The sequence below is a fragment of the Paraburkholderia bryophila genome (assembly GCF_013409255.1).
GTDB lineage: Bacteria > Pseudomonadota > Gammaproteobacteria > Burkholderiales > Burkholderiaceae > Paraburkholderia.
In genome coordinates this window covers 2467256-2928628 of the sequence record NZ_JACCAS010000002.1, presented here as the reverse complement: position 1 = coordinate 2928628, position 461373 = coordinate 2467256, and the positions used below count along the sequence as shown (strand labels likewise).

General features: G+C 63.0%; 402 protein-coding genes, 1 rRNA gene, 2 pseudogenes and 1 riboswitch (2 of these 406 only partly in view). Of the genes and pseudogenes, 186 read left to right on the top strand and 219 right to left on the bottom strand.

Features of this window, described 5'->3' with window-relative positions:
- The 10 genes from GGD40_RS34040 to GGD40_RS33995 all read right to left on the bottom strand — a co-directional run.
- Positions 1–688 (bottom strand): 16S ribosomal RNA (locus GGD40_RS34040) (it extends 843 nt beyond the left edge of the window).
- A gap of 555 nt (positions 689–1243) precedes the next feature.
- Positions 1244–1804 (bottom strand): phosphonate degradation HD-domain oxygenase, encoded by a 561-nt coding sequence (locus tag GGD40_RS34035; RefSeq protein WP_179709200.1) that lies wholly within the window; start codon positions 1802–1804, stop codon positions 1244–1246.
- Between the two features lie 4 nt (positions 1805–1808).
- A complete protein-coding gene (gene phnY, locus GGD40_RS34030) occupies positions 1809–3260 on the bottom strand; it encodes a phosphonoacetaldehyde dehydrogenase (RefSeq protein WP_179709202.1) in 1452 nt (483 codons plus the stop codon).
- Positions 3257–4558: a phosphonoacetate hydrolase gene (phnA, locus tag GGD40_RS34025; protein WP_179746683.1), complete on the bottom strand. Its 1302-nt coding sequence runs from the start codon at positions 4556–4558 to the stop codon at positions 3257–3259. Before phnA ends, phnY begins: the two co-directional genes overlap by 4 nt.
- Positions 4559–4616: 58 nt before the next feature.
- Positions 4617–5363, bottom strand: a complete 747-nt coding sequence (locus tag GGD40_RS34020; RefSeq protein WP_179709206.1) for a phosphonate utilization associated transcriptional regulator — start codon at positions 5361–5363, stop codon at positions 4617–4619.
- Between the two features lie 76 nt (positions 5364–5439).
- Complete coding sequence (phnV, locus tag GGD40_RS34015) at positions 5440–6303, bottom strand: 2-aminoethylphosphonate ABC transport system, membrane component PhnV (protein WP_179746682.1); 864 nt, start codon at positions 6301–6303, stop codon at positions 5440–5442.
- Positions 6293–7249, bottom strand: a complete 957-nt coding sequence (gene phnU, locus GGD40_RS34010) for a 2-aminoethylphosphonate ABC transporter permease subunit (protein WP_179746681.1) — start codon at positions 7247–7249, stop codon at positions 6293–6295. The genes phnV and phnU overlap by 11 nt, the downstream gene beginning before the upstream one ends.
- On the bottom strand, positions 7227–8327 hold the full coding sequence (gene phnT / locus GGD40_RS34005; RefSeq protein WP_035563002.1) for a 2-aminoethylphosphonate ABC transport system ATP-binding subunit PhnT: 1101 nt from the start codon (positions 8325–8327) through the stop codon (positions 7227–7229). The genes phnU and phnT overlap by 23 nt, the downstream gene beginning before the upstream one ends.
- A gap of 148 nt (positions 8328–8475) precedes the next feature.
- A complete protein-coding gene (gene phnS, locus GGD40_RS34000; protein ID WP_179709212.1) occupies positions 8476–9567 on the bottom strand; it encodes a 2-aminoethylphosphonate ABC transporter substrate-binding protein in 1092 nt (363 codons plus the stop codon).
- A 170-nt stretch (positions 9568–9737) separates the two neighbouring features.
- Entirely contained in the window at positions 9738–9968 is a 231-nt protein-coding gene (locus tag GGD40_RS33995) for a hypothetical protein (protein ID WP_179709214.1), read from the bottom strand.
- On the opposite strand from GGD40_RS33995, the gene GGD40_RS33990 reads away from it, so the two are divergent.
- A complete protein-coding gene (locus tag GGD40_RS33990) occupies positions 9955–11067 on the top strand; it encodes a 2-aminoethylphosphonate--pyruvate transaminase (protein ID WP_179746680.1) in 1113 nt (370 codons plus the stop codon). The genes GGD40_RS33995 and GGD40_RS33990 overlap by 14 nt on opposite strands.
- Positions 11068–11078: 11 nt before the next feature.
- Here GGD40_RS33990 and GGD40_RS33985 read toward each other — a convergent pair whose 3' ends face one another.
- A complete protein-coding gene (locus GGD40_RS33985) occupies positions 11079–11834 on the bottom strand; it encodes a DeoR/GlpR family DNA-binding transcription regulator (RefSeq protein WP_179709217.1) in 756 nt (251 codons plus the stop codon).
- Between the two features lie 175 nt (positions 11835–12009).
- Here GGD40_RS33985 and GGD40_RS33980 point away from each other — a divergent pair, with 175 nt between their 5' ends.
- Both GGD40_RS33980 and GGD40_RS33975 read left to right on the top strand, forming a co-directional pair.
- Positions 12010–13569 (top strand): ABC1 kinase family protein, encoded by a 1560-nt coding sequence (locus GGD40_RS33980; protein WP_179746679.1) that lies wholly within the window; start codon positions 12010–12012, stop codon positions 13567–13569.
- Between the two features lie 182 nt (positions 13570–13751).
- Positions 13752–14624 carry a DMT family transporter gene (locus GGD40_RS33975; protein WP_179709547.1) on the top strand — a complete coding sequence of 291 codons (873 nt, stop codon included), beginning with the start codon at positions 13752–13754 and terminating at the stop codon, positions 14622–14624.
- A gap of 46 nt (positions 14625–14670) precedes the next feature.
- Here GGD40_RS33975 and GGD40_RS33970 read toward each other — a convergent pair whose 3' ends face one another.
- Entirely contained in the window at positions 14671–15672 is a 1002-nt protein-coding gene (locus GGD40_RS33970) for a L,D-transpeptidase (RefSeq protein WP_179746677.1), read from the bottom strand.
- 283 nt (positions 15673–15955) lie between these two features.
- On the opposite strand from GGD40_RS33970, the gene nadE reads away from it, so the two are divergent.
- Positions 15956–16816 carry an ammonia-dependent NAD(+) synthetase gene (gene nadE / locus GGD40_RS33965; protein ID WP_179746675.1) on the top strand — a complete coding sequence of 287 codons (861 nt, stop codon included), beginning with the start codon at positions 15956–15958 and terminating at the stop codon, positions 16814–16816.
- Positions 16817–17000: 184 nt separating this feature from the next.
- On the opposite strand, the gene GGD40_RS33960 is transcribed toward nadE, so the two are convergent.
- The 6 genes from GGD40_RS33960 to GGD40_RS33935 all read right to left on the bottom strand — a co-directional run bounded on the left by GGD40_RS33960 (position 17001) and on the right by GGD40_RS33935 (position 22257).
- Complete coding sequence (locus GGD40_RS33960) at positions 17001–17267, bottom strand: RNA-binding protein (RefSeq protein ID WP_179709553.1); 267 nt, start codon at positions 17265–17267, stop codon at positions 17001–17003.
- A 5-nt stretch (positions 17268–17272) separates the two neighbouring features.
- On the bottom strand, positions 17273–17431 hold the full coding sequence (locus tag GGD40_RS33955) for a hypothetical protein (RefSeq protein WP_179709555.1): 159 nt from the start codon (positions 17429–17431) through the stop codon (positions 17273–17275).
- Between the two features lie 286 nt (positions 17432–17717).
- A complete protein-coding gene (locus tag GGD40_RS33950; protein WP_179746674.1) occupies positions 17718–18068 on the bottom strand; it encodes a hypothetical protein in 351 nt (116 codons plus the stop codon).
- A gap of 113 nt (positions 18069–18181) precedes the next feature.
- Positions 18182–18838, bottom strand: coding sequence for a hypothetical protein (locus GGD40_RS33945; protein ID WP_179709559.1), 657 nt, complete (start codon positions 18836–18838; stop codon positions 18182–18184).
- A 152-nt stretch (positions 18839–18990) separates the two neighbouring features.
- Entirely contained in the window at positions 18991–20646 is a 1656-nt protein-coding gene (locus tag GGD40_RS33940; RefSeq protein ID WP_179709561.1) for a S10 family peptidase, read from the bottom strand.
- A gap of 51 nt (positions 20647–20697) precedes the next feature.
- Positions 20698–22257, bottom strand: a complete 1560-nt coding sequence (locus tag GGD40_RS33935; RefSeq protein ID WP_179746673.1) for a S53 family peptidase — start codon at positions 22255–22257, stop codon at positions 20698–20700.
- Between the two features lie 314 nt (positions 22258–22571).
- On the opposite strand from GGD40_RS33935, the gene GGD40_RS33930 reads away from it, so the two are divergent.
- Complete coding sequence (locus GGD40_RS33930) at positions 22572–23081, top strand: DUF1993 domain-containing protein (RefSeq protein WP_035556365.1); 510 nt, start codon at positions 22572–22574, stop codon at positions 23079–23081.
- A gap of 3 nt (positions 23082–23084) precedes the next feature.
- On the opposite strand, the gene GGD40_RS33925 is transcribed toward GGD40_RS33930, so the two are convergent.
- Positions 23085–23405 carry a YnfA family protein gene (locus tag GGD40_RS33925; RefSeq protein ID WP_179746672.1) on the bottom strand — a complete coding sequence of 107 codons (321 nt, stop codon included), beginning with the start codon at positions 23403–23405 and terminating at the stop codon, positions 23085–23087.
- Positions 23406–23539: 134 nt separating this feature from the next.
- On the opposite strand from GGD40_RS33925, the gene GGD40_RS33920 reads away from it, so the two are divergent.
- Positions 23540–23713 carry a DUF1289 domain-containing protein gene (locus GGD40_RS33920; RefSeq protein WP_035556363.1) on the top strand — a complete coding sequence of 58 codons (174 nt, stop codon included), beginning with the start codon at positions 23540–23542 and terminating at the stop codon, positions 23711–23713.
- Positions 23714–23812: 99 nt separating this feature from the next.
- On the opposite strand, the gene GGD40_RS33915 is transcribed toward GGD40_RS33920, so the two are convergent.
- Positions 23813–24454, bottom strand: coding sequence for a LysE family translocator (locus tag GGD40_RS33915; protein WP_179709565.1), 642 nt, complete (start codon positions 24452–24454; stop codon positions 23813–23815).
- A 154-nt stretch (positions 24455–24608) separates the two neighbouring features.
- Between GGD40_RS33915 and GGD40_RS33910 the strand changes: the two genes are divergently transcribed.
- Together GGD40_RS33910 and GGD40_RS33905 are read left to right on the top strand one after the other, a co-directional pair.
- Positions 24609–25076 (top strand): Lrp/AsnC family transcriptional regulator, encoded by a 468-nt coding sequence (locus tag GGD40_RS33910; RefSeq protein WP_179746671.1) that lies wholly within the window; start codon positions 24609–24611, stop codon positions 25074–25076.
- A gap of 73 nt (positions 25077–25149) precedes the next feature.
- The gene (locus GGD40_RS33905; RefSeq protein WP_035556356.1) at positions 25150–25383 is read left to right on the top strand and encodes a hypothetical protein; all 234 of its coding nucleotides are present in this window, start codon (positions 25150–25152) and stop codon (positions 25381–25383) included.
- A gap of 29 nt (positions 25384–25412) precedes the next feature.
- Here GGD40_RS33905 and GGD40_RS33900 read toward each other — a convergent pair whose 3' ends face one another.
- Entirely contained in the window at positions 25413–26915 is a 1503-nt protein-coding gene (locus tag GGD40_RS33900; RefSeq protein ID WP_257030660.1) for a carbohydrate porin, read from the bottom strand.
- A gap of 1153 nt (positions 26916–28068) precedes the next feature.
- On the opposite strand from GGD40_RS33900, the gene GGD40_RS33895 reads away from it, so the two are divergent.
- Complete coding sequence (locus GGD40_RS33895; RefSeq protein ID WP_179709569.1) at positions 28069–28224, top strand: hypothetical protein; 156 nt, start codon at positions 28069–28071, stop codon at positions 28222–28224.
- Between the two features lie 130 nt (positions 28225–28354).
- Positions 28355–30013: an NRAMP family divalent metal transporter gene (locus GGD40_RS33890; protein ID WP_179746670.1), complete on the top strand. Its 1659-nt coding sequence runs from the start codon at positions 28355–28357 to the stop codon at positions 30011–30013.
- Positions 30014–30124: 111 nt separating this feature from the next.
- On the opposite strand, the gene GGD40_RS33885 is transcribed toward GGD40_RS33890, so the two are convergent.
- Both GGD40_RS33885 and GGD40_RS33880 read right to left on the bottom strand, forming a co-directional pair.
- A complete protein-coding gene (locus GGD40_RS33885; RefSeq protein WP_179709573.1) occupies positions 30125–30601 on the bottom strand; it encodes an OsmC family protein in 477 nt (158 codons plus the stop codon).
- A gap of 129 nt (positions 30602–30730) precedes the next feature.
- On the bottom strand, positions 30731–31099 hold the full coding sequence (locus GGD40_RS33880; protein WP_179746669.1) for a hypothetical protein: 369 nt from the start codon (positions 31097–31099) through the stop codon (positions 30731–30733).
- 164 nt (positions 31100–31263) lie between these two features.
- On the opposite strand from GGD40_RS33880, the gene GGD40_RS33875 reads away from it, so the two are divergent.
- The 3 genes from GGD40_RS33875 to GGD40_RS33865 all read left to right on the top strand — a co-directional run bounded on the left by GGD40_RS33875 (position 31264) and on the right by GGD40_RS33865 (position 34878).
- Complete coding sequence (locus tag GGD40_RS33875; RefSeq protein WP_179709576.1) at positions 31264–31908, top strand: HD domain-containing protein; 645 nt, start codon at positions 31264–31266, stop codon at positions 31906–31908.
- A gap of 113 nt (positions 31909–32021) precedes the next feature.
- Complete coding sequence (locus GGD40_RS33870; RefSeq protein WP_179746668.1) at positions 32022–32759, top strand: glycine zipper 2TM domain-containing protein; 738 nt, start codon at positions 32022–32024, stop codon at positions 32757–32759.
- A 112-nt stretch (positions 32760–32871) separates the two neighbouring features.
- Positions 32872–34878, top strand: coding sequence for a bifunctional DedA family/phosphatase PAP2 family protein (locus tag GGD40_RS33865; protein ID WP_179746666.1), 2007 nt, complete (start codon positions 32872–32874; stop codon positions 34876–34878).
- 188 nt (positions 34879–35066) lie between these two features.
- On the opposite strand, the gene GGD40_RS33860 is transcribed toward GGD40_RS33865, so the two are convergent.
- Entirely contained in the window at positions 35067–36098 is a 1032-nt protein-coding gene (locus GGD40_RS33860) for a phytanoyl-CoA dioxygenase family protein (RefSeq protein WP_257030659.1), read from the bottom strand.
- A gap of 112 nt (positions 36099–36210) precedes the next feature.
- Here GGD40_RS33860 and GGD40_RS33855 point away from each other — a divergent pair, with 112 nt between their 5' ends.
- Both GGD40_RS33855 and GGD40_RS33850 read left to right on the top strand, forming a co-directional pair.
- Positions 36211–37275: a fatty acid desaturase gene (locus tag GGD40_RS33855; protein ID WP_179746664.1), complete on the top strand. Its 1065-nt coding sequence runs from the start codon at positions 36211–36213 to the stop codon at positions 37273–37275.
- 56 nt (positions 37276–37331) lie between these two features.
- On the top strand, positions 37332–37676 hold the full coding sequence (locus tag GGD40_RS33850; RefSeq protein ID WP_179709584.1) for a non-heme iron oxygenase ferredoxin subunit: 345 nt from the start codon (positions 37332–37334) through the stop codon (positions 37674–37676).
- A gap of 45 nt (positions 37677–37721) precedes the next feature.
- Here GGD40_RS33850 and GGD40_RS33845 read toward each other — a convergent pair whose 3' ends face one another.
- Complete coding sequence (locus tag GGD40_RS33845; protein ID WP_179746663.1) at positions 37722–38759, bottom strand: LacI family DNA-binding transcriptional regulator; 1038 nt, start codon at positions 38757–38759, stop codon at positions 37722–37724.
- 234 nt (positions 38760–38993) lie between these two features.
- On the opposite strand from GGD40_RS33845, the gene GGD40_RS33840 reads away from it, so the two are divergent.
- Complete coding sequence (locus tag GGD40_RS33840) at positions 38994–39140, top strand: hypothetical protein (RefSeq protein ID WP_179709588.1); 147 nt, start codon at positions 38994–38996, stop codon at positions 39138–39140.
- Between the two features lie 51 nt (positions 39141–39191).
- Here GGD40_RS33840 and GGD40_RS33835 read toward each other — a convergent pair whose 3' ends face one another.
- Complete coding sequence (locus GGD40_RS33835) at positions 39192–39632, bottom strand: ester cyclase (protein ID WP_179746661.1); 441 nt, start codon at positions 39630–39632, stop codon at positions 39192–39194.
- 217 nt (positions 39633–39849) lie between these two features.
- Here GGD40_RS33835 and GGD40_RS33830 point away from each other — a divergent pair, with 217 nt between their 5' ends.
- Entirely contained in the window at positions 39850–40959 is a 1110-nt protein-coding gene (locus GGD40_RS33830; RefSeq protein WP_179709592.1) for a Dyp-type peroxidase, read from the top strand.
- Complete coding sequence (locus GGD40_RS33825; protein WP_179746659.1) at positions 40956–41759, top strand: family 1 encapsulin nanocompartment shell protein; 804 nt, start codon at positions 40956–40958, stop codon at positions 41757–41759. Before GGD40_RS33830 ends, GGD40_RS33825 begins: the two co-directional genes overlap by 4 nt.
- A gap of 77 nt (positions 41760–41836) precedes the next feature.
- On the opposite strand, the gene cydB is transcribed toward GGD40_RS33825, so the two are convergent.
- The 3 genes from cydB to GGD40_RS33810 all read right to left on the bottom strand — a co-directional run bounded on the left by cydB (position 41837) and on the right by GGD40_RS33810 (position 44743).
- Positions 41837–42844 (bottom strand): cytochrome d ubiquinol oxidase subunit II, encoded by a 1008-nt coding sequence (gene cydB / locus GGD40_RS33820; protein WP_179746657.1) that lies wholly within the window; start codon positions 42842–42844, stop codon positions 41837–41839.
- 4 nt (positions 42845–42848) lie between these two features.
- Positions 42849–44237, bottom strand: a complete 1389-nt coding sequence (locus GGD40_RS33815) for a cytochrome ubiquinol oxidase subunit I (RefSeq protein WP_179746655.1) — start codon at positions 44235–44237, stop codon at positions 42849–42851.
- Positions 44238–44362: 125 nt separating this feature from the next.
- Entirely contained in the window at positions 44363–44743 is a 381-nt protein-coding gene (locus tag GGD40_RS33810) for a TraR/DksA family transcriptional regulator (protein WP_179746653.1), read from the bottom strand.
- 109 nt (positions 44744–44852) lie between these two features.
- Between GGD40_RS33810 and GGD40_RS33805 the strand changes: the two genes are divergently transcribed.
- The 7 genes from GGD40_RS33805 to GGD40_RS33775 all read left to right on the top strand — a co-directional run bounded on the left by GGD40_RS33805 (position 44853) and on the right by GGD40_RS33775 (position 51630).
- Positions 44853–45161, top strand: coding sequence for a DUF6566 family protein (locus tag GGD40_RS33805; RefSeq protein WP_179709600.1), 309 nt, complete (start codon positions 44853–44855; stop codon positions 45159–45161).
- A gap of 244 nt (positions 45162–45405) precedes the next feature.
- Positions 45406–46416: an ABC transporter substrate-binding protein gene (locus GGD40_RS33800; protein ID WP_179709602.1), complete on the top strand. Its 1011-nt coding sequence runs from the start codon at positions 45406–45408 to the stop codon at positions 46414–46416.
- Positions 46417–46448: 32 nt separating this feature from the next.
- Positions 46449–47246, top strand: coding sequence for an ABC transporter ATP-binding protein (locus GGD40_RS33795; RefSeq protein ID WP_179746651.1), 798 nt, complete (start codon positions 46449–46451; stop codon positions 47244–47246).
- 26 nt (positions 47247–47272) lie between these two features.
- Positions 47273–48139, top strand: coding sequence for an ABC transporter permease (locus tag GGD40_RS33790; protein WP_179709606.1), 867 nt, complete (start codon positions 47273–47275; stop codon positions 48137–48139).
- A gap of 106 nt (positions 48140–48245) precedes the next feature.
- On the top strand, positions 48246–49616 hold the full coding sequence (locus tag GGD40_RS33785) for a sensor histidine kinase (protein ID WP_179746650.1): 1371 nt from the start codon (positions 48246–48248) through the stop codon (positions 49614–49616).
- A gap of 9 nt (positions 49617–49625) precedes the next feature.
- A complete protein-coding gene (locus tag GGD40_RS33780) occupies positions 49626–50297 on the top strand; it encodes a response regulator (RefSeq protein ID WP_179709610.1) in 672 nt (223 codons plus the stop codon).
- Between the two features lie 205 nt (positions 50298–50502).
- On the top strand, positions 50503–51630 hold the full coding sequence (locus GGD40_RS33775) for a porin (protein WP_179709612.1): 1128 nt from the start codon (positions 50503–50505) through the stop codon (positions 51628–51630).
- Between the two features lie 127 nt (positions 51631–51757).
- On the opposite strand, the gene GGD40_RS37140 is transcribed toward GGD40_RS33775, so the two are convergent.
- Positions 51758–52063, bottom strand: a complete 306-nt coding sequence (locus GGD40_RS37140) for a hypothetical protein (RefSeq protein WP_179709003.1) — start codon at positions 52061–52063, stop codon at positions 51758–51760.
- A 145-nt stretch (positions 52064–52208) separates the two neighbouring features.
- The gene (locus GGD40_RS33765; RefSeq protein WP_257030658.1) at positions 52209–54152 is read right to left on the bottom strand and encodes a CocE/NonD family hydrolase; all 1944 of its coding nucleotides are present in this window, start codon (positions 54150–54152) and stop codon (positions 52209–52211) included.
- A gap of 302 nt (positions 54153–54454) precedes the next feature.
- Here GGD40_RS33765 and GGD40_RS33760 point away from each other — a divergent pair, with 302 nt between their 5' ends.
- From GGD40_RS33760 to GGD40_RS33740, 5 genes are all read left to right on the top strand, one after another.
- A complete protein-coding gene (locus GGD40_RS33760) occupies positions 54455–56248 on the top strand; it encodes a S10 family serine carboxypeptidase-like protein (protein WP_179746648.1) in 1794 nt (597 codons plus the stop codon).
- A gap of 42 nt (positions 56249–56290) precedes the next feature.
- Positions 56291–56707 carry a hypothetical protein gene (locus tag GGD40_RS33755; protein ID WP_179746646.1) on the top strand — a complete coding sequence of 139 codons (417 nt, stop codon included), beginning with the start codon at positions 56291–56293 and terminating at the stop codon, positions 56705–56707.
- Between the two features lie 207 nt (positions 56708–56914).
- A complete protein-coding gene (locus tag GGD40_RS33750) occupies positions 56915–57409 on the top strand; it encodes an RNA polymerase sigma factor (protein WP_179709618.1) in 495 nt (164 codons plus the stop codon).
- A gap of 42 nt (positions 57410–57451) precedes the next feature.
- A complete protein-coding gene (locus tag GGD40_RS33745) occupies positions 57452–58435 on the top strand; it encodes a FecR family protein (RefSeq protein WP_179746644.1) in 984 nt (327 codons plus the stop codon).
- Between the two features lie 133 nt (positions 58436–58568).
- Positions 58569–60902: a TonB-dependent siderophore receptor gene (locus tag GGD40_RS33740; protein ID WP_179746642.1), complete on the top strand. Its 2334-nt coding sequence runs from the start codon at positions 58569–58571 to the stop codon at positions 60900–60902.
- Between the two features lie 115 nt (positions 60903–61017).
- On the opposite strand, the gene GGD40_RS33735 is transcribed toward GGD40_RS33740, so the two are convergent.
- Both GGD40_RS33735 and GGD40_RS33730 read right to left on the bottom strand, forming a co-directional pair.
- On the bottom strand, positions 61018–63771 hold the full coding sequence (locus GGD40_RS33735) for a LuxR C-terminal-related transcriptional regulator (protein WP_179746640.1): 2754 nt from the start codon (positions 63769–63771) through the stop codon (positions 61018–61020).
- A gap of 268 nt (positions 63772–64039) precedes the next feature.
- Positions 64040–65146 (bottom strand): IS5 family transposase, encoded by a 1107-nt coding sequence (locus GGD40_RS33730; protein WP_373565298.1) that lies wholly within the window; start codon positions 65144–65146, stop codon positions 64040–64042.
- Between the two features lie 807 nt (positions 65147–65953).
- On the opposite strand from GGD40_RS33730, the gene GGD40_RS33725 reads away from it, so the two are divergent.
- Positions 65954–66271 (top strand): ArsR/SmtB family transcription factor, encoded by a 318-nt coding sequence (locus GGD40_RS33725; protein ID WP_035562994.1) that lies wholly within the window; start codon positions 65954–65956, stop codon positions 66269–66271.
- Between the two features lie 83 nt (positions 66272–66354).
- The gene (locus GGD40_RS33720) at positions 66355–67416 is read left to right on the top strand and encodes an alkene reductase (RefSeq protein WP_179709625.1); all 1062 of its coding nucleotides are present in this window, start codon (positions 66355–66357) and stop codon (positions 67414–67416) included.
- A 132-nt stretch (positions 67417–67548) separates the two neighbouring features.
- On the opposite strand, the gene GGD40_RS33715 is transcribed toward GGD40_RS33720, so the two are convergent.
- The gene (locus GGD40_RS33715; RefSeq protein ID WP_179746638.1) at positions 67549–68076 is read right to left on the bottom strand and encodes a GNAT family N-acetyltransferase; all 528 of its coding nucleotides are present in this window, start codon (positions 68074–68076) and stop codon (positions 67549–67551) included.
- Positions 68077–68214: 138 nt separating this feature from the next.
- Between GGD40_RS33715 and GGD40_RS33710 the strand changes: the two genes are divergently transcribed.
- Both GGD40_RS33710 and GGD40_RS37475 read left to right on the top strand, forming a co-directional pair.
- Positions 68215–68862, top strand: coding sequence for a VTT domain-containing protein (locus tag GGD40_RS33710; RefSeq protein ID WP_035556322.1), 648 nt, complete (start codon positions 68215–68217; stop codon positions 68860–68862).
- Positions 68847–69263 (top strand): DUF2778 domain-containing protein, encoded by a 417-nt coding sequence (locus tag GGD40_RS37475; protein ID WP_179747145.1) that lies wholly within the window; start codon positions 68847–68849, stop codon positions 69261–69263. Before GGD40_RS33710 ends, GGD40_RS37475 begins: the two co-directional genes overlap by 16 nt.
- An 86-nt stretch (positions 69264–69349) precedes the next feature.
- Here GGD40_RS37475 and GGD40_RS33700 read toward each other — a convergent pair whose 3' ends face one another.
- The 5 genes from GGD40_RS33700 to GGD40_RS33680 all read right to left on the bottom strand — a co-directional run bounded on the left by GGD40_RS33700 (position 69350) and on the right by GGD40_RS33680 (position 72070).
- Positions 69350–69856 carry an SRPBCC family protein gene (locus GGD40_RS33700; RefSeq protein ID WP_179746637.1) on the bottom strand — a complete coding sequence of 169 codons (507 nt, stop codon included), beginning with the start codon at positions 69854–69856 and terminating at the stop codon, positions 69350–69352.
- Positions 69853–70200 (bottom strand): ArsR/SmtB family transcription factor, encoded by a 348-nt coding sequence (locus GGD40_RS33695; RefSeq protein WP_179709631.1) that lies wholly within the window; start codon positions 70198–70200, stop codon positions 69853–69855. Before GGD40_RS33695 ends, GGD40_RS33700 begins: the two co-directional genes overlap by 4 nt.
- A 3-nt stretch (positions 70201–70203) precedes the next feature.
- Complete coding sequence (locus tag GGD40_RS33690; protein WP_179709633.1) at positions 70204–70665, bottom strand: VOC family protein; 462 nt, start codon at positions 70663–70665, stop codon at positions 70204–70206.
- Positions 70666–70808: 143 nt separating this feature from the next.
- Positions 70809–71762, bottom strand: a complete 954-nt coding sequence (locus tag GGD40_RS33685) for a quinone oxidoreductase family protein (RefSeq protein ID WP_179746635.1) — start codon at positions 71760–71762, stop codon at positions 70809–70811.
- A complete protein-coding gene (locus tag GGD40_RS33680; RefSeq protein ID WP_257030760.1) occupies positions 71759–72070 on the bottom strand; it encodes a hypothetical protein in 312 nt (103 codons plus the stop codon). Before GGD40_RS33680 ends, GGD40_RS33685 begins: the two co-directional genes overlap by 4 nt.
- A 97-nt stretch (positions 72071–72167) precedes the next feature.
- On the opposite strand from GGD40_RS33680, the gene GGD40_RS33675 reads away from it, so the two are divergent.
- On the top strand, positions 72168–72989 hold the full coding sequence (locus GGD40_RS33675) for an AraC family transcriptional regulator (RefSeq protein WP_179746633.1): 822 nt from the start codon (positions 72168–72170) through the stop codon (positions 72987–72989).
- Here GGD40_RS33675 and GGD40_RS33670 read toward each other — a convergent pair.
- Both GGD40_RS33670 and GGD40_RS33665 read right to left on the bottom strand, forming a co-directional pair.
- Positions 72965–73972, bottom strand: a complete 1008-nt coding sequence (locus GGD40_RS33670; protein ID WP_179746631.1) for a sterol desaturase family protein — start codon at positions 73970–73972, stop codon at positions 72965–72967. The two genes, GGD40_RS33675 and GGD40_RS33670, sit on opposite strands and share 25 nt — an antisense overlap.
- Before the next feature lie 68 nt (positions 73973–74040).
- Positions 74041–75057: a YVTN family beta-propeller repeat protein gene (locus GGD40_RS33665; protein ID WP_179746629.1), complete on the bottom strand. Its 1017-nt coding sequence runs from the start codon at positions 75055–75057 to the stop codon at positions 74041–74043.
- 244 nt (positions 75058–75301) lie between these two features.
- On the opposite strand from GGD40_RS33665, the gene GGD40_RS33660 reads away from it, so the two are divergent.
- From GGD40_RS33660 to GGD40_RS33645, 4 genes are read left to right on the top strand one after another with little or no spacing between them, the layout of a single operon-like run.
- A complete protein-coding gene (locus tag GGD40_RS33660; protein WP_179746627.1) occupies positions 75302–76447 on the top strand; it encodes a porin in 1146 nt (381 codons plus the stop codon).
- A 10-nt stretch (positions 76448–76457) separates the two neighbouring features.
- Positions 76458–77138, top strand: coding sequence for an ABC transporter ATP-binding protein (locus tag GGD40_RS33655; protein WP_035556304.1), 681 nt, complete (start codon positions 76458–76460; stop codon positions 77136–77138).
- 13 nt (positions 77139–77151) lie between these two features.
- Positions 77152–78126: an ABC transporter substrate-binding protein gene (locus tag GGD40_RS33650; protein ID WP_134962970.1), complete on the top strand. Its 975-nt coding sequence runs from the start codon at positions 77152–77154 to the stop codon at positions 78124–78126.
- Entirely contained in the window at positions 78126–79829 is a 1704-nt protein-coding gene (locus GGD40_RS33645) for an ABC transporter permease (protein ID WP_179746625.1), read from the top strand. The genes GGD40_RS33650 and GGD40_RS33645 overlap by 1 nt, the downstream gene beginning before the upstream one ends.
- 113 nt (positions 79830–79942) lie before the next feature.
- Here the strand turns inward: GGD40_RS33645 and GGD40_RS33640 are convergent, their stop codons facing one another.
- The 6 genes from GGD40_RS33640 to GGD40_RS33615 all read right to left on the bottom strand — a co-directional run bounded on the left by GGD40_RS33640 (position 79943) and on the right by GGD40_RS33615 (position 86221).
- Positions 79943–80812: a hypothetical protein gene (locus GGD40_RS33640; protein ID WP_179746623.1), complete on the bottom strand. Its 870-nt coding sequence runs from the start codon at positions 80810–80812 to the stop codon at positions 79943–79945.
- Positions 80813–80943: 131 nt separating this feature from the next.
- Positions 80944–81777, bottom strand: coding sequence for a quaternary amine ABC transporter ATP-binding protein (locus GGD40_RS33635; RefSeq protein ID WP_051980731.1), 834 nt, complete (start codon positions 81775–81777; stop codon positions 80944–80946).
- A gap of 55 nt (positions 81778–81832) precedes the next feature.
- Positions 81833–82801 carry an ABC transporter permease gene (locus GGD40_RS33630; protein WP_179709642.1) on the bottom strand — a complete coding sequence of 323 codons (969 nt, stop codon included), beginning with the start codon at positions 82799–82801 and terminating at the stop codon, positions 81833–81835.
- 130 nt (positions 82802–82931) lie between these two features.
- Positions 82932–83969, bottom strand: coding sequence for an ABC transporter substrate-binding protein (locus GGD40_RS33625; RefSeq protein ID WP_179709644.1), 1038 nt, complete (start codon positions 83967–83969; stop codon positions 82932–82934).
- A gap of 92 nt (positions 83970–84061) precedes the next feature.
- Positions 84062–85288, bottom strand: a complete 1227-nt coding sequence (locus GGD40_RS33620; RefSeq protein ID WP_179709647.1) for a M24 family metallopeptidase — start codon at positions 85286–85288, stop codon at positions 84062–84064.
- Positions 85289–85333: 45 nt separating this feature from the next.
- Positions 85334–86221 (bottom strand): HalD/BesD family halogenase, encoded by an 888-nt coding sequence (locus GGD40_RS33615; RefSeq protein ID WP_179746622.1) that lies wholly within the window; start codon positions 86219–86221, stop codon positions 85334–85336.
- Between the two features lie 121 nt (positions 86222–86342).
- Between GGD40_RS33615 and GGD40_RS33610 the strand changes: the two genes are divergently transcribed.
- The 5 genes from GGD40_RS33610 (at position 86343) to GGD40_RS33590 (ending at position 91314) form a co-directional block, all read left to right on the top strand.
- Positions 86343–87257 carry a LysR substrate-binding domain-containing protein gene (locus GGD40_RS33610; protein ID WP_179709650.1) on the top strand — a complete coding sequence of 305 codons (915 nt, stop codon included), beginning with the start codon at positions 86343–86345 and terminating at the stop codon, positions 87255–87257.
- Between the two features lie 301 nt (positions 87258–87558).
- Positions 87559–88701: a porin gene (locus GGD40_RS33605; protein ID WP_179746620.1), complete on the top strand. Its 1143-nt coding sequence runs from the start codon at positions 87559–87561 to the stop codon at positions 88699–88701.
- Positions 88702–88854: 153 nt separating this feature from the next.
- A complete protein-coding gene (locus GGD40_RS33600) occupies positions 88855–89328 on the top strand; it encodes a MarR family winged helix-turn-helix transcriptional regulator (protein ID WP_179709655.1) in 474 nt (157 codons plus the stop codon).
- A gap of 17 nt (positions 89329–89345) precedes the next feature.
- Positions 89346–89909 carry an isochorismatase family protein gene (locus tag GGD40_RS33595; RefSeq protein ID WP_179746619.1) on the top strand — a complete coding sequence of 188 codons (564 nt, stop codon included), beginning with the start codon at positions 89346–89348 and terminating at the stop codon, positions 89907–89909.
- A 64-nt stretch (positions 89910–89973) separates the two neighbouring features.
- Positions 89974–91314 (top strand): MFS transporter, encoded by a 1341-nt coding sequence (locus GGD40_RS33590; protein WP_179746617.1) that lies wholly within the window; start codon positions 89974–89976, stop codon positions 91312–91314.
- Between the two features lie 104 nt (positions 91315–91418).
- On the opposite strand, the gene GGD40_RS33585 is transcribed toward GGD40_RS33590, so the two are convergent.
- The 9 genes and pseudogenes from GGD40_RS33585 to GGD40_RS33545 form a co-directional block, all read right to left on the bottom strand.
- The gene (locus tag GGD40_RS33585; RefSeq protein WP_179746615.1) at positions 91419–91907 is read right to left on the bottom strand and encodes a hypothetical protein; all 489 of its coding nucleotides are present in this window, start codon (positions 91905–91907) and stop codon (positions 91419–91421) included.
- Positions 91904–92960: pseudogene (locus GGD40_RS33580) on the bottom strand (type VI immunity family protein); the annotation flags it as partial. The gene GGD40_RS33585 and the pseudogene GGD40_RS33580, both read right to left, overlap by 4 nt.
- A gap of 101 nt (positions 92961–93061) precedes the next feature.
- Complete coding sequence (locus tag GGD40_RS33575; protein WP_179745028.1) at positions 93062–94015, bottom strand: IS5 family transposase; 954 nt, start codon at positions 94013–94015, stop codon at positions 93062–93064.
- 79 nt (positions 94016–94094) lie between these two features.
- Positions 94095–94427 (bottom strand): annotated as a pseudogene (locus tag GGD40_RS33570) (type VI immunity family protein); the annotation flags it as partial.
- A gap of 136 nt (positions 94428–94563) precedes the next feature.
- Positions 94564–95904, bottom strand: a complete 1341-nt coding sequence (locus tag GGD40_RS33565) for a type VI immunity family protein (RefSeq protein WP_179746613.1) — start codon at positions 95902–95904, stop codon at positions 94564–94566.
- A gap of 34 nt (positions 95905–95938) precedes the next feature.
- The gene (locus tag GGD40_RS33560; RefSeq protein WP_179746611.1) at positions 95939–97186 is read right to left on the bottom strand and encodes a VRR-NUC domain-containing protein; all 1248 of its coding nucleotides are present in this window, start codon (positions 97184–97186) and stop codon (positions 95939–95941) included.
- 22 nt (positions 97187–97208) lie between these two features.
- The gene (locus GGD40_RS33555; RefSeq protein ID WP_179746610.1) at positions 97209–99974 is read right to left on the bottom strand and encodes a type VI secretion system Vgr family protein; all 2766 of its coding nucleotides are present in this window, start codon (positions 99972–99974) and stop codon (positions 97209–97211) included.
- Between the two features lie 242 nt (positions 99975–100216).
- The gene (locus GGD40_RS33550) at positions 100217–101740 is read right to left on the bottom strand and encodes a CoA-acylating methylmalonate-semialdehyde dehydrogenase (RefSeq protein ID WP_179709675.1); all 1524 of its coding nucleotides are present in this window, start codon (positions 101738–101740) and stop codon (positions 100217–100219) included.
- 243 nt (positions 101741–101983) lie between these two features.
- The gene (locus GGD40_RS33545) at positions 101984–103096 is read right to left on the bottom strand and encodes a hypothetical protein (protein WP_373565398.1); all 1113 of its coding nucleotides are present in this window, start codon (positions 103094–103096) and stop codon (positions 101984–101986) included.
- A 276-nt stretch (positions 103097–103372) separates the two neighbouring features.
- On the opposite strand from GGD40_RS33545, the gene GGD40_RS33540 reads away from it, so the two are divergent.
- From GGD40_RS33540 to GGD40_RS33530, 3 genes are all read left to right on the top strand, one after another.
- Positions 103373–104278 (top strand): LysR family transcriptional regulator, encoded by a 906-nt coding sequence (locus GGD40_RS33540; protein WP_179746606.1) that lies wholly within the window; start codon positions 103373–103375, stop codon positions 104276–104278.
- Positions 104279–104411: 133 nt separating this feature from the next.
- A complete protein-coding gene (locus GGD40_RS33535) occupies positions 104412–105068 on the top strand; it encodes an HAD family hydrolase (RefSeq protein ID WP_179746604.1) in 657 nt (218 codons plus the stop codon).
- 25 nt (positions 105069–105093) lie between these two features.
- Positions 105094–106251, top strand: coding sequence for a DSD1 family PLP-dependent enzyme (locus GGD40_RS33530; RefSeq protein WP_179746602.1), 1158 nt, complete (start codon positions 105094–105096; stop codon positions 106249–106251).
- Between the two features lie 93 nt (positions 106252–106344).
- Here GGD40_RS33530 and GGD40_RS33525 read toward each other — a convergent pair whose 3' ends face one another.
- The 6 genes from GGD40_RS33525 to GGD40_RS33500 form a co-directional block, all read right to left on the bottom strand.
- Positions 106345–107793 carry an APC family permease gene (locus tag GGD40_RS33525; RefSeq protein ID WP_179746601.1) on the bottom strand — a complete coding sequence of 483 codons (1449 nt, stop codon included), beginning with the start codon at positions 107791–107793 and terminating at the stop codon, positions 106345–106347.
- Positions 107794–107950: 157 nt separating this feature from the next.
- On the bottom strand, positions 107951–108892 hold the full coding sequence (locus tag GGD40_RS33520; RefSeq protein WP_179709694.1) for a helix-turn-helix domain-containing protein: 942 nt from the start codon (positions 108890–108892) through the stop codon (positions 107951–107953).
- Positions 108893–109074: 182 nt separating this feature from the next.
- Positions 109075–110418 carry an aspartate aminotransferase family protein gene (locus GGD40_RS33515; RefSeq protein WP_179746600.1) on the bottom strand — a complete coding sequence of 448 codons (1344 nt, stop codon included), beginning with the start codon at positions 110416–110418 and terminating at the stop codon, positions 109075–109077.
- 54 nt (positions 110419–110472) lie between these two features.
- Positions 110473–111972, bottom strand: coding sequence for an aldehyde dehydrogenase family protein (locus tag GGD40_RS33510; protein ID WP_179746599.1), 1500 nt, complete (start codon positions 111970–111972; stop codon positions 110473–110475).
- 143 nt (positions 111973–112115) lie between these two features.
- A complete protein-coding gene (locus GGD40_RS33505) occupies positions 112116–112610 on the bottom strand; it encodes a hypothetical protein (RefSeq protein WP_257030657.1) in 495 nt (164 codons plus the stop codon).
- Between the two features lie 13 nt (positions 112611–112623).
- Positions 112624–113349, bottom strand: coding sequence for a helix-turn-helix transcriptional regulator (locus GGD40_RS33500; RefSeq protein WP_179709700.1), 726 nt, complete (start codon positions 113347–113349; stop codon positions 112624–112626).
- 277 nt (positions 113350–113626) lie between these two features.
- Here GGD40_RS33500 and GGD40_RS33495 point away from each other — a divergent pair, with 277 nt between their 5' ends.
- Positions 113627–114412: an SDR family NAD(P)-dependent oxidoreductase gene (locus GGD40_RS33495; protein ID WP_179709702.1), complete on the top strand. Its 786-nt coding sequence runs from the start codon at positions 113627–113629 to the stop codon at positions 114410–114412.
- A 75-nt stretch (positions 114413–114487) separates the two neighbouring features.
- On the opposite strand, the gene GGD40_RS33490 is transcribed toward GGD40_RS33495, so the two are convergent.
- The 5 genes from GGD40_RS33490 to GGD40_RS33470 all read right to left on the bottom strand — a co-directional run bounded on the left by GGD40_RS33490 (position 114488) and on the right by GGD40_RS33470 (position 119917).
- Positions 114488–115294, bottom strand: coding sequence for an SDR family oxidoreductase (locus GGD40_RS33490; protein ID WP_179746598.1), 807 nt, complete (start codon positions 115292–115294; stop codon positions 114488–114490).
- Positions 115291–116130, bottom strand: coding sequence for a MoaF C-terminal domain-containing protein (locus tag GGD40_RS33485; protein ID WP_179746597.1), 840 nt, complete (start codon positions 116128–116130; stop codon positions 115291–115293). The genes GGD40_RS33490 and GGD40_RS33485 overlap by 4 nt, the downstream gene beginning before the upstream one ends.
- A gap of 157 nt (positions 116131–116287) precedes the next feature.
- The gene (locus tag GGD40_RS33480; protein ID WP_179746596.1) at positions 116288–117415 is read right to left on the bottom strand and encodes a class II histone deacetylase; all 1128 of its coding nucleotides are present in this window, start codon (positions 117413–117415) and stop codon (positions 116288–116290) included.
- Positions 117416–117471: 56 nt separating this feature from the next.
- Positions 117472–118740, bottom strand: coding sequence for an MFS transporter (locus tag GGD40_RS33475; protein ID WP_179746595.1), 1269 nt, complete (start codon positions 118738–118740; stop codon positions 117472–117474).
- A gap of 115 nt (positions 118741–118855) precedes the next feature.
- Entirely contained in the window at positions 118856–119917 is a 1062-nt protein-coding gene (locus GGD40_RS33470; RefSeq protein WP_179746594.1) for a porin, read from the bottom strand.
- Between the two features lie 455 nt (positions 119918–120372).
- Between GGD40_RS33470 and GGD40_RS33465 the strand changes: the two genes are divergently transcribed.
- A complete protein-coding gene (locus tag GGD40_RS33465; RefSeq protein WP_179747143.1) occupies positions 120373–121461 on the top strand; it encodes a response regulator transcription factor in 1089 nt (362 codons plus the stop codon).
- 9 nt (positions 121462–121470) lie between these two features.
- Here GGD40_RS33465 and hpaR read toward each other — a convergent pair whose 3' ends face one another.
- Complete coding sequence (gene hpaR / locus GGD40_RS33460; RefSeq protein WP_179746592.1) at positions 121471–121878, bottom strand: homoprotocatechuate degradation operon regulator HpaR; 408 nt, start codon at positions 121876–121878, stop codon at positions 121471–121473.
- A 180-nt stretch (positions 121879–122058) separates the two neighbouring features.
- Between hpaR and GGD40_RS33455 the strand changes: the two genes are divergently transcribed.
- From GGD40_RS33455 to hpaI, 7 genes are all read left to right on the top strand, one after another.
- A complete protein-coding gene (locus GGD40_RS33455; RefSeq protein ID WP_179746590.1) occupies positions 122059–122853 on the top strand; it encodes a fumarylacetoacetate hydrolase family protein in 795 nt (264 codons plus the stop codon).
- Positions 122850–123608, top strand: a complete 759-nt coding sequence (locus tag GGD40_RS33450; RefSeq protein WP_179746588.1) for a fumarylacetoacetate hydrolase family protein — start codon at positions 122850–122852, stop codon at positions 123606–123608. Before GGD40_RS33455 ends, GGD40_RS33450 begins: the two co-directional genes overlap by 4 nt.
- A gap of 45 nt (positions 123609–123653) precedes the next feature.
- Positions 123654–125111: a 5-carboxymethyl-2-hydroxymuconate semialdehyde dehydrogenase gene (gene hpaE, locus GGD40_RS33445; protein ID WP_179709722.1), complete on the top strand. Its 1458-nt coding sequence runs from the start codon at positions 123654–123656 to the stop codon at positions 125109–125111.
- A 105-nt stretch (positions 125112–125216) separates the two neighbouring features.
- Positions 125217–126080: a 3,4-dihydroxyphenylacetate 2,3-dioxygenase gene (hpaD, locus tag GGD40_RS33440; RefSeq protein WP_179709724.1), complete on the top strand. Its 864-nt coding sequence runs from the start codon at positions 125217–125219 to the stop codon at positions 126078–126080.
- 30 nt (positions 126081–126110) lie between these two features.
- The gene (locus GGD40_RS33435) at positions 126111–126509 is read left to right on the top strand and encodes a 5-carboxymethyl-2-hydroxymuconate Delta-isomerase (protein ID WP_179709726.1); all 399 of its coding nucleotides are present in this window, start codon (positions 126111–126113) and stop codon (positions 126507–126509) included.
- A gap of 36 nt (positions 126510–126545) precedes the next feature.
- Complete coding sequence (gene hpaH / locus GGD40_RS33430; protein WP_035556232.1) at positions 126546–127349, top strand: 2-oxo-hept-4-ene-1,7-dioate hydratase; 804 nt, start codon at positions 126546–126548, stop codon at positions 127347–127349.
- A gap of 8 nt (positions 127350–127357) precedes the next feature.
- The gene (hpaI, locus tag GGD40_RS33425) at positions 127358–128167 is read left to right on the top strand and encodes a 4-hydroxy-2-oxoheptanedioate aldolase (protein ID WP_179746586.1); all 810 of its coding nucleotides are present in this window, start codon (positions 127358–127360) and stop codon (positions 128165–128167) included.
- A gap of 98 nt (positions 128168–128265) precedes the next feature.
- Here hpaI and GGD40_RS33420 read toward each other — a convergent pair whose 3' ends face one another.
- Entirely contained in the window at positions 128266–130593 is a 2328-nt protein-coding gene (locus tag GGD40_RS33420) for a bifunctional diguanylate cyclase/phosphodiesterase (RefSeq protein ID WP_179746584.1), read from the bottom strand.
- Positions 130594–130747: 154 nt separating this feature from the next.
- The gene (locus tag GGD40_RS33415) at positions 130748–131911 is read right to left on the bottom strand and encodes a GGDEF domain-containing protein (protein ID WP_179746582.1); all 1164 of its coding nucleotides are present in this window, start codon (positions 131909–131911) and stop codon (positions 130748–130750) included.
- A 465-nt stretch (positions 131912–132376) separates the two neighbouring features.
- Here GGD40_RS33415 and bcsD point away from each other — a divergent pair, with 465 nt between their 5' ends.
- From bcsD to GGD40_RS33380, 7 genes are all read left to right on the top strand, one after another.
- Positions 132377–132832: a cellulose biosynthesis protein BcsD gene (gene bcsD / locus GGD40_RS33410; RefSeq protein WP_105508554.1), complete on the top strand. Its 456-nt coding sequence runs from the start codon at positions 132377–132379 to the stop codon at positions 132830–132832.
- Positions 132833–133053: 221 nt separating this feature from the next.
- Positions 133054–133857 carry a cellulose biosynthesis protein BcsP gene (gene bcsP / locus GGD40_RS33405; protein WP_179709734.1) on the top strand — a complete coding sequence of 268 codons (804 nt, stop codon included), beginning with the start codon at positions 133054–133056 and terminating at the stop codon, positions 133855–133857.
- Positions 133854–134642 (top strand): cellulose biosynthesis protein BcsQ, encoded by a 789-nt coding sequence (bcsQ, locus tag GGD40_RS33400; protein WP_179746580.1) that lies wholly within the window; start codon positions 133854–133856, stop codon positions 134640–134642. Before bcsP ends, bcsQ begins: the two co-directional genes overlap by 4 nt.
- The gene (gene bcsA / locus GGD40_RS33395; RefSeq protein WP_179746578.1) at positions 134639–136843 is read left to right on the top strand and encodes a UDP-forming cellulose synthase catalytic subunit; all 2205 of its coding nucleotides are present in this window, start codon (positions 134639–134641) and stop codon (positions 136841–136843) included. The genes bcsQ and bcsA overlap by 4 nt, the downstream gene beginning before the upstream one ends.
- A gap of 3 nt (positions 136844–136846) precedes the next feature.
- Positions 136847–139432 (top strand): cellulose biosynthesis cyclic di-GMP-binding regulatory protein BcsB, encoded by a 2586-nt coding sequence (bcsB, locus tag GGD40_RS33390; RefSeq protein WP_179746576.1) that lies wholly within the window; start codon positions 136847–136849, stop codon positions 139430–139432.
- A 9-nt stretch (positions 139433–139441) separates the two neighbouring features.
- A complete protein-coding gene (bcsZ, locus tag GGD40_RS33385) occupies positions 139442–140632 on the top strand; it encodes a cellulose synthase complex periplasmic endoglucanase BcsZ (protein WP_179709740.1) in 1191 nt (396 codons plus the stop codon).
- Positions 140623–145383, top strand: coding sequence for a cellulose biosynthesis protein BcsC (locus GGD40_RS33380; protein WP_179746575.1), 4761 nt, complete (start codon positions 140623–140625; stop codon positions 145381–145383). Before bcsZ ends, GGD40_RS33380 begins: the two co-directional genes overlap by 10 nt.
- A gap of 94 nt (positions 145384–145477) precedes the next feature.
- Here the strand turns inward: GGD40_RS33380 and GGD40_RS33375 are convergent, their stop codons facing one another.
- Positions 145478–146710 (bottom strand): DUF2252 domain-containing protein, encoded by a 1233-nt coding sequence (locus GGD40_RS33375; RefSeq protein ID WP_179746572.1) that lies wholly within the window; start codon positions 146708–146710, stop codon positions 145478–145480.
- 228 nt (positions 146711–146938) lie between these two features.
- Between GGD40_RS33375 and GGD40_RS33370 the strand changes: the two genes are divergently transcribed.
- Both GGD40_RS33370 and GGD40_RS33365 read left to right on the top strand, forming a co-directional pair.
- Positions 146939–147862: a DUF72 domain-containing protein gene (locus tag GGD40_RS33370; RefSeq protein ID WP_179746570.1), complete on the top strand. Its 924-nt coding sequence runs from the start codon at positions 146939–146941 to the stop codon at positions 147860–147862.
- 398 nt (positions 147863–148260) lie between these two features.
- The gene (locus tag GGD40_RS33365) at positions 148261–148935 is read left to right on the top strand and encodes a hypothetical protein (RefSeq protein WP_179746569.1); all 675 of its coding nucleotides are present in this window, start codon (positions 148261–148263) and stop codon (positions 148933–148935) included.
- A 235-nt stretch (positions 148936–149170) separates the two neighbouring features.
- Here the strand turns inward: GGD40_RS33365 and GGD40_RS33360 are convergent, their stop codons facing one another.
- Complete coding sequence (locus GGD40_RS33360) at positions 149171–149608, bottom strand: Rrf2 family transcriptional regulator (protein WP_179746567.1); 438 nt, start codon at positions 149606–149608, stop codon at positions 149171–149173.
- An 82-nt stretch (positions 149609–149690) separates the two neighbouring features.
- Here GGD40_RS33360 and GGD40_RS33355 point away from each other — a divergent pair, with 82 nt between their 5' ends.
- Entirely contained in the window at positions 149691–150665 is a 975-nt protein-coding gene (locus GGD40_RS33355) for an alpha/beta fold hydrolase (protein ID WP_179746565.1), read from the top strand.
- A gap of 276 nt (positions 150666–150941) precedes the next feature.
- Here GGD40_RS33355 and GGD40_RS33350 read toward each other — a convergent pair whose 3' ends face one another.
- Together GGD40_RS33350 and GGD40_RS33345 are read right to left on the bottom strand one after the other, a co-directional pair.
- Positions 150942–151376, bottom strand: coding sequence for a hypothetical protein (locus GGD40_RS33350; protein ID WP_179746563.1), 435 nt, complete (start codon positions 151374–151376; stop codon positions 150942–150944).
- A 158-nt stretch (positions 151377–151534) separates the two neighbouring features.
- On the bottom strand, positions 151535–152545 hold the full coding sequence (locus GGD40_RS33345; RefSeq protein WP_179746561.1) for a hypothetical protein: 1011 nt from the start codon (positions 152543–152545) through the stop codon (positions 151535–151537).
- 201 nt (positions 152546–152746) lie between these two features.
- Here GGD40_RS33345 and GGD40_RS33340 point away from each other — a divergent pair, with 201 nt between their 5' ends.
- Positions 152747–153247 (top strand): hypothetical protein, encoded by a 501-nt coding sequence (locus GGD40_RS33340; protein WP_179746560.1) that lies wholly within the window; start codon positions 152747–152749, stop codon positions 153245–153247.
- 188 nt (positions 153248–153435) lie between these two features.
- On the opposite strand, the gene GGD40_RS33335 is transcribed toward GGD40_RS33340, so the two are convergent.
- Complete coding sequence (locus GGD40_RS33335) at positions 153436–154182, bottom strand: TetR/AcrR family transcriptional regulator (RefSeq protein WP_179746558.1); 747 nt, start codon at positions 154180–154182, stop codon at positions 153436–153438.
- A 118-nt stretch (positions 154183–154300) separates the two neighbouring features.
- On the opposite strand from GGD40_RS33335, the gene GGD40_RS33330 reads away from it, so the two are divergent.
- The 6 genes from GGD40_RS33330 to GGD40_RS33305 all read left to right on the top strand — a co-directional run bounded on the left by GGD40_RS33330 (position 154301) and on the right by GGD40_RS33305 (position 161757).
- Positions 154301–155764, top strand: coding sequence for an amidase (locus GGD40_RS33330; RefSeq protein ID WP_373565397.1), 1464 nt, complete (start codon positions 154301–154303; stop codon positions 155762–155764).
- A 93-nt stretch (positions 155765–155857) separates the two neighbouring features.
- Positions 155858–157258 (top strand): DEAD/DEAH box helicase, encoded by a 1401-nt coding sequence (locus GGD40_RS33325; RefSeq protein ID WP_179746556.1) that lies wholly within the window; start codon positions 155858–155860, stop codon positions 157256–157258.
- Positions 157259–157341: 83 nt separating this feature from the next.
- Positions 157342–157944 (top strand): HD domain-containing protein, encoded by a 603-nt coding sequence (locus GGD40_RS33320; RefSeq protein WP_179709754.1) that lies wholly within the window; start codon positions 157342–157344, stop codon positions 157942–157944.
- 26 nt (positions 157945–157970) lie between these two features.
- Positions 157971–158750 (top strand): hypothetical protein, encoded by a 780-nt coding sequence (locus GGD40_RS33315; RefSeq protein ID WP_179746554.1) that lies wholly within the window; start codon positions 157971–157973, stop codon positions 158748–158750.
- 45 nt (positions 158751–158795) lie between these two features.
- A complete protein-coding gene (locus GGD40_RS33310) occupies positions 158796–160700 on the top strand; it encodes a S9 family peptidase (protein ID WP_179746552.1) in 1905 nt (634 codons plus the stop codon).
- Positions 160701–160740: 40 nt separating this feature from the next.
- Positions 160741–161757 carry a serine hydrolase domain-containing protein gene (locus GGD40_RS33305; RefSeq protein ID WP_257030656.1) on the top strand — a complete coding sequence of 339 codons (1017 nt, stop codon included), beginning with the start codon at positions 160741–160743 and terminating at the stop codon, positions 161755–161757.
- A gap of 76 nt (positions 161758–161833) precedes the next feature.
- Here the strand turns inward: GGD40_RS33305 and GGD40_RS33300 are convergent, their stop codons facing one another.
- A complete protein-coding gene (locus tag GGD40_RS33300) occupies positions 161834–163501 on the bottom strand; it encodes an FAD-dependent oxidoreductase (RefSeq protein WP_179746550.1) in 1668 nt (555 codons plus the stop codon).
- A gap of 60 nt (positions 163502–163561) precedes the next feature.
- Complete coding sequence (locus GGD40_RS33295) at positions 163562–164443, bottom strand: NmrA family NAD(P)-binding protein (RefSeq protein ID WP_179746548.1); 882 nt, start codon at positions 164441–164443, stop codon at positions 163562–163564.
- A 215-nt stretch (positions 164444–164658) separates the two neighbouring features.
- On the opposite strand from GGD40_RS33295, the gene GGD40_RS33290 reads away from it, so the two are divergent.
- Both GGD40_RS33290 and GGD40_RS37285 read left to right on the top strand, forming a co-directional pair.
- Entirely contained in the window at positions 164659–165573 is a 915-nt protein-coding gene (locus tag GGD40_RS33290; RefSeq protein ID WP_179746546.1) for a LysR family transcriptional regulator, read from the top strand.
- Positions 165574–165894: 321 nt separating this feature from the next.
- Positions 165895–166767: an OmpA family protein gene (locus GGD40_RS37285; protein ID WP_179746545.1), complete on the top strand. Its 873-nt coding sequence runs from the start codon at positions 165895–165897 to the stop codon at positions 166765–166767.
- A gap of 17 nt (positions 166768–166784) precedes the next feature.
- Here GGD40_RS37285 and GGD40_RS33280 read toward each other — a convergent pair whose 3' ends face one another.
- The 4 genes from GGD40_RS33280 to GGD40_RS33265 form a co-directional block, all read right to left on the bottom strand.
- Positions 166785–167789 carry an NADP-dependent oxidoreductase gene (locus tag GGD40_RS33280; protein WP_179746543.1) on the bottom strand — a complete coding sequence of 335 codons (1005 nt, stop codon included), beginning with the start codon at positions 167787–167789 and terminating at the stop codon, positions 166785–166787.
- 89 nt (positions 167790–167878) lie between these two features.
- On the bottom strand, positions 167879–168688 hold the full coding sequence (locus GGD40_RS33275; protein ID WP_179746541.1) for an oxidoreductase: 810 nt from the start codon (positions 168686–168688) through the stop codon (positions 167879–167881).
- A 117-nt stretch (positions 168689–168805) separates the two neighbouring features.
- Positions 168806–169414, bottom strand: coding sequence for a TetR/AcrR family transcriptional regulator (locus GGD40_RS33270; protein ID WP_179746539.1), 609 nt, complete (start codon positions 169412–169414; stop codon positions 168806–168808).
- A gap of 165 nt (positions 169415–169579) precedes the next feature.
- Positions 169580–170692, bottom strand: coding sequence for an alkene reductase (locus GGD40_RS33265; RefSeq protein ID WP_179746538.1), 1113 nt, complete (start codon positions 170690–170692; stop codon positions 169580–169582).
- Here GGD40_RS33265 and GGD40_RS33260 point away from each other — a divergent pair.
- The gene (locus GGD40_RS33260) at positions 170691–171035 is read left to right on the top strand and encodes a hypothetical protein (protein WP_179746537.1); all 345 of its coding nucleotides are present in this window, start codon (positions 170691–170693) and stop codon (positions 171033–171035) included. The genes GGD40_RS33265 and GGD40_RS33260 overlap by 2 nt on opposite strands.
- A 46-nt stretch (positions 171036–171081) precedes the next feature.
- Here GGD40_RS33260 and GGD40_RS33255 read toward each other — a convergent pair whose 3' ends face one another.
- The gene (locus tag GGD40_RS33255; RefSeq protein WP_179709779.1) at positions 171082–171615 is read right to left on the bottom strand and encodes a cytochrome b; all 534 of its coding nucleotides are present in this window, start codon (positions 171613–171615) and stop codon (positions 171082–171084) included.
- The gene (locus tag GGD40_RS33250; protein WP_179746536.1) at positions 171612–172673 is read right to left on the bottom strand and encodes a catalase family peroxidase; all 1062 of its coding nucleotides are present in this window, start codon (positions 172671–172673) and stop codon (positions 171612–171614) included. Before GGD40_RS33250 ends, GGD40_RS33255 begins: the two co-directional genes overlap by 4 nt.
- A 247-nt stretch (positions 172674–172920) precedes the next feature.
- On the opposite strand from GGD40_RS33250, the gene GGD40_RS33245 reads away from it, so the two are divergent.
- Positions 172921–173376, top strand: coding sequence for a hypothetical protein (locus GGD40_RS33245; RefSeq protein ID WP_179746535.1), 456 nt, complete (start codon positions 172921–172923; stop codon positions 173374–173376).
- Between the two features lie 33 nt (positions 173377–173409).
- Here the strand turns inward: GGD40_RS33245 and GGD40_RS33240 are convergent, their stop codons facing one another.
- Complete coding sequence (locus GGD40_RS33240) at positions 173410–173712, bottom strand: putative quinol monooxygenase (RefSeq protein WP_179746534.1); 303 nt, start codon at positions 173710–173712, stop codon at positions 173410–173412.
- Between the two features lie 236 nt (positions 173713–173948).
- Here GGD40_RS33240 and GGD40_RS33235 point away from each other — a divergent pair, with 236 nt between their 5' ends.
- Complete coding sequence (locus tag GGD40_RS33235) at positions 173949–174134, top strand: hypothetical protein (protein WP_179746533.1); 186 nt, start codon at positions 173949–173951, stop codon at positions 174132–174134.
- Positions 174135–174161: 27 nt separating this feature from the next.
- Positions 174162–176276 carry a phosphocholine-specific phospholipase C gene (locus tag GGD40_RS33230; protein WP_179746532.1) on the top strand — a complete coding sequence of 705 codons (2115 nt, stop codon included), beginning with the start codon at positions 174162–174164 and terminating at the stop codon, positions 176274–176276.
- A gap of 16 nt (positions 176277–176292) precedes the next feature.
- On the opposite strand, the gene GGD40_RS33225 is transcribed toward GGD40_RS33230, so the two are convergent.
- A complete protein-coding gene (locus GGD40_RS33225) occupies positions 176293–178233 on the bottom strand; it encodes a TonB-dependent receptor domain-containing protein (RefSeq protein ID WP_179746531.1) in 1941 nt (646 codons plus the stop codon).
- 167 nt (positions 178234–178400) lie between these two features.
- A riboswitch (cobalamin riboswitch) is annotated at positions 178401–178598 on the bottom strand.
- A gap of 19 nt (positions 178599–178617) precedes the next feature.
- A complete protein-coding gene (gene metE, locus GGD40_RS33220) occupies positions 178618–180918 on the bottom strand; it encodes a 5-methyltetrahydropteroyltriglutamate--homocysteine S-methyltransferase (protein ID WP_179746530.1) in 2301 nt (766 codons plus the stop codon).
- A gap of 122 nt (positions 180919–181040) precedes the next feature.
- On the opposite strand from metE, the gene GGD40_RS33215 reads away from it, so the two are divergent.
- The 3 genes from GGD40_RS33215 to GGD40_RS33205 all read left to right on the top strand — a co-directional run bounded on the left by GGD40_RS33215 (position 181041) and on the right by GGD40_RS33205 (position 183314).
- Positions 181041–181967, top strand: coding sequence for a LysR family transcriptional regulator (locus GGD40_RS33215; protein WP_179746528.1), 927 nt, complete (start codon positions 181041–181043; stop codon positions 181965–181967).
- A gap of 14 nt (positions 181968–181981) precedes the next feature.
- Entirely contained in the window at positions 181982–182758 is a 777-nt protein-coding gene (gene cobF / locus GGD40_RS33210; RefSeq protein ID WP_179746526.1) for a precorrin-6A synthase (deacetylating), read from the top strand.
- Between the two features lie 289 nt (positions 182759–183047).
- A complete protein-coding gene (locus GGD40_RS33205; protein WP_035556168.1) occupies positions 183048–183314 on the top strand; it encodes a hypothetical protein in 267 nt (88 codons plus the stop codon).
- Positions 183315–183324: 10 nt separating this feature from the next.
- On the opposite strand, the gene GGD40_RS33200 is transcribed toward GGD40_RS33205, so the two are convergent.
- The 8 genes from GGD40_RS33200 to GGD40_RS33165 all read right to left on the bottom strand — a co-directional run bounded on the left by GGD40_RS33200 (position 183325) and on the right by GGD40_RS33165 (position 194586).
- On the bottom strand, positions 183325–184626 hold the full coding sequence (locus GGD40_RS33200) for an ATP-binding protein (protein ID WP_257030758.1): 1302 nt from the start codon (positions 184624–184626) through the stop codon (positions 183325–183327).
- A 191-nt stretch (positions 184627–184817) separates the two neighbouring features.
- Positions 184818–185531, bottom strand: a complete 714-nt coding sequence (locus GGD40_RS33195) for a response regulator (RefSeq protein ID WP_179709794.1) — start codon at positions 185529–185531, stop codon at positions 184818–184820.
- A 16-nt stretch (positions 185532–185547) separates the two neighbouring features.
- Positions 185548–188679, bottom strand: a complete 3132-nt coding sequence (locus GGD40_RS33190; RefSeq protein ID WP_179746525.1) for an efflux RND transporter permease subunit — start codon at positions 188677–188679, stop codon at positions 185548–185550.
- Entirely contained in the window at positions 188676–189842 is a 1167-nt protein-coding gene (locus GGD40_RS33185) for an efflux RND transporter periplasmic adaptor subunit (RefSeq protein ID WP_257030655.1), read from the bottom strand. The genes GGD40_RS33190 and GGD40_RS33185 overlap by 4 nt, the downstream gene beginning before the upstream one ends.
- A 4-nt stretch (positions 189843–189846) precedes the next feature.
- A complete protein-coding gene (locus tag GGD40_RS33180) occupies positions 189847–191418 on the bottom strand; it encodes an efflux transporter outer membrane subunit (RefSeq protein ID WP_179746523.1) in 1572 nt (523 codons plus the stop codon).
- A gap of 95 nt (positions 191419–191513) precedes the next feature.
- Positions 191514–191807 (bottom strand): hypothetical protein, encoded by a 294-nt coding sequence (locus tag GGD40_RS33175; protein WP_035556163.1) that lies wholly within the window; start codon positions 191805–191807, stop codon positions 191514–191516.
- 375 nt (positions 191808–192182) lie between these two features.
- Positions 192183–193433 (bottom strand): arsenic transporter, encoded by a 1251-nt coding sequence (locus GGD40_RS33170; RefSeq protein ID WP_179709802.1) that lies wholly within the window; start codon positions 193431–193433, stop codon positions 192183–192185.
- A gap of 136 nt (positions 193434–193569) precedes the next feature.
- Positions 193570–194586 (bottom strand): GGDEF domain-containing protein, encoded by a 1017-nt coding sequence (locus tag GGD40_RS33165; RefSeq protein ID WP_179709804.1) that lies wholly within the window; start codon positions 194584–194586, stop codon positions 193570–193572.
- Positions 194587–194822: 236 nt separating this feature from the next.
- Between GGD40_RS33165 and GGD40_RS33160 the strand changes: the two genes are divergently transcribed.
- The 4 genes from GGD40_RS33160 (at position 194823) to GGD40_RS33145 (ending at position 197730) form a co-directional block, all read left to right on the top strand.
- Positions 194823–195377: a cytochrome b gene (locus tag GGD40_RS33160; RefSeq protein ID WP_179709806.1), complete on the top strand. Its 555-nt coding sequence runs from the start codon at positions 194823–194825 to the stop codon at positions 195375–195377.
- A 115-nt stretch (positions 195378–195492) separates the two neighbouring features.
- A complete protein-coding gene (locus GGD40_RS33155) occupies positions 195493–196104 on the top strand; it encodes a YceI family protein (RefSeq protein WP_373565395.1) in 612 nt (203 codons plus the stop codon).
- Between the two features lie 60 nt (positions 196105–196164).
- Positions 196165–196743: a YceI family protein gene (locus tag GGD40_RS33150; protein WP_179746521.1), complete on the top strand. Its 579-nt coding sequence runs from the start codon at positions 196165–196167 to the stop codon at positions 196741–196743.
- Positions 196744–197109: 366 nt separating this feature from the next.
- Entirely contained in the window at positions 197110–197730 is a 621-nt protein-coding gene (locus GGD40_RS33145) for a hypothetical protein (protein WP_051981300.1), read from the top strand.
- A gap of 30 nt (positions 197731–197760) precedes the next feature.
- Here the strand turns inward: GGD40_RS33145 and GGD40_RS33140 are convergent, their stop codons facing one another.
- The 3 genes from GGD40_RS33140 to GGD40_RS33130 all read right to left on the bottom strand — a co-directional run bounded on the left by GGD40_RS33140 (position 197761) and on the right by GGD40_RS33130 (position 201657).
- Positions 197761–199101: a c-type cytochrome gene (locus tag GGD40_RS33140; RefSeq protein ID WP_179746519.1), complete on the bottom strand. Its 1341-nt coding sequence runs from the start codon at positions 199099–199101 to the stop codon at positions 197761–197763.
- Positions 199101–200879: a GMC family oxidoreductase gene (locus tag GGD40_RS33135; protein WP_035556152.1), complete on the bottom strand. Its 1779-nt coding sequence runs from the start codon at positions 200877–200879 to the stop codon at positions 199101–199103. Before GGD40_RS33135 ends, GGD40_RS33140 begins: the two co-directional genes overlap by 1 nt.
- Before the next feature lie 82 nt (positions 200880–200961).
- Positions 200962–201657, bottom strand: coding sequence for a gluconate 2-dehydrogenase subunit 3 family protein (locus GGD40_RS33130; protein WP_179746517.1), 696 nt, complete (start codon positions 201655–201657; stop codon positions 200962–200964).
- Between the two features lie 312 nt (positions 201658–201969).
- On the opposite strand from GGD40_RS33130, the gene GGD40_RS33125 reads away from it, so the two are divergent.
- Positions 201970–202911, top strand: a complete 942-nt coding sequence (locus tag GGD40_RS33125; RefSeq protein WP_179746515.1) for an AEC family transporter — start codon at positions 201970–201972, stop codon at positions 202909–202911.
- A gap of 97 nt (positions 202912–203008) precedes the next feature.
- On the opposite strand, the gene GGD40_RS33120 is transcribed toward GGD40_RS33125, so the two are convergent.
- The 5 genes from GGD40_RS33120 to GGD40_RS33100 all read right to left on the bottom strand — a co-directional run bounded on the left by GGD40_RS33120 (position 203009) and on the right by GGD40_RS33100 (position 209403).
- Positions 203009–203887, bottom strand: a complete 879-nt coding sequence (locus GGD40_RS33120) for an alpha/beta fold hydrolase (RefSeq protein ID WP_179746514.1) — start codon at positions 203885–203887, stop codon at positions 203009–203011.
- A 42-nt stretch (positions 203888–203929) separates the two neighbouring features.
- Positions 203930–204283 carry a BON domain-containing protein gene (locus tag GGD40_RS33115; RefSeq protein ID WP_179746512.1) on the bottom strand — a complete coding sequence of 118 codons (354 nt, stop codon included), beginning with the start codon at positions 204281–204283 and terminating at the stop codon, positions 203930–203932.
- Between the two features lie 379 nt (positions 204284–204662).
- Positions 204663–205943 carry an ABC transporter substrate-binding protein gene (locus tag GGD40_RS33110; RefSeq protein WP_257030654.1) on the bottom strand — a complete coding sequence of 427 codons (1281 nt, stop codon included), beginning with the start codon at positions 205941–205943 and terminating at the stop codon, positions 204663–204665.
- Between the two features lie 141 nt (positions 205944–206084).
- Positions 206085–208676 carry a PAS-domain containing protein gene (locus GGD40_RS33105; protein WP_257030653.1) on the bottom strand — a complete coding sequence of 864 codons (2592 nt, stop codon included), beginning with the start codon at positions 208674–208676 and terminating at the stop codon, positions 206085–206087.
- Positions 208677–208680: 4 nt separating this feature from the next.
- The gene (locus GGD40_RS33100; protein ID WP_179746510.1) at positions 208681–209403 is read right to left on the bottom strand and encodes a winged helix-turn-helix domain-containing protein; all 723 of its coding nucleotides are present in this window, start codon (positions 209401–209403) and stop codon (positions 208681–208683) included.
- A 377-nt stretch (positions 209404–209780) separates the two neighbouring features.
- Here GGD40_RS33100 and GGD40_RS33095 point away from each other — a divergent pair, with 377 nt between their 5' ends.
- From GGD40_RS33095 to GGD40_RS33065, 7 genes are all read left to right on the top strand, one after another.
- Entirely contained in the window at positions 209781–211046 is a 1266-nt protein-coding gene (locus GGD40_RS33095) for an ABC transporter substrate-binding protein (RefSeq protein WP_179709813.1), read from the top strand.
- Positions 211047–211105: 59 nt separating this feature from the next.
- On the top strand, positions 211106–212086 hold the full coding sequence (locus GGD40_RS33090; protein WP_179746508.1) for a carbohydrate ABC transporter permease: 981 nt from the start codon (positions 211106–211108) through the stop codon (positions 212084–212086).
- A 1-nt stretch (position 212087) separates the two neighbouring features.
- A complete protein-coding gene (locus GGD40_RS33085; RefSeq protein WP_179709817.1) occupies positions 212088–212918 on the top strand; it encodes a carbohydrate ABC transporter permease in 831 nt (276 codons plus the stop codon).
- 10 nt (positions 212919–212928) lie between these two features.
- Entirely contained in the window at positions 212929–214584 is a 1656-nt protein-coding gene (locus GGD40_RS33080) for an alpha-glucosidase family protein (protein ID WP_179746506.1), read from the top strand.
- Positions 214581–215693, top strand: a complete 1113-nt coding sequence (locus GGD40_RS33075) for an ABC transporter ATP-binding protein (protein ID WP_179746505.1) — start codon at positions 214581–214583, stop codon at positions 215691–215693. Before GGD40_RS33080 ends, GGD40_RS33075 begins: the two co-directional genes overlap by 4 nt.
- A 138-nt stretch (positions 215694–215831) precedes the next feature.
- Positions 215832–217238 (top strand): maltoporin, encoded by a 1407-nt coding sequence (locus GGD40_RS33070; RefSeq protein ID WP_179746503.1) that lies wholly within the window; start codon positions 215832–215834, stop codon positions 217236–217238.
- A gap of 336 nt (positions 217239–217574) precedes the next feature.
- Positions 217575–217883, top strand: a complete 309-nt coding sequence (locus tag GGD40_RS33065) for a hypothetical protein (RefSeq protein ID WP_179746501.1) — start codon at positions 217575–217577, stop codon at positions 217881–217883.
- Between the two features lie 59 nt (positions 217884–217942).
- Here GGD40_RS33065 and GGD40_RS33060 read toward each other — a convergent pair whose 3' ends face one another.
- Positions 217943–218677 (bottom strand): TenA family transcriptional regulator, encoded by a 735-nt coding sequence (locus tag GGD40_RS33060; protein ID WP_179746499.1) that lies wholly within the window; start codon positions 218675–218677, stop codon positions 217943–217945.
- Positions 218677–221148, bottom strand: a complete 2472-nt coding sequence (locus GGD40_RS33055) for a putative bifunctional diguanylate cyclase/phosphodiesterase (protein WP_179746498.1) — start codon at positions 221146–221148, stop codon at positions 218677–218679. Before GGD40_RS33055 ends, GGD40_RS33060 begins: the two co-directional genes overlap by 1 nt.
- Positions 221149–221685: 537 nt before the next feature.
- Between GGD40_RS33055 and GGD40_RS33050 the strand changes: the two genes are divergently transcribed.
- The 7 genes from GGD40_RS33050 to GGD40_RS33020 all read left to right on the top strand — a co-directional run bounded on the left by GGD40_RS33050 (position 221686) and on the right by GGD40_RS33020 (position 231020).
- The gene (locus GGD40_RS33050) at positions 221686–222912 is read left to right on the top strand and encodes a glycosyltransferase family 4 protein (RefSeq protein WP_179747135.1); all 1227 of its coding nucleotides are present in this window, start codon (positions 221686–221688) and stop codon (positions 222910–222912) included.
- Positions 222913–223165: 253 nt separating this feature from the next.
- Positions 223166–223792, top strand: coding sequence for a GNAT family N-acetyltransferase (locus GGD40_RS33045; RefSeq protein WP_179709831.1), 627 nt, complete (start codon positions 223166–223168; stop codon positions 223790–223792).
- A complete protein-coding gene (locus GGD40_RS33040; protein WP_179746496.1) occupies positions 223789–225459 on the top strand; it encodes a mannose-1-phosphate guanylyltransferase/mannose-6-phosphate isomerase in 1671 nt (556 codons plus the stop codon). The genes GGD40_RS33045 and GGD40_RS33040 overlap by 4 nt, the downstream gene beginning before the upstream one ends.
- Position 225460: 1 nt before the next feature.
- Positions 225461–226675: a glycosyltransferase gene (locus tag GGD40_RS33035; RefSeq protein WP_179746494.1), complete on the top strand. Its 1215-nt coding sequence runs from the start codon at positions 225461–225463 to the stop codon at positions 226673–226675.
- A gap of 76 nt (positions 226676–226751) precedes the next feature.
- Positions 226752–228008 carry an oligosaccharide flippase family protein gene (locus GGD40_RS33030; protein ID WP_179746492.1) on the top strand — a complete coding sequence of 419 codons (1257 nt, stop codon included), beginning with the start codon at positions 226752–226754 and terminating at the stop codon, positions 228006–228008.
- A 60-nt stretch (positions 228009–228068) separates the two neighbouring features.
- Positions 228069–229049, top strand: a complete 981-nt coding sequence (locus GGD40_RS33025; RefSeq protein ID WP_179746490.1) for an acyltransferase family protein — start codon at positions 228069–228071, stop codon at positions 229047–229049.
- Between the two features lie 675 nt (positions 229050–229724).
- Positions 229725–231020: a glycosyl hydrolase gene (locus GGD40_RS33020; protein ID WP_179747134.1), complete on the top strand. Its 1296-nt coding sequence runs from the start codon at positions 229725–229727 to the stop codon at positions 231018–231020.
- A gap of 79 nt (positions 231021–231099) precedes the next feature.
- On the opposite strand, the gene GGD40_RS33015 is transcribed toward GGD40_RS33020, so the two are convergent.
- The 6 genes from GGD40_RS33015 to GGD40_RS32990 form a co-directional block, all read right to left on the bottom strand.
- Positions 231100–233364: an AAA family ATPase gene (locus tag GGD40_RS33015; RefSeq protein WP_179746488.1), complete on the bottom strand. Its 2265-nt coding sequence runs from the start codon at positions 233362–233364 to the stop codon at positions 231100–231102.
- A 110-nt stretch (positions 233365–233474) separates the two neighbouring features.
- Entirely contained in the window at positions 233475–234788 is a 1314-nt protein-coding gene (locus GGD40_RS33010) for a glycosyl hydrolase family 5 (protein WP_179746486.1), read from the bottom strand.
- Between the two features lie 54 nt (positions 234789–234842).
- Positions 234843–236027, bottom strand: coding sequence for a glycosyltransferase family 4 protein (locus GGD40_RS33005; RefSeq protein WP_179746484.1), 1185 nt, complete (start codon positions 236025–236027; stop codon positions 234843–234845).
- A gap of 75 nt (positions 236028–236102) precedes the next feature.
- On the bottom strand, positions 236103–237374 hold the full coding sequence (locus tag GGD40_RS33000; RefSeq protein WP_257030652.1) for a polysaccharide biosynthesis/export family protein: 1272 nt from the start codon (positions 237372–237374) through the stop codon (positions 236103–236105).
- Between the two features lie 59 nt (positions 237375–237433).
- Positions 237434–238813 (bottom strand): undecaprenyl-phosphate glucose phosphotransferase, encoded by a 1380-nt coding sequence (locus GGD40_RS32995; protein ID WP_179746483.1) that lies wholly within the window; start codon positions 238811–238813, stop codon positions 237434–237436.
- A gap of 22 nt (positions 238814–238835) precedes the next feature.
- Positions 238836–239645, bottom strand: a complete 810-nt coding sequence (locus GGD40_RS32990) for a Crp/Fnr family transcriptional regulator (protein ID WP_179713878.1) — start codon at positions 239643–239645, stop codon at positions 238836–238838.
- A gap of 767 nt (positions 239646–240412) precedes the next feature.
- Between GGD40_RS32990 and GGD40_RS32985 the strand changes: the two genes are divergently transcribed.
- The 7 genes from GGD40_RS32985 (at position 240413) to GGD40_RS32955 (ending at position 249374) form a co-directional block, all read left to right on the top strand.
- Positions 240413–241225, top strand: coding sequence for a Crp/Fnr family transcriptional regulator (locus tag GGD40_RS32985; protein WP_179746482.1), 813 nt, complete (start codon positions 240413–240415; stop codon positions 241223–241225).
- A gap of 180 nt (positions 241226–241405) precedes the next feature.
- The gene (locus GGD40_RS32980; RefSeq protein ID WP_179709852.1) at positions 241406–241657 is read left to right on the top strand and encodes an acyl carrier protein; all 252 of its coding nucleotides are present in this window, start codon (positions 241406–241408) and stop codon (positions 241655–241657) included.
- A gap of 92 nt (positions 241658–241749) precedes the next feature.
- On the top strand, positions 241750–242898 hold the full coding sequence (locus tag GGD40_RS32975) for an acyl-CoA dehydrogenase family protein (protein WP_257030756.1): 1149 nt from the start codon (positions 241750–241752) through the stop codon (positions 242896–242898).
- Positions 242898–243872: an amino acid--[acyl-carrier-protein] ligase gene (locus tag GGD40_RS32970; protein ID WP_179746480.1), complete on the top strand. Its 975-nt coding sequence runs from the start codon at positions 242898–242900 to the stop codon at positions 243870–243872. Before GGD40_RS32975 ends, GGD40_RS32970 begins: the two co-directional genes overlap by 1 nt.
- Entirely contained in the window at positions 243869–244951 is a 1083-nt protein-coding gene (locus tag GGD40_RS32965) for a DUF1839 family protein (RefSeq protein WP_179746479.1), read from the top strand. The genes GGD40_RS32970 and GGD40_RS32965 overlap by 4 nt, the downstream gene beginning before the upstream one ends.
- 77 nt (positions 244952–245028) lie before the next feature.
- A complete protein-coding gene (locus GGD40_RS32960; protein ID WP_373565393.1) occupies positions 245029–247518 on the top strand; it encodes a glycosyl hydrolase 2 galactose-binding domain-containing protein in 2490 nt (829 codons plus the stop codon).
- A complete protein-coding gene (locus GGD40_RS32955) occupies positions 247515–249374 on the top strand; it encodes a serine aminopeptidase domain-containing protein (protein WP_179746476.1) in 1860 nt (619 codons plus the stop codon). Before GGD40_RS32960 ends, GGD40_RS32955 begins: the two co-directional genes overlap by 4 nt.
- Before the next feature lie 29 nt (positions 249375–249403).
- On the opposite strand, the gene GGD40_RS32950 is transcribed toward GGD40_RS32955, so the two are convergent.
- Positions 249404–250729: a sigma-54 dependent transcriptional regulator gene (locus GGD40_RS32950; protein ID WP_179747132.1), complete on the bottom strand. Its 1326-nt coding sequence runs from the start codon at positions 250727–250729 to the stop codon at positions 249404–249406.
- 555 nt (positions 250730–251284) lie between these two features.
- Between GGD40_RS32950 and dinB the strand changes: the two genes are divergently transcribed.
- Complete coding sequence (gene dinB / locus GGD40_RS32945; RefSeq protein ID WP_179747131.1) at positions 251285–252430, top strand: DNA polymerase IV; 1146 nt, start codon at positions 251285–251287, stop codon at positions 252428–252430.
- Between the two features lie 30 nt (positions 252431–252460).
- Here dinB and GGD40_RS32940 read toward each other — a convergent pair whose 3' ends face one another.
- The 6 genes from GGD40_RS32940 to GGD40_RS32915 all read right to left on the bottom strand — a co-directional run bounded on the left by GGD40_RS32940 (position 252461) and on the right by GGD40_RS32915 (position 261442).
- A complete protein-coding gene (locus GGD40_RS32940; protein ID WP_179746474.1) occupies positions 252461–253927 on the bottom strand; it encodes a heavy metal sensor histidine kinase in 1467 nt (488 codons plus the stop codon).
- On the bottom strand, positions 253924–254610 hold the full coding sequence (locus GGD40_RS32935; protein WP_179746473.1) for a heavy metal response regulator transcription factor: 687 nt from the start codon (positions 254608–254610) through the stop codon (positions 253924–253926). The genes GGD40_RS32940 and GGD40_RS32935 overlap by 4 nt, the downstream gene beginning before the upstream one ends.
- A gap of 88 nt (positions 254611–254698) precedes the next feature.
- Positions 254699–256195, bottom strand: a complete 1497-nt coding sequence (locus GGD40_RS32930) for an efflux transporter outer membrane subunit (RefSeq protein ID WP_179746471.1) — start codon at positions 256193–256195, stop codon at positions 254699–254701.
- Positions 256192–257415, bottom strand: a complete 1224-nt coding sequence (locus tag GGD40_RS32925) for an efflux RND transporter periplasmic adaptor subunit (RefSeq protein ID WP_179746469.1) — start codon at positions 257413–257415, stop codon at positions 256192–256194. The genes GGD40_RS32930 and GGD40_RS32925 overlap by 4 nt, the downstream gene beginning before the upstream one ends.
- Before the next feature lie 22 nt (positions 257416–257437).
- Positions 257438–260680: an efflux RND transporter permease subunit gene (locus GGD40_RS32920; protein ID WP_179746467.1), complete on the bottom strand. Its 3243-nt coding sequence runs from the start codon at positions 260678–260680 to the stop codon at positions 257438–257440.
- A 327-nt stretch (positions 260681–261007) separates the two neighbouring features.
- Complete coding sequence (locus GGD40_RS32915; RefSeq protein WP_179709872.1) at positions 261008–261442, bottom strand: VOC family protein; 435 nt, start codon at positions 261440–261442, stop codon at positions 261008–261010.
- Between the two features lie 177 nt (positions 261443–261619).
- Here GGD40_RS32915 and GGD40_RS32910 point away from each other — a divergent pair, with 177 nt between their 5' ends.
- From GGD40_RS32910 to GGD40_RS32900, 3 genes are all read left to right on the top strand, one after another.
- A complete protein-coding gene (locus tag GGD40_RS32910; protein ID WP_179746465.1) occupies positions 261620–262495 on the top strand; it encodes a LysR family transcriptional regulator in 876 nt (291 codons plus the stop codon).
- A 186-nt stretch (positions 262496–262681) separates the two neighbouring features.
- Positions 262682–263320: a LysE family translocator gene (locus GGD40_RS32905; protein ID WP_179746463.1), complete on the top strand. Its 639-nt coding sequence runs from the start codon at positions 262682–262684 to the stop codon at positions 263318–263320.
- Positions 263321–263398: 78 nt separating this feature from the next.
- Positions 263399–263758 carry a hypothetical protein gene (locus tag GGD40_RS32900; protein WP_179746461.1) on the top strand — a complete coding sequence of 120 codons (360 nt, stop codon included), beginning with the start codon at positions 263399–263401 and terminating at the stop codon, positions 263756–263758.
- A gap of 23 nt (positions 263759–263781) precedes the next feature.
- Here the strand turns inward: GGD40_RS32900 and GGD40_RS32895 are convergent, their stop codons facing one another.
- The 4 genes from GGD40_RS32895 to GGD40_RS32880 form a co-directional block, all read right to left on the bottom strand.
- Positions 263782–265494 (bottom strand): SulP family inorganic anion transporter, encoded by a 1713-nt coding sequence (locus GGD40_RS32895; RefSeq protein WP_179746459.1) that lies wholly within the window; start codon positions 265492–265494, stop codon positions 263782–263784.
- Positions 265495–265933: 439 nt separating this feature from the next.
- Entirely contained in the window at positions 265934–267268 is a 1335-nt protein-coding gene (locus GGD40_RS32890) for an MFS transporter (protein ID WP_179746457.1), read from the bottom strand.
- Positions 267269–267282: 14 nt separating this feature from the next.
- Positions 267283–268452, bottom strand: coding sequence for a porin (locus GGD40_RS32885; RefSeq protein WP_179709884.1), 1170 nt, complete (start codon positions 268450–268452; stop codon positions 267283–267285).
- A gap of 99 nt (positions 268453–268551) precedes the next feature.
- On the bottom strand, positions 268552–269742 hold the full coding sequence (locus tag GGD40_RS32880; RefSeq protein WP_179746456.1) for a M20 aminoacylase family protein: 1191 nt from the start codon (positions 269740–269742) through the stop codon (positions 268552–268554).
- 123 nt (positions 269743–269865) lie between these two features.
- Here GGD40_RS32880 and GGD40_RS32875 point away from each other — a divergent pair, with 123 nt between their 5' ends.
- Together GGD40_RS32875 and GGD40_RS32870 are read left to right on the top strand one after the other, a co-directional pair.
- The gene (locus GGD40_RS32875; protein WP_179746455.1) at positions 269866–270819 is read left to right on the top strand and encodes a LysR family transcriptional regulator; all 954 of its coding nucleotides are present in this window, start codon (positions 269866–269868) and stop codon (positions 270817–270819) included.
- A 246-nt stretch (positions 270820–271065) separates the two neighbouring features.
- Positions 271066–271923, top strand: a complete 858-nt coding sequence (locus GGD40_RS32870) for a PA4780 family RIO1-like protein kinase (RefSeq protein ID WP_179709887.1) — start codon at positions 271066–271068, stop codon at positions 271921–271923.
- Here the strand turns inward: GGD40_RS32870 and GGD40_RS32865 are convergent.
- The 12 genes from GGD40_RS32865 to GGD40_RS32810 all read right to left on the bottom strand — a co-directional run bounded on the left by GGD40_RS32865 (position 271920) and on the right by GGD40_RS32810 (position 286070).
- A complete protein-coding gene (locus tag GGD40_RS32865; RefSeq protein WP_179746454.1) occupies positions 271920–272936 on the bottom strand; it encodes a LacI family DNA-binding transcriptional regulator in 1017 nt (338 codons plus the stop codon). The two genes, GGD40_RS32870 and GGD40_RS32865, sit on opposite strands and share 4 nt — an antisense overlap.
- A gap of 57 nt (positions 272937–272993) precedes the next feature.
- Complete coding sequence (locus GGD40_RS32860; RefSeq protein WP_179746453.1) at positions 272994–274157, bottom strand: ABC transporter ATP-binding protein; 1164 nt, start codon at positions 274155–274157, stop codon at positions 272994–272996.
- A gap of 6 nt (positions 274158–274163) precedes the next feature.
- Complete coding sequence (locus tag GGD40_RS32855) at positions 274164–275081, bottom strand: carbohydrate ABC transporter permease (protein ID WP_179746452.1); 918 nt, start codon at positions 275079–275081, stop codon at positions 274164–274166.
- Complete coding sequence (locus tag GGD40_RS32850; RefSeq protein ID WP_179746451.1) at positions 275081–276058, bottom strand: carbohydrate ABC transporter permease; 978 nt, start codon at positions 276056–276058, stop codon at positions 275081–275083. The genes GGD40_RS32855 and GGD40_RS32850 overlap by 1 nt, the downstream gene beginning before the upstream one ends.
- Positions 276059–276068: 10 nt before the next feature.
- On the bottom strand, positions 276069–277307 hold the full coding sequence (locus GGD40_RS32845; RefSeq protein WP_179746450.1) for an ABC transporter substrate-binding protein: 1239 nt from the start codon (positions 277305–277307) through the stop codon (positions 276069–276071).
- A 170-nt stretch (positions 277308–277477) separates the two neighbouring features.
- Entirely contained in the window at positions 277478–278881 is a 1404-nt protein-coding gene (locus GGD40_RS32840; RefSeq protein WP_179746448.1) for a GH1 family beta-glucosidase, read from the bottom strand.
- 293 nt (positions 278882–279174) lie between these two features.
- Positions 279175–280389 (bottom strand): DUF2252 domain-containing protein, encoded by a 1215-nt coding sequence (locus GGD40_RS32835; RefSeq protein ID WP_179746446.1) that lies wholly within the window; start codon positions 280387–280389, stop codon positions 279175–279177.
- 66 nt (positions 280390–280455) lie between these two features.
- Positions 280456–281223 (bottom strand): bestrophin-like domain, encoded by a 768-nt coding sequence (locus GGD40_RS32830; RefSeq protein WP_179746444.1) that lies wholly within the window; start codon positions 281221–281223, stop codon positions 280456–280458.
- A gap of 151 nt (positions 281224–281374) precedes the next feature.
- Entirely contained in the window at positions 281375–282319 is a 945-nt protein-coding gene (locus GGD40_RS32825) for a hypothetical protein (RefSeq protein WP_179746442.1), read from the bottom strand.
- Positions 282320–282510: 191 nt separating this feature from the next.
- The gene (gene ftrA, locus GGD40_RS32820) at positions 282511–283482 is read right to left on the bottom strand and encodes a transcriptional regulator FtrA (protein ID WP_179746440.1); all 972 of its coding nucleotides are present in this window, start codon (positions 283480–283482) and stop codon (positions 282511–282513) included.
- A 1142-nt stretch (positions 283483–284624) separates the two neighbouring features.
- Complete coding sequence (locus GGD40_RS32815) at positions 284625–285425, bottom strand: PhzF family phenazine biosynthesis protein (protein ID WP_179713880.1); 801 nt, start codon at positions 285423–285425, stop codon at positions 284625–284627.
- Between the two features lie 237 nt (positions 285426–285662).
- A complete protein-coding gene (locus GGD40_RS32810; protein WP_179709910.1) occupies positions 285663–286070 on the bottom strand; it encodes a rhodanese-like domain-containing protein in 408 nt (135 codons plus the stop codon).
- 257 nt (positions 286071–286327) lie between these two features.
- Between GGD40_RS32810 and GGD40_RS32805 the strand changes: the two genes are divergently transcribed.
- Complete coding sequence (locus tag GGD40_RS32805; RefSeq protein ID WP_179746438.1) at positions 286328–288397, top strand: putative bifunctional diguanylate cyclase/phosphodiesterase; 2070 nt, start codon at positions 286328–286330, stop codon at positions 288395–288397.
- Between the two features lie 101 nt (positions 288398–288498).
- A complete protein-coding gene (locus tag GGD40_RS32800; RefSeq protein WP_179746436.1) occupies positions 288499–289305 on the top strand; it encodes a hypothetical protein in 807 nt (268 codons plus the stop codon).
- Here GGD40_RS32800 and dapA read toward each other — a convergent pair.
- Positions 289302–290222 (bottom strand): 4-hydroxy-tetrahydrodipicolinate synthase, encoded by a 921-nt coding sequence (dapA, locus tag GGD40_RS32795; RefSeq protein WP_179746434.1) that lies wholly within the window; start codon positions 290220–290222, stop codon positions 289302–289304. The two genes, GGD40_RS32800 and dapA, sit on opposite strands and share 4 nt — an antisense overlap.
- A 423-nt stretch (positions 290223–290645) precedes the next feature.
- On the opposite strand from dapA, the gene GGD40_RS32790 reads away from it, so the two are divergent.
- Positions 290646–291938 (top strand): aspartate carbamoyltransferase, encoded by a 1293-nt coding sequence (locus tag GGD40_RS32790; RefSeq protein WP_179746432.1) that lies wholly within the window; start codon positions 290646–290648, stop codon positions 291936–291938.
- Between the two features lie 66 nt (positions 291939–292004).
- Here GGD40_RS32790 and GGD40_RS32785 read toward each other — a convergent pair whose 3' ends face one another.
- Both GGD40_RS32785 and GGD40_RS32780 read right to left on the bottom strand, forming a co-directional pair.
- The gene (locus GGD40_RS32785) at positions 292005–292856 is read right to left on the bottom strand and encodes an alpha/beta hydrolase (RefSeq protein ID WP_179709920.1); all 852 of its coding nucleotides are present in this window, start codon (positions 292854–292856) and stop codon (positions 292005–292007) included.
- Between the two features lie 224 nt (positions 292857–293080).
- A complete protein-coding gene (locus GGD40_RS32780) occupies positions 293081–293857 on the bottom strand; it encodes an NAD(P)H-dependent oxidoreductase (RefSeq protein ID WP_179746431.1) in 777 nt (258 codons plus the stop codon).
- 85 nt (positions 293858–293942) lie between these two features.
- Between GGD40_RS32780 and GGD40_RS32775 the strand changes: the two genes are divergently transcribed.
- Positions 293943–294836, top strand: a complete 894-nt coding sequence (locus GGD40_RS32775) for a LysR family transcriptional regulator (RefSeq protein WP_179746429.1) — start codon at positions 293943–293945, stop codon at positions 294834–294836.
- Between the two features lie 32 nt (positions 294837–294868).
- Here the strand turns inward: GGD40_RS32775 and GGD40_RS32770 are convergent, their stop codons facing one another.
- Together GGD40_RS32770 and GGD40_RS32765 are read right to left on the bottom strand one after the other, a co-directional pair.
- Positions 294869–295873, bottom strand: a complete 1005-nt coding sequence (locus GGD40_RS32770; protein WP_179746427.1) for an aldo/keto reductase — start codon at positions 295871–295873, stop codon at positions 294869–294871.
- Positions 295874–295965: 92 nt separating this feature from the next.
- The gene (locus GGD40_RS32765; RefSeq protein ID WP_179709926.1) at positions 295966–296292 is read right to left on the bottom strand and encodes a carboxymuconolactone decarboxylase family protein; all 327 of its coding nucleotides are present in this window, start codon (positions 296290–296292) and stop codon (positions 295966–295968) included.
- A 170-nt stretch (positions 296293–296462) separates the two neighbouring features.
- Between GGD40_RS32765 and GGD40_RS32760 the strand changes: the two genes are divergently transcribed.
- Positions 296463–297356, top strand: a complete 894-nt coding sequence (locus tag GGD40_RS32760; protein ID WP_179746425.1) for a LysR family transcriptional regulator — start codon at positions 296463–296465, stop codon at positions 297354–297356.
- A gap of 32 nt (positions 297357–297388) precedes the next feature.
- On the opposite strand, the gene GGD40_RS32755 is transcribed toward GGD40_RS32760, so the two are convergent.
- Both GGD40_RS32755 and GGD40_RS32750 read right to left on the bottom strand, forming a co-directional pair.
- Complete coding sequence (locus GGD40_RS32755) at positions 297389–298546, bottom strand: acyltransferase family protein (RefSeq protein ID WP_179746423.1); 1158 nt, start codon at positions 298544–298546, stop codon at positions 297389–297391.
- Between the two features lie 234 nt (positions 298547–298780).
- Positions 298781–299662, bottom strand: coding sequence for an aldo/keto reductase family oxidoreductase (locus GGD40_RS32750; RefSeq protein WP_179709932.1), 882 nt, complete (start codon positions 299660–299662; stop codon positions 298781–298783).
- A 106-nt stretch (positions 299663–299768) separates the two neighbouring features.
- Here GGD40_RS32750 and GGD40_RS32745 point away from each other — a divergent pair, with 106 nt between their 5' ends.
- Entirely contained in the window at positions 299769–300668 is a 900-nt protein-coding gene (locus GGD40_RS32745; protein ID WP_176059348.1) for a LysR family transcriptional regulator, read from the top strand.
- Positions 300669–300737: 69 nt separating this feature from the next.
- On the opposite strand, the gene GGD40_RS32740 is transcribed toward GGD40_RS32745, so the two are convergent.
- Positions 300738–301109 carry a response regulator gene (locus GGD40_RS32740; protein WP_257030650.1) on the bottom strand — a complete coding sequence of 124 codons (372 nt, stop codon included), beginning with the start codon at positions 301107–301109 and terminating at the stop codon, positions 300738–300740.
- 274 nt (positions 301110–301383) lie between these two features.
- Between GGD40_RS32740 and GGD40_RS32735 the strand changes: the two genes are divergently transcribed.
- The 3 genes from GGD40_RS32735 (at position 301384) to GGD40_RS32725 (ending at position 305463) form a co-directional block, all read left to right on the top strand.
- Positions 301384–302601 carry a sensor histidine kinase gene (locus GGD40_RS32735; RefSeq protein WP_179709936.1) on the top strand — a complete coding sequence of 406 codons (1218 nt, stop codon included), beginning with the start codon at positions 301384–301386 and terminating at the stop codon, positions 302599–302601.
- Between the two features lie 569 nt (positions 302602–303170).
- Entirely contained in the window at positions 303171–305012 is a 1842-nt protein-coding gene (locus GGD40_RS32730; protein ID WP_179746421.1) for a S10 family serine carboxypeptidase-like protein, read from the top strand.
- 58 nt (positions 305013–305070) lie between these two features.
- On the top strand, positions 305071–305463 hold the full coding sequence (locus GGD40_RS32725) for a 2-oxoglutarate dehydrogenase (RefSeq protein WP_179746420.1): 393 nt from the start codon (positions 305071–305073) through the stop codon (positions 305461–305463).
- 63 nt (positions 305464–305526) lie between these two features.
- Here the strand turns inward: GGD40_RS32725 and GGD40_RS32720 are convergent, their stop codons facing one another.
- Positions 305527–305862: a hypothetical protein gene (locus tag GGD40_RS32720; RefSeq protein WP_257030649.1), complete on the bottom strand. Its 336-nt coding sequence runs from the start codon at positions 305860–305862 to the stop codon at positions 305527–305529.
- An 11-nt stretch (positions 305863–305873) separates the two neighbouring features.
- Complete coding sequence (locus tag GGD40_RS32715; protein WP_179746418.1) at positions 305874–306884, bottom strand: hypothetical protein; 1011 nt, start codon at positions 306882–306884, stop codon at positions 305874–305876.
- A 454-nt stretch (positions 306885–307338) separates the two neighbouring features.
- Between GGD40_RS32715 and GGD40_RS32710 the strand changes: the two genes are divergently transcribed.
- Complete coding sequence (locus tag GGD40_RS32710) at positions 307339–309678, top strand: patatin-like phospholipase family protein (protein WP_179746417.1); 2340 nt, start codon at positions 307339–307341, stop codon at positions 309676–309678.
- A 96-nt stretch (positions 309679–309774) separates the two neighbouring features.
- On the opposite strand, the gene GGD40_RS32705 is transcribed toward GGD40_RS32710, so the two are convergent.
- The 3 genes from GGD40_RS32705 to GGD40_RS32695 all read right to left on the bottom strand — a co-directional run bounded on the left by GGD40_RS32705 (position 309775) and on the right by GGD40_RS32695 (position 312559).
- Positions 309775–310902, bottom strand: coding sequence for an ATP-binding protein (locus tag GGD40_RS32705; protein ID WP_179746415.1), 1128 nt, complete (start codon positions 310900–310902; stop codon positions 309775–309777).
- A gap of 13 nt (positions 310903–310915) precedes the next feature.
- Positions 310916–311716, bottom strand: a complete 801-nt coding sequence (locus GGD40_RS32700) for an alpha/beta hydrolase (protein WP_176059352.1) — start codon at positions 311714–311716, stop codon at positions 310916–310918.
- 138 nt (positions 311717–311854) lie between these two features.
- Entirely contained in the window at positions 311855–312559 is a 705-nt protein-coding gene (locus GGD40_RS32695; protein ID WP_179709946.1) for a response regulator, read from the bottom strand.
- 190 nt (positions 312560–312749) lie between these two features.
- On the opposite strand from GGD40_RS32695, the gene GGD40_RS32690 reads away from it, so the two are divergent.
- Positions 312750–313721: a DUF535 family protein gene (locus GGD40_RS32690; protein WP_179709948.1), complete on the top strand. Its 972-nt coding sequence runs from the start codon at positions 312750–312752 to the stop codon at positions 313719–313721.
- Between the two features lie 33 nt (positions 313722–313754).
- On the opposite strand, the gene GGD40_RS32685 is transcribed toward GGD40_RS32690, so the two are convergent.
- The 6 genes from GGD40_RS32685 to otnK all read right to left on the bottom strand — a co-directional run bounded on the left by GGD40_RS32685 (position 313755) and on the right by otnK (position 320316).
- Positions 313755–314351 carry a hypothetical protein gene (locus tag GGD40_RS32685; RefSeq protein ID WP_179709950.1) on the bottom strand — a complete coding sequence of 199 codons (597 nt, stop codon included), beginning with the start codon at positions 314349–314351 and terminating at the stop codon, positions 313755–313757.
- Between the two features lie 434 nt (positions 314352–314785).
- Complete coding sequence (gene pcaF, locus GGD40_RS32680) at positions 314786–315988, bottom strand: 3-oxoadipyl-CoA thiolase (protein ID WP_179746413.1); 1203 nt, start codon at positions 315986–315988, stop codon at positions 314786–314788.
- A 229-nt stretch (positions 315989–316217) separates the two neighbouring features.
- Positions 316218–317198 (bottom strand): D-erythronate dehydrogenase, encoded by a 981-nt coding sequence (denD, locus tag GGD40_RS32675; protein WP_179746411.1) that lies wholly within the window; start codon positions 317196–317198, stop codon positions 316218–316220.
- 62 nt (positions 317199–317260) lie between these two features.
- A complete protein-coding gene (gene otnI / locus GGD40_RS32670; protein ID WP_179746409.1) occupies positions 317261–318052 on the bottom strand; it encodes a 2-oxo-tetronate isomerase in 792 nt (263 codons plus the stop codon).
- A gap of 279 nt (positions 318053–318331) precedes the next feature.
- Entirely contained in the window at positions 318332–318994 is a 663-nt protein-coding gene (gene otnC / locus GGD40_RS32665; protein ID WP_179746408.1) for a 3-oxo-tetronate 4-phosphate decarboxylase, read from the bottom strand.
- Entirely contained in the window at positions 318991–320316 is a 1326-nt protein-coding gene (otnK, locus tag GGD40_RS32660) for a 3-oxo-tetronate kinase (RefSeq protein WP_179746406.1), read from the bottom strand. The genes otnC and otnK overlap by 4 nt, the downstream gene beginning before the upstream one ends.
- 248 nt (positions 320317–320564) lie before the next feature.
- On the opposite strand from otnK, the gene GGD40_RS32655 reads away from it, so the two are divergent.
- Entirely contained in the window at positions 320565–321389 is an 825-nt protein-coding gene (locus GGD40_RS32655) for an IclR family transcriptional regulator (protein ID WP_035556040.1), read from the top strand.
- 42 nt (positions 321390–321431) lie between these two features.
- Here GGD40_RS32655 and GGD40_RS32650 read toward each other — a convergent pair whose 3' ends face one another.
- Positions 321432–322622 (bottom strand): M20 aminoacylase family protein, encoded by a 1191-nt coding sequence (locus tag GGD40_RS32650; protein ID WP_179746405.1) that lies wholly within the window; start codon positions 322620–322622, stop codon positions 321432–321434.
- A gap of 132 nt (positions 322623–322754) precedes the next feature.
- Here GGD40_RS32650 and GGD40_RS32645 point away from each other — a divergent pair, with 132 nt between their 5' ends.
- The gene (locus GGD40_RS32645; RefSeq protein WP_179746404.1) at positions 322755–323663 is read left to right on the top strand and encodes a LysR family transcriptional regulator; all 909 of its coding nucleotides are present in this window, start codon (positions 322755–322757) and stop codon (positions 323661–323663) included.
- A 6-nt stretch (positions 323664–323669) separates the two neighbouring features.
- Here GGD40_RS32645 and phnN read toward each other — a convergent pair whose 3' ends face one another.
- From phnN to phnF, 3 genes are read right to left on the bottom strand one after another with little or no spacing between them, the layout of a single operon-like run.
- A complete protein-coding gene (gene phnN / locus GGD40_RS32640; protein WP_179746403.1) occupies positions 323670–324224 on the bottom strand; it encodes a phosphonate metabolism protein/1,5-bisphosphokinase (PRPP-forming) PhnN in 555 nt (184 codons plus the stop codon).
- A 2-nt stretch (positions 324225–324226) separates the two neighbouring features.
- Entirely contained in the window at positions 324227–324949 is a 723-nt protein-coding gene (locus GGD40_RS32635; protein ID WP_179746402.1) for a DUF1045 domain-containing protein, read from the bottom strand.
- Complete coding sequence (gene phnF / locus GGD40_RS32630; protein ID WP_179746401.1) at positions 324946–325704, bottom strand: phosphonate metabolism transcriptional regulator PhnF; 759 nt, start codon at positions 325702–325704, stop codon at positions 324946–324948. Before phnF ends, GGD40_RS32635 begins: the two co-directional genes overlap by 4 nt.
- Positions 325705–325885: 181 nt before the next feature.
- Here phnF and phnG point away from each other — a divergent pair, with 181 nt between their 5' ends.
- From phnG to GGD40_RS32595, 7 genes are all read left to right on the top strand, one after another.
- Positions 325886–326383, top strand: coding sequence for a phosphonate C-P lyase system protein PhnG (gene phnG, locus GGD40_RS32625; RefSeq protein WP_179746400.1), 498 nt, complete (start codon positions 325886–325888; stop codon positions 326381–326383).
- Positions 326383–327003: a phosphonate C-P lyase system protein PhnH gene (gene phnH, locus GGD40_RS32620; protein WP_179746399.1), complete on the top strand. Its 621-nt coding sequence runs from the start codon at positions 326383–326385 to the stop codon at positions 327001–327003. Before phnG ends, phnH begins: the two co-directional genes overlap by 1 nt.
- On the top strand, positions 327003–328181 hold the full coding sequence (locus GGD40_RS32615) for a carbon-phosphorus lyase complex subunit PhnI (RefSeq protein ID WP_179746398.1): 1179 nt from the start codon (positions 327003–327005) through the stop codon (positions 328179–328181). The genes phnH and GGD40_RS32615 overlap by 1 nt, the downstream gene beginning before the upstream one ends.
- Complete coding sequence (locus GGD40_RS32610) at positions 328178–329101, top strand: alpha-D-ribose 1-methylphosphonate 5-phosphate C-P-lyase PhnJ (RefSeq protein ID WP_179746397.1); 924 nt, start codon at positions 328178–328180, stop codon at positions 329099–329101. Before GGD40_RS32615 ends, GGD40_RS32610 begins: the two co-directional genes overlap by 4 nt.
- A complete protein-coding gene (gene phnK, locus GGD40_RS32605; RefSeq protein WP_179709978.1) occupies positions 329098–329868 on the top strand; it encodes a phosphonate C-P lyase system protein PhnK in 771 nt (256 codons plus the stop codon). Before GGD40_RS32610 ends, phnK begins: the two co-directional genes overlap by 4 nt.
- 8 nt (positions 329869–329876) lie before the next feature.
- Positions 329877–330641, top strand: coding sequence for a phosphonate C-P lyase system protein PhnL (gene phnL, locus GGD40_RS32600; protein ID WP_179747128.1), 765 nt, complete (start codon positions 329877–329879; stop codon positions 330639–330641).
- Positions 330642–330738: 97 nt separating this feature from the next.
- Entirely contained in the window at positions 330739–331872 is a 1134-nt protein-coding gene (locus GGD40_RS32595) for an alpha-D-ribose 1-methylphosphonate 5-triphosphate diphosphatase (RefSeq protein WP_179746396.1), read from the top strand.
- Positions 331873–331930: 58 nt separating this feature from the next.
- On the opposite strand, the gene GGD40_RS32590 is transcribed toward GGD40_RS32595, so the two are convergent.
- The 5 genes from GGD40_RS32590 to GGD40_RS32570 form a co-directional block, all read right to left on the bottom strand.
- Complete coding sequence (locus GGD40_RS32590) at positions 331931–332365, bottom strand: lytic transglycosylase domain-containing protein (RefSeq protein WP_051980700.1); 435 nt, start codon at positions 332363–332365, stop codon at positions 331931–331933.
- Positions 332366–332433: 68 nt separating this feature from the next.
- The gene (locus GGD40_RS32585) at positions 332434–332793 is read right to left on the bottom strand and encodes a hypothetical protein (protein ID WP_179746395.1); all 360 of its coding nucleotides are present in this window, start codon (positions 332791–332793) and stop codon (positions 332434–332436) included.
- The gene (locus tag GGD40_RS32580) at positions 332790–333098 is read right to left on the bottom strand and encodes a hypothetical protein (protein WP_179747127.1); all 309 of its coding nucleotides are present in this window, start codon (positions 333096–333098) and stop codon (positions 332790–332792) included. Before GGD40_RS32580 ends, GGD40_RS32585 begins: the two co-directional genes overlap by 4 nt.
- A 277-nt stretch (positions 333099–333375) precedes the next feature.
- Positions 333376–335199 (bottom strand): diguanylate cyclase domain-containing protein, encoded by a 1824-nt coding sequence (locus GGD40_RS32575; protein WP_179746394.1) that lies wholly within the window; start codon positions 335197–335199, stop codon positions 333376–333378.
- A complete protein-coding gene (locus tag GGD40_RS32570) occupies positions 335199–336347 on the bottom strand; it encodes an extracellular solute-binding protein (protein ID WP_179746393.1) in 1149 nt (382 codons plus the stop codon). Before GGD40_RS32570 ends, GGD40_RS32575 begins: the two co-directional genes overlap by 1 nt.
- 134 nt (positions 336348–336481) lie before the next feature.
- Between GGD40_RS32570 and GGD40_RS32565 the strand changes: the two genes are divergently transcribed.
- From GGD40_RS32565 to GGD40_RS32550, 4 genes are all read left to right on the top strand, one after another.
- Positions 336482–336625 carry a hypothetical protein gene (locus tag GGD40_RS32565; RefSeq protein ID WP_179709996.1) on the top strand — a complete coding sequence of 48 codons (144 nt, stop codon included), beginning with the start codon at positions 336482–336484 and terminating at the stop codon, positions 336623–336625.
- Between the two features lie 228 nt (positions 336626–336853).
- Positions 336854–337111, top strand: a complete 258-nt coding sequence (locus GGD40_RS32560) for a hypothetical protein (protein WP_179709998.1) — start codon at positions 336854–336856, stop codon at positions 337109–337111.
- A 188-nt stretch (positions 337112–337299) separates the two neighbouring features.
- Positions 337300–338082: an ABC transporter substrate-binding protein gene (locus GGD40_RS32555; protein WP_035555981.1), complete on the top strand. Its 783-nt coding sequence runs from the start codon at positions 337300–337302 to the stop codon at positions 338080–338082.
- 247 nt (positions 338083–338329) lie between these two features.
- The gene (locus GGD40_RS32550; RefSeq protein ID WP_179746392.1) at positions 338330–339445 is read left to right on the top strand and encodes a succinylglutamate desuccinylase/aspartoacylase family protein; all 1116 of its coding nucleotides are present in this window, start codon (positions 338330–338332) and stop codon (positions 339443–339445) included.
- A gap of 2 nt (positions 339446–339447) precedes the next feature.
- Here GGD40_RS32550 and GGD40_RS32545 read toward each other — a convergent pair whose 3' ends face one another.
- Entirely contained in the window at positions 339448–340254 is an 807-nt protein-coding gene (locus GGD40_RS32545) for a MetQ/NlpA family ABC transporter substrate-binding protein (RefSeq protein WP_179746391.1), read from the bottom strand.
- A 299-nt stretch (positions 340255–340553) separates the two neighbouring features.
- Here GGD40_RS32545 and GGD40_RS32540 point away from each other — a divergent pair, with 299 nt between their 5' ends.
- Complete coding sequence (locus GGD40_RS32540) at positions 340554–341714, top strand: porin (RefSeq protein ID WP_179710007.1); 1161 nt, start codon at positions 340554–340556, stop codon at positions 341712–341714.
- A gap of 91 nt (positions 341715–341805) precedes the next feature.
- Here the strand turns inward: GGD40_RS32540 and GGD40_RS32535 are convergent, their stop codons facing one another.
- Positions 341806–342792, bottom strand: coding sequence for an NAD(P)H-dependent flavin oxidoreductase (locus GGD40_RS32535; protein ID WP_179746390.1), 987 nt, complete (start codon positions 342790–342792; stop codon positions 341806–341808).
- Positions 342793–342930: 138 nt separating this feature from the next.
- Entirely contained in the window at positions 342931–343374 is a 444-nt protein-coding gene (locus GGD40_RS32530; protein WP_373565390.1) for a nuclear transport factor 2 family protein, read from the bottom strand.
- Positions 343375–343503: 129 nt separating this feature from the next.
- Between GGD40_RS32530 and GGD40_RS32525 the strand changes: the two genes are divergently transcribed.
- Positions 343504–344055, top strand: a complete 552-nt coding sequence (locus GGD40_RS32525; RefSeq protein ID WP_179746388.1) for a PadR family transcriptional regulator — start codon at positions 343504–343506, stop codon at positions 344053–344055.
- A 52-nt stretch (positions 344056–344107) separates the two neighbouring features.
- Here GGD40_RS32525 and GGD40_RS32520 read toward each other — a convergent pair whose 3' ends face one another.
- Entirely contained in the window at positions 344108–344800 is a 693-nt protein-coding gene (locus GGD40_RS32520) for an SDR family NAD(P)-dependent oxidoreductase (RefSeq protein WP_179710013.1), read from the bottom strand.
- Positions 344801–344954: 154 nt separating this feature from the next.
- On the opposite strand from GGD40_RS32520, the gene GGD40_RS32515 reads away from it, so the two are divergent.
- Positions 344955–345908: a LysR family transcriptional regulator gene (locus tag GGD40_RS32515; RefSeq protein WP_179746387.1), complete on the top strand. Its 954-nt coding sequence runs from the start codon at positions 344955–344957 to the stop codon at positions 345906–345908.
- 280 nt (positions 345909–346188) lie between these two features.
- Here GGD40_RS32515 and GGD40_RS32510 read toward each other — a convergent pair whose 3' ends face one another.
- On the bottom strand, positions 346189–346416 hold the full coding sequence (locus tag GGD40_RS32510; protein ID WP_179746386.1) for a hypothetical protein: 228 nt from the start codon (positions 346414–346416) through the stop codon (positions 346189–346191).
- Between GGD40_RS32510 and GGD40_RS32505 the strand changes: the two genes are divergently transcribed.
- From GGD40_RS32505 to GGD40_RS32475, 7 genes are all read left to right on the top strand, one after another.
- Positions 346415–348040 carry an alpha-glucosidase gene (locus GGD40_RS32505; RefSeq protein ID WP_179746385.1) on the top strand — a complete coding sequence of 542 codons (1626 nt, stop codon included), beginning with the start codon at positions 346415–346417 and terminating at the stop codon, positions 348038–348040. The two genes, GGD40_RS32510 and GGD40_RS32505, sit on opposite strands and share 2 nt — an antisense overlap.
- A gap of 28 nt (positions 348041–348068) precedes the next feature.
- Positions 348069–350237 carry a 1,4-alpha-glucan branching protein GlgB gene (glgB, locus tag GGD40_RS32500; RefSeq protein ID WP_179746384.1) on the top strand — a complete coding sequence of 723 codons (2169 nt, stop codon included), beginning with the start codon at positions 348069–348071 and terminating at the stop codon, positions 350235–350237.
- A 4-nt stretch (positions 350238–350241) separates the two neighbouring features.
- Positions 350242–352317: a glycogen debranching protein GlgX gene (gene glgX / locus GGD40_RS32495; protein WP_179746383.1), complete on the top strand. Its 2076-nt coding sequence runs from the start codon at positions 350242–350244 to the stop codon at positions 352315–352317.
- A gap of 85 nt (positions 352318–352402) precedes the next feature.
- On the top strand, positions 352403–354034 hold the full coding sequence (locus GGD40_RS32490; protein WP_179746382.1) for an alpha-D-glucose phosphate-specific phosphoglucomutase: 1632 nt from the start codon (positions 352403–352405) through the stop codon (positions 354032–354034).
- Between the two features lie 57 nt (positions 354035–354091).
- The gene (gene glgC / locus GGD40_RS32485) at positions 354092–355366 is read left to right on the top strand and encodes a glucose-1-phosphate adenylyltransferase (protein WP_179710027.1); all 1275 of its coding nucleotides are present in this window, start codon (positions 354092–354094) and stop codon (positions 355364–355366) included.
- Between the two features lie 41 nt (positions 355367–355407).
- Complete coding sequence (glgA, locus tag GGD40_RS32480) at positions 355408–356871, top strand: glycogen synthase GlgA (RefSeq protein WP_218901576.1); 1464 nt, start codon at positions 355408–355410, stop codon at positions 356869–356871.
- Positions 356872–356951: 80 nt separating this feature from the next.
- A complete protein-coding gene (locus GGD40_RS32475; protein WP_179746380.1) occupies positions 356952–359411 on the top strand; it encodes a glycogen/starch/alpha-glucan phosphorylase in 2460 nt (819 codons plus the stop codon).
- Positions 359412–359467: 56 nt separating this feature from the next.
- Here the strand turns inward: GGD40_RS32475 and GGD40_RS32470 are convergent, their stop codons facing one another.
- The 8 genes from GGD40_RS32470 to ansP all read right to left on the bottom strand — a co-directional run bounded on the left by GGD40_RS32470 (position 359468) and on the right by ansP (position 372011).
- Positions 359468–360490, bottom strand: a complete 1023-nt coding sequence (locus GGD40_RS32470; protein WP_179746379.1) for a transglutaminase family protein — start codon at positions 360488–360490, stop codon at positions 359468–359470.
- Positions 360491–360503: 13 nt separating this feature from the next.
- Complete coding sequence (locus GGD40_RS32465; protein ID WP_373565389.1) at positions 360504–363158, bottom strand: circularly permuted type 2 ATP-grasp protein; 2655 nt, start codon at positions 363156–363158, stop codon at positions 360504–360506.
- A 111-nt stretch (positions 363159–363269) separates the two neighbouring features.
- Positions 363270–366692, bottom strand: coding sequence for a transglutaminase family protein (locus GGD40_RS32460; RefSeq protein WP_179746378.1), 3423 nt, complete (start codon positions 366690–366692; stop codon positions 363270–363272).
- A gap of 92 nt (positions 366693–366784) precedes the next feature.
- Positions 366785–367072 (bottom strand): DUF883 family protein, encoded by a 288-nt coding sequence (locus GGD40_RS32455; protein ID WP_179710038.1) that lies wholly within the window; start codon positions 367070–367072, stop codon positions 366785–366787.
- An 81-nt stretch (positions 367073–367153) separates the two neighbouring features.
- Positions 367154–367996: a transglutaminase family protein gene (locus GGD40_RS32450; protein WP_179746377.1), complete on the bottom strand. Its 843-nt coding sequence runs from the start codon at positions 367994–367996 to the stop codon at positions 367154–367156.
- An 8-nt stretch (positions 367997–368004) separates the two neighbouring features.
- Positions 368005–368946, bottom strand: coding sequence for an alpha-E domain-containing protein (locus GGD40_RS32445; protein ID WP_179746376.1), 942 nt, complete (start codon positions 368944–368946; stop codon positions 368005–368007).
- Between the two features lie 88 nt (positions 368947–369034).
- Positions 369035–370450, bottom strand: a complete 1416-nt coding sequence (locus tag GGD40_RS32440; protein ID WP_179710044.1) for a circularly permuted type 2 ATP-grasp protein — start codon at positions 370448–370450, stop codon at positions 369035–369037.
- 64 nt (positions 370451–370514) lie between these two features.
- On the bottom strand, positions 370515–372011 hold the full coding sequence (gene ansP / locus GGD40_RS32435) for an L-asparagine permease (RefSeq protein WP_179746375.1): 1497 nt from the start codon (positions 372009–372011) through the stop codon (positions 370515–370517).
- A gap of 320 nt (positions 372012–372331) precedes the next feature.
- Here ansP and GGD40_RS32430 point away from each other — a divergent pair, with 320 nt between their 5' ends.
- The 5 genes from GGD40_RS32430 (at position 372332) to GGD40_RS32410 (ending at position 376543) form a co-directional block, all read left to right on the top strand.
- Positions 372332–373318 carry a LysR substrate-binding domain-containing protein gene (locus tag GGD40_RS32430; protein WP_179710046.1) on the top strand — a complete coding sequence of 329 codons (987 nt, stop codon included), beginning with the start codon at positions 372332–372334 and terminating at the stop codon, positions 373316–373318.
- Between the two features lie 141 nt (positions 373319–373459).
- Positions 373460–373840 carry a DUF6232 family protein gene (locus tag GGD40_RS32425; protein ID WP_179710047.1) on the top strand — a complete coding sequence of 127 codons (381 nt, stop codon included), beginning with the start codon at positions 373460–373462 and terminating at the stop codon, positions 373838–373840.
- A gap of 152 nt (positions 373841–373992) precedes the next feature.
- Positions 373993–374337, top strand: a complete 345-nt coding sequence (locus GGD40_RS32420; protein ID WP_257030648.1) for a hypothetical protein — start codon at positions 373993–373995, stop codon at positions 374335–374337.
- A gap of 256 nt (positions 374338–374593) precedes the next feature.
- Positions 374594–375733 (top strand): hypothetical protein, encoded by a 1140-nt coding sequence (locus tag GGD40_RS32415; RefSeq protein ID WP_257030647.1) that lies wholly within the window; start codon positions 374594–374596, stop codon positions 375731–375733.
- 78 nt (positions 375734–375811) lie between these two features.
- Positions 375812–376543, top strand: a complete 732-nt coding sequence (locus GGD40_RS32410) for a DUF3800 domain-containing protein (protein WP_179746374.1) — start codon at positions 375812–375814, stop codon at positions 376541–376543.
- Between the two features lie 154 nt (positions 376544–376697).
- Here the strand turns inward: GGD40_RS32410 and GGD40_RS32405 are convergent, their stop codons facing one another.
- A complete protein-coding gene (locus GGD40_RS32405; protein WP_179710051.1) occupies positions 376698–379151 on the bottom strand; it encodes a glycogen/starch/alpha-glucan phosphorylase in 2454 nt (817 codons plus the stop codon).
- Between the two features lie 743 nt (positions 379152–379894).
- On the opposite strand from GGD40_RS32405, the gene GGD40_RS32400 reads away from it, so the two are divergent.
- Positions 379895–381262 (top strand): MFS transporter, encoded by a 1368-nt coding sequence (locus tag GGD40_RS32400; protein ID WP_179747124.1) that lies wholly within the window; start codon positions 379895–379897, stop codon positions 381260–381262.
- Between the two features lie 109 nt (positions 381263–381371).
- Here the strand turns inward: GGD40_RS32400 and ltaE are convergent, their stop codons facing one another.
- The 3 genes from ltaE to GGD40_RS32385 all read right to left on the bottom strand — a co-directional run bounded on the left by ltaE (position 381372) and on the right by GGD40_RS32385 (position 383847).
- A complete protein-coding gene (gene ltaE, locus GGD40_RS32395; RefSeq protein WP_179746373.1) occupies positions 381372–382379 on the bottom strand; it encodes a low-specificity L-threonine aldolase in 1008 nt (335 codons plus the stop codon).
- A 220-nt stretch (positions 382380–382599) separates the two neighbouring features.
- Positions 382600–383388, bottom strand: a complete 789-nt coding sequence (locus GGD40_RS32390) for a peptidoglycan DD-metalloendopeptidase family protein (RefSeq protein ID WP_179746372.1) — start codon at positions 383386–383388, stop codon at positions 382600–382602.
- Positions 383389–383535: 147 nt separating this feature from the next.
- Positions 383536–383847 (bottom strand): cupin domain-containing protein, encoded by a 312-nt coding sequence (locus tag GGD40_RS32385; protein ID WP_179710057.1) that lies wholly within the window; start codon positions 383845–383847, stop codon positions 383536–383538.
- A gap of 318 nt (positions 383848–384165) precedes the next feature.
- On the opposite strand from GGD40_RS32385, the gene GGD40_RS32380 reads away from it, so the two are divergent.
- Both GGD40_RS32380 and GGD40_RS32375 read left to right on the top strand, forming a co-directional pair.
- Positions 384166–384486 (top strand): hypothetical protein, encoded by a 321-nt coding sequence (locus tag GGD40_RS32380; RefSeq protein ID WP_054041885.1) that lies wholly within the window; start codon positions 384166–384168, stop codon positions 384484–384486.
- 164 nt (positions 384487–384650) lie between these two features.
- Positions 384651–385421, top strand: coding sequence for a DUF2968 domain-containing protein (locus tag GGD40_RS32375; RefSeq protein WP_179746371.1), 771 nt, complete (start codon positions 384651–384653; stop codon positions 385419–385421).
- 122 nt (positions 385422–385543) lie between these two features.
- On the opposite strand, the gene GGD40_RS32370 is transcribed toward GGD40_RS32375, so the two are convergent.
- The 7 genes from GGD40_RS32370 to GGD40_RS32340 form a co-directional block, all read right to left on the bottom strand.
- On the bottom strand, positions 385544–385861 hold the full coding sequence (locus GGD40_RS32370; protein ID WP_179710060.1) for a DUF4148 domain-containing protein: 318 nt from the start codon (positions 385859–385861) through the stop codon (positions 385544–385546).
- Between the two features lie 276 nt (positions 385862–386137).
- Entirely contained in the window at positions 386138–387547 is a 1410-nt protein-coding gene (gene gndA, locus GGD40_RS32365) for an NADP-dependent phosphogluconate dehydrogenase (RefSeq protein ID WP_179746370.1), read from the bottom strand.
- A 213-nt stretch (positions 387548–387760) separates the two neighbouring features.
- Positions 387761–388393 (bottom strand): DUF938 domain-containing protein, encoded by a 633-nt coding sequence (locus GGD40_RS32360; protein WP_179710062.1) that lies wholly within the window; start codon positions 388391–388393, stop codon positions 387761–387763.
- 97 nt (positions 388394–388490) lie between these two features.
- Positions 388491–389096, bottom strand: a complete 606-nt coding sequence (locus GGD40_RS32355; protein ID WP_179746369.1) for a pyridoxamine 5'-phosphate oxidase family protein — start codon at positions 389094–389096, stop codon at positions 388491–388493.
- A 96-nt stretch (positions 389097–389192) separates the two neighbouring features.
- Positions 389193–390062 (bottom strand): NAD-dependent protein deacetylase, encoded by an 870-nt coding sequence (locus GGD40_RS32350; protein WP_179746368.1) that lies wholly within the window; start codon positions 390060–390062, stop codon positions 389193–389195.
- 51 nt (positions 390063–390113) lie between these two features.
- Positions 390114–390362, bottom strand: a complete 249-nt coding sequence (locus GGD40_RS32345; protein WP_179710068.1) for an oxidoreductase-like domain-containing protein — start codon at positions 390360–390362, stop codon at positions 390114–390116.
- A gap of 187 nt (positions 390363–390549) precedes the next feature.
- Positions 390550–391314 carry an SDR family oxidoreductase gene (locus tag GGD40_RS32340; protein WP_179746367.1) on the bottom strand — a complete coding sequence of 255 codons (765 nt, stop codon included), beginning with the start codon at positions 391312–391314 and terminating at the stop codon, positions 390550–390552.
- Positions 391315–391684: 370 nt separating this feature from the next.
- On the opposite strand from GGD40_RS32340, the gene GGD40_RS32335 reads away from it, so the two are divergent.
- Positions 391685–392536 (top strand): polysaccharide deacetylase family protein, encoded by an 852-nt coding sequence (locus tag GGD40_RS32335; RefSeq protein ID WP_179746366.1) that lies wholly within the window; start codon positions 391685–391687, stop codon positions 392534–392536.
- Positions 392537–392645: 109 nt separating this feature from the next.
- On the opposite strand, the gene GGD40_RS32330 is transcribed toward GGD40_RS32335, so the two are convergent.
- Positions 392646–394055 carry a DUF2252 domain-containing protein gene (locus GGD40_RS32330; RefSeq protein ID WP_179746365.1) on the bottom strand — a complete coding sequence of 470 codons (1410 nt, stop codon included), beginning with the start codon at positions 394053–394055 and terminating at the stop codon, positions 392646–392648.
- Positions 394056–394508: 453 nt separating this feature from the next.
- On the opposite strand from GGD40_RS32330, the gene motA reads away from it, so the two are divergent.
- From motA to GGD40_RS32285, 9 genes are all read left to right on the top strand, one after another.
- Positions 394509–395378 carry a flagellar motor stator protein MotA gene (gene motA, locus GGD40_RS32325; protein WP_179710074.1) on the top strand — a complete coding sequence of 290 codons (870 nt, stop codon included), beginning with the start codon at positions 394509–394511 and terminating at the stop codon, positions 395376–395378.
- 14 nt (positions 395379–395392) lie between these two features.
- A complete protein-coding gene (motB, locus tag GGD40_RS32320; protein WP_179713888.1) occupies positions 395393–396382 on the top strand; it encodes a flagellar motor protein MotB in 990 nt (329 codons plus the stop codon).
- A 93-nt stretch (positions 396383–396475) separates the two neighbouring features.
- Positions 396476–397159 carry a Pr6Pr family membrane protein gene (locus GGD40_RS32315; protein ID WP_179746364.1) on the top strand — a complete coding sequence of 228 codons (684 nt, stop codon included), beginning with the start codon at positions 396476–396478 and terminating at the stop codon, positions 397157–397159.
- Positions 397160–397337: 178 nt separating this feature from the next.
- Positions 397338–397613, top strand: a complete 276-nt coding sequence (locus GGD40_RS32310; protein ID WP_179710078.1) for a CsbD family protein — start codon at positions 397338–397340, stop codon at positions 397611–397613.
- A gap of 323 nt (positions 397614–397936) precedes the next feature.
- On the top strand, positions 397937–398698 hold the full coding sequence (locus GGD40_RS32305; RefSeq protein WP_179746363.1) for a 2Fe-2S iron-sulfur cluster-binding protein: 762 nt from the start codon (positions 397937–397939) through the stop codon (positions 398696–398698).
- Positions 398699–398711: 13 nt separating this feature from the next.
- Positions 398712–399713, top strand: a complete 1002-nt coding sequence (locus tag GGD40_RS32300; protein WP_179746362.1) for an FAD binding domain-containing protein — start codon at positions 398712–398714, stop codon at positions 399711–399713.
- Positions 399710–401932, top strand: a complete 2223-nt coding sequence (locus GGD40_RS32295) for a xanthine dehydrogenase family protein molybdopterin-binding subunit (RefSeq protein ID WP_179746361.1) — start codon at positions 399710–399712, stop codon at positions 401930–401932. The genes GGD40_RS32300 and GGD40_RS32295 overlap by 4 nt, the downstream gene beginning before the upstream one ends.
- Positions 401933–402142: 210 nt before the next feature.
- On the top strand, positions 402143–402730 hold the full coding sequence (locus GGD40_RS32290) for a nucleotidyltransferase family protein (protein WP_179746360.1): 588 nt from the start codon (positions 402143–402145) through the stop codon (positions 402728–402730).
- A gap of 60 nt (positions 402731–402790) precedes the next feature.
- Positions 402791–404317, top strand: coding sequence for a UdgX family uracil-DNA binding protein (locus GGD40_RS32285; protein ID WP_179746359.1), 1527 nt, complete (start codon positions 402791–402793; stop codon positions 404315–404317).
- Positions 404318–404368: 51 nt separating this feature from the next.
- Here GGD40_RS32285 and GGD40_RS32280 read toward each other — a convergent pair whose 3' ends face one another.
- Together GGD40_RS32280 and GGD40_RS32275 are read right to left on the bottom strand one after the other, a co-directional pair.
- Complete coding sequence (locus GGD40_RS32280; protein WP_179710088.1) at positions 404369–405670, bottom strand: type II toxin-antitoxin system HipA family toxin; 1302 nt, start codon at positions 405668–405670, stop codon at positions 404369–404371.
- Positions 405667–406044, bottom strand: coding sequence for a helix-turn-helix domain-containing protein (locus GGD40_RS32275; RefSeq protein ID WP_179710091.1), 378 nt, complete (start codon positions 406042–406044; stop codon positions 405667–405669). Before GGD40_RS32275 ends, GGD40_RS32280 begins: the two co-directional genes overlap by 4 nt.
- Before the next feature lie 426 nt (positions 406045–406470).
- Between GGD40_RS32275 and GGD40_RS32270 the strand changes: the two genes are divergently transcribed.
- Positions 406471–407175, top strand: coding sequence for a PIG-L family deacetylase (locus GGD40_RS32270; RefSeq protein ID WP_179746358.1), 705 nt, complete (start codon positions 406471–406473; stop codon positions 407173–407175).
- Positions 407176–407298: 123 nt separating this feature from the next.
- On the top strand, positions 407299–407451 hold the full coding sequence (locus tag GGD40_RS32265; protein WP_167444599.1) for a hypothetical protein: 153 nt from the start codon (positions 407299–407301) through the stop codon (positions 407449–407451).
- A 71-nt stretch (positions 407452–407522) separates the two neighbouring features.
- Here GGD40_RS32265 and GGD40_RS32260 read toward each other — a convergent pair whose 3' ends face one another.
- Genes GGD40_RS32260 through aepX form a run of 3 tightly spaced genes read right to left on the bottom strand, consistent with a single transcriptional unit; the run spans position 407523 to position 411504 of the window.
- On the bottom strand, positions 407523–408590 hold the full coding sequence (locus GGD40_RS32260; protein WP_179746357.1) for a 2-aminoethylphosphonate aminotransferase: 1068 nt from the start codon (positions 408588–408590) through the stop codon (positions 407523–407525).
- Positions 408591–408628: 38 nt separating this feature from the next.
- Positions 408629–409792 carry a phosphonopyruvate decarboxylase gene (gene aepY / locus GGD40_RS32255; RefSeq protein WP_179746356.1) on the bottom strand — a complete coding sequence of 388 codons (1164 nt, stop codon included), beginning with the start codon at positions 409790–409792 and terminating at the stop codon, positions 408629–408631.
- Positions 409789–411504, bottom strand: coding sequence for a phosphoenolpyruvate mutase (gene aepX, locus GGD40_RS32250; protein WP_179746355.1), 1716 nt, complete (start codon positions 411502–411504; stop codon positions 409789–409791). The genes aepY and aepX overlap by 4 nt, the downstream gene beginning before the upstream one ends.
- On the opposite strand from aepX, the gene GGD40_RS32245 reads away from it, so the two are divergent.
- The 4 genes from GGD40_RS32245 (at position 411503) to GGD40_RS32230 (ending at position 416526) form a co-directional block, all read left to right on the top strand.
- Positions 411503–411883: a hypothetical protein gene (locus tag GGD40_RS32245; RefSeq protein WP_179710101.1), complete on the top strand. Its 381-nt coding sequence runs from the start codon at positions 411503–411505 to the stop codon at positions 411881–411883. The genes aepX and GGD40_RS32245 overlap by 2 nt on opposite strands.
- A 264-nt stretch (positions 411884–412147) precedes the next feature.
- The gene (locus GGD40_RS32240) at positions 412148–413689 is read left to right on the top strand and encodes a methyl-accepting chemotaxis protein (RefSeq protein WP_179710102.1); all 1542 of its coding nucleotides are present in this window, start codon (positions 412148–412150) and stop codon (positions 413687–413689) included.
- A 460-nt stretch (positions 413690–414149) separates the two neighbouring features.
- A complete protein-coding gene (locus GGD40_RS32235) occupies positions 414150–414767 on the top strand; it encodes a trimeric intracellular cation channel family protein (protein ID WP_179747123.1) in 618 nt (205 codons plus the stop codon).
- A gap of 25 nt (positions 414768–414792) precedes the next feature.
- The gene (locus GGD40_RS32230) at positions 414793–416526 is read left to right on the top strand and encodes a peptidoglycan D,D-transpeptidase FtsI family protein (RefSeq protein ID WP_179746354.1); all 1734 of its coding nucleotides are present in this window, start codon (positions 414793–414795) and stop codon (positions 416524–416526) included.
- Between the two features lie 38 nt (positions 416527–416564).
- Here the strand turns inward: GGD40_RS32230 and GGD40_RS32225 are convergent, their stop codons facing one another.
- The gene (locus GGD40_RS32225) at positions 416565–417680 is read right to left on the bottom strand and encodes a GGDEF domain-containing protein (RefSeq protein ID WP_179746353.1); all 1116 of its coding nucleotides are present in this window, start codon (positions 417678–417680) and stop codon (positions 416565–416567) included.
- 326 nt (positions 417681–418006) lie between these two features.
- Here GGD40_RS32225 and GGD40_RS32220 point away from each other — a divergent pair, with 326 nt between their 5' ends.
- From GGD40_RS32220 to GGD40_RS32215, 3 genes are all read left to right on the top strand, one after another.
- The gene (locus GGD40_RS32220) at positions 418007–418264 is read left to right on the top strand and encodes a DUF2866 domain-containing protein (RefSeq protein WP_035555897.1); all 258 of its coding nucleotides are present in this window, start codon (positions 418007–418009) and stop codon (positions 418262–418264) included.
- Positions 418265–418366: 102 nt separating this feature from the next.
- Positions 418367–418489 (top strand): hypothetical protein, encoded by a 123-nt coding sequence (locus GGD40_RS37130; protein WP_257030646.1) that lies wholly within the window; start codon positions 418367–418369, stop codon positions 418487–418489.
- A gap of 143 nt (positions 418490–418632) precedes the next feature.
- On the top strand, positions 418633–419001 hold the full coding sequence (locus tag GGD40_RS32215) for a hypothetical protein (RefSeq protein ID WP_035555896.1): 369 nt from the start codon (positions 418633–418635) through the stop codon (positions 418999–419001).
- 65 nt (positions 419002–419066) lie between these two features.
- Here GGD40_RS32215 and GGD40_RS32210 read toward each other — a convergent pair whose 3' ends face one another.
- The gene (locus tag GGD40_RS32210) at positions 419067–419693 is read right to left on the bottom strand and encodes a LysE family translocator (protein ID WP_179746352.1); all 627 of its coding nucleotides are present in this window, start codon (positions 419691–419693) and stop codon (positions 419067–419069) included.
- A 178-nt stretch (positions 419694–419871) separates the two neighbouring features.
- Here GGD40_RS32210 and GGD40_RS32205 point away from each other — a divergent pair, with 178 nt between their 5' ends.
- A complete protein-coding gene (locus tag GGD40_RS32205; RefSeq protein ID WP_179746351.1) occupies positions 419872–420453 on the top strand; it encodes an IMPACT family protein in 582 nt (193 codons plus the stop codon).
- Positions 420454–420825: 372 nt separating this feature from the next.
- Positions 420826–421332, top strand: coding sequence for a hypothetical protein (locus GGD40_RS32200; RefSeq protein ID WP_179747122.1), 507 nt, complete (start codon positions 420826–420828; stop codon positions 421330–421332).
- Positions 421333–421402: 70 nt separating this feature from the next.
- On the opposite strand, the gene GGD40_RS32195 is transcribed toward GGD40_RS32200, so the two are convergent.
- The 11 genes from GGD40_RS32195 to GGD40_RS32145 form a co-directional block, all read right to left on the bottom strand.
- Positions 421403–422212: a heparin lyase I family protein gene (locus tag GGD40_RS32195; protein ID WP_179746350.1), complete on the bottom strand. Its 810-nt coding sequence runs from the start codon at positions 422210–422212 to the stop codon at positions 421403–421405.
- Positions 422202–422978, bottom strand: coding sequence for a WecB/TagA/CpsF family glycosyltransferase (locus GGD40_RS32190; protein WP_179710117.1), 777 nt, complete (start codon positions 422976–422978; stop codon positions 422202–422204). Before GGD40_RS32190 ends, GGD40_RS32195 begins: the two co-directional genes overlap by 11 nt.
- Positions 422975–424021 carry a glycosyltransferase gene (locus GGD40_RS32185; RefSeq protein ID WP_179710119.1) on the bottom strand — a complete coding sequence of 349 codons (1047 nt, stop codon included), beginning with the start codon at positions 424019–424021 and terminating at the stop codon, positions 422975–422977. Before GGD40_RS32185 ends, GGD40_RS32190 begins: the two co-directional genes overlap by 4 nt.
- The gene (locus tag GGD40_RS32180) at positions 424018–425232 is read right to left on the bottom strand and encodes a hypothetical protein (RefSeq protein WP_257030645.1); all 1215 of its coding nucleotides are present in this window, start codon (positions 425230–425232) and stop codon (positions 424018–424020) included. The genes GGD40_RS32185 and GGD40_RS32180 overlap by 4 nt, the downstream gene beginning before the upstream one ends.
- 47 nt (positions 425233–425279) lie before the next feature.
- Positions 425280–426560, bottom strand: a complete 1281-nt coding sequence (locus GGD40_RS32175) for a hypothetical protein (protein ID WP_179746348.1) — start codon at positions 426558–426560, stop codon at positions 425280–425282.
- A 38-nt stretch (positions 426561–426598) separates the two neighbouring features.
- Complete coding sequence (gene wecC, locus GGD40_RS32170; RefSeq protein ID WP_179710124.1) at positions 426599–427843, bottom strand: UDP-N-acetyl-D-mannosamine dehydrogenase; 1245 nt, start codon at positions 427841–427843, stop codon at positions 426599–426601.
- Positions 427844–427876: 33 nt separating this feature from the next.
- Positions 427877–429022: a non-hydrolyzing UDP-N-acetylglucosamine 2-epimerase gene (gene wecB, locus GGD40_RS32165; RefSeq protein WP_179710126.1), complete on the bottom strand. Its 1146-nt coding sequence runs from the start codon at positions 429020–429022 to the stop codon at positions 427877–427879.
- Entirely contained in the window at positions 429019–431256 is a 2238-nt protein-coding gene (locus GGD40_RS32160) for a polysaccharide biosynthesis tyrosine autokinase (protein ID WP_179746347.1), read from the bottom strand. The genes wecB and GGD40_RS32160 overlap by 4 nt, the downstream gene beginning before the upstream one ends.
- A gap of 3 nt (positions 431257–431259) precedes the next feature.
- Positions 431260–431697 (bottom strand): low molecular weight protein-tyrosine-phosphatase, encoded by a 438-nt coding sequence (locus tag GGD40_RS32155; RefSeq protein ID WP_179746346.1) that lies wholly within the window; start codon positions 431695–431697, stop codon positions 431260–431262.
- Positions 431694–432881, bottom strand: a complete 1188-nt coding sequence (locus tag GGD40_RS32150) for a polysaccharide biosynthesis/export family protein (protein WP_257030644.1) — start codon at positions 432879–432881, stop codon at positions 431694–431696. Before GGD40_RS32150 ends, GGD40_RS32155 begins: the two co-directional genes overlap by 4 nt.
- A gap of 72 nt (positions 432882–432953) precedes the next feature.
- Entirely contained in the window at positions 432954–434369 is a 1416-nt protein-coding gene (locus GGD40_RS32145; protein ID WP_179710131.1) for an undecaprenyl-phosphate glucose phosphotransferase, read from the bottom strand.
- A 312-nt stretch (positions 434370–434681) separates the two neighbouring features.
- Between GGD40_RS32145 and GGD40_RS32140 the strand changes: the two genes are divergently transcribed.
- Complete coding sequence (locus GGD40_RS32140; RefSeq protein ID WP_179746345.1) at positions 434682–435659, top strand: 2-dehydropantoate 2-reductase; 978 nt, start codon at positions 434682–434684, stop codon at positions 435657–435659.
- 126 nt (positions 435660–435785) lie between these two features.
- Here GGD40_RS32140 and GGD40_RS32135 read toward each other — a convergent pair whose 3' ends face one another.
- The 3 genes from GGD40_RS32135 to oxlT form a co-directional block, all read right to left on the bottom strand.
- Positions 435786–437237 carry an aldehyde dehydrogenase family protein gene (locus GGD40_RS32135; protein ID WP_179710135.1) on the bottom strand — a complete coding sequence of 484 codons (1452 nt, stop codon included), beginning with the start codon at positions 437235–437237 and terminating at the stop codon, positions 435786–435788.
- 75 nt (positions 437238–437312) lie between these two features.
- Complete coding sequence (locus tag GGD40_RS32130; RefSeq protein ID WP_179746344.1) at positions 437313–438386, bottom strand: LysR family transcriptional regulator; 1074 nt, start codon at positions 438384–438386, stop codon at positions 437313–437315.
- Between the two features lie 30 nt (positions 438387–438416).
- Positions 438417–439760: an oxalate/formate MFS antiporter gene (oxlT, locus tag GGD40_RS32125; RefSeq protein ID WP_179746343.1), complete on the bottom strand. Its 1344-nt coding sequence runs from the start codon at positions 439758–439760 to the stop codon at positions 438417–438419.
- A 426-nt stretch (positions 439761–440186) separates the two neighbouring features.
- Between oxlT and GGD40_RS32120 the strand changes: the two genes are divergently transcribed.
- Positions 440187–441134, top strand: a complete 948-nt coding sequence (locus GGD40_RS32120) for a LysR family transcriptional regulator (RefSeq protein ID WP_105508741.1) — start codon at positions 440187–440189, stop codon at positions 441132–441134.
- 205 nt (positions 441135–441339) lie between these two features.
- On the opposite strand, the gene GGD40_RS32115 is transcribed toward GGD40_RS32120, so the two are convergent.
- The 4 genes from GGD40_RS32115 to GGD40_RS32100 all read right to left on the bottom strand — a co-directional run bounded on the left by GGD40_RS32115 (position 441340) and on the right by GGD40_RS32100 (position 444596).
- Positions 441340–442149, bottom strand: a complete 810-nt coding sequence (locus GGD40_RS32115; protein WP_179746342.1) for a fumarylacetoacetate hydrolase family protein — start codon at positions 442147–442149, stop codon at positions 441340–441342.
- Between the two features lie 11 nt (positions 442150–442160).
- Positions 442161–443408, bottom strand: a complete 1248-nt coding sequence (gene frc / locus GGD40_RS32110) for a formyl-CoA transferase (RefSeq protein ID WP_179746341.1) — start codon at positions 443406–443408, stop codon at positions 442161–442163.
- 269 nt (positions 443409–443677) lie between these two features.
- The gene (locus tag GGD40_RS32105; protein ID WP_035555864.1) at positions 443678–444397 is read right to left on the bottom strand and encodes a GntR family transcriptional regulator; all 720 of its coding nucleotides are present in this window, start codon (positions 444395–444397) and stop codon (positions 443678–443680) included.
- Positions 444375–444596: a hypothetical protein gene (locus GGD40_RS32100; protein ID WP_179746340.1), complete on the bottom strand. Its 222-nt coding sequence runs from the start codon at positions 444594–444596 to the stop codon at positions 444375–444377. Before GGD40_RS32100 ends, GGD40_RS32105 begins: the two co-directional genes overlap by 23 nt.
- A 368-nt stretch (positions 444597–444964) precedes the next feature.
- Here GGD40_RS32100 and shiA point away from each other — a divergent pair, with 368 nt between their 5' ends.
- From shiA to GGD40_RS32085, 3 genes are all read left to right on the top strand, one after another.
- On the top strand, positions 444965–446284 hold the full coding sequence (gene shiA, locus GGD40_RS32095; protein WP_179710141.1) for a shikimate transporter: 1320 nt from the start codon (positions 444965–444967) through the stop codon (positions 446282–446284).
- A gap of 354 nt (positions 446285–446638) precedes the next feature.
- A complete protein-coding gene (locus GGD40_RS32090) occupies positions 446639–448042 on the top strand; it encodes an L-lactate MFS transporter (RefSeq protein WP_179710142.1) in 1404 nt (467 codons plus the stop codon).
- Between the two features lie 10 nt (positions 448043–448052).
- Complete coding sequence (locus tag GGD40_RS32085; RefSeq protein WP_179710144.1) at positions 448053–448181, top strand: MFS transporter small subunit; 129 nt, start codon at positions 448053–448055, stop codon at positions 448179–448181.
- Between the two features lie 55 nt (positions 448182–448236).
- On the opposite strand, the gene GGD40_RS32080 is transcribed toward GGD40_RS32085, so the two are convergent.
- Complete coding sequence (locus tag GGD40_RS32080) at positions 448237–448662, bottom strand: DUF3830 family protein (RefSeq protein WP_179746339.1); 426 nt, start codon at positions 448660–448662, stop codon at positions 448237–448239.
- A 516-nt stretch (positions 448663–449178) separates the two neighbouring features.
- Positions 449179–450090, bottom strand: a complete 912-nt coding sequence (locus GGD40_RS32075; protein WP_179746338.1) for an AraC family transcriptional regulator — start codon at positions 450088–450090, stop codon at positions 449179–449181.
- A gap of 184 nt (positions 450091–450274) precedes the next feature.
- Between GGD40_RS32075 and GGD40_RS32070 the strand changes: the two genes are divergently transcribed.
- Positions 450275–451276 carry a helix-turn-helix transcriptional regulator gene (locus GGD40_RS32070; protein ID WP_179710150.1) on the top strand — a complete coding sequence of 334 codons (1002 nt, stop codon included), beginning with the start codon at positions 450275–450277 and terminating at the stop codon, positions 451274–451276.
- 207 nt (positions 451277–451483) lie between these two features.
- On the opposite strand, the gene GGD40_RS32065 is transcribed toward GGD40_RS32070, so the two are convergent.
- From GGD40_RS32065 to GGD40_RS32045, 5 genes are all read right to left on the bottom strand, one after another.
- Complete coding sequence (locus tag GGD40_RS32065) at positions 451484–452899, bottom strand: amidase (protein WP_179746337.1); 1416 nt, start codon at positions 452897–452899, stop codon at positions 451484–451486.
- A 95-nt stretch (positions 452900–452994) separates the two neighbouring features.
- On the bottom strand, positions 452995–453756 hold the full coding sequence (locus GGD40_RS32060) for an ABC transporter permease (protein ID WP_179710151.1): 762 nt from the start codon (positions 453754–453756) through the stop codon (positions 452995–452997).
- Positions 453753–454679 (bottom strand): ABC transporter ATP-binding protein, encoded by a 927-nt coding sequence (locus GGD40_RS32055; RefSeq protein ID WP_035555726.1) that lies wholly within the window; start codon positions 454677–454679, stop codon positions 453753–453755. The genes GGD40_RS32060 and GGD40_RS32055 overlap by 4 nt, the downstream gene beginning before the upstream one ends.
- A 116-nt stretch (positions 454680–454795) precedes the next feature.
- Positions 454796–456427, bottom strand: coding sequence for a tannase/feruloyl esterase family alpha/beta hydrolase (locus GGD40_RS32050; RefSeq protein WP_257030752.1), 1632 nt, complete (start codon positions 456425–456427; stop codon positions 454796–454798).
- Between the two features lie 41 nt (positions 456428–456468).
- The gene (locus GGD40_RS32045) at positions 456469–457602 is read right to left on the bottom strand and encodes an OpgC domain-containing protein (protein ID WP_179710155.1); all 1134 of its coding nucleotides are present in this window, start codon (positions 457600–457602) and stop codon (positions 456469–456471) included.
- A gap of 409 nt (positions 457603–458011) precedes the next feature.
- Between GGD40_RS32045 and GGD40_RS32040 the strand changes: the two genes are divergently transcribed.
- The 3 genes from GGD40_RS32040 to GGD40_RS32030 all read left to right on the top strand — a co-directional run bounded on the left by GGD40_RS32040 (position 458012) and on the right by GGD40_RS32030 (position 460580).
- Complete coding sequence (locus tag GGD40_RS32040; RefSeq protein ID WP_179746335.1) at positions 458012–459229, top strand: acyltransferase family protein; 1218 nt, start codon at positions 458012–458014, stop codon at positions 459227–459229.
- A 189-nt stretch (positions 459230–459418) separates the two neighbouring features.
- Positions 459419–460228, top strand: a complete 810-nt coding sequence (locus GGD40_RS32035; RefSeq protein WP_179746334.1) for a sulfite exporter TauE/SafE family protein — start codon at positions 459419–459421, stop codon at positions 460226–460228.
- 91 nt (positions 460229–460319) lie between these two features.
- A complete protein-coding gene (locus GGD40_RS32030; RefSeq protein ID WP_373565387.1) occupies positions 460320–460580 on the top strand; it encodes a hypothetical protein in 261 nt (86 codons plus the stop codon).
- 13 nt (positions 460581–460593) lie between these two features.
- Here the strand turns inward: GGD40_RS32030 and GGD40_RS32025 are convergent, their stop codons facing one another.
- Positions 460594–461373: the 3' end of an AAA family ATPase gene (locus GGD40_RS32025; protein WP_179710162.1), read on the bottom strand. It continues 1125 nt past the right edge of the window; the window shows 780 of its 1905 coding nt (coding positions 1126–1905); its start codon lies beyond the right edge, outside the window; the stop codon is at positions 460594–460596.

The window sequence follows — 461373 nt, the reverse complement described above, 5'->3', positions numbered from 1 at the left end:
TCACTGCTACACGTGGAATTCTACCCCCCTCTGCCATACTCTAGCCCGCCAGTCACAAATGCAGTTCCCAGGTTAAGCCCGGGGATTTCACATCTGTCTTAGCGGACCGCCTGCGCACGCTTTACGCCCAGTAATTCCGATTAACGCTTGCACCCTACGTATTACCGCGGCTGCTGGCACGTAGTTAGCCGGTGCTTATTCTTCCGGTACCGTCATCCTCCCGCCGTATTAGGGCAGAAGTTTTCTTTCCGGACAAAAGTGCTTTACAACCCGAAGGCCTTCTTCACACACGCGGCATTGCTGGATCAGGGTTTCCCCCATTGTCCAAAATTCCCCACTGCTGCCTCCCGTAGGAGTCTGGGCCGTGTCTCAGTCCCAGTGTGGCTGGTCGTCCTCTCAGACCAGCTACAGATCGTCGCCTTGGTAGGCCTTTACCCCACCAACTAGCTAATCTGCCATCGGCCGCCCCTGTAGCGAGAGGTCCTAAGATCCCCCCCTTTCCTCCGTAGAGCGTATGCGGTATTAATCCGGCTTTCGCCGGGCTATCCCCCACTACAGGACACGTTCCGATGTATTACTCACCCGTTCGCCACTCGCCACCAGGATTACTCCCGTGCTGCCGTTCGACTTGCATGTGTAAGGCATGCCGCCAGCGTTCAATCTGAGCCAGGATCAAACTCTTCAGTTCAAACCTGTTACTGTTTTTCGGTTCCGTTAAGAACCGGTCGCTCACTCAACGTACTGACGAATTGTTCGACCATCTTGCGATGCTCAAACCTTCCTTTCATTACTGTGTGAGACTTGATACTTTCGCTTTGCGGCAGATCCCGAAAGATCCGCCTCGCGTCTCGCATCAAGCGCCCACACTTATCGGCTGTTAATTTTTAAAGATCGATTACGCATTCACTACCGAACCCGCACCGCTGTCGTCAACCTCACAACTACCCGGTACCGCTTCGTCCTGCGTCGCTGCATCTGCAGCAGAGAAACGAGATTATGAAGAACTTTCGCTGCGTCGTCAACAGGTTTTTCTAACTTTCTCAACCCGTTCACTTCGCTGAAACCCTTGCCATTGCTGGCTCTCCCGCCTCCCGTGCCTCGTTGTCCGAAGCACGAAAGAGCGAGATTCTAGCGACCCGCGCAGGGCCTTGCAAGCGTTATTTTGATCTGCATTGATCGCGCCAGAATTGGCGCAAAAAGACACGTCCCGACACCGGCCGGGGCGCAGAGGAAACCATCACATTCAAGCAGCCAGACGCCGGTTCATCGCTCGCTCGACTACGTTCATATAGTGATCAAGGTCCGGCGTCGCGCGATGTTCTTCCTTGGCAAGATCGTCCCATCTGCGCAGACGCAGTGCATCTTCCGCGTAGGGCTTCTGCAGAAACGCGTTGGCTTCCTCGCTACTGAAGATGCCGCCCTGCAGTTCCAGACTCCGCACGGAGTCGGCGGACAGTTGCCCGAAGTACGTGTCGTCGATCGCGCACAGGCAGCGCTTGGCGTCGACGTGCAAGCGGATCGGCTCCAGCACAGCGTCCGACAACACCGGCCGCAAGAACGGCAGCGCGAAATACTGATGCAGATCGTCGATGCCCCGCTCCGTCGGCGTTTCGCCTTGCAGATTGAGCAGATGCCCCAGGTCGTGCAGGAACGCCGCGGCGACCAGTTCGTCGCCGGCGCCGGCCTGTTCCGCCAACGCACCGCTCTGCAAAGCATGCTCCAGTTGCGTCACCGGCTCGCCGCTGTAGGCGATCTTGCCGTACTGCTCGAACAGCGAGCGGATGTCGTTCAAACTCAATGCCACTGCGTTACTCCCACGGTAATGAGAAGGTCTTCAGATTGGTGAAGCTTTTCATGGCTTCCTGAACGCCTTCCTTATAGCCAAGCCCGGAATCTTTAATGCCGCCGAACGGTGTCAACTCGATCCGGTAGCCGGGCACTTCCCACACGTTGACGGTGCCCACGCGCAATTCGTTGATGAAGCGCGTGATCGCGTCCTGCCGGTTCGTGCACACGCCCGACGACAACCCGAACGCCGTCCCGTTGCTGATGCGAATGGCGTCGTCGAGCGTGTCGAAGGTGATGATGGGCGACACGGGTCCGAAGGTTTCCTCACGCACCACCGCCATCGAAGGATCGACGCCGTCGAGCACCGTCGGCGAATACAGCGCGCCGTTGCGCTGGTTGCCGAGCCGCAGACGCGCACCGGCCGCGACCGCTTCGTTCACGCGCGTTTCGAAAAGCTGCGCGGCGGCCACGTCGATCACGGTGCCCATCTGATTCGCGGCATCGAACGGATCGCCGAACGACCACGCGCGCGTTTTCTCGACCACCAGATCGGTGAAATCCGCCGCGACGCTCTTTTGCACCAGCATCCGCTTGACCGCCGTGCAGCGCTGTCCGGAGTTCTTATACGAGCCCTGCACGGCGAGCGTCGCGGCGCGTTCGAGATCGGCGTCTTCGAGCACGATCAGCGGATCGTTGCCGCCCAGCTCTAACACCACGCGCCGGTACGCCGCCTTCGCCGCGATGTATTTGCCGATCGCCACGCCGCCTGTGAACGTAACGAGCTCCGCCAGCGGATGCGTGATCAGTTCATCGGCGATTTCGCGCGGATCGCCGGTCAGCACCTGCAGCATCGGCGCGGGCAAGCCGGCTTCGTACAGCACGTCGGCGAGATAGAACGCCGACAACGGCACCTTTTCCGACGGCTTCAACAGCACCCGATTGTTGGTCGCGATCGCCGGCGCGATCTTGTGCGCGACCTGGTTCATCGGATGATTGAACGGCGTAATCGCGACGATCACGCCCGCCAGCGGCTCACGCTGCGAAAACACCCGGCGCTGTTTGCCATGCGGCGTCAGATCGCAGGAAAAGCTCTGGCCGTCGTCGCGCAACGCTTCGATCGACGCGAACTTGAGCACGTCGGCAACACGCCCAATCTCGTAGCGCGAATCCTGCTTCGACAACCCGGACTCGAGCGAAATCAGATCCGACGCCTGCTCAGTCCGCTCACGCAACAACGCGGCCGCGCGTTCGAGAATCTGCGAGCGCTCGTAGCGCGTGAGTTTCGCGACATACGCGGCGGCGTACTCGAACGCGGCGCGCACGTCGTCGACGCTGGCCAGCGGAACCGTGCCGACGCGCGTGCCGGTATAAGGATCGAACACGTCGAGCGTGCGCGAGCGCTGCGCGCGCTCGCCTTTGAGCCGCAGCGCTTCCGCCCGAAAAGCCGGATGGTCCCGCAGCGTCGCGTTCATGATGACGACACGCGATTCAAGGCGATGTCGAAGATATCGAAGTTGCGCAAGCGCTTGCCGCCACTGCCTGACGGCAATCCTTCGACACGCCGGTTGAACAGCAACGGCACCTCCTGCTCGGAGATACCGCCATGCGAACGCAACGGCACCGTGAGCCCGGACAGATCATGGTCGGCGCGCCGCGTGCCGAGCACGACATGCTTCGTGCTGACCACGACGATATCGCCGACGCGGTCGTTCGGCAGCTCGAAACGCTCGCACGCGGTGCGGTTGTCGAGCACGGCTTCGATGCCTTGCAAGCGGCCGATCCGTTCGATCACCTGCGCGGCGTCGACCTCGCGCGGCAGGTAGATCGTCGCGAACGAGCCGAGCGCGCCGTGATGCACCACGTACGGATCGGTGATCGGCAGGATCACGCGCGCCTTCTTGTCGCCAAGCCAATCGTCCAGCACGTCCTGCAGATAGATCACGTTCGGCTCGCCGGTCTGCGGATCGTGCTTGGCGTTCATGCCGTGATCGGCGGTCAGGCCGATCACCCAGCCGAGCGCGTCGAGCTTCGCGAGGTAGCCGTCCATCATCGCGTAGAACGCGTTCGCGCCTTCGGTGCCCGGCGCCCATTTGTGCTGGATGTAGTCGGTGGTCGACAGATACATCAGGTCGAGCTTGCGGGTTTGCGCGAGCCGCACACCGGCCGCGAACACGAATTCGGACAGCCCGGCGCTGTACACGTCCGGCACCGGCAAGCCGACCAGATCGAGGACTTCGCCGATACCGTTTTCTTCGAGCGAGACCTTGTCGGCTTTCTCCGCCGAGAAGCAGATGCCCTTCAGTTGCCAGCCGAGCAGACGGCGCAGTTTGTCTTTCGCGGTAACCACGGCGACGGCCGCGCCCGCATCAGCGGCGGCGGCCAGCAAGGTGCCCGCGCGCAGATAGGCGGGGTCGTTCATCATCACCTCCGCGCCCTCGCCGCCGTTCGCGTCCGGGTCCCAGAAGTAATTGCCGCAAATGCCGTGCACCGACGGCGGCACGCCGCAGACGATCGACAGGTTGTTCGGGTTGGTGAACGACGGGATCACGCAGTCGCCCTTGAACGCGGCGCCGCCTTTGAGCATCGTGCCGATGAACGGCGCGACGCCGGCCGCGACCGCGGCTTCGAGGTAATCGAACTCGCAGCCGTCGACGCACACCACGACCGTCGGCTGCGTAGGCAGCCGGTAGCGGCGGCCGTTGACGTCGATCGTAGGTTCGCTCGCGTTGAGGTTTGCGTTCGGGCTTGCGTTCAGGTTTGCGTCTGCCATCGTTGCCTTCCATGCTTGCTTGCGCGCCACGCGCGTTGTATTCAGGTTGCCAGGACTCTCACTCGTTCGACGTCGGCGATATCCGCACCGCGCCCGACTGCCCCGTCACTTCGCAGACCGCCTCGCACGCCGCATGCGCGCGCTGCTGGCCGCCGCTCACATGCGCGCGCATCAGCGCCGCGGCCTGCTCGGCGTCGCGCGACGCGAGCGCCGTGAGAATCGCGCGATGTTCGGCCAGCGAGCGCTCCATCGCGCTCGCATGCACCTCCAGCGCGGCACGCCGGAACAGACTCAATTCGCTGACCAGCCTGCGATACGTCTCATACAGCTTCAGATTGCCCGACGCCGCCACCAGCCCATCGTGAAACCCCACGTTGGCGCGCGCGTACGCGTCGTGATCCTGCGTGTCGAGCGCCGCGCGCATCGCGTCGAGCCAATCGCGCAAGACCGCGAGCTGGCGGGCGTCGATACGCGCCGCCAGCATCCGGCACGCCGCCTCTTCGAGCACCGCGCGCACCGCGTAAATCTCATCCGCTTCAGCCAGCGACACCGTCCGCACGAACACCCCGCGATTCTTCTCAGTACGCACGAGACCGGCCTGCTCCAGCGCGCGAAACGCTTCGCGCACCGGTCCGCGCGATACCTGCAAACGCGCGGCCCAGTCGGCTTCATTGAGTTTGTCGCCGGGTGTCAGCGCGCCTTCGACGATGTGCCGTTCGATTTCGTCGCGGACCAGCGTGGTCAACGAATGCCTGCGCACCACGTCGATCGGATCGACTGAAGACGTTTGCATATATTCGGTCATTTTGACAAATTTTGCCACATCGAAATGTGCCGACGCGCGACGGCGGCACGCCCGCACTCTTCCCGAAAGAGGTTCGTCAGTCTGCCCGGCGACGCGGCACGCGCGCGGCGATCAACAGCAACGCGGCGAGCGAGACCATCAGCAGAATCAGCGATAGCGCGGAGGCCGGCAGGTAGTAGCCGCGCTCCACCTGACCGACCACGACGATCGGCACCGTCGCGAAGCCCGGCGGATACACGGTGAGCGTGGCGCCGAGTTCACCGAGCGACAACGCGAAGCCGAGCGCGAGGCTGGCGCGGATGGCCGGCACCAGTTGCGGCAACACGACGCGGCGCAGCACCATCGACGGCGGCGCACCGAGGCTCGCGGCCGCTTCGCGCAGAATCGTCAACTCGGGGCGCAGCGCGGCGGCCGCGCAGCGGTAGCAGAACGGCAGCACCAGCGCGAGCTGCACGAACACGACGATCGCCGCCGAGCTCGACAGATCGAGCGGCCGCTTGTGATACGCGATCAGCACGGCGAGCCCGAGCACCACGCTCGGCACCCCGTTGGGCATCATCGCGATGGTGTCGACCAAGGCGCCGAGACCGCGGCGGTCGCGCCCTTCGAGCGCCAGCGCGAGCCACAGGCCGACAATCGTGCCGAGTACCGCGACGCCCATACCGATTTCGAGGCTGGTGGTGAGCGCGTCGAAGTCGCTCGAACCGAGGCGCTCGAACCAGCGCATGCTGAAGCCGTCCGGCAGGATCGTGCCGGACCAGTGCGCGGCCACGCTCGACAACGCGACGACCAGCACCGGCAACACGAACAACCAGAAACACAGCAGCGCGGCGAAGCCGAGAAACAGACCGCCGAGCAGGCGTGTGAGCAGACTGCGGCGCACCGGCCGCGCTTTCTTGTGCATGACCGGCAAAACGGTCGGGTCGAGTTCAACGGCCATGGCCCGCTCCTTTCACCTTGCGACGGTTGACCTGGCGGTACAACGCGTACAGCGACAAAGACATGATCAGCATCACGACCGCGCCGGCGGCGGCGGTCGGCAGATCGAGATCGACCGTGGCAGAGCTATAGATCGCCACCGGCAGCGTGATCAGATGCGCGCTGCCGAGCACGAGCAGAATGCCGAACTCGTTCAACGTGAGCAGAAAACACAGGATCGTGCCGGCCGCGATGCCCGGCCACGCGAGCGGCAGGATCACTTTGAACGCGACCATCCAGGTGCTCGCGCCGAGGCTGCGCGCGGCTTCGATCAGACGCATGTCGAGCGTGGCGAACGAGGCCAGCGTGGGACGCACGACGAACGGCGCGTAGAACACCACTTCCGCGAGAATCACGCCGCCCACACCGAACAGGAAATCGAGCGGCGGCGCCTGCAGATGAAACAGCCGCTGCAAGCCGATGCTGACCGAGCCTTGCGAGCCGTACAGAAAGATCAGCGTGAACGCGACCAGAAACGACGGGAACGCGACGAACAGTTCGAGAAAGCGCGTGACCATGCGCGCGCCCGGAAACGGCTTGAAAAACAGCAGCGAAGCCAGCGCCACGCCGAGCAGCGAAGCCAGCCCGGCGCTCGCGAACAGAATCCACAGCGTCGTGCCGATCACGCCGCGCGTTTCCGGATTGCCGAAGAACTGCGCGTACGCCTGCACGCTCAAGCCGTGCGCGCCGGTCAGGCTCAGCAGCACGAGACGGATCAGCGGATAGATCACCAGCGGGCCGAGCACCACCACCGCGATGAACAGCAGGTGCCATTGCGCCCTGCGTTCGCGCCGCTTCACCGCCGCCGTGTGCGAAGCCGCGCTGGCGCGGCGGCGGGCCGCGGCGGCATCGGCGGCGGCCGCTGCGCGGAGCGAATCGGAGGTATCAGGGGTTGATAAGGACGACATCGTCAGCCTCGTAATGCAGGGAAACACGCGCGCCCTTCTCCGGCATCATGCCGTGGCCGCGCTGCATCTGGACCAGCACCGGCTCGTTGGGCATGGCGTCCAGCACGACCGATACCGACAACACCGCGCCATACCATTCGACCGAGGTAATCGCGCCGTGCAATTGACCTTCGCCGAGCGGCACGATGCGCAACGCTTCCGGACGCAGACAGGCGACCCGGTCGCGTTCGTTGTAACGCACGTCGCCCATGCCGAAGGCGACCTGCGGCGGCAGCAGATTGGCCGCGCCCAGATAGCGCGCGACGAAGCCGTCGTTCGGTGTGTCGTACAACTGCTGCGGCGTGCCGAGTTGGGCGATGCGGCCTTCGCGCATCAGTAGCGTGCGGTCGGACAGCACCAGCGCGTCGTCCTGATCGTGGGTCACGCAGACGATCGTCAGATTCGGCAGGCGCTCGTGCAGCGCCTTCAGTTCGGAACGCACCGACGCGCGCAGATTGGCGTCGAGTGCGGAAAGGGGTTCGTCGAGCAACAACACGTCGGGCTCGATCACCAGCGCGCGGGCCAACGCCACGCGCTGCTGCATGCCGCCCGACAGTTGTGCGGGCATCACATGGCCGGCGTCGCCGAGCTGTACCAGCTTCAAGGCATCCGCCACGCGCCGTGCGACGTCTTTGGACGGCGTGCGACGCGCGCGCAAACCGAACGCGACGTTATCGAACACCGACAGATGCGGGAACAGCGCATAGCTCTGGAACAGCAGACCCAGATTGCGCTTGTGCGGCGGCACGTGCGTGAGGTCGTGACCGGCCACGGTCAGCGTGCCGGACAAGCCGTCCGCTTCGATAAACCCGGCGATGAAACGCAACAACGTGGTCTTGCCACAACCGCTGCGGCCCAGCACGGTGAGCAGTTCGCCGCGCTGAATGGTCAACGACAGATCGTCGAGCACCGTGCGCGAACCGAAGCGCACCGTCAGATGGTCGATCTGCACGCCGCCCGGCGTAGTCGAACGCGCGGCGTCGAGCGCGTCCGGTGAGGCGCCGAGCGCGCCTGGGTGAGCAAGACTGGCCGTATTCACCGGGTTCATCCTCCAACAAGATTAATGCTGACGCGGCGCCCCGGGAGACCCGGAGGCGCCGCCTGACTCTATTGCTATTGCTTCAACCGCGTTGTTACTTCAACGGCGTGGTTCAGCCGCGCAGTTCAACCGCGCTACGAACCGCCGCTTACTTCGGCTTGACCACGTCGAGCTGCTTGCCCGACGAACCGATCACGTCGTTCTTCCAGCGTGCGGTCCAGTCGGCTTTCTTCGCCATCACCTGGTTCCAGTCCACCGGAATCAGCTTCACGCCGGCGATCGCCTGCTTGACGGCTTCGCCGTTCTTGCCGGCGAGCGGCACGTCGGTGCGGCCCGGAATACCGAAGATGTCCGGCACCTTCGACTGCACTTCCGTGGACATCAGGTAGTCGATCAGCTTCTTGCCTTCCGCCTGGTTCGGACCGTTCTTGATCAGGCCGATCGCGTACGGCAACTGGAACGTGGTCGGCTGGCCGCCGGCCGTGGCCGCGAGGAACACCGGCTTGAGCGACAGGCCACCGTTGGCGGCGTCGTCCAGATCCATTTGCAGATCGCCGTTGGCGACCGCGATTTCGTTGCGCGACAGCAGCACGTCGAGGTAGCCCGTGCCCTTGGTGTGGAACTTGGCGCTGTTTTCGAGCTTCTTCAGATAGTCGAACGCCTTGTCTTCACCCATCAGCGACGACGTCAGGATGATCACCGCCATGCCGTCGCCGGCCGTGGCCGGGTTCGAGTAAGCGATCTTGCCCGTGAAGTCCGGGTGCAGCAGATCGGCGAACGTCTTCGGTTGGGTCTTCGTGACTTCCGGGTTGATCGCGAACGAGAAATAGTTGTTCACGAAGGTCGCCCACGCGCCGTTCGGCGCCTTGGCGATGGCCGGCACGTTCTTGTAGTTGGCGCTCTGATAAGCCTGCAGCAGGCCGCTTTGATCGGCTTGCTGGATGAACGGCGGCAGCGTGACGATCACGTCGGCCTTCGGCTGATCTTTTTCGATGGTGGCGCGGTTCACCACTTCGCCGCTACCTGCCGTGACGATGTTGACCTTCACGCCTTCCTTCTTTTCGAAGGCCGGCAGCACATCCTTGTAAAGGTTTTCGAGGCCGTCGGCGGTGTAGAGGACCACGGCGTCAGCCGCGTGAGCCTGGATGGCCGTGCCGCCGAACGCTGCCGCGGCGACCAGCGCCGGCAACAGCTTGCGTGCGAGACCGGCGGTAGCGTGAAGGGAATTCGTCTTTGTCATGTCGTTCTCTCCGAAAGGCAAAAAACCAGACGGTCGGGATGTCCCGATACCTGTTGTGATTGAACGGCGGTAGCGCCGCGCCGCATGCGTGTTGCCCGCAGCCAGTTGTCGTGCCCGGATCCGCACATTGCAGATTGCCGACAACTTTGCCGCTTCCTCTTCAGCCAGACTTACAGCTCACCTACGAGACTCGCGCTGCACTGCCATGCCTGAACGGGCATAGCAAGGATCACAGGTTTCCATGACAACGCCATGACGATTCTGGCAAATTCCAAAAAATGACACAATTCGCCAATAATATCCAAATCGTCATTTCGTCGACCTGACCGGGTGGCGATCCCTAAAGCTCCTTTAACCGTCAATTTTCCCCTGCCGACGGAGGCTTGCGTGAACTCTGCCAACGACCCGATCCTGCTGACTCCTGGGCCGCTCACCACTTCATCGCGAACCCGCGAGGCGATGCTGCGCGACTGGGGTTCGTGGGACGCCGCATTCAATCGCATGACGCACAGCGTCTGCGCCGAGCTGGTGAACATCGTGCATGGCGAAACCGACTACGTGTGCGTGCCGCTGCAAGGCAGCGGGACATTCGCGGTCGAAGCGGCCATCGGTACGCTGGTGCCGCGTCAAGGCTGCGTGCTGGTGCCGAACAACGGCGCGTATTGTGCCCGTCTGATCCGGATATTGCAGCGTATGGGGCTCGCTTATGTCGAATTGGCGCTGCGCGAGGACCAACCGGTCAGCGCCGCCGCCGTCGAAGACGCCTTCAATCGCGATTCGCGCATCAGCCACGTCGCGCTGGTTCACCTGGAAACAAGCGCCGGCCTGCTCAATCCGCTCGACGATATCGCCGCGGTATGTCAGCGACACGGCAGGCGCCTGATCGTCGACGCGATGAGTTCGTTCGGCGCGCTGCCGATCGACCTGCGACAAAGCGGCATCGACGCGCTGATCTCGGCGAGCGGCAAATGCCTCGAAGGCGTGCCGGGGATGGGCTTTGTGATTGTGCGCCGCAGCGAGCTCGAACAGAGCGAAGGACGTTCGCCGTCGCTCGCACTGGATCTGCACGATCAATATGTCTATATGCAGAAAACGACGCAGTGGCGCTTCACGCCGCCCACTCACGTGGTCGCCGCGTTGCGCGAGGCGCTCGATCAGTTCATGGCCGAAGGGGGGCAACCGGCGCGCGGCGCGCGTTATACGCGGAACTGCGCGACGCTGGTTAGCGGCATGAAAGCGCTCGGCTTCGAGCCGTTTCTACAAGCCGAGGTGCAGGCACCGGTGATCGTCACGTTCCATGCGCCGCGCGATCCGGCCTGGAATTTCGCGCATTTCTATTCGGCGGTGCGGGACGAAGGCTATGTGCTGTATCCCGGCAAGCTGACGCAGGTGGAGACGTTTCGCGTGGGTTGCATTGGCGCGATCGACGCGGACGATCTGCGCAACGCGGTCGCGGCGATCGATCGCACGCTCGTGCGGCTGGGGATCCGGGTGCGTTAGGCCGCGTGGCCTCAGGCGATCAGGATTTCCGGCCCGTGCGCCGCGATCGTCTTGCCGAGCGTGCGCTCGGGCGCCAGCTCGGTCACCAGATAGCGCGCCGACTCGATCCCGTTGATACGCACCGGCGTCACACGGCCGAACTTCGAATGGTCGGCCACGATCACCACCATGTCGGCGGCGGCGATCATGCGGCTGCGCACCTCGGCGGCCATGCGGCTGTAGTCGGTCAGATAGCCGTCCGGCGAAATGCCGCCCGCGCCGATGAACGCGAAATCCGCGTGGTACTGCGTGAGCTGATGCACGGTGTCGAGGCCGAAGGTGGCGTCTTCGATCTCAGACAGTTCACCGCCCAGCAGCGTGACGCGATTGTCGTTGCGCCGGCCGAGCAGCAGCGCGATGCGCCAGTCGTTCGTGTAGACCGTGAGCCGATGCCGGTCCAGCAGCGCACGCGCCACCGCCTGCGTGGTGCTGCCCGAATCGACGATCAGCGACGCACCGTCCGGCACGAACTCCGCCGCGCGTTCGCCGATGGCGCGCTTCGCGCCGGCGTTCGCGGCTTCGCGCGTATCGAGATCGGGCTCGCGGCGGTCGCTCGAGAGCGCGCCGCCGTGGGTGGTGACCAGCAGACCGCGCCCGGCCAGCGCATTCAGATCGCGACGAATGGTCTCGCGCGACACGTTCAGTTCGCGCACCAGCTCAGCGACCGAAAGCGCGCCGGTTTTGGCGACTTGCGCCAGGATGTATTGATGACGTTGTTCTGCGAGCATCGGGGGATGGCCGGGAGCCGGCACACTTGGGTTTCGCCACGGTTGGAGAAGGCCGGCGTATTGTATTACGCGTGACGCGGCGATGCGCCAATTGACGCGCCGACCTGCTAACCTGATCACCCTGGCCGCGCGCCGACGATTGCCGAACCCGCCTCGCCCCCCCACTGAACTGCCGATGCCGCCACTGCTTCGCCGCTTACTGCTGCTGTTCCACGCGCTGCGCTACGGCGCGCGTCTGATCTGGCTGGCCGCGCCCCCCGACCACAAACTGCACTGGATGATCCAGCTGGTCGGCCGGGTGCACGCGTCCAGCGGCAGCGGCGCGAGTCTGCACGGCGTGCTGCCGGCACTCGGCCCGCTCGCCAGCCGCTTTGCGCAGACGCTCGCCGAACGGCCCGAACTCGCCACGGGCACGTTGCACGACGCGATCGACGCTATCGATCACATGGAAGCCCCACTGCCGCCCGCGGAATCCGAAGCGGCGCTGGCGCGCGCGTTCGGTCGTCCGCTCGCCACCCTGTTTAGCGCCGTCGATCTGACGCCGGTGCGCGGCGGCTTCGCCGAACAAACACATCTGGCGCGGCTGCTCGTGCCGGTCAACGGTCATAGCGAAGTGGCGATCAAACTGGTGCGCGCCGACCAGTTGCAGCAGATCGGCGACGAACTCGCGCTGCTGCGCTGGGTCGCGCGCTGGATGGAAAAGCTCTCGGGCCGCGCGCGCCGCTTGCAGTTGCGCACGCTCGCGCAGAGTTTTACCGACGACATCCAGCGCCGCTTCGATCTGCGCGCCGAGGCCGCCAATCTGAGCCAGACCGGCCATCATTTCGACGGCGACAAACGGATCGTCGTGCCGGACGTGATCTGGGACCTGTGCACGAACCACACGCTGACCATGCAGCGCATCAGCACCCTGCCGGCGAGCGATCTGCCGGGGCTGCACGCGCATCGCGTCAAGCTGGCACCGCTCGCCGCGCATATCGTCGAGGTGGTGACCGAGCAGGCGTTCGAGCACGGCTTTTTCCACGCCACGCTCGACTCCCGGCGCGTGCGCGTGAGCATCGAGTCGGACACGCTGGGGCGTCTCGTGCTGGCGGAATTTTCGATCATGTCGAGTCTGTCGACCGGCGAGCGCGAGTTCTTCGTGCATGGCGCAAGCGCGCTGTTCGACCAGGATTACGGTCGCCTTGCCGAGATTCATCGCGATGCCGGGCACGTGCCGCACGACACGCGGGCGGAAATGCTCGAAGCCGAATTGCGCACGCGCGCCGAAGCGCATTTCGCGGCCGCGCCGGAAGACCGGTCGGCGGGGTCGCTGTTTCATCATCTGCTGCATGCGGTGCAGCCGTTCGAAGGCGCCGTGCCGGGGCGGCTCGCCAGTGCGCAACGCTCGTTCCAGCAGGCGGAAATGCTGGCGCGCGCGCTGCATCCGGGCGTCGATACGTGGAATATCACGCGGGGCGTGCTGACGGGTATCGCGCGGCGCGATCTCGATCATCGCGGCTGGATCAAGCGTCTGTCGCGTGAGTTGCCGCATCTCGCGCATATGCTGCCGCGCGTGCCGCAACTGGCGGTGCGTTATCTCCAGCATGAGCATGATCGCGCGCGTACGCCGCGGCAGAGTGCTGAACTGATGGCGGATATCGGTCGTGAATACCGGCGCACGCGGGTTTTGCTGTGGGCGTGCGCGGTTTGCGGCGGGGTGCTGGGGGCGGGGACGGTTTTGTTGATGTGGTGAGGTGGACGGGCTGCAAGGCGTGGACGCCTGTGCAACACAGACGCAGACGCCGATGCCTACGCGACGCGGGCGCGGGCGCCTATGCCTATGCTCACCTGTACACCCACACCGATTGCAGCTTCGAACAAGACACGCTTCGTGTACCTCGACAAGATGGCGGTTTTTCCACACCACCTCTTCCGATGCTCGCTTCGTCAATCGCCGCGCTGTTCGTCGTGTTGTGGTCGACCGGTTTCGTGGTCGCCCGCGCGATCACGCCCTACGCCGATCCCAATCTCTTTCTGCTCGCGCGCTTCGGCGGCACGGCGACGATCTTCGCACTCGTCGCGCTCGGCGCTCGCGCCGCATGGCCGAGCGGGCGTGACCTCGGCAAGCACCTGCTGGCGGGCGCGTTGCTGCAAGGCGTTTATCTCGGCGCCGGCTATTGGGCCGTGGCGCAAGGACTCAGCGCCGGCGTGATGGCCTTGCTCGGCGCGCTGCAACCGCTCGCCACCGCCGCCGTCGCGGCGCCGCTGTTCGGCGAGCGCCTGTCGCGGCGTGGCTGGGCCGGCATGGCGCTCGGCCTGGCCGGCGTCGCGCTGGTGCTCGAACCGAAGCTGGCATCCGCCGCTGTGCCCGCGTCGCATGGCAACGCGCCATCCTGGCTGGTCGTGCTGATTTCAGTCGTCGCGGTCGGCGCGATTACAGCGGGTACGTTGTTTCAGAAGACGTCGCTGGCCAAGGCCGATATCCGCAGCGCAAGCGCGGTGCAGAATTTCGGCGCGGCGCTCGTCGCGGGTCTGCTGGCGCTCGTCCTCGGCGAGCATCGCTGGATCGCTTCGAGTACGGTGTGGGCGTCGTTGGCGTGGGGGATCGTCATGCTGTCCGGTATCGGCGTCACGTTGCTGGTGTGGATGGTCCGGCGCGGCGACGCGGCACGCGCCACCGCGCTGATGTTTCTCGCCCCGCCGCTCGCCGCGCTCGAAGGGTATATCGGCTTCGGCGAGACGTTGCTGCCGGTGCAGATTGCAGGGTTCGGCGTGGCGTTGGTGGGGGTGTTGCTGGCGCGCTCGTGAGTGTGGCGGCAGCGAGGGTGATCGTGGCCGGCAAAGGCGCAACGAATCAATCCGCCGTGTCCGCCGCGGCCGGCACCTTCGCGCGCGCCTTGCCGCCCGGCAGCGGCGACCACGCCGGGCGACTCTTGCGCTCGGAGTCCACCACGACGATATAGCGGCCCGCCCACGGCGTGACCTCGCGATCGCTCTTCAACACCCACAGCGATTTGCCCGATTCGACCAACGCGACATAGCCGGCGTCCAGAATGCCGTAGTGATCGAGAAAGGTATTCAACGACGCGGGAATCCGCACGCAGCCCTTCGAGTGGCGAATGCCGAGCACCTGCTCGAGGCGATCGGGGTCGGTGGCGTGCATCTGGAAGCGCATCTGCGAGATGCCGCCTTTGCCCCAGCCTCGTTCGCCTTGCGCCCAGCCCAGGTCGAAGATCCGCATGTCGCGTTTGCCGTAGCCGCGGATATGGTTTTCGTTCTGCGTGCCCTCGGAACGGAAATCCATATTGGCGGGCGTATGTTCGAACACGCCGAGCGGCGTGATGAAGTGGTCGTACTCGCCCGGCCGGCCGGTGGAAACCGGCGACGCACCGATCATCTGCCAGGTGTCGGCCGGCGCGGCGCGAAAGTAGATGAACAACGCCTGCACGTTGGCGCTGCGATCGACCATCACGACGTATTGGCCCGATAGATTGCCCAGTGCGTGTTCGGCGAGCGTCGTTTGCAGACGCTCGGCGTAGGCGCGCTGTTCCGTGGCCGGTACTTTTAACCGGCGCGTGACGTCTTTCGTGAACATGTCACGCAGCAATAATGCGCGATGCGGGTCGACCACGCCGGCTGCGTCGGGTGTGGCGACGGTGGATGCCGACGCCGGCGCCGATGCAGAAGGCCCATCCGACTTAGATGGCGCGACAGACACCTCCGCGGAAGCCCCCGCAGAAGCCGCCAACGCCACGCTACACGACAGCGCACACAACCCAGCCCCCAACGCGCGTGTCAAACGACGGAAAGAACGACCCGCGCAACTCGCGCGCGAAACGGAAAAGAAAACCGGCATACCCATCACTTCTATTACTTCGTGCCGACGCTCCATCGATACAGAGGTCAAGCGATCGGAAACAGGCTGGCCAGGCCGATTGGAGTAGTTCATCGCGTGTTTGAGCAAACCTGATTATTATTGACAGCTCGCCGGCTCATGCGGCGCTCGGAACGAGAATGTTACTTAGCGCATTGCGATCTGTCGATCCTGTCTCGCGAGCCGACCCGCCAGCCACTTTCTCCGGCGCGCAAGCGCCAAAGCTTCAACATTGCGCAATCGCGCGAGGGAGCAGCAAAGCATCATGACGCAACAGGATCCAGTCGCACGTCAAGCCGGCATCGCCGCGGAAATGCACATGGGCACCGAGTTCGACGCCGTGCGGGAGATCGAGCGCCGGGTCGCTTTTCTGGCGAACTATCTGCGCGGCAGCGGCCTGAAGACCTACGTACTCGGTATCAGCGGCGGCGTCGACTCGACCACGGCGGGACGGCTTGCGCAACTCGCGGTCGAACGGCTGCGCGCCGACCATTACGACGCGCGCTTCGTCGCGGTCCGCCTGCCCTACGGCGAGCAGAAAGACGAGGCCGATGCCCAGCAAGCGTTGCGCTTTATCCGCGCGGATGAAAATCTCGCTATCGACATCAAGCCCGCCGCCGACGCCATGCTGACCGCGCTGCATCACAGCGGCGTGCCGTTCGCGGACGATTCGCAACAGGATTTCGTGCACGGCAATATCAAGGCGCGGCAGCGCATGATCGCCCAATACGCGGTGGCCAGCGCACGCGCGGGCGTGGTGATCGGCACGGATCACGCGGCCGAATCGCTCATGGGCTTCTTCACCAAGTTCGGCGATGGCGGCGCCGACGTGCTGCCGCTTGCCGGCCTGAACAAGCGTCGCGTGCGCGCGGTGGCCAAAGCGCTGGGCGCACCCGAGACCTTAGCGCACAAAGTGCCGACCGCCGACCTCGAAATGTTGCGTCCGCAACGGCCTGACGAAGACGCCTACGGCATCCCGTACGACGACATTGACGACTTTCTGGAAGGCAAGCCCGTAAGCGATGCGGCACGTCGCGTCATCTTGCGTTTCTACGAGGCCACCCGTCACAAGCGGGCGTTGCCGTACACGCCGTTCGACTGGCCGGCGCCGGCAAGCGGGGAATGAAACAGGGAAGTTAGCGAACGAAGGACGGTGGACGACAGACGGTAGGCGGCGGAGTGCACGGCGCGGAGAGCGGGAGAACATGCACGCGCCCGTCTCACCACCGGCCGCAAACCAGGCCAAGGAAAAACCGCTACGACGCTACGCGCGCGACGTCGACAAAACTGCGTCAACTACGTGAAGCAGCTCAGTGAGCGGCCGGCGGTTCATCGCCGAACAGATCGGCGCTCGCCTCGAGTGTCTGACCGTGCAACTGCTTGCCGTGAATCTCGCGCGCGATCACGTCGCCCACATACGGCACTTCCGCATTCAGTTCGACCGTGGCGTACGCGCTGGGCTTGCCGGCGTCGACCACTTCGATATGCTTCGCGTAATGCCCGAGCTCGCGTTTGAGGAATTCCCGCACCTCTTCGGCGCTACAGGATTCCGCAATGTTGCGCACGATCAGGTTCATGCGGCCTATCCTCGGCGCGCGCCGCGACCGGAATCACGATCCGCGCTTTGCACGCGCACGGGGCGCAGCGCTGCGCGTTGCTTCGCCTGCGCGGCCGCGAGTTCGCGGATCAACGCGGCGCCGGCGGCACCCAATGCAGCCAATGACAAATAGAAGGCAATCATTTAAATCTCCCCAGCGAAATTCGTCCTATTTTCAGCATAGTCAGAATCGACCACAAAAGCGATGCGACACAGTGTCGTCAAAGATGAACTTTTAAAGACCTGCCTGAATGCACTGTACCTGAATAAGGTCGGTCAAAAATAGCAAAACAGCGGTTCATTTAACGATTCAAGCCCGGTCATGCGACCAACGTCACACGTCGGTTGCAAAAACCGGGCCTCGATATGCAGTGCCGCAGCATCCTGCCGGGGGACGTGCGCAACGCGCGGGCTGATCGCGGGGATCCGATCAGTCCGCTGCTTGCACGTTGGCGGCGCTCACCCACCACGCATTCTTGCCGTGCGGCTGCTGAACCAGCACCGCCGTCGGATCGTCGACGCCGTCGTCCGCAACTTCGCACACCGCGAGACCGTCGGGCAGATGCTTGACCTCGCCGGCTTCCTGGAACAGCGCGACCCGTTGCGCGCTCAACGGTCGCAGTTGCTTGTACACGTCGAAGCTGATGGCGGCGGGCACGTCGCCGCGAATCCGCAACGCGTCGGCTTTACCGCACAGCACGGGCTCGGCGGCGAATGCGACGGCGCTGCCGAACAGACAGCCGAAAGCAAGCGCCGCGGCGGCAAGACGTGAATGGTTCATGGTGACTCTCCGGAAAAAAATGTGGGCCAGCGCGCCGCCCTCGACTAACGAAGCGGCGCGATTCAATACGCGTGGATGAACGAAACCGATGCCGCGCGCGAAGGCGCACGGTCTCACGGCGGACTGTCGTGCCCGGCGCCGCGCTCAGCGCTTTCGCCGGTCGCGACGTCGAGTCGGCTGATGTCGCAAGACGTTTGACTGAAACCCGAATAAACCACCGACCAATTGCCGACGATCGCAGCCTGCGCCTCGGCGAGGCTCAATTTGCCCTCGCACACGCAATGCTTGAGCATGACCGCCGCGCGCGCCTTGCGGCGCTCGCCCTGCTGGCCTGCCCACGGCAGAAGATCGAGATTGGCGGTCGCGTTCGGCGAACCGCCCAACACGACAGGCACGCGCCGGTCGATAGCGAACGCCGCGCCCTTATCGGACTCGATGCCGCGTTCGGCGAGCAAGCGATTCTTGTGCGCCATCAGTTCGCCGAACGGCGGCGCCACGGTGTCCGCGTAACCGGTCCGGCAAATCGTCTCGCCGACGGATTGCTGCGTGACGCGTTCGTCGAGCATGCCGGCCTCTTGCGCGCGGGCCTCGCCCATACGCACCGCGAGTGCCACGGTGAAGCCGAGCAGCAACACCACGCGCGCCCTGCCGCGCGAACGCGCCAAGCCGCAACGGTGCGTTAGCACCGGCGTAACTGCCTCTTCGTAAGTACCGCGGGTCGGGTCGCTGGAATGGTAAGAGCGACGCCCGTTTGCAATGCCTGCGTTCATCGGTCGGCGCGCCGGCAGCGGCACGCAATAGTTCAATTCGCGGACCAATTAGAACACATTCAAAATGCTTACGTAACACTCCGTGCCTCACGCTTGTCCGTGGACAAGCGTGAGGGTCCGTTCGCTCATGTCATTTCGCGTCACCCCACCGCTTACTTCGCCACGCGAGCCTGCAAGGCGCGAATCCGCGTGAGCGCCTGCGTGTTCGACGCCGTCGTGTCGTACATCTTCGCGAGATCCGCCTTCAGCGCGGTGCGCGATGCGCCGTCGAGATACACCATATGCCCGGACGGATAGAAGCGCGCCGACAGGTTCTGCCGGACCTGCGCGCTGAGCAACGGCATTTGCTGCAGATCGAGCACGGTCTGATAGAACGGCGTGACGAAATCGTAGAAGCCGTTCGCCGACAGCACCTTGAGATCGGGATTGAGCGCCATCACGGCGGCGAGATCGCCGGCGGTGTAGAGAATGACGTTGCCCTTCGCGTCTTTGCCCTTCTGCGCGCCGGTCGGATCGATGTGGCTGAAATCCCAATACTGGAACGCCTGATCGTTCAGATCGGTGAACGACGAATTCGACGTGTACTTCAACTGCTCGTTCAGATACACGTTCCACATCGTCGTATAAACGCCGGTGACCGCCGTCATGGTCGGATCGTTGCCGCCGGAGTTCGGGTCGATCTTGCCGGCAATCCCCGTTTCGATCGCCGTCACGCGGCCGTCATACTCGCCGAGCGCGAGCCCTTGCGACTTCAGCAAGCTGGTCAGGAACAGCGAATTGCCACGGCTGTCGTACGACGCGATATCCAGGCTCCACGCAAGCAGGGTCGCTTTGTCGATGCCGGTGTATTCGCTCAGTTTCTCGACCGTCGCGGAATCGGTGGTCGGAAATTTGCGTAGCGCGGCCAGATAGTCGGTGCGCGCGAATTGCGCCACCTCTTCGGCAAACGTGCCGAGATCCGTGGGCCGTGGCGCGATGCCGAGTTTCTTGTGATACCACGCGTCCGCCGCCGCGGTGGGCAGCGCGCCGACCGGATTGCCGGACTGCGTGTAATCGAGAATCGACGATTGCAGCGTAATGCCGTTCAGATCGACGCCGTCTTCGTGCAGTCGGTAGGCCAGCACGCAACTGCGTGCCGTGCCGTACGACTCGCCGTACAGGTACTTCGGCGAATTCCAGCGGTTGTTCTTGGTCAGAAAACGCTTGATGAACTGCTTGAGCGAATCCGCGTCCTGGTCGACGCCCCAGAAGGCGCGATTGGTCTTCGGTGCAATGGCCGCCGAGTAGCCGGTGCCGACCGGATTGATGAAGACGAGGTCGCTCTTGTCGAGCAGGCTGTCCGGGTTGTCTTCCATTGCGTACGGCGCGGGCGGCGTGAAGCTCGGCATCGCGGTCTTGATGCGGCGCGGCGCGAACGAGCCCAGCAGCACGAACACCGAAGACGACCCCGGACCGCCGTTATAGAAGAACGTGACCGGGCGGGTTTCTTCCTTCTGGTTATCTTGCGTGAAGGCCACGTAGAACAGACTGGCCTCGGGCAGCGAACTGCTCGGGTCGACGATGACGAGGTGACCCGCGGTCGCCGTGTAATCGATCTTGTGCCCGCCGATCGAGATCGAGTGATGAGTGACCGCGGCGGTCTCGGCGGTGTTGGTAATGGAATCGTCCGGCCCATTGCCGTAGGCAACCGGATCGAAGAACGGCTGATCGCCGCCCTTGTGCGCTGCGCCAGCGGCCCCGGCTGCGGCCGAAGCATGCGCATTGTGCGACGACTGCGGACTAACGGAAGCTGACTCGGTGTTCGTCATGATCGCTCCATGGGTACGTTCACGTCTGGTTGGCCGTATCTGCCAACCAGACTATAGTGCGGCGGCTACCTTCTGACCATTGGGACTGCCGAGTCCCGTGCAGGCGTCCCAGCCCACCGACGCCTCGTAACTCCCGTTGTTGCCTTGCGTGATGTCGTTGCACACGCCGGCCGCCTTGTACAGCTTGGGGTTGATAAAGCCGACCGGCTGGCCTTTCGCCGCGTTGATCCGCGCGATCAGCGCCGCCCACAGCGGAGCGACCGCGCTGGTGCCGCCGACCACCGTCTGCGTACCGTCGATCAGCACGCTGTAGCCGGTCACCGGCGAGGCGTCGCCCGCCACGTCCGGGACGCCGCGCCCGCTGAGCGGCATCTTGACGCCCTTGGCCGAGGTGGACGACAAACCCTGTTGCCACACCGGCACCGGGAAGGCCCGGCTCACGCCGCCGCCGGTCGCGCCGCCTTGCGAGCCGTCGTTCCAGACCACCTCGTGGGTGATCGACGTACCCGACGCGGTCAGATTCGTGCCGCCGCAGGCCAGCACATACGGACTCGACGACGGAAAGTCGACCTCATTGCCACTGCTCACGCCGTCGCTCGACCCGCTGTCGCCCGAGGCCACACAGACCGTCACGCCGAGCGCGGCGGCAGACTGTAGTGCGCTGTTGAAGGCCTGCAACGACTGGCTGGTCCAGTTCGATTCCGGGCCGCCCCAACTGATCGAAATCACCGACGGCTTGTTGGTCGTGTCGTGGATCGCGCGGCTCACCGCGTCGATGAAACCGGCGTCGCTGTTCTGCGTGAAATACACCGCGACCGTCGCGCCTGGCGCGATCGAGCCGACGATCTCGACGTCGAGCGTGACTTCGCCGTCCGGACCGGACGGGTCGCCGCTCGGCTGATTGCTGCCCTGGTCGACGCCGACCGATTTCACCGTGGGCGAACCGACGCCGAGACTCGCGAAATACGATTTGAGGTCGGACGTGTTGTAGCCGCCGCCGAGTTCGACGATGCCCACGCACTGCCCGCTGCCGTCGCCCTGCGGATACTGATAGAGCGCCGCGATCTGCGGCGGCGTGAACGACACCTGATGCCCCTTCGCGGGCTGGAACGGCGGCCGGATGCGGAAGTGCGGCCGCGCCGGCGGCCGGTTGTCGAGCCCGAGCACCGCTTCGACCACGCCGTGCAGGTCGTCCGGCACGCTGATCGTGCCGGTGCGGCCGCGGAACTGCCCGGTGGTGTGATGTTCGTAGTGCTCCAGCTTGACCGCGAACGCGCTCTGGAATTGCGCAATCGTGCCGCTCAACAGGACCGAGCGTGCGGCAGGATCTTCACGCACCACCGTCAAACCGTGCGCGGCGGCGAATGTCTTGACCTTTGCGAGGTCCTCCGGCGCGGCGCCATAGTCTTTGGCAAACGCCTCGCGCGACAGCGGTTTGACGCCAGGGTCGCCCGCTTCGATACGGCTCATCAACGCATTGAACTGCGCCTGCTGCTGACGGCGCACCATCACGAACACTTCGATCCGCTCCGACGGATCGCATTGCCCCACGACTTTCGAACCTTCCTCTGCCTTTCGCTCGCTGCCTGGCAGCGGGTGCTTATTGACCATGGTGTCGACTCTCCTGTTGGCGTGACGGCGCGGACCGCAAAGCGGACCTGACGCGCCGCACGCGTCGCTACAAACTCATTGCCGGACGAGACGGGCTCGCGCGGCACCGTGCTGATTCGAGGACTTCGCCAAACCGTCCGACCAATGCATTCGACCACAGTTCCGGCGCGCGCGGCAGTTAGCCGAATGGCTAACGTCGCGCTGCATCAATGCGCATGACCGACGGCCCGCGCTATGATGCTGCTGCGGCAATCCAGCCGTTACATTGCCTCGCGCGCCACCCGCGCGCACGATCAAAGAATCAGAGGAACCCCATGTCAATTTCGATGTATCAAGCATCCCTGCCCGTGCTGATTCGCGGCCTGACGAACCTGCAAGTCATCCTGGGCAAAGCTCAGGCGCACGCGGCGGAAAAGCAGATCGAGCCGTCGGTGTTCACGAACGCGCGCCTCGCGCCGGACATGCTGCCGCTGGTGCGCCAGGTGTATATCGCGAGCGACACGGCGAAGGGATGCGCCGCGCGTCTGGCCGGCGTCGAAGCGCCGAAGTATGAAGACGTCGAACTGAGTTTCGACGACCTGCATGCCCGCCTTCAAAAGACGATTGATTATCTGAAGGAATTCAATGCAGAACAGATCGACGGTTCGGAAGCGCGCGAGATCACACTGAAAATGCGCACCGGCCCGATCGAGTTCACGGGCCTGTCTTATCTGCTGGGGTTCGTGCTGCCGAATTTCTTTTTCCACGTCACGACGGCGTACGACATCTTGCGTCACAACGGCGTCGAACTCGGCAAGCTCGATTATCTGGGCGGGATCAAGTAACGCTTAAACACGCGGCTGGAACGCGATGATGGCCATGCCGGCCAACGTGAACGCGACACCCGCCAGGTCCCACGGCGTGGGCCGCACTTTGTCCACGCCCCATAGCCATAAGATCGCCACCGCCACATACACACCGCCGTAAGCCGCATACACGCGGCCCGCGGCGGTGCCGTGCAAGGTCAGCAGCCATGCGAACAGCGCGAGGCTGAGCGCGCCGGGCACCAGCAGCCAGATCGAACCGCCCTCCTTCAGCCAGCGCCACGGCAGATAGCAACCGACAATTTCAGCAACGGCGGTCACGGCATACAGCAGGAAAGTTTTCATCGAAGGTGATCAGCGAATGAGCGTGAACCGCATCCCCGTGCGCGGTTCTCTATCGGCTGTATTAACACAATCAGTTGGCATGCGGGCACGCTGCATGCGAGAGTCCTGCTGTCCCTTACTGACCGTCATCCATTATGAGCACCGAGTCTCCCTGTATCGACATCTGCAAGTTCGACAGCAAAACCGGCTTATGCATTGGCTGTTTGCGCACGCGCGACGAGTGTAAAAGCTGGAAGAAGATGAAAGACAAGCATCGCAGGAAAATTATCGAAGACCGATCGCGCCGCGAGCATAAGCTGAATAAATAGACGCAACGGCCAGGCGCGCCGCGTTGGAAATCTGGCGCAGCGGCGGCCCACAGCGCCACTGCCGCGCCGCCTTGACTCATCGAGCCAACTCAAACCACCTCAATCCAGCGAAAGCCGCAGCGCGAAACCAATCAGCGCCGCCGAAAACGTCCAGCGCTGCAAAGTCTGCGCGAGCGGATGCGCCCGCATCCAGCCGGCAATGCGCGCCGCGCCGACCGCGAACGACACGTCGAAGCACGCGCCGACCGCGAGCAGCACCAGACCCAGTTCGACCATCTGCAACGCCACCGGCCCCGCCTCCGGGCGCACGAATTGCGGCAGCAGCACGGAACAGAACAACAGCGCTTTCGGGTTCAGCAGATTGGTCAGCAAGCCCTTCACGAACGACGCCCGCAACGGCTGCGGCTCCGCGCTCGCAACGGCTGCCGCGGCGCCCGCTTCGGGCAGCGCAAACACCGGTGAACGGAAAATCTGAATCCCGACCCACGCCAGATACACCGCGCCGCCATAACGCACCACGTCGTACAACCAGGGCGCGTTGCGCAACAGCGCGGCCACTCCGCAGGCCGACAGCGTGACGTGCGTCGCACGCGCCAGACCCAGGCCGCCGGCAGCCGCGAAACCGCTGCGTACGCCGCGTCCGATACTGGTTTGCAGGACCAGCGCCATGTCCGGTCCCGGTACGGCGTAGACGACGAACAGCGCAGCGATATAGACGACCAACAGGTGTGCGGAAATCATAGAAACCTCTTGTTTTAAGGGCTCTATCTTGCCGCTGCCGACGGAGGGTTTGCTGGCGAATTGCCGGGCCGCTCACCTCAAAATTAGAGGAATACGCTAATATTTGCCCTCTCCGACACGATTCGCCCTAAACCCTTCGCGAGCGCCCAAAATCATGACAACCGACCTCGATAAAACCGACCGTGCGATCCTGGCCGCGCTGCAGAAAGACGGCCGCATGTCGAACGCGCGCCTGGCCGATCTGGTGGGGTTGAGCGAAACGCCTTGCGCGCGTCGGCTGAAACGCCTCGAACACGACGGCTATATCGACGAGTACCGCGCGGTGCTGTCGCGTTCCGCACTCGGCCTCGGCGTGATGGCGTTCGTCCATGTGCGCTTCGCGGTGCACGACCGCGCGCTCGCAACCCGCTTCGAGCGCGAGGTGCAGGCGATTCCCCGCATCCTGTCGTGTCACAACGTGTCGGGCAGCGCCGACTACATCCTGCAGGTGGTAGCACGCGATCTCGACGATTACGGCACCTTCATGCGCGACGAGATGCGCAGTTTGCCGGGCGTGACGTCGGTGGAATCGGCCTTGTCGTTGCGCGAAGTGAAGGCCAACGGCGGGCTGCCGCTGTTCTGAACGCGAACCGCGGATCGTGGCATAGTCACGCCTTTGATGCGGCGTGAGCCGCCTGAACGAGCACGGAGTTTTCATGGAACACGACAAGGCGCGAGCCGAAGAAGCCGCCGCGATGGAACGCGTTTTGACCGCAACCCAACGGGTCAAGACGGCGTTCACGTCGCTGCAATCGCAATTTCCGCCGGCAGGTAGCGGCCAGCCGTCGCAATTCGCGCTGACCACGTTCGACGCCGCGCTGCAGGAACTCGAGGACGCCCAGGCCGCGTTCGACGAACTGCTGGGCGACCTGCTCGACGGCAATCGTTGAGGTGAGTTGAGTGGGCTCGAGCCGCCCCCTCAAAAAACAATATTGGTCCGCAACCCGACGACCGCCTCATTGCCCACGCGCTGCGCCGGATTCAGCGGATCCGGCACGCCGCCCGCCGGCCGGAACACGTACTGGAAGTCCGCCTGCACCAGCCACCAAGGCGCGACCTGATACTGATACGTGGCCTCGACCACCGTCTCCGCACTTCGCGACGGATAACCCGGCGTGCCCAGCGCCGCGGTATCGCTCGCGAGACCTTGCGCGTGCGAGCCGATCTTCGCGTAGCCGACCGCCAATCCGGCGACATCGTTGTCACGTCCCTTGAACGGCGCCTTGAGCGTTACGCCCGCATTCACGCCGAGGTCCACCAGATTGCGATCGCCCGGCGCGCCCATGATCCGCGCAAACACGCCTACCGATTGCGGGCTGTCGCCGCCGCGCTGCCAGACAGTCTGATCGGCGACCGCATAGAAGCTGTAATCGCCCCGATGGTTCGCCGCCACACCGCTGCTCGCCGGATTCGCGAGTGAGAGCCCGGTATTGTCGAAACGCTGGTCGGCGAAATGCTGCGTGTTGTACCAGAAGCCGAGCTTGTAGTTTCCCGCCAAGCCGCCTGACGCTGCGCCCGAGCCACTCGCCGGCGGCTGATTGATCGCGTACTGCACTTCGCCGATGAACAACGCGCCGCCGCGCAGATTGAAATTCGTGCCGTGACGGTTTTGCTGCTGCGGATCGCCGACGTCGCTACCGGCCGGATTGCCATTGAACACGCCGGCCAGCACGGTCCATGCATCCGAGGGTTTGGCGCGCACACGCACCCCGAGCGACGCCAACGGATACGCCGGCCCACCTGCGGGCAAATCGATCGACGGCAACACCGGCCAGCCGAACGTTGCGTTGACGAAGGGCGTGGCGAACTGGCTCACCATGAATTCCTGGTCGAGACTTTGCTGCCCGACCTTCACGTCGACCTTGCCGCCGATCAACGATTGCTGATACCAGAGCTCCCACAACCGCGTGGTGCTATCCGCTTCGATGCCGCTCGCGCTTTGCAGCGTCTGCAGATTGCGCGTGCTGAGATTGCTGCCGTGAATCTGCAAGCCCGACACGTTGAAGGTGCCGCCCGGCAGGCCGAGCGCTTTGTCCGTATCGACGACGAGGCCGAACTGGGTCAAACCGTCGTACGCGCCGCCGCGTTTCGTGCCGCCGCTCAGGTTGTTCAGATACTCGCTGGTTTCCTGCAGGCTGAAGGTCACACCGTAATTGCCGAGCCACGGACGCAAGCCGCCCATGTCGCCGAGCAGCGTGGAGCGCTCCCACAAACCAGCCGGTGCGGCCGGTGTCGGCTCCGCTGTCTGCGCCAACACCGAAGGCACGATCCCAACCGACAACAGCAACGTGAGTCCAACCGGAACCCCGGCCTTCCATCGCCCTGCTTTATCCGACTTGGCGGCGTCGAGTTCCGCCGCACCAAACCGCACATTGCGCGCACAGCGCGCCACCCCATCCACCGACGACATTTTGACGAACATAAGCTCACTCCCATCGAGCCTGGCTTGAACCGGGCGATGTAAAGACGTGACCGTCCCTCGCAAGCGACGTTGCGATAGCGATCAAAAGAGGGAGCGTGCTGCTGACTGACCGGCGAGAACCGGTCACTGAAGAAGCGCGCTAACCCGAACGGAGCGAGTTAGCGGCGAAGGAACGAACCTGCTGCTAACCCGCGGATACTGCGCCGGCGTAGACCGGCGTCGGACTTCCACTACTAGAGCATGTGTCCACGAGGGACTCCATTTGACGAGACGGGCGGATTGTATTCGGCACGTTTGGAAAATCGCAAGTAAAAACCGCGTAAAGGTCGCGTAAAAGATATCGCACTCCGAATCCTCGTAATGAACGCGCGCGAGCACGGACCTGAGCGCATGGAACACGGCCCCGGATTCCTTCATCGGCCTTCCCTTCCTGTCGCTTCTGAAAGACTTCATGGCCTCTTTGCAACACGTCGCGCGCTATTCGCCGGGCGGTCAAAGAATATTTGCTTCGCTTAACGAAGCATGTTGACTTCTGCTTGCGGGAGTGCATAAAATTCGCCCGTCTTCACAAACGGGGCCCATGCCTTGGACTCAAGCAGTAGTCGATCTTCGAACAGTTTCACTGCCTGACCGGCACGACGCCCGCGCTCTCTTTTCTCAGCCGCCGTCTTGCCAGCAGGCAGACGGTGCGCGCCGTAGCAACCCTCTCCGTGCACCTTATTAACTAGCGCCATTCGGGCGCGGCGTGCTTTCGCACCTCCGCATTCCGTCTGGCACCGCGTCGCGAGCCCCGGCTCGCGGCCTCGCTGGCTCACGCCGGTTCGAATCGTTCGTTTGGTTCGAATCGCGGCGTGACCCGGCGTGGCTAAACACGTGGGTATCGAGTGCAGCAGGTATCCAGTCGTCCGCGACTAGCCGTCCGCAACTAGCCGTCCGCACCGATACACACCGCAGATAAGGAGCCGCCATGCCGGACAGTGACAGTTATCCCATATGCCGACCCATCGCCATTCAAGTTTCCTTTTGCCTATGGAAAGCAGGTAGACGTATGCCGCCGCGCGCCTAGCGCCGCCGCTCCGTGTCTGCCGGCTTTCCGCACACCGCGTAAAGCCCGCGTCAATGCCACGTCAGACATTACGCACGGAGAAAAAACATGTACATCGCTATCCTCGTTCCGACGCTGCAACAAACGCACATTCACAGCGACGCGGCCCTCGCGCTGCATAGCATCAAGCCGCACTGGCTCGTCGTGTTCTGGCATCGCGTCAAAGCGCTGGCGTCTCACGCCGCGACGTTCTCAGTTTCGTAATCGATTCACCCCTGTCAGCAGCACGCCTTCGCGATCCGCATGTTCGGCAGTCGTTCGACGACTGACGCCCAGCGGATCCTGAAGGCGCGCCGCATCCGCTCAACCAGTCAACCCAATCAGGCGGCACCCCATGTCCACTCCCATCAACGTCTCACCACCACGCAGCGCGGTTCTCGACGAGGCCCACATTGGCGATATCAAAGGCGCGCTGGGCACCATCGCTCATCACGACACCGCACCGCGCAACACCTGGTGGGCGCGTTTCCGCACGCTGCTCGCGATTCTCGGCCCCGGTCTCATCGTGATGGTCGGCGATAACGACGCCGGTGCCTTCGGCACCTACACGCAAGCGGGCCAGAACTACGGCACCACCTTGCTGTGGACCATGCTGCTGCTCGTGCCGGTGCTGTTCGTCAATCAGGAAATGGTGCTGCGTCTGGGCGCCGTGACCGGCGTCGGCCATGCACGGCTGATCTTCGAGCGCTTCGGCAAGTTCTGGGGCGCGTTCAGTGTGGTCGATCTGTTCATTCTGAATGCGCTGACGATCGTGACCGAGTTCATCGGCATTACCTTCGTGCTGGATTTTTTCGGCATCCCGAAGGTGGCCGGCGTGTGCATTGCCGCGGCGGTAACGATGGCCGCGGTCAGTACCGGCAACTTCCGGCGCTTCGAACGCTTCGCGGTAGTGCTATGTCTGCTGAGCCTGCTGCTGGTGCCGGTGCTGGTGTCGATTCATCCGCCGGTCAGTCAGATGGCGCACGACTTCTTCATTCCGAACTGGCCCGCTCATTCGAAACTCAGCGACGTGATGCTGCTCGTGATCGGCATTGTCGGCACGACCGTCGCGCCTTGGCAGTTGTTCTTCCAGCAGAGCTACATTGTCGACAAGCGCATCACGCCGCGCTTCATGAAGTATGAAAAAGCGGATCTGTGGATAGGTATCGTCTTCGTGATGATCGGCGCCGTGGCGATGATTTCTTTCTGCGCGGCGCTGTATGCCGGCAAGCCGGAATTCGGCAATTTCACGGATGCGGGCGGCGTGCTCGCCGGCCTCGAGAGATACGCCGGACGCACCCCCGCCGTGCTGTTCGCGATTGCGTTGCTCGACGCGTGCATCATCGGCGCGGCGGCGGTGTCGTTGTCGACCGCTTATGCGATCGGCGACGTGTTCAAGATTCGTCACTCGCTGCATCGCGGCGTGTCGGACGCGAAGGGCTTCTACCTGGTCTACTTCGGCATCATTGCGGCGGCCGCGACCCTGGTGCTGATTCCCGGCAGCCCGCTCGGCCTGCTGACGGAAGCGGTGCAAACGCTCGCGGGCGTGCTGCTGCCGAGCGCGACCGTGTTCCTGCTGCTGTTGTGCAACGACCGCGCGGTCCTCGGCCCGTGGGTGAACTCGAAGAAACTCAACTTCTTCACCGGCGCGGTGGTCTGGGTACTCGTCATGCTCTCCATCATTCTGACGGCATCGGTCATGTACCCGGACATTACCGGCGAAACGATTATCGAAGTACTCGCCGGCGGCACGCTGATGGCGGCGGTCGGTTACGCGGCGACGCTGGTGGTGCGCAAGCGCCGGCTCGACTCCGCTAACGGCATGGCGCGCGAAACGGAGCCGACCTATGCGAAGGGTGCGCGCGACACGTGGCGCATGCCGCCGCTGGAAGATCTGCCGGCGCCGCAATTGACGATGTCCAAACGCGTGTGGATGGGTGTGCTGCGCGGTTACCTGATCGCGGCGGTCGCGCTAGTGATCGTGAAGGTCGTGCAGATGACGTTGCTGCACTGAGTGAAGTGTCGCCGGTTGCCGCGCTCGCGACTGTTCAGCGCGGGCGCGGCAACCGTATTGCGTGTGCGGCTACGCTGCGTTAATGCTGGTTCAATGCTGGTTCAATGCCGGTTACGGCGCGTCGGTTGAAACGGACGGCTCGCAGAGAATCGGAAAGTTGACCGAATTCGCGATGTAGCATTTTTCGTGAGCCGTGTGATGCAGATGCGTGGCCAGTTCCACATCGCCACCTGCCCGGATCACCACGTGCGGGCGCAACACGATCTGCGAGAAGCGGCCCTGCTGCGGATCGTCGAGCATGGTGCCTTCGGCGTCGTCGCGATAGTCGAGCACGATGATGCCGGCGTCCGAGCACAGGTGCAGATACCAGAGCTTGTGGCAGGCGCTGGCGGAGGCGACCAGCAGGTCCTCCGGATTCCAGCGCTCGGCGTCGCCGAGAAAGGCCGGGTCTGCCGAGCCGGGAATCGCCGGCTTGCCGCCTGAGGTGATCACATGATCGCGGCCGTAAGCGCGATATCCCGAGGTGCCGCTGCCGCGGTTGCCTGTCCACTGCACCGATACGTCGTATTTGTGCTCGCCATGCGCCATACCCTTCTCCTTCGTGGTTGAACCGGATTCGGTTGTCGGGACGTGCATTTTATAGGGGACTGTTGAGGAGCGGCGTGGCCGCCGGCGTTAAGCGCTAGCTTGGCGGAGTTGATCGGCCGGCGTTACGCACTAGCGTGGCGGCGCAACTCGGCCGGCAAGCCCCGGCGCGCGCGGGTCCGGATTCGCGTACAGGCTCGTGCCGTTGGCCCGCGCGGTGCTGAGATTGGGACCCGCTCCCCCGCCGCTAGTTGTACCCATCGCGGGCGCGGCGGGCGCTGTGCCCAAGCCCGGCGTTGGACCGGGACTGGCACTCGGACCAGGCCCCGGCGTCACGCCAAGTCCCGGGAGACCTGCGTTATTCGCGCCGCCCGACTGCGCGCCGCTCATGCCGACGTCACCACTATTGCCGCCCGACTGCGCATACGCCGCGCCGGCGACACCCACGACCAGTGCCGACATCAACACCGACACGGCGAACCTACCCGTTACGATCTTCATAGCCCACTCCGTTACTTCGTCGAACTGCTCTCACCCGCTGCGTCGCGCCTGACGCGACCGCTCAAAGAGTATGACGACGCAAAACCCGCTTTGTTCAGCGCCGCCGAATCAGCAATCGGCAGACGATGCGCGATAATCGGCGGCTTTCCTCACGGACCGCACCGATGACTGCCACCGCCTTCGCCCCCTTCCAGGACCTCGCGCAGACCCTGCTGCCGCACGCTGACGACGACAACGGCGACGGCTCGCACGACACCTCGCATCTGCAACGCGTCTGGAAAAACGCCGCGGCCATCCACGCGGAAGAAGGCGGCGACCCGCAGGTACTGTTCGCTGCGACGCTGCTGCACGACTGCGTCGCCGTCGAGAAGAACTCGCCGCTGCGTGCGCAGGCCTCGCGCCTGTCGGCCGAAAAAGCGGCACGCGTGCTGAAGTCGCTCGGCTGGACGGACGCGACCATTCAGGCCACCGCACACGCGATCGAGGCGCACAGTTTTTCAGCCGCCGTCACCCCGACCACGCTCGAAGCGAAAACGCTGCAGGACGCCGACCGCCTCGACGCGCTCGGCATGCTGGGCGTGGCGCGCTGCTTCTACGTCGCCGGACGGATGGGCCGCGCGTTATACGATCCGGCCGACCCGCACGCGGCGCACCGTCCGTTGGACGACACCCGCTACACGCTCGACCATTTCCACACCAAGCTGCTGAAACTGGCCTCCGGTTTTCAGACCGCGACCGGCACCCGTTTGGCCGGCATTCGCCACGCCCGTTTGCAGCGTTTTCTCAACGAATTCAGCGACGAAATCTGAATCTGTAACAACCCGGACAAAGCTGTACAAATCCTTACAAAGCCGCTTGCTGTTTGCGTACACCGCCGGCCTGGCTGCCGCGTTATTGCAGGCACCTACACGCGGAGTCCGCCATGAACAACAACCTTACTTCCACCCAGCCGCAGCGCAGCCGTATTCATCCGTTGGTCGCGGGGGCCGCGGTCGCCGTGATTCTCGCGAGCGCCACCGGCATCGCCGCAATGACGGGTCTGCTGCCCACCTCGCACGCCGTCACGGAACCGGCGACGCCCGCTACCGCGATCGGCGCGATCTCCGCGCAAACTGCGCCTGGCGTCAACGCACAGGTCACCGCCACGCAGCCGGCACAGGTACAGCAACCCACGCAACAAATCGCGCAGCAACCTATGCAACAAGCCGCACCGGTCCGCCCGCCGGTGCATCACACGCACCCGCGCCCACCTATGAGCGCGCCGACCTACGCGAACAATCAGGAATACCAGGCTCCGTATCCATCTTCGGCGCAGCGGCCGGTCGCCGATCCGTACGCGGGCGAAGTCGTCGCCATCAACACGGTGCAAGCGCCCGAGCCGACCACGGGCCTCGGCGCGCTGGGCGGCGCGGTGGCGGGCGGTCTCGTCGGCAATCAGATCGGCGGTGGACGCGGCAAGATCTTCACGACCATCGCGGGCGTGGTCGGCGGCGGACTGGCGGGCAACGGCATCGAGCATGCGGTGCGCAAGCAGACCTCTTATCAGGTGCAGGTGCGCATGCAGGACGGCAGCTACCGCAACTTCAACTATGAGACGCAACCGCCCGTGCAGATCGGCGAACGCGTGCGCGTCTCGGGCGATTCGCTGAGCGCTTCGTGAGCGTCCAGCCGGTTTGGCCAATTTGACCGGCCGGCTGTTGTCACCGATGGAATAAGAAGGCCGCCGTGCGCGTTATGATCAAGCGTTACCCGAGGACGCCCGATCGCGCACGATGGAGCACGCCTACCTTCACTTCCTGCATTCGCTCGCCGGGCATCCGCAATGGATGCTCGCGGTCGTCTTTCTCGCGGCCTTTCTGGAGGCCGTCGCCGTTATCGGCACCTTCATTCCTGGCAGCACCGCGATGTTTCTCGCCGGCGCGCTGACCGGCACCGGCTCGCTCAGTCTCGTCTGGGTCTTCGTCTGGGCGATCGCGGGCGCGATTGCCGGCGACGGCATGAGCTTCTGGCTCGGCGGCCGCTACAAGGACCGCATCGTCCGGTTCTGGCCGTTCTGCAAACATCCCGAAGTCCTCGAAACGGGCCACCGCTTCTTTCGCAAGCATGGCGCGAAGAGCGTCGTGCTGGCCCGCTTCGTCGGACCTTTGCGGGCCATCGTGCCGGTCGTGGCCGGCATGCTGGGCATGCCGCCGCTGCGCTTCTACGCCATGAACGTGCTGTCCGCGCTGCTGTGGGCGCCCGCCCATATCCTGCCGGGCGTGGTGTTCGGCGCGTCGGTGCTGCTGGCGGGCGCGGTGTCGTTCCGGCTCGTCGTGATTCTCGCGCTGCTGGTGGCCATCGTCTGGCTGAGCTTTCGCGTTGCCCGGTTTCTGCTCTCGCATGCGAATGCCTGGTCGAGCGCCGCGGGCCGCTCGATCGGCAGTTGGGCGTGCCGGCACCCGGGTCCGCTCGGGCGTTTCGCGCGCAAGATGCTCGACCCCGAGACGCCGGACGCCAGTACCCTCCTGCTCACCTCGCTGATCGTACTGGTGTCGGGCGCGCTGTTCTTCGGCGTGCTCGACGACGTGATCAGCGGCGACCCGCTGACGCAGGTCGATCTGTCGGTCTATCACTTTCTGCAGTCGGTTCGCACGCCGTGGGGCGACACTGTCCTCGCGAGTCTCGCGATGCTCGGCAGCGGGCTCACGCTGGCGGCGCTGATCGTCACGGTCGTTGTGTGGATGTTGCTGGAGCGGCGCTGGCGCACCATCGGCTACTGGCTCGCCGCGGTCGTGTTTTCCCAATTGCTGATCTACGCACTGCAATTCGCGATGCGCCGCGCGCCGCCCAACGAATTGATGTCCACCGCGTACGCGTTTCCGAGCAATCACGTGGCGGCGACGGTGATCGTCTACGGCTTCCTGGCCTTCCTGCTCGCGCGGCGGGTCGGCAAGCTGGAAGGCGTGTTCGTCGCGACCGTGAGCACGGTCGTGGTGATCGTGGTAGCGCTGGCGGGGCTGTACTTCGGCCGCTACTGGGTGTCCGACGCGATCGGCGGCGCGGCGCTCGCGTATGTGTGGGTCGCGATCGTCGCGCTAACCGCGATGTGGCGGCATCCGGAAGCCCCGCCGGCCCGTACGCTGATGCCGGTCGTGGTGCTGGCGGTCGTGCTGGTCAGCGTCGGCGTGCAACTGGGTGTCGCGATGCCCTCGCCGCGGCCCGACACCATGTTGCGGCGGCCACCCGTGCTGGTCACGCAGGCGCAATGGACGCTCTCGGCCTGGAAGCATCTGCCGTGCTACCGCTCGGACATGGGCGGCGATCACAAGGAGCCGCTCACGCTGCAGTGGCTGTCGAACGCCGAATCGATTCGCGGACAACTCCGCGCTCAAGGGTGGATCGAGGGCACGGACCTGTCCGCGCACAGCCTGCTCTCGCTCGCGTCGCCCAACGTCGCGGCGGTGTCGCTGCCGGTCTTGCCGAAGCTCAATAACGGCGTGCCGTCGTTGCTGGTCTTCATGCGCGCCGGCGACACCCGCGACGAACGCGACGTGCTGCGCTTCTGGCCGAGCGGTTACGCGGTCGAGAACGGCATCTCCGCAACGCCGCTATGGGTCGGCTCGTTCGCGCATGAGCGGCTGTCGCGGGCCTCGTGGCCGATCAACATCTTGCGGGTCGACCGCTCGGCCAGTGGGTTCGACCCCCACACGCGCGCCGGTGCGGCGCTCGGTGCGTCGATCCTGGCGAGGGTGATCTGCGACGGTGTGCCGGTCGCGCTGCTGGCTTCGCCGGTGGAATGAAACGCCGGTTGACAAAGCCGCGGAATGCGTAGCTATCCACATGACGCATGCACGCGCGCGTTCGCTGCTCCCGCGAAGAAAACGCTCTGTGTTCAAGGAGTTGGCGCGGTTGGCCAGGACTTGTCCACAAGGATATGAACATTTTCTGTGGATAAGATTCGCGAACGCGAAACGCGAGGCAACCCAACCTAACGCATCGCGTTCCTGCGCCCTTCGGCATTGGTGGCCACCGCAATCTCGTCGAGGTTCTGCGGATAGGGAAAATTGAGGCCGAGCAATTGACGCATGGTCGGACTCGCCCGCCTGACGAAGTCCTCGCCGGCCATGGCGCGTAAATCTTCCATCGGCTTTACGAACTTCGGCAGGTACTGAATCAATACCGCGCTGCGATCCTGCGTACTGCGATTGGGCATGGCGCAGTGCCACGTCGCGCCGAAGAACACGATCGCATCGCCCGGCTCCGCGATCATGCGCTCGCAACGCTCGAAGAACCGGTCGCCTTCGGCGGGATAGCGCAACTCATGCTGCGTGTGCGGTACGAATGCGGTCGCGCCAGTCTCGGCGGTGAAGGGATCGAGCGGAATCGTCACCTGCGCATTGAGCGGAAACGACGTATTGATGCCGCGCGGAAACGTACCGGGCAGGTGGTAATCCCAGTACGGGTAGTCGATGTGCGGTTCCTGCCCAGGGCCGCTGGGAAGGATGCGGTTGGCCGCGATCGACCCCATGATGAAGTCGTCGCCGAGAAAGCGCCGCATTGCCCCGACCAGCAGCGGCTGCTCGGCCATCTGCGAGAACACCTCCCCCTTCGCCAGCAGATTCCACACGCGCCGCTGAAGATGCAGCCGCTGTTCCTCAGCCGCCTGCCCCTGGAAGTGCGTGACGGTTTGCGCGCGATCCTCCGAATGCGCCATCACCACTCGACGTGCTTCGGCCACCTGACTTGCGCTAAAGAGCCCCCGCAGACAAATCGCACCAGGACCTTGGGTCAAGGCGTCGACCACCCTTTCGGGGCTGGCTTCTTTCGGTTCGATCCTGTTCACGACTGTCTCCTCAGCGATGGACCGCGCGGCGCGGCGTCCGCTTCTGTCGTCAAGCATAGAAGACAAGCCAGGCTCATTGCAAGATTTATTGCCACCATAAAAAATATGGAATTTATTTTCCATTTTCATGGCCCTGTCTGACGGGACGTGCACCGCTGTTTGATGGAAATCCATCATTTTTCAACGTGATCCGACAGGCACGCTCATCTATCGTTGACCCAGCGAACTCCTTGTCTCATTGAGGGGAAACCCGCAACGACAGAACACCTCAGCCAGCAGGAGACACTTCATGTCCTCGATGCCCGGCGACGGCACAGCCGCGCCTCACGTCACCGACACCGCTTTCGAAGACGGCATCGGCCAGCAGTGGTATCGGCCGGCGATTCCACGCGCCGTGCTCAAAGAGCTGATGAAGCGCAGCGACGCCGCGGGCTGGCGCAACTTCGGGCTGTGGCTCGCGTTGCTGATTGCGTCCGGCGTCGTGGCGGGGCCGACATGGGGAAGCTGGTGGGCCGTGCCGGCGTTCTTCGTGTACGGCACGATCTATTCGTCCAGCGATGCACGCTGGCACGAGCTCGCGCACGGCACGCCGTTCAAAAGTCGCCGCGCCAACGATTTCTTCTATCACCTGTCGTCGTTCATGACGATCCGCGAAGGCTACTGGTGGCGCTGGAGTCATGCGCGCCACCATACGCATACCTACTTCCAGACACGCGACCCCGAGATTCAGGTCACGCGGCCAACCCGAGTCTGGCCGATCGTTATCGACTTCGTCGGTCTGGTGGGCTGCCCGCTTGAAATCGGCAAGATCGTGCGGCATGCGTTCGGCCGCGTCGATGCGTCGACGGATGCATTTCTGCCCGCCGCCGAGAAACCGAAAATGATCGCGTCTTGCCGCGTTTACCTGGCGGTGGTAGCCGGCACGATCGCGCTTGCCGTCGCGCTGCACAGCTTTCTGCCGCTAATGTTCATCTGGACGCCGCGCTTCTACGGCGGCTGGCTGCATCAACTGCTGGGCCTAACGCAACACGCGGGGCTCGCCGTCAATGTGAAGGATCACCGGCTCAACACGCGCACGGTGCACATCAATCCAGTGTTCCGTTTTCTCTATCTCAACATGAACTACCACCTCGAACACCATTTGCTGCCGATGGTGCCGTTCCACGCGCTGCCGCGTCTGCATGAAGCGATCAAGGATCAGTTGCCGCCCGCCTATCCGAGCCTCTACTCGGCGTATCGCGAGATGCTGCCCGCGCTGTGGAAACAGCGCTCCGATTCCACGCATGTGATCGAAAGAACGCTGCCGGCGAGGGACGTGCCGCAGGGTGCGCTCCCCGCGCAATCGAACGCCTGAACCACGCTGAACCACGCCGAAGAACACCGAACCACGAAACCAGAACGGAGACAATCGTGACAGTCGAAACAAACGACATCAAATGGGTCGTGGCCTGCGCCACCGGCGACATCGACGAGGAGGACGTGATGCGCTTCGATCACGCCGGCGCGAGCTACGCGGTGTACCGCATCGATCAGGGCTTTTTCGCGTCCGACGGCTGGTGTACGCACGAACGCGCGCATCTCGCCGATGGCTTCGTCGTGGATGGCGAGATCGAATGTCCGCTGCATCAGGGGCGTTTCGACATTCTCACGGGCAAGCCGATGAGCCCGCCGGTGTGCGTACATCTGAAGACGTATCCGGTGCGCGTCGAGAACGGCGAGGTGCTGCTTGGCGTGACATCGCGAGACGAAGCATGACCACGCGCCCCGCGATGGTGATCGTCGGCGCGGTCGTGACCACCGCTAATCGCTGAGCGGCAAATTCTCGCGCAGCAACACCGTGACGGGAATCTGATGCGGCAACGCGACGCCTGGATCGCGATGGTAGTGCCGCAGCACGATTTCGATGGCACGCATCGCCTCGCCGCCCGGATTCTGGTCGAGCACGGCGTCGAGCGTGCCTTCGATCAACTGGCGCCGCGTTCCCTCGTTGAGTTCATGCCCGACAAACACAGTCGAGCGCACGCGGTCGAGCGCGACGAGCGCGGCTCCCACGCCCTCGTTGCCCACTGAGATGTTGTAGATGCCGCGCAGGTCCGGGTAGCGCCGGAAGGCGTCGCGAATCAGGCGCTCGGTGACGGCCGATTGCTCGCGGCTCTCGACGGTCTCCACGATGTCGCAGCTCGGAAAACGGCGCCGCAGCACCGAACGAAAACCGCTTTCGCGTTCCTCGTGGCCGAGGAAATCGTGCATGCCGGTCAGCACCAGCACCTTGCCGCCCGCCTCGCCGAGAAAACGGCCGACCAGTTCGCCGGCCACCCGTCCCGCGCAGCGATTGTCGATACCGACATAGGCGAGCCGCCCGGTGCCCGGCAGATCGCTCGCCAGCGTGACGACCGGCATCGCACGGATGATCTGTCTCAACGCCGTGGTGATGTCCGGGTGCTCATACGCGACGATCACGAGCGCGTCCGCCTTCTGCGTGGCGCGGTGAATAGTATCGACCACGCGGGCCGGTTCGAGGCCGTCGAAATACGTGACCGCGCAGATCACGCGCTGCGCCTCGAAGGTTTTCTGCGCGACCTCGAAGCCCTGTTTCAACGACACGTAGTACGGCGCCACCGGCTGTTGCATCAGGATCGCGATGCGCAGCCAGCGCACCGAAACCGCTTCGAGCGCGCGATCGATCTTCAGCTTGCGCGCCCATTCGAGCACGCTGGTTTCCTTCTCACGCGACACGCCGCCACGGCCGTTCAACACACGGTCGACCGTCGCCTCACTGACACCGGCGGCCTTCGCGATGTCGGTCATGCTCGTCTTGCGGCGGTTGGAACTGGGCATGCGCGTCCGGGCGAGGGAAAGGAAACGGCGACGGACAGGATCATCGCACCGCCGTTGCGGCACATCAAGCGGCGGCGTCGAGTGGGCGCGTAGCCGGTAGGTCGCGCATAATACGGTGCGATGCGCGGTGCGATGCGCGGTGCGATGCGCGGTGCGATGCGCGATGCGATGCGCGCAGTGCTTCCTTGCAGGTCCGCATTGCGACGAGAAACCTGGCCGACTGGAGCGACACGCATGTCACCCAACGCCCGCCGTGACGCCACCAAACCGGCGCGTCACCGCTTCTTATGGTTCATTGCCCTGTGGCTGCTCGGCGTCGCGGGAACGGCCTTGCTGGTGCTGCCGTTTCATCTCATGATCGCCGCGGCCATGCGCCATTAGCATGAACGCCAATCATCGCCCGGCCGCCGTGCAACTCGCTAACCGCGAAGTTCAGGGCCGCTCGAGCGACGCCGGCAACTGCCCCAGTTGCCGGAACACCGCGAGCCAGTCCTCGAGGTGCCAGGTTTTCGCAATCAGATCGCCGCGCATCTCATGGAACGAGTGAATCGCGAATTTTATCGGTTTGGAACTGGCCGCAATACCGAGCAGTTTCCCCGTTTGCGTGCCGCTGATCTCCGCGCGCACGCCGACCCGCTCGCCGTGAATCAGCACGTCGAGAATGGTGACGTGCATATCGGGCATCGCCGTGGCGATGTCCTCGAAAATCGGAATCATCTGGTCCGGTCCCGGCGCCACGCCGGCAGGCTCCGGCACGTACTCCCAGTCGGACGTGACGACGGTTCGCAACAAGGCGATGCTCTTCTGCTCGAAGGCGCGATAGAACGTGTCGATGGCTTGATGAATCTGATCTTCGCTAGCGGGCGACGTCATGATCGGTGGCTCCGGGGATTGGTCGCGGCGAACCCAATTCGCTCGCCGCTCTCATGATAAGCCCGCATCCGGGATGCCTGCGTACAAGGTGCGCGATGTGTGCAACGTTCGCATAGGCAGCCTGGCGGTCATGAAGTGCCCGGCCGGTATAACATCCGTTGGCGACAGTCGTTTCATTGCGATCGGAATTCGTCACGACCTAATCACATTCAATCCGATGACTAAAGAACTCCTCGACACTCCAGAACGCGCCGATCCCCCAGAGCCGCAAGGCATCTGTAAAGACCTCACCCGTAGCGCGATCTTTCTGGTCGCGACCCTTGCCCGCGACAGCGACGCCGTGGAAAAAGTGCGCGCGTGGACCGGCGACATCGCCGCGCTGGTGCGCGCCGTCGGCAAGCGCGTGCCGGCCGGCGACCTCTCGTGCGTGTGCGGCTTCGGCTCCGACGCATGGGACACGTTGTTCGGCGCACCGCGCCCCGCCCGTCTGCATCCGTTCCGCGAATTCGGCACGGGCGAACGCCAGGCCATCGCGACGCCGGGCGACATCCTGCTGCACATTCGCGCCGAACATATGGACCTGTGTTTCGAGCTCGCCACGCAGTTGCTGGCGCCGCTCGGCGACGCCGTGACCGTGGTCGACGAAGTACACGGCTTCCGCTACTTCGATATGCGCGACCTGGTGGGCTTCGTGGACGGCACGGAAAATCCGGCGGGCCGCGAGGCGGTGCAGTTCACCCTCATCGGCGACGAAGACCCGGACTTCGAGAGCGGCAGCTATGTGCTCGTGCAGAAGTACCTGCATGACATGGCGGGCTGGAACGCGCTGCCCGTCGAGACCCAGGAACTGATTATCGGCCGCAAGAAATTGTCGGATATCGAGCTCGACGCTGCGGTGAAACCATCCCGGTCGCACAGCTCGCTGACCACGCTGACCGAGAACGGCAAGGAAGTGAAAATCCTGCGCGACAACATGTCGTTCGGCCGCCCGGGCTCGGGCGAATTCGGCACGTATTTCATCGGCTATGCGCGCTCGCCCGCGCCGATCGAGCAGATGCTGGAGAACATGTTCGTCGGCCGTCCGCCCGGCAACTACGACCGGCTGCTCGACTACAGCCGCGCGGTCACCGGCAGCCTGTATTTCGTTCCGTCGGCCACCCAGCTCGACGAACTCGCGGACCGCGAGCCGCAACCCGCCGCGGCGGTCGACACGCCGTCCGACGCGTCGTCATCCACCGAGCCGCATCACGAAGGCTCGCTGAATATCGGCTCACTCAAGGGACTCACTGGACTCACCGGACTCACTAAAGGGAATCGCCCAACATGAACAATCTGCATCGCGAGCTGGCCCCCATCTCCCGCGCCGCCTGGTCGCAACTCGAAGAGGAAGTGGCGCGCACCTTCAAACGCAGCGTAGCCGGCCGCCGTGTGGTCGACGTCAAGGGCCCGGGCGGCACGGAACTGTCCGGCGTCGGCACCGGGCATCAGACCACGATCGGCGCGCCGCAGGAAGGCGTGGTGGCGAAGCTGGCCGAAGTCAAAAGCCTGGTCGAACTGACCGTGCCGTTCGAACTGCAGCGCGAAGCGATCGACAGCGTGCTGCGCGGCGCGAAAGACGCCGACTGGCAACCCGCGAAAGAAGCGGCCAGGCAGCTCGCCTACGCCGAAGACCGGGCGATCTTCGACGGCTATCAGGCGGCGGGCATCGGCGGACTGCGTGAGGGTTCGTCGAATCCGGTGCTCGCGCTGCCGGCCGACATCAGCGACTATCCGAACGCGATCAGCGAAGCGCTCGAACAGTTGCGGCTGGCCGGCGTGGACGGCCCCTATTCCGTGCTGCTCGGCGCCGATGCCTACACGGCGCTCGGCGAAGCCCGCGACCAGGGCTATCCGATCCTCGAACACATCAAGCGGATCGTGAACGGCGAGATCATCTGGGCGCCGGCACTCGCGGGCGGCAGCGTGCTGTCCATGCGCGGCGGCGACTTCGAATTGCACCTCGGCGAAGACGTGTCGATCGGTTATGTGAGCCATACCGAGACGACCGTGCGACTCTATCTGCGCGAAACGCTGACCTTCCTGATGCTGACGAGCGAAGCGTCGGTGACGTTGAGCCAGGTTGAGTAAGCGGCGCCGGTAGTCTGTCGCTGAGTCCGTCGCCGCGTGTTCCGCACACGCGGCGATGTTGTCCGGCGTCAAACCACTTAGTGATAACCGGCATCGCCCTCGCGCACCTTGCCACGGAATACGCGGTACTGCATCACGTTGTAGACGAGAATGACCGGCAGTACGATCACCGTGCCGACCAGCGTAAACATCTGGCTCGAATGGCTCGACGAGGCTTCCCAGATGGTCAGCGAAGGCGGCACGATGTTCGGCCAGATGCTGATCAGCAAGCCGCTGTAGCCGAGAAAACACAGCGCGAGCGTGAGCAGGAACGGCGTCGCTTCATGCCGCAGCCGCAACGTGCGAAAAATCCCCCACACGCAGGCCACCACCAGAATCGGCACCGGCAGAAACCAGCCGAGCTTGCCGCTGCCGAACCAGCGGTGCGCGACCGCCGGCAAGCCGATCACGGTCCACAGACTCACCACCGCCATGGCCCCGAGCAGCACGCTCACGAGCGGCCCCATCACCTCGCGCATGCGGCGCTGCAGGTCGCCGTCGGTCTTCAGGATGAGCCAGCCGCAGCCGAGCGTCGCGTAAGTGGTCAGCACGCCGATGCCGCACAACAGGCTGAACGGCGACAACCAGTCGAACGGATCGCCGGCAAACCGGCCGTCGACGATCTTGATGCCTTGCAGCAGCGATCCCAGCACGATGCCCTGACAGAACCCCGCCAACGCCGACCCGGCCATGAACGCCAGATCCCACGCATGCTGCGTGCGCGTGGCTCGCGCGCGCAACTCGAAGGCCGCACCGCGAAAGATCAGGCCCACCACCATCAGGATCAGCGGCAGATAGTTCGCCGGCAAGAGGGTCGAATAGACCACCGGGAACGCGCCGTAGAGTCCGGCACCACCGAGCACGAGAAAGGTCTCGTTGCCGTCCCAGACCGGCGCGATGGTATTGAGCATCACTTGCCGGTCGGCTTTCTGTTCGAAGAACGGAAACAGCAGGCCGATGCCGAGATCGAAACCGTCCAGCATCACGTAGAGAAACACGCCGAAGCCGATGATCGCAGCCCACACGACGGGAAGATCGATTTGCATGGCGTCACTCCCCTTTCAGCGCGTCGAGCGGACGATTCCGCAATACCGGATGCCTGACGGACGGCGGACTGTCGACCTGTGCTTCCGGCCCGCGGCCCATCATCTTCAGCATGTAGTAGACGCCCATGCCGAACACGAGGAAGTACACCAGCACGAAGATCAGCAACGACACGCCGGCTTGCTGCGCGCTGATCGGCGAGAGCGAGTCTTCGGTGCGGAACACGCCGTAGACCGTCCAGGGCTGACGGCCGACTTCGGTCGTCACCCACCCGGCCAGCAGCGCGACGAGCCCCGACGGTCCCATGCACAGCACCAGCACCTGAAACCAGCGGGTCTCGTACAACTGGCCACGTACCCGCAGAAACAGTCCCAGCAGCGCGGTCAGCAGCATCAGCATGCCCAGACCCGCCATGATCCGGAACGTCCAGAAAATGATCGGCGAATACGGGCGGTCTTTGGCGGGAAATTCCTTCAGCCCGCGAATTTCACCGTCCCAACTGTGGGTCAGAATCAGGCTGCCCAGGTGCGGTATTTGCAGCGTGTAGCGCGTGACTTCCGCGTCCATGTCGGGCAGGCCGACCAGATTGAGCGCGGTGCCGCCCTTCTCGGTTTGCCACAGCCCTTCGATCGCCGCGATCTTGGCCGGCTGATATTGGCGGGTGTTGAGACCGTGCGCATCGCCGACGAAAATCTGCACCGGCGCGAGCAGAAGCAGAATCCACAGCGCCATCGAAAAACTGCGCGTGATCGGGCCGTCGCGCCGGCCATGCAGCAGATGCCACGCGCCGCAAGCCGCAACGATGAAGGCCGCGACGATAAACGCGGCGATCGTCATATGCGCGAGACGATACGGAAACGACGGGTTGAAGATCACCTTCAGCCAGTCGACCGGCACGATCCGGCCGTTCTCGATGGCGAATCCTTGCGGCGTCTGCATGAAGCTGTTCGACGCGAGAATCCAGAAGGTCGAAATGAGCGTGCCGAGGGCGACCATCAGCGTGGCGAAGAAGTGCCCGCGGGGACCGACGCGTTGCCAGCCGAACAGCATGACGCCGAGAAAACCGGCTTCGAGAAAGAACGCCGTGAGCACTTCGTAGGTCAGCAGCGGCCCCGTGATATTGCCGGCGAACGAAGAAAACCCGCTCCAGTTGGTGCCGAACTCGTAAGCCATCACCACGCCGGACACGACGCCCATGCCGAAGCCGACGGCGAAGATCTTCGACCAGAACAGAAACATGTCTTTATAGACGACGTCGCCGGTCAGCAGCCAGCGCCCCTCCAGCACCGCGAGGAAGCTCGCCATGCCGATACTGATGGCGGGAAAGATAATATGAAACGAAACGGTGAACGCAAACTGCAGCCTGGCGAGATGGAAAGCATCGAAGAGTTCCATGATGGATCTGCGGCTCCGGGTGGCAACGGCTTTTGCGTAACGACGGGAGCCCTGATTATCACCTGATGTTCTATTGCGTGGCGCGTAGGCTGCCATCGGCGGCGGGACGCGGTGTCGCAACCCGTTCACTGCCCCGTTTCACGCCGACTCTGCTCCGCAACGGTCAGGATGGCTTCCGGCATGACTTCGAGGCGAGCCTGCGGAATCGGCTCGCCGCTTTCGTCGGACAGCCCGTAGGTGCCTTCGTCGATCTTCTGCAGCGCGCGTTCTATATCGGCGACGCGGTGGTCGTTCACATCGTGCAGCGACTGGGTGATCTCGTTTTGCGCCATGTCCTGCGCGTCGTCTTCGTACTCTTCGGCTTCGTCGCCGCGCTCCTCCTTGGCGGTGCGCTCGTCCGCGATGGTGTCTTCCTCGCCGCCCAGTAGTTGCCGGCGGAGCGCCATGAGGCGCGCGCGCTGCTGTGCAATGAACTCTTCACTCAGGTCGCTCTGCTGGTCGGCCATGATTCGCTCCCTTGGGTTGATCAATGTGGAAATCGGATTCCTGTACTTTTGACACCTCATGTGGAGTAAGGTTTGATCCGTTGCTGCAAACGCTCCCAAGGAGACAACGATGCCCGCAAGCACTGTTTCTTACGGCGAGTTTGAAATCCTCGTGCACCCTGAAATCAACCCGCGCGGCGCGTGGCTCGCCAGCGTGAGTGTGCGTCTCGGCGCCCGCACGCTGGTCGATATCCGCCCCGCGACGATACAGCCCCAGTGGCTCACGGAACAGGAGGCGGCACGAGACGGCATTGAATGGGGGCGCCGCTATATCGATCGTGAGTTCAATACGCCGCAGTCTCGCTCATGGGTGTCCGACCGCTCCCATGCGGAAACCTGGTTCCGCGACGCCGAGGAAGCGCGTAGCGGCCAGCGCTAGTCTGCCGCCGGGCCCTATCAGCCGCAATGGCCACGTGGGCGCCGCGCCGAATCACCGGTTCACCGTGCGCGATATCGGGCCGCCAACGCGAGCGGAGCAACCCGTCGGCGCATTGAACTCATGGAAATCCCGGACGAAACACGGCTCGCCATGAAAGCCGTGAGAAGGGTTCGCCGCCCTAAAATCGCGCCATCGATCCACAGAGGCGGTATTCCACCGCCCGCGACAATAACGGAGACAATCGATGCAACCGACCTTTCGCGCGTTTCGCCAGATCGCTATCGCTTCTGGCCTGCTGTTCAGCCTGGCTTCCCAGCATGCAATGGCCGACGACGGAAAGATCACGATCATGGTCGGCGGCATCACCAAGCTGATCTACCTGCCCGCCCGACTCACCGAGCAGCTCGGCTACTTCAAGGACGAAGGCCTCGACGTCGAACTGCTGTCGCAGCCCGCCGGCGTGGACGCGGAAAACGAATTGCTGGCCGGTGCGGTTCAGGCCGTGGTGGGCTTCTACGATCACACGATCGATCTGCAAACCAAGGGCAAGGAAGTCAAGGCGATCGTCGTGTTCGGCCAGGTGCCCGGCGAAGTCGAAATGGTCTCGACGAAAGCGGCAGAGACCGTCAAATCGATGGCCGACGTGAAAGGCAAGACACTCGGCGTGACCGGACTGGGTTCATCCACCAGCTTCCTGACGCAATACCTTGCCGGCCAGCACGGCGTCCAGTCGAGCGAATACACCATGCTGCCGGTCGGCGCCGACGCGAGCTTCATCGCGGCCATCAAGCAGAACCGCATCGACGCGGGCATGACCACCGAACCCACGGTCTCGGCGCTGGAAAAGTCCGGCGACGCGAAGGTGCTGGTCGACATGCGCTCGGTCGAAGGCACCCGGGCGGCGCTGGGCGGCACCTATCCGGCCTCGAGCCTGTACGTGCAGGCCACCTGGGCCGCGGCCCACAAAGCGGATGCCGCCAAGCTCGCGCACGCGTTCGTGCGCACGATGCAATTCATCCACACGCACAGCGCGGAAGAGATCGCCGCGAAAATGCCTGACGACTACCAGAAAGACAAGGCGCTGTACGTGAGAGCCCTCAAGGCGTCGCTGCCGATGTATACGGCCGACGGCAAGATGCCGGCAGACGGCCCGCAAACCGTGCTGAAAGTGCTGTCCGCATTCAATCCTTCGGTCAAGGGCAAGCACATCGACCTCGCGCGAACCTACACCAACGAATTCACTTCGGCCAAATGAGCCGGCTGCGGCCACTTCCACGGATCGACCTCATGAACCATGCAGTTTCCGCCGACGTTCCGGTCATCGAGTTTCGCTCGGTGTCGTGTCGTTTTATCAGCCCCGACGGCCGGGCGACGCTCGCCTTGCGAGACTTCAGCATGGCCGTCGCCAAGGGTGAATTCGTCGCCGTCGTCGGACCGACGGGTTGCGGCAAATCGACGACGCTCAGCATGATTACGGGACTTCTCAAGCCGACCTCCGGTGAGGTGCGCGTCATGGGCAAGCCGGTGAACGGCATCGATCCGCGCATCGGTTTCGTGTTTCAGGCGGATGCCGTGTTTCCCTGGCGCACGGTGCTGGACAACGTTGCGGCAGGCCCGCTGTATCGCGGCCGTTCGAAAGCGGCGGCACACGAAGAAGCCTACGAATGGCTGCGCCGCGTCGGTCTCGAGAAATTCGCCCGGCACTACCCGCATCAGTTGTCGGGCGGAATGAGGAAACGCGTCGCGCTCGCGCAGACGTTCATCAACAAGCCGGAAATCCTGCTGATGGATGAACCGTTCTCGGCGCTCGACATGCAAACCCGCACGCTGATGCAGGACGAACTGCTGCAGTTGTGGTCCGCCAATGCCGGCTCGGTGGTGTTCGTCACGCACGATCTCGAAGAGGCGATCGCGCTGGCCGATCGCGTCTTCGTGCTCACCGCGCGGCCCGCCACCCTCAAGAAGGTCTACGAGATCGATTTGCCGCGCCCGCGCATCACGTCGGAGATTCGCTACGAGCCGCGTTTCATTGAAATCTCGCGCGACATCTGGCGCGACCTGCGTGAAGAAGTACAGATCGCATGAATAAATCGAACGGCGGAAATACAAACATGGCTACCTCTACCTCTGAATACGCGCCGGCATCGGATAACGGCGCGTCATCGCTTGCCGAAGTCGAACGTGTCGCGCAGCGCAGACTGCGCCAACGGCACGCGCTGATCATCGGCCTGCGTGTGCTGGTGCTCGTGCTCATACTAGGCGGTTGGGAGCTCGCCGGCCGCGTCAAGTGGATCGACCCGTTCTTTTTCTCGATGCCCTCGTCGATCTACGCGCAGATCGTCGACTGGTTCGTGAACGGCACCTCGCAGGGTCCGTTGCTGTTGCAAGTCTGGGTCACGCTGGAAGAGACCTTTCTCGGCTTCCTGATCGGTTCGGTGGCCGGCGTCATCTGCGGAGTCGTGCTCGGCCGCAATAAACTCCTCTCCGATGTTTTCAGTCTCTATATCCAGATCGCCAATTCGATTCCGCGTGTGGTGCTGGGGTCGATCTTCGTCATCGCACTAGGACTTGGCATGGCGTCCAAGGTGGCGCTGGCGGTCGTGATGGTGTTCTTCGTGGTGTTCGGCAACGCCTTCCAGGGCGTACGCGAAGCCGATCGTTACATGATCGCCAACGCGCAGATTCTCGGCGCCTCCCGGCGTCAGTTGACGACTTCGGTGGTGATTCCATCGGCGCTCAGCTGGATTCTCGCCAGCCTCCACGTCAGTTTCGGTTTTGCGCTGGTCGGCGCCGTGGTGGGTGAATTCCTCGGCTCGAAGCAAGGCATCGGGCTACTGATTTCGACGGCCCAAGGCGCGTTCAACGCGAGCGGCGTGTTCGCGGCGATGATCGTGCTTGCGGTAGTCGCGCTTAGCGCGGACTATCTGCTTACCGCGCTGGAAAAGCGTCTGCTGAAGTGGAGACCGGCCGCATTCTGAACGTGGCGCGCCGTGAAGTTGCCTCTGCTCGCGCCCGCGCTCGTCATCGCGGACGCAGTAACGCGTGCCGGTCGCCCATCGGGTCGAAACGAATCAGGGAGACCGTATGACGCCAAGCTTGCGCACCCGACTGCTTTGGTGGCTGTTGCTGCCGCTAGCTATGTTCGTCGTCATCACGGGCGTGATCTCGTACGATACGGCCCGCCAGACCGCCAATCTCGTGCAGGACAGCGCACTTCTGTCGTCGGCCCGCACTATTGTGGAAGATGTCGACTGGGACAGCGGCGGCCTGAGCGCCATCGTTCCGCCGGCCGCGCTGGAGATTTTCGAGTCGCCTTATCAGGATCAGGTGTTCTACAAGGTGATTGTGGACGACACCCGCTTGCTGGTCGGCAACCCCGACCTGGAATTGCCCGCGCGTCTCGATGTATCGCCCGTGTTCTACGACACCACACTCGACGGCAAAGGCGTCCGCGCGGTCGCCTATCCACGTCAGTTGTACGACTCCGGCAAGGTCGAGCACGTCATCGTCGTGGTCGCGAAGACGCAGGCCTCACGCGAGGCGATGATCGGGCAATTGTGGCGTCCGCAACTGATTCGCCAGTGCCTGATGCTGGCGCTGGTTGCCGCACTGGTTCCGCTGGGTCTGACCATCGAGTTGCGGCCGCTGATGAAGCTCAAGGACGACGTGGCCGACCGCGAACCGATGCAGCTCGAACCGATCAGCGCGGACCGGCTGCCGTTTGAGCTGCGACCCATCGTCCACGCGATCAATCAATGCATCGCCCGGCTCAAGCTGCATACCACGACACAACGTCAATTCATCGCGGACGCAGCGCATCAGTTGCGCACGCCGCTCACCCTCCTCGACACGCAGATTCAATACGCTTGCGGGCGAGACTATTGCGACCCGCCGCTAACCGAAGCGCTGGCGGCCATGCGCCGCAGCAGCCGGAAAATGACGGAGATGACCAACCAGTTGCTGCTGCTGGCGCAAGCGGAATCTGCGCCGCCGCTGCGCACCCGCACGAAGGTCGACATGACCGCGGTCGTGCTGTCCGCCCTGGAGGAACTGATTGTGGCCGCGGAACAGCGCGGCACCGACCTCGGCGCCGAACTGGACGACCACGTCGAGGTCATGGGCAGCGCGCACCTGCTGAGCGCGATGGTCATGAATCTGCTCGACAACGCGGTGCGCTACACGCAAGACGGCGGGCGTGTCACGGTAATTTGCCGGCGCGATGGCGACGACGTGATGCTGCAGATCGTGGATAACGGCCCGGGCATTCCCGCCGAAGCGCGAGCCCACGTGTTCGAGCGATTCTATCGCGGCCCAAGCCTGGTCGAGGGGACGGGTCTTGGCCTGTCCATCGTGCGTGAGATCACCCACTTGCATGGCGGGACGGTCGGCATCGCCCAGGGCGCGGGCCGGATCGGACTCGTCGTCACGGTCCGCATGCCGGCCGCAGGCGCTTGAGGAAAACACATGAAGCTGCTGCTCGTGGAAGACAACATCGAACTGTCGCACTGGATCGTCAACTTGCTGCGAGCGCAGAATTTCGTGGTCGATTGTGTCGCCGACGGCGAAGGCGCGGATGTCGTGCTGACCACGCAACGCTATGACGTCGTTCTGCTGGACATGCGTCTGCCACGGATGAGCGGCAAGGACGTGCTCGCCCGTCTGCGCCGCCGCGGCGACAACGTCCCCGTCTTGATGCTGACCGCGCATGGCTCGATCGACGACAAGGTCGACTGCTTCAGCGCCGGCGCGGACGACTATGTCGTCAAACCGTTCGACGCGCGGGAACTGGTTGCCCGCATCAAGGCGTTGATTCGCCGCCAGTCGGGCGAAAAAGCGACCTGTCTGATCTGCGGCGACCTGCACTATCTAGCCGACACGCGGGAGTTCCGTCATAACGACGCGCCACTGACGCTGCGCCGCCGCGAGCACATGATTCTCGAAACGCTGATGCTGCGTCAGGGCAAGACCGTTTCCAAGAACGCCTTGATGGAAAGCGTGTTCAGTCTCGACGACGAACCGAGCGCCGACGCCATCGACATCTACATCCACCGCTTGCGCAAGCATCTGGCGAGCTCCAGTGCCCGGATCATGACCTTGCGCGGGCTGGGTTACATTCTGCGCAACAAGGAGGAATAGCAAGGACGTCTGCCACTTGCGCTGCGCTCGTCGTGTATATCAGGGATATCACTTAGCGATCCAAATCGTTCAGGAAAGGAGCGTGAAGGATTGAGATCACTAGGATGACACTTAGTCGCTCGGCATCGCAGCGAGTGAAGTGTCGATACCGCCGGTACTGCGAGTGAAAAACAGAAATTCAACGCAGCAAGTTCAGGAGACAACCTTGAAGAAGAAATACCAGGCCTTAGCCGTTGCAGCCGGCACGCTCGCCGCGGCCAACGCGCATGCGCAGTCGAGCGTCCAGTTGTATGGTCTCATCGATCTCAGTGCACCCACTTATGTCTCTCACGCCGGCCCTAACGGTGCCCACGTGATCGGCATGGGCGTGGGCGGCGAGCCCTGGTTCAGCGGTAGCCGCTGGGGCCTGAAGGGTGCCGAAGACATCGGAGCGGGCTCGAAGATCATCTTCAGGCTCGAAAGCGAATACCGGATGAGCGATGGTCAGATGGAAGATCCGGGTCAGATTTTCGACCGCGATGCGTGGGTGGGGATCGTCAACGACACGTTCGGCAAGATCACGGTAGGTTTCCAGAACACGATCGCGCGTGACGCCTCGACCATTTACGGCGACCCGTACGGTAGCGCGCAACTCACGACGGAAGAAGGCGGCTGGACCAACGCCAACAACTTCAAGCAACTGATCTTCTACGCGGGCAGCGCGACCGGCACCCGGTATAACAACAGCGTCGCATGGAAGAAGCTGTTCGACAACGGCATCTTCGCGAGTGCGGGCTACGCGTTCGGCAACACCACCAGTTTCGGCGTCGACTCGAATTACCAGGCCGCGCTCGGCTATAACGGCGGCCCGTTCAACGTGTCGGCGTTCTATAGCCACGCCAACCGCGACGGCTTTACGAATCAGTCATTCTCGGTAGGCGGTAATTACACGTACGGTATCTTGCGTGCCAATGCCGGCTACTTCCGATACCTGGGCAACCAGGGGGCGCTCGGCCAGCGTCAGGACAACGCGTGGACGGTATCGCTCAAGCTGGCGCCTAAAGGTGCGTTCGACTATGAAGTCGGTTACCAGCAAATGCGCATTCACAATGCGGCCAACAATACCGACGGTTTCACGCCGAATGCAAACATCGGCGATTTCAGCATGACCAACGGTGTCGGCAACGGCTATAAGGAGACCCTCTACTGGTCGGCCTTCTACCATCTGTCGAAACGCACTGAAGTCTACCTGGCGGGCGACTTCATGAAACTGCACGGCGGCTATACGGAAGCGACCACGTTCGGCGCGAATACCCAGCTCGAACTGACGAGCGGCATTCGAACCCGTTTTTAAACCGGCACGGCGGGGCGGCCTGGTCGATACGTCGAGCGCCGCCCACGACCACGACCACGATGCGCGGTAAGCCGTTTTTGCTGGCGCGCGAGTGTTAGCCCGCTTTCAGCCAAGTTTCAATCGGGCCTCAGCCGGCCGCTCCGCAGCTTACATTGGGCGCCGTGTAAGGGGACGGATACTCGGACGTCGGCCCGCTCAGCAGACGCAGCCGCTGCGTAGCCAGCACGTCAGCTTCCGTCTGTTCGCGACGAGTCAGGGGCTCGCTCGACACGTGCGCGACATCCACCGACTCGTTGACAGCGCAATTCAGCGTCTTGCCGTCGGCGAGGCGCACCGTTGTCGCGTAAGAGTAAGCAGGTTGTGCCGCTTCGCTGCCTGTCGTCCACAAGGCGGCTACTGCAACTAACGCCAACATCAGGGTTCGGTTCATCATCGGCACTCCTTGTCCATTGCGTTCATTGAATCACGCTTTGGAGCCGGGATTGCTACGCTTCCTTGCAATACTGACTTTCACTTCCGCCTACGTGACAGAGCCGTCCAGCTCGTCTTGCGGGCCGCTCACGCGGCCCGCTTCCGCCTCAGTTCAGCTTCATCACTTCGATCACGTTGGCCACCGGTACCACCGGCATGTTTACCGCCGTCCGATCCAGCGCGAGCGTGACCTGCGCACTCCCCTGAAAACCCTCCAGCTTGAGTTCGATCCTGCTGCCGGGCAGCACAGTGAAATCCCGCGGCATCATCTCCAGAGAAAAGCTGTAGTTCGAGCGCGGTGTAATCGTCGCGACCTGATCGAGGCCTTTGTAGAAGCGAGGATTCGCCCAGCCATACGTGACCGGCGTACCGTCGACGGAAAGCGTGGCCTTGATATCGGTCACCGCCGGTGAGAACTTCCCGGTCATCGCGATCGCGATGACGCCGGCGTACCGCGTTGCGTTGACGAGCGGCGCACTCTCGTACGAAACCGGATGCGTGCCGTCGAAGCTGATTGCCTTGTTGTCGGCACCATCCGTTGAGACCGGCGTGAACAACCCGCCCGTCTTGCCGTCACCGCGAAGATAGTAGGCAACGGCTTGTGTTGCGGGCCATGCCTGCTCCTTCACGATCAGCTCGCCCGTCGGAATGCAGTCCCTCGGGTTATGACCGTCCTTGCAGTGACCGATGAGCGTGTTGTCGCCGCTATCCGGATTGTTGCTCGTATTGCTGCCACCGGTGGGCTTGTCGCCCGCAGGCGTTTCGCGAGCATAGGCCGGCTGTGTTTCCACGCCGTTATTCACGCCGAACAGGTAACGCGAATACCAGAGCAGAACCTCTTTCGCCCATTCCTTCTGCCAGACCGGATCGTCGTGGTTCCTGCTATGCAGCCATAGCTGTACGGGCTTCTTCAGGTTGTACAACGCGTTGTAGAGCTGCACGCCGTTCTTCGTTTTGACGTTGTTGTCGTCCTGCCCTTGCGTGACCAGGGTCGCCGCCTTGATCCGGTCGGCATGCGCAAGCGTATTGCGCGCCTTCCAGAAATCGTTGTACGCGAGGGTCGCGTCGTCGGATCGAGCAGACAGTTCCCGTTGGAACGGTGCGCATGCCTTTGCGGTACGCGTCGAGCTTTCCGCAGACAGGTAGTCGGTGAGGCTGATCGTTCCGATCACATCGGATATCACGCCGTTGTAGCGGAAATAGTCGTAGCCGTTGCTGATCCCCTCGACCGGAACAATTGCTTCCAGACCCGGCACGCCAGTAATGGCGACCATCGAAGGTAGCGTGCCGCCGTATGAAATCCCTTCCATCGCAACGTGTCCCGTGGACCAGCTAGCGCCAAGAGGATTGTCCTTGTCGTCGAACCCCGGCGCCGACTTGTCGCCGGTGAGCCAGCGGACGACGGCAGCCATCGCTTCGCCCTCGGTCGAGTCCATCACCGACCAGCAGCCGTCCGACAGATTCGTACCGAGCGAATCCGCATAGATGACGGTAAATCCCATCCGGAGATATTCCGCTTCGCCAAGGAATGGCTCCCGTTCGGTCGCGGCATAGTCGGGGTCCGCGTAATAGACCGACGGCCGGACGATGACCGGCGTCTTCAACCCTTCGTCGACTTCCGCGGGCTGCACGATGCGCAGCGCGATGCGATCTTTCTTGCCATCGTGATCGGTATCGAAAGACGTCTGCACCGTCGCACTGAATCTTTTCGGCGCGCGCATGGAGAGCCACGGCAGCACCATGCCGTCGTCCACCGTCGGCCCGTTGTGCCCCGGATACAGCGTGCTGAGCGGAGGATAAGGAATGCCGGTCGGCGAATTCGCAAACTGCGCGCCGACGCCGGGCGTCGGCACAGGCGGTTTGAACGGCGCCGGTTCGGGCGTCGTCGTCACGGTCTGCGGCGGCGCGATCGCGGCACCGCTACCGGATGCCTTGCTGGCCGCACCCGGCAGGTCGTTACCCCCGCACGCGGCGAGCGACATCAGCGCCACGAGGATGGGCGCGAAGCTCTTTCGAGTCAGATACGACGGTAGCCATTCCTGATGCTTCATCTGCTCTCCTGCGATGGTCTTTGATCTTGTTGTGCCAGGGAGAACCGGCGCACTACGTACCCGCCAGATCTGCAATGAAGCTAAAGACGCACGACGATCGATAAAGGACCAGGCGAAGCCGAAATATTTTTTCTGCTGCGTTCATGCAATGGGTCGTGCCATCGGTCGGGCAAAAAAAATTTCCCGACGAACTGGTCTCCTTTCTTGCGCCGCTCGTCTTTAATGCACGACCGCATGACTTTGCAAAGCGGGACCGTGGTCGTACGTAGATGTCGGATTACCTCACAGCGGCTGGAGACGCGATGCCCATGACAGGCAGGCATCGTAGGGACGCCGTTTATAAACACTCAATACAAATACGAGGTTCAAGAATGGTCAACAGGGTCGTTTATTGCGCACGCTACGGATGCCTATTCAGTCTTGCTGTTGCATTGCTGAGCGCATGTGGCGGCGACAACAAGCCTGCGGGTGCCGTGCCCGAAACGGCACAATCACCCGCCCCGGGCCCCAGTGCCGCAGCACTCGCCGACCAGCGTTATGCGGATCCCAATACATACAGCACGGCAGCAGGCGACGGCCTTCCCGCAAACAGCGCGTTCGACCAGGCAGCCATCACCCATCACACGATGACCCTTAACGGCAAGGTCGTGAACTACACCGCGACCGCGGGGCATCTGACGGCCATTGCGCCCCGTGCCGATGCATCGAAACCGGCCGACAACGAGGTCTCGTTTTTCTACGTCGCCTATACGCGCGACAATCAGCCGCTCGGCACGCGCCCCGTGACGTTCTTCTGGAATGGCGGTCCGGGCTCGTCGACGATCTGGCTCCATCTAGGCTCATGGGGGCCGAAGACATTCAAGGTGGACGAAGCCAGTTTTACGCCGGATCAACTGCAAACGCAGCCCACGAGTTTCCCGTTGGTCGACAACGACGTGAGCATGCTAGACGACACCGATCTGGTTTTTGTCGATGCACCGGGCACCGGTTTTTCAGAGGCGATCGCTCCGCACACGAATCAGGAATTCTGGGGCGTGGACCAGGACACCAAAGCGTTCCGCGACTTCATCACCCGGTACATTGCGGCTAACCATCGGCAGACCTCGCCCAAGTATCTGTACGGCGAGTCTTACGGCGGCATCCGTACGCCGATCGTCGCAGACCTGCTCGAGCAGGCGGGTAGTTCCGGGCAAGGCGGACCGGCATTGACCGGCGTCATACTGAATTCGCCGATCCTGAGCTACAAGACCAATTGCGAGCGATCTGGCAATTTCTCGTGTGAGGGGTTCATTCCGAGCTACGGTGCCGTCGCGTACTCGAAGAAAGTCGCGACCGACCCGCTTGCCGCAACGGCAACGCTTCCTGATTATGTGAATCAGATGCGCCTGTTCTCGTCGCAGTATTGGGTTCCCGCGCTATCGCCGTATCTTCGGAGCACGGCGAGCAGGAAGTCTGTCCCAGGCGAGCCCGGTTCCTTTACTCAAGACCAGCAAACGCTATTCGGATTGCTCGCCGCAAAGACTGGATTGACCAATGTCGAATGGTCGACCAGCCTCAACATGCGGCCTCAATATTTCGAAGCGAGCATGATTGCGCAACTCGGCCTGGGCGATGACGGTACGCATATGGATCGCTACAACGGCATGGTCACCATTCCGGCGAGCGCCACATACGATGCTCAAAGCTACAACGATCTCGCGTTCCAGAATGAAATCACGGGTTTCCTGCCGAATTTCCTCGGGTACACAAGCAAGTCGACCTATGCGCTGGAGCCGAGCGATCCAATCGACATGTGGGACTGGAAGCACGGAGCGGACAAGTCCAATCACCCGACATCGCTACCCGATCTGACCGACGCACTGACGCTCGATCCGAAGCTGAAGGTGGTGGTGTTTCACGGCTACCACGATCTGGCCTGCCCGCTCCATCAAAGCGAGCTTGATCTGGAGGGAGCGGGTCTGGCTCCAACCGTCCCCGTCAAGGCGTTCCCGGGCGGTCACATGATCTACCTGACCAAAGACTCGCGGCAGCCGATGAAACAGGCGATAGACCGCTTCTTCGGCACGGCATCGGTGGCAAGCGTAGCCGCGCGTTAAGACGGTATCGATTCCGATCACTTCGATTGAAATGAGGCAGCGATGAAATTTCTTTGTGCACAAACCATTCTGATCGCGATGGGGCTGATGTCGGCCTCTCTGGTCCAGGCAACCCCATACAGCGTTCCAGCAGTGACCGACGGGCAAGCACCGGTACGTTTGCTCAAGGTCGGAGACCGGCTCGTATCGCCGCCACCCGACCCGGCTGGGACCGTCGTTCCGGAGCCGCAGGGACAAGCGTTACGGGAACAGGTACTGGCGAATCTGAAGCGTCGCTTTACCGAGGCGGCCGACCCTTCCACGCACCTTCTTACGCAGGCCGCAGCGAAGCAGGCGGGGCTCGGTTATATCGCGGATCACTTCCACGACATCGATCGTTCAGGCGGCGGCTACGTCAGCTTCGATGACCTCGAACGCTATCTCAGGCAGAAAAACGGACCGGCATTCGCGGGTTCATAACTTACGCCCGCCAGCGGGCATTTCTGTGTAGTTGATGCCGCCGATAGAGCCAGGCGCTCTATCGGCGGCAGCGCCGCTTGACACAAAAAGTCTGACCGCGTAAAAGTCGACGTCACTGATGTCACATTCATGTAATCACCGCATGGCAACGACATCCGCCTACCGATATCTCAACCCTGCGCTTTGTCGCACCCGTTTGGAGTTACCTTGGCTAAGGGGCTTTTCGATGAACTGGTCAGCGGCTATTACGAGTTGAAGCGGGTGCTGACTCGCGAACTCGATACCGATAACGCTGCCGACGTCGCGCAGTCATCGTTCGAACGGGCGCTGCGTTATGCGCAAAGCCATGAGGTACACTCGCCCCGTGGCTTGCTGTTCGGTATTGCACGCAATCTGCAGATCGACGGCGGCCGCCGAGTCTCCCGGGTGTCGTGGCGATCGGTCGACGATAGCGAGGACGACCTCGACCGGATCGCTTACTCCGAACTCACGCCCGAACGCTCGCTCGCGGGTCGCCAGGCCGTCAACGAACTCTGTACGATTATCGACGCGCTGCCGCCCCGTTGCCGGGAAGCCTTCGTCCTCTGCAAACTGCATCACATGACTTATGAAGAAGCAGCCAGTGAAATGGGCATCAGTCCAACGGTCATCCGTAAATACCTGGTGCAAGCGATGCGCGAGTGCCGCGCCGTGCTGCGATAACACCTGTGTCACGCATGAATTACTTCCCGGATCGCCGTGCCCATGCCGTTGAGCCAGTCTGAGCGCGATCACGCCGACGATCTGTTCTCATCCGCGAAGTTCGGCGATACGCAGCAAAAAAAGGCTGCCCTCGCGGCCATCGAGGCTTGGGCCGGCCAGATCCCGGAGCGGCTCGCCTACCTGGCCGAGCTTGAGGCCGCCGACCGCGCGGTGGACACCAACCTTGCCGCTTTGCGTAGCCGCTATCCCCGGCAGGTCGACAATCGCACGCCTCGCCCGACAGAACCTGCGCGTACGGCGCGCCTGCCCGGTCTCTGGCCAGGCATCGCATTAGCGTGCTGCGCGATGGCGATGACGACCGTCTGGGTCATCAATCCCGTGCAATCGCGGCAGGACATGTCGTCCTCCATCGGACAGCAATCGTCGCTCGATCTCGACGACGGAAGCCATGTGCTGCTCAACACGAATACGGCAATTCGTTTCGTTAATCGTCTGCGCTCGCGCGAACTGACGCTGGAGCGGGGCGAAGCACTTTTTTCCGTCAACCACAGCGCGCTGCGCCCTTTTCACGTGTATGCCGGGACGGCCGAGATCCGCGATGTCGGCACGCAGTTCAGCGTCCGACTGCTCGATTCCGGCGTAAGCGTGGCGGTGCTCGAAGGACAAGTGTCGGTCACGTCGTCCTCCAGTGCGCCACCCGCGCTGCTGACCGCGCACGAAGCCCTGCGCACGAATGGGACCGCGGTGGTACCGGTCACCGGATCTCAGGCCGTGTCGGCAATGCTCGACTGGACGGACCGACGCCTCGATTTCAACGCGACCCGCATTAGCGATGTCATCGAGGAATTGCAACGCTATCGAGCGCAGCCCATCGTGCTCGCCGACCCACGCGCCGGCACGTTTCGCGTGACCGGTGGATTCTCGATTGCCGATCCGGACCAGTTGCTCAAGACCCTCCCCTCTGTCGCGCCCGTCACGGTGACCGTGAAGCCGGACGGTACCGCAGTCGTTGCGTCGCGCCGATAGACCTTATCCCCGAAGCAAAAGCGTTCGACGCGAGCCATCCGGCTACGGATGCGGATCGTCGACGGGGCACGCTGCCTCTCGTCAGCCTTCGGCCACACGCGATAAGTTGCGCAACGCATCGATGAGACAGTGAATGACAGCCAGCAAGACGAGGAAGATGCTTGAGCGATGCATGCTGGCGGTGCTCCTGGGCACCCTGAACTTCGTCAGCATCGCGGCTCATGCGCAGACGACCGTCGACCTGCCTGCTCAAACCCTGGCGCTCTCTCTTTCTCAACTGGCACGCGACGGCAACGTAAACATTCTGGCGCCGGCCGCGCTCACGGCGAATCATGACGCACCGGCGTTGTCCGGTACGCTGACGCTCGTTCAGGCACTCGATCGTCTTTTGCAGGGCACCGGGCTCACGGCTCAAAAACGCAACGAGAGCACCTACGTTATCGAGCGATTGCCGGCGCAATCAGGTACTGCCCCGCCGCTCGCCGCCGAAGCCCTCGCCGTTCTGCCGACGATTGCGGTAACAGCTCCAGCAGCAACGGAGGATCTGGGGTTTGCCGCCCGATCGTCGTCTTTCGCCACACGAACGGACACCCCTATCGCGGACATTCCACAATCGATCGAGGTCCTCACGCCGGACGTGCTGGAAAGCCAGCGGGACGAGTCCGTCACGGATGCGCTCAGGAACGTCAGCAGCATGACGATCGAGCGCGCTCAGACCTACACGGCGCAGGGCACGCCCTACATTCGTGGATTCATGGCACCGGTGCTGATTAACGGCCTGCCGGTCGCGCTAACGCAGAGCGACATACCGCTCTCCTTGCCTGCCGTTGCGTTGTCGCGCGTGGAAGTGCTCAAGGGCGCCGATTCGATCCTCGCGGGAAGCATGGACCCGGGCGGCATCATCAACGTGGTCACGAAAACGCCACAGGCCGATCCGGTGCATCGACTGACCGTGCAGACCGGATCATATGGCGACTGGCTAGGCTCACTCGATCTGGCCGGTTCGATTCTGGACGACGGGAAACTGACCTACCGTTTTGTGGTTTCCGCCGAACACGCCGATCGGAACTTCATCGGCTACGACGGTCAACGCGACTTCTACGTAGCACCGTCGATCGGCTGGCAGGACGTGCAGACGCGCGTCGTCGTCGGGTTCGAGCAGCATACGAGCCGGGTACCGGTCGCGCCGATTTCGTTGTTCCTTCCGGGCGGGCCGCTGCAGTCGTCGTCGCCGCTGGGTCGACCCGACGACGGCTTCATGTCGAACAGCACGTCGCTGTACTACGACTACACGCGCAAACTCGCCGGATCGCTAACCTTTCACAGCAAGGCCCGGTACGACGCGGCGAGACAAGACTTCAAGGCTTACGCACTCGCCCAACTCAGTCCCGGTACTTCGTCGGTCGGCATCTTCAACGCGCAGACCGATCAGATCCGGCAAAACCAGATCAGCCTCGACAACAACCTCCAGATGAAGATCCACACGGGCTCGGTTAAACACACGCTGCTGGCCGGCGTTGCATGGTCGTCGGACCGGTACGCGCAGATGCCCGGAAACGGACCGGCGAGCGCCGCCGCGCTCCCATCGCCGCAGTTACCGTCGATCGAACTGCAGGACATCGCCAAAATTCCAACCGAGACAGACGTCCAGGCAACGCTCTACGTGCAGGACCAGATTGCATGGGGACCGTTACGCGTGTTGCTAAATCTGGCGCGCAGCTACGTCTGGACGACTCATGCCCTGCCCGGTTCTGCATCGAACAGCGCGGCAAACTGGTCACCGGGTATCGGCATTGCCTACCGGATGAGCGATGCCGTTACCGTCTATGCAAACGCGACGCATAGCTTCGAACCGCAGTACACCTTTCCCGCTTTCGACGGACGCGCACCGCTTCCGAGGGTTGGCCGCTCTGTCGAAGCAGGCGTGAAACTCGCGTTGCTGGACGACCGGCTCACCGCGACGGCGGCGTTATTCCGGAGCCGGCAATCGAATCCCGTCCAGGTCGATCCGACTCATCCTGGCTTCTACGTGACCTCGCCGGACTTCGCTTATCGCGGTGTCGAATTCGACATGACCGGACGCTTGCTGCCGGGCTGGAACGTCATTGCCAGCTATGCCTACAGCAACCTGCAAACTCCGGACGACGAATGGGGGCAATTGCCGGCGCACGTTGCGAGCTTATGGACGACCTATGACTTTCAGAGTGAGCCATTGCGTGGATGGGGGATGGGGTTCGGCATATGGGCACGTAACCGATACAACGCGACGGACAGTCAGGAGGCCATGCATCCGGTACCGGGCCAGGCCCGTACCGACGCCAGCCTGTATTACCGCGCGCGACACTGGTCGACCACTTTGAGCGTCAAGAACGTCTTCAATCACAGGCTGTACGGCGATTACGCATTGAGGGACGTGGAGCTACAGCCTGGGCGCCTTTTCTATTTGAGCAGTAGCTACGATTTTTGAAACCTGCAGTGCGTCTGTTCGTACCCGGCAACACTTCGCACTCTAGCGGCATTGCCCAAGCTCCGTCCACCGTGTTCTGGGACACAGCGGTCTTTGCCACTATCTGGTCATCGGGTCAGTCACGTGACAGCGCCGTTTGTACGGCTTCGATTCTCGAGTTCACGTTGAGTTTTTCGAAGATGTTCTTCATATGCCATTTGACCGTCTCAGGTGCCAGTTTCAACGCTCGACCCACTTCCTTGTTCGAAAGGCCACGGGCAACATAGGTGACTATCTCCAGCTCTCTCGCACTCAGCGTATCCGACGACGTTACGACCTCGACAAACCGGGTGGATGCAGATCGCGAATGATCAAGCTCATCGAAAACTGCCAGCAATCTGTTTGCGTAAGCGATTTCCGCAAACGAGTCCTCTCCTGAGACCTGGCAAAACCGTCGTAGCAACTCGCGCACCGGCTGCCCTTCATCTACGAAGCTGTTGATCATGCCAATCGCCCCACCGATGCGCAGCGCACGATCGAGCGCGGTGAGCGCTTTCTCAGACTCTCCACGTTGATCGAACGCGCGCGAAAGCAGCAGGGAAACAAGAGCCTCGGCAGGACGCCAGCATAGAGCAGCCAGCGTATCCAGCAAACGCACAAGAATGCTGACGGCCTTATCACTTAGATTCTCGGCAATCAGAACGCGGGCTTGCACAAGGCAGTAGCTTGTCCAGGTTTCCACAGCGGACCCCATCCGCCCTTCGCACATCTTTGGAACATTCATGCTCAGTTCGTCGGCGATCTGCCTGGCCTGGGTAACGTTGCCGTCGTCGAGGAGCAATCTTGCCGTCTCGGCATCGCACGCCAGCTTGAGGCGTAGCCACTGCCGGGCTTTTGCAACCCGTCGACCGTCCTCCAGAATAGCCAGCGCCGAGCCCGTCTCCCCGTCGCGCCACAGCAGGCGGGCAGCGCAAAGCACGTGGCGTATCAAGCCACCCTGATGGGTAGTCTCCAGTGCAATGCTCATGCGACCTGCGATCATCTTTCGTGCTTCAGACAGTTCGTTGCACTCGTAGTAGGCGAATGCAAGTAGGCCGGCCAGCTCAACCGCGCAGGAGGATGACGCACCGAAAGCATTTTCCGTATGCCGGACCGCCGCCTCGAGCGTTCGCTTTGCGTCACGAAGCTCGCCATATATAAGTGCGGCAAGACCGTACATCGCGTGTCGAAACATATCGGAGTAGCTCGGGTCCTCACCATGCCCCGCTCCGTTTTTAACGATCTCCCATATGCCAAGGATATGATCAAACCTTCCCCGATATATCAAACCAAAAAATTGGGCTATTTGCGAGTAGCGCTTTACCCACGGTGCCACAGGCGCCATTGAGCCTTCTGTGGCGCGCCCGAGTTCAAGCGCACGTTCGCTATCGTCACTAACGCCTGCGATCAATGCGCCGACCGCGCTCACTTCCGCCAACGCAGTCTCGTCGACTACGGCACTATGTGCGTGACACATCCGATTAAATTCGTCCACCACAGCACCGATTTCCGTCGAGGCACGGATTGTCTGAAGTGAGAGTGCAAGTGCCCACGCTTTGGCGAGACGCAAACGTAGCCGTCCGTGGACCACATTCGCCGGAAGCTTCTCGATCCAACCTAGCGACGTGTATGGCTCACCGTGTTCCAACCTCTCTATCGCGCAGTTCTCAACCCACTGCGCGGCCTGCTCGGGTTCGTCTGCGGCCAAGGCATGTCGGACTGCTTCGGGCCAAAGACGTGCACCTGCGAACCACTGGCTTGCACGGTGATGCAGCAAAGCAACCTGTTGCGGCATCTGGCGGATAAGGCGGCGCCGCAGTGCGTCGGACAGCAGTGCGTGATAGCGGTACCACACCTGTGGTTCATCAAGTGGCCGGATGAACACGTTATGCCGTTCGAGCCAGTCCAGCTTTTTCCCGCTTTCAGCACCATCGCCCATGATGGCATCGCATACGCCAGGGGTGAGCCGTTCAAGAATCGACGTGTACAGCAGAAACTTGAGCATGGGCGGCGGCAAATGCATCAGCACCGTATCGTTCAGGTAGCGATCGATCCCAGAGCCGCTTCCGGCAAGGTGACTGGCAACCCGGGCCGCATCTCCCGCCTGAGTCAGTGCAAGGGACGCCAGCTGCAAGCCCGCCACCCACCCCTCAGTCGTCTCGTTCAGCAACTTGACACTGGTACGGTCGAGCGGCCGTGTACCTGTCTGGTCAAAGAACGCCTGCGCCTCGTCGATCGAAAAACGGAGGTCGTCGACATTAATTCGCATCAGCTTTTCCGGTGCCCTGAGCTGGCCGAGCGTCAAGGCAGGTTCGCCGCGCGCTCCGAGCAGCACGTGCATGTTGTCGGGCGCATATTGCAGCAGACGCGACGCAATCGCGAGAACCGGTTTCGCAGTCAGGCGGTCGGCATCATCCAGTACCAGGAATACGCAGCGGCCGCATGCGGCGATCCCATTCAGGAGCACCGAAATGACCGTTCTGATGGGGGTCAGCGCATCGTTATCCAGAAGTTGTTGCGCCTGCCAGCCAATGTCCTCCGACGCGCGGGACAATGCCGCCACCAGGTAGGCACCGAACTGCTGCGGATCATCGTCTTCATCATCGAGGCTGAGCCATGCAACCGGGTATTTTTGCTCCGACAGCGCTTCACTCCATTCAGCCAGCAAGGTCGTCTTGCCGAAACCCGCCGGGGCGGTCACGACCGTTACACTGCGCGGCGGTCGCCGACCCAGTTGCTCAATCAACCCGGACCGACGGACGCAGCCCGGCGGCAGACGTGGCGGGATCATTTTGGTCTGGATCAGCGACACGGTCCATTTGCGATCCGTGCTGTCTGAAAATTCAATCATGATTGCCCCCAACGCGACGACCGCACATCGGTGAATTCACACGATTCGGCATTGTCAACTTGCGGAATGACGTGCATGCGGAAACGCATGACATTGGTATTGCTAACCTAGCAGGCTGTTGAAAAGCGCCCCGTCATGAAGACGGGAGCAGTGTTCACGAGGCTTCCAAATGCGATGTGCTGCTGAATTGCGGGTTCGCACGGTGGTTTTTGTAGGCAATGCGCGTGCGCGCAGGCGGCGCGCCGTGCATTCGCCATGCCGTGGCGGCTCATCGCGTCGCTCCTTGCGGCACCACACCTGGCATTCGCGCCATGCGGGTCAGATTGCTCGCAACCATCGTCAGCTTGAAGTGCTGGTCGACTCGCCGGATGCCGCGATAGACCGTCTGCCGGATCCGACCGACGGTTTTACCCCAGCCGAAGTGCTCCTCGATACGCTTGCGGATGATCTGACTGGTCCGGTAGCCCGCATGCCGCGAAGTGCGCCCGTCGATTGCGCTGCCGCCCGAACGCTCATCGTTGCGCGCGACATGCGGTGTCACGTTGCGAGCGCGGCAATCGTTCACGAAGTCACGGGTGTCATACGCCTTGTCGGCACCGACTGTCTTCGCATGAGCGCCTGGCACGCAATCGAGCAATCGCAACGCGCTGGCCCGCTCGGCGAAACCATCCGCGTGACTAACCACGGCACCGACCACCAGCCCTGAGCGATTCTCCATCAGGATGTGCCCGTGGTAGCACAGGATGGCCGGGCTTTTGTGGCTCTTCTTGAACAATCGCGCCTCCGGATCAGTAGTCGACTCGTGCGTGGCATTGCTACGTCGCTCGCCTCTCCAGTCAGTATCGGCGTTGCGGCCACCGCCGGCGGGCGGACCATCCTCCGGGCCGTCCTTGCGGCGGAAGCTCTTGTGACTGGCCCACGCCTGAATCAGCGTGCCGTCCACCGAGAAATGGTCCCTCGACAACAAGCCCCGTTTGTCCGCCAGGCTCATGACTTCGGTGAAGAACGCTTCCACGACTTCATGCTCCAGCAACCGGTCTCGGTTCTTCGAGAACACCGAGTGGTCCCACACGGCGTCCTCAATCGCCAGCCCGACGAACCAGCGGAACAGCAGGTTGTAGCGCATCTGCTCCATCAGCATGCGCTCGCTGCGCACCGAGTAGAACACCTGCAACAGCAGCGCTCGCATCAGCTTCTCAGGTGCAATCGAGGCACGGCCAGTGTCCGCGTAGATGACGCTGAACAGCCCGTTGAGCCGTTTCAACGCATCATTCACCAGCACCCGGATCGGTCGCAACGGGTGATCTGCCGGGACGAAGTCCTCCAGCTTGACCGTCGTGAACAGGGTTTCCTGCATCTCATCCATTCCGCGCATCGCATCCGCTGCCAAAGATCATGAACACGATATCCATAACGCCCGTCCCTCAAACCCCGCTTACACGGGACCAAAATTCAACAGCCTGCTAGGCGGCAAGGCGATCGGGCATCGGATTTCCGGTAACGGCCTCCCACCCAACCAGGGACAAGCTGCAAAACGGCTGCGGCGCTTTCTGGGTATGACTTGTCATCATGCTCTCGGTGATTGCCTGGTGGCGTATTGACGACTGCAGTTTACTTTCGCCCGAGATTTCATCAACATCGGAAATAATTTAGTCAATAAGCACAGGTTATGAGGATCAGGGATATCGAGGTGTTCAGGGCGGTCATGAACGCGCGAAGCACGAGTAACGCCGCGGCCCTGCCCGGCATTTCGCAACAGAGTGCAGCGAAGGCAGCAACAAAGACACGTCGACTCATGATTCCCCTGGATGCGTGTTGACGAGCGTGAAAATACGGACGTGATTCAACGGGTTAATTTGGACGAAGTGAATCGCCTGCGCGACGCTCTTTCTACAGGGCTGCTTCCGCTTCGCTGGCTGCGTCATCGCGGTGTAAAAACGAAAGCAGGTTGAAGCGTTATCCACCGAAAAATTCCACGATGTGCAACACAAAGTGTGAACTCTTTTGCGCATAAAACGTGCATCCGCCGAAGTGCAGGCTTTGTTGTGCGTCGACACCTATCGCCCACATAGACAGTAGTGTCTTCAAGCATATCGTCAAAATACGATATATGATTCGTCTTGTAGCGATGCAGATGCATGGACGCCAACCGGCGTTCCAGGCCTGCGTGTTGTTGACAACCATGAAACCGACCCGAACGACACCCGACATCGACGCGATTCACAAAGCGCTGGCCAACCCGTTACGCCGGGAGATTCTTGGCTGGCTGCGGGAGCCGTACGCGCATTTCGCCGATCAGGAGTTGCCGCTCGACCACGGCGTATGCGCCGGCAAGATCGACGCACGCTGCGGTCTGTCGCAGTCCACCGTGTCGGCGCACCTCGCGGCACTGCAGCGCGCGGGCCTCGTCACGTCGAAGCGGGTTGGCCAGTGGGTGTTTTTCAAACGCAATGAGCCCGTCATTCAGGCCTTTCTCGAGCATATGAACGAGCAGCTTTGAGGGCTTCATTCGCGTCAGCACGCTTTTTTCATCACGTATTTTTTCAGGCCGGGCCACAAGCTCGTTGCCGAAGGTGAACTGTTATGCCGACTCTTTTCGATCCGCTGCAAATTGGCGATATCACGCTGTCGAACCGCATCATCATGGCGCCGCTGACGCGCCAGCGCGCCGAAGAAATCCGCGTGCCGAACGCGTTGATGGCGCGTTACTACGCCGAGCGCGCGAGCGCCGGCCTGATCATCAGCGAAGCCACCTCGGTCACCCCGCAAGGCGTGGGTTATGCCGACACGCCGGGCATCTGGTCGCAGGAACAGGTTGAAGGCTGGAAGCTCGTCACGAACGCGGTGCACGCCGCCGGCGGCAAGATCTTTCTGCAACTGTGGCACGTTGGCCGTATTTCGGATCCGGTGTTCCTGAATGGCGAATTGCCGGTTGCGCCGAGCGCGATCGCCGCGCAAGGGCATGTGAGTCTGGTGCGTCCGGAACGTCCGTTCGTGACGCCTCGCGCGCTGGAACTCGACGAAATCGCCGGTCTGGTCGACGCGTACCGCAAGGGCGCCGAGAACGCGAAAACGGCCGGTTTCGACGGCGTTGAAGTGCACGGCGCGAACGGCTATCTGCTCGACCAGTTTCTGCAGGACAGCACCAATCAGCGTACCGACACCTACGGTGGTCCGATCGAAAACCGCGCGCGTCTGCTGCTCGAAGTCACCGACGCTTGCATCGATGTGTGGGGCGCGAATCGCGTGGGCGTGCACCTTGCACCGCGCCGCGACGCGCACGACATGGGCGACTCCGATCCGGCCGCTACGTTCGGTTACGTGGCTCGCGAACTCGGCAAGCGCAAGATCGCGTTCATCGCGGCTCGTGAAGCGCTCGGCGACGACCGCCTCGGCCCGCAACTGAAGCAGGCATTCGGCGGCCCGTACATCGCGAACGAAAAGTTCACCAAGCAGAGCGCGCAACAATTGCTCGACGCGGGTGAAGCGGACGCGGTGGCATGGGGCCAACTGTTCATCGCGAATCCGGATCTGGTGCGCCGCTTCGAAACGGATGCGCCGCTGAACCAGCCGAATCCGTCGACGTACTATGCGCGCGGCGAAACCGGGTATGTGGATTATCCGGCGCTGGAAACGGTGGAATAAGCGGGTGGAATAAGCGCCACCTGCGTGGCAGCGAGCTCGCTGTAGCAAGCGGTAAAACGACGCGGCGGATGTGACCGGAGATAGATATCGGTCGCACCCGCCGCGTTTTTCTTTCGCGCAACCAACCTCATCTCATGCCAGATCGCGCCGCATGAACACGCGCCTGGATTCGTCGAGCCCACGCGCGATATGCGCGTCGCGCCGCTCGATCAGATGCGCGTCGAGTTCCGCTGCTTCGATATCGCGAAACCCGAGCCGTCGATAGTAAGGCGCGTTCCACGGCACCTCGCGATAGGTGGACAGAATCAGTTGCGTGAGCTGCCGCGCCAATGCGTGTTGCGCGACCTGCTCGATCAACGCCGCGCCGATACCCTGCCCCGCATGCGACGTCAGCACGTCGAGCTCCTGAATATAGATGCGCGTGGGCTGCGGCTCGAACATGACGAATCCGACGCGGGTCGCATCGGCATCCACGGCGACGATGATCTCGCGCGCGGCGATCTTGCTTTCGATACGCTCGATATCCATCGGCGGGGCATCGGCAATGCCCGTCAAACCGACGCTGGCGAAACGCTGGCCCGCTTCGAATTCGATAGCTTGGATCGCGTTCGCATCGGGTGGCGCGGCAAAACGGAAAGTGACGGCGGAAGCTTGTCGCATAAAGGTTTCGCAGGTTTGTTTCAGGTTTTATTTGCGTATGACACGACGCGATATTGACATCTCTCCAAGGAAATAGACAGGTACCCGTGCCGCCGTCGGGCTACACTCCCGAACATCCCAATTCCCCCGCGCCCCGAGATGGATCTGATGCATGTGTTGCAGGTCGCCCTGCACTTCGACCAGCACCTGAGCGGTCTGATCGTGCAATACGGCACCGCCGTTTACGCGATGCTGTTTCTCGTCATATTCGTCGAGATCGGTTTTCTGCCGCTGTTCTTCTTGCCCGGCGATCCGCTGATTTTCATTTGCGGCGGACTCGCCGCAACCGGCGCGCTGAACGTCTGGCTCGTGATCCCCGTGCTGTTCGCGGCCACGGTGGCCGGCAGCGTCGTCGACTATGCGATTGGCCGCGCGATCGGTGAAAAGGTTTATACCGCCGACTATCGCTGGCTCGACAAGAACGCATTGCGCAAGGCGCATGTATTTTACGAAGCGCGCGGCGGACTGACGTTTCTGCTGTCGCCATTCATTGCGGTGGTGCGGACGTTCGCGCCGTTCGTCGCGGGCGTTTCGCGCATGACGTTCGCGCGTTTCCTGTCGTTCGTCAGCGCGGGCGCAGCACTGTGGATCGTGTCGCTGGTGGCCGCCGGTTATCTGTTCGGCAATGTGCCCCTGGTGCGCGATCATATGAGTTCGATCGTGTTGCTGGGCGTGGGGCTTGGCGTCGGGTCGTTGCTGGTGAGTGCGGTGTGGCGGTTTGTTAATCGGCGCTGGCGTGCTCGCTGATTTTTCGGACCACACGACGCGCGGTCAGGATCAGCAGCCGCGCGAACACGGCCATCAAGAACGCCGGTCCAATCCCGAAGGGACGCTATTACATCATCGGGCGTCAAAGCGGGGGGCGTCTCGGGTGGCTTTGGGATTGGGCAAAAGACAAGGCATCTCACGTGCAGCACGATCAATGGTTCGCCCTTTACCGTAATGACGGTGTCATCGACGACTACACGTTCGTGCATGGCGTGCGTCGCGGCAATTTCCGCCTCCATCCCGACGGCCGATTCGGCATCAGCGAAGGATGCATCGCCATTCAGTCTCCCGAATCAATGCCCTGCTCGCGTGGTTATACAGCGAGAGCGGGTATCAGGCGCTTGCCCCTCTCTTCCGTCTGTTTGGCACAGTCGGCGTAGAGGGCCACGAAAGCGTGATAGCAGGCCTGCTGCTCGCTCTGAGCTTCGTCTTTTCAGCGCTCATCGTGTGGCTCGGTTCCACTCTGCTAAAGCACCGGCGGTAGCACTCCATCCCCCACTTCCGCACGCAACGCGGCCAACAAAACCTGCCACCACTCCCCGTGCCGCAATAGAAACACGCGATCGGGAAAATGATGGCGCGCCACATGATCCTGCGGCACCGTATCCCAGCCACGATGCTCGACCGTCACCCGTGTCTCGTCGCCCACCGCTTCGAAACGCACCTCGACATGCGTGTGTTGCGCGGCGGAAAAACTCGCTTGCCGCCAGCCGAATGCCAAACGTTCGCCCGGCTCCCACACAGTGACGCGGCCCACCTCGAACACGCTGCCGTCCGGCTGCGTTTCGACCAGACGTCCATGGTCGCCACTCCCCTCCTCAGCCGGTTCGAACGACAATACCCCCTCCCCTTGCGGCGTGAATTGAAACAGCCCGTTAGGCCGCCACCATCGGCCGATATCGCGCGTGAATACCTCGAACGCACGCGACGGCGACGCGGCAACGCGCAGCGACACCTGCACGCGCGAACTCATCCCTGCTCCTCGACGTGCGCCTTGAACGACAACAGTTGCTCCGACCACAATGCCTCGGTCTGCTCGAGCCACGTTTTCAATTCGTTCATCGGCGTCGATCGCAATACATAAAGCCGCACGCGCGCGTCGACGCTGTCGCCGCCGCCGCGCGATTCTTCTATCAACTCACTCGAACGCAGTACGCGCAAGTGCCGGCTCATCGCTTGCGGCGAGAGACCGGTGGCCTGCGCGAGTTCGCCGGCGCGCATGGGTTGCCGGCTCAACAGATCGACCACGTGACGCCGGTTCGGATCGGCCAGCGCGGCCAGCGTGCGATCGAGCGAGACACTCGCGGGCAGTCCCATGCGTTACACCCAGCCTTCGATTTTCAACCCGCTGGCACGCTCGGCTTCTTCACGCGACACCTCGTGCACGGTCTGCCCAAAGCTCCAGATATGCCCCTCCGGATCGCGAGCCGCATACACACGGTCGCCGTAAAACTGATCGGCCAACTCACGCGTAATCACCGCGCCAGCAGCGCGCGAGCGAGCACAGTGCTCGTCGATACCGTCACGTAGTTGCACATGCACCGACTGCGTATTCTTGCCGCCGATCGACGCCGGGCTCGCCGCATCTTCCGACCATTCGCGGCAGATCATCACGTAGCTGTCGCCGAAACGCATTTCCGAGTGGGCCAACTGGCCATCGTTGTCTGTAATGACCATCTGACGCTCGAAGCCGAAGGCCTTTTCCAGCCAGTCGAGCGCAGCAAACGCGTCCTTGTAGTACACCGATGCCCCCAGCGAAGGACGTTCAAACGATTCGCTCATGATGGCCTCCTTTGATAAACCTTACGGTTAATATTTCACACTATAGTTAAATAAACCGATAAGGCAAGGACGGCATGAGCGATCGTGTCCGGTCATGACCAAGACAAAGGTGAACGTGCAGCGAGGCGTTATACCCCCTACGTCTACGGCACAAACACCGTCCGACGAGCACTATCCGGATGCCCCCAATGCGCGCCCAGTTCCGCCAGCGGCACCGTTTGAGTCGTCACCTGCAAACCAGCAGGCCCCGCTGCATCGAACACCGCTTTCAGCGCCCCGAACAAATGCGCCAAAGGAACGCTGCCAATCCCGCTCCCTACCAACCTGATATCCGTCGAACGCAGCACGGCCGCCGGTAACGCGATCTCGGCGCCGCTAATCGCGCCGATCTGAACGAAGCGCACCGGGTGATCGTCCTCCGATGCTTTCGCCGCCGCGATCAACAACGACCGCGCACTCGCGCCCCACAGATAATCCAGCACCACGTCCACGCTGTCGCGAAACACCGCTTCGAACGCGCGGCTCAAGCTGGCTTCGTCCTGATCGAGCGAAATCGTGTCATCGGCGCCGATGAGCTTGAGCGCTTCCAGCGAAGCAGCATTACGCCCCGTCGCAATGATTCGCGCCGCGCCGAGGTGCTTCGCGATCTGCACGGCCAACCGTCCCGAGGTGCCCGTTGCACCGTTGATCAACACGGTTTCGCCCGCCACGAAACCCGCCCGCTCGACGAGCGCCGCCCACGACGACATGCCGGGAATCGCGATCGCCGCGGCCGTGACGTCGTCGAGCGTGTCGGGCAGCGCAATGCAATGCGTGTCCGCGACGAGGCTGTGTTCCGCCATCGCACCGAACGGCGCCTGCGGCTTGAAGAAATAGACGCGTCGTCCGTCGCTCAGTCGGCCTGTGCCGTCCACGCCGGCAACGAACGGAAAGTCGCCCGACGACGAATAATGCGAGCCCGCCGCCCTGGAACGGGTGACGTGACTGAGCGCGGATGCCGTGACATCGACGACACTCAATCCGCTCGACGCTTCGGGTCGAGCGAAATCCGCGTAGACGGGCGCCTCGCCCGCCGCTTTGACAATGGCTGCTTTCATGATGGTTCCTTGCTGTTAGCCTGGGATTGTGCTGAAGCTTGGGATTGAAGCGCGCGCTGCCGCACCTGAACCCAGTCGCGCAACGCGTGATCGCGAATCTCGAGCACGTCGAACAAACCGAGAAGGTGCAACGCAGGCAGCGCATCGACCATATCGGTTTCGGCCTCGGCGTACGCCGCTTTGCTCGCGTTGGGATCGGTCCACACACGCGCATTGGCGAGAAAAGCCGCGACGGTGCCCTTGCGGATCGTCGTACCGCCAATCTCAGTCTGATTGATTGAATCGGGAAGAACCTGTTCAGCTCGCATCGCACTGCACTCCTTGTTGATCACAATGGAATCCAGTGTAGGCGTGCAAATGCGGCCGGTCTCCGGTATAAAGGCCAATCAATACGGTATTCAGGCCATGACCCAACCTTTGATTCGCCCGGATCTCGTCACCTCGCCGGCCGGTCCTTTCCTCGCCGCGGCCGAACTGACGCAAACCGAGGCGCGTTCGACGTCCTCGCATAGTCATGCGCGCGGGCAGCTGATGGGTGCGTTGAGCGGGCTCGTCTCGGTGGGCCTCGACCGACAGCAATGGGTCGTGCCCGCGATCCACGCCATCTGGATTCCGCCGCATTACGAGCACTCGGTGCGCTCCTACGGACCGTTTTCCGGCTGGAGCGTGTTCATTACCGAGCAGCGCTGCGAGCAACTGCCGCGCGAGCCGCGCGCGATCAAAACCACGCCCTTGCTGCGCGAAGCCGTCCGGCGCGTGGCAAGTTGGCCGGGCGTCGAACTCGACGACGCGCAAACGCGCATCGCGGAAGTCATCGTCGACGAACTCGCGGCGTCGAAAGAGGAATCGCTGGATTTGCCGCGCCCCGACGACGCCAGGCTCGTGCGTCTCACGGACGCGCTGGTCGGCGATCTGTCCGACAATCGCCGGCTCGATGAATGGGCGGTGTGGGCGGGTCTCGCGCCGCGCACGCTGAGCCGCCGTTTTGTGGCGGAAACCGGCATGACGTTCGCGCAGTGGCGGCAGCAGGCGCGCTTGCTGCGTGCGCTTGAACTTGTCGCGGACGGCATGCCCGTCACGACGATCGCGCTCGAACTCGGCTACGACAACGTCAGCGCGTTTATCGACATGTTCCGCCGCGCGATGGGCACGACACCTGGGCGCTATCTGGCGGCCGAAGCGTCGACGTCGTCGCCTGCCGCTTATTCAGCCGCGCCACCGGCATAGTTCCGCTGACCGCGCAAACGCTGCACGATACGGCCGAACGCATACCACTGCTGCGCGATCAACCCCGTGCCATACGAACGGCCGGCGCCGTGCGGCACGGGCAACTGATCGCGAATGCCGGTCGGCTCGACGGTGCGGTCCCAGGACACGGTGCGGAACATCATGTCCCACCACGGAAACAGCACGCCGAAGTTGCATCCATAACGCGTGCCTTCATGCCCATACCCCACCGCGTGATGCCGGCGATGAAAAATCGGACTGACGATCACGCGCTCCAGCAGCCACCCATACGGCAAACGCGCATTCACGTGCTGCACGCTCTGCATGAAATTGCCGACGGCGACCAGCACGACGAACTGCGTCGGCTGCACGCCGATAAACAGCGAAATCGCCGCAAAAAACGCGGCCTGGATGATGTCGTCGAGAAAGTGGTTGCGGTCGTCGGCCCACAGCGACATCTGCTGCTGGCTGTGATGCACCGCGTGCAATTCCCACCACACGCCGAAACGGTGCTGCCAGCGGTGATACCAGTAGCCGAAGAAGTCGAGCACGATCAGATAGATCAGGAACGACACCACCGGCTGATCGGTCACGCCGGGCCACAAACTATCGACGTCGATATTCGGCACGTCGTAGATCGCCATCAGGCTTTGCCAGTGATTGAACAGCGGCGTGAGCATGAAAAAAACCGCGATATTGATGATGCCGAGCTTGGCGATCCACGTGTAGATCACATCGGCGCGCAGCGCCTTGCGATCCTGCCAGGTCTCGATCGGCCGCAACGCTTCGAGCGGCCGCAAAGCGGCATACGTCACGACGATTTCGAGCACGCCGATGATCACCCAGTAGAGCGCGTCGTACGTGTCTTCGTCATAGCCCATCAAGCCGAACTTGAAGAAGAACGGCTGCACGACGTCGACATACAGCAGCGTTTGCAGCGCTGAGATGCCGTTGTCGAGCAGCGCGAGGATGTCGTGAATCATCGAAAAACCTCTGAAAAACCGATGCTGTAATGAAAACGGAAGCTTGAGGCCTCAGTGGGCCTCCAGCCTCAGTCCGGATTCGGCGCAGTGACCGGCGCGCGATTCGCGAAATAAAGGCCATGCGGCGAACGTCCGACAGCAATCGTGTCGATAAGTTTTCGCGTTGTCAGATCAATAATGCCCACGTGCTTCGCAAAACGGAACGTCACCCACAGGTAGCGGCGATCGGCGGACAACTCCATGTCGTCGGGTCCGGGCATCAGACCGGTAATGTCGCCGACTTTCGTCAGCGTGTTGTAATCGAGAATGCTGATCGTGCTCTCCACGCGATTCGACACCGCGATGTGCTGACCGTCGTCGAGATTACGGAAGTTGTGCGCGCCACGGCCGGTCGGGATCTTTTTCACGAGCTGCTGCTTGTGCCAGTCGACCACGGCCACATCGTCCTCACCCGTCATACCGATCAACAGATAGCGATCGCCGGGCGTCATCCACAAGCCGGCCGGCGTGTTGCCGATATGCAGCTTCCACAGCACCGTTTGCGTCGCGAGGTCGATTGCGGCGACTTCGCCGGTGTCCTGCAGCGTGACGAACACCGTGCGGCTATCCGACGAAAACGTCATATGGCTCGGCGTTTTCGACAGCGGCACGCGCTTCGCGAGCGACACGTTCTGGCCGTCGTAGCGATACACATCGACGCGATCCAGCCGCAGCCCCGCCGTCACAAACCACTTGTGATCGGGCGAAAAACCCAGTTGATACGGGTCTTCGATATCTTCGACGCGGCGCTGCACTTTGCCGGTGTGCGGGTCGAGAAACATCAGGTCGTTGGACACCGAATCGGCCACGATCAGCGAACGGCCGTCGGGCGTGATCATCAGATGGTGCGGCTCCTTGCCGGTCGGCTCGGTGCCGATCACCTGGTGGGTGGCTCCGTCGATGAGCGAGAGTTTCGCTTCGCCGGAATCGAGCACGATGACGTTGTCCGCGGCCTGCGCGAACCCGCTCGCGAACAGGCCGCACAGCAGCGCGGCGCGCACGCCTGCTTTGGAAATCGTCGTGATCGTTGAAAGAGGAAATGACATGTGATGAATTTCGCGCGCGAAAAAGAACCGATGGGAATGAGGGGCAGACTGGCGAGCGTCAACATGAGACAGACGGCCAGCACGGCTTCCCTCATAACGTGACAACCCGGCTCGCCGATGACACGAATCGGTCATTAGCCACCGGAAACACCGGAAAAGATGCCGGACGTTACGCTGTCATTCATTTGACTTAAGCCCAGCTTACATTCACGGCTCAAACTTAATCCCAAAGAGGACACAATCCGTGAACCACTCCTACCGCATCGCGGCGGTCGGCTGCTGTCTGGCCGTTTCCGTCTGTCAGTCGAACACCAGTTTCGCCGCCTCAGAAGCTTCTTCCTCTTCCTCCGTCACGCTGTACGGCATCATCGACACCGGTGTCGAATTTCTCAACAATGCTTCGGCCACCAAGGGCCAGACGCACGACGTCACGCGCCTGACCTCCGGCAATCTGTCGGGCTCGCGCTGGGGCCTGACCGGCACCGAAGACCTCGGCGGCGGCGCGAAGACCTTCTTCCGGCTGGAAAGCGGCTTCAACGTCGACAGCGGGGCGCTGCTGCAAGGCGGCCGCGAATTCGGCCGGCTCGCGTACGTGGGCCTGTCGGACACCACTTACGGCTCGCTGTCGCTGGGTCGTCAAGGCGGCCTGTTCCTCGACTGGATGAGCCTCTACAACCCGCTCGGCAACGCGGTCTACGCGATCAAGATGCAGGACCCGGCGTTCTCCGACCGGCTCGACAACACGGTCCGCTATGAGCACCATTTCGGCCCGGTCACCGCGCTCGTCCAGTACAGCCTCGGTTACGACAACGTCACGTACGGCGCGCAACCGGCGGGCGACACTCGCAACGCGCGCGTGATCGAAGCCGGCCTGCGCTACAAGAGCGGCCCGCTCAGCGCGGCCATCGCGTACGACCAGAAAAACGGCGGCAGCACGAGTCCGACGGCGGCGCACACCACCAAGGCAGGCGGTTACGAAGGTAACGTCGACCGGCGTATCGGCGTCGGCGTGCGCTATGCGCTGGCTTCCACGGATCTGTTCGGCGGCTACCGCTACCTGAATTCGAAAGCGATCCACCTGAGCACGCTCTCCACCGGACCGGTCGAAGCGACCAGCCTCTACTGGCTCGGCGCGACCTATCACGCGAGCGCCGCGCTGAACCTGTCGAGCACGGCGATGTACCAGAACTTCTATGGCACGTCGCGCGATCCGTGGTCGTTCCAGGTCGACGCGGATTACTTCCTGTCCAAGCGCACCGATCTGTATCTGAACCTCGCGTATGCGCTAAACCGAAACGGCTCGAATCTCGGCCTGAACGGTTTCGGCACGGACGTAGTGGCGGGCAAGAACCAGGTCGGCCTGATGGCCGGCATTCGCCACACGTTCTGAGGACGGCAGGATGGATAGCGCGAGCGTATCGATCCGCGTGCGCGGGCTTCGTCAGACTTTCGGCGCGCAGGCCGTACTCGACGGCGTCGATCTCGACGTGCCGGCGGGCACCACGCTCGCGCTGCTCGGACCGTCCGGCTGCGGCAAAAGCACGTTGCTCAAACTGCTGGCCGGGCTGCTGAAACCGGACGCGGGCCGCGTGATGTTCGGCGACGAAACCGTCGCCGATGCGGCGACCTGTGTGCCGCCCGAGTCGCGCGGCCTCGGCATGGTGTTTCAGGACTATGCGCTGTGGCCGCATATGACGGTGGCCGGCAACGTGTCGTTTCCGCTGGAAATGCGCGGCGTCGGCCGGCGCGAACGCGGCGAGCGGGTCGCCGCGGCGCTCGCGCGCGTGGGTCTCGACGGGATGGGCGCGCGGCGTCCGTCGGCGTTATCGGGCGGCCAGCAGCAGCGCATTGCGCTGGCCCGCGCGATCGTCGCCGAGCCGCGCATCCTGCTGTTCGACGAGCCGCTGTCGAATCTCGACAGCCAGTTGCGCGCGAGTCTGTGCGACGAAATCGGCGGCCTGCTCGCGCAACTCGGCACCACCGCCGTGTACGTGACCCACGAGCGCAAGGAAGCCGAAGCCCTCGCCCATACGATCGTCACGCTCGCACACGGGCGCGTGGAAAGCGTCCTTCACCGGTAAAGGAATCGCTACAATGTTCAAGTCAATTTTCTTCGTTATTCTCACCATGTCGTTGACCCTCGGGCTGGGCACTTCCTCAGCCGAAGCTGCTTCTATTACCGTCTATACCGCTGGACCTGGCAACCTCAGCAAAAAACTGGCGTTAGGTTTCGAGCGCAAGACGGGCATCAAGGTCGATCTGTTCCAGGCCACCACCGGCAAGGTGATGGCGCGTCTCGAAGCCGAGGCGAGCAATCCGCATGCGGACGTGTTGATCTCCGCTTCGTGGGACACCGCGCAGGATCTGGAAAAACGCGGCTGGCTGCTCGACTATCAGAGCCCGAATGCCGCGCATGTGTCGCCCATGTTCAAAGGCCCCGCGTATGTCGCGCAAGGCATCTCCGCGCTCGGTATCGTGTGGAATACGCGCACCGGCAAGCCGGAGCCGCACGACTGGCGCGATCTCGCGGCGCCCGCTTATCGCAATCAGGTGACCACGCCGAATCCGGCACTGTCGGGTGCCTCGCTCGATCTGCTGCTCGGCTTGCAGGATCGCCTGGGGGAATCCGCGTGGTCGCTGTTCGACAGCCTGCACAAGAACGGCATGGTCGTGCTCGGTCCGAATGCGCAGGCCATCAACCCCGTGCTGCAAGGCGCGAAGTCGGCGGTATTCGGCGCGGTCGATTACGTGGCGTACGGCGCGGCCTCGAACGGCGAATCGGTCAAGGTGATCTTTCCGAGCAGCGGCACGGTGATCGCGCCGCGCCCCATGATGATCCTCAAGACCTCGCACGTGCAGAACGAAGCGCGCGCGTTCATCGACTACGTGTTGTCCGACGAAGGTCAGAAGCTGGTCGCCGACGCATGGCTGATTCCGGCGCGCGACGATATCGCCGGCACCCGTCCGCCGCTGAAAGATCTGAAGCTGCTGCCGCAGGACGACGGCTCGAACACCAAGACGCGCGCCGAAGTGCTCGCACGTTTCAATGCGCTGTTCGGCGATCACTAATGGCTCGCGTGATGATGCGCGCCGCGCCGCCCAGCGGTGCGCCGCGCGGCGGTTCGGCCTGGCTGCTGACGCCGCTGCTTGCCGCGCTCGCCGTGCTGATCGCGTTGCCGATCGGCTTCGTCGTGTTGCAGGCGATCTTTCCGTTGCTCAACCGCGGCTCGTTCGCGCATCCGTTTAGCGCGTTCGGCGCGGCGCTGGTGCGCGCCGATACCCTCCCCTTGCTCGGCAATACGGTGCGCTTCGGCGTGAGCGTCGCGCTCGCCAGCGTGGCGCTCGGTTTGCCGCTTGGCGTCGTGCGTGGTTTGTTCCGGCTGCCGGGTGCGCGTTTGTGGGATCTGCTGTTTCTCGCGCCGTTTCTGATTCCACCGTATCTCGCGGCATTCGGCTGGATTCTGCTGCTGCAACCGAGCGGCTATCTCGAACAGTTGACCGGCGTGAATCTCGGCCGCTTTCTGTTCTCGTTCAACGGCGTGGTCGCGGCCATGACGCTCGGCGTGTTTCCGGTCGTCTACTTTTCGGTGTCGCGCACGCTGGCCGCGTTGGGCGGACGCCTCGCCGACGTGGCGCGCGTGTTCGGCGCGGGCCCGTGGCGCAGTTTCGCGCGCATTACGTTGCCGTTGATGCTGCCCGCCATCGCCGCCAGCGCATTGCTGACCTTCACGATGGCGATCGAAGAATTCGGCGTGCCGTCCGCGCTCGGTTCGCGTGCCGGTTTCAGTTTGATGGTGACGTCGATCGAAGAACGCTTCTCCGACTGGCCGATCGATCTGCCCGGCGCTTCGGTACTCGCGCTGCTGCTTGCCTTGCTTGCGTTAGCGGCCTTTGTGCTGCAACGGCGAGTGCTCGCCGGCCGCGACTTCGAAACGCAGACCGGCAAACCCACCGCAACGTTGCGGCGCGAATTGGGCCGCTGGCGTTGGCCAGTGCTTTCGATGTTCGGCTTCGTTGCACTATGCGCGGCGATCGCGCCGTTGTTCGCGATCGTCACGACGGCGTTTTCGCGCACGCTGTCGGGCGGTTTCGCGATCAACAACCTCACGCTCGCGCACTTCAAGGCGCTTTCCGCAGGCAGCGACGGCGCGAGCGCGCTCGGCACGAGTCTCGCGCTTGCCGCCGCGACGGCGTTAGTGACGGGTGCATTGGGTTTTCTCAGCGCATGGGTCGTCGTGAAAACGCGCCTGCGGGGCCGTGCCGCGCTCGACGCGTTGACGCTGCTGCCGCATGCGTTGCCCGGCATCGTCGTCGGCGTGGGGTTGATTCTGGCGTGGAATCTGCCGATCTGGCCTGTCACGCCGTACAACACGTGGGGCATTCTGCTGCTGTCGTACAGTTGCCTGCTGTTGCCGTATCCGATTCGCTATACGAGCGCGGCGTTGCGTCAACTTGGTTCGGGACTCGAAGCCGCGGCGCGCGTGCATGGCGCGTCGAGTGCACGCGTGTTGCTAAGGATCGTATTGCCGCTGGTTGCGCCTGCGTTGGTATCGTCCGTGATGATCGTGTTCGCGGTCGCTTCGCGTGAGCTGGTGACGTCGCTACTGCTCGCGCCGAGCGGCGTGCAGACCGCGTCGATCTTTATCTGGCAGCAGTTCGAGCAAGGCTCGATCGGCGACGGAATGGCGATGGGCACCGTGACCCTGTTGATCAGCGGCGCGTTGCTCGGTTGCGGCGCACGCTGGGCGAAACGTTTCGACGACGCAGCTTGAATGTGATTGGCGGCGAGTGCAATGAGTTGATCAGTTTCACTGCACTCGCCTGGGTTCTGCGCTAATGCTGTGGCCTTTGCATTAACGCAGAACCGCCTTACCGCTCTACTACCTTACTGCCCGCAGAACGTCGGCAGATACTTGTACACCCACGCGGTCTTCGTCGAACTCGGCGACTGCACCCAGTTCGTCATGCCTTGAATCACGCTGAACATGAGTTGCGAACGCGAGGTCACCTTGTCGGTGAAAATACCGTCGCTGTTCACGTCGACCTCGAAAGAAATCTCGGCCAGCGCGGGCGTCGTCGAACCGTTCGCGTACCAGACCGTCATCGTGAAGTCGGCATTTTCCTGACCGAGATCGCTGACCGCGCCGTCGTACGTGACTTCATGAATCGACAATCCGCTCACCGGCACCAGCGTTTGAGTGCTGACGCTGTCGAACACGTGCGTGGTCGGGAACAGGTCCTTGATGTCGCTCAGATGATTGATGTTCTTCGAGTCCGACAGCGGTTCGTTGGTGGAATGCGAATAGGTCTGGTTCGACGGCGGCGTGATGTCGTCTTCGAGTTTGCTCTTCGCCTTCGATGAGCTGCCGCTCACGTCGGTATTCGCCGAGGTCGTCTGGTTCGGCGAGCCGAACTTCAGTTCGATATTGCGGCCGCTGCTGTCGTCGCGTTCGCGCATCGAATAGCCGGCCTGCTTAACCGCGCAGGTGCCCGGCGAGTCGTAGTACAGCACGGTGCGATCGTTGTCGGCCGCGAAGCTGCCGGTGACCGTACGATCGAAGCCGTTCGCCGCGAGACTCGCCTGCAGGTCGGTGAGAAAGCGATTGGCCGCATCCGCCGGCTGGCTCGCGAAACTCGCGGGGTTGAGCAGTACTTTGTATTCACGACTGCCCACCGACGGTGTGCCCGCGTGAGCGACGCTGCTTGCGCATAGCAAAGCAACGGTTCCTGCATGATGCCATCTGATCTTTGTCATTTCGGTTCTCATGGATTGAAAGGGTACAGCCCCTCCAATCTACGAGTACCGAGTGACAACGCAGTGAAGCGAAGCAATTCAGAATCAGATTCCGTGAGACCGGTTCGCGTTGCCACGAACCGGCGTTTGCCTCACTGTCGCGTCGCACTTCGATCCGAACGCCGCTCCACGAAACGCCTCACGTAATCGTCCGCCGGCCGCGTCAGAATTTCGTCGGGCGTGCCCTGCTGCACCAGCTTGCCGTCCCGCAGAATCGCGATGCGATTGCCGATCCGCAGCGCCTCGTCGAGATCGTGCGTGATAAACACAATCGTCTTCTTCAGCGTGGCCTGCAATTGCAGCAACTGATCCTGCATTTCCGTGCGAATCAGCGGGTCGAGTGCGGAGAACGCTTCGTCCATCAGCAGCACATCCGTATCCGCGGCGAGCGCACGCGCGAGTCCGACACGTTGACGCATACCGCCGGACAACTCGTCGGGATAGTGTTCGTCGTAACCGTTCAAGCCCACTTTGCCGAGCCACACGCGCGCCTTGTCGTTGGCCTGCGCGCGGCTCTCACCGCGCACACGCAGTGCGTACGCGGTATTGTCGAGCACGGTTTGATGCGGCAGCAGCCCGAAGTTCTGGAACACCATGCTGACCTTGTAGCGGCGCAGTTCGCGTAAGCCCTGCGCGCCGAGCTTGATGACGTCCGAGCCGTCGATCACGATCTCGCCCGCAGTCGGTTCGATCAGCCGGTTGAAGTGGCGTACCAGCGTCGACTTGCCGGAGCCGGAAAGGCCCATGATCACGAAGATTTCGCCCGAGCCGATGTTCAGGCTGACGTCGTTAAGGCCGACATTGCAGCCGGTTTGCGCGAGCACGTCGGCTTTGCCTTTGCCGCCGCGCAATAGATCCAGCACGCGCGCGTGACTCGTGGGCGGCCCGAACAGCTTGTACACGTGTTTGACTTCGATCGCTGCCATCTCGCTCTCCTGGTGCTTTGCTCTGAATGGACTATTGGGCTATCAGGGTCGGCAACTACTTCGCCGCGCGGGTTTCGAGTCCGCTTTCCGCCGCGCCCTGCTCGTTCGCCTCCGCGCTACTCGCGCGATAAGGAATCCGCGAGGCCGCTTTCGCCTTTTTGCGCTGCGCGAACAGACGCCGCGTGCGACGGTCCTGCCCATAGCCCTGACTGATACGGTCGATCACGATCGCGAGAATCACAATGGCAATGCCCGCCTGCATGCCCTTGCCCACGTCGAGCGTCTGAATCCCGGCGAGCACGTCTTCGCCGAGACCGCGCGAGCCGATCATGGAGGCGATCACCACCATGGAAAGCGCCATCATCGTGGTCTGGTTGATGCCGGCCATGATGCTCGGGCGCGCCAGCGGCAACTGCACGTTGACCAGCAACTGCCAGCGCGTGGTGCCGAATGCGCGTGCCGCCTCGACCACTTCGCCATCCACGTGACGAATGCCGAGATCGGTCAGGCGAATCAGCGGCGGCAACGCGTAGATGATCGTCGCGAGAATCGCCGGCACCTTGCCGAGGCCGAACAGCATCAGCACCGGGATCAGGTAGACGAAACTGGGCAGCGTTTGCATCACGTCGAGCGTGGGCAACAACAGGCGACGCAACCACGCGCTGCGCGAGGTCAGAATGCCGAGCGGCACACCGAACGACACCGATAACACCGTGGCCACCAGCATCAACGCCAGCGTCTGCATCAGCTTTTCCCACAGCCCGAAGCAACCGATCGCATACAGCAGCAAGATAAAGAACCCGGCGATGGTCAATCGCCGGGTCGCATTCCACGTGATCGCGCCGACCGCGAGCAGGATCAGCCACGGCGGCAACGCGCGCAGCGCGCCCTCGAGCGGCACCAGCACATAGCGCAACACGGTAATGCTGAACTGATGAAAACCGTCGCCGTAGCGGGTCACGAACGATTGCACGGCGTCGTTCACCCAGTCGGCAATCGAAAGATGCAGAAAAAAAGAATTCATGATCAAGCCTCCACGGCAAATGGACAGCGGGTCAGCTCGCTCTCGCCTCTGCGGTCGGGCGTGAAGCCGCGAGAGCCTCACGCCGTCGAAATCGGCCGGACGTTACAACGGTCCGGCACTTCGCTATCGATCAGGCGCCGCTGAGTCCGGCCTGCACTTTGGACGCGACGTCGGCCGGCACCCATTGCTTCCACATCTCCGGATGCTCGCGCAGGAATTGCGTGGCCATGGCCGAGCCGTCGAGTTTCTTCGTGCTCATTTCGAGGATCGTGCTGTTCAGAAAGTCCATCGGAAACTTGACCTTGTTGAGCATGGACACGAGTTGCGGATCGGCGTCGTAGAACGGCGTGGACACGCCGACGGTGACATGCGAAACCATGTACGACGACGCGCATTGCGACGTGCTGCTCTCGTCGCGCAAGGTCTTCCAGCAGGCGTCGTTATAGGCCGGCATTTTCAATTCGACGAACTTGTACTTCGCCATCAGCGCGGCCGGTCCCCAGTAATAGAACACGATCGGCGCGCCACGCTGATACGCGGAGGCGATCGCCGCGTCCAGTGCCGCGCCGGTGCCCGGATGGAAGTTGGTATAGGTCGCGTCCAGATTCAGTACTTTCAGCAGGCGCGTATTGACGCGTTCGCAGTCCCAGCCGGTCGGGCAGTTGAGAAAGCGGCCCTTGTCCGGTTCCTCGTCGTCGGCGAATACGCTTTTGTATTTCGGCAAGTCGGTGACTGCAACGAGGCCCGGCGCGAGCGGTTTGATGCCGCGTTTCGGATCGCCCTTCACCACGTATTCCGGCACGAACCAGCCTTCTTTCGTACCGCCCGGCAAGGTATCGCCGACCAGTTTCACGCTACCCGACGCCACCGCCTTCGCGGTGATCTCGCTGCGGCCGGTCCATTGTTCGGCCCACACCTGCACGTCGTTGTGCGCGAGCGCGGTTTCGGTGGCCGCGGTACTACCCGGCACGACGTCGGTCTTGCAGCCGTAGCCCTTCTCCAGAATCTGCCGCAACACTTCGGTCGCGAACGAACCGCTTTCCCACGTGATACCGGCAAAGTGGACGGTCTTGCCTTGCGCGCACCAGCTATCCGCGGCGTGCGCGGTCGTGCCGGTCAAGGCGATGGCGGCGGCGCACAGCACCGCGCGAAGTTGTCTGAGTTGCATCGTGGATCACCCTTGGAGTAATGAATGGCATTGAATGGGTTGGCAGGGGAAGCGTCGGCCGCAATGTCTCCGAATGCGGCCGCGCTGAGCGTTCAGGCCAGCAGGCGCTTCTCGAAGGGATAGTCGGACAGCAGTTCCACACGACCATCGTCGCGCACGTACACCTGCTCTTCCAGCTTGACGCCTTCACCGCCGGCTTCATGGCCGATATAACTTTCGATGCACAGCGTCATGCCGGGCTCGATCACGCCGTCATACCCCTTGGCCTCGTTATCCTCGCGATGGACGATGTACGGATATTCGCCCGTCATGCCCACACCATGCGCGAGCGCGAAATAGCGGCGCGCCTGATACGGACCGGGAATCTTCCACGCCTTCGCGATGAACTCCTGGAAGGTCGTGCCGGCGCGCACGTTCTCCATATTCGAATGCACCTGCTCATAGGCGAGCTTGTAGAGCGTCTTCTGTGCCGTGGTGGCGGGCAGATCGCCACACAGGAAGGTGCGCGAGAAATCGGCGTAATAGCCGAAGCGGCCCACCACGTCGGTATCGAGTCCGACGAGTTCGCCCGCCTGGATCTTGCGCGGACTGCTCTCCTGGAACCACGGATTGGTGCGCGGCCCCGAACTGATCAGACGCGTTTCGACATAGTCGCCGTCGGTCTCGATGATGTGCTTATGCAGATACGACCACAATTCGTTTTCGCTAATGCCAGGCACCAGCGCCGCTTCGAGTCGGCGCACGCCTTCTTCGGCGGCGCGCAGCGACGAGCGGATCATCTTGATCTCGTTGGGCACCTTGATCGAACGGGCGCGTTCCAGCGGTTCCTGCGCGTCGCTGATCTGATAGCCGCGCGCCTGCAGCGCAAAAGCCGCCGCCGAAGTCGCGCTTTCAATCGCGATCCGCTTGCCGCCGCCGCTTTGCTTGACGAGTTCGTCGATCTCGTCGGCCCAGCGTTCGGTGACGCGGCCCAGCATGTCGTCACAGAAGTAGTAGGAAATCGCGGTAGCGGGTCGCACTTCGTCGACGGTGTCGAGCCCGTCGGCGAGGAAATCGCAGCCCGCATATTCGAACAGCACGACCTTGCCTTCGGCCGGCACGAACAGATAGCGCGCGGGATTGCGCATCGAATACACCTGCATGTTGCGCGAGCCGGTGGCGTAGCGCATATGCGTCGGGTCGAACAGGATCGCGGCGGTGAGGTCGCGCTTCTTCAGTTCACGGCGCACGGCGGCAAGCCGGTCGCGTTGAATCTGCGCGATTTCTTCCGCGGTCGGTTCGCAATCTTCCGGAAGATGAGTCGGGCGAATAATCGTCATGGTTTCTCGACAGGGGGACGGGGTTATCAGTTTGGGAAAGCGGTTTCAATCGACCAGGTTGTCGGCACGCACCAGCCTCTGCTCGGCTTCCAGGTGCATTTCGGAGACGCGCCCGTATAACTGCCGGGTTCGTTCGAGCCGGCCGATCACACCCGGCTTCTGCGAGTACGCGAAGATCGCCGTGTGACGTTCGACCGTGCCTTCCACCCGGGTGACGCGGTGCAGCGAAAAGCGTCCTTTGAACAGTTGCAGATCGCCCGGTTGCAACGTGATCACGTTGATCGGCGCGCGCGTTTCGCCGCGCACCACGCTGCCCACGCCGCCGTAGTTCTCGCCTTCGGGCGAGCGGATATTCGGGCAGTACTCGAAGTCGCCGCCCGCTTCCGGCTGTTGCGTCATCATCGATACGATGAATTCGTTGGTGTCGTAGTGCCACGGCTGCTCGGTGCCCGGCGGCATGACGTTCTGCACCAGGCCGGCGTACGGGTCCGCGTATTCCCACACGCGTGTTTCGCCGAGGCAGGCGGCGACGAAACGCTTCATGGCCTGCGCTACATAAATGCGATGCACGATCGCGTCGGCCGGAATCACGTCGCGGGTCACGAAGCCGCTGGTGCGGTCCATGAAGACGCGGCGTGGGTCGTCGGCGGGCAGCGACGGATCGTCCGCGGTGAAATAGGCGTTGACCTTACGGGTTGAAAAGTAGGTCTTGGCGGCCAGCGCCACGCCTTCGGCGCGCGCCTGGGCCAGCGCCTCGGGCCGCAGGAAACCGTGCAGCACGGCGCTGCCGTTGCCCGCCAGGTGGGCACGGCAGCTCGCCACCAGCTCGCGCATGCGCGGGTGGTCCGGATCGTGCAGCGGATAACGCCCGGTATCGACGATGTCGCTCAAATCGTTGCATTCGGCATCGGCAAGAGGAAGACTGACTGACACGGCGGGACTCCAGATTAGGGGTTCGGACTGATTTGTGACGCGAATTGTTTTCGACAACAATCACCTCACTGACGCCCCCATGTTTTGATCGCCAAATTTCTTTGGAAAGCGAGTAATTCCGATGGCTTCCATCAGCGGACCCGATTGGTCAAAACTGAGTTCTCTCGATCCCGAACTGGTGAGAGCCTTTGTGGCCGTGGTCGACAGCGGCGGATTCACCGCAGCGGCAAAGTTGCTGCACCGCACCCAATCGACCATCAGTCTGCGTATTCGTACGCTGGAAGAGCGGCTGGAAACGCACATGTTTCTGCGCAACAGCCGGCGGCTCGCGCTGTCGCGCGACGGCGAAAACTTTCTGATTCACGCCCGCCGCATTATTCAGGTGCAAAACGAAGCGATCGCCGCACTGAACCGGAGCAATAGCGATGGCGTGATCCGGTTCGGCCTACCGGAGGATTACGCGGAGCTCTGGCTGCCGGAGTTGCTGAAGAAGTTCTACGCGCTGAGGCCAGGCGCGCGGCCGCATATTCATTGCCGGATGTCGCTCGAATTGCTGGAGCGACTGCAGGCCGGCGAACTGGATCTGGCGCTGGTGGTGCGGCACGGCTCGCAGACGAGCGGGCGGCATCTCGGGCGTGAAGAGGTGGTGTGGGCGGCGCACCGGGATTTCGTGCTGGAGCCCGACGCGCCCGTGCCGCTGGCGCTGTTTCCCGAGACCTGCTGCTACCGCCAGCGCGGACTCGAAGCGCTCGCCGCGTTCCAGCGACAGTACCAGGTGGTGTACACGAGCCAGAGTCCGACGGGGATCAAGGTGGCCGTCAATCACGGCGCGGCCGTGACGATCATCGACCGCTGCACGTTACCGGAAAACTGGCGCGTGCTCGGCGTGTGTGACGGCCTGCCGCTGCTGCCGGCGGCGGATCTCGAGTTGCATCGCTCATCGGTCAATCGCGATCCGGCGGTGGACGATCTCGCCGCATTGATCGAAGCGATGGTCGAAGAACGCAGAAACGTGACGGTCGGCGTGGCCGCTTGACGATGGAGTCCGCCTTTGCGGTCTTCATGGCAAGGCGGTGACTTTTTTGGCGGCGCTGCACAGAGCGCCGCCGCGTTTCATCGAAACACTTAGCCTGACCTCACACGCTTCTTCTCTCTGGCGAAACCCTTCGCCTCTCCTCGAAGTACTTCGGATCGCCAACGTTTGACTGCGAGCTCGCGTTCTCCAGCGCTTGCTCCATCGGCGAAGCCGATTGATCCCATCAGAATTCCTCGCTTTGCAAAAAGTATTGGCCGGAAAATCATGCGACGGCCCCTAGCCAATACACACTGGAGATCTCATGAAAAAGAAAGTCATCGCCCTCGCCCTGCTGGGCGCCGCTTCCCCCGTGTTCGCGCAAAGCAGCGTCACACTCTACGGCGTGATCGATGAAGGCATCGACTACACGAATAACGTTGGACACGGCAGCGTCGTCGAACTTGCCAGCGGTTATGCGCAAGGCAGCCGCTGGGGCCTGAAAGGCGCGGAAGATCTCGGCGGCGGACTCAAGGCGATCTTTCAACTCGAGAACGGCTTCGACCTGAATTCCGGCCGACTCAATCAGGGCGGCCGTATGTTTGGACGACAGGCCTATGTGGGGATTAGCAGCGACAAATTCGGCACGGTGACCTTGGGCCGTCAGTACGATTCGGTGGTCGATTACCTTGCGCAGACAACCGCCAACGGCAATTGGGCCGGCTATCTGTTCGCGCATCCGTACGACAACGACAACACCGACAACTCGTTCCGCCTCGACAACACCATCAAATACGCGAGCCCCCAGTTCTCGGGTTTCCAGTTCGGCGGCACGTATAGCTTCAGCAACGATACGAACTTCGCCAATAACCGCGCGTACAGCTTTGGCGCGCAATACGCGACCGGCGGCCTGCTGGTCGCCGCGGCGTATTTGCAGGCGGACAATCCGGGCGTGGGCTCGAATGGCGCGATCACCGCGAACGACGCAAGCTTTATCGCCGGACGCATGCGCGTGTTCGGTGGCGGCATCAACTACACGTTCGGTTCGACGACGCTGGGCTTCGCATACACCAACTCGAATTACCAGAACCCGACCGGCAATGGCTATATCGGCATTCCGCTCGCCGCAGCCGGCGTCACGCTGAACACGCTGAAGTATCAGAACTTCGAGGTGAACGCGAAATACCAGTTCACGCCCGCGTTCTTTGTCGGCGCGCAGTATGTCTACACGATGGAGAACTACGACGCGTCGTCGGGCAGTGTAAAGCCGAAGATTCACTCGGTCGGTTTGATGGCGGACTACAACATCTCCAAACGCACGGACGTCTACGTGCAGGGCGAATATCAGAAGGTTGCCGGCAGTTCGACCAACTCGATTCTCGACGACGCGTTCATTCCGGGCGTGCAGTCGCCGTCGTCGACGCAGAATCAGGTGGTGGCGCGCGTTGCGCTGCGTCATAAGTTCTAAAGGCCGCTGGCTAAAGCGCGGACGGCGCACGCGATCGATTCAAGCCGTGGTGGTCGCGCCGCCACTCTGCCGCTCTTCTCCCCCGCCTGCATCGCCTTGACTCGACGCAGATATGAAGGTAACCTTTGTAGGTAACCTTCATATCTGTAAGCCATGAGTAAGAGCGATACACCGTCCGCTTCACCTGCCTCACCACCCAATGCTGACGCCCTGCACGCCATGGCGGAAGATCTGCGCGTGGTGACCGGCAAACTGCGCCGGCGGCTGCGCGAAGAAGCGCATATCGGCGACTTCACGCCGTCGCAGATTCAGGTGCTGAGTCTGCTGGAGCGCGAAGGCACCGCCACTGTCAGCGCCCTCGCGCGCCTGCACGGCATGCGCCCGCAATCCATGGGCGAAATGCTTTCGGCTCTGAAAGCCGCCGGGTTAGTCACCGGCGCGCCCGATCCGAACGACGGCCGGCAAACGGTTCTCTCTCTCACCCCCGCTTTCCGCAAGAAGGTCAAAGCCAGCCGCGCGGCGCGCGAAGACTGGCTGTTCCGCACCATCCAGACGCGCTTTTCGGCGGCCGAGCAGCAGCAACTCGCTATCGGCGTCGACTTGCTCAAACGCCTCATCGACTCGTAACCCGCAGGAGAAACACCATGGCACTTACCACGCTCGACGCAAAGACCGCACTGGTCGTGATCGATTTGCAGCGCGGCATCGTTGCACTGCCCACCGCGCATCCCACCGCCGAGGTCGTGCAACGCGCGGCACTGCTGACCGAAGCGTTCCGCCGCCACGGTTTGCCGGTCGTGCTGGTCAACGTTGCCGGCGGCGCGCCGGGGCGTGCGGACCAGACGGGTCCTAAGGGCGACTTCCCGGCCGGTTTCGCGGATCTGATGCCGGAACTGAACCAGCAGCCGTCCGATCACGTGGTCACCAAGCGCACGTGGGGCGCGTTCACGAACACCGATCTACAAGCGTATCTGCAACAACAAGGCGTCACGCAGGTGGTGCTGCTCGGTGTGGCGACGAGCATCGGCGTCGAATCGACCGCGCGCTTCGCACACGAACTCGGCCTGAACCTCACGCTGGTGGTCGACGCCATGACGGACATGAATCTGGACGCGCACAACAACACACTCGCGCGTATCTTCCCGCGAATCGGCGAAACCGGCACGACGCAGGAAGTGCTCGATCTGCTCGAACGCACCCACGCATGAGCGAGTTCGCCAGTCCGCGCGCCGCGCTGATCGCCACACGTTTCTTCACGATGGAAACGATCCGGTGACAGGTACTTTCCGTTCGCTGCGCACGTTTAATTACCGGGTCTGGGCTAGCGGCGCGATCGTGTCCAACATCGGTACGTGGATGCAGCGCACGGCGCAGGACTGGCTCGTGCTCACCGAACTCACGCATCACAACGCGACGGCCGTAGGCATCGTCATGTCGCTGCAGTTCGGCCCGCAAATGCTGCTGTTGCCGCTCACCGGCTATGCGGCCGATCACTTCGACCGCCGCAAGCTGCTGTTCATCACGCAGGCGGCGATGGGCTCGCTGGCGCTCGGCCTCGGGCTCCTGACCATTACCGGACTCGTGCAGCTCTGGCAGGTCTATGTGTTCGCGGGTTTGCTCGGCTGTGTCACCGCGTTTGATTCGCCGGCACGTCAGACCTTCGTATCCGATCTGGTCGGCGAAGAGGATCTCTCGAATGCGGTCGGGTTGAATTCCACGTCGTTCAACGCCGCGCGGATGATCGGGCCGGCGGTCGCGGGGCTGCTGATCGCTTCGGTGGGCACGGGCTGGGTGTTTCTGATCAACGCGCTGTCGTTCGTCGCCGTGCTCGGTTCGCTGCGCATGCTGCGGCTCGACCAGTTGTATCTGAAGCCGCGAGCGAAACGTGCGCGCGGCAGTTTCGTGGAAGGCTTCAAGTATGTCTGGACGCGTCCCGATCTGAAGGCCGCGTTGTTGATGCTGTTCCTGATCGGCACGTTCGGGCTCAACTTCCCGATCTTCATTTCGACCATGTCGGTCACTGCGTTCCATGCGGGCGCGAGTCAATACGGCCTGTTGAGTTCCACCATGGCGATCGGTTCGGTGACCGGCGCGCTGCTCGCGGCGCGCCGGTCGAAACCGCGCATGGCGCTGCTGCTCGGCGCGGCGGCGGTTTTCGGCGTGGGCTGCACGGTGGCCTCGTTGATGCCGAATTACGTGCTGTTCGGTATCGCGCTCGTCCTGATCGGTATGTCGACGCAGACCTTCACCACGTCGACCAACAGTCTCGTGCAACTCTCTACTGAACCCGCCATGCGTGGCCGCGTGATCGCGATCCTGCTGGCGATTGCGCTGGGCGGCACGCCGCTCGGCGCGCCGGTAGTCGGCTGGGTTGCGGACCGCTTCGGGCCGCGTTGGGCACTCGGCGTGGGGGCGGCGTCGGGGTTCGCGGCGGCGCTGGTGGGGTTGATGTATCTGGTGAAGTACCGGCAGTTGCGCGTGTATGTAGAGGGTGGACGGTTGCGCTATACGATCGACGATCCTCGCCAGGCGCCGGCTTATGTGAGCCCGGCTACGGCGGTGCAGAACGCGGTGTTGAACGAGGCCGAAGAGGATACGTCGTCGAGCGTGTGAGGATGAAGCGGCGACGAGCGGGTATTTGACGTAGCCGCTATCCGTCGCCGTGTTCGGGAGTCAGCAAACTCGTCTCGTCGAGGTCAACTCATTCGGCGCCGGTTTCAACCAGTGTTCGATTCATCGACGCCAAGGGTGGCTGCGAGTGCCTTGAGTGCTTCCGCGTCTGCCGTGCCAATCATGACGACCAGCGCGATAAAGATGGCTGCCGGCGCTTCGTTTCTCCGCTGCAGCGGTGTGTTGCCATCGTTCAGCGACACGCCGAACATCGTCTCTTCCGCCGTACAAATCACCGACACCACGCCCTGGATAATCATCAGATCGAGTTGCATGCAGTCGATCCGTTCAAGCGTCGACCACGTCATATCCGACTGACGCACGATGTCGTCCCAACCCGTCGCTAGCTGCGCGACCGTGTAGCGACAGATTTCCTGCCCCTCTTCATCGACCCACGTCCAGTTTTCGTGCGATGGAGAAGTGAGCCAATGCCCTGTTGTCAGGGTCCACGGTGCGTGACTGTTTAACCAGCTACGAGTTACGTCGGCGGCGAAATCGGCCAGTGTCAGGCGAACCATTTCTTGCTTGTCGGTCATGATGTGCTCTCGTTGTCGGACTGGGTCCAGGTTGTTGCGCCATAGCGGCTGTCGGCAAAGACCGGCATGATTTCTCCGGCTTCAAAATGGCGATGACTGTCCGCCTTCGCGCGGGGTTTGCCACCATCATGCTTCGGGGCATGGACTACCGTCAGGTACGCTGTGGCGAACGGGTTTATGTTCGACGGAGTATGGGACGATGGTTGGCGGTTCGGGGATGGGCGGCGCATCGGGTAGATCGAAGCGCGCCGTCCACGTTCGTGCATTCTTCGTATCCGTATGCCGAAGATCCGGGTTGTACAAATTCAGGCCGTCCGATTTCGGGTCGCGCAGCACACGTAAGACGCTGTTCACGAAGACGTATGGTTCGGGTAGACCTTCTTCGGGTGCGCCGAGACGGGGGAAATCACCCGCACGAATGAGTAATGACGACCCGACATGTTCGATATGGATGTCGGGGCGGTCGAGTGCTTTGCGTAATGCAGCTTCGCCGCCCAAGCGTTCAACGAATAGTTCGCCGAGAATCGTGTACCAGCTGACGCCCTTGATGAAGCCCCACCGACCAACCTTTGCTCCGGGGTGTAGGCCCGGATAAAAAGCAGTCATGTGGTCGAGAGACTCGCCTTCGTAGGAAATTGGGTCGTATTCCTGCGATTGCAGATGTGCAGTGCTGTCTACTTCGAGTCCGCTAAAGCGTTTGGCGAGTGCCCATTCGTGCAGTGCATAACGGTGATAGCTGTAGGCAAGAATCGGGGCTAGTCCACCATAGCCACCGTGCACTACAAGCTTTTCACACACATAGCGCAAGAATCCTTCATATTGCGTGATGCCGTCCTCTGTGGTGACCAAATCCATCGGCACATTGAATTTCAGATACGACAGACCTGACTCTTGACCCTTGGATGCTGTCCAACCTTTCGGGGAAACATAGTCCTCATCTGCCGCGATGCCGGTTAATGTCTTGATGCTATATTCCGCAGCGGTGTCTTGATCGGTAGAGCTAGGGAAGGTCTGCATAACCCGTTTCAGAGCGCTGACCTTTTTGCCGCTTGGGTCGTATCAACACGAGAATCAGCTGGCAGGTTTATCAGCCGGCTTTTGAACCGTCGACGGCCCCCGTTTGCCGAAACTCGCTGCATCAATTCCCGACCGTTTCAAGCTTTCCGCAAAGCCTTGCGTGCCATCCACAGGTTGCCCAGAGCAAACAATGTCGTGATCTGGGCAGTGTTTTTCATCAAACCCCGGTACCGGGTCTTCGTGTAGCCAAACTGCTGCTTGAGGACGCGGAACGGATGTTCGACCTTGGCGCGGATGCCAGCCTTCAGGCGTTCGATCTGATCGTATATCGCGTCCAGACGATCGCTCAGGTCCAGTTGTCTGCGCCTGCCCGGTCTCATCGCGATATGCCAGCGTACTGCGTCAGCCTCGCAACGCTTTTCGATTCCCTGATATCCGGCGTCAGCGTACACATCCGTTTCCTGGCCATGCAACAACGCTTCGGCTGCGTTGATGTCGTGAACGTTAGCGGCTGTACCGATGACGGTGTGAACCAGGCCAGACTCAGCGTCAACGCCGACGTGCGCTTTCATCCCGAAGTACCATTGATTTCCCTTCTTCGTCTGGTGCATTTCCGGGTCCCGTGTACCAGAGCCGTTCTTCGTCGAACTCGGTGCCGGAATCAAGGTAGCGTCGACAGCCGACCCCGATTTGAGCAACAGGCCTTTCTCGCTCAGGATCTCATTGACCAGCGTGAGCATCTGTGCAGCCAGCCCGTGCGTTTCGAGCAGGTGACGGAACCGGAGAATCGTGCTCTCGTCCGGCAAACGCGTCATACCCTCATCCAGCCCCGCAAAGTCGCGATACAACGGTACGTCATAAAGCGCCTCTTCCATCGCCGGGTCTGACAGACTAAACCACTGCTGCATGAAATGAATCTGCAGCATCGTCGCAATCGGGAACGGCGGCCGGCCAGTCTTACCCTTCGGATAATGCGGTTCGATCAACGCAATCAATCTCGACCATGGCACAACGCGCCTCATCTCATCGAGAAATTCCCGCTTGCGTGTGCGTTTCGTTGAGAGATCCAGACCAAGACCAAGTTGTGTCATCGACGAACCCCTTAAATTTTCCTATCTCCCAGGATAGTTCACCCAGACGTCAATGCCAGGACTTTTGCAGACCTTCCCTAGAACGAAGCACGCTGACCTGCTCGTGTGCCGGCGTCTCAAGAATGGCTCGCCGAATCTTCTCCACACCGGCAAAGGTTCGCTTCGTGAATTTGCCGAGATCGGTATCCTTTCCTCCCTTCAGATGCTCGCCGAACATTTCCTCGAAGCGGTCAAAGCAATCGAGAATCGCTTGACGCACAGCCAGTTGGGAACCGCGCTCAAAATACACCGTGCCAATCACACCCGGCAGCACGCCCATGCTGTTATCCGCAAGGCGCACACTCAAATATTCCTTGTAGCGTGCCAGCGCCTGCAAGGGCGTCAATATGGGTTTTGAATCACGGAATGTCATTGTCTGTTCCGTATCTGTTGGTGCTATCAAAGGACTAACCAGCCGCCGTAACCGCTGTCACTCGCGCTAGCCAGACTACGACTCAAGTCGGACGAAAAATCGCCCATCGTTCGACGTACCATCCCTTGCCTGTCAGTCATGATGTACTCTCGTCTTCAGACCAGATCCAGTTTGTTGCGCCCCATCTGCTGCCCGCAAAGACCGGCATGATTTCTCCCGCTTCGAAATAGCGACGACTGTCCGCCTTCGCGGGGGTTTGCCACCATCCCGTTTCCGGGCACGGGCTACCACCCGGTACGCTATGGCGAACGGGTTTACGTTTGACGGGGAACGGCACGATGGTCGGCGGCTCGGGAATGGGCGGCGCATCGGGTAGATCGAAACGCGCTGTCCACGTCCGTGCATTCTTCGTATCCGCATGCGGAAGATACGGGTCGTATAGATGCAGGCCATCCGGCTTCGGATCGCGCAGCACACGTAATACGCTGTTCACGAAGACATATGGTTCGGGTAGACCCTCTTCAGGTGCGCCGAGACGCGGAAAATCGCCCGCGCGAATCAGTAATGACGACCCGATATGTTCGATATGGATGTCGGGGCGGTCGAGTGCCTTGCGTAGTGCAGCTTCGCCGCCAAAACGCTCTACAAAGAAATCGCCGAGAATCGTGTACCAGTTCACTCCTTTGATGAAACCCCATCGACCGACCTTTGCTCCCGGGTGCAGGTGATCGTAGGCCGCAGTCAAATCATCCCTCGACTCGCCTTCATATGAAACGGGGTCGTAGCTATAGATCAACAGATGCGCCGTGCTGTCGATTTCCAGCCCACTGAATCGGCTAGCAAGTGCCCATTCCTGCGATGTATAGCGGTGATAGCTATAGGGGAGAATCGGAGAAAGACCACCGTAACCGCCGCGTACCACGAGCTTTTCACACACGTAACGCAGGAAATTTTCGTACTGCGCGATGCCCTCTTCCGTCGTCACCAGATCCATCGGCACGTTGAATTTCAGATACGACAAGCCAGACTCTTTGCCCTTGGGTACTTTCAATCGCCCCGTGGGCGAAATATAGTCATCGGGAATCGCGACCCCGGTAAGTGTCTTTATGTTGTAATCGGCGGCCGCGTCCTGATTGGTTGCGCTGGAACGAATCGCGCTGACTCCGAGGTATGACGGAGTATCCAAAATAGCGCGCCTTATCTTTTCGACGCCGGCGGCGGTGCGCTTGGTGAAATTGCCGAGATCGATATCTTTGCCTCCCTTCAGATGCTCGCCGAACATTTCCTCGAAGTAATCGAAGCAATCGAGAATGGCTTGACGCACAGCCGGTTGAGAACCGCGCTCAAAGTACATCGTGCCAATCACACCGGGCAGCACGCCCATTCTGTTATCCGCAAGGCGCACACTCAAATCCTCCTTGTAGCGGACCAACGCTTGCAAAGGAGTCGATACGGATTTCGAATCACGAAGTGTCATAGTCAGTTCTGAATCTGTCGATACTATAAAAAGATTAGCCCGCCGCGAGCGTCGTCACGCCAAGTCCGATTGCCAGTGCCGCCAGCGCTTCCGCACCGGCTGTCGCAACAATGGCAGCCAACGCGGAAAAGATTGCGACCAGCACTGGAGCAATCAGAATGACAATGGCGACGGCAGCAACTACGACAACAATGGCAGCCAGTAACTTGAGCGTCGTGATGGCGACCTGAGCCCAATCGATCTGCTTCAGAAATTCCCAAGTCATGTCGGTGGTGCGCACAATCTCGTTCCAACCGGCCCGTAGTTGCTCCATCGTGTATCGATAAATTTCCTGCCCCGTTTCATCGACCCATACCCATGCATTACTTGCCTTATCCGCAACCCACTGACCGGCAGTAAATATCCAAGGTGCCTGCTCGTGCAGGAAAGCGCTCGTTTCTTCGGACAGATAGGTGTAGCCGCGATGAACCGCATCCCATATTGGCGCGACCGCTTCGGCGAACTCGTCGACGTGCTGTTCCGCCGACGACCACCAGTCCTCATACCAGACAGGTTCAGTCACGGGTGCAATCGTGCGAATAGGCACGCGTCGTCGTTGCCTTCCCTTAGCTGACTGCGGAGCAGGCGCGTTCGCCAACGCTCGTTGACGCGCTTTTTCCAACGCCCGGTTGCAATCGCTAACGTCAATCACCGCCATGCGATTCTTGAAGTCGCCTGCGATCATTTGGTATGCCTCCTCTTGCCCTTCTCCCCACTTATCGCCGGGAAACTTGACCTCAACTAATCGCAACATATTGTCGCGATGGGACGCACCATCGCGGTCGACGTTACCGCGACCGGGCCATCGGTCCGCCGGATTTTTTACGATGATCAAGTCGGGGCGGCGCAGGAATCCCGGTTTCATACCCGGCGGAAATGGATTCAAACTGTGGCGCCGCCCTGACCCTTCTGTCTTGTCGCCGCTCAAAAATGGCATTGGTGCAGCGATTCCACCCGACGCTGTAAACGACCACATATCAAAGCTCACCTCCGCCTTGTACTGCCAGTAAAACAACGCCTTCGTTTCATCGTAGCGAATCGCCAATGTCATCGCGACCTGCTTCAACAAATTGACCGTCGTCCTACCGTCAGGCAACCGGATGTACACAATCTTCGGCACTTGCAACGCGTGCTCGACCTTCTCCTGTAAATAACCCTTCTTGCCGGGCGGAATACGCGCGTATTCCGGTTTCTCATTAACCGTCGTGCAGGTCGAACCTGCTTCTTTAAGCGATGCCCCCATGCTATATAGCCTCCTGTCTTATTCAATCGTTACCGGTATCGCCCACATAGTCGGCTTCAATATCCGCCTGCCCACCACCCGCAAACGTCCAGGGCTTCACCTCGGCCGAATCCTGTTCAAGCGCCCGCAAATGCACATCCTGCGCACTGGACGTAAACACCAGCACCGTCTCCCCCAGATAATTCGTGCGACCCAGCAACGTGCGCCCGGAAGGCAGCTTCAATTCATAAGGGTGGTGAATCATCGGCGCGCCGTCCGTTGCGTTTTCTAGAACGTACTGCGCCTGATACGGCGGTCTGAACATCGGCAGAAGATAGGACTCACCGCCCGGCCCCTCGAAGCTGTACTGACTTCCCTTGAAAGAGATCTTGCCGGGCGCCTGAATATTGACGTCGCCGCCAGCTAACTCGATATAACCTTCACCTGACGACAGCCGGATACCATCCAGCGCCGCGATATCGACTTTCCCCTTGATTGCCAGAAGCTTGATCACCCGCTCGGCGATCAATTCGATATCGTCGTCGTGAGCCTGAATCCGGACGGGCCCCTTGGCGGCGAACAGATCAATTCCGCTGCGCTGTGCGAACAAACTGATCTTCTCGACCGCACCCGCAATGAACGACTTTCCGGCCGCCACGACAGTACTCAGGCCACTCGCGAGATTGATGTGCCGATCGGCAGTTGTATGAATGGAAGCCTTGCTCGAAAAACCAATGTGCTCTGGGCTTCCAAGCGCCAGCAGCGGTTTGGCAAACACATTCGCATTGCCGGTGCCGCCACCGGCTGTCCGCCCTCCCTTCGAAGTGCCTGACACGCTGTGCCGGGTCGCATCCGAAAAGTCCTTCAGTTCCTGATGCCCCGGTTTCAGACTTTCGGCCTGAATCTGTTCGCTCGCGTCGGCCAAGGTTTTGAGCAGGCTTGCCGAATTGCCGAGTTGCTCCTGCGTCTCGCGCGCATCGAGCGGCTGGCTGCCCGACGGTTTCGCATACGTGCTCAGATACAGGCCGCGATTGGCCCGTATCGCGCCCCATGCATCCGTTTTCAGATCGAAGCCCGAGCCGAGATAGTCGCCGCGCGTATTGCCGCTCTGATCGATCAGGTAGCCTATCTGCAGCAGGGTTATGCCGTTGCTGCCGCTATTCAACAATTGAGCGCGTGTCTGGCCCGTTGCATCGTCCATGACGAAGTGACTGAAATCCGAGCCGTGATATTCCTTCGACCGGTAGCCCGAAAGAATGCCGTTCGTGTGCCACGCCGGACGCACCGCACCGTTGTAGACGCGATGGACAGCAAGCGGTCTGTCGCAATCCCCGCCGACGTGATCGATGATTAACTCTTCGCCTACTCGCGGCACATGCACGCCGCCATAACCCGCGCCGGTATCGGCCTGCGCGGCGCGAATCCAGCATGACGCGCCCGCGTTGCCGGGGTTGTGCCGGTCCCACAAAAACACCACCTTGATACGGTTCAGTTCGTCCGTGTAGACCTCTTCGCCCTTCGGCCCGACGACAATCGCGGTCTCGAGATGCATCACCGGTTTTTTATGTTCGAACGGGCTGCGATACGGCACCGTCGTACGCTGTGCTTCGATCTCGACCAGACTGCATCCTTCGCTGCCGTCGAAATGGCGAATCTTCAAGGACTCGTCGTCGGCGCGTCCCGCCATCGCTTGCTTCAACTCGCGTTTCAGGCTGTGCGGATAATCCGGTTCCTGACGCGAGACAGGCAGATTGTTCTCGAGGTAACGCCATACCTTGAGCGCAACGAATTTGCGCTGTTCTTCCGGCTCTCGATCATGCTCGGGATGATCCACCAGTTGGAAAACCCGGCCCGCATCGATACCGGGCAGACCGCCTACGCCATGAAACCGCTTCGCGCGCGACTCCCATTCTTCGACGCGAATCTTCGACAGCGCATGACCTCGCTCGCTGTCCCGGTACGTGTACGAACCGGTGTATTCGAAGATTTCAGTCTGTGACGGCAACGCCCCTTGATTCGGGCGAGCGTGAACAAGCGTGCCTTTTGGGCGCGCGGGTATGGGCGGATTCTTGTAATCGGACGTACGTGTCGCATACGCGGCACTTTGCAGCGTGCGCGAACCCGACCACAGCGTGAGCGCATCAACGTCGCTGCCACGTATGTCGGACCCGTAGTAGCGCACGGGCGATATCTCGTCGACGTACCGCAGATCGTCCGTAATAACGAACGTATGCGATTGACCGTCCGCGCTGTACCGGAAGAATCCGTATAGCCCCTCCGACTCCATCAGCCGATGGACGAAATTCCAGTCGGTTTCGCTTTGGCGGCAATACGACAGCAACGGCAAGGAGCGCGATAGCGCGAAGATGAATTTGCCCTGCGCCTGCGGGTGCTCGTTGAATACGTCGCTGATGATGTCGTCGACGGACCGGTCCTGCCAGATCCGCATGTCGCTGCGCAAGCGCAGAAAATGCAGCCATGACGCGAAGCTGATCTGATAGCTGGTCAGATCGCCGTTAGTGCCGAGTCGCCGGAAGCGATGAACGTAGCCGTTGATGGGCAGATAAGATTTGTCGGCCTGCTGAATCCAGAGCGTCATCGGCTGAGACATCAACGTCTTGAGTTCGATGTCGCTGTCCACCGAGACCATGTCGATCGTCACGCTGAAATCGCGACCGAGTTCGGCAACCGTCACAGCCCGGCGCGGTAACAGCGTGTTGGCAGGCAGCGACGGAATATCCGTTTTTAGCAGTCGCTCATGCTGGATCAGATCGCTGCGAATGGCCTGAATCAAATCGGTTAGCTTCATTCTCTATGCCCAATTTTTGTCTCCCTCGGCTCGCGCTGCCAACGCTAACGGGCCAGAAGGCGCGATTCTACGTAGGACGCGATGACGAAATTGACGAGGCAAAGATGAGAAATTTCAGAAAGCAACCTGATTCAATGCATAACGAATATCTAGCCTATTTCTAGGCCTCAAATGAAAAAAAAGCCACGCCTGAATCAGGCGTGGCTTTCTCATTACAGCAATACTTTTTTATTCTCTACCGATTACTTCGCCACCGGCATCGTGAATTCCGCACCCTTCGCGATGCTATCCGGCCAGCGCTGCATGATGCTCTTGTAGCGCGTATAGAAGCGCACGCCCTCTTCGCCATACGCATGATGATCGCCGAACAGCGAGCGCTTCCAGCCGCCGAACGAGTGCCATGCCATCGGCACCGGAATCGGCACGTTGATGCCGACCATGCCGACCTGAATCTGCCGGCCGAACGCGCGCGCCACGCCGCCGTCGGACGTGAACAACGACACGCCGTTACCGAACTCATGCGCGTTGATCAACGCGACCGCGCTCGCGAAATCGGGCACGCGCACCACTGCCAGCACCGGGCCGAAGATCTCTTCCTGATAGATCTTCATTTCGGTCCCGACGTTATCGAACAACGTGCCGCCGATAAAGAAACCCGCCTCATTCGCCACCGGGTGCGTGCGCCCGTCGACGATCAGCTTCGCGCCTTCCTCCACGCCCGAAGCGATATAACCGGCCACCTTGGCCTTATGTTCGGCAGTCACCAGCGGACCCATCTCCGCATCGAGATGCTCGCCGTTCTTGATCACCAGCGACTTGACGCGCGGCACCAGCTTCTCGATCAGCGTATCGGCAACATGGCCCACCGCCACCGCTACCGAAATCGCCATGCAGCGCTCGCCTGCCGATCCGTAGGCCGCGCCGATCAGCGCGTCGACCGCCTGGTCCAGATCCGCGTCCGGCATCACCACGAGGTGATTCTTCGCGCCGCCGAGCGCCTGCACGCGCTTGCCGCGCTTCGACGCTTCCGCGTGGATGTATTCGGCGATCGGCGTGGAGCCGACGAACGACAGTGCCGCGACGTCCGGGTGCTCGATCAGCGCGTCGACCGCCACCTTGTCGCCGTTCACGACGTTGAACACGCCGTCCGGCAGGCCGGCTTCCTTCAGCAACTCCGCGATACGCAGCGACGCGGAAGGATCGCGCTCCGACGGCTTCAGCACGAACGTATTGCCGCAGGCCAGCGCGACCGGGAACATCCACATCGGCACCATGACCGGGAAATTGAACGGCGTGATGCCCGCGACCACGCCGAGCGCCTGACGCAGATTCCAGTTGTCGATGCCACCGCCGATCTGGTCGGTAAAGTCGGTCTTCAGCAGGTTCGGAATGCCGCATGCGAACTCGACTACTTCGATACCGCGCACCACTTCGCCTTGCGCGTCCGTGAACACCTTGCCGTGTTCGCGCGTGATCAGCATGGCGAGTTCGTCGTGGTGCTGGTTCAGCAATTCCTTGAACTTGAACAGAATGCGTGCACGCTTGAGCGGTGCCGTTTCGCTCCACGCCGGGAACGCGGCCTTGGCGGCCTGCACGGCCGCGTCCACTTCCTCGACCGAGGCCAGCGCAACCGAACCGGTCACCTTGCCGGTGGCCGGATTGAACACGTCCTTGAAGCGGCCGCTGGTCGCCGCAACCGGCGCGCCGCCGATATGGTGGCCCAACTGCTGCACCGACAGCTTCGCCTGCTCGTTCACTGCATTCATGTCCTTACCTCGGGTTCGGGATCGGCCGCGACGCAGGTCGGGTTCCCGGCCGCAGGCAAAAAGATCAGGCTGAGCCGTGCTGCGCGCGAGCGGTGTTCCGCTCGCCGGCAGACTCGCCAAGACTTGCAAACTGTATCGACGGCGCCGGTCGGATTCCCGATACAGCGCAATAAAACCGCGCCTCACTGTATTGTTTTTTGTGTGGCAACTGTATTGGTCTGGCGAGTGTACCGGCTCGCGCAATCAGCGCCAAAGCTCCGTCAGCTCGTTGGCCAGTACCATCTTCTCGCGAACCCGTTCGATGAACGCTGTATCGGTCGCGCCCTGCGCCTTGAGGAATTTCAGCGCGGCGGAGTGAACGGTGCGCATAGACCGTCCGTCGATGCCGGTGATGCGCGCCGCACTGCGTCGCGTCTCGTCCACCAGATCGCGTGCGCTACTGAAGTCGGGCGACAGACCGCTGTGCGTCTCGAACACGGCGCGCAAGCCGGCCGCGTAGTCGCGCGACTGCCCGAGCTGGTCCATATCGACCAGCAAATCCACGCCGTCAGCCATCCGCAACGCGCAAAGAATCCACAACGCGACGAAGGCCCGGTACGCGTTATTGGCCTCCGCGCTGCGCGCGTATTGTTCGCACGATAGCGCGTACGCATCGTCCGAGGGGGGCGCGACGGGCGGCAGGCTCACGCCGCAGACGGCGATGGCCTCCCTGACCAGCGGATCCGTCTGATTCAAACCCAGCACGCGAAACGGCGCCGCGACAAAAAACGCATTGCTCCATTGCTGACTGAGCAGCCAGCCCGACGCGAACTGCGACGCGGGATTGCGCAACACACCCACATGCATGGCTTGCGGAAAGGCCTGCTTCAACCACGGCAAGCGGCCCGACGAACGGCAGAACTTGAAGACCGGCACACGTCCCTGCTCCAGCGTACGCTCGCAAAGATTGCGCAAATAGGCCTGCAACGCGGGGAATTCCGCATCCGGTGCGATGGCGAAACGATCGACACCGAAGCGTTTTCTATATCCTTCGACACCACGCGCGCCTTCGTGAAGAAAGGGTCGGTATTCGTCGAAATACGGCGCGGCGAGCGGCGGATGACCGGATGTCAGCGTGGGACGCGACGCGGCGACATCCGCGAGGCTCAGGTCCGCGAGCACGTTGCTGAGCGGTTCGTAGAAACCGGTTGCCGTGTCGAGCGCGCGCAGACGCGACCAGACCCACGTTCCCGCGCTACGCCAGCCCGTGTGCAGAAATACCCCTTGTTTCAGGGGATTTTCTTGCACAACAGCGTCCGGCTGCCGGGCCGGATCGTTCGACGGAGTCGCGCCTGACGGATTAGCTGAAGACGACATGAGACTTCTCTTCCAGTAAAAACGGCAACGATGCGATGGAAAACGGACGCGGCCTGCGCCGCTTCAATCCTGGCGCACACTTTAGCGGGTCAAGCTGTCGACTTCTTTACAGAATCATCTCTTTAGCTTGCAACGCCGGCTGTGCATTTCGGGCGGCTCATTGGTGTAGCTCAGACAGCACGGCGGTGGAAACCTCGCATCCAAAAACGCTAAAACAGGTTAAAGCCCGTTGAAAGGCTTTAAGCTGCCAGGTTCCAGCATTCAACCGTCGCCGACATGAACGATTCGACCGATATCCGTTTCCTGCTGACCATTCGCGACAGCGGCAGCCTGATCGCCGCAGCGCGAAAACTAGGGCTATCGCCGTCGGCGGTGACACAGCGTCTTCAGCAACTCGAAAAGAAGTTGGGCACGCAACTGGTCAACCGCACCGCGCGCCGCCTGCAATTCACGGAAGAAGGCACCTTGCTGTGCGAGCGCGGCGCCGAACTCGTCCAGCAGTTCGACGCCTTATTCGACGATTTGCAGATGCGCCGCGGCGGCCTGATCGGCACGCTGAAAATCAATGCGCCGCTCGGTTTCGGCCGGCGCCATCTCGCGCCGGCAATTGCGGCCTTCCAGCAGGAGCACCCGGATATCGACGTGGCGCTCACGCTATCCGACCAGCCGTTGACCGAGACGATGGATCGCTTCGACATCGTCGTGCATATCGGCGAACTGCCGGTGTCGAATCGGGTCGGCTACACGATCGCGCCGAATGCGCGCTTCGTCTGCGCGGCGCCTTCCCTGATCCGGCGTGTCGGCACGCCGGAGTCGCCGGAGGAATTGAGCCGGCTGCCCTGCATCGTGCTGCGCGAAAATAACGAAGACGTCACGCTCTGGCAGTTCAGCAAAGGCCGCACGCGCCACAGCGTACGCGTGGCGCCGCGTATGAGCTGCAACGACGGCGACGTGATCCGACAGTGGGCGTGCGAAGGTCGCGGCGTGATTCTGCGCTCGGAATGGGATGTCGCCGACGACATCGCCAAAGGCAAGCTGGTGCGTCTGCTACCGGGATGGAAAACGCCGGATGCCAACGTGATCGCGCTCACGCATCAACGCACCGGACTGCCGGCGCGCACCCGTCATTTCATGCAGTATCTGCAGGGCCGTTTCAGGCCGCTGCCGCCGTGGCGGCGCTGAATATCAAAGCACGGTGGCTGGGTTGCATGATCGCAGGAAGATTCAGTCCGGCTGAATCTATGAGTAAAGCCGGCTAAACGCCACGGTACCGATGCAAACCTATAATCGGTTCACACTCAAAGCCGGGCACATCATGACTGACACATCCGCACCCGCCGCCTACCCGAAAGCGGTGCTCTTCGACCTTCTGACCGCACTGCTCGACTCGTGGACGTCGTGGAACCACGCCGCCGGGTCCGAACAAAGCGGCCGTGCATGGCGGGCCGCCTATCTGCGTCTAACCTACGGCTGCGGCCGATACGTTCCGTATGAACAACTGGTGCGCGACGCCGCCAAAGAAGTCGGTCTGCCCGAATCCGCGCCGCTCGCGCTCGAAGCCGACTGGCTAAAGCTTGCCCCCTGGAGCGGCGCCGTCGACGCGTTGCAGGCGCTTGTGCCGCATTGCAAACTGGCTGTCGTCACCAACTGCTCCGCGCGCCTCGGCAAGCAGGCGGCGAATCTGTTCCCGGTTCGCTGGGACGCCATCGTGACCGCCGAAGAAGCCGGCGTGTACAAACCCGATCCGCTGCCCTATCGGCTCGCCCTCGACCAACTCGGCGTGCAAGCGCACGAAGCCGCGTTCGTCGCGGGCTCCAGCTACGACATGTTCGGCACCGCCGCCGTCGGCTTGCGAACATACTGGCACAACCGCGTCGGCTTACCGCTCGTCGGCGGCGCGCAGCCGCCCGAGATCGAGTCGCCCGCGCTCGATCTGCTGACGCCGTGGCTGCGCCGCTTCGGCCCGAACTGAACTCACGCTTTTTACCGGTGAAAACATGAAACTCGACCATATTGAAACGCCCGCCGCGCTGATCGACGTCGCGCGCATGCAGAAGAACATCGCTCGCATGCAGGGGCAGATGAACACGCTGGGCGTGGCGTTCCGCCCGCATGTGAAAACCACCAAATGTATCGACGTGGTCCGCGCGCAGATCGCCGCCGGCGCGCGCGGCATTACGGTATCCACGCTGAAGGAAGCGGAGGCGTTTTTCGCGGCCGGGGTCGCCGACATTCTGTACGCGGTCAGCATGGTGCCCGCCAAGTTGCCGCGCGCGTTGGCGTTGCGTCGCCAGGGCTGCGATCTGAAGCTGGTGGTGGACAACCCGGGCGCCGCGTCGGCGATTGCCGCGTTCGGCGACCAGCACGGTGAAACGTTCGAGGTGTGGATCGAGGTCGACACCGACGGACACCGCTCCGGCATCACGCCCGAACAGGACACCTTGCTCGTGGTCGGCCTGATTCTGCATGACAACGGCGTCAAGGTAGGCGGCGTGATGACGCACGCCGGCTCCAGCTACGAACTCGATACGCCCGAAGCGCTCGCCGCGCTCGCGGAGCAGGAACGGGCGGGCTGCGTGCGCGCGGCGGAACGGCTGCGCGAAGCCGGCATTGCGTGCCCCGCCGTCAGCGTGGGGTCGACGCCGACCGCGCTGGCCGCCGCGCAACTAGACGGCGTGACCGAAGTACGCGCCGGCGTCTACGTGCTGTTCGATCTGGTCATGCACAACGTCGGCGTCTGCGCGCTCGACGACATCGCGCTGAGCGTGCTCGCCACCGTGATCGGTCATCAGGCGGACAAGGGCTGGGCGATTCTCGACGCGGGCTGGATGGCGTTGAGCCGCGATCGCGGCACGTCGAAGCAGGCGCACGATTTCGGTTACGGCCAGCCGTGTTTGCTGAACGGCACGCCGCTAGCCGGATACGTGGTGAGCGGCGCGAATCAGGAGCACGGGATTCTGTCGTCGACGTCGGCCTCAACCGAAGCCGAAGCAACCGCCGGTTCCGCCGACGACATCACCCAGCGCTTTCCGCTCGGCATGAAGCTGCGCATTCTGCCGAATCACGCTTGCGCAACCGGCGCGCAGTTTCCCGAGTATCACGCGGTCGCGCCGGACGGCGCCAGCGTGGAATGGCGACGCTTTCACGGCTGGTGAAAACGCGCGGCGACGCACTGACGTCCTGACACCGCATTGCCCTTGTCGGCCGCCGCCTCACTTTGAAAACGCGTGACGGCGCCACCCACGACCTCACAACCGCGACCGCCCCAGCCGCTCGAACGCATCACGGTCGCGCTGCCGCAGCGTCCTGGCCGCAACCACACCGGCCACGGCGAACGCAGGCAACAACGCGGTCAACGCATACGACACCCCTGCGCCAGCCCCGGTTAGCAGCGGAAAATTCACGATCGCGAGCACGAGCACCACAGCGAGCGCAATACCCGACAGCACGGGCAGCACGCGTACGCGCATCACGCCCGCGTCGTGGCTACCCATGCGCCCGAAAAACACCAGCACCGCCGCCGACGACAGCGTCATCAACGCGATGATGCACAACGTCGCCACATTGGTCAGCCACGAGAACAGCGTCAGCACCGGATCGGCATGCGCAACGATGAACACCAGCACGACCAGCGCGGCGAGTGCCGTCTGCAGCAGCGAACCGATATGCGGACTACAGTGCACCCGATGCGTACGGCCCAGCGCTTGCGGCAGCAAACCTTCCCGACCGGTCGCGAAGAAGTAACGCGACGCGGAGTTATGAAACGCCAGCAGCCCCGCATAGACGCTGGTAATGAATAGCACGCTCATTGCCGTGGTCAACGTCTTGCTGGCGTAATGGTCGGATAACGTATAGAGAAACGTAGTCGGATCGCTCAACGCGGTCAGCGTCTTGACGATCTTCCCGCTGCCCGCACCGATCACCATGCACCAGACCGAGAACGCGTAGAACACACCGATCAGCAGCACCGAAATATAGGTGGCGAGCGGCACCGTGCGCTGGGGATCTTTCGCCTCTTCACTATAGATGGTGGTCGCTTCGAAACCGATAAAACTCGCGAAGCAGAACAGGAAACCGATGGCCGGCGTGCCGCTCATGAACGCATGCGGCGTGAACGAAACCGTGTCGATGCCGCTGTCGCCGCCGCTTTTCAGAATCGCCAGATCGAGGATCAAGACCACGATGTATTCGCCGAACACCAGCAGCGACAACACCTTCGCAGACAGATCGATCTGCCGGTAGCCGAACACGCCGATGCTGGCCATCGCCGCGAGCGAGCAGACCCACCACGGCACGGCAAGGTTGAAATGAACGCTCAGGAAGCCCGAAGCGACCGCGCCGAACATGCCGTACAGACCGATCTGCATCGTGTTGTAGCCGAGCAGCGCGATCAGTGCCGCCGCGCCGCCCGCCGTACCGCCCAGGCCGCGCGCCGTGAACGCGTAGAAGCCGCCTGCGTTGGTCACATGACGCGACATCGCGGTATAGCCGGCGGAAAACATTAACAGTATCACCACGGTAGCGATCAGCAGTGCCGGCGTGCCCGCACCGTTGCCGAGCATGATGCCGATCGGAAAGCCTCCTGCGATCGCGACCAGCGGTCCAGCCGCCGAAATCACGAAGAAAATGATGAAGCCCAGTCCAAGGGCTCCCTTACGCAACTCGGTGGACGGCGCCGGTTCGGCGGCAATGCTCATGTGTGGCTCCAGGAGTGATCTTCGTCTGCATCGCGACGAAGACGCCGCCCGCAGTGCAAGTGTTGATGCACTGTAGAAAGCCAAAATTAGCGAGCGGGAGCACAAATCGGCAACACGGCGGGAACCGGGGTTTACGCCTGGAAGGCGGTGCGCCGCGTCAACTCGAACGCGGCGTCTGCGACGGCAATTCGCCGAACAGGTCGCGGTATTCGCGCGCGAAGTAGCTGAGGTGCGTGAAGCCCCAACGGCAGGCGGCGTCGCCGATCAACAGCTCGTCGGCGCTCGTCATGCGCAGTAAACGATGCACGGCGTTGAGCCGGATCGATCGTAGATACTCAACGGGCGTCACGTTGGCGACGCGCTGAAAACTGGTTTGCAATGTGCGTCGGCTGCAACGCAACGCGCGGCACAGATCGAGCACCGTGACCGGCAATTCGGCGTTCTCTTGCAGAATGCGCTCGCAGCGCCGCACGATATCGCTGTAGGTGGTATGGGTGAGGTCGCGCGCCGGCGTTTGCGACGCGCTCTCGATCAGGCCCGCCAGCACGCTGACCATTTCGTCGCGGAACACTTTGGTGACGGCTGGGTGCGCGAACGCGGCGGCGTTGCGTTCGGCGGCATCGAGAAACGGCGCGAGTTGCTCGCGCAGCATTACGCCCTGCTCGCTGGAAAGCGGCAACACACCGCGTCGTGCCTGCCCGCTGGCAGGCTCGCCGACCGTGAAGCTCAGCAGGTCTTCCATCAACTCGGCCGACACGCTGATGCCGGCATAGTGCATCGACTCCGGCGTGTAGAAGCGAAACTCCTCGCCGGCGCCGAGCAATAGCAGCGCATAACCGTCCACGCGCTGCCCCTGAAACGTGCCGACCAGCGGCGCATACAGCGGCACCGCGATCGAAGCCAGACCGGCCGGCGAAACGCCGTGTTGCGCCACGCGCCGATTGGTGGTTTCGCGGAAGAAGTGAAAGTCGGCCGAACTCGCCTGCACCAGCGTGCTCTGAAAGCGCCCCGGCGTCATCTGCCGATAGACCTGCTCCCAACCGCTCACGGCGAGCGAATGATCGTGCACGTCGGCCAGCGTACTGATCCGGAAGTCCATGTCTCCTCCCGCCTGCTCCGCACAAACTGCATTCATACGACAGCGGCCCGCCTGTCGCGGCGAGCGCCAACCTGGATTCGAACGGCGGCCGCTACGCGCGGCGCATCCGTTGCAAATCAAGCTGACATGTTATGCCAGGCTGGCCAGAACGGCTCAATCGAAAAAAAACCGTAATGCGGCAGCTACGCTGCAAACTTCACTTCATCGAAACCCGCTGCAAGCGCGCCGACCAGCGCGTCGAGTTGTTCGGCCTGCACGACCAGCGGCGGCGACAGGATGATTTTCGTGCCGACCGGCCGCACCAGCGCGCCGTGTGCGCGTGCCACTTCGGCCACCGCGTTCGCATAGCCGGAGGTCGGATCGATCGGCTCGCGAGTCGTTTTCGACTTCACCAGATCGAGCGCCACCATCAACCCCTTGCCGCGCACGTCGCCGACCGCCTCGTAACGCTGCGCGAACGGCCGCAGCGCCTCGATCAGATGCGCGCCCTGTTGCGCGGCATTGGCCGTCAGGTTCTCGTCTTCGACGATCTTCAGGTTCGCCAGCGCCGCCGCGCACGCCACCGGATGACCGGCGTAGGTGTAGCCGTGCATCAACGCGCCGGTGAAGGTGGCGTTGCGCATGAAGGCCTGCTCGATCCGCTCGTTGAACGCGGTCGCGCCGAGCGGAATGTAGCCGGACGAAATGCCCTTCGCGAAGCACATGATGTCGGGTTTCACGCCCCAGCCGCGACTGCCGAACAGGCTGCCGGTGCGGCCGAAACCCGTGACGATTTCGTCGGCGATCAGCAGCACGCCGTACTTGTCGCACACTTCGCGAATCAGCGGCCAGTAGTTCTCCGGCGGCACGATCACACCGCCCGCGCCCTGTACCGGTTCCGCGATAAATGCCGCCACCGTGTCGGGACTTTGAAAAATGATCTCGCGCTCCAGCATCTCGGCGCAAATACGACCGAGTTCAGCCGGGTCTTGTGTGAACGGATTGCGATACAACCACGGCGTTTCGACATGAAAACAGCCCGGCAGATTGGGTTCGTAGTTGCGGCGAAACACGGTATTGCCGTTCACCGACGCGCCACCGAAGTGCGTGCCGTGATAACCCTGTTTCAACGAAATGAACTTGGTGCGATCCGCCTGGCCTTCCAGCTTCCAGTATTGACGCGCGAGCTTCAACGCGGATTCGACCGCGTCCGAGCCGCCCGAGCTGTAGATCACGCGGCGCATGCCTTCCGGTTCGAGCATGTCGATCAGCCGCATCGACAGTTCTTCCGCGCGCGGATGCGAGATGCCGTCGAACAACTGGAAGTATTCGAGCTCGTCCAGTTGACGCACGATCGCGTCTTTCACTTCGCGCCGGTTATGGCCGACGTTGACGTTCCACAGTCCCGCCACGCCGTCGACGAGCCGGTTGCCGCGATCGTCGAACACATAACAGCCGTCGCCGCGCACAATGCGGATCGGCTCGCGCTGCTGCATTTCAGCGGGATGCTGCATGGGATGCCAGAAGGCGGATTCGTTGGTGCTCATAACCTACTCCATGAAGTGCGGATTGCTTGTCGTGTACGGATGCTGGTGTGACGCTCAATGCGCGATACACACCGATTTGGTTTCGGTGAAGCCTTCAATCGCGTACTTGCCGAATTCGCGGCCCATGCCCGATTGTTTGAAGCCGCCGAACGGCATGGCCGGGTCGAGCGGCACATGGCAATTCACCCACACGGTGCCCGCATCCATTTGCGGCACGAGGTTCATCACCGTCTTGAGGTCGTTGCTCCACAGGCTCGCGGCGAGACCATAGGGCGTGTCGTTGGCGAGGCGCAGCGCGTCGAGCGGATCGTCGAACGGCACGATCGCGAGCACCGGACCGAACACTTCGTCGCGCAAAATCGCGGCGTCGTGCGGGACGTCGGCGATCACCGCCGGGCGCACGTAGTAGCCCGGCAGATCGACCGGTTTGCCGCCGGCCAGAAATTTGAGGCCCGCTGCCTGCGCGCGTGCGATGTGCTGCGTGACACGCTCGCGATGCTGCGCGGACACCAGCGGATTGATCTGCGCATTCGGGTCGAGGCCTGGGCCGAGCGTCATCGAACTGGCGATATCGGCGAGACCTTCGGCCACTTGCCGGTACTTGCTGCGATGCACATAGATGCGCGAGGCCGCCGCGCACACCTGCCCCTGGTTGAAGAAGCCGCCCGCGAGCGCGCCTTGAATGGCCTGCTCGACGTCGATATCGGCCAGCATCACCGCCGGATTCTTGCCGCCTAGTTCCAGCGAAAAGCGCGTCATGTTCTGCACCGCGGCCGTGCCGACCAGCTTGCCGGTCGGCGTGGAACCGGTGAACGAAATCTTGTTGATGCCCGGATGCGCGGCCAGCGCGGCGCCGCATTCGCGTCCGCCGGTCACGACGTTGAAGACGCCGGCGGGCACGCCCGCTTCGAGCGCCAGTTCGGCCAGCCGCAGCGCGGTCAACGGCGTTTCCGGCGACGGTTTGATCACGATGGTGCAACCTGCGGCGAGCGCCGGCACGAGCTTCCAGACGGCGATCATCAGCGGGAAATTCCACGGCACGATGCCCGCCACCACGCCGACCGGCTCCTTGCGCGTATAGGCCGTGTAACGCGTGCCGGGCGGAAACGGAATCGACACGTCGAGCGTTTCGCCGGTGATCTTGGTCGCCCAGCCCGCCATATAGCGCACATATTCGATCGTCGCGCCGACTTCCACCGCGCGGGCTATGTTGATCGACTTACCCTGATTCAGCGTTTCGAGCTGCGCGAGGTCTTCGGCGTTGGCTTCGAGCAGGTCGGCCAGACGCAGCAGAATGCGTTCGCGGTCGGCGGGACGCAGGCCGCTCCACACGCGGGCGTCGAATGCGGCGCGCGCGTTGACGACCGCGCGATCGACGTCGCTGGCGTCCGCATCCGCGACCGTGGCGAGACGTTCGCCGGTCGCCGGATTGAACACGTCCAGACGCCGGTCCGACTGCGCCGCTTGCTGCGTACCGCCGATAAACAAACCGAAGTCGCGTTGCACGAACGCGCGAACCGCGTCGCTGACGACCACCGTTGCATCGTTACTCATATCCTGGGTCTCTTGTTGGTGTTGCGCGTGACTGAAGAATCAATGTAGTCAGGCCCGCTCACGCAGCGTTAGCGCAAATCGGCAGGCCGTCCGTGGGGTCAGGGAAAACATCTAGCGGGGCTTGAGTTCGCGCGTTCATGGATTCATGCCTTCAGGCAGGCCTCGAACGCGTCGCGCTGCACGAACAGACGCTCCGGCAGCAGCACCGCTTCGGCCGCGTTGATCTGCATCAGCAGCGCGAAGCGCACGCCGTCGCTATGACCGACGATCGCGCAGTTTGCTTCCACGAAGCCACGGTTGAAGCGGGGATCGCCTCCCAGAATGTCGACGTCGTCGTGCAAGCCGACGCAGCGCGCGCCGTCGACGATGTTCCAGCTATCGGGCAAGCGCAGCAGAATGTCCGACACGTCCTCTTCGCGTGAAATCACGGCGGCTAGCGCTGACGGACGACGCTGGAACCACCGCTCGCCCGGTGAGCCGTCGGCGCGCTGCACGGCGAGCGCCGCCACCGCGTAGAGCAGCATCGGCTCGGCGGTTTCCGTGCTTTCCGTGCTTTCCAAAAAACCGCCGGGTCCACGCGGTTCGCCGCGCTCAGCCCGTTCACCACGCAAGCTTTGTCGCAATTCGCTGTCGATCATGAACCCGGCCTCCTCACAGAAACAGCGCGCCGATCATTTCCGTGCGGCTCGACACGCCGAGCTTGCGGAACATACGCAACAAGTGGGTCTTGACAGTGGGCTGCGCGAGCGCGAGATCGCGAGCGATTTCCTTGTTCGACAGACCGTTGCGCACCAGTCGCGCGATCTGCTGTTCGCGGTGCGTGAGCGTCGGACGAAGCGCCGTCTCGGACTCGGCGCGCGAATGCGTGCGCATCGGACGCTGATCGCGCAACGCCGGCACGAGCGCGGCTTCGAGCAGCGGTTGGATGGCCTGCGCGCGCTGCTGGTCGTCACTGGAAAAAGTGTCGGCGGGCGCCATGCGCAGCAACGAAAACGCCGCCGCCGGCCGCGCGCCATCGCGCAGCAGCACTTCCATCACGTCGACCACTTGATGCGGATTCAGAAACCGCCGCCAGTACACCGAGCCGCCGCGCGCGGGTTCGGGCAACTCGCCCGCCAGCGTCAGCACGCTGCCCGGATGGCCTGCGAAGCGCGCGGGATGCATCGGATCGAGCGCGCAATAGCGCTGCAAATACATTCGATGCATCGCCTCCGTCATACCGAAGAGTTCGAATCCCGACGGCTGATGGTCCGCACCGACCCAGTAAAACACCGTCGCGGAGGGCCGCACCAGTTGCGCGAGCGCGTTCACGGCGGCGTCCAGCGCGGGCAGAAAGGCGCCTGTCGATGCAGCTTCGTCGCGGATCAGATTCAGCATTGCGCGCTCCCGGTTCGCCAGCTCGAACCCATCGTACAAACGGGGGTCGGCGCTGCGTGAGCACGAATTGGCAAATCGATGCGGCTCAACGTGCTCACCGAGCGTGTGCACCACCGAGCGCGTGCAACGAACGCCTGCGCCGAACCCGCGGACGATGCTTGCGTTGTCATCCTTTTGCCTGATTTCGCACCGCCGCCAGCGTGCCTAGACTCTGGTTTCATGCTTCACCTCCTCGCCTCCGCGAATTCAACTCAACACGACATTCATAAGGAACCCCATGTCCGAACAACGCACGGTGGTCATCACAGGCGCGGGCACCGGTATCGGTGAAGCCTGCGCCCGTCTTTTCGCGGCACGCGGCGCGCGCGTGGCACTGATCGGCCGGCGCCGCGAACCGCTCGAACGGGTGGCGCGCGAAACCGGTGGCCTCGTGCTCGACGGCGACGCCGCCAGCAGCGCCGACTGGACCCGCTTCAACGCCGCGATCAAAGTGCAAGGCGGCGGCGCCGACGCGCTGATCGCCTGCGCGGGCGGCTTCGGCATGGGCAGCGCCACCGACACCGACGACGCCGCGTGGTCCGCCGCGATGCGCGCCAATCTCGACACCGCCTTCGTCGCCGCGCGCGCTTGCCTGCCGGATCTGATCGAACGACGCGGCGCGATCGTGCTGGTGGCGTCGATCGCGTCGCTCGCGGCCGGTCCGGCTGTGTGCGGCTACACCACGTCGAAGCACGCGCTGATCGGCCTGACCCGTTCGCTCGCGCGCGATTACGGCCCGCATGGCGTGCGCGTCAACGCGGTGTGCCCCGGCTGGGTCCGCACGCCGATGGCCGACGCGGAAATGGCGCCGCTGATGCAGCACTACGACGAATCGCTCGATGCGGCCTACCGGCGTGTCTGCGCCGATGTGCCGTTGCGCCGCCCCGCATCCGCCGAGGAAATCGCCGGCGTGTGCGAGTTTCTGGCGTCGCCGGCGGCGTCGATCGTGACGGGGGCCACGCTGGTCGCCGACGGTGGCTCGTCGATTGTCGATGTGCCGACGTTGGCGTTCGAGCATCTGTGATGCGTCTTTGATGCACCTGTAAGCGCTCGTGAGAGTTACTCGCGAGCGCTTCGAATTGAACAAGGCCGCCGTGCCCTACCCCAGCACAGCGGTCGACTCAGGCAGCGTCGCGCCGCCGTCGACCACGATGGTCTGCCCGGTGATATACGACGCGGCATCCGAAGCGAGAAACAGCATGGCCGCCGCGATATCCGACGGCTCGCCCAGACGCCCGAGCGGAATGCCCTGTTCGATACGCCGGTTGTGCGCGTCGTCGCCGAGATTGTCCATGGCAGGCGTGCGGATCATGCCGGGCTCGACGCCGTTGACCGTGATCTTGTATCGAGCCAGTTCCAATGCAGCCGCGCGAATGAAGCCGTTCACGCCCGCCTTCGACGCCGCGTAATGCGCGAGCCCCGGATAGGCGACCCGTGGCCCTGTCACCGACGACGTCGCCAGCATCCGCCCGCCGCCCTGCCGGATAAACGCGGGCGTCGCCGCCTGCGCGAGCCAGAACAGCGCGCTGAGATTCACCGCTAACGTGCGCTGCAACATGGCGGGCGTGATCGCGTCGAATGCGGTGAGCGGGAAATACGCGGCGTTGTGCACGACCACGTCGAGGCGACCGAAATCCGCTTCCACCTCGGCGACGAGGCGCGCGATTTGCGCGTGCTCGGCGAGGTCCGCTTCATAAGCGCGTGCCGTGCCGCTGCCCTGTTGCGCGATGCGCTGCGCGGCAACCGAAGCCGCCTCGCCGCGCAAATCGGCAATCGCCACTTCCGCGCCGCGCGCCGCAAACGCCGCGGCGATGCCGAAGCCGATGCCTTGCGCGCCGCCCGTGACCAGCACCGCCTTGCCAGCGAAATCGCGCACCTGTAGCGGCGTTTGTGCGGCGCCGTTCATTGCGGGTACTGCGTCACGTTGAGCACCTGCGCCAGCGCGCCAACCGGAAAGTTCGACAGCGCGCCGAACTGGCTGCCCTGGTAGCCGAAAATCTTGCCGTCGGTCTTATTGCGCGCGAGATCGATCATCACCACGCCGAGCGTCGGAATGATTTTTTCGCGCCAGACGAACAGGAACAGATCGTCGGCGATGGCAATGTAATGGCAGCGATCCACGTCCGCGAGACCGGCTTCCACACCCGACAGACACTGCCACGCGTAGAAGTTTTCGTTCAGGTAGACGTGCTCGTAGCGTTCGGTGGCGCTGTACGTGTACAGATTGCGCATGCCGATCAGCTCGCGCGTCGGCTGATGCAAAGTCGGCTGGGCTGCTGCCGCGCTGCCCTGCTGCGCAATCCGGCCGTGGCGAAAAGTCGCCTGCACGCTCGTCAGTTCCATCCCGCGCTCAACACGCGTGAATGCATCCGTGCGGGCTTCGCTTTCGTTCGGCAGCGTACCGGTGACCGACGTACACAAGCCCTGCGTCACGTCGAGCACGTAGCTCGTGGAAACCGGCCGCGCGCCGCCGTCGCCGTGCTTGTCGACGCCCGCATCGCCGCCGATGTAATCGACGAAATAGATGCCGTCGCGCACCGACGTGACCCGGCATTCGAATTCGCCGTGTTCGGTCCGCACCACGTCCGCCGACACGAACGTCAGCGTTACCGCCAAGCCGTCGGTGAAATCGAGCCGCAGCGTGCGGCCGCTCAGATCGTCGACTGGCGAAAGAATGTGACTGTCGGGTGCAAAGCCATCGGCCAGCGCGCCGACCTGGATGAAAACGGGTTGAGATGTCATGACGGTATTGCTCCAGTAGTTCGATGAATTGCTGCGGTTGTTATCCGCCGCAGCGCCTGTGACTACTGTACGGAGGCCACGGGCGCGGCGGCATCCACCAGAAGGATGACAACGTGCCCGTTGTCCGCCGCGCTCAAAGGCTCAAAGGCTCCAAAGCTCACACGCTTGTCAGGCGCGAAAACCCGAACTCTTCCGCAAGCTCATCGATCAACCCGCGCTGAAACGCCTGAAAACGCGCGTTGGGCTGCTGCGCGATGGCCAGATCGAGCATCGGGTCGCTCACCTGAGTACGCACGTCCGCCAGCGTTTCCACAATCGCGTGGCCGCAGAACGGCACATATGCTTCCGAATAGCCGCCCTCGTGGACGATCACGAGACGGCCGTCGCAATGCCGCTCGGCGGCGTCGCGCATCAACTGCGTCATCGTGCGATAGCTTTCGCTGTGCAGCAGCATGCGCGCGAGCGGATCGACCGCGCTGGCGTCGAGCCCGCTCGCCACCACGATCAGCTCGGGCTTGAACGCGTCCAGCGCGGGCAGCACGATGCGCTCGAATGCATACAGGTACGCGTCGTGGCCGCCGCCCGGTAGCAACGGCACGTTCAGATTGGCGCCGATGCCAGCGCCCGCGCCGCGTTCGTCCGCACCGCTATAGCCCGGCGGAAAGCAGCGATCCTGATGCAACGAAACGGTCAGCGTGTTCGGATCGTCGTAATAGATCGACTGCGTGCCGTTGCCGTGGTGCACGTCCCAGTCGATCACCGCGACCCGTTCCACGCGATGCTTCGCGCGCGCCGCTTCGATCGCGACCGGAATGTTGGCGAACAGGCAGAAGCCCATCGGCTTGTCACGCAGACAATGGTGGCCGGGCGGCCGCGACAACGAGAACGCATTGCTCGCACGCCGCGCGAGCACGGCGTCGAGCGCGCCAATGGCGAGACCCGCCGACAGCGCCGCGATTTCGTAACTGCCCTTGCCGAACGGCGCGAGGTCGCCGAGATCGCCGCCGGTCGTGTCGCTGAGCGCCTTGAAACGGCTCAGATAGTCACGCGGATGAACCCGCAGCAGATCGTCCTGAGTCGCGAGCGGCGCACCCTGCATGGCGAGCGCATCGGCGAGCCCCGAGGTCTGGATCAGCGCGAGCAGGCGGCGCTTCGAGTCGGGCGACTCCGCGTAGCCGCTGCTCGACGGCGGCTGTACCCAGCCGCCGATCGGAAAGAACAGCGCATGCGTGCCGCCCGTGTGCCAGAAAGTGCGTTCGTCCGTGAAAAAAGCTGTCTTGCTCATGATGTCCGTTACCTGTAGTTCACTCGTGGATTCAGATCGACCGGCCACGCGCGCTTTCAACGCTGCGCGGCCGTTACTTCGCGCCCGCTGCGCTCCACTCGCAGCAGGCACACGAACGACAGCGCGCTGATCGCCGCCGCGCCCAGAAATAAACTGGAAAGTCCCGCGCCGGCGTCGAGCAGCACCCCTGCAATCAACGGACCGACCGCGAGGCCCGCGCCGATCACGAAGTTCAAGGTGGCGATCAATCGGCCCGACGTATCGGTTTTCGCGGCGGCCGCGAGAATGAACGGCAGCACGAAGGTCCATGCGAACTTGAAGGCGAAAATCGCGGCGGCGTAGCCGGTCGCGCCCGGATGGGTCGACAGGCCGAGCAACGCCGCGACGAGAATCGCGTAACCCGTCAGCAGCATCGCCGCACGCGCGAGCCGGTTGCCGATCAGCGACGCGCACGCCGCGCCGATAATCCCCATCACGCTGGCAATGGCGAGCAGTTCGCCGGTATGTCCCGCGTCGAGTCCGGCGAGCGACGCGGCCTTGCTCGCGAAGGTCCAGACGCCGCCAATCGCCACGTAAAAAGCGAGCACGCCGCTGATTACCAGCGTGGCCAGTTGCCATGTGCTGCGTGAGTTGGAGGCATCGTTTTGCGATTGCTGGAAAGCCGTACCGCTTGCATTGCCTGCACCACTTCCACCACTCGCCCCTCCCGCCCGATTCGCACGATTCGCGCTACCCAAAGCCGCATCGAACCCACGCGTCAACGGCGAAGCAAGCAACGCCAACACCGCCAGCACCACATACAGCGCGCGCAAACCGAACGCGTCGAACAAATGCGGCAGCAGGAACAGACCGAGCGCACCGGCCACCAACTGCCCGACCACCCAAAGCCCATACACGCGATCCCGATTAGCGCTCGTCGCCGCGCTCGTCATGCACAGCACCATCAGCGTGCCGCCGCCGAGCGCGGTCAACGCGCGCAGCACCAGCAGCGCGACAAAACCCGGCATCAGCACGGCCGTGGCGGCATTGCCGATACAGAACACCGCCGTGGCGAATGCCGCGACGCGTCGTGCGTCGACCCGTCCGAGCCACAGCAGCGAAGGCAAGGTCGCGCAACTGAACGCGCCGAGTTCGACGAAAAAGTACGTGCCGATCTGCGACGCGCTCAGACCGAGCTGGCCGCCGAGTTGCGCGGCAACCGCCGGCGCGACCAGCAGCAACAACGGCGTGATCGCCGCGAACACGACCAGCGATAGCAGCGTGGACGTCGCAAATTCGCGCGGCGCGGCGGCCGACGGAGCGAAGGAAGTCGAAGGAGTTTTCATTGAGGCTCAGAGGTAACGGTAACGGTTGCGGTTGCAACGACAGCGCGGTGAAGACAGGAAACGCTAAACACCGGCACTACCGCAAGCTGAAGCGCCACGCCGGCGCCGGGCCAACTCAGAACGTGTGATACATGCCGAGCATCGCGCCGAACTGCGAGGCACCATTCAACGGCGTCGGATCGTATTCATAGACCGGTTGCGAGCTTTGACTGCTGTTGCGCGAGTAACCGAGATTCACGTAAGCGACCGTGCGTTTGGACAGCGCATACGTACCGCTCGCGATAAACAGCGTCGGGTGGCCGACGCTCGGCGTGCTCGACCAGGTCTGGTAGATGCCGCCCGCGAAGCCGACGAACGGCGTCGCCTGATAGCGCGCGCCGCCCCATGCGACGGTTTTAGACGGCGCGAGCGAACCGGTTTGACGTTCCGCGCCGCCGTAGAGCGACAGCGTCGCGATATCCCAATGCGCGGCCAACGTGCCGATGGTCTGCTGCAATCCCGACGTGTCGACATCGCCGGACACCATGCCTTGTGCGCGATGCAGCGCCGCGCTGATCCCGTAACCATTGCCGCTGTACTGCGCGCCGATTTCCAGCACGCGGCCCGAGCGCGAGTTGCCGGCCACGCCGCCGGTCGCCGCCAGCGCTTCAGCGCTGAAGCCGCCGTAGTCGGCGGATTTGAACTTCACCGAGTTGTCGATGAAGTTCGCCGACAGCGGCACCAGCACGCCCTGACCGCTGTACGCGGCGTACAGCAGCGGGTCGTAGAACACAGTGCGGTCGAACAGCACACTGAACTGCCGCCCGAGCGTGACGGTGCCGAACTTGCCGCTCAAACCGACGTAAGCGCCGCGAAAGAATGCATAGCCCGGCACGGTGGCCGTGCCGTCGTTCACATTGATGCCCTGCTCCAGGCGGAACAGCGCCTGCAATCCGCCGCCCAGATCTTCCGTGCCGGTCAGGCCGACCTGCGACGGCAGCACGCCGTAGTTCTGCAGATTCACCGCGCTGTGCTGACCGTCCGCGTTGGTGCGGTACTGAACGCCCGCGTCGATCAACCCGTACAACGTCACGGTCGATTGCGCATGCGCAGTGCCGCTGGCGACGCAAGCCGCCGCGCTCAATGCCGCGGCCCACGTTCGTCGACCGCCGCGCTGCCGTGATTCGTTTCGTTTCATTGAGAGGCTCCAAACCGTCCGATGTTGTTGTCGTAGGTCCGCCGCGGCGGCCTGCATCCCGTATCGAGTGCAACGGCAGTGTCGGTAGCGGCAATTGCGCTGAATAGACGTCCAGATGAACGGTATGGAAAACCCGCACGACGCGGCTTGATCGGTCGATGCGGCCCGCTGCGCGCGTTTGCGCAACCCGCGTTGATACCTTGCTAGTTGTGCTGCGGCGCGCAATTCACGGTAGAGGGCCGTTCAAATGAGGGGGGCAAAGCGTGCTTTCCGGCACAGCGCTTTTCAAAAAAAGCGCCACGTATAATCGATCGGCACGCAGCACTCGCGGGACATCAGCGGGACACAAGCGGGACATTCGCGAAACACTCGCGAAGCGCGCGTTATCGACAGCCGAAGGAGCCAGCGTGACAGGCATCGCAGACACCAAGCGGTTTATCGATCAGTGGGGCGAAATGCCCGCCGCGATTCCACTCGACGATTACGCGAGCGCGCCGCTCGACCAGCGCAGCGCCGACTTCGAAGGTCCGCTGGCCGGCAACGGCACCGCCACGCGCGCCCTGAGTCTGTTTCTGCTCGACCTGTACGCGCTCGCCAACCGCACCGGTATCGGCGAATTCGAACACGGCTTCTTCCGCCTGCTATCGCGCCACTTGCCGTTCGACGCCGGCTGGACCGGCGTGACGACGCACACGGCGAACGGTCCCGTGATGCACAACAGCTTCGTGTATGGCCTGCCGGGCGAATTCTTCACCGACTGGCAGCGTGTGCGCGACTGCGATCCGCTCGCGATCGGTTCGATGAATCGCTATGGGCGCGCGCTGGAGGTATCGATCGTCGCGCCGGGCATCGATCCGCGTTTTCGCAACTGGGCGATCAAATACGGGCTCGCGCAACTGATGGTGGTATCGGCGCTCGATCATCGCTTCGGCCTCACGACATTTCTATCGGTGTACCGTCGCGCGCTCGACAAACCCTTCTCCCCCGCCGACGCGCAAACGCTCGAAGACGTGATTCCGCACCTAAGCGCGGCGCTCACGATCAGCCGTTCATTCCAGTTGACGCGCGAGCGCGGCGAAAGCGTCGCCACGCCGGCCCGCGCAATCTGCGATGGTTTCGGTGCGGTGCACCAGGCGGATAAAGCATTCGAAACGATTCTGCGCAGCGAGTGGCCGGTTTATCAGAACCAGCATCTGCCGGCGCCGCTGATCGCACATCTGCATGCGGACACGGGGCAGCCTTATGTGGGTGAAACGGTCACCGTGAGTTGCTCGCCGGTGGTCGGTCTGTTTCAGCTCGAAGCGCGCCCGCGTTCGCCGCTCGACCGGTTGAGTCCGCGCGAACTCAGCGCGATCAAACTGTATGGCGATGGCCTCTCGCACAAGGAAGTCGCGCAACGCATGGCGATTTCACCGACTACCGTGCGCCACTATCTGCGTTGCGCGTACAAGAAGCTCGGCATGCACGACAAGAGTCAGATTCCCTGGCTGCTCGGCCTGCGGGAAACCGCCGGCAATCCTACGACCGCCGACGCAGGCAACTGAGCCACGGCGTTACTCGTCCTCTTCTTCGAGACCGGCCAGCAGATCGTCCACCGCGCGATAAACCCGTTCGACGATCTCCGGTCCGACCTTGCGCTCCAACTCGCGGTAATGCGCTTCAAGATCTTTTGAAATCACCCGCACCAGGTCCACGCTGGTCTCGGTCAGCGACACCAGCACGCGCCGCTGGTCTTCCGCGAAACGCTCCTTGATCACCAGTTCCATGCTCTCCATCCGCGCGAGCACGCCGGCCATGCTCGGGCTCGAAATCGTGCAGATGTCGGAGATATGACGCGGCTCCATCGGCCCGTGCTCGTTGAGCGCGCGGATCACGCGCCATTGCTGCTCGGTCAATCCATGCGCGGTAATCAATGGACGAAAACGCTCCATCATTTTTTCTCGGGCGCGCAACAACAGCATGGGCAGGTTGCGGTGCAAAACTCGGGTGGAGGCAGCGGACATGTTCGAAGAGGAATTAAAAAAGCAGCCGTCGAAGCTTAAGGGAAAACCCGCGATCAGCCGACATGACTATTGACCATGGATCATATCAAGCGCGATACTACTAACATGTTAGTGTTTTTGCCGAGAGACCGCCAGACTATGTTTGCACTTGCCGATCATCTGCTGCATCCCGAAGGCGACGCGCTGCCTCGCGATGTGGACGCCGCCAGCGCGGCCGCCCTGCTGGGCCGTGGCATGGCATGCCGCGCGCCGGTTAGCGGCGCGGTTTATGGAACCTTGCTGAACGACCGCGCCGCGCTCGCGGCGCTCGGCGATGCGATGCACGCCGCGCCGTACAAGGCGCCGCCGCAAGCGCCGGTGCTGTATCTGAAGCCGCGCAATACGTTCGCCGGGCATCGCGCTCGGGTCGTCGTGCCGGACAACGCGTTGGGCGTGGAAGTGGGTGCGTCGCTCGGTATCGTGATCGGCCGCACTGCAACACGGGTCGACGCGGATCGCGCATTGGACTACGTTGCCGGTTACACGCTGGTGGGCGACCTTAGCGTGCCGCATGCGAGCGTGTACCGCCCTTCGGTGCGGTTCCGCGCGCGCGACGGTTTTTGCGTGATCGGACCGGCGGTCGTTGCAGCGCATCATGTTGCCGTGCCGGATCGTCTCGACATCACCGTGTCGCTCAACGGCGCTGAACCGTTCACGGCGAACACGGCGTCGTCGGTGCGCAACGTGGCGCGATTGCTCGCCGACGTCACCGATTTCATGACCCTCAGCGCAGGCGACGTCATCACGCTCGGCGTGCCGCACGGTTCGCCGGTCGCGCATGTCGGCGACACCGCCACGCTCTCTATCGGCGGCTTGCCGCCGCTGACCATTTCGTTTGTCGCCGCTTCAGACGCGGCAGCGGGTGCAACAAAACACGCAGGAGAACCGTCATGATGCGCGGCCGTGTAGCGTATGCAGGCGCGATTCACGAAGCCTATCCGGATGCACAAGGCGTGCGCCTGGCCGATGGCCGCGTGTGTCGCGAGAATGAAGTGGTCTGGCTCGCGCCGATCGACGTCGGCACGATCTTCGCGCTCGGCTTGAACTACGCCGAGCATGCCAGGGAATTGCAGTTCAGCAAGCAGGAAGAGCCACTCGTGTTCCTCAAGGGACCGGGCACGGTGATCGGCCATCGCGGCTTCACGCGCCGCCCGGCCGGCGTCGCCTTCATGCACTACGAGTGCGAGCTGGCGGTGGTGATCGGCCGCACCGCGCAGAACGTGACGCGCGAAAACGCCATGCAGCACGTGGCCGGCTACATGATCGCCAACGACTACGCGATCCGCGATTACCTCGAAAACTACTACCGCCCCAACCTGCGCGTGAAGAATCGCGACGGCGGCACGGTGCTCGGCCCCTGGTTCGTCGACGCCGCCGATATCGCCGACGTCACGCAACTGGAATTGCGCACGTTCGTGAACGGCACCCGCCAGCAGCACGGCAATACGCGCGATCTCGTCACCGACATTCCGGCGCTGATCGAATACCTGAGCGGCTTCATGACGCTCGCGCCCGGCGACGTGATCCTCACCGGCACGCCGGAAGGCATCGTCAACGTGAATGCCGGCGACGAAGTGGTCTGCGAAATCGACGGCCTTGGCCGTCTCGTCAATACGATCGCCTCCGACGCGGACTTCGGCCGCGCCTGATCGGCTGATCGCCTGATCGACAGTGAATAGAGAAAGGACAAGGCAATGCGAATCGACCATCTGATCAACGGCAAAACGAGCGCCGCGCAGGATTACTTCGAAACGGTCAATCCGGCCACGCAAGAGGTGCTCGCCGAAGTCGCCCGCGGCAGCGCGCAGGAAGTGGACGCCGCCGTGCGTGCGGCCAAAGACGCGTTCCCCGCCTGGGCCGCCAAACCCGCCGCCGAGCGCGCGAAGCTGATCCGCAAGCTCGGCGAGCTGATCGTGAAGAACGTGCCGGAGATCTCCGAGACCGAAACGAAGGACACGGGTCAGACGATCTCGCAAACGCGCAAGCAACTCGTGCCGCGCGCCGCCGACAACTTCAACTACTTCGCCGAGATGTGCACGCGCGTCGACGGCCATACGTATCCGACCGAGACACATCTGAACTACACGCTGTTCCATCCGGTCGGCGTGTGCGCGCTGATCTCGCCGTGGAACGTGCCGTTCATGACCGCCACGTGGAAGGTTGCGCCCTGCCTCGCCTTCGGCAACACGGCGGTGCTGAAGATGAGCGAGCTGTCGCCGCTCACCGCGTCGATGCTCGGCCAGCTCGCGCTCGAAGCGGGCATTCCGGCGGGCGTGCTGAACGTCGTGCACGGTTTCGGCAAAGACACCGGCGAGCCGCTGGTCGCGCATCCCGACGTGCACGCCGTGTCGTTCACGGGATCGACCGCGACCGGCAACCGTATCGTGCAGACCGCCGGCCTGAAGAAGTTTTCGATGGAACTGGGCGGCAAGTCGCCGTTCGTGATTTTCGACGACGCCGATTTCGAACGCGCGCTCGACGCCGCCGTGTTCATGATCTTCTCGAACAACGGCGAACGCTGCACCGCCGGTTCGCGCATTCTCGTGCAGCGCTCGATTTACGCGCGATTCGCCGAGCGATTCGTGGAGCGTGCGAAGCGCCTGACGGTGGGCGATCCGCTCGCCGACAGCACGATCGTCGGACCGATGATCAGCCAGGGGCATCTGGCGAAAGTGCGCAGCTATATCGAACTCGGCCCGAAAGAAGGCGCGACGCTCGCGTGCGGCGGACTCGACGCGCCGGATTTGCCGGACGCCATGCGCAAAGGCAACTTCGTGAAGCCGACGGTGTTCGTCGACGTCGACAACCGCATGCGCATTGCGCAGGAAGAAATCTTCGGCCCGGTCGCCTGCCTGATTCCGTTCGACGACGAAGCCGAGGCGATCAGACTTGCGAACGATATTTCGTACGGTCTGTCGAGCTACATCTGGACCGAGAGCACGGGTCGCGCGCTGCGCGTCGCCGCGGCGGTCGAAGCCGGCATGTGCTTCGTCAATAGTCAGAACGTGCGCGATCTGCGTCAGCCGTTCGGCGGTACAAAAGCTTCCGGCGTGGGTCGCGAAGGCGGCACGTGGAGCTATGAAGTGTTCCTCGAACCGAAGAACGTCTGCGTGTCGCTCGGCTCGCATCACATTCCGCGCTGGGGCGTTTGAGGCGCCACACGACATAGCGCCGCAACTGCGTTGCGGAGATCAAGGAAAGCGCCATGGGACCCGAGTAAGCGCTGAAGCGCTAACTCGGGTCGACAGGAGATCAAAGTGGGCACGCTCGCATTAGCAGCAAAAGTCACGCACGTCCCGTCGTTATATCTGTCCGAACTCGACGGCCCGCATAAGGGCTGCCGTCAACCGGCGATCGACGGTCATCATGAAATCGGCCGCCGCTGCCGTGAACTGGGCGTGGATACGATCGTGGTGTTCGACGTGCACTGGCTGGTGAACAGCGAATACCACATCAATTGCGCGCCGAATTTCGAAGGCGTCTACACCAGCAACGAACTGCCGCATTTCATCAAGAACATGCCGTACGCGTACCCCGGCAATGTCGGACTCGGTGACCTGATCGCCGAAGTCGCGAACGAAATGGGCGTGAAAAGCCGCGCGCACAGCCAGACCACGCTCGAACTCGAGTACGGCACGCTGGTGCCGATGCGCTATATGAACGCCGATCAGCACTTCAAGACCGTCTCGGTAGCGGGCTGGTGCATGTGGCACGACCTCGCCACCAGCGCCCGCTTCGGCCTCGCGGTGCGCAAGGCGATCGAAGAGCGCTACGACGGCACCGTCGCGATTCTGGCGAGCGGGTCGCTCAGCCACCACTTCGCCGATAACGGCACCGCCGAGCAGTTCATGCATAAGGTGTGGAACCCGTTCCTCGAACAGATGGACCGCAAAGTGGTCGAGATGTGGGAAGCCGGCGACTGGAAAACCTTCTGCGAAATGCTGCCGCTCTACAACGAGAAATGTTGGGGCGAAGGCGGCATGCACGACACCGCGATGCTGCTCGGCGCACTCGGTTGGGATCGCTACGACGGCAAGGTGGAAGTCGTCACGCCGTATTTCGGCAGTTCGGGCACCGGCCAGATCAATGCGATCTTTCCGGTCACGCCGCTGCCCGTTTGAAGTCGCCTGAATCAGAGTTAGGAGCCTAACGTGCCGCATCTCACACTCGAATACAGCGCCAATCTCGCGAACGCCGACAGCATCGGGCAACTGTGCAACGCACTCGCGCAGTGCCTCGACGCCCAGCGCGAAAACGAACAACGGGTCTATCCGCTCGGCGGCATCCGCGTGCGCGCGTTGCGCTGCGAACAGTACTGCATTGCCGACGGCCGCCCCGACGCCGCGTTCCTGCACGCGAATCTGAAGATCGGCGCGGGCCGCTCGGAGGCCGCTAAAAAGGCCACCGGCGAAGCCCTGTTCGCGCTGATCAAACAGCACTTCGCCACGGAATTCGAGCAGCACGGCCTCGCGTTGTCGCTGGAAATCAACGAGTTCAGCGAAGCCGGCACATGGAAGCACAACAATCTGCACGCACGGCTCAAGGCCTAAAAAGGCCGGAAAAACGCGGCTCATCGAGAACCCATCATGCTAGACGAACAGACTATCCGCGACCTCGCGGCAGAACTCGACCACGCCGAGAAAACCCGCACGCAACTGCGCCACTTCTCCGCCCGGTTTCCGACCATGACCGTCCAGGACGGCTACGCGATTCAACGCGAGTGGGTCAAGCTCAAACTCGCCGCCGGCCACGTGATCAAGGGCCGCAAGATCGGCCTGACGTCGCGCGCCATGCAGCGTTCGTCGCAGATCGACGAACCCGATTACGCGCCGTTGCTCGACAGCATGTTTATCGAGGCCGGCCAGGACATTCGCGCGGATCGCTTCATCTCCCCGCGCGTGGAAGTCGAACTGGCGTTCGTGCTGAGCAAGCCGCTGAAAGGCCCCGGCGTGACGCTGTTCGACGTGCTCGACGCCACCGCCTACGTAACCCCCGCGGTGGAGATCATCGACGCGCGCATCGAACAGTTCGACCGTGACACCAAGGCACCGCGCAAGGTCTACGACACGATCTCGGACTTCGCGGCCAATGCGGGCATCGTGCTCGGCGGGCGACCGGTGCGACCGCTGGACGTCGACCTGCGCTGGGTCGGCGCGCTGCTGTACAAGAATGGCGCAGTCGAAGAAAGCGGTCTCGCCGCCGCCGTGCTCAACCATCCCGCGACCGGCGTGGCCTGGCTCGCAAACAAGATCGCTCCCTACGACGAATCGCTGAACGCCAACGACGTGATCCTGAGCGGTTCGTTCACGAGCCCGATCCCGGCGCGCGCGGGCGACACGTTCCATGTCGACTACGGTCCGCTAGGCGGCATCGGTTTGAATTTCATCTGAGGCGGCTTATGTCCCTATCCCTACCGCACAACCCCTTCAAACGCGCGCTGAGCGAAGGCCAACCGCAGTTCGGTCTGTGGGCCGCGCTCGCCGATGGGTACGTCACCGAATTGCTGGCCACGGCCGGTTTCGACTGGCTGCTGATCGACAACGAACATGCACCGAACGACGTGCGCAGCACGCTCGCGCAATTGCAGGCCGTGGCCGCGTACCCGTCGCATCCGGTGGTGCGGCCAGTGCGCAGCGACAGCGCGCTGATCAAGCAGTTGCTCGACATCGGCGCGCAAACCCTGCTGCTGCCCATGATCGATACCGCCGCGCAAGCCGCCGACGCGGTCGCCGCCACGCGTTATCCGCCGCAAGGCATTCGGGGTGTGGGCAGCGCGTTGGCGCGCGCCTCGCGCTGGAATCGGATTCCCGATTATCTGAACGCGGCGGCTAGCGAGTTGTGCGTGCTGGTGCAGGTGGAAACCGTGCAAGGCATGGAGAACCTGCCGGCCATCGCGGCCGTGGATGGCGTCGACGGTGTGTTTTTCGGGCCGGCGGATTTGAGTGCGTCGATGGGCTTGCTGGGCAAACCCGGCGATCCGGGCGTGCGCGCAGCGATCCGTCAAGGCATCGACATCGTGCGGCGTGCGGGCAAGGCGGCAGGTGTGCTGGCGCCGGATCCGGCGCTCGCGGCCGACTATCTCGCGGCGGGCGCGACGTTCGTGGCGGTAGGCACGGACACGGGTTTGCTGAGTCGCGCGGCGGCGGATCTGGCGGCGTCGTATAAAAACACGGCGGGTGCGGCGGCGCCGGTTAAAGGCGGGTATTGAGTTGACCGCTCGGTGACCGGCAATCGGTCACCGTTTGCCTATAAGGCGGGACGGCTCGCTAACGGCTCACTACCAGACGCGCCCCCCCGGCCCCGTCGCTAATCCCCCGCCGGCCACGGCAACCCCAGCGCCGACCAGTCCAGCTCCACGCCAATCACCGAGCGCCCGGCCGCGAACTGCACCGCCAACGTCACCGCGACACACGGCCGGCCACTCGCCAGCGACAGATACGGATTGCTCGCCACCGCCACGCCCGGCAGCAACACCGCGTTGCGGAAATACGGCCGATGATCCCAGCGCGCATCGCGCGGATTCGCGACCGGATGCAGCGACGCGCCCTTGCTGTTGTGCGCCGGCCCCGGTACTTCGGGCCCGACCTGTCGGCCGGAGTCGTCGAGAATGAAGCAACTGATGCAGCGCTCGAAGCGCGACAGCGCAGCAAACGCGTCGTCCATCACGACACCCGCGAGCAGCGAATCGGCGGCGGCGCGCAAACCCACCCGGTAAGGCTCCACTTCGGACTCGAACAACGCATGCTGATGCGCGCGGCCTTGCGCGATCACGTCGAACGCGTCGTCGATACGCCGATGCACCGACTCCGGCGGCGCAATCTCCGCCGCCGGCCGCCCGAGCAGATAGCCTTGCGCGAAATCCACGTTCGACTCCACCGCGAGAATCAGCTCCTCGGTCGTCTCCACGCCTTCGACCACCACCAGCATGCCCGCCTGGTGCAGCAGCGAGACGAGCTTCGGCAGGATCGGCTGTTCGGTGCCGTGGCTGGTCGCGCGAATCAGTTCGCCGTCGAGCTTGACGATGTCCGGACGAATGCGCAGCAAGCGGTCGAGATTCGACTGACCGGCGCCGAAATCGTCGACGGCGATCAGGAAGCCGTGCTCGCGATACAACGCCGCCGCGCGCGACATGTCGTCCACACTGCCGCCATGCGACTCGAGAATTTCGAGGATCACGCGTTCAGGATCGAGCCCGACCGCCCGCACGATCTTCGCGAGCTGATCCGCATACCCCTCGGCGATGAAGGTGGCCGGCAAAATATTGAGGAACAGCCACGCGTCGGCGGGCAGCGACTTGCGCGCATTGCCCAGATGGACCGCATGACTCGCGCGGTCGAGCGCACCTTCGTCGCTGGACGGCTTCGGCGCGAACAGCACCACGGGCGGCACTAGCGTGCCGTCGTCCTGTTCGCCGCGCAGCAACGCCTCGAAGCCGACCTGCTTCTGATGCGACAGGCTGTAGAGCGGCTGGAAGTGCGAGGTCAGGTAATACTCCTCCCAGCGATGCCGGCGCACCTCCCCGTCCGCGGCAAAATCGTCGCCGAGCAGTTGCAGCGCTTCGAGCGGCAGCGCGCGTTCGGCGCACACGCGGTTGCGCCCGGAGTGCTTGGCGCGCAGCAAGGCTTCGTCGGCGCGATCCAGCAGCACCATGATGCTTTCGCCACGCCGGTGCTCGGCCACGCCGAAGCTCGCGGTCAGATGTCCGTCCGGCCGCTCGATCGCGGCGATCGCGCCGCGCAGCCGCTCGGCCAGATGCAACGCGCCGGCCAGCCCGTCGCGCCGCAGCACCGCGAACTCCTCGCCGCCGATCCGGCTCACGCTGTCTTCCGCCGAGGTCTCCTCCATCAGCACCTGAGCGACCTGATACAGCGCATGGTCGCCGACCGCATGACCGAAGCGGTCGTTCAGCGATTTGAAACTGTCGATGTCCAGAAAGATCGCGCTGATGCGCTCGTCGGGCGCGCCGCCGTCGAGCCGGCGCTCGGCCTGCTTGACGAACGCGCGGCGGTTCTGCAGACCGGTCAGCGGATCGGTCGCCGCGAGTTGCGCCAGTTGGCTCTCAAGGAGGAAGTGGTTGCGCCGGAACCGGTAGAACCCGAAGTGAAACACCGCTGAAGTCGGCATGCCGATCGCCGCGATCCACATCCACACGACGACGTTCACGTCATGCGGGCGCGGCTCGCCGGACAGCAGCGCGAGGGCTGCCGCATAGAACAGCACAGTGCCGGTGAAGAAATGCGTGGGCGTGAGCCACAGCGGCGCGGCGCAGATGGGGATCACCGCCAGCGCCGGCAGCACCCACAGCAGCGGCGCCTCGACACCGGCGACGTTCAGCGCCATGCCGGCCACCAGCACCTGCAGGTAGACGATGCCGATCGCGCCGAACAGCCAGATGGTTCGGGCGCGCGGAATCGCCAGCACCAGCAGGGCGAGCACGAGCGCGCACGTGAGCCGGTAGGCGAGCGGCGCGGCCGGACCGCCGACCAGGTTGCGCGCCCCGACGAAGCATAGGAACGCGACCACCGTGAACGCCATCGTCACCGTGGAGAGTGGGCGCTGGTGTTCGAGCGATCGTCGATGGAAGCGATCGCGTAAACCGGAATCGGACAGATGTTGCGTGGAGTTCGAAAGCATATTGATGGGTATCAGGCTCGTTCCGGTCACTCTGCCCATGGTTATCGGCAAACATCTGACAAATATTTAACCTTTCCACGCAAATCGATACGAACGCCTGTTCGCTTACGGCTGCTTCAGGCCGTTGGGTTGCCTCACCCTGTTCCCGCGTCCCTCATGCGGCTTGCGCCGTGGCGGCCATCACGCGATTGCGGCCGGCCGCCTTGGCGGCATACAGCGCGTTGTCGGCACGCGCCATCAACTGCGCGAGCGATTCATCCTGCCGATGCTGGTCCACGCCGACGCTAAAGGTGTAGCGCAAGCCGCCGGGCGGCAACTCGGCCGCCGTCGCCGCGGTCAGCCGGGCCCGCAGCCGGTCCAGCAGACTCACCGCTTCGGCAGCGCCGGTCGCCGGACAGAGTACGCCGAACTCTTCGCCGCCGAGTCGGCCGAGCACATCGCCGTCCCGCAGATGAGCGGCCACGAACGTCGCGAAATGACTCAGCACCTGGTCGCCGGCCGCGTGACCGTGCCGGTCGTTGACGGCCTTGAACGAATCGATGTCGATGATCGCCAGCGCCAGCGGCAAACCGCTTTGCCGCGACGCGTCGAGCAGCACGTCGCCGAGCTTCAGGAACGCGCGGCGCGCCAGCACGCCGGTCAGATCGTCGATGTTGGCCAGACGTTCGAGCCGCTCGGCCAGCCGGTCGTGCGCGAGCATCACCACGCCGATCGACAGACAGGGCGGCGCCAGCACCCCGATCGCGAGAAAAATAATGTTGGACGGCGTGACCTGCATCAGGTTGGTCTGCACCAGCAAGCCGAAGCCGTACATCACGCCGCGCAAGGTATGACCAGCACATAGCAACGCGGCCGCGACCGTGAGGAAGTAATAGCTGTAGCACGGCCGGTTCAAAGGCCGGCCGCGCAACAGGGTCACGGCCAGCACGGCATACAGGATCGCGTGAAACACCGACACCAGCGTGACGCGCGCGTTGAAGTCCGGCACGGCGAAGGTCCAGTAACACAGCCCGGCGAACAGAACGGCCAACCCGGCGTAGGCCACCCAGGGCCGCGCGGGGCGCGCGAGAAAACGCCGGCAGCCCGCCACCACCAGCAACGGCGAGACGGCCAGCAACATGTTCGACGCGACGAAAGTCAGCCAGCGCGGCGCGTGACCTTGCAGCGAGAAGGCGATCAGCGCGACGATCGCGAGCGCGTTTGCGGCGATCCAGCAACCGACGCCGGGAATGGCCGCGCGCCGCAACGAGCCGAGCACGGCCATCGCCATGGCGCTCGACAAAACGGTGACCAGCAGAAGACTGAGTGGATTGAGCATCGCAATGAATGGATCAACGGCAAGAAGCAGGAAAGAATCGGAAACAATGACTGCGTAGACAATTGTGTGCCTATGCCCTGCTCTTATGGCGTAGCGTTGCATTTAACACGAAAAAGAAAAGCTAAAACATCCGCGCGAAATGCCGTTAGACCACGTGATGCGGTCGATCTTACGACGTACGCTCAGGCGAAAGCGCTCTTGCAACGCAATCAGAAAAAATTACGTTGTTGCGCTGCATCCGCCGCAATCGATTGCGCGTATCAAAAGACAAATGGAAAGTGGCTAAAACTTAACGTCTTAAGTAGACTCCTGCGAATTGTGTCTGACAATGTTTGACAAACCAGACAAGCCGGTAAAAGCAACCTGGCCGCGCACAAAACGCGATTCCCGAAACACGTTTTTTTGCACTGGCCGTCATCGCCCGCCTGTTGAACGAGGAGGCGCGACGGCCGCTTCCCGGAAAACATGGTCTCCATTCTCGATTACCTGCTGGAACGCCAGATCTCGCCACAGTGGCGCGGCATGCTGAGCGCCCTGGCGACCGAGTTCGAAGCGCAGATCGGTCGCGATGAACTCCGTCAACTGATGCACCGGGTCGGCAGCCGTTTCGCGGCCGCGCATCCGCTGCCGGCCTGCGGCTCGACCGCCGAGCTCGCGCACACGTTGAATCTGGTCTGGCATGAGATGGATTGGGGCTACGTGGAACTGGCGGACGAACCGGAGTCGTTGCGCATCGTTCACTACTGCTCGCCGCTGCTCGCATTCGGCGGCACCGCGTTGACGTGGACCCCGGCGTTTCTCGAAGGCGTCTATCAGACGTGGTTGAGCGCGTTGGGCGCGCAGGGCTTGTCGGTCGCGCAGACGAGCGGTTACGGTGAGGACACCGCAATCGAGTTTCGGCTTGGGCGCCATCCGGGTTGAACGCGGCTTGCGGACGGGTCGTGAATGGGCGTAGTAGCAGTAGCAATGACAGCGGCGATAGCGGTTGCCTGGCGGTTGCTTTTGCATGAGCAGCATCAGACGGTGGAACAACGCGCCAGACCGGTGCGCGTGCAGTGGCAGCATCCGCTTTCCAGCGCCGGAAGCAGGCAGGTACCTATCGGCGTCGGGGTTACGCAAGTCATGAACAAGACGGTGGCACTATGAGTTCATCCAGCGACATCGAGAAGCTTTTCGATCATTTCGGCGGCGACGCCAATGCGTACCAGGAAATCGGCCGCGAAAACGAGGCGCGCTCGGCGCGCACGCGCTGGCCTTTACTGGTCACGCTGGATCTGAGTCAACCGACGATTCCCGCCATCGGACAGCGCGTGGCGCGGGCTCAGCCGCAGGTGGCCGCAACGCCGCTCGCCGTCGATCCGCACGACGCCACGCCTAAAGATGCCGCCTCGGTGACGCGCGCGAAAGCGCCGTTGTTCACCCGCTCGCATCGGCGGGATATTCCGCCGGTGGCGGTGGCTGCGGCGCCGTCCACGGCACCGCGCGGTGCTTCGCGCTTCGGCGAGCTCGATCTGCCGGAAGCGGTTGCGAAGATCGATGCCGTTACGCCGGCGACGCGGGCTGCTGTGCCGGTGGCTTCGGCTCCGCCCGTGGCGCCGGCTGTTGCACCTGTTGCAAGCGCCCCGGTCGCCGCCGCCCAGTTTCGCGCGCCAGCCACGCAACCGATTCCGCCGGTCCAACCCGCCGCGCAAACCTGGGCACGCCCGGCTGCACCCGCAGCCCCCGCCGCGCCGCCTTCGATCCTCGGCAAACTCTTCACCCCCGAACCCGCCGCCACGCCGCCGCAACCCGCCGCGTCCCAGGCCGCCGCCGTGCCGCTGCACTCGGTCTTCGACCGGCTGCGCGGCACGCCCGCTCAAACGGCCGCCGCTCCGCTCAGCGCCACCGGCGCCGCCGCGCCCGCCCCTTCCAACTCGTGGCTGGTCAACGGCCCTCGTCGCTCATGAAAGTCATCGCGGTGGTGTCCGCCAAAGGCGGGGTCGGTAAAACCACCCTCGCCGCCAATCTCGCTTGCGTGCTGGCCGCCGGCGGCCGGCGCGTGATCGCGATCGACCTCGATCCGCAGAACGCGCTGCGTCTGCACTTCGGCGTGCCGCTCGACAGCATCGACGGTTTGTCGCGCGCCACGCTGACGGGCGACCCGTGGCAATCGGTGTTGTTCGACGGTCTGGACGGCGTGACCGTGCTGCCCTACGGCGCGGTGCTCGAAGACGACCGCCGCCGCTTCGAGGCGCTCGTCGACCAGGACCCGCACTGGCTTGCGCAAGCGTTGCAGAACTTGCGGCTCGATCCGTCGGACGTCGTAATTATCGACACGCCGCCGGGTTCGTCCGCGTATGTCCGCGCCGCGCTCAGCACGGCCACCTTCGCGCTGAACGTGGTGCTCGCCGACGCCGCCTCGTACGCGGCGATTCCGCTGATGGAGCGGTTGATCGATACGTATGCGACGCCGCGCGCCGAGTTCGGCGGCGAAGGCTACGTGGTCAACCAGATCGACCAGTCGCGCCAGCTCACCAAAGACGTGCTCAAGGTGCTGCGCCAGATGCTCGGCGCGAAGCTATTCCCCGGCGTGATCCATCTGGACGAAGGCGTGAGCGAGGCGCTCGCCTGCGACACCACGCTGATTCATTACGATCCACTCAGCCAGGCCGCCGCCGATTTCCGCGCGTGCGGCGCCTGGCTGATGACGACGGTCGACGCGATCGCCGTCTCGCCGAGGAGCGTCGCATGAGCACGGCACAGTCGCAGGATATCGAGGCCGCGGAACCCTCGCGGCTGGAACGCTTCGTCGACGCGCGCTTCTGGAACAGCCGCATCATCACCGGCCTGGTGACGCTGTTCGCGCTGACCATGCTGTACTTCGTGTTCACGGTGCCACTCGCGTTCTACGAGCAACTGACGTTCGCGACCTGCTGCTTCGTGACCGCGCTGCTGTTCCGCCGCCTGCCCGGCCGTTACGCGACCATGGTGATGATCATGCTGTCGGTGGTCACGTCGGGCCGCTATATGTACTGGCGGCTGACCGCCACCACTTACTGGGAACATCCGCTCGACGCCGCCTGGGGTCTGCTGCTGGTCTCCGCCGAAGTCTATTCGACCGTCGTGCTGCTGCTCGGCTACTTCCAGACCGCATGGCCGCTCAAACGCAAGCCGATGCCGCTGCCCGCCTCGCGCGACCTGTGGCCGACCGTCGACATTTTCATTCCGACCTATAACGAGCCGCTCTCGGTGGTGAAGCCGACCATCTACGCCGCGCTCGCACTCGACTACCCCGCCGAAAAAATTTCGATCCACGTGCTCGACGACGGCCGCCGTCCCGAGTTCAAGGCGTTCTGCGAAGACGTCGGCGTCAACTGGACGATCCGCACGCATAACCGCCACGCGAAAGCCGGCAACATCAACGAAGCGCTGAAGATCACCAGCGGCGAATACCTCGCGATCTTCGACTGCGATCACATTCCGACCCGCTCGTTTTTGCAGATCGGCCTGGGCTGGTTCCTGCGCGACAAGCTGCTGTCCATGCTGCAGACGCCGCACCATTTCTTCTCGGCCGACCCGTTCGAGCGCAACCTCGGCACCTTCCGCAAGGTGCCCAACGAAGGCGAGCTGTTCTACGGCCTCGTGCAGGACGGCAACGACCTGTGGAACGCGACCTTCTTCTGCGGTTCGTGCGCGCTGCTGCGCCGGACCATGGTCGAAGAGATCGGCGGCATCGCGGTCGAAACCGTCACCGAAGACGCGCACACCGCGCTGAAGTTGCACCGCCTCGGCTACACCACCGCGTATCTGGCGATTGCGCAAGCGGCGGGTCTCGCCACCGAATCGCTGTCGGGCCACATCGGCCAGCGGATTCGCTGGGCGCGCGGCATGACGCAGATTTTCCGGATCGACAATCCGCTCACCGGCAAGGGTCTGAAAATCGGTCAGCGGCTGTGCTATCTGAACGCGATGATGCACTTCTTCTACGGCATTCCGCGTCTGGTGTTCCTGACCGCGCCGCTGTCGTATCTGTTCTTCGGCGCGCACGTGATCGAAGCCGCCGCCAGCACAATCGCGATCTACGCGCTGCCGCACATGATGCACGCGAGCATCACCAATTCGCGGATGCAGCGCTCGTTCCGCCATTCGTTCTGGGCCGAGGTGTACGAGTCGGTACTGGCCTCGTACATCACCGCGCCGACGCTGCTCGCGCTGATCAATCCGAAGCTCGGCAAGTTCAACGTGACGGCCAAGGGCGGCCAGATCGAGAAGAACTACTTCGACTGGGCGATCTCGCGGCCGTATCTGTTCCTGCTGTTGCTGAACCTGATCGGCTTCTGCGTGGGCATCGTCCATATCTATTTCAACTGGCATCTGCGCAGCGTGGTGCAGACCACCGTGCTGAACCTCGCGTGGACCACCTACAACATGCTGATTCTCGGCGCGAGCGTGGCCGCCGCGAGCGAGCGCCGGCAGATTCGCGCGGTGCACCGCGTGGCAATGCAAATGCCTGTGATGCTGAAGTTCTCGACCGGCCGCACGCTTGCCTGCGAAACCATCGACTACTCGGAAGGCGGCGTGGGTGTCGCGCTGCCCGCGGCGATCCAGGTGCCGATGCACGAACGCGTGACCGTGTCGCTGTTTCGCGGCGACGAGGAATACGCATTCCCCGCGACGGTCGGTTTCACCGCGCCGGGCCGCGTCGGCCTGCGCTTCTCGCAGCTCACGCGCGAGCAGGAATACGAGTTCGTCAAAACCACCTTCGCCCGTGCGGATGCATGGACCGGTTGGGCCGAAGGGCGTCAGCAGGACACGCCGCTGCGCGGCCTGTCGCATGTGCTGACGGTCGGTGCGCGCGGCATCGTGGGTCTGTTCGAACATCTTTACGCCGACCTTCGCAGCTCGATGAAAAGCCGTCCAGTGGACGTCAAGAAGCTAAAGACCAAAGACTGATCTATGCGCAACCGGATGGCGAAGGCACACAACGAACGCTCGCGCGACGAGCGCGGTGGGATGGAACCGGCAGCGCGCTGCTTCGCAGGTCCCGGCTCGCAACGGCTGATGCGCGGGCTCGCCTGCTGGCTCGCGTTGCAGACCGCATTGGCGGGGCCGCTCGTGTCGATCGCGCAGGCGGCTGAAGCGGTCGCGGCGGCAACGGGCTCCACCCAGGCGGGTTCCACTCAAACGCGCGCGACGGCGGGTACTCAAGGTACACCCGGTACACCCACCGCCCTCGTCGCCACCGGCGTGGGCAGCGTGCCCGCGCCGGGCCCCGCCGTGCCGTACGACCCGAACACGCTCGCGCAAGCCGCGTTGGCGACGCCGACGCCCGCGCTCGCCGCGTCGTCGGTGAAAGCGTTGGGCATCAAGACGCCGACCACCGCCGAACCGGGCACGCTGGTGCCGGGCGGCCGGCGTCAGACGCTGACCTTCGCCGATCTCGGCGCGCTCGATCCGCTGCAACTGCGCGGCACCGACGGTCAGAACGGCGTCGCGTTCTCGGTGCGTGGCGACGAAGTGGTGACCGGCGCGGTGCTGCATCTGGTCTATAGCTACTCGCCCGCGCTGCTGCCGAATCTCTCGCAACTGAAAGTGCTGGTGAACGGCGAAGTCGCCGCGACCCTGCCGGTGCCGCACGAACAGTCCGGCATGCTGGTGGCGCGCGACGTGTCGATCGATCCGCGCTTCATCACCGAGTTCAATCACCTGAACGTGCAGTTGATCGGCCATTACACGACAAGTTGCGAGGACCCGGCGAACTCGTCGCTGTGGGCGACCGTCAGCAATGCGAGCTCGCTCGATCTGACCTACGCGTCGCTTGCCAGCAAGCCGGATCTGGCGGCGCTGCCGCAGCCGTTCTTCGACCGCCGCGACGTGCGCCGGCTCGAACTGCCGTTCGTGTTTCCGCAAAAACCGGGCGCCGCGACGCTCGAAGCAGGTGGCATCGTCGCCTCGTGGTTCGGCGCGCTGGCCGGTTATCGCGGCGCGGTGTTTCCGGCGCAACTGGACAACGCGCCGCTGTCGGGCAACGCGGTGGTGTTCGCCACCTCCGACCAGCGCCCGGCCGGCATCCCGATTCCGGCGATCTCCGGTCCGACCATCGCGGTGGTGGATCGCGAAGCGCCGGCACGCGGCAAGCTGCTGCTCGTGCTCGGGCGCACCGAAGCCGAACTGAAGACCGCCGCCAAGGCGCTCGGCATCGGCCAGAACACGCTGACAGGTGCGAGCGCAACCATCACGCAGTTGAACGAACTCGGACCGCGCGCGCCGTACGACGCGCCGAACTGGCTGCCGACTCACCGTCCGGTACGCTTCGGCGAACTCGCCGACGCGCGCGATCTGACCGTGTCCGGCTACGACGCCGACGCGGTGCGCGTGAATCTGCGCGTGCCGCCCGATCTGTTCATGTGGCACACCAAGGGCGCGCCGATCGATCTGCGCTACCGCTATACGGTGCGCCCGCACGTCGACCGGTCGTCGTTGAACGTGAGCGTGAACAACGGCTTCGTGCAGGCCCTGCCGATTCCGGCCGAGTCCGCTTCCGTGTTCGAGCTGAGTCATTACTTCGCGAGCGTGTTGCCGGACAAGACCGCCGAGGCGCGCCGCACCGTCTACATTCCGCCACTGCTGCTGACGCCGCGCGCGCAGGTGCGCCTGCACTTCTACTACGACATTCCCGATACCGGCGAATGCCACGGCCGTCTGCTCGACAACGTGGTCGGCGCGATCGATCCGAATTCGACGATCGACCTGTCGTCGTTCCCGCATTACATGGCGCTGCCCGATCTGGCCGCGTTCGCCAACAGCGGCTTCCCGTTCACGCGCATGGCGGACCTCTCCGAGACCGCCGCGATCCTGCCGAACGAGGCCGATTCGAGCGACTACAGCCTGTATCTGCTGACCATGGGCCGGATGGGCGCGTCGACCGGTTATCCGGTGAACGGCGTGAGCGTCGGCACCGCGGACGACGTCGACAAGTACGCCAATAAAGACCTGCTGATTTTCGGCGCGCCGGGCAAGCAGCCGTTGCTGCAACGCTGGGCCAAGTCGATGCCGTTCTCCAGCGACGGCGATTCGCGCACCTTCCAGCTCTCCGACATCGTCTTCAAACTCGAGGACTGGTGGCACGGCGAGCGCGGTGTCGAACGCACGCCGGCGCGCGCCGACCTGACGCTGGTGAGTTCGAACGGCGACGCACTGCTGACCGGTTTCGAGTCGCCGTTGCAGAAGAACCGCAGCGCGGTCGCACTGGTGAGCGCGGCCGGCCAGTCGGACGCGGATCTCTCGGCGGCGCTGCTCGATGCCGACGTGCTGCCGGAAATTCAAGGCGCGATGGCCGTGATTCACGGCCGCAACGTGACCATCACGTCGAACGGCGAAGCGTATTACATCGGCCATCTGTCGCCGCAGGAGTATCTGCGCTGGGCGCTGTCGTCGCATCCGCTGCTGTTGATGCTGGGCGGCGTGCTCGCCGCGCTGATCATCGCGGGCCTGTTCTACCGGACGCTGCGCTCGGTCGCCGCGCGCCGCCTGAAGGACTGAGGACTGTTTATGCAGGTTCGAATCAACCGGAAGGCATGCCTCGCATTGACGCTCGGCCTCGCCGCGTCGGCGAGTTTTGCCAATCTCGTGAAAGTGGCGCAGGTCAATCCCGCGTCCGCGGCGTCCGGCGCCTGTGGTGAGTGGACCGGCTACCGGCGCTTCGTCGAACGTTTCGTGCAGGCCGACGGCCGCGTGATCGACTACTCGACGCCGACCCAGCAGACCACCTCCGAAGGTCAATCGTATGGTCTGTTCTTCGCGCTGGTCGCGAACGACCGCGCGACCTTCGACCGTTTGCTCGCGTGGACCCGCACCAACCTCGCGGACAATCAGTTCGACGCGCAAAACATGCGGCTGCCGTCGTGGCAATGGGGCAGAAAACCGGACGGCTCGTTCGGCGTGCTCGATCCGAATTCCGCCTCCGACTCCGATCTGTGGATTGCCTACGACCTGCTGCAAGCCGGCCGTCTGTGGAAAGACCCCACCTACACGCAACTCGGCCAGGCGCTGGCCACGCAGATCGCGCGTCAGGAAATGACCAGCTTACCGGGCGTCGGCCCGATGCTGCTGCCGGGACCGCAAGGCTTCAAGGTGGGCGGCGTGACGCGTCTGAATCCGAGCTATCTGCCCTTGCCGGTGTTGCGCGCACTCGCCCATGAACAACCGAACGGTCCGTGGGCCAAGCTCGCCGAGAGCGCCTACAAGCTGATCAAGACCACCGCGCCGCAAGGCTTTTCGCCCGACTGGGCCGCGTGGCAGAACGGCCAGTTCGTGGTGGATCCGAAAAACGGCGACACCGGCAGCTACGACGCGATCCGCGTCTATCTGTGGGCCGGTCTGACCTCGTCCGCCGATCCGCTCGCCAAACCCTGGCTCGCGGCGCTCGGCGGCATGCGCACGAAGGTCGCACAAACCGGCATTCCGCCGGAGAAAGTCTCGTCGACCAGCGGCACGGCCAGCGGCGAAGGTCCGCTCAGTTACTGGGGCGCGCTCGCGCCGTATTTCAAGGCGCTCGGCGACGAGCGCGGCCTCGGCCTCGCGCGCACTCATCTCGCCGCGCTCGACGCCAATGTGCCCGGCCGCGAGCCGGTTTACTACGATCGTGTGCTGGGTTTGTTCGGCACGGGGTTTATCGACGGCCGCTATCGCTTCGACGAAGCCGGCCGTCTCGTGCCTGGCTGGAGAAATACATGCGATTGAGCGCCCTCGCGTTGTCATTGCGCTTCGCGCTGAGCGTCACGGCGGTCTGCTACGTGGCGACCGCCTCGCCCGACGTGCTGGCGCAGGCGTCGAAAGATCCGCTGAACGTGCTGATCGATCAGGGCAAGTACTGGCAGTCGCATCAGCGCGGCGACCTCGCCGAGCAGGCCTGGCTGAAGGTGCTGCGGCTCGATCCGAAGCAGCCCGACGCGCTCTTCGGCATGGGCATGGTGCTCGCCGACCGCAAGGACGGCGCCGGCGCCCAGCAATATCTGGCGCGTTTGAAAGCAGTCGCGCCGAACTATCCGAATATGGATGAACTCGGCCGGCGTCTGGGCGAATCGAGCGTGCGCGATCAGACCGTGAACGACGCGCGGCGGCTCGCGCAAAGCGGCCAGAGCGCGAGCGCGGTGGAGCAATACCAGCGCGCGCTGAACGGCAAACCGGCCACGCCGGAATTGCAGCTCGAGTATTACCAGGCGCTGTCGGCCACGCCGCAAGGCTGGGACCAGGCGCGCCGGGGCCTCGAACAGCTCGCGCGCGACAACCCCGACGACCCGCGCTACGCCCTCGCCTACGCGCAGCATCTGACCTATCGCGACGTCACGCGGCGCGACGGTATCGCGCGTCTGCAAAAACTCGCGGCCGATAACACCGTCGGCGCGTCGGCGAAAAAGAGCTGGCGTCAGGCGCTGTTGTGGCTCGACGCGCGGCCCTCCGATTCCGCGTTGTACCAGTCGTATCTGCAAAGCGCCGGCGACGACGCCGCGGTCAAGGCGCGCTTCGATTCGATGGTGCAGCAGGACAAGGCGGCGCGCGATCGATCGCAGGAAAGCGCCTCGACGGATACACGCGGCCGCACCATCGCCGACGGTTTCACCGCGCTCGATAAAGACGATGTCGCGACCGCGCGCTCGAAGTTTTCCTCGGTGCTGGCCAACAGCCCGAACGACACCGACGCGCTCGGCGGCATGGGGATCGCCGCGCTGAAGCAGGAGCGCTTCGCCGAGGCGCGCAATTATCTGGAACGCGCGTCGCGCAGCGGCAATCCGGCGCGCTGGAAAACCGCGCTCGACAGCGCGACCTACTGGACCTACACCAGCGACGCAATCGGCGCGCGCAGCAACGGCGAATTCGCGAAGGCGAAGTCGCTGTTCGAACGCGCGATCGCGCTGAATCCGTCCGACGTCACTGCGCAGGTGTTGCTCGGCGAAATGCTGCTCGCCAATAACGACCCGGTCGGCGCGGAACAGGCGTACCGGATGGCACTGCGCCGCCAGGCCGACAATCCCGACGCGGTGCGCGGGCTGGTCGGCGCGCTCGCCGCGCAAGGCCGTGGCGACGAGGCGCTGCAGTTCGCCAATCAGTTGAACGCCGAACAGCAAACCAAGGCCGGCGGCATCAACCGTCTGCGCGGCGAAGCGCAAGCCGCTCAGGCGCGCGCCGCCGAAGCGCGCGGCGATCTCGGCAGCGCGCGCAGCCTGTTCGAAGACGCGCTGCTGAATACGCCCGACGACCCATGGCTGCGCCTCGACCTCGCGCGCATTTACGTGCGGCAGGGGGCGGTCGCCAACGCCCGCAGCATGATGGACGGCCTGCTGGCCGCGCACCCTGACATGACCGACGCGCTCTATGCGAGCGCGTTGCTGTCGGCGGAAACGCAGGACTGGTCGGCGGGGCTCGCGCAACTGGAGCGGATTCCGGCCGCGCAGCGCACCGACGCGATGACGACCTTGCAGCACCGCCTGTGGGTGCATCAACAGGCCGATCTCGCCACGCGGATGGCGCGCAACGGTCAGAACCAGCAGGCACTCGCCACGCTGCATGCGGCCGAACCGGTCGCGGGCAACAACCCCGAACTGATCGGCGTGATCGCCGCCGGTTATCAGCAGGCGGGCGACCCGAATCGCGCGTTGGGCCTCGTGCGCAGCGCGATGAACGCGGCGCCCGGCAACACCGATCTGCTGCTGCAATACGCGGGCATTCTGTCGGCCACGCAGCAGGAAAGCGAACTCGGCATGGTGATGCGCCGGCTCGCCGCAATGCAATTGACGCCGCAGCAACGCACGGACTTCGGCAATCTGAATCTGGGCATCGTCATCAAGCAATGCGACGCGGTGCGGCAGCGCGGCGATCTGGCTAGCGCCTACGACGTGATCGCGCCGTGGCTCGCGGCCATGCCGGACAACCCCGATCTGCAGGCCGCGCTCGGCCGTCTTTATTCGAGCGCGGGCGACGATCGCAACGCGCTCGCCAGCTATCGGGTCGCGCTGCAACGCAAGCCCGACGACCTGAACCTGTTGCAAGCCACGATTCCCGCCGCGGTCGGCGCGAAGCAGTTCAGCTACGCCGAATCGCTCGCGAATCAGGCATTGCGCGCCGCGCCCGGCGATCCGGGGGTGCTGGCCACCGTCGGCCGCATGTATCGCGCGGAAGGCAAGCTGTCGCTCGCATCGACGTATCTGCAGCGCTCGCTGGTCGCCGCCAATACGCCGCTAATGGCGAACGCGCCGCGCACTCCGGCGAGCAACGTGCCGCGCGGCTGGGAAGTGGCCATGCGCCAGATCGGCGCGACGCCACTGCCCGGCACCAATCCGTTCGAAGGCAAAACCGCCACCGTCACACCGTCGGACGCCGACAACGCCGCGCTGGGCGGCGGCAATTACACCGCCGCGCGCGCCGCGCTTCCGTACTCGCAGTCCTCCTTGCCGACACAGACCGTGCCGAACTATCCGCCGCCCACGCAGCCCGCACCGTATGTCGCGCCTTATACGGCGCCCGCGCAGCCTTATGCGCCGAACGGCGCGCCCGCTGCCTTGCCGTACAACACGCCTCGCCCCGCCGTGAATTCCGGTGGCTATGGGCAAGAAACTTATGGGTCGAGCCAGTCGGGCGCGCCGTTGCAGCCCTATCCGGGGCAAGGGCAACAGCCGATGCAGGCTCAGGCGCCGATGCAGGCGCCGCAGCAGTCGTATAACGCGGGCTATGCGCAGCAGGCGCAGCAGCCCTATCCGCAGCAAGCGCAATACGGTGCGCCGGAGGGTTACGCCGCGACGCCGTGGCCCATGTCGCCGGCCGCGCGCGAAGCGCAAGCCAACGCCGGTTCGATGCAAGCGCAACCGTATGCGCCTTATGGCGCGAATGCGAAACGGCCGACCGCTAAAAAGCAGACCGCGTCGAAGAGCAAGCGCAGCGCGCCGACCTACGCGCAAGCGCCCTATGGGCAACAGCAAGGCTATCCGCAGCAACCGGGCTATTACGGCCAGCAACCGTATCCGCAGCAACAACAGGGTTACGCGCAGCAGCCTTATCAACCGTATCCGCCGCAGCAGCAAGGGTATGGCCAGCAGCCGTATCAACCGGTGCCGCCGCAGGCCTATCCGAATCAGGGCTACTACGCGCAACAGCAGCAGCCGTACATTCCGCAGCCGCCGACCGGTTACGCGCAGGCGTATTACCCGCAGCAGCCCGGCGCAAATGGCAACGGCGCAAACTACGCGCCGTCCAACATCGCCAACACGCAAACGCTCGGCATCGCGGAAGAACTGGCGCAGGTCAATCGCGAACAATCGAGCAGCGTGACGGGCGGGATCATGTTCCGCAACCGCACCGGCGAGGACGGCCTGTCCACCCTCACCGATATCGAAGCGCCGGTCCAGGGGCGCATCAAGGCGGGCAACGGCCACATCGTCATCACGGCCACGCCGGTGACGCTCGACGCAGGCAGCGCCGCGGGCACCACGTCGACGCTGGCGCGCTTCGGCGCCGGTCTGTCCAACCCGCAGTCCGCGATCTCGGCGGTGGCCGGCAACAACACGTACGGCAGCCAGACCGCGAACGGCGTGGGCCTGTCGCTCGGTTACGAAGGCCGCAGCATCAGCGCCGATATCGGCGTGACGCCGCTCGGCTTCCCCCAGAAAAACATCGTGGGCGGGGCGCAGTACAACGGCGCGATCACCGACAAGGTGACGTACTCGCTCGCCATCGCGCGGCGCGCGGTGACCGACAGCCTGCTCTCCTATGCCGGCGCGCGCGATTCGGGCTCGGGCCTCGAATGGGGCGGCGTCACGTCCAATGGCGGCCTCGGCAGCCTCGCGTGGGACGACGGCACGAGCGGCCTGTACGTGAACGCGTCGTACCAGCACTACATGGGCTACCACGTCGCGAGCAACAACGCGTACAAGGGCGGCGGCGGTGTTTATACGCGTCTGCTGAAAGACGCCGACCAGACGCTTACCGTCGGCGTGAACACCACGCTGATGACGTATAACAACAACCTGTCGTACTTCACGTATGGCCAGGGCGGCTATTTCAGCCCGCAGCAGTACATGATCCTGAATCTTCCGATCGAGTGGATGGGCCGCAACGGCGCATTCACGTACGACGTGAAAGGCTCGATCGGCGTGCAGCATTACCGGCAGGATGCGTCGAACTACTTCCCGCTCAACGACAGCTCCGATCGTCAAAGCAACGCGGCGGCACGGGCCAATTCCCTCGGCGGCGGGCTCGACAGCAACGCGGTTTATCCTGGCCAGAGCAAGACCGGCGTGTCGTATTCGCTTAGCGCTGTCGGCGAATATCAACTCGCGCCGCAACTGGCGTTCGGCGCCACGGCCTCGCTCGGCAATGCGTATGAATACCGCGAATGGCTCGCGTCGGTTTATGTGCGCTACAGCTTCAGCAAGCAGACCGGCTTGCAACCGTTCCCGCCGACGCCGCTCAGTTCGCCGTACGTGTCGCTGTCGAACTGATGTAGGAGTTTGCGGGTTTTGCGGGTTGCGGCGACGGTGAGTTCTTTCGGGCCACTGTCGCCGTCGCCGTCGCAGGCAGCCCCGGGATGCGCTGTCAGTCGTCCCGGCGTTCGGTCGCGTAGCGACGGCAGTGCTCCAGATAGCCGGCCGCATGGCTACTCACCAGCTCCACGATGCTGGTCCAAAGCCAGCCCGGCGCGTCGAGCGTCTTCGAGCGGTTGCGGCGCAATTCGGTGAGCCACGCCTTGCGCTCGCCGCTATCCATCTGCCGCGCGTGCGCCTTGCCCACCACCAGCGCGAGAAAGCGTGCCGCCTTCATGGCCTCGTCGCGGGTCAGTTGTTCGATCGTCAGTTTCATGTCCTGCGGCAACAACTCACGGATCACGACCGCGCGGTTCGCGAGGCGCGCCGCGCGCATCCGCTCGCCCAGCGACGGCGACAGATGCCGCGCGCCCTCCACCACCCGCTCGGCGTTGTCGCGCGGCATCCGCACGCGCGGATAACGCGGCGCTGCCGCCTGAGCAGCCTCCTTGATGTCGATCAGACACAGATCGTCGCCGTCCAGCGCGGCGCCGTCGATATCGAGCAGCACCGCATAGCGCAAGCGGCCCAGCGAGCTGCATCCCTTGACCCAGTACGCGGCGTCGAGCACCTCCACGTCGGCTTCGTCGCCCGCGCCGCGCAGCACGGTCGCCAATCGCGCCAGCGTGCCCTTCTCGAACAACGCGTCGATCTCGCGCCGCTCGCTCTTCGCCAATGGCCAGAAGCGAGGCCCAAGCGGAATGGTCGGCTCGATATCCTCGATCCGTTCTTCCGCCAGATGACGCCACGAACGGCGCACCGCTTCCTTCATCACCACGCGCACCGCCTCGGGTTTTTCGGCGTGAATGTCGGCGTCGCCCGCGGCTTCGTCGAAGGCCCGCTCGTAGCCGTCGGCGAGCGCTTCCATCATGCGCACCGTCGTCACGCCCGGCAGGTCGGAGCCGCGTGCGGCGGTGGCCAGTGACAGGCCGAGGCGAATCAGGTCGTGCGCCGGATTGCCGATCACGGTCTGGTCGAGATCGCGAATCTGGATTTCGACGCGGCCTTGCGCGTCGGCCACCGGCCCGAGGTTGCCGGTGTGGCAATCGCCGCAGATCCAGATCGCCGGACCCTCGGGCAACGAATGGCTCTCCATGCCTTCGAGCCATTCGTAGAACTTGCTGGTGTTGCCGCGGACGTACGCGTGCGCGGAGCGCGCCATTCTGGCGTTGCGGCGCGTGATCAGCAGCGCCTGGCGGGCGTCGGCTTTCGGCAGTCTGGCGCGTATGAGGTTTTTCTTCGACATGGTAGGGTCCGCGTTTATTGATGTTCGAATTCGGCGTGCTGTCCAGTTGCACCTTGCGCTCATTGGCGCGCGCGAACAAGTACGGGGAGCACGAATCGGGCCTGATGCGTTGGGCCTGAGGTCTGGCAGTCGGCCGGCGGCGCCGACGTCGCGAACTTGTGACCTACAATGATTCGAGCCGCGAAGCCGCGCGTCGGCGCGGGCGGCGCAAATCACACGACTTCGTTCATGGACATCCAATGCGGCACGGCCGGCTGGACCGACAAGACGCTGATTGCCTGCAAGCGCTTCTATCCGCGCGGCAGCAGCAGCAGCGCTGAAGCGCGCCTGCGCTTTTACGCGTCGCAATTCCCGCTGGTCGAAGTCGATTCGGCTTACTACGCCCTGCCGTCGGCGAGCAATGCGCAGCTTGGGACCGAGCGCACGCCCGAAGGCTTCACTTTCAATTTCAAGGCATTCCGCCTGTTCACCGGGCATCAGACCTCGCCCGACGCGCTGCCCAAAGACATCGCGATGGCGCTGCGGGAAGGGATCGTCGGTCCGCGCAAAAAGAACGTGTATTACCGCGATATGCCCGCGGATATCCTCGATGAATTGTGGCGCCGCTATCTGGAAGCGCTCGAACCCTTGCGCGTGACTGGTCGTCTCGGCGCGGTGCTATTCCAGTTCGCGCCGTGGATCACGCGCGCGCCGGACGGCCTCGCGCTCGTCGATGAATGCCGGACCCGCATGGCGGGCTATCTGATGGCCGCGGAGTTTCGCAATCAGTCGTGGTTTGATGAACAGCACGCGCCCTGGTCGCTCGATTTTCTGCGTGAACGCAGCCTCGTACACGTGATCGTCGACGCGCCGCCGGACGTGACGAACCGCGTGCATACCGTGTGGGAAGCGACGAATCCCCAGCTAGCGATGGTGCGTTTGCACGGTCGGAATACCCAGGCGTGGAGCGCGACGGGCGCGGCCAGCGCCGCGGATCGTTTCGATTACGACTATGACGATGATGAGTTGCGTGAGTTGGCAGCGCCGATTCGTGCGATCGCGACGAAGGCTGGAAGAACGCATGTCATTTTTAATAACTGCTTTGAGGATCAGGGGCAGCGGAATGCGAAAACCCTGGAGGAAATTCTGTGCGGCCGGGTGATCGTCTCGTGATCGATCTCGGAATTAGCTGGCCGCGATGGGCGTGGCCGGTCGTGTGCAGCCGATCGCAGGCTTCCTATGGTTCTGACCTCGGATGACGGTTGCATGAGGCAGTCATCGGCCGATTGCGGTCATTCGACGACTACGGGAGAATCGTTGACAATCGCCGCCTGCGGCTTGTCGTCGTCGCCCCCGCCCTGACGGTCGCGATGTCTTCGGAATGTGTGTCGCGGCTCCAATCGGTTCAAGTTTCCGTCGCAACGGCCGTTAGGCCAAGATATCCCTTTGCATCGAACCCGTCGTTGCCCGTCCGGCGAAGGGCCGGCGGCCTGTTGTACGAGTTCACTCCGCGCTCGGATGTAGTGCTGCGACCAGTGCTCATCCGAAGATTTCGATTTTGCGTAAACCTAATGAAAATTCTCAAATTATCGTTCTTCGTGCTCTTACTGGCGACAGGGGTTGTCCGAGGTTTCGCCGCACCGATTGATAAAGAAGTCGCCGAAAATAGAACGGGAGCGCTGACACCGGAGCAATCCGCTGCTGTCGAAGCAGCAGTGCAAGTCATCAAGCGCGCTCCCGGCGCGTTGCATCCACCTGTGTTCCGGCCTGATTTGGAACGAGAAGAACTAATCAAACAACTGGTGGCGTGCATTGGTGGTGGGGATGCAATGCGGATCGAACATTCGACGGCAGACAATTTGCTCGCTGAGACCCAAAAGCATAATCCTCAAATCGCTCCTGAGATGTGGGACGCTATTCGTCAAACGATGAATGAAGATATTTACGCACTGTTTTCGACCAATCTGCCTTCTTCTCTTTATTTCATAACGATCGATAGAGTCAATGCAGCTCATCTCTCGAACGACGATATTACACGCCTGATCTCTCTCTACCAAAGGGAGCCTCTTTTGTCCAGGTTTGAGAATTCACAAACCCCTGATAACGCACATGGCGTAGACGTCTTGGTAATGGGTAACGCACGAATTGTGACTAAGATTGTCAACGATGCACTTACGATCAACAATGCTGGAGTTCAAATGTCGACGCCAATCTCTTCATCGGATGCTTTGCCCGTACGACATTGATACCAACGCCGAAACCCTATAACGAATGACCGCTAGCAGCGAATCCGACGGACCGCAGAGGGTCGCCCTGAACCGCTCGTCCTCGGGCGAAGTTCGGCCAACAAGAGGCATTGACGGCCCGCAAGCCGACGGCCGCTTGCGGGCTGAAAGCTGACACACGTTCATGCCGCAAATCGCTATCGGCCAGGTGCTTGATGCTTGCCTCCATTGCCACCCATTCCGTTGCTCCGCGAGACTACCTAGTCGTTTTGCGCGACTTTGACGACGTCACGTCGTGCGCGATCTCGGAGAGTCGCTTATCACCGAGCAATTGAAGCAACGTATTTTCCGCTGAACCCAACGCCTCATTGATGTGGCGATTTACCGCCGCCTCCACCGGACAAGTGTGATTGTCGTCGGCTAGGCCGATCACAAACGGCGCGGTATGTCCAATGGCCTGGTAGACATCTCTCACCGTAAGATCGTTGAGGTCACAGGCGAGCGCCCAGCCTCCGCCTGGACCACCAGTCGACTTTACGTACCCCGATTCGCGTAGCGCAGCCATCGTTCGGCGGACAAAGACGGGGTTCGTATGCAGCATCAGCGCAATCGTCTCTGAGGTGGTCACGCCTCCTCGAAGATGCATGTGGATAAGGATGTGCAGAAGTCGAGCCAGTCGGGTATCGCGTTGCATATTCGGAAGCTTGGTAATGCGCAACGTTTAATGTTACGCTATCTCGGGATTCTTGTGTGCATACATCTCTGCCAGAGCAACCATGACCACATACCGTCAAACCTTTATTGAAGCAAACGGAATTCGCCTGCATGTCGCTGAACAGGGCGACGGCCCGTTGGTGCTCCTTTGTCACGGCTTTCCTGAAACCTCGCATGCTTGGCGCCATCAACTGGCGGCACTTGCGCACGCCGGCTTCCACGCAATAGCACCGGATCTGCGTGGCTACGGATCAAGCGAATGCCCAACGGCAATCGGACAGTACACGACGTTAGACGTTGTCGGTGACCTGGTGGCGCTCGTTGACATTCTCGGAGAACGCGACGCAGTTGTTATAGGAAACGATTGGGGTGCAACCATTGCTTGGCAAGCCGCGTTGCTTCGGCCTGACCGCTTTCGCGCTGTCGTTGCGCTCGGGGTGCCAATGATGGGCCGCGCGCCGATGACGCCGAGCCGGCTTTTTCCGCAGACCGACCAAACGAGGTTCTATACGCATTACTTTTCCGAACCTGGGTTGGCCGAAATCGAACTTGAGCGTGACGTTGCCACGACATTGCGCAAGATCTATTTTTCCGCATCAGGCGACGTCGGAGCCCGCGACGCAAATACGCCCAATCCATTCGGACTCGTGCCGCGGAGTGGTGGACTCCTTGACTCTCTGATTGATCCACCTTTGTTGCCCGCGTGGCTCGCACCCACCGACCTTGACAAGTTTGTGCAAGCATTCAGCATTTCTGGCTTTCGCGGTGGATTGAATTACTACCGCAACCTCGATCGCAATTGGGAAGTGCAATCGGCTTTGGAGGGCCTGCTCGTCGAGGTTCCCGCCCTGTACCTTGTCGGCGAGCGAGACACAGGTCTGGCAATGCCAGGCATGCACGAAATTATCGACGGCATGCCCCAGATCGTGCCCAGGCTGTCGGCTTCTCGGGTCGTTCCGCGAGCAGGGCATTGGCTGCAACAGGAGGCGCCGGATTTCGTCAACGCGGCATTGATTGAGTTTCTCCGCGATCTTTGATGTACACGGGCGCGATCTGACGGTTCAACTACGGTTAGCGGCCGTTCCGCCCGCAGAACGGTATGTCGGAGAAGGGTCGATCACAGTCCTTCGCAGTGACCTGTAACGGTTGTCGGTGTATAGATTTACTGCTTTGAAGATCAGGGGCAGCGGAATGCGCGGACGTTGATGGGGATTTTGGGGGACGGGGTTGACGTTTTTGGATTATAAATTTCATGCGGCTATCAGATCCCGTTGCCATAAAGCACAATCCCCATCCGTTTTCAGTATGTCGGTTTAGTGGATCTTTGACTTAAACCAGCTGGTACTTTCTGAAGTCAGCAAAAATAGCCCGGCAACCGTCTCGGCGGCAATGGTTAGCAAGCCCACCACATTATTTTGCTCAGAGGATAGCCCGTCCGAAAACAGATGATAGAGGGTTGTTACGATGAGCAGTGCCGTCAAAAAAAGTGCAACATTCCTTGCCCAAAGCTTTCCGGCTGAAAGCCGCATGATAGTGAATACATAGAATATTGTAATCGCGGAGAACAGCCCAAACGCCGTAAGCGCCCCCTCCACTTCCTGAGGCGTGCTAAAAGGCGGCACACCCACTCCAACCGCGATACGAACTGAAAATACTAAAAATGCGATCCAATAAACTGCGGCTGCGGCTCGCACCAGGCTTGGTGCGTTGTTGTCCGGGAAAAAGATGAATTTGGTTTCCGCTCTCAAAGGAACCTCCGCAAATTTTAAAGGCAGCGCTACTCGGCTGGACGATCATAGTGCTGTTTCAAAGCTTTTTCCAGCAAGAAATAGTCGGTCGCGAAGCGCGAATATTTTCCATGCTCCTTGAATGAAAGCTTTGTAGTGTTAGACCGTCACCCGTGGTCTCAACTTCGGCCCTCCGAGGTCGAAGCCGGTGCCTTATTGACCGCCTCAACATTGTCGATGCGAAACATGATCGGGCCTTTTGGATATTTTTTTAGATCAGGAGAAAAATAATATTTCCCCTCAGTGCAATAACAAACAAAAGAAACCGACAATATGGCAAATGAGAAAGGAAGCGAGCTTCTTCCCCACAATCTAAAAGCGAACAGGCCAAGCAAAGAAACAACGAAGAAATATACGGCAGCGGATCGCCATGGGCTCTTTAGCCTCTGCCAGGTTTCCGGGTGAATTCCCGAGGCAATGAATGTATCCAGATCAAAGCGGAGTCCCTGATGGGCGAGGCCGCACAGAATCGCAACCATCAGGGCGTGACGGTTTTTAAAGCGCACGCAGCGAATGCCATCCTTTTCCGAATCATAATCGGTGAGACTTTTGGGGAGGACATACCTCTCAGCAGGCTTGCGCACGACACGCCGCCAAAACTCAAAGTTTGCCGCACTCATGGTCACCTTGGACGGCGCGTTATATGTCACGTCACAGCTTAGACTGTGGTTCGCAACAACTTCGCTCCATTCAATACGTTTTTCCGTCGGCTGGGCGGGATCTGGAGATTTTCCGTTTCCATATCGAAAGCCAACCGGGTCAACTTGAAACCAGACGCCGGGACGCCGAATTCCACGAATGAAAATAACGACCATCCACGCTACCAATCCCAATAAAATCAGCCATAAAACGGCCATGATGATGCCTGCCCGAAAAAAAGACGGGTCATAGAATGGTAAGCACAGCATCCCCGCGAACGCCACGCTAAAGAGCAGCATCAAACCAATATTCAGGCAATAAGTAGTGAACAGATCAGGTATTCCGTTGCAGGACGGTATTTCTCGCAGATGAGCAGGCAGCGTGACAATTCGCGGGTTTGGCTCCCGGTTTTGATTGGCTTGAGCCGCCGGTGCGTTCGCCGGTGCGTTATATACGTCGGACGAAGGTGAGTCATCTGGAGGGGTAGTCATGCCGAGCCGTCGTTTAAAGGATAAGCGGTCAGGATTGAACGAATCCTCCCCATATTAAATCATCCCACATGAAACTTATGCCCAACGCCCCAAATCGCATGCGCTCGGCTCCGAATGAGCTAAAGACTTGCCGGACGTTGCCGTTAACAGGCGTCGAACACGAGATTTCAAATCGGCATCATAACGGCGAGGGTTACGAATATGGGAATTCGGTATATCGGTACTGTGCTGGTTGCGGCAGCAAGCGTTGCGGGATGCGCAAGCACCTACACGCCGCCTACATCGGGCGACACGGCCCACATTACATTCAGTAAATATAAGGACTCAACGACCGGCATTCAAACTTATGACAATGCCGAGACGTGTTCTTCAAGACATAGCATTGCGTTGATGAGGTCGGATTCCCAAAAAACCACCGTTGCCGTAAAGGCCAGTGCGCCTCTATCCATCACAATGAGTGTTACCCGCGCAATCATCCCTTTGCCAGTCGGGTTTGTGGTTCGCGGATGCAATGCGACCGTGACGTTCGCCCCAGAAAATGGCGCGTCGTATGCGGCGGAATTGGTAACGGGCCACGACGTGTGCTTGATCAAGCTCAAGCAGATCAATGCCGACGAGACGACCACCGACGTCCCCGAAGGCAGCCTCAAAATAAGAAACTGGAAACGAGGCTTTGACGAGAGTTCCTCTTTTTGCGACTGAAATAGTGGGAAGCCGGTTCGAGTGCTCCGACGAGAACATAGGGTCGTCACTTCGGTGACCGCCTTGGTCGCGGTTGCTCTCACCATTCGCGACGTTTCCAGCAGATCTCATAACCGGCGACGGCAATCGACGAATCGCCGCGTCGATTGCCGCGCAGATTCCCACGCCCGGCAAGCACTAACCTCTAGTTATTTTCTCTTCGTCTTTCGCTTCACTTCCTTCGTCCAAGCCGCTTGCCGCACAACGATCGCCTCAACGATTCGCAGCAGCCGAGCGCCGATCTCCGCGACCGACCTGTTCTGCGCCGCAACCTGCGCGCCCTCGAGAACGATCATGATCTCGTCCGCGGTATCGTCCGGCGACGCGAGCCCCGCTGCTTCGCACAGTCCGGCAAGTCGCCTCCATTGCCGCGCCTTATGTTCCTCGATCAGTTGCCGTGCCGGATGATCGCGGTCCGGCAACTCCGCAATCGAGTTGATGAACGGGCAGCCGCGATGCGACCACGCCGCCACATCGTCGGCGGCGAAGGTGGCCCAGCCGAGAATCTGCGCGCGCGGATCGTCAGCATGCAGCGCTCCGATGCGATCGAACGCGGCCCAATAGTGGGCGGTGACCTGGCGCAACCATTCGACGATCAGCGCGTCCTTCGACTGAAAGTGCCGATAGAGCGCCATCTTCGTGGTGCTGGCGCGCGCGGCGATCGCTTCGACGCCGGTGGCGCGAATTCCCTCGTTATAAAAGAGCTCGGTGGCGGCGGCGAGCACGCGCTCGCGCGGTGGATCCTGCTTTACCGCGCTTGACGACGTCGGCTTCGCCTTCGCGCCACGCTTAACGGCGAGCTTGGCGGGTGCCTTGGCAGGCACCTTCCCCGCTGCGCTCGTTGCCGATTTCGCCGGGCCGCTCACGGACTTTTCACTACCGCGGATTTTCTTCATATCGCCTTGACAGTGATACCAGTCGGTATCAGCATACCAGCCCACAAAGATACCGACCGGTATCTCAACATGACGGCATCGCGGCCCTACCGTGTTTGCCATCGCCTGGGAGCATTCCATGATGAAACTGTCGGAGTACGTCAGCTACGACGCTGTCGGTCTGGGCCAACTGGTCAGTCGCGGCGAACTGAGTCCGCAAGAGCTCGCCGACACGGCCCTGCGCGCTTGCGAATCGGTGAACCCGCAGATCAACGCAGTGATCGAAACATGGCAGCCGGAACTTGCGGATGTCGCGCCAGCGCTAACGAGTCGGTCGCCGCTCGCGGGCGTACCGTTCCTTATCAAGGACGTCGGCGTGACCATGGCCGGCAGGAAGCTCGAATTCGGCAGCCGTCTGTCCTCAGGTTTCACGCCCGCCGCGGATTCGATTCTGATGCAGCGCTTTCGCAGCGCCGGCCTCGTCACGCTCGGACGTACGACCATTCCCGAATTCGCGTGGAGCGGCACGACGGAATCCGCGCTATGCGGCGCCACGCGCAACCCGTGGAATCTCGAACACGGCGCGGGAGGCTCCAGCGGTGGCGCGGCGGCAGCGGTCGCGGCGGGCATCGTGCCGCTCGCTCATGCAACCGACGCAGCCGGGTCGATTCGCATTCCATCGGCCAGTTCCGGCGTGTTCGGTCTGAAGCCGACGCGTGGCCGCGTCTCGAACGGTCCTGCATTGGACGAAGCCATCAACGGTCTTGCGGTACAGCTCGGCGTCAGTCGCTCGGTGCGTGACAGCGCCGCGTTGCTCGACGCCGTGCAGGGGGCAACAGATGGAGAGGCCTTCACGATCGCACCGCCCACCTCGCGGTATCTGGACCAGGTGAGCACGCCGCCGGGCAGCTTGCGAATCGGCATGCTGTCACAGGCTTGGGGCGGCCAGCGTACTCAGCCCGTGGTCCTCGAACGTCTTGCGGCAACGGCCCAACTTTGCGCGTCGCTGGATCACGAGGTCGAAGAAGCGGACATGCCGCTAGGCGTGAGCTGGGAAGCGTTTGTTCATGCAAGCTCGGTACTGTGGGCCGTCAACATCGCGGCATGGATCGACGACATGGCGGCGCTGACCAGCCGCAAAATCGACGCGACCACACTCGAACCGCAGACACTCGCGGTGTATCGAACGGGACGCGGGATCAGCGGCATCGACATCATCCGCGCGCTGGATCTGCGCAATGCCGTAACCCGAAGCGTGGCAGCGTTCTTCTCCCGCTACGATGTACTGCTGACGCCGACCTTGCCTGATCTCGCGCCACGTATCGGCACCTACGCACTCGGCGCGGAGACGATGAGCGGACACGAATGGACTGACCGCGTTTTCGGTAGTTCGCCGTTCGCACCGGTATTCAACGCAGCCGGATTGCCTGCCATGTCGTTGCCGCTCTTTAACGACGAAGCGAGCGGTCTGCCGATCGGCATGCAGTTCGTTGCGTCGGCCGGTCGGGAAGATCTGCTATTCCGTGTTGCGGGGCAACTCGAAGCGAGTTTGCCGTGGGCGGGCCGCACGCCAGGCACCTGGGCGGGCTCGACGAACGACTAAGCGAGCGGGGCTTTGGGCAAGTTTGACCCGCGTTCTGCGCGCCGCAATCAACCGGTAACCGCTAGAATTGCGCCTTTAGCCCGGAATACGCCAATGTCTTTTGCCTCGCTTGGCCTGATCGATCCCTTGCTGCGTAATCTGCAGGACCTCAATTACCAGACACCTACGCCGGTGCAGGCCAAGGCGATTCCCGCTGTGCTCAGTGGCAAGGACGTCATGGCCGCGGCACAGACCGGCACCGGCAAAACGGCGGGTTTTGCGCTGCCGCTGTTGCAACGCCTGGTGCAACACGGCCCGGCAGTGTCCAGCAACCGCGCGCGGGTTCTGGTGCTGGTGCCCACGCGTGAACTGGCCGAACAATTGCTGCAAAGCTTTATCGAATACGGCAAAGGCCTCGACTTACGATTTCTGGCGGCCTACGGCGGCGTGAGTATCAACCCGCAGATGATGAAGTTGCGCAAGGGCGTGGACGTGCTCGTTGCCACGCCGGGCCGTTTGCTGGATCTCCATCGCCAGAACGCCGTGCAGTTCGATCAGGTACAAACGCTGGTGCTGGATGAAGCAGACCGCATGCTGGATCTGGGCTTCGAGCGCGAACTCAACGCCGTCTTTGCTGCGTTGCCCACTCAGCGCCAGACCCTGCTGTTCTCTGCCACGTTTACCGACGATATCCGCGCCATGGCGGCGGGCATTCTGCGCGGCCCGGTCGATATCAGCGTCAGCCCGCCCAATGCCACGGCCAGCAGGATCAAGCAGTGGGTGGTGCTGGTGGATAAAAAGAACAAGCCCGACCTTTTCATGCACCTGGTGGCGGAGAACAACTGGACGCACGCGCTGGTGTTCGTCAAAACCCGCAATGGCGTGGATTACCTGGCGGCCATGCTGGATGAAGCGGGCTATGCGGTCGACACCATCCACGGCGACAAACCGCAGCCCGCGCGCCTGCGTGCGCTGGAGCGCTTCAAGACGGGCGAAGTCTCTATGCTGGTCGCCACCGACGTGGCTGCACGCGGACTGGATATCGACGATCTGCCGCTGGTGATCAACGTCGATCTGCCGATCGTGGCGCAAGACTATGTGCACCGTATTGGCCGTACCGGCCGCGCGGGCGCCAGCGGCGTGGCAGTGTCCCTCGTGTGTGCCGATGAAGCACCGCAACTGGCCGCGATCGAAGCGCTGATCCGGCAAACGCTGCGCCGTGAAGAAGAGCCGGGTTTTGAAGCCGAACACCGCGTGCCGCAAACTAGCGCCACGGGCGAGATCATCAAGAAACCCAAAAAGCCCAAGAAGCCGAAAGTGCCGCAAGCGGCGCCGCGCGCCGTGGCCGCGGGTAAAGGCAAAAGCGGCACGAGCGGCACGAGCGGAAAAAGCTTGTCCAGCGGTAGCCCCTTCAGCGCGCAGAAACCCCGCGGCAAACCCGCCAGCAAGCCAGTTGCGGGTTCACATAAGCCGGCGGGCAAACCCGCTGGCGGCCGCGGCAAACGCCAACCCTGAACCATCAACCGTCAGCCGAATCGCAGCACCTCACGAAGAAGATCGGTAAGCTCTCCCCATTCACACCCATCAATGTGCCGTCCATGACTTCCCTACCCACTGATCAAATCGCACAGCAGCTTGCCTTTCTCGTGGAACTGGACAAGCTGAAGTCGATTCTGCGGCAGTCTCCACTGATCGATCAGAGCCGCAAGGAAAACTCGGCGGAACATTCCTGGCATCTGAGCCTGTTCGCGCTCGTTCTCTCGGCGCACGCCAGGGAAGCCGTCGACACCCTCCACGTCGTCAAACTTCTGCTCGTGCACGACATTGTCGAGATCGACGCAGGCGATCATCCGATGCATTCATCCAGCGGGCAGGCCACGCAGATCGCCGAGGCGGAGCAACATGCCGCCGAACGAATTTTTGGGCTACTGCCCGAACACCAGGGGCGCGAACTGCTCGAACTCTGGCGCGAATTCGAAGCCGCGCAAACCCCCGAGGCAATCTTCGCCAAAGCGCTGGATCGATTGCAACCCCTGTTGATCAATACCCTATCGAACGGTGGAACATGGACTGAGAACGGGGTCACGCAACAGCAGGTCATGGAAAGGTACGGCCCCGTGATCGCGCGCGGCTCACCTGCCCTATGGGAGGTGGCAAGCGAGCGTGTGAGCGAATTTTTTGCCGCGGGTGAGAGCAGCTAACTGCACTGTGGCACTAGGAGACTTCAATGGCTGGTCAAGACAGGTTGCATCCGCTACGTCCGCTACTGAAGAACTGGATCTGGGAGCATGGCCGGATCGGCACTCGCTATCTGGACTTCGCCGACGGCGAGATCAAGTTCGACGAAGGCAAGAAATCGCACTTCGCGTCCGAAGAATACATTTACGTGCCGCTCGACAAGCAGGCCGCCGACGATCCCTCCGCGCACGGACCCGCGATCCAGGAAGCGGGACTGGCGCGATTCCTCAAAGCCGCGCAATTGGGCAAACCGGAAGAAGCCGGCTCCGCGGCCGAGGTCTCACGCGCGGTGGAAGACTGCCTCGAACTCGGCCTGTTCTCCGCCTATCAGAGCGCCGCTCGCGAGGCGCTCGCGCGTTACGCGCAGGAAGCCATGTTCGACGACGAAATCCGCGCAGCGGTGGTCGACGATATACGGCGGCTCTACAGCGATGCACGGGAGCAACTCGCGCTGTACGACTTCAGCGTGCTTTACGGGCTGCCCACGCCGCTGCTGATCAGTGACGCGCCCTTCATCGACTGGCGCGTGCGCACCAGTCCCGCCCTGCCGTTCGTGTCGCTGCCTCTGGGTCCTTATTGCCTGCTGGTGGGCGCCGCGTCGGGCAGAAAAAGCCGCGCCGCGCCGGTGGTTTGGAAAGCCGCTGCCGCGATGGGTCCGCTGAAAGATCACAACCGCCAGATCACCGAGCACGCCCGCTTGTGGCTCGTGGCCACGACCGACGATCAACTCATTGCGTGCAAAGCCGCTTTGCCTCGACTCGCGACATAACGCCGCCTCTCGTGTTCAAATGCACTTTTACTCACGGAGGCAGGCATGGTCGCAGAAGGTCGAGACAACGTTAAGGGCCACGACGGCGCGGTCAGGCAGTACCCGGTGCGAGACTTTTTCCGCCGACCCGACCAGCACTCGTTCACCATCGCCCCTGACGGACGGCACCTGTCCTTTCTCGCACGCCGCTCCGGCCGCCAGAACATCTTCGTGCAGGAAATCGATGCCAACGGCGCGCTCGTGGGCGAGCCGCGTCCGTTGACCAATGAAACCGAGCGCGACGTGCCCGGCCACTCATGGAAAGGCAACGACCAGATTCTGTTCGTCAAGGACTTCGGCGGCGACGAGAACTTTCATGTGCTGTCGGTGCCGATCAACGGCGGCGAGCCGCGTGACCTGACACCGTTCGACGGCGTGCGCGCCGGCATTGTCGACGATCTGCGCAACGATGACCGCCATGTGTTGATCCAGATGAATCGTCGCGATCCGCAGGTCTTCGACGTGTTTCGCGCCGACGTCAGGACCGGCGAGCTCACGCAGATCGCCGAGAACCCCGGCAATATCATGGGCTGGATGACGGATCACGAGGGGCGCTTGCGCGTCGCGATTGCGTCGGACGGCGTCAACCAGACCCTGCACTTCCGCGACGTCGAGAGCGAGCCTTTCCGGCCAATCGTCACGACCGACTTCCGCGAGACCCTCGAGCCGGTGTTTTTCACGTTCGACAATAAAGCGCTCTACGTCATGTCGAATCGTGGCCGCGACAAGGTCGCCATTTTCGAATTCGATCCGCAAACGGGCCAGGAAGGCGCGTTGCTGTTCGAGACCGGGCATGTCGACGTGACCAGTTTCACGTATTCGGAACATCGCCGCGTGCTGATCGCGGCGTCCTACGTGGACGACCGGACTCATCGCCATTTCTTCGACGACTGGGCGCGCGACGTGATCGCCGATCTCGAGCGTCAGTTGCCGGGCCAGGAAGTCCACATCACCAGTTTGACGCGCGACGAGTCGCGCGTGATCGTGCATGCCGCGAGCGACCGTTCGGCCGGCTCGACCTGGCTCTATGACGTCGAACGCCAGCATCTCGTCAAGCTGGCGGACTTGAAACCCTGGCTCGACCCGGCCGATATGGTGCCGATGTCGCCGATTCATTTCACCTCGCGCGACGGCTTGCAGATCAACGGCTATCTGACCTTGCCGGCGGGATACGAGCTCGGGCAACCCGTCGCGAAGCCCTTGCCGCTGATCGTCAATCCGCATGGCGGACCGTGGGCACGAGACACGTGGGGCTTCAACGTCGAAGCGCAACTGCTGGCGAATCGCGGCTATGCGGTCGTGCAGCTCAACTTCCGCGGCTCGGTCGGCTATGGCCGCGCTTTCTGGGAAGCGAGCTTCGGGCAATGGGGCCGCACGATGCAGAACGATATCGACGACGGCGTCGACTGGCTCGTGTCGCAAGGCATTGTCGATCCGGCGCGCGTGGGTATTTACGGGGCGAGTTACGGTGGTTACGCGACGCTGGCGGGCGTGGCGTTCACGCCGGATCGCTACGCGGCGGCTGTCGACTATGTCGGCGTATCGAACCTCTTCACGTTGCTCGAATCGCTGCCGCCGTACTGGAAGCCGATGATCGACATGATGTACGAGATGATCGGCGATCCGCGCACCGAAGCAGGCAAGAAGGCCTTGCACGATGCGTCGCCGCTGTTCTTCGCGGACCGGATCGTGACGCCGCTGCTGGTCGCGCAAGGCGCGAACGATCCGCGCGTCAAACAGGCCGAAAGCGATCAGATCGTCGACGCTTTGCGGGCCCGCGGTGTGGACGTCAAGTACGTGCTCAAGGAAAACGAAGGGCACGGCTTCCACAACGAAGAGAACCAGTACGAGTTCTATGAGGTCATGGAAGCGTTTCTGGCCGAGCATCTCGGTGGCGTGTCAAAGCGGTGAGGCGGTAGCGACCCGTCATGCCTTCATCGCGGAGACGCATTTGAAATCGGAAAAGATCGTCGCGGACTTGAGCGGAGCGAGCGCGCCCATGGCGCTGTTCGTCACGGGCAACGGTATGCCGGTGCCGTTTGGCGCAGCGGTTGGCATGGCCGACGCATCGATCAACCGGCCGTTGACCGTCGACACACCCCTGCGGATTGCCAGCAATACGAAAACGTTCGTCGCGGCAGCCATGCTGAGACTGTGGGAGCAAGGCGAGATCGATCTCGATGCATCGATCGCATCTGTTGCCACGCCGAGCCTGATCTCGCTGCTGCAATCCGGCGGCTATCGCACTGAGCGGATAACGGTGCGTCATCTCATGGCACATAGCGCCGGACTCTACGATCACGGCGACGATCCGCGTTTCATGCAGACCGTGCTTGCCAAGCCGCATCATCAGTGGACACGCGAAGAGCAGGTCCGTTTATCGACTCGATACGCCGGGCCTCAAAGCGAACCCGGCACCCGGTTTCAATACTCCGACACGGGTTACATCCTGCTGGGCGATATCGTTGAACGGACAACGGGTCAAACGCTTGCAGCGGCAGTTCGAAAAGCCTTACGCTTTGAACAACGGGGACTGCGATCGACATGGTGGGAAGTACTCGAACAGCCGCCGTCCGACATTGAGCCTCGCGCGCGGCAATTCTTCGGCGACATAGACGTTACCGACATCGATGCCACCATGGACCTCTATGGCGGCGGAGGTCTGGTCACGTCCGCACGCGATCTTGCTGCGTTGACAAAAGATCTGTTTGAAGGCCGTGTATTCGACAAGCCGCACACGCTGGTCGAGATGCTTCGGCAGGGCGAACATGAAGGTGCCGATACCTATCGGCTAGGCATCGCCGTCGGTGAGGTCGCCGGCACCGCATGCTATTCGCACGCCGGATTCTGGGGAACGGTGGTCTATTACGCGCCTCAGCTTGCCATTGCCGTATCGGGGTTCACCACCGTTCGCAGCGCTCGGCCGGAACTCGTATCGATCATCGAGCGCGCCTTGAGCGACGCGTAGCGACAGCGCCGACACACCTCGCACATGTGCAATGAGCAATGGAGCGCCGTAGCGGCGGCTGTCGCACTACCCGCGCTCAGCTTGCGAGGTATTGATGAACGGCCTGAATAGCGGCCGCGCCCTCGCCCACTGCGGCCGCCACTCGCTTGACGGAGCCGCTGCGCACGTCGCCGGCCGCAAAGATACCCGGTGTGCTGGTCTCGAGATCATGCGGCGGCCGCGCCGCGTTCCATTCGCCTCCGGTCGCCGCGCCGGTCAGCACGAACCCCGCCTTGTCCAGCGCGACGCAATCTCCGAGCCACTTAGTGCTCGGCTGGGCGCCCAGAAAAAGAAACACATGCCGCACAGACTGGTGTTCGATCCGCCCCTGCCGATCCCACTTGATCGCCTCGAGTTGCGACTCGCCGCACAACTCGACGATCGTCGTCTTCGCATGAAGCGTGATGTTGGACGCGACGTTGATGCGTCGGATCAGGTAATCCGACATGCTCGCACTGAGTCCTTCGCCGCGAATCACGACATGCACATGCTTTGCGAACTTCGCGAGAAATACGGCGGCCTGTCCGGCCGAATTCCCGCCGCCCACCACGATCACCTCGTGGTTGTTGCAAAGCGCCGCCTCCATGAAGGTGGCGCTGTAGTAAATGCCGCGCCCTTCGAATTCTTCCAGCCGGTTGATCTCCGGCTTCCGATAACGTGCACCGGTCGCGATCACGACAGCACGCGCGTGAACCATCTCGTCATAGTTGAGCCCGATGTGAAAGGCCCGGCCGTCGTCGCAGTCGATCGTCAACGCCTCGATCGGCACGCCGACTTCAGCCCCGAACTTGCGGCATTGCGACAGGCCTCGGCCGGCCAACGCCTGCCCCGATATGCCGGTCGGAAAACCGAAATAGTTTTCAATCTTCGAACTGGTGCCGGCCTGCCCGCCCGGCGCCTTCACATCCAGGACCGCGACCTTCAATCCCTCCGACGCGGCATAAACCGCGGCCGCAAGTCCCGCCGGCCCCGCGCCCACCACGACGAGATCGAACGACGCGCCATTCAACCGGTCCGGACTCAGACCGATCGCATCGGCGACGGCCCGGTTGCTGGGCTGCCTGAGCACCGTGCCTTGCGACGTGACCACAACGGGGATGTCGGCGACCGTGACCTCATAACGCGCCAGCAGGTCTTTGGTCTCGGCATGCTCGACGATATCGAAGTACGCCGACGGCTGACCGTTGCGGCTCAGAAAGTGACGCACATGATGCGTAGCGGCCGAGGCAGTGCTGCCGATCACCATCACACCGGCATGCATGCCCTGAATGAAGGCGACCCGGCGCAGGATATACGCGCGCATGATGGTTTCGCTCAACTCCGCTTCGGCCACCACGAGCGTGCGCAGCGATTCCTCGTCGATCACCAGGACCTCGCAATCGGAGATGGCGCGCGCATTGGCCGCGGCGGCGCGGCCGGCGAGCGTGCCGACCTCGCCCGTGAAATTGCCGGGACCATGCGTGCCCAGGACCTGAGTGCCCCGAACGGAGGTTCGGCTTGCCTCGATCGTGCCGGACAGAATGACGAACATGGCCGTGTGCCGCTCGCCTTCGGCGTAGAGAATGTCGTTCGCTTTCAGCTTGCGTCGCTCACCATATCGCTCCAGGATCGCCAGTTGTCTATCGTCGAGCGTGGGATACACCTGATGGTGTCGGCTGCCGCCTAACGACAAATCCCCCGGAGGGGCTGAAGAATCTTTGCTCATGGCGGGCTCCGTCAAGTCGAGTCACGACAGGACGCGATCCCTGTCGTGGAAATGCTGCATTCAGTGCGGATAGGTTACCTCGGCTTGCGACACCAGTTCCCGCAACACCGTCTCCATTGTCACACGGCCTTTGATGACGCTGGCCTCATCGCCTTCGAAGTCGATCCAGCCTTCGTTAAAACCATCGAGCATCCGGATGCGCGGCATCGGCTCTTTCATGCCCTGCCCTCTGAACAACGACTCCCACGTGTCGCGCGCAACGGCCTCGGCGTGAACCGGGCGTCCGAGAATCGCGGCGAGCGCCGAGGCAAGATCGTTCGGGCTCACCCGATGCGGTCCTTCCAGTTCCACCACACGCTTGCCGCTCCAGGTCTCCTGCAGCAATTGCGCGGCGACGCGGCCCACATCCGCCGTGGCGACCATGGGGACCGGTTTGTCGAGCGGTTGCAGAAAACTGTGCAGCACGCCTTCGTCACGCGCCGGAGCGACGTCCCATGCGGCGTTTTCCAGGAACCAGCCGGGACGTAGAAAAGTCACCGGCATCGGCAGTTCGTTGAGTGCCTCTTCCATCAGCGTGCGCTGGGTCAGCAGATTCGATTGGACGGCTTGCGCGCCAATCGTCGAAAGACAGACCACCTTGCCGGGACGCGCCGCGGCGAGCGCCGTCTTCACCGCGTCGATGAAAACGCGCGCCTCAGGAAAGCCGGGCGACGGATCGAATTCGGACGGCGGCAGGATAAAAACGCCGGTGGCCCCTTCGAACGCCGCGGCGAGCGACTTGGCGTCATCCATATTGGCGGCCGCCAGTTCGCAGCCGCGCTCGGCCCATGCCTGGGCGCGCGTCGCATCGCGCACCACGGCGCGCACGGGGAGATGGGCCGACAGCAGCGTGCGCGCCAGCGCGCCGCCGACTTTGCCGGTAATGCCAGTGATTGCGTACATGATCTGATTTCCTTGTCTGATTGAATGCCGGCGCATGGGTAGTCCGCTCAGAAGGCCCACCCAACTGACGCGACCCGCGCTGCGACGTGTTGCTGAACTGCATTGTCGGTAAACGCGAAGAGAAACTAAATGACATGAATTACACTTGTGAGGTGACACAAAGTTACTAATCCGCCGTAGCCGTAGATCGCCTCAATGTCCGGAATGGAGCGCCGATGAGATCGTCCAGTGAAAACCTCTCCAGCGGGATCGGCGTGTTCGCCGCGGTGGTCGATGCGGGGACGTTCGCCGCCGCGGCCGATTCGATAGGTATGTCGCCGCCTGGCGTGAGCCGGGCGATCGCGCGACTCGAAAAGCGGCTGAAAATACGGCTCTTCAATCGAACGACCCGCTCCGTTTCGCTGACCGAAGAAGGCCGGCGGTTCTACGAACAGGTCATGCCGCACTTGAGAGGGATCGAGGAAGCCGCCGCCTCCGCCACCGGCGGCGCCACGACCGTGCGCGGGAAGCTGCGGATCAATCTCGACCCCGTCTCGTCGCGAATCATTCTGGGCACGCGGCTCGATGCATTCATGGATGCGCACCCCGAGCTCGAACTCGAGTTCATTGCGCGCGATCAGCTTGGCGATCTGATCGTGGACGGTTTCGATCTGGCCTTGCGATTCGGCGAACCGCGTTCATCCACGCTGGTGGCGCGCAAGCTGCTCGACACGCCGGTTGTGACGGTCGCGGCGCCCTCGTACCTCGCGCGCCGTGGGCGCCCTACGGAGCCGCAAGAACTGGAGAACGGCGCGCACCGATGCCTGGAATTCCGCAACCCGGAAACCGGGAAGCCGTTTCCGTGGGAATTTCATCGCAAACGCAAGAAGCTGATTGTCGACACGAATGGCCGGTTGACGGTCAATGATCCGAGCGCGCTCATCAACGCCTGTCTGGCCGGTTCCGGCATTGCGCAGATGCTGCTGCTGGGATCCGAGCATCTGATTCAGGAGGGGCGGCTGGTCCAGCTTTTCGCGGACTGGCCGGACGAGCGCTTCCCGCTCTATGCGTACCATCCATCGCGGCACCATACACCGGCTAAAACGCGGGTGTTTCTTGATTTCATTATTGGATTGACCAGTGCGGGGTAGAACAAAAACTCAGGCCGTTTCATTTAACCTCAACGACCGATCACATCGGTTTTACGCTATGCAAACTTATTTTTCGAACGACTTCGGGTTTTTCGCGTATTTTATTGCTCCGGGGCAAAAATTAGAAAACCCGTTAAAACTTCCACCGCCAAAACATCCACATTTAACATGTCATCAAAATTAAAATTTGTATTTACCCTTACCCTATGTGTTGCCATTCCGCTTCTGGGCTGCAAACGCAGTAATCAGACGCCGCAAACCGGAGTTTCCCCGGCGGCTCAAGCGGCGCCCGTAAAAGCGAGTGAACCGCCGCCGGCGCCGGTGCATAGCGCGGCTTTCGACCCGGCCAGCGTGCCGCTTTCCAGTACCGCACTGCCTCCCTTTCCTTACCTCGACTGGCCGAAGGGTCTCGCGGAAGGCGCACGTTTCAGCGACAAGTTCGATTTCGACCGGACCTATGTCATTGCGGGAAATCAGTTGCGGCCGGTCGAGGGGCGTATCGAAAGCCGCCGTTTCGCGGATGCCGACGCCCAATTGACGCCGTTCGCGTCGCAACGCAACTACGCGACCGCCATCCAGGCGCTGGGCGGCGTCAAGGTGAATACTGTGCTGCCGGACAATCCGGCGCTCGTGGCGGCCAATGGCGGCGATAGCGGCGATCTGATCGTCAACAAGCTGGGGTTGAAGGACTATGTCGGCGCCTACGACGCCTACCTGATCCGCACGCCGGCAAAGACCGTCTGGATCACGGTGACCACCAGCAGCAACTCCACTCAGGTCACGGCCATCGAAGAAAAGGCGATGCAACAGCAAGTCGGGTTTGTGACCTCCGACGCGATGCAGAGCGAATTGAACGCCAAGGGACATGTCGCGCTGTACATCAACTTCGACACGGACCAGGCCTCGATCAAGACCGACGGATTGGCGGCAGTCGACGAGATCGCGAAATTGCTGAACAAGGATACCGGGCTCAAATTGTCGGTTGAAGGCCATACCGACAATAGCGGCAATGGCGCACACAACAAGACGCTCTCGCAGCAGCGTGCGGAAGCGGTGGTATCGAATCTGGTGTCGAAGGGAATCGATAAAACGCGGCTAACTGCTGTCGGGTTTGGCGCAGACCAGCCGATTGCGGATAATGCCAGCGACGAGGGACGCGCTAAAAATCGTCGCGTGGAACTGGTCAAGATGTGACAGATCAGTATCATCCGTCAAGATTGGATCTTGATGACGACCTTTCCCTTCGTCCGTCCCGTTTCGACGTAAGCCAAAGCCTCCCTGGCCGACTCGAACGGGAAAATCCGATCGATGACGGGCCGTATGACTCCCGTGTCGACCAGTGCAGCGATCTCGCTGAGCTGCTCCCCGCTGGCGCGCATAAAAAGAAACGAATAGCTGACGCCATGACGTTTCGCCGCTTTTCTGATGCGAGCACTCAGCAAGCGCATCACCGTTTTCAGGAACCAGGAGGCGCCCATCTCTTTTGCGAAATCGGGGTCCGGCGGACCGGCAATGCCGATCAGCTTGCCCCCTGGCTTAAGCACGCGCAGCGATTTCTCAAGCGCATTGCCACCTTGCGTATCCAGTACGACGTCATAGTCCTTCAGCATGGTCGCAAAGTCGTCTTTCCTGTAATCGATAACGATATCCGCACCGAGTTGCTTCACCAGTTCGGCATTCCCCGCGCTCGTTGTCGTCGCGACGGTTGCGCCCACCTGCTTCGCCAGTTGAATCGCAAAGCTGCCCACCCCGCCTGAGCCGGCATGGATCAGCACTTTCTGCCCTCGCTTCAGTTGCGCTCTTTCGATCAGCGCCTGCCAGGCGGTCAAGCCGACGAGCGGGATCGACGCGGCCTCCTCCATGGTGAGCGTCGTGGGCTTGAGCGCCACGCCATCTTCTTTGACTGCGATGAATTCCGCGAACGTGCCGATGCGATCCTTGTGCGGACGCGCATAGACCTCGTCGCCAGCCTTGAATTGCCGCACGCGCGAACCGACGCGGACGACAACCCCGGCAAGATCGTTACCCAGAATCAGCGGCAAACGGTAGGGCAAAATGAGCTTGAACGCGCCGTCTCTGATCTTTGCATCGAGCGGGTTCACGCCGGCAGCGTGGATCTGAATCAATACATCGTCCTCGCGCAGCTCCGGCATCGGCATATCGCCGGGCCGCATGCCGTTCTTGCGTCCATATTTGTCGACGACAAAGGCCTTCATCTGGGTTCCTTATCTGTTTCCGGTTGGGTCAGGTTTTCTAGCAAGCGCTGACTGGCAGCCTGCATGGCGAATGGGGAAGTGGCCACGGTCTAACTGCTGAGCCGCAGATCTTTACGAATGCCGGCGTCCACCAGACCCGCCGGTGCGAATCGGCGCAGCAATCGCAGACGGGCCGCGAGTCCACCGGACGTATAGCGAAGCTTCGGACGAGCCGCCATGGCCACCCGCAGCACGGTTTCGGCCACCACGTCGGGACCGTCGGCGCTTTCGAGCACCTGCTTCACGCGCTGGTCCACCGCGGCGCGAATCTCGCGGTAGGTGTCGAGCGGCGCGTCGGGCGCCATGAGGTTCGCGTCGAAAGGCGTCTTGATGTAGGCCGGTTCAATGACCGACACCCGGATGCCCTGCGTGCGCAACTCGTGATCTAGCGACTCGGAATACCCCGCGACCGCATGTTTGCTCGCGGAATACAGCGCCATGTAGGGCATGGGCAGGAATCCCAGCACGGAGCCGATGTTCACGATGCGGCCGCTGCCTTGCCGCCGCATGTGAGGCACGACGGCGCGCGTCATGCGGATGATCCCGAAGAAGTTCGTATCGAAGATCGCACGGGCCTGGTCGATCGAACTCTCCTCCGCCGCGGCCGGGGCAACACCAAAGCCCGCGTTGTTCACCAGCAGGTCGATGCGGCCGTGCAAGCGCAGCACCTCGTTGACGGCCGCTTCGACCGATTGTTCGTCGGTCACGTCGAGCGGCAGCATCTGGAAGGGGCGCTCGCCGGCTTGCGCACCGTGGCGACTGGTGCCGTAGACCGTGTAGCCGGCTCGGGCCAGCCGTTTTGCGGTGGCTTCGCCGATGCCTGACGAAGCGCCCGTCACGAGCGCTATGCGGGTTTTCATGATGTCCTTCCGTTCCTGAGAGATCGTTTCACGTGGGCAAATGGCCTGCTTACGGACATAAAATATGATGATCATCATATTTTATGTCCAACAAAAACCGGCACTCGGCCGGCGGGTTCACACGTCAGTCGGTGCGAGTTTTTTCAATGCGGCTTCACGAAAACTTTCCGACAACTTGGGGTCGTCGACGGCGCGCGCCAGCATCAGCGTGCCGACCAGCGTGGCGATCATCGTCAGCGCCTCTTCATGCGCCTCCGGCTGCCCCCAATCCGGCAACTGGCGCGCAACGACGTCGATCATTTCCTTGATGCGGCGAGTGGCCGCACGCCTGACGAGCGGCGCCTGGCGAGGCATTTCCGACCCGAGCGCGGAGATCGGGCAGCCGTTCTCTATGCCGTCGCAATGCTCTTTCGACAGATAGGCGCGCACCATGGACGGCAACGCCTGCTCCGGCGGCACCGAAGCGGCGATGCGCTCCGACAGGGCCACGGTTTCAGCTCCCGCGCGGTCGGCCGCTTCGGCAAGCAACGCCTCGCGTGATGGAAAGTGCGCATAAAAGCCGCCATGCGTCAGCCCGGCCTCTTTCATGATGTCGGCCACACCGGTGCCGTCATAGCCGCTGCGCCGAATCGCGCGCGCGGCGACCTCCACGATGCGCTCGTGCGTGAGTTCCTTCCGGCTGGCGGGTTTTGACTGGACGGATGGCTTTTTCATGATGACCATCATATAACATTTTGGCGCAATCCGTTTGATGGATCGATGCCGATGGAAATCGATGTGATCTTTCCTCGTTGCGGAACATCCCGCTCAGACCGCTCCCTCGATCAACCACGCCAGAAACCTGCGGCGCCCAAACGTCGGCGAGCCGCAGGCACTCACGTCAGACGAGCCTCAGACCAGCGCCGGATAATCGATGTAGCCCACCTCACCGCCACCGAAGAACGTGCTGCTGTCGGCCACATTGAGCGGCAACTCGTCACGCAACCTGACAGGCAGATCAGGATTCGCGATGAACGGCCGGCCAAACGCGATGATGTCGGCGCGGCCGGACACGAGCGCGGCCTCCGCGGTCGCGGCGTCGTAGCCACCTGCAAGCATCAGCACGCCGCGAAACTCGCTGCGCAGTTGCTTGATGATCGCGTCCCAGCGCGGATCGACGTCGTTGTCCTTGACGGTGCCGACCATCGCCGGTTCCACGAGGTGCAGATACGCGAGGTTCAGCGCGTCGAGACGGCGCACGATGTAACCGAACGTGGCTTCCGGCGTATCGTCGCCCATGCCCATGAAGCGGCCCATTGGCGTGAGGCGCACCGCCACGTTTTGCGCGCCGACTTCATCGCACACCGCTTCGACGACATCGAGCAGCAGGCGCGCCCGGTTCTCGATGCTGCCGCCGTATTCATCGTCGCGATGGTTGCTCGCGCTATTGATGAACTGATCGAGCAGATAGCCATTGCCCGCGTGAATCTCCACGCCGTCCATGCCTGCCGACATCGCATTGCGCGCGGCACGGCGATAGTCGTCGACGATCTCGCGGATCCCCGCGACGCTCAGTGCCTGCGACACGGGAATGTCGCCCCAGACGCCGTTGCCTTCGTCGTCGACGATGAAGGTTTTGCCGGGCACGGGCATCGCGCTCGGCGCGACCGGCAATCCGCCGTCAGGCTGAAACACCGGATGCGAAACGCGGCCGACATGCCACAACTGCAGAAACATCCGGCCGCCTTCGGCATGCACGGCGCCGCTGACCGCGCGCCACGCGTCGACCTGTTCCGGCGTGTAAATGCCGGGCGTCCATGCATAGCCCTGCCCTTGCTGCGAGATCTGCGTGGCTTCGGTGATGATCAGCGCCGCGCCGGCACGTTGCCGGTAATACTCGACGTTCATCGAGGTCGGCACATTGCCTGGCTGGCCGGCCCGCGAGCGCGTCAGCGGCGCCATGGCCACGCGATGATCGAGCGAGAAGCGGCCGAGCTTGAGGGGGCGGAAAAGGTGGGGAGTCATGGTGTCGTTCCATCGGAAAGGTGGGTTGTCGATGGACTCAACGATAGGTTGGCGCCGCCTTTTAGAGAACCCATTCGCTGCGCAAGGCAGCTTTGCGTGCCGCGCAACGCTGCACCGATTTCCCGCACCGAAATCGCAACCTCACGGGCGCCATGAACGCCAATCGCCCGCCGAAACGGGCGACGATCACCTGATGATGGTTTTATGCCGCCTGCGCGCGAACCAGTCGCAGACCCCAACCCGTTTCAATTTTTCCGTCACTTTGGCGCAGATAGGACACCGCCCGCAGCAGTTCGCTACGCAAGCGCTGGTGAAAATCCTGAAGGTAAAGCTCGGCCGGTGAAACCACACCCATGCATCACTCCCGATATGAAACCGTCGCACGCCCCTCAGCGCCAACGCGCCATCGTCTCAAACACGCCATCCCGCCTCACCAGCGCATGCAACAGCGCCGCCGCCAGATGAAGCACGATCAGCGCGAAGAAACACAGCGCGAGCACTCGGTGCGCATTCCACAGCAGCGTGTGCAGCCCATTGCTATGCGGCAGGATAGACGGCAACTGAACCCCGAACACCACCACCGGATAATCCGCGGCCGACAACATGCCCCATCCCAGAAGCGGCAACGCAATCATCAGCACGTAAAACGCGAGATGCGACAGATGGGCGGCCAACTTCATCGGCTCCGGCATCGACGCCGGCAACGGCGGTGCGCCGCGCATCAATCTCACCACGAGGCGAATCAGCGCCAGCACGAGAATCACCATGCCCAACGGTTTGTGGATCGACACCAGCGACAGATAATCCGGGCGTACGGTGGACACCATCCCGACGCCGATGAACAGCATCGCCAGAATGCAAACCGCCATCAGCCAGTGAAGCGCGCGCTGCAGCGGTGTGAAGCGATCGTGGATCGGGTTCATGGCGTGGCTCCTCCCGCCGGATGATGCGGATAGTCCTTGTCTTCAGCGGTCCGCCGGTCGAACGAGACGGCATAGGCGGCCGAGCGCGCGGCGGGAAACGGATCGTCCGAGACGTGCATGCCGGGCGGCAGCACCGTCGGATCGAAGTTGATATCGCGACACGGCCCGTCGGCCTCGGGCTCGATGGCATTGACCACCAGCGTACCCGCCTCCACCTTGCGCCGATCGTCCGGCCAGGCTTTGGTCGGGTCAGCGGTCGGGTCGCCGGGATTGGCGAGCGTGAAGACCAACGTCCAGCGTTGCGGCGCGCTGTGGACCCGTTGCGTGATGTCGGCGGCGAGGAAGTCGGCGTCGCGCGCCTTCAACTGATCGTGCGGGACGGCCTCGGGCTGCGCGGCGGGAATGAAGGACCAGCGCACCGCCTGGTCCTGTCCCGCGGCATTCGTGAAGATGAAGCTATTGAGGCTGTTGTAGCGCTCTTCCGCGTACGAAGCCGTCCACGGCGCACTCCCGGCCCACGCGACGAACGCGCCGAACTCCGGATGCGCGCCGATGAAATTCTTCATGGCGTCCGGGTCTTGCTTGTTGGCCGAAGCCTGCAGCAGACCGTAGAACGCTTGCGGTGTGGAGACCGCAAAGAACGGCGCATCGATCATCGCGGTGCGCCATTCGCGCCCGTCCGGCGCGACGATGCGCAAGCTGAGGCCGCGCACCCGAACGGCGGCGTCCGGCGCTTTGGGGTCCGGCGTGGCGAGGTTGAAACGTCCGGTGACCGGATACGAGCCGGGCGCCAGCATCGGTGCCGTCGACAGGGCCGATGCCGCGCCGTTCGATTCGAAGCTGCCGGTAAAACAGATGCCCTTCGCATGATTGCGCCGAAAGCCGAGCGTCGGGCCGCCGGGGGGCGCCAGTCCGTTGACGATCCTGGCGGGCGTCAGGCGGCCCGGCGAGAGCCAGCCGGCCGTAAAGGCGAAGGCCGCGACCAGCGCGGCCACCACGACTGCAATCAGTACCAGCGAACGAACGGGGGACGCGCTGGAAGTCGGTCTGTCGGCCATCGATCTCTCCCGATCTGGATTCGGCTGGGTGAAAGTCCGGCAAGCTGACGAGCATAGTGCCATCGATCCGGGGACTACGCTCATTCACTGCCGCTCGTCGCCATCCGCCGCCGCTCACCGCCATTCGACGCCACGACGGTGCGCCTGTGCCCCGCCCGTGGCGTTGCGAGGCTTCCTGTCCGATTCTGCGATTGCTGGCGGCGCACAGCTATAATCGCGCTCGACCATCGCCAGGGAAGGCTCGCTCGTGAAAAAGATCGCTACCGTTGCGCTCGTTGCGCTCGCTCTCACGGCTTGCTCGTCGGCTGAAAAGCAGGCTCAGCAAGCCCAGCAATTCGTCCACAACGAGGCAAGCCTGACCGCTGCCCAACGCAATGCCACGGTCAATTGCACCCCGGCAAACTGCGACGCCGCGTGGGCGCTGACGAAACGCTATATCGAGCAACATTCCGACACAACCGTGACGCGCGCCGACGCCGTCGCGATCGAGACCGACGTGCCGTCCCGTTCAGGCAAGGCCGCGCTTTCGGCAACCCGTGACGCGAAGGGCACGGGCGCCACGCTCACCCTCTTTGCTCAATGCCGCAACATGTACGGAGCGGACAACGAGAAGGGTTCGGACTATGACGAGTGCGCCGAGAAAATCATCAACGCTCAGAATGGATATGCGGCGTTTCTCCGGACGCATGCGTCGGGTCAGTAAGCGCATCGAGCCGGCCGCCAGTCGTCGGTGAACCTACGCGACGCTCGTCGCTCCAAGCTGCAACACCGTCGCGGGCCCAGCTCTGAACGTAGGACTATGCGCATCCGCCGCGATCATATGAGCGGTGACATCGTGCGCCGCCAGCGCTTCTTTCGACGACCACTTTTCGAGCAGGACGAAACGATCCTCGTCGCCCGCGACCGGGTGTAAGTCATATTGCCTACACCCCTCCTCCGCGCGAACGATCGGCGCCAATTGACGGTACGCCGCCAGTTGTTCAGCGCCTCGTCCGGGTTTCGTTTGAATCAGAATCATCAGCATGACTTCACCGGCCATCAACTTCTCCTCGGTATTCGAATAGTTTTTTGAAGAACATTGCTCGCGCAACCCAATTGATCTTAACGGATCAGCAGTTCAGTTCATCAATCGCGAAGTCAAAAAAAACCATCTCTCTATTCACGAGACACTCGCACGTAATAATTGGAAATTACCTTCTCGGCATCGCGGACACCAATGAGCCGCGTTCGCCGATGCGCGCTCGCGTCCCCTCAGTCAATTTCATGGAGACACTCATGCCGGGTTTGGCATTCCGTCCACTCGCGTTCGCCGGCCTGATTGCCGCTACCGCGCTGCTCGGCGCATGCGGTGACGACGTATCGCCGTCGGCCGCCCCGGTGGCGAAATCCGCGTGCGGCAATACCCCCGTCGCCAATACGCACATGAGCTGTCCTCCGGGCACCGTCTCGCCCGCCTCCTGACATCTGAATTCCAATTAGGTCCTTCGCATGGCCACCAAAACCCGTCGAGATTTTTTGAAGCTGTCCGCCGGACTTGCCGGCGCGACAGCCGCCAGCACGCTGTTTCCCGAGTCGATTCGCAAGGCGCTGGCCATCGAGCCGAATTCGGTCACCGGCACGATCCAGGACGTGCAGCACATCGTCGTCTTCATGCAGGAGAACCGCTCGTTCGACCATTATCTAGGTCACCTGAGCGGCGTGCGCGGCTATAACGACCGCTTTCCGGTGACGCTGCCGAACGGTCAGCCGGTGTGGTTCCAGCCGCGCCAGGAAGATCAGACCAAGGTGATCGCGCCGTTCCGTTACGACACCACCAATCCGGGCATCAACGCTCAATGTATCGGCGGTCTGCCGCATACGTGGGCCACGACGCACGGCGCGATCGACAGCGGCCGCGCCGACAAATGGGCGGTGCAGAAGACCAACATGACGATGGGCTATCACGAGCGCGCGGACATTCCGTTCCACTACGCGCTCGCGGATGCGTTCACGGTCTGCGACAACTACTTCTGCTCGATCCCCGGCAACACGCACCCGAACCGCATGTATCTGATGACGGGGATGGTCGATCCGCTGGCCACCGGCGGCGGCCCGCTGCTCGACAACACCGATTACATCGACAACCAGTTCGACGCCATCCAGTTACAGCCCTTCAACTGGACCACCTACCCCGAGCGGCTCGAAACGGCCGGCGTCTCGTGGCAGGTCTATCAGCAAGGCACCGGCTTCGACAATTTCTCCGGCAATTACGGCACCAACATGCTGGCCGCGTTCAAGAACTTCGTGAACGCGCCGGCGGGTTCGTCGTTGGCGAACCGCGGCATGAGCACGCGCTCGCTGACGCAGTTGAAGGCCGACGTGCAGGCGAACGCGTTGCCGCAAGTGTCGTGGCTGCTGCCGCCGGCGGCCTATTCGGAGCATCCGAAATTCACGCCGCTGTACGGCGCGAACTACATCTCGACGATCCTCGACGCGCTGACGTCGAATCCCGACGTGTGGAGCAAGACCGTCCTGTTCATCATGTACGACGAGAACGACGGCCTGTTCGATCACGTCGTGCCGCCGCAAGCGCCGACAGTGCCGGGCTCGGGCATGAGCACGGTGGACATTTCGCTCGAACGTCACAACGTCGTGACCGCGACCCAGGCCAGCACCTACACCGCCGACAACCTGCCGTACGGCCTCGGCCCGCGCGTGCCGATGACGGTCGTGTCGCCGTGGTCGAAGGGTGGCTTCGTCTGCTCGCAGGTGTTCGATCACACGTCGGTGCTGCAATTCATCGAGAAGCGTTTCGGCGTGATGGAAACCAATATCTCGCCGTGGCGCCGTGCGATCTGCGGCGACCTGACCACCGCGCTCGACTTTTCGAAGTCGGACTCGACCGTGCCGTCCCTGCCGAACACGACGACCTATGTCTCGCAAGCCGACATGCAGTGCGCGCGGCCGACGGCGCAAGCCGCCCCCGCGAGCACCGTGCAACAACTGGTGACCGCACAGGAACCGGGCACGCGACCGGCGCGCGCGCTACCGTACGAACTGCACGTGAACGGCCAGTTGCAAGCGCAAGGCTACGCGTTGACGTTCGCCAACACCGGCACGCAGGGCGCGCATTTCTGGGTCTATACGGGCGACCCGACCGCCATGCCGCGCCGCTATACCGTCGAAGCCGGCAAGCAGTTGACCGATACATGGGCGCTGGATGCGAACGGCAACTACAGGGTGAACGTGTACGGCCCGAACGGCTATTTCCGGCGATTCGGCGGGACGGCTGTCGCGGACGCGGCGGCGAAACCGGATGTGGTGACCTGCTACGACGTGGCGAACGGCAACGTCTACGTCACGCTCTCCAACGCGGGGACCACGCCGCTGACGGTCACCGCCACCGACGTCGCGTACGGCACGCCGCCGCAAACGCTGACCGTGCCGGCGGGGAAAACTGCCGAGGCGCACTGGGACCTGTCGTGCAACAGCCAGTGGTATGACTTTCAGTTCACGGTCGCGGGGAACGCGAACTGGGTGCGGCGTATTGCAGGCCACGTCGAAACCGGCAAGCCGAGTATTACGGATCCAGCCGCGGTTGCGCCGGTGACGACAGCGATCTGATTTAACGGCTAAACCGCTAGAACGTATACGCCAGCTTGCCGAATGCCGTCCGACCCAACGTGTTATAGCCATACGCGGTCGAGTACGTGTGATTGAACAGATTCGTCAGCGACGCGGACAACGTCAGATGCGAATTGACCGTGTAAGCGGCACGCAGACCGACCGTCGCGTACGACGGCAGATACGTCGTATTCGCCGGATCGTCGTAAGTCGAGCCGCCGTACTGCAGCGTCACGCCGGTGCTCAGCGCGTGCAGATGAAACTCGTCCCACGTGTGATCGACGCTCAGGCTAACCGTCTGACGTGGGCGACGATTGAGCCACGTGCGGTCGGTGACGTCCTGCGGATTCAGCAGACCGATCGCGAGGCTCACCGGCGTCGAGCGGCCGAGCGTGCCACGGTACGACAGATCGATACCCTGAATATGCGCGCGCCCCACGTTCACCGGAGCAAACGTCACCGGGTCGTACGTGATGAGGTCATGCACCCGCGTGTCGTACAACGCGGCCGTGAACGTGCCGATCGACGTGGTGGCATCGAGCGCCGCTTCGACCGTGTCGCTGCGTTCGGGCGACAGGTTCGGGTTCGAGAAACCCGGGTAATACAGATCGTTGAACGTCGGCAGGCGGAACGCGTTGCCATACGAAACACGCGCGGTATAAACCGGCGTGATCGCATAAGCGAGCGCGACGTTGCCCGTATTGACCGACTGCCCCTGCACGATCTCGTGGCGGCCCGCGAGGAACAGCGTGAACGCCCCGAGCACGGCCGATTGATGCAGCGAAACCGCCGAATCGTTGCGAGCCGGCACGCCCGACGGAATATCGATCGGCAGGAAGGCCTGCTCGCGCGAGAAGTCGTAAGCGAGCTTCGTCTCGCCGGACAACGGCAGACCGAACAGCGTATGCCCGTGCTCCTGATGCGTCAGCGAAGTCGACGTGCTGAAACGCGTCGAGTCGATTTCATCGGTGGCGAGGGTCGGGTCGTTCGCGTAGAGGAACTGGCGGTCGTTCGCGTAGCCGACCGACTGGTCGAACTGCGTGTACGGCGTGATATCGACGTGCAGCGCGATACCCGTCGTCAGTTGATGATCGAGCTGCTGGTTATCGCCCCCGGCGTTGTCGTAGGAGAACGTGGACTTGTGATAAAGCGCGAAGGTCGAGATCGACCAGTTGTCGCGCGCATAACCGAGCCGCGCGTCCACGTCTTGCGCGTGGTACGGATTGCGGCCGTCCTCGTGCCCGTACGCGAACGGTTTGGTAGCGTCGATCCCCGCGGTGTTGTAGTCGTGCAGGCCCAGCGAGTACGTCAATCCGGACAAGGCCGACAGCGGACCCGTGGACGGAAGGCTGCCCGAGGTGCGGATTTGCGTGTCGAACGTCTTGTTCGAACCGCCGCCTACCGAGACCGTGGTCCGGTTAGGCTGATTCGCCGCATGGTTCGTGAAGAGTTGCACGACGCCGCCCACCGCGTCCGCGCCGAACGAAGCGGCCGCCGGCCCCGAGATCACCTCAACGCGGTCGAACGCGGAGGTCGGCAGATCGGCCCACGAGGCCTGACCCGTCGTCGCGGAACCGACCCGGATCCCGTCGATAAACACCGCCACCTGGCTGCCGCTCGACCCGCGAATGCTGACGGCCTCCGTCGCGCCCGGTCCGCCGTTTTGCGACACGGTGACGCCGGGCAACGTAGCCAGCGCTTGCGTGATGCTCGGATCAGCCGGCGACAGACGGTCCAGATCCGCCTTGTTCAGGACTTGCGTCGACGCATAGCGTTGATCGAACGATTGCGGCAGATGCTGCGTATCGCCCGTCACGAGAATGTTCGGCAGCGTGGTTTGAGCCGGCTGTTGGGCGTCGGGCGACAGCGACGCGTCGTCCGCGGCGTGAGCCGTTTGCCATGCGGAAACTGAGGAAACCGTCAGCGCGGACGTAACGAGGAGATGACGGAACTTCATAGTGAGCCAATGCCTGATGCGGAAAGGCGAAGGCACAACGCCCCCGCGAGTGGAGCGTTTTGAAACGTGCTGGTGGACATGACAGGTCCTGAGGTTAGGCTGTCTTTGCAACGAGCGACCGCATGGAGCGGTGCTGGCGCATCGGGACACCCCGCCCGATGCGGCTGCGCAGACCTCGGTCGATGGCAGGTCTCCTGGCTCGCGAGTCGCCGTTCTGCGCCGACCTTCCCGGTCTCCCAGTGGTCATGAGTGGCGCGAACTCGTCGCTTACAGTTGCGGGGGCAGCCGCAGACTCGGCGCATTGCTGCGCGTCACTGCGTTCCCTTTTGATCCCGGTAAGGGGAACCATCAGGGCGCAAGCGTAACGACTGGCAGTGCCGTCCGTCAATTGTTCGTGAGATCGGACGTCACCTCGGACGCAACAAGTTTCTGCCGCAAGGCCTTCGCGGCCTGCACCATATTGGTCAGCGCGGCTTCCGTCTCGGGCCAGCCACGGGTTTTCAGACCGCAGTCCGGGTTGACCCACAGGCGCTCGGCAGGAATCACCTCGCAGGCACGCTCCAGCAGACGTTGCATCGCTTCAACGCTCGGCACGCGCGACGAATGCGTGTCGTACACGCCCGGGCCGATTCCGTTCGGATAGGCGAACTCGCCGAAACCATCGAGCAGTTCCATCGACGAGCGCGACGTCTCGATCGTGATCACGTCCGCATCCAGCGCGGCGATCGACGGCAAAATGTCGTTGAACTCCGAATAGCACATATGGGTATGAATCTGCGTCGCGTCCGACACCCCGCCCGCCGCGATCCGGAATGCGCGGGTCGCCCAGTCGAGATACGCGGGCCAGTCAGCCTGACGCAGCGGCAGCCCTTCACGGAACGCCGGCTCGTCGATCTGGATGATGCGGATGCCGGCTTTTTCAAGGTCCATTACTTCATCGCGAATCACCAGCGCCAGTTGCAGCGCCGTGGTCGAGCGCGGCTGGTCGTCGCGCACGAACGACCATTCGAGCAGCGTGACCGGACCGGTCAGCACGCCTTTCACCAACCTGTCGGTCAACGACTGCGCATGACAGGCGTTGTCCACGATCATCGGTTCGGGACGATAGACGTCGCCGTAAATGATCGGCGGCTTGACGCACTGCGAGCCGTAGTTCTGCACCCAGCCACTTTCGGTGAACGCGTAGCCCCACAGCTTGTCGGCGAAATGCTCGACCATGTCGTTGCGTTCCACTTCGCCATGCACCAGTACGTCGAGCCCGAGTTCTTCCTGTTTGCGCACGACGCTCGCCGTTTCCGCGCGCATCCGCTCGAGATAGTCGAGCGCGCGAAGTTCGCCGCGCCGGTACGCCGCGCGTGCCTGCCGGATGGCCGGCGTCTGCGGAAACGAGCCGATCGTCGTGGTGGGCAGCAACGGCAATTTCAACGCGTGACGCTGCACGCGGCTACGGTCGGCGAACGGACTCTTGCGGTCCGCCATCGCGTCGGTAATGGTAGCGACGCGCCGTTGCACCAGCACGTTGAACACGCCGCCGGAACTTCGTCGCGAATCGAGCGCGGCATCCGCTGCCGCGAGCGCCGGTTCGGCCGCGGCCGGATCGCGCAGCGCCAGGGCCAGCGTGCCGATCTCGTCGAGCTTTTCGGTGGCGAAAGCGAGCCACGAGCGGAGTTCGGCGTCGAGCTTCTTTTCGGAAGCGAGCGTGACCGGCACGTGCGCCAGCGAGCACGACGGCGCGATCCATAGCCGGTCGCCGCGCTCCGCGTCAACGCTTTCCAGCGAAGCCGCGATCTCGCCCAGATCGGCGCGCCAGACGTTGCGCCCGTCGATCACGCCGACCGACAGCACCTTGTCCGCGGGCAGCGCCGAACGCCATGCGTCCAGTTGTTGCGGCGCCCGAACCAGATCGATATGTACGCCGTGAACCGGCAGACCGGCGACCAGCGGCGCATGGTCGGCGGCGGTGTCGAAGTACGTGGCCAGCAGCACCTTGACGCCCCCGTCGCCCAGCACGTTGTAGACGGCGGCAAACGCTTCGAGCCAATCCGGTTCGAGGTCGAGGCACAGCGCGGGTTCATCCAGCTGAACCCATTCGATCCCGCGCGCCTTCAACTGATCGAGAATGCGGATGTAGCGGATCACCAGTCCCGGCAGCAGCGACAACCGGTCGAAGCCGGCCACGCGGCTCTTGGAGAGCCACAGATAGGTGATCGGCCCGATCAGCGCCGGCTTGACCGCGAAATCCAGCGCTAGCGCTTCGTCGACTTCGTCGAAGAACCAGTCGACGCCGCCATTGAACGTCGTATCGGGACCGAGTTCCGGCACGAGGTAGTGATAGTTGGTGTCGAACCACTTGGTCATTTCCATTGCCGGCTGCGCCTTGTTGCCGCGCGCCAGTTCGTGATACTGCGCGAGCGACAGCGTCGCCGGTTCGAAGCCGAAACGCTCCGGCAGCGCGCCGAGCAACGCCGTCAGATTCAGCATCGGGTCGTACCACGCGAAATCGCCGACCGCGACGAAATCCAGTTTCGCGTCCCGCTGCAATGCCCAGTGACGCGCGCGCAGCGCCTTGCCGACGTCGCGCAGATAGGCGTCGTCGGATTCGCCGCGCCAGAACGACTCCTGCGCGAACTTCAGTTCACGTTGCGCGCCGATGCGCGGAAAACCGGAAATGTGGGTGCGGGCCATGCGGAATCCTTGAGTGAATGCCGCGCAGTGTGCGAGTCGCGCTATGATTCATCAAGCGACATGTTTTCATCATCATATGAGCCACATTCATATCAAGACTTTTCCCGCTTCGGTGTATCGCCATGCTTGAACTGCGCCATCTTCGCTCGCTGATCGCGATCTCCGAGTCCGACAAGCTGGTCGCCGCCGCCGAGCGCGTCAATCTGAGCCAGTCCGCGTTGTCGCACCAGATCCGCGACATGGAAGCGCATTACGAGGTATCGCTGTTCGAACGGACCCGCCACGGCCTGCGTTTCACGGCCGCCGGCGAGCGGCTGCTCGCGCTCGCGCGCGACACGCTGGCCGCGGTGGCCACGGCCGAACGCGATCTGGTTCGCCTCAAAGGCGACGTGCGCGGCGAGTTGCGTATCGTGCTGGAATGCCACACCTGTTTCGACTGGCTGATGCCGGTCATGGACGAATTCCGGCGCCGCTGGCCGGAGGTCGAAGTGGATCTGGTCGCGGGTTTTCACGCCGACCCGATGAAACTGCTGAACGAGCGCAAGGCCGACGTGGTGATCGGTTCGAAGCCCGCGGCCAAACGCGGCCTGCACGTCGCGCCGCTGTTCCGCTTCGAGATCCAGGTGGTGATCGCCAACGAACACCGGCTGCGCAACAAGCGGCGTGTCGGCCCGGAAGACCTGCAAGGCGAGACGCTGATCACCTACCCGGTGCCGGAAACGCGTATCGACCTGATCCGCGAGGTTCTCGAACCGGCCGGCATCAAGCTCGAACGGCGCACCGCCGAACTGACCATCGCGATCATGCAACTCGTGGCGAGCCGGCGCGGCATTGCGGCGCTGCCGAACTGGGGCGTGAAGAACTACGTCGATCACGACTACGTGCTCGCGAAACGGGTCGGCGCCGCAGGGCTGTGGAGCGAACTGTATGCGGTCGCACCTAAAGACATTGCGGGGCGGCCTTACTTCGACGATTTCGTGAAGATCGTTCGTGACATCTGCGCGGCGCAGCTCGACAGCATCGAGCTGATCTCCACTCATCCTCATTAACCGGAAACCTCTTGATGAAAAAAATCCTGATCATAGGAATCGGCGCGGGCGATCCGGACTATCTAACCGTTCAGGCCATCAACGCGCTCAACCAGGCCGACGTGTTCTTCGTGATGGACAAAGGCGTCGCGAAAGAGAAGCTGATCGCGTTGCGCAAGCAGATCATCGAGCGTTTCGTGGACGGCGAGCGTTACCGGATCGTCGAGGCGAGCAGCCCCGAACGCCGGCCCGACGACGGCGACTATCGCTCCGCGGTCGACGAGTTGAACCGCGACAAGCAACGCATCTTCGAACGCCTGATCGCGGAGGAACTGAACGACGGCGAGGTCGGCGCGTTTCTGGTGTGGGGCGATCCGTCGCTGTACGACAGCACGATTCGCATTGTCGAAGCGATCGCCGAGTCGATCGCAGAAGGCGGCGGCGAGGCGCTCGACTACGAAGTAATTCCCGGCATCAGCAGCGTCCAGGCGCTGGCGGCGCGGCACAAGGTTCCGCTGAACCTGATCGGCCGCTCGATCACGATCACCAATGGCCGCTCGATCGCCGAAGGCTTCCCGGACAACGTGGACAGCGTCGTCGTAATGCTCGACTCGCAGAACGCCTACCGGCATCTCGCGAACGACGACCTCGACATCTACTGGGGCGCCTATGTCGGCACGCCCGACGAAATTCTCATCGCCGGCAAACTGCGTGACGTGATCGACGAAATTGAACGCGTCAGGGCCGAGGCGCGCCGCACGCATGGCTGGATCATGGACACGTATCTGCTGCGCAAACGCGAGCGCGCCTGAGTCCGCCCGACGCGGGCGGCGCCATGCCACAAGCGCGCGCTATCGCTGTTGCAGCGCCGCTCCGGCGCCCGCCGGGTTATCTGCCGTAACCGCCGGTATTGCGCTTTTTATCCTCCTTGCGCCAATGCGGCTTATATTGATGTTAGAGGTGTTGCCGCATCCCCACGCCCGACGTTTCGGCGTGACATGCGCGGCACACACGCGCCCGGGTATGATGCCGGTCGCACTCTTAGCGGAGTCCGGTTCGCCGCCGCTCCTCACGTCGCCTTTTCCAGCCACGAGAATCATCATGCCTGCCCAACACGACGAAGCCCCCACCGCCCACGCCACGCCGGGCAAGGCGAAACGCAAGGCGCTGCCGGTGCCGGCGCGCAATCTTCTGATGGTCGCCGTCGGCGTCGTGGTGTTCGCGATCGTCGCGGGTGTCGTTCTTTACGGTCCCATTACGTATGGCGACGAGATTCCGAACTTCGGCATCATCCTGATGCTGACCGTGCCGGTTATCGCGGGCGTGGCGTTCCGGGTCGGGCTGGATGCCTGGCTGGATCGGGTGTAAGCACAATCCACTACGCGAGCGGCGGCGCGACGGTCAACCCGGCGGGCAACACAACGGGCAGCACCACCCACACCTCCAGCCCACCGCCCTCGCGCGCATGAAACTGCAGGCTGCCATGGTGCAGCCGCGCGATCCGCTCGACGATTGCCAGTCCCAGCCCCGTGCCGCCACTATGCGCGCGCGCATTGCTGCCGCGCTGAAACGGCGCCTTCAATTGCTCCAGCTCCTGCGCCGACAAGCCTTTGCCGCGATCGCCGACCGCGACATACACCGCCTCCGGCGTCGTCCAGCTCCGCACCGCGAGCCCCGTTCCGCCGTACACGATCGCGTTCTGCATCAGGTTCATCAGTAGCCGCATCATGCTTATCGGCCGGTATGCGATTGCCGGCAACACCGCCAGCGACAGCTCAAACTCATGTCCCAGCCCGGCGAAATCGCCCGCGAGGCGTTCGATCAACGCATTCAGATCGCCGGGTTCCGCGGCCTCGCGTTCGCCGCTGCCCGCGTAATCCATGAACTGCTGCAGGATCGTTTCGATCTGGTCGAGGTACGACTCGGCGGCGACCACGAAACTGCTGTCGCTGCCGTGCGGCATCGCCATGGCCATCGAGAGGCGCAGTTTGGTGAGCGGCGTGCGGATGTCGTGCGAGATGCCGGCTAGCATCAGCGCGCGGGTTGCCTCGGCCTGCTGCAACGCCTGCGTCATCTGATTGAAAGCATGGCTCACCGTGGCGATTTCGGTCGGGCCGTCGGTGGGCAGCGGCGCGGGCGTCTCGCCGGCGCTCACGCGGCGCGCCGCCCGCGTCAGTCGCTGGAGCGGCTGGTTGAGGTGGCGCTGGATCAGGTAGCCCGTCAACGCCGCCAGCGCGCCCAGGCCGAGCGACAGCAGGATCGCCGCGTCGAGTCCGTTGCCCTGCGCGTCTTCGGGAATCGGCAGCGCGATCCAGTACGGCGCTTGCGGCGCATCGGCCGGCGCATGCATGCGAATCCACAGGCGCTGACCGCCGACCGACTGCCAGCGCGCCGGCATGTCGGCGGGTAGATGCGCGCGCAAGCTGTCGAGAAACACGTTGCGCTGATAGATGCGATAGGCGCGCAACAGATCGGTCGGCTGCGCCTCGGTGACGTCATCGGGCAGTTGCGCGCGAGCGTCGAGCCGCGCGGTCAGCGTGACGCGCGCGTTGGGCGGCGTGGCGGCGAGCAGGTTGTCGAGCGTCGTCACGTAGGTCGCGAAAACGGCGGCCGCGCGTTCGACACGCGGCCGCTGGACGTAATGCAGCAACACGCCGAGCGCGCAGGCTTGGCTCAGCATCACCAGCACGATCAGTAAGACGATGTTGCGCGCGAGCAGTGTTCTGGGAAGCAGCGCTCGTAGTACGCCGCCTGGCGCAGCGCGGCCCCTTCCCTTGGCGCCGCCTGGCGCGGCTTGCCCCCCTCCTTGCACGTCGCTTTGCGCGCCGCGTTGCACGGCCTGTTTTTGCGTCCCGCCCCGCTCCGCGCGCGTCATGAGTCGACGTCCGCGGCCAGCATGTAGCCGATGCCCCACACCGTCTTGATGAAGCGCGGTTTGGAAGGATCGTCCTCGACGATCTGCCGCAGCCGCAGCACCTGCACGTCGATGCTGCGATCGAGCGCGTCGTGCTCGCGGCCGCGTGCGCGCGCCAGCAGATTGTCACGGCTCACCGGCCGGTTCGGCGACGACGCCAGCGCGACCAGCAACAGCATCTGCGCCGAATGAATCTCCAGCAGCGCACCCGCGCGCGACAGTTGCTGCTTGCCGACGTCGAGCGTGAAATCGCCGAAGCGCACGGATTGCGAGGTCACCGTGACTTCGCCGGACGCCATCTTCTGGCGCCGCAGCAGCGCATTGATACGCGCCACCAGTTCGCGCGGCAGGAACGGTTTGGCGAGGTAGTCGTCGGCGCCGGTTTCGAGGCCGACCACGCGGTCGAGCGGATCGCCCTTCGCGGTCAGCATCAGGATCGGCAAGGTCTGCCCCTGCTCACGCAGACGCGCGCAGATTTCGAGGCCGTCTTCTTCGCCGATCATCAGATCGAGCACGAGCAGGTCGAACGGTTCGCGTTCCAGATAACGATCGAGCCGCTTGCTGTCTTCCGCGACGCGCACGTCGAAACCGTGGCCGCGCAGAAAGCGCTGCAGCATGTTGCGCAATTCGACTTCGTCGTCGAGCACGATGATTTTGGCGGGGCGTTCCATGCGAAAGCTCCTCGATTTAAGCGTCGGGCGGCGTCTGGCGCGCCGCGTGCCGTTCTGCCAGGCGCTGCAACAGCACGTAGAACGACGGGATGAACAGCACGGCGATACAGGTGGACGCGAGCATCCCCGAAAATACCGCAATCCCGAGCGAACGGCGCGCGCTCGCACTCGCGCCGGTGGCGATCACGAGCGGCACCACGCCGAGAATGAAGGCGAACGAGGTCATCATGATCGGCCGGAACCGCAAACGCGCCGCCTCCACCGCGGCCTCCGCGATGCCGACGCCCTGCGCGCGCAAATGCCGCGCGAACTCGACGATCAGAATCGCGTTCTTCGCCGACAACGCAATCAACAGCACGAGGCCGATCTGCGTGTACAGATTGTTGGCGGCGCCGAGCAACGCCAGCGTGCCCGCCGTGCCGAGCAATGCCAACGGCACGGCCAGCACCACCGCCACCGGCAGCAGCCAGCTTTCGTACTGCGCGGCCAGCACGCAGAACACCAGCAACACGCCCACGGCGAACACCCAGTAGGCCGAGTTGCCAACCAGCTTCTCCTGATACGACATGGCGGTCCACTCATAGCCGACGCCGGCCGGCAGAATCCGCGCGGCTTCCTGTTCGAACGCCGCGATCGCGTCGCCGGTGCTGTAGCCGTTCGCCGGATTGCCGTTGATGGCCGCAGCCGGCGCGAGGTTGTAGAGCGTCGCGACAGCCGGGCCGACGCTCGTGTGCGCGTCGATGAACGTGCCCAGTTCGACCATGTGGCCGCTATTGCTGCGAATCTGCAAACGGCGAATGTCGTCGGTGTCGCGACGGAATGCGCCGTCGGCCTGCACGAACACGGGGAACGTATGGTTGAACGTCGTGAACTGGTTCACGTAGCTGGAACCGACATAATCCTCCAGCAGATCGAACACATTGCCGACCGGCACTTGCAACGATTCGGCCTTGGCGCGATCCAGCGTGAGTTCGACGGTCGGCACCGACGCGCGAAACGGGCTGAACACGCGCTGCAATTCGGGGCGCTTCGAGACGCCGGCGATCAGCGCGTCGGTGGCGTCCTGCAGCCGCTGGTAGTTTTGCGAGCCGTCGGTCAGCATCACCTGCATCTGCACACCGCCGCTATTGCCGAGGCCCTGGATCGGCGGCGGCACGATCACCACGGAGCGCACGTCGGGCAGTTTCGCGAGTTCGCGGTTCATGCGCAGATACAGCGAGCGCAGGTCTTCGCCTTTGCCGCGTTGGCTCCAGTCGTCGAGCGTCACGTAGATCAGCGCGGAGTTCGGCAGCGAGGCGTTATTGTCGAGCGGCGAGATGCCGCCGATCGACACCACATGGCTCACGCCGGGAATCGCGCCGATCAGTTTTTCGATCTGCGTGCTCGCCCCGCGAGTGCGCCCGAGCGACGCGGCGTCCGCGAGTTGCGCGGCGATCAGCATATAGCCCTGGTCTTCGAGCGGAATGAAGCTCGTGGGAATACGCGTGAGCAGAAACGCGGACGCCGCGCCGAGCGCCAGCGCGATCACGAGCGCAAGACGGCAACGCGCCACGAACCACGCGACCACCCGCACGTAGCCGCTTTCCACGCGCGCGTAGCCTCTGTCGAACAGGCGATACACCACGTTCGGTTTGCCGGGCCGCGCTGGCCGCAACCACCTTGCGCTTTGCACCGGCTTGAGCGTCACCGCATTGATCGCGCTGATCACCGTGGTGGCGACCACCACCAGCGCGAATTGCCGATACATCTGTCCCGTCACGCCGCCGAGAAACGCCGACGGCAGAAACACCGAGATCAGCACCAGCGTGATGCCGACAATCGGCCCCAGCAATTCGTGCATCGCGTCGATGGCCGCCTGCTTGGGCGTCTTGCCTAGCTCGATGTGTTGCGTGATCCCTTCGACCACGACGATCGCGTCGTCCACCACGATCCCGATGGCCAGCACGATCGCGAATAGCGTCAGCAGGTTGATCGAAAAGCCCAGCAGATAGATCGCGCCGAACGTGCCGATGATCGTCACCGGAATCGTCGTGGCGGGCACCAGCATTGCGCGCCAGTTCTGCAGAAACAGCAGGATCACCGCCAGCACCAGCAAGGCCGCTTCGAACAGCGTCTTGTAGACGTCGAGCACCGATTGCCGCACGAAGGTCGTCGTGTCGAACGGCAATTGGTAGCTGACGCCCTTCGGCATGTCTTTCGCGAGGCGCGTCATCGTGGCCTTCACGGCGTTGCCGACCTCCAATGCATTCGCCTCGGGCAACTGATAGATCGCGATACCGGCCGCGGGTTTGCCGTCGAGATTGAAGAACTGTCCGTAACTGGATGACCCGAGTTCGGTGTGCCCGACGTCGCGAATGCGCACGAAATGGCCGCCGTCGTTCGGATCGGCTTTGACGATGATGTCGTCGAATTCGTGCGGGTCGGTGAGCGCGCCTTGCATCGTCAGCGTCAGTTGAAACGCGGAGCCGCCCGCATTCGGTTCGGAGCCGAGCTGGCCCGCGCTCACGTCCTTGCTCTGGCTCTGGATCGCCTGCATCACGTCGGCGGCGGTCAAACCGCGCTCGCTGAGTTTCTGTGGATCGAGCCACACGCGCATGCTGTATTGACCGGTGCCAAACACCGTGACGTCGCCGACACCCGGCAAACGCGCGAGCGTGTCGCGCAACGAAATCACCGCGTAGTTGCTGAGAAACAGCGAATCGTATTTCGGATCGGGCGATTGCAGCGTGTACAACTGCAAAATCGCGGTGGAACGCTTGCGCACCGTGACGCCCTGCTGCTGCACCGCCTGCGGCAATTGCGCGGTGGCGGCTGAAACGCGGTTCTGCACCAGCACCTGCGCCTTGTCGACATCGGTGCCGACGGCGAAGGTCACCGTCAGCGTGTAGGTGCCGTCGTTGGTGCTGGTCGACTGCATGTACAGCGCGTTTTCCACGCCGTTGACCTGCGTTTCGATCGGCAGCGCCACGCGATCGATCACCGTCGCCGCGCTCGCGCCGGGAAAACGCGCGACCACCTGCACGGTCGGCGGTGTGATCGGCGGATACTGCGCGATCGGCAGATTGATCAGCGCCACGCCGCCCAGCAGCATCACGATCAGCGCGATCACATTGGCAAAGACCGGCCGCTCGACGAAGAAGCGAATCATGACTGACCCTGCGTCGCGGCCGCGACCACCTGCACCTTGGCGCCGGGCGCGACGGCTAGCGCGCCGCCGGTCACCACCTGATCGTTTGCGTTCAGGCCCACGGTGACGGCACGCAACGTGCCGTACAGGCCGCCGGTTTGCACCGCGCGTTTCTCGATCACGCCCGCGCCGTTCACGATCAGCACAAAGGCGCCGGCCTGCTCGCGCAGCAAGGCGGTGTCGGGAATCAGCACGACGTTCTGCGGCGCGCCGGCGGGGATATGCACCTCGACCGACATGCCCGGAATCAGATGCGCGTCCTGATTGGCGATATCGGCACGCAGTTTGAGCGCACCGCTGCCCGAGTCCACGCGGGTATCGACGAATTCGAGCGCGGCGTCTTCACCCTGAGCGGCCGGCGCGCCGAGCACGTTCACGCGCACGGTGCGTGGCGGTTTCGTGAACAGCCCGATACGGTTCGCGTCACGCTCGTTCAGCGTGAAATTCACGTACACCGGTTGAATGCGGTCCAACGTGGCGAGTTTGGTGGAGTCGGATGCGCCGACCAGATTACCGACGTCGAATGAACGCGCACCGATGCGACCCGCGAACGGCGCGCGGATTTCTGTGTAACCGAGATTGATGCGCGACATGTCGCGTTTGGCGAGCGCCTGGTCGCGCGTGGTCTGCGCTTTCTGCAACGATGATTCGGAGGTCGCGTTGTCGGACGTGAGCTGCTTCTGGCGCGTCAGTTCCTGATCGGCGTTGACGAGCGCGGCCTGGTCGTAAGTGAGTTGCGCGCGATACGAATCCGGCTCGATGCGGAACAGCAACTGGCCTTGCTTCACGTACGCGCCGTCGGCGAAACCGATCTGCTGCAGCACGCCCTGCACGCGCGCCACCAGCGTGACCGTGGCGGAAGGCGCGACGGTACCGCTCAGGTCGAGCTGTTCGCGCACTTCGCGAGGCACGGGCCGGCTTACGCTGACTTGCGGTAGCGGTGCGTTCTGTGCGGCCTGGGTGGCGTTGTCGTGGCACGCTGTCAGCGTGAGGATCAGCGCGGCGAGCACGACCGGGGTGATGACTGCTGGCGCAGTAATACCAAACGCGATTGCGGGTTGGGTCCGGCTTTTTACACAGCCCTCAGCCCCGCCCCGCTCGTTGTTCACGCATCGATTCGCCATGTTTTTATTTCCCGTTCTCAGGCTGCGCCACGCTCGCACGCGCCAAAGCCGAACCGGCGGGCGGATTCAACAAACGCCCCCAATCCGTGCGCTGCGCCATCTGCGTGGCAATCTTTTCGCTGACCACCTGCTGTCCTTGCGCAACCTCCCATCCGCCGCCGAGCGCCCGATACAGCGACACCGCCGCGAGCGCCGCCAGCCCCTGGTTTTGCGCGAGCGCATCGCCGTCGCGCAACGCCGAACGCGACGCGTCCAGCACCGGATCGTAGGTCACCGAGCCCGCGCGATACTGCGCGTTCGCGAGCCGCAGCGCGCGCTGCGATGCATCGGATGCGCGCGCGGACGCCGCAAGCGCATCCAGCGACGTGCGCAACGCGGCGATCGCGTCTTCCACTTCTTTCTGCGCTTGCAGCACGGTGTTCTGATAGTCGAGCACCGCCTCCTGAAACGACGCGTCCTGAACTCGCACCGCGTTTTTCAACTGGCCGCGATCAAGGATAGGCAGCGTAATACCTGCGGAAAACAGCCCGATCGTCTTGCTGCCCCACTGCGTCAAACCAATGCCGTGCTGGTCGCCCGACGACAACCCGAACAGCCCCGTCAGCGACAGCGACGGATACAGCTTCGCCTTCGCGGCGCCGATCAGCGCAGATTGCGCCGCCGCGTTGAGCGCGGCCTGGCGCACGTCGGGACGGCGCCGCAGCAGATCGGCGGGAATGCCGACATCGATCTGCGTGGGTGGCACGGGTATCGCCGTGCCGCCTTTGAGCTGCGCCTCGACGGCGTCGGGCGGATCGGCAAGCAGCACGGCCAGCGTGTCGCGGTCCTGCGCGCGCGCCTTGATGAGTGGCGGAATCTGCGCTTCGGTTTCGGCCACCAGCGTGGCGGCCTGTTCGACGTCGAGCTGCGTCGCCGCGCCGTGCCGGTAGCGCGCCTGTGTCAGCGTGAGGCTCTGCTGCACCGACTTGAGATTCTGCTGCGCCACCGCAATGCGCTGATCGAGCGTGCGCAGGTCGATATAGGCATTCGCGAGGTCGCCGAACAGCGATACCAGCGCGTTGTCATAGGCAGCTTCCGACACCCGCAATTGCGCGCGGTCCGATTCGATCTGCCGGCGATACTTGCCCCAGAAATCGATTTCCCAGCCGGCGTTCACGCGTAAATGTTCAGCCCACAAATGCGTGGGCGGCAACGGGCCGACGCCGCTGGTGTTGATATGGTCCGCACCCGCCGACACGCTGCCCGACTGCGGCAGCAGATTTTCCGCGCTGGTCGCGAGTTGCGCGCGCGCCTTGAAGATATGCAGACCGGCCACCTGCAGCGACAGGTTGCGCTGGAAAGCACGCTCTTCGAGCGCGCTCAGCACCGGGTCGTTGAACGCGGTCCACCAGGCGGCCTGCGCGGCGGGCGTGGCCTGCCCTTGATCCGGCAAGGTTTCGAGCCAGCGGTTTTCGAGCGTCACGTCCGGCTGTTTGAAATCGGGGCCGACGCTCTTGCAGGCGCTCAATGCCACGCTCATCGAGACGATCATCGACGCGCAGGCAAAGCGCAAACGGCGGGACGTGGCGGATTTCATCGAGCATGGCTGTTGATCAAATGACGGCTGAGGGTTCGGCGGAGCGGCTCGTGCGCCGCGCCACGGCCCTACGATCCCGCCGATACCCGCGCGGCTCAGTGCGCTGCCCCGCGTTGCTGCATGAATGCCTCGATCTGCGGCAACGTGATGTAGCCCGCTTTCTGCGCGTCGATCTCGTCGAAGTGCTTGGCCACCATCGGCATGCCGGCCGCGGCCTGGTCTTTGGTGAGCTTGCCGTCGTGCGTGGTGTTGGCATTCGAGAAACGCGTCTGCAACTGCTGCTCCATACGCTGCATACGCTGAGGATTACCGGCCTGCGGCGCGGCGGATTGAGCGAACGTAGCGGTGGATGCGCAGCACAGCAACACGATGGCGAACAACTTCTTCATGACCGACTCCTTGATGGGTCATCGAGCGTCGCCTGCTGGTGCCGCGATCCGTTCAATGACAGGCCGAATTCTTGGGCAAGCGCCGAGCGAATGCAATTTCAGAATCATGTCGAGTTATGTCATGACCGCCGCGACGCCTGTTCGACGTGACATGGAATGAAATGACTTTGCGATGCCGTTCCGAACGCGCTTTGCGTATCTTTCGTCTGTCGGCTAGAGCGACGCAGCAAGCGCCGCCAGCGCCGCCTCGGATAACGTATCGATGACAAAATAGGCTGTTGAATCAGCATAGAACATGCTGTCCGCAAGATTGCCTGGTGAATTCCCGTTGTGCTGAAGAATGGCGGACGGAACGTGCGCGCGGAGCGCCGCCGCTCAGTGGATCAGAATCCTCGCGCCCAGCGCCAGCACGAGCGCCGGCAACATCACCACCACGCCGACCTTCAGAAACGTCAGGAAGCCGACGTCTTCGCCTTCGCGGCGAATCGCGTTGAGCCAGAGGATCGTGGCGAGCGACCCCGTGATCGACAGGTTCGGCCCCAGGTCGACGCCGATCAGCAACGCGTCGATGACGCGCTCCGGGCTGTGCGCCTGCAGCACGGTCGAACTGGCGATCAGCCCGGCCGGCAGGTTGTTCATCAGATTGCTGCCAAACGCGATGGCGGCGCCGGCCCAGCCCGCGGTGCTCATTTCGTTGTGCAGCGCCGCGCGCTGCGTCAGGCCGGCGAGCGTCGTGATGACGCCGGTGTGATCGAGCATCTCGACCAGCACGAACAGCGCGGCAACCAGCGGCAGCACACTCCATGAGATTTCGCGGATCATCGGCAGCGGCGATTTGCGCTCCTGGATCAACACGACCAGCGCCGTCAGCGCGCCGAGGATCGCGGTGGGCAGGCCGAGCGGCAGATCGAACGCGGACACCGTCAGCAACGCGACGGCCGTCACCGCGATACCCGCCAGCGCGACGCGGCCGCTCGCCGATAGCGCGAGCGGTTCCAGATTCGCCTCGCAGGTGCCGGCCAGCGCGTCGCGCTGGCTCCAGCGCAGCATCAGGTAGGTCGCCACGATCGACAGCAGCGAAGGCAGCGTGAAGCGCATCAGCCACGCGCCGAGCGCGGGCGTGTGATTGCCGTACAGCACGATGTTGGCCGGATTCGAGATCGGCAGCACGAAGCTCGCCGCGTTGGCGATGAATGCGCAGACGAACAGCAGCGGCAACGGGTGCGTCTTCGCTTTTTTGGCGGCGGCGAATACGGCCGGGGTGAGCACGACCGCGGCTGCGTCGTTGGAAAGAAAGGCGGTGATTACCACGCCGACCAGATAGACCAGCAGGAACAACTTGCGCGGCGAACCCTGGGCATGATTGACCGCGAGCACCGCGACCCAGTCGAACAGTCCTTCGCGGCGGCCCACTTCGGACAGCAGCATCATGCCGAACAGAAACAGGTAGACGTCGGTGCCTTTGCCGACCGCCGCGATCGCCAGATCGACCGGCAACAGCCCCAGCGCCACCAGCAGCAGCGCGCCGGCCACGGCCCAGACCGCCTCGGGCCATTTGAACGGCCGGGTGATGACACCGGCCGTGGCGGCCGCGGCGATACCCCAGGAAAGCAAAACGGAATTCAAAAGGTGCCCTTAATTGGAGTGAGTGGCGCACAGGCGCGGCCGGGACGCGGCAGGCCTGGTGGGCCCGCCGCTGCCGGCGCTAAGGGAGCAAACCTTGTGCCAGAGCAACGCCGAGCCGCCGCTATGGCACCCGCCATCAGCCCACCCGGTTGACCGCCGCGATGCAGTCGCGCCCATTGTCTTTAGCAAGGTACAACTGCGAGTCCACCAGATTCACGAACGCCACCGGATCGGCCTCCGCCGCGGGAATCAGCGTGCCGACGCCGAAACTCGCGGTCACCGTCTGCCGGAACGGCGAACGCTCGTGCGCAATCTCCTCCGCCGAGAGCCGGTCACGGCATCGCTCGACGACCTGCCGCGCGGCGTCCGCACCGGTATTCGGCAGAATCAGCACGAATTCCTCGCCGCCGAAGCGGCCGACGAAATCACCCGGCCGCACCGCTTCGCTCAGCACGGCGGCCACCCGCTTCAGGCACGCATCTCCCTGCACGTGGCCGTAGTAGTCGTTGTACGACTTGAAGAAATCGATGTCGGCCATGATCAGCGATAGCGGCGCGGCATGCCGCTGCGCCGCGCTCCATTCGCGCTGCAAGACGGCGTCGAATTCGCGGCGATTGCCCACGCCCGTGAGGCCGTCCTTGAACGACAGCGCTTCGAGCTCACGTTGCAATTCGGCCAGTTTCTCTTCGGTCTTCTTGCGCTCGCTGATGTCGAACATGAAGCCGACCAGCGACTCGACCTCGCCGTTGGCGTCGCGCACCACATGCACCACGTCGCGCAGCCAGACGTATTCGCCGCGGCTCGTCAACGCGCGATAGTCCGCTTCGTGATCGGTGCCCGCCTTCGACTGCGCAACGCAGAATTCGACCACCTTGTCGCGGTCTTCCGGATGCATGCGCGCGGCCCAGTCCTGCACGGTTTTCCAGCTCGACGGCGCCCAGCCGAGCAGCGCTTCGATCTGCGGACCGATATAGGAGAACGCCAGGGTCGCCCAATCGATCTTCCACGGAATCGCTTTCGTCGATTCGAGCAAGGTACGGTAGACGGCGGCGTCGTGCTCCATGTAACCTTCCACGCCGGCAGCGGCCGGTGCGGAATCGTGACGCAGAAAATCCGCGCCGAGCGGCGCGTTGTGTTTGCCAGTGCTGTTCATCGATTCAATCCTTCCTCGCGGTCCAGCCGGCAAATTAACACAGCGCCGGGTGCGCTCAGGCGTTTTCCCGTTTGCGCGGTTTGCGTGGCCTACGTAGCGCCCAGCGTTTTATTCCACCCCCATTAGCATCACCACCACAACAATCTGTTCTCTTCTACCCGTCTATTCAGTTTTCATTGGCCTGCCTACTATCCGCATTCACCTGCGATACCGCACGCCCAACCCACAGCAAAAGAATGAAATCCCGTCCTTCAGATCCTGACCGCTATCACGGAACCGCCATTGCACTGCATTGGCTGATCGCTGCATTGATCGTCTGCGGTTTCTATATCGGCTGGATCATGACCGATATCCACGGCTTCACGCCGACCAAGCTCAAGTACTTCTCCTGGCACAAGTGGATCGGCGTGACCGTCTTCGCGCTCGCCGTGGTCCGCGTGCTGTGGCGCGCCACCCACCGCGCGCCGGCGCTCGACAGCGCCACGCCCACGTGGCAGAAGGCCGCGGCGCATCTGGTCCATGGTCTGTTATATCTGTTGATGCTGGCTATTCCGCTGTCCGGCTACCTCTATAGTTCCGCCGCCGGTATTCAGGTGGTGTATCTGGGCATCGTGCCGTTGCCCACCCTCATCGGCCCGGATCAGGCGCTCAAGGCCACGCTGCGCACGGTTCATGTGCTGCTCAATTACACGCTGCTGGCGCTGGTTGTCATGCATGTGCTGGCGGCGCTCAAGCATCAATTCGTCGACCGCGACGGCTTGCTCGGCAGGATGATTCCGTTCCTCAAGTAACGTCGCTCGACCGTCATGTGACAGGCGTAGCCGGCGATTGGCTACAGCCTGTTGGCAATCTAATTCCCAACGGTGTGCAATCAACGCACGCGGGTTCGATAGGATGCGTACCACTATGAAATCAAACGTTTATTACCCCGCCGTTCGCACGGCATTTAGCACGGCATTTCGCCCCGCGATTCGACCGATCCTCGCCGGCATCGCGGCGCTTTCGCTGTTCGGCGCCGGGCTCGCGCATGCCGACGTCGACGCCAGCAAAAGCACGGTCATTGCCACCACGAAACAGATGAACGTGCCGGTCGACGGCAAGTTCAAAAAGTTCTCCGCGCAACTGAATTTCGATCCCGCCAAGCCGACCGCCGGCAGCGCCAACGTGTCGATCGACACCGGCAGCTACGACCTCGGCGCGGACGACTACAACAAGCAGGCGCAAGGTAAGGAATGGTTCGACAGCGCGACCTACCCGGCCGCGACCTTTGTTTCCAGCGCGATCGCGCCGGCCGGCGGCAACCAGTACAAGATCACCGGCAAGCTGACCATCAAGGGCAAATCGCAAACCGTCGTCGTGCCGGTCACGGTCACGGCACAAGGCGCCACGCAAACCTTCGACGGCTCGCTGCCCATCAAGCGCTCGCAGTTCGACGTCGGCACGGGCGAATGGAAAGATACCTCGGTGGTAGCCGACGAAGTCGTCATCAAATTTCACCTCGTCGCTTCGAAGAAGTAATTCGACACCCGAAGCGCCGCAGTCTTTTTAGAAACCCCTTTTAGAAACCTGGAGAACACCTTGAAGAAATCCTTTTTGCTCGCCGCCGGCGCACTGGCCGCTGCCCTGTCGTTCAACGCAATGGCGGCCGACACGTATCAGCTCGATCCGACCCACACCTACCCGAGCTTCGAAACCGACCACTTCGGCGGCATCTCGACGTGGCGCGGCAAGTTCAAGAAAAGCAGCGGCACCGTTGTGCTGGATCGCGCGGCGAAGACCGGCACGGTGGACGTGACGATCGACATGAGCTCGGTGGATATCGGCAACGACAAGCTCGATGCGGAACTGGTCACGGAAAAGTTCTTCGACGCAACAAAGTACCCGACCGCAACGTACAAGGGCACGCAGATCCGCTTCGACGGCGACAAGCCGGTTGAAGTGATCGGCACGCTGACGATGCATGGCATCACCAAGCCGGTCAATCTGAAGATCGAATCGTTCAAGTGCTTCACGAACCCGATGCTCAAGCGTGAAGTGTGCGGCACTGAATCGACCGCCACGTTCAATCGCGACGACTTCGGCATCGACTTCGGCAAGGCTTACGGCTTCAAGATGCAGACCACGCTGCACATTCAGGCTGAAGGCATCAAGCAGTAAACGCCATTCTTGTTGAGTGTTGAGGCGGTCGCGGTAGCGGGTCGGCAGATCCGCGAATTACTGCGACCGTTTTTTTATCTGACGAATCGGCTCGCTTTTCGAGTGCAGCGCAGGTGCCGGGCACAGCTTCGAGCACGCGATTCATCCTACGAATACCCCTTTAAAACAGGCGTATTCCGTCTTTTTCAGGTCATAAGTTCCGGTTTCGTCGCGGCAGAAAACTTGAGCGCGAAGAGCCGCCACATCTCCCCGCTATTCACCCATTTGAACCGCTCCGCTCAACCTTAAAGTCGCCAGCACGGAAATAACCTTGTCTGGAGACGTTGGGTGAAACAGGTGAAACTTGCGGCCCTGGCCGCAACGGTGATGGTAATGACGGCGGGCACGCAGGCCGAGGCTCAGGAAATCTACGCACACGGCGGCACGCTCGGCGCGGGGGTCGGCGCAGCGCTGCCGTTGAATTCGTGGGCGGGCGTGCATGCGGAATTCGAAGGCTTCGGCCTGTCGCGTTCGTTCAATGTGGACGGCAACCAGTACGACGGCCATCTGAAGCTGCTGCAAGGCGGCCTCTATGTCGATCTATTCCCGTTCAAATCGAGCGGGTTTCGCGTGACCGCAGGCGCGCTGATCAATGACGACGAAGTCACCGCCCACGCCGTGCCGAACGCGCAAGGCAACTACAAGATCGGCGACGCGTTCGTGCCGGCCGTAGGCGCCGCGCCGTCCACCACGATCACGCTGCCGCGTGTGATGCCTTACCTCGGCATCGGCTATGGACATAAGCCCGTTTCGAAGGGCTTCGGCGTGACGTTCGATCTCGGTGTCGCCTATGGACGGCCGCGCACCTCGTACAGCGTGCCGGCGATCTATTCGATGCTCGCCACCCAGGCCAACATCGACCAGGAAGAGCAGAACATCAGCAATAAGGTGGAGCGCTACAAGGTCTATCCGGTCGTGCAGATCGGTGTGAGTTATCGGTTCAATTAACGCGCGGCGCTTTTGGCGCTTGGCGGGCGATCATTCCAGCACGCCGGCCGAAGCCGTTCTGGACGTAACCGGCGGCCCCGATGCCTTGCGCAGTTTCGCGACCTGACGATCGCTGGCCGCGCCGCCCCGATTGCCCCAACTGGTCTGCACAAAGGTCACCACCTGCGCGATCTCGCGATCGCTCAGGATGGCCGCGTACGGCCCCATGGCGAGCGCCGAGGGCGCACTGCGCGTCGGCGGCATCGAACCGCCCGTCAGCACGATATGAATCGCCGAGGTCGGGTCGTTGGTCTGCAGGACCGGATTGCCCGCCAGCGCCGGAAAGGCTTTGCCGTTACCTTTCCCGTCCGAGCGATGGCAGCCGGCACAGCGATCGAGATAGATCTGCGCGCCGGCATTCGGCACCTGCCCGTGATAAAGCTGCGTCGCGACGGTTGCGTCGTAGCGATAAGGCAGCGCGTCCTGCTTGTGCGGCGGCAGCGACTTCAGATAGGCCGCGATACTCGTCAGGTCCGCTTCGCTCATGTGTTGCATCGAGTTGGCCACGACGTCGTTCATGGCGCCGAATGACGCCGCATGCGCATTGCGACCGCTGCGCAGAAACGCGACGATCTCCGCGGCCGGCATGGCGGCGAGTCCGTCGCCGTGTTCGTTGCGTAACGAAGGCGCAATCCAGCCGTCGACCAACTGGCCGCCGGCCAGAAAAACCGGATTCGCGTCGTCGCCGAGCGACAACTCCTGCAGCGCGAAGCCTCGCGGCGTATGGCAACTGCCGCAATGGCCGAGACCTTGCACGAGATACGCGCCGCGTGCGATCTGTGCCGCGTTCTGTGTCGAAGAGCCGGGCTGAGCCACGTAAGCCTTCGTTGCCGGTCCGAAAAGCCGACTCCACACGCTCAGCGGCCAGCGCATGGACAGCGGCCAGGGAATATCGCTCGCGCGGTTGGTCCGCGAAACCGGCGTGACGCCATGCATGAAGTACATGTACAACGCGTGCATGTCGGTATCGTCGATATGCGCGTACGACGGGTACGGCATGGCCGGATAAACCGTATGCCCCTCTCTGGTTTTACCGTGCCGCATCAGCGCCGCGAAATCCTCATAAGACCACGTGCCGATACCCGTCGCCGGATCAGGCGTGATGTTGGTCGAATAGACCTTGCCGAGCGGTGTGGCGAGCGGCAGACCGCCGGCAAACGGCTTGCCGTTCTTCGCCGTGTGACAAGACACGCAATCGCCGGCGCTAGCCAGATAAGCGCCTCGTTCAATTTGCGCGGAGTCCGCTGCCGGCGCCGCGTAGGCGCTCCATGACAGCGACAGGATGGAGAGCGCCGCGCCAAAGCGATATCGCAAAGCGTCGAGATTCGTCATCACGCATCCACCAGCGGTCGCGGGTCTTTCAGATACTGCGTGCGGATCGCTTTCGCCGACCAGTAAGCCAGCGCGGCAACCGCGCCCGTGGGGTTGTAACCCAGTCCGACCGGAAACACGTTCGAGCCGATCGCGAACACGTTGTGCACGTCCCAGCTCTGCAGATAGCGGTTCAACGCGCTGGTTCGCGGCGACTCGCCCATGATCAGGCCGCCGGCCCAATGCGTCGTCTGATACGGGCGTACGTCGAAGTGATCGCCGAAGTTCTTTTGCGTGACCGTGTAGTCCTTCGGTCCCATAGCTTTCGCGACCTGAACCAGCTTATCGGTCACGAAACGCGTCATGCGGATATCGTTGTCTTTCCAGTCGAACGTAAAGCGCAACAGCGGCTGCCCGAACTTGTTCCGGTACGTGGGATCGAGATCGAGGTAGCAATCCCGATACACCATGTTGGCGCCGTTCGAATCGATCGACACGGTGTTCACGTAGTTGTCCTTGACCGCCTTTTTCCACGTGCTGCCCCAGCGCGGCGTGCCGGCCGGCACCGCAATGCCGGAAATCGGTTTGGCGCCGGCGGGATTGCACCATAGCGCCGCGCCGCCGACAAAACCGTGCGGACCGTGATCGAAGTTATCGCCGTTGAAGTCGTCGAACGCGACGCTATTGCCGCCCGCGCCAATGAACGGATTGCTGTTCTTGCCGGGCTCGAAGAAGAGCTGAATATTCGAGAGCATCTGGTACGACACATTCTTGCCAACCGTGCCTTCGCCGCTCACCGGATCGTATTGACGGCCAATGCCCGACAGCATGAACAGATGCGCGTTGTTATAGGCGAAGGTACTGGCAATCACGATCCGCGCCGGTTGCGCGACCACTTTGCCGGCGGCATCCACATACTCCACACCGGTCGCCACTTTGCCGGCCGTGTCGAGCGTAATGCGCAGCACGGTGCAATCAGGCCGCAGCTCGAAGTTCGGCAGGCCGCGCAGCGCGGGCAAAATGTTCACGTTGGGCGAGGCTTTCGAGTAGTTGTAGCACGCATAGCCCGAACAGAAACCACAGAAGTTGCACGGTCCCATCTGGCAGCCATACGGATTCGTATAAGCCGCCGAGACGGTGGCCGACGGCGCACGGAACGGATGAAAGCCGACTTCTCGCGCCGCCTTCATGAACAGGTGTGGACCGTACGGCACTTTCTGCGCGGGTAGCGGGAACGCCGCCGAGCGGTTCGCTTCGAACGGATTGCCGTCGCCCACCACCGTACCGTTCACACGGTACGCCTGGCCCGAAGTGCCAAACACCTTCTCGGCAAAATCGAAGTACGGTTCGAGTTCTTCATAAGACACGCCGAAATCCTGCAGCGTCATGTCCTTCGGAATGAACTTCGCGCCGTAACGCTCGACGTAATGCGAGCGCAACCGCAATTCTTCCGGATAGATTCGCCAGTGCTGGCCCGCCCAGTGCAAACCGGCGCCGCCTACGCCCTCGCCCGGTTTGAATGCACCGATCTGCCGATAAGGCAATGCGGTGTCGTTCACGTTGTGACGGAACGTGAAAGTACTGCGCGACATATCCTGAAACAGCTTGAAACGCTGCAGATAAGTGAGCTCGTCCAGCGTGGTCGGATACGCGCCGTCCGGATAGGTATCGCGGTATTGTCCGCGCTCCAGCGCGAGTACCTGCAAGCCGGCCTCGGTCAACTCTTTCGCCATGATAGCGCCGGCCCAGCCGAAGCCGACGATCACCACGTCGACCTCTTTCATCGTTTTATCGGTCATTGAATGGTCCTGATGGGGACGTGCCGGTTCCGCCGCTTGCCCCAAGGTGCAAACGCCATAAACCGGCATCGGAACATCGTATTCAGGCGCTGGACACCGGCCCAAGCGGATAACGTTTTCCGTATTGCTCGACCCAGTCGATGTAGTCGGCACGTGCGCCTGGAAAATTGATCATCTTCCAGGCCGCCATATCGCGATTGCCGCCGTGCTTCGGATCGCAGAAGTAGCCTTCATGCGTGTTCTGCAGTAGCTGGTTGAAAAAGTCCGCGGCGGGCGCCGCGCCGATATCGAGCTTGCCCTGCTCCAGTTGGCCGATCACGCTGTCGCGCGTCGCGCTGTCGAGTTCGTCGAAGTGCCGGGAAAATTGCTTGCGCAACTGTTGGTCGAGTCCGGCGAGAGCCACGCGGTACATCGCGCGCGGACTGTATTCGAGCTGATAGCCCAGCGTTGCCGGCCCCGCGACGAAGGGTCCATGCATGTACCAGAGCGCGCCATAGCCATACGGCGTGTTCATCTGCAGGTCGATGAATTCCGGCACGCCGGCTTCGAGCGCGCCGGGCCCTTCACTGTCCGCGGGGATCAGACGATCCACCAGTCCGACCAGCAGCCGCCATTCCACCGCCGCGAAATAGCGAGGCTGGAAAGGAGCCTCGCTGCCCGCCGTCGAATTCGCCATCACGCCGGCAACGCCCGCGCCGATCGCCACGGCGGCCGGCGCCGCGCTGGCGACACTGCGCATGAATGCGCGTCGCCCTGGAGAGATACCAATGGGTTTCATGCAAGCGCTCCGATTGGGATTGCATTGGATCGTGGTTGAGCGAGATCCTACGTGGGCAAGCCATTAATTAAATTAGCCGAGCCTGAAGAGTTATTAATGTGACGTGCCCCACTGCTGTTGCGTGGCCGGTCAAACAATCGCGAAGCAACACTTAATTCACTGTCCCCGCGATTCAGAACATTTCATTTTTATCAAACGACTAAATGCACGCTGCTCAATAGACTCGTTGATCGAGATCGATGCGGCGCTGAGCGGTTGCGCCCGTGTCAGGTCCTCAAGTCCACCGCGACACCATCAAGCGAGCCACTACCCATGCTTCACGAAATCAGTTATGCACTCGTGCCGTTTTTCTTCTCGATGGCAATGGGCTATCTGGCCGGAAAACTCGCGCGGGGCGCGATGCCGCTGTCGGCGATCAACTCGATGCTGGTCGACTACGCGCTGCCATTCGCGCTGTTTCTCTATACGGCGAAGATGCAGCGCGCGAGCCTCGGCAGCCATCTTATGCTGATCCTGTTGCTGATCGCGGTGATGCTGGTGCCGTATTTCGCGTCGCTCGCGCTGTCACGTTTCGTCTTCAACGTGGCGCCGTCGAATGCGGCGGTTCGCGCCGTCACCATCGGCATGCCGAACTTCGCCGCGATCGGCTTGCCGCTGCTGCACAGTGTTTACGGCGACGAGAGCAATCTGACGGTGGCGCTCGCGATCACGACAGCGTCGGTCGTGATGTCGCCGGCCGGATTGATTCTGCTGGAGCGCGCAAAAACGCGGGACAGTGGCGGCCCGCACACCAACCTGCTGGCGAAGGCACTGGTCACGACCTTCGTTAAACCGATCGTGATCGCGCCGATTCTCGGTGTGTTTGTTTCGCTGGCAGGCTGGGAATTGCCGGGGCTGCTGGTTCAGTCGCTCGGGATTATCGGCAGCACGACTGCGGGCCTCGCGTTGTTTTCAACCGGGCTGATCCTGGCGTCTCAACCGTTCCGGCTCGACCGGGAAGTGTGGGCGGGCGTGGCGCTCAGTAATATCGTTCAGCCGCTGATCGCGCTCGCGCTCGTCGTCGTGCTCGCATTGCCGAAACAGATTGCCGGTGAAGCGATTTTGCTGTCGGCCATTCCCTGCGGTTCGTTCGGCATTCTGTTCGGCCTCTCGTATGGCGTGCAGGACACCACGGCCGGGACGACGCTGGTCATGTCTAGCGTGTTGTCGATCGTCTCGCTGACGGCCACGATTTTTCTGCTGGGCTATCTTTGACCGCGTAGTCCGCAAGCACGCGGAATAGCCGGCGAGGCCACTGACCCGAAGATCGGTAGCCGCGCCGGCACGCTGCCTGCCATTCCACGTCGGACAATCAGTTGCCGGTCCAGCCGCGCAAGAAATCGATCAACAGTTCGTTGACCCGTTCCGGCTGCTCTTCCTGGGGCAAATGCCCGCATTGCGCAATCGGCTCCGCGCGCAGATGGGTTGCCATGCCTTCCCACACGGCCTTCATGTCGAACATGCCGCCCACCGCGTAGAAGTCTTCGCCCCACAGCGCCATGGTCGGGCAAGCAATCTTGACGTCGGCGTCGACCAGATCCTGCGCGACGTCGTCGGCATTCGCGCGGTAGTCGGACATGGCGCCACGCACTGCGCCCGGCCGCTTGTAGGCCTTTACGTACGTATCGAAGTCAGCGCCTTCGATCGTGTGCGGGTTGTAGCACCAGTCCGCGAAGAAGTGATGCAGCCACGTCTCTTCCTTGCCCGCGATCAGCGTTTCCGGCAGATCCGCCACGAGGTGGAACAGGAAGAACCAGTACGCGCGCGCCGTCTGCGGATTCATGTTCTGTGCGACCACGCGGGTCGGCACGTTGTCCAGCACCACCAACCGGTCCACCCGCTCGGGATGATCCTTGGTCAGCCGCGTCGCCACGCGTGCGCCGCGATCGTGCCCAACGAGCGCGACCTTGCCGATACCCAACTGGTCGAGCAGGCTGATGATGTCCAGCGCCATGTTGCGCTTGTCGTAGCCCGAGCTGGGTTTGTCGGTTTCGCCGTAGCCCCGCAAATCGGGTGCAATGACCCGGTAGTGCCGGGCCAGCACGGGCATCTGATAACGCCATGCGAAGCTGGTCTCGGGAAAGCCGTGCAGTAGCACGACGACCGGGCCACTGCCGGCATCCAGGTAATGTTGCCGGATACCGTTGGCGCGAATCGTGTGATGCCTGATCGCGATCGACTCTGTTTCCATGTTGTGATCCTCGAAGTGATTGAATGCGCGACGCTACTGCGCTTACTGCGCGCCTTCTTCTTCAACGATCAGACGATTGTCGACGGCCGCCACTTGCGGAACGCGTTGCGCGACATCGCCCGCTTTCTGGATCTGGCTTGCCTCGGGCACCGTGCCAACGAGCGAGACCGTGCCGCCTTTCACCAGCACCGCGATGTTGCTGGCCTGCAGGCCCTTGGTCTTATAGAGCGCTTGGCGAACGGACTTCGACAGTTGACGGTTGTGCAGACGGGCATCCGCTTTCGTCATGGCGACTGCCGGCTGCGATGCGGCGGCGTCATTGGCGGTTTGAGCGATAGCGAGGTGGGAGGCAAACGCGGCCGCGATACTTACCGCGGCGAATGCGGAAATTCGCATGATGGATTCCTGATAGAGGTTCGGGGAGAAGAGACCGTAAAGGCCATGTCGCGGCATGGTGAGCCTGCCGCCATTGCAACGACACCATCGTAGTTGCCGTTTCCCGCTAAAGCCCCTAAAACCTTCTTAAGCCTTACTAAGCGCGATCTGCCAGCGAACAGCGGCCGCCGCTCGCCGCTGCTCCCGCCTGTTAAAAAGCGTGAATATTCCTGAAGAAATCGCGTCGGGACTCCACCTTCGAAGCGACTAAACAGCACGGACCATTCACGCTCCCGTACCGCACGTGCGATTTATCGTCAGCCAGGCTCCTGCACGATGTCGTATAAGCGAGGCAGATGCAGTATCCGTGGGTGCCGCGCAACCAGGAATAGGAACCCGCTCACTGCCAGACTCCATTCGGCGCCAACCGCTTCAGGGAAACCGAAAGTTTCGCCAGCGCATTCGCAGCATGATCGTGACCCGCCAGCACCTCATGCGCGGCATTCCAGAACTGTGCGCTGACCTCGCTGTACTCCGACCCGGTCACGGCCGATGGCCGCGCCACCGCCGCATTCAGTGTCGGCAGCAACGACACCATATACGGATTGGCCTGACGCACGCCTTTATCCGAGTAAAGAGAAGGAATCGTCGGATTGAACGAGGCCTGAATCGCGCGCTTCCTCTGTACCTCCGCGCTCGTCAGATACATCACGAGATTCGCCGCCAGTTTCGGATTGCGGGAATAGCGCGACACCGCAAGTTGCCAACCACCCAACGCCCCGACCGACTTGCCGTCGGCACCGCCCTTCGGCAACGAAGCGATGCCGACCCTACCCCTGACCGGACTGTCGCTCCGGTTTGCAATCGACCACACATACGGCCAATTACGCATGAACACCGCATTACCGGCCTGAAACACGCCGCGTGCGTCCTCCTCGCCGTAATTCAGCACAGCCCGCGGCGTAATCGATCCCACCCATTTCGCGGCGAGATCAAGCGCTCTCGCGGCTGCGGGATTGTCGACCGTAACCTGCCCCCGATCGTCGATCACGTCGCCGCCGTTGTAGCTGCTGATCCATTCGAGCGCATCGCAACTGAGTCCCTCGTACGCTCGACCCTGCCAGACGAAGCCCCACATCTTTTCATTGCCGGAGGCCCGTTCGGCCCGCTGGATTCTGCTTGCGTACGCATCCAGTTCGTCCCATGTCGTGGGCACATTCAGATGATATTTTTCCAGCAGATCTTTACGGTAAAAAAGAAGCCCGGTGTCGATGAACCAGGGCATGGCCACCAGTCTGCCGTTCACCGTGTCGTTCGCCACGAGGCTCGGGAAAGATTGATGTTCCTGGCCCTTGCTGTAGGGTCGAAGATCGATCAGTTGATTCGCGAAAATGCCGGGCCACACGGCGTCGATCTGCATGACGTCGATCTGGTCCGATCCGCTATTCAGGAGTTGCCGGTAGAGCGTCAGCGTCTCGCTGGCATCATTCGGCATGTTGACGAATTCGATCTGGTTGCCGGTTTTCTCCGCCCAAACGTTAGCCGATACCCTGCAGATATCCTGATCCACGCCCGCCGAACCGCACGCAATGCGCAGCGTCGCCGCGCCAGCCCGACCGGCGACGAGCATCAGCGCTAAAATCAGTACGGCAGCCTTGATCTTGACCACGAATGTTCTCAATTCCTGTTTCTGCCTGTTCTCGAACGAATGGATGCACACGCATCTCGACACCGCCTACGCGTAAAAGACACTATTTTCGTTAATGGCGAATTGCACGAAATGGCCGCTACATTAACAATTGAAACAAACCATCGGGCAGCGTTATCGCAGCAACACGGCAAGCGCCTCCAGGTCAAACGGTTTCGCCAGAAAGGGCAGGTGCGGGTTCCAGTCCGGATGGGCGTGATGTACTTCGGGAGGTAGTCCTGAAGTCAACGCGACGCGCTGACGAGGCCAGCGCCGCATCAACTCCGCGGCCAACGCGATTCCGTTGCCGCTTTCGCCGAGCGTAATGTCGGAGAGTACGAGCGTGACGGGCCCCTGTGTCTCCAGCCAATGCAAGGCAGCCTCCCGTGTACAGACGGCGTCCGCGCTCACACCGAGTTCGGCGAACTGGCTGAGCACCGTACCGCGTACGTCGACGTCGTCCTCGACCACCAGCACGCGTGCGCCTCGCACAGGCGCGACCTGGCGCGCAGGAAAAGTACGCGTCTCGCTCGCGCGCGTCGGCGCCTGGCCAGCGGGCAAGCGCAATTCGACACGCGTGCCCTCCCCAGGAACACTTTCAATCCGCATGTCGCCGCCGCTTTGACACACGAAACCGTAAACACTACTCAGGCCAAGGCCACTCCCCTCACCGGCGGCCTTGGTCGTGAAGAACGGTTCGACCACCTTGTCCAGGAACACCGGCGCAATCCCGCAACCCGTGTCCACGACGGCCAGCACCACCGCATCCGATCCGCCATTCGGACCAATCGACTGCTCGGCGCGATACGCCGACAGCGTGAGCGCGCCACCGCCCGGCATCGCCGCGGCACTGTTGAGCGTGAGATTGAGTACGGCATTTTCCAGTTGCGCCCGGTCGACATTGACCCAGAGTGATTCCGCGGGCGCCTGCAGCATCACGTTCACACCGACGCCCGCCGAATACTCCACGAGGTCGAGCATTTCGAGCAGCATATTGCCCACCGACACGCACTCGGCATGCAGGGGTTGACGTCGGGCGAAGGCGAGGAGCCGCCGCGTCAAAGCTGACGCCCGCTCCGCCGCGCGGCGTGCGCGCTCGGTCATGACCAGCGCTTCGGGTTGAGTCTGTAATCGCGGCAGCAACAGTTCGAGATTGCCGAGAATCGCGACCAGAAAATTGTTGAAGTCGTGAGCGACGCCGCCGGTCAGTTGTCCGAGAACCTCCATTTTCTGAGCCTGGCGCAACTCGGCCTCCACGGCGCGCCGGTCGGTCAGATCCCGGCATACCGCCACCCAGCCACCGTCCGGCAGCGGCTGCGAATGAAACTCGAGGATGCCATGCGCGCGAATGTGAAACTCCGCCGATTCCGCGATACGCCGCCCTTCCCGCGTATGCGTGGCGCTTTTGCGCGACACCTGTCGCCAGTAAGCCGGGCGGTCGACCGAGCGTCGCAAATCGCCGAGCGACATGCCCGGATACAACGAACCGGGGGGCAAGCCGAGTAAGGTCGCAAAGGTCGGATTCCATGAGACGAGTTTGCCGTGTTCGTCATGCACGGAAACGCCGTCATTCATGGAATTCAGCACGGATTCCTGCAATCGGCGCTGCGCTTCGAGACCCTGCATAAGCCGCTGCTTGTCGAGCAGATTCGCGCGGAACACCTCCAGGGTGCGCGCCAGTTCACCCACTTCGTCCGGCCGGTGCGTGGACGGCGCCTGCCCGGACGTATCGACGGCGGCGAGTCGTCCCAGTACGCGTGTCAACGCCTGGAGTTTGCGCAGAACACGGTTAACGTAGGTCACGCCGGCGATCGCGACCGCGACGGCCGCGATCGCCAGCAGCGCGAGTCCCGACAGACTCGACAACGCGACCTTGCGCACTTCGTCGCTTCGTTCGCGCGCAATATTGCGCAAATGCTCGACGTAATGCGCTGCCTTGCCGCTGAGATGATCCGAGTGCCCGCGCAACAAGGTCACGAGATAACTCGTGCGCGCCTCGCTGGTCAGAAACGCGCGTCGTATCACGTAGACACTGTGCTCACCGTTATCGACCTGCGCGAGCGCACGCGCAATCTGCGGCTGCCGCCGGTCTTCGCCGCGTAATTTCACCTGTAGCCACAACGCTTCGTTGTCACTTTCCGCGGAACCCAGTTCGGCCATGTTGGCCGCTTGCAATGCGCTCGTTGTACGCGCCCAGACCTCGAGGAGCGTCGGCGAGCTCTGCGCAAACGTGCTTTTCCCCCGCGCGATGCTGTCGCCGATGTAGTCGGTATCGGCGCTCAGCGTCGCCAGATCTTTTCGCAATTGCCGTTGCCGGACGGACTCCACCAGCAGCCGTCCGAGATCCTGATCGATCGCATCGAGCTCGCTCGTCACCGCAAGGTTATCCCCTGCCCGGTTGGCCTGTCCCGGTGCCAATCTGCGAATATCGCCAAGCAGTCCGCCTAGCAGCTCCGCATCGTTACGGAGAAGATCCGACGAGTCCGTCAGCGTCATACCCGGCGCAACGGCCGCCAATTGGGCGACCCGATCGGAGAGCTCGAGCGCGCGAGCGATCTCGGGTACCACTCTGGCCTCGTACTCATTCAATGCGTTCAGATTCGCGCGCATGCCGAGTACGCTCACGACAACGACCGCGAGCGTGATGCCGAAAAGACCGAGGAAAATTACAACCAGCTTCGCACGCACGCTAACGCGCGACGCCCACATTCGGGAGGCGGTCCACATGACGCTACAGCCTCGTGACCGCGGCTGAAAACGTGTATCCAAAGCCACGTTGCGTACGAATGTAAATTGGCTGGGCGGGGTTCGGTTCGATCTTGCGACGCAGTCGCAGGATCAACACGTCGATCGTACGATCGTACACGTCGATATCGATACCGCGCGTATGTTCGAGCAACTGATCCCGCGACCACGTACGCGAAGGGCTCTGCACCATGGCCGCCAACAACGCGAACTCACCTTGCGTTAGCGAGCATTCGTTGCCGTTGTGAGTCAGCGTGCGGGCGGCAAGATCCAGCAACCAGCCGTCGAACAGATAGCGCGGCCCATTGGTCAGCACGTTCGATGTGCGCGGCATTGACAATTCCGTCGAGCGTCTCAATTGAGCACGCACGCGGGCGAGCAATTCGCGGCCTGAGAACGGCTTCATGACGAAGTCGTCGGCAGCGGTCTCCAGGCCCAGCACCCGGTCTGTTTCGTCGCCGAGACCGCTCATCATGATAATGGGCACGTCCGAGTTGCGACGCAGGTCGCGCGCGATCGTCAGACCGTCTTCACCACGTAGTTTCAGATCAAGAATGATTAGCGAGTGTGGCGCTGCCTGCAACTGCGAGTACAACATCGACGCTCTGTCTACCGCGGAGACCGCGAAGCCAGCCTCCGCCAGCAGATCCCGCAGCCAATGCAGCATATCGGGATCGTCGTCCAGCACAGCGATCCGGTACTTTTCCATTACGTGTCGTCTCCATTCATTTTTTAACGCCGTCTAGCGGGGTTTTTTTGTAAATCGGCGATTTAACAATCTCGCCAAACCGGAAGTTCTAACTCGCTCCCGTTAGAAATATCTTATTGCCGGCGACACTGCGCCGTGTTGCTTTGTTGTACTGCGTTGCCGGCGTGCATCATAACGCGCCATTAGCACGATCTGATCGATCAGATCTCCTTATTCCACTGCCGCGCCGCCCAGGCTCCGTTCATCACGCCGATTGTTTCAATTGTTAATGGCGCTCCACTTCCCAGAAATTCCCGGTTAATACGGCCAAGGTCTCATGGCATGACACGAACTGTGGTCGAAATCTTAACCACTACAACAAGTCGGAGACAATGGTCATGAACATAAAGCTTGCTACGCTCACACTCACCCTTGCTACGGTGCTGACGCCGATCTTCGCGCACGCCACCACGGTGAGAATCGCCTGCGGTAGCGACAGCGGAGATCTGTGCAAAAAATCCGCGACCGAATGGGCCAGAAAGACCGGCAACGAAGTCGAGATCGTGACCACCCCGAACGACTCCAGCGCATTGCTGGCCCTCTACCAGCAGATCCTCAACAGCGGGTCGGACAAGATCGACGTCTTTGAAATCGACATGGTCTGGCCGGGTGCGCTAGCCAGTCATTTCATCGACTTGCGTCCGTACACCAATGGCGTTCAGGCGCAACACTTCGCGTCCCTTATCGCCAACGATACGGTGGGTGGGCGGCTAGTCGCCATGCCGTGGTTTACGGACGCGGGTTTGCTCTACTACCGCAAGGATCTGCTGGATAAATACAAGCTCCAGCCGCCGACCACATGGGATGAACTGGCCAGCTCGGCGAGAAAGATTCAGGACGCGGAACGTAAGGCCGGCAACGACAAGATGTGGGGCTACGTCTGGCAGGGTCGAGCCTATGAAGGCCTGTCCTGCAACGCACTTGAATGGGTGGCCAGCTACAACGGCGGTACGGTGGTCGATGCCGCCGGCAAAGTCACTATCGACAATCCCGGCGCCGTCAAGGCACTGGATATGGCTGCCGGCTGGATCGGCACCATCACGCCGCAATCGGTCCTGAACTACGGCGAAGAAGAGGCGCGCGGCGTGTTCCAGGCCGGCAACGCGGTGTATATGCGCAATTGGCCGTACGCCTGGTCGTTGCTGCAGAAGAACGACAGCACGGTCAGGGACAAGGTCGGCGTAATGCCGCTGCCCCGCGGCGGCGCCAACGGCCGCGACGCGGGCACGCTCGGCGGCTGGCAGTTGTCGGTATCGCGCTACTCGAAGAATCCCAAGCTCGCCGCCGACCTCGTCACGTATATGACGAGCGCCGAAGTACAGAAGATGCGTGCGATCCAGGGCTCGTACAACCCCACTATTCCCGCCCTCTACAAAGACGCCGACATCGTCAAGGCCAACCCGTTCATGACGGCCCTCTACACGACGTTCACGACCACGGTGAGCCGGCCGTCCACGGTGACCTCCAGCCGGTACAACCAGGTGAGCAGTCAGTTCTGGAATGCCGTGCACGACGTGCTGTCAGGCGACCAGAAAGCCGCCGATGCACTCGGCGATCTGCAATCGTCGCTGAACGGCCTCAAGTCCGGCAATAGCTGGAAATAAGGTCTCCTCCGATCAACAGGGTTGCCCGGCTCAAGCCGGGCAACGGTGGAGTGTCGCTCATGAACGATTCAACCTCAACGATAGAGACGGCGCTGAACGAGCCGTCCGCATCGATCGGACGCGTACCTCGTCCGGTGAAACAAGGCCCTTCCCTGATCGAGCGCGCCCGTCAGCGACAGGCGTTGTTGCTGGTCGCCCCCACGCTTGCCGTGCTGGTCGCGATTGCCGGTTGGCCGCTGGTCCGTACGCTCTGGTTCAGTCTGACCGACGCCCGCCTGTCGGACCTGGCCAACACGCGCTTCGTCGGTTTCGCCAACTACTGGGGCCGCCATGGCGTTCTGCGGGACCACGCATGGTGGCGCTCGGTCGGTAACACCACGGAATTCGCGGTGGTGTCGGTCGTGCTGGAGACCTTGCTCGGTTTAGGCGTCGCCCTGTTGCTCAATCATCCGTCGCGCGCGCGTTCGCTACTCCGCGCCGCGGTTCTGGTGCCATGGGCCATCCCGACCGTGGTGTCGGCCAGGATGTGGGCCTGGATGCTCAACGATCAGTTCGGCGTGTTGAACAACCTGATGCTCTCGGCAGGAATCATCCACCAGGCCCTCGCGTTTACCGCCGATCCCAAGCTGACGTTCCCGACCATCATCATGGTCGACGTCTGGAAAACCACACCCTTCATGGCGCTGCTGATTCTGGCCGCGCTGCAGGTCGTCCCCGGCGACTGCTACGAAGCCGCGCGTGTCGACGGCGTGCCGCGCCGGCGTGTGTTCCTCTTCATCACGATGCCGCTCATCTGGCCCGCAGTAATGGTCGCGATGATTTTTCGGACCCTCGACGCGTTGCGTGTGTTCGATCTGATCTACGTGATGTCGTCCAACAGCCACCTCACGCAGAGCATGTCGGTCTATGTGCGCGAGCAGATGATCGACTTTCAGCAGGTGGGCCACGGCTCGGCCGCGGCGATTCTGCTCGTGCTGATCATCGCATTGATTACCGGCGTCTGGGTTGCGTTGAACCGCAACCGGATGGAGGCGAAATAACATGAAAAAAGATCCTCTGCTGGTACTCGGCTACTACCTGACCTCCGCCGTGGTGCTGGTCTTTTCGGTGTTTCCGCTGTTCTACGCGATCTGCACGTCGTTCAAAACCGGCGACGCACTTTTCTCCAGCGACATTCTGCCGTCCCGGCTGTCGTTCGCGAACTACGTGTCGGTGATGAAGAACCAGCCGTTCGCCACCGACCTGTGCAATTCGCTGCTGACGGCCGGCAGTGTCGTGGCGCTGTCCCTCGGACTCTCACTACTGTCGGCCTATGCGTTGGGGCGCGTGCGATTTCGCGGTCGCGGCACGCTGATGATGACCATTCTCGCGGTGTCGATGTTCCCGCAGGTGACGGTGCTGTCGGGGCTGTTCGAACTGGTCAGTTGGCTCGGCCTCTACGACAAGCTCGGCGCGCTGGTGCTGAGCGACCTGATCTTCACGTTGCCGTTCACGGTGTGGATTCTCGTCACGTTCATGCGCGACCTGCCCAAGGAGCTGGAGGAAGCCGCGTTGATGGACGGTGTCGGTGTCTTGACGCTGATCTTCCGCATCTTCATGCCGCTGTTGTGGCCGGCCGTGGCGGCTACCGCACTGCTCGCGTTTATCGCGGCGTGGAACGAGTTTCTGTTCGCCCTCACCTTCACGCTGTCGTCCGATGAACGCACCGTTCCGGTCGCCATCGCGCTGATCAGCGGCTCGAGCAGCAACGAGTTGCCCTGGGGCGACATCATGGCGGCCTCCGTGATGGTGACCGTACCGCTCGTCCTGCTCGTCATCGTGTTTCAACGTCACATCGTGTCCGGCCTGACGGCGGGCGCAGTCAAAGGGTAATCAACACATCATGCAGATCATGAAAAAGAACAACGACTGGTGGCGCGGCGCCATCATTTATCAGGTCTATCCCCGTAGCTTCCAGGACAGCAATGGCGACGGCGTCGGAGATCTGCCCGGTATCGTCGCGCGTCTGGACCATATTGCCGGGCTCGGGGCCGAGGCGGTCTGGTTGTCGCCTTTCTTCAAGAGCCCGATGCGGGACTTCGGCTACGACGTTTCGGATTACTGCGATGTCGACCCCCTGTTCGGCACGCTCGATGATTTTGACGAACTGGTGGCGCGCGCGCGCGAACTGGGACTGAAAGTGCTGATCGATCTGGTGCTCAGCCACACCTCCGACAAACACCCGTGGTTCGAGGAGAGCCGTGCGAGCCGCGACAATCCCCGTGCGGACTGGTACGTGTGGGCCGACGCCCAGCCGGATGGATCGCCGCCGAACAACTGGCTGAGTATTTTCGGCGGCTCGGCCTGGCAATGGGATACCCGGCGTGAACAGTACTACCTGCACAACTTTCTGAGCAGCCAGCCTGACCTCAATTTCCACTGCCCCGACGTGCAGGATGCCGTGCTGGACGTCGCGAACTTCTGGCTGCAGCGCGGCGTGAGCGGGTTCCGCCTCGACACCGTGAATTTCTACGTGCACGACCGGCAACTACGAAGCAATCCGGCCATGCCGGCCGACCAGCATGGCGCCGGCGTACCGCGTAACAATCCGTATGCGCGCCAGCGCCATCTGTACGACAAGACGCAACCCGAGAATCTGATCTTCCTGAACCGGCTGCGCCGGCTGCTCGACGCCCACCCCGGAGCAATCAGTATCGGCGAGATCGGCGACGATCTGCAGTACCCGACGCTGGCCGCCTACACGCTGGGCGAAGAGCGCCTGCATATGGCGTATGTGTTTACGCTGCTCACCGAACATTGTCAGCCGACTTACGTTCATGGCGTGCTCACCGACTACCTGAACGAGGCACGCAATGCATATGTGTGCTGGTCGCTCGGCAATCACGACGTCGCACGCGTCGTCAGTCGCTGGCAGGATCTCGGCGGCACTCCGCAGCAGCGCGCACGGCTGCTTGCCGCATTCCTGATGTCGTTGCCGGGCGCCGTGTGTATCTATCAGGGCGAAGAACTGGCATTGCCGGAAAGCGACGTGCCGTTCGAGTTGCTGCAGGATCCGTATGGCCAGACCATGTGGCCGGACTTCAAAGGACGCGACGGCTGTCGCACACCCATGCCGTGGGAACCGGGCTCGAACGGCGGTTTCAGTCAGCAGAACCCGTGGCTGCCGGTCAATCCCGAGCACGTGGAACTGTGCGCCACTCGCCAGGCCGACGACGCCAACTCGGTGCTGAGTTTCTACCGGCAATTCATCGCGTGGCGCAAACAGCATCCCGCACTGCATTTCGGCGACATGGAGTTGCTCCCGGTTCATGACCAGGTGGTGGCGTTCCGCCGTACCTATGCGGGGGAAAGCATGTTGTGCGCGTTCAACCTGTCGGATCGGCCGGCGCAGTATCCGATCAGATTGACCCAGCGGTTGAGGCCATGTGACGACAGTGGCTTCGAGAGTCGACTGGGCGAGGCCTGCATCGAACTCGGACCGACGCAAGCGTTCTTTGCTCATCTCCAGGCCGACGATATCCAGTCGGGAGTCGCATGAGCCAGATCCAGCTGACCCATCTGCAAAAACAGTTCGGCGACACACCCGTGTTGTCGGACGTCAATCTCACCATCGAGAAGGGTGAGTTCTGCGTGTTCATCGGCCCGTCGGGTTGCGGTAAGTCGACGCTGTTGCGGATCATCGCGGGCCTCGACGATCCGAGTGCCGGCGAGATCCAGATCGGCGGGCGGGTGGTCAACGACCTGCCGCCGGCGAAGCGGGATGTCGCGATGGTGTTCCAGAGCTACGCGCTCTACCCTCACATGACCGTGTACGAGAACATGGCGTTCGGCCTTAAACACCTGGGCCTGCCGAAAGATGAAATTGGCCAGCGTGTGCAGGCGGCAGCGTCCGCACTCCATCTGGATCCGATGCTCGAGCGCAAACCCGGCGCGCTGTCCGGCGGGCAGCGTCAGCGCGTGGCGATCGGCCGCGCGATCGTGCGCAAGCCCAAGGTGTTCCTGTTCGACGAACCGCTGTCCAACCTCGACGCGTCGTTGCGCGTCAAGACACGGGTCGAGCTCGCCCGCCTGCACCGCGAGTTGCAGAGTTCCACCAGCATGATCTACGTCACGCATGACCAGGTGGAAGCCATGACGCTCGCCGACAAGATCGTTCTGCTGCGGCCGCTCGCCGGCCAGAACGGCGTGGCGAGCATCGCTCAGGTGGGCGATCCGCTCACGCTCTACCACCACCCTGCCAACCAGTTCGTGGCGGGGTTCATCGGCTCGCCGGGCATGAATTTCATCCCGGGCAGCGTGACGGAAGCCGCTCCCCACCAGGTGAAGGTCAAGGTCAACGCCGGCATGACGCCGCTGGTAGCAGGCGTGCACGGCAGTGGGCTAGCGACCGGCGCACGGGTGACCCTCGGTATCCGGCCCGAGCACGTGGTGACGGGGCACGGCGATCTGACTGGTGAAGTGGTCCATATCGAGCGCCTGGGTGAGCATGCCTTCCTGCATCTGGATACCCCGTTGCTCGATCAACCGTTGGTGGTGAAGGTCGACCATCACGGCCCGTCGTTGGGTTCGCGCGTGCCTTTCGCGTTACCGGCGGCGGCACTGCATCTGTTCCATGCGGACGGCACCGCGGTACCGCGCCTGCAATAAAACGCGCGCCGTTTTCAGTTTCGCAAACACCGCCTGAATCAAGCGGCGTTGCGTTCCCACGGGAGCGCAACGCGGCGAGGTTGCGGGCGTACAAAAAGGCCGGATCGTCAGAGTCCGGCCAGACATTTGGAGAAGACGATGAAGTATTTCCGGCCAACACTGATTGCCGCTGCCACCGTGATTGCGAGCGTCGCGGGTCCTGTTTACGCGGACACCGATGTCCCAACCGAAATATCGGCAAACCAGAGCGAGCAGGCCGCCAAATCCGGCGCAACCGGCGCGATTCCTTCCGACGCCGACCCTGGTGCAACGGCTACGCCCACGCCGAGTTTCGCCTCGTTACTGGGTGGGCAGTCGTGGACGCAATTCCACGGCTATTTGCGCGTCGGCGCGGGCACCAGCGATGGTCATTCTCAACAGTGCTTCCAGTTGGCCGGCGCCGCCAGCAAATATCGGCTCGGCAACGAATGCAATATCTATAGCGAACTGGAACTGGATCAGAAGCTCTACCAATTCAGCAACGGCATGCAGCTGTCCGCCGTCGGCATGGTCAACCTGTACAACCCGCTGAACCGGGCGCCGACCTTCGGGCCCAACAGCGGCGGATTCGTTCGCCTGCCGCAGTCTTATGTCCAGCTGACCAATATTCCAGGTATGGACACCGCGCGCATCTGGCTTGGCCGGATCTACTACCACCGCTACAACGTCGACATGATCGACACTTACTACTGGAATCCTACCGGCCTCGGCGCCGGTATCGACAACGTTTCGGTAGGCCACGGTCTGAAGCTGAGCTATGCGTTCTTCCGTCAGGACTATCAGGACGCGCCGAATCTGGTCGATCGTCACGACGTGCAGTTGACCGGCTTTCACCCGAATCCGAATGGCGAATTGCAGTTCGGCGTCTCGTACATCGAGCGTCACGCGCCGATCATCGGCGCCGACGGCGTGCCGCAGGACGCGCATTCCGGCTGGTCGATCACCGTGCAGCACATCCAGACCAACCTGCTGGGCGGCAAAAACCAGCTGGCGCTGCAGTACGGCGTAGGCGCGGGTGCGGATACGCCGGGCGCGAACATCGGTCTCGGCTACACCGGCAACCTGACGAACGACAGCAGCTACAAAGCGATACGTTTGATCGACGGGTTCGATTGGCAATTCAACCAGAACTTCGGCGGTCAAATGGTCGGACTCTACGAGCGATTTATCGCGCCGACCGGATCGGAGACCTGGGTGTCCATGGGTATCCGCCCATCCTACGCGTTTACCAAAAACGTGAAGCTGCAGGGTGATATTGGGCGCGATATCGTGACCCCAGACGGTGGACCTACGCGCACCCTGCTGAAGGCAAGCATCGCGCTGACGCTGTCGATGGACCGCGCGTACTGGTCGCGTCCGGAACTGCGTCTGTTCTATACGTATGCGCACTGGAACCAGGCCGCCCAGAACGCCGCCACACCCGGCGACCCGCTGTCGAGCACGGGCGTCTTCGGCACCTCACGCACCGGTTCCACAGTCGGCGTGCAGATGGAAACCTGGTGGTAACACACGGCTTCGTTGCAATCGCCTCTCAGGCAACGGATTCGATAGGGATGCCGCCATCATGTCGAAGGGCGGCAGTCCCGTCGAATCCGGCGGCTTGAGAGCCGAGCCGGCACCCCTCTCTCAACTCTTCTTCTCTCACTTCACCTTCTTGCGCGAATAGCGGACGCTTCGCAGAGCATTGTCACGTTTAGGTGATGGCGCGCACCCCGCACGCCTGAACGGTCGACGATAATATTCAGACTGAATAACGCTCCTTTCGTCTCGCCAATAGCGCATCGACGCAACGCCATGATGTGCGCTACGCCAACATTTTCAGGAAGTGTTAAAGAAGGATTTATGAGTGAAACGTTATGGTGCGTCCACCTTCCCGAATTAAACGACTTCATCGCAACGGTGTCAGAAGAAGCCGCTGTGCGGGAAGCCGTTGCCATCAACGCGTACCGGGAAAAGTTCGACAATCTGCCGAAAGGATCGACGTTTGCCGTCGCTCGCGAGTGGCCGTTTTCCGAACCGGCGCACGTGCGCTCCCTCGAAGTGGACAGCGGCGACTTGCAACGCATGCCGCATCGAAAAGTCTCCTCCTGTAAAAAACGGAGGAGCATGTCTTCTGTCATGCGGTGGATTATTGGCGGTTTGTCACGATAAACGATACGCGATGCCCGCCTCTCGATTACAGGCGAGTCGGTGCCTTTACCAGACGCGGCTCAAAGGCAGCAATCCAGACTGACCTTCAAATACTCGTAACTATTTTTCACGCTACGCTGTACGTCGCGAACATCCTGCGTTCGCGGAGCCCGCCCCAATAGCGTCGCCACGATATCGAGTGCCTCCCACGGATGGGCGTCGTCATAATGCGCATGCATCTTGAGCCACCGCATCGCACGCTTGCGAATTTCATCCGGATAGCTACGCTCCAGTGCATCGCTGCTGCAAACAAGCGAAGACCACTCTCCCGTCACCCCTTCAATGGCGAAATTGGTCGCTGCGATCGCCACCGGCAATGCATCGCTATTGCAGCTCTTCCAGCACCAATGACTCAGGGCGTAAGCCAGAGAAGACCCCGACGCTTCCTGCATCAGATTGCGCGAGACGTCGTGCGCGGCGGCCCAGTCGACCCAGTAGTCGGCATGGTTCTGCTCGATGCGGATATTGCGCGTGAGATACCGGCGGGCCATTCTCGTGCCCGGCGTTTCCTTTGGGCCCAGTTTCTGCAGATTCATCCCCATGTACTGCGGGAACTGATCGATTACCGGCCAGCCATTGACGAAAAATGCGCGCATTGCCTTTGGGTCTATCTGCGCACTGCTCATCGCCGCGAATATAGGATGCGCCACCACCTGCTGCCTGGCGGAGTGCGTTTCGGCTACCAGGTCCTGCAACCATAGCGGGTAGCTTGCAAGCTCTTTCAGATCACCTTCTCTCGAAAACGAGTCAACCATTAAACCTCCTCAGTATGCACGTCCGCCTCAAGCCAGGGGACCGGCTGTCCCACGTAATATCCTTGCGCACAATCCACCCCCATGCGGAGCAAGGCCCTCAACACTTCCTCACTGCCGACATATTCGGCAATCGTCCGGCACTTCATCGCATGCCCTACTTCGTTGATCGCCGCCACGATGTCAAAACTCACCGGGTCGTTGACCATGTCTCTCACAAAGCTTCCGTCGATCTTCAGATATTCGACGGGCAGTTGCTTCAGATAGCCGAACGAAGACATGCCCGCGCCAAAATCGTCCAGAGCGAAGCGGCAACCTAACGACGTCAACTCGCGCATGAACCGCGCCGCGGCAGTGAGATTCGCGATCGCCGCCGTTTCGGTAATTTCAAAGCAGATGAGGCTGGGGGAGACGCCGGTGAGCGCAAACTGCTCACGCACGAAGTCAAGGAAGCGCTCGTCCACGATCGATGTGCCCGACAAATTGATTGCATATTGAGCGAAGTTTCGCGTCTGAATGCGAGACAGTCTTTCAAGGGCAATGCGAACGACCCAGCGGTCGATGGCCGGCATGAGACCGTAGTGCTCCGCGGCCGGAATGAACTGACCGGGTGCAACGATATTGCCGCCGGCGTTCATGCGCAGCAGCAGCTCCGCGTGAAAGCAATTCGGTCCGGCAGGCGACTGTACGCCGCCGATTTCGACGATCGGTTGAACGTAAAGGCAGAATTCGTCGTTTTCCATGGCCTGCTTGATACGTCGCCCCCACGACGCCTCGTCCACGTGATCCCGCAGTTCCCGATCGTGAAGATCAGCGAGCTGTACACGGTCTCCGCCTCGTTCCTTCGCCATATAACAGGCCACATCGGCAAGCCGCAGTATTTGCTCCAAGCTCATGCCGCTATCGATCTCGCCGAGACTCACCACGCCGACACTGACGCTGGTGGTGCAAGGCTGCGCCTCCCACACAAACACAAAATCCTGCAGGCATCGTCGAAGCGCCTCAGTGACGCGCTCAATGCCCGTTGTACTGTAGTCGTCGAGCAGAACGCCGAACTCGTCTCCCCCCAGGCGCGCGATAGTATCGTCCTGGTTCACGCACGTTCCGAATCGCAGCGCGACTTCGCGGAGCATAGCGTCACCCGCCGCATGACCGCACGTGTCGTTGACAACCTTGAAACGGTCGAGATCGAGAATCAGGAGCGCCGATGCCCGCCTCGCTTGAGGATTCCTGTACGACCGCTCAAGCGCGAGGCCAAGACGTTTTTCGAATTCCGCACGATTCACCAGTCCAGTCAGCGCGTCGTGGGATGCCTGCCACGCCAGATTCTCGATGTACTCGCGCTCGCGCGTCATATTGCGCAGAATCACGACGTGTCCATTCTGATCGGAATGACCCCGTGAGTCGTTGATCGGCGAAGTCACCGCCTGGACAAAAATCTCCTTGTTGTCGCTACGCTGAAGCAACATGCCCGTCGTCGCGCCGGCGCCGTTCTGTTGGCAATGTTCGTCCGACATCAGATCGACCGGTTCGCGATTGTCCTCGTAGACCAGACGAAGCGTGTCGACCAGGCGCTTGCCGACGCATGCGGAAGCAGGATGCCCCGAGATCCGTTCGGCGGCGGCATTGAGCGACTCGATATATCCCGAAGGTCCCGTCACGACAACCGCCTCACCGATCGAGTCGAGCGTCGCTCTGGCTCTCGCCTCGCTTTCCCGGAGCGCGATCTCCACCCGTCGGCGTTCCACTAACGATCGCCTGACATGCAACGTCGACAGAAACAGAAGCAAAATAGACGCGCAGAGATCCGTGTCCATCAGAAGCGTGGCCGTTCGGCGAAACGCCGTACTGAGTACCATCGAAAACTCGCGCGCAAGCGGCGCGATGTCGGTGTTAACCTGCCATATCTGCACTTTGAGCGAGCTGGCGAGACCGGCCGCGGTTGTCCCCGCAGTCGTCCCCGCAGGTACTCCGCCACTCAGCCTCTCGTGCAGAAGACCTACGATCCGATCAAGCCGCTCCAGTGCCGCGTCTCCGCGTGACCAGTAGCTCATCGCGTCGTTGAAGTAAGTGGTGTGCCGGAATAGCCGCGACACCCAGATGACGCCGCCAACGTCCTCCGGCGCGATGCCACTGTCGACCAGTGCGGTGCGAGCGAAACGAGGATCGGGCACACCCTGCTCAAGCTCGAGACGCAAACGCCTCAGATTCCGCAAGATCTCGACAGTAGACAGATATCGCCGATAGACGCTTTCGTCTCCGGTCTCCGCATAGACGTTCGCGTAGAAGATCGCGTCTTTCTGCCCTTTCGACCACAGGCTCTCACCAACGATATAGGTTCGCGCCGAAGACATGATCCGGATGCTGACCGTTGCGAGCACCAGCACAGCTACAACGACCACGACGAACGGTCCGGTTATCTTCAATAATTGCGCAGTCAGATTTTTAGACCGGTAGGTCAAGGCGTTATCCATAGGCATACATCAGTGTGCACACACTGGGGTTCAACATCTGCTTTGAAGGAAACCTGCCTTCGACGCCGCTCTCGACCTGAGATACAACGAACCAAAGCGACTGCCAATCCGATTCCTCAGCCAACTGGCGAGAAATTCCCCAGGCTGCCTGACGACATGACACTCACATGCAACCTTACGATCTGGTCATCCATACCATACGGTATCCGAACTAGCTATCCGTGATACCGGCAAAGTCTACCTTCAGGCGCAGGGTCAAAGAATTCAATTGTTATAACTTGACCGTATTTAAAGATTCCCCTAGCCCTGCAAGATTTCCGCCGAAAAAATCCCGGGGCTCCGCCAACGAATGCCTCGTCACCACGCAAGGCAATCAGATTCCGGTGATGAGCTCGCGCTACGGTAAGGCTGCGTACACAGCAGCCGTGACTTTATGTTGATAATCGCCGCAGTACGGTGCTGCCCGCGTCGCCGGTTCGCGGTGCTGCACTTCCGATACAAAGACCGGCAAGCAATGAAACCTCGAAGGAATCCCTCTTGAAGGTAGCGATTGTTCACGACTGGCTGACGGTGAGCGGCGGCGCGGAACGCGTCCTCGCGCAGATGATCGACTGCTTCCCGCAGGCCGACATCTTCAGTCTCGTCGATTTTCTGGAGGACCGTTCCTGCCTGCGCGGACGCCCGGTTCGCAAGTCATTCATCCAGAGGCTGCCGTTCGCGAAGGCAAAGTACCGCGCCTATCTACCAATGTTTCCGCTTGCCATCGAGCAGTTCGATCTGTCGGGCTACGACGTCATTCTGTCCAGTTCGTACGCGGTGGCCAAAGGCGTGCTCAATGGTCCCGATCAATTGCACGTGAGTTATGTTCACTCGCCGGTGCGTTACGCGTGGGATTTGCAGCATCAGTATCTGAACGAAGCGGGACTCGCCCGCGGCATCAAATCGGGACTGGCGCGCGCCTTGCTGCATTACATCCGCAACTGGGACGCACGTTCGGCGAACGGTGTCGATCTGCTGGCGGCGAACTCACGCTTCGTCGCGCGTCGTATCCTCAAGGTCTACCGGCGCAACTCGACGGTGATCTACCCGCCGGTCGATCTCGATGGCCTGACCCTGCGTAGCGTCAAAGACGACTTCTATCTGACCGCGTCGCGCCTGGTGCCTTATAAACGCATCGATATGATCGTCGAGGCCTTCTCACGCACGCCGGAGCGCAAACTGGTAGTGATCGGGGACGGTCCGGACATGGCGAAGATCCGTGCGCGGGCGACTCCCAACGTGACCTTGCTGGGCTACCAGCCATTCGATGTGTTGCACGATTGCCTGCAACGGGCCAAGGCTTTCGTCTTTGCCGCGGAAGAGGACTTCGGTATCGCACCGGTTGAAGCCCAGGCATGCGGTACCCCGGTGATCGCGTATGGCAAGGGAGGCGTACGCGAGTCGGTACGGGCCGCTCCCCACCCGCAGCCGACGGGGATGTTCTTTGATGCGCAGACGTCCGACGCCCTGATCGAAACCCTCGACCGCTTCGAGGCGATGCCCCCAGGTGCATTCGACCCCGTAGCCTGCCGGAGCAATGCGGAGCGTTTTAGCAACGAACGATTCCGCGCTGCATTCTTCGAGTTTGTAATGGACGGGTATCGTCGGCTGCAGGGTGAACTCGCCATGCCTCCCGACGCGGAGAGTGCGGCGCCAGTCACGGAATCCCGCAACGAAATGCCTGTGCTGCCGGCTATCGACAGCGTGATTCCACGCGCGCTCTGAGCGGAACATTCCGCGCGGCTCCGACCGGGCAAACGGTCCCCGTCGAGCCCATCCGCGCTGACCGGGGATCCGCTCCTCACGCGCGCGGTACGAGTGAATCGCCCCTCGGTATTCTGTCGAACAGAGACTTCACCCGGCGCTCGCTACTATCGTTACTCATGTGAAACCAGTCGGTTTCGCACCCCCGACGGCGCAGCGGATCTCGTGGCTTCCAACGAGTTTATTCGCCCCGCAATCGAACGAGGTACACATCATGGACTGGAAGTGCTGCGAATTCACGCAATTGACTTCAGTCGAAATCTATCTGATTCTGCGCGCGCGCAATGCCATCCTCGTCGTGGACGATGCGCACATGCATCAGGATATCGACGGTAAAGATGAGAACGCGGTCCACGTCTTCGCGCTGGATACCGTCCAGGGCGAATCGCTGGTCGTGGCCTATGCGCGTCTGCGTCCAGGTGACGAGGTCGACCCTGAAGCGACGATCGAGAAGCAACTGACCCATACCACCCATCGCGACGACGACACCGTCGACCGTCTGATCGAGCACGTACTGAGCGCGGCGTCCGAGCGCTGGCCACATGCTCCGTTGAGGACGCACTCGCCGGTTCATCGCGAATCGTTCTACAAGCGCTTCGGCTTTTCCAAAGTCGACGGCCCATTCCTGCAACACGGCATGCCGTTCATCGGCATGATCCGCCCGGCAGACCCCGGGGCGATCTCGGCTCGCAGTCAGCCGCAAACCGATCCCACGGCGAGTGACGCCGGCGCGCAAGCGCTCGCTCAGGTAACCGGGACCGAACAGACGGAGCGTCGCGCGGAAAGTACGCGCAACAGATTGTCCCCTCGTCTCCACACCTCCTCCGGAGTGCGTCAATGAAAGACACTACGACCAGCAAAACCCTCCGCGACGTCGACGAGAGCGTGCCTCAGGTTCTCCCCGTTATTCTCGCGGGCGGATCCGGCACACGCCTGTGGCCACTCTCCCGAGAAAATCATCCGAAACAGTTAATCGGGTTCCTGACAAACGAATCGCTGCTGAGCTCGACCTCGTGGCGCCTCAATGGTATCGAGAACGCGCGACTCGTCAACGAGTTACTGGTGGTCTGCGGTGAACAGCACAAGTTCCTGAGCGCCGCTCAGCTCCACGCAAGTGGCACCCCGGCGCGGATCCTGCTCGAACCGGCTGCGCGCAACACCGCCCCTGCGCTCACGCTTGCGGCACTCGACGCTCGTGCCCGTCATGGCGACCCAGTGCTCGCCGTGATGCCCGCAGACCATGTCGTGACCGACACCAAGGCCTTCCAGCACGCGGTAGCGCAAGCGGCTCAATACGCTCAGAACGGCGCCATCGTCACGCTTGGCGTGTTGCCCCGCCGGGCCGAAACCGGCTACGGATATATCAAGCTCGGCGTGCCGCTGCCCAATATCCGCAGTGCGGCGCGAGCTCATACGATTGAACAGTTCGTCGAAAAGCCGCATCAGGAACTGGCGCAACAGTATCTGGAGTCCGGCGAATACTGGTGGAATAGCGGCATTTTCGTTGTCCGCGCATCGACCTGGCTGGCCGCCATCGAAGCGCTCCAGCCCGAGATTTTCTTCGCCTGCGACGCCGCCTGGAGCAATGGCACGACCGAAGGCGACTTCTTCAAGGCGAACACCGCGTCGTTTGAGACTTGCCCTTCGGACTCAATCGACTATGCCGTGATGGAACGCCTGACCGGCGTGGAACAGTCCGTTTTCCCCACCGGCATTGTCGTGCCGCTCGCCGCAGGATGGTCCGATGTCGGATCGTGGGACGCGATCTGGGAAATCATGCCGAAAGATCCCGACGGTAACGTCGGCCGCGGCAGGGTGATGTTCGAGGAAACCGAAGACTGCTTCGCCCATTCGGACGGACGCCTCGTGGCCTGCGTCGGGCTGAAGAATGTCGTGGTGGTCGAGACCGCGGACGCCGTTCTAGTCGTCGACAAGAACGAAGTACAGCGGGTCAAGTCGGTCGTTGCACGACTCAAGTCGGAACAGCTTGCCGAAGCCCAGGACCATCGCAAGGTTCATCGACCATGGGGTCACTATGATTCGCTCGCCGTCGGCGAGCGCTTCCAGGTCAAGAGCATCGTCGTCGCGCCGGGCAAACGGCTTTCGCTGCAGATGCACTACCATCGCGCCGAACACTGGATCGTGGTACGCGGCACCGCGAAAGTCACCTGCGGCGAACGCACCTTCCTGCTAAGCGAAAACGAATCGACGTATATCGCGGTCGGCACCGTGCACCGGCTCGAAAATCCGGGCAAAACACCCCTCGAGATCATCGAAGTACAGTCGGGCCACTATCTCGGCGAAGACGACATCGTGCGCTTTGACGACCAGTACGGTCGCGCCGATGCGGCGCCAGGAAACGGCGCTCCGGCGGCCACACCCTCAGCGGGAGCACAGCTCGCGCCCGCGCGCGAAGCCCCCGTGTTTCATGCGGACGCAGCGAGAGACGCACCGGCGGCACTTGCCGTGCGCCGTGACGCGACCGCCCATTCGCACGGCGAGATGTGACATGGGCGGCACGACACCCACGAAGGTTCTCGTCATCAACGATTACGTCAGAAAAGGGGGCGCCGAAGAGGTCTATCGCACCTCTGTCGACGTGCTGCGGACACTGCCCGGCGTCGTCACGACTTCTTTCGACGAGAGTTCGCTGCCCGGCAAAAGCAGCATGGCGCGCCGTGCATGGAACCCTGTGGCCGCGCGCGCACTCGCGGAGACCATCGAACGTGTGAGGCCCGACCGGGTTCTCGTGCACAACTATCATGGCCTGATGTCACCGGCGATTCTGCCCGTGCTCGCCAGATACAAGCGGCAACTCGGCTTTCGCACGTTCCTGACGTGCCATGACTATCACCTGGTGTTTTACAACCCCAATCTGCTGACCTATCCGCGCGGGCGCGCAACCGCGCTGCCGCTGTCGACACTCGCCAGTCCACGGCGACTCGTCGCACGCGCGAGTCCGCGCGGCATCACACACGACGCGATCAAGAAACTGCATTGGCATATGGTCAATGCGTTGTTTAACCCCGCCGACGTGTTCGATCTGTTCCTTTGCCCGAGCACCTACATGCGCGAAGCGCTCGCGCAACGCGGCCTGACATCGTCGGTCCTGCTCCTCAATCCGGTTAGCACCGACATCGTGCCCGAGCAGCCCAAACCCGCCACACGGGAGCAGTTCGATCTGGCGTTTGTCGGCCGCGTCGAAGCAGAGAAAGGGCTCGACGAATTTCTTCAATTGGCGCTGCGCGCGCAGTGCCACCGGATCAGTAGCGTCACGGTGTACGGCGACGGGACCCAGCGGGAAGCGCTGCAGATCAAGTACGCCGATCTCATCGCGGCACGGCGCCTTCGGTTTGCCGGCCGGCTCGATCACGGCCAACTGTTCACGGCGCTGCGCACACACGACGCGCTGGTTCTGCCTTCCATCTGGGCGGAGAACGCACCGCTCGTCATCGTCGAAGCGGCCATGATCGGATTGCCCGTGCTCACGCACGACATCGGCAGTCTGTCGACCTTCGGCGATGAAATCGGCAACAAGATCAAATACGGCCCCACCCCGGCAAGCCTCGTGAGCGCCCTCGAAATGCTTCGCCAGCATCTGGGCGATTCCCGCCGACACTACCACTGGTCCGGCTATACGCGGCAGCACTATACCGAGAGCATCGCCACGCTGCTGCAGCTTGGCAAGGCCGAAAACCTGGATCTCGTCGCGCAATGTTCCTGAACGAACAGCACGGCGGGCATCGCCTCATCCAGCCAGGCAGGCCAGTACTTTGCCGGGCACGAGACTGGAGCATGGCATGTCGTCGGTAAAGAAGAACTTTCTGCTTCTGATGATGTTGCAGATCTCGACCTACGTCGTGCCGCTCCTGACGCTGCCGCTGCTGACGCGCGTGCTGGGACCCGAGTGCTACGGACAGCTCTCCTTCGCACTCGCCGTCATTACCTATTTCATCAACTTCGCGAATTACAGTTTTGATCTGACCGCGACGCCGCGCATCGCGCTCGCCCGTGATGATCGCGCGGAACGGTCGCGCGTTTTCTGGATTACGTTGCTGACGCAGCTTGCTATTACCGCGGCGGGTTTCGTCGTGCTGCTCGCGTTGATCTTCATCGTCCCACGATTCGCACTTCTGCGACCTCTGCTGGTCGTCGGCTTTGGCATGGCAGTGGGTGCCGCGCTGACACCCACGTGGTACTTCCAGGGTATTCAGCAATTACGCGCGTTCGGTCTGATTCTCTTCGTGTGCCGCGCTTTGAGCGTACCCGCAATGTTCATTCTCGTGCGAGGCCCTGCCGATCTTGACGCCGCAATGGCCATCAATGCCGCCGTGCCGCTCAGTTCGGGCATCGGGATTTTCGTCTACATGTTCATCCGTCGCGAGGTCGATTTCGTGCCGGTACGTGTGCCCGAAATCGTCAACGCCCTGGTTGAGGGCTGGGAGGTCTTTCTAGCCTCGACGTCGATTGCGTTCTATGCGTCGACCAATACGGTTCTTCTCGGCTTTGTGTCGGGCAATGTCGCGGCCGGCTACTTTGCGGCCGGCGACAAGCTGATTCGTGCGGCGATCGGCGTGCTGCAGCCCCTCAAGGCCGCCGCCTACCCGCGCATCAGCTATCTGATGCATCACGCCCGCGAAGACGCCATGTCCTTCCTGCGCAAGCTGCTGGTCGTCCAGGGCGCAATCGTCCTGACCATCTCCGTCGTGCTCTTCTTCGGCGCGCCGCTTGCGGTACACATTCTTTACGGCCCCACCTTTGCGCCGACCATCGGCGTGTTGCGCTGGATGTCGTTCATTCCGTTCATGGCCGGCATGACCGACCTCTTCGGCGTACAGACCATGCTCCCACTCGGGATGAAAACCGCATTCAGCCGCATTCTGATTTCATCCGGCATTCTCAATATCGCGCTTCTGCCTCCGCTCGCGAAATGGTTCGCGGAACAGGGCGCGGCCGCCGCGGTGCTGTTCACGGAAACCTCGGTAGCGGTTGCGCTGGCATGGATACTTTACTCGCGCGGTGTGTCGTTGATCGGACGATCCACCGCCCGGCAATAGAAACATGGCCGCTGGCGGATCATCGGCCTTCCAGCGGCACAACATGCACAGGACCATCTCGTGAAGCGTAACTCCTTTCTTGACTGCGTTCGTGGACTCGGCATGGTGCTCGTCGTGTTCGGCCACGCGCAACGAGGCCTGCACGATGGGAACCTGTTCCCTGCAAGCTACCCGTTCGAGCAGATCGATTTCACGCTGTATACGTTTCACATGCCGCTGTTCTTTCTATTGGCGGGCCTCCATGTCTGGCCCAGCGTGGAAAAAGGCAGCAGACGGTTTCTCCGCTCGAAGTTCCTCACGATCGTCGTTCCGTACTTCGTCTGGTCGATCATTCAGGGCGGCGTGCAGATACTGATGGCGGGTTCGACCAATCACCCGCTTTCGCTATCCGATTGGCCCATGCTGTTTTATCGCCCGATCGGTCAGTTCTGGTTCCTGTATGCGCTGATGATCTGGCAACTGATCGCGCTCTGTTACGGCCGATTCAGGCCGGCGCTCATCGTGGTTGCAGTGACCGCCTTTCTTCTCGGCTCGGCAATACCCGAATCATTCTTTGCCACCGCCATGAAGATGGGGATCTTCTTTGCCGCGGGAACCCTTGTCGGACCGGAGCTCGAAGCACGCATCGAGCGCTTCGCTCACGCAGGATTTCCTGTTAGCTGCACACTGGCGTTTTTACTCTCCACCTACATGGTGATGGGTGTGGCGCCGTTCTATTCATTCGAAGCCATTCCCGCAGCGATTTTCGGCATCGCGTTGACGCTGATCGTCTGCTACTGGCTCAACAGATCCTGGGCCGCGACACCTCTGGCGATATGCGGCCGGCGTTCGATGCCTATCTATGTCCTGCATATCATGGCTGTGTCCGGCATGCGCATCGTGCTGTTGAAAGCGGGGATCCGAAATCCGTATTTCATGTTGCCGGTCTGCACGATTGCCGGTGTGTTGCTGCCGTTAGGCGTTTCGCCGATTCTCACCAAAGTTGGGGATGCAATCAGCGCTGTACCGGCCCTCGTTCACCGGCGCCAGACTGCGAAATAGCTCGCTTCTCCCCCGCTCCCTCCCCGCTCGTCCCCCGCCCCGACGTTCATCACGAAGTCCGCCTGCCCAGGCACCCCTCCCCTTGATCCATGCACGAGGACCGCGACCGGGACTCAAGGTCCTAAGACGTCGCGGGTCTTCTGTCGCGTTTACTATTCAAAACGCGTGAATATACTCATCCTGCAAGACTACTATTTTTCGAGTGCAGAAAGCACCGCGCATTTAAAAACAAAATAAGCAATAAACCCGGGGTTTTTGCACCGAGGCGAAAGCGCAACGGGCACCGCTTAGCCTTCCACCAGTGACGCTTTTGTCCTGGTAACAACGATGGCCACTCTGAACCAGGATGCGCGCTGGAGGCACTGTCGCGACCTGGCGTTCGCCACACGAGCGGCACGACACAATCATTCAGCCCCGAACGAAATTCGAGCGAAGAGTTTGCGGCCCCAATTCGCGGGTCGATTCTCAAGCGCGTCGCTATGACGCATTTCCATGGACTGTCGGGAGTCAGCCATGAAACTGTTTCGTGCTATTTCTGGGTATTGCTTCACGTCAATCTGGGCATCATCGTTATCGCCAGTCAATGCCAGACCGCATTGGCCTGGCATCCCTGCAGTCCTGATAAGTCGCGCCTGGGTAGCGCCCGGCATTGCCGCAACGTTGATCTGCCTGATGATGGTCGGGTGCGGCGGCGGAAATGAAGGCGCCGCCGCCCCGCCCACGGCCAACTCCGCGACGGTGACGTCGCCGGTAGCCAACGCTCAAACCCGAGTCTCGCTAAGCGGTACGGCCATTCCACCGGCCGCCTCGATCGTCGACTCTTCCGTTGCGGTCTGGACTGTCAAAAGCGGAGTCGTCTATCGCGCCGGGCAGCCGGCCGGATTTACGAGTCAGGTGACGCTGCTCCTGTGGTACGCAGGAAAGATCTATCAGCAGAACGCAGCCAACCTCTGGTGGGTCTGGGCAAACAACAACTGGACCGCATCCGCTGATCCACGCACGCCGATTGTCGCCGCTGCGCCGGTCGCCCTGCCGTTCTTCGGCATCAACGGGCATTACGTGCAGGGCGGCATATACACTTCCGTGCCACTCGCCAGCCAGGGCGCGGCCATCGCCAATCTTGGCCTGTCCGGATACCGGCAGGACATGTACTCGACCGAGCAGATAGCCGCCTTCGCGACGACGGTGATACCCGCTCTCGGTTCAGGTATCACCGTGCTGCCGATGATCGACCCCTACCCATGGAACGATCCGTCCCTGAACGGCGCGACGCCGACCGAAGCCAGCGCGTACGCATACGCCTATACGATGGCGGCCTACGCCGCGACCCAGCTAGCGGGAATCCCGGTGGTCGAGTTTGGCAACGAATTCGACATCGACAGCCACAACACGCCCGTTCTGAGCGACGGCGAGAGCATTTCGGACTTCGATAACGCGACCTTCCCGATCTGGCGAGGTGCGCTCCGGGGCGCGGAAGACGGCTGGCGCTCCGTCGATACTCATCACGTCACCAAAGTCATTGCTAACGCGACGTCGGGATGGCTGCACTTTGGATTTCTGAACGGCTTGATGACGGGTACCCAGCCTGACGGGTCGACGGGCCACCCAAAGATCTCGCCCGACATCATTCAATGGCACTGGTATTCGCCTGGCGGCGATTTTGAAAACGCGCATGGTGTATCCGGCACCTACAACGTGCTCGCGCAGTTGAAGGCGAGCTACAACCTGCCGATCATGTTCACCGAGATCGGCGCGAACGATGACCTTAGCGAGGCTCAGGCACAAACGTACATCAATACGACGATCCCGGAACTCGTGGCAGCGAAGTCCACTTACAACGTGATCGGCTTCAACTGGTACGAACTCTATGACGACACCAGCGGCACGTTTGGATTACTCACCAGCAGCACGACCCAGAAGCCGCGTTACGCGACGATGAAAGCGGTGATCGCCGCGCAGCAAGCTCAGTGATCCGCGGCACTACTGCCCATCTCGAGTGGGCAGTGCGACACAAGCCCCAGCCCCGGCTGGGGCGCCCGGTGTCTGCGCATCAGCGCTTTGCACCGCTGAAGCCGGACGCTTCGCGCACGCTATATCGGCTTGGCAGCAATCCGTTAAAAACGTGACCCATCACCCTGGCTGCGGCGTTTTCCAGTCGACGCAGTGTTTCTTCAAGTTGATGCGCCCGCGTGAAGTCCGCGCGCGAAACCACCAGTACCAGATCGCAGTCCTGGGCTGCGAGCGTCAGCGTGTCGCTCGTGGGCAAAACCGGCGGTGCGTCGATCACGATGAAATCGTACTGGTCTCGAAGCTGTGCGAGCACCTTCCCGTATTCGGCCTGTTCCAGCAGCTCCGACGTATTCGGCGTAGTCGATATCCCCGCACCCAGCATGGACAGATGACTCCCTCCTAACCTGACGATGACATCCTTGATGCGTGCCACCCCGTTGAGCACTTCAGCGAGCCCGGCGCCGGGTCGTCTCTCCGGCAGTTGGCTCGACTTACCTCGACGCATGTCGGCGTCGATCAAGAGTACCGAAGCCTTCGTTTCCGCCAGCAAATAAGCGAAATTAGATGCCACAAAACTGTTCCCAACACCTTGAGTCGGTCCGGTGAAGAGGATCACCACCCCTTTGCGTGGTTCGTCATTGCGGGCCAGCAGGGTCCTGAGACTGCTGCGCAACAAGCGCAGCGCTTCGATACTCGGATCGGTGGGACTGGTCATACCCAGCAGTAGCGGCATAGGCCCTGACGCGCCGCATGACTCGCCGATCTGCTTAACCTGCAGGCGCTGAGCGGCGGATTCAGCGACCACCGTGAGACGAGGCAACGACGAAATACCGTCGATATCTTCCGGCGTACGCAGTTCCCGCCGCTTGAGCGATATCAGATGAACCGCACACGTAGCCGCGAACAATCCGCCAAGAAGCGAGCCCAACAGCACAATACCCCTCCTCGGCCACGTCGGTTTCTCCGGCGCTATCGCCCATTCCACGACGCTGGCACCGGGTGCCGTACTCGCCACGGCCACTTCCAGTTGCTGCGAGTTGGTCAGGACATTGGTATAGAGCTGAGTCGCCACGGCGACCTGACGGGACAACCTCACGTACTCGCGTTGCGTGCTCGGCAACTTGGCGGCGATCCTCGACGTCTTTTCGATTTCGCTGTTGACCTGATTGAGTTGCGCCAGCGCGGTCTTATAGATCGGGTTGCCCGGCTGATATCTGTCGTTCAGGCCGTCGAGGGCCAGTTGCAGCACAGTCTGATGCTCCTCCAGAGAACTCAGGCGGCTAATCAGCGCTGTACCTTGCTGATCCACATCGATCGTCCCGGTCTTCGTACGGAAATCGTTGAGCTTGTTCTCCGCTTTCTCCAGATCTGTTTTCAGTCCGGGAAGGCGCCGATGCAGAAAGTCGAGATTTCGTTGCGCCTGCCCGGAGCGATATTCCACGTCACGCGTCAGGTAGGTCTTCACGATCGTGTTGACCATCGACTGCGCACCGTCAGGCGTATCCGCCTGGTAGCTGAGTGTCAGCATCGCCGGCTCGCGAAGCGAAGAGTCGCGGCTGGAAACCACCGCCTTCAGTCGAGCCGAAACGCTCTTATAGGCCACTTCGTCCGACAGCCGACGAATCGCGAATGCGACCCCAGGCCGCGCGCGCAGCATGTCGACGCGCAGCTGAGCTTGCGCCTCCCCGTCAGCGGTCGACACCGCAAACGATACGGTCTGCGCTACGCGTCCTTGCGCAAGGGTCTTGTTTTCATCGTCGTACAGGGTCCAGCGATCCCCCTCGGCCGCGACGATCCGGAATTTTTCTTCGAGTACATTGGAAGGCAACGTGAAAGTGCCGAGCTTGAGCTGCTCTCCTCCCCATGCATATTTTTTCAAGCCGAGGAACGGCGGCGCCAACTCCGTCGCGCCGTGGTATCGCGAAGCGAGCAGCCGGCCGAGCAACGGAAAATACGTTTCCGTCTGAACCGTTATAGCCGCACCGGTTTGTACGATAGCCTCGCTGACGATAGGCCGCGAAGCCAGCACCTCGCTTTCGTCGCTCGCCGATGGATTCGCCTCGATCGTGCCCGAGACGTCGGATAGCGCGCTGATCGCGGCACCGGGTTTGGTCTGAAAACGCAGGAGCGCTTCGGCCCGATACTGCGGCGTTGCCAGCATCAGATATATCCCGCCCGCGACGACAAATATCGCCGTGATCGCTCCAAACAGACGTTTGTATCGAACCGCGCTCCACCAGAGATTGAGGAGCCCGTCGCTTCTCCTCGACGAGGAGGAAGACGACTGCTCCAGATGAAAGCCCATGTCAGACCCTTGCAATAAAAAGTTGATACCCGAGACCGCTCGAACCGCAGCCGTCCTGTCAATTGGCATCCTGCACGGCAGGACACTTCCCGCACAGCAGGTGCGTTCGTCTATGAAGCCACGCTGATGAACACCGGCCCTAACGTTTCGGGCGCCGTCACGGCACCACCTTCCGGCACCAGTCGAGTGCCGTACATATCGGTCGCTCGCGCGTTGCCCGGCAGTTGGGAGATATCCAGCCTGATACCGTTGCCCCTGCCGTAGCACCACGCGACATAGCGGGTCGCGTGCGGAGAATTCAATTTCAGAATCACGTACTTGTTCTGGATGTCGATGAAGTACCGGGCACGCGTAACGTCTTTCGTGAAGGAAAACAGGTACTTCGTTGCGTCGTAGGCGGGCAGTCTTGTGTTATCCGAGTCGAGAAGTCCAAAGTTGTTTTCCATGTTTTTCGGATTCGCTCCGTCGTTGCGGATGTCGTAATACGCGGTAAGACCGATCTGCGCTATCCAGTCGGTCAGAAACCGTCGCACCACATAACGGGCTTGCCGTGCGCGAGCTTCCGGCGAATGTCCGTCCGCAATGTCCGCGACATAGCTGTAACCGTAGCTCGGATAGGACCATTCGGTCGCCCAGATCGCCGGCACCTTGCGATAGGCGGCCAGATCCTGGCTCAAATGACGGTAGTCGGAAAATACCGACTCGGGCTCTTCCTGCCGATACGGATGCACGCTCACCGCATCGGGCTCCACCTGCCAAACGTTGCCGACGGCGCGAATGAAATCCCGATTGACCTGCTGTACACCGCCCATTGCCACGACCGCGTCCGGATTGGCGGACTTCGCCGCCCTCAAGGCCGTGTTCAGCAATTGCCCGTACGCCGCCGGCGATGGCTCGGTAAGCCAGAACGACTTGCTGTCCTCCTCGTTCCATACTTCGAAGCGGACATCGGCATCTCTATAGCGCGACACGGATTCATGAACGTAGCGTGAAAACCCGGCAAGCTGCAGAGGCGTGGTGGGAGGCTGATGCGGGCCATACAGGTCATTTCCATAGCCAAGGATAAAAAGCGCACCCAATCCACGCGCGGCAAGATCCGACACCAGCGTGTCGTACCTCGAAAACTGCCAGCCGTCTTTAGTGTCCACTTCGGACCAGAACAGGTCCGCGCGAATGAACGAGAACCCCACATCCTTTACCGCATCCAGCAGCTTCGTGTCAGCGATATCGTGAACGGCTACCCCTGTGTTCGCACGGGATCGCGCGAACGCAGGCAGCTCGATGTAATTCCGCGCAACCGATTTCTCAGCACTATCGAGCACGATGACCGGTGCCGACGACACGGGCCGCACCGGCAAGATCATTCCACCCACCGCTGCCGCCATCGCGATCAGCAGGCAGGTCCTTCTCCGCTTGTCGTTCATCTGCACCTTTCCGATGTTCTTCCGGCCGTTCCCGCTCGTGGGACAAGCACATCCCTATTCAATTTCACGAAGCACGCGCAGCAATTCGGTCGCTGAGTCGCTCCAGCGAAACTGCTTCGCGTGCTCCCTGCCTTTGAGACACATCGCATGGCGCCTGGTGACGTCGCCCATCAGATAAGCGATCTTCGCGGCTATGTCGTCGACCGAACTCGCGTCGCAATAGAGCGCGGCGTCGCCGCAAACCTCGGGTAACGCTCCCTCGCTGGAAGCGATCACCGGACAGCCGCAATACATGGCTTCTAGGGGCGGCAAGCCGAACCCCTCGTACAACGACGGAAACACAAAACAGGCGGCGTTTTCATAAAGCGCTTTCAACTCGCCATCGCTCAGATAGCCCGCCCAGACGATATTTTTCGCCGGTTCTCGGGCGCGATCGCCCTCGGTGCCGAATATCTTGACGTTATTGCCACCGGCAATCACGAACTTCACGTCGCCGAGTACATGCTCCAGCAGCGCGATCGCTGCAAGGACGCGCGCCAGGTTCTTACCCGGTGCAAGTGACCCGACGATCAACACGAAGCCGTCCATGGTCACGTTGAGGCGCTCGAGGATCGAATAGTCGCTGCTAATCCGGTCGAGGTGATCGACCCCGTTCCGTACCACCGAAATGTTGTCCGGTGAGATGCCCATCCGGGCGACAATGCGCGCCTTGGAAAACGCGGAGACGGTCACGATATGCCGCACGTTGCGCTTAAGCAGCGCGAATGCAAAGCGATACCAGAGCCGGAAGCCGGCTGAATATCCCTCAGGCAGGTCGAAAATAGCCGCGTCGTGAATCATCAGCACCTGCCGGCGCTTGAGCATGGGTCCCACGTTGCACAAGCTCAGTAACGTGGTTCCGCTTGCCGCAAACGGAAGCGTCAGTTGTTCCCAGAGCACGCCACGAAAGCGACGCACGACCCGACGCGGAACACCGGCAAATACCACTTCGTCGCGACGGTCTTGCGGCATCAGCAACATGGGGCGTTGGTACACCGGCAACAGGCGCGACAGCGCGGACGTCAGCTCATGCGCCACCCGTTGCACGCCAGTCAGGCGCTGCGACGTAAACTTGCCGTTGATCGCGACTTTAATTGGCAAATTGGCCGCCTTGCGCGCCCGATCGACCACCGTAGCCGCCGACGTCGTTTCAGAATGAAGAGCCACGTCTTGCCCGAGCGACACATATCGGTCTTTCATCAATGCTCTCTTTCTCACCGCCAGGTGATCCTGACTTTATGGATTTCACGACGTTCTCAATGCACGGCGCGACGCTCAGTTATGCGTCACCGACCACATCAGATAGAACGACTCCGCCGACGGCAGGATCTGCGCAAGCAGGCGATTAAAGCGTGCGGACGACGCCGTTCCTACATAGACGACATCCAGCGGTTTCATATCGAACTCGGTCGCGAGCATGATCGCGTCCACCTGCGTCATATCGAGCCGGAATATTTCCGGCCGGTTCTGTTCCGGACGGTAACTCGCCTTCTTGATGCCTTCCTGCAGGTCGCGTTGCGCGTCTCCAGTCTGCCCAGGTGCCGGGTCCGGATGACGGATCACGATGATCTGCCGCGGATTGGCGCCATTGATGTCGATACTGCCTGCCGCCGAAAGCGCATCCGCGAGCGACAGTTGCCCCTGGCTCATATACAGGGTCTGCGGCTTCGGCACCTCGCCCATGACGAACACGCGGTTGCGCGTGTGATCCGGCACATTCACGATGTCACTCGCCTGCAGCACGATGTTTTGGCGCATATCCCCGCGAGTCAGAATTCGCGTCACGTCGATCGTCGTGACCTGACCGGCGCGCGAAACCAGTACCCGTTGCAGATCCGCGTCTGGATTGGCGCCGCCCGCGCGGCTGATCGCATCGACAACGCGGGTGGGTGTGCCGACAAGCGCCAGTTGGCCGGGGTTCTTCACGTCCCCGGTAATCTGAATATGCTGGCTGCGGAACTGGATCACACGGACGTCGATTTGCGGATCCTTGATTTGATCCTTCAGCGCGTTGCGCAGGAGCGCCGCTATCTGCACCGTACTCATTCCGCCAACGCGCACACGCCCGACGGTCGGAAAGAAAATCGTGCCGTCCGCGGCCACACGTTGACCTTGTGCGTCGACATCGCCGGCCCCGTTGGCGGCAAACGCTCCGCCTTGTTGCTGGCTGCCACCCAGCACGCCGATCCCCTGCATCGCGCTGGCGTCCGGGGATGGCGTCTGTTCACCGCCCCCGAGCGCCAGCTCCGGATGCCGCCAGACCGTAACGCCGATCAGATCGTTGAATCCAACGCGATAGTCGCTCTGTACTTCCGTCGTGCCGGCCTGGATACCCGCCTCGCGAGCACGCGCGTCGGCCTCGTCCGCCTCCTTGAGCCCGTAGACCAACTGTGGCGTGATCAGCTTGACGTCGTACACCGACGTATCCGTCGGCTTAGCCAGATCGTCGTGCATCCGGCTTGCATCGAGCGCCGGACCGGGGGCGAGCGCGCAGCCCGACAATGCGACCGTCAGAGCGACGGTCGCAACGATGGGGAACTTCAACATCCTTATTTCTCCTGGTTTCGAGGTCCTGAGTTCAGGAATCCACGACGCGACGTTCTTTTTCAAAACGCGTTCTTTCCGACAAACCCCTTTACCAGCGTGATGAGGATGATCTTGATGTCGAACCAGAAGGTCCAGTTCTGGATGTAGAACAGATCGAACTTGACACGCGCTTCCATCTTCTCGACTTTGCGCGTTTCGCCGCGATACCCGTTGACCTGCGCCCAACCCGTAATGCCCGGGCGAATCCTGTAGCGGTACATATATCCGTCAACCAGGTCCTTGTATAAGTCGTCGTGTTCGATCGCGTGCGGACGGGGTCCCACCACCGACATCTGTCCCAGCAGAACGTTGAGGAACTGCGGCAGTTCGTCGAGCGACGTACGCCTCAGAAACGCCCCCACTTTCGTAATGCGCGAATCGTTGCGCGATGCCTGGCGAACGGCGCCGCGACTCTCTCCATGAACCTTCATCGTGCGGAACTTGAATATCTCGAACTCGCGGCCGTCGATACCTTTACGCTTCTGGCGGAACAACACAGGGCCAGGCGAGGACAGCTTCACCGCGATACCCAACCCGATGAACAGCGGCAGCATCGGAATCAGGACTGCAAGTGCGAACACGCGGTCGAACAGAAACTTGGGCCATAACTGCGGGTGCTGCAGCGGACTGGCAGCGAGGTCGATAACGGGCATGTTCAGTACTTCGGCGACGGAGCGATTCAGGAACGTCATACTGCGAACGTCCGGCAGGAAACGCAGGTTCACGAAGTCGTGGCGGAACTCACGCACAATGCGTTGAATGGTGCGCTCACGCGACAGCGGCAACGCCAGCCACATTTCGTCCACCTCGCACGCACGCACCCTCCGTCGCAGCTCGCGGAAATCGGTCATGACCGGCACGCCGGCGATGCTGTGGCTCGCGCTCGCGCCGGCATCGTCGTCGAACATGGAAATCGGCCTGAAGCCGGCGGAGGGCGTTGCCTGCAACTGGGCAAGCACCGCGCGCCCATAGCTCCCCGCGCCCACGATCACCACCGCGCGCTGATCCTTGCCGCTTTTCCGCAGATGGCGCTGTACGCCGTGCACAACGAAACGTTCAGCAAGAAACAGCACGCCGGTCGTGAGAAACGCCTGGCCGAACCAGAGCCGCGATATGTCGCCGGTCAGATGCAGGGCGAACACGACGCACAGTCCGACCACACCGACGATCGTCCACGCCAGCATCACGCGCGACATCATGCGGTGCAGCGCCTGACCGCGCCATGATCGATAAATGCCGAGCGGCGGAAATACGAGCAATACCAGCACGCACAATTGCACGATCAGAATGTGCTCCGCGCCGCTGAGGACATGCGAGCCGTTGAAGCGCATCCCGCGAGCCAGCCACGCCCCCGCGACGATCATCAACACGTCGCATAGTCTTGAGATGATTCCGTACATGATGATTTCTCGTTCCGATAACTTAACTTGACTGCAGCAAACGAGATTGACTGTCAAAGCTCAACGGTTTCCCGACGGTGGCGAGTGCCTGCGGAAGATGGCCACTAGCGGCCACCTCGTGCTCGCGCGGCAACAGTCGACCGAGCTCGCGGCGGATCATGCTGTAGCACTCGCAAGCGCAATCCTCCAGACCCGGCCGGTTCACGACGGTGATCCTGCCGCGACGCTGGCGGATCAGTGCTGCGTCGTGGAGCTTGCCTGCCGCCTGCGTCACGCCTTCGCGCCGCACACCCAGCATGTTCGCGATCATCTGCTGGGTGACGCTGAGCTCGTCGCTGGCAAGCTGATCATGAGCAACCAGTAGCCAGCGGCAGAGTTGCTGGCGGATCGAATGGTGTTTGGTGCACAGCGCGCTTTGAGCGATCTGCGTCATCAGGGCCTGCATATAAAGCACCATCACGCGGTAGATGCCCATCGATCGATCGCATTCCTTGCGAATAGCGTGGACCGCGATCCGATACGCCATCCCGCCGCTACGTACCTCCACCCGGCCAGGCAGCGAACCGCCGCCCGCCAGCGCCTGCACGCCGACCATCCCTTCCCTGCCGACGGCTGCGATCTCGACAATGGCCCCGTCTTCTTTCAGGTGCAGCAACGACATCACCGCGGTGGTCGGGAAGTACATGTAAGTCGCGGGCACACCCGCATCGCAGAGCAGTTGCGAATCTCGTACGCGCACGAGTTCGAGGAGCGGTTCGAGTGCGCGCAGATCTTCTTCGGGAAGGGCACCGAGCAGATGATTCGAGCGAAGGTCGTCGCTGTGACAAGGCATGTTCGTATCCAGGTTTGGCGTAAGTGCAACAGCTAAGCGAGTTGCGTGCCAACCAGAGCAAATGCCCGGCCGCATAGCAAATGTCATCTGAATTTAAACGAATATCATGGGCACGGTTTTTCAAAAGTGTCTCATTCGTGTACATCACGTCAAAAACGGCCGCCTTTCAATACTCAATCACTGCGACAGTAAATACCTTACCGGATTTTAAAATATAAACCGATCCACTTGATAAATACCACGACAGCAATTCACGAATGTTAATTTCGACGTGTCTTAACGAGCGTTTTTTCAAACCAGATCCTGCTCTTCACGCTGAATGAAAACTGTCTCACGGTTGAATTTCGCCGTTTTCAACCGGAACGTAACCTACCGAACATTTCCATCTCAAGTCATTGATTTTTATCATATCTATAGAAACGAAATGCGAGCAGGGATCCCAGATCAAGCATCGATCTACGGTCGAGCCATGCGCACCCCCGAACTCAACGAGAAGATTTTCCTGCAGCGGATATTATTTGATGATTTTTTACATTTCCACGTGCGCGTCCCGAACAGGGAAAATGTCAACGTTAGTCAAATCATTTATTCAGAAAGCGAAAACCAAACCAATCCATGCTATCTTCGGTGCATAGCAGCATCTGACTAAAAATAAAATCTCAAATCACGTCAGCACGAAAATTACCCTGCAAATCCCCGATTCACCATCGCCGAAATAAAACCCTGTTTTAATTGCAGGGTTTTGCTTTATCCGTTCAGGATCGAACATGACCTACCGTGAACCTGACTGCGTGCCGAAGCGGTCCAGCAAAATCATCGAATTACCGCATCGGCACGACACGAATCGCCTGCTTGCCGCAACCAATACGCTCCCTCCGTCTCAACGCGAGGCGCTGCTCAGCCGGTTGCAGCTCGTTCACCTGCAGTCCGGCCACGTCCTCTGCGAGCCGGGGGACTACTTCGACCACATCTATCTGCCGACCACGACAATCCTCTCGCTTCAGTACGTTCTGTCCGACGGCATGATGCTGGAGGGTGCCCAGGTGGGCAGCGAGGGTTTGTTCGGCCAGAATCTGACCGGCAACAACAGCGCCACGCCGTACCGTGCCGTGGCCTGCCGCGATGGTTTTTCCTATCGGCTGGACGCCGATGTGTTCGTCGAGGCATTAAGCGGTTCAGTACAGCTTCGCAACCTGATGTTGAGCTGCATCCAGTTCCAGACGGCACAGATCGCTCAGGTCTCGTTTTGCAGCCGCCATCATCTTCTCAAGAAGCAGTTGTGCCGCTGGCTCATCCTGGCTTACGACCGATCCCGCAGCGTGGAGATCAAGGTCACTCACAACATGCTGGCGCAAATGCTGGGGGTCTGGCGGGAAACCATCTCGGACGCAGCAAGCGAGCTGCAGAAGATGGGACTGATACACCAGCACCGGAGCTCGATCATTCTCGCCGACCTGCATGGCCTCGACGCGCAGGCCTGCGGGTGCCACAAGTCGATCCGGCAGGAACTGAACCGGATCTTTCCAGATAACGTTCGTGCCGCGATGGGACTGCGCCTCGGCGAACACCACTCAGGTTGAGATAGTTGATTCGGCGAAACGCCAAACACGAGTCCGGGCGCGCTTTATTGTAACTACTTGTAAGCTCGCGCACAGATGCAAACCCGCTCCGGGTGGTGTACTGGCGACCATGCGTTGCGGGGGCTTCGTGCCCTCGTCTCCCGTCGACGCCGGGGCCACTATTCGTACTGGGAGCATCAGGTGAAGAACGAACTTAGACAGATCATTAAAGACAACGCCCGTTTCGAAGTGTCGGTAGACAGCCTTCGCGACAGCGACGACCTCTACGAAGCAGGACTATCGTCACTGAACACGATCCAGCTGATGCTCGCGATCGAAAGGCATTACAACATCGAGATCCCGGACCAGATGCTCAATCGGCAGCTGTTCCAAAGCATCGACTCGCTCGCCGAAGCCATCAGTCAACTGCAACGCAGCGTGCATTCCGTATGACCGCCCCGGAGATCACCCCAGGCGCCCAGCGCGACGACACGACACACGCCCCGCTTTCTCCCGCGCCTGTCGCCGGTCAACCTACCGGCGCGATGGACGAGGCCGCTCATCGTGTCGCGCGGATCGCGGCGCAGTTTGCCGATACGGTCGACCAGTACGCACGCTTTCCTGCCGAAGCGATCAACGCCATGCGTGAGCAGCGCCTGCTCGGCGCGATGATTCCGGCGCAGCTCGGGGGACTCGGCGCGTCGCTCGCGGACATCGCCTCGGCCTGCCGGATCATCGGTCAGGCGTGCTCATCCGCGGGAATGGTGTTTGCCATGCACCAGATCCAGATTGCCTGCGTTATCGAGCACGCAAATGGTGAAGCGTGGCACAGCGTGTTCGTGGAGCAGTTGGTGGAGCATCAGTGGCTGCTGGCGTCGGCGACGTCCGAAGACGAAGTGGGTGGCAACCTGCGCCGCAGCCGGTGCGCGATCGAAGCTCACGAAGGCGCCTTTACCCTCCACAAGTTGACGCCGACGATTTCATATGGCGCCTATGCCGATGCGATCCTCGTGACGGCACGACGCGATCCGGCAGCCCCGCCCACCGAGCAGGTGCTGGTGACGTTGCTCAAGGCCGGCACGACGCTCACGCGACGCGGCGCATGGGACACCTTCGGCATGCGCGGCACCTGTAGCGAAGGCTTTATTCTCGCGGCGCAAGGCCAGCTGGAACAGGTTTTCCCCGTGCCGTTCGCCCAGATCGCCGAGCAAACCATGGTGCCCACCTCACACATTCTGTGGGCGGCCCTGTGGGCCGGCATCGCCCATGACGCATTCCAGCGCGCGCATCGCTATTTCCGCAAGCAGGAGCAAAGCGAAGCCGCGGGCAATACGCCCGCGGGCCGTCGCATTGCCGATGCGCTGGCACTGATGCAGGCGATAGAAGGCCGGATTGCCGGCGTCTTGCGCCTGCACTCGCAACCGCGCAAAGAGCGTTCGTGGTCCGCGTCGATGGCCGATGCTGCCGAGATCAATACGCTGAAGACGTTCGTGTCCACTACGGTGCTGCAGGTGGTCCATCACGCCATGATGATCTGCGGCATGGCGGCCTACAAGAACGGCACGCCGTTTACGCTGAGCCGGCATCTCCGTGATCTGTATTCCGCGCCGCTGATGATCAACAACGACCGTATCGAAGCCAACACGGCAAGCCTGATGCTTGCGCAACGCCCCACTTCCCAGGATAGAGATTGATGAGCAACCCGGCCATGATCCAGAACCAGCAAGGCACTCTCCCCGATGCCATCGCCGATATCGCCGGCGTCAATTCATTCCGGGACGCGCTGGTCGAAGCAGGATTGCTGATATCGACAGGCGTCAGGGGACTGTTCGGCCGAAGCGGGCAATTCGAGCGTGTAGTCGAAGCGCTGGACGCATTGATCACGCGTCTCGGCGCCGATCAGCAGGCAGAAGTGCTGCGTTTTCCGCCGGCCATGAGCCGTCCCGAATTCGAGCATAGCGAATATCTGAAAGGCTTCCCCCAGCTCGCGGGTACCGTGCACAGCTTTTGCGGCGGCGAACAGGAACATCAGCGCGTACTGCAATGTCTCGACAGCGGGGAGGACTGGACCGAACACCAGAAGCCCACGTATGTGGTCCTGACGCCGGCTGCGTGCTACCCGGTCTATCCCGTGGTCGCGCAACGCGGGCCTTTGCCGGAGCAAGGTCGCATCGTCGACGTCTTCTCGTATTGCTTCCGCCACGAGCCATCGCTCGATCCCACCCGTATGCAGCTGTTCCGCATGCGCGAATATATCCGGCTCGGTACGCCCGACCAGATCATGGCCTTCCGCAGCGAGTGGATCGAACGCGGTACGCGCATGATCGATCTGCTTGAACTGCCCAACAGCATCGATCTGGCCAACGATCCGTTCTTTGGCCGTGGCGGCAAGATCGTGGCGCGCAGCCAGCGCGAACAGAACCTCAAGTTCGAGTTGCTGATTCCGATTGAAAGCCCGGAAAAACCGACCGCCTGCCTGAGCTTCAACTATCACATGGACCACTTCGGTCTGTTGTGGGGCATCAAGACGCACGACGCCGAGGTGGCCCATACCGGCTGCGTCGGCTTCGGACTCGAACGGCTCACGCTGGGGCTCTTCAAACACCATGGCTTCGATATCGACACGTGGCCGAAGACTGTCCGCGACGCGCTGTGGGACCACGCATGAGCGGTGACCCGGTCGATTCCGGCAGCGTGCCGGATGACATGCTGCGCGCGCCGCGCGAACGCATGACGAGCTGGCGGCCTCATGCCCTGCATGGGCCGCACATGGTCCGCAAGCAAACCAATTGCTACGTCGACCTCCTGATCGAACTGCTGGCATGGTGGGGCCTGGATCCGCACGCGGCGCTGCCGTTCACGGTCGCACTCGATTTCGAAGCGGATCAGTTCACGTTCTTCAAGTTTCCGCCCGAAGACATCGAGCGGCTCTTTGGCGTGCTGATCCAGGAGCACGCGATTTTCGAACCGCTCGAGACCCACGTCGCGACTCAGCTGGCGCGCGGCGATGTCATGCTGGTCGAGGTCGACGCATGGTTTCTGCCGGACACGCGCGGCATGACCTATCGGCATGAACACACGAAGACCACGATCGGGATCCACGCGATAGACCGCAGTAGCCGTCAACTGGGTTACTTCCACAATGCCGGCTACTACTTCGCGGAAGGCGCCGATTACGAAGGGTTGCTCGACACCTCCGCGTCGGCCTTATTGCCGCCCTATGCCGAGTGCGCCAGACGCCGGTTCGAACCATTGGCGGGACCGCAACTGCGAGAGGCCTCGCTGTCGCTGCTGCGGCGGCATCTGCTACGACGACCGGCGACGAATCCGCTTGCCGCGTTCCGGCAAGCGTTGACTCGCGATGCGAAAGAGATCGCGAGTCGATCCATGGCGTATTTCCACGCTTATTCGTTCAACACGCTCAGACAGCTTGGTTCGAATTTCGAACTGCTTGGCCACTATTTGCGCTGGCTGAACGCGAGCGGCACTGAACAGGCCGGCTCGTTCGAGACCATGATCGCCGCGTGCGACACCATCGCCTCCGAATCGATGGTGCTGGAATTCCGTCTCGCTCGCGCCTGCTCGCGCGGCAGGGAAGATCGCGGCGAAAGCAGTCTCGATGCGATGGAACACGCGTACACGGTCCTGATGGATGGCTTCGACAGCGCATTTCCGCGAGTCGAGGCGCAGGCGTTGCCGGATGAAATACCGCTGGGTTCACCCCAACCTTTTTCGAACGTTCGATGATCGAAGCATTGGCCTTAAGCCGACCGGATCCAGACAGCGCCAGCAGTCATGACTCTCGACGAAGCTCCGGTTGGCAGATGTGCACGACACCCGCGAATGCCGCAGCGCGGCCGGACGCGCTGGCAGCGTTGAACTCGCTGGCGTGGATCGAGGCACCCGTGCCGGGAACGGTTGCCCAGGCCCTCGCCACGACCGGTAAATTCGATCCGCTCAAGACGGTGCCGCTGGCACACCGCGACTACTGGTATCGATTGCGCTTGCGCGGAACGGGTCGCCGCCTGATCCGCCTGCACGGGCTCGCGACGATCGCCGAGGTCTGGTTCGACGGCGCGCTGTTGCTGCGCTCAACCAGCATGTTCGTGACGCACGACGCCGCGGTCGAGCTCGGGCCGAATGCCGATGAGTTATATGTCTGCTTTCGATCGCTCGACCAGCATCTGAGCGCCTGTGCGCCGGTCAAACGCGCACGCTGGCGCACGCGCCTCGTCGATGTTCCGTCGTTACGTCAGGTTCGTACGACCTTGCTTGGACACATGCCCGGCTGGTTTCCTTCGATCGACCCGATCGGGCCGTGGCGCGCCATCGAGATCGTCGATCCCGAAGGACCGCCCGTTCTATGGCGACGCTCGCTGTGCTCGTCCCTGCGCGGCCGGGACGGTTTGCTCGAAGTCGAGATCGCGCTGGCCCAGCCCGTCAAAAGCGCGCGCGCTGCCCGGCTGACCTGCGGCGAACAGGAAACGCCCCTCACGCAGATCGGCCCCTGTACGTTCAGAGCCCGTCTCGAGGTGCCCGAGGCCAGGCTGTGGTGGCCTCACACACACGGCGAGCCCGCGCTATACGACGTCGCAGTGCACATCGACGGCGCAACTTTATCGCTTGGCCAGACAGGCTTCCGTACGGTGACTGTCGACCGCGGATCCGACGGACACGGTTTCGCGCTCTCGGTCAACGGCACGCCGGTCTTTGCGCGCGGCGCCTGCTGGAGTAGCGCGGCGCCATTGAGCCTCCACGCCGACGCCGCCACCTACCTGAACTATCTCGGTCTGGCGAAGACCGCCGGCTTCAACATGATCCGGGTCGGCGGCACGATGACCTATGAAGCCGATGAATTCCATACGCTTTGCGATCGCCTGGGCTTGCTGGTGTGGCAGGACTTCATGTTCGCGAATTTCGACTATCCCTCGCTCGACGAGGGCTTCGTCGCGCTGGTCGAGCTGGAAGCGGCACAGTTCCTGACGCGTCATGCGGGCAGCCCCTCGCTCGCGGTTTTGTGCGGCGGCAGCGAGATCGCGCAGCAGGCGGCCATGCTCGGCCTCAGCCCCGATCAACGACACGTCGAACTGACCGCGGCCACGCTCGCGAACGCGGTTGCGAAGCATCGCCCCGACGCCATCTATATCGGCGACTCGCCGCACGGCAACGTGCTGCCCTTCAGTCCACGCGAAGGTGTCTCGCACTACTACGGCGTGGGCGCGTACCTTCGCCCGCTCGACGACGCGCGCCGGGCCGATGTGCGCTTTGCCAGCGAGTGCCTCGCGTTTGCCAACGTGCCGTGCGAGGCGACACTGGAGACGATCGGCTCGCCGGCGCCGCACGAGCCGAACTGGAAAAGCGCCGTGCCGCGCGACCCAGGCGCATCGTGGGACTTCGACGACGTGCGCGATCATTACCTGCAGGAACTCTATGGTGTCGATCCGGCCCGCCTGCGCGGCCGGGAATACGAACGCTATCTGGAACTGTCGCGCGCAGTCGTCGCCGATGTCGTCAGTGAAACGTTCTCGGAGTGGCGGCGTGTCGGCTCACGTTGTTCGGGTGCGCTGGTCTGGCAGTTTCAGGACGTCGTGCCGGGCACCGGCTGGGGAATCGTCGACGCCTGTCTGCGTCCGAAGTCGTCCTGGTACGCCATGAAGCACACGTTGCAGCCACAACAGATTCTGCTGACGAACGAAGGCCTGAACGGCCTCGATGTGCATGTACTCAACGACAGCCCGCATGCACTGGATGCACGAGTCGAACTCGTGGCGCTACGCGACGGCAGCACCCCGCTCCTGCGCGCGGACCACTATGTGCTACTCGACGCGCACAGCGCCGTGGTGCTCAATTCCGCCGACCTGCTAGGGCGATTCTTCGATTTCACGTACGCCTACCGGTTTGGCCCACCCGAGCACGATACCGTGGTCGCGTCGCTCTATACGGCCGATGGCACGCTGCTGTCAGAGACTTTCTATTTCCCGGAACGAACCGGTCCCAGCGTGTTCGAGCGCAGAGACATCGGTCTCGCGGCGCACGCCGAGTATCGCGATGGACAATGTTTTGTCGACATCCAGACGCGATCGCTTGCGCGCTACGTGCAGATTTCCGCACCGGGTATGCGGCCCGAGGACAACTGGTTTCATCTCGCGCCAGGCGGCACGGCGCAAGTGCGTCTCGTCAGCGAGGCAACCTCCACGGCAAATACGTTCGCGCCGCCCGGATCCGATCCTGCACAGGCGAACGCCGGCGTCCCCCTTATCGAGGTGCGCGCGCTCAATTCCAGCAAGACCGTTCGTGTGAGGACCCGCGCTTGAAACCCATTGCATTCAACGGCTGCTTCGGATGGCTGCATGAGGGCAACACCGGCCGCGGTGTCGTGCTTTGCGAACCGCTTGGCCACGAAGGGATGTGGGCTCACAAGCTGGTGCGCGCGCTCGCGGAACGCCTGTCTGGAGAAGGCATGTGGGTCCTGCGCTTTAACTACCCCTGCGCGGGCGATTCAGCGGGCGACGACCAGGAAGACGGACGCTTTGCCCGATCCATCGCCAGCGTTCGTGACGCCATGGGTGTCTTGCGCGCGCATGCGCCGATCGATCATCTGACGCTGCTGGGGATCCGTGCGGGCGCTGCGTTTGCCATGCTGGCAGCCATCGATGAAGAGAGCGATGCGCAGTCTCGCGTCGATGCGCTGATCGCCCTTGCGCCGGTCGTACGAGGCCGCTCGTACCTGCGCGAGTTGTCGCTGGTGCAGCGTCAATGGATCGACACGACTTCGCCGGCCGTGCAGCAGGGGCATCGGCAGCAAGAAGGCATGAACGTGCTGGGACATCGTTACCCGGCCGATCTTGTCGATAATCTGAAAGCCCTTGATCTAACCGGCGTGACAGAAAAGGCCAAAGTGTTGCCTGAATCCGTTCTGCTGGTCGACATGGAGCGCAGCGACGGTGCGGCCCTCAAGAGCGTGCTGGATAGCCGTGGGGTCGATACCGCGATTCACGGTTTCCCCGAATGGCCGACAACCATGACGGAAGGCACACGATCGCGGCTTCCACTCGACGTAATCGACTCACTGACGCGCTGGCTCGTGGAACGGACCGTGACACCCAACGTAGCCGGGACTCACACCGCCAGGACGACGGCATGCATTGGCCACGACGCTTCGGTCAGCATCACCGCCAATGAGGTAACCGAACGTCTCGTCATGATCGGCTCGAATCAGCTCGCCGGCATGCTGAGCAGCCCCGCCCGCACGGTGTCCGTACCACCCGGTGCGCCAGCGTTACTAATTGCGAGTACGGCGTCCAATCCGCGCACTGCCGATGGTCGTCTGGCGGTCAGGCTCGCCAGGAAAGCCGCGGACCTCGGTTTCACCACGCTACGTGTCGACCTGTGCGGAATCGGCGACAGCGGCACCCAGGCGCCGGACGATCAATCCGGCGTTCCATACTCGGACCCTGTCATAGACGACCTTGCCGCGGCGGCGGACTGGCTGGCCGCGCAAGGTCACAAGGAAATTATCGCAATGGGCGTCTGCTCCGGCGCCTACGCGGCGCTGCATGCCGCGGTCAGAACACCCTCGCTCGCGGGCGTGATCGCGATCAATCTGGCTCGCTTCATCTGGCCACGGGGCATGACGCTGGCCGAGGCACAGAGGCAGCAGACCAACTCGGCCAAAGGCTATCTGGCCTCCGTTCGTAACTGGCGCAAATGGGGACGCCTGGTACGGGAAAGACGCGATCTGCGCCCTGTGCTGAAGTGGCTACGCAGACTCCTGGCCGCACGGCTGCGCTTACGAGCGGCACAGATCGCTCAACGTTTTGGCTGGCAACCCGATGCCAACAGCGAACAAGGTCTGCTGCACGAACTGGATCGACTTGGCATCCGGACATCGCTGATCTATGGCGAGTTCGATCCCGGTGTCGATGAACTGACTCGCCACTTCGGCCCGGTTCACCAGGCGTTCAGACAACTGCAGCATGTCTGCACGCACACGATCCGCGAGCTCGACCACGCGGTGTACAGCTCCTCGGGCACACACGCCGTCATCGATCATTGCGTGCGGATCCTCACCGGATGGGCCGAGCAGAAAACCCCCACGGCGTCAGACTGCGCAGCGTCCAGTAAAAAGAGCCGCAAGCTCGCCGCGTCCACCCGCATCAGCGACGCGTAACGATCCGCCGCTGGAGGCGCCTCCCCGGCCTACGAACTCACGCGTCGTGGCCGGGGAATGTCATAAGCGTCCATCCATCGGTAAAGCGTGGCGCGTGAAATACCCAACTCCCGTGCGGCGCCGGCAAGGCGCCCTCGATTGCGGGCGAGCGCAAGTTCGATCACTTCACGCTCAATCGCCTGCCGGGCGGCGGCCACCGACAGAGGCGCGGCCTCCCCGCTGCGTTGGAGCTCCAGATCTTCCGCGGTGACCATCCGCCCTTTCGCCATCACGAGTGCGCGGCGAATACGGTTGATCAATTCCCGCACATTGCCTGGCCAATCGTGCTTGTACATCGCGTCGATCGCGTCGGCTGAGAATCCTCGCACGCGATGCGGCGCGTCGGATTTGAAACGTTCGAACATATGCAAGGCCAGCAACTCGATGTCCTTGCCGCGTGAACGCAACGGCGGCTGCTCGACCCGCAGCACACACAGCCGGTGAAACAGGTCGGCGCGAAAACGCCCTTCGGTCATGGCGCCCTGCAGGTCGACGTGCGTGGCCGACACGATGCGGGTATCGACCGCCACCGGCTCGCTACCGCCCACTCTGCAGATCGATCGCTCCTGCAGGAAACGCAACAGGCTCGCCTGGCTGTCGATCGGCAGGTCACCGATTTCGTCGAGAAACAGCGTGCCGCCGTCGGCCCCTTCGATATATCCGATCTTGCGCGCATTCGCGCCGGTAAACGCCCCGCGTTCGTAACCGAATAGTTCGGCCTGCAGGAGTTGCTGCGGAATGGCCGCGCAATTGATCGCCACGAAAGGCCCGGCACTGCGCGGCGATCCCTTGTGGATCGCGACCGCGGTCAACTCCTTGCCCGTGCCGGTTTCTCCGGTCACCAGCACCGGTGCATCGGTGCGTGCGACCCGGCGTACCGCCTCGAATAGCTGCAGCATCGCGTCGCAGCTACCGATCATGCCTCGTTCGGCAGGGGCGAGCGTGGTCGTAAGCTGCCCCGTCAGCGTCGCCATTCCGTAAGCATGCCCCACGGCATCGGCAATCCGTTCGTCGGCCGACGGCAACGTGATGTAGTCGAAACAGTAGTCGCGCAACAAGGATCGCACGGACGGCATCTGCGCCTGCTTCGCGTCGACGAGCGCCACCCACGTGACATTGGGCAATCTCGCGCACATGGTCGATATATCGCGCAGTTCGTCGATCGGCACGGTGCTCAGATCGAGAATGCCGCCGATCGGCTCGCCATGCGCCTGAGCCTGCGACTCGCCCGTCGCCCCGACGGCGAACAGATTCCAGTTACGGCTGGTCAATTCGTCGCACAGAGCCCGCGATGGCGCGGGTGTCCAGTAGATCAGCGGGCGCCGTTCAGAGGGTTTCAATCCCGGTCTCTCTTGATCCAGCTCGTCATTCGTATCCCCATACTAGCGTCATTTAATCAGGCGGTCGTGGCGAGATAGTGCTTCAGATAGCGTATCGCCGTTGACCGGATGTCAATCTCGTGTGCTGTTTTTATGGCGCGGTAAACGACGCGCGGCGACCTCACGAACGGAGACCCATGGCGATGGCTGACTAGTGGCCGCAGCAGCCGGCCAGGTCTGCCGTGACAAGGGGAATCGTGTTGGTCATTTGCCCGGGTGTTACCTCGATTTCGCGCCGGAAAAGCGCCGACAAACAGGACTTCAATGGAGGTAACCGGAAATGGCCTTATTGGCCTGTCATGGTAATCGTTCGCCGCCGTCGCAAAAGTTAAATCTTGCAAGAAATGTCATGGCGAATTGCATCGAATTGTCAAATGATGGGGATCGTAGTCGGCCGGAGACGGGCTAAACTATCGTCGCACTTTACAACTCAAGCTATGCGACTCAAGTTGACCCGCGAAACGATTGAACGCCATTTTCAGGTATCAAGGCATGCCAGATGACAGGCGGATAGCCCACATCGACATGGACGCATTCTTTGCGTCCTGTGAACTGTCGCAGTACCCCGAGCTACGAGGCGAGGCAATGGTGGTCGCCGGTCGTCGTTCGGATGCGCCGCGCACCAATCCGGACGGCACGCGTGAGTTCTCCCGGTTGCGCGACTACACGGGTCGAGGCGTCCTGACGACCGCAACCTACGAAGCACGAGCGTTCGGCGTTCACTCCGGCATGCCCACGATGAAAGCGGCCCGGCTGGCGCCGAACGCCGTTCTCCTGCCGGTCAACTTTGAACTGTACCGAACCTACTCGCGTCTGTTCAAGGATGCGGTTCGATCGGTCAGTTCGACCATTCAGGACGTTGGAATCGACGAGGTCTACGCCGACGTCTCGCTCCTGAATGGCGAATCGGAGGAAATCGCGCGCCAATTGAAGTCCGCCGTGTTCGAAGCAACCCAACTCACCTGCTCGGTCGGCATTGCGCCCAACAAGCTTCTCGCCAAGCTATGTTCCGACATGCGCAAGCCAGACGGCGTCACGATCCTGAGGCTCGAGGATTTGCAATCCACGATCTGGCCGATGGCCGCGAGCAAAATCAACGGAATCGGCCCGAAGGCCGGCGCCAAACTTGGGGCGTTGGGCATCACGACGATCGGTGAAATCGCGGCGCGCGACGAGCATTGGCTCGTCGAACACTTTGGATCGAGCTACGGATCGTGGCTTCACAGGGTCTCTCATGGTCTTGATGACAGGCCCGTGGTGACGCATAGCGAGCCGGTCTCGATGAGCCGGGAGACCACCTTCGAACAAGACTTGCACGCCGTGCAGCACAGGCAGGAACTGGGCGCCGCGTTTACTCGCCTCTGCGAGCAGGTGGCGCTGGATTTGCAGCGAAAAGGCTATCTGGCGCGGAAGATCGGCATCAAGCTGCGCTTCAATGACTTCAAGACGGTAACGCGCGACGTCACGCTTGCGGAACCCATTGCCGACGCAAAAGCGCTGCGTCGTGCGGCGACGCAGTGTCTGAAAAGGGTCGAGCTTTTGAAATCCATCCGGCTGTTAGGCGTCAAGGCGGGTAACCTCCAGCGCGTCGGAGAGGTGTTGGACGACAAGTCGCCCCAGTTCACGCTGGATTTCTAGTGCACGGGTCTTGCTGCCGCGCCTGCCGGTTCAGGCGGACTTGCCTTTCACCAGCGACGAATAACCCGTCGCCTCGGCCGCGACATGGGCGCTGTTGCCGGTAGCCGAACGCATGCTCGGCAACGCCGTGTCGATCTGCGAGGCCGCGATCGAAAACGAAAACGTGTTGATGCCATTCGCGCTGTGCGCCGACACGGTGCCGCGATGCATCTCCGCGATCGCCTTCACGATCGCCAGACCGAGGCCATGGTTTTCACGGCTATTCGTGCGCGAGACTTCCGCGCGATAGAAGCGGTCGAACAAATGCTCGAGCACGCCGGGCTCGATCGGCTCGCCGGGGTTGGCCACCGCCACGCGCACCTGATCGTCGTGGCGCGCGATCGTCACGCTGATCGCCGCGCCGGGTTCGCAGTGCTGGATCGCGTTCATCAGCAGATTCGTGCAGGCGCGGCCGAATAGCGAGCGGTTCACGCGCGTCTGCGCGTCGCCACGAAGCGTGGCATGCACGCGCGCTTCCTCGAGCGGGATCTCGAGAAACTCCAGCGTATGCGCCACTTCCGCGGCCAGCGACACCTCGACGAGACCCGTCGCGCGTTCGCCCTGATCGGCGCGCGCGAGAAACAGCATGTCGTTGATGATCGCGCGCATCCGCTCGTATTCTTCGAGGTTCGATTGCAGCGTATGACGCAGATCGTCCACCGAACGATTGCGGGTCAACGCCACTTCGGTCTGGCCGATCAGAATCGTCACCGGCGTGCGCAGTTCGTGGGCCACGTCCGCATTGAACGATTCGAGGCGGCCATACGCGCCGTCCAGCCGTTCGAGCGCACCGTTGAATGAATTGGCCAGGTCGTTCAGTTCGAGCGGCAGCGAGGCGGTATTCAGGCGCTGCGAGCGGTTGTTCGGACTGACGGCGGAAGCGTCTCGCGTGAGGCGCGTGAGCGGCGCGAGACCGAGACGCGTCACCGAATAACTGAGCAGCAGCACCGCGAGACTGCCCAACGCGGACAACGCGGCGAGCGCCGAGCCGAATACGCGCATGGTGCGAATGTTCGGCGAATAGCTCGCGGCCACCTGCAATTGCAACGGCGGGCGCGCGTCGTAAGACGGGATCGTCACCGTGGAGGTCAGCATGTCCTGGCCGCCGCCGGCCGGCTTCACGCGCGCGTAACCGCCCGGCCAGTTCTTCACCGCCGTGCCTTCGACCGGCTGCCCGTAGTGGAAATACGGATCGGTACTCGATACGGAGTACACGGTGCTACCGTCGTGCGGTGTCATGTCGGTGAGTTTTTCACGGCACATGCGCCACTTTTCCGGCGTCACGGCGTGATAAACGATGATGCGCGCGATCTGCACGCGATCGTCGAGCGACTCGCGCAGATGGTGTTCGAGTTGCGTGCGCAACACCACGAAGAGTCCCGTGCCCACCAGCGTGAACACGGACAGCGCGACCAGCGCGAACATCAGCGCGAGGCGGCGGGCGATCGATCGGTTCATGACTGCTCAGCCTCCTCGCGCACTTCGAGCACATAGCCCATGCCGCGCACGGTATGCAGCAGCTTGGACGGAAACGGACCGTCGAGCTTCGCGCGCAGGCGTTTGATCGCGGTCTCCACTACGTTCGTGTGGCTGTCGAAATTGACGTCCCAGACGAGTTCGGTGATCGCGGTCTTCGACAGAATGTCGCCTTGCCGGCGGGCCAGCACGCTGAGCAACTGAAACTCTTTGGCGGTCAGGTCGAGGCGTACGCCGTCGCGCGTCGCACGGCGGCCGATCAGATCGACGAACAGATCGCCCACTGAAATCAGCGTCGATTCCTGCGAGCGCGTGCGGCGCGCCAGCGCATGCAGCCGCTCGACCAGTTCGAGGAACGAAAACGGTTTGGTGAGGTAGTCGTCCGCGCCTTCGCGCAGGCCGCGCACGCGGTCGGTCACATGGTCGCGCGCGGTCAGCATGATGACCGGCGTGGACTTGCGCATGCGCAGCGCCTTCAGCACGCTGAAGCCGTCGCGTTTGGGCAGCATCACGTCGAGCACGATCACGTCGTAATCGAATTCGGTGGCGAGATGCATGCCCTCCTCGCCATCTAGCGCGACGTCCACGACCCAGCCCTGCTCTGTCAAACCGGAGCGCAGATAGTCCACCACCTTGTGCTCGTCTTCAACAATCAGCAATTTCATGCGCGTCCCCTTGTCTGTGCATTATACGAAACGCCTCGCATTGCTTGCGCATCCCTCTCCCACCCATGCCTGCTCATGATCGGCCGGCTCACCGCGCGGGAGCCATCGCCTCCTTCGCGTCGTTCGATTGTGCGTCTTTCGAGGTGGCCGCCATCGCCGTGCCGGCCTCCCAACCGCCGCCCAATGCCTTGACCAGCGCCACCGACAGCGTCATCTGCTGGCCGTGAATCTGCACGTCCTGGCGCTCGCTCGTGAGCAGCGACTGCTGCGCGGTGATCACGTCGAGATACGCGACGAGACCGCCCGAATAACGGTCGGTGGCGAGCGACAGCAGATGCTGCGCATCGGTCACCGCTTCGTGCGACTGCTTCGCCGCGCCGTCCAGCACCGACAGCCCGGTGATACCGTCCTGCACCTGCTGGAACGCGGTCAGCACGGTTTGCCGGTAGGTGGCCTCGTTGGCCCTGTAGCCTTCGCTCGCGAACTTCACGTTCGCCGCACGGCGGCCGCCGTCGAACAGCACCTGGCCGACCGTCGCGCCGAGCGTCCACATCAGCGTTGGCGCGCTCAGCAGGCTGGCGAACTGCGTGGCTTCCCAGCCGATGCCCGGCGTCAGCGTCAGGCTCGGGAAAAACGCCGCCTTGGCCACGCCGATCTGCGCATTCGCCGCAGCCATCGCGCGTTCGGCAGAGGCGATATCGGGCCGGCGTTGCAACACGTCGCTCGGCAGGCCGAGCGGAATCGCCGGCACCTGCGTGTCGAGCACCTTCGGCGCGATGGCGAATTGCGGCGCGGGTACGCCGACCAATGCGGCGATCGCATGTTCGAATTGCGCGCGCTGATTCAGCAGCAGTTGCGCCTGCACCTTGGTCGAGTCGAGCAGCGACTTCTGCTGCAACACGTCGAGCCCCGACACCGAACCGAGCTCATGCTCGGCGCTCACGTAATCGAGCGCCTTCTGCTGCAGTTTCACCGACTGGTTCAGCACGTCGATCTCGGCGTCGAGCTCGCGCAGCGAGAAATAGTCGGTGGCGAGGTCGGTGGTCAGCACCAGCCGCGCGTTGGCGAGGTCGTCGGCCGATTGTTCCGCCGACGCCGACGCGCCTTCCACCTGACGACGTATCCGGCCGAATAGATCGGTGTCGTAGTTGATCGTGGGGCCGAGCTGCACATTGTTCTGCACCGTCGACTCGGTCGGCGTCGCATAATTGGTCAGCGGACGATCCTTCGAAATACGGAAGCGCGAGCCGGAGGCCCCAAGGTCAACCTCGGGAATCTGCTGCGCGCGCGTATTCGCGAGTGTCGCCGTGGCCTGCGCATAGTGGGCGCTTGCGGCCACCAGCGTCTGGTTCTGCGCGAGCGCCTGGGTTTCCAGCGCGGCCAGCGCCGGATCGCCGAAACCGCTCCACCAGTCCAGCGCGATCGGCGCATGCGACGGCTCCGCCACCCGCCAGTACGAATCGGTCTGCCACGTGGGCGGCACCTCGGCTTGCGGGCGCTGATAGTCCGGCCCGACCGTGCACGCCGCCAGCAAGGCCGCGCCCGCGAGTGTCGTGATCGCCCGGCATGGGCCTGCGACCCTCACGACGCCCCCTTGCCGTTTTTCTGCGGCTGGGTGATCTGCACGTGATCGCCGTCCGCGATCGAATCGCTCGGGTTGATGATCACCTTGTCGCTCGCCTCGATCCCGCTTTCGATTTCGAGCGACTGTCCGAGATCCTGCGCGATCACGATCTTGCGCAACTGCACCTTGCCCTGCCCGTCGACCACGGCGAGCCGCGGACCTTCCGCGCGGAACAGCAGCGCGTTGCCCGGCACCATCAGTTGCGCATGGGCCACCGCCGGCACCGCGACCTGGACGTACGCGCCGGGGCGCAGCTTGTCGTCGGGGTTCGGCAGCGTCACTTCGATCTGCAACGAACGCGTGGGCACGTCGATCGCGCCGGACATGTGCGTGATCGTGCCGTGGAATTGCTGACCGGCCAGTTCCGCCTGCGTCACCACCACCTTCTGATCGACCGAGACGTTTTGCGCGTAAGCCTGCGGCAATTGCACATAAACGCGCAGCGGGTCCGACTGCGCCAGCGCGAACAGCGCGCGGCTCGTGCCGCTGCCCGCGTCGATCAGGTCGCCGACGTCGACGTTGCGTTGCGTGACCACGCCGGCGAACGGCGCGACGATGCGCTTGAACGATTCCAGTTGCTGCAGACGTTTGACATTGGCGTCGGCCGCGGCGAGGTTGGCGATGTCCTGCGTGTACGTGCTCTGCCGTTCGTCGAGTTCCTGTTGCGACACCGCGTCGCGCTGACGCAATTGCTGCCAGCGGTCCAGCGAACTCTTCGCGAGGCCGAGACTCGAGCTGGTTTGCTGACGCTGCGCCAACGCCTGCGCCAATTCCTGATCGATTTCCGGCGTGTCCAGATCGGCCAGCAGTTGCCCCTGCTTCACCCGCGCGCCGATATCGGCGTACCAGTGCAGCAGATAACCCGTTGAGCGCGCATAGATCGGCGACTCCACGTTGCCGCGCAAGGTGCCCGGCAACAGCGTGTCGCCGCCACCCGAGGTCTGCGTCGGACTCACCACATTCACGTATTGCGTGGCGTTCTGTTTGGTCGTCTCCGCCACCGAACGGCTCTGCAGCACGTCCGCGATCACGGTGCGCAACGCGCCCACGGCGAGCAGCGCCAGCACGATCCAGATAGCGATTTTGGCGCGCTTCCATTCGCGATGGCGCGGCGGCAATGCGTGCCCGCCTTCGGTCTCTCGCGCGGGGATCGCTAGCGATGCATGGGTTTTTTCGGTCATTTCAGTCAGCCATCATTTAACTTTACGCGGGCTTGGCAGCGCCGCCGTGGTCCGGCGCGGGGCCGTCGTTGCCATTACCGTTACCGCCGTCGTGGCCGCCCGAGTGGTCCGCATCGTCGTCTTCACCGTGGCGCCGCGCGAGCCGGGTATGAATACCCGCGAACACCAGCGGCACGAAAAACAGCGTGGATACCGTGGCAAACAGCAGACCGCCGATCACCGCGCGGCCGAGCGGCGCGTTCTGCTCGGCGCCTTCGCCGAGGCCGAGCGCCATCGGAATCATGCCGATGATCATGGCGAAAGCGGTCATCAGCACCGGGCGGATCCGGCTCGCACCGGCTTCGAGCGCGGCGGTGAGCGGCGGTGCGCCGGCCGAGAGCCGCTGGCGCGCGAACGACACCATCAGAATACTGTTGGCGGTCGCCACGCCCATCGTCATGATCGCGCCGGTCAGCGCCGGCACGCTCAGATGCGTGCCGGTCAGAAACAGCATCCACACAATGCCCGCGAGCGCCGCCGGCAACGCGCTGACGATGATCAGCGGATCGACCCACGACTGGAAGTTCACCACGATCAACAGGTACACCAGCACGATCGCCATCGCCACGCCAATACCTAGCCCGAAGAACGAACTGCGCATGGTCTGCACCTGGCCGCGCACAATGATCTGACTGCCGCGCGGCAGCGACGCGCGCGCGTCGTTCACCAGCTTGTCGACCTGGCTCGCCACGCTGCCCAGGTCGCGGCTTTCCACGCTCACGTACAGATCGATCACCGGTTTGATGTTGTAGTGCGTGACTTCCGCGAACTGACTCTGCGGCGACACACGCACCAGGTTGCCCAGTAGTTGCGTCGGCCCGTTGGCCGAGCCCGACACGGGCGTGCGCAGCAATTCGTCGATCGACGACACCTGGTACTGCGGCGTCTGCACCGCGACGCTGTATTCGACCCCGTTGCGGTTGTTGAACCAGAAACCCGGCGACGTTTGCGAGCTGCCCGACAACGAAATCAGCACGTTTTGCGCCACGTTGCTCGCGCTCAGATTGAGCTGCTGCAAACGGGTGCGATCCATCTGAAGATTGATGGCCGGCTCATCCAGTTTCTGCTGGATGTGCGTATCCACCGTGCCGGGAATCATGCGCACCTGCTTCATCAGTTTGCGCGCAATGTCGAAGTTGCCCTGCTGATCCGCGCCGGAGATCTGCACGTCCACTGCGGCCGGCAAACCGAAGTTCAGAATCTGCGTGACGATGTCGGCCGGCTGGAAGAAAAACTCCACGCCAGGAAAACGCTGCGGCAGAAGCGTGCGCAACTTGTCCATGTAGGTTTGCGTCGGCTTATGGTCTTCGTTCAGCGCGACCTGGATCTCGCCGTCGAGCGTGCCGATCGTGCCGGCATTGCTATAAGAGAGATTGATACCGCTATACGGCAAGCCGAGGTTGTCGAGAATCGTGCCCAGTTCTTTCGCGGGGACGACCTCGCGAATCGTCTTCTCGACCTCGTCCGCGAGACGCGCGGTTTCCTCGATCCGGGTGCCGGTCGGCGCACGCATATGCAGGCGGATATCGCCCGCGTCGACACTCGGAAAGAAGTCTTCGCCGAGCACGAAAACCAGCCCCATCGAGACAATGCAGAAGCCGAGGAACAGGCTGCCGAAGCGTCCGCGCCGCACCAGCACGCTGCTCAGAATCATGATGTAGCCGGCGCGCATGCGCTCGAAGCCCTGATCGAAGCGGTGATAGATGCGCATGAACGGATTCGGTTTCGCACCGGCTTTCGGCTTGTGCGCGTGGCCCATCAGCAGCATCGCGAGGGTCGGCACCAGCGTGCGCGACAAAATGTACGAGGCGAGCATCGCGAACACGACCGCTTCGGCGAGCGGCACGAACAGATAACGCGCCACGCCGGTCAGGAAGAACATCGGCACGAACACGATACAGATACACAGCGTGGACACCAGCGCCGGAATGGCGATCTCGCCCGCGCCGTCGAGAATCGCGTCGTGCAGATTCGTGCCCATATGCAGATGCCGTTCGATATTCTCGATCGTCACCGTCGCATCGTCGACCAGGATCCCGACGGCGAGCGCGAGCCCGCCGAGCGTCATGATGTTGATGGTCTGCCCAAGCGCGTGCAATGCAATCAGCGAAGACAAAATCGACAACGGAATCGAGATCGCGATGATGCAGGTGCTGCGCCAGTTGCCGAGAAACAGCAGAATCATCGCGGCGGTCAGCGCGGCGGCCACCAGCGCCTCACGCACCACGCCTTGCACCGCGGCTTTCACGAACACCGACTGATCGAACAGCGCCGTCACGTTCAGGTCCGGCGGCAAAGAAGCGCGCGCGCTCGGCAGCAGGTCGCGCAGCGTATTGACGATCGACAGCGTCGACGCGCTGCCGTTCTTGAGCACCGAGATCAACACGCCGCGGTGGCCATCCTGACGCACGATATTGGTCTGCGGCGAGAACCCGTCGCGCACGTGCGCGACCTCGCGCAGATAGGTGGTCGCGCCGTTGAGCGTGCGCACCGGAATGTCGTTGAGCCCTTCCACCGTGGCGGGCGAGCCGTTCATGTTGATCGTGTATTCCTTCGGCCCGATCTTGGCCGTACCGGTCGGCAGAATCAGGTTCTGCGCGTTAAATGCGCTGACCACGTCCGAGGGCGTCAGGCCTTTCGCCAGCAACGCCCGCGTGTCGAGGTCGACCGAGATCAGCCGCGACTTGCCGCCGTACGGATATGGCACGGCCGCGCCGGGAATCGTCACGAGTTGCGGGCGCAGGAAGTTCAGCGCGGTGTCGTTGAGCGCCTGCTCCGAGAGCTTCGGGCTCGACAGACCGAGCTGGATCACCGGAATGCTCGAGGCCGAATAGCTGATCACGAGCGGCGGCGTCGCGCCCGGCGGCATCTGCTTGAGCTGCGCCTGCTCCACCGCAACGGTCTGTGCGATCGCGGTCTGGATGTTCGCGGTGGGTTGCAGGAAGATCTTCAGAATCGCGATGCCCGCCAGCGACTGCGACTCGATGTGCTCGATGTCGTTGACGGTGGTGGTCAGACTGCGCTCGTTGACCGAGGTGATACGGTTGGCCATGTCTTCGGCCGACAAACCGGTGTAATTCCAGATGATGCTGACCACCGGAATATTGATTTCCGGCAATACGTCGACCGGCGTGGTCAACAGCACGAACGGCGTCGCCAGCAAGATCAGAATGGCCATCACGATGAACGTGTATGGCCGTTTAAGCGCAACGTTAACAATCCACATGAAACGCGCCCGAGAGAATGCTGGTAAGGGATGGTTGAATCCAGCACATATGCTAGATCGCTAGCACCAACACCTGCATGGCGTGAAAATGGCGGAACCGTCAGGAAGGTTAATGTAAGGCGAAATGCGTTTGAAACACCGCCGTAGTTGGCGTAGAGCAAACGTTTGTTGAATGAAGATGGGCGCGCTTGGCGACATTTGAAATCGCCTGTCTCGCGCGGAAACCACGAGACAGGCGCTCAGAACAAATCACGACAAGCAAATACGTAACGTATCTTTCAAAACGGGTTGAGTAGGCAGCCAACCCGCATTACATCCGTAAAAAAACTACTTCGCGAACAACGACGACATATCGGCAAACGCCTTGAATTCCAGCGCATTGCCCGACGGATCGAGAAAGAACATGGTTGCCTGCTCGCCGACTTCGCCCTTGAAACGCACATGCGGTTCGATGATGAAGTCGATGCCGGCCTGTTGCAGTTTGTCCGCGGCGGCCTGCCATTGCGCCATGGACAGCACGGCGCCGAAGTGACGGACCGGCACGGCGTCGCCGTCCACCTTGCTGGTGTGGCGGTGGCCAAGTTCGTCCGGCGCGAGGTGCGCGACGATCTGATGACCGTAGAAATTGAAATCGACCCATGCCTCGGAACTGCGGCCTTCCGGACAACCCAGCAGGTCGCCGTAAAACTCGCGCGCGGCGGCGAGGCTATGGACAGGAAACGCCAGATGGAACGGCGGCAAACTGGTTTCGGCAACGCTCATGATGGGGAAGGCTCGCGGTTGGTATGAGGGATTGAAATGTGACGGGTTGAACTTGCGCTTGCGGCGGGCTGAGACGCGCGCAGCGCCACACCGTTGAAGGCGATTTTAACCATGACCAAAATTGCTTCAAAACGATATATATTTGACCTGACCAACACTAAAATCGATCAATCGATCATGCTGAGCGAACTCAAAACCTTTATCGCCGTCAGTCAGTACGGCACGTTCTCCGGCGCGGGCGCGCGTATTGGCCTGACGCAATCCGCCGTGAGCGCGCAAATGCAGCGGCTCGAGGAAGAACTCGGCTTCGCGCTGTTCGACCGCACCGGGCGCTCCGCCACGTTGAACGACGCGGGCCGCGAAACGCTGACGCTCGCCGAGGAAATGATGACGCTGTACGCGCGGCTCTCGGAACGCGGCGCGGTCGCGGCGGAGAGCGGCATGCTGCGGATGGGCGCGATCGCGTCCGCGCAGGTGTCGTTTCTGGCCGACGCGCTGGCGCGCTTTCGCGACGACCGCCCCGGTTGGCGGATACGCGTCGTGCCAGGCGTGTCGCTGGGCTTGCTGGGCCAGGTGGATTCCGGCGAACTCGATCTGGCGGTGATCATCCGGCCGCCGTTCGCGCTGCCGTCCGAACTCGAATGGCGCTCGCTCGCCAGCGAGCCGTTCGTGCTGCTCGCGCCGAAAGCGCTCGCGCGCAACCAACCCGCCTGGCGCGAACTGCTCAGGAGCGCGCCGTTTATCCGCTACGACCGCGCGTCGTTCGGCGGCAGGCTGGTGGACCGGTTTCTGCGGCGCTCGCGGCTGAATGTGCAGGACGTGATCGAGCTCGACGAATTGCAGGGAATCGTGCAACTCGTCGCGCGCGGCATCGGCGTGGCGTTGATTCCGAAGACGGTCGGGCTCGGCAAGTGGCCCGCCAATGTCGTCGCGCTCGAACTCGGCGACGCGACGTTTCATCGTGAAATCGGCCTCGTGCAGCGTCCGCGGCACAGCCGGCAAGCGGTGGCGGAAGCGCTCGCCGACTGCATCGGCACGGCGGCCGGCGCGTGAGCGATCACGCCAAAACCAACGTCAAGACCAATGCCCACGCGCGATTGTGCTGTTGCGGTCCGTACCAACTGTATCTGTGAGCGTGGCGCGTGAGCGCTCAGAATCGTTGCTCGCGCATCGAGTCGCCTTTTGTCCCCGTGTTCGTGTCGAGCGGCACGGTTTGTCTGCCCCTGAGGTTTAAAACCCATGATCACCAGCAGCTTCGTCACCGCCGATGTCCTGATCGCCTACGGCGCGTACTTCGTCGGCACCGCGAGCCCGGGGCCGAGCAACCTGGCGATCATGTCGCTGGCCATGAGCGCAGGCCGCCGCGCCGCGCTCACTTTCGCGCTCGGCGTGGTGTCGGGTTCGTTCTTCTGGGCGCTGCTGGCGTCGCTGGGGTTGTCGGCGGTGCTGGCCTCCTACTCGGAGTGTCTGGTCGCGATCAAGATTGCCGGCGGACTCTATCTGCTGTGGCTCGGTTTCAAGTCCGCGCGTTCCGCCTTCAGCGCTAGCGCGTTGCCGGCCAACGCGACCCGCCGGAACGAGCCGCCGCAGCGTCTCTATCTGCGTGGCCTGTTGCTGCATCTCACCAATCCGAAGGCGATTCTGGTCTGGCTGTCGATCGTGTCGCTGGCCGTGTCGCCAGCAGGCGGCACCTCGCATACCTTGCCGGTGGTGCTGGGGTGCATGTGCATCGGCGTTTCGGTGTTCAGCAGCTACGCGGTGTTGTTCTCGACCGCGTCGGCACGCCGTATCTATCTGGCAATCCGGCGCTGGCTCGACGGCTCGCTAGCGATCATGTTCGGGATCGCCGGCCTGAAGATGCTGACATCGAAAAGCTAGCCGCGTGCGCAGTGCATGACGCGCAGCGCCGCTCTGCGATACTGTCGCCACGACAAGCAGAGCGGATCCACGAACACAATGAGCGGTAGCGACCATTCCAACCCGGGCGCGCAACGTCCGTCATCGCAGAAGCGGTTTTATCTGGCGGGCGCCGCGGTGCTGATTGCCAGTCTGATCGCCGCGGTGATTCTCTACGCGACGGCCGCGCCGCCCGACAGCGCCGTCTCCCAGTACGGCATCGCCGACCCGCGCTATCAGATCGAATTGCAGCGTATCGGCGGCACGGCGGAAGTGTTGATGGCGCAGCTTCACGACTGGTTCGACGGACTGTGGCACGGCGCCGCGCTCGCTTATACGGTGGCCGTGCTCGGCGTGGTCGTTGCCGGCGCATGCTGCTTTATCGGCCACTTCTTCTTCGACGACGAACCGCCGCGCTAAACGGAACCGGCGAGAACCAGCGCCTAGGTGGCTTCCTTGACGTGCAGGTCCGGCTTATCCACACCGGCCGAGCGCAGCGCCTCGTGCAGGGTGCTGAAAATGCAGCTCGTGTCGATCACCGGCGTGATCCCATGCCGGTCCATATCCGCGCGCAGATATCGGTTTACGCGGGCGAAGATCACCTCGATGCCGCTGGCCTTCAACGCCTCGCACAACTCCCCCACCGAACGCGCCGCCGAATAGTCGAGGTCGGTAATCGCGCTCGCGTCGACGACGAACCAGCGCACCTTGCTCGGCGCGTGATCGATCAGGCGGCGTGTATCGTCGACGAAGAAGTGATCGTTCGCGTAGAACAGGTCGGCGCCGAAGCGATAGACGATCAACCCCGGCGCGGTCTGCATGCCGGGCACGGCCGGCACCGGCACCCAGACGCCGCCGTCGCCGGGCGCGAGAATCATCGTGTGAGGACGGTAACTGTGGCGCACGTGGCGCAGTAGCGAGAGGGCCACGGCGACCAGAATGCCGTGCTCGACGCCGATCAGCACGACCGCCAGCGCGGTAAACACGGCCAGCGTGAATTCGCCCGGACTTTCGCGGCGAATCGAAAACAGCGCCTGCACGTTGATCAGACCGACGGCGATCGTGAAGACGATGCTGGCGAGAATGCAATGCGGCAGATACTGCAAAAAGCGGCTGAAAAACAGCAGCACGACCACCACCACTGCCGCGAACACAACCTGCGCGAACTGGCTGCGCGTGCCCGCGCGATCGCCCATGGCCGTTTGCGTCGGGCTGCCGTTGACCACGAAGGCGCCCGTGAACGCCGCCGCCGCGTTGGCCGCGGCGATGCCCAGCAGGTCGGCGTTGGTGTCGACGGGTTCGTGATAACGCTCGGCGAACACGCGGCTCGCGGCGGCGCTCTGCGCGACGATCATCACGAAACAGGAGGCCGCGACCGGCAACAGATCGAGCATCTGCTGCCACGTTACGGAAGGCATGCGCAGCGGCGGCAGTCCGCCCGCCACCGGCCCGAGCACGGAGATGCCGTGCGCCGCGAAGCCGTAGATATCGCTGGCGGCGATGCCCGCCACGACGGCGAACAGCGGCACCGGCGCACGCGGCAAAAAGCGTTTGCACGCGAGAATGGAGACGACCACCAGCAGCGAAATGCAGAGCGTCGGCAGATGGATCTGCGCCGCTTCGCGCACCACCAGCGCCACTTGCGCGACGCTGCTCGCCGCATGGCCGGGCACGCCGAACATGTCGCCGAGCATGGCAATGCCGACCTGCACGCCGACGCCCGCGAGAAAGCCGACCAGCACGGTGCGCGACAGAAAGTCGGCCAGAAAGCCCAGTTTGAAAATGCGCGCGACGAGCAGCAACGCGGCGGTCAGCAACGCGACCGTCGCGGCGAGCGACGCATATTCGACGCTCGACGCCGGCGCCATGGTGGAGAGCCGGCTCGCGAAGATGGTGGCGGTCGCGGAATCGGCGGCGACCACGAGGTGCCGGGAGGCACCGAAAAACGCAAAGGCGAGCAACGGCAGGAAAACGGTGTAAAGCCCTGCCACGGCCGGCATGCCGGCGATACGCGCGTACCCCAGTACCTGCGGAATATCCATCGACGCGAGTTGCACGCCGGCCAGCGCATCGCGCGCGGCGCCAGCGCGCGTCAAGGGAAGGACGCCCTTCAGCACGCTCATGCGCGCCGTCATACTCGCCAGAAAATCTCGCATACGCGATGCTGCCCCATTCTTGATGGTAATCGCGCATCGTGCCGCGATTCGGCACACAAAGGCAAGACCTGGCGATGAAACGGCTGAAGATAGTCGTGTCAGCCGGCGGCGACCGGCATGACGCGGCACGGCAATCCGGTTTCTGGATTTAGCGCTTGAAGCGGCCCGTGACTGGATCCACGTGACGCGCGAAACTGAACAGCGCGACGATGCAAAGCGGGCAGGCAAAAACGAATGCGGTCAACATCTCGGACCCCGTAACAAATTGTTACTAGCGAGTTTAAGCGAAGCAAAAACAAATCGCAGGAGGGGAAACCGCAAAACACTGTTGCAGATGATTACGAGGCCGTTACGGTGCTGCGATCGCCGACCGCCTCTGGCAGCTCAATCGAAAACGCCGGCGCCACGCAGCCCGCACGCGACGCCGGGCGAACCAGGCCTACGCACCCTGACCGGCTTCCCTGAACAGCAGCACGCCCGCGAAACTCACGAGGCCGCAGACCAGCATGTACCAGGCCGGCGCGTAGAAACTGCCCGACAGGCGCCACAGCGCGCTGACGATCAACTGCGCGAAGCCGCCGAAGATCGTCACGCCCAGCGCATAAATCACGCCGAGCGAGGTCGCGCGCACTTCCGGTTTGAACGCTTCGAGAATCAGAACGAAACCCGCTGGACTGGACGTCGTCATCAACCCGGTCAGCACGAACACGACGAGCACCACCGTGCCGATCGACGGCCAGGTTTTGATCGCGTAGAAGGCCGGCAGCAGCAGCACGAGCGATACCACCGACACCGCGTACAGCAAGGTCTTGCGATGCGGCATCCGGTCCGCGAGACGGCCGGCGAACGGCGAGCCGACCAGCAGCACCAGACCCGCCGTGCAGCCGGCCAGCAGCGAGACGGCCGACGGCATGCCGGTCGTCATCGTGAGGAAGGCGGGTAGAAAAAAGACGATCACGTACATCGTCGAGGTGCCGCCGATCACCAGCATCGTGCCCGCCACGATTTGCCGCCATTCGATACGCGGCTTCGGCGAGGCCGTCTGGGAGGTCGCCATGCCATGCGTTGGCGTTTTCGTTTGCCCCTGCCCGGTGCGCACGGCCGGCAAGGTCTCGTCCAGATGCCGGCGCAGATAGAAACCGAGCGGACCGATCAGCAGGCCGATCAGAAACGGCACCCGCCAGCCCCACGCCAGCAGCGCCTCGTGCGACAGGCAGCGCGACAGCGTCGCCGCGACCAGCGCGCCGGCCAGCGCCGCGCCGCCCTGCGAAGCCATTTGCCAGCTCACCAGCGAACCGCGCCGCCCCGCGCTGCCCGATTCCATCAGCAGCGTGGTGGCCGCGCCCACTTCGCCGCCCGCCGAAAAGCCTTGCAGCAAGCGGCCGAACACGATCAGCGCGGGCGCCGCGAGACCGATCGACGCGTAGGTCGGCGCGAGGCCAATCATGCCGGTGCCGAGCGCCATCAACGACACGGTCAGCACCAGCGCCTGCTTGCGTCCCGCGCGGTCGGCGTACGCGCCGATCACGATGCTACCGAGCGGCCGCACGACGAAGCCGACGCCGAACGTCGCGAGCGACATCATCAGCGCGCCGGCCTCGCTGCCGGCCGGAAAGAACAGCTTGCCGATCAGCGCCGCGAAAAAACTGTAGACCGTGAAGTCGAAGAACTCCAGGCCGTTGCCGAGCGTCGCCGCGACGATGGTCCGGCGCGACGCGCGTGGTTCGGCCGCCTGGCCGGCGACCACGCTTGCATGGGGTTGGATGGCATTCATGGGGAGCATCGCGCCTAGAAGTTGTGATACATGCCGAGCGATACCGTCACCGGTGTCGTGCCGAGTTCCGGCGCGGTGCTGCCGGTTTGCGTCGGCAGCGGGTTGTTGTTCAGCAATACCGTGGAGATGCCGTAATTGCGGATGAACCCGGCGCGCGCATACAGGCCGGTTCGTTTCGACAACGTGTAGTCGTAGCCAAGCATCACGCCGAGCGCGGAGTCTTTCGCGAGTTTGTTCGCCGAGTCGTGCACGCCGGACGTATCGCGATACACCACCGACGCGCGAAACGCGTTGCGCCCGATCGGCCAGATCGTGCCGAGCGTATAGACACGCGCGACGCCGTCGTTGACGAGCTTCGGCGCGTACTGATTGAAGGCGCCCGACAACACGATCTTGCCGGTGTCGTAGACCACACCGAGGCCGTACAGATCGTTGCGCACCGTGCTCGTGCCGTTTGCGCCCCACACCTGGTTGAAGTTGGCCGTCAGATAGGTCGTGCCGTTGTACCACTGCAATAACGCGCCCTGCGCCGCCGCGGTCGGCGCCTGGCCGGCCACGTTGCTGGGCGCGTACATCAACTCGGTGCTGAAGCCCGCGAAGCTCGGCGACAGATAGGTGATCGCGTTGTTCACGCGCGCGGCGAGTTGCGTGGCGCCCGCGCCGAGGTCGCTGTTGTAGCCATAGCCCTTCGGCGTCTGCACGACCGCCGTGCCGAGCCACGTATAGGCGGAGTTGGTGCCCACCGTGCCGAACACGTCGACGAAGAGCGGCAGGCCCGTGCCGATCTGCTTGCCGAAGCGCACGCGGCCATACGTCGACGAATTCAGGCCGACCCACGACTCGCGATTGAAGAACGAGGTGCTGTCCTGCTGCGTGCCGTTGTTGGCGAGAAATCCATTTTCCAGGTTGAACTCGGCGCGCAGGCCGCCGCCCAGATCCTCGCGTCCGAACAGCCCGAACTTCGACGTCCATTCGCCGCCGCTCTGCGTCTGCACCAGCGACCTGCCGCCCACGCTCTGGTAGTTGATGCCCATATCGACCGAGCCGTAGAGCGCCACGCCTTCGCGCAGGCTGCCGTTGAACTCCGGCAGCGCGGACAGCAAGGTCACCTGATACGGTTCGGCGTGCGCCGTGCCGGTCCCGAGCGTCAGCAGTGCCGCGCTCATTGCGATGCATTTCTTCATGGGTCTCCCTCTTTCTCGCTTGCGATTTGTTGTGTGGAAAGTGACGTGCCGGGGGGTGTCGCCGGGCGGATCAGCCGCAGCCTCGGCGAATCGATGCGCTCATCGCGGTGCGCTCAGATAGCGCTCGGTGAGCCCGACGAAATACGCGGCGCCCCAACTAAGCGCCGCGTCGTTGAAGTCGTATGCCGGGTTGTGGACCGCGCAACCGCCGTGAGAGTCGACGCCGTTGCCGAGCACCACGTAGCAGCCCGGCACCACTTCGGTCATCCACGAGAAGTCCTCGCTGCCCATCACGGCATCGGGCATCAGCGTGTAGCCGTGTGGACCCGCGAGCGCTTCGATGGTGGCGATCGCGAGGTCGGCCGCGCCGCGGTGATTGATCAGCGGTCGCGAGATCTGCCGGTAGTCGACCTCGGCGCTGGCGCCGTAGGTTTGCGCCTGCAGGTGCGCAATGCTGCGAATCCGCGCTTCGACCTTGTCGCGTGTTTCGGCGTCGAGCGCGCGGACCGAGAGTTGCAGCGTCGCCGTTTCGGGAATCACATTCGGCGCGGTGCCCGCGTTGAACGCACCGACCGTCACCACCGCTGCGCGGGTCGGCTCGATGTTGCGTGCGACGATCGACTGCAAGGCCAGCACGATGTTGGACGCCGCCACGATCGGATCGCAGCCGAGCTGCGGCATCGCGCCGTGCGTGCCTTTGCCGGTCACGGTGATCGTCACCGAATCGGACGACGCCATCATGCAGCCGTGGCGCAGCGCGAAATGACCGACCGGCAGGCCCGGCGCGTTGTGCAGCGCGAACACCTGGTCGCACGGAAAGCGCGTGAAGAGACCGTCCGCGATCATCTTCGACGCGCCGCCCAGTCCTTCTTCCGCCGGCTGGAAGATCAGGTTCAGCGTGCCGTCGAACTCGCCCTTCGTCGCGAGACGATGCGCCGCCGCCAGCAGCATCGCCGTGTGGCCGTCGTGACCGCACGCATGCATGGTCCGCGCGACCGTGCTCGCGTACGGCAGACCGGTCGCCTCCTGGATCGGCAGCGCGTCCATATCGGCGCGCAGCCCGAGCGTGCGGTCCGACGTGCCGCGTTTCAACTGGCCGACTACCCCCGTGCCGCCGACACCCGTCGTCACCGCATACCCCCATTCGGCGAGCTTGCCGGCGACCAGCCCGGCCGTGCGCGTTTCAGCGAAGCCGAGCTCCGGGTGCGCGTGAATGTCGTGGCGAATCGAAATGAATTCGTGCTCGGTCTCGCGCAGCTCGGCGAGAAGTGGGGGAAAAGACTGCGTCATTCATGACTCCGTTCAAGAAGGCTGCCGTATCGCAACCGTTCGAAGCCAAGCGTAAAGATCCTCGCCCGAAACAAAAAAGCACAAATTTTGATACGCATAACCTGCAGTGTTATCTTCCGCATCATGAAACTTCATCATTTACGGGCGCTGGTCGCGATTGCGTCGACCGGCAGCATCAACGGCGCGGCGAAGGCGCTCTACGTGACGCAGCCGGCCATCACGAAAGCCGTGCGGGAACTGGAGACGGAGTTCGGCGTTCGCCTGCTGGAGCGCAATCAGTGGGGCGTCGTGCCCACCGCCGAAGGCGCGGCGCTGGTGAGCCGGGCGCGCACGGTGGTGCGGGAAATGGAGCGCGCCGAGGAAGACATGGCGCATCTGAAAGGTTTGCGGGACGGCAGCCTGGTGATCGGCGTGACGCCGATTGTCGGTACGACCGGGCTAACCGAGGCGTTCGTCGAATTTCGTCAGCGCTGGCCGCAGGTCACGCTGGAGTTTCGTGAACTCGGTTTCAACCAGTTGCAGGAGCAACTACGCAACCGCACGGTGGATCTGGCATTCGCCGCGTTCGCGCGGCCGGTGAGCGACTCGGGCAACGTCCGGCAGATGGTCGCGTTCGACACCGCCTTCGTGGCGCGCGCGCAAAGTCCCTATGCCAGCGCGACCTCGCTCGCGGCGGTACAGGAAGCGGAATGGATTCACACCGACGTGACGGACAACTACCCCAGCTTTGTCCGCGCGATGTTCGAGCGCGCCGGACTCACGCCGCCGCGGCGGATTACCCGCTGCACGTCGTACGCGCTGTACTACAGCCTGATGGTCAGCACCGACGCCATCTTTGCGTGGACCACCCATTCGCTCGAAGAAACCTCGCTGGGCCAGAGCTTCGTGCGGCTCGCCTTGCCGGTCGCGCCGCCGCCTTTGCGGTTGTACCTGCTGGCGCCGCAGGAGTCGCAGCTGACGCGGCCGGCGGAGTATTTCCTGCACTGCATCGAGCGGGCGCTCGGGCCTTTGCTCAAGGCGCCGCTTGATGACGAAGAGGGTGACGGGCCGCTTTCCGGCACATCGGACGAACCGTAACGTCCGATACTTCAGACACAAGTACGATATTTGCCTAAGGTATCGGACGTTATTTTTCAACCCACTGTCTTTATTTACGCGACGTCGGCGCAGCCATTTGCCGGCGAAACCCGGCGCATTGGCGCGCGCGTTCCGGTCAGGGCCGCCTAACCCTTTATAATCCGGCATGATCCGAATTTCGCTCGATACCCTCCCCCAACCGGCCGCACATGGCCGCCGCGCCGCCTTCCGCTCCAGGGCGGCCGCATGAAAACACCCAAACGTCTGCTCCCGCTGGTCGAAGAAGGCCTGATCGACGAAGTCATCTCGCAGTTGATGAGCGGCAAGGAAGCCACCGTTTACGTGGTGCGCAGCGGCGACTCCATCCGTTGCGCGAAGGTTTATAAAGACGCCAAACAGCGCAGTTTCCGCCAGGCCGCGTCGTATCGCGAAGGCCGCAAGGTCAAGAACAGCCGCGAACAGCGCGCCATGGAAAAAGGCAGCCGCTACGGCCGCGAAGTGCAGGAACAGGCATGGCAGAACGCTGAAGTCGACGCGTTGTTCCAGCTCGCCAACGCGGGCGTGCGCGTGCCGCAACCGTTTATCTGCACCGACGGCGTATTGCTGATGGAGCTGGTGACCGACGCCGACGGCAACGTTGCGCCGCGTCTGAACGACGTGGACATGAGCGAAGCACGCGCACTCGAACTGCACGCCGTGCTGGTTCGGGAAGTGGTGCGCATGTTGTGCGCCGGCATGATTCACGGCGACCTGTCCGAGTACAACATTCTGCTGGCCACCGACGGCCCGGTCATCATCGACCTGCCGCAAGCGGTGAATGCCGCCGGCAATCTCGAAGCGCCCGCCATGCTGGAACGCGACGTGAATAACCTCGCCACGTATTTCGGGCAGTTTGCGCCGGCATTGCTCGAGGCCAGTTACGGCAAGGAAATCTGGGCGCTTTACGAAGCGGGTGCGTTACATGTCGAGAGTGAGTTGACCGGCCGCGTCGAACTGGACACTACGCCGATCGATCTGGAAGCGGTGCTGCAGGAACTCGAAGACACGCGGCTCGACGAAGAAGCGCGTCAGCGCCACGAACAGTCGTTGCGCAGCGGCACCTAAACCGCGCCCGGCGCTGGCCCCACCGACTTGCGCATCGTCACGCTCACCGGAAACTCGCGGAAAACTTCCCACGTGGTCCGGTAGCACTCATTGAGCAGCCACCGTACCGCGTTCTGCGTCAGTTCCGCAGTCGGAATATGCACCGACGTCAGCCCGGGCGACGCATAAGCGGCCGAGTAATCGTCGTCGTACCCAATCACCGACACTTCGTCCGGCACCGCCACCCCGGCCTCGTGCAGGTACGCGAGCGCGCTCACCGCCATCGTGTCGTTCGCGCAGAACAGCCCTGTAAAATGCCGCGTCGTGTCGAGCAGCTTGCGCGTGGCGGCGTACCCCCCCTCCGGCGAGAAATCCGATTCGATCAGCGTGACGTCCTCGCGCTTGATGCCTTCACGCGCCAGTTCGGCGAAGAAACCCGCGAGCCGGGTCTGGTTGTCCGACGCGCTGAACGGCCCTGAAATTACCGCGATATGGCGGTGTCCGTGATCGAGCAGTGTGCGTGCGGCCAGCTCGCCGCCGCGCCGGTGATCCGCGCAAAATGACGCCTCCGGCAACTGATCGAACGCGCGGTTCAGAAACACCATCTTCGGATGCATCTTGTGCAGCATGATCAGGTCTTCGTCGTGCAGATCGTGGCTGATCACCACCACGCCATCGCAATCGCGGCCGATCAGAAAGCGCACCGCTTCCATGGCCTGCTCGCGCGGCGACACTTCCCCGCAGCCGGTCGCCACCACCACGTGACGGCGCACCGCGCGTAGTTCGGTATCGGTCTGTTTGAGAATCGTGCCGTAATACGAGCCGAAGAAAGTCGGCACGAAAATGCCGACCATGCCGAGCGACTGCGTTGCCATGGCGCGCCCGATCGACGACGGGCGGAAGTTCAGTGTTTCGATAGCCGCGTTCACGCGGGCGGCCGCATCGGCCGAAATCGGCCCTTTGCCGGAAATGGCGCGCGACGCGGTCGACATGCCCACGCCGGCGAGTGCCGCGACATCTTTGAGGGTAGCCACGCGGATCTCCGTCAAGCCCTGTTGTATTCGAGAGCGCCGTTAGCGTCGCAAACCGCGCTATAACCGCTCGCCCCCCGCTTCGTCGAACAGCGAGACCTGTTCGCTATCGAACGAAAACGCGACCGTGTCCGCGAGCGCCACCGGTGTCTTCGTCTGATCGATCGAGGCGACCTGTACGCCATGATAGTCGAGCCAAATGACGCGGTGGTTGCCCATCGGCTCCACCAGCGAAACTTTTGCGCGCTCGCTCAGGCCCGCGCCGACCTTGACGTCTTCGGCCCGCACGCCGAGCACGCAGGGCAACGCTTGCGCGGGTGCGTGTTTGAACGGATACGCCGACACCTCGAGCCGCCATTGCGGCGTGCAGAAGTACACCGCGCCGTCGCGCGTCTCCATCGTGCCCTTGAGCAGGTTCATCGCGGGCGAACCCAGGAAGGTCGCGACGAACAGATTGTCGGGCCGAGCATAGACTTCGGCGGGCGTGCCGAACTGCTGGATCACGCCGCCGCGCATCACCGCCATGCGGGTAGCGAGCGTCATTGCCTCGACCTGATCGTGCGTCACGTAGATCATCGTCGCGCCCAGGCGCTGATGCAACTGCTTGAGCTCGCGGCGCAGTTCGGTGCGCAATTTGGCGTCGAGATTCGACAGCGGTTCGTCGAACAGAAACACGTCCGCTTCGCGCACGATCGCGCGGCCGATCGCCACGCGCTGCCGTTGGCCGCCCGAGAGCTGCGCCGGTTTGCGCTTGAGCAGCGGGCCGAGTTGCAGCATTTCGGCGGCACGCGCCACGCGCCGTGCTATCTCCGCCTTCGGCGTACCGTTGATACGCAACGCGAACGACAGATTCCGCTCCACGCTCATGGTCGGATACAGCGCGTACGACTGAAACACCAGTGCGATGCGGCGATCTTTCGGATCGGCCCACGTCATGTCTTCACCAGCAATTTCGATGCTGCCGTCGCTCACGTCGATCAGTCCGGCAATGCTGTGCAGCAACGTGGATTTGCCGCAACCCGAAGGGCCGAGCAACACCACGAACTCGCCGGCACGCACGTCGAGATCGAGATTTTCGATCACGGTGTTCGCGCCGAGGCGGATGGTGAGATTGCGCACCGCCACGTTGGCCGGATTCGTGAGACCCGCCGCGTCGGCCATGTCCGCCGTGCCTGTTGCGTCGATGGCGTCCGTCATGTCAACCGTATTCGCAAGATTTGCCATACCCGTCTACCCCTTCACCGCGCCGGACGCAATGCCGCGCACAAACCAGCGGCCCGAAACGAAGTACACCGCCAGCGGCACCATGGAAGTCAGAATGGTCGCCGCCATATTGACGTTATAGAGCCGCTCGCCGGTCGTCGTGTTGATGATGTTGTTCAGTTGTACCGTCATCGGCAGATTTTTGGTGCCGGCGAACACCAGCCCGAGAATGAAGTCGTTCCAGATGCCCGTTACCTGCATGATGACCGCCACCACGATGATCGGCGTGGACATGGGCAGCATCAGTTGCATGAAGATACGCCAGAAGCCACCGCCGTCGATGCGCGCGGCCTTGAACAGTTCCTGCGGAATCGACGCGTAGTAGTTGCGGAACAGCAGCGTCATGACCGGCATACCGAAGATCGTGTGAATCACCACGATGCCCGGCAACGAGCTGAACAGATGCACGCTCGCCAGCACCCGCACGAGCGGATAGACCATCACCTGCACCGGAATGAACGCGCCCATCAGCAGCACGCCGAACAGCAACCCGGCGCCGCGCGGCCGCCAGAACGACAATGCGTAGCCGTTCACCGCGCCGATCGCGATCGACAAGATCGTGCTCGGCACGACAATGCGCACCGAGTTCCAGAAGCCGACCTGAATGCCGTTGCAATCGAGCCCGGTGCACGCGGATTGCCACGCGGCGCTCCATGCGCTCAACGTGAAATGCGCGGGCAACGCCAGCAGATTGCCGAGACGGATCTCGCTCATCGGCTTGACGGAAGTGACGACCATCACATACAAAGGCAGCAGGAAAAACAGCGCGGCCGTCAGCAGAAACGCGTAGACGCCAAGGCGCGCCGGTGTGAATGCGGCACGTCGGCGGCGCGGGCGTACGCGCCCCGGCGTGCCGTTTTTCAGCGGAGAACTGAGCGTGTTCATCACGCCTCCTTGCGCAACGCGGCGCGGCTGCGGGCATAGAAGAACGGCGCGAGAATCGCCAGCACGGTGGTCAGCAAGACGATGGAAGCCGCCGACGCAAGGCCGATATTGGCGCGCCCGAACAGATAGTCCATGATGAACTTGGCCGGCACTTCGCTGGCGGTGCCGGGACCGCCTTGCGTCATTGCGACCACGGCGTCGTAGAGTTTCACGACCATCACGAACAGCAGCACGAAGGCGGTGGACATCGACGGCCCGAGCATCGGCACCACGATGCTCGCATACACGCGCCAACGCGGAATACCGTCGATCCGCGCGGCTTTCCACAGTTCTTCGTCGATCCCGCGCAAGCCGGCGAGCAGTAACGCCATCACCAGCCCCGAGGCCTGCCACACGGTCGCGATCACGATCGTGTAGATCACCCAGTCCTGATCGACGATCCAGTCGAAGCGCGCATGCGCGAAGCCGAGCTTGTGCAACAGGGCCTGCGCGCCGAGCTCCGGATTCAGAATCCACTGCCAGACGAGGCCGGTCGCGACGAACGACATCGCATACGGATAGAGAAAGATCGTCCGCAACGCGCCTTCCGCGACCACGCGCTGATCGATGAAGATCGCCAGCAGCAAACCGATCACCATGCACGCGACGATAAAGCACGCGCCGTAGATCACGATGTTCTGCAGCGACAGCAGCCAGCGGTCGTTATTGAACAGCCGCGTGTATTGCGAGAGGCCCACGAAGTCGCCGGAAGGAAACGTGCGCGAATTGCTGAGCGACACGCGCGCGGTCCAGACCATCGTGCCGAGATACGCGAACACGACGGTCAGGACCATCGGCAGCAACGCCAGCCAGGCCGCGAACGGAAAGCGCTTTTTCAGCGGCTTGCTGCGTGGTCCGTTGTGTGGTCCGCCGTGTGGCGCATTGCGCAACGGCGCAGCGGACTTCGACCCGGCGGCGGGCACCTTGAGCGCGTGCATGCTGCTCCCCCTAGCTCTTCAACGCGCTGGCAAAGGCTTTCTGCGCATCATCCACCGACTGGTTCTTGTTCCAGAAATTGGTGATGACGTCGATCAACGCGCCCTGCGTGTCGGGCGACAGCAGCATTTCCGGATTCGGCAACTGACGCGACTTGTCCTTCATGATCGCCATGCCCTCCTTCGCGCAGATGTCGAGACTGCTCACGTCCACGTCGGGACGAATCGGAATCGAGCCTTTCTTCGCGCTGAACGCGACTTGCGCGGCCGGCGAGGTCATGACCGTGGCGAGCAGGTTCTGCGCCTTGATCGTGGTCGGATTATCCGTCTTCGGGAACACGAACACGTCGCCCGCGACCAGATACGGCGAATGCGGACCGAAACCCGGGAAGCAGCCGAAGTCCTTGCCCGCGACCTGTTTGGCCGCGGAGAATTCGCCCTTGGCCCAGTCGCCCATGATCTGCACGCCCGCCTTGCCGGAAATCACCAGCGCGGTCGCGTCGTTCCAGTTGCGGCCCGGTGAACCGGCGTCGACGAAATCGTGCAGGCGTTTGAACGAGGCCAGCACTTTCTTGAAGGCGTCGGACTTCACCGCGTTCTGGTCGCGATCGCGATACACCTTCAGATAAAGATCGGGGCCGCCTACGTCGGCGAATACGGCGTCGAAGGTGATTTTTTCCTGCCACGGCTGGCCACCTAGCGCGAGCGGAATCACACCCGCGGTTTTCAGCTTGCCGAGATCGGCGAGGAATTCGTCGTAGCTTTTCGGCTCGGCGGCAATGCCGGCCTTCTGGAACGCCGGCTTCGAATAGAAGAACCAGGCCGGCATGTGAATGTCGACGGGCGCGGCGTAGTAGTGCCCTTTCACCTTGATGCTGTCGATGATCGACGGCGGGAACACGCCGTTCCAGTTTTCTTTTGCGGCGACGTCGTCGACATTGTTCAGCAGGCCCTGATCGATCAGGTCGTGAAACTGCTTGGAGGTATTGAACTGCGCGGCCGTGGGTGGATCGCCGCCGATGATCCGGTTGATCGCCGTGGAGCGCGCCTGATCCGCGCCCGCTACCGCGTTGTCGACCCATTGGCCGCCGGCCTTGTTATACGCATCGGCGAACTGGCGAATCGCGGCCGACTCGCCGCCCGAGGTCCACCAGTGAATCACGTTGGCCTTCAAGGGATCCGCCTGCGCGACGACGCCATACAACGCCAATGCTGCAACAATGCCTCGCAAGGCTATTTTTTTGCTGTTCATTCCGTCTCCTGTCGGTCGGCGTCAGCGCTTTCGCCGCCTGGGCAAAGCGTTGACACCGATCCCATGCCACATAGTTGCGCCAGGCCTGGCGCCCGTGTTTCGAGTCGACATGCAAACCAGCTTTACTGCTTTTATACGCGTGCTTTATGTTCGTGCTTTATGTACGTCACTTAGGTGAGTAACTTCCGCTCCCGCAGGAATTTCGCCACCAGCTCGGCACTGCGTTTGATGGTGCGTTTCTGCGTAGCGTAGTCCACATGCACGACCCCAAAGCGCCGCTCGTAACCGAACGCCCACTCGAAGTTATCCATCAGCGACCAGAGAAAATACCCGCGCACGTCGACACCCGCCTTGATCGCCTGATCGACCGCGGCGAGATGGCGCTTGAGAAACGCAATGCGCTGCGTGTCGTCCACGTGGCCGTCGGTCACCTTGTCGTCCGACGCCATGCCGTTTTCCGTGATGTAGATCGGCGGCAGGTTCGCATACGTTTTCCTGAAGCCGGTCAGCAGATCGCGCAAGCCATCCGGATGCACCTCCCAGCCCATCTGCGTGCGCTCCACGCCTTCCGGCGGCACTTCCGTGAAACCGTGCGCGCCGTCGCTCGCCAGGTTCGTGCGGAAGTAATAGTTGACGCCGAGAAAATCGAGCGGCGCGGCAATGGTCTGCAGGTCGCCGTCCAGCACCAGCGGTTCGGTGCCCGGCCACAACTCGAACAGATCGCGCGGATACGCGCCCTTGAGCAGCGGATCGAGAATCCACGCGTTGTGCTGAACTTCGAACAGATGCGCGGCGCGCTGGTCGGCGGCGCTGTCGCTATTCGCCGTGCCGCGACCCATGTTCGCGACGATGCCCTTCTGCGAGGCCGGATCGTTGGCGCGCAATACCGGCACCGCGAGACCATGCGCCAGCAGCAGATGATGCATGGCTTGCGTCGCAAAACGCCCATCGGCAAGACCCGGCGCGTGATGACCGTTGCCGTAGCCGAGATACGCGGAACACCAGGGCTCGTTGAGCGTCGCCCAGGCGTCGACGCTGCCGGCCAGTTCGCGGCTCATCAGATCGGCGTAGTCGGCGAAACGGTACGCGGTGTCGCGATTCAGCCAGCCGCCGCGATCTTCCAGATGCTGCGGCAGATCCCAGTGATACAGCGTGACGAAGGTCGTGATGCCCTTCTCTTTCAGGCGCGCCAGCAAGCGCTTGTAAAAGTCGAGGCCTTTGCGATTCGGCGCACCGGCCGCGCCCATCACGCGCGGCCACGCGATCGACAGCCGATAGCCCTCGAGGCCGAGCCCCGCCAGCATGTCCACGTCCTCTTGCCAGCGATGATAGTGATCGCAGGCCACCGCGCCGGTGTCGCCGGCGAGCACCTTGCCGGGCGTGGCCGAGAACGTGTCCCAGATCGACGGCAGGCGACCGTCTTCAGCCACGGCGCCTTCGATCTGATACGAAGCCGTGGCTGCGCCAAGCAGAAAGTTTTTGCGCCACAGCGACGAGTCGGCGGCCGGCGTGAACGGATCGGCAAGCGATTGGGGGGAGCGTGTGTCGGATACAGCGGATGCGTCGTTTGCCACGGATTCTCCTGCGCTGAGGTCATTGAACCGGGTACGGCGGAAGGCACGGCGCCAGCGAGTCCGGCGCACGAGTGGAAGCGCTTCCACATCAGTGCAGCGAACGATATCAGCGGGGCAATCCGCCCAGCAATCAGGGTTTGTCTGGAGCGAGGCTGGCATGCACGACGCTGTCATGCGCCGTGCATTGGGAAAGCGTGCGTGAAGCGAAGCGAAGCGATGCGAGAGTGAGGCGAATCAAGCGAATCAAGCGAGCCAGGCGCGCCGCGTGTCATGCACGGCGGCGCGCGCGAAACTCAATGGGCCGCAGGCAGCTTGAACTCGCCGCGATCGTAGGCTTCGCAATACGCTTTCCAGTCGGCGGCGACCTGGGCTTCGCACTGCGTTGCCACTTCGATCAACGGCAACTGCCAATCCTTGCGATTACCGAACGCGATCAGTTCGTCCGCAATCGACGAGCGTTGCCGGCCGCCGCTGCGAAGATGGGCCCACGCGCTCAGTTGGGCCATGCTGTTGACCACTTCTTCGAGCCGCGGCAGCTTGCCGTCCCAATCACTGAGGGCCACGCGATCTTCCGACGGTTGCAAACTGCGCAACACGTAGGAACGCTGATTGAAATCGACCGCGTGCAGGAATGCCTGCGACACGGCCTGATTGCGCCGCTGCACGTCGACCACGCGTTGCGCTTCGTTCTGCCAGGTCGGCTGCGGCGTACGCACATGCGGCATGACCGAAGACGGCAGCGCTTCTTTCAGATCGATCAGGAAGTTGCCGTCCGGCGAGCCTTTGCCTTCGACCAGCATCACGTAACGATCCACGCCGAGACTGCCGGTGCCGGCAATGCGCCGCGCAACGTCGAGAATGCGATAGAAGTCCGGATTGGGCTGGCTCGCCGCGAACTTGTTCATGAATTCCGTGACCGCCGCGCGCTGTGGATCGCTAACCGGCAACGCCTTCTTGCCGTCCACTTTCAGCACGCGGGTCTTGCCCTTCAGCACACTGCGCCGGTCCAGAAACGCGGCGCGCGGGCGGCTCGCCAGCGCGTCGAACAGATCGCGCACCATCCCGACCGAGGTCTCCGCTTCGATCCAGCGCGCCTTGCCGAACGCGAGCGCCGCGCCGTATGAATCGAGCGCGGTGTGACAGAGCGCGAGCGCTTGCGCGCGGCTCAGCTTGAGGTCGCTGGCGCCGACCAGCACGCTTGTTAGAAGCCGCGCCAGCTCGTAGAGATTCGGCGCGAGGCAGGCTTCGTCGAAGTCGTTGTTGTCGAAGTAGATCAGGCGGTTATCGCCCTTGTAGCTGCCGAAATTTTCCAGATGCATATCGCCGCAAATCCAGACCGGCGGCGCTTCGTCGAGCATCTTGTCACGCGGCAAACCCGCGTAGAACAGGTGGCAGGTGCCGCGCAGAAAGACGAACGGCGAACTGCGCATGGCCTGGTATTTCATGGCGAGCCGTTCGGGATCGCGGCCGGCGTTGAACCGGGCAATGGTCTTGACGATATCGGACATCACATTCCTCTCGAATACAGTACGGTGCGCCCCGAAGCGGCTCGACACCGCCGCGTCGGGGCGCGTTCAAGGCGCGCGGAACGAATCCGCCAGCGCATGAAGATTGAGAGGCTTCACGCGAATCACGCCGCCGCGCGGACTGTCGATATCCGCGATCAGCGTGAACGACAACGACACCACCAGCGGCACGATCAGCAGCAAGCCGGCGCCCGACTTCAACGCACGCGCGCCGTAGCCGACCAGCACGTTCGCGCACACCGCCATCAGGGTCATCAGCGCCCACGCGGCATACGGTATGCGGTTCCACCACGCAGCCTGCGTGTAGCCCTGAGTGTTCAGCACGTCGTTCATACCGGCGACGGTCAACGCGGCGACCGGCGTGGGTTGCGCGACGGCGGCGTTCTTCACGACCGCCCACATGGCGTTCTGCAAGCGCTCGGTTTCGCGGTTGACCTTGGCGAGTTCCTGGCTGTCGCGCGTGGTGTAGTACAGCACGCGCTCGTCGAGATAAGCTTTCAGCAAGCCGCGCATGATGGCCCCGTCGGCCGCGGGCAGCAGATCGGCGCGAACGTATTCGGTGCCGATCGCGTTCGCCTCTTCTTCCTCGTAGTTCTTGCGCTGGTCATAGCGCCCCACCGCCATCGAAAACGTAAAGCCGATGATCAACGCCAGCAGCGTGAGCGTCGCGGCCTGAATCACGCTGAAGTCTTCGCGGGCGTCGTCCTCGATTCTCCTGAAGCGCCGCAGCAGCGCCGCGCCGATGCGCGCCGCCAGCCACATGAGGACAAAGGACACGATGAACACGAGCGCGGGATAGTCGAGGATGCTTTGCATGGGCGAGCGTTTTTCTCTGAGCGGTTGATCGGGGAACGCTTTCTGACAGCCATGAAACCTGTGCCACCGCTGCATGATAAGCGCCGCCACGCCCGCGTGGAAGACGCGCACGACGAATGTCGCCGTGCGGGCCGCCGTGGCCCGCCGCCGCTCAGGAACCGGTCGTCAGATAGTAGCGGCCGTCGGCGCTCACGTTGACGCCGAAGCCGCACTCCAGCACCGAACCATGCGTGAGCACGTCGAGCGTTTCCGGCGCGGAGAGCCTGAACTCGAGCAGGCATTTGTCGTCGTGCTTGTCGTCGTGCTTGTCGTACGGTGCGAGGTTGGCGATCTTCGCGGTGGCCTCCAGCGGCGCGTCGCCGCCGGCCTCGCTCACCGGCACGCGCGCCACGCCGTCGTAGAAGCGCACGTAGGCCGACAGATTGCCGGTGCTCGCGCTCGGTTGACCGTCTTCGCTGACGCTAGGATGCATGAAATCGCCATCGATCCGATAGACGCCGTGCCGCCCTTTCACCGGCTTCAGCGCAATGCTGTTCCACGCGTCGAAGGTCACGTAGTGGATAAAGCGCGCGCCTTCCGGCGGCACGCCGTGCACGACCGCCTTGCCGGCGATCGCTTCGAGGCGTTCGCGCGCGGCCGCCACGGCGCGGCCCAGCAGCGCATCGCCCGGATAGTCGTCGCCGCGGCTCACCGCGGTGCGGTACGAGGCGCGCGCGTCGGGCAGTTCGCCCAGCTTCAGTTGCACGTCGCCCTGATGCACATACGCCATGGCAATGCGGGCGCGCGCCGAACTGCTGGCTTTCGGCGAGTTCTCTTCGTCGGCCTGCATCGCGGTGGCCTCGGCGAGCGCGCCTTCCATCGCGACCAGGGTTTGAGCCTCTTTGATGCGGCCCGCATCGAGCGCGACGACACCCAGCGCCGCGCAGGACGCGTTGGTCCGGCACGGCACGTCTTTACCCGACAGCAGGTTGCGGCGATACAGTTCAGCGCGCGAGTCGCCGCGCGGCGTCTGAGCCGCGACGAAGCCGGACGCGAGCGCGGCGCACGCACCCCAGGTGACGACGACAGCAGTGGCGAAGACAGTTTTGACGTTCATTGGAAGTGGCGGGACGGTGGCCATGACGCTGTTCGAACAACGCGTTTCGAGAATCTGTTTCGCTGAGATCTATGCGTGGCACATGCAGTACGTTGATGCTGCGGCCAACACAGACGCTGGCCGTGATGCTGACAGAAAAACGGCGATTGTGCGAACCCGTTGCGGATAGTCTCGCGCGGCGCGGGTTTGTGCTAATCCGTGCTTAAGCCGGACGCGCCGAACTTCTTGCGATACGCGCCCGGGCTCGTCAACGCGATCCGCCGGAAATGCCGGCGCAACGATTCCTCGGAACCGAAACCCGCCAGTGCCGCGATGCGCGGCATCGGCAACGGCCCAGGCGCTTCGAGCAGCTCGCGGGCAATCGCCACGCGCTCGCGCACCAGCCACGCGTAAGGCGCCATGCCGGTGGCGTCGTGAAACTGGCGCTGCAAGGTGCGCGGGCTCATTGCCGCGCGTTCGGCCAGCGAGCGCAAGGTGTGCGGCAACGCAGGGTGAGCGCGAACCCAGTCCATCAGTTTGGCGAGCCGCCCGCTTTCGTCCTGAGGCATGGGGCGCGGGACGAACTGCGCCTGACCGCCCTCGCGATGCGGCGGCACCACGAGCCGCTGCGCGACCCGATTGGCGATCGCGCTGCCGTGATCGCGCCGCACCAGATGCAGCAGCATGTCGAGCCCCGCCGCCGAGCCCGCCGACGTGATGATCTGCCCTTCGTCCACATACAGCGCGTCCGGCTGCACTGTCAGTTGCGGATAGCGCTGCTGCAATTTCGCGGCGTAGCGCCAGTGGGTCGTCACGGATTTGCCGTCGAGTACGCCGGCCGCCGCCAGCACGAACACGCCGGAACAGATCGAGCAGAGCCGCGCGCCGCGTTGGTAGGCCGCGCGGATCTTCTTGAGCAGCGCTTCGGGCGGCACTTCGTCCGCATCGCGCCAGCCGGGAATGACGATGGTGTCGGCACGCGCCAGCAGCCTCGGCGTGTACGGCGCGGCGACGGTGATGCCGCCGGCCGCGCGAATCGGACCGGGTTCAATGGCGCAGACGGCGAAGCGATACCAGTCCACCTCGAGTTCGGGACGTTCGAGCGCGAACAGCTCGGTCACGCAGCCGAATTCGAAGGTGCAGAGCCGGTCGTAAGCCAGCGCGACGACGAGATGATTGTGCATGGCGCGATGTTACCGGAGACAGACAGCGGAGCATCCGGACGAAGCGGCTACTTGTCCCGCCGCGTTCACTTCCTCTGGGTGGTGGATCCGGTCGACGCTTTTTTCTCAACGTTTGACGCCGGCACCTTTGCGCTCCGCGCACTCGATGACGAACCGCCAGCGGGTGGGGCTGAAGGCCGAGGCCTAAGGCGCATCGGGCTAATCGTCATGGGTGGCGTGTCCGGTGCCGTGGATCCGCCGGTCGGCGTGGCTTTTTTGACAGGGGTCGACGTTTCATTGCCGGCAATGGCGGCGGGTGACGCGCTTGTCGCCTTGGCACGAGTGGATGATCTTGTTGCGCGCGCCGAGAGCGATGTGCCTGTCGACGCGGGGAGAACGGCGGCAGAGATTGGCGAGGCCGTCGTACGATCGTGTAGGGTCGCGGGCACGCTTCGGAGAATACCCGAGAGGTTCCTCGGAGGGGCGCTTCCCGTGTCCGGCATCCCCTCACTCGCTAGACGGAACGGGCTCGACTCCTCATTCGCCGCATGCGCACTAGCCTGTGTCATGTACTTCGCCGCGGCTTCACCTTCACGATAGGTTCCTCCAGGCGAGACTACGCCTGTAAAACGCGTTGAAGTTCCCGAGCTTTGCTTGCGCCTTGCGTTCGGCGTCTGCAAGACCGGTGTCGACGTCGATGAAATCGCACCGTCAAGGTTTCGATTGCCTGGGAATGTGTCGCCCCCCCCCGCGGCGAGCCGCGCGGTGGTTCGGTCGGTGGTGACACCGGTCCCGACCACCGACGCGTGCACGGTCCAGTGCATGGTGCTGTGAGAGTCGACGGTGGTTGCCAATGGGCCGCGTGGCTTTCGCCCTCGTTACGGTAGATCTGCGTCGTGTCGATATGACGGAAACCGGCACCGAGCGCAGCAGGAATCATCCGGTGGATATCGGCCGCCGTCATTCCGTAAGTGCAGAAGCCGATGGACGGAATGGCCGCGTTACCCGCATGAACGTTTTGCATGAAGAACTCCCGATAGCGTTTTCGCTTCAAGCGTCAAAGACGCTTTGGCCAGATCATCCAATCCGGCCCTGGCGACGCAGACCAGTTCATTGGCAATAGACTCGTCGGCGACGCGCAGTCCGCCTCCCTACCGGGGCGATCACACGCCGGGGACCTCGATAGTGCCTTCGAGATACTGCACCGCATGACCGGACACGCGAACCCGCTCGCCATCGACCTCGCAATGCAGGACACCGGTGCGTCGAGACGCCTGCAGCGCGACCAGCTTCGCCTTGCCAAGGCGATCCGACCACAGCGGCGCGAGCGCGGCGTGAATCGAACCGGTGACCGGATCTTCTTTCCCGCCGTTTGCCGGCCAGAAATAGCGCGAGACGAAATCGTGCTGATCGCCGCGCGCGGTGACCACGACGTCGCGCGGCGCAAGTCGCGCGATCAGTTCGAGATCGGGCACCACGGCGCGGACGTCATGCTCCGTGTCGTAGAGCGCGATGAAAGCCTGCTGGGTGACGAAAACTTCCGCGGGCCGAATGGAAAGACCCCGCACGAGTTCGTCTGGGATCGCCGTGACTGGTTCAACCCCGCGCTGCGGAAAATCCATTTCGATCAGGTCTCGCGGACCACGGCGCACGGTGAACGCGCCAAGGGCCGCGGCGTGCAATTCGATCTGCTCGCGCTCGGGGAAGCGCTTGAACAGCACGAACGCGCTGGCGAGCGTCGCATGGCCGCAAAAAGCAATCTCCGTGATCGGCGAGAACCATCGGATATCGAATCCGCCACTCGTGTTGGGGGTGAGGAAGGCCGTTTCGGAAAGGTTGTTTTCCGACGCAATGGCCTGCATCAGGGGCACCGGCAACCAGCTATCGAGCGGAACGACCGCGGCGTAGTTGCCCTTGAACACTTCGCTGGTGAAAGCATCTATCTGGTGGATCGGCAGCTTCATATTAAAAGTTCTGGCCGCGTCGGCACGGCGCTTCCTGTTTGAATGAAGACTCATTCTGGCAAGCTTTGCCGGCAGCAAACAGACACACTTGGGCCACAGGGCACGGGGAATTGACAGCTAGCGGTCACCGAATTTCGTCGTGGCTTCGCGCACGGAAACCGCCGACCGCTAACGCGCCGCGTCGGCACTTCGGCACTTCGGCGCGGCCGCGGTCACGCGCCGGAACCTGCGATGCCCTCAGTCGGGTTCGACGACCGTTAGCTCAAAGCCCTCGTCGAGCCAGCCGGTCACACCGCCGATCATGACCTTCACGGGCCGTCCCAATTCCGCCAGCCGAATAGCGCCACGGGTTGCACCGTTGCAATGCGGGCCCGCGCAGTAGGTGACGAATAGCGTGTCGACCGGGTAACCGGCGAGCTTCGACGCGACGATCTTGCCATGCGGCAAATTCACGGCACCCGGCACATGGCCGCGTGCGAATAAGGCCGGGCCGCGAACGTCGAGCAGTACGAAGTCGACCGTATGCGGGTCGCGTGCGAAGGTGGCATGAACATCGCTACAGTCGGTTTCAAAAGCCAGCGACGCGTTGTAATGAGCAAGTGCGGCGGCGCTCTCGGCGGCGGGAACGGCGGATACGGACGACATCTTCAGGCTCCTCGAGTGGGTTGGTGGAACCGATTATCGAGCCCGACACCCTTCCACGACAGTGGCCATATCGACAACTTCCGGCAACATCGCGCCATCGCTACGATCGGGCTCAGGCGGTCGGCCGGCTCATCGCAACGTGCGGCAACGCCGCAGTAGTCGAAACCAATGCCTAACATATTGAAAATCAATTAAATAAATGCCCCGAACTGTCGATAACAAGTTCAGCCGCTTCCTTCTCAGCGGTTGGACTTAACATGCAGAGCTCATACAATTTTTGGCTGGTCGGCATTTCGTTCGTCGTCGCGACTTTAGCGTCGTACACGGCGCTCGATCTGACCGGCCGCATTTTCCTGCTGGCGTCGGCACGTCTGCGGCACGCGTGGCGCCTGGGCGGCGCCGCGGCGCTCGGCGTCGGCATCTGGTCGATGCACTTCGTCGCCATGCTCGCGTTCTCGCTGCCCATTCCGCTCGGCTACGATCTGGCCACCACCGCGTGTTCGCTCGGTCTGGCGATCGGCGCGTCGTATCTGGCGCTCTACGTCACCACTCTCGAACGGCTCACCGCAGCGCGCCTGCTGGCCGGCGGCGTGCTGATGGGCTGCGGCATCGCGGGCATGCATTACACCGGCATGGCCGCCATGCAGATGGCGCCGGGCATCGACTACCAGCCGGCCTGGTTCGCGGGCTCGCTCGCGATCGCGGTCGGCGCCTCGACCGCCGCGCTGTGGATGGCGCGCGCACTCAGCAACGAAAACGCCGGCCATGTGGTGTTCAAGCGGCTGGGCGCGGCGCTCGTGATGGGCGTCGCGATCAGCGGCATGCACTACGCCGGCATGGCCGCCGCCGAGATCCCGCTGGGCGCCGTGTGCGGCGCGACCAACGGCTTGAACGCGCCGTGGCTTGCCAGTTCGGTGATTCTGCTTACCTTCGCGATTCTGATCGTCACGCTGATCCTGTCGCGTTTCGACGCGCGCACCACCTTCCTGGTCGGCGCGGTGTCGAATCTGAACGGCCAGATCGTGCGGCTCGCCACGATCGACACACTGACCGGCCTGCCGAACCGCAGCACGCTGACCGACTGCATCGAGCGCGCGATTCTGAACTCGCGCCGGCAGCGCATGGTGTTCGCGATCCTGTTCATGGACCTCGACGGTTTCAAGACGATCAACGATTCACTCGGCCACTCGGCTGGCGACCAGGTGCTGACCGCCTTCGCGCAACGCCTGCTGCAATGCGTGCGTTCGAGCGACACCGTGGCCCGGCTGGGCGGCGATGAATTCGTGGTGCTGTCCGAGAACCTGAGTTCGCGAGAAGACGCCGGCACGCTCGCTGAGGGCGTGCTCGAACGGATGCGCAACGGCGCCTGGGCCGACTCGCAGCCGCTGCAGGTGATGCCGAGCATCGGCATTGCGCTTTATCCGTACGACGGCGATACGGTCGACGAACTGCTCAAGCACGCGGACGCCGCCATGTACGAAGCCAAGCGCGCGGGCCGCAGCACCTATCGCTTCTTCGAACAGAGCATGAACGAAGCCGTCACGCGCACGCTGCAAATCCAGAATGCGTTGCACGACGCGCTCGCCGCCGGCCATTTCTCGCTGCACTTCCAGCCGAAGTTTCACGGCGGCAGCGACGCGCTGGTCGGCGCCGAAGCGCTGATCCGCCTGAATCATCCGCAACTCGGCTCGCTGGCGCCGCTCGAATTCATTCCGATCGCCGAGCGCTCGGGCCAGATCGTGCAGATCGGCTACTGGGTCGTGCGTGAGGCTTGCCGGCAGATTGGCGTGTGGGTCGCGCAAGGTCTGCCGTCGATGAAAGTGGCGATCAACCTGTCGCCGCGCCAGTTGATGCAGCCGAATCTGGTGGCCAGCATCCTCGAGATCGTCGACGCCGAAGGCGTGGCCTGCGATCAGATCATGTTCGAGATCACCGAAACGGTAGCCATGCAGGACGCGCCCAAAACCATCGAAATGATCCGTGAATTCCAGGCGAGCGGCTTCGAGATCGCGATCGACGATTTCGGCACCGGCTATTCCAGCCTCGCCTATCTGCAGCGCTTTCGCGTCAAGCAGTTGAAAATCGACCGTTTCTTCACCAACGGGCTCGACGAACACGGCCCGGAAGGCAGTGCGATCGTGTCGGCGATCATCGCGCTCGCGCATTCGCTGGAAATGGACGTGGTGGCCGAAGGCGTCGAAACCGAATCGCAACTGGACATGCTCAAGGCGATGATGTGCGACGAGATGCAAGGCTTCCTGCTCGGCAAACCGCTCAGCGCCGACGACTTCGGCGATCTGCTCAAGAACCGGATGGTGGCTGCATGAGCCTGTCACTCTTCTGAAATACGTTGCGTTGCGTCGCGGCTGGTGCTGAACCGTCGTTCCACGAATCAAGAACAACAAGCAACTCAGGTGCTGGAGATTTCATGAAATTCGATGTAGCGACGTTCACCTCGCTGTGGTTGATCACGTTCCTGTGCTGCGCTCTCATCACAACCGCTTTGTCACGCATGTTCTCGCGGGTCGGCGCGTTCCGCTTCTGGGCCATCGGTTTCTATCTGCTCGCCGTGTCGTCGGCGTGCTTCGCGTTGCATCTCACGTGGCGTAGCGATCTGCTGCTGGTCGCCACCGCGACGCTCGCGCTGCAAAGCCGACTGCTGATCTGGGCCGGCACGCGCGACCTGTTCGGCAGCGCCGCGTTCTGGCGCACCGGCCTCGTCATTTCGGCCGTGTTCTGCGTGCTATACGGCAGCGCGTTGCAGTTCAAGGCACCGCTGGTGCTGCGCGCCTTGCTGCTCACGCTGTTTTTCCTGCCCTGCCGCGCCGCGACGCTGTATGAAGTGTGCCGCCGCCGTCGCCCGGATCTCGGGCCGGCGCGGCTGATCGTGGTGATCGGCAGCGTGATCGCGATGCTCAACGCGATCGTGCCGCTCACGCTCGTGCTGCTCGATCGCGCCAACCTGTCGCTGCTGCTCGGCAATCCGCAAAGCACGTCGGCGTTGTACGCGGTCGTGTTTGCGGGTGACCTGCTGCTCGCGGCTGGCCTGATCGTGCTGGCGTTCAAACTGCTGGTGGTCGAGCGGGACATGCTCGCCACGCTCGACCGCGGCGCCATCGACCGTCTCGCCCACGCCCGGCTGGCGCGCGCCGAACGTGAGTCGCACGGCGCCCGCGGCGAGGCGCTGGGTCATGACGGGTCGACGCAACGGCAGTCGCTGCCGGGGACGATTTAAACCGCCCGTTCCGCATCCAGTTCCGCGTCCAGTTCCGCATCAAGCGCCCTGAGCCGCTCGGTCAGCGCTGCGCCGGCGCGCGTCATCGGCATGCGCAGTTCGTCGCGGATCCATCCCTGCGCGGCTAGCAGCGCCTTCACCGGCGCCGGATTCGGTTCGACGAACAGCGCCTGGATCAACGGCGCGAGCGCGTGAAACATCCGCCGGCCTTCCGCGAGGTGGCCCGCCGCCAACGCGTCGTACAGCGCGACGAAGCGCTCCGGGCGCACATGCGCGGACGCCGCGATCGCCCCGCTGCCACCCAGACACAAGGTGTTGAAGATCTGCATGTCTTCGCCGGTAAGCACCTGCAGACGGCCGTCGCGAATCAGCGTGAGCGTGATGTCGAGCGAACCCGCGCAATCCTTCACGGCCTGAATCCGCGGATGCGCCGCGAGCGTCAGCAGCGTGTCCAGTTCGAGCCGCACACCGGTGCGATACGGAATGTCGTACAGCACGACCGGCTTTTCGCTTGCATCGGCCAACGCGGTGAAATGCCCGACGATGCCCGCCTGCGACGGCCGGATGTAATACGGCGCGGCCATCAGCACCCCGGCGATTGGCAGCGGGTTCAGTTGCTCGATGCGCTCGAGCATGCTGGCGGTGTAATTGCCTGATACGCCGACCAGCACGGGGAGCGGTTGAGGCTGCGCAGAGGCGTGCGCGTGCGCTCGCGCCTCGTCGAGAATCGTCGCCAGCACGGCGTCCTGCTCCGCGGCGTCGAGCGTGGCCGGTTCGCCGGTCGTGCCGAGCGCGCACAATCCGGCGACGCCGGCGTCGGCATAACGGCGCACCAGCGCGCGCAAAGCGGCGTGATCGACCGCGCCGTCGGCGAACGGTGTGATCAGCGGAACCCAGATACCCGAAAAAATAGACATGTTTTTACCTCGATGACGACCGTATCGATTCCGTGCAGCGGTGCGAAGGAGGAAAAACAGGGAGATGCCGGGGAGGCTTGACCGCTGTTCCGTCGCACATCTGACGACGGAACAGCGTGCTCCGGTCAGATGAGCGGCTGTTTTTTGGCTTTGGCGCTAACGGCCGGAATACGGCCCGACGCGCGAACCGCCCGACGGCTCAAGCGACGCGCACGTGCACCGGCGGCGCTCGCAAAAGCGAACGGAGCGGCGGTCGACGAACAGGGTCGGAGCGTTAGGGCGGCATGCATGAAGCGCAGTGTAACCGCGTCCGGCGCGGCTTGGCAAAACCCATCGCAAAATTGCTTGACTTCTGCGGCAGGGAAACTAATATACGCACAGCGTACATTAACCACACCCTCCCCTTCCCCGACAGGTGCCCTCATGAGCGTCCCGCAGCAAGCCTTTCTCCGCGATGCGATGCGTCGTCTGAACATGACCCGCGATACCTTCGCCAGCCGTATCGGCGTGTCGAAACGGGCGCTGGACACGTGGCTGCTGCCGGACGACTCGCAGGAATCGCGCGCCATGCCGGAGATCGTCGAGCGTTTCGTGTCGGAAATCGTGGTGCACGGCGAGCCGGGTGATAAATATACGCAAAGCGTAGATTCACAGTCGCTCGCCAGCCAGATGCTGTTCGAGGGCAAGGCGCAGCTGCTGTCGGTGGATCAGTTCTCGCGCGACTCGGTGGAGGCGCTGTTTCGGGTGGCCGACATCATGCAACCCATCGCGCGGCGCCGCAAAATCTCGCGCGTACTGGAAGGCGCGGTGCTCGGCAATCTGTTCTTCGAGGCCAGCACGCGGACCCGCGTGAGCTTCGGCGCGGCCTTCTGCCGGCTTGGCGGCTCGGTGTGCGACACCACCGGCTTCACGTTTTCGTCGATGGCGAAGGGCGAGTCGATCTACGACACCAGCCGCGTGATGAGCGGCTACGTGGACGCGCTGGTGATCCGTCATCCGGAGCAAGGTTCGGTGGCCGAATTCGCGCGAGCCACCAACGTGCCTGTGATCAACGGCGGCGACGGTCCCGGCGAACACCCGAGCCAGGCGCTGCTCGACCTCTACACGATCCAGCGCGAGTTTTCGCGGCTGGGCAAGATCGTCGACGGCGCCCATATCGCGCTGGTCGGCGACCTCAAATACGGGCGTACGGTGCACTCGCTGGTCAAACTGCTGGCGCTGTACCGCGGTATCAAGTTCACGCTGATCTCGCCGCCCATGCTGGAAATGCCGAGCTACATCACCGAGCAGATTTCGCGCAACGGCCACGTGATCGAACAGACCAGCGACCTGCGCACCGGGCTGCGCGGCGCCGACGTGGTGTACGCCACGCGGATTCAGAAAGAGCGCTTCACCGACGAATCGTTCGAAGGCTACACGCCCGACTTCCAGATCAACCAGGCGCTGATGGACAGCGTGTGCGGCCCCGATACGCTGATCATGCATCCGCTGCCGCGCGACAGCCGGCCGGGCGCGAACGATCTGAGCGTGGATTTGAATCACGATTCGCGGCTGGCGATTTTCCGCCAGACCGACAACGGCATTCCGGTACGGATGGCGATTTTCGCGGTGCTGCTGGGCGTCGAAAAGCTGGTCCAGCATTCCATGCGCGACGCCGCGTGGCGCCCGCCGGTTTATCTCGGTCCCGACGACGCGGTGTTTCACGGCATCGATTGAGTGGTTTGAGTCGCTTGAGTCGCTTCAGCGGCGCCTGCGCGATGCCGGCGCCGCAACCGTTCGACATCAGGCCGCGGTGCTGCCCGCAGCGCTTCCGTTCCGTTTGAACGTTCCGGCGAAGAACAGCACCTGATACTGCACCGCGTTAGCCCAATAGGTCCACGTATGGCCGCCAGGCCGCTCGGCGTAATCGTGCGGCACGCCGAGTTCGACGAGCCGCGCGTGCAGCATCCGGTTCGATTGCACGAGCGAGTCGTTCACGCCGCAATCGATCGTCAGCGCGATATGCGCGTTGCCGAAGGTCCGCGCATTCGCGACGATCGCCTCGTTGTTCCAGAAGTCCGCGTGCCGGGTGGGATCGCCGAACACGTCGTCGATGCCGGGCTCATCCTCGCAGCCGCGCGGATCCACCGCGCCGCTGATACTGCCCGCCGCGCCGAATTCGTCCGGCCGGTCCAGCGCGATATGCAAGGCGCCGAAACCGCCCATGCTCAGGCCCGTAATCGCACGCGCCTGGCGTGTTGCGATGGTGCGGAAATGCGCGTCGATATAGCCGACTACTTCAGTACCTACATAGGTTTCGTAACGGCTGCGCGGATCGACCGGACTGTCGATGTACCAGCTCTCGTGGCCGCCGTCGGGCATCACGAGAATCACATGGTAGCGGTCGGCGAGTTTGCCGATATGGGAATTGCTGGTCCAGTCGGTGTAGTCGCCGCCCGAGCCGTGCAGCAGATAGACGACGGGGAAACGGTCGGCCGCTTTGCCGCGCCGGTATTGATCCGGCAGCACCACCGTCGCTTCGAGCGACTTGTGCATAGCGGCGCTCGGAATGGTCACGACCCTCGACTGAAACGCCCATGCGGGGGTCGTGACGAGCAGCATCAGAATGAGCCAGAACGTACGCGCTTGAATCATGGTTTGTCGCTCTCGTGTCGACCAGCGTTAGCGCTTTAGCGCTGACTCTGGTCCCATGCAACGAAGTTGCCTGAGGTGTCCGAAGAGCACGGTCCGGCATCCGGCGGCAAAATTCTGTCGCCGACTCTAGCAAGGAGGACTTACAACCATATTTCAACCAACCCTACGGCCCCGTCAGCTTGGGACTTTGACAGCAGGCCCATGCTGCATCGCACTACGCCGCCCTATTCGACATGCGCCGCGAACCCAACCCGATCCGGCGCAATGTCCGCTCGCAACGTGAGATCCGGAATCGTATATGCGCCGTCGTTTTGCGGCCGGAACGGAATCGGCGTGGTCGTCCACAGCGCGTCCAGACGCTGCCCAAGCGCGTCGCTCACCTCGGCGTATTTCGCTGCGTCGACACGGCTCGTCCGATGAATCACGAACGGCGGCAACACGTCGAAACCGGGGTAATACAGAATGCCGTGCTGAATCGGGAACAGCACGTCGTTCATCGGACCGTTGATGCCGCGCGAACTGTAGTGCGACTCCCATCCACCGGTGCTGACGACCAGCATCGCGCGTTTGCCGGCGAACATGCCCTCGCCGTAGCGTTCGCCCCAGCGCGCGTCGGAATGCTCACCGACGCCATACGCGAAACCGTACGCATAAACGCGCTCCACCCAGCCTTTGAGGATGGCCGGCATGGAGAACCACCAGAGCGGAAACTGCAGGATGACGGCATCCGCCCACTTCAGCTTCTCCTGCTCGCGTTCGATATCTTTGCTCTGCAATCCATTGGCATACGCATGCTTCGACTCGCGCGACGGATCGAAGCGCTCGCCGGCCTGGCGCTCGACGCTGTCGTGCGCGTCGAGCAGTGCTTTCCAGTTCATTGCATAGAGATCGGAGACCTGTACGGTGTGCCCCGCCTCTTCGAGACGTTTGACCGAAAAGTCCTTCAGCGACCCATTCAACGATTTGGGTTCCGGGTGGGCGTAGACAATTAGAACGTTCATGATCGTGCCTTCGTGGCTAAAAGAAACCACGATAGATCCCGCTCCGGTATATTGGAAATGAATTCCCAATATATTAGGTATTGCCATGGTTAATCTCAGAAGGCTGGATCTGAACCTGCTGGTCACGCTCGACGTGCTGCTGTCCGAGCACAACGTGACGCGCGCGGCCGAACGTTTGAACTTCTCGCAGCCGTCGGTCAGCGTGCATCTCGCGAAATTGCGCGATCTGTTCGGCGACCCGCTGTTGCTGCCGGGACCGCGCGGCATGCGCCCCACTGCCCGTGCCGAAGCGTTGCGCGAACCGTTGCGCGAGGCGCTCGAAGCACTCGAACGCGCGGTCGCGCCGGCCAGTCCGTTCGATCCGGCCGAAGCAACTCACAGTTGGCGAATCGCCGCCACCGACTACGCCGAGTCGACCATCATCCTCCCCACGTTGGCCACGTTAAGAGCGGCCGCGCCAGGCACGCGTCTGGCGATCGTCGAAGCGGTGCCACCGCGACTGATGCGGCAAGCGGAACAGGGAGAAATCGATCTGGGCTTCCATACCAGCGAAGGCGCGCCCGACGGTTTACGCCGTCGCGTGCTGTTCGCCGAGCGCTACGTGCTGGTGGGCCGCGCCGGTCACCCGCGTCTGAAGCGCCGGCCGACGCTCGCGCAGTTCTGCAAACTGGAGCAGGTGATCGTGTCGCCGGACGGCGGCGGATTCTTCGGCGTCACCGATGAATCGCTCGCGAAGATCGGCCTCACGCGCCGCGTGGTGCTGTCCGTGCCGCATTTTCTGTTCATGGTATCGGCGCTCGCGAGCACCGATCTGGTCGGCATGGTGCCGGCGCGGCTGGTGCGCGAAAACAGCGCGCTGCGAATGGTCGAGCCGCCCGTCGAGGTGCCGGGCTACGAGATGGCGATGCTGTGGCACGAGCGCGTGCATCGCGATCCCGCGCATCGGTGGCTACGGGACACGATCGCGGCGTCGGTGTGAGACGCCCGCTTTCTTGCAGGCGCCTCATACGATCACGCGACGCGCCGTCCTTCGATCGGATAGCCGGGGTCCGTATAACCCGGCGTCGACGCATGGCCAGGCGGCACGAGGCTATTCACGAGCGCTTCGTCGTCGGGGCCGAGTTGCAGCTTCAGGGCCTCCATGTAGCCGTCCCAGTGCGCTTCGGTACGCGGACCGGCGATCGTGCTGCTGACCATCTGGTTCTTCAGCACCCACGCAAGCGCGAACGCGATCGAGGTCGTGCCGCGTTGCGCCGCGTGATCGGCAATCGTCCGCGCGATGTGCAACGACTCGGGACGCCACTCGGTCTGCTGAATCCGCTTGTCGCCGCGACCCGCGCGCGAGTCGGCCGGCGGCGGCGTATCCACCGCGTATTTGCCGCTGAGCACGCCGCGCGCGAGCGGGCTGTACGGCACGACGCCCAGACCGTAGTGATGCGCGGCGGGCAATTGCTCGACTTCCGCGGTACGGTCCACGAGGTTGTACAACGGCTCGCTCGCGACCGGTCGGTCGATGCCGAGCTGATCGGCGAGTCGCACGATTTCGGCAATACGCCAGCCACGGAAATTCGACACGCCGAAGTAGCGGATCTTGCCTTGACGGATCAGATCGCCGATCGCGCGCACGGCCTCTTCCATCGGCGCATCGGTCAGCGCGCGGTGAAAGTACAGAATGTCGAGGTAGTCGGTGCCGAGCCGTTTCAGGCTTGCGTCGACGGACTGCATGATCCACTTGCGCGACTGCCCCTGTTGGTTCGGCCCTTGCCCGCCCGGATAGCCGAACTTGGTGGCCACCACCCAGTTATCGCGACGCGGCGCGATAGCCCGTCCGACGATTTCCTCCGAACGGCCCGCGTGATACACATCCGCGGTGTCGATGAAATTGACGCCCTGATCGTAGGCCTTGTCGATGATGCGCGTCGACGTCGCTTCGTCGGTCTCGCCGCCGAACATCATCGCGCCGAGACACAACGGCGAGACCTTGAGGGCGCTGCGGCCCAGATACCGGTAATCCATTCCTTGCTCTCCTGTCACGCCATGGCTGGCGCCTGTATGGCTCGATATGCTGTGAAGTGATCCACCCGAGCGGCGATCAGACGACCATGCGATCAGGCGTCGCGGCCCGCGAAAACCTGTCGCGCGATGCCGAGCGCCGTGCTGGCGGTCGGCCACCCCGAATAGAACGCGAGGTGCGTGATCAACTCGATCAGCTCGTCGCGCGACACGCCGTTGTCGAGTGCCTTGCCGAGATGAAACGGCAGTTCGTTGCTGCGATACATCGCCACGAGGCCGGCCACGGTGACGAGACTGCGATCGCGCGGCGACAGCCCCGGCCGTTGCCAGACCTCGCCGAACAGCACTTTGTCGGTGTAGTCCGCCAGCGCGGGGGCGATATCGCCGAACGCTTTGCGCGCGGTGTTGGGTTCGTTCGCCATGCAAGATTCTCCAGTTCGATTTGGTACGGTTCGAAAGCAGCATCGGCATCGATGCGTGGGGCCAGCAACGCCTCACGTCGGTCCGATTGCATCAGGCCTTCAATTTAAGCGCTGCGGCGGCCCGCGACTAGACGGTAGAATCGGCAAACACCCATGAGTGAGATTCATGAATGGCACGCGACAATCTGAACGACCTGCTGGCTTTTATCGCAGTCGCCCGCGAGCGCAGCTTCACCAAAGCGGCGGCCAAGCTCGGCGTATCGCAATCGGCGCTGAGCCACACGATTCGCGGCCTCGAAACGCGACTCGGTCTGCGCCTGCTCACCCGTACAACGCGCAGCGTGTCGCCCACGCCGGCCGGCGAGCGGTTGCTGAGCACGGTGGGCCCGCGCTTCGACGAAATCGACGAGGAACTCGCGGCGCTAGGCGAATTGCGCGACAAACCGGCCGGCACGATCCGCATCACGACCGACGAACATGCGGCGAACACGATTCTTCAACCCAGGCTCGCGCAACTGCTGCCCGACTATCCGGACATCAAGATCGAACTGGTGGTGGATTTCGGGCTGACCGATATCGTCGCGCAACGTTACGACGTGGGTATCCGTCTCGGCGACCAGGTGGCTAAAGACATGATCGCGGTCCGCATTGCGCCGGACATGCGCATGGCGGTGGTCGGCGCGCCCACCTACTTCGCGAAGCACGCGCGGCCGAAGACGCCGCAGGATCTGACCGAGCACAACTGCATCAACCTGCGGCTGCCGACCTACGGGGGTTTGTACGCGTGGGAATTCGAAAAGGCCGGGCACAAACTGAAGGTGCGCGTCGAGGGGCAATTGACGTGCAACGGCACACAGCAGATGCTCAACGCGGCGCTGACGGGCTGCGGTCTTGCGTATGTGCCCGAGGAACTGGTGCGTCCGCAGGTCGCCGAGGGGCGGCTGAAAGCGGTGCTGAAGGACTGGTGCCCGACGTTCCCCGGTTATCACCTGTACTACCCGAGCCGCCGACAGTCGTCGCGCGCGCTCGCGGTATTGGTCGATACGTTGCGTTACCGGCCTTAGGCTGTTTTGCGTGGGGCGTAGCCACGCCGCGCCTAAACCGCGGTCTGCCCCGGCTCCGCCGCAGGCAGTCGAGCGATCTTCTGACCCGCAAAGCGCGCCTTGATCTTCCGACGCATCGGCTCCTCATAGAAGCGGAAGCACAGCAGACTGATCAGCACGCTCACGGGAATCATGATCCAGCCGTTCGACGGCCCGAAACCCAGCATCACCGACCAGAGCGCCAGCGGCAGATGCGTGAGGTACAACGAATAACTCGCCTCCCCCAATCGCACCAGCGGTCGCCAGCTCAACAAGCCCAACACGGGGCGCTCCAGCAACGCGAGTCCCAGTATCAACGCGGCGTAAAACGGCGACTCCACATAGAAGGCCGGCCAGATCGGCCGCCACACACTGAGTATGAAGATCGCACTCAACGCCACGCCGATCAGCACGATGCCTCTACCATGCTGCGACCTGCCGCTCGCTCCAAGACGCAGATAGCAGATCGCCACCGCAATACCCATCACGAACTCGGCGAGCCGCGTGACCGGCATCGCGTAAATCATGGCGGCGCTGCGCGACAGCGGCACGAAGCCTTTCAGCAACGCAATCCATACACCGGTCACGAGCCACGTCGCGAGGGCCATCAAGCCGATTCGCGCGACGCTCATCGTGGCCGTGCGGCAAAGTAGAAACGGAAACAGAAGATAGAAGAACGCCTCGCAGGAAACGCTATCCGAGGGTCCGTTCCATGGCTGATTGATGGCCGAAAACGGCAGCCAGCCATTGAGCAGCAGCAACTGGGCGATCAGGCTGACGAGAAGCGCCGGGTAGATCGCGCCCTTCAGCGCGTACCACTCCAGCATCAGTTGCGGGTTGTCATTAAGCACGAGGTAGATCACGACCGGCACGCACATCAGCAGGCCGAGCAGGATCATCGGATAAATGCGCGCGACACGTGCCTCGTAAAACGAGCGCACGCCGCCGTGGGCCAGTTTGTCGCGATACGTGAAGGTCAGAATGAAACCGGACAGCACGAAGAACAGCGACACGGCCGAGCGGCCGCCGTCGATGAAATTGAACAATGCAGCCGGCAATGGCAACAGGTTGCGTTCCGAGAAGTGAGAGATGACGACCGCGAAAGCGGCAATGAACCGGATACTGGTCAACGCGGGAAACCCACCGCCCGACTGGTTTGAGCCCACCGCCATAGAGTTTGCCCCCGATTAAGCGCGGACCAATCTACCATTCCAGAATCGCAGGAATGCGCATGGGGTCGGGTCGACCTCCGCAATGGCGGGTGTGAGCGGGCGATTGGCGCGATGCGGCTAGCGGGCGTGGTGCGCGTGCCAGGAGCTCGATGCGATTCGAAGTGGGTGCGGGTGCGGTGAGAACCACGTGAGGCGCAGCGGAGCCTTATCTCCGCCGCGCCTTGATGCCTACGCTTACGCTGCGCCGTTCACGCGGCCGATCGCATCGAGCTCGGCGCGAACCTCATCGCTCAGCGTCAAATGCGCGGCCTGCAGGTTCTCGCGCAAATGCTGAAGGCTCGACGTGCCGGGAATCAGCAGAATGTTCGGCGCGCGCTGCAACAGCCAGGCCAGCGCGACCTGCATCGGCGTCGCGCCCAAAGCATTCGCGAGGTCCGACAGCGCCGACGACTGAATCGGCGTAAAGCCGCCCAGCGGGAAAAACGGCACATAAGCGATACCCTGCGCCGCCAGCTCGTCGATCAGGGCGTCGTCGTGGCGATGCACCAGGTTGTAGTGGTTCTGCACGCAGACCACTTCGGTAATGCGCTGCGCCTCGGCAATCTGCGCCGACGTCACGTTGCTCAAACCGATATGGCGAACCAGGCCGCGCTGCTGCAGCTCGGCCAGCGCCGTGACCTCTTTCTCGATCGAGCCTTCGGAAGGCGCATGAATGCTACCCATGATGCGCAGGTTGACGATCTCCATTGCGTCGAGCCCGAGATTGCGCAGGTTGTCGTGCAGACCGCGCTCGATCGCTTGCGGCTCCATCGCCGGCAACCAGCCGCCCTTGTCGTCGCGCACCGCGCCGAGCTTGGTGACGATCACCAGATCGTCCGGATAAGGATGCAGCGCTTCGCGAATGATCTGGTTGGTGACGTGCGGCCCGTAAAAGTCGCTCGTATCGATGTGATTGACGCCTGCGGCCAGCGCCTCGCGCAGCACCGCGACGGCAGCCTCACGATCCTTCGGCGGCCCGAATACGCCGGGACCGGCCAGTTGCATCGCGCCGTAGCCCATGCGCCGCACGGAACGTCCGGCTAGCGGGAAAGTGTCGGTAGTCTTGAGGTCGGACATGGTGCGCTCCTTGAATGGGTGGGGATGAGCCGCAGTATCACCGGGTTGTGTTGTCAAATAAATAGGCATAACGTGCACGGGTTGTTCAAAAATGTGCACAGCGACCATGGAATTAAATGATCTTTCCGCTTTCGTTTCCGTCGCGCGGGCCGGCGGCTTTCGCGACGCGGCGCGCATCGGCGGCGTGTCCGCGTCGAGTCTCAGCATTGCCGTGCGCCGTCTCGAAGCGAAGCTCGGCTTGCGTCTGCTCAACCGCACCACGCGCAGCGTGGCGCCGACCGAAGCCGGTCTACGTCTGATCGAAAAGCTGACGCCGCTGTTCACCGAAATGGAAGCCGCGCTCGACGTGCTGAACGGCTTTCGCGACAAGCCGACCGGCACGCTCAAGCTGAACGTGCCGTCCAGCGCCGCGCGCATCACGCTGCCCACGGTGATCGTGCCCTTCCTCAAGGCGTACCCCGACATTCGCGTCGAGGTCGTGGTGGAGGACGGGTTCGTCGACCTGCTGTCGATTGGTTGCGACGCGGGCATTCGCTACGACGAGCGGCTCGAACAGGACATGATCGCCGTGCCGATCGGGCCGCGCGTGCAACGCTTCGCGACCGCCGCCGCGCCCGCTTATCTCGACGAACACGGCCGTCCCGAGCACCCGCGCGAATTGCTCGCGCATGCTTGCCTGCGCGGCCAATTCGCCGGCGGCGCGATTCCGATGTGGCATTTCGAGCGCGACGGCGAAGCGCTGCAGTTGAATCCGACCGGGCCGCTGCTCGTGCGTCCGGGCGCGGCGCTCGATCTGGCGATCAGCGCAGCGGTCGCCGGCGTGGGCGTAATTCATCTGTTCGAAGACTGGCTGCGTCCTCAGCTTGACAGCGGTGCGTTGGAGCCGATTCTGGAGTCGTGGTGGCCAAGCTTTTCGGGGCCGTTTCTCTACTATCCGGGGCACCGGCATGTGCCCGCGCCGCTACGCGTGTTTGTCGATTTTGTGAAGGCGGGTCACGGGGAGTGAATGGTCGTGAACAGACTTGGGCGATGCGACAAACGGCAAGCCGCCGCTCCCGCAGCAAGGCCCGTTCCTTCAATGCCGCTGCTTGCAAAGCTGCGCCACGGTGGTCAAAAACAGATCCGCGCCGACCGGCTTTCTCAGGCACGCGTCCCAGTGTTTGTCGCGCCCGTCGGAAGACGGCGGCACGGCCGTGTGGACCAGAATCGGCACGTTGGCGAGTTCCGGCATCGCGCGCAGGCGGCGGCAGAGTTCCGCGCCGTCCATCAGCGGCATCATCCAGTCGGTAATGATCAGATCGGGCGTGCCGGGCATCGCCAATGCCACGCGCGCGACCGCCTCGACTCCGTTGCTCGCGCAACCGACTTCGTAACCTTCGTTTTCAAGAATCAGGCGCCACGCCGCCAGAATTTCCGGCTCGTCGTCCACCAACAGGATTGAATGCATCAGGGGTCGCCGGTTTGAACGTCTTTGTCATCTATCCACCGTCACGCAAGGGCTGTTCCACGATCAGCAATTCCGGTGATAATGAAGCGGATTACTGGCCGCGGCGGCGGGCTTTCGGCGTTTTCGCAAAGCACGGTGCCCGCCGGCCAAGCTTCTCATTCACTCCAGCCAACAGCGTGTTTTCTCGCGGAGCGCGGGCGCCGTTTTCCGGTTCGACGCGTCTGGAGTGGTTCGAGCCTTTGTAGGTTGTAGAAACTTCATCCTGAAACGTGCCATGGCCGAAACCCTCGTTAGCCCGCTGCGCAATTTCGCCGACTTCGTTCGCACCGAACGAACCCGCTTCACCGAGCAATGGATGAAAGCCGTATTCGGCGACGTCGAACTCGTCGAGGCAGACAAGCTTACTTACCAGCAACTCGCCGACCATCTGCCGGACATTCTCGACGGACTCTGCATCGCGCTCGACATCGAAGACCTCGAACTCGTCGAGTCGAGCATTGAAAGCGACGCGAGAAAACACGGCATGGTGCGCTGGCGCCAGGGTTACCGGATCGAAGAACTGGTGCGCGAACTCGATCTGTTTCATCAGGTGCTTGCCGACGCGCTGGACGAATTCGCCGAACGCGACAGCGCCTTCACGCGCCGCCACGAACGCCGCGCGCGACGTCTGATCGCCGAGGCGCTCAGCGTGGTTACGCTCACGTCGATCAAGCAGGTGGTCAGCGAACGCGACCGCAAGATCGACGAGTACACCGGCAGGCTCGAACGCGCCAACCACGAACTCACGCTGAAACAGCGGCTCGTGGGCGATCTGTACGAGTCGCGGATGCAGATCACCCGCAGCGTGGTGCACGATCTGCGCAACTTTCTGAACGCGTTTTCCATCGCGCTGCAATTGATCTCGCGCGCGCCCGCCAAGGCCGAGACCGCGTTGACGCTGGCGAACCGGCAAGCCGCCGACATGAAGCAACTGGTCGATCAGATGGTCGAGTATTCGGTCGTGCTCGGCGACGGCGCGCCGCTCACGCTCGAAACGGTCGAACTGCGCGCGCTCTTCGACGAACTCGAAGCCGCCTCGCGTCCGTCGATCGAAGCCAAAGGACTGAAGCTGCGCACGGCCTTCGATCCGGCGTTGCCCGCGATCACATCCAATCGGCTGAAGCTGAAACAGATCGCGGTCAATCTGTTGTCCAACGCGACCAAGTACACGAAGTCCGGCGAAATCGAATTCAGTTTCGCGATGGCCGATGCGGACCACTGGTCGATCCGTGTCTCGGATACCGGCGAAGGCATTGCGCCCGCGGATGCGGACCGCGTGTTCGACGAATTCGAACGCGCCGCGGGCGACGATATTCCCGGCACGGGTCTCGGCCTCGCGATCGTCAAGGAACTGTGCCGTGTGCTGGATGGGCAGATCGATTTCGTATCGCGCGAGGGGGTGGGCACCACGTTCAATATCCGCTTTCCGCTGGTGCTCGAGGAACCGCAATAGAGCGTGGAACGCAATGCCGCACAACGGCTTTATGCGTTACCGGGTTTCGTGCCGATTCCCGCTTACGTATTCAATTCCATTCCCGGCACGATTTTATGGAATGTGATTTGACGCAACGCGTCAATTAACAATTACATTTAGCAAACGATTATATTTACAGTCGTAATAAATAAACCCGCGCAGTCAATCACCCCGCCTAAACCCTACCCGCCTTTAAATTCAAGCCGCCGATATTCGATTTACGTAATTTCGCTAAATGCTTGACAAGGCCCTAGCGCGTCGCCTATTTTTCTTCTGCCACAGATATTACGAATTCTTACCCAACGGAACTCACGGAAAAAATTCCCGAAAAGAACCGGCATATTTCATTCATAGCGTTATTTATTCTTATTCAATAAGCATGGGCATTTTTTAATGCCCGTGGGTATTGACGCGTGTTGCTGTTCGAGTCTGTCGTTGTTCACTATTACACGTCGGCGATGCATTAAAAATAATTCCAATCCAATGCCTATTCATCCGCGAAGAGACCTTTGTGAAACGGTAGCTGAACCCATCCACCAAGGAATGAGATGAAACGACACGAGCGTCTTAGAGGCAACTCCCCTCTACGCCAGCGCAAGCTGCCGGCCATAGGGACTTTAGCGGTTGCGATCACGCTTCTCGGCGGCTGCGGCGGCGGCGACGGCAGTTCGTCGAACGGCGCGGCGGTCAGCATGCAGCAAACCCCCGCAAGCCAGCAGCTCAATGCCAAGGCTGCCGCGCAGTCGCAAGCGTCGTCGGCCAATCAGACCTATATCGATCCGGTCGCCTATTCGTTGAACGCCACGGACGGTCTCACGCCCTCGCAGGTGTCCGAAAAGGCCGCGGTGATGCATTACCAGTGGACCCAGGGCAAGGCGCCGGTCAACTACACGACGACCACCGGCCACCTGACGGCCGCCGACGCGAACGGCAACCCCGAAGCCTCGATGTCCTACGTGGCCTACACCGCGCCGAGCACGAACGGCGCGCCGCGCCCGGTCACGTTCGTCTACAACGGCGGCCCGGGTTCGTCGTCGATCTGGTTGCGGCTCGGCTCGTTCGCGCCGACGCGCGTGTCGACGCCCGACCCGGTGTTCGGCAACTGGCCGAACTACCCGCTCGTCGATAACAAGGACAGCCTGATCGACACGACGGACATGGTCTTCATCGACCCGCCGGGCACCGGCCTCTCCGAAGCGGTGTTGCCGAATACGAACCAGAAGTACTGGACGACCGACGCCGACGTCGACATCATGCGCGACTTCATTCAGCGCTATCTGACGGTCAACAATCGCAGCACCTCGCCGCTCTATCTGTACGGCGAATCGTATGGGACGCCGCGGACCGACATGCTGGCGCTCGCGCTGGAATCGTCGGGCGTGCATCTGACCGGTATCGTGCTGCAGTCCGCGATTCTCAACTATTTCGCGGATGCGATCGAAGCCGTCGCCATCACCAATTCGACCAGCGCGCTCGCGTTGGATACGGATACGCTGGCGGGCTATTTCCCGGGCTACGCGGCGGTTGCGGCGTACTACAACCAGGCGTCGCCGGCGCCGCTCAATCCGGGTCTTTACGCGCTGCAAACCAGCCTGTTCGTCACCGCCGAGTACAGCAAGCTCAGGCGCTACTCGCAGACGTGGGTGCTCAGTCAGCTGGGCATACCGAACGCGCTCGGCAAGCCCGTGGTGCCGAACGACAAGACGGTGCAGGGCTGGACCATTCCGTCCGGTTTGACGACGCAGGCGCTGCAAGGCTACTTCAGCGTCAACAGCTTCTCGACGAGCCTGCTGCCCGGCACGACGATTGGCCGCTATGACGGACGCGTGTCGTTGCCGAACTCGGATCCGCGTCTGGCGAGCGACGGCGACCCGTCCGACATTCTGATCTCGCAGCCGTTCACCAACGCGCTGGCGACCCAGATGCCGGACTACCTCGGCTACACAGCGCCGAACGCGACCTATATGCCGCTGAACGACGCCATCATCCAGGTGTGGAATTTCTCGCACGACGGCCAGGCGATGCCCGACACGATCCCCGATCTGCTCGGCGCGCTGACGCTCAATCCGAAGCTGAAGGTGTTGTCGGAAAACGGCTTCCACGATCTGGCCACACCGTTCTTCAATACCGAGAAACAGTTGGCGCGACTGCAGACTGTGCCGGGCATCAATCCGGACTTGCAGGTCAACTTCTTCCCGGGCGGCCACATGATTTATCTGGACGACACCGCCCGTCCGGCGATGAAGCGCGATCTGGTGCGCTTCTACCGCGGCACGCCGATGCCCGACGCGCTCGCGCTGTGGACGCTGCCGGCCCCGTGGCGCGACGAAAGTGCCGCCAGCGAGCCGACCGCCACCGCCACCGCTTCCACGCAACTGCCGTCGCCTTGAGCGGCCTGACGATATGCGCGGTTCGCGATACCCTATTACTCAATTCAGGTGAGTCATCATGTCTCTTTTCACTCAGTTGCGACGTCTCTCTCCGTTGCTCGCGATCGCCGGCTTGATCGGCAGTGCGCATGCGTTACCGCCGCAAGCGGTGGCGCCCGCGACGCCGCCGAGCGGCGCGCGTGGCGTCGACGGTCCGTTCTTTCCGCAGAATCGCGCGGCGCCGGTCGCGCCGTCGACCGGGACCGCGCTGCAGCAAGAAGCCCAGCAGCGACTCGAAGCGCGCCTCGGGGCCAACTCGGCGCTGAGCAATGGCGCGGCAGTCACGAAGACGCAGGCGCAAACCCAAGGGCTGGGTTTTGTCGCCAAGCACTTCGATCAGATCGACAGCAGCCATAAAGGCAGCGTGACGCTGAGCGACGTGAAGCAGTATCTGCAGCAGCAGGGACGTTAAGCCAGGGGCTTATCTCTGGCGGTAGAAGTAGCGGTAGCGGTACTGCAAGCGCTCCGGGTTCCGTCAGGAATCGGGAGCGCTTTTCTTTGTGGCGTCGGCGCGGCGGCCTGGCGGGTTGGTGCGGACGCTCGGCAGACATGCGCTCATCGCGCCCGCGCGGTCGCTCAAGCCGCGTACCACGACCTCGGACGATTTGCCGTCACGTCTGGCGAGTTCGGCAAGATCGAGCAACGCGGCGTAGCGCGCCGAACAATCCTGCGATGTTTCTGTCTCCCGCTGCTCGCGGGGGGTATCGGCGCGGGCTGCCACGTAGCGGCTCGTTGCGAGCGCGAGGCTCGCCGCGATGAGGATCGTTGCCAATGCACCGGCTTTGCGACGGGCGTGGATTCTGACTCGCATGACCGGCCTCATCACGACCAGTGCGCCGGCACCCAGACATTGCCGATCCAGTGCCCCGGCACCCACACGACCGGGCGCGGCGCCGGCGCGACATACACGGCACGCGGCGCGACATAAACGACCGGCGGCCGGGGCGGCGGCACGTAGACGACCGGCGGCGGCGCATAGACCACCGGGGGCGCCACGACCACCGCCTTGGGCGGCACGTAAACCACGGGAGGCGGCGGCGCATAAACCACCGGCGGCGCAACCACTACCACCGGCTTGGGCGCAACAACGACCGTGGCGCCACCCGTCGTGACCACACCGCCCGTCGCGACCACCGCTCCGCTCGACGTCACCGTATTGCCATGCGTGCCGGTGACGCTCGTCGACGTCGTCACGACGCCCGGCGCAACCCGCGTGGCCGTGCCGGCGTGGTTGACCGTGCCACCGTCCGCACCCGTCACCGTGCCTGAACGCGAACACGTCGCGCCGGCGCAATTCGTCGACGCCGAATGGTCGACCGTGTTGCCGTTCGCCCCCGTGACCGAGCCGGACGACGAATACTGACCCGGCGCGGTCTTCGTCACCGCGCCGGACGTGGTGGCGGTCTTACCGTCCGGCCCGGTCAGGGAACCGGTATGCGCACAGGTGCCGCCGGCGCAACTGGTGTCGCCGGCATGCTGGACCGAGTTGCCGTAGCGCCCGGTCGCGGTGCCCGAGTTCGAGAATTGCCCCGGCGCATTACGCGTCACCGTGCCGGTGTTGGTGGCCAGACCGCCATACGGACCGACGACGCCGCCCGCATGCGAGCAACTGCCGCCGCCGCACGAACCGTAACGCGCGCCGTTATAGGTGCCGCGCGAGGTGTAAGCGGTGCCGTGCTGCGACCACGCGAACGCCGACGCGCTGCCGAACGCGAGCACGGCGACGGTGGCGCTGAGCACCAGCTTGCGCAGCGCATGGCGAGGGGAGGAAAGCGATGTGGCTGAGACAACGCAGGCGGCAGTGGCGGGGGTGGTAAATGAACGGGTTTTCACGGTATGTCCTTCTGGGATTCGGGCCACTGCGGTCACTTCGGCGTGGCGACGAACGGACTATAGAAGGATGGCCGGGGTTAATCAGCAAGGAACATATGTCGCCCTGTTTCACCGAGGAAGAAGCCCGTGCGACAAGGGTTGGCGGTCGTTTCGCCGAGGTCGTGACATATCCCGACATAGATCGCCACGGTGCGATGGGCGATTGTTGGAGCGTACCCGGCGATAGTCGCGCCGCCCGACGTCGCCGCGCCCTGCACCGCCGCGCAAAACCCCACGCCAACCCCACGCTCAACCTCGCGGTGTGAGCGCTATTCGCGCAAATAGCGAGTCGCCATTGCCGGCATCGGCCGCGCCAACCTTACGTTTTCCCGTAAACGCCCGCTTACACGAAATACGCTGTTTTTACCGATGCAAAACCATGTAATCTCTCGGTTTTCTCTCCATCCCGAACTAGATGAACCGAGTGTTGGCCAGCCACCGACGACGACCACAAGCAGCGCCTGACACGCGTCACTGGCCTATCGCTCTTCATTTACGCTGCACTGCCGCCGTGTTGCTGGCGTGCGGGATCGCCGCTTTCAGCCAGCGCGCGCAGGCCGCCGACTCCGCCTGCCAGGCCGAAGCCGGGCCGCCGGGCCGTCAGTCCGTCGGACTCGTGCTGTCCGGCGGCGGCGCACGCGGCTACGCGCACCTCGGCGTGCTGAAGGTGCTGGAAGAAAATCGCATTCCGGTCGACTGCATCGCCGCGACCAGTATGGGCTCAGTGGTCGGCGGCCTGTACGCGAGCGGGATGACCGCGCAGGACATGCAAAACCGCCTCGCGGGCATCAACCTCGCGGACATCGCGTTCGACGTCACCGACCGCGCCGATCTCCCGCAATCGCGTCGCGAAGACGAGCGGCTGTATGTGAACAGCCTCGCGCTCGGCTACGGCGCGAACGGATTCCGGCTGCCGGTCGGGCTCGTGCAGGGCAACCGGTTGCAGGCGCTGTTGCAGGACTGGACCTCGGCGGTGCCGGGCAATGTCTCGTTCGACCGCCTGCCGATCCCCTATCGCGCGATCGCCACCGACCTGCGCACCGGCGAAAAAGTCGTGCTCGACCACGGTTCGCTGCCGCAGGCGATTCGCGCCAGCATGGCGCTGCCCGGTCTGTTCGCCCCCGCCGATATCGACGGACGCACGCTGGTGGACGGCGGCATCGTCAGTAATCTGCCGATCGAAACGGCGCGCGACATGGGCGCCAATGTGGTGATCGCGGTCGACATCGGCTCGCCGCTGCGGCCGCTCGACGCACTGGCGTCGCCCGCCGACGTGATGCAGCAGATGATCGGCATTCTGATTCACCAGAACGTCGCACGGCAGCGCGAGCAGTTGCAACCTGAAGACGTGTTGATCCAGCCGGCGCTGGGTTCGCTGAGCTTCACCGATTTCGCCAACGCGAGCCAGGCGATCGCGGCAGGCGCCGCCGCCACGCGCGCGGTGCTGCCGCAGCTCCAGCACCTCGCGCTGTCGCCGGCCGACTACGCCGCGTGGCGCGCCCGCCATGGCACGCCCGTCGTGCACCCGGTGCGGATCACGCAGATCGAGATCGACTCGCGCGGCACGGTGCCGCAGTCACGCATTCGCAACGCGCTGCACGTCAAACCCGGCGACGTCTACGATCCCGTCGCGCTCAACAAGAATCTGCTCGCGCTCACCACCGCCGGCGACTTCGACAGCGTGAGCCAGCAACTCATCGACGACGGCGACCAGCACACCCTCGTGGTCAACGCGCACGAGAAAATGTGGGGGCCGAATTTCCTGCTGTTCGGGCTGGGCCTGTCGAGCAGTTCGACGGACGAAGGCGGCTTCCGGCTGCATCTGGGTTATCGCCGTCCATGGCTGACGGAGTCCGGACTCGAAGGACGCGTGGACACCACCCTCGGCAGCGATCTGCTCAACTTTCACGCGGAGCTGCGGCAGCCGCTATCGAGTTCGTTCGGCTACTACGTCGCGCCGTATCTGGAGTTCCAACGCCGCTACGCGAACCTCTACGACGACCCGGGCAATGTCAAGGTCACGCAATACCGCTTGCAAACCGAGCGCGCGGGTCTCGATTTCGGTCTGCCGCTCGCGCGTCTGGGCGACTTCCGGGTCGGCATCGCGTACGCGCACGGGTATGCCACGCCTGAATACAATCTGCCGCTCGACGACAGCGTGTCCAATTCACCGCTGTTGTTCCCCGACATCTACGGCCGGCAGCTCAGCGTACGCGCGCGCCTCGTGATCGATCAGCTCGACGATCCGCTGTTCGCGCGCAAGGGCTATTTCGGCGAATTGCGCGCCGAGCGCTCGCTGTTCGCGGGCGACAACAGTTTCACCGAGGTGTACGGCAAGACCATCGTCGCGGCGAGCTATGGACGCCACAGCATCAACGCGAGTATCGAGGCGGGCAACGATTTCGGCGGCACCAATCTGACCAATCCGTTCGGCTTCACGTTGGGCGGCTTCCAGCATCTGTCGGCCTATGCCGCCGATCAGCTATCCGGCAACTCGATGGCGTACGCCCAGGTCACGTACATGAACCAGCTCGCCACCTTCAATGCGTCGCCGATTCGCGGCCTGTTTGCGGGATTCAGCGTCGAAGCCGGCAACGTGTGGAATCGCGACTCCGATTTCGGCAGCGGATCGCTGAAACGCAGCGTGACGTTTTTCACCGCGCTGACCAGTTCGTTCGGACCGATCTATCTGGGCGTCGCGTTCGCGCCGGGTGGCCGCAGCAACTTCTATTTCCAGCTGGGCCACACGTATTGATGACGTATTGAGGTATTGACGTGTTGAGGGTGGCCTGGCCTGCGCGGCGTTCGCGTCGTACAGGCCAGGTCACTTTTCAGACCCGCGCCGCGAGACTCACACCGTGCCGACCGGCCAGCTCAGTTCGAAGCGCGCGCCGCCCAGGGTCGCCGGGTCCGTCACGGCAATGCGGCCATGATGCGCGCGCAGCACCTGTTGCGTGATGGCGAGCCCGAGGCCGTAGCCGCCGGTCTGGCGGTCGAGCCGCACGAACGCATTGAAAATACGCGCACGCTCCTCGGGCGGTATGCCGGCGCCGTCGTCTTCCACGTAGATCTCCACGTTGCCGTGCCGCGCGCTCAGGCCGACCATGATGCGCGACTGCGCGTATTTGCTCGCGTTGCGCAGCAGATTGCGCATGGCGTACGACATCAGCCGCTTGTCCATCACCACCCGCAACGCGACGTCGATATCCTTGTGCGGGACGATCTGCTTGTCCGCGTAAAGCAGGGTCGCGTCGGTGATCTGACTGTCGAACCAGGCGGCCAGCGAGGTCGCTTCGAGGTTTGATTGCAGCGAGCTGTATTCGAGGCGCGCGTAAGTCAGGCTCATGTCGATCAGTTCGTCGAGCTCCGTGACGTCCTGGTCGATGCTCATCAACGCACCGTGATATTCGGCTGCGGAGGCCGGTTCGCGCAGGCTCTCCAGCGCAAAACGCACGCGCGCCAGCGGCGTGCGCAGTTCGTGGGAGATGCCGTTGGTGAGTTCGCGCTGCGCGGCGATCAGACGTTCCATGCGTTCGGCCAGCGCGTTCAGCGTGCGCGCCAGCGGACCGATGATGACGCTATACGATTCACGCGCACGCGTGTTGAAGCGGCCGCCGGTGAAGTCGATGGCGCGTTCGCGGACCATCACCAGATCCAGCCAGACGGGACGCATCCAGCGATAGGTGGTAATGGCCGGCAGCACCAGCGTGACGATGAGGATAGGCAGCAACACCCGGCTATTCATCAAGGTTTGCCAGAGCGACGGCGTGCTATTGAGCGCCAGCCCGAGTGTCGTGATCGAGAACGCCAGCACGAGCACCGTAAGTGTCAGCAAACGCGTGTAGACCCGTACATAGAGACGCGACCAGCTCGGAATTCGATCGGCCCGGATGTCGGTCCACGAGCGGCGGAAACGAAGCAAACGCCACTTGCAGTAGCGGTACGGATTGAGTTTTTTTGGCTCCGCTCGGTGTGGCATCTTTCTCTCTGTGCTACGGCGCCAACATGGGCGCCCTTTGAACGAACGCCATGGTTTGCTGCGCTACCGTATCGCGTTCGTTGTCCAGTGTGATCATGTGATAGCTGTCGGTCAAGCGCACCAGCGTCACCGAACGGCTGGCGAGATTGTCGCAGACGAACTCCGCCGAGCGGATGCTCGTCACTTCGTCTTCTTCCGAATGCATCACCAGCGTCTCGCAGGTGACGCGCCGCATCGCGCGCTTCGCCGCGAAACGCATCCAGTCGACCTGTTCGATTGCCGACAGCGGCACGTACGGGTAATGAACCCCGCTGCCCTTCTGCAAATGCCGGCGGATCAGGTTGCGAATCCGTGCGTTCTTGATGCCGAACGGCTCGCCTTCCGGCACGCGAATCAGATGCCGCAACCCAGGCACGCAATACAGCAGATAGCGCAGCGGCTGCAGGCGCGAACCGCCCCAGCCGTCGAGGAACACCGGCGGCGACAGCAGGATCAAACGCCCGTTGGTCATCCGTTCGCGTGCGCTCAGCATCAACGCGAGCAACGCGCCCATCGAAATACCGGCGACGTCGACACGCTCATAGCGCGTCAGCAGTTCGCGGTACGTGCGGCTCAGCAGCTTCATGTAGTCGTTCAGCGTCACGCCGCTCAACGCGTCGGGATTCGAGCCGTGCCCGGGGAGCGACGGCAGATGCACGTCGCAGCCGATCTGCTCGAACTTGCGATCGAGCGTGCCGAAATCATGACGTGTGCCGCCCAGGCCGTGAATCATCAGCACGGCATGGCGGGAAAGAGGAGAGACGGATGCAGACATCGCGAAGCCGGTCGTAGGACAAGTCTGCGATCCTAGTCGCGCGAGGCCTGCGTGACTGTCGATTTGCTGAGGCGACTGTGGATTTTTGTCGCGTCAAATTTCCGTGAATTACGGGTTGGAGCCGGCCGCGCCGCTTTGTCAGTCCCACGCCAGCTTGCTGAATTGATAGCCTTTGCCGCGCACGGTTTTGATGCGCTGCGGCGTGCTGGCATCGTCATGCAGCTTGCGGCGCAGCTTGGAGATGCCGCCGTCGATCGTGCGGTCCAGACCGTCGAATTCGATGCCGCGCAACTGCCGCATCAGTTCGTCGCGGCTGACCACCTCCCCCGCGCAACTGACCAGCGCCCACAACAGATCGAATTCCGCCGACGTCAGATCGGGCAGACTGCCGTCCGGCAGCTTGACCGTGCGGCTCGCGCGGTTGATCTCGAACTTGCCGAACACGTAGCCCTCGGGCTGGGCCGACTCCGGTGTGCGCGCGTTGACACGGCGCAGTTGCGCCTTGATGCGCGCGAGCAATACGCGCGGTTCGACCGGTTTGTGCACGTAATCGTCGGCGCCGAATTCGAGGCCTAGCACTTCGTCGAACTGCTCGTCGCGCGCGGTCACCATGATGATCACGCCGTCGAACTGCTCGCGCGCCTCGCGGCAAATCTGAAAACCGTCCTTGCCCGGCAGATTGACGTCGAGAATCACCAGGTCCGGGCGGCGCTTGAGAATGGCCGGTACGGCATCGTTGCCGTGCAGCACGGTTTCGACTTCGTACTCGTGTTTGCGCAGATAGGCGGCGACCAGTTCGGACAGGCGGTCATCGTCTTCGACAAGCAGTATCCGGAAGGGCATGGGGCGAATCGTTCAAGGCTGACGGTATGAATGGCGGCGGCGGAGGCCGCGTCCGACGCACAGCATAGCCGATGCGCCCTACATCATGCGACACGGACGACAAAACTCGACAAACGCGGAACCAATTCAACAAGGCCACCTGAAACGCGCCGCTAGCATCGCCCCGGTTGAAATAGGCCTAGGAGTTGCCATGACGACCGTTTCCAACCAGACCGCCCGCTCGCCGTGGTTCGCGCGAGTCCAGGCTTCCTTCGCGGCGATTCAGCAAGCCGCCCACGCCCTTTACCCCGGCACCACTCTGTTTCACCGTTGGCGGCGCGCGCGCCTGTGGTTGCGCTCGCTGGTGTCCTGGCGTTCCACCCAGGTCTGGCTGAACCGGTGCGCGATTTCGCCGTTGCGCGACCTGGTGCAACGTCATCCTACCGCGCTAGAACGGATGCACCGGCCGTTTCTGCACAGCCGCTTCAGTCCGCGCGAGCGACTGGCGGCGAGCCTCGATCATCAGGGGCTGACCCAGCAGCGTGTACCGCTACTCGCCGCGCGGATCGCCGCGACCGGCTCGGCGGAGATCGCGTCGTTCACGATCGGCGCGGAGCGCTGGTATGTGTCGCTGGAGTCGATCGAACAGTTTCAGAAGGAAGGCGACTGGACCTTGTGCATTCGCGACGGACGCGACCAGCGCGTCGTGTCCTGTACCTTCAGCCTCGCGTATCTCGGCGGCAAGGTACGGCGGCCGCGCCTCTGCATCGGCTCGGTGCAAGGCCCCGACCGCACGGTCAACGGCCGCGAGCTGTTTCGCGCGCTGACCAAACGTTGGCATGGACTGCGGCCCAAGGTGCTGGTGATCTATCTGGCGCAATGCGTCGCGGCGTCGCTCAACGCGGGCGGCACGTTCATCGTCTCGAAGCAGGCGCATATCTACGCGAACTGGCGCTATTGCCTGCGCAAACGTCGTGTGGCCGCCGACTATGACGGCCTGTCGCTCGAGTGCGGCGCGCTCGCGCGCTGGAACGGCTGGTTCGTGCTGGCGCCGCCGTTGCGCTATCTGGCCGAGCATCAAGGCGCCGATACCGGCAATGCGTTGAAGCGCAAACGCTATGCATTGCGAACCGCGCTCACCGCGCAGATCCGCATGAGCGTCGCGACCAGCCGGGCGAACTGAGACGCGCGCTCACTGCGCCGCTTATTGCACCGCTTACTGCGTCGCTTCTTGCGGCGTCACCTGCACGGCCGCCGCCGACACGAACACCGCGTGGATCGTGTCGCCCACCTTGACGCCTTTCAGATCGACATCCGGACCGACCTCGAGCGTTTGCGTCTGATACGCGCCGCGCAACGTGACGAGGCGGTTCTTGTGGTCGATCTTCTGCACGGTGGCGAGCACTTCGATCTGACGCGCCGCTTCGAAGCCGCCCGAGGCAGGCGCGTAGACCTGCGTATCAACGCGCTTGCGAATCCCGCTGTCTTTGCCGGTGACCTTGTCGGCCTTCACGAGCAACGCGTTTTTGTAGAGCACGTCAACCCGGTCGCCGACCTTGAGTTGATCGAAGCCGGCCACCTGCTGGCTCACCAGCACGACGACCGCGTTGCCGCCCGGCCCCTTGAGCGTGAGCGTGCGGCTGCCCGGATCGATACCGACGATCTCCGCCTTCACATGCACCGGCTGCACCGCGCTGACGATCCCGCGCGCGGCGCTACCCATCGCGTCCTGCGCCGACGCCGGCTGACTCGCCGCAAGCGTCGCGACCGTGAATGCTGCTGCCGATAGGGCTAGGGCCAAGGCTGCCTTCATCTCCGCTCTCCTCAAGAAATTGTTCGATCTGGCGTAACGGCGATTCGACACACTGACATGCCGATTTATAACGCCATGAATACCGGTTCTCAGAAAGACAATTAAAAAAAGGTACAGCGCGAATGATAGTACATGCCTGACAGGAAGCTGAAATTGTTTGAATATCGACTTTCAAATCGGCGCGCGAGACTGCGCAAAATGGCTGGAAAGGCACGCCGCAGCGCCCTGCCAGGCCGCCGCAGCGTTTTATCCGATTTCGTTCATTCGTATTCAATGCAAGCCGAAATATCCAGCCAGCATTAAATACATACTGCACAGACATTGAATGAAAAGCGAATGGGATGACGCGGTCGGATTGAAAATCGAAGCGCGCCTTAAGCCCGAATCAGGCGTCCATTCGATTAGTGGCGCGCGTCACCCGAAACATCATCGCGTCACACGCGTTCAATCGCGATCGCAATGCCCTGGCCGACGCCGATACACATCGTGCACAGCGCGAAGCGGCCTTGCGTGCGATGCAGTTGATACATCGCGGTGGTCACCAGACGCGCGCCGCTCATCCCCAGCGGATGGCCAAGCGCAATCGCGCCGCCGTTCGGATTCACGCGTGCGTCGTCGTCGGCAACACCGAGTGCGCGCAACACGGCGAGCCCCTGCGACGCGAACGCCTCGTTCAGTTCGATCACGTCGAATTGATCGATGCGCATGTTCAGCCGCGCCAGCAACTTTTGCGTGGCGGGCGCCGGGCCGATGCCCATCACGCGCGGCGCGACGCCGGCCGTCGCGATGCCGAGCACACGGGCGCGCGGGGTGAGGCCGAAGCGCCGGGCGGTTTCCTCATTCGCGAGCAGCAGCGCCGCCGCGCCGTCATTCACGCCCGACGCGTTGCCCGCCGTCACCGTGCCGTCCGGCCGCACCACGCCTTTGAGTTTCGCGAGCGTTTCCAGGCTGGTCTCGCGCGGATGCTCGTCCTGCAACACCGTGACCGGATCGCCTTTCTTCTGCGCGATCGTCACGCCGACGATTTCCTGCGCGAGCGTGCCGTCGCGTTGCGCGCGAGCGGCCTTCTGCTGGCTGCGCAGCGCGAACGCGTCCTGATCGGCGCGGCTGATGCCGTAATCCGTCGCGACGTTTTCGCCGGTTTCCGGCATCGAATCGACGCCATAGAGCTGCTTCATCAGCGGGTTGACGAAGCGCCAGCCGATCGTAGTGTCGAAGATGTCGGCCTGGCGCGAGAACGCGCTGGTCGCCTTGCCCATCACGAACGGCGCGCGGCTCATGCTTTCCACACCGCCCGCCAGCATCAACGCCGCCTCGCCCGATTTGATCGCGCGCGCGGCGATCCCCACCGCGTCCATGCCCGAACCGCACAGGCGGTTCACCGTCGAACCCGGCACGTCTTTCGGCAAACCGGCCAGCAGCAGCGACATGCGCGCGACGTTGCGGTTGTCTTCGCCCGCCTGGTTCGCGCAGCCGTAGATCACGTCGTCGACCGCGCTCCAGTCGACCTCCTGGCTGCGCTCCATCAGCGCTTTGAGCGGCACCGCGCCCAGATCGTCGGCGCGAACCGACGACAGCGAACCCGCATAGCGGCCGATGGGGGTGCGAATCGCGTCGCACAGGAATGCTTCGGTCATAGGAATGTCTCCGGTCGATGTGCAATTTGTTCTTTATACGAACACATGGTCATATATAGAACAATCAGACTCGATAATAGGCGCGTGGCCGAAACCGTGTCAAGCGCGGGTCATCCCGCGGCGAAGAATGCGCGACGGGCGACGCCCGTCGTTCGAAGGATCGGACAATTGATGCGCTCGCGCCGGCGCGCCCGCTTCGGCGCCGCCCGCATGAGGCTCGTGGCACGCTTCAGTGGATCGCGATGCGCTCGTCGGCGATGTAGCTGCGGATCACCTCGGCGAAACTGCGCTCGCCGCTCAGGCCCAGTCGTTCGGCGCGCGACGTATCCCACCGCCCCGGCCAACTGCCGACGATTTTTTCCACCCGCGCATCCGGCTCCCACACGATCCGCTGGACGACGGCGTCGCCCGCGACCTCGCGCAGCGCGGCGACCATCTCGTCGACGCTCACCGAAATCCCCGGCAGATTCAGCACGCGCTGGTTGCCGAGCGCGGCGGCGTCGAGTTCGAGCCCGGCGATCAGGCTCTCGATCGCCTTGCGCGGCGACAGCAGCCACAAGCGCGTCGCGCCGGCAACGGGGCACACGGCCGTTGCACCGTTCAACGGCTCGCGAATGATGCCGCTCGCGAACGACGACGCCGCCGCATTCGGCTTGCCCGGCCGCACGCTGATGGTCGGCAGCCGCAACACCCGGCCGTCGACGAAACCGCGCCGCGAATAGTCGTTGAGCAGCAACTCCGCGATCGCCTTCTGCGCGCCGTACGACGACTGCGGATTCAACGCGGTGTCGTTCTGCACGACTTCGGGCAGATCGCCGCCATACACCGCGACCGAACTCGTGAACACCACGCGCGGCCGGTGCCCGCGTTGGCGGCAGATCTCCAGCAGCAGGCGCGGCGCGTCCAGATTGATGCGCATGCCGAGATCGAAATCCGCTTCGGCCTGGCCGCTGACGATCGCGGCGAGATGGAAAATCGTCGTGGTTTTCTCGTCGATCGCACGCTCGAGCACGCTGCGCTCCGCGATATCGCCCACTTCCGTGCGCACGCGCGGATCGCCGAAATCGTCGCCGCGCGCCACGTCGAGCAGCACCAGTTCGGTGAGCGCTTGCGGCACGCCTTGCGCGTCCTTCAACGCACCGCGCGCGAGCAGTTCACGGGCGAGCCGCTGACCGAGAAAACCCGCGCCGCCGGTTATCAGAACCTTCATGATCGGTTGTCCTTTTTTCGTCGGGGTTGCGTCGTCGGGGTTGCGTCGTCGTTCAGGCGCGGTTAGCGGGCGGCGGCGTCCAGATAAGGCTTGAGCCAGCCGAGCCCCGCTGACGTCCCCGCGCGCGGCCGGTATTCGCAGCCGATGTAGCCGTCGTAACCGAGCGCGTCGATCAATTCCAGCAGATACGGGTAGTTCAGTTCGCCGCTATCGGGCTCGTGGCGCTCCGGCACGCCCGCGATCTGAATGTGGCCGATGCCGGCCATGTCGCGTTTGAGTTTCACCGCGAGGTCGCCTTCGACGATCTGGCAGTGGTAACAGTCGAACTGCACCTTCAGATTCGGCGCGCCCACTTCCGCGCAAATCGCCTGCGCGTCGTCCTGGCGGTTCAGAAAGAAGCCCGGCATATCGCGCAGGTTGATGGGCTCGATCACGATCAGAATCCCTTCGGCTTGCGCCGCCTGCGCGGCATGCGCGAGATTGCGCAGATACACGTCGCGATGCTGCGGGCGCGGCTGATCGGCGCCGATCAGGCCGGCCATCACATGCAGTTTGTTATTGCCGATAACCCGCGCGTAGTCGAGCGCCGTGTCGATGCCGCGGTGAAATTCGTCCTCGCGGCCCGGCAGCGACGCGAGGCCGCGCTCGCCCGCCGCCCAGTCGCCGGGCGGCGCATTGAAGAGCGCCTGGGTCAGACCGTGGGCGTCGAGCCGCGCCTTGATCTCGTCGGCGCGAAACTCGTAGGGAAACAGAAACTCGACCGCGTCGAAGCCGTCTTTCGCCGCGGCGGCGAAGCGGTCGAGGAACGCGTGTTCGTTGTACATCATCGTCAGGTTCGCGGCGAAACGGGGCATGACAGCAACTCCAGGAAAACGGGGGGATTCTTTGCGCTCGGCATGAGCGGGAAAACCTGCACCGTGCGCGATTCGGTTCATGGCTTGAGCGGTCCGGCTCGGCTCGGCTCGGCTCAACTCGGCTCAACCCGGCTCGGCTCGGTCCGGCTCGGCCCGGCTCGGCTCGGCTCGGCTCGGCTCGGTCCAGCTCGGTCCGGCTCGGATCGATCCAACTCGCTTCGGTTCGAAGCGGTTCGGTCCCACTCGACTCGACTCGGCTAACGCCGGAGCCGCCGCCCACTACCAGCGCGCCCCGAACACAGCGCGCAGTTCGTCGAGCGCGGCTTCGCCCAGCGGCGCCGGCCGCGGATTCGTCATCAACCACAGGCGCGCGGTCTCTTCGAGTTCTTCAAGCGCGTATGCGGCCTGCGCGACCGAGCGCTCCCACACCACCGGTCCAAGCCGTTCGAGCAGCACCGCGCGAACCCGATCGGCCAGCGCGGCGATCTGCTCCGCCACCTGCGGATCGCCCGGCCGACGGTAGCGTATCAGCGGGACGTGGCCCACTTTCATCACGTAGTACGGCGTGATCGGCGGCAGCACGTCGGCCTCGCTCCAGACGCCTGCCAGCGTCAACGCGACCAGATGCGTCGAATGCGTATGGACGATGCCGCGCGCCTCGCCATTGCGGGCATAGATGCCGCGATGCAGCGCCAGTGTCTTCGACGGCCGGCCGCCCGACACCGCGTGACCGTCCAGATCGACCTTGGCGATGTCGGCCGGATCGAGCCGGCCGAGACAGGCGTCGGTCGGCGTAATCAGCCAGCCGTCGTCGAGCCGCGCGCTGATATTGCCGGCCGTGCCGACCGTGTAGCCGCGCTGATACAGACTCGCGCCGGTCGCACAGATTTCCTCCCGCACACGGGCTTCGTTCGTGATGAGCAGCGCGGGCGTGCCGGTCACGACGCGGCTCCGTCGAGATGACGCAGCGCTTTGGCGAAGAAATCGGTTGTGCCGAAGTTGCCGGATTTCAGTGCGAGAGCGAGCGGTTCGGAATCGGTTGCCGTTGCAACGGTGGCCGGCACGCCCGGATCGATTTGCGCGCCGATGCGCAGCGTGTGCACGTCGAGCGCCTGCACCACCGCGCCCGATGTCTCGCCGCCCGCCACCACGAACTTGCGCACGCCGCGCTCGCGCAAGCCGCGCGCGATCGAAGCCAGCGTCGCCTCGACCAGATGTCCCGCCTGATTGACGCCGAGTTCGCGCTGCACCGCTTTGACTTCGTCGGGCGTGGCGGTGGCGTAGATCAGCACCGGCTCGGCGTGTTCAAGGTAGGGCTGCGCAAAGGCCAGCGCCTGCTCGACCACCGCCTCGCCGCGCGCCACCGCGAGCGGATCGACGCGATACGCGGGCCGTGTCTCGCGCCATGCCGCCACCTGGGCGTTGGTCGCCTTCGACGCGCTGCCGGCCAGCACCGCCGACAAGCCTTCCACACGCGGCAACTGGGCCGCGTCGGCATGATCGTCGAGCAGCCCCGCCTCGCGGAAATTGCCCGGCAAGCCCAGCGCGATGCCCGAACCGCCGGTGATCAGCGGGAACTCGGCGCACGCCGCGCCGAGCGTGTAGAGGTCGGCGTCGGACAGCGCGTCGACGATTGCCATTCGCACGCCCTGCGCGCGCAACGCGTCGAAGGCTTCGCGCACGGCCGACACGCCTTCGGCCACGGTGTTGTAACGCACCAGGCCGACTTGCGAGCGGGTCTGCCGTTGCAGCACATGGACCAGGTTGGCGTCGCGCATCGGCGTGAGCGGATGGTTTTCCATGCCCGACGCGTTGAGCAGCGTGTCTCCCACAAACAGATGGCCGCGAAAGATCGTCCGGCCGTTCTCGGGAAACGCCGGACAGGCGATCGTCAATGCGCCCGCGCGGTTCTCGCCGGACAACGCGTCCAGCAACGCGTCCGTGACCGGGCCGATATTGCCGGCATCGGTCGAATCGAAGGTCGAGCAGTATTTGAAAAGAAACTGGCGGCATCCTTGCGCGCGCAACCAGTCGAGCGCGGCGAGCGATTGCGCGACCGCGTCGGCGGCGGGAATCGTGCGCGATTTCAGCGCGACCACCAGCGCATCGGCCGCGAAAGTGTCGGCCGATTCCGCCGACGTCGGCACGCCAATGCTCTGCACGGTGCGCATGCCGCCGCGCACCAGCATGTTGGCGAGATCAGTGGCGCCGGTGAAGTCGTCGGCGATGCAACCGAGCAGCGCGCGGCGTGAAGTGGCAGTCATGGTGGGGGCTCCGGGCTTACTTCGCTCGCGGCGGGTCGATGCCGGGGAAGATCCTGTCGAACATCGGTACCCCGATGGATCAAGTCGTCGGGTCATCATACAAAGTCCGTCTGCCGGGAGCATCCACGCTAACCCTGGGATTTTTGCGCGAAACCAGCGCGAAGTTGGCGAAACAGAAGGCTTAAGCTATCGTCACGGCTTTGCGCGCCGCGCTGCCCGCACTAACCCGAACGCATCCTTCAAGGTCCATGAGCCAAGCCCTGCCGCCGTCTTCCGCCGTTCCTGCCAGCGCCGATCCGGCCCCGGACAAACCGGGCGACTCGTATGTGCAGTCGTTCGCCCGGGGCCTCGCGGTGATTCGCGCGTTCAACGCCACGCGTCCGGAACAGACGCTCACCGACGTCGCCACCGCCACCGGCCTGACGCGCGCCGGCGCGCGCCGGATTCTGCTGACCCTGCAGACGCTCGGCTACGTGGAAGCCGAAGGCCGCCTGTTCCGCCTCACGCCGAAGATCCTCGACCTCGGCTTCGCGTACCTGACCTCGATGCCGTTCTGGAATCTCGCCGAACCAGTCATGGAAGGCCTGTCCGCGCAAGTCCACGAAAGCTGCTCGGCGGCCGTGCTCGATCGCACCGAGATCGTCTACGTGCTGCGCGTGCCGACGCACAAGATCATGACGATCAACCTGTCGATCGGCAGCCGCTTGCCGGCGTACTGCACGTCGATGGGCCGCGTGCTGCTGGCCGCACTCGACGACGACGCGCTCGAAGCCACACTGAGCTCCGCGCCGCTCTACGCGCACACGCCGCGCACGGTCACCGACAAGGAAGAGCTGAAGAAACTGATCGCGCAGGTGCGTCGCCAAGGGTGGGCGATCGTCGATCAGGAACTGGAAGGCGGGCTGATTTCGCTGTCCGCGCCGATTCGCAACCGCCAGGGCCGCGTGATCGCGGCGATGAATATCAGCGGCAACGCCCAGCGCAATTCGGCGAAGCAGATGGTGAAGGCGTTTCTGGAGCCGTTGCAGCAGGCTGCGCAGACCGTATCGGAGATGGTGGCGCGGCGCGGGTGATTGGGGTGAAGGCGCGCGTTTGGCGCGCGCCCGTCTCCCAACTTACTGACCCAGGTAGCGCTCCACCAGCCGCGTCCAGAACGCCGCGCCGACCGGCAGATTGCGGTCGTTGAAGTCGTAATGCGGGTTGTGCACCATGCAGCCGTCTTCGCCCGCGCCGTTGCCGATCCGCAGGAACGTCCCCGGCCGTTTCTGCAGCATGAACGCGAAGTCTTCGCTGCCCATCAGCATATCGGTCTGCGCGACCACCTTGTCATCGCCGACCAGTTCGCGCGCCACCTGCACGGCAAAGTCCGTTTCCGCGTCCGAGTTGACCACGACCGGATAGCCTTCGATGTACTGCACCACGGCCTTGCCGCCGTAGCTGGCGGCCTGGCTTTCGGCGAGTTCGGTGATGCGCTTTTTCAGCAGCGCGCGGATTTCGGGGCTGAATGAACGCACGCTCAACTCCAGCTTCGCGCTGCTCGAAATCACGTTGTTCGCGGTGCCCGCATGCATCGCGCCGACCGTCACCACCGCCGGCTGAGACGGATCGACGTTACGCGCGACGATCGTCTGCAACGCCATCACGATGCTCGCCGCTATCACGACCGGATCCACCGTCAGATGCGGGCGCGCCGCGTGACCGCCGACGCCTTCGATCGTGATGATCGCCTTGTCGCCCGCCGACATGAACGGCCCCTTGCGGAACAGCAGCACGCCCGGCTCTTCGCCCGGATGGTTGTGCACACCGAACACGGCGTCGCACGGAAAGCGCTCGAACAGGCCGTCGTTGATCATTTTCAGCGCGCCGCTGTCGATGCCGCTTTCCTCCGCCGGCTGAAAGTACAGATGCACGGTGCCCGAGAAATTGCGGGTCTCCGCCAGGCGTTGCGCGGCGCCGAGCAGCATGGTCGTGTGGCCGTCGTGACCGCACGCGTGCATCTTGCCGTGCGTGCCGCTCGCATACGGCAGGCCGGTTTCCTCGATGATCGGCAACGCGTCCATGTCGGCGCGAATGCCGATGCGGCGCGTGCCCTCGCCCACTGTCAGCGTGCCCACCACGCCGGTTTGCCCGACCCCGCGCGTAACCTGCCAGCCCCACTGTTCCAGCTTGTCGGCGACCAGCGCACCGGTTTGCAGCTCTTCGTAAGCGAGTTCCGGGTGATGGTGAATGTGATGACGGATCTCGCGCAGGCTCTCGGCGGCGGGCGCCAGATCGGACACTTCGGTAAAACGCGCGGCTTCGCTCATCTCTATCGCTCCATGAATTCAAGCCGCACGAAAGGCGGCTAACAGTCGAGCACTATAGCCACGCCGTTTTGTTCGAATAAGATGCTGTTTTTTTCACCCTGATTAACGCGCTTTATCACCGGGATTACCCTAATGAAGCTGCAGCAGTTGCAAGCCTTCGTCGCGGCGGCCCACCACCGCAGTCTGCGCGCCGCCGCGCGCGAACTCGGCGTGACGCAACCGGCCGTCACGCATACCATCCGCGAACTCGAAAGCGCGCTGAACGCGGAGCTGATGGTGCGCAGCGTGCGCGGCATCGAATTGACGGCGTGCGGGCTCGCGCTGTTGCCGCGCGCCGAGCAGTTGCTGGGCGACATGCGGCGCACCGTCGAAGCGGTCGAACAGGTGAAAGGAGAACTGGCCGGCAAGGTCAGCGTGGGGACGATGCCGTCGATCGCGCTAACGGCGCTGCCGCAGGCGGTGTCGAAGTTTCGCCAGGCGATGCCGCTGGTGAGTCTGCATCTGGAAGAGGTGACGATTCCGGACGCGGTCGTGCGTTTGCGCAACGGCGCGCTCGATATCGCCGCGATCCATCACGTGCGGACGCTGGATAGCGATCTGGTGCAAGCGCGGCTCTATTCGACCGAGTTCGTCGTCGTGATGCGCGCGGGGCATCCGCTCGCGAACGTCACGCGCCTGCAGGAGTTGATCGACGCCGAATGGATCGCGACCGTGGGCGCCGATCACTTTCCGCACAGCGTGATGATGGCGATGTTCGACACGCACGGTTTGCCGGTGCCGAAGCGGCTGTTGCGCGCGCCGTCTTCATTCGCGGTGACGCTCGGGCTGGTATCGCAAACCGACGTGATCGGCTGCTTCACGAGGCCGCTCGCGCAAATGGTCGCGCCGCTCGGCATCCGCATCGCGCAGATCGAAGAGACGCTGCCCACTTACGACCTCAGCATCATCTCGCGGCGCGATCTGTTGCCCACGCCGGCGGTGCTGCAGTTCATCTCGTGTTTGCAGGAAGCGACGCGCGAGCGCCTGGCGGCGGCCGGGTAAGCCTTTTTACTGCGCGTGGGCTTCGGCCTTCAGGAACTTGACCAACACCTGCCCGGCGTCTTCGAGCGTGCCGGAGTTGTCGATCGTCGTGCAGCGCACGCCGTCGGGCAACGAAAACGGCGCGCGCCGCGCGAGTCTCGCCGCGACCTGTTCCGCCGATTCACGCGCGCGCGCGCCGAGCCGCGCTTCGAGAATATGCGGCGCGGCATCCACGTGGACGACCTCGGTGTGCGGATAACGCGCCAACGTATGCGGCAAATGCTGACGCGAACCGTTGACGACCACCGTGCAACCGCGCGCGAGCCAGCCATCCAGTTCAATGCCGATGCCGTAGCGCAGCGAGTGACTCGACCATTCGAGCGCGAACAGGCCGAGCACCGAACGCACTGCGAATTCTTCGACGCTCAGCGCGACGTGTGCTTCGCCGTTGCCGCTCGGCCGCGTGATGTAACGATGCGCAAAGAGGATCGGCTCGCCTATCAGACGCGTGCGCGCAAAGGCCAGCAACGAGTCCTTGCCCGCGCCCGACGGTCCCATTACATAGATCAAACGACCCGCCATAGTTATTTCACCTCGCGGCTCTGGAACGGCACCCGCTGCCACAGCACGAACGGCTCGCCCGGCGCCGGCTCGACGAACAGCGCGGCATGATCGACCGGCAGCGGACCGAGTTCAGGCGCATGGGCCTGCCACCATGCGACCAGCACGGCGCGTTCTTGTGCGTCGGCGAGCGAACTGGACAGCGTCATATGGAAACGGAATTCATCGAACACGTACGGGTAGCCCCATTCGATCAGCAGCGCGCGTTGCCGCTCGCTCAGCGGCGCGGCGAGCCGGCGTGCGAGATCGGCGGCCGAGGGTTTGGCGCGCAGCGCGTCGAGCGTTTGCAAGGCCCCGGTGGCGAGCGTGCGAATGTCGGCCTCCGCGTGCTGATCCGCTGGACGCAGCGCGACGAAATCGCCCAGCGTTGCGGCTTCCACCGGCAAGGTGAACGGGCGCTGCGTATCGGCCCATGCACGCGTGGCGGCGAGCACGTCGTCTGGCGTCACGCCATTCGCGAGGCGAAACGGTGCGACCAGCGTGCCATGCCAACCATAGCGGTGCGGCGCTTCGGTCAACGCCAACAGCGGACGTGTCAGACCTGGCGGTTGCGGCGGCACGCAGGTGTCGCCACTTTCGGCATCGCGACCCAGCCAGGTCGAGCCGGCTTGCCACCATGCCGACTCGCGCGACGGCGCGTAATAGACCGCGAAACGTGCGTCGGCGCGCCACGCCGCGCCGCTCATACGTCGTGCTCCACCAGCAGTTGCACGCGATCCGCCGCGAAATGCGTGAAGCCGTATTTGATCGGCGTGCCTTGCAGATCCACGTCGACGTTTTCGACCCACAACACCGGCTGCTGACGATTGATATTCAACCGCCGCGCGACTTCCGGCTCAGGCAGCACGCTGCCGATGCGGCTCCACTTGCGCAGATAGTCGTTCACCCCGAGTTCCGCCATTGCTTTGGTAATGCCGCCGGTGCGCTCCAGCACCTCCGGCAACTCGGGAAAACGCGCGGCGGGATACCAGTTGCGCGCGAACGTGAGCGGCACACCGTCGGACTCGTGCAGCGATTCGATCCGGTAGACCGCTGCGCCGGCTCGCAGACTCAGCGCCTTCGCGACGCTCGGCTCGGCCTTCACGCGCACCGCCGACAACATCGTGCCGGCCGCCGCATGATGCTGTTGACGCAGGTTTTCGGTAAAGCGCGTGCGGCGGCCGATCGTATAGTCGATCGCGCCCGGTTGCACGAACGTGCCGCGGCCCTGCTCGACGCTGACGAGGCCCAACGCGGCGAGCCCGAGCATGGCCCGGCGCACGGTATGCCGGTTCACGTCGAAGCGTTTGGCGAGTTCGCCTTCGCTCGGCAAACGCCCTTCTTCGCCGAAACCGCTCGCGGCGATTTCCTTGGCGAGGATCTGTTCGATCTGCCGCCATACCGCAACGCCAGCGCCGCGTTCGAGCATCGTGCCCGGCGTCGCGTTGTCGTTCGATGTCATGGTGCTGTCATTCCCTTGAGTTCAAATTATCGCTATGACGTGCATTGTAGTGCGCAAGCCGTGATGGAAATGTGAAACGTCGGCAAAGCTCTACACGGCTCGACGAGCATACCCCTAAACGTCTAGACGTTTAGATGAATAAATGGTCAAATGTTGACTCGCTGGATCAACAGGAACTTCGATGAGCGCCCCTTCCGCCTCACCCTCTTCCGCTGCGCCTTCATCGGTCCGGCGCGCCTGGATGGCCGTCCTCGCCCGCACGCCGCGCGCCGATCTCGAAGCCGCGCTGCAGCATGCGCTGCACGACTTCCCCCCTCCCGCTTACGACTGGCTGCGACCGCCTGAAATCGGCCTCGCCATGGTGCGTGGACGTGTGGGCGGCAGCGGTGATCCGTTCAATCTCGGCGAGGCCACGGTCACGCGCGCCACGTTGCGTTTGCGGGTGGCCGAAGGCGCCGTGGCCACGGTTGGCGTTGCCTGTCATCTGGGCCGCGACCGCCGCCGCGCCGAACTCGCCGCGTTGGCGGACGCACTACTGCAAATGCCCGAGCATCACGCGGCTTTGCATGAGCAACTGATCGGGCCGTTTGCCGCGCAACAGGCCGCACAGCGCGACGCGCGGCGCGAGGACGTCGCGGCCACGCGCGTCGAATTCTTCACGATGGTCCGGGGCGACTGATGGAAAACTCACCGATTGCATTGTCCACACTCACGCCGGGTTTCGCCGATCCGGTGCATGACACTCAAGGGGTGTTCCGTACTTTGCTCGACGCGTTGTCGCGGCCGGGCACGATCGGCGTGGTCGAGAACGTGTTGCCGGCCGTACGTGGCACGCTTGCCACGCGCGCCGACCTCGCCGCGTTTGCCGCCTTGCTCGCGTTGTGCGACTACGCCACGCCGGTGTGGCTCGCGCAAACCGACACCGCGCTCAGTTCAGCGTTGCGCTTTCATACCGGCGCGCCGCTGGCGAACGATCCCGCTGAAGCCGCGTTCGCCTATATCCACGACGCCGCCACGTTGCCGCCGCTCGAGACCTTCGCGCTCGGCGCCGCGGAATCGCCCGAGCAGGCGGTCACGCTGCTGATCCGTGTCGACGCGCTAACCGGTGGCGCGCCGATCGTGCTGAGCGGTCCCGGCATTCAGCACACCGAGACGATCGCACCGGTCGGCCTGCCCGAAAACTTCTGGCGCGAACGCGCCGCGCTCGCGCCGCTGTTTCCTTGCGGTGTCGATTGTTATCTGGTCTGCGGCGACACGCTGATCGGCCTGCCCCGCACAACTCAAGCGAAGGTGAACTGATGTACGTTGCCGTCAAAGGTGGAGAACGGGCGATTGAAGCGTCGTGGCGCCTGCTCGACAAAGAGCGCCGTGGCGATCCGCAACTGGCCGAACTCAGCGTCGCGCAGATTCGCGAACAGTTGCGCCTGGCGGTCGCGCGTGTGATGACCGAAGGCTCGGTCTACGACGAAGAACTCGCCGCGCTCGCGATCAAGCAGGCGGCCGGCGATCTGGTCGAAGCGATCTTCCTGCTGCGCGCCTATCGCACCACGTTGCCGCGTTTCGGCTATACGCAGCCGATCGATACCGAAGCCATGCGGGTGGAGCGCCGTATTTCGGCGACTTTCAAGGACGTTCCGGGTGGTCAGTTGCTCGGCGCGACTTACGATTACACGCAGCGTCTGCTGGATTTCGCGTTGCTGGCCGAAGGCGATGCCGACGCGAGCGGCACGCCGCCCAACTTGTCGCCGCAGCGCGCCGCACCGGTTGTCGCCGAAGCCATGCCGCGCGTCGTCACGCTGCTCGACAAGGAAGGGCTGATCGAACGGGAACGTCCCACGCCGAACGCGCCGGAGCCCGGCGATCTGTCGCGCGAACCGCTCGCGTTTCCCGCGAGCCGCGCCACGCGCTTGCAGAATCTCGCGCGCGGCGACGAAGGTTTTCTGCTCGCCATGGGTTACGCCACGCAACGCGGCTATGCGAACTCGCATCCGTTTGCCGGCGAGATCCGCTTCGGCACGATCTCGGTCGAAATGGAACTCGACGAGTTGGGCGAGACCGTCGACATCGGTGAAATCGACATTACCGAATGCCAGATGATCAATCAGTTCGCCGGCAGCGGCGCAGTGCCGCCTACTTTCACGCAGGGCTACGGTCTCGCGTTCGGCCACTCGGAGCGCAAGGCGATGGCCATGGCGCTGGTGGATCGCGCGCTGCGCGCCGAAGAACTCGGCGAAACGCTGGCCTCGCCCACGCAGGACATCGAATTCATGCTGTCGCATAGCGATAGCGTCGAGGCGTCGGGCTTCGTTCAGCATCTGAAGCTGCCGCACTACGTCGACTTTCAATCGGAGCTGGAACTCGTGCGGCGCTTGCGTGCACAACACGTCGCACAGCACGCCACGCAGAACCGCGACGCAAGCGAAAGCGAAACCACGCCCCAGCAAACGGATCACGATCAGCAGGAGCAGGCAGCATGACCGCAGCCGCTACACCGCTTACCACGCCGTCGTACGACGCCGCCGCAGAGGGCTACAACTTCGCCTACCTCGACGAGCAGACCAAGCGCATGCTGCGCCGCGCGTTGCTCAAAGCCGTCGCCGTGCCGGGCTATCAGGTGCCGTTCGCCTCGCGTGAAATGCCGCTGCCGTTCGGCTGGGGCACGGGCGGCATTCAGGTCACCGCGGCGATTATCGGCCGCAACGACACGCTGAAGGTGATCGACCAGGGTTCCGACGAAACCACCAACGCGGTCAACATCCGCCGCTTTTTCGCGCGCACCACCGGCGTGGCGACCACGCGCCGCACCGTCGAAGCAACCATCATCCAGACGCGCCACCGCATTCCGGAAGCTCCGCTCACCGACAAACAGATTCTGGTCTACCAGGTGCCGATGCCCGAGCCGCTGTTCCGGCTCGAACCGCGCGTGGCGGAAAGCAAGAAGCTGCATGCGCTCGCGGACTACGGTCTGATGAGCGTGAAGCTGTACGAGGACATCGTGCATCACGGCAATATCGCCACCACGTACGACTATCCGGTGATCGTCAATCATCGCTATCTGGCGTCACCGTCGCCGATTCCGAAGTTCGACAATCCGAAGATGCATATGAACCCCGCGCTGCAATTGTTCGGCGCCGGCCGCGAGCGGCGCATTCATGCGATTCCGCCTTATACGCCGGTGCGCAGCCTCGACTTCGACGATCACCCGTTCGAAATACAGAAGTGGCAGCACGCGTGCGCGCTGTGCGGTTCGACGGAAAGTTTCCTCGACGAAATGATCGTCGACGACGCGGGCCAACGGATGTTCGTCTGCTCCGATAGCGATTACTGCCACGAACGCCGCGGCGACGCCGAATTCGATCCGTCGTCGCGCCCCACTGCTCAAGGAGAAGCAGCATGACGCCGCTGCTGAGCGCCCGCGCGCTCACCCAACAATACGGCGGCCGCAACGGCTGCAGGAACGTCAGCTTCGACCTGTATCCGGGCGAGGTGTTGTGCATCGTCGGCGAATCCGGCTCGGGCAAGACCACGCTGCTGAATGCGCTCGCGTTGAAAACCGAAGCCGACAGCGGCACGCTGCACTACACCGCCTCGCATGGGGAAAAGCTCGATTTGCTGACGCTGTCCGAACCGCGCCGACGGATGCTGATGCGCACCGAGTGGGGCTTCGTGCAGCAGAATCCGCGCGACGGACTGCGCAGCGGCGTCTCGGCCGGCGCGAATATCGGCGAGCCGCTGATGGCTGTCGGCGCACGCCACTACGGCGATATCCGCTACGCGGCCACGCAGTGGATGGAGCGCGTCGAACTCGACTCGTCGCGGATCGACGAATTTCCGGCCGCGTTTTCCGGCGGCATGCAGCAGCGTTTGCAGATTGCGCGCAATCTCGTGACCAGTCCGCGGCTCGTGTTCATGGACGAACCCACCGCCGGTCTCGACGTCTCGGTGCAGGCACGCCTGCTCGATCTGCTGCGCACGCTGACCTCCACGCTGCATCTGTCGGTGCTGATCGTCACGCACGATATCGGCGTGGCGCGTTTGCTCGCGCATCGCCTGATGGTGATGCAAGGCGGCGAAGTGGTCGAAGCGGGTCTGACCGATCAGGTGCTCGACGATCCGCAACACCCGTACACGCAAACGCTGGTTTCCTCGGTTCTGCCGGTTTGAGGCTCATGATGCAATCCATTGATACCGCCAATCCGACCTGCGCCGCCGGGCACGCATTCGCCGACAACGCCGCGTTGATGCTGCGCGCGGTCGACATCGGCAAGACCTTTACGTTGCATGGCCAGGGCGGCGTGCAGATCGAAGCGCTCGCGGGCGTGTCGCTCGACGTGGAGCGCGGCGAATGCGTGGTGCTGGTCGGCCCATCGGGCGCGGGCAAAAGCACGCTGCTGCGCTGCCTGTACGGCAATTACCTGGCGAGCACCGGTTCGATCGAGATTCGCGACGCCGCGGACGACGGCCGCGCCGTGTCGATCACCGGCGCCGAGCCGCACGACGTGCTGCGACTGCGGCGCGGCGTAGTCGGCTACGTCAGCCAGTTTCTGCGTGTGATTCCGCGTGTGCCGACGCTCACGCTCGTCGCCGAACCGCTGCTGTCGCGTGGGGTAGCCGAAGACGAAGCGCGCGCGCGGGCCGCGGCGCTGCTGGCGCGATTGAACGTGCCGGAGCGGCTGTGGACGCTGGCGCCCGCCACCTTCTCGGGCGGCGAGCAACAGCGCGTGAACATTGCGCGCGGCCTGATCGCCGGCCACCCGCTGTTGCTGCTCGACGAACCGACCGCTTCGCTCGATGCGGAGAACCGCGACGTGGTCGCCGATCTGATCGTCGAAGCGCGCGAACGCGGCGCGGCGATCGTCGGCATTTTTCACGACGAAGACACGCGCAACAAGGTGGCGACCCGCCGGCTCGAATTAAGGCCGCCGTTGCGCCATTGAGCGGATCGATTTGCGCCGTACCGCGCGAGAAACGGCATTACACTGAACCACCCACCCAGTCGCATCACTCAAGTCTGACTGACTACGGAGCAAGTCGATGTTGATCAGAAACGCTCGCATCGTGACGCGAGATGAAGTATTCACCGGCGTGGTACACGTCGAAGACGGCATGATTCGCGACGTCGAGCGCGGCACGACCACCGCGCGTGAAGCGCAGGATTGGGACGGCGACTATCTGTTGCCCGGCCTGATCGAATTGCACACGGACAATCTGGAGAAACATCTCGCGCCGCGTCCCGGCGTGCAATGGAATACCGACGCAGCGTTCGTGATTCACGATGCGCAGGTGGCCGCCGCCGGCATCACCACCGTATTCGATGCGCTCGCAATCGGTTCGCGCTCGAACGTGGGCTTGCGCGGCCGCGACGTGCAAACGCAATGCGCCGAATCGCTCACGCGTCTGTCCGAACGCAATCTGCTGCGCGCCGAACACTTTCTGCATCTGCGCTGCGAAATCGCCACCGCCGACGTGGTGGAACTGTTCGACTCGTTGTGCGCGCATCCATTGCTGCGGCTCGCCTCGGTGATGGACCATACGCCCGGTCAGCGCCAGTGGCACGACCGCGAGCAATGGCGCCGCTTTCAGGAGCGCAACGGCAAGCTGAGCGACGAACATGTCGCGACCGCGCTGACCGAGTTGTCGATCGAACAGGCCCGTTACGCCGACGCGCACCGCCGCGAGATCGTCGAACGTTGCAACCGGCTCGGCATTCCGGTGGCGAGCCATGACGACACGCTGGTCGAACACGTCGAACAGGCGCGCGCCGAAGGGATCGTGCTGGCCGAATTCCCGACCACTCGCGTGGCTGCGGAGGCCGCGCGCGAGCACGGCATTTCGACCATCATGGGCGCACCGAATATCGTGCGTGGCGGCTCGCATTCGGGCAACGTGTCGGCGCTCGAACTGGCCGAGGCGAATCTGCTCGATATCCTGTCGTCGGATTACGTGCCGTCGAGTTTGCTGACCGCCGTGTTCGAACTGGTCGCGAAAGCGGACTGGACGCTGCCGCGCGCGATGGCAACAGTCTCCGCCGAACCGGCGCGCACGGCCGGCTTGCATGACCGCGGCGCGATCGAAGCGGGCCTGCGTGCCGACTTCGTGCGGGTGACGATGCTCGACACGCTGCCGGTGCCGCGCGCCACGTATCGCGGCGGCGCACGGATCGTCTAGGTGCGGGCTTGAGATTGAGTGTGCGTGCGGGCGTGGGAAAAACGGCCTGGCGATCCGACTACAGTTGCCCCCACGCCACCAGCACCTTCTGGATACCGCGTGCGTAGGCGTCCCGCTCTCTCGGCGTTTCCGAGTGGTAGGCGCCGATCGCGCGCCACGTGTTGCCGTGCTTGACCATCTTCTGTTTCAGCAGCCAGGCCGCGACGTAGACGTTCACGCACGGATCGATCAGCGCGCGATGCGGCACCCCTTCGCGCGCGAGATCGCCGAAATGAATCGAGTTGATCTGCAACTGGCCGACGTCGATCGACCCATTGGCGTTGCGCCGAATCGCGCTCGGGTCGCCCTTCGATTCGTACCATGCCAGCGCGCGCAGCACCCACGGGTTGACGCCTTGATAGGCCGCGGCTTCGTTGAAGCAATCGTCGGCCGCTTGCGCTGTACCGCACGCCATCCAGCAGGCGAACGCAGCAAAGAAGATTTTCAAGGACATGCTTCATCCTTCCGCTCGAGAGCGATAAAGAGGTGAAAGCGGCGTGGTGTGTCGTCCTGCCTGCCGCGTTATTTGTTCATGGCCAGATCGATCTGGCGCTGCACGGTGTCGAGATACGCGTGCGACGCGTCGGACACGATCAGCCGCACCACCGGAGCCGGCGGCATGCGGCGCTCCTGCATCTGAACAGGCACGCGTGATTTCTTGCGATGCGGCGTCGGTTTGAGCGGCGCGCTGTCGTCATCGGTCGCACTCGGCGGCGGCAGCATGGCGAGCGACGGCAACGGCGGATACACCTTGTCCGCCGCCGGCGGAAACGCAGCGGCGGACTGCAAATCCGCGCCGGGCTGACTCGCGAACGCCGATGCGGCCAGCAGCGTGGTCAGGGCGAGCAATGCGCTGCGAGCGATCACGAGGGGCGCGTTCATTGAACCGTCCTGATCGACACGCTATACGGCTGCCCCAAGCCGGCCGTCCGGTTCTCGAAGTTCACCCGCGCCGTGCGTTGCGCGGGCACGCCTTTCCAGACCGCCTGATTCAGATAGCCGAAATCCTGGCCCAACGCGGTGACGAGCACGACCGTCGGCTGCGGCTGCGCGGCGGCCAGCGCGCCGGCTTTGGCCAGCACGGCGGTGAGTTGCGGATCGCGTGCACCGAGTGCGTCCGGCGGAATGTCGAAGCTGATCACTTCGTTCGGCGCCTTGTCCGGATGCGCCGCTATCGGCGGCGGCATCTGCGCGCAACCGGCGAGCGTCAGTGCAGCCACCAAGAAACAAACCTGTCGCTTCACGGAAAATCTCCAGTCAATCCGGTTGCCATAACGACGTTGTCGGCAAGCCCGCGACGAAAGTTGAGACGACGAAAACGCTTCCAGTGAAATGAAAAATACTTGCCTCAAGATCGGCGCAAACGATTGCTCGAGCGCTCGCCGAAGCGACGATCGAGGCAAACTTGCCTCGTGTTTTTGGCGGGTAATTGTCTGATTAAAGCGCGTTGCGGCGGGTCATCCGTCAGGCCATCGGCTCGGCCTCGCGGCCGGCCGTCGCGTCCTTACCGGCCCGCGCCTGCGCCTCTTCTTGCTGGGCGTGCTGTTCGCGCCGACGCGTTTCAAGCAGATCGTGATAGCGCAAATACGCGCAGCGTCCGCCGGATTTGGCCGCATACATGGCCGCGTCGGCGTTCAGCAGCAGTTCTTCGGCCGTGCCGCTGTCGTCCGGGAACTGGCTGATGCCGATGCTCGCGCCCACGTTCATGCTTTGCCCGTCCATTACGAGGGTTTCGTTCAACGTGTCCATGATGCGCGACGCGATCGCCGGCGCGGCCTCCGCGGAACGCGGCCCCTCGATCAGCACGATGAACTCGTCGCCGCCGAGTCGCGCCACCACGTCGGCGGTGCAGAGCACCTGCTTGAGCCGGCGCGCCACCACGGCCAGCACCTTGTCACCGATCGAATGGCCGAACTGGTCGTTGATCTGCTTGAAGCGGTCGAGGTCGACGAACAGCACCGCCAGACCCTCCTGACGCCGCGTGGCTTCGTCGATCGCGCTTTCGAGCTTCTGTATGAACAGCATGCGGTTCGGCAAGCCGGTCAGCCCGTCGTGCGTCGCCAGATGCACGAGCTCGCGTTGCTTGGCGTGCAGCACGTCCATCTGCGATTTGATTTCGCGGCGCAGACGATCGAAGCAGCGCGCCAGCACGCCGATCTCGTCGGTCCGTTTAAGCGGCAGCGTTTCCATGGCATGTTCGGCGAACAGATGCGTGGCCGCGTGCGCGAGCAGATGCAGCGGCTTGGTCAGCGCGCGTGCGAACAGCACGGCGAGGGCCAGCGCCAGCACGCTGAACACCAGCACCATACGAACGATGCGATCGCCGAGCAGATTCGCGCCGGACAACACGTCCTCGAGCGGCTTGGCGAGTCCGAGCACGATAAAGCGGTTGCCGGCGGAATCGCCGAACGGCCGGCGCACGAAGGCAAGCACCTGACCCGCGGCCTGCTTCGGCTTCACGAGGCCGTTGACGAGGATTTCGCTTTGCGACTGCTCGAAGAGCGGTTTGGTGACGGAGAAGCTGTCCTGGATCAGCACACGCCGGCCCCGGTCGAAGCCGAAGGTTTTCGATGCATCGGGATGGACCAGGAAATCGCCCCACTCGTTGGTGAGATAGACCTGGTAGTCGCTCGGTAAATCGCTTTGCAGGCGCTTGAGCAAACCGGCAAGGTCGACGTCGATCACCACGACGCCCACCACCTCGCCGCTCGCGTTCGCGACCGGCGTGCCGAGCCGCAAGGTCGGTTTGCCTTCTGCGCCATGCGCGCCGTACTCGTGATTGACCGAGATCGGCGACGTATAAATACGGCCCGGCGAAAACGCCAGCGTCTCGAACACATACGCGAACTGGCCTTTTTCCTGCAGGCTGTTGCCCTGCACGCGCGCGAGGCCGTCGCCGTCGCGGTCGAAGCGGATCAGTTCGAGCCCGTAGTGCTGCCGCGCGATCAGCCGGATCTGCAGATACTCGGGGTGATGGATCATGAAGCTCGAATACACCTGCGCCAACTGCTCGCGCGCCGCGTTCTTGCCGAGACCGTCGTCGGTTTGCGCAACGTCCGCCGCGGACGGCAAACTCGCGAGCACTTGCGCGTCGGCGCCGACGTCGTCGATCGAGCTGGAAAAGCGCTGGCCGAGCAGTTCCGTGGAAGTCAGCAGACTGTGGCCGGCTTCGTTCACCAGCATCGTGCGATTGGCGCGATACGCGTAATAGCCGGTCGCGCCGGACGCAAGCACGCCGATGCACGCGAGCAGCACCGACAACTTGACGGTCAGGCCGGGCCGTATCATCAGAAACGCTCCGACCGGTCGCCGGACACGATTCGGGCCCACAGGTCCTCGCGCCGCTGAATATCCTCCACCGGTCCGATCCACACGATGTGCGCGTTGTCGCTGTTGTCGACCGGCGCGCTCAGCGTATTGGCGAGCCCCTGACGTTGCGTGAGCAAGCCGCTCACGCCGGGTTCGAGCATGTAGTTGATCCACGCGAGCGCAAGCGCAGGGTCCTGCGCCGAACGCGTCATCGACCAGCAATCGAGCCACGCGAGCGCGCCTTCGTCGGGAATCACATAGCCCACGTCCGCGCCCGCGCGACGCAGCAATTCGACCTGCTGGGTGCCGTAATTGCCGAACATCAGCGCGACCTTGTGCTGCATGAAAACCGCGGTCGCTTCTTCGGGCAGCGTGTAATAGGTCAACAGATTGCGGCGCAGATCGACGAGCTTCTGCGCGATCGTGTGAATCTGCGCGGCGTCGAGTTGAAACGGATGCGTGTAGCCGAGCGCCAGCGCGGTGAACGAGAAGTTGTGCTGCGCGCTGTTGAAATCGAGCACCTTGCCGCGGTATTTCGGATTCCACAGCTCGCGCATGGAACGCGGCGGCACCGCGATCTGCTTGCGATCGTAGATCAGGCCCATCGACGAATACGTGAACGGAATCGCGTACACCTTGCCCGCCGACGTGAGCCCTTCAATCGACGTGCGCGCCTGAAACCGCGGCAGTTGCAGTTTCGTGTTCGGCAGGCTCGCCAGATCGAGCGGCGCCAGCAGATTGGCGCGCGAATAGCGCTGGATTTCGGCGGTGTTGGCGGCAAGCACGTCGAACGGCGGCGTGTCCTTGCTGTGCATCAGCGTCCACAACGCTTCGTCGGAATCGGCCAGGGTGACTTCCACCTTGACCTTGTAGCGCGACTCGAAGGTCTTGACCACGTCGTCATCGGCATAACCGGGCCACGCCAGTACGCGCAGGATTTTCTCGCCGGCCTGGACCGGCGCAGCCGAGAAAAACCCGCAGCACAAAATCGCGCCGAGCAGAAGCGGCAGCAATGCGGATAAAGCCCCGCAGCGCGAACTGGTCGCGCGAGCCGCAGCCCCCGCGATTCTCCGCGGGAAGAATCGTTTCCAACAGCGCATGTCATCTGCCATCAACATCTTGTGCATATACAACACCGTTTAGCAGAAGGCCTGGCCGACGAACGCCAGCACGCGGAGGCGATCCGCGCAGGTGGTGTTCGGTGACTTTCTTCAGACAGATACGCTCATTGCGCCGCCGGAAGCGAGCGCGAGGAGCATTGATGATAGCGCTAAAGCAATACAATTTTGTTTTCGGCCACGACGGTGTCGGGAAAAACGGCAAACCGGGCGTGACCGGTCAAACGGGCACATCCGCATTAACGGCGATTTATGCGGAATCTTTAATTTGGCGGGCCGCCGCTTGAAACGCACGCGCGTAGTAACAGGCTGTAATCAACCTTACTTAATAGCGCGACTCGAAAGGATAACTATGCCCAATGAATTATGGTATTAAGCGAGCCGCGCCCACGCCGGGGCAATACTTAAAGAAGAGCGGCACGGTTGCCGATAACGTTAACTTGTCCCTCGCCGGTAACGGTCAGGGCAAAGCATGAAGCGAACCGGTTTTCGGGTCGTCGAACAAGACAACCACAATGCGCTTGAAGAAAACAGAATGGATGTTGCTGGCCGTCGTGGCCGGCTCGGTAATGGGCTTCGGAAACTGGCTGCAAGGTGAAATGAACCGTGCGTCGCTTGCGCGCATTCAGCGCGATTCAACCAACCCGCAGGACTTGCAGGACTCGCATGGCGCATGCGCGGGCATGAATGCACGCGAGGCGGAAATGATGGGTAAAGGCGAACTCTGGTGCGGCGCGGTCGGCACTTTAAACCCCACCACATTCTCGCGTTAAAAGCTATCCTCATCCGCCATCCGGTGTTTCACTAGCTTCCCAATATTTTTGAACTGATAAGCTTGGCGCGCGCTGCTGGCCGCCCCGGCTGGCGGCTTCCACCCAAGCCCGGTCGTGAGTCGCGCCGGGCGGCCCGCCGCGGCAAAACCGCATATGGGCGTATTTGAACTACACCGAGGAGTTAATCAGTGAAAAAACTGCTAGCGGCTTTGACGGTTGCTTTGCTTGCTACCGTCTCGATTGGCGCACACGCTAAAGATTGGTCGACTATCCGTTTTGGCGTTGACGCCAGCTATCCCCCGTTCGAGTCCAAAGGCTCGGATGGCAAGCTCGTTGGCTTCGACATCGACCTCGGCAATGAAATCTGCACGCGCCTGAAGGCCAAATGCGTGTGGGTCGAAAACGACTTCGACGGCATGATTCCGGCCCTGAAGGCGAAGAAGTTCGACGGCGTGCTGTCGTCCATGTCCATGACGCCGCAACGCGCCGAACAGATCGCGTTCTCGTCGAAACTGTTCAACACGCCGACGCGCCTCGTGTCGAAGAAAGGTTCGGGCGTGATGCCGACGGCTGACTCGCTGAAGGGCAAGGCGGTGGGCGTCGAGCAGGGCACGATCCAGGAAACCTACGCGAAGACCTACTGGGAGCCGAAGGGCGTGAAGGTCGTTCCGTATCAGAACCAGGATCAGGTCTACGCCGACTTGCTGTCGGGTCGTCTGGACGCGTCGCTGCAAGACGCCGTGGAAGCTGAAATCGGCTTCCTGAAGACGCCGCGCGGCGCCGGTTATGACTTCGCAGGCAAGGATATCGTCGACGAGAAGGTCCTCGGCAACGGCGCAGGCATCGGCATGCGCAAGGAAGACACCGATCTGAAGGTGAAGGTCGACAAGGCGATCGCCGACATCATCAAGGACGGTACGTACAAGAAGCTCGAGAAGAAGTACTTCGACTTCGACGTGTACGGCAGCTAAGCCCTTCCCGCGCGCCTGACGGCGCGCGTGCCGGCTTGCAGGAAACGGGCTCCGCCACACGCGGGGCCCGTTTCGTTTGTGCCGCCCGGTCGACCCACGCCATGCGTCGGATCGGCTAAGATCGTGCGGTCGAGGCGCGTGAAGCGCGCTGCCTCCGCGTTGCTTTTGCCTTGCTGCCCAACCTGCTTTTCCACTGAAATCAACGACATAGCGCGGCACGCCTCGCTTGCCCGCGACTCCGAAGACCATGCAAACCCAAACCCATCCGCTGATTGCCCCGACGCTCGGCACTGCCCGTAACCTGACGAGTTTTCATTACGGTTCCGGCGGCGGGCAGAAGATTTATATCCAGTCGTCGCTGCACGCCGACGAGTTGCCCGGCATGCTGGTGTCGTGGGAACTGCGCCGCAAGCTGGCCGCGCTGGAAGCCGCCGGCAAGGTGCGCGGCGAAGTCGTGATCGTGCCGGTGGCCAACCCGATCGGCCTGAATCAGCACTTTCTAGGCCATCTGACGGGCCGCTTCGAGACCAACACCGCGCAGAACTTCAACCGCAATTTCCACGATCTGTCGGCGCTGGTGCAACCGGTGATCGAGTCGCGTCTGAGCGACGACGTCGACGCCAACCGCAGCGCCATCCGCACGGCCATGCGTGAAGCGCTCGACGCGCAAAAGCCGGCAACCGAACTCGAATCGCAACGTCTGGCGCTGCAAAAGCTCTCGTACGACGCCGACGTCGTGCTCGATCTGCATTGCGACTGGGAAGCCGCGCTGCACCTCTACACGAACCCCGACCTGTGGCCGGAAGTCGAGCCGCTCGCGCGCTATCTGGACGCGAAGGCCTCGCTGCTGGCGCTCAATTCGGTGGGCAACCCGTTCGACGAAATTCACAGCTTCTGCTGGTCGGATCTGCGTGGCCGTTTCGGCGAGCGCTTCCCGATTCCGAACGGCTCGATCTCGGTCACGATCGAACTGCGCGGCCAGCGCGAGGTGTCGTACGAGTACGCCGAGCGCGACGCGCAGGCGATCGTCGAGTATCTGACCTCGCGCGGCGTGATCGACGGCACGGCCGCCCCGCTGCCGCCGCTCGAATTCGCCGCCACGCCGCTGGCCGGCGCCGAGCCGATCGTCGCGCCGATCAGCGGCGTGCTGGTGTACCGCTGCGAAGTCGGCACCTGGGTCGACGTTGGCCACGAAATCGCCGACATCGTCGACCCGCTGACAGATCGCGTCGTCACGTTGAAGAGCAGCGTGGCCGGCGTGCTGTACGCGCGGCATCTGACGCGTTTCGCGACGGCCGGGCTGGAGTTCGCGCGGATTGCCGGCGCGACGGCGTTTAGAAGCGGCTCGTTGCTGAGCAACTAGGCTCAGAACGCCGGAATAATCGCGCCTTTGAACTGCGTGTCGATGTACTTGCGCACTTCATCCGACTCATACGCCGCGACCAGCTTCTTCACCCACGGCTGGTTGCGGTCCTGCACGCGCACGGCGATCAGATTCGCATATGGGCCTTTCAGGTCTTCGATCGCGATCGCGTCTTTGGTCGGCTGCAGGCTGGCCTTGACCGCGTAGTCGGTGTTGATCGACGCCGCGTCCAGATCGTCGAGCGCGCGCGGCAGTTGCGCGGCATCCAGTTCGACCAGCTTGATCTTCTTCGGATTCTCGACGACGTCGAGCGGCGTCGCGTTGACGCCGTTCGTGCCGACGCCCGGCTTCAGCTTGATCACACCGTACTTCTGCAACAGCAGCAACGCGCGGTTGCCGTTCGACGGATCGTTCTGGATGCCGACCTTCGCGCCTTCCGGCAAGTCCTTGAGCGACTTCAGTTTCTTCGAATAGAAGCCCATCGGCGAGACGTAGGTCAGGCCGACGTTGACGATCTTGTAGCCGCGCTGCTTGATCTGGCTGTCCAGAAACGGCTGATGCTGAAATCCGTTGGCGTCGAGATCGCCCGAGTCGAGCGCGGCGTTCGGCTGCACGTAGTCGTTGAACTCGATCACCTTCACGTTCAGACCTTCGCGCGCCGCGACTTTGGTCACGACCGACCAGATCTGCGCATCCGGGCCGCTCATCGTGCCGATCCTGAGTTCCTTGTCCGCGGCTTGCGCCAACGTTGCCGTCAGCGAAATGGCGGCGATTGCGAGCAGATTCTGGATGATTGTCCGGCGTTGCATACGTTTTCCCCACGGGCGATGTGATTGGTAGGGGCGCATCGTCGCATGCGCTAACCGCCCGGAAAACCAATCGTTTTTCACACGCTTAGATGGCGAAAAGTGAAAAAGCTTATACGCAGCGTGGCTTGTGCGAATTCGCCTTGCAACGCTATGTGAGTGTCGCGCCGGCGCGACAGATTTCAAAAATAAGCAAACCTGTCACATACCTTACTCTGCGTTCCCTTAAATTTCGGCCCATCGCACGACCTTGCCAAAGAGCTGGGCTTGGCGATCGCTCAATTTTTTATCCGGAGAAAGTCTTGAACAAGAAAGTATTTGCCGCCGCTACGCTCGCAGTCTTCGCTTCCGCCGCTCACGCACAAAGCAGCGTCACGCTGTATGGCCTGATCGACGCAGGTATCAGCTACGCCAACAACTCGAAGACCGCAAGCGGTCACGACAACCTCGTCAAGTACGACGACGGCGTCGCTCAAGGCAGCCGTTGGGGCCTGCGCGGCACCGAAGATCTGGGTGGCGGCCTGAAGGCGCTGTTCGTGTTGGAAAGCGGCTTCAACAGCGGCAACGGCACGCTCGGCCAGGGCGGCGCGTTGTTCGGCCGTCAAGCTTATGTCGGTCTGTCGCAAAACAACGTCGGTTCGGTGACGTTCGGTCGCCAGTACTCGTTCTCGACCGACTATCTGGGTGGCAACTACTCGACCGGCGGCCAGACCGTCGCGGGTAACTACGCTTACCACATCAACGACATCGACCAACTGACGTCGAGCCGTATCAACAACGCAGTCAAGTTCAGCAGCGCGAATTTCGCGGGCCTGACCTTCGGCGCGATGTACGGCTTCTCGAACCAGGCTGGCGCATTCGCAGGCGCACCGGCAACGGGCCCGGCAACGGCATCGGTGGCAGGTTCGTCGCGTGCTTACAGCTTCGGCGTGAACTACGCAAACGGCCCGTTCGGCGTCGGCGCAGCGTACACGGACATCCGTTACCCGGGCCAGGCATCGCCGATCTTCTCGACGGCTATCTCGAACCTGACGCTCAACACCGTGCGCGATCTGCGTACGTTCGGCGTTGGCGGCCGTTACTCGATCGGCGCAGCGACGCTGTGGGCGTTGTACACCAACACGCACTTCTCGCCGATCACGGGTGCGTCCACGACGTTCGCAGCGTATGAAGCAGGCGCGAAGTACGCATTCACGCCGGCTCTGACGGCAGGCGCGGGCTACACGTACATGCACCTGAGCGGCTCGAACACGGGTCACTTCAACCAGGGCGACCTGAGCCTCGACTACGCGCTGAGCAAGCGTACGGACGTGTACGCACTGGGCATCTACCAGATCGCTTCGGGCCGCGTCGGTTCGTCGAATCTGGCAGCACAGATCGGTTCGAGCACGAGCTACTTCGGTAACTCGGGCACGGCTGACAACCAACTGGCGTTCCGCGTCGGTATCCGTCACAAGTTCTAAGCGAGTCTTTGCCGGCGAGGAGCGTCAGCGCCTTGCCGGTTCGAGATTCAGGAAAAACGCCCTACGGGGCGTTTTTCACTTTCTGCTCGCCTCAGAGGGCGCGGACCAGCCCGGCAGCGAGCTCCAGGCGGTTGCGCGCGGCCTGGTATTCATCGACGAAACTCGCCACCAGTTCGGCCGCGGGCATGACCCGCTTGACCGCGCCGACGCCCTGGCCGGCGCCCCAGATGTCGCGCCATGCCTTGGCCTTGCTGATGTTCTCGGCGCTGAAGTTCATGCTGGACGGATCGGACTCCGGCAGCGCATCCGGATCGAGCCCGGCGTTGGCGATGCTGTGGCGCAGGTAGTTGCCATGCACGCCGGTAAACAGATTGGAATACACGATGTCCGCGGCCGTGCTGTCGACGATCATCTGCTTGTAGCGCTCGTCCGCATTGGCTTCCGACGTCGCGATAAAGGCCGAGCCGATATAGGCCAGATCGGCGCCGGCCGCCTGCGCGGCGAGGATCGCATCGCCGCTGGCGATCGCGCCGGACAGCGCTAACGGGCCGTCGAACCATTCGCGGATCTCGTGCAGCAGTGCGAACGGCGACAGCCGGCCGGCATGTCCACCGGCACCCGCTGCGACCGCGATCAGGCCGTCCGCGCCTTTGTCGATCGCTTTCTTCGCGAACGTATTGTCGATCACGTCGTGCAACACGATGCCGCCGTACGCATGCACCGAACGGTTCACGTCCTCACGCGCGCCGAGCGACGTGATGGTGATCGGCACCTTGTATCTGGCGCACAGCTCGAGATCGTGCTCCAGCCGGTTGTTCGACTTATGCACGATCTGATTGACCGCGAACGGCGCGGCCGGCCGCTCCGGATGACGGGCGTCGTGCTCGGCCAGCTCATTCGTGATGCGCGCCAGCCATTCCTCCAGCACCGGTCCAGGCCGGGCGTTGAGGGCCGGGAACGAGCCGACGACACCGGCCTTGCATTGTGCGATCACGAGCTCGGGGTTGGAGATGATGAACAGCGGCGAGCAGATCATCGGCAGCGCGAGGCGGCCTTTGAGTATGGCGGGTAAGGACATGAGTTTTCCTACAAGGAAGGAACGATGTTCAGTGCTTGCCGGCAACGACCCGGCAGCGGCCCGGCAGAAAACCGGCAGCAAGTTCGGCAGCAGGTTCGGCAACCAGCCGTGGTGTCGGCAAAGCGGGAGTGCGGCCGCTCAGACCGCGGCGCTCTTGCCGCTCAGCAAGGCCTGGGCCGATGCCAGTTGCGCCCCCATCTGAGCCGCCAGCGCCTGCAGGCCGCTCATGGGACGCACCATGACCTCGAATTCCTCGATCTTGCCGTGCTCGTCGAAGCGCAGCATGTCGATGCCTTTAAGCGATTTGCCGTCGACTTCGGCGCTGAATTCCAGCACCACGCTACGGCCGTCTTCGCTGACGAAACGGCGGTGGTACTCGAATTGGCGGAACACGCCGTTGACCGTTTTCAAGATCAGCCGGATGGCCGCTTTGCCCGGATAGGACGTGTGCGCAACCGGCGAGCGAAACACGATGCTGTCGGACAGCAGCGGATCCAGCTCGTCCATCGCATTGCGTTGCAAAAGGTCGTGCCAGGCCGACAGCGTGCGCTGCGCGGCTTCGGATAAGGGGTGTGCTTCCACGTCGGTCTCCTGGGGATAGGCGTTTATCAATACGCAACTGGTTGCATAAAGAATAGCGGGATGCCGCACGATATGCAACTGAGTGCATAAAGTTTTGCGACCTGCACGGCAGCCGCTAAAATGGCGCCCATGTCCATTCAACACGCCCTCCTCACTTCGCTGCTGGAAAAGCCTTCCAGCGGCTACGACCTTGCGCGGCGCTTCGACAAATCCATCGGCTATTTCTGGCATGCCAGTCATCAGCAGATTTATCGCGAACTTGGGCGGATGGCCGAGGCGGGCTGGATCGTCGCGAGCGACGACGAAGAAGGCGGCAAGCGCCGCCGCCGGCTGTACCAGGTGCTGGCGCCGGGGCAGGACGAACTGGCGCGCTGGGTGTCGGAGCCCACGACAGACGGCGACGCGAGCCGCGCCCTGCTGATCAAGCTCAGGGCGGAGTCCGTCATCGGCCCGCATGGGGTGGATCGGGAATTACGCCGGCTCATCGCCGAGCATCGGGCCAAGCTGGACACCTATCTCGAGATCGAACAGCGCGACTTTGCGGCGAGCGATATGTCGATCGCGCAGAAGCTGCAGCATGCGGTCTTGCGCGGCGGCATCATGACGGAGCGCGGTTGGCTCGAATGGGCCGGCGAGGTGTTGCCCATTCTGGAGACGGCCGGGCGCAGCGCGCCTCAGTAGTTGCCTCAGTAGCCGCAGTAGCCCTTGCCCGGCGAGCAAGCAGACGGTCGCCTCACCACGGAACCACTCGACCGAGATAGTCGAGGTAATGCAATCCTGAGCGTCCTTCGTAGGCGTCGATCGTGTTCAACAGGTTCGGAATGCTTTCCTCGATACTCAAGCGCGCTTCCGGTCCACCCATGTCGGTTCGCACCCAACCCGGCGCCATCAATAGCAAGGTTCGCGGGTCGTCGGCGTGGCGCGCCGCGAAACTGCGCATGAACATGTTCAGCGCGGCCTTGCTGCCGCGATACACCTCGTAATTGCCGTTGACGTTGTTCGTGACGCTGCCCTGCCCCGACGACATCACGCCGATCGTGCCGTTTGGCTGCACGAGATCCTGAAACGCCTCGACCACGCGCATCGGACTGAGCGCGTTCGTCACCATCACGCGGATGAATTCATCCGTCGACACGTCGGCAATAGTTTCGCGGTCGTCGTTCTTCACCCCCGCGTTGACGAACAGCACGTCGAGTTGCCGTCCGGCGAGTCGCGCGCGTAACGCCGCGACCTGCTCGGCAAGCGTAATGTCCACCGTTTCGATTTCCAGCGCACCGCCGAGTCGACGAAGACCGTCCGTCGACGAAGCTCGCGCGGTGGCGATCACGCGCCATCCGCGCTTCAGGTATTCCGCGGCCATCGCGAGACCGAGGCCACGAGACGCGCCGACTAGCAGCACAGTTTTCTGCGCAGAGGTGATTTGCATAAGATAGGTCCTGGTGAATGAGGCTCGCCGACGTTGTCGGCGCCGAGCCGGTCCACTCAATATATCGATGCGCGACACACGGCGGAAGGCGCGCCGCCTGCACTCATTAGCTGCACGAAACGCCTCGTCCCAAACGCCGATGTTACGATCGAGCATGCCCGAACCCGACCTGAACCTGCTGATTGCGCTCGATACCCTGCTGACGGACGGCAGCGTGGCAGGCGCCGCGCGCCGCCTGGGATTAAGCGCCTCCGCGATGAGCCGAACGCTGACCCGGCTGCGCGCCGTGACTGGCGATCCGTTGCTGGTCCGCGCGGGTCGCGAGATGGTGTTGACGCCGTATGCCGAAGTCATTCGCGAACGCACGCGCAATACGGTTCACGAGGCTCGCGCACTGCTTCGCCCGTCCGCGACGGAACCCGATTTCTCGACGTTACGCCGCACCTTCACGCTTCGCGCCAACGACGGTTTCGTCGAAGTCTTCGGCTCGGCGCTGATCGCCGCCGCAACCTCGCTCGCACCGCACGTGTGCCTCTCCTTCATGCCGAAAGCCGAGAAGACCGCCGCGCCGCTGCGCGACGGTTCGGCCGATCTCGAGATCGGGGTGCTGGGCGAGATGGGTCCCGAGGTGCGGGTTCAGGCGCTGTTCCGCGATCGTTTTATCGGCGCAGTCCGGAAGGGGCATCCGTTGGCAACGGAGGGAGACGTGACCGCCGAACGCTATGTCGCATTCGGCCACGTCGTCGCATCGCGGCGCGCGTGCACTCGCGGACCGGTCGATGACGCGCTGGCCGCGCTCGGTCTCGAACGCAACATCGTGGCCGTGGTGCCGAGCTTTCCCGCCGCACTCGCGGTGGCGCGAACGTCGGATCTGGTGGCGCTCGTGCCCGCGTCGTTCATGGTGAGTCGAACGGAACCGCAACGCGACCCCGCGGGCGACGACATCTTCGCCTTCGACCTTCCCGTGACGACCGAAAAAATCACGGTGTCGCAGATGTGGCATCCGCGTCTGGAGGTCGACCCGGTGCATCGCTGGTTGCGTCAGCTCGTACTGTCAGTTTGCCGGCAGCGGATTCCATTTGACATTCCCCCTGCACGATTAACATAAATTGACATTGCGAAGTCAGTCGCGCGATTAAACTCACTTCCAGTTCTGTCTAAAAATAGTTCGATGCAGGCGAGTCTTATTTTTATTACGATATCCTGACTTTCGTTTCGCATTAAGCGAATTAATCCGGTTCATTCCGATTAGCTCGATCAGTAAGCAGTTTTGAAATTGACATTTGTGTAGCAAGTCCAACTTAACTGCTGACCTATGAAGTTCATCATGAAGCCTTGCAAAGCACCGGCATGCCTGCCATCCACTCGACCGCTCCCAGCCGCGAGCGTCATAAGAACGGCGTGATCCCGGCATCGAGCATTTTGCGAACGCCTTCCCGGGTCATTCGTCGATAACGCGTGCCGCCGCCGTGCTCATCTCCCATAGATGAAGCGGAATAGCGCGGATTAAACGACACCCCGTTTCGACCCATTGCAATTGCGTTGCGAACACGTTGAACACGCAATCGTATTGGCCGAATCGACGTCCATAACAAATAGAGGAGAAAAGCATTCATGTCCATGCAATGGTGGCGCGGCGGCGTGATCTATCAGGTGTACCCGCGCAGTTTCGCCGACGGCAACGGCGACGGCGTGGGCGATTTGCCGGGTCTCACCGCAAAGCTCGACTACATCCATTCGCTCGGCGTGGACGCGATCTGGGTGTCGCCGTTCTTCACGTCGCCGATGAAGGATTTCGGCTATGACGTGTCGAACTATCGCGACGTCGATCCCACCTTCGGCACGCTGGACGATTTCGACCGTCTGATCGACAAGGCGCACGCACTCGGCCTGAAAGTGATGATCGATCAGGTGTTGAGTCACTCGTCCGATCAGCATGCGTGGTTCGTCGAAAGCCGGACGAGCCGCGACAATCCGCGCGCCGACTGGTACGTGTGGGCCGATGCCCGCGCCGACGGCACGCCGCCGAACAACTGGCAATCCGTGTTCGGCGGCTCGGCCTGGCATTGGGAATCGCGCCGCCGCCAGTACTACCTGCACAACTTTCTGACCAGTCAGCCCGATCTGAACTTTCATCATCCGGCGGTGCGGGAGCAGATGCTGTCCGAGGTGCGTTTCTGGCTTGACCGCGGCGTGGACGGCTTCCGCTTCGACGCCTGCAATTTCCATTTTCACGACGCGAAGCTGCGCGACAACCCGCCTGCCGAATCGAGCGGCGGATTCATGGTCTCGTCCGAAAACCCCTATCGGATGCAGGAGCATCGCTACGACAACACGCAGCCGGAAAACGTCGCCTTCTTCGTGCAACTGCGGGCGTTGCTCGACGAGTACGGTGCGGCGAGCGTCGGCGAAGTCGGCGGCGAAAATGCGCTGGCGACGATGGCGCAATATACGGCCGACGGCGACAAGCTGCACATGGCCTACAGCTTCAACCTGCTGACGCCCGAGTTCAGCGCCGCGCACGTGCGCGAGACGGTCGAGCAAATGGAAGCCAAGCTGGCCGAATACGGCGGCAAGGGCTGGACCTGCTGGTCGACCGGCAACCACGACGTGCCGCGTGTCATGACACGCTGGGGCAAGGAGCACGGCGGTCCGTCATTCGCCCGCCTGGTGCTGGCCATGCTGAGCACGTTGCGCGGCAGCGTCTGTCTTTACCAGGGCGAGGAACTCGGCTTGACCGAGGCCGATATTCCGTTCGAGCGCATTCAGGATCCCTACGGCATCACGTTCTGGCCGGAATTCAAGGGACGCGACGGTTGCCGCACGCCGATGCCGTGGCGAGCCGATGCGCCATTCGGCGGTTTCTCGCCGGTCGAACCGTGGCTACCGATGCCGCACGCGCATCTGACGCAGGCGGTCGATCTGCAAAGCGAAGATCGCAATTCCACGCTCGCGTTCTTCCGACACTTCCTCGCCTGGCGCAAGCGGCATCCGGCGCTGCAGGAAGGCGACATCCGCTTTCTCGACGCCGCGGAGCCGCTGCTCGTGTTCGAACGCACGCTCGGTGCCGATCGCTACGTATTCGTCTTCAACCTGGGCGCCACACGCGAGACCTGGACGTTCCCCGCGGGGCTGAAGCTCGCCACCGTGGACGGCCACGCCCTGCGCGGCGGCGCCCTGGGCGACCGCCGGATCGATCTGGCGCCCCACGGCGGATGGATTGGACGGTCCTGTTCATAGCAATCCGAAGTTCATAAGGAACGGTCCGATGTTCAATCAGGATGTGATCGCCGCATTGCTGGCGGGCGAGCATGACGACCCGTTCGCGGTACTGGGCATGCAGCGAACCGCCGACGGCCTGGTCGTGCGGGCGCTGCTCCCCGGTGCGTGCACGGTCGGCGTGGTGGAGCGCGCCGGCGGCCGCGAGGTGGCCACGCTCGATCGCGTCGACGGTGGCGATCTGTTCGCCGGGCGCATCGTGGGACGCGACGAGCCGTTCGCCTACCGCTTGCGGATCGACTGGGGCATGCACCGGCAGGATCTCGACGACAGTTACCGCTTCCCGCCGCGGCTCGGCGACACCGACGTCTGGCTGCTCGCCGAAGGCACGCATCTGCGTCCCTATGAAAAGCTGGGCGCGCATCCGCTCGAGATCGACGGCGTCGCGGGCGTCGGTTTCGCGGTGTGGGCGCCGAACGCGAAACGCGTGTCGGTGGTGGGCGGCTTCAACAACTGGGACGGTCGGCGTCACATGATGCGGCTGCGCCACGAATGCGGCGTGTGGGAGACGTTCATCCCGGACGTGGCCGCCGGCGATCGCTACAAATTCGAAATCCGCACGCAGCAAGGCGACGTCCTGCTGAAGTGCGACCCGTTCGCTTTCCGCGCCGAAATGCGGCCCGCCACCGCGTCGGTGGTGAACGGACTCGTGCCGGTCACGCCGGCCGATCCGGCTCGACAGCGCGCCAACGCACTCGACGCACCGATCAGCATCTACGAGGTACACGCCGGCTCGTGGCGGCGTGTACCGGACGACGGCAATCGCTGGCTCACCTATCGGGAGCTGGCCGGGCAGTTGATTCCGTACGTGAAGGAGATGGGCTTTACCCATATCGAACTGCTGCCGCTGAACGAGCATCCGTTCGACGGCTCATGGGGCTATCAACCCACCGGCCTCTACGCGCCCACCTCGCGCTTCGGCTCGCCCGACGATCTCCGCTATTTCGTCGAGACCGCGCACGCGAACGGTATCGGCGTGCTGCTGGACTGGGTGCCGGCCCATTTCCCGACCGACGCGCACGGTCTCGCGCAATTCGACGGCACCTGTCTCTACGAACACACCGACCCGCGCGAAGGCTTCCATCACGACTGGAACACGCTGATCTACAACTACGGCCGCAAGGAAGTCGCCAATTACCTGACGGCCAATGCGCTGTTCTGGATTGAGCGTTACGGCGTGGACGGCCTGCGCGTCGATGCGGTGTCGTCGATGCTGTATCGCGATTACAGCCGGGCGCACGATCAATGGATTCCGAACCGCTTCGGCGGTCGCGAGAATCTGGAGGCGATCGACTTTCTGCGTAGCATGAACCGGATCGTCTGCGCCGAACGTCCGTCGGCGATCACCTTCGCGGAGGAATCGAGCAGCTTCCCGAACGTGTCCCGTCCGTTGGAAATGGGCGGACTCGGCTTTCACTACAAGTGGAACATGGGCTGGATGAACGACACGCTCGCGTACATGGCGCAGGATCCGGTGCATCGCAAATACGATCACGGCAAGCTGACCTTCGGCCCGTTCTACGCCTTCAGCGAGAACTTCGTGTTGCCGCTCTCGCACGACGAAGTGGTGCACGGCAAAGGGTCGATCCTCGCCCGCATGCCCGGCGACGACTGGCAGCGCTTCGCCAACCTGCGCGCCTACTACGGCTTCATGTGGGGACATCCCGGCAAGAAATTGCTGTTCATGGGCTGCGAGTTCGGCCAGGCGGACGAATGGCAGGCCGACCGCAGTCTCGACTGGCACCTGCTGGCGAACCCGCTGCATAGCGGCGTGCAACGGCTGGTGCGCGATCTCAACGCGGTGCAACGGCACTATCCGGCGCTTCATCGGATCGATTTCGATTCGCGTGGCTTCGAATGGATCAGCCACGACGATTGCGAGAACTCGGTGTTCTCGTTCATTCGCCGGGACGACGACGGACACGTCGTGCTGGTGATCTGCAATTTCACACCGGTGCCCCGTCACGACTACCGGATCGGTGTATCCGCGCACGGCCGCTACCGCGAGATCATCAATACCGACGCGGCGATTTACGGCGGCAGCGGCATCCACAACGACGACCGGCTCGCCGAACCGGTGGCTTCGCATGGCCGCGACTGTTCGCTCGTGCTGACGGTGCCGCCGCTCGCGACGGTGATGTTCGAGCTGATCGGATAACGCCATGTCCATCGCACGCAATCTGACAACCGGGGCGCCCTATCCGCTCGGCGCGCACTGGGACGGCCGCGGCGTGAATTTCGCGCTGGTGGCGCCGCATGCGCGCGCGGTCGAGTTGTGTCTGTTCGACGCCGAAGGCCACGGCGAACTGGCGCGTCTGGCCTTGCCGGGCAATGAACACGGCGTCTGGCACGGCTACCTCGAAGGCGGCGAACCCGGGCTGGTTTACGGCTACCGCGTCGACGGCCCGTACGCGCCGCAGCACGGTCACCGTTTCAATCCGAACAAGGTGCTACTCGATCCCTATGCGCGGCTGGTGGTCGGACAGTATCGCGGCCAGGACGGCTTCAACGGCCACGACGCGAGCAATGCGCGGCAACCCGATCCGGCCGACAACGCGGCGATCGCGCTCAAGGCGCGTGTCGTTCACGAGCCATACGACTGGCGCGGCGATACGCCGCCGCGTGTGCCGCTCGCCGAGACGATCCTGTACGAGGTCCATCCGAAAGGACTCACGCAACGGCACCCCGATGTCGCCGCGCGTTCGCGCGGTACGTATGCGGGTCTCGCCAGCACCGCGATGCTCGACCACTTGCAGACACTCGGCGTGACGACCGTGAGTCTGCTGCCGGTCCATCACCGCGCGGACGAAGCGCGGCTGCAACGCGCGGAACTGAGCAATTACTGGGGCTATTCGAGCATCGCGTTCTTCGCGCCCGAAACGCGCTACTGGTCCGGCCGTCAAGGCAGCACGCCGATCAGCGAATTCCGCGACATGGTGCGCGCGTTGCACACTCGCCATATCGAGGTCATCCTGGACGTGGTGTACAACCACACGGCCGAAACGGACGAACACGGCCCGACCTTGAGTTTTCGCGGCATCGACAACGCGCTCTACTACCGTTTGCGCGCGGACAATGCCGCGCTGTACGAAAACTGGACCGGTTGCGGCAACTGTCTCGACCTCGCCGAACCGCGCGTATTGCAACTGGTGATGGACTCGCTGCGCTACTGGGTCGAGGAGATGCATGTCGACGGTTTCCGCTTCGATCTGGCGCCGATCCTGGCGCGCGGCGCGCACAGCTTCTCGGCCACCGCGGCGTTCCTGACCGCGGTCCGCCAGGACCCGGTGCTGGCGCGCGTCAAACTGATCGCCGAACCGTGGGACATCGGCCCGGACGGCTATCAACTCGGCCGCTTCCCCGCCGGCTGGCTCGAATGGAACGATCGATACCGCGACACCATGCGCGCGTTCTGGCTGCATCAGGAGCGCTCGCTGGGCGACTTCGCGCGCTGCTTCGCGGCGTCCAGCGACTGCTTCCGGCACGACACGCGCTTGCCGAGCGCCAGCGTCAACTTCATCGCGGCGCACGACGGTTTCACGCTGCGCGATCTGGTCAGCTACAACCACAAACATAACGACGCCAACGGCGAACACAACCGCGACGGACATCACCACAACCATAGCTGGAATTGCGGCGTGGAAGGCGAAACGACGGATCACGCCGTGCTGCGCTTGCGAACCCTGCTGCAACGCGCGCTGCTCGCCACGCTGTTTTTTTCGCAAGGCACGCCCATGCTGCTCGCCGGCGATGAGATCGGCCGCACGCAACGCGGCAACAACAATGCGTATGGCCAGGACAACGCGGTGTCGTGGCTCGACTGGGCCGAAGCCGATCTCGAACTGGCCGCGTACACGGCCCGTCTGATTGCGCTCAGAAAACGCTATCCGGCACTGCGTCATGCGCACTGGTACGACGGCGCGCCACAAGCCGACGGTCATCCCGACATCGCCTGGCTGACGCCCGACGGCCACGCGCTCACCGTCGCGGAGTGGGAAGCCCGAAGCCGCTGCTGTATCGGCATCCGCCTCGGCGCCGCTGGCGACGAACCTTGCCTGCTGCTGTTCAACGCGAGGGCGCACGCGGTCGACTTCACGCTGCCTCGCGGAGCATGGCGCGTGCTGCTCGACAGCGCCGATCCCGGCATCGAACCCTACCCCGCCGAGGTTCGCCTCACGGTGCCCGCGCACGGCGTGCTGATGGCGGTTTCATCGGCCGACGCCACGAGATCCCCCTGACGTCCGCCGCATAACACTGCATCACCGCCCACTCGCATCAGCGCCGCGAGTTTCAGAACGCGTCGAACGGCATGAAGGAGAACAGATGGCCATCCTCACCCTCGCAACCCAGCCCTTTGCCGGCCAACGGCCCGGCACGTCCGGCCTGCGCAAGAAAGTGTCCGTGTTCCGACAGCCGCACTACCTCGAAAACTTCGTGCAGTCGATTTTCGATTCGCTCGAAGGCAGCGCCGGACAGACCCTGGTCCTGGGCGGAGATGGCCGTTTCCACAACCGGCACGCGATTCAGATCATCGTGCGGATGGCGGCGGCGCACGGTTTCGGCAAAGTGCTGGTAGGGCGCGGCGGTCTGCTGTCGACGCCCGCGCTGAGTTGCGCGATTCGCAAACACGGCGCGTTCGGCGGCATCGTGCTGTCGGCGAGTCACAACCCGGGCGGTCCGGACGGCGACTTCGGCATCAAATACAACATCGGCAACGGCGGCCCCGCGCCGGAGAAAATCACCGAGGCCATTTACGCGCGAACCGCCACGCTCGCGCAGTACCGGATCAGCGACGCGGCCGACCTCGATCTCGACCGCATCGGTCACACGACGCTCGACGGCATGCAGGTCGAGATCATCGATCCGGTCACCGATTACGCGGAACTGATGCGGGACCTGTTCGACTTCGAGTCGATTCGCGCCCTGTTCGCGCGCGGCTTCACGATGCGCTTCGACGGCATGCACGCCGTCTCGGGTCCCTACGCGAAGGTCATTCTCGAAGACATGCTGGGCGCGCCGGCGGGCACCGTGACGAACGGCGAGCCGCTGGAAGACTTCGGCGGCCATCATCCCGATCCGAATCCCGTCAATGCCGCCGAGTTGATTGCGTATATGGCAAGCGCGCAGGCGCCCGATTTCGGCGCGGCGTCGGACGGCGACGCCGACCGCAACATGATCGTCGGCCGCCGCTTCGACGTCACGCCGTCCGACAGTCTCGCGATCCTCGCCGTGCACGCGACGCGCGTGCCGGGCTATCGCGCCGGTATCGCGGGCATTGCCCGTTCGATGCCGACCTCGACGGCGGCCGACCGCGTCGCGGCGGCGCTCGGCGTGCCCTGCTACGAAACCCCGACCGGCTGGAAATTCTTCGGCAATCTGCTGGACGCCGGCATGGCCACGCTATGCGGCGAAGAAAGTTACGGCAGCGGCTCGCTGCATATCCGCGAGAAAGACGGCGTGTGGGCCGTGCTGTTCTGGCTGAACGTGCTGGCCGTCACCGGCAAGTCGGTCGAAACGCTGGTGCGCGAACACTGGGCCCGTTTCGGACGCAACTATTACTCGCGCCACGATTACGAGGCCGTGGACAGCGCCGCCGCCGACGCGCTGATGGCGAACCTGCGCGGCAAGCTGGCCTCGCTGCCGGGACAAACGCTGCACGGCTACACCGTCGCCCTCGCCGACGACTTCGCCTACACCGACCCGGTGGACGGCTCCGTTTCGCGGAATCAGGGCATACGTCTGGTGTTTTCCGACGGCTCGCGCGTGGTCTTCCGCCTGTCCGGAACGGGCACCGAGGGCGCGACGCTGCGGGTCTATCTCGAACGATACGAAGCCGATCCGGCCCGGCACGACATGCCGACTCAACACGCGCTGTCCGGCCTGATCGCCGTCGCCGATCAGGTAGCGGGAATCGCGGCGCGCACCGACCGGCATCGGCCGACCGTGACGACCTGATTCCATTTCATCGACGTCCGGCTACGAATAGACCCACTATAACCACATGGAGATTTGATGATGCAACAGAGCGTAGACAACCTCGCCTCGTCCCGTCAGTTGATCAATCGCACCGTCGCCCTCGTGCTGGCCGGCGGCCGCGGCTCTCGCCTGCACGAACTGACCAGCCACCGCGTCAAGCCGGCGGTCTATTTCGGCGGCAAGTTCCGCATCATCGATTTCGTCCTCTCCAACTGCCTCAACTCCGGCATCCGGCGTATCGCCGTCGTGACCCAGTACAAGTCGCATTCACTGTTGCGACATCTGCAACGCGGCTGGAGTTTCCTGCGCGGCGAGATGAACGAGTTCATCGATCTGCTGCCGGCGCAGCAGCGCGTGAATGAAGAACACTGGTATCGAGGCACCGCCGATGCGGTGTACCAGAACCTCGACATTCTGCGTTCGTACAGTCCGGAATACGTGCTGGTGCTGGCGGGCGATCACATCTACAAGATGGATTACGCGCAGATGCTGCTGGATCACGTGGAGACCGGCGCTGGCGTGACCGTGGGCTGTATCGAAGTGCCGAAAGCGGAAGCGACGGCCTTCGGCGTGATGGCCGTCGACAGTTCGCGCAAGGTCGTCGACTTCATCGAAAAGCCCGCGGATCCGCCCGGCATGCCCGGCAATTCCGAAGTGGCGCTGGCGAGTATGGGCATCTACGTTTTCAGCGCGACCTATCTCGATTCACTGCTTGCGGAAGACCTCGCCAATCCGCAATCGAGTCACGATTTCGGCAAGGACATCATCCCGCTCGCGGTCCGCGCGGGCCGCGCGTTCGCGCATCCGCTCGGCATGTCCAGCGTGCCGGCCGCGAGCCGCGCCGCGCCCTACTGGCGCGACGTCGGCACCGTCGACGCATTCTGGAAAGCCAACCTCGATCTCGCCTCGACCTCGCCCGAACTGAATATCTACGACCGCGACTGGCCGATCTGGACGCATCAGGAACAACTGCCGCCCGCCAAGTTCGTGCACGACACGGACGGCAATCACGGCGTGACGTTCAACACGCTGATTTCGGGCGGTTGCATTGTCTCGGGCTCGCACGTCTCCAACTCGGTGCTGTTTTCGAGCGTGCGCATCCACTCGTTCTGCGCGATCGATCAGGCGGTCATCCTGCCGCAATGCGACATTGGCCGGAATTGCCGGCTGAGCCAGGTGGTGATCGATCGCGGCTGCAAAGTGCCCGCGGGCACGGTGATCGGCGAAGACGCGGAGCTCGATGCCAAACGCTTTCACCGCAGCGCGAGCGGCGTGGTGCTGGTCACCAAGGACATGCTCGAGAATCGTTGACGCGCTCGCTCACGAAAACCCAATCATGGTAATTGCAAGGACTGCCCATGCGTGTGCTTCATGTTTGTGCTGAAGTCTATCCGCTGCTGAAAACCGGCGGACTGGCGGACGTCACCGCGGGTTTGCCGCCGGCCCAGGTCGAACTGGGTTGCGATGCACGCATTCTGCTGCCGGGTTTCCCGGATATCCGCGACGGCATCCGCGATCGGAAGCTGGTCGCGGAACTGCCGCCGCGCTTCGGCGCCGACGTCATCCGGCTTTACTACGGCGTGTTGCCGGAGAGCGGCATCGCGGCGTATGTCATTGACGCGCCCGCGCTGTACGACCGGCCCGGCAACCCGTACGCGGATGCGAATCGCCAGCCGTATCAGGACAACCATCGCCGCTTCGCGCTGCTGAGTTGGGTCGCCGCGCGCCTCGCCCAGGGACTCGATTCGTTCTGGCAGCCGCAGATCGTGCACGGTCACGACTGGCATGCGGGACTGATGCCCGCCTATCTCCGGGCGGCGGAACAGTCCACCGGGCAGAAGCTCGCCGCGAGCGTCTTCACCGTTCACAACCTCGCGTATCAGGGCATGTTCTCTCACCAGGCGTTCAGTGAGCTGGACCTGCCCGCCGGGTATTTCGACGTCGACGGCGTGGAGTTTCACGGCCAGCTTTCCTTCCTGAAGGCGGGGCTGTACTACGCGGACAAAATCACCACCGTCAGCCCCACCTATGCCCGGGAAATTCACGGCCACGAGCAGGGTTACGGCTTGCATGGCTTGTTGCAGCGTCGCTCGCAGGATCTGCACGGCATTCTGAACGGCGTCGACGACACGGTGTGGCATCCCACCGCCGACGCGTTGATCGCCGCTCGCTACGACAGCCGTTCCATCGCCGGCAAATCGAAGTGCAAGGCGGCGCTTCAGCAGCAGACCGGCCTCGCCGTGCGCGGCAACGCGCCCCTCTTCTGCGTCGTCAGCCGGCTGACCGAACAGAAAGGCCTGGGTCTGATCCTCGCGGTCCTGCCGGACATCGTTCGACGTGGCGGCCAGTTCGTCCTGCTCGGCAGCGGCGACGCCGATCTCGAAGACGCGTTCCGGGCCTGCGCCGCCGCGCACCCTGAGTCCGTCGCCGTGACGATCGGCTACGACGAGGCGCTGTCGCATCGCATCATCGCCGGCAGCGACGTCATTCTCGTGCCGTCGCGCTTCGAGCCGTGCGGACTCACCCAGCTCTACGGCCTCAAATACGGCACGCTGCCCCTCGTGCGCAGCGTGGGCGGCCTCGCCGATACGGTCGTGGATTCCGCACTGGAAAACCTCGCCGACGACTCGGCGACCGGCTTCGTGTTCGGGCGCTTCGACGACCGGGCGCTAGACGTCGCCGTGCGTCGCGCGTTCGCGCTTTACGACCGCAAGGCCGACTGGAAACAGGTGCAGAAGCGCGGCATGCAGCAACGCTTCGGCTGGGACACTGCGGCGACGCAGTACGTGTCGCTCTATCGCCAGATCGCCGCCTGACCGGAGCCGGCGACGACCTGACACAGCGCGGCGCGACGCGGCGCCCGCATCCGATCAAACTCTCAACGAACGACTCATCAATGAAACTCAACGACTTCAAATACGATCACCTGGCGACCGACGTCGCGGCGCTGAAGACTTCGATTTCCAACAAGCTGATCTATGCGGTCGGCAAGGACCCGATCGCGGCGCGACCGCAGGACTGGTTGCAAGCCACGGCGCTCGCCGTCCGCGACCGGCTGGTCGAGCGCTGGATGAAGACCACGCGTGCCCAGTACGCGCAGGACGCCAAGCGCGTGTATTACCTCTCGATGGAATTTCTGATCGGCCGGACATTTACGAATGCGCTGCTGGCGCTGGACATTCACCAGAACGTCAAGCAGGCGTTGGCCGAACTCGAAGTGGACTTCGATCAGATCGTCAATCTCGAGAGCGACGCCGCCTTGGGCAACGGCGGTCTGGGACGGCTCGCCGCCTGCTTCCTCGACTCGATGGCGACGCTCGGCGTGGCGGGCTTCGGCTACGGCATCCGCTACGACTACGGCATGTTCAGACAGCAGATTATCGACGGCCACCAGGTGGAAAGCCCGGACTACTGGCTGAACGACGGCAACCCGTGGGAATTCCCGCGGCCGGAAGTGCAATACCGGATTCGCTTCGGCGGCCGTGTGGAGCGTGAAGGCAACGTCACGCGCTGGCTCGACACGCACGACGTGCTGGCCATGGCGTACGACACCATCATTCCGGGTTACGCGACCGAAGCGACCAACACGTTGCGCCTCTGGTCGGCGAAAGCCAGCAGCGAAATCAATCTGGCCGCCTTCAACCAGGGCAATTACTTCGACGCGGTGGAGAACAAAAACCACTCCGAGAACGTCTCGCGCGTGCTGTACCCGGATGATTCGACGCTCTCCGGCCGCGAACTGCGGCTGCGCCAGGAATACTTCTTCGTCGCGGCCAGCCTGCAGGATCTGGTGCGCCGCTACCTGATGAACCATACGGGTTTTGAAGCGTTGCCGGATCACGTCGCGATCCACCTGAACGACACGCACCCCGTGCTGGCGATCCCCGAACTGATGCGGATTCTCGTCGACGAACACCAGGTGCCGTGGGCCAAAGCCTGGGCGCTGACGGAGAAGGTCTTCTCGTACACCAATCACACGTTGATGCACGAAGCACTCGAAACCTGGCCGGTCGACATGCTGGGCCGCGTGCTGCCGCGCCATCTGAACATCATCTTCGAGATCAACGCCGATTTCATCGCGCAGATCACGACGCGTTTCGGCGAGGACGTCGAGTTGATGCGCCGCGTCTCGCTGATCGACGAACACGGCGAACGGCGTGTGCGAATGGCCTATCTCGCCGTGGTGGCCAGCCATCGGATCAACGGCGTGTCGCAATTGCATTCCGAGTTGATGAAGCAGTCGATCTTCGCCGACTTCGCGCGCCTCTTCCCCGAGCGTTTCAACAACAAGACCAACGGCATCACACCGCGACGCTGGCTCTCGCAAGCCAACCCGTCCTTGTCGAAACTGATCGACAACCTCATCGGTCCCGACTGGCGCCGTCATCTCGATCAGTTGGCGGGCCTCGCGCGATACGCGGACGACCCCGATTTCGCCGCCGCGTTCCGCGCCGCGAAGCACGTCAATAAACAGCGTCTGGCCGCATGGGTCGGCACGCATCTGGGCGTGACGCTGTCGCCCGATTCGCTGTTCGACGTACAGGTCAAACGCATTCACGAATACAAACGGCAGCTCCTGAACCTGCTGCACGTGGTCACGCGTTATAACCGCATCCTGGCCAACCCGGACGCCGACTGGGTGCCGCGCACGGTGATCTTCTCGGGCAAGGCGGCTTCGGCTTATCACATGGCCAAGCACATCATCAAACTCATCAACGACGTCGCCAGCAAGATCAATCACGATCCGCGCGTACGCGATCGCCTGAAGGTCGTCTTCATTCCGAACTACAGCGTGAGTCTGGCCGAGATCATCATTCCCGCCGCCGATCTGTCCGAGCAGATTTCCACCGCGGGGACCGAGGCGTCCGGGACCGGCAACATGAAGTTCGCGCTCAACGGCGCGCTGACCATCGGCACGCTGGACGGCGCCAACATCGAAATCCGCGACAACGTCGGTGCGGACAATATCTTTATCTTCGGCAATACCACGCAGCAGATCGAAGCGCTGCGCGCGCACGGTTATCTGCCGCGCGAGATCTACGAGCAGAACGCCGAACTCAAGCTCGCGCTCGATCAGATTCGCGACGGCTATTTCTCGCCCGACGAACCGCAACGCTTCCAGTCGATCTTCGACACGCTGGTCAGTTGGGGCGATCACTATCTGCTGCTGTCGGACTATGCGAGCTATGTCGCGGCGCAGGACCGGGTCGACGAACTGTATCGCCACCAGCGCGAATGGACCCGGCGCACCATTCTCAACACGGCCGGCATGGGCGCCTTCTCGTCCGATCGAACCATCGCGGAATACGCGGAGCAGATCTGGCACGCCACGCCGCTCGTGCAGGACCTGAACTGAGCGATGAGGCTGTCACGTAGTGCGCTGAAGGCCGTCGAAGCGACGGCCTTCAGCGTTCAAGCTTCGGCGTTGCCGGCCGCTCGCGCGGCCGGCGATTCGTCGAGCGGATCGACGGTCACGCCCACCGTCAACGCATGCTCGCTGCCGCCGCCGCGAATCACGCCGCGCAGCGGCGCCACGTCCGCGTAGTCGCGGCCGGTCGCGAGCACGACGTAATCGTCGCCGGGCGCGCGGTTGTTGGTCGGGTCCAGTTGCAGCCAGCCGTTGTCTTCGGGCCACGCCGGATCGTAGACTTCGGCCCACGCATGCGACGCGTCGGCACCAATCAGGCGCGGCTTGCCGGGTGGCGGCTGGGTCAGCAGATAGCCGCTGACATAGCGGGCCGCCAGCCCCAGCGAGCGCAGCGCGCCGATCAGCACATGAGCGAAATCCTGGCAGACGCCGCGCCGCATTGCCAATGCGTCGAGCGCGGTCGTCGTCACCTCCGTGCTGTTGGACGCATAGGTAAAGTCCTCGTGGATACGCTGCATCAGATCCCACGCCGCCTGCACCAGCGCCTGGCCAGGCGTGAAGCTGGCCGCCGCGTAGCGCGCCAACTCCGGATGGCGGGCGACATACATCGACGCATAGGTGAATTCGCTGGCCGCGTCATACGGTTGGCCCGCACGATACGTGAGGCGCTCGCGGACCGTTTCCCACGCACTGGCGTGGCAGCCGGCGGGGTTGGCGATCGCCGGCGGCGTCGCGCCGGAGACGGCGGCGGCCAGTTCCGGTGCGCGGACCTGAACCAGACTGCGGCTGCACACGAGCAACTCGTCGTGCGGCTGATCGAGTGAAAAGAAGTAACGCCGGTTGCCGAACGTATCGGTCCTGGCGCCGACGAGGCCCGGTTCGGGTCTCACCTCCAGCGAAAAATCGAGCACCCGCTGACGCGGCGTTTCTTTCGGATGAAGACACGCCTGATGGTGGGCATGATCGACGCGCGCGGAATATTGGTAATGCGTTTCGTGCGTCACGCGTAACAGGCGTCCGGCGTCGTCGGATCGCTTCTGCTGCACGAACTGTTCAGTGATGTTCATGATCGGTTTCTTTCTAGCCCCACAGCGTCGTTTCGGCTTCACGCACATGACTGAAATAGCGCTCGCCGATGCGCTCGGATAACTTCCAGAGCGCATCGCGGCATGCGGTCAGACGGTCCAGCAGCGGCCGGTAAAGGCCGTCCTGCCCCGGCTCGCACAACTCGCGCAACGGCCAGGCGGCAATCTCCGGCACGATGCGGGCGAGGTCCGACAGTTCATGACGCTCGCTACGCTCGACCTTGGACAAACGTCCGCGCAGCGTCTGCGCCACCCATGCCAGTGAGCGAGGATTGTCCGCGTCCAGCACGAGCAGATCGAGCAGCGGCGCGATGTCGAAATGGCGCTGAAATTGCGAGCGATAGGTGATGGCGCTGTCGAACAGTTCGAGCACCAGCTCGAAGCCGTCGTGTTCGTGGACCGCGCCCGTGCCGAACGCCGTGGCGAGCACGCCGCCGAGGAACTCCAGACGATCGATCTGCCGCCCGATCGACAGCAGACGCCAGCCGTCGTCGCGCGTCATATGGTCGGTCTGCGCGCCGGTGATCGCGCCGAGATGAATGTTCAGCCGCTCCAACGCGCGTAGCGCCTCGTGACTGGACCAGCCGCGTGCGCCGCTTGCGGTCCGTCCGGATTCGTCGAACTGGCCGAGCGCGTCGGCAATCAGCCGCCATTGCTCGCGAGACAGGCGCTCGCGGATCGCGGCGGCCGTGCCGCACATGCCTTGCAGACAGAACGCGACGCTGGTCAGGCCGTCGTCGGTGCGCAACAGCGCCGCGCTCAGCGCGCGCTCGAACTCGCGCGGCGAATGCGAAGCGGGCGGCGTGTCGGCGGGAATCATGCGATTTTCGCGGCACAACGCGTCGAGAACGAGGACCTGCGCGGTGCTGTCGTCGTCGACCTCGGCGCCCAGACGATCGAGCGCCGCGCGCGCGAGGCGTGCGATATTCACCGAGCGTTCGGTATAGCGTCCGAGCCAGAACAGATTCTCGGCCGCGCGGCTGGAGATGGTGCGCGAGCGCTTGAGCAGATCGTCGGGACCCAGATGCTCGCGCAGCATCGTCGTCGCGTCGACCGCGCCCTCGGTCATGACCCAGGTGTCGACACTGCTGCCGCCGCGCTGCATCGACACGTTGGACAAGCGGTCCGGACTCGCGATACGCGTGAGCCCGCCCGGCAGCACGCGCCAGGCGCCGGGGCCGTCCGAGATCACGAAGACGCGCAGCGTGGCCGAGCACGGCACGATGCGTTCATGTGCCGGGCCGGTGTCCGCGTCGCGGCTGCGCCATGTCGGCGCCTGCGAGAACGGCAGCCAGCTCTGCACCGTGTAGTTGTCCGGTTGCGCCGCGATGCGCGCGCGCCACGTGTCGAGCATCGCCGCCGACAGCGTGCCGCCGATCACCGGCTCGAAGCGCTCGCCGCCCTGCACGCCGGGCGGATAGGTCGGCTTGATCACGGACTGCGCCAACTGCGGCATCGCTTCGTCGAAGGCGAGTTGCTCGCCGCACCACCACGTCGGCACCGACGAAAGCAGCAGCGGCTCGCCGAGCAGACGTTCGGCGAGCCCCGGCAGAAAGCCGAGCATGCCGGGCGATTCCAGGAAACCGGCGCCCGGCGCATTGGCGAGCAGCAGGTTGCCGGCACGCATCGCCTGCAACAGTCCCGGCACGCCCAATGCCGAATCCGGGCGCAGTTCGAGCGGATCGAGATAATCGTCGTCGAGGCGGCCGAGCACACCGTGCACCGGCTCCAGGCCCTGCAGCGTCTTCAGGTACAGACGGTTGTCGCGCGCCGAGAGATCGCTGCCTTCGACCAGCGTCAGCCCCAGATAGCGCGCCAGGTACGCGTGCTCGAAATAGGTTTCGCTGAGCGGCCCCGGCGTCAGCAGCACGATGCGCGAGTTGCGTCCCGCCGGGCTCATGTCCTGCATGCTCTGCAACAACGCCCGATAGCTGGCGGCGAGGCGCTGCACGCGAAGATCGTGGAACGGCTGCGGAAACAGGCCCGAGACGATCAGGCGGTTTTCCAGCAGATAGCCGAGGCCCGACGGTCCCTGGGTACGCTGCGATACCAGCCGCCACTCGCCGTCCGGCGCGCGCGCCAGATCGAACGCGGCGATATGCAGCCACGTCCCGCCGGCGGGACGCACGCCGTGCATGGTCCGCACATAGCCGGGGTGGCCGGTCACCAGCGCGGGCGGCAACAAGGCGTCACGCAGGATGGTTTGCGGTCCGTACAGATCGTCGAGCATCGCATTGAGCAGCCGCGTACGCTGCAGCACGCCGCGCTCGATGCCGGCCCAATCGCCCGGCGTGATAAGCAGCGGAAACAGATCGAGCGACCACGGCCGCGTGGCGCCCTGGCGGGCATCCGCATGAACGTTGTAGGTTATGCCGTTGTCGCGCACGCGGCGCCGCAGAATCTCGAGGCGCTTGTCGAGACCGGCGGGACCGTCGCCGTCGAGCTGCGCGAAGAATTCGCGCCAGTGTGCCATCGGCGGCGTGGCCTCGGTCGCGGCGGCGCTGCCGCGAAGTTCATCGTAGCGGCCGGATTCGGCGACGCGCGCCCGATCGGCTGTCGATCCGGCGGCGTTTTCGACGGGGCGCGTCCGGACAGGCGCCGCGTTCGACCTGTCATCGGCCGCCGGGTCTTCTGATTGAGTTGAAAGCACTTCCGGGTTCTCGTTGTGTCATGTGGGGTGATGCTGCGCGAGGGCCGGTGTCTCCGCCGGGCCCTCGCGCCTTGTCGTGCCATGTCTTGCCATCTAGCGCCGTTCGCGCCGTCAGTTCGTCCGGCGCAGATCCAGCGTCGCCGGAAACTCCCGGCTCGGCGTGGCGGGTTCCACCGTCATCCTGCCCGGCGTGTGCCCCATGCTGAAGAAGCGCGCGAGACGCCGGCTTTCCGCCTCGTATGCGTTAACCGGCAGCGTGTCGTAGCTGCGCCCGCCCGCATGCGCTACGTGATACTGGCAACCGCCGAGCGAACGCTGCATCCACGTGTCGACAATGTCGAAGGTCAGCGGCGCGTGCACGCCGATGGTGGGATGCAGCGCGGACGACGGCGCCCATGCCTTGTAGCGGACGCCGGCCACGTATTCGCCGACCGTGCCGGTCGGTTGCAACGGCAGTGCCTGGCCGTTGACGGTGACGACGTAGCGATTGTCGTTGAGGCCGCTCACGTGCACCTCCAACCGTTCGAGCGACGAGTCGACGTAACGCGCCGTGCCGCCGGACGTGTTCTCTTCGCCCATCACGTGCCAGGGTTCCAGTGCGCCGCGCAGGCTGAGCTGAATGCCGCGCGCACTCACCTGTCCATACGACGGGAAGCGGAATTCGAAATGCGGCGCGAACCACGCCGTGTCGAACCCGTAGCCTGCTTCGTTCATCTCGGCGAGCACGTCCGCGAAATCCATCTTCAGGAAGGACGGCAACAGGAAGCGATCGTGCAGCGCCGTTCCCCAACGCGTCAGACGCACCGTGTACGGCTGCTTCCAGAAACGCGCGATCAAGGCGCGCAGCAGCAGTTGCTGCGCGATGCTCATGCGCGCGTGCGGCGGCATCTCGAATGTGCGTAGCTCCAGCAGGCCGAGACGGCCGGTCGCGGAGTCGGGCGAATACAGCTTGTCGATACAGAATTCGCTGCGGTGCGTGTTGCCGGTCACGTCGATCAGAACGTTGCGCAGCATCCGGTCGACGAGCCACGGCGGCATCTCCGCGCCGAGGCGCTGCCGGTGACGCTCTATCTCGCCGAGCGCAATTTCCAGTTCGTAGACCTGGTCGTTGCGCGCCTCGTCGACACGCGGTGCCTGGCTGGTCGGCCCGACGAACAGCCCCGAAAACAGATACGACAGCGACGGATGGTTGTGCCAGTACGCAATCAGACTCGCGAGCAGATCGGGGCGGCGCAGGAACGGACTGTCGGCCGGCGTCGCGCCGCCGAGCACGAAGTGATTGCCGCCGCCCGTGCCGGTGTGACGGCCGTCCACCATGAACTTCTCGCTGCACAGACGCGACTGGTGGGCGGCGTCATAGAGAAACTCGGTACGCTGCACGAGTTCGTCGAAGTCGTGCGCCGGATGAATATTGACTTCGACGACGCCGGGGTCCGGCGTGACCTGCAGCATCGTCAGACGCGCGTCGCGCGGCGGCGGATAGCCTTCCAGCACCAAGTCGACGACCAGTTCCTCCGCGGTCGCTTCGATCGCGCCCAGCAGGTCGAGATAGTCTTCGAGCTCGGCGAGCGGCGGCATGAACACATACAGCATGCCGTTGCGCGCTTCGACGCACAGCGCCGTGCGCTTGGTCCACGCCGCCGATTCGTGACGTTTCGGATAGCGTGCGGCATCGGCATCGGCATCGGCATCAACGTCGACGTTCGGCCGTTGCATCAGCGTTCGCGCGGCCGTGCGATCGGCGGTACGTCCGGCTGTGGCTTCGGCTCTTCCGGCCGGCCCTGCCGGGGCACGGTCCACGCCGGCATACCGCGCGCGCAACGCGTCCGCGCCTGGTAGCGCGTCGCGCGACGCGAACGGATCGCGCTCCACCGTGTACGGATAGTCGCTCTCGCTGACCCAGGGCAGCGCGTCGAGCGGCAGACGAAAACCCATCGGCGAATCGCCCGGGTACAGATACATGCGTTTGTCGCGGAAGAGCCACGGCCCGGTCCGCCAGCGCGGCCCCGCTCCGTTCTCCGACGGACTGAGCGGAAGCAGATAGCCGACCACGCTGTCGAGTTTCCGGTCGAACACCTGGCGCAGGCGGGCGCGTTCGAGTTCGTCGTCGAGGCGCGCGTCGAACGGGTCGACGTTGACCGGCAGACGGCGCTCGCGCCACAGGTAGTACCAGACGTCCTCATAGCCCGGCAGGATGGTGTCGCCGCCGAGGCCGAGACGGTCCGCGAGCGCCGCGATGAAACGCCGTGCGTCGTCCGCCGTGTAGTACGACGGCACGCGCTCGTCGGCGAACAGCGCCGGGTTGCGCCAGGCCGGCTGACCGTCCGTGCGCCAGAAGATCGACAGCGCCCAGCGCGGCAACTGTTCGCCGGGATACCACTTGCCCTGACCGAAGTGCAGAAAGCCGCCTTGCCCGTATTCCGCGCACAATCGCTGCAGCAGTTCGGTCGCGTAACCGCGCTTGGTCGGCCCGAGCGCCTCGGTGTTCCACTCGGCGCCGTCGCGCCCGTCGATCGCGACGAAGGTCGGCTCGCCGCCTTGCGTCAGCCGCACGTCGCCGGCCCGCAAATCCGCGTCTACCGCCTGCCCGAGCGACAACACCTCCTGCCATTGCGCTTCCGTGTACGGACGGGTCACACGCGGCGACTCATGGATGCGCGTCACGTTCATTTCATGCGAGAACTCGACCTCGCATTCGTCGACCAGACCTTCCACCGGCGCGGCGCTCATCGGCTGCGGTGTGCAGGCGAGCGGAATATGCCCCTCGCCTGCCAGCAAACCGGAGGTCGGATCGAAGCCGATCCAGCCCGCGCCCGGCAGGTAGACCTCGCACCACGCGTGCAGATCGGTGAAGTCAACCTCGGCGCCGCTGGGGCCGTCGAGCGATTTGACGTCGGGCTTGAGCTGGATCAGATAGCCCGACGCGAAGCGCGCGGCGAGCCCGAGATGGCGGCATATCTGCACCAGCAGCCACGCGCTGTCGCGGCACGAACCGGAACGCAGTTCGAGTGTCCGCGCGGGGCTCTGCACACCGGGCTCCATCCGCACGAGATACCCGATGTCCTGCTGCAGCTTGCAGTTGAGCGCGACGAGAAAATCGATCGTGCCGTCGATCGAGCGGTCGATGCCCGCCACGTACGAACGAAAAGCCGGCGTCGCCAGCGTGGCGGGATCGCCGGCGAGGTACGGCGCCAGTTCATCGCGCAGCGCGTCGTCGTAGCGGAACGGAAACGTCTGGGCGCGCTCTTCGAGAAAGAAGTCGAAGGGGTTGTAGACCGACATCTCCACCACCAGATCGACGGCGATCCTGAACCCGCCGGTTTTCTCGGGGAAGACCAGCCGCGCCATGTAGTTGGCGAACGGGTCCTGCTGCCAGTTGACGAAGTGCCCGGCGGGTTCGACCTGCAACGAATACGACAGGATCGGTGTCCGGCAATGCGGCGCGGGCCGCAGCCGCACGACCTGCGGACCGAGGTTGATCGGCTTGTCGTAGCGGTAGTGGGTGACGTGATGCAGCGCGACGTGAATGGACATGGATGACGTTTCTATTTCTGTTCGACGGGTGGAGATGCCGATGTCGCTGAACGTCGCTGAGACGGGCGGCCTGCTTTGGGCCTGCTTCGGGCCTACTTCCGGCCGATCAGCAAACCGACCAGCACGCCGATCCCCAGCGCCACGCCGGCCGTCGTCCAGGGACGGTCGTGCGCGTAGTCGTTGGCGGCCCTGGCGGACTTGCGCCCCTTTTCGATGACGATGACCTGCGCGTCGGCCGCCTTCTGCTTCGCGCGTTTGAGGCGCGCGCGCACCTTGCCGGATACCGCATCCGTATCCCTCTCCGTTTCCGGGCCGTTAGCGAGCGCGGGGTGTTCCGACGGGTCGTTGAGTTCGCTCACCAGGTGAGTGGAATTCGACATACTGCCTCCATGAAAACGTGACTAGGAATGTTGATACGCACCCCATCGCCGCGACCGGCAACGAGGCGTCGGACCGATCGGTCAAAGTTGACTTTGACTTTGACTTTGACTCTGGCCTTGACCTTGCGCCGCCGACACGCTGATTTCGACGGTCAGCGTTTCGGTGCCCTGACCGGTGCGAACGCCGGATACGGGCATCGCGTCGCGATAGTCGATGCCGATGGCGACACGCACGTAGCGCTCGTCCGGACACGTGTTGTTGGCCGCGTCGAAGCCGACCCAACCGAGGCCGTCGAGATACACCTCGGCCCACGCGTGTCTCGTGGTCTGATTCGCGACACCGTCCATCAGCAGATAGCCCGACACATATCGCGCCGGCAAAGGGAGCGCGCGCGCCACGGCGATGAAAACATGCGCGATGTCGCGGCTGCTTCCCTGGCCGTTGAGCAACACCGTTTCCGCGTCCTCGCTCACGGCGCGCCTGCCGGGCCGGTACACGATGCGGTCGTGGATCGTGCTCATCGCCGCATGCAGCGCCTGAAGCGGCGGGCCTTCGGCGCGCAGGTCCGCGGCGAGCGCGTCGACCCATTTACCGGCCCGCGTCAGCGGCGTGTCGCGCTCGAAGATCCACGGCGGCGCAAGGCCGTCGACCGCGCCGAAGATACCGGCACGGTCTTCCGTTTCGACCGTGCCCGCCGCGACCACGACGATCTCGCGTACGTTGCGTTGGTACTGCACGAGACTGACCTGATTACCCAGACCGTCCACGTAGGAGATGCCGGGCTCGACACCGTCGACGGAGACCTGCCAGTCCAGCACCGTCTGCCCGGGGCAGGACGGCGGCTGCAATCTCAGCCGTTGCAACGCGTAGGGAACCGGCTGATCGTACTGATAGTGCGAGGTGTGGCGAATGGCGATACGCATGACCGGTCTCAATCGAAGTTGTAGGTGTCGGCGATTTCACCGCCGAGCCGGTTGTTCTGGCCCATGAAGCCTTCGAGAAATTCGTGCAGGCCTTGCGAGAAAATCTGCTTGACGCTGTTGTCGCGCAGCGTGGCGAGCGTGATGTCGGCGGTCTGATGGCAGGCGTGCGTGACGCCGTAGTCTTGCGCCACATACGCGAGGTTCTCGACGATGCTCAGATAGCAGAAGTTCAACGAGCGCGGCATGCGGCCGTTGAGAATCAGATAGTCCGCGATATTCGCCGGCTTGTACTGCGCGTCGTAGACCCAGCGGTACGATCGATGCGCGTCGACCGAGCGCAGGATCGACTCCCACTGGTAGTTGTCGAGCGTGGTGCCGACATAGGACACCGCCGGCAGCAGCAAATGGTATTTGACGTCGAGAATGCGCGCGGTGTTGTCGGCACGCTCAATGAAAGTGCCGACGCGCGCGAAATTGAAAATCTCGTTTCTCAGCATCGTGCCGTGGAAGGTGCCGCGAATCAGCGCGGCCTGCCGCTTGATCTGACCGAGCACGACGGGCAACTCGCTCGCCACCACCGGCGTGGCCAGTACCTGCTTCACCACCATCCAGGCTTCGTTGACGCTTTCCCACGCCTCGCGCGTGAGCGCCGTGCGCACCATGCGGGCATTCGAACGCGCCGCCTCGATGCACGACAGAACGCTCGACGCATTGTGGCCGTCGCGCAATAGATAGTCGGACACGGTCTCCGCGGTAGGCGCATCGTGTTTTTCGCGGAACCCCTCTTCCGCGCCGGAAGTCACCATCACGGACGCCCACGTTGCCTGCGCGTCGGAAGTGCGGGTCAGCGCCATACGCAATCCGGCGTCGACGATTCGCGCGATGTTTTCCGCGCGTTCTATGTAGCGGTGCATCCAGTAGAGCCCGCTTGCTGTACGTCCAAGAAGCATGTCCCGTGCAACTCCAATGTCGGTTTTCTTTGCCCTGCGCCGGTCTCTTCAGGAAGATGCCGGCGGCGAGGCGATCCGCGGTCCGCGCTCAGTCGGCCAGCACCCAGGTGTCCTTGGTGCCGCCGCCCTGGCTCGAATTGACCACCAGCGAGCCTTCCTTCAACGCGACCCGCGTCAGGCCGCCCGGCGTGATGCGAATGCGGTCCGAGACGAGCACGAAGGGCCGAAGATCGACGTGGCGCGGCGCGAGACCTTTCTCGGTCAGGATCGGCGTGGTGGACAGCGCGAGCGTCGGTTGCGCGATGTAGTTGCCCGGACGGGCCTTGAGTTTGGCGGCGAACATCTCGCACTCTTTCTTCGACGCGGCGGGTCCGACCAGCATGCCGTAGCCGCCCGAGCCGTGAACTTCCTTCACGACCAGTTCGTCGAGATGGTCCAGCACGTATTTCAGGCTGTCCGGTTCGGAACATCGCCACGTCGGCACGTTCTCGAGGATCGACTTGCGGCCCGTGTAGAACTCGACGATTTCCGGCATGTACGAATAGATCGCCTTGTCGTCCGCGATACCGGTGCCCGGTGCGTTGGCAATCGTGATGTTGCCGGCGCGATAGACGTCCATGATGCCGGCGACGCCGAGCACCGAGTCGGAGCGGAACGTCAGCGGATCGAGATAGGCGTCGTCGAGCCGGCGATACAGCACGTCGATGGCGCGGAAGCCTTCCGTTGTGCGCATCGCCACGCGGCCGTCCACGACCTGGAGGTCGCTGCCCTCGACCAGATGCACGCCCATCTGATCGGCGAGAAACGCGTGCTCGTAATACGCCGAGTTGTGGATGCCGGGCGTCAGCACCGCGATCGCCGGATTCGCCTGATTGCCGCCCGGCGGACACACGGCGGCCAGCGATTCGCGCAGCAGTTGCGGATAGGCTTCGACCGGCCGCACGCGGACCTGCTGAAACAGTTCGGGGAACAACTGCATCATCGTCTCGCGGTTCTCCAGCATGTAGGAGACGCCGGACGGTGTGCGCGCGTTGTCCTCGAGCACGTAGAACTCGTTTTCGGCCGTCCGTACGATGTCCACGCCGATGACGTGCGTATAGACATTGCCCGGCGGCCGGAACCCGATCATCTCCGGCAGGAAGGCCTCGTTGCGGGCGATCAGTTCCTTCGGAATCAACCCGGCGCGCACGATCTCCTGACGATGATAGATATCGTCGAGGAAGGCGTTGAGAGCGATCACGCGCTGTTCGATGCCTTGCGACAGGCGCGTCCATTCGTGACTCGCGATGATGCGCGGAATGATGTCGAACGGAATCAGCCGCTCCGCGGCCTCTTCCTCGCCATACACGGCGAACGTGATACCCGTCCTGCGGAAAACGCTCTCCGCGTCATCCGCCTTTTGCGCGAGATTGGCGGGATTCTGCACATCGAGCCATTGCTTGAGCAGTTCATAGGGAGCGCGGACCCCGTCAGCGGACGTCAGCATCTCGTCGAATGGCTTCACTTCTGTTCTCCGTCGTTGTTGCGGTTGTTGTTGTCGACGCGGCCGGCGGATGCGCCGGGCCGGGTCAGCCCGCGCTGTCCTCGAGCACGCTACGGGTCAAGGCCACCGACGGAATCGTCGGCTTCATCATCATCGAATGGGCGCGGCGCCGCACGCCGTACCAGCCGGCGACCAGGATCAGACCCACCACCGGAATCGACGCGACCGTCCACGTGCCGTTCGGATAGTCGAGTGCCATCAGCACCAGCACGCCCACCAGGAACGCCAGCGTCAGCCACGACGTCACCGGCGCGCCCGGCATTCTGAAACTCACCGGCTCGGCTTCGCCGCGCGCCACCGCCTGACGGAACTTCATCTGGCACACCACGATGAAGCCCCACGTGCTGAGAATGCCGAGCGACGCCACGTTGAGCACGATTTCGAACACGCTCGACGGCACGAAATAGTTCAGTACGACACCTACGACGTAGATCGCGACGGTGATCAGAATGCCGGCGTACGGCACCGACTGCGCGCTCATGCGGGACAGGAATTGCGGCGCGGAGCCGCCCATCGACAACGCGCGCAACACGCGTCCGGTCGAGTACAGGCCCGAGTTCAAGCTCGACAGTGCGGCCGACAGCACGACGACGTTCATGACGGAGCCGACACCCGGCACGCCGAGTGCCGCGAAGAACGTGACGAACGGACTCTGCCCCGCCTTGTAGGCGCTCCACGGCAACAGGCAGACCAGCAACACGACCGAGCCCACATAGAACAAGGCGATACGCCAGATCACACTATTGATGGCGCGCGGCAGCACCTTGCGCGCGTCCTTGCATTCGCCCGCGGCCGTGCCGACCAGTTCGACGCCAGCGAAGGCGAACACCACGCCCTGCACGAGCACCAGCGCGGGCATCAACCCGTGCGGAAACAGGCCGCCGTTCTCGCCGATCAGATGTATTCCCGATACATGACCGCCGACGTGAACGCCCGTCCCCAGAATGATCGAACCGATGATGAGGAACAGCGTGATCGCGGCGACCTTGATGAGCGCGAACCAGAACTCCATTTCGGCGAACCATTTCACGCCGATCAGGTTCATCGCCGCGACGAAGAACAACGCGATCAGCGCGAAGATCCATTGCGGCACGGACGAGAACGCCGCCCAATAGTGCATATACAGCGCCACGGCGGTGATGTCGACGATGCCGGTCATCGCCCAGTTCAGGAAGTACATCCAGCCGGCTACATACGAGGCTTTTTCGCCGAGAAACTCGCGTGCGTACGACACGAAGCTGCCGCTGCTCGGCCGATGCATCACCAGTTCGCCCAGCGCGCGCAGGATCAGATACGAGAACGCGCCGCAAACCAGATAAACGAGCGCGAGCGAAGGACCCGCGATTTGCAGGCGCGCGCCCGCGCCGAGAAAGAGGCCCGTGCCGATCGCACCGCCAATGGCGATCATCTGCACCTGGCGATTGCCTAAGGTCTTGTCGTACCCCGCTTCGTGCGATTCCAGCCAGCTTTTCTTATCCAGGCCACCGGCGGATGCTGGAGAGTTGTGCTCAGGCAGTGACATAATCGGTTCAATCCTTTTAATGGTGCACGTCAAACGCAACGTCATTGCCGGCGGCTCGGGAATCCGTTTTTTGCGAACACGTCTCCATACGATCGCCACCGTGCAAATCGTTAAATACCCACGCGGTTTTTTTAACAAAAGACTGCCGACAGACGGAGGAACGGTATGTAGCCGAATTGATGCGGGCAACGCTCATGCATATTTCGACTAACCCCCATCGAAAAAAACATCGATATTCTTTTTCTGAGAAACGGTAGGCTAGCGTTGTCGTTGCGGCACATGAATGCCGGTTGTCGAATCACCCAACACAAGTGATCAATATGGAAGCAAAGTGGTTGGAAGACTTTCTCAGCCTTTCGGAGACGAAGAGCTTCTCCCGGTCGGCCCGTAGCCGCCATCTCACGCAGTCGGCTTTCAGCAGACGAATAGTCGCGCTCGAAACATGGATGGGCACGAAACTCGTCGATCGCAGCGTCACGCCGATTATGTTGACGCCGGCCGGACGTATGTTTCGCAGTCTCGCAGCGGATATTCTGCGCAGTATGTATGCGGCACGTAATCTGGTGGGCGGTTATGAGAAGTTCGCCGAAAACGACCACGTGGTTCATTTCGCGGTGGCGCATACGCTCGTCTTCACGCTTTTTCCCGAATGGCTCAAACGCCTGACCGACGAATTCGGCCACATCATGGCGCGGGTTCATGCGGTGAACGTGCCCGAAGGCGTGCAACATCTCGTCACGGGCGACTGCGATCTGCTGATCGGTTATCACCATCCGCATTTGCCCATCGCGCTCGACCCCAATCACTTTCCGTTCATGACGCTCGGTATCGAGCGCATCGTGCCGGTCTCGGCGACCGGCAAGGACGGCAAGCCGCTCTTCGAACTGCCCGGCAAGAGCAGCAGACCGCTGCCTTTATTGGCCTATTCATCCGGCGCGTTCCTCGGCAACGTCGTCGAAATGCTGCTGATGAACGCGACGCAGCCTTACTCACTATTCCGCTGCTTCGAGACGCATATGTCGGAGGCGTTGAAAGGAATGGTCGTGGCCGGCCACGGAATCGGCTGGCTGCCGGAAAGCTGTATCGCCAAAGAGTTGAGCGAAGGAACGCTGGTTCGCGCCGGCTCGGACATCTGGGCGACCGAACTGGAGATACGCCTTTATCGGCCGATCAAACAGCGGGGCAAGGCAACCGAACAGCTTTGGGCTTTTATCAGCAGCCAGTTGATCGGATCGCGGAGCGACGGCGCGTTACCGGACAACGCCGTACCGGACAATGAATTACCGGACATCCTGACGGCGGCGTGAGTCGCGCTCGCCGCGTCGCCTTACCGCGCAGTGCGCGCAAACGCCGCACCCGTCGACAGGTCGCGCGCTTGATCCGGCCACCCCTTCCGACATTCAAAGTCTGATACGCTGCGCCCTTTGCCACTCCCTGCTTTCGAGTCGATGGAAACCCCTTTCAATGATCGTGGCGTGTCGGTCACGCGCAACGCGCTCTCCTCCGCCGGCCAGGTCTTTCCGCTGCGCGACATCGTCGGCGTGCAGGTCGTCACTGTGCCCAAGAACAAGGTCCTGCCGCTGACGATCTCGTCGCTCGGCCTCGTCGGCGCGATTGTCGGCGGCATCTTGAGCTCGCCGGTCGGCATGGTGTGCGGCACGATGCTCGTGGTGGTCGGCTGGCTCACGTGGGCGACCCAGGACGTCACCCATCGGCTGATGGTGAAAACCGCGACCGGCGAACGCGAGGCGCTGATGAGCGTCGACCGCGAGTTCGTCGAGCGTGTCGGCGTTGCGGTGGATGACGCGAAAGCGGCAGCGAAGGCTTGAGCGTGTAACGCGCGGGCCGCATGACGCGGGCACGCGCGTTAACACGATTTTGATTCGCCGCATGCCAGCTTTAGCGCGTCCTTGAGACGCGCGCCGATAGAGTGGGTACGGATCAACAACGCGCGCCGCCTCGCCGCATCGGCGCAATCACGATGCACACCTCCGTCGACACGTCCGGCATCGCCACCCGGCAAGCACCGCACACCTCGCGCGTGACTCGCCGCCGTACCCATCCCGTCGTTCCACTCGTCATCATCGACGTCACCGTGCCCGGCATCTCGTCGGCCGAAGGAAGGCGCGCGTTGCACGCGTCGCTCGGCGACGATCTGCGCCTCTACGTCGTCACCGTCGACCAGCAACATGAACGCGTGACCTTTCGCGTGGAAGTGACCTCGCGCACGCTCGACGATGTGATCGGCCTGCTGACCGCCGCGCTCGACCGCGCCACGCTGGGCCGCGCGCAGGCGACCGTGATCCGGCGGCCGCGGGACTATTGAAGTCGATACGTGTCCCGCGATCGGGACGCTTCATTCCGCGTTGACACATCTTTGCAAGTGCTCCTGAGCGGCCATGTAGAGTCGCCGCTCCTGTCCACGCGTGTTCCCGCCCGCAGGTTAGCAAGCGTCCCGGTTTCTTCGTGCGACGCCGCGGCAAGTCAGTGAAAATGCCGCGAGTGCCGCGCGTGCCGGTCACCTCGCAGCATCACGATGCATCGCCTTCGCCAGGGACTCGCCTCTTTGCAAAGCGTGATCTATGTCCTTGTCGTTCCTGTCGTCCGTGCTGTCCTCGCCGTCTCTCTTGCGTGCCCGTCGTGCCCGCCTTTCCGGCTGCACCGATAGGCGCGCCTTCCCGCGTCGTCGTTCCCTGGCGCCGCTGCTCGCCACCGCCGTATTCGCCGTGCTGAGCGGCTGCTCCACCACGTTCCCCACGCCCACGCCGCCTGCCTCCACGGCCGCGCTCATCAACGGTGGCGCCGACGGCCTGCTGATCCCGCTGCACGTGGAGCGCGCCGACGAGGATCACGCGCGCCTCGGCCTGCCGGTCCAACTCGACGGCAAACCGTTGTATGTCGCGCTCGATACGGGCACGCAAGGCGTGCGCGTACTGAAATCGGCGTTGCCTGGCGCGGACTATCCGAACGCCGGCCCGGTGAGTTCGCTGCCGCTGGCGAACGGCGCGCAGATCTCCGGCGCGGCGGTGACGTTGCCGATGAGCGTCGCCGGTCTCAAGACGGCGCAAATTGCAGTGCAGGCGGTCGATCTGGTGAATTGCCAGGCCACCGCGCGGCGTTGCGTGGGCTTCGACGGCTACACGGGTGAATTCGGCTGGGCGTTCTCCGGCCTGTTCGGCATCGGCGCGGCCCAGCCGAACGACAGTTGCTGCACGCAGCCGTTACGCGCGTTGGGCGGCAACGTCGGTCAACGGTATCTGGTGCATGCGAACTTCGCGAAACCTTACCTGCTGCTGAGCCCGTCGAACGCGCTCACGAAAGACTACACGCTGCTGCCGATGGTCGTCGCCCAGGACGGCACGGCGCAATGGCCGCGAGGCTGCGTGAACGTAGGCGACAAGATGACCTTTTGCGCGCCGTTGGTGTTCGCGACGGCGAGCACCGACATGATCCGCATCGAGACGGACAAGGCGCCGGACTGGACCGGCGACGACGACGTCGGCAAGGTGCTCAAACGCGGCAACTACGACGCGGCGGTCGGCTCGGGTAAGTGGGTGCATCGCTACGACGACGCGCAAGTCACGATCGTCAAGGCAAAACCGGACGGCAATCGCATCGTGATCGGACTGATGGGCATGCAGAAGCTTGACGTGTTGTTCGATTTTTCGCGCAGCGAGCTGGGGTTGCGGGCGGCTAGCGCCAGAGAAAGTCTGACTCAGTAGCCATGCTGCGCGGCGCTGATGTCGATGGGCCGCGAAGCGTTCGGACCGGCATCGAAGCGATAGCCCGCGAATGACCTAATGCATAGTGACTACATCGTTTTCGTCGACGAAAGCGGCGACCACAGCCTGACTGTGATCGATGACGAATATCCTCTGTTCGTGTTGTGCTTTTGCGTCGTCAAAAGAAGTGATTACGCCGACGTCATGGTGCCGAGAATCAAGCGTCTGAAATTTGAGACTTTCGGTCACGACTGCGTGGTGCTTCACGAATCGGATATCCGCCGCAAACGCGGAGCGTTCGCGAAGCTGAGCAAAGAACCTCGCGAAGCGTTCATGAACGGCCTGACTGCGCTGATCGATGAATTGCCGCTCACGGTGATCGCCGTTGTGATCGACAAGCGAAAGCTTCGCGATAGGTATGCCCATCCGTACAACCCGTATCACATTGGCATTCAATACGGGTTGGAGCGCGTGCGACACTTTCTGCGACTTCAGACGCAGCATGAGACGCTTACGCACGTGGTGTGCGAGGCGCGCGGTGCGAAAGAGGATAAAGATCTGGAGCTCGCATTCCGCCGCGTCTGCGCCGGCGACAACCGCTCAGGTGCCAAGTACGAATTCGACGTCGTGATTTGCGACAAGAAGGCCAACTCGGAAGGGCTACAGCTCTGCGACTTAATGGCACGCCCGATTGGCCTCTCGGTGCTTCGTCCCCGACAAGCCAATCGCGCTTACAGCATTCTGGAGAAGAAATTCTTTACCGGGGCATTCGGCGCCGTCTCAGGCAACGGGCTAAAAATCTTCCCCTAGAAAAGCGAAAGGCCCCAAGGTAGTCCCTGGAGCCTAGCGCCGGCCGCGTAGTCGCAACCCATTTGTGATGCTAACTATAGCGTGTAACAGGTGGTACGGTCAAGGCGGCCTGTCTGACATACAACCATGCCGCGCCGCCCTGCCCGCCCGGCCCTCACTCAATATCCAGCGGATTCACATGCCAGATATTGCGCGCATATTCGCCGATCGTCCGGTCCGACGAAAACTGCCCCATCCCCGCGACATTCTCGATCGCGCTTTCCGCCCACGCGCGCTTGTCGACGAAGCGCGCGTCCACGTCGTCCTGCGCCTTCGCGAACGCAGCGAAATCGGCTAGCACCATGTAGTGATCGCCCCAGTCCACCAGCGTGTGGAAGATGTCCGAGAAGCGCAACGGGTCGTCCGGCGAGAAGAAGCCCGTGCGAATCTGATCGAGCGCCATGCGCAGTTCCGCGTTCTCCTCGTAGATCTGCCGCGGCCGGTAGCCGGAGGCGCGCAGGCTGTCCACTTCGTCGGCGGTATGGCCGAAGATGAAGATGTTCTCGCGGCCCACGGCGTCGCAGATTTCGATGTTGGCGCCGTCCATCGTGCCGATCGTCAATGCGCCGTTGAGCGCGAGCTTCATGTTGCCCGTGCCCGACGCTTCGGTACCCGCCATCGAAATCTGCTCGGACAGATCGGCCGCCGGAATGATCAACTCGGCCACGCTCACGCCGTAGTTCGGCACGAACACCACCTTCAGGCGATCGCCGATCAACGGATCGTGATTGACCTTCTCACTCACGTCGCCGATCAGCTTGATGATCGTCTTCGCCATCCGGTACGCGGACGCGGCCTTACCGGCGAACAGCACCACGCGCGGCACCCAGTCGCGCTCGGGATTCGCGCGAATCTGGTTGTAGCGCACGATCACATGCAGCACGTTCAGCAATTGCCGCTTGTACTCGTGAATACGTTTGACCTGCAGATCGAACAGCGCATCCGGATCGAAATGCAGTTTGGTGTGATGCGCGAGCCGCTGCACGAGGCGCAGTTTGTTCTGCCGCTTCGCTTCGCGGAAAGCCTCGATAAAGCCGCTGTCCGTGCGCAGATTGCGCAGTTGTTCCAGCTCGAACAGATTGCTGCGCCACTGCTTGCCGATCTGCTGATCGATCAGCGACGACAGCGACGGACTCGCCTGCGCGAGCCAGCGGCGCGGCGTGATGCCGTTGGTCACATTGGTGAAGCGGTCGGGATAGATGCGCGCGAAGTCGGCGAAGATATCGCGTGTCATCAGTTGCGAATGCAGCTTTGACACGCCGTTCACCTTATGACTCGCGACGATCGCCAGATACGCCATGCGCACGCGCCGCTGGCCGTATTCATCGACCAGCGAAATGCGGCGAATCATCTCGCCGTCATGACCCGACTGCTCGCTGACGTGCTTGATAAACTGCGCGTTGATCTCGAAGATGATCTCGAGATGGCGCGGCAACAGGCGCGCGAGCGTTTCGACGTCCCACGTTTCGAGCGCTTCGGGCATCAACGTGTGATTGGTGTACGAGAAGATTTTCGTGACGTGCGTCCACGCCTTCTCCCACGGCAGATGATGCACGTCCACCAGCAAACGCATCAGCTCGGGAATCGCCAGCACGGGGTGCGTATCGTTCAGATGCACCGCCACTTTCTCGGAGAAACGGCCAAACGTGCTGTGCGTGCGCTGATAGCGGCGGATCAGATCCTGCATGGTCGCCGACACGAAGAAGTATTCCTGGCGCAACCGCAGTTCGCGACCGGCCGGTGTCGAGTCGTCCGGATACAGCAGGCGCGACACGTTCTCGGACATGTTCTTGGTGTCGACCGCGTTGCGGTAGTCGCCGCGGTTGAACGCGCCGAGATCGAGTTCCTCGGTGGCGCGCGCGGACCAGAGACGCAGCGTGTTGGTTGCGTCGGTCGCGTAGCCGGGAATGACGGTGTCGTACGCGGTCGCGTTCACATGCTCGGTGTCGATCCACTCGGTGTGCTCGCCGCGCTGCACCGTGCGGCCGCCGAAGTGCACCATGTACTTGATCTCGGGCCGCGGAAACTCCCACGGATTGCCCGCGCGCAGCCAGTAGTCCGGCGCTTCGACCTGCTCGCCGTCGACGATCTCCTGACGGAACATGCCGTACTCATAGCGGATGCCGTAGCCGAAACCCGGAATGCCGAGCGTCGCCATCGAATCGAGAAAGCAGGCCGCCAGCCGGCCGAGGCCGCCGTTGCCGAGCGCGGCGTCGGGCTCGATATTGATCAGCATCTCCATATCGACGCCGAGGCTCGCGAGCGCCTCTTTCATCTGATCGTGGATGCCGAGCGCCAGCAATGCATTCGTAAACGTCCGGCCGATCAGGAACTCCATCGACAGGTAGTAGACGCGTTTCACATCCTGTTCGTATTGCAGGCGCGTGGTCTTCATCCAGCGCGCGACCAGCCGGTCACGCACCGCGAGCGCGGCGGCGTGCAGCCAGTCATGCGGATGCGCGGTGACGGCGTCCTTGCCGACGCCGTACATCATGCGATTGGAAATTGAGCGCCGTAGCGCGTCGACGGTACTGTTGAGCTGGTCGAATTCCAGATCGACGGTTGTCATCGAAGCCTCCGGGTAAGAGCGACGCGACGTGCGCGAACCGCACAGATGACGGACGGGAGGCGCGTGCCGGTCAGGCGGGTTAAGAAACAGAGTAGGACATTTTACGGCCACCGGACACCGGCAAGCGCGAGCGGTTGCTGACGCACATGCCATGCCCGCCGCCGCACGCCGCCACGCGGATTTTTCGCACGCGCGCGGTGCAAGCCCCGTGAGCGCGGCACTGCGCGCGTGCATCGGCCCGCAAAACAGGCAAACGATGGCGAAATGAAAGACGCGCGGACAGCGAATTTAGCCACGAGCACAGCGCCATTATTTTTTCGACGCATGACGCGCGGATGAATTAGCCGATAACGCGGAGGCGTGATCGAATCGGTTCACCTCGTCTGCTGAGCGATGGGCCGGAAAGGCGTGTAAAAGGCGTGTCACCGCGTGAGTCTCACGCAGTTCGGAGAAGCTGCCCGGGGCTGACCGTTAGTTGCTTTATGAGCCTGATTCAGAGCGCCCCGCTCCGCTCGACTCCCAGCACGATTTCAACGGCTCTGTAACAATTGCTCCATTCGCCGCGCGCACTGCTTCGACTGCTGGACTCGGGCCACGCGCATCCCCCATCACCCGCAATCCTGCCGCTCGCGCGCCACGCTTTTCAACGCGCCGGCGCGAGCCGTATGCCCAACCCGACGAGCCACGCCTTGTCCGACAAACCCAGCGCCACCACTGCCTCGCCGTTCCCCGCGGACGGCCCGATGTCCGCCGCCAACCGCCGCGCAATGGTCGCGATCATGCTCGCCGTCGCTCTGGCCACGCTCGATACCGCCATCGCCAACACCGCGTTGCCCGCGATCGCCGCAGACCTCCATGCGGCGCCCGCGGCGTCGGTGTGGATCATCAACGCCTATCAACTCGCGATGGTCGCGACCCTGCTGCCGCTCGCGGCGCTCGGCGATATCGTCGGACATCGGCGCATTTATATCGGCGGTATTGCGCTGTTCACGCTGGCGTCGCTGGCGTGCTCGCTGGCGACGACGCTGCCCATGCTCGCCGCCGCGCGCGTGCTGCAAGGGCTCGGCGCGAGCGCGATCATGAGCGTGAATACCGCGCTGATCCGCTATCTGTATCCGCCGCACCGGCTCGGACGCGGCTTGGGCACCAATGCGCTGATTGTCGGGGTGTCGTTCGCGGTGGGACCGACGGTGGCGTCGCTGATTCTTTCCGTTGCCGCATGGCCGTGGCTGTTCGCGGTGAACGTGCCGCTCGGCCTGCTGGCGTTCGCCTTCGCCTGGCCCGCCTTGCCGCACACCGAGCGCGGCACGCACCAGTTCGATCCGGTCGCGGCGCTGCTCAACGTGATCACGTTCGCCGCGCTGATCTTCGCGCTCGGCGAGGCGGCGCAGCGCGCGTCGACGCAACTGGTGCTAAGCGCGGCGGCGATCGCGATCGTGTTCGGGGTGTTGCTGATTCGCCGCGAAGCGGGCCACCCGGCGCCGATGCTGCCCGTCGATCTGTTCAAGCGACCGGTGTTCGCGTTGTCGGCGGTGACTGCCGTGTGTTCATTCGCCGCGCAAGGGCTCGCGTTCGTCTCGCTGCCGTTTTATTTCGAGGATGTGCTGCATCGCAGCCAGGTGGAAACCGGCTTTCTGATGACGCCGTGGCCGGTGGTGGTTGCGTTGGCCGCGCCGCTGGCCGGGAGTCTGTCCGATCGCTATCCGCCGGGCCTGCTCGGTGCGATCGGGCTGGCGGTGATGTCGGCGGGGATGGCGTCGTTGGCGCTGCTGCCGGTGCATCCGCATGTGCTCGACATCGGCATCCGGATGGCGGTCTGCGGCGCGGGCTTCGGTTTCTTCCAGTCGCCGAATCTGAAGGCGCTGATGGCGAGCGCGCCGCCCGAGCGTAGCGGCGGCGCCAGCGGCATCGTGGCGACCGCGCGGCTGCTCGGGCAGACCACCGGCGCGGCGCTGGTTGCGTTGAGCTTCGGGATCGCCGGCCGGCATGGGCCGACGCTGGCGCTCAGCGCCGGCGCTTTCTTCGCGGGCGCGGCGAGCCTCGCGAGCGGCTTGCGCTTGCTGGCGCCGTCGCATCGCTCCGGGGCGCACGCGAAGGCGGCGGTGAAATGAAAAAAGCGAACGCACTGTGGTGACAGTGCGTCCGCTTTTCGGTGAGGCTTTTCGCTGCGGCTTCTAGCTGTGGCCGTTCCTTCCCGCCTCGCTCAGCCGCGCCGGAACTTCACCGCGCCGCGAAATACCCCTTCACCGCCGCGACAAACGTATCGATATCCCCCCGCGACACGTCCTTGTGCGTGACGAACCGCGACGCGTACAGCATCTGCGTGAGAATGCCGCGCTCCTTGAGCCACGCTTCGAGCGGCACGCAATGCTGCTGCGGAAACTGCGCGAACACCATGTTGGTCGCGACCGACTGCACCTTCACATGCTCGATGGCTTCCAGCCCCGCCGCCAGATGCGCGGCATGCGCGTGGTCGTCGGCGAGACGTTCGACGTTGTGATCCAGCGCGTACAAACAGGCCGCCGCCAGCACGCCGGCTTGGCGCATGCCGCCGCCCAGCACCTTACGCCAGCGGTGCGCCACGTCGATCAGCGCCTGGCTGCCGACCAGCACCGAGCCGACCGGCGCACCCAGCCCCTTCGAGAAACAGACCGACACCGAATCGAACGGCGCGCACAAATCCGCGACCGGCTTGCCCGAAGCGACAGCCGCGTTGTAGACCCGCGCGCCGTCGAGGTGAGCCGACAGACCGTGCTTGCGCGCGAGCTGCACCGCCTCGGCGACATACCCCGCCGGCAACACCTTGCCGCCGATGGTGTTCTCCAGCGCCAGCAGCTTCGTGCGTGCGAAATGGTCGTCGATCGGCTTGATCGCGGCGGCGATTTTTTCGAGCGGGATCGAGCCGTCCGCGGCATTCTCGAGCGGCTGCGGCTGAATGCTGCCGAGCACCGCCGCCCCGCCGCCTTCGTACTTATAGGTATGCGCCAGTTGGCCGACGATGTATTCGTCGCCGCGCGCGCAGTGCGCCATCAACGCGGCCAGATTGCTTTGCGTGCCGCTCGGGAAGAACAGGCCGGCTTCCTTGCCGGTGCGCTCGGCGAGCGTGGCTTGCAGACGCAGCACGGTGGGGTCGTCGCCCCAGACGTCGTCGCCCACTTCGGCGGCGGACATGGCCGCGAGCATCGCCGGGGTCGGACGGGTTACGGTATCGCTGCGCAAATCGATCATGGTGAGTCCCTGTGCGTCTCGTCTATGGATGACAGCCCGTGGCGGCCGGCGCGCCGCTTCGTCAGTTGTGACGAATGGAGGCGGCGCCGGCTGGTGAGCCACACAGTGTATTCAATTCAGACGGCGAGGAGAAACCTTGCTCAAAATCCGCACTGACAGAAAGGCTTAAAAGCGAGGCTTAACAGCGAGCCTCAAAAGCAAGCCTTAACAGCAGCAAGACCTAACCACCCGACTTCGGCAGCCACGCCAGCGGATCGACCGGCTGACCGTTCTGGCGCACTTCGAACTGGATCGACGCGACGCCGCGGCTATCCACCCCGACCTCGCCGATGGTTTGCCCTTGCGCGACCGCGTCGCCTTCCTTGACGAGCAGCGTGCTGTTCTGACCGTAGGCAGTGATCAGCGAATCGTCGTGTTTGATGATGATGAGCGGGCCATACGCCTCGATGCCGGTGCCCGCGTAGACCACGCGTCCGGTGGCGGCGGCCTTGACCGGATCGCCCGGACGCCCGCCGATCACAATGCCGTTCGATTTGCCCGGCGCAAAAGTCTTGAGGATCGGCCCACGCAACGGCCATTGCAACACGCCCTGCTGCGGCCCGGACGACGCGATCTGCGCACCCGGCGTGCCAGCTACATTAGGCACGTTCGGCCCGCCGTTCTGGCCGACGCCGACGGGCGGCGTCACCACGCTGCCGGACGCCATCGGCGGCGAAACACGCAGCACCTCGCCGGGACTGACCGCGGCGTTGACCGGCAGCCCGTTCCAGGACGCGATTTCCTGAAGTTTGCGGCCATACGCCGCCGCGATAGCGGGCAACGTGTCGCCTGCATTGACCCGGTAGAAACCGGCCGGTACGGGCACCGTGCCGAGGGTGGTCGGACGGGAAGGCGCGTTGCTGTAGAACGGCGTGCTGTCCCACGGCATCGTGGTACAACCGCTGAACATCACGCCCAGCAAGGCTGCGGCCAGCAACCTCGAGCCCGTCAAATGCCATTGTCTTGTCATGTGATTTTCCTCGACACGTTGATTCAATCCGATGCAATCAGCCCCAAGCATTTGCCATGCCGCTCGACTCGAGCGCACGGCGGCGATCCGCCATTATGCCGCCGTGCCCGACGGCGTCGGCATGGCAGCCACGCGCGCCAACGACGTTCAGACGCTGCCCTCGGCCTCGACCACCAGAATGCGCGCCGCGCCGAGCGGATGAGCGACATGCTCGGTACCCACCGACGCGTAGAACACGTCGCCCGTCTCCAGGATCGTCGACTGTTCGACGCCGTCCTGCCGATAGCGCATCTCGACGCGGCCATCGAGCACCGCGAACACTTCCTCGCCGTCGTTGACATGCCACTTGTAGGGCTGATCGGTCCAGTGCAGGCGCGTCGTGATACCGCCCATGTTGGCGATATCGAGCGCACCCCAGGCGCGCGTTGCGGTGAAGCTCTTGCTGCGAATGATCTTCATGGTCATCGAGCCATTTAGAGAGGCGAAGCGGTGGCGCCCGAGTCCGCCGGAGCAGGCCGAGCCGCAGGAAGGATGCTTTTTGCGCTGGCCCTATTATAGGTCCGGCGGCTGAAGCGCCGGCGGCGGATGCCCTTGGTCGGTCCGTGGTCGGCCCCAGGTCGGTCCGCTCCCCCCAGCCGATCGATCGCCCCAACCACCGCCCTCAGCTTATGCATGCCTAATCGTGTGACCATTGAATCCATTCCCCCCTCGCCTATACTCAGACTTGCCGCGCGCAGTACGCCGAACGCAAACGCCTGATCCTGCGAGGAGTTGGGGATGAACAAAGCCACCTTTCTGGCCGTGCAGCTCAACGTCGACGATGTGGCGGCGTCACCCGGTCTGGTCGAGTTGCTGAACACGCACCTGGTTTTCGCTGCGGACGTGGCCGAAGCCGCCGACGCACTCGTGCAGCTAGCCAGCATCGCGGGACTGTCGAGCGGCGTCGAAGCCAGCGTCGAGATTCCCGCACTGGCGATCGAGCGACTGCGCGAAGCGCTCGACAACCTGAGCGGCTACGACGAATCGTGGCTCCTTGCCCTCGAACCGAGCCGCGCGCTATTCGATGAAATAGGCCGCCGGCACCGCACGCTGCATTAGAACCGCGCTCGCGGACGGCACCCCCGGTGCCGCGCGCCGTGGCGCCCGTTTGCCGGCGCCGCCGGTCCGCCTCTTTTCGCTCACCGCTCGACCCGCCAGACCCGCCGGCATGCCGCACCGTCGGCGTCGTCTGAAGGCGCCGGGCGTCAACCGGAGGAACCGCCGTGAAAAGTCTCCTGAATCGCCGCAGCGTGCTGGCAGGCCCATCGCATCTCGTCCAGGTCGCGCGCGCGACCGGCGGCGGCGCCGGCTCGCCGCCGCCTGACGACAGCAACGCGGCGTCACCCGCCGATGCCGCCGATGCCGCCGCTATGCCGTCCGCCGCCGCAAATGCACCGCCAGCCGACGCGCCACCCCGTCCCGTGACGACCTTGCGGCCCGTGCCGGCAGTGCCGACGCAGGTGAGCGGACGCGGCGTGCAGATTGCCGACACCGCCGATATCGAGTGGTTGACGGAAGAAGACGCGCTGACGCCGTTTCGCGTGTTCCGCAGTTTTAGCTATTCGGTCAGCCTGCTGTTTCACGCGAAAGAACTGGCGTATTACGTCGCGCTCTATCAGGACGGCTCGCTATGGCGTGCGCTGAAAGCGGCCGATCTCGAAGCCGCCGAGGCGGCTTTCCATCATTTCGAAGATCAGGCCACCCGGCTATCGGACGGTGAAACCCGCCGCGCCCAGTTGGAAGCGCAAAACGAACAACTGGCGCGCCTGATCGCGCGCTCCGAGGCGCAGGCCGAACGGCTGCGCAGCGATCTGCAACGGCGCGGCGCGCAGGAGCAGGCGGTGTCGACCCGGCAGAATCAGACGCGCAAGGACGTCTCGCAACTGGAAGCGCAGCGCGTGGCCGCGCAGGCGCATCTGAACAAGGCGCATCGGCAGATTCACCAGCTCAATCTGACGAGCAATGAATGGATTCCGCACTTGCCGAATCGTTGAGCCATGCGGCCGTGAACGCCGCTCGCGTCGCACACAAAAAAACGCCGACCTGGCCAAAGCCGGTCGGCGTTTTTTGCGCGCCGCGCTCAAACACGCGGCACTTGCAGCAGCTTCAGCGCAAATTAATTGCCGAAGTAGATCGAGTTGCGGTTATTGCCGTTCAGCGGACGGCCCGACTGCGACGTACCGACAGCCGGTGCGCCGTAGCCGCTGTTCACGGCTTGAGCGGTGCCGTTCTGAGCGTCGACACGTGCTTGCGCGGTCAGCAGGTTGGACGGGTAATCAGCGTGATCGCCGACCGGGTTGTAGCCGGCCTTTTCCAGTTGCACCAGTTGGGCGCGGACTTCAGCGCGGGTCAGCGGCTGGTTCGATTGAGCGAACGAAGCGACAGGAGCGACCAGAGCCGCGGCGACAACAACAGCAGAGATAAGGGACTTCATGATGTAAACCTCCAGAACTTGTTTTTAATGCGCGTTGGGCTTGTTGTCCCGTAGCGCTTAAGTAGAAGTTTAGGAGCGTCGACATCTAGGGGAAACCCCTTAAAAGATGAAACTCTATTTCGAATTTCGCAACAGTAAGGGTTTCGCGCCAGCTTCATGCCATCTGGCTGACAGTTTTCGGCAACAATTTGCCGACTTGCATTTCAATCGGTCACGCGGCCCGGCGCGCCCTGTTGCAAGCGCGCCCCGAGCCGCGATTCAAACACCCGACTCCGTTCAGCTCCAGTTGGCGTGGAAGCTGCCCGGCTTGTCGACGCGCTCGAACGTATGCGCACCGAAGAAGTCGCGCTGCGCCTGCACCAGATTAGCCGGCAGACGTTCCGAGCGATACGCGTCGAAATACGCCACCGCCGACGCGAACGCCGGCACCGGCACGCCCGCGTTGATCGCGGCGACCACGACTTCGCGCAACGCCGCCTGATAGTTCTTCGCGATGTCGCGGAAGTACGGATCGAGCAGCAGATTGGCGATCGCCTTGTCCTTCGAATAAGCGTCGGTGATCTTCTGCAGGAAGCGGGCGCGGATGATACAGCCGGCGCGGAAAATCTTCGCGATCGTGCCGTAGTCCAGATCCCACTTGTACTCTTCCGACGCGGCCCGCAGTTGCGCGAAGCCTTGCGCGTACGAGATCACCTTGCTGAAGTACAGCGCGCGGCGCACCGATTCGACGAACGCGTCGCGCTCGACGCCGAGCGGCTTCGCCTGCGGCCCTTCGAGCACCTTGCTCGCGGCCACGCGCTGATCTTTCAGCGACGACAGCACGCGCGCGAACACGGCTTCGGTGATCAGCGGCAGCGGCGCGCCGAGGTCGAGCGCGTTCTGGCTGGTCCATTTGCCGGTGCCCTTCTGCGCGGCGCGATCGAGAATCACGTCGACCAGATCCTTGCCGGTTTCGTCGTCTTTCTTGCTGAAAATCTTCGAGGTGATTTCGATCAGATAGCTGTCGAGCTCGCCCTGATTCCACTCGGTATAGACCTTGCCGAGTTCTTCGTTCGACAGACCGACCACCTGCTTGAGCACCGCGTAGCTCTCGGCGATCAGTTGCATGTCGCCGTATTCGATGCCGTTGTGCACCATCTTCACGAAGTGGCCCGCGCCGTCCGGACCCATGTACGCGACGCACGGCTCGCCGTCCGGCGCCTTGGCGGCGATTTCGGTGAGGATCGGGGCCACCAGGTCATACGCGTCGCGCTGGCCGCCCGGCATGATCGACGGGCCTTTCAGTGCACCCTCTTCGCCGCCCGACACGCCCGTGCCAATGAAATGCAGGCCGGATTTCGCGAGATCCTGATTACGGCGGATGGTGTCGGTGAAATGCGTGTTGCCGCCGTCGATCAGAATGTCGCCCTTTTCCAGCAGCGGCTTCAACTGGTTGATCGTCGCGTCGGTGCCTTCGCCCGCTTTGACCATCAGCAGAATGCGGCGCGGCTTTTCCAGCGATTCCACGAATTCTTCCAGCGTGAAAGCCGGCACGAGCTTCTTGTCCGGATATTCGGCGATGAGTTCGTCGGTTTTCTCGCGGCTACGGTTGTACACCGACACCGCGTGGCCGCGGCTCTCGATGTTGAGCGCCAGATTGCGGCCCATGACCGCCAGCCCCACCACGCCGATTGCCTGTTTGCCCATGTGAATTCTCCAGAGTCCAATAAATGTCGGGACGCCGCGCCGGGAAGAAACGTCGGCGGGACGTCGAGGGTGAAAGAATAAAAGAAATGCCGGCTTGCCGCTCGCTGGCAGGCAACGGGCGGCAGATTTTTTTGCTGCGCGAACCTGCGCTGTTCGCTGCGTTGTTCGCTGCGTGCTTCGCCGCGTACTTCTCGGCGTGCTTCACCGCGTTCTTCAGACCCGTGTCGCGTCCGCGTGTTTCCTGAAGACCAGGCTGAAGTTGTTGGCCGGCATCGCGACCGGCTCTTCCGCGACGAGTCCCACCGAAGCACCCAGCGCCACCACCGCTTCCATGTCGCGCACGCCCCACGACGGATCGCGGCTGCGCAACTGCTGGTCGAACGCCTCGTTGCTCGACGCAGTATGCGCGCCGCCGCGCCGGTACGGACCGTAAAGATAGAGCACGCCGCCGTCGACGAGACGCCGGCTCGCGCCCGCGAACAGCGCCTGCGTCGCGCTCCACGGCGAAATGTGGATCATGTTGATGCAGACCACGGCGTCGAGCGTGTCGATGCCCCACTCCGGCTGATGCACGTCGAGCACGAGCGGCGCGCGCACGTTCGGCAAGCCCGCCTGCGCGGTCCACGCGGCGATCGACGCGCGCGCGTCCGCATCGGCATCGCTCGGCTGCCAGTCGAGTCCGGGCAGCGCGCCGGCAAAGCAGATAGCGTGCTGGCCGGTGCCGCTCGCGATTTCGAGCACGCGGCCGGTGGCCGGCAGCACGTCGCGCAATACAGCGAGGATCGGTTCGCGGTTGCGTTCGGCGGAAGGCGAACGTTGCCGCAGCGCGAGAGGGGAATCGGTCATGGTCGGCCTGGGATTCTGCTCGTGGTTCGACGCGAGGTTCAGCTCGCGTTGGAGTTCGTGTTGCAGCTTATGTTCAGCTCGTGTTTCAGCTCGTGTTTCAATACAGAGTCGTGCGCACGCGCTCGTCGAGTTCGCGGTCGTAAGTCGCGGCGTCGAAGCTCGCGCCGTTGATACGCCGATGAATTTCGCCCGCGCTCGGCAGCCGCGAACGTTCGATATGCCGCGCCGGATCCCACAGTTTCGAGCGCACCAGCGCTTTCGAGCAGTGGAAATAGACCGCGTCGACATCGATCAGCAGCACGGTGCGCGGCAGTTTACCAACGACCGCGAAACTGTCCAGCCATTTGGGGTCGTCGGTGATGCGGCCGCGGCCGTTCACGCGCAAACTCTCGCCCACACCGGGGATGACAAACAGCAGCGCCAGCTTCGGCTCGGCAATGATATTGCGCAGACTGTCGATGCGATTGTTGCCGGGACGGTCCGGCAACGCGAGCGTGCGTTCGTCGATCACGCGCACGAAACCCGGCGCGTCACCGCGCGGCGAACAGTCGAGACCTTCGGGGCCGGCCGTGGCGAGCACGACGAACGGCGCGACCTCGATGAATGCGCGATAGTCCTCGTTGATCGTCGGAATCTCTTTGCGTACTGCGCGCTCGTGCGGCTGACCATAGATGGCTTCGAGCTGTTCGATCGTCGTCAACATCGGTGTTCCTTTGCGTAGCTGCGGGTGTTTTTCCGGTTCGGGTGAGCGCGGCGCGGTCGGGGCGCGGCAGTCGGCCTTCAACCTTCTCTTCAATCTTCAATCCAGCGCCAGCCGTCCGGCCAGCGCGGTGAGCGTGTCGGCGCACGGCGCCGCGAGTTTCAGCGACAACAGCGGATCGGCGCGCGTCCGCCCCAGATTGATCGCGGCGATCGGTTTGCCCTGCTTCTGCGCCCACACGCAAAAGCGGTAACCGGAGTAGACCATCAGCGACGAACCGACCACCAGCACCGCATCCGCTGCATCGAGCGCATGCGAGGCCGCTTCGACACGCTCGCGCGGCACGCTTTCGCCGAAGAACACCACTGACGGTTTGAGCAGGCCGCCGCAATTCGAACAGGCCGGCACGCGGAACGTGTCGAGCGCGTGCCATTCGAGATGCGCGTCGCCGTCGGCGGCGGTTTCGGCGGTCACGTTCAGCAACGCGGGATTGTCCGCTTCGAGCGTCTGCTGGATCGACGCGCGCGAATGCTGCATGCCGCAATCCAGACACGTCACACCGTCGATGCCGCCGTGCAGTTCGATCACGTCGCGGCTACCCGCCCGCTGATGCAGACCGTCGACGTTCTGCGTGACGAGCGTCGGCACCTGACCGGCGGCCTGCAGTCTGGCCAGCGCGGTATGCGCGGCGTTGGGCTGCGCGTGCGCGACGACCGGCCAGCCGACCATGCTGCGAGCCCAGTACCGCTGTCGCATGGCCTGCGTGCCGAGAAATTCCTGCAACGTGATGGGCGGCGAGCGCTTCCATTCGCCGTTGTCGTCGCGATAGCCGGGAATGCCGGAATCGGTGCTGATCCCCGCGCCGGTCAGCACGAACAGACGCGGATGACGCTGCACGAAACGATGCAGGTCGTCCAGCGTGTGGGATTCGTTCGAGGGGTCGAGAGGCGCGGGCTGAAGGTCGGTCATGACGGATGGGGTGGAATGCTGGGGCGTTTCAGAGCGAACCCGGCGAGCCGCCTAACCTGATCCGCGACGTTGACGCGGTTTGCTTTGGCGCTTGGGCGTTGCCTGCACCGGCACCGATGCCTCGGCCGCCTGCCGTTCTTGCCGCGCTTGCCATTGCGCGAGTGCGGCCTGATAACGGTCGAGCGCTTCGTCGTAGAGATCGAATACACACGGATTGCAGCCGCTGTGACAGCAATCGTCGAGATCGGGCTGCACGGGCGGCGCCGGCTGCGGGTCGTCACTGAGTGTGGCTCGAGACACGGCGAATCGCGGTCCGTGGAAGAGAAAGCGCTCAGTATAAGTTGATCTCCGGCGCTGTGCTGCAGGTGGCCGGCGGCGGCTGCCCACTAGCTGTTGCCGGCCGCCAATGTCGGCCCGTGGCCCGTGCGCCCGTGGCCCGTGGCTCGCGTGCCCGTGGCTCGTGGCTCGCGTGTCCGTCTGCCCGCCGTCACCCCCGCCCGACGAACGGCATCTTGCTCGCCATGATGGTCATGAACTGCACATTAGCCGACAGCGGCAGTTCGGCCATGTGCAATATCGCGTCGGCAACATGCTGAACGTCCATCAACGGTTCGATCATGATTTCGCCGTTCGCTTGCGGCGTGCCCTGTGCCATCCGTGCGGCCATTTCCGTGGCCGCATTGCCGATGTCGATCTGCCCGCACACGATGTCGTACGGACGGCCGTCGAGCGAGACGGCCTTCGTGAGGCCGGTGATCGCATGCTTGGTCGCCGTGTACGCGATGCTGTGGGGCCGCGGCGCATGCGCCGAGATCGAGCCGTTATTGATGATGCGGCCGCCGCGCGGGTTCTGCGTTTTCATCAGACCGAAGGCCGCTCGCGTGCAGAGGAACACGCCGGTGAGATTGGTATCGACCACCGAGCGCCATTCGTCGATATCGAGTTCGTCGATCTCGACCGGCGGAGCGCTTCGGCCCGCGTTGTTGAACAGCAGGTCGAGCCGGCCGCGCCGCTCGCGGATGACGTCGAACAACGCGGCAACGCTTGCGGCGTCGGTCACGTCGCAGGCCACCGCCAGCGCGTCGCCGCCGAGTTGTTGCGCTTCGTGCGCGAGCGCGTCGAGCGGCGCCTGGCGGCGGCCGGCCAGCACGACGCTATAACCGTGTTCCAGCAGTTTGAGCGCAGATGCACGGCCAATTCCGCTGCCCGCGCCCGTCACCAGTGCGACCTTCTTGATTCCTGCTCCCGTCACGACGTCTCTCCTGTCGACCGGAGTCGGCGTTTCAGCGCGTACTCCTGGTTCATGAACGATAGTTGCTGTTCTACAGACCGGCTGCATAGGGACACCGTAGATCCAGCAAATGCCCGCAAGCGCCTGCCCCTGGCTGTATCACCCCTCAGCACCCTACAACCCGACGCGCCGATTTGCAGCGAACTCCACCGCAAAAAATGCAACGGCCCACACACAGCGAAACGACATCTTTCAAAGCCCTGTCGTTATTTGCCGATCCTGTCCGCTGCTACGTTGCGCCGCGCATCAATGGTATCGTTCGACGTTGCGCGCCGCTTGCGCGATTCAAGACCTTCCCAGGACGGAGGAAGGCTGACCGGAAGTACGCTTTATGACTGAACACTCCTCGCCGCATGGCGCCACGCCAGCGCCATTGCGTTGGCCGCGCACCGGCTACCCCGCGATGCTCACGGCCACCGCCGCCTGGCACGTCTTCGTGCTGGCCGGTGTACTGCTCACGCCGGCCCAGTGGCCCTGGTGGCTGGCCGCGATGTTCGCGAATCATGCCGTCTTCACCGTGGCCGGCCTGTTGCCGCGCACCTCGCTGCTGGGTCCGAACTGGACACGCCTGCCCGCGGGCGCGCAGAACGCCGACGCGATTGCACTGACTATCGACGACGGCCCCGACCCTGCCGTCACGCCGCAAGTGCTGGACCTGCTCGACGCGCTCGGCGTGCGCGCCACGTTCTTCTGCATCGGCGCGAAGGCGCAGCGCTATCCGGAACTCGCACGCGACATCGTGGCGCGTGGCCATGCGCTCGAAAACCACTCGCAGGTTCACGTGCACACGTTTTCCGTCACGCTGCCGGGCTCGCTCACGCGCGAGATCGACGCCGCGCAACGCACGCTCGAAGCGCTGAGCGGCGAGCGGCCGATGTTCTTCCGCGCGCCCGCGGGCCTGCGCAATATTTTCCTCGAACCCGTGCTGCGCAAACTCGATTTGCGGCTCGCGGCGTGGACGCGGCGCGGCTACGACACGCGCGAGCGCGATCCTGACGTAGTGACGCGGCGCCTGCTCGACGGTCTCGCGCCGCGCGACATTCTGCTGCTGCATGACGGCAATGCGGCCCTCACGATCGAAGGCCAGCCGCTGATCCTCGCGGTGCTGCCGCGTGTGATCGAAGCAGCGCGCGAACAGCGTCTCCGCTTCGTCACGCTACGCGAAGCGCGCGTCGAGCACTGAGGCGCGGCAAGCTGCGTGAAGCGCGGCTCGTCGAGTCGAGTCGAGTCGAGTCGAGTCGAGGCAAGTCGAGTCGAATCGAACCGCGCCGCAAGCCCCATCCACCCCAGCGTTACACGCGGAAATCCGCCGCCATATCCTCATCCGTACGCGCTTCAAGTTCACCGCTTCGGCAGGCCTTCAGAAACACGTCGTAATCGCGCTCCACCTGGTCCGCGTAAGCCGTTGCGTAGCCGGTCAACGCCTCCGCGAACTGATCGCCGCGGCCGATATACGCGCCGATTTCGATCGCCTGGCCACTCGCCTTCGCATGCGCGCGCGCCATGATCCAGCCGCACAGTCGCGCGTAACCCTCCAGCAGATCCGTGTCGAACAGTTCGATATTCGCCGACAGCTTCATGTCGCGCAGTTGGCGGAAGTAGAAATGCCGCCCCGACGGGCCGGTCGCCCAACCGAGAAAAATATCGCTGGCCGCCTGCAACATGCGCTGACCGCCAACCACCCGCTGTCCTTCATGCTTATACGGCGGCGACTTATGAAACTGCGCGATCACCGACTTGCGCGCTTCCTTGATCTGAATGAACAGCGGCTTGCCCATATGATCGACGTTCAACAGCACGAGGCAGCGCGTGCCCACGCTGCCCACGCCCACGACTTTGAACACGAGATCCTGCACGGTGAAATGACCGAGCAATTCACGCCGGTCGTGCGATAAGGTTTTCAGGTACTCGTCACACATCGGCTCGATCAGCGTGCGCCAATTGCCGATGCTGAACCAGTCGTCCTCCGGCGAGAACAGCGTGTTCGCGCCGTGCACGTGAAACATGCCCGGCGGCGCATCGCGAATCGTCCAGGCTTCGCCGTCGAACTCGGCCATTTTCTCCAGCAGGCTTTCATGCGTACGGCTCGCTGCCTTTTCCATGCCGCGCCGCACCGCGCGGCGGCGCTCCGGCGTGAGCGCCGTCTCGGCCATCAGGTCGAACGTAATGCGGTCGTACCAGAGTTCGAGCGCTCCGCATTGTGCGTATTGCGCCATGCGATCGCGATAGGTCGACACCGCCGTCATCACCAGATGCTCCGCCGTGCCACGGCTCAGGCGCATATGACGCGCGGCGACCACGAGGCTCGCCGTGAGGCGTTTCAGATCCCATTCGAATGGACCGATCGCCACTTCGTCGAAGTCGTTCAGATCGAAGACCAGTTGCCGCTCGGGCGTGGCGAACCCACCGAAGTTCATCAGATGGCCGTCGCCGCAGATTGTCATGGTGAGGCCGCTGTCATGCACCTTGCTCAGATCGTGCGCCTGCAGGATCGCGGTGCCGCGGAAAAACGTGAAGGGTGAGACGGCCATGCGCCCATAGCGCAGCGGCACGAGGTTGTCGACCCGGCCCTCGCTGCTTTGCCTGAGCAACGCGACCGGATCGCGGTGCAATTCGCCGATCGCTTTATGGCTCGAGCGCTTCGAGTGCTCGCGGGCGGCACGGCCACGGGCCTCCCGTTCGGCAATGGTGCTGGCTTTCATGCTCTTCTCCGTTTGTGTGAGTCTTCACGATCGGTTCTAGAGACGACTTGTGCGGGCACGATAAAGCGGAACGTCCGGCGCATGAGCGTGGCGGCTGGAACAGCCGTGGCCACGAGCCGGTAGCCATGCTAGCAGACCGATCGGTAAAAAGGTGGCGCCATTCATTTCGCATGACGCGGCCGCTCACTCGGGATTTCCCCCTACGCCGCCGAAGAAGTTGCGGCTGCAACGATCACCCGGTTGACGGACAAAATTACCGGAAGCGTCATCACAAAGTAACTATCCGGTGAATTTTGCGTTTTTCATGGGTGCAAGCACTTCAGCAAAAAAGATTCGCGCCGTTTACCAGTACATACAAACTTTTAACGACGCACGAGAAAAGTCCCTTAAAAGAGGGCCTGTTCTCGATCGATCGTGTTCGATCACGCGTCAGGCAAGATAATCGGAGAGAGTATGTTTGTCGCAATCGGCTGGGTGCTGGTGATCGGTTCTGTGATCGGTAGTTTTGTCGGCGTGGGCGGCCACGTGCTGGCGCTCCTACAGCCGTTCGAATTGCTGTGTATTTTCGGCGCGGCGATCGGCGCGTTTGTCGTGAGCAATCCGACTTCCACGCTGAAGAAAACCCTCAAGGCGATCCCGTCATGCTTCAAGACGGGCGGCTACACCAAAGAGAAATATCTTGAACTGATCGCGCTGCTGTACGAGTTGCTTCAGAAGGCCCGCAAGGAAGGCATGATGTCGCTCGAAGTCGACGTCGGCGCACCTGAGGAAAGCGTACTGTTCCAGAAATACCCGCACGTGCTCGAAGATCATCACTTGCTCGACTTCATCGTCGACTATCTGCGCATGATGTCCGGCGGCAACGTGAACGTGCTCGAAGTGCAGGACCTGATGGATGAGGAACTCGCTACGCACCACGCGGAAGCCTCGGTCGCGGCCAACGCGATTCAGAAAATGGCCGACGGCCTGCCCGCGTTCGGCATTGTCGCGGCCGTGATGGGCGTGGTTCACACCATGGGCTCGGTCGGCGCACCGCCCGCCGTGCTTGGCGAGATGATCGCCGGCGCGCTGGTCGGCACGTTCCTCGGCATTCTGCTCGCGTATGGTTTTATCGGCCCGGTTGCCGATCTGCTCAATGCCAAGGGCCGCGCCGAAGCCAAGCCTTATCAGTGCGTGAAGGCCGTGCTGCTCGCGTCGCTGTCCGGCTACGCGCCGCCGATCGCGGTCGAGTTCGGCCGCAAGGTATTGTTCACCGCCGATCGCCCGAGCTTCCAGGAGCTCGACGACGCCGTGCGCGCCACCAAAATGCCGAAGTCGGCCTGACGCGGAGCGGCATGATGAGCGAAAGACCGTCGCGCGCGTCGCAACAGGTGGAAACGCCGGCCCCCGTGATCGTGCGCCGCTTGCGCAAGGGCGGCGATCACGCCGCGCATCACGGCGGCGCGTGGAAGATCGCGTACGCCGATTTCGTCACGGCAATGATGGCGTTCTTTCTGTTGATGTGGCTGCTCGGCTCGACGTCGAAGTACGACAAGCAGGGTATCGAAGATTATTTCAACACGCCGCTGTCGAGCCTGCTCGGCGGCAGCCAGGGCACCGCCGCCGCGCGACCGAGCGTGGTGCAGGGCGGCGGCCGCGATATCTCCGACACGCGGCCCGGCGACGGCAAGAAGAGCCAGACCCAACCGACGCCGCCGACCACCGCCGCCCCGACCGTGGCGCCCGCGGATGCGGCCCGCCTCGAACAACTGAAGGCGAAGCTCACCACGCTGATCGAACAGAGCCCGGCCTTGAAGGCGTTCAAGGATCAGATCCGCATTTCGATCACCAACGAAGGCCTGCGCATCGAGATCGTCGACTCGCAAAACCGGCCGATGTTCGCCTCCGGCAGTTCGAAGCTGCAACCGTATGCGGTGACGATTCTCACGCAGATCGGCGCCGCGCTCAACGACGTCGACAACCGTATTTCGATTGCCGGCCATACGGATGCGGTGCCGTACACCGCGGGCCCGGACGGCTATTCGAACTGGGAGTTGTCGTCGGAGCGCGCCAACGCCGCGCGCCGCGCGCTGGTGGAGGGCGGCATGCACGGCGAAAAGCTGTTGCAGGTGCGCGGGCTGGCCGACGTCTTGCCGCTGAACAGCAAGGTCGTCGACGAGCCGACCAACCGGCGCATCAGTATCCTCGTGCTGAACAAGGCGGCGGAACTGGCCTTTTTCCACGATGGCGGCCGCACCGCGATCGACGAAGCCACACCGGCAAGCTCGGTCATTCCAGCGGTGGTGGAACGTCTGCAGCCGGTGACCGGAACGCATGGCACGCCGTGAATTTTTCCGGCGCTGTTGGACCTGCGCAACCTGAAGGCATGCGATCGATAGCGCACACTGCGCAGCCCCGGTGGCGCGTATAAAATCGATCGCATGCGCCCTGCCCCTCATCAGCAACGGGAGCCCGATCTTCCGCTGCATACGCCTAGTGTTTCGTCGGTGACGTTAGCGGCGATTATCGCCGTCATCGCGTGGCTCGCGATCGTCGCGCAAGCCGAGGTGACACTCAACCGCACGCTGTCGCGCGGGCTGACCGTGCTCGACGGGCTGGCCCGCATGAGCAGCTACCTGACCAATCTGACGGTGCTGGCGTGCGCGATCTGTTTCACCTGCGTGGCGCTGCGGGGACTCAGGTCGCCGCTACCGCGTTTTTTCCGGCAACCCACAGTCGTGACCGCGGTGGTCGGCTACATGGTGTTTGTCGGCATCGCCTATAACCTGCTGTTGCGCGGCTGGTGGACGCCGACCGCGTTCAGGATGCTGCTCAACGAATCGCTGCACAGCATTTTGCCGATGCTGTCCGCGCTCTACTGGGTCCTGTTCGTACCGCGCTTCCAGCTGAAACTCCGCCACGGTCTGCTGTGGCTCGTGTATCCGCTGGCCTATCTCGCCGTGACCTTCTGGCGCGGCGGTCTGTCCGACTACTACCCCTATCCGTTCATCAACGTCGGCCGGCTTGGCGTCGCGCATGCGGCGCTCAATTCCGCGCTGCTGTTCGGCGGATTCCTGATGCTGATGGCCGTGTTCGTCGGCATCAATTCGCGTCGCAGACGTTGATACCGTCACGCGCTTCAGCCCTTTTCAGCCCCTGTTGCGTGGTGTTCCCGGGCGCGCTTCTTGCGCCCTGTCGGGTGGACGTACGCCGCCTCGCCGGGCGGTTGCGCGAAACCCTGGTGTGGCGGCGTTGCGATGACAGACGCGCCACGCGTAAATATGACAATGGGAGCAAAAACGTATGGACACCAATTCAGCGGAAGGCGCAGTCAACGAAGTCGCGGGCAAGGTGCAAAGCGCGGTCGGCGACGTGTTGGGCGACACCGGCACACAGATGGCCGGCAAAGCGCGCGAGCTCAGCGGCAAGGCGCAACAGCTTTGCGCGAGCACAACGAGTCTCGTGCGTGAAACCACGGCCGAAAGTCCGTTCACGGCGATTGCGGTGGTGGCATTGGCCGGGTTCGTCGCTGGCGCGCTGTGGGCGCATGGCGCGTCGGGGCGCGATTATCGTCGGTAATTGATTGATCGTCACCGATGACGATCGGGCGAACGGCGGCGGGCAACCAGACGCCGCCGATTCAAATCTGAATACACAAAACTGTAGTGCGCGAACCGGCAGGCATCGCGAACGGGCGCGCGCCGGCTCGGCGTTCCACGCACGGCATCGGCACACGCCACCGCCGGCCGGCGAGATTCGCTTTGCTGTCTCCCCTTTTTTCTAATACCGTTGTACTCACAACGGCATCCAAATTGCTGCGTGAAATCCGTTGGATCGCGACGCTTCGGAATTCGACGCTTCGCCAGCCTGCATTGACCTTTCAATGGAGTCGACAGAACGTCATGCCCACGCATACCGATCGTCCGGATTCGAGCGACGCACCCGCCGCCACACCCAATCAACCTTCACGCCGCCGCTTTCTGCAAACCGCCGCCGCTGCCGCGACAGTCGGCGCCGCGCCGCATCTGCACGCGCAAACTCAAACGCCAGTCGCGCCGCCTGCGCCGGTCCGGCAAACCGTGCCGCCGCGTCCGGTTACATTGACCGTCAACGGCCGCCCTTACACGCTGCAACTCGAACCGCGCGTTACGCTGCTCGACGCGCTGCGCGAATACGCCGGGCTGATGGGCACGAAGAAAGGCTGCGACCGCGGTCAATGCGGTGCCTGCACGGTGCTCGCCGACGGCCGCCGCATCAACGCGTGTTTGACGCTCGCGGTCATGCATGAAGGCGAACAGATCACGACCGTTGAAGGACTCGCCAGCAACGGCGTCTTGAGTCCAATGCAACGCGCGTTCATCGAACACGACGCGTTTCAGTGCGGCTACTGTACGCCCGGGCAGTTGTGTTCCGCGACTGCCCTACTGAACGAATTCCGCAGCGGTACGGCCAGCACCGTCACCGCCGACGTGCGCGACCGCCCCGCGCAACTGTCCGACGCTGAAATCCGCGAGCGCATGAGCGGCAATATCTGCCGCTGCGGTGCCTACGCGAACATCGTCGCCGCGGTACGCGCGGTGCACGACGGTAGCGGCCAGACCGGCAACGCGGCCGTCGGCCCGTTGCAGGGCCAGCCGCAAGACAGCGCCCAGCGCAACGCGTAACGGAGCGACCAGCATGGATGCGATCTCTTACGAACGCGCCGGCGATGTCGCCGGCGCCGTGCGCGCGGCGCAGCAGCCGGGCGCGGTGTTTATCGGCGGCGGCACCAATCTGCTCGATCTGATGAAGGGCGGCGTGGCGCGGCCGCTGCGGCTGATCGATATCACCCATATCGGCGGACTCGATACGGTCACCACGCAGCCCGACGGCGGCATTCGCATCGGCGCGCTGGTGCGCAATAGCGACGCGGCCAATCACGCGCTGGTGCGCGAGCACTATCCGTTGCTTTCGCAAGCATTGCTGGCGGGCGCGTCGTCGCAACTGCGCAATATGGCGACCGTCGGCGGCAATCTGCTGCAGCGTACCCGCTGCGGTTACTTTTACGACACCGCCTTCACGCAGTGCAACAAGCGCATGCCGGGCAGCGGCTGCGCGGCGCTCGACGGCCTGAACCGCACACACGCGATTCTCGGTACGAGCGCGCAGTGCATCGCCGTGAATCCGTCGGACATGAGCGTGGCGCTCGCGGCGCTCGACGCGGTGGTTCGCGTCAGCGGTCCCGCCGGCGAACGCGTGATTCCGTTCGCCGAGTTTCATCGATTACCTGGCGATCGCCCCGATGTCGATACGACCCTGCAGCCCGGTGAATTGATCACCGCTGTCGATCTGCCGCCGCCGCTCTTCAGCAGCCACGCGCATTATCTGAAAGTGCGTGACCGCGCCAGTTACGCATTCGCGCTGATCTCGGTGGCGGCCGCTTTGCAGATGGACGGCGATCGGGTGAGCACCGTGCGTATCGCGTTGGGCGGCGTCGCGCACAAACCGTGGCGCGCGAGTGCGGCCGAACAGATGCTCAACGGTCAGACGCTCACGCAGGACACGCTGCGCAACGCGGCCGCCGCCGCATTACGCGACGCGCGTCCGCAGCGCGACAATCGCTTCAAGGTGCAGCTCGCGCAGCGCGCGATCGTGCGTGCCGTGAACCAGGCCGCCGGCCGCGCGGGAGGTGTCGTATGAATCTGATCGGACAACCGGTCGACCGGATCGACGGTCTGCTCAAAGTCACCGGCGAAGCGCGCTACGCCGCCGAATTCCCCGAAGCGCGTCTCGCGCATGCGGTGCTCGTGACCAGCACGATTGCGCGCGGCACGATTGCGTCGATCGACGCGAGTCGCGCGCAGGCGCTGCCCGGTGTGCTGCTGGTGATGACGTATCAGAACGCGCCGCGTCTGCCGAACGGCGGCAAACCGGCGCTCGCGCCGCCGGCCGGCCGGCGTCTGTCGCTGCTGCAGGACAACGAGGTTCACTACAACAACGAGCCGGTCGCGGTGGTGGTCGCCGACACGCTCGAACATGCCACCGACGCCGCGCACCAGTTGCGCATCACCTACCAGGCCAGCGCGGCGACCGTGGACTTCACGCAGGCGAAACCGAACGCGCACGCGCCGGATCGGCCGCAAGGCAGGCAAACGGATACTCAGCGCGGCAGTTTCGACGACGGCATGCGCAACGGCGCCGTGCATGTGGATGCGACCTACACCACGCCGATCGAGCATCACAACCCGATGGAACCGCACGCCACCCTGGCGCGCTGGGACGGCCCGCAGCTCACGCTGTACGACGCGACGCAGGGCGTCAGCAGCGCGGCGCAGGCGATCGCCAAAACGTTCGGCATGTCGCCCGCCGACGTGCGCGTGATTTCGCCATTCGTCGGCGGCGGCTTTGGTTGCAAGGGCTCGTCGTGGTCGCATGTGTCGTTGTGCGCAATGGCCGCGCGGCAGACCGGCCGGCCGGTGCGGCTCGCGCTCGAACGGCCGCAAATGTTCGGCCCGGTCGGCGCGCGGCCGCACACGGAACAGCGCTTCATTCTGGCCGCGCGCCACGACGGCACGCTGACCGCCATGCGTCACGACAGCACGTCGAATACGTCGGTGATCGAAGACTGGACCGAGACCTGCTGCATGGTCACGCGCATGCTGTACGCAGTGCCCAACCAGGTGACCACGCACCGCATCGTGCCGCTCAACCTCGGCACGCCGACCTTCATGCGCGCGCCGGGCGAGACCACCGGTTCGTTCGCGCTCGAATCGGCCATGGACGAACTCGCGGTCGCCCTGCAGATGGACCCGCTCGCTTTGCGCCTGAAGAATTACGCCGACGCCGATCCGCAGGAAAACAAACCCTGGTCGGGAAAGTCGTTGCGCGAGTGCTATCAGATCGGCGCGCAAAAATTCGGCTGGTCGCGGCGCACCGCCACACCGCGTTCCATGCGCGACGGCAACACGCTGATCGGCTTCGGCATGGCGACCGCGACGTATCCGGCCAACCGCAGCGAAGCCGCGGCTATCGCGCGGATTCTGCCGGACGGCACCGCGATGGTCGCCTCGGGCACGCAGGATCTCGGCACCGGCACTTACACCGTGATGACCCAGGTCGCCGCCGATGCACTCGGCTTCGCGCCGGAAAACATCCACTTCGCGCTCGGCGATTCTTCGCTGCCGCGCGCGCCGGTGTCGGGCGGTTCACAATCGGCGGCAAGCGTGTCGCCGGCCGTGCGCGACGCGGCCAATCAGGCCCGCAGCCAGTTGATCACGCTGGCGCTCGCCGACGAGGCTTCGCCCGTGTACGGCATCGCGCTCGAAGACATCACGGTGATCGACGGCTGGGTGACGAGCCGTTCGCAGCCGGGAAAACGCGATCCGGCGGCGGCGATCATCGCGCGTTCGGGCGGCAAGCCGATCGAGGCAACCGCGACCGTCAAACCCGGCGAAGAAAAGCAGAAGTACTCGTTCCACTCGTTCGGCGCGGTGTTCGTCGAGGTGCATGTCGACGCCGAGCTAGGCACGATTCGCGTGCCGCGCGTCGTGGCCGCTTACGACGTGGGCCGTGTGCTGAACCTGAAGACGGCGCGCAGTCAGTTGATGGGCGGCATCGTCTGGGGAATCGGCGCGGCGCTGCAGGAGGAAACCCTGCTCGATACGCGCTATGGGCGCTTCACCAACGCGAACCTCGCCGAGTATCACGTGCCGGTGAACGCGGATATCGGTTCGCTCGACATTACGTTTATCGACCGGCCCGATCCGTATATCAACTCGCTCGGCGTGCGCGGCATCGGCGAGATCGGTATTACCGGCGTGCCGGCCGCGATCGCGAATGCGGTGTATCACGCGACGGGGGTACGGGTGCGCGATTTGCCGGTCACGCTCGATAAGGTGATGGGGGTGATGCAGGTTTGAGGGAGCCACGCTTGTTGGACGAACGCGTTTCGTCGTGAGGCTGTGAAAGTGTGACGTCGTGACCTCGTAACCTCGTGACCTTGCGAAGCGGCGAACCTCGACGATAGCGGCGTGAATTTAGACAGCAAGCGCCAGGCGTATGCATTGGCGCTTGCCTGTGCCTGGGTTGCATCGCACAATCGGTCTCATTCTTTCCACCGGTGCCCGCCCATGGCCTACGCCTCACTCGCCACTGGCGTGCTGCTCGCCGCCGGCTTCGGCTCTCGCTTCGATCCCGAGGGCCTCCACAACAAACTTTTAGCGCGCATGCCCGACGGCACGCCGGTCGCGCATGAAGCCGCGCATCGGTTGCTGCGGGTGGTGACGCGGGTGCTCGCGGTGGTGCGGCCGGGCTCGGACGCGCTCGCGCGACTGCTGAACGACGCCGGTTGCGACGTGGTGTTCGCCGCCGACGCCGAGCGCGGCATGGGCGCGAGCCTCGCCGCCGGCATCGAAGCCAGCGACGACGCCGAAGGCTGGATCGTCGCGCTGGCGGATATGCCGCGCATCGCCACCGCCACGATCGAAGCCGTCGCTCACGCGCTCGATGGCGGGGCTTCGCTGGTCGCGCCGTTTTACCAGGGACAGCGGGGGCATCCGGTGGGTTTCGGGATCGAACATCGCGACGCGTTGCTGATGCTCGACGGCGATACCGGCGCGCGCGCTTTGTTGATGTCGCAACGAGTGACGCGGCTGGATGTCGACGATCCGGGTATTTTGCGGGACGTGGATACGCCGGAGGATCTGCTCAAGGTCTAGTGGCTTGATCTTCGTGGTGGTTTGGGCGGATACTGTATATCCATACAGCATTTTACCCGCATGAAGCGTATTCCCATCGAACCGTCTTTTGCCGCATGGCGCCGCGCGGCGCGCGCCCTGCTGCGACAGGAGATCGAGCCGGCGCAGGTCGAGTGGGTCGAGTTGGCGAGCGACGCGCTAGAAGGCGCTCGCTCAGACGCGGGGCAAGATACGTCGAGCCCGGCGGTGACAAGCACCAGCGGCACGACAGACACGACAGACATCTCCGCTACCGCAGTCACCGGCAGCTCACCCACTCCGAACAACACCGCCCCACCCGCCATCCCACGCGAATTGCTCGCGCGGCTAAAAGCGGCAGCCTGCTATCGCGCCCCCGACCGCTGGGCGCTTCTCTACCGCGTCCTCTGGCGCTGGACCCATGGCGAGCGCCAGGTGATCGCCCTCGACGACCCCGACGGCGCCCAACTCGCGCAACGCATCCAGTCGGTCGACCACGAATCCGAAGACCTGGTGACCCTCACGCTGTTCCGGCGTCGCGATCCGTCGATGGGACTGCCGGAGTTCGTCGGCTGGTACGAGCCGCATCACGATCTGCTGGAGCGTGCCGCCGCCTACTTCGGCAAGCGCATGGGCGACTCCACCTGGATGCTGGCCACGCCGCAGGGCGCGGCGTTCTGGAACGGCATGCTGCTGCGGATCGGCCGCCCGGCCACCGAGGAAAGTGCACAAACCGCTCACGCCTTACCCGCCGGCGCTATGGCCGGCGAGGCCATCACCAGCGAACCGACCGAGGCGCTGTGGCTCGCGTATTACGCCAGCGCCTTCAACGCCGAACCGGCGCCCGTGCCGCTGCGTTACTGGCGCACACCGGCCGCCGGTCCGCCGCTGCCCGCCCGCCTCGCGCGGGAACGCAGCCGTCTCGGCGCGCAGAGCGCCGCCGTCACCGTGCCGGAGAGGGCGCCCATCGAATATTCCGCGGTGACGCCGCCATTGCGCGAGCCGACCGGCCCGCTCGCCACCTGCCGGCGCTGCGCGTTATGGCGCAACGCGAAACAGGCGGTCGCGGGCGCCGGGCCGGCTCGGGCGACGCTCATGGTGGTCGGCGAACAGCCCGGCGAGTACGAGAACCAGCACGGCGAACCCTTCGGCGGACCGGCTGGTCAGTTGCTGGATACCGTGCTCGCGCGCGCCGGTCTCGAGCGGTCGGCGCTGTATCTGACCTATGCGATCAAGCATTACAAGTGGGAGACGCTCGACCAGCAGCGCATTCATCGCACGCCTGCGCCGCGCGAGGTCGAGGCTTGTCAATACTGGCTGGAGCAGGAGCTGACGCACATCGCGCCGCGTGTGGTCGTGACGCTCGGCGCGACCGCGCTGAAAGCGCTGACCGGCGCGCACGTCAATCTGTCGGAATACCTCGGGCAGACCATTGCGCGAGATGGGCGCCTGATCGTGCCGACGTGGCATCCGTCGTACGCATTGAGAACGGCCGATGCCCATTTGCGCGAGGATATCGTCGCGACCATCGTGAGCGCGTTCAGGCGCGCGGCGGAGTTGGCCGCTGAAGGAACGTCGTGTTGCCGTTAGACACACTGGCCGCCCGCTCATCGATACCGCAGGATGTGCAGGTCTTCTGACTCACAGCAGTGCCAGCGCCATCTTCGTCTGCTCATTCTCAAATGCCGGCTGGAAGGCGTCGAGGTCCTCGTCGGTCATACCGACCGGCGCCGACTTCGCGACGCGTTTCCAATCGCTCACTGCGCGACAGACTTCGCCGAGCACGCGCTTGGCCTCGCCCGTTTCGAGCCTGAAATAACCGGCCTCGTTCACCACGGCTTCGATCGAATCGACCGGACCATAGTCTTCATTCAGCCACAGCTTCAGCTCAGAATCCTTGTCGGGAAACGGATTGATGTCGAATGCCGGTGCGAGACGCCACTGGCCATGCTCCACGTGCAGAAAACCGTGATTCTGCACATGGTCGTCGACGTTGGTGATAAGCAGGTTGAAGACCAGCCGCCGCCACAATTCTTCAAGATCCCGCTTCGGGTCAACGCACCGCGCGACGATGCAATCAGCGATCCCGGTATAGGCGTGTTCCTCTTGCCGGGAGGCCTGCAGCATGGAGCCCGCTGAGAGATACGGAATCCGGCCTCCGTCCGCGACGCGGTCAAATCGGCGCACAAGTGCCACCGGAATGTCGTCCGACATGACAATGCGCGATTGCGCGACCGTGATACCGGCAGCCGCAGCCAGATGGAGAGCCAGCACTTCCCCCCGCGTGACACTGCGGTCGTCTTTGATGCTCGGAAACTTGCCGATGGCCAGTTGGCCATCTTCGTCGAAAATCGTGCACTTCGGCCGCATGCCACCGAGTGAGGTCCCGCGACCGCGCAGATATTTCAGGTCCGCCGCGGTTTCCCTGTTCATCTCCACCGCGCGTGTCGCGCCGATCAGATGAGCCAATTCGAGTAGGGGTGGCGTGCCGCGACCTCCGTCTTCGATGGTGCGAAGAGTGTTGCCCGCGTCGTCCATGAGTCGCAACGCGCCGATGCGACTCATGTCGTCGACGCCCAGCAGATAGTCCATCTCGGTCAGTCCGGCACGCGGGACATCAGCGCCCTTCTCTTGTGCCGACTTGCGACGCCTCGCGTGATCTCGCGCGATGACCCGGCACCCCCATCCATCAGGCTCGGTATCCGCAAACGCGAAATGGAAAATCGAGTCATCGCGGGACGGGGGCTTGCGAAACTGATTGCCTTCCACTAACAGCAAGTCTGGGGAAATCTCAAACCGGTCGGCCGATTTCAGCCAGTCCTCGCGATAGGCAAAAGTTGAGCTTTCGCGTGCGCCGTCCTTGTTGAAACTCAGGCTGCCAACCGGAATCTCCGCCCGGCCGAGTACCACCTTGACGCTTTGCTGCGATACGGGCCGCTTCATAGCGCCCCCGATTCGGGCGTGACACGCTTTTTGCGGACGCGCTGAGGTAGTTGCTGGTTCATCAGCGTGAGTCCAATATCGTCTTCAGTCGTATCGAGCAGCGCGCTGAGTTGGTCCAGTTCGCCCAGCACCAGAAGCGCCTGACCGATGATCCCGATCGGCACACGCTGGTCGCCGTGCTCCATGCGACGCAGCGTCGCTACCGAGGTCTGCATGCGTTCGGCCAGTGACACTTGAGTCAGCCGGCGGCGGCGGCGCGCCAGCGCAAGGTCGGCACCCAGCTTCTTCAGCGCCCGGACAACAGGTGCAGGAAGTGGGTCTCGCGATTCTTTAGCGCTCACATGTGAGCGCTTATCTGGCTTTAGGGTACTCATGTGAGCGCTTAAGCATTTCTCTGATAGGAAATTCGATTGTATACGAGCGCACCTCCTTCATCATCAAGAAAAAATACGTTAAGCGCTCACATGTGAGCGTTTAAGCTGTTTAACCGCTCACATGTGAGCGCTTAATTTCCAGTTTCGGTCTAACTCGCCCACCCGGGAAGACTATCGCCGAACCGGCTCGCCGTCACCACAAGCAAAGGTGAGTAAATTCAGGAGGGGATGATCACTTCAAGGTGAGCCTCTACGGGAAGCCCCACCCGCTCATCCCACCTAGGCACACCGCTTGCACATCCCACAACGGCCACGCAAATCTCGCCGTTTCCGCCTAAGCTGATGAGACGCCCCGATTTCCAAGCCGCGCCATGCCACGCCAGCGCCCCGCACCGGGCAGGCGTCCCCGAAACCACCACACGTCCCATGAGCGAAACCAGCCCACGCCTGTTCATCGTCTCGCCCCATTTCGACGACGCCGTTTTCAGTTGCGGCGAACTTCTCGCCGCCCATCCCGACACGGCGATCTGTACCGTCTTCGCCGCGCCGCCCGAGCAGGAGATGCATACCGAATGGGATGAAAAGTCGGGCTTCACGGGCGCGTATCAGGCCATCCACGCGCGCACGCTCGAAGACAACCTCGCGCTCGAAGTGCTCGACGCAATTCCGCTGCGCATGCCGTTCCGCGACGGTCAGTATCGCGACTCGCCGTCCATCAGCAAACTGGCGGCGGCGCTGGAAGAAACCATTTACCGCACCACCGCGAACACCTTGCTGATGCCGCTCGGTCTGCATCACGACGACCACGTGCGGGTTTTCGAAGCCTGCTGCGAAATCCTGCCGCGGCTATCGCATCTGGAATGGTTCGGTTACGAGGAAGCGATTCACCGGCGCACGCCCGGCGTCGTGCAGGCGCGCCTCGCCGATCTCGTGCAGCGCGGCGTGGTCGCCACACCGGCCCAGCCGAGCGCGGGCCATACGATCGACGCCCAGCGTCGCGCGCAACTCAAACGCGAAGCGGTCAATGCATATGGAAGCCAGTTGCAGGCGTTCGGCGCGGGCAATTACGACGACGTCTTCGCCGCCGAACGTTATTGGCAACTGAGCGTGGGGCGTCGTGCGAGAAAGTAAGCGGACAAGCCGTCGCGCGAACGTCTAGGCTTGAAGAAGAAGGAACAGCCGGCGCGAGGCGCGGCCGCGGTCGACCGTGAACCATTAGCCGGCCCGTACATCGCTCAACCACGAGGTGATGCCATGAGCTACGACATGCATACCAGTCCGATTCCCGATCCCAACGCCGATCCGAATCGCGACCCTGAAGCCGATCCGCTGGTGCCGCCGTCGCCCGGCCATCACCCCGAGGAGCCGCAGCGGCCCGACGGGCCGCCGGACAAAGATCCGGTGTAGAAAACGCGTGGCCGACGGCACGACCTCGCACCACCGAAACCGCCGCGCGCACCGAGCGGCGGCGGCCCGAATCAACGCATCAGTTCGGTGAAGCCCTGCAACAGACGGTCGATATCGGCGGCGTGAATATTGCCCATCGTCGAAATGCGGAACAGTTCGGCCGACAGCCCGCCTTGCCCTGCATAGATGACGAAACCGCGCGCCTTCAACGCATCGTGCAATTGCGGATACGCGATACCGTTCGGCAAGCGATACGCGCGCAGCACCACCGACGATTGGTCCGGCGGCAACACGCTGTCCACGCCGCGTTGCGCCAGACCCACCCGCGCCTGCTCGGCGAGCGCCGCATAGCGTGCGTGACGCGCGCGCCAGCCGCCTTCGTCGGCGAGTTCGCGCAGCGCTTCGACGAGCGCGTAATACGCGTGCACCGAAGGCGTGAAGGGCGTATTGCGCTGATCCTGCAAACGCGCGAGACGGCCGAGGTCCAGGTAATACGTGCGGCTCGCCGCCTGTTCGAGCGCCGCGCGCCGCACCAGCACGAACGACGCGCCCGGCACGCCATGCAGACATTTGTTCGCCGTGGCGGCGACCGCGTCGAGACTGCTGTCGGCGAAATCGATCGCTTCGGCGCCGAAGCTGCTGACGCCATCCACCAGCAAACGCAAGCCGCGTTCACGGCACAGCGCGCCAAGCGCCGTCAGATCGTTCAGGCGGCCGGTGGTCGTCTCGTGATGAATCACGGCGAGGTGCGTGAACGCCTTGTCGGCGTCGAGGCGTTCGGCGATCTTCGCGAGATCCGGTGCCTGCATCCACTCGTGTTTCAGCGACTCGTGCGCAATGCCGTACTGCGTGGCGATCTGCGAAATACGCTCGCCGTACACGCCGTTTTCCACCACCAGCAGCTTGCCGTTCTGCGGCACCAGCGCCGCGGTCATGCTTTCCACGGCAGCCGTGCCGGAACCGGTCATCAGCACCGCTTGCCATTCGCTCGCGTCGAGGCCGTACAGATCGACCAGACGCGTGCGCGCCTCTTCCTGCAAGTCGAAAAACTCGCTTTCGCGATGGCACAGATCTGTCTGCAACAGGCTGTTGCGGACACGTTCGGTGAGCGTCACCGGGCCGGGATTGAGTAGCAGCATGAGCGCTCCTTGGCTTGTACGTTGTGCGTCGTTGTTCGTTAAGCAGCGCCGATGTGGCGCATCAGGCGCGTCTTCACATCGGGCGGCGTGATGGTGGGACGCGGCAGGCCGTCGGGCGTGCCACGGCGAATCGCCAGACGCGCGAAGCGCGGACCGTCGAGCGGCGCGCCGTCGAACAGTTCCTCCAGCACGCCGACGTCGTCGCTTTCAACCGCCGACGCGTAACCGCACGCGGCAGCCACGCCCGCGAACGAGACCTGCGACGACACCGTCGCCTGGCCGCCGGTGGAATCGTGCGCGCCGTTATCGAGCAACACGTGCGTGAGATTCGCGGGACCGTAGGCGCCGAGCGTCGCGAACGCGCCCATGCGCATCAGCGCCGCGCCGTCGCCGTCGAGCGCGACCACCTGCAGGTCCGGACGCGACAGCGCGAGACCCAGCGCGAACGGCGTCACGCAGCCCATCGAACCGACCATGTAAAGCTGGTTCGCGCGGTCGTCGATCGCATAGAGTTCACGCCCGCAAAAACCGGTCGATGCGAGCACAACCGTCGACTCCAGCGGCGTGTGCGCGATCACCTTTTTCAACGCGTCGTGACGTGAAGCGAGTTCGTTCGCCGCGACGTTCTTAAATGTCGAGCGCGCCTGCACCGGCACGCGACGCTCACCCGCGCCGTTGTCCTTCAGTTCGTACGGCGCCACGCTGCCCTTCTGCATGACGAGCGCGTACGGACGACCGGTTTCGTCCATATGCGCGATCGCGCGATCCAGCGCCGGGCCGATCGCGTCGGCCTCGGTCGGGAAGGTCTCCCACGGAATTTCCATGGTCTCCAGCATCTGCGGCGTGACCGGGCCCATCAGCGCATGCTGCGGCTCGTCGGCCACACCCGGCTGACCACGCCACGTGACGATCAGCAGTTGCGGCAGACGGAACGTCCACGTCAGCGAGGTCAACGGGCTCACGGCGTTGCCGAGCCCGGAGTTCTGCATCATCGTGATGCCGCGCCGGCCGTTTTGCGCGCCGAGCGTGACGCCCGCGATCAGCGCGACCGCGTCGCCTTCATTCGCCGCCGACACGTAATGCAGCGATTCGTCCTGCAACACGTAGTTGATGAACGGCGTCAGATACGAACACGGCACGCCCGCATACCAGTCGAAGCCGCGCGCGCGCGCCGCTTCGACGAACTGTGCTGCCTCGATCATTGAGCGGCTCCGCTCGCGGCGTCCGTGGCTGCCGTGTTGGCCGCGAACGGCGCTTGCGCATGCGCGAAGTCGCCGGCACGACGGAAGTCTTCCAGGTCGTTCACACCGCGCCAGTGGCCGTGCACGTATTGCACTTCGATCGATTCACCCGCTTCGATCAGCGCGTTCAGCAGCGCGGGCATATCGAGCGACGCGAAATCCGCACGCGCCTGCAACTGGCTCAACACCGCCTGCAAACGCGGCTGACCCGCTTCGCGCACGTTCAGCAGACCGACCCAGCGGCCATGCGGCGTTTGCGATGCGATGGCCGACGACGCGTCCTGCCCGCTCGACACATGACGCAGCGTCACCTTGTTGCCGAACAGACCGCGATCGTCGCCGGCCGAGCACCACGCGAAATCGCGCACGCTGGCGTTTTCCGCATCGGTCAGCGACGAATCGACCACCACGCTGAAGGCCACTTCGCTCTCCACCAGATCGCGCAGGATATAGCTGCGGAATAGCAGGTCGCCGTACGAGATCACCGTGTCGCCCGACAGCTTGGCCGCAGCGCAGGCGAGCGACGCGAGTTCGCCGGTTTGCGCGTGCTGTTCGTTGACCACCAGCTTGATGCCGGCCGTGTCGATCGCATCGGCGCGATAACCGCCCACCACCGTAATATCGTTGACGCCCTGCTTCTTGAACGCGTCGACGAGCCAGCGCAACAGCGGCTTGCCGGCGATCGGCAGCATCACCTTAGGACGGTCTTCGGTCACGGCTTCGAGGCCCTTGCCGCGGCTCGCGGCGAGCACCACGGCAGCACCGGCCGACGCGCTCGACAGGTAGCGGTCTTCCGCTTCCGAATACTCGTCGGCGTCTTGCAGACGGAAGATTTCGTTGACGGCGGCAATGCTGTCTTCAACGTTGACGAGCGTCTCGCTCGAATGAATCTCTTTGGCGACGGCCTGCATGGCCGAGGTCGCCGCGCGAATCAGATGGTTCGCCCAGATCACCGTGCTGATGCCCGCTTCGCGGAACACTTCGGTCGGCGTGCTGTAGTACTTGGTCGGCACGATCACGAGCGGACCGCGGCCGGCCCATTCGCGCGCGAATTCGAGGATTTCGTCGGGACGCGACAGCTTGCTGTGAATCAGGATCGCGTCCGCGCCGGCTTGCCGGTACGCTTCCGCGCGGCGCAGCGCTTCGTCCATGCCCCAGCCGGCGATCAGCGCTTCGACGCGCGCCACGATCGAGAAGTTTTCGTCCGACTGCGAGTCTTTACCGGCCTTGATCTTGCCGCAGAACTCGTCCATATCGGCGAGCGGCTGCGCTTCGCCGTTAATGAAGCTATTGGTCTTCGGGAACTGCTTGTCTTCAATACACACGCCGGCAATGCCGCGTTGTTCGAGCTTGCGCACGAGACGGCGTACGTTGTTGAAGTTGCCGTAGCCGGTATCGCCGTCCAGCAGGATCGGCAGGTCGCTGGCGTCGGCCATGAATTCGAGGTTGTCGACCACCTGGGTCCAGCTCGCTTCGTTGTTGTCGCGCACGCCGAATTGCGCGGAGATCGCGAGGCCCGAGCCCCAGATCGCCTTGAAACCGGCTTCGCGAACGATGCGCGCGGACAGGCCGTTATGGGCCTCCATCATGAATTCGAGTTCGCTGCTGACAAGCATCTGGCGCAAGCGCGCGCTACGGGACGTGGGGACGAAAGCGGGTTCGCGGGCGTTCATGTTCTTTACTCCTGATGGCGGGCTTATTGGTGCTCTTTTTTGCCCGGCTGGCGACTGGAAAATGGCGACTATAGCGGAATTTTTATTAACTCGTCTTTTTGACGACGACAGCGCGCATTTCTTGCGATTAAGTGGAAAATTGTGTCGTTTTTTGCATTTTCGAGCCACGCTGTGGCATTTGCGATTTATTGGCGTTATGTGCGTTTTTGACGCAAACGCTGGCGGCCAGGCGGGGCTCGGGCGGCCGGGATGCATGTCCGGTTTTTTGCAGACAAGCGGGCAAGCGGGTCCGAATCAATGTGCTCCGCTGAATAATCGATTTGTTTTTACGGGCTTTTATTTTTCAGCCGCTTTAATTGCGCGACGTCGGCGGTATTAGCGGCAATGCGCCGCTATACAGAAAAACTCAACAAGCCGATATAAATCAAAAACAATTCGCGCACCCGGCGTATAAAAACGTCGTCGCTTCCGGCCCACTCTTTATTTGGTAAGACAAATGAAATCGCAACACAGCGGGTTTCCCCTCCCCTGCGATTCCGATCCCGACAAGCCGTAAACACAGTCAGCGACAAGCGACTCGCTGAATGCCCATCAGCGAACCCAAACCTGACCGACCACTTTGCGAAAGCAACAAGCCATTGCTATGACTCTGAACAAAAAACTGGCCTCAATGATCGCCGTTCTCTGGATCGGTCTGATTCTGATTGGCGGCTTCGGCGCCTGGCAAAACCGTGCCTCGATGATTGCGGACCGCCGCGACCAATTAACCTCGCTGATCGACCAGGCCAACCACATCGTGAACCGTTACTACACGATGGCGCAGCAACACACGATCACCGAAGACGAAGCGAAGAAGCAGGCGCTCCAGACCCTGGCGGCCATGCGCTACGGCAAGGACGGCTATATCTCCGTCAACGACTCGCAGCCCGTCATGCTGATGCATCCGATCAAGCAGGACATGGTCGGCAAGAATATGGCGGGCTTCGCCGATCCGGCCGGCAATCATCTGTTCGTCGATATCGTCAACGCGGGCAATCATGAAGGCGGCGGCTTCGTCGATTATTTGTGGGCCAAGCCGGGCAGCGATAAACCGGTAGCGAAAACGAGCTTCTCGCTTCACTTCACGCCGTGGGACTGGTATCTCGTCACCGGCATGTATATGGACGACGTGCAAAGCGCGTTCTACGCGAATCTGCTGCGCTGGCTCGTGATTACCGTGACGCTCGGCGCGATCGCCACGGCCGTCATGCTGCTGGTGTTGCGCAGCATTCGCCGCACGCTCGGCGGCGATCTCGAAGTAGCGGTCGAACATGCGCAACTGATGGCGCGCGGCAATCTCGCGACTCGCGTGCCGGTCGATTCGGACTACACCGGCAGCCTGCTGCATGCGTTGCAGACCATGCAGGCCGGCCTCGTCGATACGGTATCGCGCGTGCGTCTCGGTACTGACAACATCAATATCGGCGCGACCGAAATCGCCGCCGGCAACACAGATCTGTCGCAACGCACCGAGGAACAGGCCGCGGCGCTCGTGCAAACGGCGTCGAGCATGGACCAGATGACGGTCAACGTGAAGCAGAACGCGGACAGCGCGCAGCAAGCCGCGCAACTCGCCGGTCAGGCGGCCGACGTCGCGACGCGCGGCAGCCGTGTGGTCGACGACGTGGTTCGCACGATGGGCGAGATCACCACCAGCTCGCGGCAGATCGGCGACATCATCGGCGTGATCGACGGGATCGCGTTTCAGACCAATATTCTGGCGCTGAATGCTGCCGTGGAAGCGGCTCGGGCCGGTGAACAGGGACGTGGTTTCGCGGTGGTTGCGGCCGAAGTGCGCAGCCTCGCGCAACGCTCGGCGACGGCGGCGAAGGAGATCAAGGCATTGATCGAGACGTCGACGGGTACGGTGGAAGCCGGCGCGTCGCTGGTCGCGAACGCGGGCTCGACGATGGGCGAGATCGTGCAGTCGGTGCGCCGCGTGAACGAGATTCTCGAAGAGATCAGCAATGCGTCGCGCGAACAGAGCGCGGGCATCGAGCAGGTGAATCGTGCTGTCGGAGAGATGGATCAGGTGACGCAGCAGAACGCGGCACTGGTCGAAGAAGCGGCAGCGGCGGCGCATTCGTTGAAGGACCAGGTGGGGGTGTTGCGCGAGGCAATTTCGAGCTTCGCGTTGCCGGCTTGATGCGGCGTTCGGGACTCGCCGCAGGCTAAATCAGCGGCTTGGTGGAGCGGAAAGAAACCCGGCAAACCAACCGTAAAACGGCGGTAAAACACCCGCAAAAAAGAAGGCGCTCTACAGGCGGAGAGCGCCCCTTTAACACGCCGCGTCGGAGTCGACGCATCAATCGAACGAAACAGCCGCGCGGATTTTTCAAGGCCGCGCGGTTTTTTTTATACCCGTGCGCCTCTCTTACTCGTAGCTCGACCCACGGCACTGCGCCCAGTCGATTCAGCAAACGCTTTCCCCATCTCAAACCGCAATTAACTTAAGCCGAATTTGGCATAGCCGAATTCGGCTTAAGCGATTTTCATCCTGACGGGCCGCTTACGATAATGGCCGCTTTCAAACGCGCGCCACGCTGCGGCCCCTGCCCAAGGAGCCTGCGTCGCGCGCCGCTCCGTCAAGGCTCGCCGTCATGTTGCTGCACCTCCTCTACCTCATTGCGATCGTCGCCGAAGCCATGTCCGGCGCCCTGATGGGCATGCGCCGCGGCATGGACCGCTTCGGTCTGTGCCTGGTCGGCACCGTCACCGCGCTCGGCGGCGGCACGGTGCGCGACGTCCTGCTCGGTCACTATCCGCTTGCATGGATCTCGCATCCAGATTACGTTCTTATTACAATCGGGGCGGCGTCGGTGGCGGCGGCCTGTGCGAAATGGCTGCGCAACTGGCAATGGCTGTTCGTGACCGTCGACGCCATCGGCCTGATCGCCTTCACCGTGATCGGCTGCGACGTGGCCGCCACGCTGGACGTGAGCCCCGCGATCGTGGTGCTGGCCGGCGCGATCACCGGCGTGTGCGGCGGCATGTTGCGCGACTTGCTGTGCAACCAGATCCCGCTGGTGTTGCGTCAAGAGTTGTACGCCAGCATCGCGCTCGGCGCCGGTGCGTTGTACGTGGCGTTGCAAAGCTGCGGCATGGAACCGGGGCCGGCCTCCGTCGTGGTGCTGTTCGGCGGCTTCGCGGTGCGCATGCTGGCCGTGCGGTTCCGCTGGCAATTCAAGGTGTTCACCGCCGCCGATTCAGGCGGCGCAAGTTAATCGAGCTGTACGTTATCCGCACTCCATGACCCAGAAGAAGAAGTCGCAGTCGCACGATCCCTACGCGTCGGTCGCAAAAAACCCGTTGCTGGCCGCGCGCCTGCCGATGTGGCGCTCGAAACTCGTCATCGTGCTGATGTTTGCCGCGTTCGCGTCGCTCGCGGGCCGCGCGTTCTGGATTCAGGTGGTGAACCAGGATTTCTACGTCGATCAGGGGCAAAAACGCTATCAGCGCACCCTTGAACTCGACGCGACGCGCGGGCGGATCGTCGATCGCAACGGCTCGATGCTCGCCGTCAGTCTCGCCACCTACGAAATCTGGGCCTCGCCCAAGTTGATCGACGAAGCCGCGTTCGCGCCGCTGTCGAAGCTGCTCGATCTGCCGCCGGAGGAGTTGCGCCGGCGTCTGAGCGGCGACAAGACCTTCGTGCTGCTCAAGCGCCAGGTGGATGCCGATACCGCCGGGCATCTGTCCAAGCTGGGCCTCGCCGGCATCACGCAAATCGCGGATTCGAAGCGCTTCTACCCGGAAGGCGAATCCGCGGCACACGTGGTGGGCTTCACCGATATCGAGGACAACGGTCAGGAAGGCGTCGAGCTTGCCGCCAACGAGCAACTGCTCGGCGTGCCCGGCCAGCGCGAAGTGATTCGCGACCGGCTGGGCCGCGTCGTGTCCGAAACCCGGCCGCTGGTGCCGGCGCAAAACGGCGACACCATCCATCTGACGATCGACCGGCGCATTCAGCAGCTCGCCTATGCGCAGTTGAAGGAGGCCATCGCCAAACATCACGCCGAAGCGGGCAGCGTCGTGGTGCTCGACGCGCGCAACGGCGAGATTCTCGCGCTGGCCAACTATCCGAGTTTCGATCCCAACGACCGCGCGCGTCTGACCGGGCGGCAACTGCGCAATCGCGCGGTCGTCGATACCTTCGAGCCGGGCTCGACGATCAAGCCGGTGGTCGTCGCGTTGTCGATCGACGAAGGCAAGGTGCGGCCGCAGAGCATCATCGACACCGCGCCCGGCTGGTACAAGATCGGGCCGGCCGTGATTCACGACACGTCGAATCACGGCGCGATGACGGTTGCGGAGGCCGTGCAGAAATCGAGCAATATCGCGCTCGCCAAGCTCGCGCTGAATCTGCCGGCCGAAACGATCTGGAGCAAGTACCAGGAATACGGACTCGGTTTGCGGCCCGAACTCACGTTCCCCGGCGTGGCGTCGGGCAAGGTGCGTCCATACAAACGCTGGCGTCCGATCGAACAGGCGACCATGGCGTATGGCTATGGGCTGTCCACTTCGCTGCTGCAGCTCGCCCAGGTCTACACGGCTTACGCCGGCGACGGCACGATGCATCGCGTGAGTCTGGTGCGCGACGGCGCGGGCGCGGCGGCGCAATCCGCCGATAAGGGTCACGCGGTCACCACGCCCGCTACCGCGCGCGCGATCCGTTCAATGTTGGAAATGGCCACGGGAATGGGCGGCACGGGCCGCGCGGCGACCGTCGCGGGCTATCGGATCGGCGGCAAGACCGGCACGGCGCGCAAACAGATCGGCGCGACCTACGCGAAAAACCGCTACCGTGCGCTGTTTGTCGGCATGGCGCCGATGAGCGATCCGCGCCTGGTCGTGGCCGTGATGATCGACGATCCGGCGGGTAAATCATTTTATGGCGGGACGGTGGCCGGTCCGGTGTTCAGCGGTGTGACCGGCGGCGCAATGCAGTTGCTGGGCGTGCCGCCGGATGCGCCGGAGATTTGAGCGGGTTGGGGTTGCCTCGGTGTTGACTCGGGTTTAGCTCAATCGCCCGCTTTTACTAACGCCTCGATGCGATTGCGGCCGTTGCGTTTGGCCTGATACATCGCCCGATCGGCTTCTTCCATCATCGCGCGGCCGTACGTGATCGCCTCGGCCGGCGCCCCGCTGATCGTGCGCGCCGCCACGCCGATCGACACGGTCAGCGCAATGCGTTCGCCGTGATCGTCCTGCAACGCGAGCCGTTCGACCGCGAGCCGCACGCGCTCGGCCACGGTCAGCGCATCGGCCCGATCGCCTTGCAGCAGCGCGGCGAATTCTTCGCCGCCATAACGCGCGACGGTGTCCCCCAACCGCACCTGCTGACGCACGCAGGCCGCCACCGCCGCCAACGCGCGGTCGCCGGTCTGGTGGCCGTAGGTGTCGTTGATCCGCTTGAAACTGTCGATGTCGATAAACAGACACGCCACCGGCACACCATAACGGGCCGCACGCATGATCTCTTCGCGCAGCCGTTCGTCGAAATAGCGGCGATTGGCGAGACCCGTCAGCGAGTCGGTCATGCCGAGTTGCTTGAGCCGCTCGCGATGCGCGACATTGTCGAGACTCGCGGTCACGATGCTCGCGAAGCGCTCCAGAATATCGGTGGCCATGCCTTCGCCGAAACGCTCCGGGTCGTCGCTGCCGAGACACAGATAGCCGCTGACGGTATCGCCCGCGGCGAGCGGCAGCAGAATCGCGCTGGCCGGGGTGGCGCGGTCTTGCGTGGCGCTGTCGCCGAAGAATGCGCGGCACACGGCGTCATCCAGTTGAGCGGGCCTGCCTAGCCAGGGGCGGCCTTCATCGCACAGACCTTGCGCGGCGAGACCGCCTTCACGTGAGGTCTTCAACCCGGACTGATCGAGTGCGCGCATAGCGCCCGGCTCGAGCAATTCGAGCAGCATCGGCGCGCGGTCGTCGAGCCATAGCGTCACGCTCGCCAGCGAGAATTCCTGCGGCAGATGGCTGAACAATGTGTCGAGAAAAGACGCGAAATCCTGCGCGCCGATCAAACGCAATTCGACATTCTGGAAACGGCGCAGCGTGCGCTCGTTGTGCTGGACAGTATCGACGAGCGAGCGAAGGCGGTCGGAGAGTGGCGTTTGAGCGAGATTCGTCACGTTATCAATAAGGCGCGCCCGAAGGCGAAGCGGGGACCACAGCCCCAACCGCTGTAATAACGGCCGATTTCGCGAGGTCTTGAGGGTGAGGATAGAAACGCACGCGTTCGTGTGAGTTCGCGTGTGAGTTCGCGCGCGGTTTCCTGCAGCCTCGCATTGACTCGCGCGAGCTTTTCCACGCTCTTAAGTCTGGCTTAATTCTTTGCTGTAACTATGGCTGCACAACATCCCCTGTTGAGCCGCCAGAACATCGGCGGCGCTTTTTCTCCGGGGTGTCGGGGACGCGCCGAAAGGCAGGCAGCATACCTGCGAAGAAGGAGTCAAACATGGTTGAAGACACGGTATTCGAGCATCTGCGCGCCCTACCCGGCAACGAATGGGTTCGGCAGATTCACTCGTGCAAGGTCTCTGATCCTCTGCAGCCGCCTTGGGGACGATCGTATCGTCTCGTCGAATGGACCATGAAACACACGCCGGAATCGAGTCGCCGGGTCGTGCCCGCCGAAAGCACGCCGTTCGAGATCGCTCAGGCTGTTGTCTCACACGTGCCGGGGCGACGTTTCTGCCAGCATGGCGACGAATAAGCGCTCGCGTTTCGAATCGCATTGAATTGCGCCGCCTCATCTTCGTTTATCGAACAAGCCGGGTCTTGCAATGCTTGACAGTTACCCGCAACGCTTCTGCCTATGATGGATGCTTCCGCCGACACGTTAGATGGTTACGCCATGAACTATCCGTACGACATCCTCACCGCCGCGTGCCTGTTCATCATCGTGGTCTCGACATCGATCATGCTCGCGTTGAACTGAGTGGGTCGAAGCCGGCCGCAACGCTGCTTTTTCGCGGCGGTTAAGCGGCTGACGCGCGGCCAACGCGAGAACAACGCGCACTACGCGCCTCCGTAAAAAGACGGGATATACTGTACATATATACAGTACTTTTCGTCTGAGCAATGCGCCTTCCTCCCTTCGATCCTCCCACGCTCGCCGAGCTGCGAGCCTGGTGGCGTACGCGCGACGAACACGCCGTGCAGCGGCTCATCCTCGAAATCCAACGTCAGCGGCTCACGCTGCTGGAGCTGCGCAATCTGATCGATTGTGGCGTTCAGCAGGCGCGCGCCACGGATCGCACGCTGGTCGAACGCGGCGAACCGTTAATGACGCTACGCATCAGAATCGCGCAGGAAGTCCTGCGGGTCGGCGACATCGACGATACGCGGCAAATGAGTCGCGCCGCGCAGGAAAAGCTCGCGGTCCGCACCGAGGGGCAAATGGAATACGCGCGTGAGGGCCGCTTGAGACGGCAGCGCCGCAATATCTAGCGCAACCCGCGGCGTCATCGTCCACATTGCACGCAACGGAGCGGACGTGACACCGCTCGGTTATATCAGCGCGTTTGCGTGGCGACGCGCAGGCCGAGCGAGATAAACAGCACGCCGATAATCTTGTTCTGCCAACGGCTCAACCAGGTCAGCCGCTTGACGAGTTTGCCGAGCGGACGAATCGTCAACACAATCAGCGTCGTATAGAGCGCGCTCATGCCGACGAAAATAAGTCCGAGCGTGGTGAACTGCAAAAACGTGGAGCCGTGTTCGGGCCGCACGAATTGCGGCAGAAACGCGAGAAAGAATAGCGCGGTCTTGGGATTCAATACTTCAGCGGGAATGGCCTGAAAGAAGGCTTTCGAAGGCGACACCGGCGCGACCGTGGGTAAATGCGCATGGGTCTGCTTCTCGCGCAATGCACGAATGCCGAGATAAACGAGGTACGCGGCGCCGGCGAATTTCACTGCGTTGAAGGCGAGTGCCGAGGTCATCAGCAGCGCCGAAAGTCCGACCGACGCGGCCAGCGTATGAACGAAATCGCCGGTGGCGACACCGAGGCCGGTAAGAATGCCGGCCTTGCGGCCACCATGCACGGTACGCGTCAACACCAGCAGTACGGCCGGACCGGGGATCAGAAAGAGCCCGAGTACAACGGCAACGAAAGTCCCGAAGGTGGATAAATCGAGCATGTCGTCTCCTTGATGGCGCGCTGGGTTCAGCGTGCAAGCGCGCTTTCCGCGGAACATTGTAGACGAGTGCACTCCTGGCCTAGACTTCTGTCTTTTGCACGCCGGCGCTGAACCGCACAATGAGACCCGAGACAATCCCGAAGACAACCCCGTGTGAAGCGTCGCACCGAACCAACGCATGAGTTACACCCTCTCCTCGCCGTGCATCAAGGAACTCGAGATTCGCAAGAGCCGCTTCATCGCGTACGCGATTCCCGTCGCCGATCGGGACGCCGCGATGGCCGAATTGCGTCGTCTGCGTGACGAGCATCCGGCCGCCACGCATGTGTGCTGGGCGCTGCTGGCCGGCGGCCAGTCCGGCATGTCCGATGACGGCGAGCCGTCCGGCACCGCGGGACGGCCGATTCTCGAAGTACTGCGGCATCATGATCTGGACGGCGTTCTGGCGGCCGTCGTGCGCTATTACGGCGGCGTGAAGCTCGGCGCAGGCGGTTTGGTGCGCGCGTACACCGACGCGATCGCGTCGGCTTTGCTGGACGCGCCGCGCGTCGAACGGATCGCGCAGATCACGCTCACCGTCGAGGTGAGTTACGCCGACGAGGCGAAAGTGCGCCGCTGGATCGACAGCGAAGGCTATACGCTGACCGACACCGCCCACGCCATGCTGGTGAGAATGACGATCCGCCTGCCCGTCAACGCACTCGACAACGCGCGGCGAGCATTGGTGGATATGACGCAGGGCAAAGCCGGCTTCTTCTGAGCAACAAAACAAACAACGCAACCACTTGGCCTGCCCGCCTCGAATCCGCGCAGGGCTGAATCCGCTGTAGCAGCAGCGCTCTAATGACACGGTATCGATCGGCGAACCGCCTCGTTATGATGAACACCCTCGTGCGAACAGCAGGAATCCAGCCGTCAAGGCACGGAGAATATGGCCAGGCCTGACTCGCTGTTACCATGCTGCTCTGTACCGGATGACTTCATTTAAGAGGCAAATCTTCTGACTTCGACCGCCGCTCATTCCAGCACAGCGCCTGAGACGCCGCGACGGAGCCTGCCGTCGCCTCGTTTCCTGCGTTCGCCCCGCCGGTCCACGGTTCTCAAAGGCTGCGGCGTGATCGCGCTGCCGTTGATGCTGTCCGCCTGCTCCTGGTCCTGGTTCGGTCTGAATTGCGCGCCGCGTGCGAGTACGGCGCATCCTACCGGCTCGTTGAGCGTGGCGCCTGGCCACGATTTCGCCTACATGGCGGCGCGCAGCGGCAAGGTCTCGCCGAACCGGATAGAAAACACCGCCATGACCGGTATCGTGCTCAAGGACGATATCAATGAAGCCGTGCGCAACGGGATCGTGCGTAGCCTGCAGTTGTCCGGCTTTCATCTCGACGCCGGCAAACGTATTCTGAGCGGCAGCATCGAGAAATTCACGGTAGATGACGAACGCTCACCTGCGTCCTGGACGCTGAAAATGCGCTACGTCGTTACCGACACCGCAACCCAGAAAGTGGTGTTTTCAACCACCAAGACGGTCAGGCAAAAGTCGCCGAAATTCACCAGTAACACCATTGCGATCGAAGATACCGTGAAGCTGAGCGTCGATGCGTTGATCGGCGATCCGGGCTTTGTCAAAAGCGTGAATTGAACGGGATACGCGTCGTTTTAGCGCCCGATTCGATGCCGCTTCAACCGCTGCTGCCGCGCGTTTCCGGCGGCTATCGGCGCGAGCTTTCTGCTGGTCCGGCGCGCTTGACGTCGCCACGTTCCGCGACTTCCACGTTGCCGTAGTAAATGGTACGTTCGCTGACATCGGACGGTCGCGTTTTCCACCACCATTTGTAGATGCCGATCTTCAGATAAGCATCCTTGTCGCCCGGATAGGCGTTGGCCATGCCGACGCTGTGCATCACTCGCACGCCGTCTTTGTACAACTCCGTCAATGCGTTCGTGCCTTCGTCGTCAGGACGATAGCGCAGGAGCCAGCTCACGGCCCGGCCGATGTCGGCTGCGGGTGTACCGAATGTGACTGATTGATTCGCCTCGCCTGGGCCGCTTCTCACCTCGGCCTGGTAATGGTCGCCCGCCAGCATCAGCGCGACGGGCGGCGATCCGGTGAAGCCGCCCTGATGCAATTGCGTAATGATTTCCGGCTGCCGCGTGTCGAATCGATAACCGGCGGGGATCATGGTGGACCACCGGACTTCGTATTCTTTGCCCACCGCGAAATGCACGACCGGCGCAAAGACGATTTCCACGCGAGGCGTCCCGCTCGCGACACGAGAGAAATCTTCCGAGCGACGCATCGTCGTTTTCAGCGCAACACCGTTGAACTGTGGCATCGCGACGGTCGAAATGGAATCAGGCTCGGGGGCTTGAATCGTCAAACGAGGATCGATGCCGTCATGCCACGCGCTGCGATACAAAACCGTGTATGTGCCGCTGTCCTGCCGGTCGGGCGACGACGACGTACCGCACGCCGCCAACACAACCCCTATCCCTGCGACCCAGATCAGTCTATTTGCCATATCCACCTGCCGCACCGCGATGCAAGCGACCAAGCGTCATGGCGATACGCGCCTTGAGCAGCATCAGCGCGAAACGGTTGTTGGTGACGAAATAGCGCTTCCACATGCGGCGCGGTTCCTGCGCGACGCGATAGGCCCATTCGAGGCCGCTGCGCTGCATCCAGCGCGGCGCACGGCGCACCTTGCCGGCGACGACGTCGAACGTCCCGCCCACCCCCATCACAAAATCGACCCCAAGCTGCTCCTTCCAGCGATCGATGAACATCTCTTTTTTCGGCGACGTAATCGCAACGAACAGCAGTCGCGCGCCCGAACAACGGATCATGTCCACGACCGCGGCCTCATCGTCCCAGAAGTAGCCGTGGTGATAGCCGACGATCCGCAGCCCGGCATAGCGCGTCGAAACCGCCGCGGCCGTGCGCGTCACCACCGTATCCGTCGCGCCGAGCAGGAACACCGGCAGCGAACGTTGCGCCGACATCTGTAACAGACGCTCGAACAGATCGATACCGGCCACCCGTTCGCGCACCGGCAGCCCTAATAGCCGTGCGCCCCACACCACGCCCATGCCGTCGATATTGACGATGTCGCATGCGCGCACCGAAGCCGCCAGTTCCGCGTCCGTCTGCAGATGGACGAGCTTCGCCACATTGATCACGACGTGCTGCGTGAACTGCTGGCGTTCGATCCGCGCGCCGATCCAGTCGACGGTCTCGTTCATCGTTGCAATGTCCACGGGACAGGAGAAAAGTTCGACGCGTTTCATGACAGTTCCTGCTGCTTCGAGTGGTGAGCCGGGTGCGTGGTCGTGGCGGTCGTGGCGGAAGACAGGGGTTGCCGATCGTCGTGAACCTCGCCGAGAATCGATCGATATAGCCGGTCGATTTGCGCCGCCACGTCCGCAGAGAAATAGCCGAGTGACTTCAACCGCTGTCTTCCATTTGAGCGTTTCGCGTGTTTCAGCACATCGGTCGTGGCGCGCGCGAGCGTCCCCGCGTCGCGGCCCTCGATCACCGCGCAGTTCGATACGTCCTGAAGCAGGTGCCTGACGTCGCCCACGTCGACGGACACGATGGGTAGATTGACCGCCATGGCTTCCTTGACCGACTGCGGCGAGCCTTCTCTTTCCGAGGTCATGACGAGGCAATCGGCCTGCAGGAGTAGATCGCGTACTTCATGGCGATTGAGGCCGTCGATGTATCGCTCCTCCACGTCGCATCCAAATGACACTGGCAAGCGCGCAATGACCGCACTGAAAAGCGGATAGTCTTTCTCCATTCTTTTCGGCGATGAGGGAAAGACGACGATTTTCCGGCGAGTCGCAGCCCGGTGTTTATCGACCGGTTCCGCAAACAGCGTTTCGTTGACGGCACAGGGAATGGTCGAACAGTGTCTTGACCCACGCCTCACTTTCGCGGAAATCTCATCGCTCACGCCAATGCAAGCGTGCGCGAAGCGTGCCGCGGTGAGCGATATCGCCCTGATCCAGCCGCGCCCCATCACATCGGAACCGTGAAACGTCACAACGATTTTCGCGCGGGAGAAGAGTCTGACCAGCGGCGCCGAACAGGCGCTCAGGCCGAAGTGATAATGGACGACGTCGTACGCGTTACCCTTGACCCGGCTTACCACACGAGAAAGAGACCTCAGGTACGCGAGCCGGCCGCGCCATCCTTCGATCACCAGAACGTCGACCACATCGCCGTAGAGTGCACGCAACGCCAGGACCTGCTCGGTCACAAACACGCCCTGCGTGGGGTGGGCCGCGTTGCATCCGGTGTACATGTTCGTTACTACGAGAATCTTCATCGGCGTGTCCCGAAGTTGTTGCGTGAGCGAACCCTGCCTGAAACATGACCTTTGTCGCCGGACCGCGACAAGGCGTGCATGACGAGCAACGCCGAAAAGACATAGGACGGAGAGACAAAGGCCATTGAAAAAATGTTGTCGAAACAGAACGCCGCGACAAGGAACATCCACGGCATGTCGAGACGTTGTCCCTGGCCATAGCGCAACACGAACCCAAGCCACACGAGTGCGCCCAGCAAGCCGATTTCGACAAAGAGGTGCGGATAGAAAGTGTCGGTCGTCTTCAGAATGCTGCCGAGCCCGTACCAGTTGAAGTGATAGACGCCATAAAGCGGCGAGCCATACTTGACCGATGCGGGACCGCCGAACGACCCGAGCCCTTCCCCGAAGAAATTGCCTTTGGCCAGCGACTCGACCATCACCCGGTAAGACTCCGCCCGCGCCGAATTGCCTTCGACGATATAGAACGAGATCTTGGCCGACGCCACGTTGAACAGCGAGTCCAGATAGCCGTTGGCCATTACCCAAAACGCCACGCCTGCCACTGCGCCGGTCATCAGCCAGACACGCGGACTCACCTTCCTCGCGATCAGCGGATAAACGGCCAACGTCGCGAACATCTTGAACGAAAAGCCAAGAAGCGCGAACAGAACGAATAGCCACGACATGGCACGGGATCGCTCCGTCGGCCTGTAATGTCGGCACAGCAGGAACGCACAGAAATTGATGAAGCTGAACTCCGAAAAGAACCCCATCCAACCCTGCGCCCGCAGGAACAAACCCGAATCGATACGGATCGGCAACAGCACCGGCAGACCGGTGAGATAGGCCAGATAGAAATAGCATTGAAAGAGATCGTTGCTGAGCACGACCACGAAGAACACTGTCATCACCGTATCGATCCGATCGCGATAGGCAAACAGCGCAACCGTGATAACGATCGGAAACAGAAAGCGGAGAAACTCTTCCATTCCCGCGTCCGCGTTGAACGACCGCACGAGGCCAATCCAGAGCACGAACAGCAGCGGCGCGGCCAGCACGATCAGGCGATGGAATCGCGGCCTGAGGGAGATCGCCAGCAGCAGAAGGCCGAATGCGAAAATCTTGACGAGTTGCGCACGCTCGTTTTCGAGCGTGAGCATCGTATCGCTGATGCAGAACACGAGGTAAGCCAGCGCGACGGCCCATGCGCCGATTGAATGGAGCGTCAACGGCCGCCTTGCCGAGGCGCCGGATAAAGTCCATCGCGTGGCACTCATCACCGCGCCGGCTGCTTAATGGACGCCGTGTGCATGCCGTCGGCCTCCGTGCCGCAACGCTGCATCGCGTATTGGCGGTACACCAGGGCTGCCTTGCCGCAGACAAGCCAGTTGCGAACACCTATCACCGCAATGGCCGACACCAGCACAAGCAGAAATCCCACCTGACCACCCCACCCGATGCAAAGCGCGAACAGCACGGCGAAGGTCCCCGTGGTCGCCAGGTTGATCCTTGCCGTGTCGGCGCCTTTTTCGAACGCCATCATCACGCTGCTGCCGACCATGCCCATCATGCCGACCGCGCATTGAATCGCGAGCAGCAATCCGGCCACGATCACGGCCGTGCGTTCGCCTTCGTCGTTCAGGCGCCAAATGGTCACGCCGATGACCATCGCCACGTTGATCGTCAGCACCACGCCGTTCGACCATCCGATGCTTCGACGCATGTCACGCAGCGTGTCGTCGAACGGCCGCCCCGCCGACTTGCACTTCGCCAGCTCAGGCAACTGCGCGATTGAAATCGCGCGTGGCAGCAGCATGCCGATTGCCGTCAGCGACGCGAGTAGCGACAACATGCCCGCGAACGACGCGCCGCACATCAGCGTTGCCGCCGGCACAAGAACCAGCGAAATGCCGCCGGACAGAAAGTTCGTCAGGCCAAACTGCAGGCCTTTCATGTCGAACGCCCGCCACCATGCGCCACGCGACGGCAGACCGATTGCGACGAACATGCCGGCGGCGATGAGGCCGAGCGCCGCAGCCAACGCGCACGACGGCGGCCATCCACTCCGTTGGCCGAGATACAGCAATAAACCGGAACCCGTGATCAGCGCCAGGTCGAACAGGACCGCCGTTCGATAGCGCTTGTGCGCGACAAAGTAGTGGCGCGCGACCTGATAAGCCGTCCATCCCCACAGCAGGGACACGAAGCCCGGCACGTCGAAATGGAGCAGATCGGACAGCTCTAGCGCGCTACTCGCTAACGTCACCGCCAATGTCACCGCCAGCGTCGTCGCGACAGCCATTCCCGCGAGCGGATAGAACACGTCGACCGCTGCCTGCTCGTCGGTCGCGCCTGGCAGGCGCACCAGAATCAGCGTGGCCCAGCCGATCGCCGTGAAAAAACCGGCCATCTGCGCGACCGACATAGTCGACGCGACGTGTCCCAGTTCCGCCAGCGAGTAGATATGCTGCACGGCGAAGAACGTCACCACGCGATACAGCCCCGGCGAACCGGTGCATAAAAGCGCTTCGAACCGTTTGATCACGCGGTTACGCATGGCCCGATCCCGGCACCGACGCACGCAGGTTCTGACCTTTAACCATTCGCCAGCAATCCACGCGTATCGATCACCACCTTCGCCTGCAATCGCACCGGATCGACGCGCTTGAACGGCGCATGATCGACGAGAACCAGAATCACGTCCGCTTCGGCGAGCGCATCGTTCAGCTCGCAAAGCCGTGCCTTACCCTCCAGCACGCCCGGCAGTGTTCTGATATTCGGCTCGACCACCAGCACCTGCCCGGCAAACCGCTCCGCCAGCTCGCGCGCGATTTCCAGCGCCGGACTCTCGCGCAAGTCGTCGATATTCGCCTTGAACGCCAACCCGAGGCAGGCAATGACCGGCTCCCTGAAGCGCTTCGCCGCACGCTCGACCCGCTCGATCACGTAGCGCGGCTTGTCGTCGTTGACGTTGCGCGCGGTGCGGATCAGACGCGCCTGCTCCGGCGCCGAATCGACGATGAACCACGGGTCCACCGCAATGCAGTGCCCGCCCACACCCGGTCCCGGCTGAAGAATACTCACGCGCGGATGACGATTGGCCAGCCGGATCAACTCCCACACGTTGATGTCGAGCTTGTCGCAAATGACCGACATCTCGTTCGCGAACGCGATATTCACGTCGCGAAACGAGTTCTCGGTGAGCTTGCACATTTCGGCGGTGCGCGCGTCGGTCAGAATGCACTCACCGCGCACGAAGCACTGGTACAGATCGCGCGCCAGCTCGCCGCATTTCGGCGTCATGCCGCCGATCACGCGGTCGTTCTCGACCAGTTCGCGAAGCACGTGCCCCGGCAGCACACGCTCGGGACAGTGCGCGATCCGGATATCCGAGTTTTCGCCGGCCTGCTGCGGGAACGTCAGATCCGGACGAACCTCGGCCATCCACGCGGCCATCCGCTCAGTCGCGCCGACCGGCGAGGTCGACTCGAGCACCACCAGATCGCCCTTCTTCAGTACCGGCGCAATCGCCCGGCTCGCGGCTTCGATATAGCTGAGGTCGGGTTTATGACCGTCGGCGAAGGGCGTCGGCACCGCGACCAGAAATGCATCGGCCGGCTCCGGCGTCGAGGTCGCGCGCAAATAGCCTTGCGTCACCGCCGCGTGCACCAGCATGTCCAACTCGGGCTCCACGATGTGAATCTCGCCGAGGTTGATCGTGTCGACCGCGTGCTGATTCACGTCCACGCCGATCACCTGCTTTCTGCGTGCCGCGAAAACCGCCGCGGTCGGCAAGCCGATATAGCCCAGGCCGATCACTGAGATGACTTCGAAACTCATTGCTCTTCTCTTCCTTCTATTGTTTGGCTTCTTTCAGGCCGCGATCGCGTCGTTCCAGAACGTTGCGAGCGCATCGACAATGCGTTCGCTGGCGTGGCCATTTCCGTACGGATTGCCGCCGCGCGTCATGGCGCGATAACGGTCGGCGTCGTCCAGCAACTGCGCCACGCCTTCGACGATGCGCTGCGCGTGGGTGCCCACCAGCCGCACGACGCCGGCGTCGACCGCTTCCTGACGTTCGGTCGTTTCGCGCATCACAAGCACCGGTTTGCCGAGCGACGGCGCTTCTTCCTGCACGCCGCCCGAGTCGGTCAGAATCAGCGACGCGCGATCCATCAACCGCACGAACGGCAGGTAGTCGAGCGGCTCCAGCAGATGGATATTCGCCACGCCGGTCAGCAACCGGTTCACCGGCTCGCGCACGCTCGGATTCAGATGCACCGGGTACACGATGTCGACATCCGGATACGCGCGCGCAATCTGCAGCAACGCGGCGCAAATCTGTTCGAAGCCCGAGCCGAAACTTTCGCGCCGATGCCCCGTCACCAGAATCACGCGCCGTTCAGGCGCCAATCGTGGCAGCAGCCGCTCGGCGGCGTGACACAGCGCGGCATCCGTCGCGAGCTTGCCGCGCACCTGCAGCAACGCGTCGATGACCGTGTTGCCCGTCACCACGATGCGCGGCGCGGCGACGCCTTCCGCCAGCAGGTTGTCTCGCGCCCGTTCGGTCGGCGCGAAGTGCAGCGAGGCCAGCACGCTGGTTATCTTGCGGTTGGCCTCTTCGGGCCAAGGCGACAATAAATTGCCGGTTCGCAAACCCGCTTCGACATGGCCGACCGGAATCCGCTGATAGAACGCCGCGAGCGTCGCGGCCAACGTCGTGGTCGTGTCGCCGTGAACGAGCACCATGTCGGGTCGGCACGCGCTCAGCACGTCGCGCATGCCGAGCATGATCGACACGGTCACGTCGTACAGGTCCTGGCCGCGCTTCATCACGTTCAGATCGAAGTCCGGGCGAATGTCGAACAGTTCGAGTACCTGATCGAGCATCTCCCGATGCTGGCCGGTCACGCACACGAGGCACTCCATCCCGGCGGCACGTTGCAGCCGCTTGACGAGCGGCGCCATCTTGATGGCCTCGGGCCGGGTGCCGAACGTCAGCAAAACTCTTCTTCTCATCGATTCATCTCCAACGCGACACGGGCTCGACCCGCCGTCTCCGGCATGCTGTGGTAAGGGGAATACGCATAGTCGGACGCGCGTTGCGGCACGTCGCTCAGCACGATTCCGTCGACCGGCACGCCGGCCGCGCCGAGCAGCCGGGTGGTCTCGCGCAGTTCCGCGACGCTATGGCGCGCGTGGCGCATCACCAGCAGCGTCGTGCCGGCGTGTTTGCCGATCAGCGCCGAGTCCGTCACCGCGAGCACCGGCGGCGTATCGAGAATCACGATGTCGTACGCTTTAGCCAACTGCTCGACGACAATGCCGAGGCGCTCGCCGAACAGCATTTCCGCCGGCATCGGCGAGCCGCCGCCGCGCGTCAGCACGTCGAGATTCGGCAACACCTCGCGGCACACCACGCTATCGAGACTTGCGCCGCCGATCATGTCCGGCAGCCCGCGTTCGCGCGACAGTCCGAAGGACTGATGCAGCTTGCCGCGCCGCATGTCGCCGTCGACGATCAGCACGCGCTTGCCCACCGAAGCCAGCACCACGGCGAGATTGCAGGACAGGAACGACTTGCCGATGTTGGGTCGCGGCCCGGTGATCATCACGACGTTATTCGGCGCTTCGGCAAGCCGGAACTGCAGCGCCGTGCGCAGACTGCGCACGCCTTCGACAGCAATGTCGTCAGGCGCGGCAACCGCCAGAATGTGAGCACCCGGTTCGCTCCGGTCGGCGGCACGCTGCAGGCGCAGTTGCCGCTCGCTGTGGGAGATCACCGCATAGACCGGTGCGTCGGCGATCTGCTCGATTTCGAACGGACTGTCCAGGCCGTTCAGCAACGCGCGGCGCACGAATGCGGCTGCGATGCCCGCCATCAAACCCAGCGCCGCGGCAGCCGCGATCACGATGGCCTGCTTCGGCTTCACCGGTTCTTCGGCCGTCACCGCGTAGTCGACCACGCGCACATTGCCCTGCTGTCCTGCCTTCATCACGCCTAGCTGCTGCGCGCTGTCCATCAGACTGGTGTAGAGGCCTGAGTTGATGTCGACGTCGCGCATCAGCCGCACGGCCGATTGCTGCGTATCCGGCAGCGCGGCGACCTTCGTACCCAGTTCGGCTTGCTGACGCCGCAGACTGGCCAGTTGCGCATCGATCGCGGTCACCGACGGATGCGTCGGCGTGAAGCGTTGCAACAGCTCCGAGCGTTGCTGTTGCAGCGCGGACGTTTGCGTCTTGCCGTCGGCGATCGCCTGCAGCAACAAGCGGCTCTCCGCGTCGAGGTCGACCGTGCCGTTGCGGTTTCGGAAGGTGTTGTAGCGCTGCTCCGCCTGCTCCAGATCGCCCCTCAACTGCGGCAACTGATTACCGAGGAAGCCGAGCATCTGCTGCGCCTGGGCCGATTTCCAGCCGACGTTGCGGCGTACGTACCCGTGCACGATCGCATTGACCGTCGCGGCGGTACGCGCGCTGTCGTCACCGTCGAGCCGGATCCCGATGACACCCGACTGCTTGGTTTTCTCGGCGACGTCCAGAGTCTTTTGCAGTAACGCCGTGGTGAGTTGCGTCGACGCGCGGCTCAATCTGAACTCAGTGCCGGTTCGCGCGACGACGCCGTCCACCCGCAGGCGGACCGGTCCGTCCGGCGTCATGCCGTCCAGCAGTTCGCCGACGCGTCCCTTCAGCACCGGCTCGCCGTGAGGGTCCAGCAGTTGGAATTGCTGGTCGTCGCCGGCGATCAGCGTGAATTTCCTGTCGTAGAGACTCGGCGGCACGTCGAACTGCGACACGCGCAGCGCTTCGCCGCCCCAGCCGAAACGCGCCAATCCCCACATCGGTTCGGCCAGCGTGTCGACGGACGCGCTGCGCGCGATCCGCCGACCGATCAGCGGGAAATAGCGCGGCTGTGCGTCGATATCGAGGTGCAATTGCCGCACCGCGTCGTCCACCACACCGCGCGAGCGGATCAGTTCGATCTCGGCGTCGGCGCTCGCCTTGCTGTTGAACATCTGCGCGAGATCGCCCAGCTTGTCGTTGAGTGCACCGTTGTCGTCGTCGACCTGAACCGTCGCGTCGGCGCGATATACCGGCGTGGCAAGCAAGGCGTAGACGACGCCGAGCATGAGGATCGCCGCGGCAATCGCCGCGATCAGCACACGGTTTTCGATCATCACGGACGTGACTTCGGACAGGTCGATTTCATCGTCTTGGCGCGCCGCGACGGGAACAGGATTAGTGTGAATACTCATGATTCAGTGCTGCAGCCCGGCAATCGCACCCAGCCAGCGCTGCACGCCCTGCTCGATCTGTGCCACCGCCATTTCAAAGGTGAATCGGCCGCGTCGATACGGGTCGACGATGTCGAGTTGATCGTGCTCGCCGAGGCGGTACACCTTGCCCCGCGCAAACGGAAAGACGCGTTCGATCAGCCCGCATTGCGCTCGCGTCATGGCCAGGATCAATGGCGCGCCACGCACCTGAGCCGATGTCAACGCTGTCGCCACATGCGGGCGCAGGTCGATTCCCTGCACGTCCATCAACTCCACGGCTAACGGCGCCGCGCGATGACCCGCGAGCGCGCGCGTACCGGCCGAGCGCGCGGGGACTTGCGGCAACGCTTTGGTCAGCAGCGCGGCCGCCATCGGGCTACGGCAAACGTTGCCTTCACAAACCATCAGAACGCCGGTCATTTCGCGATCACTCCCCCGGTCAAACCGGAACTGATCAGCGGCATCAACAGCGTCAACACGCGGTTGAAGCGAACCAGGCCACTGCCGTCCACATAGACGACGTCTTTCGGCTGCAATTCGAAGTCTTTGGCGAGCAGCATCGCGACGGGGGAACGGCCGTCGAGATGGAACACTTCCGGCGTACCCGTCAACGAACCGCGAATCACGAACATCTGTGCGGCGTCCGCGGTCGAGGCGTTCACGCTGCCGGCCTGCGACAGCGCATCGGCCAAGGTGATCACACCGGTTCTGCGCGGCACGGCCGAGACCGGTTTATTCACTTCCCCCATCACATACACGCCGTTTTCATCGCGTGGCATGACACGCAGCACGTCGCCGGCATTCAGAAACAGCCGCGACGGACTCACACCTTGCGCGAGCAACTGAGTCAGATTCACGCGATGCGACTGGCCACCGCGCACCAGCACGAGATCGCTTTGATCCGCCGTTTCGCTGAAGCCGCCGGCGCGGCTGAGCGCTTCGTAGAACGTCATCGGCACGTCGTTCACGGACAACGCGCCGGGGCTATGCACTTCGCCGTCCACGTAAACCTGATGCGCGCGATAGGACGCCATCCGCACGGTCACCTGCGGTTTGACGAAGTACTTGCCGAGCGCGAGGCTCAGGCGCTGCTGGATTTCATCGGTGCGCAAGCCCGCCACTTGCAGCGTGCCCGCATACGGAAACGTCAGACTGCCGTTCTGATCGACGATGAAACCGGCGAGCGGATCGCCGGGCCGCGCCGACGACTGAATCTGCGACGACCCGAGCGCGGCGGCGAATTCCGGGTGATCCCAAACCACGATTTGCAGCACATCCCCCGCGCCGACCACGTATTCGCGCGGCGTGCCCGACAGCAGTTGAGACAGTTCGAGTTGTTGCTGTTGACGGCGTTGGGCCAGTTGCGAGATCAGCGCCGCGTCGACCTCGGTAATCGCGATTTCGGGCGTGTCGGGTGTCGCGTCGACTTTCTCGCTCGCGGCGGGCTGACTGTTTTTCGCCGCGAGCAGCGTCGCATCTGTCGTATACACTGCTGCCGTCGCCGAGGTCTGCATGCGCATACCTGGCGCCACCGCACATGCGCTGTTCAATAGCGTCACCACCATTGTCAGTACACCAAGCCGATAGCGGGACCGGTTCTTCATTAAAGCAAACATCGTGTTCAACCTACTCCTCAAACGAGCGTGCCGAAGCACGACTTCTGTGGAAATCGCACGTCAATAAGCATTGCGATTCAGAAAACCCTTCACGACCGTCGCGACGACGATCCGCATGTCCAGTCCGAACGACCAGTTGCGCAAGTAGTACAGATCGTGTTCAACGCGCCTCTGCATTTTTTCGATCCGATCGGTCTCGCCGCGAAAACCGTTCACTTGCGCCCAACCGGTAATGCCTGGCTTGATCCGATAGCGATGGATATAACCGTCGACAAGGCCGCGGTATTGATCGTCATGTTCTATGGCGTGGGGCCTGGGCCCAACCACCGACATTTCCCCGCGCAGCACGTTGAAAAATTGCGGCAACTCGTCGAGGCTCGTACGCCGCAGGAACGCGCCGACGCGCGTGATTCGCAAGTCGCCACGCGTGGCCTGCCGAACCACACCGGGTTGCTGCGCGTGCGCGCGCATCGACCGGAACTTGTAGATACGAAAGACGCGGCCGTCGGTGCCCTTGCGTCGTTGCGTAAACAGCACCGGCCCTTTCGATGTCGCCTTCACCGCAATCGCAATCGACAGCATCAACGGCCCCAACGCGAGCAGCGCCACGACGGCGAACAACCGGTCGAACAGCGCTTTCTGCAACAGCGCGTAAGGTGTCATCGGCGAGGCCATCAGGTTGATGGCCGGCGAGCCGAGCAGATCGACCACATGGCGATCGAACATCACGAGACTGCGTACGTCCGGCAGGAAACGCACGTTGACGAGGTCGCCGCTGAACTCCGCGAGGACTTGCAACACGGTGTCTTCCTCGGACATGGGCAGTGCGATCCAGACCTCGTCGATCTGTTCCCTGCGTACCCAGTCCGCCAATTCACGCAGTTGCCGGAATGCGGGCAAACCCGCAACGTCCGGCTCGCTGTCGGGCCAGGTGTTCAAGGTCGCCACGGCGCGAAAACCCGCATCGGGCGAGCCCGCGATATGAGCGATCACGCCGTCGCGATGTGCGCCGGCGCCCACCACGGCGACCGTGCGCAGATTGCGGCCGGCACGCCGCATCCGGCCGAGCGCGGCATGCACCAGCAGCCGCGATGCCACCAGAGCGCAGGCCGTGAGCGCAGTCCACGTCACGCACCAGAGCCGCGACAACGACGCCGTGCGATGCAGCAGGAACATGACGGCCACGCCGCACGCCTGAACCACGATCCAGCCGAACACGATGCGCACGCTCAAGCGCCATGTCGAACGGCCGCGCCACGAGTCGTACACACCGAACCACGGCAGCAGCAAGATCGCGAAGGCCATGTCGAACGCCACGAAAGACGCTTCGACGATCGAAAGAGCCGGATCGGCGAGGCAGAGCAACGAAGCCAGCGCCGCACCCAGCGCGACCAGCATCACGTCGAGCAGGCGCGCGAGAGCGCTTTCCATGTCGGCGAAGTCACGGCCCGTGGTTTGACGAATCACTGTGTGCATGGCGGCTAACGAATACTTCGTTGTTCAGAAGGACTCGCATTCTGCCTTCGCGTCCACGACTTAGGCCCGAGAAATTTCCCAATTCGTCGCAGCATTCGCCGGGACGCTCTTTGTCTCGCTCATGAGCAATCTGAATGTAAGCCGCCATGACTCGACTCGCGCCTTCTATAACCGATACCAAATGCATGAACCGAGAAACTTTAACTATCCGTATCGTCCCCGGATCCGTATGCTCACGCTGTGACCCGCCGCCGCGCATGACGCGTTTCCGGCATCGGTTCAGCGACTTTTCATCGTCACAGGAGCGGCACCATGAAGATCTGCGTCTTCGGAGCGGGAGCAATAGGCGGTTTGATGGGCGTGCAACTGGCGCGCGCCGGCGCCGGCGTGAGTTTCGTCGCGCGTGGCGCGCATCTCGCGGCCATGCGCGAGCACGGCGCGCGGCTGATCATGGACGGCGAAACGATCAGCGCGCCGGTGCGCTGTACGTCCGACCCGAGTGAGCTCGGCGTGCAGGACTTCGTGATCATCACGCTGAAAGCGCACTCGCTGCCCGGCGTGGTCGATGCGATGCAGCCGCTGCTCGGCAAGCACACGGCGATCGTCACGGGCGTCAACGGCATTCCGTATTGGTACTTCCATCAGCATGGCGGCAAGTTCGCCGGCACACGTCTCGCCAGCGTCGATCCGGACGGCTCGCAATGGACGAAACTCGGCCCTGAGCGGGCGATCGGCTGCGTGCTTTATCCGGCGGCCGAGATCGTCGAGCCGGGTGTGATCAAGCATGTGTACGGCAAGAAATTCCCCATCGGCGAGCCTGACGGCGAACGCACGCCGCGCATTCAGCAGTTGCACGAGATCATGCAGGCGGCAGGATTCGAAGCGCCGATCCGCGACAATATCCGCGACGAGATCTGGCTCAAGCTGTGGGGCAATCTCTGCTTCAACCCGATCAGCGCATTGACGCACGCCACGCTCGACGTGCTCACCAGCGACCCCGGCACACGTGCGGTATCGCGCACCATGATGCTCGAAGCCAAACGCATCGCGGAGCAGTTCGGTGTGCATTTCCGGGTGGACGTGGAGCGGCGCATCGACGGCGCGGGCGCGGTCGGCGCGCACAAGACGTCGACGCTGGTCGACCTCGAAAACCGCCGGCCGATGGAGATCGATCCGCTGCTAACAGTCGTGCAGGAGATGGGCCGACTCGTCGCCGAACCGACGCCGACGATTGATGTCGTGCTGGCACTCGTCAAACTGCGTGAACGGATGGCGTTGCAGGGCGCCTGAGTGGTTTCAGGTTTGAGTGGTTGATGCGATAAAGGATCGAACGCCGTGAGCGTTCGATCCTTTTTCATGTGCGATTCGTTTGCGGTGAATCCGTTATCTAGCGGCGATTGATCTGCTATTGGTCTGCTACTGGTCAATAGCCAGCCACACCGCTTTCGGCTCGGTGAAGTTCTCGATCGCCACGTCGCCGTGCTCGCGGCCGAAACCGGAGTCGCCCGAACCACCCCACGGCAAACGCACGTCGGTATAGCCGTAAGTGTTGATCCATACGGTGCCCGCTCGCAGGTCGCGCGCAACCCGATGCACCCGGCCGATGTCCGCGCTCCACACGCCCGCCGCGAGGCTGTACAGCGTGCCGTTGGCGATCCGCAGCGCGTCGGCTTCGTCGTTGAAACGGATCACGCTGGCTACCGGGCCGAAGATCTCCTCCTGCGAAATACGCATCTCATGCTCGACGTTCGCGAACACCGTGGGCTCGACGAAGAAACCGCGCTCGCCGATCCGCGCGCCGCCGGTAACGAGCGACGCCCCTTCCGCGCGGCCGGTTTCTACATAACCGAGCACCGTCTTCATCTGCGCGGCGGAGATGAGCGGACCCATCGACGTTTCACGCGCCGACGGATCGCCGACCTTGATCGATCTGGCACGCGCCGCCAGACGCTCGATCACTTCGTCGTAGACGTCGCGATGCGCGAGAATCCGCGAGCCCGCTGAACACACCTGGCCCGTGTTGAAGAAGATGCCGGAGGCTGCGGCTCGCACCGCGTTGTCGAGATTCGCGTCGGGGAAAATCAGATTGGCCGACTTGCCGCCAAGCTCCAGCGTGACGCGTTTGAAGTTGCCGGCCGCGCCTTGCAGAATGCCGCGCCCTACCGACGGCGAACCGGTGAACGTCACTTTATCGACGCCCGGATGCGCGACCAATGCGTCGCCAACCACTCGCCCCTTGCCGGTGACGATATTCAGCACGCCGGGCGGCACGCCGGCTTCGAGCGCGAGTTCGCCGATCCGCAACGCGGTGAGCGGCGTGATCTCCGCCGGTTTGACGATCAGCGTGCAACCGCACGCGAGCGCCGGCGCGATCTTCCACATACCGATCATCAACGGGAAATTCCACGGCACGATTGCAGCGACCACGCCGACCGGCTCACGCAACGTGTACGTCAATGCGTCGGGCCGAACCGGCACGACCTGGCCGTTGATCTTGTCGCACCAGCCGGCGTAGTACTCGAGCGTATCGATCGCGGCCGGGATGTCCTGACGCATCACCGAGGCAATCGGCTTGCCGGCGTCGAGACTTTCGAGCGCGGCGAGTTCTTCCAGATTGGCGCGCATCAGCCCGGCGAGCCGCGCCAGAATGCGGCCGCGATCGGCGGCGCGAATACCGTTCCACACTTTCAATGCGGCGCGCGCCGACTGCACCGCGGCGTCCACGTCGGCGGCGCTGCCTTGCGCGACCAGCGCGATCGGCTCTTCGGTGGCGGGGTTGATGTCGACGGAGTACTCGCCGGTGCCCGGCGGCAAGCGCTTGCCATCGATCAGCAGATCGTGGCGCTGGAGTTCGGTTGCGGTGTCCATGGTGAAGCTCCTTGCACGGCATGTTGCGTGGGCTGACTGGCTGCGGGTCGGCTGAGGCGAAGTGTGAGATCGAGGCTAAGGCTCGTGCAGAGCGGCGCCGCCGCGCAGCGTGGCTGAGCGTGTGAATTCCGAGGAAGCGGCAGACTGTGCGCCGGTTGCAGGCGAAGACATAGCGGCGGACGAATGGGAAGACACGGCCGCGACATGCAACGGCGTAGCACTGCCGACGTGCGAAGACATCGCCGCGTCCTCATGCGACGGCGCGGCGGCCGCGGCAAACTGCGCCCACACCGCCGAGGCATTCGGCCGAAGCGAACGATTGCGGCGATGCACGAGCCACGTGGTCAGGTTCATCTCCGGCACGAGCGGCCGGCCGACCAACCCGGCACTCAACCCAGGCCAGCGCGCGTCGACCGGCAAAACGCCGACGCCAAGTCCAAGCTCGACCATGCGCAGCACCGCCGCGACGTGTCCGAGTTCCTGCATCGGCCGCCGCTTCATTCCGTTCGAACTCAACGCTAGTTCGAGCGCCGCACGCACGCCGGCATCGGCGTTCAGCGTAACGATCGGAGACTCGCTCAATCGTGTCCACGCAACATTGCTCTGTCGAGCCAGCGCATGCGCGGACGGCAACACCGCGTGCAGCGGCGTCGTGAAGATCGCTTGCGCGTGCAACAGATCGCTGTCCGGCGGTTCAACCGACGACACCAGGCCGAAATCCACCTCGCCCTGCTCCACACTCGCGAGCACGCTGCTCTGCGGCTGATCCCTCACCGACACGATCAACCCCGGAAACGCCGCGGCACAAACGGCCAATCCCTGCGCCACCCAGCCTGACGACAACACCGGATTGCTTGCGACCACAACCACACCGGTGTGGCCGTCGAAGGTCGCGCGTTCTTCGCGCAGCGTCAGATCGATTTCGTCGAGCAGGCGGCCGATTCTTCGTTCGAGACTCGCACCTGCATTCGTCAATTCGACCTGGCGCGTGGTCCGGTCGAACAGTTTTAATTCGACGGCTTCTTCGAGTTCGCGCACGCAACGACTCACCGCCGACTGCGTGAGATCGAACTCGCGCGCCGCGCGCGTAAAACTCCGTTCACGCGCGACGGCGACAAACACCTTGAGCTGCTGCAGCGAAACGTTCATGACGTCACGGCCCAATGCGATCGGTTCACCCTATTCCCCCGTCTGCTCAGGCCAGTGGCCCAGAGGCGAAGCGGTGCCGCCGCTGGTTGCCGCCAGCACGCCTTGCGGCTGATTGTGCGATTCGATCCAGCGTGAGCGCATCGGCGCGAGAATGAATTTCGCCGAGACGCCGGCGGCGATCGTCACGACCGACGAGACGATAAAGACGAGATTCCAGCCGCCGGTAGCAGCCAGCACCGAAGCGATTGGGACGATCAGGGAAGCGGTGCCTTTCGCGGTGTACAAGGTGCCCGCGTTGGCCGCCGCGTATTTGCTGCCGAACGTGTCGGCGCAGATGGCCGGAAAGATCGAGAAGATCTCGCCCCAGAACAGAAAGATCAGCGCGGCAAACGTCATGAACGCATAGGGGTTGCTGCCGTATTGCATCAATCCGAGCAACGCGAGGCCTTCGCCGATAAAGATCACGAACATCGTGTTCTCGCGGCCGAGCTTGTCGGAGATGAAGCCGCACAGCGGACGCGTGAAACCGTTGCAGACGTTGTCGATGGACAGCGTCATGGTGAGCAGCGGCAAGGTCATGCCGAACATCGTCATCGGGATGCGCGCGAGCCCCCAGTCTTTCGCGATCGGGCCGATCTGCGCGGTCGCCATCAAACCGCCCGCCGCCACCGCGACGAACGACACGTAGATCACCCAGAACACCGGCGTCTTGATCATTTGCCCGGGCGTGTAGTCGACCTTCGACACTGCGAACTTCTTGCGCGCCGCCACCTGCTGGCGCAAGGTCGGCTTCTTCAGCAGCAGCGCGAGCGCAAGAATGCACACGCCTTGCAGAATGCCGAAGAAGAAGAACGTATGCTCGTAACCCGTGCGCGTGATCATGTTCGCGATCGGAATCACCGTCACCGCCGCGCCCGCGCCGAACCCGGCTGCCGTGAGCCCCGCCGCGAGACCGCGACGATCGGGAAACCACTTCAACGCATTGCCGACGCACGTGCCGTACACGCCGCCGGCGCCGATCCCCGCGATCACCGCGGAGACGTACAACATCGGCAAGGTGGTCGCATACGAATTCATCACCCACGCGAGTCCCGCGCACACCGCGCCGCCCGCGACCACCGGCCGGGGTCCAAACTTGTCGACCAGCCAGCCTTCGAGCGGCACGAGCCACGTTTCGGTCAGAATGAAAATCGTGAAGGCGAGTTGAATAGACGCTTCGCCCCAGTGGTGACGTGAGTTCATCGGCGTGACGAACAGCGTCCATGCGTATTGCAGGTTGGCCACCAGCGCCATGCACACCATGCCGATGACGAGCTGCCACCAGCGGTTCGTCCAGAAGGCGCCCTTAGGGGCCTGCTGAGTTATATCGTCCATGAGACTTGTCTCCGCCATTTATTCAGTGCTGCGGTTCAGCCTGCCGCACTGTATGCGTCCCACCTTATGGTTATGACCCGAAAAGCCTTGCCATTCGGGAATGTTTAATAGTTGCGTCTTTAATCCGCCTGCTTTTTATTTCGCCGGACCGTCTGAATTGCATCGCTTTCCGGGAAGTACTTTATTCGTATCAATTAATGGCCCGCTCAGCAGGTCATTTGTGCCTGTCTTGCCTTTTGGTGCCTTGATCCAAGCGTTAACCCGACTACATGCGACTACACCGACATGCCCACTACCGCCGAGTACTTCTCCCAATACCGCAGTGGCAATTCCGCCTCTTATACGAACCCATGCTAGGGTCATTGCTGAATTACGAATAATTAAAGTTTGTTATTATGTCGATTCACGTTTGCTTATACATCGGCCATGACGATGCGCAATGCGACTCTGCGGCAGTTGAAGGTTTTCGAAACGGTAGCGCGCCACCTGAGCTTCTCGCGCGCCGCGGAGGAACTGCATCTCACGCAGCCCGCCGTCTCCACTCAGGTGCGGCAACTCGAAGAACATGCGGGCCTGCCGCTGTTCGAACAGCTCGGCAAAAAGATCTATCTGACGCCGGCCGGCACCGAAATGCTCCACTACAGCCGCGCGATCATTCAGCAGTTCCACGAAGTCGACGAGGCCATGAGTCAGCTCAAAGGCGTCTCCGGCGGCAAGCTGAACGTCGCGGTGATCAGCGCCGGCGATTACTTCTTTCCGCGCGTGCTTGCGGAGTTCACGCGCCGCTACTCGGGCGTCGTGTTGAATCTCGCGGTACACAACCGCGCCGAACTGCTGCATCAACTCGCCACCAATCAAACCGATCTCGCGGTGATGGTGCGGCCGCCGCACGAAACCGACGCCACCAACGAACCGTTCGCGCCGCATCCCTATGTGATCGTGGCGGCGCCCACGCATCCGCTCGCACACAAGCGCAACATCAAGATGAGCCAGTTGGCGAGCGAAGCGTTTATCGTGCGCGAGCGCGGCTCGGACACGTGGAATTCGATGGAAGAAGGTTTCGCGGGACGTCTCGCCAATCTGAAGATCGCGATGGAGATCAAGAGCACCGAGACGATCAAGCAGGCGGTGATTGCCGGCATGGGCATCGCCTTTCTGTCCGCGCATACCATCAGCCTCGAGTTGCAACTCGGCCATCTGGTGGTACTCGACGTCGAGAGCTTTCCGGTCATGCTCAACTGGTACGTCGTGCATCGCAAGAACAAACGGCTGCCGCCGGTCGCAGTCGCATTCAAACGCTTCCTGATGGAGGAAGGCGCGAATCTGATCGAGAAGATCACGCGCGTGAAGGAACTGAGTGTGTATAAGCAGTAGGCGATGGCAATGCAGCAGATCCTGCAAAAGAATGCGCAGTACTACGGCGCATTCTCCGCGGCGGTCGATAGAGTCGATAGAGTCGATAGCGACGATAGCGACGATTGAACCGGTTGAGACGATCGTACCTTGCGGCATGCGTACTCCCCGTATTGCGGTGCCATCACGCGCGGTCAATTGACCGCGCGATCTTCTATTCCGCCATTCAGACCGCTGCGATCGTCGCGGCCGTTTGCGTTGCCGCCTGTACGGCGGTCAATGTATTGCTGAGCGTGCCGATTCCGTCGATCGTGATCGATACCGTTGCGCCGTCCTTGATCGAGCCGACGCCCACCGACGTACCGCACGCGATCACGTCGCCCGGTTCGAGCGTGAGATCCTGCGACAGAAGACTCACCTGCTCCGCCGGCGAAAAGACCATATCGTCGAGCGGATAGTTCTGCCGTTCGACCCCATCGAGCAAGGTCACGAGACGCCCTTGCCGCCAATCGAAACCGGAGACGATCGACGGCCCGATGCAGCAGAACGTATCGAAGCCCTTCGCGCGCGCCCATTGCGCAAAATGCGGGTTCTCGTTCAGCAGATCCGCAGCGGTGACGTCGTTGACGAGCGTATAGCCGAAGATCGCGGCGCTCGCCTCCTCGACGCTCGCATCGCGGCAACGCCGTCCGATCACAATGCCGAGTTCGCCTTCGTAGACGATCTTGCCCGCGTAACTGAGCGGCCGACGAATCGGCTCACCCGAACCGATCACCGAACCCGCCGGCTTCAGCAGAAACAGCGGATGCGTCGGCACGGGCTTATCGAGCTTCGCGGCCAGCGCGTGATAGTTGTTCCACAGGGCAATGATCTTGCCGGGCGCGCACGGCGCGAGCGGCGTGAGCGCGCGCGTCGACAGGACCGCGCCGGTCGGCACCGGGTGATCGAGACTGGCGTATTCGTGCAGATAACCGCCTTCGACGCGGCCGAACACAATGCCGCCGTCGCTCGACATGAAACGCATCCACGTATCCATATCGTTCGCTCCTAGATCGCGCCGGCCGTACGCAATGCACTGATCTGCTCGGGCGAATAACCGAGTTCCGCCATCACCTCGTCGGTATGTTCACCTAGCAGCGGCGAGCGTTTGACTTCGGTCGGGCTGTCCGACAGTTTGATCGGATTGCCGACCGTCAGATACTTGCCGCGAGTCGGATGATCCACTTCGACGATCGTGCCGGTTTTGCGCAGCGAAGGCTCTTCCGCGATTTCTTTCATCGACAGGATCGGGCCGCACGGAATGTCGTATTTGTTGAGGATCTGCATGGCCTCGAACTTGTTCTTGGTCATGGTCCAGCGTTCGATCTCCGCGAAGATGTCCTTCAGATGCGGCAGGCGCGCGGCGGGTGTTGCATAGTCGGGGTGGGTGGCCCATTCCTCCTTGCCGATCACGTTGCAGATTTTCGCCCACACCGGCGCCTGCGTGATGAAGTAGATGTACGCGTTCGGGTCGGTCTCCCAGCCCTTGCACTTCAGAATCCAGCCCGGCTGTCCGCCGCCCGACGCATTGCCCGCGCGCGGCACCGCTTCACCGAAGGTGCCGTTCGGATATTGCGGGTACTCCTTCATCGTGCCGTTACGCTCAAGCCGCTGCTGGTCGCGCAGTTTGACGCGGCACAGATTCAGCACACCGTCCTGCATGGCGGCGAGCACGCGCTGGCCGCGTCCGGTTTGCGTGCGCTGGAACAGCGCGGTCACAATGCCGAGCGCCAGATGCAAACCCGTGCCGCTGTCGCCGATCTGCGCGCCGGTCACCACCGGCGGGCCGTCGTCGAAACCGGTGGTCGAGGCCGCACCGCCCGCGCATTGCGCGACGTTCTCGTAGACCTTGCAGTCCTCGTAGGGTCCAGGGCCGAAGCCCTTGACGGACGCGACGATCATGCGCGGATTCAATTCCTGAATCCGCTCCCATGTGAAGCCCATGCGATCCAGCGCGCCCGGCGCGAAGTTCTCCACCAGCACATCGCATTTCTGGATCAACGCTTCGAGCACCTGCTTGCCTTCCGGGTTCTTCGTATCGATGGTGACCGAACGCTTGTTGTGGTTCAGCATCGTGAAGTACAGGCTGTCCACGTCCGGAATATCGCGCAACTGCTCACGCGTGATGTCGCCGGCGCCCGCCCGCTCCACCTTGATCACGTCCGCGCCGAACCACGCGAGCAATTGCGTGCAGGTCGGGCCCGATTGCACATGCGTGAAGTCGAGAATGCGCACACCGTCGAGTGCCTTGCTCATGTCGTGTCTCCGTTCGGCCAGAGTTGGCGCTTCAGCGCTGACTCTCGTCCTATCCAAGATAGTTGCGAAAAGGTGCGTCTTTTTTGTGCATCGTTTGATTTCTGGTGCCCAGTGCGGCAGTTGATATATCACATACCATATTTTAAAGACCGTCAAGCGCGGCTTTTCCCGTAGCGCCTCCGCTGCGCGGCAACAAAAAAGCCCGCGGTGTTTGCACACCGCGGGCTTGCTTCAATCCGCCGAAACCGGTCAGAAATGCGTTCGACGCATCAATCCAGGAAGTCGCAGTTCGCCTCGACGAACGCGGCCAGATCCAGCGAATGCTGACGCGTGAGACGCTCGGCCAGCTCGGTATCGCGCTGTTCCAGCGCCTCGATAATGCGCAAATGATCGACGATGGAACGCGAAGCGCGATCGCTCTGCGAGATGGTCATGCGGCGGATCGCGCGCACGTGAATGAAGATGTTCTTGATCGTGTCGAGAATGATCTGCGACTTCGACAACTCGACGATCGCCTGATGAAACGCGATGTTGGCGTCCGAGTACTCGGCGATATGCTCGGCCGGCGTAGCGTCGCGGAAATGGTCGAACATGTGCCGCAGACGGGCAATTTCCTCGTCGCTCGCGTGCAGCGTGGCGAGGCGCGCCGCCATGCTTTCGAGCGCGGCCCACATCTGGATCATCTCGACGATTTCACGCTTGCTCTTGCGCACGATGTAAATGCCGCGGCGCGGCACCATGCGCAGAAAACCTTCCTGTTCGAGCAGCGTCATCGCTTCGCGCACCGGCGTGCGACTCACGCCGAGCGATTCGCTCAGCACGCGTTCGTCGAGACGGATTTCTTCGCGGTTCTGGTAGATGTCCGCGTCGGCGATCGCCTGGCGCAGCATTGCATACGCCTGATCGCGCAAGCTCACGCTCGCGCCGATCGGCTGCAACGACAAAGTCAGCGGTGTGCCCACTGCTTCAGTTTGAAGTTCTGACGACATTCATCGCCTCTTGTTGACCGTGCGCACGATACGGTGCGGCCACTGCGCCCCCGTATTGTTCACCCAAACCGACGAACCGGCCATGCTGCGCCGCGAGTTGCGCGACCGGTTGCGGAATCCAGCGGGTCAGCAGAACCGTGGCGGCAGCGCCCAAACCAACGACCGAGACGGCCAGCAGCGCGAGAGGAACGAATTCCATTTGCAACTCCGAATGATTGAGTGAACGAATACCTCAATCATATGCTGCAGCGCCGCATTTATCAATATTCCGTATGTAGTATATCAGTGATTGTTGTTTTCAAGATGACATCCTCAAGGTAGCACGGGCGAGTTGCCGATGGTTCGCCCCGCCGTTCAAACGGTCGACGCTCGGTCCGCGCTCGGTGTAAACGCGCAAAACGCGCGCTATGCGCGCAGTAGCGTCCGATAATCGCGCAATTTGCCTTCAATGCGGATTGTGAGATCTGTCGCGCATCATTAACCTTCGGAGAAATCCTGCCATGTGACAACCGCGGCCACGCTGCCGGCCACCTCACAGCAGCTCGAAAGTTTCCAGGAGACACCGTCATGAGCACTACCCTTCCGACGGCCGCGCCGGCCGACAACCGCACGGCGCGCAGCCAGGCCCGCAAGGCCGCGCTCGGCAGCTTTATCGGCGCCGTGGTCGACTGGTACGACTTTCTGCTGTACGGCATCGTCGCCGCGCTGGTCTTCAACGCCGAGTTCTTTCCGAAGGTCAGCCCGGCGATGGGCACGCTCGCCGCCTTCGCCACCTTCGGCGTGGGCTTTCTGTTCCGGCCGCTCGGTGGCTTCGTGTTCGGTCATTACGGCGACCGGCTCGGACGCAAACGCATGCTGGTGCTCACCGTGATGATGATGGGTTTATCCACCGCGGCGATCGGCCTGCTGCCGTCGTTCGCAACGATCGGCTGGTGGGCGCCGGTGCTGCTCGTCACCTTGCGTGCGATTCAGGGTTTCGCGGTGGGCGGCGAATGGGGCGGCGCCGCGTTGATGGCGGTGGAAAGCGCGCCGGAGAAGAAGAAGGCCTTCTACAGCAGCGGCGTGCAGGTCGGCTATGGCGTGGGCCTCGTGCTGTCGACCGGGCTGATCGCGATCATCAGCCGCTCGATGGACAACGCGTCGTTCCTGAACTGGGGCTGGCGCCTGCCGTTCCTGTTCAGCGTGGTGCTGGTGTTGATCGCACTGTGGATCCGCTCGAGCATGGAAGAGTCGAAGGAGTTCGTCGAGAAGGTCGGCCAGCATGGCGAACGCAGCGTGCGTCTGCCGATCGTCGAGGCTTTGCTGCGGCATCCCAAGGCGTTCCTGCTGATCATCGCGCTGCGTCTGGCCGAACTGTTCACCATGTATATCGTGACCGCCTTCGCGCTGAACTACTCGACCGCGAACCTGCACATGCCGCGCGAATTCTTCCTCACGATCGGCCTGCTGGTCGGCGCGCTGAGTTGCGTGACGATCCCGTGCTTCGCGTTGCTCGCGGACCGCTTCGGCCGTCGCCGCGTGTATATGATCGGCGCGCTGATCGGCATGCTGAGCGCGGTGCCGTTCTTCCTCGCGCTCGAAGCACGCGCGACCGTCTGGATCGTGATCTTCGCGGTGATGCTCGCGAACGTCGCGCACGACATGGTGGTCAGCGTGCAGCAGCCGATGTTCACCGAGCTGTTCGGCACCGAGTACCGCTATAGCGGCGCGGGCGTCGGCTATCAGGTGGCAAGCGTCGTGGGCGGCGGCTTCACGCCGTTCATCGCGGTCGCGCTGGTCAACTTCGCGGGCGGCTCGTGGCATCCGGTGGCCGCGTATCTCGCGGGCGGCTGCCTGATCTCGGTACTTGTTGCAGCCAAAATGAAGACGGGACGCGGCATCGCCTGAGTTTCTCCTCCTCACTGTCGAGCCGGGCCGGCGTGGCGTTATTGCCACCGCCGGCCCGTTTGCTTTGGGCAACCGGTAATGCGTTCCGCGGGTTTCTACCGCGCGCCGCCGCAATTGGACAGATTACGGTCGCATTTCACCAGGCTAATGCCTTATGTCTTTTCATCTCATATTGCAAACGCATTCTTCGCGACCTATCGTTCGACGAAGCGGGTCCGCTCCAGGATTTGCCCACGTCATATGAAATACAAATACATATATTGACGACCTACAACCCTGTAATTTTTACGCCGCGAGACCTAAAGCATTTTGTATGGAAGCCGATAACAAAGAATTCGTATCTGGAGACCGACCATGAGTAGCATCACCGAGCCGAGCGGGAGTTCAGGCTCTGCCCCCTTCTTTTCCAAACAGGCCACCGTTGCGAAACCGGGTTTTTCGCGTTGGATGGTTCCGCCCGCGGCACTCGCCGTCCATCTTTGTATCGGCCAGGCGTACGCGTTCTCCGTGTTCAACGGACCGCTCACCAAAGTGATCGGCATCACGCAATCCACGGCCGATGACTGGACGCTGACCTCGCTCGGCTGGATCTTTTCGCTGGCGATCGTGTTCCTCGGTTTGTCGGCGGCGTTCGCCGGCAAGTGGCTCGAACATGTCGGCCCGCGCCGCACGATGTTTACCGCCGCGTGCTGCTTCGGCGGCGGCTTCCTCGTGTCGGCGCTCGGCGTGCATCTGCATCAGATCGCGCTGCTGTATCTCGGCTATGGGGTGATCGGCGGCATCGGGCTGGGACTCGGTTACGTGTCGCCGGTGTCGACGCTGATCCGCTGGTTTCCGGACCGCCGCGGCATGGCGACCGGCATGGCGATCATGGGCTTCGGCGGCGGCGCGATGATTGCCGCGCCGTTGTCGGTGGCGTTGATGAAGCACTTCCAGAGCGCGACCAGCATCGGCGTGGCCGAGACCTTCGTCGTGCTCGGCATTGCGTATTTCATCTCGATGTCGATCGGCGCGCTCGCGATCCGTGTGCCGCCGGCGGACTGGAAACCGGCCGGCTGGACGCCGCCCGCGACCAATCAGAAGAAGATGATTTCGCGCAATCACGTGCATATCGATCAGGCGTTGAAGACGCCGCAGTTCTATCTGATCTGGCTGGTGCTGTTCCTGAACGTGACGGCCGGTATCGGCATTCTCGGCCAGGCGTCGGTGATGATTCAGGAGAGCTTCAAGAACACGGTGACCGCGTCCGCGGCCGCCGGTTTCGTGGGCCTGCTGTCGCTGTTCAACATGAGCGGCCGGTTTGTGTGGGCGTCGGCGTCGGACTGGATCGGCCGTAAGAACACCTACTTTATCTTCTTCGCGCTCGGCGCGGTGCTGTACTACCTGGTGCCCGGCTTCGCGGCGTCTGGTCAGATCGCGCTGTTCGTGCTCGCCTACTGCGTGATTCTGACGATGTACGGCGGCGGCTTCGCCACGGTGCCCGCGTATCTCGCGGACATGTTCGGCACGGCGTTCGTGGGCGGGATTCATGGCCGTCTGCTGACGGCGTGGGCGGCCGCCGGCGTGGCCGGTCCGGTGCTGGTGAACTACATCCGCGCATATGAAGTGGCGCACGGCGTGGCCAAGGCGGATGCCTACACGATGACGGTTCACATCATGGCCGTGCTGCTGGTGGTCGGCTTCGTCTGCAATCTGCTGGTCAAACGTGTGGACGACAAGCACCACATGACCGACGCACAACTCGCCAAAGGCGCTTGAGGAGACTCGCATGTCGACCATTCAAACCGCGCACCCGACCAACAAGGCCAAGCTTGCCGTCTTCTGGTTGTATGTGACGTTGCCCCTCGCGTGGGGCGTGTTCAATACGCTCACGCAAGCAATGAAGCTGTTCCACTAAGTCGCATTTCGGCGCCCCGCGTTTTCATACGCGGGGCGTTGCGCTTCTCGCGCCGTCAGATCTTCTCGAACAGCACGTCCTGTGCGCCTTCCCACAACACCTTGGTGCCGAGCTCACGCAGCTTGTCCCGGCCTTCGACGATGGTCAGGAAATGGTTGCCCGCGAGCTGTCCCATCTTGCTCGCGAAACAGCACGAACCGTACGCGAGAATGATCTCGGTTTCGCTATAGCCGCCGGGGTAAAACAGAATGTCGCCAACCGACGGATGGCTCGTGTGATTCTCGAAGCCGACCGCCGCGCCGTCGTTCTCGAGTTTGAAATCGCCGAGCGGCACCCAGCAGCCTTCGCCGCTCCAGCGCACGTGAATGATCTTCTGACGGTACGGCAGCAGCTTCAGAAAGGCGGCGACGGTTTCCGGCGCGTCGGGATGAGTTTCGGCGGTAAAGACGTGGCCGCAGGAGGTGATTCGGAGTCGGGTCATCGCTAGATATCCGGTGAGACGGTTGATGAAATGGTCGGTCGGACGCTGGCAAGGGGCCATGCTGTAGGCGGCCTATTCTGTCGTCCGATGCAAGGCTTCGACAGATACAGTTGCCCGCCATCTGGTCAGGCCAGTTGGACCAGTCGACGCCACCTGTCCGCTATGCGGCCTAAATCGTGGGACGCCCGCCCCATGCCAGCTTCAAGCGTCTCCGGCCACGAAAGTTCGTAGTTTGCAAGCCGCGCAATGCACAGCACACTGCGCAAGGTGCGTGATTACCCTCAGGACGATTCATCGGCTAGCTTGCCCCGGTGAGCGACCCACGGCCCGCCGCCAAACTCATGGCGGCAGCGCGGTGCGGCAGCGCAAAATCGTCATGCCGCCCGGCGGCGACACCGGCTGATAGTCGGCGCCTTCAACTAGTGTACTTAAGCGTCGGCGGCGACCCGGACTTTGTCTGCCGGCCCACCCGAACGCCGGCCCGCTGGTCACCCTGCCGCCGCGCAATCCGTACCATCAGCCGCGCAGCCGGTAAGCAAGCGGCGTCACGCCGTAGCCACGCTTGAACTGCACGGAGAAATGACTGGCGTTCTCGAAACCAACCGCAAGAGCAATCTGCAGCACAGTCTGATCGGTGGCGCGCAGCAGTCTCGCCGCTTCCCCGAGCCGTAAACGCGTCACGAACTGATGCGGCGTCTCGTCGGTCTCGCGGCGAAACACCCGCGCAAAATGAAAATTGCTTAGCCCGGCTTGCGCGGCCAGTTCACTGATCGCCAGATCGGCGGCGAGATTGGCGCGAATGTAGTCGGTCACACGGCGAATCCGTCGCGGCACCAGCCGTTCGGGCTGCGCGGGCAAACCGGTGGAGGCGCTGCGGCCACGCGCATAGTGCTGCAGCAGGTGCGCGGCCAGCGCGTGAAGCAGCGCGTCGACATACAGGCGCGAGTCGGACGGATCGGCGGCGGCGCGATGCAGGGCGGCCAGCATCGCGGCCACCAGCGGATCCTGAAACCGCATGGCGTCGCCAAGCGACAGTTCGTGGGAGCCGTTCAGCTCCATCTGTTCCGCGACGCTGTCGATCAGGCTGCGCTCGATATGCAGGTGAACGGTCGACAGCGGCTCGTCGCTGATCGAGCGCCAGCGCCACGAGATCGGCACGGGCGGCACGAACCAGACGTCGCCCACCCGTAGATCCGCGCTCTCCCAGCGTCCGTTCAGATTGCGTTCGAGATGCTCGGCGCCGCTCGCGAGCGTCATCAGCGTGAGGTCCTGCAAGCCGGGCGCCTCCAGCAGTGCCTGCTCGTTCGGTTCGAGATACGAGCGCAACACCAGATGCCGCCAGGGGCGGTCGACGCTCGACACCAGATTTTGTCCCGCCATGTAGCGATCGTAGGCGAGCGTCGTTGTCAGCTTTGGAATTCGTGCCATGACGTCTAATCCCAGGAGGTGCCGTATGCAAATGAAAGAAGCCAGCCACACCCGAGTTGCCGGTCAACTATCGGAGCAAGAACTCAAAAATGATAGCAAGGAACCGGCTACCGTAATTTTTGGAAATAGCTAATCATTCAGGTTGTCGTCTTTCACGCGTTTCGAACGCTGGAGCTACCGTTTCATGGAACACGAATGCGATGCGCTGCCGCATTGGCTGACCGGCTCGCCGTCAGGCGAAACCGGGCATACGCCGGCGGCATACAACTCCGTGGTGTCCGCACAACCGGCTTACCCGGCCGGCACGCGGCAACCCGGAAAGTCGGCCCACGCGGCCGAAGCACCCAGGGCGTCAAGCCGTACCGCGGCAGGCGCGGCGCCCACCGGTTTTCTCACGCTCTTCACCGAAGAGGAGATCGGCACGCCCTCGCCCGCCGCACGGCGAGCGGCGCCCGTCATCAGTCCGCTGGTGCGTTTTGGCAGCGCGCAGGACCGCATAGAATTCGTGCGGCAGCGCATCAAGCAACTGGGCTTCGATTCGTTCAGCTATACGGCTACGCGCACGTCGGCGCATCACAAGACGATGTTCGTGCTGACCAGCTACGAGTCGCAGACCTGGCTCACGCGTTATTTCCGCGAGCGTTATTTCGAGCTCGATCCGCGCGTGGCGTCGGCGTCGCCGACCGGTCTGCCGTTCATCTGGAACACGGCCGACATGCGCGCCGACCTGCCGCGCGCGCAAATGCGCAGCGAGCGGCTCGGCGGTTTGATCGACATGCTGGAGGCGACCGGCCGCAAAAGCGGGATTCTCACGCAGATGCCGCTGCCCGAGCCGGATCTGTCCGCCAGCCTGTGCTTCAACGCGGAGATCGGCAACCCGCGCTGGATGACGGAGTCGATCGTGGCCGAAACGCTGATGTTCGCGCACACGATCCACGAATTCATCTGGACGCACGCGAAGAGCGTGATCGGCCTCGCGCCCGAGCAGCAGCGGCGCGTGACGCTGAGCGAGTTGCAGCATGCGGTGTTGCGGGCGGTCGTGCAGGGGCAGCGGGACAAGGAGATCGCGTACTTCCTTGGACTGTCGCCGCATAACGTCGACTACCATCTGCGCCGCTTGCGGCAGTTGTTCAACGTGCGTAACCGCGTGCAGTTGATCAATGTCGCGCAGGGCTATGTGTCGTAGGGGTGGGCGTCGGGTTGAGACCAGTAGTGCAGCAATAAAGCAGCAAAGCTAAAGCAGTGAGAGTCGCGGCCGGCGCGCTTACCGGGTCGGCCGCGGCGAATTCACCGGACACCCCGGCAACACTGTGCCCGGCCGCAAAGTGGTGCGTTCAAAGACGCCAGCCGTGGCGCGCCGGTTATGCGCGGCACGCGCGCAACGCGTGGACGCTCAGAAAGCCTGCGGCGTGCCGGTGGCCCACGTGCCGATCGTGTCTTCTATAGCCCGCGCCGCCGACAGCAACGCCGCCTCGCCACGCGGTTTGCCGACGATCTGGATACCGACCGGCAGGCCACTCGCGCTCATCCCACAAGGAATCGCCATCACCGGCATGCCGGTGAGCGTCAGCGCGTAGGTGATCGCGAGCCAGTCGATGTACGTGTCGAAATGCTGGCCGACCGCGTCGCGTAGATCGCGTGCTTCGACCGGAAACGGCAGCACGATCGAAGCCGGACAGATCAGCACGTCGTAGCGTTGCAGCAGCGCATTCAGCTTGTAGAACAACTGGTTGCGCGTGCGCTGCGCCGACAGCATCGCGCGGTTGTCCTGCTGCAAACCGAACTCGATGTTCCAGACCACGTTGGGGTTCAGCACGTCGCGATGCTGCGCGAGTACTTCTTCGTAATTCGTCGCGTATGCGAGGCCGCGCAGCGTATGGAACGCCTGCTTCGCCCCGCTCAGATCGAGGTCGCTGTCATCCACGCCGACGCCGGACGCGGCCAGCCGGTCCATGGTCCGGCGGCAGATCGACAGAATCTCCGGCTCGACGGTAGCGATACCGAGCCCTTCGCTAAACGCCACCCGCGCCGGGCGCTGCGGCCTGCGCGCGTGCGTCAGAAACGACGTTGCCGGTTCGCTCAACGACAACGGCGCGCCGTCGATCTCGCCGCACATCGCGTCGAGCAGCAAGGCCGCGTCGGTGACGTTGCGCGCCATCGGCCCATGAATACCGAGCGTGTCGTACGGATTGGCAACCGGGCCATACGACACGCGTCCCGGAGTGGGACGCAAACCGACCACGCCGCAGAACGCCGAAGGCGTACGCAGCGAGCCCGCCAGATCGGAGCCCTGCGCGACCCACGCGGTGCGCGACGCCAACGCGGCCGCCGCGCCGCCGGACGACCCGCCCGCCGAACGCGACAGATCCCACGGATTGCGCGTGATGCCGAACACGCTGTTATACGTATGGCCGCCCGAACCGAACTCCGGCGTATTGGACTTGGCGTAGACCACCGCGCCGCGCGCTTCGAGCAACGTCACGCCGAGATCCGACGTTTCCGGCACACGGTCGCGATACACCAGCGAGCCGCGTGTGGTGCGCACACCGGCCACGTCCGTCAGATCCTTGATCGGCACCGGCAAGCCGCACAACCGGCCACGCTCGGCGACCGGCTTCTTCAGCAGCGCGTCGGCATGCGCATGGGCGCGTTCGAAACACAGCGTAGGCAGCGCGTTCACCTGCGGGTCGACACGCGCCACCTGCACGGCCAGCGTGTCGAGCAGATCGTGCGGACTCACGGCCTCTTCGCGCAACAGATCGACGACTTCGCACGCGCTTCGCTCTATCAGACTCAAATCGACGGACATGTTGACTATCGGCTCCGTGGTGAAGTATCTCGGTCAGACTCGCGCGCCGGCGCAAGCGATCCAGCAGGTCATCGGCTGATCGGCTCACCAGCTCATCACGACTTGAGCCGGTAGCCGGTCTTGAAGATCCACGCCACGATCAGCAGAAATACAGCAAGGAACAGCCCGGTCATGGCGAGACTCACCTCGACATTCACGTCCGCGAGTCCATAAAAGCTCCAGCGGAACCCGCTGACCAGATAGACGATCGGATTGAACAGCGTCACGACCTTCCAGAACGGCGGCAGCATATTGACCGCATAAAAACTGCCGCCCAGAAAGGTCAACGGCGTGATGATCAGCAACGGTACGAGTTGCAGCTTCTCGAAGCTATCCGCCCAGATGCCGATGATGAACCCCAGCAAACTGAAGGTCACCGCCGTCAGCACCAGAAACAGGATCATCCAGAACGGGTGCTGTACTTGCAACGGCACGAACAGGCCCGCGGTGGCGAGAATGATCAGTCCGAGCAGGATCGATTTGGTGGCCGCCGCGCCCACATAGCTGACGACGATCTCCAGATACGACACCGGCGCCGACAACAACTCGTAGATCGTGCCGGTAAAGCGCGGAAAGTAAATCCCGAACGACGCGTTCGAAATACTCTGCGACAACAGCGACAGCATGATCAGACCCGGCACGATGAACGCGCCGTAACTGATGCCGTCCACCTCCTTGATGCGCGAGCCGATCGCCGCGCCGAACACGACGAAGTACAGCGACGTGGAAATCACCGGCGCGATGATGCTCTGCATCAGCGTGCGCCAGGTGCGCGCCATCTCGAACTTGTAGATCGCGCGAATGGCGTAGATGTTCATTGATCACCTCGGAGCAGACTGACGAAGATATCTTCCAGCGAACTCTGCGTGGTGTGCAGGTCCTTGAAGCGGATGCCGGCGTCGTCGAGCGCTTTCAGCAACGCGATGATGTCGGTGCGGCCGCCTTCGCCTTCGTAGGTATAGATCAGCTCGTTGCCGCTCTTCTCCAGCGTCAGCGTGTAGCCGGCGAGCGAAGCGGGCACCGCCGCGAGCGGGCTCTCCAGTTGCAGCGTCAACTGCTTCTTGCCGAGCTTGCGCATCAGCTCCGTTTTTTCTTCCACGAGCATGATCTCGCCGCCGCTGATCACGCCGATTCGGTCGGCCATCTCCTCGGCTTCGTCGATGTAGTGCGTGGTGAGAATGATCGTCACGCCGCTCTCGGCGAGCGAGCGCACCAGCTTCCACATATCGCGGCGCAATTCGACGTCCACACCGGCCGTGGGTTCGTCGAGGAACAGCACGCGCGGTTCGTGCGAAAGCGCCTTGGCAATTAGCACGCGCCGCTTCATGCCGCCCGACAGCGTGATGATCTTGCTATCGCGCTTTTCCCACAGCGACAGGTCGCGCAGGACCTTTTCGACGTAGGCCGGGTTTTTCGGCTTGCCGAACAGGCCGCGGCTGAACGAGACGGTGGCCCAGACGGTTTCGAAGGAGTCGGTGGTCAACTCCTGCGGCACGAGGCCGATCAGCGAGCGGGCGCCGCGATAGTCCGTCGCGATGTCGCGGCCGTCTACCGTCACGCTGCCCGTGCTTGCGTTGACAATGCCGCAGATGATGCTGATCAGCGTGGTCTTGCCCGCGCCATTGGGGCCGAGCAGCGCAAAAATTTCTCCGCGGTTGATCGCCAGATTGATGTTTTTGAGTGCATGAAAACCCGTGGCGTAGGTTTTCGACAGATTCGTGACCGAGACGATTGGCTGCATGGATTCGACGATGGCAGACACCGTTGTTTGATTAGAGGGAACGGTGCAGAAGCGCCACCGCCCCCGCAATGTAATGGAAAGTGGGAATACTTGCAGGAAACTGCCCCGGCGTCACCTCACGGTTGCGCGCACACGAAACTGCTGGCGAGGTTGACACTCCCCTTGCCCGCATAGCGAGGAAACAGCGGATAACGGCACAACGGCCGCGAGCGTCCGTTAGTAGCCGGCGCGATATCGGTCGCGGTCAAGGTTTCGGGCGCCATGCCGCGCGTGACCCAGGCGTCGAGCGCGCCCAGCAAATCCACCGAAGGAATGAACACGCCGCTGCCGTGCTGAAAACCCGGCACCATGTAGAGCCGCATGAAACTGTTCACCTGATCGCCGCCGAAGCGCTCGTTCAACGCCTCGTAGTACGCGATGGTCTGGTTCGGGCTGATGACTTCGTCGGCGAGACCTTGCAGCGTGATGAGCTTGCCGCCGTGCGCAATGTAGCGCGACAGATCGGGATTCATCGCGCCGATGGTCTGTGACAACGCAACCAGTTGCGCGCGATATTTTCCCGGATGCTGTGGGTCGAATCTGAGCGAGTCGAACTCCGCGTCATGGGCGACGAAATAGCGGATATAGCCGTCGCCCTGGGCGAACAGATAGCCGTTGGCGAAGAACGTGGGCACCGGCAGGCGCTCAGCTTGATGCGCGAGGCCCAGCATGCCCGTCAGGTGTGTGCCCTGAAAGAGGTTGTAGCCGCGATAACCGCCGACGTCCCACGCCAGCTTGTACGGCAACGACAGTCCGTCGCGCATCACCAGCAAGGTGGCGAGTTGCGGGTCGGTCAGGCATTCGTCGCGCGCGGGCGTGTGCCCCGCGCAGCGCAACGACGCGATGATCTCCGCTTCGTGCTCGCGGCACGCGGCGACGTCGCTCACTATGCCGTCCGCCGCGCCGTCGAGCTTGTCGCAAACAGCCAGCGTGCGTTGATAGACATGCTCCAGCAGCAACGGTGGAATGAAGCCGCCAGGCGTCCCATATTCGGCCTGGCCGAGCTTCAGGCCAAGCAGACGTACGCCGGAAAAATTGAGCGCGGGCGAATTGGCGATCACGCCGTCGTAGTCGTCGGGATAGCGCTGCATCACGGTGTAGCCTTCGCGGCCGCCGGTCGAGCCGCCGGCAAAATACATACGCTGCGGCGGCCGGCCATACGCGCGCGCAATCAAGGCGAGCGCCGCGTCGTGGGTTTTCTTCAGGTGCGCATAGCCGAAATTCGTCACCGCCTCGTCGACGAGACCAAACACCGCGAGCGACGAATCGCCCACATGCCCCGAGTCGTCGCCGAAGGTCGCATAGCCTTGCGCGAGCGGTGCACGGTCCGGTGAAAACGGCATCACGCCGGTGCCGCTCACCACCACCCCGTTATAACCGCCGCCACCAATCTGCAACGCGCGGCCATTCCAGCGGCGCGGCAAATTCAGATCGAAACGGATATCGGGCGTGGTGGCATTGAGCGCCTTGATGCGGCCGGTGATACGGCAATACTCGCCGCCCTGCTGATTACCGGGCGCGGTGGCGCCGACCATGTTTGCGCTTTCGATCAGCGCGCCGGCCGTCGGCAACGCGATCAGTTCAGGCGGCAGCACCGCGCCCGCGAGTTCGGCGCAGCGCAGGGCAAGCGGCAATTCCTTGGGCGCGGCAAGCGCCGGCTGAGCACCTAGCCAAAACGCGGCGGCGCCGATAGAGACCGCAGCGGCCAGGCGCCGATCACGCGCTCGATGCACCCGGCGCCGCCACGCCATCATCCGCAGCCCGCGCCATTGGCGGCCGTGCGCGGCGGCTGACGCTTCCAGCCATGCCAGCCGCGCGCGATCATCAGCAGCGCGCCGATCGCGACCAGATCGCCGCCCAGCCCAATCAGCACGCCGCGAAAGCCATGGAACGTGTGCGGCGTAGCCGTATCGACGATCAGCGACACCAGCGTGCCCGCGACGAAACACACCAGCCCGGTGCGGCCGACTGTCACGACGGCAGGCAGCCGCTGCGCAAGCCACGCGATACTGCCCATGCGCACGAACTGCGCGGCGAGCCAGGCAATGACGATGAAATTGATCACGCGGTCAGGAGAGAGATTCTGTTTAAGTGCGCCGGGCAACGGTTGCGTCAGCACGAATAGTTTAACCACGGCGAATGTCAGCACCGCGAGCACGGCGAACCAAGTCAGCCAGCGCGAGGTGCGGCTGGTGTGAAAGCGCTCGCTGATCGGCTGCACCCGGCACAGAATACCGAGCACGAACATCAGTTGCCAGGCAAACGGATTAAAGGCCCAGTCGGCCATGTCGTCAATGCTGAAAAACGCGGCCAGCGGCCGCGCAAACGCCCAGATCGCCGCACTCAGCGCGAGCGCCAGCCACCACGAACGGCGCGCGAGCGGCACCGCGAACGGCACGCATAGCGCGAAAATCACGTACATGGGCAGCACGCTCGACAGATACGGCTGACGCCGCAGCACCGCGATATCGAACGCCGTGTGCAGCGGCTGCGCCGAGAACGGTGCCCAGCCGGTCAGGTCGACCATCGGCGGATTCAGATGCAGCAGCGCGAGAATCGCGCCGGACACCAGCGTCAACACCGCCGTCAACAGATAGGCGCGGTAGATCTCCCAGCATCGTTTGACGAAGCGCAGCTTTGCAGCATTCTCGCCACGGCCGGCAAGCACCGCCGTATACGCTGCCGCCGATGCATAGCCGCCGAGAAACACGAACACTTCGGCGGAGTCGCACAGCGCGTACGCGTGCAACATCAGATGCGACAGCGTGCTGCCTGGAATGTGATCCAGCACGATAACGATCAGCACGATGCCACGAAAGAAGTCCACTTCGATCGAACGTCCGCCAGGCGGACTGCCTTCGGAACGCCCGTGACGGTTTTCCATTCGGCTTCTCTCAGGATGAAGGATGACACGCGCAAGCGGCGCGTAATGACAGACGGCCAGGCACCGCTGTTGTTCGTAGGAACCCCATGACAATAAAACGTTCCCAACCATGTCGTGCGCCAATCTCCCGCGCGCTGACAAGCGGCCTTTAATCGCGGCGCGCGACATGGCGATCTGAAATGCCATTGTCGGCGTGCGGTAATGCAGCGTCGCCGTGAATTCAGTTCGCGGCAAGTTTTGCGGCTTCAGGCGTGGTCCGCAAAACCAATCGGTAATCCGCGCGAAAAATAAATCGTCGGATAGGCCGTGCGATTTTTTTCGGTTTTTTTCATCGTACGATGGACTACCTTCCGTTACCGCCCAGTCCGGCTGCGTTGCGCGCGCCGCCTTCGCTCTGGAAGACAATCACATGAACAACCGGATTGCCGGCTTCGACGGACTGCGAGCGATTGCAGTCCTGATGGTATTTTTTCAGCACCGACTGTTCGGCGACGCCGGCGAGATCGGCCATCTCGGCGTATGGATTTTTTTCGCGCTCAGTGGCTTTCTGATCATCGGCATTCTGTCGGCGCAACGCACGCGGATCGAAACCTCCGGCGGCCGCTTCGGCGCCGAGCTCAAGCGCTTCCTGTTTCGCCGGACGCTGCGTATCTTTCCGATCTACTACCTGATGCTCGTGGTGATGAGCGTGCTGATGGCGTGCGGCATCGCGAGTCCGGAACTCGCAAGAGGCATGCCGTATCACTTCGCTTATCTGTCGAATATCTGGATCGGCTCGGTGCTGCATTTCTGGCCGGGGCGTTACTCGCACTTGTGGAGTCTCGCGATCGAAGAGCAGTTTTATCTCGTGTTTGCACCGCTTTTACTGCTACTGGCAGCGCGTCGGCATCGCGTGGTGTGCTGGGTGATCGTCGCGGTCGGTCTCGTCGCGTTGCTGGCCATGCGTGCGGCGCATTGGCAGGAAATCACCATTTACACGCACCCGTTGACCAATTTCTGGCTGCTGGCGTTGGGGGGAATCGGCGGCCTGACGATTGCGCGGAAGCAGAGCGCTTCGCGGGCCTGGCTCGGGCATGGCGCAACGTTGTTCGGTTTGAGTCTCGCGCTAGTGGGCTTGTGCGCGAGCGAGCCGATGTGGAGTCAGTTGGATAATCCGCTGCTCTTCACCGCGATCAGTGCGTTATACGGCGTTTGTATCGCGGCGCTGGTGTGCTCGGTGGCGTGCTGCCGCAACGCCGTGGTGATCGGCTTGCTCGAAACCGGCTGGCTGGCCGGGCTCGGGCGCATCAGCTACGGCTTTTATCTCTATCACAATCTGATCCCCGACCTGACCCGCAACCGTCACGCGGCTGCGCTGTTCGGCGGCACGGTGCCGTTGTGGGCGCACGCTGTTGGCATCGTGGCGTCGTTTGCAATTTCAATCGTCATGGCGATGTTGTCGTGGCGCTTGATCGAAGCGCCGATTCTTCGGTTGAAGTCGCGGAGTGAGGTGAAGACGATCGAAGCGAGCACGGCTTCGGTTTCGCCGCAGCCACCGGTCGCTTTGGCATCCCGTCGCGAGCGGGCTCGAAGCGACGAATCACGCGATCAAAGCCGCGACACCAACACCGCTTCAGACGCCGTTTAACGCAAGCGTAGCTTACGTTTAACTTGCAAGCGGCACGAGTAACGGCGCGGTATCATGCGGCCTCACTGAACGGCTGCTTCCTCTCTTGCGCGATCCGCGGGCATCGAACCGGCCGACCAATAACAACACGCCACTGCCCGCGCGACATCCTGTGATCGTCCGCACGCGGCCGGCTCGCGGACCTCAACGATGTTCCATTTCAATTTCGCCGATGGCGTGCTCGGCCCGAGCCTGCAGACACTCGATTTCTACGCGTTGCTGGGTATCGTCGTCGCGTTGTTGCTGGGCGGCATGGTCAAGGGCGTGGTCAGCATCGGCGTGCCGCTCGTCGCGATGCCGATTCTCAGCCACTTCCTGCCCATCAAAAGCGCGGTGCTGCTGCTGTCGATGCCGATCATTCTCGGCAATATCCCGCAGGCGCTGGAAGGCGGCAATTTGCTGCCCACGGTGCGGCGCATCGCGGCACCGCTGGTCGGCACGGTGATCGGCAATATCGTCGGCGTGAGCGTGCTGATTTCGCTGGCGCCGCATCGCGCGCAAGCGACTGCGGGCGCTTTTCTGATGATTGCCGCGTTGTTGCTGCTGGCGACGCCGCGTTTGACGCTGTCGCCGAGGTGGGCGAAGCCCGCCGGGTTCGTGCTGGGTTTCGGCGCGGCGCTGATGGAGAGCATCGCGTCGGTGCCGGGCCCTTTGCTGGCGATGTACCTGATCGCCACCGGCGCCACGGGGAAAGCGTTCACCAAGCAGATCGCGATCATTCTTGTGGTGTCGATCGTCACGCTGGTGCTCGCGTTGAGCGGCGGCGCGCATGCCAGTTGGACCGACCTGCTTATCTCGGCCTGCGCGAGCCTGCCGGTGATCGTGGGCATGCTGCTGGTGCGGCCGTTGCGCGACCGGCTGCCGCCGGCGGCATTCCGCGCGCTGGTGCTGGTGTTCGTGGTGGCGGCCGCCACGCAGATGATCTGGAAATCCGGGATTTTACAGGCTGTTTTTATATAAGGCTGGGGACCGCGCCGGCTGGTTAGACAAATGTGTCTGGTACACGCCTTGCTGATTGATGGGTATTGTCCTTACCAGCAGGAGAGTCGTCGTGACCAACCTGACCCAGCTTCCGAACGAGCCCGAACGCCGGGCCGATGAAGACCCCGGCAGCCCGCCCACGGAGATCTCCAAGCCAATCGGCGACGCCATTCCCACGCCCGTCGAGCCCGGCCTCGATCAGCCGCTGCCGCCAAAAGGTGAAACGCCCCCGCCAGCCAAGGGCGACGATGATGACGACGACGGCAACCCGTTAGGCGAAACCGACACGCCCGCTGGCGTGCCATCGCCGGGTCCGTCCGACTTCGCCTGATGGGCAGATCGCTTTAAGCCGCAGCCGGCTCGTGCACGATCTTGAGCGTGCTTTTATGTTCCCGGATCAGCCGGTAAACCGTCTCTCCGGGAACGGTCTCCTGCTCGAGCAATTCGTCGGCGATAGCGCGCAGCACGGGTTCATACGCGTGCAATAGCCCAAAACACAATTCGTTCAATTCCTTGAGCAGCACGTTCGCGTGGTCGATCGCGCTCTTCATTTGCAGGCCCGCGTACTGCGACGGCAGCGCTGCGAGACTGAACAGATCGCCGTCGCGGTTGAAGCCGAACTTCGACACCATGTCGAGACTGATCCGCGACGCCTCCTGCAAATCCGACGCGGCGCCGCTCGATGCTTCGGAAAACGTCAGAATTTCAGCGTTCCGGCCGCCGAGCAGCACCTGGATTTCATTGCGAATCTCGGTCTCGCGATACAGGTGCTTGTCTTGTGCCTTGGTGATCAGCGCAACGCCCAACGCGCCGCCGCGCGGCAGAATCGTCACCTCTTCCAGCACGCCGGTGCCGAGCAGCGCGGCGACCAGGCCATGCCCCGCTTCATGCACCGCGATGCGCGTGCGTTCGTCTTCGCTCAATGCACGCTCGGCACCGCTCACGTCGCCGATCCGGGCAATCTTGATCGCCTCCATGAAATGCTTCGACGCGATTTCGACGTCGCCGGCTTTGCGCGCGACCAGGCCCGCCTGGTTCACCACCATGGCAACCGTGGCCGGCGACAGGCCAGTAGTGAGCCGTGCGAGCTGGTCGTAGTCGATGTCGGCGGACTTCGATTTCAG

Bases quoted from the DNA above. Each gene is read 5' to 3' on its own strand.
- phnY (WP_179709202.1), bottom strand. From the start codon at position 3,260: ATGAACGCGACGCTGCGGGACCATCCGGCTTTTCGGGCGGAAGCGCTG.
- phnA (WP_179746683.1), bottom strand. From the start codon at position 4,558: ATGGCAGACGCAAACCTGAACGCAAGCCCGAACGCAAACCTCAACGCG.
- GGD40_RS34020 (WP_179709206.1), bottom strand. From the start codon at position 5,363: ATGACCGAATATATGCAAACGTCTTCAGTCGATCCGATCGACGTGGTG.
- phnV (WP_179746682.1), bottom strand. From the start codon at position 6,303: ATGGCCGTTGAACTCGACCCGACCGTTTTGCCGGTCATGCACAAGAAA.
- phnU (WP_179746681.1), bottom strand. From the start codon at position 7,249: ATGTCGTCCTTATCAACCCCTGATACCTCCGATTCGCTCCGCGCAGCG.
- phnS (WP_179709212.1), bottom strand. From the start codon at position 9,567: ATGACAAAGACGAATTCCCTTCACGCTACCGCCGGTCTCGCACGCAAG.
- GGD40_RS33985 (WP_179709217.1), bottom strand. From the start codon at position 11,834: ATGCTCGCAGAACAACGTCATCAATACATCCTGGCGCAAGTCGCCAAA.
- GGD40_RS33980 (WP_179746679.1), top strand. From the start codon at position 12,010: ATGCCGCCACTGCTTCGCCGCTTACTGCTGCTGTTCCACGCGCTGCGC.
- GGD40_RS33975 (WP_179709547.1), top strand. From the start codon at position 13,752: ATGCTCGCTTCGTCAATCGCCGCGCTGTTCGTCGTGTTGTGGTCGACC.
- GGD40_RS33970 (WP_179746677.1), bottom strand. From the start codon at position 15,672: ATGCCGGTTTTCTTTTCCGTTTCGCGCGCGAGTTGCGCGGGTCGTTCT.
- nadE (WP_179746675.1), top strand. From the start codon at position 15,956: ATGACGCAACAGGATCCAGTCGCACGTCAAGCCGGCATCGCCGCGGAA.
- GGD40_RS33960 (WP_179709553.1), bottom strand. From the start codon at position 17,267: ATGAACCTGATCGTGCGCAACATTGCGGAATCCTGTAGCGCCGAAGAG.
- GGD40_RS33955 (WP_179709555.1), bottom strand. From the start codon at position 17,431: ATGATTGCCTTCTATTTGTCATTGGCTGCATTGGGTGCCGCCGGCGCC.
- GGD40_RS33950 (WP_179746674.1), bottom strand. From the start codon at position 18,068: ATGAACCATTCACGTCTTGCCGCCGCGGCGCTTGCTTTCGGCTGTCTG.
- GGD40_RS33945 (WP_179709559.1), bottom strand. From the start codon at position 18,838: ATGAACGCAGGCATTGCAAACGGGCGTCGCTCTTACCATTCCAGCGAC.
- GGD40_RS33940 (WP_179709561.1), bottom strand. From the start codon at position 20,646: ATGACGAACACCGAGTCAGCTTCCGTTAGTCCGCAGTCGTCGCACAAT.
- GGD40_RS33935 (WP_179746673.1), bottom strand. From the start codon at position 22,257: ATGGTCAATAAGCACCCGCTGCCAGGCAGCGAGCGAAAGGCAGAGGAA.
- GGD40_RS33930 (WP_035556365.1), top strand. From the start codon at position 22,572: ATGTCAATTTCGATGTATCAAGCATCCCTGCCCGTGCTGATTCGCGGC.
- GGD40_RS33925 (WP_179746672.1), bottom strand. From the start codon at position 23,405: ATGAAAACTTTCCTGCTGTATGCCGTGACCGCCGTTGCTGAAATTGTC.
- GGD40_RS33920 (WP_035556363.1), top strand. From the start codon at position 23,540: ATGAGCACCGAGTCTCCCTGTATCGACATCTGCAAGTTCGACAGCAAA.
- GGD40_RS33915 (WP_179709565.1), bottom strand. From the start codon at position 24,454: ATGATTTCCGCACACCTGTTGGTCGTCTATATCGCTGCGCTGTTCGTC.
- GGD40_RS33910 (WP_179746671.1), top strand. From the start codon at position 24,609: ATGACAACCGACCTCGATAAAACCGACCGTGCGATCCTGGCCGCGCTG.
- GGD40_RS33905 (WP_035556356.1), top strand. From the start codon at position 25,150: ATGGAACACGACAAGGCGCGAGCCGAAGAAGCCGCCGCGATGGAACGC.
- GGD40_RS33900 (WP_257030660.1), bottom strand. From the start codon at position 26,915: ATGTTCGTCAAAATGTCGTCGGTGGATGGGGTGGCGCGCTGTGCGCGC.
- GGD40_RS33895 (WP_179709569.1), top strand. From the start codon at position 28,069: ATGTACATCGCTATCCTCGTTCCGACGCTGCAACAAACGCACATTCAC.
- GGD40_RS33890 (WP_179746670.1), top strand. From the start codon at position 28,355: ATGTCCACTCCCATCAACGTCTCACCACCACGCAGCGCGGTTCTCGAC.
- GGD40_RS33885 (WP_179709573.1), bottom strand. From the start codon at position 30,601: ATGGCGCATGGCGAGCACAAATACGACGTATCGGTGCAGTGGACAGGC.
- GGD40_RS33880 (WP_179746669.1), bottom strand. From the start codon at position 31,099: ATGAAGATCGTAACGGGTAGGTTCGCCGTGTCGGTGTTGATGTCGGCA.
- GGD40_RS33875 (WP_179709576.1), top strand. From the start codon at position 31,264: ATGACTGCCACCGCCTTCGCCCCCTTCCAGGACCTCGCGCAGACCCTG.
- GGD40_RS33870 (WP_179746668.1), top strand. From the start codon at position 32,022: ATGAACAACAACCTTACTTCCACCCAGCCGCAGCGCAGCCGTATTCAT.
- GGD40_RS33865 (WP_179746666.1), top strand. From the start codon at position 32,872: ATGGAGCACGCCTACCTTCACTTCCTGCATTCGCTCGCCGGGCATCCG.
- GGD40_RS33860 (WP_257030659.1), bottom strand. From the start codon at position 36,098: ATGATGGATTTCCATCAAACAGCGGTGCACGTCCCGTCAGACAGGGCC.
- GGD40_RS33855 (WP_179746664.1), top strand. From the start codon at position 36,211: ATGTCCTCGATGCCCGGCGACGGCACAGCCGCGCCTCACGTCACCGAC.
- GGD40_RS33845 (WP_179746663.1), bottom strand. From the start codon at position 38,759: ATGCCCAGTTCCAACCGCCGCAAGACGAGCATGACCGACATCGCGAAG.
- GGD40_RS33840 (WP_179709588.1), top strand. From the start codon at position 38,994: ATGTCACCCAACGCCCGCCGTGACGCCACCAAACCGGCGCGTCACCGC.
- GGD40_RS33835 (WP_179746661.1), bottom strand. From the start codon at position 39,632: ATGACGTCGCCCGCTAGCGAAGATCAGATTCATCAAGCCATCGACACG.
- GGD40_RS33830 (WP_179709592.1), top strand. From the start codon at position 39,850: ATGACTAAAGAACTCCTCGACACTCCAGAACGCGCCGATCCCCCAGAG.
- GGD40_RS33825 (WP_179746659.1), top strand. From the start codon at position 40,956: ATGAACAATCTGCATCGCGAGCTGGCCCCCATCTCCCGCGCCGCCTGG.
- cydB (WP_179746657.1), bottom strand. From the start codon at position 42,844: ATGCAAATCGATCTTCCCGTCGTGTGGGCTGCGATCATCGGCTTCGGC.
- GGD40_RS33815 (WP_179746655.1), bottom strand. From the start codon at position 44,237: ATGGAACTCTTCGATGCTTTCCATCTCGCCAGGCTGCAGTTTGCGTTC.
- GGD40_RS33810 (WP_179746653.1), bottom strand. From the start codon at position 44,743: ATGGCCGACCAGCAGAGCGACCTGAGTGAAGAGTTCATTGCACAGCAG.
- GGD40_RS33805 (WP_179709600.1), top strand. From the start codon at position 44,853: ATGCCCGCAAGCACTGTTTCTTACGGCGAGTTTGAAATCCTCGTGCAC.
- GGD40_RS33800 (WP_179709602.1), top strand. From the start codon at position 45,406: ATGCAACCGACCTTTCGCGCGTTTCGCCAGATCGCTATCGCTTCTGGC.
- GGD40_RS33795 (WP_179746651.1), top strand. From the start codon at position 46,449: ATGAACCATGCAGTTTCCGCCGACGTTCCGGTCATCGAGTTTCGCTCG.
- GGD40_RS33790 (WP_179709606.1), top strand. From the start codon at position 47,273: ATGGCTACCTCTACCTCTGAATACGCGCCGGCATCGGATAACGGCGCG.
- GGD40_RS33785 (WP_179746650.1), top strand. From the start codon at position 48,246: ATGACGCCAAGCTTGCGCACCCGACTGCTTTGGTGGCTGTTGCTGCCG.
- GGD40_RS33780 (WP_179709610.1), top strand. From the start codon at position 49,626: ATGAAGCTGCTGCTCGTGGAAGACAACATCGAACTGTCGCACTGGATC.
- GGD40_RS37140 (WP_179709003.1), bottom strand. From the start codon at position 52,063: ATGATGAACCGAACCCTGATGTTGGCGTTAGTTGCAGTAGCCGCCTTG.
- GGD40_RS33765 (WP_257030658.1), bottom strand. From the start codon at position 54,152: ATGAAGCATCAGGAATGGCTACCGTCGTATCTGACTCGAAAGAGCTTC.
- GGD40_RS33760 (WP_179746648.1), top strand. From the start codon at position 54,455: ATGCCCATGACAGGCAGGCATCGTAGGGACGCCGTTTATAAACACTCA.
- GGD40_RS33755 (WP_179746646.1), top strand. From the start codon at position 56,291: ATGAAATTTCTTTGTGCACAAACCATTCTGATCGCGATGGGGCTGATG.
- GGD40_RS33745 (WP_179746644.1), top strand. From the start codon at position 57,452: ATGCCGTTGAGCCAGTCTGAGCGCGATCACGCCGACGATCTGTTCTCA.
- GGD40_RS33740 (WP_179746642.1), top strand. From the start codon at position 58,569: ATGACAGCCAGCAAGACGAGGAAGATGCTTGAGCGATGCATGCTGGCG.
- GGD40_RS33735 (WP_179746640.1), bottom strand. From the start codon at position 63,771: ATGATTGAATTTTCAGACAGCACGGATCGCAAATGGACCGTGTCGCTG.
- GGD40_RS33730 (WP_373565298.1), bottom strand. From the start codon at position 65,146: ATGCGCGGAATGGATGAGATGCAGGAAACCCTGTTCACGACGGTCAAG.
- GGD40_RS33725 (WP_035562994.1), top strand. From the start codon at position 65,954: ATGAAACCGACCCGAACGACACCCGACATCGACGCGATTCACAAAGCG.
- GGD40_RS33720 (WP_179709625.1), top strand. From the start codon at position 66,355: ATGCCGACTCTTTTCGATCCGCTGCAAATTGGCGATATCACGCTGTCG.
- GGD40_RS33715 (WP_179746638.1), bottom strand. From the start codon at position 68,076: ATGCGACAAGCTTCCGCCGTCACTTTCCGTTTTGCCGCGCCACCCGAT.
- GGD40_RS33710 (WP_035556322.1), top strand. From the start codon at position 68,215: ATGGATCTGATGCATGTGTTGCAGGTCGCCCTGCACTTCGACCAGCAC.
- GGD40_RS33700 (WP_179746637.1), bottom strand. From the start codon at position 69,856: ATGAGTTCGCGCGTGCAGGTGTCGCTGCGCGTTGCCGCGTCGCCGTCG.
- GGD40_RS33695 (WP_179709631.1), bottom strand. From the start codon at position 70,200: ATGGGACTGCCCGCGAGTGTCTCGCTCGATCGCACGCTGGCCGCGCTG.
- GGD40_RS33690 (WP_179709633.1), bottom strand. From the start codon at position 70,665: ATGAGCGAATCGTTTGAACGTCCTTCGCTGGGGGCATCGGTGTACTAC.
- GGD40_RS33685 (WP_179746635.1), bottom strand. From the start codon at position 71,762: ATGAAAGCAGCCATTGTCAAAGCGGCGGGCGAGGCGCCCGTCTACGCG.
- GGD40_RS33680 (WP_257030760.1), bottom strand. From the start codon at position 72,070: ATGCGAGCTGAACAGGTTCTTCCCGATTCAATCAATCAGACTGAGATT.
- GGD40_RS33675 (WP_179746633.1), top strand. From the start codon at position 72,168: ATGACCCAACCTTTGATTCGCCCGGATCTCGTCACCTCGCCGGCCGGT.
- GGD40_RS33670 (WP_179746631.1), bottom strand. From the start codon at position 73,972: ATGATTCACGACATCCTCGCGCTGCTCGACAACGGCATCTCAGCGCTG.
- GGD40_RS33665 (WP_179746629.1), bottom strand. From the start codon at position 75,057: ATGTCATTTCCTCTTTCAACGATCACGACGATTTCCAAAGCAGGCGTG.
- GGD40_RS33655 (WP_035556304.1), top strand. From the start codon at position 76,458: ATGGATAGCGCGAGCGTATCGATCCGCGTGCGCGGGCTTCGTCAGACT.
- GGD40_RS33650 (WP_134962970.1), top strand. From the start codon at position 77,152: ATGTTCAAGTCAATTTTCTTCGTTATTCTCACCATGTCGTTGACCCTC.
- GGD40_RS33645 (WP_179746625.1), top strand. From the start codon at position 78,126: ATGGCTCGCGTGATGATGCGCGCCGCGCCGCCCAGCGGTGCGCCGCGC.
- GGD40_RS33640 (WP_179746623.1), bottom strand. From the start codon at position 80,812: ATGACAAAGATCAGATGGCATCATGCAGGAACCGTTGCTTTGCTATGC.
- GGD40_RS33635 (WP_051980731.1), bottom strand. From the start codon at position 81,777: ATGGCAGCGATCGAAGTCAAACACGTGTACAAGCTGTTCGGGCCGCCC.
- GGD40_RS33630 (WP_179709642.1), bottom strand. From the start codon at position 82,801: ATGAATTCTTTTTTTCTGCATCTTTCGATTGCCGACTGGGTGAACGAC.
- GGD40_RS33625 (WP_179709644.1), bottom strand. From the start codon at position 83,969: ATGCAACTCAGACAACTTCGCGCGGTGCTGTGCGCCGCCGCCATCGCC.
- GGD40_RS33620 (WP_179709647.1), bottom strand. From the start codon at position 85,288: ATGACGATTATTCGCCCGACTCATCTTCCGGAAGATTGCGAACCGACC.
- GGD40_RS33610 (WP_179709650.1), top strand. From the start codon at position 86,343: ATGGCTTCCATCAGCGGACCCGATTGGTCAAAACTGAGTTCTCTCGAT.
- GGD40_RS33605 (WP_179746620.1), top strand. From the start codon at position 87,559: ATGAAAAAGAAAGTCATCGCCCTCGCCCTGCTGGGCGCCGCTTCCCCC.
- GGD40_RS33600 (WP_179709655.1), top strand. From the start codon at position 88,855: ATGAGTAAGAGCGATACACCGTCCGCTTCACCTGCCTCACCACCCAAT.
- GGD40_RS33595 (WP_179746619.1), top strand. From the start codon at position 89,346: ATGGCACTTACCACGCTCGACGCAAAGACCGCACTGGTCGTGATCGAT.
- GGD40_RS33585 (WP_179746615.1), bottom strand. From the start codon at position 91,907: ATGACCGACAAGCAAGAAATGGTTCGCCTGACACTGGCCGATTTCGCC.
- GGD40_RS33575 (WP_179745028.1), bottom strand. From the start codon at position 94,015: ATGACACAACTTGGTCTTGGTCTGGATCTCTCAACGAAACGCACACGC.
- GGD40_RS33565 (WP_179746613.1), bottom strand. From the start codon at position 95,904: ATGACACTTCGTGATTCGAAATCCGTATCGACTCCTTTGCAAGCGTTG.
- GGD40_RS33560 (WP_179746611.1), bottom strand. From the start codon at position 97,186: ATGGGGGCATCGCTTAAAGAAGCAGGTTCGACCTGCACGACGGTTAAT.
- GGD40_RS33555 (WP_179746610.1), bottom strand. From the start codon at position 99,974: ATGAAGCTAACCGATTTGATTCAGGCCATTCGCAGCGATCTGATCCAG.
- GGD40_RS33550 (WP_179709675.1), bottom strand. From the start codon at position 101,740: ATGAATGCAGTGAACGAGCAGGCGAAGCTGTCGGTGCAGCAGTTGGGC.
- GGD40_RS33545 (WP_373565398.1), bottom strand. From the start codon at position 103,096: ATGTCGTCTTCAGCTAATCCGTCAGGCGCGACTCCGTCGAACGATCCG.
- GGD40_RS33540 (WP_179746606.1), top strand. From the start codon at position 103,373: ATGAACGATTCGACCGATATCCGTTTCCTGCTGACCATTCGCGACAGC.
- GGD40_RS33535 (WP_179746604.1), top strand. From the start codon at position 104,412: ATGACTGACACATCCGCACCCGCCGCCTACCCGAAAGCGGTGCTCTTC.
- GGD40_RS33530 (WP_179746602.1), top strand. From the start codon at position 105,094: ATGAAACTCGACCATATTGAAACGCCCGCCGCGCTGATCGACGTCGCG.
- GGD40_RS33525 (WP_179746601.1), bottom strand. From the start codon at position 107,793: ATGAGCATTGCCGCCGAACCGGCGCCGTCCACCGAGTTGCGTAAGGGA.
- GGD40_RS33520 (WP_179709694.1), bottom strand. From the start codon at position 108,892: ATGGACTTCCGGATCAGTACGCTGGCCGACGTGCACGATCATTCGCTC.
- GGD40_RS33515 (WP_179746600.1), bottom strand. From the start codon at position 110,418: ATGAGCACCAACGAATCCGCCTTCTGGCATCCCATGCAGCATCCCGCT.
- GGD40_RS33510 (WP_179746599.1), bottom strand. From the start codon at position 111,972: ATGAGTAACGATGCAACGGTGGTCGTCAGCGACGCGGTTCGCGCGTTC.
- GGD40_RS33505 (WP_257030657.1), bottom strand. From the start codon at position 112,610: ATGATCGACAGCGAATTGCGACAAAGCTTGCGTGGTGAACGGGCTGAG.
- GGD40_RS33500 (WP_179709700.1), bottom strand. From the start codon at position 113,349: ATGCTGAATCTGATCCGCGACGAAGCTGCATCGACAGGCGCCTTTCTG.
- GGD40_RS33495 (WP_179709702.1), top strand. From the start codon at position 113,627: ATGTCCGAACAACGCACGGTGGTCATCACAGGCGCGGGCACCGGTATC.
- GGD40_RS33490 (WP_179746598.1), bottom strand. From the start codon at position 115,294: ATGAACGGCGCCGCACAAACGCCGCTACAGGTGCGCGATTTCGCTGGC.
- GGD40_RS33485 (WP_179746597.1), bottom strand. From the start codon at position 116,130: ATGACATCTCAACCCGTTTTCATCCAGGTCGGCGCGCTGGCCGATGGC.
- GGD40_RS33480 (WP_179746596.1), bottom strand. From the start codon at position 117,415: ATGAGCAAGACAGCTTTTTTCACGGACGAACGCACTTTCTGGCACACG.
- GGD40_RS33475 (WP_179746595.1), bottom strand. From the start codon at position 118,740: ATGAAAACTCCTTCGACTTCCTTCGCTCCGTCGGCCGCCGCGCCGCGC.
- GGD40_RS33470 (WP_179746594.1), bottom strand. From the start codon at position 119,917: ATGAAACGAAACGAATCACGGCAGCGCGGCGGTCGACGAACGTGGGCC.
- GGD40_RS33465 (WP_179747143.1), top strand. From the start codon at position 120,373: ATGCCCGCCGCGATTCCACTCGACGATTACGCGAGCGCGCCGCTCGAC.
- hpaR (WP_179746592.1), bottom strand. From the start codon at position 121,878: ATGCTGTTGTTGCGCGCCCGAGAAAAAATGATGGAGCGTTTTCGTCCA.
- GGD40_RS33455 (WP_179746590.1), top strand. From the start codon at position 122,059: ATGTTTGCACTTGCCGATCATCTGCTGCATCCCGAAGGCGACGCGCTG.
- GGD40_RS33450 (WP_179746588.1), top strand. From the start codon at position 122,850: ATGATGCGCGGCCGTGTAGCGTATGCAGGCGCGATTCACGAAGCCTAT.
- hpaE (WP_179709722.1), top strand. From the start codon at position 123,654: ATGCGAATCGACCATCTGATCAACGGCAAAACGAGCGCCGCGCAGGAT.
- hpaH (WP_035556232.1), top strand. From the start codon at position 126,546: ATGCTAGACGAACAGACTATCCGCGACCTCGCGGCAGAACTCGACCAC.
- hpaI (WP_179746586.1), top strand. From the start codon at position 127,358: ATGTCCCTATCCCTACCGCACAACCCCTTCAAACGCGCGCTGAGCGAA.
- GGD40_RS33420 (WP_179746584.1), bottom strand. From the start codon at position 130,593: ATGCTTTCGAACTCCACGCAACATCTGTCCGATTCCGGTTTACGCGAT.
- GGD40_RS33415 (WP_179746582.1), bottom strand. From the start codon at position 131,911: ATGCTCAATCCACTCAGTCTTCTGCTGGTCACCGTTTTGTCGAGCGCC.
- bcsD (WP_105508554.1), top strand. From the start codon at position 132,377: ATGGTCTCCATTCTCGATTACCTGCTGGAACGCCAGATCTCGCCACAG.
- bcsP (WP_179709734.1), top strand. From the start codon at position 133,054: ATGAGTTCATCCAGCGACATCGAGAAGCTTTTCGATCATTTCGGCGGC.
- bcsQ (WP_179746580.1), top strand. From the start codon at position 133,854: ATGAAAGTCATCGCGGTGGTGTCCGCCAAAGGCGGGGTCGGTAAAACC.
- bcsA (WP_179746578.1), top strand. From the start codon at position 134,639: ATGAGCACGGCACAGTCGCAGGATATCGAGGCCGCGGAACCCTCGCGG.
- bcsB (WP_179746576.1), top strand. From the start codon at position 136,847: ATGCGCAACCGGATGGCGAAGGCACACAACGAACGCTCGCGCGACGAG.
- bcsZ (WP_179709740.1), top strand. From the start codon at position 139,442: ATGCAGGTTCGAATCAACCGGAAGGCATGCCTCGCATTGACGCTCGGC.
- GGD40_RS33380 (WP_179746575.1), top strand. From the start codon at position 140,623: ATGCGATTGAGCGCCCTCGCGTTGTCATTGCGCTTCGCGCTGAGCGTC.
- GGD40_RS33375 (WP_179746572.1), bottom strand. From the start codon at position 146,710: ATGTCGAAGAAAAACCTCATACGCGCCAGACTGCCGAAAGCCGACGCC.
- GGD40_RS33370 (WP_179746570.1), top strand. From the start codon at position 146,939: ATGGACATCCAATGCGGCACGGCCGGCTGGACCGACAAGACGCTGATT.
- GGD40_RS33365 (WP_179746569.1), top strand. From the start codon at position 148,261: ATGAAAATTCTCAAATTATCGTTCTTCGTGCTCTTACTGGCGACAGGG.
- GGD40_RS33360 (WP_179746567.1), bottom strand. From the start codon at position 149,608: ATGCAACGCGATACCCGACTGGCTCGACTTCTGCACATCCTTATCCAC.
- GGD40_RS33355 (WP_179746565.1), top strand. From the start codon at position 149,691: ATGACCACATACCGTCAAACCTTTATTGAAGCAAACGGAATTCGCCTG.
- GGD40_RS33345 (WP_179746561.1), bottom strand. From the start codon at position 152,545: ATGACTACCCCTCCAGATGACTCACCTTCGTCCGACGTATATAACGCA.
- GGD40_RS33340 (WP_179746560.1), top strand. From the start codon at position 152,747: ATGGGAATTCGGTATATCGGTACTGTGCTGGTTGCGGCAGCAAGCGTT.
- GGD40_RS33335 (WP_179746558.1), bottom strand. From the start codon at position 154,182: ATGAAGAAAATCCGCGGTAGTGAAAAGTCCGTGAGCGGCCCGGCGAAA.
- GGD40_RS33330 (WP_373565397.1), top strand. From the start codon at position 154,301: ATGATGAAACTGTCGGAGTACGTCAGCTACGACGCTGTCGGTCTGGGC.
- GGD40_RS33325 (WP_179746556.1), top strand. From the start codon at position 155,858: ATGTCTTTTGCCTCGCTTGGCCTGATCGATCCCTTGCTGCGTAATCTG.
- GGD40_RS33320 (WP_179709754.1), top strand. From the start codon at position 157,342: ATGACTTCCCTACCCACTGATCAAATCGCACAGCAGCTTGCCTTTCTC.
- GGD40_RS33315 (WP_179746554.1), top strand. From the start codon at position 157,971: ATGGCTGGTCAAGACAGGTTGCATCCGCTACGTCCGCTACTGAAGAAC.
- GGD40_RS33310 (WP_179746552.1), top strand. From the start codon at position 158,796: ATGGTCGCAGAAGGTCGAGACAACGTTAAGGGCCACGACGGCGCGGTC.
- GGD40_RS33300 (WP_179746550.1), bottom strand. From the start codon at position 163,501: ATGAGCAAAGATTCTTCAGCCCCTCCGGGGGATTTGTCGTTAGGCGGC.
- GGD40_RS33295 (WP_179746548.1), bottom strand. From the start codon at position 164,443: ATGTACGCAATCACTGGCATTACCGGCAAAGTCGGCGGCGCGCTGGCG.
- GGD40_RS33290 (WP_179746546.1), top strand. From the start codon at position 164,659: ATGAGATCGTCCAGTGAAAACCTCTCCAGCGGGATCGGCGTGTTCGCC.
- GGD40_RS33280 (WP_179746543.1), bottom strand. From the start codon at position 167,789: ATGAAGGCCTTTGTCGTCGACAAATATGGACGCAAGAACGGCATGCGG.
- GGD40_RS33275 (WP_179746541.1), bottom strand. From the start codon at position 168,688: ATGAAAACCCGCATAGCGCTCGTGACGGGCGCTTCGTCAGGCATCGGC.
- GGD40_RS33270 (WP_179746539.1), bottom strand. From the start codon at position 169,414: ATGATGGTCATCATGAAAAAGCCATCCGTCCAGTCAAAACCCGCCAGC.
- GGD40_RS33260 (WP_179746537.1), top strand. From the start codon at position 170,691: ATGGTGTCGTTCCATCGGAAAGGTGGGTTGTCGATGGACTCAACGATA.
- GGD40_RS33265 (WP_179746538.1), bottom strand. From the start codon at position 170,692: ATGACTCCCCACCTTTTCCGCCCCCTCAAGCTCGGCCGCTTCTCGCTC.
- GGD40_RS33255 (WP_179709779.1), bottom strand. From the start codon at position 171,615: ATGAACCCGATCCACGATCGCTTCACACCGCTGCAGCGCGCGCTTCAC.
- GGD40_RS33250 (WP_179746536.1), bottom strand. From the start codon at position 172,673: ATGGCCGACAGACCGACTTCCAGCGCGTCCCCCGTTCGTTCGCTGGTA.
- GGD40_RS33240 (WP_179746534.1), bottom strand. From the start codon at position 173,712: ATGGCCGGTGAAGTCATGCTGATGATTCTGATTCAAACGAAACCCGGA.
- GGD40_RS33235 (WP_179746533.1), top strand. From the start codon at position 173,949: ATGCCGGGTTTGGCATTCCGTCCACTCGCGTTCGCCGGCCTGATTGCC.
- GGD40_RS33230 (WP_179746532.1), top strand. From the start codon at position 174,162: ATGGCCACCAAAACCCGTCGAGATTTTTTGAAGCTGTCCGCCGGACTT.
- GGD40_RS33225 (WP_179746531.1), bottom strand. From the start codon at position 178,233: ATGAAGTTCCGTCATCTCCTCGTTACGTCCGCGCTGACGGTTTCCTCA.
- metE (WP_179746530.1), bottom strand. From the start codon at position 180,918: ATGGCCCGCACCCACATTTCCGGTTTTCCGCGCATCGGCGCGCAACGT.
- GGD40_RS33215 (WP_179746528.1), top strand. From the start codon at position 181,041: ATGCTTGAACTGCGCCATCTTCGCTCGCTGATCGCGATCTCCGAGTCC.
- cobF (WP_179746526.1), top strand. From the start codon at position 181,982: ATGAAAAAAATCCTGATCATAGGAATCGGCGCGGGCGATCCGGACTAT.
- GGD40_RS33205 (WP_035556168.1), top strand. From the start codon at position 183,048: ATGCCTGCCCAACACGACGAAGCCCCCACCGCCCACGCCACGCCGGGC.
- GGD40_RS33200 (WP_257030758.1), bottom strand. From the start codon at position 184,626: ATGCTGAGCCAAGCCTGCGCGCTCGGCGTGTTGCTGCATTACGTCCAG.
- GGD40_RS33195 (WP_179709794.1), bottom strand. From the start codon at position 185,531: ATGGAACGCCCCGCCAAAATCATCGTGCTCGACGACGAAGTCGAATTG.
- GGD40_RS33190 (WP_179746525.1), bottom strand. From the start codon at position 188,679: ATGATTCGCTTCTTCGTCGAGCGGCCGGTCTTTGCCAATGTGATCGCG.
- GGD40_RS33185 (WP_257030655.1), bottom strand. From the start codon at position 189,842: ATGGCGAATCGATGCGTGAACAACGAGCGGGGCGGGGCTGAGGGCTGT.
- GGD40_RS33180 (WP_179746523.1), bottom strand. From the start codon at position 191,418: ATGAAATCCGCCACGTCCCGCCGTTTGCGCTTTGCCTGCGCGTCGATG.
- GGD40_RS33175 (WP_035556163.1), bottom strand. From the start codon at position 191,807: ATGAAGAAGTTGTTCGCCATCGTGTTGCTGTGCTGCGCATCCACCGCT.
- GGD40_RS33165 (WP_179709804.1), bottom strand. From the start codon at position 194,586: ATGAACAGCACTGGCAAACACAACGCGCCGCTCGGCGCGGATTTTCTG.
- GGD40_RS33160 (WP_179709806.1), top strand. From the start codon at position 194,823: ATGAAATCCCGTCCTTCAGATCCTGACCGCTATCACGGAACCGCCATT.
- GGD40_RS33155 (WP_373565395.1), top strand. From the start codon at position 195,493: ATGAAATCAAACGTTTATTACCCCGCCGTTCGCACGGCATTTAGCACG.
- GGD40_RS33145 (WP_051981300.1), top strand. From the start codon at position 197,110: ATGGTAATGACGGCGGGCACGCAGGCCGAGGCTCAGGAAATCTACGCA.
- GGD40_RS33140 (WP_179746519.1), bottom strand. From the start codon at position 199,101: ATGACGAATCTCGACGCTTTGCGATATCGCTTTGGCGCGGCGCTCTCC.
- GGD40_RS33135 (WP_035556152.1), bottom strand. From the start codon at position 200,879: ATGACCGATAAAACGATGAAAGAGGTCGACGTGGTGATCGTCGGCTTC.
- GGD40_RS33130 (WP_179746517.1), bottom strand. From the start codon at position 201,657: ATGAAACCCATTGGTATCTCTCCAGGGCGACGCGCATTCATGCGCAGT.
- GGD40_RS33125 (WP_179746515.1), top strand. From the start codon at position 201,970: ATGCTTCACGAAATCAGTTATGCACTCGTGCCGTTTTTCTTCTCGATG.
- GGD40_RS33120 (WP_179746514.1), bottom strand. From the start codon at position 203,887: ATGGAAACAGAGTCGATCGCGATCAGGCATCACACGATTCGCGCCAAC.
- GGD40_RS33115 (WP_179746512.1), bottom strand. From the start codon at position 204,283: ATGCGAATTTCCGCATTCGCCGCGGTAAGTATCGCGGCCGCGTTTGCC.
- GGD40_RS33105 (WP_257030653.1), bottom strand. From the start codon at position 208,676: ATGTGGACCGCCTCCCGAATGTGGGCGTCGCGCGTTAGCGTGCGTGCG.
- GGD40_RS33100 (WP_179746510.1), bottom strand. From the start codon at position 209,403: ATGGAAAAGTACCGGATCGCTGTGCTGGACGACGATCCCGATATGCTG.
- GGD40_RS33095 (WP_179709813.1), top strand. From the start codon at position 209,781: ATGAACATAAAGCTTGCTACGCTCACACTCACCCTTGCTACGGTGCTG.
- GGD40_RS33090 (WP_179746508.1), top strand. From the start codon at position 211,106: ATGAACGATTCAACCTCAACGATAGAGACGGCGCTGAACGAGCCGTCC.
- GGD40_RS33085 (WP_179709817.1), top strand. From the start codon at position 212,088: ATGAAAAAAGATCCTCTGCTGGTACTCGGCTACTACCTGACCTCCGCC.
- GGD40_RS33080 (WP_179746506.1), top strand. From the start codon at position 212,929: ATGCAGATCATGAAAAAGAACAACGACTGGTGGCGCGGCGCCATCATT.
- GGD40_RS33075 (WP_179746505.1), top strand. From the start codon at position 214,581: ATGAGCCAGATCCAGCTGACCCATCTGCAAAAACAGTTCGGCGACACA.
- GGD40_RS33070 (WP_179746503.1), top strand. From the start codon at position 215,832: ATGAAGTATTTCCGGCCAACACTGATTGCCGCTGCCACCGTGATTGCG.
- GGD40_RS33065 (WP_179746501.1), top strand. From the start codon at position 217,575: ATGAGTGAAACGTTATGGTGCGTCCACCTTCCCGAATTAAACGACTTC.
- GGD40_RS33060 (WP_179746499.1), bottom strand. From the start codon at position 218,677: ATGGTTGACTCGTTTTCGAGAGAAGGTGATCTGAAAGAGCTTGCAAGC.
- GGD40_RS33055 (WP_179746498.1), bottom strand. From the start codon at position 221,148: ATGGATAACGCCTTGACCTACCGGTCTAAAAATCTGACTGCGCAATTA.
- GGD40_RS33045 (WP_179709831.1), top strand. From the start codon at position 223,166: ATGGACTGGAAGTGCTGCGAATTCACGCAATTGACTTCAGTCGAAATC.
- GGD40_RS33040 (WP_179746496.1), top strand. From the start codon at position 223,789: ATGAAAGACACTACGACCAGCAAAACCCTCCGCGACGTCGACGAGAGC.
- GGD40_RS33035 (WP_179746494.1), top strand. From the start codon at position 225,461: ATGGGCGGCACGACACCCACGAAGGTTCTCGTCATCAACGATTACGTC.
- GGD40_RS33030 (WP_179746492.1), top strand. From the start codon at position 226,752: ATGTCGTCGGTAAAGAAGAACTTTCTGCTTCTGATGATGTTGCAGATC.
- GGD40_RS33020 (WP_179747134.1), top strand. From the start codon at position 229,725: ATGGTCGGGTGCGGCGGCGGAAATGAAGGCGCCGCCGCCCCGCCCACG.
- GGD40_RS33015 (WP_179746488.1), bottom strand. From the start codon at position 233,364: ATGGGCTTTCATCTGGAGCAGTCGTCTTCCTCCTCGTCGAGGAGAAGC.
- GGD40_RS33010 (WP_179746486.1), bottom strand. From the start codon at position 234,788: ATGAACGACAAGCGGAGAAGGACCTGCCTGCTGATCGCGATGGCGGCA.
- GGD40_RS33005 (WP_179746484.1), bottom strand. From the start codon at position 236,027: ATGAAAGACCGATATGTGTCGCTCGGGCAAGACGTGGCTCTTCATTCT.
- GGD40_RS33000 (WP_257030652.1), bottom strand. From the start codon at position 237,374: ATGTTGAAGTTCCCCATCGTTGCGACCGTCGCTCTGACGGTCGCATTG.
- GGD40_RS32995 (WP_179746483.1), bottom strand. From the start codon at position 238,813: ATGTACGGAATCATCTCAAGACTATGCGACGTGTTGATGATCGTCGCG.
- GGD40_RS32990 (WP_179713878.1), bottom strand. From the start codon at position 239,645: ATGCCTTGTCACAGCGACGACCTTCGCTCGAATCATCTGCTCGGTGCC.
- GGD40_RS32985 (WP_179746482.1), top strand. From the start codon at position 240,413: ATGACCTACCGTGAACCTGACTGCGTGCCGAAGCGGTCCAGCAAAATC.
- GGD40_RS32975 (WP_257030756.1), top strand. From the start codon at position 241,750: ATGGACGAGGCCGCTCATCGTGTCGCGCGGATCGCGGCGCAGTTTGCC.
- GGD40_RS32970 (WP_179746480.1), top strand. From the start codon at position 242,898: ATGAGCAACCCGGCCATGATCCAGAACCAGCAAGGCACTCTCCCCGAT.
- GGD40_RS32965 (WP_179746479.1), top strand. From the start codon at position 243,869: ATGAGCGGTGACCCGGTCGATTCCGGCAGCGTGCCGGATGACATGCTG.
- GGD40_RS32960 (WP_373565393.1), top strand. From the start codon at position 245,029: ATGTGCACGACACCCGCGAATGCCGCAGCGCGGCCGGACGCGCTGGCA.
- dinB (WP_179747131.1), top strand. From the start codon at position 251,285: ATGCCAGATGACAGGCGGATAGCCCACATCGACATGGACGCATTCTTT.
- GGD40_RS32940 (WP_179746474.1), bottom strand. From the start codon at position 253,927: ATGAACCGATCGATCGCCCGCCGCCTCGCGCTGATGTTCGCGCTGGTC.
- GGD40_RS32935 (WP_179746473.1), bottom strand. From the start codon at position 254,610: ATGAAATTGCTGATTGTTGAAGACGAGCACAAGGTGGTGGACTATCTG.
- GGD40_RS32925 (WP_179746469.1), bottom strand. From the start codon at position 257,415: ATGACCGAAAAAACCCATGCATCGCTAGCGATCCCCGCGCGAGAGACC.
- GGD40_RS32920 (WP_179746467.1), bottom strand. From the start codon at position 260,680: ATGTGGATTGTTAACGTTGCGCTTAAACGGCCATACACGTTCATCGTG.
- GGD40_RS32915 (WP_179709872.1), bottom strand. From the start codon at position 261,442: ATGAGCGTTGCCGAAACCAGTTTGCCGCCGTTCCATCTGGCGTTTCCT.
- GGD40_RS32910 (WP_179746465.1), top strand. From the start codon at position 261,620: ATGCTGAGCGAACTCAAAACCTTTATCGCCGTCAGTCAGTACGGCACG.
- GGD40_RS32905 (WP_179746463.1), top strand. From the start codon at position 262,682: ATGATCACCAGCAGCTTCGTCACCGCCGATGTCCTGATCGCCTACGGC.
- GGD40_RS32900 (WP_179746461.1), top strand. From the start codon at position 263,399: ATGAGCGGTAGCGACCATTCCAACCCGGGCGCGCAACGTCCGTCATCG.
- GGD40_RS32895 (WP_179746459.1), bottom strand. From the start codon at position 265,494: ATGCGAGATTTTCTGGCGAGTATGACGGCGCGCATGAGCGTGCTGAAG.
- GGD40_RS32890 (WP_179746457.1), bottom strand. From the start codon at position 267,268: ATGAATGCCATCCAACCCCATGCAAGCGTGGTCGCCGGCCAGGCGGCC.
- GGD40_RS32885 (WP_179709884.1), bottom strand. From the start codon at position 268,452: ATGAAGAAATGCATCGCAATGAGCGCGGCACTGCTGACGCTCGGGACC.
- GGD40_RS32880 (WP_179746456.1), bottom strand. From the start codon at position 269,742: ATGACGCAGTCTTTTCCCCCACTTCTCGCCGAGCTGCGCGAGACCGAG.
- GGD40_RS32875 (WP_179746455.1), top strand. From the start codon at position 269,866: ATGAAACTTCATCATTTACGGGCGCTGGTCGCGATTGCGTCGACCGGC.
- GGD40_RS32870 (WP_179709887.1), top strand. From the start codon at position 271,066: ATGAAAACACCCAAACGTCTGCTCCCGCTGGTCGAAGAAGGCCTGATC.
- GGD40_RS32860 (WP_179746453.1), bottom strand. From the start codon at position 274,157: ATGGCAAATCTTGCGAATACGGTTGACATGACGGACGCCATCGACGCA.
- GGD40_RS32855 (WP_179746452.1), bottom strand. From the start codon at position 275,081: ATGAACACGCTCAGTTCTCCGCTGAAAAACGGCACGCCGGGGCGCGTA.
- GGD40_RS32850 (WP_179746451.1), bottom strand. From the start codon at position 276,058: ATGCACGCGCTCAAGGTGCCCGCCGCCGGGTCGAAGTCCGCTGCGCCG.
- GGD40_RS32845 (WP_179746450.1), bottom strand. From the start codon at position 277,307: ATGAACAGCAAAAAAATAGCCTTGCGAGGCATTGTTGCAGCATTGGCG.
- GGD40_RS32835 (WP_179746446.1), bottom strand. From the start codon at position 280,389: ATGTCCGATATCGTCAAGACCATTGCCCGGTTCAACGCCGGCCGCGAT.
- GGD40_RS32830 (WP_179746444.1), bottom strand. From the start codon at position 281,223: ATGCAAAGCATCCTCGACTATCCCGCGCTCGTGTTCATCGTGTCCTTT.
- GGD40_RS32825 (WP_179746442.1), bottom strand. From the start codon at position 282,319: ATGAACGTCAAAACTGTCTTCGCCACTGCTGTCGTCGTCACCTGGGGT.
- ftrA (WP_179746440.1), bottom strand. From the start codon at position 283,482: ATGCACAATCATCTCGTCGTCGCGCTGGCTTACGACCGGCTCTGCACC.
- GGD40_RS32815 (WP_179713880.1), bottom strand. From the start codon at position 285,425: ATGAAGCTGCCGATCCACCAGATAGATGCTTTCACCAGCGAAGTGTTC.
- GGD40_RS32810 (WP_179709910.1), bottom strand. From the start codon at position 286,070: ATGTCGTCCGTATCCGCCGTTCCCGCCGCCGAGAGCGCCGCCGCACTT.
- GGD40_RS32805 (WP_179746438.1), top strand. From the start codon at position 286,328: ATGCAGAGCTCATACAATTTTTGGCTGGTCGGCATTTCGTTCGTCGTC.
- GGD40_RS32800 (WP_179746436.1), top strand. From the start codon at position 288,499: ATGAAATTCGATGTAGCGACGTTCACCTCGCTGTGGTTGATCACGTTC.
- dapA (WP_179746434.1), bottom strand. From the start codon at position 290,222: ATGTCTATTTTTTCGGGTATCTGGGTTCCGCTGATCACACCGTTCGCC.
- GGD40_RS32790 (WP_179746432.1), top strand. From the start codon at position 290,646: ATGAGCGTCCCGCAGCAAGCCTTTCTCCGCGATGCGATGCGTCGTCTG.
- GGD40_RS32785 (WP_179709920.1), bottom strand. From the start codon at position 292,856: ATGATTCAAGCGCGTACGTTCTGGCTCATTCTGATGCTGCTCGTCACG.
- GGD40_RS32780 (WP_179746431.1), bottom strand. From the start codon at position 293,857: ATGAACGTTCTAATTGTCTACGCCCACCCGGAACCCAAATCGTTGAAT.
- GGD40_RS32775 (WP_179746429.1), top strand. From the start codon at position 293,943: ATGGTTAATCTCAGAAGGCTGGATCTGAACCTGCTGGTCACGCTCGAC.
- GGD40_RS32770 (WP_179746427.1), bottom strand. From the start codon at position 295,873: ATGGATTACCGGTATCTGGGCCGCAGCGCCCTCAAGGTCTCGCCGTTG.
- GGD40_RS32765 (WP_179709926.1), bottom strand. From the start codon at position 296,292: ATGGCGAACGAACCCAACACCGCGCGCAAAGCGTTCGGCGATATCGCC.
- GGD40_RS32760 (WP_179746425.1), top strand. From the start codon at position 296,463: ATGGCACGCGACAATCTGAACGACCTGCTGGCTTTTATCGCAGTCGCC.
- GGD40_RS32755 (WP_179746423.1), bottom strand. From the start codon at position 298,546: ATGGCGGTGGGCTCAAACCAGTCGGGCGGTGGGTTTCCCGCGTTGACC.
- GGD40_RS32750 (WP_179709932.1), bottom strand. From the start codon at position 299,662: ATGTCCGACCTCAAGACTACCGACACTTTCCCGCTAGCCGGACGTTCC.
- GGD40_RS32745 (WP_176059348.1), top strand. From the start codon at position 299,769: ATGGAATTAAATGATCTTTCCGCTTTCGTTTCCGTCGCGCGGGCCGGC.
- GGD40_RS32740 (WP_257030650.1), bottom strand. From the start codon at position 301,109: ATGCATTCAATCCTGTTGGTGGACGACGAGCCGGAAATTCTGGCGGCG.
- GGD40_RS32735 (WP_179709936.1), top strand. From the start codon at position 301,384: ATGGCCGAAACCCTCGTTAGCCCGCTGCGCAATTTCGCCGACTTCGTT.
- GGD40_RS32730 (WP_179746421.1), top strand. From the start codon at position 303,171: ATGAAACGACACGAGCGTCTTAGAGGCAACTCCCCTCTACGCCAGCGC.
- GGD40_RS32725 (WP_179746420.1), top strand. From the start codon at position 305,071: ATGTCTCTTTTCACTCAGTTGCGACGTCTCTCTCCGTTGCTCGCGATC.
- GGD40_RS32720 (WP_257030649.1), bottom strand. From the start codon at position 305,862: ATGCGAGTCAGAATCCACGCCCGTCGCAAAGCCGGTGCATTGGCAACG.
- GGD40_RS32710 (WP_179746417.1), top strand. From the start codon at position 307,339: ATGAACCGAGTGTTGGCCAGCCACCGACGACGACCACAAGCAGCGCCT.
- GGD40_RS32705 (WP_179746415.1), bottom strand. From the start codon at position 310,902: ATGCCACACCGAGCGGAGCCAAAAAAACTCAATCCGTACCGCTACTGC.
- GGD40_RS32700 (WP_176059352.1), bottom strand. From the start codon at position 311,716: ATGTCTGCATCCGTCTCTCCTCTTTCCCGCCATGCCGTGCTGATGATT.
- GGD40_RS32695 (WP_179709946.1), bottom strand. From the start codon at position 312,559: ATGCCCTTCCGGATACTGCTTGTCGAAGACGATGACCGCCTGTCCGAA.
- GGD40_RS32690 (WP_179709948.1), top strand. From the start codon at position 312,750: ATGACGACCGTTTCCAACCAGACCGCCCGCTCGCCGTGGTTCGCGCGA.
- GGD40_RS32685 (WP_179709950.1), bottom strand. From the start codon at position 314,351: ATGAAGGCAGCCTTGGCCCTAGCCCTATCGGCAGCAGCATTCACGGTC.
- pcaF (WP_179746413.1), bottom strand. From the start codon at position 315,988: ATGACCGAAGCATTCCTGTGCGACGCGATTCGCACCCCCATCGGCCGC.
- denD (WP_179746411.1), bottom strand. From the start codon at position 317,198: ATGAAGGTTCTGATAACCGGCGGCGCGGGTTTTCTCGGTCAGCGGCTC.
- otnI (WP_179746409.1), bottom strand. From the start codon at position 318,052: ATGCCCCGTTTCGCCGCGAACCTGACGATGATGTACAACGAACACGCG.
- otnK (WP_179746406.1), bottom strand. From the start codon at position 320,316: ATGACTGCCACTTCACGCCGCGCGCTGCTCGGTTGCATCGCCGACGAC.
- GGD40_RS32655 (WP_035556040.1), top strand. From the start codon at position 320,565: ATGAGCCAAGCCCTGCCGCCGTCTTCCGCCGTTCCTGCCAGCGCCGAT.
- GGD40_RS32650 (WP_179746405.1), bottom strand. From the start codon at position 322,622: ATGAGCGAAGCCGCGCGTTTTACCGAAGTGTCCGATCTGGCGCCCGCC.
- GGD40_RS32645 (WP_179746404.1), top strand. From the start codon at position 322,755: ATGAAGCTGCAGCAGTTGCAAGCCTTCGTCGCGGCGGCCCACCACCGC.
- phnN (WP_179746403.1), bottom strand. From the start codon at position 324,224: ATGGCGGGTCGTTTGATCTATGTAATGGGACCGTCGGGCGCGGGCAAG.
- GGD40_RS32635 (WP_179746402.1), bottom strand. From the start codon at position 324,949: ATGAGCGGCGCGGCGTGGCGCGCCGACGCACGTTTCGCGGTCTATTAC.
- phnF (WP_179746401.1), bottom strand. From the start codon at position 325,704: ATGACATCGAACGACAACGCGACGCCGGGCACGATGCTCGAACGCGGC.
- phnG (WP_179746400.1), top strand. From the start codon at position 325,886: ATGAGCGCCCCTTCCGCCTCACCCTCTTCCGCTGCGCCTTCATCGGTC.
- phnH (WP_179746399.1), top strand. From the start codon at position 326,383: ATGGAAAACTCACCGATTGCATTGTCCACACTCACGCCGGGTTTCGCC.
- GGD40_RS32615 (WP_179746398.1), top strand. From the start codon at position 327,003: ATGTACGTTGCCGTCAAAGGTGGAGAACGGGCGATTGAAGCGTCGTGG.
- GGD40_RS32610 (WP_179746397.1), top strand. From the start codon at position 328,178: ATGACCGCAGCCGCTACACCGCTTACCACGCCGTCGTACGACGCCGCC.
- phnK (WP_179709978.1), top strand. From the start codon at position 329,098: ATGACGCCGCTGCTGAGCGCCCGCGCGCTCACCCAACAATACGGCGGC.
- phnL (WP_179747128.1), top strand. From the start codon at position 329,877: ATGCAATCCATTGATACCGCCAATCCGACCTGCGCCGCCGGGCACGCA.
- GGD40_RS32595 (WP_179746396.1), top strand. From the start codon at position 330,739: ATGTTGATCAGAAACGCTCGCATCGTGACGCGAGATGAAGTATTCACC.
- GGD40_RS32590 (WP_051980700.1), bottom strand. From the start codon at position 332,365: ATGTCCTTGAAAATCTTCTTTGCTGCGTTCGCCTGCTGGATGGCGTGC.
- GGD40_RS32585 (WP_179746395.1), bottom strand. From the start codon at position 332,793: ATGAACGCGCCCCTCGTGATCGCTCGCAGCGCATTGCTCGCCCTGACC.
- GGD40_RS32580 (WP_179747127.1), bottom strand. From the start codon at position 333,098: ATGCCGCCGCCGATAGCGGCGCATCCGGACAAGGCGCCGAACGAAGTG.
- GGD40_RS32575 (WP_179746394.1), bottom strand. From the start codon at position 335,199: ATGATACGGCCCGGCCTGACCGTCAAGTTGTCGGTGCTGCTCGCGTGC.
- GGD40_RS32570 (WP_179746393.1), bottom strand. From the start codon at position 336,347: ATGCACAAGATGTTGATGGCAGATGACATGCGCTGTTGGAAACGATTC.
- GGD40_RS32565 (WP_179709996.1), top strand. From the start codon at position 336,482: ATGATAGCGCTAAAGCAATACAATTTTGTTTTCGGCCACGACGGTGTC.
- GGD40_RS32560 (WP_179709998.1), top strand. From the start codon at position 336,854: ATGCGCTTGAAGAAAACAGAATGGATGTTGCTGGCCGTCGTGGCCGGC.
- GGD40_RS32550 (WP_179746392.1), top strand. From the start codon at position 338,330: ATGCAAACCCAAACCCATCCGCTGATTGCCCCGACGCTCGGCACTGCC.
- GGD40_RS32545 (WP_179746391.1), bottom strand. From the start codon at position 340,254: ATGCAACGCCGGACAATCATCCAGAATCTGCTCGCAATCGCCGCCATT.
- GGD40_RS32535 (WP_179746390.1), bottom strand. From the start codon at position 342,792: ATGTCCTTACCCGCCATACTCAAAGGCCGCCTCGCGCTGCCGATGATC.
- GGD40_RS32525 (WP_179746388.1), top strand. From the start codon at position 343,504: ATGTCCATTCAACACGCCCTCCTCACTTCGCTGCTGGAAAAGCCTTCC.
- GGD40_RS32520 (WP_179710013.1), bottom strand. From the start codon at position 344,800: ATGCAAATCACCTCTGCGCAGAAAACTGTGCTGCTAGTCGGCGCGTCT.
- GGD40_RS32515 (WP_179746387.1), top strand. From the start codon at position 344,955: ATGCCCGAACCCGACCTGAACCTGCTGATTGCGCTCGATACCCTGCTG.
- GGD40_RS32505 (WP_179746385.1), top strand. From the start codon at position 346,415: ATGTCCATGCAATGGTGGCGCGGCGGCGTGATCTATCAGGTGTACCCG.
- GGD40_RS32510 (WP_179746386.1), bottom strand. From the start codon at position 346,416: ATGAATGCTTTTCTCCTCTATTTGTTATGGACGTCGATTCGGCCAATA.
- glgB (WP_179746384.1), top strand. From the start codon at position 348,069: ATGTTCAATCAGGATGTGATCGCCGCATTGCTGGCGGGCGAGCATGAC.
- glgX (WP_179746383.1), top strand. From the start codon at position 350,242: ATGTCCATCGCACGCAATCTGACAACCGGGGCGCCCTATCCGCTCGGC.
- GGD40_RS32490 (WP_179746382.1), top strand. From the start codon at position 352,403: ATGGCCATCCTCACCCTCGCAACCCAGCCCTTTGCCGGCCAACGGCCC.
- glgC (WP_179710027.1), top strand. From the start codon at position 354,092: ATGATGCAACAGAGCGTAGACAACCTCGCCTCGTCCCGTCAGTTGATC.
- GGD40_RS32475 (WP_179746380.1), top strand. From the start codon at position 356,952: ATGAAACTCAACGACTTCAAATACGATCACCTGGCGACCGACGTCGCG.
- GGD40_RS32470 (WP_179746379.1), bottom strand. From the start codon at position 360,490: ATGAACATCACTGAACAGTTCGTGCAGCAGAAGCGATCCGACGACGCC.
- GGD40_RS32460 (WP_179746378.1), bottom strand. From the start codon at position 366,692: ATGTCCATTCACGTCGCGCTGCATCACGTCACCCACTACCGCTACGAC.
- GGD40_RS32455 (WP_179710038.1), bottom strand. From the start codon at position 367,072: ATGTCGAATTCCACTCACCTGGTGAGCGAACTCAACGACCCGTCGGAA.
- GGD40_RS32450 (WP_179746377.1), bottom strand. From the start codon at position 367,996: ATGCGTATCGCCATTCGCCACACCTCGCACTATCAGTACGATCAGCCG.
- GGD40_RS32445 (WP_179746376.1), bottom strand. From the start codon at position 368,946: ATGCTTCTTGGACGTACAGCAAGCGGGCTCTACTGGATGCACCGCTAC.
- ansP (WP_179746375.1), bottom strand. From the start codon at position 372,011: ATGTCACTGCCTGAGCACAACTCTCCAGCATCCGCCGGTGGCCTGGAT.
- GGD40_RS32430 (WP_179710046.1), top strand. From the start codon at position 372,332: ATGGAAGCAAAGTGGTTGGAAGACTTTCTCAGCCTTTCGGAGACGAAG.
- GGD40_RS32425 (WP_179710047.1), top strand. From the start codon at position 373,460: ATGGAAACCCCTTTCAATGATCGTGGCGTGTCGGTCACGCGCAACGCG.
- GGD40_RS32420 (WP_257030648.1), top strand. From the start codon at position 373,993: ATGCACACCTCCGTCGACACGTCCGGCATCGCCACCCGGCAAGCACCG.
- GGD40_RS32415 (WP_257030647.1), top strand. From the start codon at position 374,594: ATGTCCTTGTCGTTCCTGTCGTCCGTGCTGTCCTCGCCGTCTCTCTTG.
- GGD40_RS32410 (WP_179746374.1), top strand. From the start codon at position 375,812: ATGCATAGTGACTACATCGTTTTCGTCGACGAAAGCGGCGACCACAGC.
- GGD40_RS32405 (WP_179710051.1), bottom strand. From the start codon at position 379,151: ATGACAACCGTCGATCTGGAATTCGACCAGCTCAACAGTACCGTCGAC.
- GGD40_RS32400 (WP_179747124.1), top strand. From the start codon at position 379,895: ATGTCCGCCGCCAACCGCCGCGCAATGGTCGCGATCATGCTCGCCGTC.
- ltaE (WP_179746373.1), bottom strand. From the start codon at position 382,379: ATGATCGATTTGCGCAGCGATACCGTAACCCGTCCGACCCCGGCGATG.
- GGD40_RS32390 (WP_179746372.1), bottom strand. From the start codon at position 383,388: ATGACAAGACAATGGCATTTGACGGGCTCGAGGTTGCTGGCCGCAGCC.
- GGD40_RS32385 (WP_179710057.1), bottom strand. From the start codon at position 383,847: ATGAAGATCATTCGCAGCAAGAGCTTCACCGCAACGCGCGCCTGGGGT.
- GGD40_RS32380 (WP_054041885.1), top strand. From the start codon at position 384,166: ATGAACAAAGCCACCTTTCTGGCCGTGCAGCTCAACGTCGACGATGTG.
- GGD40_RS32370 (WP_179710060.1), bottom strand. From the start codon at position 385,861: ATGAAGTCCCTTATCTCTGCTGTTGTTGTCGCCGCGGCTCTGGTCGCT.
- gndA (WP_179746370.1), bottom strand. From the start codon at position 387,547: ATGGGCAAACAGGCAATCGGCGTGGTGGGGCTGGCGGTCATGGGCCGC.
- GGD40_RS32360 (WP_179710062.1), bottom strand. From the start codon at position 388,393: ATGACCGATTCCCCTCTCGCGCTGCGGCAACGTTCGCCTTCCGCCGAA.
- GGD40_RS32355 (WP_179746369.1), bottom strand. From the start codon at position 389,096: ATGTTGACGACGATCGAACAGCTCGAAGCCATCTATGGTCAGCCGCAC.
- GGD40_RS32350 (WP_179746368.1), bottom strand. From the start codon at position 390,062: ATGACCGACCTTCAGCCCGCGCCTCTCGACCCCTCGAACGAATCCCAC.
- GGD40_RS32335 (WP_179746366.1), top strand. From the start codon at position 391,685: ATGACTGAACACTCCTCGCCGCATGGCGCCACGCCAGCGCCATTGCGT.
- GGD40_RS32330 (WP_179746365.1), bottom strand. From the start codon at position 394,055: ATGAAAGCCAGCACCATTGCCGAACGGGAGGCCCGTGGCCGTGCCGCC.
- motA (WP_179710074.1), top strand. From the start codon at position 394,509: ATGTTTGTCGCAATCGGCTGGGTGCTGGTGATCGGTTCTGTGATCGGT.
- motB (WP_179713888.1), top strand. From the start codon at position 395,393: ATGAGCGAAAGACCGTCGCGCGCGTCGCAACAGGTGGAAACGCCGGCC.
- GGD40_RS32315 (WP_179746364.1), top strand. From the start codon at position 396,476: ATGCGCCCTGCCCCTCATCAGCAACGGGAGCCCGATCTTCCGCTGCAT.
- GGD40_RS32310 (WP_179710078.1), top strand. From the start codon at position 397,338: ATGGACACCAATTCAGCGGAAGGCGCAGTCAACGAAGTCGCGGGCAAG.
- GGD40_RS32305 (WP_179746363.1), top strand. From the start codon at position 397,937: ATGCCCACGCATACCGATCGTCCGGATTCGAGCGACGCACCCGCCGCC.
- GGD40_RS32300 (WP_179746362.1), top strand. From the start codon at position 398,712: ATGGATGCGATCTCTTACGAACGCGCCGGCGATGTCGCCGGCGCCGTG.
- GGD40_RS32295 (WP_179746361.1), top strand. From the start codon at position 399,710: ATGAATCTGATCGGACAACCGGTCGACCGGATCGACGGTCTGCTCAAA.
- GGD40_RS32290 (WP_179746360.1), top strand. From the start codon at position 402,143: ATGGCCTACGCCTCACTCGCCACTGGCGTGCTGCTCGCCGCCGGCTTC.
- GGD40_RS32285 (WP_179746359.1), top strand. From the start codon at position 402,791: ATGAAGCGTATTCCCATCGAACCGTCTTTTGCCGCATGGCGCCGCGCG.
- GGD40_RS32280 (WP_179710088.1), bottom strand. From the start codon at position 405,670: ATGAAGCGGCCCGTATCGCAGCAAAGCGTCAAGGTGGTACTCGGCCGG.
- GGD40_RS32275 (WP_179710091.1), bottom strand. From the start codon at position 406,044: ATGAGTACCCTAAAGCCAGATAAGCGCTCACATGTGAGCGCTAAAGAA.
- GGD40_RS32270 (WP_179746358.1), top strand. From the start codon at position 406,471: ATGAGCGAAACCAGCCCACGCCTGTTCATCGTCTCGCCCCATTTCGAC.
- GGD40_RS32265 (WP_167444599.1), top strand. From the start codon at position 407,299: ATGAGCTACGACATGCATACCAGTCCGATTCCCGATCCCAACGCCGAT.
- GGD40_RS32260 (WP_179746357.1), bottom strand. From the start codon at position 408,590: ATGCTGCTACTCAATCCCGGCCCGGTGACGCTCACCGAACGTGTCCGC.
- aepY (WP_179746356.1), bottom strand. From the start codon at position 409,792: ATGATCGAGGCAGCACAGTTCGTCGAAGCGGCGCGCGCGCGCGGCTTC.
- GGD40_RS32245 (WP_179710101.1), top strand. From the start codon at position 411,503: ATGTTCTTTACTCCTGATGGCGGGCTTATTGGTGCTCTTTTTTGCCCG.
- aepX (WP_179746355.1), bottom strand. From the start codon at position 411,504: ATGAACGCCCGCGAACCCGCTTTCGTCCCCACGTCCCGTAGCGCGCGC.
- GGD40_RS32240 (WP_179710102.1), top strand. From the start codon at position 412,148: ATGACTCTGAACAAAAAACTGGCCTCAATGATCGCCGTTCTCTGGATC.
- GGD40_RS32230 (WP_179746354.1), top strand. From the start codon at position 414,793: ATGACCCAGAAGAAGAAGTCGCAGTCGCACGATCCCTACGCGTCGGTC.
- GGD40_RS32220 (WP_035555897.1), top strand. From the start codon at position 418,007: ATGGTTGAAGACACGGTATTCGAGCATCTGCGCGCCCTACCCGGCAAC.
- GGD40_RS37130 (WP_257030646.1), top strand. From the start codon at position 418,367: ATGATGGATGCTTCCGCCGACACGTTAGATGGTTACGCCATGAACTAT.
- GGD40_RS32215 (WP_035555896.1), top strand. From the start codon at position 418,633: ATGCGCCTTCCTCCCTTCGATCCTCCCACGCTCGCCGAGCTGCGAGCC.
- GGD40_RS32210 (WP_179746352.1), bottom strand. From the start codon at position 419,693: ATGCTCGATTTATCCACCTTCGGGACTTTCGTTGCCGTTGTACTCGGG.
- GGD40_RS32205 (WP_179746351.1), top strand. From the start codon at position 419,872: ATGAGTTACACCCTCTCCTCGCCGTGCATCAAGGAACTCGAGATTCGC.
- GGD40_RS32200 (WP_179747122.1), top strand. From the start codon at position 420,826: ATGCTGTCCGCCTGCTCCTGGTCCTGGTTCGGTCTGAATTGCGCGCCG.
- GGD40_RS32195 (WP_179746350.1), bottom strand. From the start codon at position 422,212: ATGGCAAATAGACTGATCTGGGTCGCAGGGATAGGGGTTGTGTTGGCG.
- GGD40_RS32190 (WP_179710117.1), bottom strand. From the start codon at position 422,978: ATGAAACGCGTCGAACTTTTCTCCTGTCCCGTGGACATTGCAACGATG.
- GGD40_RS32185 (WP_179710119.1), bottom strand. From the start codon at position 424,021: ATGAAGATTCTCGTAGTAACGAACATGTACACCGGATGCAACGCGGCC.
- GGD40_RS32175 (WP_179746348.1), bottom strand. From the start codon at position 426,560: ATGCGTAACCGCGTGATCAAACGGTTCGAAGCGCTTTTATGCACCGGT.
- wecC (WP_179710124.1), bottom strand. From the start codon at position 427,843: ATGAGTTTCGAAGTCATCTCAGTGATCGGCCTGGGCTATATCGGCTTG.
- wecB (WP_179710126.1), bottom strand. From the start codon at position 429,022: ATGAGAAGAAGAGTTTTGCTGACGTTCGGCACCCGGCCCGAGGCCATC.
- GGD40_RS32160 (WP_179746347.1), bottom strand. From the start codon at position 431,256: ATGAGTATTCACACTAATCCTGTTCCCGTCGCGGCGCGCCAAGACGAT.
- GGD40_RS32155 (WP_179746346.1), bottom strand. From the start codon at position 431,697: ATGACCGGCGTTCTGATGGTTTGTGAAGGCAACGTTTGCCGTAGCCCG.
- GGD40_RS32150 (WP_257030644.1), bottom strand. From the start codon at position 432,881: ATGAAGAACCGGTCCCGCTATCGGCTTGGTGTACTGACAATGGTGGTG.
- GGD40_RS32145 (WP_179710131.1), bottom strand. From the start codon at position 434,369: ATGCACACAGTGATTCGTCAAACCACGGGCCGTGACTTCGCCGACATG.
- GGD40_RS32140 (WP_179746345.1), top strand. From the start codon at position 434,682: ATGAAGATCTGCGTCTTCGGAGCGGGAGCAATAGGCGGTTTGATGGGC.
- GGD40_RS32135 (WP_179710135.1), bottom strand. From the start codon at position 437,237: ATGGACACCGCAACCGAACTCCAGCGCCACGATCTGCTGATCGATGGC.
- GGD40_RS32130 (WP_179746344.1), bottom strand. From the start codon at position 438,386: ATGAACGTTTCGCTGCAGCAGCTCAAGGTGTTTGTCGCCGTCGCGCGT.
- oxlT (WP_179746343.1), bottom strand. From the start codon at position 439,760: ATGGACGATATAACTCAGCAGGCCCCTAAGGGCGCCTTCTGGACGAAC.
- GGD40_RS32120 (WP_105508741.1), top strand. From the start codon at position 440,187: ATGACGATGCGCAATGCGACTCTGCGGCAGTTGAAGGTTTTCGAAACG.
- GGD40_RS32115 (WP_179746342.1), bottom strand. From the start codon at position 442,149: ATGGATACGTGGATGCGTTTCATGTCGAGCGACGGCGGCATTGTGTTC.
- frc (WP_179746341.1), bottom strand. From the start codon at position 443,408: ATGAGCAAGGCACTCGACGGTGTGCGCATTCTCGACTTCACGCATGTG.
- GGD40_RS32105 (WP_035555864.1), bottom strand. From the start codon at position 444,397: ATGTCGTCAGAACTTCAAACTGAAGCAGTGGGCACACCGCTGACTTTG.
- GGD40_RS32100 (WP_179746340.1), bottom strand. From the start codon at position 444,596: ATGGAATTCGTTCCTCTCGCGCTGCTGGCCGTCTCGGTCGTTGGTTTG.
- shiA (WP_179710141.1), top strand. From the start codon at position 444,965: ATGAGCACTACCCTTCCGACGGCCGCGCCGGCCGACAACCGCACGGCG.
- GGD40_RS32090 (WP_179710142.1), top strand. From the start codon at position 446,639: ATGAGTAGCATCACCGAGCCGAGCGGGAGTTCAGGCTCTGCCCCCTTC.
- GGD40_RS32085 (WP_179710144.1), top strand. From the start codon at position 448,053: ATGTCGACCATTCAAACCGCGCACCCGACCAACAAGGCCAAGCTTGCC.
- GGD40_RS32080 (WP_179746339.1), bottom strand. From the start codon at position 448,662: ATGACCCGACTCCGAATCACCTCCTGCGGCCACGTCTTTACCGCCGAA.
- GGD40_RS32075 (WP_179746338.1), bottom strand. From the start codon at position 450,090: ATGGCACGAATTCCAAAGCTGACAACGACGCTCGCCTACGATCGCTAC.
- GGD40_RS32070 (WP_179710150.1), top strand. From the start codon at position 450,275: ATGGAACACGAATGCGATGCGCTGCCGCATTGGCTGACCGGCTCGCCG.
- GGD40_RS32065 (WP_179746337.1), bottom strand. From the start codon at position 452,899: ATGTCCGTCGATTTGAGTCTGATAGAGCGAAGCGCGTGCGAAGTCGTC.
- GGD40_RS32060 (WP_179710151.1), bottom strand. From the start codon at position 453,756: ATGAACATCTACGCCATTCGCGCGATCTACAAGTTCGAGATGGCGCGC.
- GGD40_RS32055 (WP_035555726.1), bottom strand. From the start codon at position 454,679: ATGCAGCCAATCGTCTCGGTCACGAATCTGTCGAAAACCTACGCCACG.
- GGD40_RS32045 (WP_179710155.1), bottom strand. From the start codon at position 457,602: ATGGAAAACCGTCACGGGCGTTCCGAAGGCAGTCCGCCTGGCGGACGT.
- GGD40_RS32040 (WP_179746335.1), top strand. From the start codon at position 458,012: ATGAACAACCGGATTGCCGGCTTCGACGGACTGCGAGCGATTGCAGTC.
- GGD40_RS32035 (WP_179746334.1), top strand. From the start codon at position 459,419: ATGTTCCATTTCAATTTCGCCGATGGCGTGCTCGGCCCGAGCCTGCAG.